The organism is Vreelandella sp. 162(4c) (genome assembly GCF_058152265.1).
Map to the genome: position 1 here is coordinate 2,583,982 of NZ_CM176981.1, position 452,320 is coordinate 3,036,301.

Annotated in this window: 443 protein-coding genes, 1 tRNA gene and 3 pseudogenes (2 of these 447 running past the window's edge); 244 read left to right on the forward strand and 203 right to left on the reverse strand. The window is 54.9% G+C overall.

Features of this window, described 5'->3' with window-relative positions; translation table 11 throughout:
* Positions 1-535: the start of a cation diffusion facilitator family transporter gene (locus AC4EYZ_RS11855; RefSeq protein WP_022521056.1), read on the reverse strand. 659 nt of this gene lie to the left of the window's left edge; only the first 535 of its 1,194 coding nucleotides appear in the window; its start codon is at positions 533-535; the stop codon falls past the left edge of the window.
* Between the two features lie 217 nt (positions 536-752).
* On the opposite strand from AC4EYZ_RS11855, the gene AC4EYZ_RS11860 reads away from it, so the two are divergent.
* The 5 genes from AC4EYZ_RS11860 (at position 753) to nhaD (ending at position 7,746) form a co-directional block, all read left to right on the forward strand.
* Positions 753-1,553 (forward strand): undecaprenyl-diphosphate phosphatase, encoded by an 801-nt coding sequence (locus AC4EYZ_RS11860; RefSeq protein WP_027958510.1) that lies wholly within the window; start codon positions 753-755, stop codon positions 1,551-1,553.
* Between the two features lie 12 nt (positions 1,554-1,565).
* Positions 1,566-2,735, forward strand: coding sequence for an FAD:protein FMN transferase (locus tag AC4EYZ_RS11865; protein WP_022521058.1), 1,170 nt, complete (start codon positions 1,566-1,568; stop codon positions 2,733-2,735).
* A 1-nt stretch (position 2,736) separates the two neighbouring features.
* Entirely contained in the window at positions 2,737-4,107 is a 1,371-nt protein-coding gene (gene glmU / locus AC4EYZ_RS11870) for a bifunctional UDP-N-acetylglucosamine diphosphorylase/glucosamine-1-phosphate N-acetyltransferase GlmU (RefSeq protein WP_474191639.1), read from the forward strand.
* Between the two features lie 188 nt (positions 4,108-4,295).
* Complete coding sequence (gene glmS, locus AC4EYZ_RS11875; protein WP_474191640.1) at positions 4,296-6,122, forward strand: glutamine--fructose-6-phosphate transaminase (isomerizing); 1,827 nt, start codon at positions 4,296-4,298, stop codon at positions 6,120-6,122.
* A gap of 157 nt (positions 6,123-6,279) precedes the next feature.
* Complete coding sequence (gene nhaD, locus AC4EYZ_RS11880; protein ID WP_022521061.1) at positions 6,280-7,746, forward strand: sodium:proton antiporter NhaD; 1,467 nt, start codon at positions 6,280-6,282, stop codon at positions 7,744-7,746.
* Between the two features lie 89 nt (positions 7,747-7,835).
* Here nhaD and AC4EYZ_RS11885 read toward each other — a convergent pair whose 3' ends face one another.
* The 3 genes from AC4EYZ_RS11885 to AC4EYZ_RS11895 all read right to left on the reverse strand — a co-directional run bounded on the left by AC4EYZ_RS11885 (position 7,836) and on the right by AC4EYZ_RS11895 (position 10,629).
* Entirely contained in the window at positions 7,836-8,435 is a 600-nt protein-coding gene (locus tag AC4EYZ_RS11885) for a CBS domain-containing protein (RefSeq protein ID WP_027958514.1), read from the reverse strand.
* 131 nt (positions 8,436-8,566) lie between these two features.
* Positions 8,567-9,952 (reverse strand): ATP-binding protein, encoded by a 1,386-nt coding sequence (locus tag AC4EYZ_RS11890; RefSeq protein ID WP_009286329.1) that lies wholly within the window; start codon positions 9,950-9,952, stop codon positions 8,567-8,569.
* The gene (locus tag AC4EYZ_RS11895) at positions 9,949-10,629 is read right to left on the reverse strand and encodes a response regulator transcription factor (RefSeq protein WP_022521064.1); all 681 of its coding nucleotides are present in this window, start codon (positions 10,627-10,629) and stop codon (positions 9,949-9,951) included. The genes AC4EYZ_RS11890 and AC4EYZ_RS11895 overlap by 4 nt, the downstream gene beginning before the upstream one ends.
* 169 nt (positions 10,630-10,798) lie before the next feature.
* Between AC4EYZ_RS11895 and AC4EYZ_RS11900 the strand changes: the two genes are divergently transcribed.
* Positions 10,799-11,749, forward strand: coding sequence for a GNAT family N-acetyltransferase (locus AC4EYZ_RS11900; RefSeq protein ID WP_027958516.1), 951 nt, complete (start codon positions 10,799-10,801; stop codon positions 11,747-11,749).
* A 184-nt stretch (positions 11,750-11,933) separates the two neighbouring features.
* Positions 11,934-12,809, forward strand: coding sequence for a c-type cytochrome (locus AC4EYZ_RS11905; RefSeq protein ID WP_138800884.1), 876 nt, complete (start codon positions 11,934-11,936; stop codon positions 12,807-12,809).
* Positions 12,810-12,915: 106 nt separating this feature from the next.
* On the opposite strand, the gene rep is transcribed toward AC4EYZ_RS11905, so the two are convergent.
* Positions 12,916-14,985 carry a DNA helicase Rep gene (gene rep, locus AC4EYZ_RS11910; RefSeq protein WP_141440225.1) on the reverse strand — a complete coding sequence of 690 codons (2,070 nt, stop codon included), beginning with the start codon at positions 14,983-14,985 and terminating at the stop codon, positions 12,916-12,918.
* Positions 14,986-15,095: 110 nt separating this feature from the next.
* On the opposite strand from rep, the gene AC4EYZ_RS11915 reads away from it, so the two are divergent.
* Positions 15,096-15,566, forward strand: a complete 471-nt coding sequence (locus AC4EYZ_RS11915) for a tRNA (cytidine(34)-2'-O)-methyltransferase (RefSeq protein ID WP_022521067.1) — start codon at positions 15,096-15,098, stop codon at positions 15,564-15,566.
* Here AC4EYZ_RS11915 and pyrE read toward each other — a convergent pair whose 3' ends face one another.
* Positions 15,567-16,232, reverse strand: coding sequence for an orotate phosphoribosyltransferase (gene pyrE, locus AC4EYZ_RS11920; protein WP_039857831.1), 666 nt, complete (start codon positions 16,230-16,232; stop codon positions 15,567-15,569).
* Positions 16,233-16,373: 141 nt separating this feature from the next.
* On the opposite strand from pyrE, the gene AC4EYZ_RS11925 reads away from it, so the two are divergent.
* Positions 16,374-17,141 carry an exodeoxyribonuclease III gene (locus AC4EYZ_RS11925; RefSeq protein WP_009286323.1) on the forward strand — a complete coding sequence of 256 codons (768 nt, stop codon included), beginning with the start codon at positions 16,374-16,376 and terminating at the stop codon, positions 17,139-17,141.
* A 98-nt stretch (positions 17,142-17,239) separates the two neighbouring features.
* Here the strand turns inward: AC4EYZ_RS11925 and AC4EYZ_RS11930 are convergent, their stop codons facing one another.
* The gene (locus AC4EYZ_RS11930; RefSeq protein WP_027958520.1) at positions 17,240-17,989 is read right to left on the reverse strand and encodes a transporter substrate-binding domain-containing protein; all 750 of its coding nucleotides are present in this window, start codon (positions 17,987-17,989) and stop codon (positions 17,240-17,242) included.
* Positions 17,990-18,054: 65 nt separating this feature from the next.
* Positions 18,055-19,167 carry an NAD(P)/FAD-dependent oxidoreductase gene (locus AC4EYZ_RS11935; protein WP_342584579.1) on the reverse strand — a complete coding sequence of 371 codons (1,113 nt, stop codon included), beginning with the start codon at positions 19,165-19,167 and terminating at the stop codon, positions 18,055-18,057.
* A gap of 97 nt (positions 19,168-19,264) precedes the next feature.
* Between AC4EYZ_RS11935 and AC4EYZ_RS11940 the strand changes: the two genes are divergently transcribed.
* From AC4EYZ_RS11940 to AC4EYZ_RS11995, 12 genes are all read left to right on the forward strand, one after another.
* On the forward strand, positions 19,265-20,197 hold the full coding sequence (locus AC4EYZ_RS11940; RefSeq protein ID WP_081742575.1) for a LysR family transcriptional regulator: 933 nt from the start codon (positions 19,265-19,267) through the stop codon (positions 20,195-20,197).
* A complete protein-coding gene (locus tag AC4EYZ_RS11945; protein ID WP_027958523.1) occupies positions 20,194-21,102 on the forward strand; it encodes a LysR substrate-binding domain-containing protein in 909 nt (302 codons plus the stop codon). The genes AC4EYZ_RS11940 and AC4EYZ_RS11945 overlap by 4 nt, the downstream gene beginning before the upstream one ends.
* Positions 21,103-21,149: 47 nt before the next feature.
* Positions 21,150-21,290 (forward strand): hypothetical protein, encoded by a 141-nt coding sequence (locus AC4EYZ_RS11950; protein WP_155705954.1) that lies wholly within the window; start codon positions 21,150-21,152, stop codon positions 21,288-21,290.
* On the forward strand, positions 21,287-22,321 hold the full coding sequence (locus tag AC4EYZ_RS11955) for an ABC transporter substrate-binding protein (protein WP_027958524.1): 1,035 nt from the start codon (positions 21,287-21,289) through the stop codon (positions 22,319-22,321). Before AC4EYZ_RS11950 ends, AC4EYZ_RS11955 begins: the two co-directional genes overlap by 4 nt.
* A gap of 94 nt (positions 22,322-22,415) precedes the next feature.
* A complete protein-coding gene (locus AC4EYZ_RS11960; protein WP_035538029.1) occupies positions 22,416-23,480 on the forward strand; it encodes an ABC transporter ATP-binding protein in 1,065 nt (354 codons plus the stop codon).
* The gene (locus tag AC4EYZ_RS11965) at positions 23,473-24,375 is read left to right on the forward strand and encodes an ABC transporter permease (protein WP_474191687.1); all 903 of its coding nucleotides are present in this window, start codon (positions 23,473-23,475) and stop codon (positions 24,373-24,375) included. Before AC4EYZ_RS11960 ends, AC4EYZ_RS11965 begins: the two co-directional genes overlap by 8 nt.
* A gap of 11 nt (positions 24,376-24,386) precedes the next feature.
* Entirely contained in the window at positions 24,387-25,181 is a 795-nt protein-coding gene (locus tag AC4EYZ_RS11970; protein WP_027958527.1) for an ABC transporter permease, read from the forward strand.
* A 10-nt stretch (positions 25,182-25,191) separates the two neighbouring features.
* Positions 25,192-26,310, forward strand: coding sequence for an NAD(P)/FAD-dependent oxidoreductase (locus tag AC4EYZ_RS11975; protein WP_027958528.1), 1,119 nt, complete (start codon positions 25,192-25,194; stop codon positions 26,308-26,310).
* The gene (locus tag AC4EYZ_RS11980; protein ID WP_081742576.1) at positions 26,285-26,590 is read left to right on the forward strand and encodes a (2Fe-2S)-binding protein; all 306 of its coding nucleotides are present in this window, start codon (positions 26,285-26,287) and stop codon (positions 26,588-26,590) included. Before AC4EYZ_RS11975 ends, AC4EYZ_RS11980 begins: the two co-directional genes overlap by 26 nt.
* Positions 26,587-27,975, forward strand: a complete 1,389-nt coding sequence (locus AC4EYZ_RS11985) for an FAD-dependent oxidoreductase (protein ID WP_342584577.1) — start codon at positions 26,587-26,589, stop codon at positions 27,973-27,975. The genes AC4EYZ_RS11980 and AC4EYZ_RS11985 overlap by 4 nt, the downstream gene beginning before the upstream one ends.
* The gene (locus AC4EYZ_RS11990) at positions 27,975-29,093 is read left to right on the forward strand and encodes an NAD(P)/FAD-dependent oxidoreductase (RefSeq protein ID WP_027958530.1); all 1,119 of its coding nucleotides are present in this window, start codon (positions 27,975-27,977) and stop codon (positions 29,091-29,093) included. The genes AC4EYZ_RS11985 and AC4EYZ_RS11990 overlap by 1 nt, the downstream gene beginning before the upstream one ends.
* A 42-nt stretch (positions 29,094-29,135) precedes the next feature.
* A complete protein-coding gene (locus AC4EYZ_RS11995; RefSeq protein ID WP_027958531.1) occupies positions 29,136-29,480 on the forward strand; it encodes a RidA family protein in 345 nt (114 codons plus the stop codon).
* Between the two features lie 58 nt (positions 29,481-29,538).
* Here AC4EYZ_RS11995 and rph read toward each other — a convergent pair whose 3' ends face one another.
* The 6 genes from rph to AC4EYZ_RS12025 all read right to left on the reverse strand — a co-directional run bounded on the left by rph (position 29,539) and on the right by AC4EYZ_RS12025 (position 36,498).
* Positions 29,539-30,261 (reverse strand): ribonuclease PH, encoded by a 723-nt coding sequence (rph, locus tag AC4EYZ_RS12000; RefSeq protein WP_196518269.1) that lies wholly within the window; start codon positions 30,259-30,261, stop codon positions 29,539-29,541.
* A 139-nt stretch (positions 30,262-30,400) separates the two neighbouring features.
* Complete coding sequence (locus AC4EYZ_RS12005; protein WP_474191691.1) at positions 30,401-31,957, reverse strand: FGGY family pentulose kinase; 1,557 nt, start codon at positions 31,955-31,957, stop codon at positions 30,401-30,403.
* Between the two features lie 13 nt (positions 31,958-31,970).
* The gene (locus AC4EYZ_RS12010; RefSeq protein WP_041157439.1) at positions 31,971-32,963 is read right to left on the reverse strand and encodes an ABC transporter permease; all 993 of its coding nucleotides are present in this window, start codon (positions 32,961-32,963) and stop codon (positions 31,971-31,973) included.
* Positions 32,960-33,958 carry an ABC transporter permease gene (locus AC4EYZ_RS12015; RefSeq protein ID WP_022521073.1) on the reverse strand — a complete coding sequence of 333 codons (999 nt, stop codon included), beginning with the start codon at positions 33,956-33,958 and terminating at the stop codon, positions 32,960-32,962. Before AC4EYZ_RS12015 ends, AC4EYZ_RS12010 begins: the two co-directional genes overlap by 4 nt.
* A complete protein-coding gene (locus AC4EYZ_RS12020; protein WP_474191692.1) occupies positions 33,951-35,438 on the reverse strand; it encodes a sugar ABC transporter ATP-binding protein in 1,488 nt (495 codons plus the stop codon). Before AC4EYZ_RS12020 ends, AC4EYZ_RS12015 begins: the two co-directional genes overlap by 8 nt.
* A gap of 76 nt (positions 35,439-35,514) precedes the next feature.
* A complete protein-coding gene (locus AC4EYZ_RS12025; protein ID WP_474191693.1) occupies positions 35,515-36,498 on the reverse strand; it encodes a substrate-binding domain-containing protein in 984 nt (327 codons plus the stop codon).
* Between the two features lie 300 nt (positions 36,499-36,798).
* Here AC4EYZ_RS12025 and AC4EYZ_RS12030 point away from each other — a divergent pair, with 300 nt between their 5' ends.
* From AC4EYZ_RS12030 to AC4EYZ_RS12040, 3 genes are all read left to right on the forward strand, one after another.
* Positions 36,799-37,815, forward strand: a complete 1,017-nt coding sequence (locus AC4EYZ_RS12030) for a substrate-binding domain-containing protein (protein ID WP_009286319.1) — start codon at positions 36,799-36,801, stop codon at positions 37,813-37,815.
* 105 nt (positions 37,816-37,920) lie between these two features.
* Positions 37,921-38,799, forward strand: a complete 879-nt coding sequence (locus AC4EYZ_RS12035; RefSeq protein WP_490204272.1) for a YicC/YloC family endoribonuclease — start codon at positions 37,921-37,923, stop codon at positions 38,797-38,799.
* Between the two features lie 431 nt (positions 38,800-39,230).
* Entirely contained in the window at positions 39,231-39,347 is a 117-nt protein-coding gene (locus AC4EYZ_RS12040; protein ID WP_474193036.1) for a hypothetical protein, read from the forward strand.
* A gap of 374 nt (positions 39,348-39,721) precedes the next feature.
* On the opposite strand, the gene AC4EYZ_RS12045 is transcribed toward AC4EYZ_RS12040, so the two are convergent.
* The 3 genes from AC4EYZ_RS12045 to AC4EYZ_RS12055 all read right to left on the reverse strand — a co-directional run bounded on the left by AC4EYZ_RS12045 (position 39,722) and on the right by AC4EYZ_RS12055 (position 41,568).
* Complete coding sequence (locus tag AC4EYZ_RS12045) at positions 39,722-40,972, reverse strand: type II toxin-antitoxin system HipA family toxin (protein WP_474193035.1); 1,251 nt, start codon at positions 40,970-40,972, stop codon at positions 39,722-39,724.
* Positions 40,969-41,274 (reverse strand): helix-turn-helix domain-containing protein, encoded by a 306-nt coding sequence (locus AC4EYZ_RS12050; protein ID WP_008957106.1) that lies wholly within the window; start codon positions 41,272-41,274, stop codon positions 40,969-40,971. The genes AC4EYZ_RS12045 and AC4EYZ_RS12050 overlap by 4 nt, the downstream gene beginning before the upstream one ends.
* A 144-nt stretch (positions 41,275-41,418) precedes the next feature.
* A complete protein-coding gene (locus tag AC4EYZ_RS12055; protein ID WP_474193034.1) occupies positions 41,419-41,568 on the reverse strand; it encodes a DUF1016 N-terminal domain-containing protein in 150 nt (49 codons plus the stop codon).
* A 62-nt stretch (positions 41,569-41,630) separates the two neighbouring features.
* Between AC4EYZ_RS12055 and AC4EYZ_RS12060 the strand changes: the two genes are divergently transcribed.
* From AC4EYZ_RS12060 to AC4EYZ_RS12070, 3 genes are all read left to right on the forward strand, one after another.
* Positions 41,631-42,203 carry a histidine phosphatase family protein gene (locus AC4EYZ_RS12060; protein WP_490204273.1) on the forward strand — a complete coding sequence of 191 codons (573 nt, stop codon included), beginning with the start codon at positions 41,631-41,633 and terminating at the stop codon, positions 42,201-42,203.
* A gap of 64 nt (positions 42,204-42,267) precedes the next feature.
* The gene (locus AC4EYZ_RS12065; protein WP_490204274.1) at positions 42,268-43,308 is read left to right on the forward strand and encodes a zinc-dependent alcohol dehydrogenase family protein; all 1,041 of its coding nucleotides are present in this window, start codon (positions 42,268-42,270) and stop codon (positions 43,306-43,308) included.
* A gap of 113 nt (positions 43,309-43,421) precedes the next feature.
* Positions 43,422-44,297: a pirin family protein gene (locus AC4EYZ_RS12070; RefSeq protein ID WP_474192666.1), complete on the forward strand. Its 876-nt coding sequence runs from the start codon at positions 43,422-43,424 to the stop codon at positions 44,295-44,297.
* Here AC4EYZ_RS12070 and AC4EYZ_RS12075 read toward each other — a convergent pair.
* The gene (locus AC4EYZ_RS12075) at positions 44,294-44,920 is read right to left on the reverse strand and encodes a DNA-3-methyladenine glycosylase family protein (RefSeq protein ID WP_474192665.1); all 627 of its coding nucleotides are present in this window, start codon (positions 44,918-44,920) and stop codon (positions 44,294-44,296) included. The two genes, AC4EYZ_RS12070 and AC4EYZ_RS12075, sit on opposite strands and share 4 nt — an antisense overlap.
* 150 nt (positions 44,921-45,070) lie before the next feature.
* On the opposite strand from AC4EYZ_RS12075, the gene AC4EYZ_RS12080 reads away from it, so the two are divergent.
* The 4 genes from AC4EYZ_RS12080 to AC4EYZ_RS12095 all read left to right on the forward strand — a co-directional run bounded on the left by AC4EYZ_RS12080 (position 45,071) and on the right by AC4EYZ_RS12095 (position 48,474).
* Positions 45,071-46,414, forward strand: a complete 1,344-nt coding sequence (locus AC4EYZ_RS12080) for a type II toxin-antitoxin system HipA family toxin (protein ID WP_474192664.1) — start codon at positions 45,071-45,073, stop codon at positions 46,412-46,414.
* Positions 46,411-46,731, forward strand: a complete 321-nt coding sequence (locus AC4EYZ_RS12085) for a helix-turn-helix transcriptional regulator (RefSeq protein ID WP_159177813.1) — start codon at positions 46,411-46,413, stop codon at positions 46,729-46,731. The genes AC4EYZ_RS12080 and AC4EYZ_RS12085 overlap by 4 nt, the downstream gene beginning before the upstream one ends.
* Before the next feature lie 158 nt (positions 46,732-46,889).
* On the forward strand, positions 46,890-48,101 hold the full coding sequence (locus AC4EYZ_RS12090) for an MFS transporter (RefSeq protein ID WP_022521089.1): 1,212 nt from the start codon (positions 46,890-46,892) through the stop codon (positions 48,099-48,101).
* A 121-nt stretch (positions 48,102-48,222) separates the two neighbouring features.
* Complete coding sequence (locus AC4EYZ_RS12095) at positions 48,223-48,474, forward strand: YMGG-like glycine zipper-containing protein (RefSeq protein WP_474192663.1); 252 nt, start codon at positions 48,223-48,225, stop codon at positions 48,472-48,474.
* Positions 48,475-48,489: 15 nt separating this feature from the next.
* Here AC4EYZ_RS12095 and AC4EYZ_RS12100 read toward each other — a convergent pair whose 3' ends face one another.
* A complete protein-coding gene (locus AC4EYZ_RS12100; RefSeq protein ID WP_474192662.1) occupies positions 48,490-49,185 on the reverse strand; it encodes an extensin-like domain-containing protein in 696 nt (231 codons plus the stop codon).
* Between the two features lie 148 nt (positions 49,186-49,333).
* Between AC4EYZ_RS12100 and gmk the strand changes: the two genes are divergently transcribed.
* From gmk to AC4EYZ_RS12120, 4 genes are all read left to right on the forward strand, one after another.
* Entirely contained in the window at positions 49,334-49,966 is a 633-nt protein-coding gene (gene gmk, locus AC4EYZ_RS12105) for a guanylate kinase (RefSeq protein WP_161463622.1), read from the forward strand.
* A 118-nt stretch (positions 49,967-50,084) separates the two neighbouring features.
* On the forward strand, positions 50,085-50,342 hold the full coding sequence (gene rpoZ, locus AC4EYZ_RS12110; RefSeq protein ID WP_007112267.1) for a DNA-directed RNA polymerase subunit omega: 258 nt from the start codon (positions 50,085-50,087) through the stop codon (positions 50,340-50,342).
* Between the two features lie 32 nt (positions 50,343-50,374).
* On the forward strand, positions 50,375-52,519 hold the full coding sequence (locus AC4EYZ_RS12115; RefSeq protein ID WP_041157433.1) for a RelA/SpoT family protein: 2,145 nt from the start codon (positions 50,375-50,377) through the stop codon (positions 52,517-52,519).
* A 97-nt stretch (positions 52,520-52,616) separates the two neighbouring features.
* The gene (locus AC4EYZ_RS12120) at positions 52,617-53,006 is read left to right on the forward strand and encodes a RidA family protein (protein ID WP_022521094.1); all 390 of its coding nucleotides are present in this window, start codon (positions 52,617-52,619) and stop codon (positions 53,004-53,006) included.
* Here AC4EYZ_RS12120 and AC4EYZ_RS12125 read toward each other — a convergent pair.
* Complete coding sequence (locus tag AC4EYZ_RS12125) at positions 53,003-53,884, reverse strand: SDR family oxidoreductase (protein ID WP_022521095.1); 882 nt, start codon at positions 53,882-53,884, stop codon at positions 53,003-53,005. The genes AC4EYZ_RS12120 and AC4EYZ_RS12125 overlap by 4 nt on opposite strands.
* A 222-nt stretch (positions 53,885-54,106) precedes the next feature.
* Here AC4EYZ_RS12125 and AC4EYZ_RS12130 point away from each other — a divergent pair, with 222 nt between their 5' ends.
* Together AC4EYZ_RS12130 and recG are read left to right on the forward strand one after the other, a co-directional pair.
* Positions 54,107-55,036 (forward strand): hydrogen peroxide-inducible genes activator, encoded by a 930-nt coding sequence (locus AC4EYZ_RS12130; protein WP_022521096.1) that lies wholly within the window; start codon positions 54,107-54,109, stop codon positions 55,034-55,036.
* Positions 55,033-57,111, forward strand: a complete 2,079-nt coding sequence (recG, locus tag AC4EYZ_RS12135; protein WP_027958725.1) for an ATP-dependent DNA helicase RecG — start codon at positions 55,033-55,035, stop codon at positions 57,109-57,111. Before AC4EYZ_RS12130 ends, recG begins: the two co-directional genes overlap by 4 nt.
* Positions 57,112-57,120: 9 nt before the next feature.
* On the opposite strand, the gene yccS is transcribed toward recG, so the two are convergent.
* Entirely contained in the window at positions 57,121-59,325 is a 2,205-nt protein-coding gene (gene yccS, locus AC4EYZ_RS12140) for a YccS family putative transporter (RefSeq protein ID WP_022521098.1), read from the reverse strand.
* 172 nt (positions 59,326-59,497) lie between these two features.
* Here yccS and AC4EYZ_RS12145 point away from each other — a divergent pair, with 172 nt between their 5' ends.
* The 5 genes from AC4EYZ_RS12145 to AC4EYZ_RS12165 all read left to right on the forward strand — a co-directional run bounded on the left by AC4EYZ_RS12145 (position 59,498) and on the right by AC4EYZ_RS12165 (position 64,519).
* Positions 59,498-60,316 (forward strand): DUF3100 domain-containing protein, encoded by an 819-nt coding sequence (locus tag AC4EYZ_RS12145; RefSeq protein ID WP_022521099.1) that lies wholly within the window; start codon positions 59,498-59,500, stop codon positions 60,314-60,316.
* Complete coding sequence (locus AC4EYZ_RS12150) at positions 60,303-60,797, forward strand: hypothetical protein (RefSeq protein ID WP_022521100.1); 495 nt, start codon at positions 60,303-60,305, stop codon at positions 60,795-60,797. The genes AC4EYZ_RS12145 and AC4EYZ_RS12150 overlap by 14 nt, the downstream gene beginning before the upstream one ends.
* A 10-nt stretch (positions 60,798-60,807) precedes the next feature.
* On the forward strand, positions 60,808-61,965 hold the full coding sequence (locus AC4EYZ_RS12155) for a M20 aminoacylase family protein (protein WP_022521101.1): 1,158 nt from the start codon (positions 60,808-60,810) through the stop codon (positions 61,963-61,965).
* Positions 61,966-62,066: 101 nt separating this feature from the next.
* The gene (locus AC4EYZ_RS12160; RefSeq protein ID WP_009286303.1) at positions 62,067-62,969 is read left to right on the forward strand and encodes an NAD(P)-dependent oxidoreductase; all 903 of its coding nucleotides are present in this window, start codon (positions 62,067-62,069) and stop codon (positions 62,967-62,969) included.
* Positions 62,969-64,519, forward strand: coding sequence for an aldehyde dehydrogenase family protein (locus AC4EYZ_RS12165; protein ID WP_022521102.1), 1,551 nt, complete (start codon positions 62,969-62,971; stop codon positions 64,517-64,519). The genes AC4EYZ_RS12160 and AC4EYZ_RS12165 overlap by 1 nt, the downstream gene beginning before the upstream one ends.
* On the opposite strand, the gene AC4EYZ_RS12170 is transcribed toward AC4EYZ_RS12165, so the two are convergent.
* The 4 genes from AC4EYZ_RS12170 to AC4EYZ_RS12185 form a co-directional block, all read right to left on the reverse strand.
* Entirely contained in the window at positions 64,498-65,442 is a 945-nt protein-coding gene (locus tag AC4EYZ_RS12170) for a LysR family transcriptional regulator (RefSeq protein ID WP_022521103.1), read from the reverse strand. The genes AC4EYZ_RS12165 and AC4EYZ_RS12170 overlap by 22 nt on opposite strands.
* 78 nt (positions 65,443-65,520) lie before the next feature.
* Positions 65,521-65,877, reverse strand: coding sequence for a hypothetical protein (locus AC4EYZ_RS12175; protein WP_490204275.1), 357 nt, complete (start codon positions 65,875-65,877; stop codon positions 65,521-65,523).
* Positions 65,877-66,149, reverse strand: a complete 273-nt coding sequence (locus AC4EYZ_RS12180) for an HU family DNA-binding protein (protein ID WP_022521105.1) — start codon at positions 66,147-66,149, stop codon at positions 65,877-65,879. The genes AC4EYZ_RS12175 and AC4EYZ_RS12180 overlap by 1 nt, the downstream gene beginning before the upstream one ends.
* A gap of 108 nt (positions 66,150-66,257) precedes the next feature.
* Complete coding sequence (locus tag AC4EYZ_RS12185; protein ID WP_022521106.1) at positions 66,258-67,448, reverse strand: NAD(P)/FAD-dependent oxidoreductase; 1,191 nt, start codon at positions 67,446-67,448, stop codon at positions 66,258-66,260.
* A gap of 137 nt (positions 67,449-67,585) precedes the next feature.
* Here AC4EYZ_RS12185 and AC4EYZ_RS12190 point away from each other — a divergent pair, with 137 nt between their 5' ends.
* The 7 genes from AC4EYZ_RS12190 (at position 67,586) to AC4EYZ_RS12220 (ending at position 73,598) form a co-directional block, all read left to right on the forward strand.
* Positions 67,586-68,161: a chorismate--pyruvate lyase family protein gene (locus AC4EYZ_RS12190; RefSeq protein WP_022521107.1), complete on the forward strand. Its 576-nt coding sequence runs from the start codon at positions 67,586-67,588 to the stop codon at positions 68,159-68,161.
* Positions 68,162-68,196: 35 nt separating this feature from the next.
* The gene (gene ubiA, locus AC4EYZ_RS12195; protein WP_022521108.1) at positions 68,197-69,087 is read left to right on the forward strand and encodes a 4-hydroxybenzoate octaprenyltransferase; all 891 of its coding nucleotides are present in this window, start codon (positions 68,197-68,199) and stop codon (positions 69,085-69,087) included.
* A gap of 125 nt (positions 69,088-69,212) precedes the next feature.
* Positions 69,213-69,902: a phosphate regulon transcriptional regulator PhoB gene (gene phoB, locus AC4EYZ_RS12200; protein ID WP_009286297.1), complete on the forward strand. Its 690-nt coding sequence runs from the start codon at positions 69,213-69,215 to the stop codon at positions 69,900-69,902.
* Positions 69,903-69,904: 2 nt separating this feature from the next.
* Complete coding sequence (gene phoR, locus AC4EYZ_RS12205; RefSeq protein ID WP_022521109.1) at positions 69,905-71,191, forward strand: phosphate regulon sensor histidine kinase PhoR; 1,287 nt, start codon at positions 69,905-69,907, stop codon at positions 71,189-71,191.
* Between the two features lie 311 nt (positions 71,192-71,502).
* Positions 71,503-71,817 carry a hypothetical protein gene (locus AC4EYZ_RS12210; RefSeq protein ID WP_022521110.1) on the forward strand — a complete coding sequence of 105 codons (315 nt, stop codon included), beginning with the start codon at positions 71,503-71,505 and terminating at the stop codon, positions 71,815-71,817.
* 650 nt (positions 71,818-72,467) lie between these two features.
* On the forward strand, positions 72,468-72,770 hold the full coding sequence (locus AC4EYZ_RS12215; RefSeq protein ID WP_022521111.1) for a hypothetical protein: 303 nt from the start codon (positions 72,468-72,470) through the stop codon (positions 72,768-72,770).
* A 477-nt stretch (positions 72,771-73,247) separates the two neighbouring features.
* Positions 73,248-73,598 (forward strand): hypothetical protein, encoded by a 351-nt coding sequence (locus AC4EYZ_RS12220; RefSeq protein ID WP_022521112.1) that lies wholly within the window; start codon positions 73,248-73,250, stop codon positions 73,596-73,598.
* Positions 73,599-73,690: 92 nt separating this feature from the next.
* Here the strand turns inward: AC4EYZ_RS12220 and AC4EYZ_RS12225 are convergent, their stop codons facing one another.
* The 7 genes from AC4EYZ_RS12225 to AC4EYZ_RS12255 form a co-directional block, all read right to left on the reverse strand.
* Positions 73,691-74,185, reverse strand: a complete 495-nt coding sequence (locus tag AC4EYZ_RS12225; RefSeq protein ID WP_022521113.1) for a copper chaperone PCu(A)C — start codon at positions 74,183-74,185, stop codon at positions 73,691-73,693.
* Between the two features lie 87 nt (positions 74,186-74,272).
* Positions 74,273-75,028 (reverse strand): sulfate transporter CysZ, encoded by a 756-nt coding sequence (gene cysZ, locus AC4EYZ_RS12230; protein ID WP_009286295.1) that lies wholly within the window; start codon positions 75,026-75,028, stop codon positions 74,273-74,275.
* A 78-nt stretch (positions 75,029-75,106) separates the two neighbouring features.
* Entirely contained in the window at positions 75,107-75,832 is a 726-nt protein-coding gene (gene phoU, locus AC4EYZ_RS12235) for a phosphate signaling complex protein PhoU (protein ID WP_009286294.1), read from the reverse strand.
* Positions 75,833-75,863: 31 nt separating this feature from the next.
* The gene (gene pstB / locus AC4EYZ_RS12240) at positions 75,864-76,679 is read right to left on the reverse strand and encodes a phosphate ABC transporter ATP-binding protein PstB (RefSeq protein WP_009286293.1); all 816 of its coding nucleotides are present in this window, start codon (positions 76,677-76,679) and stop codon (positions 75,864-75,866) included.
* Complete coding sequence (pstA, locus tag AC4EYZ_RS12245; protein ID WP_022521114.1) at positions 76,673-78,097, reverse strand: phosphate ABC transporter permease PstA; 1,425 nt, start codon at positions 78,095-78,097, stop codon at positions 76,673-76,675. Before pstA ends, pstB begins: the two co-directional genes overlap by 7 nt.
* Positions 78,094-79,209, reverse strand: a complete 1,116-nt coding sequence (locus AC4EYZ_RS12250) for an ABC transporter permease subunit (RefSeq protein ID WP_022521115.1) — start codon at positions 79,207-79,209, stop codon at positions 78,094-78,096. The genes pstA and AC4EYZ_RS12250 overlap by 4 nt, the downstream gene beginning before the upstream one ends.
* Positions 79,210-79,343: 134 nt before the next feature.
* Positions 79,344-80,231, reverse strand: a complete 888-nt coding sequence (locus tag AC4EYZ_RS12255; RefSeq protein ID WP_230804270.1) for a PstS family phosphate ABC transporter substrate-binding protein — start codon at positions 80,229-80,231, stop codon at positions 79,344-79,346.
* Between the two features lie 208 nt (positions 80,232-80,439).
* Here AC4EYZ_RS12255 and AC4EYZ_RS12260 point away from each other — a divergent pair, with 208 nt between their 5' ends.
* The gene (locus tag AC4EYZ_RS12260; protein WP_022521117.1) at positions 80,440-80,856 is read left to right on the forward strand and encodes an acyl-CoA thioesterase; all 417 of its coding nucleotides are present in this window, start codon (positions 80,440-80,442) and stop codon (positions 80,854-80,856) included.
* Between the two features lie 79 nt (positions 80,857-80,935).
* Here AC4EYZ_RS12260 and AC4EYZ_RS12265 read toward each other — a convergent pair whose 3' ends face one another.
* From AC4EYZ_RS12265 to hexR, 3 genes are all read right to left on the reverse strand, one after another.
* Positions 80,936-82,030 carry a TRAP transporter substrate-binding protein gene (locus AC4EYZ_RS12265; RefSeq protein WP_022521118.1) on the reverse strand — a complete coding sequence of 365 codons (1,095 nt, stop codon included), beginning with the start codon at positions 82,028-82,030 and terminating at the stop codon, positions 80,936-80,938.
* Positions 82,031-82,161: 131 nt separating this feature from the next.
* On the reverse strand, positions 82,162-84,360 hold the full coding sequence (gene uvrD, locus AC4EYZ_RS12270; RefSeq protein ID WP_009286288.1) for a DNA helicase II: 2,199 nt from the start codon (positions 84,358-84,360) through the stop codon (positions 82,162-82,164).
* A 77-nt stretch (positions 84,361-84,437) separates the two neighbouring features.
* Complete coding sequence (gene hexR / locus AC4EYZ_RS12275) at positions 84,438-85,292, reverse strand: transcriptional regulator HexR (RefSeq protein ID WP_022521119.1); 855 nt, start codon at positions 85,290-85,292, stop codon at positions 84,438-84,440.
* 325 nt (positions 85,293-85,617) lie between these two features.
* Between hexR and AC4EYZ_RS12280 the strand changes: the two genes are divergently transcribed.
* Positions 85,618-85,833, forward strand: coding sequence for a PA3496 family putative envelope integrity protein (locus AC4EYZ_RS12280; protein WP_022521120.1), 216 nt, complete (start codon positions 85,618-85,620; stop codon positions 85,831-85,833).
* Between the two features lie 89 nt (positions 85,834-85,922).
* On the opposite strand, the gene AC4EYZ_RS12285 is transcribed toward AC4EYZ_RS12280, so the two are convergent.
* The 7 genes from AC4EYZ_RS12285 to AC4EYZ_RS12315 form a co-directional block, all read right to left on the reverse strand.
* Positions 85,923-87,266, reverse strand: coding sequence for a sodium-dependent transporter (locus tag AC4EYZ_RS12285; protein WP_022521121.1), 1,344 nt, complete (start codon positions 87,264-87,266; stop codon positions 85,923-85,925).
* A 155-nt stretch (positions 87,267-87,421) separates the two neighbouring features.
* A complete protein-coding gene (locus tag AC4EYZ_RS12290; RefSeq protein WP_022521122.1) occupies positions 87,422-88,276 on the reverse strand; it encodes a DUF72 domain-containing protein in 855 nt (284 codons plus the stop codon).
* A gap of 143 nt (positions 88,277-88,419) precedes the next feature.
* Positions 88,420-89,214 (reverse strand): IclR family transcriptional regulator domain-containing protein, encoded by a 795-nt coding sequence (locus AC4EYZ_RS12295; RefSeq protein ID WP_022521123.1) that lies wholly within the window; start codon positions 89,212-89,214, stop codon positions 88,420-88,422.
* A 114-nt stretch (positions 89,215-89,328) separates the two neighbouring features.
* Positions 89,329-89,991 carry an HAD family hydrolase gene (locus AC4EYZ_RS12300; protein ID WP_022521124.1) on the reverse strand — a complete coding sequence of 221 codons (663 nt, stop codon included), beginning with the start codon at positions 89,989-89,991 and terminating at the stop codon, positions 89,329-89,331.
* 74 nt (positions 89,992-90,065) lie between these two features.
* Complete coding sequence (locus AC4EYZ_RS12305; RefSeq protein ID WP_022521125.1) at positions 90,066-91,568, reverse strand: tripartite tricarboxylate transporter permease; 1,503 nt, start codon at positions 91,566-91,568, stop codon at positions 90,066-90,068.
* Positions 91,569-91,589: 21 nt separating this feature from the next.
* Positions 91,590-92,066, reverse strand: a complete 477-nt coding sequence (locus AC4EYZ_RS12310) for a tripartite tricarboxylate transporter TctB family protein (protein ID WP_022521126.1) — start codon at positions 92,064-92,066, stop codon at positions 91,590-91,592.
* Positions 92,067-92,124: 58 nt separating this feature from the next.
* On the reverse strand, positions 92,125-93,126 hold the full coding sequence (locus AC4EYZ_RS12315; RefSeq protein WP_022521127.1) for a tripartite tricarboxylate transporter substrate binding protein: 1,002 nt from the start codon (positions 93,124-93,126) through the stop codon (positions 92,125-92,127).
* Between the two features lie 468 nt (positions 93,127-93,594).
* On the opposite strand from AC4EYZ_RS12315, the gene AC4EYZ_RS12320 reads away from it, so the two are divergent.
* The 8 genes from AC4EYZ_RS12320 to hglS all read left to right on the forward strand — a co-directional run bounded on the left by AC4EYZ_RS12320 (position 93,595) and on the right by hglS (position 102,607).
* Positions 93,595-95,439 carry a bifunctional sugar phosphate isomerase/epimerase/4-hydroxyphenylpyruvate dioxygenase family protein gene (locus AC4EYZ_RS12320; RefSeq protein ID WP_022521129.1) on the forward strand — a complete coding sequence of 615 codons (1,845 nt, stop codon included), beginning with the start codon at positions 93,595-93,597 and terminating at the stop codon, positions 95,437-95,439.
* A gap of 57 nt (positions 95,440-95,496) precedes the next feature.
* Positions 95,497-96,363 carry a shikimate dehydrogenase family protein gene (locus tag AC4EYZ_RS12325; protein WP_022521130.1) on the forward strand — a complete coding sequence of 289 codons (867 nt, stop codon included), beginning with the start codon at positions 95,497-95,499 and terminating at the stop codon, positions 96,361-96,363.
* A complete protein-coding gene (aroQ, locus tag AC4EYZ_RS12330; protein WP_022521131.1) occupies positions 96,360-96,809 on the forward strand; it encodes a type II 3-dehydroquinate dehydratase in 450 nt (149 codons plus the stop codon). The genes AC4EYZ_RS12325 and aroQ overlap by 4 nt, the downstream gene beginning before the upstream one ends.
* A 30-nt stretch (positions 96,810-96,839) precedes the next feature.
* On the forward strand, positions 96,840-97,883 hold the full coding sequence (locus tag AC4EYZ_RS12335; protein ID WP_022521132.1) for a Gfo/Idh/MocA family protein: 1,044 nt from the start codon (positions 96,840-96,842) through the stop codon (positions 97,881-97,883).
* Between the two features lie 225 nt (positions 97,884-98,108).
* Complete coding sequence (locus AC4EYZ_RS12340; RefSeq protein WP_022521133.1) at positions 98,109-99,095, forward strand: Bug family tripartite tricarboxylate transporter substrate binding protein; 987 nt, start codon at positions 98,109-98,111, stop codon at positions 99,093-99,095.
* Positions 99,096-99,167: 72 nt separating this feature from the next.
* Positions 99,168-99,674, forward strand: a complete 507-nt coding sequence (locus tag AC4EYZ_RS12345; RefSeq protein WP_022521134.1) for a tripartite tricarboxylate transporter TctB family protein — start codon at positions 99,168-99,170, stop codon at positions 99,672-99,674.
* 27 nt (positions 99,675-99,701) lie between these two features.
* On the forward strand, positions 99,702-101,198 hold the full coding sequence (locus AC4EYZ_RS12350) for a tripartite tricarboxylate transporter permease (RefSeq protein ID WP_022521135.1): 1,497 nt from the start codon (positions 99,702-99,704) through the stop codon (positions 101,196-101,198).
* Between the two features lie 47 nt (positions 101,199-101,245).
* The gene (gene hglS / locus AC4EYZ_RS12355; RefSeq protein WP_022521136.1) at positions 101,246-102,607 is read left to right on the forward strand and encodes a 2-oxoadipate dioxygenase/decarboxylase HglS; all 1,362 of its coding nucleotides are present in this window, start codon (positions 101,246-101,248) and stop codon (positions 102,605-102,607) included.
* A 40-nt stretch (positions 102,608-102,647) separates the two neighbouring features.
* Here the strand turns inward: hglS and AC4EYZ_RS12360 are convergent, their stop codons facing one another.
* The 18 genes and pseudogenes from AC4EYZ_RS12360 to AC4EYZ_RS12445 all read right to left on the reverse strand — a co-directional run bounded on the left by AC4EYZ_RS12360 (position 102,648) and on the right by AC4EYZ_RS12445 (position 118,589).
* A complete protein-coding gene (locus AC4EYZ_RS12360; protein WP_022521137.1) occupies positions 102,648-103,391 on the reverse strand; it encodes an SDR family NAD(P)-dependent oxidoreductase in 744 nt (247 codons plus the stop codon).
* 51 nt (positions 103,392-103,442) lie between these two features.
* On the reverse strand, positions 103,443-104,393 hold the full coding sequence (locus AC4EYZ_RS12365) for an AEC family transporter (RefSeq protein ID WP_022521138.1): 951 nt from the start codon (positions 104,391-104,393) through the stop codon (positions 103,443-103,445).
* 201 nt (positions 104,394-104,594) lie between these two features.
* A complete protein-coding gene (locus tag AC4EYZ_RS12370) occupies positions 104,595-104,804 on the reverse strand; it encodes a hypothetical protein (protein WP_053856937.1) in 210 nt (69 codons plus the stop codon).
* 71 nt (positions 104,805-104,875) lie between these two features.
* Positions 104,876-104,929, reverse strand: a pseudogene (locus tag AC4EYZ_RS12375) (hypothetical protein); the annotation flags it as partial.
* Between the two features lie 4 nt (positions 104,930-104,933).
* On the reverse strand, positions 104,934-105,176 hold the full coding sequence (locus AC4EYZ_RS12380) for a sugar phosphate isomerase/epimerase (RefSeq protein WP_022521140.1): 243 nt from the start codon (positions 105,174-105,176) through the stop codon (positions 104,934-104,936).
* Positions 105,177-105,250: 74 nt separating this feature from the next.
* Entirely contained in the window at positions 105,251-106,039 is a 789-nt protein-coding gene (locus AC4EYZ_RS12385; RefSeq protein WP_022521141.1) for a sugar phosphate isomerase/epimerase family protein, read from the reverse strand.
* Complete coding sequence (locus AC4EYZ_RS12390) at positions 106,039-106,779, reverse strand: SDR family NAD(P)-dependent oxidoreductase (protein WP_022521142.1); 741 nt, start codon at positions 106,777-106,779, stop codon at positions 106,039-106,041. The genes AC4EYZ_RS12385 and AC4EYZ_RS12390 overlap by 1 nt, the downstream gene beginning before the upstream one ends.
* The gene (locus tag AC4EYZ_RS12395) at positions 106,776-107,732 is read right to left on the reverse strand and encodes an NAD-dependent epimerase/dehydratase family protein (protein WP_022521143.1); all 957 of its coding nucleotides are present in this window, start codon (positions 107,730-107,732) and stop codon (positions 106,776-106,778) included. The genes AC4EYZ_RS12390 and AC4EYZ_RS12395 overlap by 4 nt, the downstream gene beginning before the upstream one ends.
* Positions 107,719-108,408, reverse strand: coding sequence for a DUF4286 family protein (locus AC4EYZ_RS12400; protein WP_022521144.1), 690 nt, complete (start codon positions 108,406-108,408; stop codon positions 107,719-107,721). Before AC4EYZ_RS12400 ends, AC4EYZ_RS12395 begins: the two co-directional genes overlap by 14 nt.
* Positions 108,409-108,454: 46 nt before the next feature.
* The gene (locus AC4EYZ_RS12405) at positions 108,455-109,732 is read right to left on the reverse strand and encodes a TRAP transporter large permease (protein ID WP_022521145.1); all 1,278 of its coding nucleotides are present in this window, start codon (positions 109,730-109,732) and stop codon (positions 108,455-108,457) included.
* A gap of 28 nt (positions 109,733-109,760) precedes the next feature.
* On the reverse strand, positions 109,761-110,228 hold the full coding sequence (locus tag AC4EYZ_RS12410; protein ID WP_022521146.1) for a TRAP transporter small permease: 468 nt from the start codon (positions 110,226-110,228) through the stop codon (positions 109,761-109,763).
* Positions 110,229-110,232: 4 nt separating this feature from the next.
* Positions 110,233-111,219: a TRAP transporter substrate-binding protein gene (locus AC4EYZ_RS12415; RefSeq protein WP_022521147.1), complete on the reverse strand. Its 987-nt coding sequence runs from the start codon at positions 111,217-111,219 to the stop codon at positions 110,233-110,235.
* Between the two features lie 656 nt (positions 111,220-111,875).
* A complete protein-coding gene (locus tag AC4EYZ_RS12420; RefSeq protein ID WP_158414237.1) occupies positions 111,876-112,541 on the reverse strand; it encodes a GntR family transcriptional regulator in 666 nt (221 codons plus the stop codon).
* Between the two features lie 333 nt (positions 112,542-112,874).
* The gene (locus tag AC4EYZ_RS12425; RefSeq protein ID WP_022521149.1) at positions 112,875-113,753 is read right to left on the reverse strand and encodes a shikimate dehydrogenase family protein; all 879 of its coding nucleotides are present in this window, start codon (positions 113,751-113,753) and stop codon (positions 112,875-112,877) included.
* Positions 113,750-115,621, reverse strand: coding sequence for a bifunctional sugar phosphate isomerase/epimerase/4-hydroxyphenylpyruvate dioxygenase family protein (locus tag AC4EYZ_RS12430; RefSeq protein ID WP_022521150.1), 1,872 nt, complete (start codon positions 115,619-115,621; stop codon positions 113,750-113,752). Before AC4EYZ_RS12430 ends, AC4EYZ_RS12425 begins: the two co-directional genes overlap by 4 nt.
* A gap of 28 nt (positions 115,622-115,649) precedes the next feature.
* Positions 115,650-116,915, reverse strand: coding sequence for a TRAP transporter large permease (locus AC4EYZ_RS12435; RefSeq protein ID WP_022521151.1), 1,266 nt, complete (start codon positions 116,913-116,915; stop codon positions 115,650-115,652).
* On the reverse strand, positions 116,912-117,409 hold the full coding sequence (locus AC4EYZ_RS12440) for a TRAP transporter small permease (RefSeq protein ID WP_022521152.1): 498 nt from the start codon (positions 117,407-117,409) through the stop codon (positions 116,912-116,914). Before AC4EYZ_RS12440 ends, AC4EYZ_RS12435 begins: the two co-directional genes overlap by 4 nt.
* 88 nt (positions 117,410-117,497) lie before the next feature.
* Positions 117,498-118,589: a DctP family TRAP transporter solute-binding subunit gene (locus tag AC4EYZ_RS12445; protein WP_022521153.1), complete on the reverse strand. Its 1,092-nt coding sequence runs from the start codon at positions 118,587-118,589 to the stop codon at positions 117,498-117,500.
* Positions 118,590-118,757: 168 nt separating this feature from the next.
* Here AC4EYZ_RS12445 and AC4EYZ_RS12450 point away from each other — a divergent pair, with 168 nt between their 5' ends.
* From AC4EYZ_RS12450 to AC4EYZ_RS12510, 13 genes are all read left to right on the forward strand, one after another.
* Positions 118,758-119,441 carry a TetR/AcrR family transcriptional regulator gene (locus AC4EYZ_RS12450; protein WP_022521154.1) on the forward strand — a complete coding sequence of 228 codons (684 nt, stop codon included), beginning with the start codon at positions 118,758-118,760 and terminating at the stop codon, positions 119,439-119,441.
* 149 nt (positions 119,442-119,590) lie between these two features.
* Positions 119,591-120,889 (forward strand): class-II fumarase/aspartase family protein, encoded by a 1,299-nt coding sequence (locus AC4EYZ_RS12455; RefSeq protein WP_490204276.1) that lies wholly within the window; start codon positions 119,591-119,593, stop codon positions 120,887-120,889.
* 199 nt (positions 120,890-121,088) lie between these two features.
* Entirely contained in the window at positions 121,089-121,922 is an 834-nt protein-coding gene (locus tag AC4EYZ_RS12460) for a CoA transferase subunit A (RefSeq protein WP_022521157.1), read from the forward strand.
* Positions 121,922-122,695 carry a CoA-transferase subunit beta gene (locus tag AC4EYZ_RS12465; RefSeq protein WP_022521158.1) on the forward strand — a complete coding sequence of 258 codons (774 nt, stop codon included), beginning with the start codon at positions 121,922-121,924 and terminating at the stop codon, positions 122,693-122,695. The genes AC4EYZ_RS12460 and AC4EYZ_RS12465 overlap by 1 nt, the downstream gene beginning before the upstream one ends.
* A 26-nt stretch (positions 122,696-122,721) precedes the next feature.
* Entirely contained in the window at positions 122,722-123,924 is a 1,203-nt protein-coding gene (pcaF, locus tag AC4EYZ_RS12470; protein WP_053857155.1) for a 3-oxoadipyl-CoA thiolase, read from the forward strand.
* An 11-nt stretch (positions 123,925-123,935) separates the two neighbouring features.
* The gene (gene pcaDC, locus AC4EYZ_RS12475) at positions 123,936-125,105 is read left to right on the forward strand and encodes a bifunctional 3-oxoadipate enol-lactonase/4-carboxymuconolactone decarboxylase PcaDC (RefSeq protein ID WP_022521160.1); all 1,170 of its coding nucleotides are present in this window, start codon (positions 123,936-123,938) and stop codon (positions 125,103-125,105) included.
* A 317-nt stretch (positions 125,106-125,422) separates the two neighbouring features.
* Positions 125,423-126,370 carry a pca operon transcription factor PcaQ gene (pcaQ, locus tag AC4EYZ_RS12480; protein ID WP_022521161.1) on the forward strand — a complete coding sequence of 316 codons (948 nt, stop codon included), beginning with the start codon at positions 125,423-125,425 and terminating at the stop codon, positions 126,368-126,370.
* A 125-nt stretch (positions 126,371-126,495) separates the two neighbouring features.
* A complete protein-coding gene (pcaH, locus tag AC4EYZ_RS12485) occupies positions 126,496-127,218 on the forward strand; it encodes a protocatechuate 3,4-dioxygenase subunit beta (protein ID WP_022521162.1) in 723 nt (240 codons plus the stop codon).
* A 15-nt stretch (positions 127,219-127,233) separates the two neighbouring features.
* Positions 127,234-127,878, forward strand: a complete 645-nt coding sequence (gene pcaG, locus AC4EYZ_RS12490; RefSeq protein ID WP_022521163.1) for a protocatechuate 3,4-dioxygenase subunit alpha — start codon at positions 127,234-127,236, stop codon at positions 127,876-127,878.
* Between the two features lie 324 nt (positions 127,879-128,202).
* Positions 128,203-129,228, forward strand: a complete 1,026-nt coding sequence (locus AC4EYZ_RS12495) for a TRAP transporter substrate-binding protein (RefSeq protein WP_022521164.1) — start codon at positions 128,203-128,205, stop codon at positions 129,226-129,228.
* A 12-nt stretch (positions 129,229-129,240) separates the two neighbouring features.
* Entirely contained in the window at positions 129,241-129,768 is a 528-nt protein-coding gene (locus tag AC4EYZ_RS12500; protein WP_022521165.1) for a TRAP transporter small permease, read from the forward strand.
* Positions 129,758-131,047, forward strand: a complete 1,290-nt coding sequence (locus tag AC4EYZ_RS12505) for a TRAP transporter large permease (RefSeq protein WP_490204277.1) — start codon at positions 129,758-129,760, stop codon at positions 131,045-131,047. Before AC4EYZ_RS12500 ends, AC4EYZ_RS12505 begins: the two co-directional genes overlap by 11 nt.
* A 65-nt stretch (positions 131,048-131,112) precedes the next feature.
* Positions 131,113-132,564, forward strand: coding sequence for an aldehyde dehydrogenase (locus AC4EYZ_RS12510; protein ID WP_022521167.1), 1,452 nt, complete (start codon positions 131,113-131,115; stop codon positions 132,562-132,564).
* Here the strand turns inward: AC4EYZ_RS12510 and AC4EYZ_RS12515 are convergent.
* Positions 132,557-133,474, reverse strand: a complete 918-nt coding sequence (locus AC4EYZ_RS12515) for a helix-turn-helix domain-containing protein (RefSeq protein ID WP_022521168.1) — start codon at positions 133,472-133,474, stop codon at positions 132,557-132,559. The two genes, AC4EYZ_RS12510 and AC4EYZ_RS12515, sit on opposite strands and share 8 nt — an antisense overlap.
* A 142-nt stretch (positions 133,475-133,616) precedes the next feature.
* Between AC4EYZ_RS12515 and pobA the strand changes: the two genes are divergently transcribed.
* A complete protein-coding gene (pobA, locus tag AC4EYZ_RS12520; RefSeq protein ID WP_022521169.1) occupies positions 133,617-134,801 on the forward strand; it encodes a 4-hydroxybenzoate 3-monooxygenase in 1,185 nt (394 codons plus the stop codon).
* 105 nt (positions 134,802-134,906) lie between these two features.
* On the opposite strand, the gene AC4EYZ_RS12525 is transcribed toward pobA, so the two are convergent.
* The 7 genes from AC4EYZ_RS12525 to AC4EYZ_RS12555 form a co-directional block, all read right to left on the reverse strand.
* The gene (locus AC4EYZ_RS12525; protein WP_035538076.1) at positions 134,907-135,380 is read right to left on the reverse strand and encodes a MarR family winged helix-turn-helix transcriptional regulator; all 474 of its coding nucleotides are present in this window, start codon (positions 135,378-135,380) and stop codon (positions 134,907-134,909) included.
* Positions 135,381-135,519: 139 nt separating this feature from the next.
* Positions 135,520-136,779, reverse strand: a complete 1,260-nt coding sequence (locus tag AC4EYZ_RS12530) for a TRAP transporter large permease (protein ID WP_022521171.1) — start codon at positions 136,777-136,779, stop codon at positions 135,520-135,522.
* 4 nt (positions 136,780-136,783) lie between these two features.
* A complete protein-coding gene (locus tag AC4EYZ_RS12535) occupies positions 136,784-137,302 on the reverse strand; it encodes a TRAP transporter small permease (RefSeq protein WP_022521172.1) in 519 nt (172 codons plus the stop codon).
* 48 nt (positions 137,303-137,350) lie between these two features.
* Positions 137,351-138,352: a TRAP transporter substrate-binding protein gene (locus AC4EYZ_RS12540; protein WP_022521173.1), complete on the reverse strand. Its 1,002-nt coding sequence runs from the start codon at positions 138,350-138,352 to the stop codon at positions 137,351-137,353.
* A 170-nt stretch (positions 138,353-138,522) separates the two neighbouring features.
* Entirely contained in the window at positions 138,523-139,698 is a 1,176-nt protein-coding gene (locus tag AC4EYZ_RS12545; protein ID WP_022521174.1) for a 3-hydroxybenzoate 6-monooxygenase, read from the reverse strand.
* Positions 139,695-140,552: a fumarylacetoacetate hydrolase family protein gene (locus AC4EYZ_RS12550; protein ID WP_022521175.1), complete on the reverse strand. Its 858-nt coding sequence runs from the start codon at positions 140,550-140,552 to the stop codon at positions 139,695-139,697. Before AC4EYZ_RS12550 ends, AC4EYZ_RS12545 begins: the two co-directional genes overlap by 4 nt.
* 30 nt (positions 140,553-140,582) lie before the next feature.
* A complete protein-coding gene (locus tag AC4EYZ_RS12555; RefSeq protein ID WP_022521176.1) occupies positions 140,583-141,602 on the reverse strand; it encodes a cupin domain-containing protein in 1,020 nt (339 codons plus the stop codon).
* A gap of 340 nt (positions 141,603-141,942) precedes the next feature.
* Here AC4EYZ_RS12555 and AC4EYZ_RS12560 point away from each other — a divergent pair, with 340 nt between their 5' ends.
* Entirely contained in the window at positions 141,943-142,722 is a 780-nt protein-coding gene (locus AC4EYZ_RS12560) for an IclR family transcriptional regulator (RefSeq protein ID WP_022521178.1), read from the forward strand.
* Between the two features lie 83 nt (positions 142,723-142,805).
* Here AC4EYZ_RS12560 and AC4EYZ_RS12565 read toward each other — a convergent pair whose 3' ends face one another.
* The 8 genes from AC4EYZ_RS12565 to AC4EYZ_RS12600 all read right to left on the reverse strand — a co-directional run bounded on the left by AC4EYZ_RS12565 (position 142,806) and on the right by AC4EYZ_RS12600 (position 151,186).
* The gene (locus AC4EYZ_RS12565; RefSeq protein ID WP_196518051.1) at positions 142,806-143,357 is read right to left on the reverse strand and encodes an aldehyde dehydrogenase family protein; all 552 of its coding nucleotides are present in this window, start codon (positions 143,355-143,357) and stop codon (positions 142,806-142,808) included.
* Positions 143,358-143,574: 217 nt separating this feature from the next.
* Positions 143,575-144,501, reverse strand: coding sequence for a VOC family protein (locus AC4EYZ_RS12570; RefSeq protein WP_022521180.1), 927 nt, complete (start codon positions 144,499-144,501; stop codon positions 143,575-143,577).
* A 119-nt stretch (positions 144,502-144,620) separates the two neighbouring features.
* Positions 144,621-145,901 carry a TRAP transporter large permease gene (locus tag AC4EYZ_RS12575; protein WP_022521181.1) on the reverse strand — a complete coding sequence of 427 codons (1,281 nt, stop codon included), beginning with the start codon at positions 145,899-145,901 and terminating at the stop codon, positions 144,621-144,623.
* Positions 145,898-146,413 carry a TRAP transporter small permease gene (locus tag AC4EYZ_RS12580; protein WP_022521182.1) on the reverse strand — a complete coding sequence of 172 codons (516 nt, stop codon included), beginning with the start codon at positions 146,411-146,413 and terminating at the stop codon, positions 145,898-145,900. The genes AC4EYZ_RS12575 and AC4EYZ_RS12580 overlap by 4 nt, the downstream gene beginning before the upstream one ends.
* A 57-nt stretch (positions 146,414-146,470) precedes the next feature.
* A complete protein-coding gene (locus AC4EYZ_RS12585; RefSeq protein WP_022521183.1) occupies positions 146,471-147,457 on the reverse strand; it encodes a TRAP transporter substrate-binding protein in 987 nt (328 codons plus the stop codon).
* A 115-nt stretch (positions 147,458-147,572) separates the two neighbouring features.
* Complete coding sequence (locus AC4EYZ_RS12590; RefSeq protein WP_230804236.1) at positions 147,573-149,264, reverse strand: bifunctional 3-(3-hydroxy-phenyl)propionate/3-hydroxycinnamic acid hydroxylase; 1,692 nt, start codon at positions 149,262-149,264, stop codon at positions 147,573-147,575.
* 232 nt (positions 149,265-149,496) lie between these two features.
* Entirely contained in the window at positions 149,497-150,327 is an 831-nt protein-coding gene (locus tag AC4EYZ_RS12595) for an IclR family transcriptional regulator (protein WP_022521186.1), read from the reverse strand.
* A gap of 7 nt (positions 150,328-150,334) precedes the next feature.
* Positions 150,335-151,186, reverse strand: a complete 852-nt coding sequence (locus AC4EYZ_RS12600; protein WP_022521187.1) for a fumarylacetoacetate hydrolase family protein — start codon at positions 151,184-151,186, stop codon at positions 150,335-150,337.
* Between the two features lie 507 nt (positions 151,187-151,693).
* Between AC4EYZ_RS12600 and AC4EYZ_RS12605 the strand changes: the two genes are divergently transcribed.
* Complete coding sequence (locus AC4EYZ_RS12605) at positions 151,694-152,047, forward strand: IS110 family transposase (protein WP_022521188.1); 354 nt, start codon at positions 151,694-151,696, stop codon at positions 152,045-152,047.
* Positions 152,048-152,210: 163 nt separating this feature from the next.
* Here AC4EYZ_RS12605 and AC4EYZ_RS12610 read toward each other — a convergent pair.
* The 10 genes and pseudogenes from AC4EYZ_RS12610 to AC4EYZ_RS12655 all read right to left on the reverse strand — a co-directional run.
* Positions 152,211-153,016: pseudogene (locus AC4EYZ_RS12610) on the reverse strand (transposase); the annotation flags it as partial.
* Between the two features lie 98 nt (positions 153,017-153,114).
* On the reverse strand, positions 153,115-154,572 hold the full coding sequence (locus AC4EYZ_RS12615; RefSeq protein WP_022521191.1) for a benzaldehyde dehydrogenase: 1,458 nt from the start codon (positions 154,570-154,572) through the stop codon (positions 153,115-153,117).
* Between the two features lie 279 nt (positions 154,573-154,851).
* Entirely contained in the window at positions 154,852-155,910 is a 1,059-nt protein-coding gene (locus AC4EYZ_RS12620; protein ID WP_009286254.1) for a hypothetical protein, read from the reverse strand.
* 31 nt (positions 155,911-155,941) lie between these two features.
* Positions 155,942-156,946: a SphA family protein gene (locus tag AC4EYZ_RS12625; RefSeq protein WP_009286253.1), complete on the reverse strand. Its 1,005-nt coding sequence runs from the start codon at positions 156,944-156,946 to the stop codon at positions 155,942-155,944.
* A gap of 440 nt (positions 156,947-157,386) precedes the next feature.
* Entirely contained in the window at positions 157,387-158,364 is a 978-nt protein-coding gene (locus AC4EYZ_RS12630) for a helix-turn-helix domain-containing protein (RefSeq protein ID WP_022521192.1), read from the reverse strand.
* A gap of 254 nt (positions 158,365-158,618) precedes the next feature.
* Positions 158,619-159,242: an isochorismatase family protein gene (locus AC4EYZ_RS12635; protein WP_022521193.1), complete on the reverse strand. Its 624-nt coding sequence runs from the start codon at positions 159,240-159,242 to the stop codon at positions 158,619-158,621.
* Positions 159,243-159,296: 54 nt separating this feature from the next.
* Entirely contained in the window at positions 159,297-160,655 is a 1,359-nt protein-coding gene (locus AC4EYZ_RS12640; RefSeq protein WP_022521194.1) for a TRAP transporter large permease, read from the reverse strand.
* Positions 160,648-161,274 (reverse strand): TRAP transporter small permease subunit, encoded by a 627-nt coding sequence (locus AC4EYZ_RS12645; RefSeq protein WP_022521195.1) that lies wholly within the window; start codon positions 161,272-161,274, stop codon positions 160,648-160,650. The genes AC4EYZ_RS12640 and AC4EYZ_RS12645 overlap by 8 nt, the downstream gene beginning before the upstream one ends.
* A gap of 2 nt (positions 161,275-161,276) precedes the next feature.
* Positions 161,277-162,359 (reverse strand): TRAP transporter substrate-binding protein, encoded by a 1,083-nt coding sequence (locus AC4EYZ_RS12650; RefSeq protein WP_022521196.1) that lies wholly within the window; start codon positions 162,357-162,359, stop codon positions 161,277-161,279.
* Between the two features lie 259 nt (positions 162,360-162,618).
* Entirely contained in the window at positions 162,619-163,563 is a 945-nt protein-coding gene (locus AC4EYZ_RS12655; protein WP_022519777.1) for an IS5 family transposase, read from the reverse strand.
* A 919-nt stretch (positions 163,564-164,482) separates the two neighbouring features.
* Between AC4EYZ_RS12655 and AC4EYZ_RS12660 the strand changes: the two genes are divergently transcribed.
* The 3 genes from AC4EYZ_RS12660 to AC4EYZ_RS12670 all read left to right on the forward strand — a co-directional run bounded on the left by AC4EYZ_RS12660 (position 164,483) and on the right by AC4EYZ_RS12670 (position 167,367).
* Entirely contained in the window at positions 164,483-165,985 is a 1,503-nt protein-coding gene (locus AC4EYZ_RS12660) for an SLC13 family permease (protein ID WP_027958952.1), read from the forward strand.
* A gap of 113 nt (positions 165,986-166,098) precedes the next feature.
* Entirely contained in the window at positions 166,099-166,920 is an 822-nt protein-coding gene (locus AC4EYZ_RS12665) for a 3-oxoadipate:acetyl-CoA acetyltransferase (RefSeq protein WP_022521198.1), read from the forward strand.
* 39 nt (positions 166,921-166,959) lie between these two features.
* Positions 166,960-167,367: a nuclear transport factor 2 family protein gene (locus AC4EYZ_RS12670; protein WP_022521199.1), complete on the forward strand. Its 408-nt coding sequence runs from the start codon at positions 166,960-166,962 to the stop codon at positions 167,365-167,367.
* 13 nt (positions 167,368-167,380) lie between these two features.
* On the opposite strand, the gene AC4EYZ_RS12675 is transcribed toward AC4EYZ_RS12670, so the two are convergent.
* A complete protein-coding gene (locus AC4EYZ_RS12675; protein ID WP_022521200.1) occupies positions 167,381-168,286 on the reverse strand; it encodes a LysR family transcriptional regulator in 906 nt (301 codons plus the stop codon).
* A gap of 203 nt (positions 168,287-168,489) precedes the next feature.
* On the opposite strand from AC4EYZ_RS12675, the gene salA reads away from it, so the two are divergent.
* From salA to AC4EYZ_RS12725, 10 genes are all read left to right on the forward strand, one after another.
* Positions 168,490-169,803, forward strand: coding sequence for a salicylate 1-monooxygenase (gene salA / locus AC4EYZ_RS12680; protein ID WP_490203808.1), 1,314 nt, complete (start codon positions 168,490-168,492; stop codon positions 169,801-169,803).
* Positions 169,804-169,870: 67 nt separating this feature from the next.
* Positions 169,871-171,043, forward strand: a complete 1,173-nt coding sequence (locus tag AC4EYZ_RS12685) for an ABC transporter substrate-binding protein (protein ID WP_027958955.1) — start codon at positions 169,871-169,873, stop codon at positions 171,041-171,043.
* 518 nt (positions 171,044-171,561) lie between these two features.
* The gene (locus AC4EYZ_RS12690) at positions 171,562-172,680 is read left to right on the forward strand and encodes a muconate/chloromuconate family cycloisomerase (protein WP_027958956.1); all 1,119 of its coding nucleotides are present in this window, start codon (positions 171,562-171,564) and stop codon (positions 172,678-172,680) included.
* A gap of 58 nt (positions 172,681-172,738) precedes the next feature.
* Positions 172,739-173,029 (forward strand): muconolactone Delta-isomerase, encoded by a 291-nt coding sequence (catC, locus tag AC4EYZ_RS12695; protein WP_027958957.1) that lies wholly within the window; start codon positions 172,739-172,741, stop codon positions 173,027-173,029.
* A 66-nt stretch (positions 173,030-173,095) separates the two neighbouring features.
* Positions 173,096-174,070: a catechol 1,2-dioxygenase gene (gene catA, locus AC4EYZ_RS12700; protein WP_027958958.1), complete on the forward strand. Its 975-nt coding sequence runs from the start codon at positions 173,096-173,098 to the stop codon at positions 174,068-174,070.
* A gap of 89 nt (positions 174,071-174,159) precedes the next feature.
* Positions 174,160-175,527, forward strand: coding sequence for a Rieske 2Fe-2S domain-containing protein (locus tag AC4EYZ_RS12705; protein WP_490203809.1), 1,368 nt, complete (start codon positions 174,160-174,162; stop codon positions 175,525-175,527).
* Between the two features lie 33 nt (positions 175,528-175,560).
* Positions 175,561-176,049: a benzoate 1,2-dioxygenase small subunit gene (gene benB / locus AC4EYZ_RS12710; protein ID WP_444675208.1), complete on the forward strand. Its 489-nt coding sequence runs from the start codon at positions 175,561-175,563 to the stop codon at positions 176,047-176,049.
* Positions 176,050-176,073: 24 nt separating this feature from the next.
* Positions 176,074-177,099, forward strand: a complete 1,026-nt coding sequence (gene benC, locus AC4EYZ_RS12715) for a benzoate 1,2-dioxygenase electron transfer component BenC (protein WP_474192060.1) — start codon at positions 176,074-176,076, stop codon at positions 177,097-177,099.
* Entirely contained in the window at positions 177,096-177,899 is an 804-nt protein-coding gene (benD, locus tag AC4EYZ_RS12720; RefSeq protein ID WP_474192059.1) for a benzoate diol dehydrogenase BenD, read from the forward strand. The genes benC and benD overlap by 4 nt, the downstream gene beginning before the upstream one ends.
* 71 nt (positions 177,900-177,970) lie before the next feature.
* Positions 177,971-179,215 carry a benzoate/H(+) symporter BenE family transporter gene (locus AC4EYZ_RS12725; protein ID WP_474192058.1) on the forward strand — a complete coding sequence of 415 codons (1,245 nt, stop codon included), beginning with the start codon at positions 177,971-177,973 and terminating at the stop codon, positions 179,213-179,215.
* A 137-nt stretch (positions 179,216-179,352) separates the two neighbouring features.
* Here the strand turns inward: AC4EYZ_RS12725 and AC4EYZ_RS12730 are convergent, their stop codons facing one another.
* The 7 genes from AC4EYZ_RS12730 to AC4EYZ_RS12760 all read right to left on the reverse strand — a co-directional run bounded on the left by AC4EYZ_RS12730 (position 179,353) and on the right by AC4EYZ_RS12760 (position 187,727).
* Positions 179,353-180,810 (reverse strand): benzaldehyde dehydrogenase, encoded by a 1,458-nt coding sequence (locus AC4EYZ_RS12730; protein ID WP_474192057.1) that lies wholly within the window; start codon positions 180,808-180,810, stop codon positions 179,353-179,355.
* A 126-nt stretch (positions 180,811-180,936) separates the two neighbouring features.
* Entirely contained in the window at positions 180,937-182,019 is a 1,083-nt protein-coding gene (locus AC4EYZ_RS12735; protein WP_474192056.1) for an enolase C-terminal domain-like protein, read from the reverse strand.
* Positions 182,020-182,023: 4 nt separating this feature from the next.
* The gene (locus tag AC4EYZ_RS12740; RefSeq protein ID WP_179915078.1) at positions 182,024-183,193 is read right to left on the reverse strand and encodes an alpha-hydroxy-acid oxidizing protein; all 1,170 of its coding nucleotides are present in this window, start codon (positions 183,191-183,193) and stop codon (positions 182,024-182,026) included.
* Positions 183,194-183,202: 9 nt separating this feature from the next.
* Positions 183,203-184,789, reverse strand: a complete 1,587-nt coding sequence (gene mdlC / locus AC4EYZ_RS12745) for a benzoylformate decarboxylase (RefSeq protein ID WP_474192055.1) — start codon at positions 184,787-184,789, stop codon at positions 183,203-183,205.
* 81 nt (positions 184,790-184,870) lie between these two features.
* On the reverse strand, positions 184,871-185,899 hold the full coding sequence (locus AC4EYZ_RS12750) for a TRAP transporter substrate-binding protein (protein WP_474192054.1): 1,029 nt from the start codon (positions 185,897-185,899) through the stop codon (positions 184,871-184,873).
* Positions 185,900-185,940: 41 nt separating this feature from the next.
* Positions 185,941-187,230, reverse strand: a complete 1,290-nt coding sequence (locus AC4EYZ_RS12755; protein ID WP_035563468.1) for a TRAP transporter large permease — start codon at positions 187,228-187,230, stop codon at positions 185,941-185,943.
* Entirely contained in the window at positions 187,227-187,727 is a 501-nt protein-coding gene (locus AC4EYZ_RS12760; RefSeq protein WP_474192053.1) for a TRAP transporter small permease, read from the reverse strand. The genes AC4EYZ_RS12755 and AC4EYZ_RS12760 overlap by 4 nt, the downstream gene beginning before the upstream one ends.
* A gap of 380 nt (positions 187,728-188,107) precedes the next feature.
* On the opposite strand from AC4EYZ_RS12760, the gene AC4EYZ_RS12765 reads away from it, so the two are divergent.
* The 12 genes from AC4EYZ_RS12765 (at position 188,108) to AC4EYZ_RS12820 (ending at position 200,551) form a co-directional block, all read left to right on the forward strand.
* Positions 188,108-189,052, forward strand: a complete 945-nt coding sequence (locus AC4EYZ_RS12765) for an IS5 family transposase (RefSeq protein WP_022519777.1) — start codon at positions 188,108-188,110, stop codon at positions 189,050-189,052.
* A gap of 126 nt (positions 189,053-189,178) precedes the next feature.
* Positions 189,179-190,063: a LysR family transcriptional regulator gene (locus AC4EYZ_RS12770; protein WP_490204286.1), complete on the forward strand. Its 885-nt coding sequence runs from the start codon at positions 189,179-189,181 to the stop codon at positions 190,061-190,063.
* Between the two features lie 700 nt (positions 190,064-190,763).
* Complete coding sequence (gene catA, locus AC4EYZ_RS12775) at positions 190,764-191,738, forward strand: catechol 1,2-dioxygenase (protein ID WP_490203810.1); 975 nt, start codon at positions 190,764-190,766, stop codon at positions 191,736-191,738.
* Between the two features lie 24 nt (positions 191,739-191,762).
* Positions 191,763-193,130, forward strand: coding sequence for a Rieske 2Fe-2S domain-containing protein (locus AC4EYZ_RS12780; protein WP_444647974.1), 1,368 nt, complete (start codon positions 191,763-191,765; stop codon positions 193,128-193,130).
* Positions 193,131-193,163: 33 nt separating this feature from the next.
* Positions 193,164-193,652, forward strand: a complete 489-nt coding sequence (gene benB / locus AC4EYZ_RS12785) for a benzoate 1,2-dioxygenase small subunit (protein ID WP_490203811.1) — start codon at positions 193,164-193,166, stop codon at positions 193,650-193,652.
* Between the two features lie 88 nt (positions 193,653-193,740).
* A complete protein-coding gene (locus AC4EYZ_RS12790) occupies positions 193,741-194,913 on the forward strand; it encodes an ABC transporter substrate-binding protein (protein ID WP_474192645.1) in 1,173 nt (390 codons plus the stop codon).
* 65 nt (positions 194,914-194,978) lie between these two features.
* Positions 194,979-195,839 (forward strand): branched-chain amino acid ABC transporter permease, encoded by an 861-nt coding sequence (locus tag AC4EYZ_RS12795; RefSeq protein WP_474192646.1) that lies wholly within the window; start codon positions 194,979-194,981, stop codon positions 195,837-195,839.
* 12 nt (positions 195,840-195,851) lie between these two features.
* Entirely contained in the window at positions 195,852-196,919 is a 1,068-nt protein-coding gene (locus tag AC4EYZ_RS12800) for a branched-chain amino acid ABC transporter permease (RefSeq protein ID WP_474192647.1), read from the forward strand.
* 3 nt (positions 196,920-196,922) lie between these two features.
* Positions 196,923-197,690: an ABC transporter ATP-binding protein gene (locus AC4EYZ_RS12805; protein ID WP_474192648.1), complete on the forward strand. Its 768-nt coding sequence runs from the start codon at positions 196,923-196,925 to the stop codon at positions 197,688-197,690.
* Entirely contained in the window at positions 197,687-198,418 is a 732-nt protein-coding gene (locus tag AC4EYZ_RS12810; protein WP_474192649.1) for an ABC transporter ATP-binding protein, read from the forward strand. Before AC4EYZ_RS12805 ends, AC4EYZ_RS12810 begins: the two co-directional genes overlap by 4 nt.
* Before the next feature lie 74 nt (positions 198,419-198,492).
* Positions 198,493-199,719: a benzoate/H(+) symporter BenE family transporter gene (locus AC4EYZ_RS12815; protein WP_474192650.1), complete on the forward strand. Its 1,227-nt coding sequence runs from the start codon at positions 198,493-198,495 to the stop codon at positions 199,717-199,719.
* A 28-nt stretch (positions 199,720-199,747) separates the two neighbouring features.
* Positions 199,748-200,551: a universal stress protein gene (locus AC4EYZ_RS12820; protein ID WP_490203812.1), complete on the forward strand. Its 804-nt coding sequence runs from the start codon at positions 199,748-199,750 to the stop codon at positions 200,549-200,551.
* Positions 200,552-200,569: 18 nt separating this feature from the next.
* On the opposite strand, the gene AC4EYZ_RS12825 is transcribed toward AC4EYZ_RS12820, so the two are convergent.
* Positions 200,570-201,472 (reverse strand): LysR family transcriptional regulator, encoded by a 903-nt coding sequence (locus tag AC4EYZ_RS12825; protein WP_022521212.1) that lies wholly within the window; start codon positions 201,470-201,472, stop codon positions 200,570-200,572.
* A 209-nt stretch (positions 201,473-201,681) separates the two neighbouring features.
* Between AC4EYZ_RS12825 and AC4EYZ_RS12830 the strand changes: the two genes are divergently transcribed.
* Together AC4EYZ_RS12830 and mscL are read left to right on the forward strand one after the other, a co-directional pair.
* On the forward strand, positions 201,682-202,125 hold the full coding sequence (locus AC4EYZ_RS12830) for a universal stress protein (RefSeq protein WP_474192399.1): 444 nt from the start codon (positions 201,682-201,684) through the stop codon (positions 202,123-202,125).
* Between the two features lie 150 nt (positions 202,126-202,275).
* Positions 202,276-202,803, forward strand: a complete 528-nt coding sequence (mscL, locus tag AC4EYZ_RS12835; protein ID WP_141440339.1) for a large-conductance mechanosensitive channel protein MscL — start codon at positions 202,276-202,278, stop codon at positions 202,801-202,803.
* A 61-nt stretch (positions 202,804-202,864) separates the two neighbouring features.
* Here mscL and AC4EYZ_RS12840 read toward each other — a convergent pair whose 3' ends face one another.
* From AC4EYZ_RS12840 to hemC, 4 genes are read right to left on the reverse strand one after another with little or no spacing between them, the layout of a single operon-like run.
* Entirely contained in the window at positions 202,865-204,142 is a 1,278-nt protein-coding gene (locus AC4EYZ_RS12840) for a heme biosynthesis HemY N-terminal domain-containing protein (RefSeq protein WP_474192398.1), read from the reverse strand.
* Positions 204,139-205,626, reverse strand: a complete 1,488-nt coding sequence (locus AC4EYZ_RS12845; protein ID WP_474192397.1) for a uroporphyrinogen-III C-methyltransferase — start codon at positions 205,624-205,626, stop codon at positions 204,139-204,141. The genes AC4EYZ_RS12840 and AC4EYZ_RS12845 overlap by 4 nt, the downstream gene beginning before the upstream one ends.
* Before the next feature lie 13 nt (positions 205,627-205,639).
* Positions 205,640-206,419, reverse strand: a complete 780-nt coding sequence (locus AC4EYZ_RS12850; RefSeq protein WP_022521217.1) for a uroporphyrinogen-III synthase — start codon at positions 206,417-206,419, stop codon at positions 205,640-205,642.
* Positions 206,416-207,360, reverse strand: coding sequence for a hydroxymethylbilane synthase (gene hemC, locus AC4EYZ_RS12855; RefSeq protein ID WP_009286232.1), 945 nt, complete (start codon positions 207,358-207,360; stop codon positions 206,416-206,418). The genes AC4EYZ_RS12850 and hemC overlap by 4 nt, the downstream gene beginning before the upstream one ends.
* Positions 207,361-207,496: 136 nt before the next feature.
* Here hemC and AC4EYZ_RS12860 point away from each other — a divergent pair, with 136 nt between their 5' ends.
* The 8 genes from AC4EYZ_RS12860 to AC4EYZ_RS12895 all read left to right on the forward strand — a co-directional run bounded on the left by AC4EYZ_RS12860 (position 207,497) and on the right by AC4EYZ_RS12895 (position 215,740).
* The gene (locus tag AC4EYZ_RS12860) at positions 207,497-209,554 is read left to right on the forward strand and encodes a putative bifunctional diguanylate cyclase/phosphodiesterase (RefSeq protein ID WP_490203813.1); all 2,058 of its coding nucleotides are present in this window, start codon (positions 207,497-207,499) and stop codon (positions 209,552-209,554) included.
* A gap of 97 nt (positions 209,555-209,651) precedes the next feature.
* Entirely contained in the window at positions 209,652-211,055 is a 1,404-nt protein-coding gene (gene argH, locus AC4EYZ_RS12865) for an argininosuccinate lyase (RefSeq protein WP_474193051.1), read from the forward strand.
* Positions 211,052-211,183 carry an LPS translocon maturation chaperone LptM gene (gene lptM, locus AC4EYZ_RS12870; RefSeq protein ID WP_022521220.1) on the forward strand — a complete coding sequence of 44 codons (132 nt, stop codon included), beginning with the start codon at positions 211,052-211,054 and terminating at the stop codon, positions 211,181-211,183. Before argH ends, lptM begins: the two co-directional genes overlap by 4 nt.
* Positions 211,184-211,216: 33 nt before the next feature.
* Positions 211,217-212,488, forward strand: coding sequence for a diaminopimelate decarboxylase (gene lysA, locus AC4EYZ_RS12875; protein WP_022521221.1), 1,272 nt, complete (start codon positions 211,217-211,219; stop codon positions 212,486-212,488).
* A complete protein-coding gene (gene dapF / locus AC4EYZ_RS12880; RefSeq protein ID WP_022521222.1) occupies positions 212,488-213,321 on the forward strand; it encodes a diaminopimelate epimerase in 834 nt (277 codons plus the stop codon). The genes lysA and dapF overlap by 1 nt, the downstream gene beginning before the upstream one ends.
* Before the next feature lie 16 nt (positions 213,322-213,337).
* The gene (locus tag AC4EYZ_RS12885) at positions 213,338-214,048 is read left to right on the forward strand and encodes a DUF484 family protein (RefSeq protein ID WP_027957991.1); all 711 of its coding nucleotides are present in this window, start codon (positions 213,338-213,340) and stop codon (positions 214,046-214,048) included.
* Positions 214,041-214,985, forward strand: a complete 945-nt coding sequence (locus tag AC4EYZ_RS12890; RefSeq protein WP_474192362.1) for a tyrosine recombinase XerC — start codon at positions 214,041-214,043, stop codon at positions 214,983-214,985. The genes AC4EYZ_RS12885 and AC4EYZ_RS12890 overlap by 8 nt, the downstream gene beginning before the upstream one ends.
* Entirely contained in the window at positions 214,982-215,740 is a 759-nt protein-coding gene (locus AC4EYZ_RS12895) for an HAD family hydrolase (RefSeq protein ID WP_041157314.1), read from the forward strand. Before AC4EYZ_RS12890 ends, AC4EYZ_RS12895 begins: the two co-directional genes overlap by 4 nt.
* Here AC4EYZ_RS12895 and yihA read toward each other — a convergent pair.
* Positions 215,713-216,351 (reverse strand): ribosome biogenesis GTP-binding protein YihA/YsxC, encoded by a 639-nt coding sequence (yihA, locus tag AC4EYZ_RS12900; protein WP_009286228.1) that lies wholly within the window; start codon positions 216,349-216,351, stop codon positions 215,713-215,715. The two genes, AC4EYZ_RS12895 and yihA, sit on opposite strands and share 28 nt — an antisense overlap.
* 350 nt (positions 216,352-216,701) lie before the next feature.
* Here yihA and AC4EYZ_RS12905 point away from each other — a divergent pair, with 350 nt between their 5' ends.
* The 12 genes from AC4EYZ_RS12905 (at position 216,702) to AC4EYZ_RS12960 (ending at position 226,270) form a co-directional block, all read left to right on the forward strand.
* Positions 216,702-217,331, forward strand: coding sequence for a c-type cytochrome (locus AC4EYZ_RS12905; protein WP_022521226.1), 630 nt, complete (start codon positions 216,702-216,704; stop codon positions 217,329-217,331).
* 185 nt (positions 217,332-217,516) lie between these two features.
* Positions 217,517-218,149 carry a thiol:disulfide interchange protein DsbA/DsbL gene (locus tag AC4EYZ_RS12910; protein WP_027957988.1) on the forward strand — a complete coding sequence of 211 codons (633 nt, stop codon included), beginning with the start codon at positions 217,517-217,519 and terminating at the stop codon, positions 218,147-218,149.
* Between the two features lie 5 nt (positions 218,150-218,154).
* Positions 218,155-218,988 carry an endonuclease/exonuclease/phosphatase family protein gene (locus tag AC4EYZ_RS12915; RefSeq protein ID WP_089691363.1) on the forward strand — a complete coding sequence of 278 codons (834 nt, stop codon included), beginning with the start codon at positions 218,155-218,157 and terminating at the stop codon, positions 218,986-218,988.
* Between the two features lie 101 nt (positions 218,989-219,089).
* Positions 219,090-219,650, forward strand: a complete 561-nt coding sequence (locus AC4EYZ_RS12920; RefSeq protein ID WP_009286227.1) for a TRAP transporter small permease subunit — start codon at positions 219,090-219,092, stop codon at positions 219,648-219,650.
* Positions 219,650-221,056 carry a TRAP transporter large permease gene (locus AC4EYZ_RS12925; RefSeq protein ID WP_022521229.1) on the forward strand — a complete coding sequence of 469 codons (1,407 nt, stop codon included), beginning with the start codon at positions 219,650-219,652 and terminating at the stop codon, positions 221,054-221,056. Before AC4EYZ_RS12920 ends, AC4EYZ_RS12925 begins: the two co-directional genes overlap by 1 nt.
* 168 nt (positions 221,057-221,224) lie before the next feature.
* The gene (locus AC4EYZ_RS12930; protein WP_009286225.1) at positions 221,225-222,337 is read left to right on the forward strand and encodes a TRAP transporter substrate-binding protein; all 1,113 of its coding nucleotides are present in this window, start codon (positions 221,225-221,227) and stop codon (positions 222,335-222,337) included.
* Positions 222,338-222,473: 136 nt separating this feature from the next.
* A complete protein-coding gene (gene thiD, locus AC4EYZ_RS12935; RefSeq protein WP_009286224.1) occupies positions 222,474-223,304 on the forward strand; it encodes a bifunctional hydroxymethylpyrimidine kinase/phosphomethylpyrimidine kinase in 831 nt (276 codons plus the stop codon).
* Between the two features lie 124 nt (positions 223,305-223,428).
* Positions 223,429-224,274: a universal stress protein gene (locus tag AC4EYZ_RS12940; protein ID WP_022521246.1), complete on the forward strand. Its 846-nt coding sequence runs from the start codon at positions 223,429-223,431 to the stop codon at positions 224,272-224,274.
* 105 nt (positions 224,275-224,379) lie between these two features.
* Positions 224,380-224,961, forward strand: coding sequence for a chalcone isomerase family protein (locus AC4EYZ_RS12945; protein WP_009286223.1), 582 nt, complete (start codon positions 224,380-224,382; stop codon positions 224,959-224,961).
* Positions 224,962-225,007: 46 nt separating this feature from the next.
* Positions 225,008-225,445 carry a D-aminoacyl-tRNA deacylase gene (dtd, locus tag AC4EYZ_RS12950; protein ID WP_022521247.1) on the forward strand — a complete coding sequence of 146 codons (438 nt, stop codon included), beginning with the start codon at positions 225,008-225,010 and terminating at the stop codon, positions 225,443-225,445.
* A gap of 76 nt (positions 225,446-225,521) precedes the next feature.
* Entirely contained in the window at positions 225,522-226,079 is a 558-nt protein-coding gene (locus AC4EYZ_RS12955; protein WP_328796898.1) for an ATPase, read from the forward strand.
* The gene (locus tag AC4EYZ_RS12960; protein WP_022521249.1) at positions 226,076-226,270 is read left to right on the forward strand and encodes a hypothetical protein; all 195 of its coding nucleotides are present in this window, start codon (positions 226,076-226,078) and stop codon (positions 226,268-226,270) included. The genes AC4EYZ_RS12955 and AC4EYZ_RS12960 overlap by 4 nt, the downstream gene beginning before the upstream one ends.
* An 81-nt stretch (positions 226,271-226,351) precedes the next feature.
* Here AC4EYZ_RS12960 and AC4EYZ_RS12965 read toward each other — a convergent pair whose 3' ends face one another.
* The gene (locus AC4EYZ_RS12965) at positions 226,352-228,328 is read right to left on the reverse strand and encodes an ATP-binding cassette domain-containing protein (protein WP_022521250.1); all 1,977 of its coding nucleotides are present in this window, start codon (positions 228,326-228,328) and stop codon (positions 226,352-226,354) included.
* 29 nt (positions 228,329-228,357) lie between these two features.
* Here AC4EYZ_RS12965 and AC4EYZ_RS12970 point away from each other — a divergent pair, with 29 nt between their 5' ends.
* The 7 genes from AC4EYZ_RS12970 (at position 228,358) to AC4EYZ_RS13000 (ending at position 234,812) form a co-directional block, all read left to right on the forward strand.
* Positions 228,358-228,945, forward strand: a complete 588-nt coding sequence (locus AC4EYZ_RS12970) for a TIGR02444 family protein (RefSeq protein WP_022521251.1) — start codon at positions 228,358-228,360, stop codon at positions 228,943-228,945.
* Between the two features lie 185 nt (positions 228,946-229,130).
* The gene (locus AC4EYZ_RS12975; RefSeq protein WP_027957982.1) at positions 229,131-230,177 is read left to right on the forward strand and encodes a TRAP transporter substrate-binding protein; all 1,047 of its coding nucleotides are present in this window, start codon (positions 229,131-229,133) and stop codon (positions 230,175-230,177) included.
* 354 nt (positions 230,178-230,531) lie between these two features.
* The gene (locus tag AC4EYZ_RS12980) at positions 230,532-231,110 is read left to right on the forward strand and encodes a TRAP transporter small permease (protein ID WP_022521254.1); all 579 of its coding nucleotides are present in this window, start codon (positions 230,532-230,534) and stop codon (positions 231,108-231,110) included.
* A gap of 30 nt (positions 231,111-231,140) precedes the next feature.
* Positions 231,141-232,424, forward strand: a complete 1,284-nt coding sequence (locus AC4EYZ_RS12985) for a TRAP transporter large permease (protein WP_022521255.1) — start codon at positions 231,141-231,143, stop codon at positions 232,422-232,424.
* Positions 232,425-232,445: 21 nt separating this feature from the next.
* Complete coding sequence (locus AC4EYZ_RS12990; RefSeq protein ID WP_022521256.1) at positions 232,446-232,889, forward strand: universal stress protein; 444 nt, start codon at positions 232,446-232,448, stop codon at positions 232,887-232,889.
* 132 nt (positions 232,890-233,021) lie between these two features.
* On the forward strand, positions 233,022-233,702 hold the full coding sequence (bamJ, locus tag AC4EYZ_RS12995; protein WP_009286218.1) for a BamJ family beta-barrel-assembly machinery protein: 681 nt from the start codon (positions 233,022-233,024) through the stop codon (positions 233,700-233,702).
* 3 nt (positions 233,703-233,705) lie between these two features.
* Positions 233,706-234,812 carry an alpha/beta hydrolase family protein gene (locus AC4EYZ_RS13000; RefSeq protein ID WP_138799524.1) on the forward strand — a complete coding sequence of 369 codons (1,107 nt, stop codon included), beginning with the start codon at positions 233,706-233,708 and terminating at the stop codon, positions 234,810-234,812.
* A gap of 13 nt (positions 234,813-234,825) precedes the next feature.
* On the opposite strand, the gene AC4EYZ_RS13005 is transcribed toward AC4EYZ_RS13000, so the two are convergent.
* Complete coding sequence (locus AC4EYZ_RS13005) at positions 234,826-235,419, reverse strand: SCO family protein (protein ID WP_022521260.1); 594 nt, start codon at positions 235,417-235,419, stop codon at positions 234,826-234,828.
* Between the two features lie 5 nt (positions 235,420-235,424).
* Positions 235,425-235,928, reverse strand: coding sequence for a hypothetical protein (locus AC4EYZ_RS13010; RefSeq protein ID WP_039857676.1), 504 nt, complete (start codon positions 235,926-235,928; stop codon positions 235,425-235,427).
* Positions 235,929-236,034: 106 nt separating this feature from the next.
* On the opposite strand from AC4EYZ_RS13010, the gene AC4EYZ_RS13015 reads away from it, so the two are divergent.
* The 4 genes from AC4EYZ_RS13015 (at position 236,035) to AC4EYZ_RS13030 (ending at position 240,785) form a co-directional block, all read left to right on the forward strand.
* On the forward strand, positions 236,035-236,949 hold the full coding sequence (locus AC4EYZ_RS13015) for an AEC family transporter (protein WP_474192891.1): 915 nt from the start codon (positions 236,035-236,037) through the stop codon (positions 236,947-236,949).
* 582 nt (positions 236,950-237,531) lie between these two features.
* A protein-coding gene (locus AC4EYZ_RS13020; RefSeq protein ID WP_490203814.1) for an IS3 family transposase occupies positions 237,532-238,694 on the forward strand; the annotation gives its coding sequence in 2 pieces (ribosomal slippage) (positions 237,532-237,787 and positions 237,787-238,694; 1,164 coding nt in all).
* Between the two features lie 160 nt (positions 238,695-238,854).
* Entirely contained in the window at positions 238,855-239,766 is a 912-nt protein-coding gene (gene thpD, locus AC4EYZ_RS13025) for an ectoine hydroxylase (RefSeq protein WP_141440350.1), read from the forward strand.
* 5 nt (positions 239,767-239,771) lie between these two features.
* Complete coding sequence (locus AC4EYZ_RS13030) at positions 239,772-240,785, forward strand: 2-hydroxyacid dehydrogenase (RefSeq protein ID WP_474191739.1); 1,014 nt, start codon at positions 239,772-239,774, stop codon at positions 240,783-240,785.
* A gap of 22 nt (positions 240,786-240,807) precedes the next feature.
* On the opposite strand, the gene argE is transcribed toward AC4EYZ_RS13030, so the two are convergent.
* Genes argE through AC4EYZ_RS13050 form a run of 4 tightly spaced genes read right to left on the reverse strand, consistent with a single transcriptional unit; the run spans position 240,808 to position 245,057 of the window.
* Positions 240,808-241,995: an acetylornithine deacetylase gene (argE, locus tag AC4EYZ_RS13035; protein ID WP_141440352.1), complete on the reverse strand. Its 1,188-nt coding sequence runs from the start codon at positions 241,993-241,995 to the stop codon at positions 240,808-240,810.
* 35 nt (positions 241,996-242,030) lie between these two features.
* On the reverse strand, positions 242,031-243,503 hold the full coding sequence (locus AC4EYZ_RS13040; protein ID WP_039857670.1) for a tripartite tricarboxylate transporter permease: 1,473 nt from the start codon (positions 243,501-243,503) through the stop codon (positions 242,031-242,033).
* A gap of 25 nt (positions 243,504-243,528) precedes the next feature.
* Positions 243,529-244,032, reverse strand: a complete 504-nt coding sequence (locus AC4EYZ_RS13045) for a tripartite tricarboxylate transporter TctB family protein (protein WP_474191738.1) — start codon at positions 244,030-244,032, stop codon at positions 243,529-243,531.
* A 59-nt stretch (positions 244,033-244,091) separates the two neighbouring features.
* Positions 244,092-245,057: a Bug family tripartite tricarboxylate transporter substrate binding protein gene (locus AC4EYZ_RS13050; protein WP_174788340.1), complete on the reverse strand. Its 966-nt coding sequence runs from the start codon at positions 245,055-245,057 to the stop codon at positions 244,092-244,094.
* Positions 245,058-245,284: 227 nt separating this feature from the next.
* On the opposite strand from AC4EYZ_RS13050, the gene AC4EYZ_RS13055 reads away from it, so the two are divergent.
* The gene (locus tag AC4EYZ_RS13055) at positions 245,285-246,202 is read left to right on the forward strand and encodes a LysR family transcriptional regulator (RefSeq protein ID WP_039857665.1); all 918 of its coding nucleotides are present in this window, start codon (positions 245,285-245,287) and stop codon (positions 246,200-246,202) included.
* 41 nt (positions 246,203-246,243) lie between these two features.
* Complete coding sequence (locus AC4EYZ_RS13060; RefSeq protein WP_474191737.1) at positions 246,244-246,846, forward strand: glutathione S-transferase N-terminal domain-containing protein; 603 nt, start codon at positions 246,244-246,246, stop codon at positions 246,844-246,846.
* A gap of 64 nt (positions 246,847-246,910) precedes the next feature.
* Here the strand turns inward: AC4EYZ_RS13060 and trmB are convergent, their stop codons facing one another.
* From trmB to thiS, 3 genes are read right to left on the reverse strand one after another with little or no spacing between them, the layout of a single operon-like run.
* Complete coding sequence (gene trmB, locus AC4EYZ_RS13065) at positions 246,911-247,681, reverse strand: tRNA (guanosine(46)-N7)-methyltransferase TrmB (RefSeq protein ID WP_400669676.1); 771 nt, start codon at positions 247,679-247,681, stop codon at positions 246,911-246,913.
* Positions 247,682-247,696: 15 nt separating this feature from the next.
* Positions 247,697-248,506, reverse strand: coding sequence for a thiazole synthase (locus tag AC4EYZ_RS13070; protein WP_474191736.1), 810 nt, complete (start codon positions 248,504-248,506; stop codon positions 247,697-247,699).
* Between the two features lie 10 nt (positions 248,507-248,516).
* Positions 248,517-248,723 (reverse strand): sulfur carrier protein ThiS, encoded by a 207-nt coding sequence (gene thiS / locus AC4EYZ_RS13075; protein WP_022521266.1) that lies wholly within the window; start codon positions 248,721-248,723, stop codon positions 248,517-248,519.
* Between the two features lie 137 nt (positions 248,724-248,860).
* Here thiS and AC4EYZ_RS13080 point away from each other — a divergent pair, with 137 nt between their 5' ends.
* Positions 248,861-249,244 (forward strand): DUF423 domain-containing protein, encoded by a 384-nt coding sequence (locus tag AC4EYZ_RS13080; protein ID WP_474191735.1) that lies wholly within the window; start codon positions 248,861-248,863, stop codon positions 249,242-249,244.
* Between the two features lie 478 nt (positions 249,245-249,722).
* On the opposite strand, the gene AC4EYZ_RS13085 is transcribed toward AC4EYZ_RS13080, so the two are convergent.
* The 4 genes from AC4EYZ_RS13085 to AC4EYZ_RS13100 all read right to left on the reverse strand — a co-directional run bounded on the left by AC4EYZ_RS13085 (position 249,723) and on the right by AC4EYZ_RS13100 (position 253,731).
* Positions 249,723-251,393 carry a phosphoethanolamine transferase gene (locus tag AC4EYZ_RS13085; RefSeq protein ID WP_474191734.1) on the reverse strand — a complete coding sequence of 557 codons (1,671 nt, stop codon included), beginning with the start codon at positions 251,391-251,393 and terminating at the stop codon, positions 249,723-249,725.
* 24 nt (positions 251,394-251,417) lie between these two features.
* The gene (locus AC4EYZ_RS13090; protein ID WP_035539266.1) at positions 251,418-252,104 is read right to left on the reverse strand and encodes a phosphatase PAP2 family protein; all 687 of its coding nucleotides are present in this window, start codon (positions 252,102-252,104) and stop codon (positions 251,418-251,420) included.
* Complete coding sequence (locus tag AC4EYZ_RS13095; protein ID WP_081742678.1) at positions 252,086-252,463, reverse strand: diacylglycerol kinase; 378 nt, start codon at positions 252,461-252,463, stop codon at positions 252,086-252,088. The genes AC4EYZ_RS13090 and AC4EYZ_RS13095 overlap by 19 nt, the downstream gene beginning before the upstream one ends.
* A 77-nt stretch (positions 252,464-252,540) precedes the next feature.
* Positions 252,541-253,731: a glycosyltransferase family 9 protein gene (locus AC4EYZ_RS13100; protein ID WP_027957969.1), complete on the reverse strand. Its 1,191-nt coding sequence runs from the start codon at positions 253,729-253,731 to the stop codon at positions 252,541-252,543.
* A gap of 217 nt (positions 253,732-253,948) precedes the next feature.
* Between AC4EYZ_RS13100 and AC4EYZ_RS13105 the strand changes: the two genes are divergently transcribed.
* From AC4EYZ_RS13105 to AC4EYZ_RS13115, 3 genes are all read left to right on the forward strand, one after another.
* Positions 253,949-254,611 (forward strand): response regulator, encoded by a 663-nt coding sequence (locus AC4EYZ_RS13105; protein ID WP_009286204.1) that lies wholly within the window; start codon positions 253,949-253,951, stop codon positions 254,609-254,611.
* Positions 254,608-256,020, forward strand: a complete 1,413-nt coding sequence (locus AC4EYZ_RS13110) for an ATP-binding protein (protein ID WP_490203815.1) — start codon at positions 254,608-254,610, stop codon at positions 256,018-256,020. Before AC4EYZ_RS13105 ends, AC4EYZ_RS13110 begins: the two co-directional genes overlap by 4 nt.
* Before the next feature lie 234 nt (positions 256,021-256,254).
* Entirely contained in the window at positions 256,255-256,698 is a 444-nt protein-coding gene (locus AC4EYZ_RS13115; protein ID WP_027957966.1) for a DUF411 domain-containing protein, read from the forward strand.
* An 11-nt stretch (positions 256,699-256,709) separates the two neighbouring features.
* Here AC4EYZ_RS13115 and AC4EYZ_RS13120 read toward each other — a convergent pair whose 3' ends face one another.
* Entirely contained in the window at positions 256,710-257,126 is a 417-nt protein-coding gene (locus tag AC4EYZ_RS13120) for a PaaI family thioesterase (protein ID WP_474192747.1), read from the reverse strand.
* Positions 257,127-257,438: 312 nt separating this feature from the next.
* On the opposite strand from AC4EYZ_RS13120, the gene fucP reads away from it, so the two are divergent.
* Positions 257,439-258,788: an L-fucose:H+ symporter permease gene (gene fucP / locus AC4EYZ_RS13125; protein WP_474192746.1), complete on the forward strand. Its 1,350-nt coding sequence runs from the start codon at positions 257,439-257,441 to the stop codon at positions 258,786-258,788.
* Between the two features lie 31 nt (positions 258,789-258,819).
* Here fucP and AC4EYZ_RS13130 read toward each other — a convergent pair whose 3' ends face one another.
* The gene (locus AC4EYZ_RS13130; RefSeq protein ID WP_233974146.1) at positions 258,820-259,533 is read right to left on the reverse strand and encodes a FadR/GntR family transcriptional regulator; all 714 of its coding nucleotides are present in this window, start codon (positions 259,531-259,533) and stop codon (positions 258,820-258,822) included.
* 99 nt (positions 259,534-259,632) lie between these two features.
* On the opposite strand from AC4EYZ_RS13130, the gene AC4EYZ_RS13135 reads away from it, so the two are divergent.
* Genes AC4EYZ_RS13135 through AC4EYZ_RS13160 form a run of 6 tightly spaced genes read left to right on the forward strand, consistent with a single transcriptional unit; the run spans position 259,633 to position 264,776 of the window.
* Positions 259,633-260,955, forward strand: coding sequence for an L-fuconate dehydratase (locus tag AC4EYZ_RS13135; RefSeq protein ID WP_233974145.1), 1,323 nt, complete (start codon positions 259,633-259,635; stop codon positions 260,953-260,955).
* A complete protein-coding gene (locus AC4EYZ_RS13140) occupies positions 260,952-261,386 on the forward strand; it encodes an RbsD/FucU family protein (protein ID WP_233974144.1) in 435 nt (144 codons plus the stop codon). The genes AC4EYZ_RS13135 and AC4EYZ_RS13140 overlap by 4 nt, the downstream gene beginning before the upstream one ends.
* The gene (locus AC4EYZ_RS13145) at positions 261,383-262,180 is read left to right on the forward strand and encodes an amidohydrolase family protein (protein WP_474193024.1); all 798 of its coding nucleotides are present in this window, start codon (positions 261,383-261,385) and stop codon (positions 262,178-262,180) included. Before AC4EYZ_RS13140 ends, AC4EYZ_RS13145 begins: the two co-directional genes overlap by 4 nt.
* Positions 262,177-263,175, forward strand: coding sequence for an aldo/keto reductase (locus AC4EYZ_RS13150; protein WP_474193025.1), 999 nt, complete (start codon positions 262,177-262,179; stop codon positions 263,173-263,175). The genes AC4EYZ_RS13145 and AC4EYZ_RS13150 overlap by 4 nt, the downstream gene beginning before the upstream one ends.
* Entirely contained in the window at positions 263,172-264,023 is an 852-nt protein-coding gene (locus AC4EYZ_RS13155) for a fumarylacetoacetate hydrolase family protein (protein ID WP_474193026.1), read from the forward strand. The genes AC4EYZ_RS13150 and AC4EYZ_RS13155 overlap by 4 nt, the downstream gene beginning before the upstream one ends.
* Before the next feature lie 3 nt (positions 264,024-264,026).
* Positions 264,027-264,776, forward strand: coding sequence for an SDR family NAD(P)-dependent oxidoreductase (locus tag AC4EYZ_RS13160; protein WP_474193027.1), 750 nt, complete (start codon positions 264,027-264,029; stop codon positions 264,774-264,776).
* A 122-nt stretch (positions 264,777-264,898) separates the two neighbouring features.
* Here AC4EYZ_RS13160 and AC4EYZ_RS13165 read toward each other — a convergent pair whose 3' ends face one another.
* On the reverse strand, positions 264,899-267,073 hold the full coding sequence (locus tag AC4EYZ_RS13165; protein WP_490203816.1) for a malate synthase G: 2,175 nt from the start codon (positions 267,071-267,073) through the stop codon (positions 264,899-264,901).
* 217 nt (positions 267,074-267,290) lie between these two features.
* On the opposite strand from AC4EYZ_RS13165, the gene AC4EYZ_RS13170 reads away from it, so the two are divergent.
* Positions 267,291-268,274, forward strand: coding sequence for an alpha/beta hydrolase (locus tag AC4EYZ_RS13170; RefSeq protein ID WP_022521274.1), 984 nt, complete (start codon positions 267,291-267,293; stop codon positions 268,272-268,274).
* Between the two features lie 72 nt (positions 268,275-268,346).
* Here AC4EYZ_RS13170 and AC4EYZ_RS13175 read toward each other — a convergent pair whose 3' ends face one another.
* A complete protein-coding gene (locus tag AC4EYZ_RS13175) occupies positions 268,347-269,249 on the reverse strand; it encodes a LysR family transcriptional regulator (RefSeq protein ID WP_009286202.1) in 903 nt (300 codons plus the stop codon).
* Positions 269,250-269,389: 140 nt separating this feature from the next.
* Between AC4EYZ_RS13175 and wrbA the strand changes: the two genes are divergently transcribed.
* Positions 269,390-270,001 (forward strand): NAD(P)H:quinone oxidoreductase, encoded by a 612-nt coding sequence (gene wrbA, locus AC4EYZ_RS13180; protein WP_022521275.1) that lies wholly within the window; start codon positions 269,390-269,392, stop codon positions 269,999-270,001.
* 15 nt (positions 270,002-270,016) lie between these two features.
* Entirely contained in the window at positions 270,017-270,652 is a 636-nt protein-coding gene (locus AC4EYZ_RS13185) for a DsbA family oxidoreductase (RefSeq protein WP_022521276.1), read from the forward strand.
* 77 nt (positions 270,653-270,729) lie between these two features.
* Here AC4EYZ_RS13185 and AC4EYZ_RS13190 read toward each other — a convergent pair whose 3' ends face one another.
* Positions 270,730-272,040 carry an esterase-like activity of phytase family protein gene (locus AC4EYZ_RS13190; RefSeq protein ID WP_027957963.1) on the reverse strand — a complete coding sequence of 437 codons (1,311 nt, stop codon included), beginning with the start codon at positions 272,038-272,040 and terminating at the stop codon, positions 270,730-270,732.
* Positions 272,041-272,259: 219 nt separating this feature from the next.
* Here AC4EYZ_RS13190 and AC4EYZ_RS13195 point away from each other — a divergent pair, with 219 nt between their 5' ends.
* Positions 272,260-272,838: an NADPH-dependent FMN reductase gene (locus tag AC4EYZ_RS13195; RefSeq protein ID WP_022521278.1), complete on the forward strand. Its 579-nt coding sequence runs from the start codon at positions 272,260-272,262 to the stop codon at positions 272,836-272,838.
* Positions 272,839-272,948: 110 nt separating this feature from the next.
* Here the strand turns inward: AC4EYZ_RS13195 and AC4EYZ_RS13200 are convergent, their stop codons facing one another.
* Both AC4EYZ_RS13200 and AC4EYZ_RS13205 read right to left on the reverse strand, forming a co-directional pair.
* Entirely contained in the window at positions 272,949-273,209 is a 261-nt protein-coding gene (locus AC4EYZ_RS13200) for a HigA family addiction module antitoxin (protein WP_041157294.1), read from the reverse strand.
* 42 nt (positions 273,210-273,251) lie between these two features.
* On the reverse strand, positions 273,252-274,760 hold the full coding sequence (locus tag AC4EYZ_RS13205) for a YifB family Mg chelatase-like AAA ATPase (RefSeq protein ID WP_474192219.1): 1,509 nt from the start codon (positions 274,758-274,760) through the stop codon (positions 273,252-273,254).
* Positions 274,761-274,967: 207 nt separating this feature from the next.
* Between AC4EYZ_RS13205 and AC4EYZ_RS13210 the strand changes: the two genes are divergently transcribed.
* Together AC4EYZ_RS13210 and AC4EYZ_RS13215 are read left to right on the forward strand one after the other, a co-directional pair.
* The gene (locus AC4EYZ_RS13210) at positions 274,968-275,300 is read left to right on the forward strand and encodes a type II toxin-antitoxin system PrlF family antitoxin (protein WP_027957950.1); all 333 of its coding nucleotides are present in this window, start codon (positions 274,968-274,970) and stop codon (positions 275,298-275,300) included.
* A 246-nt stretch (positions 275,301-275,546) separates the two neighbouring features.
* Positions 275,547-276,709 (forward strand): IS3 family transposase gene (locus AC4EYZ_RS13215; RefSeq protein ID WP_490203814.1). Its coding sequence is split into 2 segments (ribosomal slippage): positions 275,547-275,802 and positions 275,802-276,709, totalling 1,164 coding nucleotides; the frame shifts between segments, so codons are not numbered across the junction.
* A gap of 11 nt (positions 276,710-276,720) precedes the next feature.
* Here AC4EYZ_RS13215 and AC4EYZ_RS13220 read toward each other — a convergent pair.
* Positions 276,721-277,191 carry an OsmC family protein gene (locus tag AC4EYZ_RS13220; RefSeq protein WP_081742675.1) on the reverse strand — a complete coding sequence of 157 codons (471 nt, stop codon included), beginning with the start codon at positions 277,189-277,191 and terminating at the stop codon, positions 276,721-276,723.
* Positions 277,192-277,254: 63 nt separating this feature from the next.
* Between AC4EYZ_RS13220 and AC4EYZ_RS13225 the strand changes: the two genes are divergently transcribed.
* Entirely contained in the window at positions 277,255-277,860 is a 606-nt protein-coding gene (locus AC4EYZ_RS13225; RefSeq protein ID WP_474193085.1) for a GntR family transcriptional regulator, read from the forward strand.
* 102 nt (positions 277,861-277,962) lie between these two features.
* Here AC4EYZ_RS13225 and AC4EYZ_RS13230 read toward each other — a convergent pair whose 3' ends face one another.
* The 6 genes from AC4EYZ_RS13230 to AC4EYZ_RS13255 all read right to left on the reverse strand — a co-directional run bounded on the left by AC4EYZ_RS13230 (position 277,963) and on the right by AC4EYZ_RS13255 (position 285,212).
* The gene (locus AC4EYZ_RS13230) at positions 277,963-278,463 is read right to left on the reverse strand and encodes a GNAT family N-acetyltransferase (RefSeq protein ID WP_474193086.1); all 501 of its coding nucleotides are present in this window, start codon (positions 278,461-278,463) and stop codon (positions 277,963-277,965) included.
* Positions 278,460-278,747, reverse strand: a complete 288-nt coding sequence (locus AC4EYZ_RS13235; protein WP_027957947.1) for a type II toxin-antitoxin system TacA family antitoxin — start codon at positions 278,745-278,747, stop codon at positions 278,460-278,462. Before AC4EYZ_RS13235 ends, AC4EYZ_RS13230 begins: the two co-directional genes overlap by 4 nt.
* 86 nt (positions 278,748-278,833) lie before the next feature.
* Positions 278,834-279,724: an ABC transporter substrate-binding protein gene (locus tag AC4EYZ_RS13240; protein WP_041157292.1), complete on the reverse strand. Its 891-nt coding sequence runs from the start codon at positions 279,722-279,724 to the stop codon at positions 278,834-278,836.
* 170 nt (positions 279,725-279,894) lie between these two features.
* The gene (locus AC4EYZ_RS13245; RefSeq protein WP_141440369.1) at positions 279,895-281,997 is read right to left on the reverse strand and encodes a TonB-dependent siderophore receptor; all 2,103 of its coding nucleotides are present in this window, start codon (positions 281,995-281,997) and stop codon (positions 279,895-279,897) included.
* A 157-nt stretch (positions 281,998-282,154) separates the two neighbouring features.
* Complete coding sequence (locus tag AC4EYZ_RS13250; RefSeq protein ID WP_051430622.1) at positions 282,155-283,153, reverse strand: helix-turn-helix transcriptional regulator; 999 nt, start codon at positions 283,151-283,153, stop codon at positions 282,155-282,157.
* 49 nt (positions 283,154-283,202) lie between these two features.
* Positions 283,203-285,212, reverse strand: coding sequence for a TonB-dependent receptor (locus AC4EYZ_RS13255; RefSeq protein WP_258955972.1), 2,010 nt, complete (start codon positions 285,210-285,212; stop codon positions 283,203-283,205).
* Here AC4EYZ_RS13255 and AC4EYZ_RS13260 point away from each other — a divergent pair.
* On the forward strand, positions 285,190-285,519 hold the full coding sequence (locus AC4EYZ_RS13260) for a hypothetical protein (protein ID WP_230805315.1): 330 nt from the start codon (positions 285,190-285,192) through the stop codon (positions 285,517-285,519). The two genes, AC4EYZ_RS13255 and AC4EYZ_RS13260, sit on opposite strands and share 23 nt — an antisense overlap.
* Positions 285,520-285,522: 3 nt before the next feature.
* Here the strand turns inward: AC4EYZ_RS13260 and AC4EYZ_RS13265 are convergent, their stop codons facing one another.
* Positions 285,523-285,870: an accessory factor UbiK family protein gene (locus AC4EYZ_RS13265; protein WP_022521302.1), complete on the reverse strand. Its 348-nt coding sequence runs from the start codon at positions 285,868-285,870 to the stop codon at positions 285,523-285,525.
* 344 nt (positions 285,871-286,214) lie between these two features.
* Here AC4EYZ_RS13265 and AC4EYZ_RS13270 point away from each other — a divergent pair, with 344 nt between their 5' ends.
* From AC4EYZ_RS13270 to glnK, 3 genes are all read left to right on the forward strand, one after another.
* Positions 286,215-286,553 carry a P-II family nitrogen regulator gene (locus AC4EYZ_RS13270; protein ID WP_007112359.1) on the forward strand — a complete coding sequence of 113 codons (339 nt, stop codon included), beginning with the start codon at positions 286,215-286,217 and terminating at the stop codon, positions 286,551-286,553.
* A 45-nt stretch (positions 286,554-286,598) separates the two neighbouring features.
* Positions 286,599-287,846, forward strand: a complete 1,248-nt coding sequence (locus AC4EYZ_RS13275; RefSeq protein WP_009286189.1) for an ammonium transporter — start codon at positions 286,599-286,601, stop codon at positions 287,844-287,846.
* A gap of 190 nt (positions 287,847-288,036) precedes the next feature.
* On the forward strand, positions 288,037-288,375 hold the full coding sequence (gene glnK / locus AC4EYZ_RS13280; RefSeq protein WP_027957942.1) for a P-II family nitrogen regulator: 339 nt from the start codon (positions 288,037-288,039) through the stop codon (positions 288,373-288,375).
* A gap of 131 nt (positions 288,376-288,506) precedes the next feature.
* Here glnK and AC4EYZ_RS13285 read toward each other — a convergent pair whose 3' ends face one another.
* Positions 288,507-289,283, reverse strand: a complete 777-nt coding sequence (locus AC4EYZ_RS13285; protein ID WP_007112363.1) for a ferredoxin--NADP reductase — start codon at positions 289,281-289,283, stop codon at positions 288,507-288,509.
* A gap of 180 nt (positions 289,284-289,463) precedes the next feature.
* On the opposite strand from AC4EYZ_RS13285, the gene AC4EYZ_RS13290 reads away from it, so the two are divergent.
* On the forward strand, positions 289,464-290,390 hold the full coding sequence (locus AC4EYZ_RS13290; protein WP_009286188.1) for a LysR family transcriptional regulator: 927 nt from the start codon (positions 289,464-289,466) through the stop codon (positions 290,388-290,390).
* A gap of 4 nt (positions 290,391-290,394) precedes the next feature.
* Here the strand turns inward: AC4EYZ_RS13290 and AC4EYZ_RS13295 are convergent, their stop codons facing one another.
* The 7 genes from AC4EYZ_RS13295 to phnD all read right to left on the reverse strand — a co-directional run bounded on the left by AC4EYZ_RS13295 (position 290,395) and on the right by phnD (position 298,481).
* Positions 290,395-292,503: a methyl-accepting chemotaxis protein gene (locus tag AC4EYZ_RS13295; RefSeq protein WP_009286186.1), complete on the reverse strand. Its 2,109-nt coding sequence runs from the start codon at positions 292,501-292,503 to the stop codon at positions 290,395-290,397.
* A gap of 11 nt (positions 292,504-292,514) precedes the next feature.
* Entirely contained in the window at positions 292,515-294,386 is a 1,872-nt protein-coding gene (locus AC4EYZ_RS13300; protein ID WP_474191709.1) for a methyl-accepting chemotaxis protein, read from the reverse strand.
* Between the two features lie 125 nt (positions 294,387-294,511).
* Entirely contained in the window at positions 294,512-294,940 is a 429-nt protein-coding gene (locus AC4EYZ_RS13305) for a host attachment protein (protein ID WP_022521305.1), read from the reverse strand.
* 92 nt (positions 294,941-295,032) lie between these two features.
* Positions 295,033-295,842 (reverse strand): phosphonate ABC transporter, permease protein PhnE, encoded by an 810-nt coding sequence (gene phnE / locus AC4EYZ_RS13310; protein ID WP_022521306.1) that lies wholly within the window; start codon positions 295,840-295,842, stop codon positions 295,033-295,035.
* Positions 295,836-296,648, reverse strand: coding sequence for a phosphonate ABC transporter, permease protein PhnE (phnE, locus tag AC4EYZ_RS13315; protein WP_022521307.1), 813 nt, complete (start codon positions 296,646-296,648; stop codon positions 295,836-295,838). The genes phnE (AC4EYZ_RS13310) and phnE (AC4EYZ_RS13315) overlap by 7 nt, the downstream gene beginning before the upstream one ends.
* Positions 296,635-297,432 (reverse strand): phosphonate ABC transporter ATP-binding protein, encoded by a 798-nt coding sequence (phnC, locus tag AC4EYZ_RS13320; RefSeq protein ID WP_022521308.1) that lies wholly within the window; start codon positions 297,430-297,432, stop codon positions 296,635-296,637. Before phnC ends, phnE (AC4EYZ_RS13315) begins: the two co-directional genes overlap by 14 nt.
* A 56-nt stretch (positions 297,433-297,488) precedes the next feature.
* On the reverse strand, positions 297,489-298,481 hold the full coding sequence (phnD, locus tag AC4EYZ_RS13325) for a phosphate/phosphite/phosphonate ABC transporter substrate-binding protein (protein ID WP_022521309.1): 993 nt from the start codon (positions 298,479-298,481) through the stop codon (positions 297,489-297,491).
* A 173-nt stretch (positions 298,482-298,654) separates the two neighbouring features.
* Between phnD and AC4EYZ_RS13330 the strand changes: the two genes are divergently transcribed.
* Both AC4EYZ_RS13330 and AC4EYZ_RS13335 read left to right on the forward strand, forming a co-directional pair.
* Positions 298,655-299,254 carry a histidine phosphatase family protein gene (locus AC4EYZ_RS13330; protein ID WP_474191710.1) on the forward strand — a complete coding sequence of 200 codons (600 nt, stop codon included), beginning with the start codon at positions 298,655-298,657 and terminating at the stop codon, positions 299,252-299,254.
* A 50-nt stretch (positions 299,255-299,304) separates the two neighbouring features.
* A complete protein-coding gene (locus tag AC4EYZ_RS13335; RefSeq protein ID WP_027957938.1) occupies positions 299,305-300,768 on the forward strand; it encodes a sensor domain-containing diguanylate cyclase in 1,464 nt (487 codons plus the stop codon).
* A gap of 19 nt (positions 300,769-300,787) precedes the next feature.
* Here the strand turns inward: AC4EYZ_RS13335 and AC4EYZ_RS13340 are convergent, their stop codons facing one another.
* From AC4EYZ_RS13340 to hemE, 7 genes are all read right to left on the reverse strand, one after another.
* A complete protein-coding gene (locus tag AC4EYZ_RS13340; RefSeq protein WP_022521312.1) occupies positions 300,788-301,180 on the reverse strand; it encodes a RidA family protein in 393 nt (130 codons plus the stop codon).
* 99 nt (positions 301,181-301,279) lie between these two features.
* Entirely contained in the window at positions 301,280-302,056 is a 777-nt protein-coding gene (locus tag AC4EYZ_RS13345) for an amino acid ABC transporter ATP-binding protein (protein ID WP_022521313.1), read from the reverse strand.
* 36 nt (positions 302,057-302,092) lie between these two features.
* Positions 302,093-303,193 (reverse strand): amino acid ABC transporter permease, encoded by a 1,101-nt coding sequence (locus AC4EYZ_RS13350; RefSeq protein WP_009286182.1) that lies wholly within the window; start codon positions 303,191-303,193, stop codon positions 302,093-302,095.
* A gap of 15 nt (positions 303,194-303,208) precedes the next feature.
* Positions 303,209-304,399, reverse strand: coding sequence for an amino acid ABC transporter permease (locus AC4EYZ_RS13355; protein WP_022521314.1), 1,191 nt, complete (start codon positions 304,397-304,399; stop codon positions 303,209-303,211).
* A gap of 101 nt (positions 304,400-304,500) precedes the next feature.
* Positions 304,501-305,526, reverse strand: a complete 1,026-nt coding sequence (locus tag AC4EYZ_RS13360) for an amino acid ABC transporter substrate-binding protein (RefSeq protein WP_009286180.1) — start codon at positions 305,524-305,526, stop codon at positions 304,501-304,503.
* A 269-nt stretch (positions 305,527-305,795) separates the two neighbouring features.
* A complete protein-coding gene (gene speE / locus AC4EYZ_RS13365) occupies positions 305,796-306,662 on the reverse strand; it encodes a polyamine aminopropyltransferase (protein ID WP_141440376.1) in 867 nt (288 codons plus the stop codon).
* A complete protein-coding gene (gene hemE, locus AC4EYZ_RS13370) occupies positions 306,662-307,774 on the reverse strand; it encodes a uroporphyrinogen decarboxylase (RefSeq protein WP_035539256.1) in 1,113 nt (370 codons plus the stop codon). Before hemE ends, speE begins: the two co-directional genes overlap by 1 nt.
* A 276-nt stretch (positions 307,775-308,050) precedes the next feature.
* Here hemE and ribA point away from each other — a divergent pair, with 276 nt between their 5' ends.
* The 3 genes from ribA (at position 308,051) to cheZ (ending at position 310,401) form a co-directional block, all read left to right on the forward strand.
* Positions 308,051-308,686: a GTP cyclohydrolase II gene (gene ribA, locus AC4EYZ_RS13375; RefSeq protein WP_009286177.1), complete on the forward strand. Its 636-nt coding sequence runs from the start codon at positions 308,051-308,053 to the stop codon at positions 308,684-308,686.
* Positions 308,687-308,722: 36 nt separating this feature from the next.
* Entirely contained in the window at positions 308,723-309,433 is a 711-nt protein-coding gene (gene trhA / locus AC4EYZ_RS13380; RefSeq protein WP_474192051.1) for a PAQR family membrane homeostasis protein TrhA, read from the forward strand.
* 281 nt (positions 309,434-309,714) lie between these two features.
* Positions 309,715-310,401 (forward strand): protein phosphatase CheZ, encoded by a 687-nt coding sequence (gene cheZ / locus AC4EYZ_RS13385; protein ID WP_022521318.1) that lies wholly within the window; start codon positions 309,715-309,717, stop codon positions 310,399-310,401.
* A 72-nt stretch (positions 310,402-310,473) separates the two neighbouring features.
* Here the strand turns inward: cheZ and AC4EYZ_RS13390 are convergent, their stop codons facing one another.
* Together AC4EYZ_RS13390 and AC4EYZ_RS13395 are read right to left on the reverse strand one after the other, a co-directional pair.
* Positions 310,474-311,097 carry a glutathione S-transferase family protein gene (locus AC4EYZ_RS13390; RefSeq protein WP_027957924.1) on the reverse strand — a complete coding sequence of 208 codons (624 nt, stop codon included), beginning with the start codon at positions 311,095-311,097 and terminating at the stop codon, positions 310,474-310,476.
* Positions 311,098-311,139: 42 nt separating this feature from the next.
* A complete protein-coding gene (locus AC4EYZ_RS13395; protein WP_342584477.1) occupies positions 311,140-312,093 on the reverse strand; it encodes an AraC family transcriptional regulator in 954 nt (317 codons plus the stop codon).
* A gap of 98 nt (positions 312,094-312,191) precedes the next feature.
* On the opposite strand from AC4EYZ_RS13395, the gene AC4EYZ_RS13400 reads away from it, so the two are divergent.
* The gene (locus AC4EYZ_RS13400; RefSeq protein WP_342584476.1) at positions 312,192-312,929 is read left to right on the forward strand and encodes an SDR family oxidoreductase; all 738 of its coding nucleotides are present in this window, start codon (positions 312,192-312,194) and stop codon (positions 312,927-312,929) included.
* 80 nt (positions 312,930-313,009) lie between these two features.
* Here the strand turns inward: AC4EYZ_RS13400 and djlA are convergent, their stop codons facing one another.
* From djlA to AC4EYZ_RS13420, 4 genes are read right to left on the reverse strand one after another with little or no spacing between them, the layout of a single operon-like run.
* A complete protein-coding gene (gene djlA / locus AC4EYZ_RS13405) occupies positions 313,010-313,774 on the reverse strand; it encodes a co-chaperone DjlA (protein ID WP_027957921.1) in 765 nt (254 codons plus the stop codon).
* 32 nt (positions 313,775-313,806) lie between these two features.
* On the reverse strand, positions 313,807-315,732 hold the full coding sequence (gene dxs, locus AC4EYZ_RS13410) for a 1-deoxy-D-xylulose-5-phosphate synthase (RefSeq protein ID WP_443604644.1): 1,926 nt from the start codon (positions 315,730-315,732) through the stop codon (positions 313,807-313,809).
* 2 nt (positions 315,733-315,734) lie between these two features.
* Complete coding sequence (ispA, locus tag AC4EYZ_RS13415) at positions 315,735-316,628, reverse strand: (2E,6E)-farnesyl diphosphate synthase (RefSeq protein WP_474192479.1); 894 nt, start codon at positions 316,626-316,628, stop codon at positions 315,735-315,737.
* Entirely contained in the window at positions 316,622-316,912 is a 291-nt protein-coding gene (locus tag AC4EYZ_RS13420) for an exodeoxyribonuclease VII small subunit (RefSeq protein WP_022521324.1), read from the reverse strand. Before AC4EYZ_RS13420 ends, ispA begins: the two co-directional genes overlap by 7 nt.
* 237 nt (positions 316,913-317,149) lie before the next feature.
* On the opposite strand from AC4EYZ_RS13420, the gene serA reads away from it, so the two are divergent.
* Complete coding sequence (gene serA / locus AC4EYZ_RS13425; RefSeq protein WP_039857612.1) at positions 317,150-318,394, forward strand: phosphoglycerate dehydrogenase; 1,245 nt, start codon at positions 317,150-317,152, stop codon at positions 318,392-318,394.
* A gap of 85 nt (positions 318,395-318,479) precedes the next feature.
* Here serA and AC4EYZ_RS13430 read toward each other — a convergent pair whose 3' ends face one another.
* Positions 318,480-319,169, reverse strand: coding sequence for a pirin family protein (locus AC4EYZ_RS13430; RefSeq protein ID WP_022521326.1), 690 nt, complete (start codon positions 319,167-319,169; stop codon positions 318,480-318,482).
* Positions 319,170-319,379: 210 nt separating this feature from the next.
* Here AC4EYZ_RS13430 and trhO point away from each other — a divergent pair, with 210 nt between their 5' ends.
* The 5 genes from trhO (at position 319,380) to ybiO (ending at position 325,239) form a co-directional block, all read left to right on the forward strand.
* Positions 319,380-320,330, forward strand: a complete 951-nt coding sequence (trhO, locus tag AC4EYZ_RS13435; protein ID WP_041157277.1) for an oxygen-dependent tRNA uridine(34) hydroxylase TrhO — start codon at positions 319,380-319,382, stop codon at positions 320,328-320,330.
* A 98-nt stretch (positions 320,331-320,428) separates the two neighbouring features.
* Entirely contained in the window at positions 320,429-321,235 is an 807-nt protein-coding gene (locus AC4EYZ_RS13440; protein ID WP_474192478.1) for an enoyl-CoA hydratase, read from the forward strand.
* 163 nt (positions 321,236-321,398) lie between these two features.
* Positions 321,399-322,220 carry an IclR family transcriptional regulator gene (locus AC4EYZ_RS13445; RefSeq protein WP_022521329.1) on the forward strand — a complete coding sequence of 274 codons (822 nt, stop codon included), beginning with the start codon at positions 321,399-321,401 and terminating at the stop codon, positions 322,218-322,220.
* A gap of 17 nt (positions 322,221-322,237) precedes the next feature.
* Entirely contained in the window at positions 322,238-322,669 is a 432-nt protein-coding gene (locus AC4EYZ_RS13450; RefSeq protein ID WP_039857610.1) for a YqaA family protein, read from the forward strand.
* 158 nt (positions 322,670-322,827) lie between these two features.
* The gene (gene ybiO / locus AC4EYZ_RS13455) at positions 322,828-325,239 is read left to right on the forward strand and encodes a mechanosensitive channel protein (protein WP_490203817.1); all 2,412 of its coding nucleotides are present in this window, start codon (positions 322,828-322,830) and stop codon (positions 325,237-325,239) included.
* Positions 325,240-325,329: 90 nt separating this feature from the next.
* On the opposite strand, the gene AC4EYZ_RS13460 is transcribed toward ybiO, so the two are convergent.
* A complete protein-coding gene (locus AC4EYZ_RS13460; protein ID WP_039857609.1) occupies positions 325,330-326,076 on the reverse strand; it encodes an SDR family NAD(P)-dependent oxidoreductase in 747 nt (248 codons plus the stop codon).
* 167 nt (positions 326,077-326,243) lie between these two features.
* On the opposite strand from AC4EYZ_RS13460, the gene folK reads away from it, so the two are divergent.
* A complete protein-coding gene (gene folK / locus AC4EYZ_RS13465) occupies positions 326,244-326,690 on the forward strand; it encodes a 2-amino-4-hydroxy-6-hydroxymethyldihydropteridine diphosphokinase (protein ID WP_027957911.1) in 447 nt (148 codons plus the stop codon).
* A gap of 73 nt (positions 326,691-326,763) precedes the next feature.
* Positions 326,764-327,585 carry a flagellin N-terminal helical domain-containing protein gene (locus AC4EYZ_RS13470; RefSeq protein ID WP_317890276.1) on the forward strand — a complete coding sequence of 274 codons (822 nt, stop codon included), beginning with the start codon at positions 326,764-326,766 and terminating at the stop codon, positions 327,583-327,585.
* Between the two features lie 24 nt (positions 327,586-327,609).
* Here AC4EYZ_RS13470 and AC4EYZ_RS13475 read toward each other — a convergent pair whose 3' ends face one another.
* Complete coding sequence (locus tag AC4EYZ_RS13475; RefSeq protein ID WP_022521334.1) at positions 327,610-329,163, reverse strand: BCCT family transporter; 1,554 nt, start codon at positions 329,161-329,163, stop codon at positions 327,610-327,612.
* Positions 329,164-329,531: 368 nt separating this feature from the next.
* Between AC4EYZ_RS13475 and AC4EYZ_RS13480 the strand changes: the two genes are divergently transcribed.
* The 3 genes from AC4EYZ_RS13480 to AC4EYZ_RS13490 are packed head-to-tail and all read left to right on the forward strand — an operon-like array spanning position 329,532 to position 332,226.
* Positions 329,532-330,635, forward strand: a complete 1,104-nt coding sequence (locus tag AC4EYZ_RS13480) for an ABC transporter substrate-binding protein (RefSeq protein ID WP_490203818.1) — start codon at positions 329,532-329,534, stop codon at positions 330,633-330,635.
* 2 nt (positions 330,636-330,637) lie between these two features.
* On the forward strand, positions 330,638-331,420 hold the full coding sequence (locus AC4EYZ_RS13485; RefSeq protein ID WP_490203819.1) for an ABC transporter ATP-binding protein: 783 nt from the start codon (positions 330,638-330,640) through the stop codon (positions 331,418-331,420).
* Between the two features lie 35 nt (positions 331,421-331,455).
* Complete coding sequence (locus AC4EYZ_RS13490) at positions 331,456-332,226, forward strand: ABC transporter permease (RefSeq protein ID WP_342584473.1); 771 nt, start codon at positions 331,456-331,458, stop codon at positions 332,224-332,226.
* 13 nt (positions 332,227-332,239) lie between these two features.
* Here AC4EYZ_RS13490 and AC4EYZ_RS13495 read toward each other — a convergent pair whose 3' ends face one another.
* On the reverse strand, positions 332,240-332,962 hold the full coding sequence (locus AC4EYZ_RS13495; protein WP_050712882.1) for a DUF481 domain-containing protein: 723 nt from the start codon (positions 332,960-332,962) through the stop codon (positions 332,240-332,242).
* Positions 332,963-333,109: 147 nt separating this feature from the next.
* Here AC4EYZ_RS13495 and AC4EYZ_RS13500 point away from each other — a divergent pair, with 147 nt between their 5' ends.
* From AC4EYZ_RS13500 to urtE, 10 genes are all read left to right on the forward strand, one after another.
* Entirely contained in the window at positions 333,110-334,807 is a 1,698-nt protein-coding gene (locus tag AC4EYZ_RS13500; RefSeq protein WP_474192752.1) for an ATP-binding protein, read from the forward strand.
* 57 nt (positions 334,808-334,864) lie between these two features.
* Entirely contained in the window at positions 334,865-335,596 is a 732-nt protein-coding gene (locus AC4EYZ_RS13505; RefSeq protein ID WP_022521340.1) for a response regulator, read from the forward strand.
* A gap of 191 nt (positions 335,597-335,787) precedes the next feature.
* Positions 335,788-336,786 (forward strand): Bug family tripartite tricarboxylate transporter substrate binding protein, encoded by a 999-nt coding sequence (locus tag AC4EYZ_RS13510; RefSeq protein ID WP_490203820.1) that lies wholly within the window; start codon positions 335,788-335,790, stop codon positions 336,784-336,786.
* Between the two features lie 107 nt (positions 336,787-336,893).
* On the forward strand, positions 336,894-337,376 hold the full coding sequence (locus tag AC4EYZ_RS13515; RefSeq protein ID WP_022521342.1) for a tripartite tricarboxylate transporter TctB family protein: 483 nt from the start codon (positions 336,894-336,896) through the stop codon (positions 337,374-337,376).
* Positions 337,377-337,430: 54 nt separating this feature from the next.
* Positions 337,431-338,933, forward strand: a complete 1,503-nt coding sequence (locus AC4EYZ_RS13520; protein ID WP_009286164.1) for a tripartite tricarboxylate transporter permease — start codon at positions 337,431-337,433, stop codon at positions 338,931-338,933.
* Between the two features lie 429 nt (positions 338,934-339,362).
* Positions 339,363-340,724, forward strand: a complete 1,362-nt coding sequence (gene urtA, locus AC4EYZ_RS13525) for an urea ABC transporter substrate-binding protein (RefSeq protein ID WP_009286163.1) — start codon at positions 339,363-339,365, stop codon at positions 340,722-340,724.
* A 243-nt stretch (positions 340,725-340,967) separates the two neighbouring features.
* Positions 340,968-342,581, forward strand: a complete 1,614-nt coding sequence (urtB, locus tag AC4EYZ_RS13530) for an urea ABC transporter permease subunit UrtB (RefSeq protein WP_022521343.1) — start codon at positions 340,968-340,970, stop codon at positions 342,579-342,581.
* A 3-nt stretch (positions 342,582-342,584) separates the two neighbouring features.
* Positions 342,585-343,754: an urea ABC transporter permease subunit UrtC gene (gene urtC, locus AC4EYZ_RS13535; RefSeq protein ID WP_474192739.1), complete on the forward strand. Its 1,170-nt coding sequence runs from the start codon at positions 342,585-342,587 to the stop codon at positions 343,752-343,754.
* Positions 343,751-344,587 carry an urea ABC transporter ATP-binding protein UrtD gene (gene urtD / locus AC4EYZ_RS13540; protein ID WP_414122691.1) on the forward strand — a complete coding sequence of 279 codons (837 nt, stop codon included), beginning with the start codon at positions 343,751-343,753 and terminating at the stop codon, positions 344,585-344,587. The genes urtC and urtD overlap by 4 nt, the downstream gene beginning before the upstream one ends.
* Entirely contained in the window at positions 344,587-345,294 is a 708-nt protein-coding gene (gene urtE, locus AC4EYZ_RS13545; RefSeq protein WP_138799495.1) for an urea ABC transporter ATP-binding subunit UrtE, read from the forward strand. The genes urtD and urtE overlap by 1 nt, the downstream gene beginning before the upstream one ends.
* Positions 345,295-345,391: 97 nt before the next feature.
* Here urtE and AC4EYZ_RS13550 read toward each other — a convergent pair whose 3' ends face one another.
* The 6 genes from AC4EYZ_RS13550 to AC4EYZ_RS13575 form a co-directional block, all read right to left on the reverse strand.
* Positions 345,392-346,312: a metal ABC transporter permease gene (locus tag AC4EYZ_RS13550; protein ID WP_278371020.1), complete on the reverse strand. Its 921-nt coding sequence runs from the start codon at positions 346,310-346,312 to the stop codon at positions 345,392-345,394.
* Positions 346,309-347,415, reverse strand: coding sequence for a metal ABC transporter permease (locus tag AC4EYZ_RS13555; protein ID WP_035539242.1), 1,107 nt, complete (start codon positions 347,413-347,415; stop codon positions 346,309-346,311). Before AC4EYZ_RS13555 ends, AC4EYZ_RS13550 begins: the two co-directional genes overlap by 4 nt.
* Positions 347,416-347,418: 3 nt before the next feature.
* Entirely contained in the window at positions 347,419-348,201 is a 783-nt protein-coding gene (locus AC4EYZ_RS13560) for a metal ABC transporter ATP-binding protein (protein ID WP_041157262.1), read from the reverse strand.
* 23 nt (positions 348,202-348,224) lie between these two features.
* Positions 348,225-349,193: a metal ABC transporter solute-binding protein, Zn/Mn family gene (locus AC4EYZ_RS13565; RefSeq protein WP_009286156.1), complete on the reverse strand. Its 969-nt coding sequence runs from the start codon at positions 349,191-349,193 to the stop codon at positions 348,225-348,227.
* 242 nt (positions 349,194-349,435) lie between these two features.
* On the reverse strand, positions 349,436-349,900 hold the full coding sequence (locus tag AC4EYZ_RS13570; protein ID WP_414122682.1) for an RES family NAD+ phosphorylase: 465 nt from the start codon (positions 349,898-349,900) through the stop codon (positions 349,436-349,438).
* Positions 349,897-350,346, reverse strand: coding sequence for an Xre family toxin-antitoxin system antitoxin (locus AC4EYZ_RS13575; RefSeq protein WP_474192715.1), 450 nt, complete (start codon positions 350,344-350,346; stop codon positions 349,897-349,899). The genes AC4EYZ_RS13570 and AC4EYZ_RS13575 overlap by 4 nt, the downstream gene beginning before the upstream one ends.
* A 188-nt stretch (positions 350,347-350,534) precedes the next feature.
* Between AC4EYZ_RS13575 and AC4EYZ_RS13580 the strand changes: the two genes are divergently transcribed.
* From AC4EYZ_RS13580 to ureG, 8 genes are all read left to right on the forward strand, one after another.
* Positions 350,535-351,896 (forward strand): diguanylate cyclase, encoded by a 1,362-nt coding sequence (locus AC4EYZ_RS13580; RefSeq protein ID WP_138799486.1) that lies wholly within the window; start codon positions 350,535-350,537, stop codon positions 351,894-351,896.
* Positions 351,897-352,123: 227 nt separating this feature from the next.
* On the forward strand, positions 352,124-353,008 hold the full coding sequence (locus tag AC4EYZ_RS13585) for an urease accessory protein UreD (RefSeq protein WP_009286154.1): 885 nt from the start codon (positions 352,124-352,126) through the stop codon (positions 353,006-353,008).
* Positions 353,009-353,045: 37 nt separating this feature from the next.
* A complete protein-coding gene (locus tag AC4EYZ_RS13590) occupies positions 353,046-353,348 on the forward strand; it encodes an urease subunit gamma (protein WP_022521353.1) in 303 nt (100 codons plus the stop codon).
* Positions 353,349-353,508: 160 nt separating this feature from the next.
* The gene (locus AC4EYZ_RS13595; protein ID WP_027957896.1) at positions 353,509-353,829 is read left to right on the forward strand and encodes an urease subunit beta; all 321 of its coding nucleotides are present in this window, start codon (positions 353,509-353,511) and stop codon (positions 353,827-353,829) included.
* A complete protein-coding gene (gene ureC, locus AC4EYZ_RS13600) occupies positions 353,826-355,541 on the forward strand; it encodes an urease subunit alpha (RefSeq protein WP_490203821.1) in 1,716 nt (571 codons plus the stop codon). The genes AC4EYZ_RS13595 and ureC overlap by 4 nt, the downstream gene beginning before the upstream one ends.
* Positions 355,542-355,699: 158 nt before the next feature.
* Positions 355,700-356,215 carry an urease accessory protein UreE gene (ureE, locus tag AC4EYZ_RS13605; protein ID WP_474192388.1) on the forward strand — a complete coding sequence of 172 codons (516 nt, stop codon included), beginning with the start codon at positions 355,700-355,702 and terminating at the stop codon, positions 356,213-356,215.
* Positions 356,205-356,960: an urease accessory protein UreF gene (locus AC4EYZ_RS13610; RefSeq protein ID WP_230804989.1), complete on the forward strand. Its 756-nt coding sequence runs from the start codon at positions 356,205-356,207 to the stop codon at positions 356,958-356,960. The genes ureE and AC4EYZ_RS13610 overlap by 11 nt, the downstream gene beginning before the upstream one ends.
* Positions 356,961-356,989: 29 nt before the next feature.
* Complete coding sequence (ureG, locus tag AC4EYZ_RS13615) at positions 356,990-357,628, forward strand: urease accessory protein UreG (RefSeq protein WP_041157258.1); 639 nt, start codon at positions 356,990-356,992, stop codon at positions 357,626-357,628.
* Between the two features lie 2 nt (positions 357,629-357,630).
* Here the strand turns inward: ureG and AC4EYZ_RS13620 are convergent, their stop codons facing one another.
* Positions 357,631-358,557: a YihY/virulence factor BrkB family protein gene (locus AC4EYZ_RS13620; RefSeq protein WP_027957892.1), complete on the reverse strand. Its 927-nt coding sequence runs from the start codon at positions 358,555-358,557 to the stop codon at positions 357,631-357,633.
* 440 nt (positions 358,558-358,997) lie between these two features.
* On the opposite strand from AC4EYZ_RS13620, the gene AC4EYZ_RS13625 reads away from it, so the two are divergent.
* Positions 358,998-360,785: a methyl-accepting chemotaxis protein gene (locus tag AC4EYZ_RS13625; protein WP_474192389.1), complete on the forward strand. Its 1,788-nt coding sequence runs from the start codon at positions 358,998-359,000 to the stop codon at positions 360,783-360,785.
* 100 nt (positions 360,786-360,885) lie between these two features.
* Here the strand turns inward: AC4EYZ_RS13625 and AC4EYZ_RS13630 are convergent, their stop codons facing one another.
* From AC4EYZ_RS13630 to AC4EYZ_RS13650, 5 genes are read right to left on the reverse strand one after another with little or no spacing between them, the layout of a single operon-like run.
* The gene (locus AC4EYZ_RS13630; RefSeq protein ID WP_027957890.1) at positions 360,886-361,131 is read right to left on the reverse strand and encodes a formate dehydrogenase subunit delta; all 246 of its coding nucleotides are present in this window, start codon (positions 361,129-361,131) and stop codon (positions 360,886-360,888) included.
* Positions 361,132-361,141: 10 nt separating this feature from the next.
* Positions 361,142-361,987: a formate dehydrogenase accessory sulfurtransferase FdhD gene (fdhD, locus tag AC4EYZ_RS13635; RefSeq protein WP_490203822.1), complete on the reverse strand. Its 846-nt coding sequence runs from the start codon at positions 361,985-361,987 to the stop codon at positions 361,142-361,144.
* Complete coding sequence (fdhF, locus tag AC4EYZ_RS13640) at positions 361,984-364,875, reverse strand: formate dehydrogenase subunit alpha (protein ID WP_490203823.1); 2,892 nt, start codon at positions 364,873-364,875, stop codon at positions 361,984-361,986. The genes fdhD and fdhF overlap by 4 nt, the downstream gene beginning before the upstream one ends.
* Positions 364,872-366,428, reverse strand: a complete 1,557-nt coding sequence (locus AC4EYZ_RS13645) for a formate dehydrogenase beta subunit (RefSeq protein WP_474193077.1) — start codon at positions 366,426-366,428, stop codon at positions 364,872-364,874. The genes fdhF and AC4EYZ_RS13645 overlap by 4 nt, the downstream gene beginning before the upstream one ends.
* Positions 366,425-366,919: a formate dehydrogenase subunit gamma gene (locus tag AC4EYZ_RS13650; RefSeq protein WP_474193076.1), complete on the reverse strand. Its 495-nt coding sequence runs from the start codon at positions 366,917-366,919 to the stop codon at positions 366,425-366,427. Before AC4EYZ_RS13650 ends, AC4EYZ_RS13645 begins: the two co-directional genes overlap by 4 nt.
* Before the next feature lie 129 nt (positions 366,920-367,048).
* Here AC4EYZ_RS13650 and AC4EYZ_RS13655 point away from each other — a divergent pair, with 129 nt between their 5' ends.
* Positions 367,049-368,104: a substrate-binding domain-containing protein gene (locus tag AC4EYZ_RS13655; protein ID WP_490203824.1), complete on the forward strand. Its 1,056-nt coding sequence runs from the start codon at positions 367,049-367,051 to the stop codon at positions 368,102-368,104.
* Between the two features lie 138 nt (positions 368,105-368,242).
* Here the strand turns inward: AC4EYZ_RS13655 and AC4EYZ_RS13660 are convergent, their stop codons facing one another.
* The 3 genes from AC4EYZ_RS13660 to dctP (AC4EYZ_RS13670) all read right to left on the reverse strand — a co-directional run bounded on the left by AC4EYZ_RS13660 (position 368,243) and on the right by dctP (AC4EYZ_RS13670) (position 371,117).
* Positions 368,243-369,526 carry a TRAP transporter large permease gene (locus tag AC4EYZ_RS13660; RefSeq protein ID WP_474192676.1) on the reverse strand — a complete coding sequence of 428 codons (1,284 nt, stop codon included), beginning with the start codon at positions 369,524-369,526 and terminating at the stop codon, positions 368,243-368,245.
* On the reverse strand, positions 369,523-370,029 hold the full coding sequence (locus tag AC4EYZ_RS13665) for a TRAP transporter small permease (RefSeq protein ID WP_027957883.1): 507 nt from the start codon (positions 370,027-370,029) through the stop codon (positions 369,523-369,525). The genes AC4EYZ_RS13660 and AC4EYZ_RS13665 overlap by 4 nt, the downstream gene beginning before the upstream one ends.
* A 62-nt stretch (positions 370,030-370,091) precedes the next feature.
* Positions 370,092-371,117: a TRAP transporter substrate-binding protein DctP gene (gene dctP / locus AC4EYZ_RS13670; protein ID WP_474192675.1), complete on the reverse strand. Its 1,026-nt coding sequence runs from the start codon at positions 371,115-371,117 to the stop codon at positions 370,092-370,094.
* A 554-nt stretch (positions 371,118-371,671) separates the two neighbouring features.
* On the opposite strand from dctP (AC4EYZ_RS13670), the gene AC4EYZ_RS13675 reads away from it, so the two are divergent.
* Complete coding sequence (locus tag AC4EYZ_RS13675; RefSeq protein ID WP_474192674.1) at positions 371,672-372,724, forward strand: GlxA family transcriptional regulator; 1,053 nt, start codon at positions 371,672-371,674, stop codon at positions 372,722-372,724.
* A gap of 99 nt (positions 372,725-372,823) precedes the next feature.
* On the opposite strand, the gene AC4EYZ_RS13680 is transcribed toward AC4EYZ_RS13675, so the two are convergent.
* From AC4EYZ_RS13680 to AC4EYZ_RS13690, 3 genes are read right to left on the reverse strand one after another with little or no spacing between them, the layout of a single operon-like run.
* Positions 372,824-374,086 carry a TRAP transporter large permease gene (locus AC4EYZ_RS13680; protein WP_490203825.1) on the reverse strand — a complete coding sequence of 421 codons (1,263 nt, stop codon included), beginning with the start codon at positions 374,084-374,086 and terminating at the stop codon, positions 372,824-372,826.
* Positions 374,083-374,580: a TRAP transporter small permease gene (locus tag AC4EYZ_RS13685; RefSeq protein WP_035539296.1), complete on the reverse strand. Its 498-nt coding sequence runs from the start codon at positions 374,578-374,580 to the stop codon at positions 374,083-374,085. Before AC4EYZ_RS13685 ends, AC4EYZ_RS13680 begins: the two co-directional genes overlap by 4 nt.
* Before the next feature lie 27 nt (positions 374,581-374,607).
* The gene (locus AC4EYZ_RS13690) at positions 374,608-375,645 is read right to left on the reverse strand and encodes a TRAP transporter substrate-binding protein (protein ID WP_400669513.1); all 1,038 of its coding nucleotides are present in this window, start codon (positions 375,643-375,645) and stop codon (positions 374,608-374,610) included.
* A 268-nt stretch (positions 375,646-375,913) separates the two neighbouring features.
* On the opposite strand from AC4EYZ_RS13690, the gene AC4EYZ_RS13695 reads away from it, so the two are divergent.
* Positions 375,914-377,305 (forward strand): FAD-binding oxidoreductase, encoded by a 1,392-nt coding sequence (locus AC4EYZ_RS13695; protein ID WP_490203826.1) that lies wholly within the window; start codon positions 375,914-375,916, stop codon positions 377,303-377,305.
* 14 nt (positions 377,306-377,319) lie between these two features.
* Here AC4EYZ_RS13695 and AC4EYZ_RS13700 read toward each other — a convergent pair whose 3' ends face one another.
* Both AC4EYZ_RS13700 and AC4EYZ_RS13705 read right to left on the reverse strand, forming a co-directional pair.
* A complete protein-coding gene (locus tag AC4EYZ_RS13700) occupies positions 377,320-378,285 on the reverse strand; it encodes a LysR family transcriptional regulator (protein WP_474191731.1) in 966 nt (321 codons plus the stop codon).
* A 106-nt stretch (positions 378,286-378,391) separates the two neighbouring features.
* Positions 378,392-379,387: a TRAP transporter substrate-binding protein gene (locus tag AC4EYZ_RS13705; protein ID WP_342570123.1), complete on the reverse strand. Its 996-nt coding sequence runs from the start codon at positions 379,385-379,387 to the stop codon at positions 378,392-378,394.
* A 144-nt stretch (positions 379,388-379,531) separates the two neighbouring features.
* Between AC4EYZ_RS13705 and AC4EYZ_RS13710 the strand changes: the two genes are divergently transcribed.
* Positions 379,532-379,608: transfer RNA gene (locus AC4EYZ_RS13710), tRNA-Arg, on the forward strand.
* A gap of 232 nt (positions 379,609-379,840) precedes the next feature.
* Here the strand turns inward: AC4EYZ_RS13710 and kwaB are convergent.
* Positions 379,841-380,806: an anti-phage protein KwaB gene (kwaB, locus tag AC4EYZ_RS13715; protein ID WP_230804972.1), complete on the reverse strand. Its 966-nt coding sequence runs from the start codon at positions 380,804-380,806 to the stop codon at positions 379,841-379,843.
* A 3-nt stretch (positions 380,807-380,809) separates the two neighbouring features.
* Positions 380,810-381,412 carry an anti-phage protein KwaA gene (kwaA, locus tag AC4EYZ_RS13720; protein WP_490203827.1) on the reverse strand — a complete coding sequence of 201 codons (603 nt, stop codon included), beginning with the start codon at positions 381,410-381,412 and terminating at the stop codon, positions 380,810-380,812.
* On the opposite strand from kwaA, the gene AC4EYZ_RS13725 reads away from it, so the two are divergent.
* On the forward strand, positions 381,411-382,427 hold the full coding sequence (locus tag AC4EYZ_RS13725; RefSeq protein WP_317998401.1) for an IS30 family transposase: 1,017 nt from the start codon (positions 381,411-381,413) through the stop codon (positions 382,425-382,427). The genes kwaA and AC4EYZ_RS13725 overlap by 2 nt on opposite strands.
* Here the strand turns inward: AC4EYZ_RS13725 and AC4EYZ_RS13730 are convergent.
* The 3 genes from AC4EYZ_RS13730 to AC4EYZ_RS13740 form a co-directional block, all read right to left on the reverse strand.
* Positions 382,413-383,591, reverse strand: a complete 1,179-nt coding sequence (locus AC4EYZ_RS13730) for an AAA family ATPase (RefSeq protein ID WP_474192452.1) — start codon at positions 383,589-383,591, stop codon at positions 382,413-382,415. The two genes, AC4EYZ_RS13725 and AC4EYZ_RS13730, sit on opposite strands and share 15 nt — an antisense overlap.
* Positions 383,592-384,306: 715 nt before the next feature.
* A complete protein-coding gene (locus tag AC4EYZ_RS13735) occupies positions 384,307-384,525 on the reverse strand; it encodes a hypothetical protein (RefSeq protein ID WP_230804978.1) in 219 nt (72 codons plus the stop codon).
* A 128-nt stretch (positions 384,526-384,653) separates the two neighbouring features.
* On the reverse strand, positions 384,654-386,828 hold the full coding sequence (locus tag AC4EYZ_RS13740; protein ID WP_474192451.1) for a TonB-dependent receptor: 2,175 nt from the start codon (positions 386,826-386,828) through the stop codon (positions 384,654-384,656).
* A gap of 249 nt (positions 386,829-387,077) precedes the next feature.
* On the opposite strand from AC4EYZ_RS13740, the gene AC4EYZ_RS13745 reads away from it, so the two are divergent.
* A complete protein-coding gene (locus AC4EYZ_RS13745) occupies positions 387,078-387,935 on the forward strand; it encodes an ABC transporter substrate-binding protein (protein WP_474192450.1) in 858 nt (285 codons plus the stop codon).
* A gap of 571 nt (positions 387,936-388,506) precedes the next feature.
* On the opposite strand, the gene AC4EYZ_RS13750 is transcribed toward AC4EYZ_RS13745, so the two are convergent.
* Complete coding sequence (locus AC4EYZ_RS13750) at positions 388,507-389,280, reverse strand: UTRA domain-containing protein (protein WP_474192449.1); 774 nt, start codon at positions 389,278-389,280, stop codon at positions 388,507-388,509.
* A 269-nt stretch (positions 389,281-389,549) separates the two neighbouring features.
* On the opposite strand from AC4EYZ_RS13750, the gene AC4EYZ_RS13755 reads away from it, so the two are divergent.
* The 5 genes from AC4EYZ_RS13755 to AC4EYZ_RS13775 are packed head-to-tail and all read left to right on the forward strand — an operon-like array spanning position 389,550 to position 394,266.
* A complete protein-coding gene (locus tag AC4EYZ_RS13755) occupies positions 389,550-390,629 on the forward strand; it encodes an ABC transporter substrate-binding protein (RefSeq protein ID WP_490203828.1) in 1,080 nt (359 codons plus the stop codon).
* A gap of 56 nt (positions 390,630-390,685) precedes the next feature.
* Positions 390,686-391,510: an alkaline phosphatase family protein gene (locus AC4EYZ_RS13760; RefSeq protein ID WP_427770400.1), complete on the forward strand. Its 825-nt coding sequence runs from the start codon at positions 390,686-390,688 to the stop codon at positions 391,508-391,510.
* Complete coding sequence (locus AC4EYZ_RS13765; RefSeq protein WP_041157241.1) at positions 391,507-392,340, forward strand: ABC transporter permease; 834 nt, start codon at positions 391,507-391,509, stop codon at positions 392,338-392,340. The genes AC4EYZ_RS13760 and AC4EYZ_RS13765 overlap by 4 nt, the downstream gene beginning before the upstream one ends.
* Positions 392,324-393,184, forward strand: coding sequence for an ABC transporter permease (locus tag AC4EYZ_RS13770; protein WP_230804982.1), 861 nt, complete (start codon positions 392,324-392,326; stop codon positions 393,182-393,184). Before AC4EYZ_RS13765 ends, AC4EYZ_RS13770 begins: the two co-directional genes overlap by 17 nt.
* Entirely contained in the window at positions 393,181-394,266 is a 1,086-nt protein-coding gene (locus tag AC4EYZ_RS13775; protein WP_474191727.1) for an ABC transporter ATP-binding protein, read from the forward strand. Before AC4EYZ_RS13770 ends, AC4EYZ_RS13775 begins: the two co-directional genes overlap by 4 nt.
* 239 nt (positions 394,267-394,505) lie before the next feature.
* Here AC4EYZ_RS13775 and AC4EYZ_RS13780 read toward each other — a convergent pair whose 3' ends face one another.
* Positions 394,506-396,011, reverse strand: coding sequence for a tripartite tricarboxylate transporter permease (locus tag AC4EYZ_RS13780; RefSeq protein WP_141440434.1), 1,506 nt, complete (start codon positions 396,009-396,011; stop codon positions 394,506-394,508).
* Positions 396,012-396,025: 14 nt separating this feature from the next.
* Positions 396,026-396,493: a tripartite tricarboxylate transporter TctB family protein gene (locus AC4EYZ_RS13785; RefSeq protein ID WP_027957855.1), complete on the reverse strand. Its 468-nt coding sequence runs from the start codon at positions 396,491-396,493 to the stop codon at positions 396,026-396,028.
* Between AC4EYZ_RS13785 and AC4EYZ_RS13790 the strand changes: the two genes are divergently transcribed.
* Positions 396,492-396,626 carry a hypothetical protein gene (locus AC4EYZ_RS13790; RefSeq protein WP_255200324.1) on the forward strand — a complete coding sequence of 45 codons (135 nt, stop codon included), beginning with the start codon at positions 396,492-396,494 and terminating at the stop codon, positions 396,624-396,626. The genes AC4EYZ_RS13785 and AC4EYZ_RS13790 overlap by 2 nt on opposite strands.
* A gap of 18 nt (positions 396,627-396,644) precedes the next feature.
* On the opposite strand, the gene AC4EYZ_RS13795 is transcribed toward AC4EYZ_RS13790, so the two are convergent.
* The 10 genes from AC4EYZ_RS13795 to AC4EYZ_RS13840 form a co-directional block, all read right to left on the reverse strand.
* Positions 396,645-397,601 carry a Bug family tripartite tricarboxylate transporter substrate binding protein gene (locus AC4EYZ_RS13795; RefSeq protein WP_009286103.1) on the reverse strand — a complete coding sequence of 319 codons (957 nt, stop codon included), beginning with the start codon at positions 397,599-397,601 and terminating at the stop codon, positions 396,645-396,647.
* Between the two features lie 335 nt (positions 397,602-397,936).
* Positions 397,937-398,758 carry a tripartite tricarboxylate transporter substrate binding protein gene (locus AC4EYZ_RS13800; RefSeq protein ID WP_223828071.1) on the reverse strand — a complete coding sequence of 274 codons (822 nt, stop codon included), beginning with the start codon at positions 398,756-398,758 and terminating at the stop codon, positions 397,937-397,939.
* Positions 398,759-398,968: 210 nt separating this feature from the next.
* Positions 398,969-400,132 carry an amidohydrolase family protein gene (locus AC4EYZ_RS13805; RefSeq protein ID WP_141440437.1) on the reverse strand — a complete coding sequence of 388 codons (1,164 nt, stop codon included), beginning with the start codon at positions 400,130-400,132 and terminating at the stop codon, positions 398,969-398,971.
* Positions 400,132-401,067, reverse strand: coding sequence for an SMP-30/gluconolactonase/LRE family protein (locus AC4EYZ_RS13810; protein ID WP_190374379.1), 936 nt, complete (start codon positions 401,065-401,067; stop codon positions 400,132-400,134). The genes AC4EYZ_RS13805 and AC4EYZ_RS13810 overlap by 1 nt, the downstream gene beginning before the upstream one ends.
* Before the next feature lie 2 nt (positions 401,068-401,069).
* The gene (locus AC4EYZ_RS13815) at positions 401,070-402,365 is read right to left on the reverse strand and encodes a TRAP transporter large permease (RefSeq protein ID WP_190374380.1); all 1,296 of its coding nucleotides are present in this window, start codon (positions 402,363-402,365) and stop codon (positions 401,070-401,072) included.
* Positions 402,365-402,889 (reverse strand): TRAP transporter small permease, encoded by a 525-nt coding sequence (locus AC4EYZ_RS13820; RefSeq protein WP_039857514.1) that lies wholly within the window; start codon positions 402,887-402,889, stop codon positions 402,365-402,367. The genes AC4EYZ_RS13815 and AC4EYZ_RS13820 overlap by 1 nt, the downstream gene beginning before the upstream one ends.
* Before the next feature lie 23 nt (positions 402,890-402,912).
* A complete protein-coding gene (gene dctP / locus AC4EYZ_RS13825) occupies positions 402,913-403,896 on the reverse strand; it encodes a TRAP transporter substrate-binding protein DctP (RefSeq protein WP_200890205.1) in 984 nt (327 codons plus the stop codon).
* A gap of 482 nt (positions 403,897-404,378) precedes the next feature.
* The gene (locus AC4EYZ_RS13830) at positions 404,379-405,635 is read right to left on the reverse strand and encodes an MFS transporter (RefSeq protein WP_474191726.1); all 1,257 of its coding nucleotides are present in this window, start codon (positions 405,633-405,635) and stop codon (positions 404,379-404,381) included.
* Between the two features lie 2 nt (positions 405,636-405,637).
* Positions 405,638-406,318, reverse strand: a complete 681-nt coding sequence (locus AC4EYZ_RS13835; RefSeq protein WP_138800734.1) for an RraA family protein — start codon at positions 406,316-406,318, stop codon at positions 405,638-405,640.
* A 42-nt stretch (positions 406,319-406,360) separates the two neighbouring features.
* Entirely contained in the window at positions 406,361-407,338 is a 978-nt protein-coding gene (locus AC4EYZ_RS13840) for a hydroxyacid dehydrogenase (RefSeq protein WP_223828072.1), read from the reverse strand.
* 161 nt (positions 407,339-407,499) lie between these two features.
* Here AC4EYZ_RS13840 and AC4EYZ_RS13845 point away from each other — a divergent pair, with 161 nt between their 5' ends.
* Positions 407,500-408,384 (forward strand): LysR family transcriptional regulator, encoded by an 885-nt coding sequence (locus AC4EYZ_RS13845; protein WP_041157235.1) that lies wholly within the window; start codon positions 407,500-407,502, stop codon positions 408,382-408,384.
* A gap of 79 nt (positions 408,385-408,463) precedes the next feature.
* On the opposite strand, the gene AC4EYZ_RS13850 is transcribed toward AC4EYZ_RS13845, so the two are convergent.
* Positions 408,464-408,652 (reverse strand): hypothetical protein, encoded by a 189-nt coding sequence (locus tag AC4EYZ_RS13850; RefSeq protein ID WP_039857510.1) that lies wholly within the window; start codon positions 408,650-408,652, stop codon positions 408,464-408,466.
* A gap of 211 nt (positions 408,653-408,863) precedes the next feature.
* Between AC4EYZ_RS13850 and AC4EYZ_RS13855 the strand changes: the two genes are divergently transcribed.
* Positions 408,864-409,082: a hypothetical protein gene (locus tag AC4EYZ_RS13855; RefSeq protein ID WP_490203829.1), complete on the forward strand. Its 219-nt coding sequence runs from the start codon at positions 408,864-408,866 to the stop codon at positions 409,080-409,082.
* 427 nt (positions 409,083-409,509) lie between these two features.
* Entirely contained in the window at positions 409,510-409,902 is a 393-nt protein-coding gene (locus AC4EYZ_RS13860; protein ID WP_027958395.1) for a histone-like nucleoid-structuring protein, MvaT/MvaU family, read from the forward strand.
* A 127-nt stretch (positions 409,903-410,029) separates the two neighbouring features.
* Here the strand turns inward: AC4EYZ_RS13860 and AC4EYZ_RS13865 are convergent, their stop codons facing one another.
* Complete coding sequence (locus AC4EYZ_RS13865) at positions 410,030-410,515, reverse strand: hypothetical protein (protein ID WP_342584209.1); 486 nt, start codon at positions 410,513-410,515, stop codon at positions 410,030-410,032.
* 395 nt (positions 410,516-410,910) lie between these two features.
* Here AC4EYZ_RS13865 and AC4EYZ_RS13870 point away from each other — a divergent pair.
* A pseudogene (locus AC4EYZ_RS13870) lies at positions 410,911-411,283 on the forward strand (integrase core domain-containing protein); the annotation flags it as partial.
* Here the strand turns inward: AC4EYZ_RS13870 and AC4EYZ_RS13875 are convergent.
* Positions 411,282-412,160 (reverse strand): LysR family transcriptional regulator, encoded by an 879-nt coding sequence (locus tag AC4EYZ_RS13875; RefSeq protein WP_081742569.1) that lies wholly within the window; start codon positions 412,158-412,160, stop codon positions 411,282-411,284. The pseudogene AC4EYZ_RS13870 and the gene AC4EYZ_RS13875 sit on opposite strands and share 2 nt — an antisense overlap.
* A 293-nt stretch (positions 412,161-412,453) precedes the next feature.
* Between AC4EYZ_RS13875 and AC4EYZ_RS13880 the strand changes: the two genes are divergently transcribed.
* The 5 genes from AC4EYZ_RS13880 (at position 412,454) to AC4EYZ_RS13900 (ending at position 417,673) form a co-directional block, all read left to right on the forward strand.
* Positions 412,454-413,488 carry an amino acid ABC transporter substrate-binding protein gene (locus AC4EYZ_RS13880; protein WP_009286732.1) on the forward strand — a complete coding sequence of 345 codons (1,035 nt, stop codon included), beginning with the start codon at positions 412,454-412,456 and terminating at the stop codon, positions 413,486-413,488.
* 188 nt (positions 413,489-413,676) lie between these two features.
* Positions 413,677-414,777 (forward strand): amino acid ABC transporter permease, encoded by a 1,101-nt coding sequence (locus tag AC4EYZ_RS13885; RefSeq protein ID WP_474191860.1) that lies wholly within the window; start codon positions 413,677-413,679, stop codon positions 414,775-414,777.
* Positions 414,778-414,786: 9 nt separating this feature from the next.
* On the forward strand, positions 414,787-415,887 hold the full coding sequence (locus AC4EYZ_RS13890; protein ID WP_474191859.1) for an amino acid ABC transporter permease: 1,101 nt from the start codon (positions 414,787-414,789) through the stop codon (positions 415,885-415,887).
* Positions 415,884-416,681: an amino acid ABC transporter ATP-binding protein gene (locus AC4EYZ_RS13895; protein WP_027958391.1), complete on the forward strand. Its 798-nt coding sequence runs from the start codon at positions 415,884-415,886 to the stop codon at positions 416,679-416,681. Before AC4EYZ_RS13890 ends, AC4EYZ_RS13895 begins: the two co-directional genes overlap by 4 nt.
* The gene (locus tag AC4EYZ_RS13900; protein ID WP_027958390.1) at positions 416,678-417,673 is read left to right on the forward strand and encodes an isoaspartyl peptidase/L-asparaginase family protein; all 996 of its coding nucleotides are present in this window, start codon (positions 416,678-416,680) and stop codon (positions 417,671-417,673) included. Before AC4EYZ_RS13895 ends, AC4EYZ_RS13900 begins: the two co-directional genes overlap by 4 nt.
* A gap of 245 nt (positions 417,674-417,918) precedes the next feature.
* Here the strand turns inward: AC4EYZ_RS13900 and AC4EYZ_RS13905 are convergent, their stop codons facing one another.
* Positions 417,919-418,773 carry a sensor domain-containing diguanylate cyclase gene (locus tag AC4EYZ_RS13905; protein ID WP_027958389.1) on the reverse strand — a complete coding sequence of 285 codons (855 nt, stop codon included), beginning with the start codon at positions 418,771-418,773 and terminating at the stop codon, positions 417,919-417,921.
* A gap of 240 nt (positions 418,774-419,013) precedes the next feature.
* On the opposite strand from AC4EYZ_RS13905, the gene AC4EYZ_RS13910 reads away from it, so the two are divergent.
* The 9 genes from AC4EYZ_RS13910 to AC4EYZ_RS13950 all read left to right on the forward strand — a co-directional run bounded on the left by AC4EYZ_RS13910 (position 419,014) and on the right by AC4EYZ_RS13950 (position 427,108).
* Entirely contained in the window at positions 419,014-419,928 is a 915-nt protein-coding gene (locus AC4EYZ_RS13910) for a cation diffusion facilitator family transporter (RefSeq protein ID WP_190374384.1), read from the forward strand.
* A 101-nt stretch (positions 419,929-420,029) separates the two neighbouring features.
* Positions 420,030-420,707: a DsbA family protein gene (locus AC4EYZ_RS13915; protein WP_474191858.1), complete on the forward strand. Its 678-nt coding sequence runs from the start codon at positions 420,030-420,032 to the stop codon at positions 420,705-420,707.
* A gap of 319 nt (positions 420,708-421,026) precedes the next feature.
* Entirely contained in the window at positions 421,027-421,194 is a 168-nt protein-coding gene (locus AC4EYZ_RS13920) for a hypothetical protein (RefSeq protein WP_162836275.1), read from the forward strand.
* A gap of 170 nt (positions 421,195-421,364) precedes the next feature.
* The gene (locus tag AC4EYZ_RS13925) at positions 421,365-422,321 is read left to right on the forward strand and encodes a SctD/MshK family protein (RefSeq protein WP_027958387.1); all 957 of its coding nucleotides are present in this window, start codon (positions 421,365-421,367) and stop codon (positions 422,319-422,321) included.
* A 16-nt stretch (positions 422,322-422,337) separates the two neighbouring features.
* Positions 422,338-422,751 carry a hypothetical protein gene (locus AC4EYZ_RS13930; RefSeq protein ID WP_027958386.1) on the forward strand — a complete coding sequence of 138 codons (414 nt, stop codon included), beginning with the start codon at positions 422,338-422,340 and terminating at the stop codon, positions 422,749-422,751.
* Positions 422,748-423,110: a type III secretion apparatus assembly chaperone SctY gene (sctY, locus tag AC4EYZ_RS13935; RefSeq protein ID WP_474193169.1), complete on the forward strand. Its 363-nt coding sequence runs from the start codon at positions 422,748-422,750 to the stop codon at positions 423,108-423,110. The genes AC4EYZ_RS13930 and sctY overlap by 4 nt, the downstream gene beginning before the upstream one ends.
* On the forward strand, positions 423,107-425,275 hold the full coding sequence (gene sctV / locus AC4EYZ_RS13940; protein ID WP_474193170.1) for a type III secretion system export apparatus subunit SctV: 2,169 nt from the start codon (positions 423,107-423,109) through the stop codon (positions 425,273-425,275). Before sctY ends, sctV begins: the two co-directional genes overlap by 4 nt.
* A gap of 79 nt (positions 425,276-425,354) precedes the next feature.
* Positions 425,355-426,650, forward strand: a complete 1,296-nt coding sequence (locus AC4EYZ_RS13945) for a type II and III secretion system protein family protein (protein WP_051430492.1) — start codon at positions 425,355-425,357, stop codon at positions 426,648-426,650.
* A 17-nt stretch (positions 426,651-426,667) separates the two neighbouring features.
* Positions 426,668-427,108: a hypothetical protein gene (locus AC4EYZ_RS13950; protein WP_051051799.1), complete on the forward strand. Its 441-nt coding sequence runs from the start codon at positions 426,668-426,670 to the stop codon at positions 427,106-427,108.
* Positions 427,109-427,113: 5 nt separating this feature from the next.
* On the opposite strand, the gene AC4EYZ_RS13955 is transcribed toward AC4EYZ_RS13950, so the two are convergent.
* The gene (locus AC4EYZ_RS13955) at positions 427,114-427,929 is read right to left on the reverse strand and encodes a tetratricopeptide repeat protein (RefSeq protein WP_474192906.1); all 816 of its coding nucleotides are present in this window, start codon (positions 427,927-427,929) and stop codon (positions 427,114-427,116) included.
* A 166-nt stretch (positions 427,930-428,095) separates the two neighbouring features.
* On the opposite strand from AC4EYZ_RS13955, the gene AC4EYZ_RS13960 reads away from it, so the two are divergent.
* From AC4EYZ_RS13960 to AC4EYZ_RS14050, 19 genes are all read left to right on the forward strand, one after another.
* On the forward strand, positions 428,096-428,686 hold the full coding sequence (locus AC4EYZ_RS13960; protein ID WP_051051797.1) for a hypothetical protein: 591 nt from the start codon (positions 428,096-428,098) through the stop codon (positions 428,684-428,686).
* A 34-nt stretch (positions 428,687-428,720) separates the two neighbouring features.
* The gene (locus AC4EYZ_RS13965; RefSeq protein WP_035537911.1) at positions 428,721-428,912 is read left to right on the forward strand and encodes a hypothetical protein; all 192 of its coding nucleotides are present in this window, start codon (positions 428,721-428,723) and stop codon (positions 428,910-428,912) included.
* A 77-nt stretch (positions 428,913-428,989) separates the two neighbouring features.
* Positions 428,990-429,424: a hypothetical protein gene (locus tag AC4EYZ_RS13970; protein ID WP_035537909.1), complete on the forward strand. Its 435-nt coding sequence runs from the start codon at positions 428,990-428,992 to the stop codon at positions 429,422-429,424.
* Positions 429,425-429,463: 39 nt separating this feature from the next.
* Positions 429,464-430,252: a type III secretion system inner membrane ring lipoprotein SctJ gene (sctJ, locus tag AC4EYZ_RS13975; RefSeq protein WP_490203830.1), complete on the forward strand. Its 789-nt coding sequence runs from the start codon at positions 429,464-429,466 to the stop codon at positions 430,250-430,252.
* 9 nt (positions 430,253-430,261) lie between these two features.
* On the forward strand, positions 430,262-430,933 hold the full coding sequence (locus AC4EYZ_RS13980) for a hypothetical protein (RefSeq protein WP_041159089.1): 672 nt from the start codon (positions 430,262-430,264) through the stop codon (positions 430,931-430,933).
* Positions 430,930-431,517, forward strand: coding sequence for a type III secretion system stator protein SctL (sctL, locus tag AC4EYZ_RS13985; RefSeq protein ID WP_027958378.1), 588 nt, complete (start codon positions 430,930-430,932; stop codon positions 431,515-431,517). The genes AC4EYZ_RS13980 and sctL overlap by 4 nt, the downstream gene beginning before the upstream one ends.
* On the forward strand, positions 431,514-432,851 hold the full coding sequence (locus AC4EYZ_RS13990; protein WP_490203831.1) for a FliI/YscN family ATPase: 1,338 nt from the start codon (positions 431,514-431,516) through the stop codon (positions 432,849-432,851). The genes sctL and AC4EYZ_RS13990 overlap by 4 nt, the downstream gene beginning before the upstream one ends.
* Entirely contained in the window at positions 432,848-433,330 is a 483-nt protein-coding gene (locus tag AC4EYZ_RS13995; protein ID WP_027958376.1) for a hypothetical protein, read from the forward strand. Before AC4EYZ_RS13990 ends, AC4EYZ_RS13995 begins: the two co-directional genes overlap by 4 nt.
* Positions 433,327-434,406 carry a type III secretion system cytoplasmic ring protein SctQ gene (sctQ, locus tag AC4EYZ_RS14000; RefSeq protein WP_027958375.1) on the forward strand — a complete coding sequence of 360 codons (1,080 nt, stop codon included), beginning with the start codon at positions 433,327-433,329 and terminating at the stop codon, positions 434,404-434,406. The genes AC4EYZ_RS13995 and sctQ overlap by 4 nt, the downstream gene beginning before the upstream one ends.
* The gene (gene sctR / locus AC4EYZ_RS14005; RefSeq protein ID WP_041159087.1) at positions 434,399-435,058 is read left to right on the forward strand and encodes a type III secretion system export apparatus subunit SctR; all 660 of its coding nucleotides are present in this window, start codon (positions 434,399-434,401) and stop codon (positions 435,056-435,058) included. The genes sctQ and sctR overlap by 8 nt, the downstream gene beginning before the upstream one ends.
* Position 435,059: 1 nt before the next feature.
* Complete coding sequence (locus tag AC4EYZ_RS14010; RefSeq protein ID WP_027958373.1) at positions 435,060-435,329, forward strand: EscS/YscS/HrcS family type III secretion system export apparatus protein; 270 nt, start codon at positions 435,060-435,062, stop codon at positions 435,327-435,329.
* Between the two features lie 18 nt (positions 435,330-435,347).
* Complete coding sequence (gene sctT / locus AC4EYZ_RS14015) at positions 435,348-436,175, forward strand: type III secretion system export apparatus subunit SctT (protein WP_230805860.1); 828 nt, start codon at positions 435,348-435,350, stop codon at positions 436,173-436,175.
* A gap of 163 nt (positions 436,176-436,338) precedes the next feature.
* Positions 436,339-439,902 carry a hypothetical protein gene (locus tag AC4EYZ_RS14020; protein ID WP_490203832.1) on the forward strand — a complete coding sequence of 1,188 codons (3,564 nt, stop codon included), beginning with the start codon at positions 436,339-436,341 and terminating at the stop codon, positions 439,900-439,902.
* 15 nt (positions 439,903-439,917) lie between these two features.
* Positions 439,918-440,967: an EscU/YscU/HrcU family type III secretion system export apparatus switch protein gene (locus AC4EYZ_RS14025; RefSeq protein WP_490203833.1), complete on the forward strand. Its 1,050-nt coding sequence runs from the start codon at positions 439,918-439,920 to the stop codon at positions 440,965-440,967.
* 110 nt (positions 440,968-441,077) lie between these two features.
* Entirely contained in the window at positions 441,078-441,542 is a 465-nt protein-coding gene (locus tag AC4EYZ_RS14030) for a hypothetical protein (RefSeq protein WP_027958370.1), read from the forward strand.
* A 194-nt stretch (positions 441,543-441,736) separates the two neighbouring features.
* A complete protein-coding gene (locus AC4EYZ_RS14035; RefSeq protein WP_490203834.1) occupies positions 441,737-442,648 on the forward strand; it encodes a LysR family transcriptional regulator in 912 nt (303 codons plus the stop codon).
* A 2-nt stretch (positions 442,649-442,650) separates the two neighbouring features.
* Positions 442,651-443,559, forward strand: a complete 909-nt coding sequence (locus AC4EYZ_RS14040) for a LysR family transcriptional regulator (protein WP_490203835.1) — start codon at positions 442,651-442,653, stop codon at positions 443,557-443,559.
* A gap of 134 nt (positions 443,560-443,693) precedes the next feature.
* The gene (locus AC4EYZ_RS14045; protein WP_474192548.1) at positions 443,694-444,329 is read left to right on the forward strand and encodes a glutathione S-transferase family protein; all 636 of its coding nucleotides are present in this window, start codon (positions 443,694-443,696) and stop codon (positions 444,327-444,329) included.
* Positions 444,330-444,386: 57 nt separating this feature from the next.
* On the forward strand, positions 444,387-446,360 hold the full coding sequence (locus AC4EYZ_RS14050; protein ID WP_474192547.1) for a 2Fe-2S iron-sulfur cluster-binding protein: 1,974 nt from the start codon (positions 444,387-444,389) through the stop codon (positions 446,358-446,360).
* 15 nt (positions 446,361-446,375) lie between these two features.
* On the opposite strand, the gene AC4EYZ_RS14055 is transcribed toward AC4EYZ_RS14050, so the two are convergent.
* The 6 genes from AC4EYZ_RS14055 to AC4EYZ_RS14080 all read right to left on the reverse strand — a co-directional run bounded on the left by AC4EYZ_RS14055 (position 446,376) and on the right by AC4EYZ_RS14080 (position 451,505).
* Positions 446,376-447,164, reverse strand: coding sequence for an SDR family oxidoreductase (locus tag AC4EYZ_RS14055; RefSeq protein WP_490203836.1), 789 nt, complete (start codon positions 447,162-447,164; stop codon positions 446,376-446,378).
* Positions 447,165-447,196: 32 nt separating this feature from the next.
* A complete protein-coding gene (locus AC4EYZ_RS14060; protein ID WP_022521398.1) occupies positions 447,197-447,895 on the reverse strand; it encodes an SDR family NAD(P)-dependent oxidoreductase in 699 nt (232 codons plus the stop codon).
* A 51-nt stretch (positions 447,896-447,946) separates the two neighbouring features.
* Complete coding sequence (locus AC4EYZ_RS14065; RefSeq protein WP_138800700.1) at positions 447,947-449,452, reverse strand: tripartite tricarboxylate transporter permease; 1,506 nt, start codon at positions 449,450-449,452, stop codon at positions 447,947-447,949.
* Complete coding sequence (locus AC4EYZ_RS14070) at positions 449,452-449,922, reverse strand: tripartite tricarboxylate transporter TctB family protein (protein ID WP_022521400.1); 471 nt, start codon at positions 449,920-449,922, stop codon at positions 449,452-449,454. Before AC4EYZ_RS14070 ends, AC4EYZ_RS14065 begins: the two co-directional genes overlap by 1 nt.
* Before the next feature lie 4 nt (positions 449,923-449,926).
* Positions 449,927-450,901 (reverse strand): Bug family tripartite tricarboxylate transporter substrate binding protein, encoded by a 975-nt coding sequence (locus AC4EYZ_RS14075; protein ID WP_474191972.1) that lies wholly within the window; start codon positions 450,899-450,901, stop codon positions 449,927-449,929.
* A 79-nt stretch (positions 450,902-450,980) separates the two neighbouring features.
* Positions 450,981-451,505 carry a 2,4'-dihydroxyacetophenone dioxygenase family protein gene (locus AC4EYZ_RS14080; protein ID WP_138800699.1) on the reverse strand — a complete coding sequence of 175 codons (525 nt, stop codon included), beginning with the start codon at positions 451,503-451,505 and terminating at the stop codon, positions 450,981-450,983.
* Between the two features lie 137 nt (positions 451,506-451,642).
* Here AC4EYZ_RS14080 and AC4EYZ_RS14085 point away from each other — a divergent pair, with 137 nt between their 5' ends.
* On the forward strand, positions 451,643-452,320 hold the 5' portion of the coding sequence (locus tag AC4EYZ_RS14085) for an IclR family transcriptional regulator (RefSeq protein ID WP_022521403.1). 105 nt of this gene lie beyond the right edge of the window; the window shows 678 of its 783 coding nt (coding positions 1-678); it begins with the start codon at positions 451,643-451,645; the stop codon falls past the right edge of the window.

The window sequence follows — 452,320 nt, forward strand, 5'->3', positions numbered from 1 at the left end:
CTACCAACACCACGGCAGTGGATAATGCATCACTGCGCGAGTGCCAGGCGTTGGCTTCGAGTAACTTTGACTTTACCCGCTTGGCAACCCGCATGGTGTAGCGAAAAATCCACTCTTTGCTAAACAGCGCGATGACAGTAATCACGATTGCCAGCGCGCCAGGGGCGTTAACGTCGGCGCCGCTAAACAGGCGATCCAGGCTCGACCAGGCAATCGCGCCAGCCACGAAAATTAGCACGCTTCCCAGCAGCAGGGTCGTCAGGGTTTCGATACGGCCATGGCCGTAATGGTGGTCTTTATCGGGCTCCTGACGCCCATAGTGAATGGCCGCCAGGACAAAGCCGTCGGTGACTAAGTCTGATAGGGAGTGAATGCCGTCGGCAATCAACGCCGCTGAGCCGACCATAAAACCGATCGCGACTTTGACGATGCTCAACAGGGCATCCAGCCATGCTCCGATGTAGGTAACGCGCTTGGCCTCTTGGCTAAGTCGCGCTTGGTCGTGAACCACTGGCGTATCGATGGTCTGAGTCATGGGTACCTTGCAAGGACGCACGCATTCAATAGACGCCTATTGTAGCGCACTCCTTATATCCTCTATAGCCTCCACTGCTTTCAGGCTGTGAAACGATACCTTTGTGTGTCAGTGGTGGCTAGTCTCAGCAAAGGCAATGGCGGACAACGAATAGGTGGATGTGTATCCTTAAGCGCCATTGCAACCATTAAATTGTTTCTATGCACAGGATTTTTTTATGGATTGGCTCCAGGTGGTGGTGTTAGCGGTTGTTCAGGGAGTGTCAGAATTTTTACCCGTTTCAAGCTCTGCCCACCTAATCTTGGTGCCTGTGCTGACAGAGTGGCAAGATCAAGGCCTAGCCTTTGATGTTGCCCTACATTTAGGCAGCCTCTCCGCGGTGATTATCTATTTCCGGCAGGAAATTTGGCAGATGGTCATTAGCAGCTTGGCTGCGCTCAGCGGCAAAGGAGTGAACGAAGACGCACGACTGGCTTTATGGGTGACGTTAGCGACCATCCCGGTGGGGCTTATTGGGTTACTAATGCACGATGTTATTTCTCATTTTATGCGCTCTACGCTGATTATCGGCTTCAGTTTAATTGGTTTCGGGCTATTGTTGGGGTATGCCGATTGGCGTAAAGAGGGTACGCGCAGCGAGTACCAACTGCGTTTGAAGGATGTGCTTATTATTGGTGGTGCCCAGGCGCTAGCACTCATCCCAGGAACCTCGCGCTCGGGGATTACCATTACCGCGGCGCTGATGGTGGGCATGAACCGAGAAGGCGCCTCGCGCTTCTCTTTCTTATTATCAATCCCGGTGATTGTGCTGGCAGGTGGCCTAGAAGCAGTAGGGCTGTTTAGCGCTCCACAGTCGATTGATTGGATCGCGATGTTGGCGGGCACCCTGTTATCGGGAGTAAGCGCGTATTTGTGTATTCACTACTTTCTGGTGGTTATAAAAAAATTGGGAATGCAGCCCTTTGTGATTTATCGCGTGCTGTTCGGCGCCTGGCTGCTGTGGTTCTTTTATTTTTAGGATAAAGCAACGATGAAAAAGGCTGTTGAACGCACAGCAAGGTGGGGACGTGCACTGATCGTAACGGGCTCACTGCTGGGCTTGGGGTTAGGCGTGGCAGGCTGCTCAGAGAGTGATCGACCGCTGGAACCACCGGTACGCTTTGATGGCAATATTTTCGGCACCTTCTACCAGGTGACCATTATGGATCCGCTTACTCAGGGCGAGTCTCTTGAATTGGAAGAGGGCTTTAAAGCAGAGCTGGAGAGCGTTGATCAGGCGATGTCGACCTACCGGGATGACTCGGAGCTGATCGCCTTCAACGAAGCGCCTTTAGATGAGTGGCAGCCGCTCTCCAATGAGCTTATTGACGTGCTTGCGATTAGCCAATCCGTCGCGGAAGCCAGCCACGGCGCTTTTGATATTACTGTAGGCGACCTGGTCAATTTATGGAGCTTTGGCCCCGGTGCACGGCCTGAAACCGTCCCTTCCGACGATGCCCTGTCCGAGGAGCTTGCCCAGGTAGGCATTGATGCGCTAGAAATCGACACCCAAAATATGCAGGCGCGGCGTACCCGCGATGTGTTTGTCGACCTTTCCGGCGTGGCCAAAGGCCATGGAACTGACCGCGTAGCTGCTTACCTGGAACAGCAGGGGCTGGAGCACTACTTAGTCAATATTGGCGGAGAACTGATCGCCCGCGGCCTGCGTGATGAGGAAGAACAAACGCCCTGGCAGGTTGGCATTGAGGTGCCTGAAAATGGCCAGCAGCGTGCTCAGCATATTATCCCGTTAGAGAGTATGTCGGTGGCCACCTCGGGTGATTACCGCAACTATTTTGAAGTGGATGGCCAGCGCTTTTCCCACACCATTGATCCGCGCACGGGGCGGCCGGTGACCCACCAGCTTGCCTCGGTGTCTGTTTTCCATCCCTCCAATGCCTGGGCAGATGCCTGGGCGACGGCGCTACTGGTGGTTGGCGAACAGGAGGCGATGCAACTGGCCATTGAGAATAACCTTAAAGTGCTTTTGCTCGTGCGTGATGGCGAGCAGTGGCGCAGCATTGCTAGCCCGGAATTTGTTAATTATTTTGGGGAAACACTGGTTAATGAGTTGGGCATTGAACAACGACGAGCCCCAGCGACCAACAGCCCCGCCACAGACAGCCCGGCGCCCGCTGACCCATCAGTAATAGGTGAATAGTATGCAAGAACTGGATATTGTCATTCTCGCCGCGGGTAAAGGCACGCGGATGCGTTCACAAATTCCTAAAGTGCTGCATCCCTTGGCCGGCAAGCCAATGGTGCAGCACGTGCTGGATACCGCTTCAGGGTTGCAGCCGGATCGCACCCATGTCGTTATTGGCCATGGCGCTGACCAACTGCGCGAAGTGCTGGTAGAAAAGCCTGTAAAGTTTGCCGTTCAGGCCGAACAGAAGGGCACCGGACACGCGGTGGCGCAAGCGCTCGAGCAGTTAGGGAGCGGTAAGGTGTTAATCCTTTACGGCGATGTACCGCTGCTGCAGCGGGAATCCCTGAGCGAGCTGTTGGCCCATGTGGATGAGCAGCACATGGGGCTGTTGACGGTAACGCTAGCTGACCCCTCGGGCTATGGGCGAATTGTGCGTGACGACGCAGGCGAAGCAGTGGCGATTGTTGAGCAAAAAGATGCCAGCAGCGCCGAGCTTGCGATTACCGAATGCAATACCGGTATTATGGCCATGACGAGTGCCCAGCTTAAACGCTGGTTACCGCAGCTCTCCGCAGAAAATGCCCAGGGTGAGTACTACCTGACCGATGTAATTGCCATGGCTGCAGCGGAAGGCATCAAGGTATGCACTGCCCAACCGGCCTCCGCCGTTGAAGTGGAAGGGGTTAATAATCGAGCGCAAATGGCCCGCTTGGAGCGTGTTTATCAACGCCAGTTGGCCGATAAGTTAATGGCACAAGGAGTGGCACTTGCCGACCCCGAACGGCTCGATGTGCGCGGACGTTTGACCTGCGGTCACGATGTGTTTATCGACGTGGGTTGTGTATTTGAAGGCGAGGTGGAACTAGGCGAGGGCGTACGAATTGGCCCCTACTGCGTGATCAAAAACAGCACCATTGGTGCAGAGAGCGTGATAGAACCCCACAGCGTGATAGACGGCACCGTGGCAGCTGGCCTGAACCAGGTTGGCCCCTTTGCGCGACTTCGCCCAGGGACGCGGTTGGCGGTAAAAGCCAAGGTGGGCAATTTCGTTGAAACCAAAAACGCCGATGTGGGTGAGGGCAGTAAGATTAATCACTTAAGCTACGTCGGTGATGCCCGATTGGGGCGTGACGTGAACGTGGGGGCAGGCACGATCACCTGTAACTACGACGGCGCTAACAAGCACCACACCGACATTGGTGATAACGCCTTCATCGGTTCGAACACCGCCTTGGTCGCACCTGTTTCGGTAGGCAAAGGCGCTACCATAGGGGCTGGATCTACGATTGCTAAAGATGTCACCGACTACGCGTTGGCCGTTACGCGAGGCCGTCAGCTAGAAAAAATTGATTGGCTGCGTCCCAGTAAAGTGACAAAGCCATAGGGCGGGAAGGAAGCAATTAAAGAGGGCTCTTGAGTCAGTCCTTAAAACAGCGCTTAAAATCGTTTTTAAATGGTGCTAAGAATCATTAAAAAGACGTATTTATAATCAATGGTCGTCGTTCTACCGTTCAGCGGGTTGGTCGAGTAGCGTTTGTGAAGAGCTCTGGTTAATAAACTAGGAGAGTGATTATGTGTGGCATTGTGGCCGCCGTTGCCCAGCGCAACGTCCAAGAAATTCTATTAGAAGGACTAAAACGCCTGGAATATCGCGGCTACGATTCAGCCGGTATGACGGTGTTCAACGACGGCGTATTAACCCGCCATCGTGCGCTTGGAAAAGTGGCGGCGCTTACCGCTCAATTGGATAAGGCCGCGCTACCGGGTTTTTCGGGTATCGCGCATACCCGCTGGGCAACCCACGGTAAACCCTCTGAGGCCAATGCGCACCCGCACCACAGTAGCGATCAGGTTGCCGTTGTGCATAACGGTATCATTGAGAACTACGAGGCTATAAAAGAGAGCCTCCAGCGCAGTGGCTATGCGTTTAGCTCAGAAACCGACACCGAAGTAATTGCTCACTTACTCTCCGAAAAGCTGGCTGATGGGCTCACCCTGTTTGATGCTACCCAGCAGATCGTTAACGGCTTAGGCGGTGCCTACGCACTGGGCGTAATGTGTGCTCAAGAACCTGGCGTGGTGGTTGGCGCGCGCCAAGGTAGTCCGCTGGTGGTCGGTGTGGGGATTAATGAGGCCTTTTTAGCCTCTGACCCCCTGGCGTTGCTGCCGGTCACAGATCGTTTTATTTACCTTGAAGAGGGCGATTTGGTCGAGCTGCGCGAGCAGGGTGCCATTCGCATTGTGGATCGCCACGGTAACGACGTCGAACGCCCTATTCATACCTTTGAGCACGGCGATGGCGCGGCCAGTAAGGGCGATTACCGCCACTATATGCTCAAAGAAATTTTCGAGCAGCCAACGGTGATTGAGGCGGCATTAGAGGGGCGGCTGAGCGCTCAAAGCGTGTTAATAGAGAGCTTTGGCCCCGATGCGCTGGCGCTTTTCCAGCGCACTCGCCACGTGCATATCATTGCCTGCGGCACCAGCTACCATGCGGGGCTGGTGGCGCGCTATTGGCTGGAGCGTTATGCGGGGGTGCCGGTGCAGGTCGAGGTGGCCTCTGAATATCGCTACCGCCACCCGGTCGTGCCCGAAGGCACGCTGTTTGTCACCCTCTCCCAGTCCGGCGAAACCGCTGACACCCTGGCTGCTTTACGCTTTGCTAAAACCCTCAATTATGTGGGCTCGCTGGCGATTTGTAACGTGCCCGGTAGTTCGCTGGTGCGGGAGTCGGATATGTCTCTGATGACCCGCGCGGGCCCTGAAATTGGCGTGGCCTCTACCAAAGCCTTTACTACCCAGTTAGTGGCGTTAATGCTGCTGACGCTTTCGGTCAGTAAAGCCAAAAATCAGGTTGAGTATCCGGATATTATCGCTGCGCTGCGCACGTTGCCGGAGGTGTGTCAGCGGGTGTTGGCGTTGGATAGCCAGATCGAAATACTTTCCCAAGCGTTTGCAGAGAAACATCATGCGCTCTTCTTGGGGCGCGGGGCTCACTATCCGATTGCTCTTGAGGGGGCGTTAAAGCTCAAAGAGATTTCCTATATTCATGCCGAGGCGTATCCCGCAGGTGAGTTAAAGCATGGCCCGCTGGCGCTAGTGGATAGCGAAATGCCAGTGATATCGGTCGCCCCCAACGATGATCTGCTTGAAAAGCTAAAATCCAACCTTCAGGAAGTCCGTGCCCGCGGCGGCAAACTGTTTGTGTTCGCCGATGAAAGCGTGGGTATCGACGTTCAGGAAGATATTCGTGTGCTGACCCTGCCACACGTGCACGAAGCGCTGGCGCCGCTGCTGTATACCCTGCCGCTACAGCTATTGAGTTACCACGTGGCCGTGCTCAAGGGTACAGATGTTGACCAGCCCCGTAATCTGGCCAAGAGCGTGACGGTGGAGTGACGACGACGCCAAACCTTGTGAGTAGTTGAACTAATAAAAACGCTTTACGAGATGCGGCAATAAGTCGCATCTTATGCGCAACCGTTGCGTTGCAGCATGTCATTAGGGTGCTTATGATCGTGGCGGTCTTTTTCCCTTCTGATTGGATAACATCGCCATGAAACCACCAAACGTCCACGTAACCCGGCATTATGCTAGCCGGGTCGCTTGGTTGTTGCTCGCCTGCACGCTTTTTGTCTTTCCTTCCCTCTCTTATGCCGCCGCTGGGCCCCTTGATCTTACTCTTTCGCTTGCCGGTATCTCTTCTGTCGTGATCTTCGTGCTCGCCTATGCGTTGGTGATGAGTGAAGAGCTACTGCATATGCGTAAGTCTAAGCCGGTGCTGGTTGCGGCAGGGCTTATCTGGGCGCTAGTGGCCTGGGTCTATGTACAAGCGGGGATGCCGGAAGAGGCGGAAACCGCCTTCCGTGAAACACTGCTTGAATACGCTGAGCTACTGCTGTTTTTGCTGGTGGCAATGACCTATATCAACGCCATGGAAGAGCGTCGGGTATTTGATGCGCTACGTTCTTGGCTAGTGCGTAAAGGCTTCAGCTATCGCTCCTTGTTCTGGATTACCGGTGTCATGGCATTCGGTATTTCGGCGATTGCCAACAATATGACCACCGCCATGCTGATGTGCGCCGTGGTACTCAAAGTGGCCGAGGGTGATAATAAGTTTATCGGCCTTTGCTGTGTCAATGTGGTGGTAGCTTCTAACGCGGGTGGTGCTTTTAGCCCATTTGGCGATATCACCACGCTGATGGTGTGGCAGGCGGGCCAAGTACCATTTGAAGGCTTCTTCGCGCTGCTGCTTCCGGCGGTGGTTAATTTCATGGTGCCTGCGGTTATCATGAATTTCTTTATCGTCAATCGTCAGCCTGCTTCGCTTAAAGAGAATGTCTGGCTCAAGCGCGGCGCACGGCGAATTATCGTACTGTTTTTGATTACCGTGGCCATCTCGGTACTGTGCCATTCTATCCTCTACTTACCGCCTGCCATGGGCATGATGTTTGGTTTAGGCCTGCTGCAGTTCTTTGGTTACTACCTACGCCGCAGCCTGCCGCGTTCGCTTGAACGCAAGCGTGAGCGCTACTCCCGCCGGGGCGATTGGAAGAAGCTGGAGCAGCTGGGTAGCGTGGTTCCCTTCGATATTTTCAGCCGTATCGCTCGTTCCGAGTGGGATACGCTGCTGTTCTTCTACGGGGTTGTAATGTGTGTGGGTGGCCTTGGCTTTATGGGCTACCTCAGCCTGCTTTCCGAAACGCTCTACGGCAGTTGGAACCCGGTGTGGGCGAACGTGGTGCTGGGGCTTATCTCGGCAGTCGTGGACAACATCCCGGTGATGTTCGCAGTACTTTCCATGGCCCCGGATATGACGGAGGGTAACTGGCTGTTGATTACCTTAACCGCAGGCGTGGGGGGTAGTTTGCTCTCTATGGGCTCAGCCGCGGGGGTTGCCCTTATGGGGCAGGCGCGAGGTATTTATACCTTTGCCGTACACCTTCGCTGGGTACCGGCAATATTGCTGGGCTATGCCGCCAGCATTGCGACGCATCTTTGGATTAACGGCGCGTTGTTTTAAACGCTGTATAGCAAACTGAAAACGCCCCTCACTGAGTAACCAGTGAGGGGCGTTTCTAGATGTAAATTAAATGGGTTAACGATCAGTCGTTATAGATCGTGGCCAGTTATGACTTGGCAAATATCAGCGAAGCTTTTCGCCATAGGCACCGGGTTGATTTCTTTACCTACCGCGCTCTGTATATCACTGGCTGAGATAATGCCGCGAATTCTAAGTTCGTGGTTATCGTTTTGCTCTGTGATTAACAGGTGTTGATCGGTCACGGCTTCCATCGACAGCACCAGATCCTCAATGGTCAGCGATGCCAGCTGGGCGATGGTCATGGCGCTAAGCTTGTGCCACGGGGTCATGATCATTTCAGCGGTCACTTCTTCGCGGCTGAGGTTACGCTGCTGCATGGCGATGTTGATACGCCGCGTACCAATCACTTCTTTTGAGTTAATAATTCCGATGCAGTGCGCTTGGTGATCCATCACGAACAGTAGTCTTACACCGCTATAACGCATCTTGAGATGCGCCTCGTCGATAGGCGTGTCGGCATCAACGGATTGAGGCATGACTTGGGAAAAGTCGGTCAGTACCGTCATCGCTGGGCTAGTAGGCAGTAGCCGCCGCGCCGTTGGCTTGGCTAGCAGTGGTGCTGAGCCTAGTTGAATTAAGGGTTTAGGTGAAAAAGTCACTTGGTTCATCAGGGTACCTCCATGTGGAGAAAAGAGGGAGCCGTGGGTGTCTGGCTCGCCTTGCACCTCCACAGTTGCACGCAATTCTTATCGCAACCTTAAGAGACTCATAAAACTCAGTTTAGCAAGAAAAGAGGGTGCTACTCCTCTTTTAGGCGCTGTAAAACAATACGCACACGCAATCCCCCACTGGGGGCATCATCAAGCTGAAGGGTGCCGCTATGGCGTGTGACCAGCCGCTCAACGATGGAAAGTCCTAATCCTGAACCAGCACTGGGGCCCGAGCGTTGAAAGCGCTCAACCACTTTTTTGCGTTCATTGATTGGTATCCCCGGGCCTTGGTCATCCACCGTTAATTGAAAGCTTTGTGGCGTCGTCGCTAGGGTGATGCTGATGACACTATGGTTAGGCGAGTGTTGGATAGCATTACCGACCAGATTCTGTACCAGGGTTTCAATGGCACCGGGCTCTTCTAATATCGACCAATCTGCCTGCTCATCTGCATTTAACAGTAGCTGCTGTTCGCGCTCAGCGGCCAGCGGCGAAAGCTTGGCCAGGGTCTCACGCACTTCACTAAGCAACTGGCTAGTGCGGTATTCAGGCTGCGACTCCTCTTCAGGCTCCAGGCGAGCCAGCGTTAAGAGTTGGGTAACCAAGCGCGTGGCCCGTGCAACGCCGCCGCGAAGGTGACTGAGCGCCTCCTGACGATCTTCAAGATTGTCGGCAGTCAGGGCATTCTGGGCGTGTAGATCAAGCACTGCTAACGGGGTACGTAATTCATGCGCGGCATCGGCAATAAAGCGTTTTTCGCGCACGCGCATTATGCGGATTCGCTCTAACAGCCGGTTGAGCGCACCGGCGATAGTATCTAGTTCCTGGGGCAGTGGGCTGAGGGTGAGGGGCTGTAAATTATGCGGATCACGATTGCGAATTTGCTCGGCCATGCGCAACAGTGGTACCAAGCCCCAGCCAATCGACCACCACAGCAGGGCGGTGAGTAGCGGCAGGCCAATCAGGTCGGGCAGTAACGTGCGCAATGCTACCGCCCTGATCAGCTCCCCGCGAACGTCTTCGCGCTCGCTAACCACAATCCGCTGTATGGAGTTGGGGATGTCGAGTACATAAATGCGCCATTGGATCTCATCAATAGACTGACTAGTGAAACCCAAAGGGAGATCGGCCAACGGCGACTCAGGGGCATTAGCTGAGCGCAACAGGAGGCGGTTCCGTTCCCATAGCTGAAAGCCCAGCTGGCTATCCGCCCGGTAACCTGCAAAGCGTCGATCAGATCTCGCCGTTTTGCCTAGAGCGCTTTCTAGGCTGTTGAGCAGTACTCCCCGGGCCTCATCTGGCAGCGGTGCTTGCAACAAGCCTTCTAATAAGCGCGCATTTTGCTCAAGACTGGCATCGTACAGTGCTTCAATTTCATGGGCAGCGTAGCGATAGCTGATAAAGCCAATCACCAGCATGCTAATGCCAAACACCAGCAGCGCTAGCCCCAGAGTGCGTTGGCGGATAGAGGTCATGAGTGCTGATCCTGGTCCGTTTTATCCATTACGTAACCAATGCCGCGTAGTGTGCGAATCAGGTGAGGAAAGAATTTTCGCCGAAGGTGGTGCACATGTACTTCAATGGCATTGCTTTCTACATCTTCATCCCAGCCATAGACCAAGCGCGTTAGGGTATCGCGGGTGAACACTCGCCCAGGGTGACTCATAAACTCTTGCAGCAGGGTTAATTCCCGTCGTGATAACACCACGGGTTTCCCCTGGTAGCTAACCTGCATGGTTAACGGATCAAGGCGAATACCTCGGCACTCCAGGGCGCTGTTTACCTGGTCACTGCTACGTCTCAACAAGGCTCTCAGGCGGGCTTTTAATTCAGCGACCTCAAACGGCTTGGTTAAATAATCATCGGCACCTGCATCCAACCCGGCGATACGTTCATCGACGGCATCGCGAGCGGTTAATACCAAAATGGGCACGCGATTGCCCAGCCGCCGCACGGCTTCCAGTACCTGCATACCATCCATACGCGGTAGCCCCAGATCGAGAATGACCGCATCAAAAGGTTCACCTTCCTTTAACGCGGCCAAGGCGCTAACGCCATCACTCAGGTGATCCACCGTGAAATTCTCGGGCTTTAATGCCAAGCGAATGCCCGAGGCTAAGCTCGGATCGTCTTCTACCAACAATATACGCATGGCGGGATGGTTACTCCTTTAAATCATTCGCTGCCATTAACCTTTGAAATAAGCACGGATAAGGGTGGCGTGCAAAGGCTTAGGCCGTCAGGATGAGGTTATAAATTGTAGGCTAATAACGTAGCACGCTTTATTACTTCTTCGGAGCTCGGCATTTGATTGATCAGCCATGACGTCTAGTGACCCCTCAAATAGCCCAGAGGTAGTACTTTGCCCGCCAGCACGGCGTCGCGAGGCACTGCTGCAGCTGGCTGCTGCTCATGACCCTGAACAGCAAGCGGCACTGAGCGCTGCCGTAAAGGCAATGTACAATCAACCAGATGTCCAGTGGGATGGGCTATGGATAACTATTGAGGCAGGCCAGTTAGTGAGCGCCATCTGGGTACAACCTCTGCCCATGAATATGGCGCAGCTATGGTTACCCAAGCCGTTGCCCAGCGAACAGGGTGTGCATACTAGCGCGCTATTGCGTGCGGCCAATGCATGGGTAGAAGCCCACAACATTCGCTTGTGCCACTTGGAGCTGTCATCCCAGGCGCCCGTATCAGAAGCGCTGCTACGTGAGCATGGCATGCAGCGTTTGGCTTGCTTGGATCATTTAACCGGCAGTAGCCGCTACCGCTTAGCGATGAATGAAGCGCTGCCGCTTTCACTGCAGCCGCTTTGCGAGTTTTCTTGGGCGGAACAGCTGAATCTGCTGGCCGCAGTGGGTCAGGGTTCGCTGGATAGCCGACCCCTGCGCGACGTACTCTCAGTGGAAGAGTTATTGAATGGGTTTTATCAGCAGGATCCCCAAGCGCCACGGCACTGGTACGCAGTGGGCTATCACGAGGCTGTGGTGGGTGTGCTACTGCTTGCGCCGCGCCCTGCGCTAGGCCGTTGGGAGCTAATGTTAATGGGACTAACACCGAATTGGCGTGGCAAAGGCTTGGGGCGCTCGTTGTTAAATAAAGGCCTCGCGCTTGCCCAGCAGGCTGGCGTGCAGGAGGTCACGCTGGCGGTAGATGACATAAATTTACCGGCTAAACGGCTTTACCAGCAGGCGGGTTTCATACGCTATGCGCAGCAACGTTTATTCGCCTGGAAAGGCAGTGGTGAGAGGAGGAGTTTGCCAAATTAAGCTGCCAATAGTAGTCAACGGTTGAATAGGCGCGCTTAGTAGCATTTTCTTGCGCTTTGCGTTGCCGTTATACTAGTCCTATATGCACGTCTTGGCGTCTCAGCTGCGCACCGTCGATATTGGCGCTGCCACGCACAGGGGTTGAGGATAAAAGTTTGATGACAATACTCAAGAGGTGGTGAGAGTGAAAGCTAAGCTGATCATGAGCGGGCTGGCGGCCCTCGGCTTCATGGCGGGCACATCCAGTGTTTATGCCCAAGATGACGCCGCACGTGATGCGATTGCCGAGCGTTTGGCGCCGGTGGGTCAACTCTGTTTACAAGGCCAAGACTGTGGCACCGCAGCGGCACCTCCTAGCGATAGTAGCAGTGGCGGTGATATCGACGGTGAGGGCATCTACGGTAATGTATGTAGCGCCTGTCATGAATCGGGCGCTGCGGGCGCACCTATTCGTGGTGATGAAGAGGCCTGGGCTGAACGTGCTGAACAAGGCTTCGCCACGCTGCTAGATCACGCTATTAACGGTATTGGCGCCATGCCGGCGAAAGGCGGTAACCCCAACCTTTCCGATGAAGAAGTGGAAGCGGCGGTCGCCTATATGGTTGAGCCGGTTATGGAAGTGCCCGAGTTGAGTGGCGGTGATGAAGCTGCTGCAGAGGCCGAAGCTTCTAGCGACGAAGGTGCCGCCGATGAGGCCGCTACCGAAGAGACCGCCGCTGCTGAAGGTGAAGCGGCAACTGAAGAAATGGCTTCTAACGACGATGCAGCGAGTGAAGAAGACGCGGCAGCAGTTGAAGAAGCCAGCGGTGGCAGCGACTTAGACGGTGAAGCTCTCTACGCAAGTTCTGGCTGTGTGGCATGTCACGATAACGGCGTTGCTGGCGCACCGACAATTGGCGATTCAGAAGCTTGGGCGGCGCGTTTAGAGAAGGGGGCTGATGAGCTCTACGCCAGCGCCATTAACGGTATCGGCGCTATGCCAGCCAAAGGCGGTAATCCCAATCTTTCCGATGAAGAAGTGATGGCCGTTGTCGATTATTTAATGGCTGAAGCCCAGTAAAGTAAGCAGCAATGATTTAGCTTGGTAAATTTATCCACAGGGTGTTTTAGTCGCCGCCCTGTGGATATTCTTTTTTTAAAAGCCTAATTTTATAACTCCCACTTTATCACCCCAGCAGCGAACGCAGCCCGGCAATGGCGTCTTTACCGCGGGCCTGCTTCTTATCCGGATCCTCTTTATCGGCACGACCTTCCCACTCCAAATCCTCCCCGGGAAGCTCGTCTAAAAAGCGGCTGGGCGTACAGTCCATCAGTTCACCGTAGGCTTTGCGCTGGCGGGCAAGCGTCAGCGTTAGCGTGCGCCGCGCCCGGGTAATGCCCACATAGGCCAGCCGCCGCTCCTCCTCCACAGTGCCTACTTCGATGGCGTTGCGGTGAGGCAGTAGATCCTCTTCCAAGCCCATTAAATAGACGTGGGGGAACTCCAGGCCTTTTGAGGCGTGCATGGTGAGTAGCTGTACTCTATCCGAGTCATCCTCTTCCGCCTGCTGCTCCAGAATATCGCGCAGTACCAAGCGTGAAATAGCTGCTTCTACGCCGTCGGTTTCGGTCTCGGTGGAATCGGTATCGTCCTCTGGGTCGCGGTTGAGGGATTTTTCTAGCTGGTCGATTAGAATCCACACGTTGGCCATGCGACGTTCGGCGACGGTGGGCGCGCTGGCGTTTTGATACAGCCAAGCTTCGTAATCCATATCCCGCAGCATGTCGCGAATGGCGGCAATGGCATCGCCTTGATCCATGCGCTTGCGCACGCCGTCGATAAAGTGGGTAAAGCGCGACAAACGCTCCACGGCTCGGGTCGGTAATACTTGCTCCAACCCAAGCTCATGGCAGGCGGCAAACAGCGAAATTGAGCGTTCTGTAGCATAGTTGGCGAGCTTCTCTACCGTTCCAGGGCCCACTTCGCGGCGTGGCACGTTCACAATGCGCAAAAAAGCGTTGTCGTCGGCGGGATTAATCAGCAGGCGCAGGTAAGCCATGGTGTCTTTAATCTCGTTGCGCGAGAAAAACGACGTACCACCGGAGAGCTTGTAAGGAATTTGGTAGTGCTGCAGCTTAAGCTCTAACAAGCGGGCCTGGAAATTGCCCCGATAAAGCACCGCAAAGTCCCGCCACTCGGCCTTTTCCTTGATACGCCGGGTGAGCATTTCGCTGGCGACCCGCTCAGACTCCGCCTCTTCATGACGATTCACGATTACTCGAATAGGCGCGCCGTCGCCCATATCAGACCATAGTGTCTTCTCGTAAACGTGGGGGTTATTGGCGATCAGTGTGTTGGCTGCGCGCAGTATCGTGGCGGTAGAGCGGTAGTTTTGCTCCAGCTTGATGACTTTCAGGCGTGGGAAATCCTCACCCAGGGTAATCAGGTTTTCAGGGCGTGCACCGCGCCAGGCGTAGATCGACTGGTCATCATCGCCCACTACGGTGAATGTGGAGCGCTCCGCCATTAGCAGTTTCACCAACAGGTACTGGGAGACGTTGGTGTCCTGGTACTCATCCACCAGCATGTAATGGATTTTGCGCCGCCAGCGCTCGAGCGCTTCCGGATCGTTCTTGAGCAATACCACCGGCAGCAGAATCAGGTCGTCGAAATCCACCGCGTTGTAGGCTTTTAAATGGCGTACGTAGGCTTCATACACCCGAGCGGCAAAGTGCTCATCGTCATCAGCCGCAAACGAGAGCGCATCGCTGGGCAGCACCAAGTCGTTCTTCCAGGTGGAAATTTTGCTCTGCACGGCGTTGATCTGCTCGGCGTCCACCTGAGCGTCTTTATTCATCAAATCGCGCAGCAGTGCTTTGGCGTCTTCCGGGTCAAATAGCGAAAAGCCCGGTTTATAGCCCAAGGTTTTAAGCTCGCCACGGATAATATTCAGCCCCAGGGTGTGAAATGTAGAGACCGTCAGCCCGTGGCCCTCTTTGCCGTGGAGCATCTGGCCCACGCGCTCTTTCATCTCTCGGGCGGCTTTATTGGTAAAGGTCACCGCGGCGATTCTGCGCGCGCTCATCCCACACACTTGCACCAAATAGGCAATTTTAGTGGTGATAACGCTGGTTTTACCGGAACCTGCACCCGCCAACACCAGGCAAGGGCCATCAATGTAGCGCACGGCTTCCTGTTGGCGCGGGTTTAGCCCTTTGATGCGGCTAAGAATGCTCTTGGGCGTTGCGGGCGTCATGGCGTCGGTCGTCCTCTACGAGAGTTGCAGGCGGTTTCAATTACGATTTCAAGTACGGTTTCAAGTACAATCGTCCGCTTGGCGAATGCATAATAAACAGGCAGGTGGAGATGTTTGAAGTAGCGCTTTTTGAACCGCGTATGGCGCCCAATACGGGCAATATCATGCGCTTGGTGGCCAATAATGGCTGCCGGTTACACCTGATTGAGCCGCTTGGCTTCGACCTGGAAGAGAAGAAGCTGCGTCGCGCCGGGCTGGATTACCGCGACCTCGACAACGTCACTCGCCACGCCGATTTTAGCGCCTTTCAGCAAACCATGCAGGGGCGGCGCATCTGGGCGATCACTACCAAGGGAACCCGCACCTACAGCGATGCGGACTTTGCCCCAGGCGATGTACTGCTGTTTGGCTCTGAAACCGCTGGGCTCTCACCCCAGGTGCATGAAGCGCTAACTTCGGAGCATAAATTGCGCCTGCCCATGCAGCCGAACAACCGTAGCCTAAACCTGTCCAACGCCGTGGCTATTGTGAGCTACGAGGCGTGGCGCCAGCAAGGTTTTGCTGGCGCGTTGCAGGTCTAATCAGCCAGCAATCCCATAGCGGTCACGATAAGCCCTGATCGCTTCAGCGTAGGCGAGCATTTCGCCACCGGCATGCTCTTCCAGATAAGTGAGCACTTGCTCCAGGGTAACGATACTGACCACCGGCATGGCATACTGAGCCTGCACTTCCTGAATCGCGCTCTGCTCGCCCTGGCCGCGCTCTTGACGGTCGAGTGCGATAATTACCCCGGCGGCCTGAGCACCGCTCTGCTCAATCAGCGTCATCACTTCGCGAATCGCGGTGCCCGCGGTAATCACGTCATCAATGATCAAAATATCGCCAGCAAGCGGTGCGCCCACAATATTGCCGCCTTCTCCGTGGGTTTTAGCCTCTTTGCGGTTGAAGGCGTAGGGCATATCCCGGTCGTGATGATCGGCCAGTGCCGCCGCGGTGACTGCCGCCAGTGGGATACCTTTGTACGCCGGGCCAAACAACACATCGGCGTTTAAGCCGCTATCGACAATCGCCTGGGCGTAAAAACGCCCCAGTTTGGCCAGCGCACGACCGGTTTGAAACAGCCCTGCGTTGAAAAAGTAGGGGCTAACGCGGCCAGATTTAAGCGTAAACTCGCCAAACTTAAGCACGCCTTGCTCAATGGCAAAGGCAATGAAATCGCGCTGGTAGGGTTGTAGAGTGGTGGCCACGGCATTCCTCACTAGGCGGTAGGTTTAAATCAGTACGAAAGCAACAATAAAAGTGGGGTAAATGGCAAGTTTTACTAGCTGCCTTTACCCAAACGTCTAAACGTCGGGTATCATACAGCAGCGACGCAAAAGGGACGATTTATGAAAATTGCCAGCATCAATGTCAATGGTATTCGTGATGCCGTCGATCGTGGCTTCCTGGACTGGCTGGCTCAGCAGGATGTCGACGTGGTCTGCGTGCAGAACATCAAGGCAAAAAGTTTTGAACTGGGTGACCACATTCTGTATCCGGAAGGCTATGAAGGCTATTTCCTGGATGCCGAAGAGGACGGTTTCTCCGGTGTGGCACTCTATTGCCGCAAAATTCCCAAGGCGATTATGTATGGCCTTGGGTTTCCACAGTGTGATCATGAAGGACGTTTTCTGCAGGCGGATTATGAACGCTTCAGTATCGTTTCTTTCTTGATGCCTGATGGAAGTGACCAAAAAGCCAAACAGGCGTTTATGGAGCAGTACCAAGAGTACCTGACGAAGATGTCGCGCAAACGCCGCGAATACATCCTCTGCGGTACCTGGCATATTGCCCATAAAACCGTCGATTTGGCTAACTGGTCGGATAATCAACTGACCTCAGGCTTCCGCCCGGAAGAGCGCGCCTGGATGGATCAGGTGCTTGGTCCCACCGGGTTTATCGATACCTTCCGCGAAATTAACCGCGATGCAGGTGAGTACACCTGGTGGCCGAAGCTTGACCAAGACGTGCCTCGTGAGCGCCAGGAAGGCTGGCGGATCGACTATCAGTTAGTCGGCCCCAACTTCCGCCGCCACGTGGTCGACGCGTGGATCGATTACGATGCGACCTTCTCAGAGTTCGCACCGCTAATCGTTGAGTACGACCTAGCGCTTTAAGCGCTTTGCCCGCGTTGCCGTCTGTTAGTAAGCAACAAGCCGACCCTTCGGTCGGCTTGTTGCGTTGTGCCTAGGAAAGAATATAAATAACCATTAGGTTACTGATCTTTAAAATAATTGTTATAAATATTGTCGAATGTTCCATCTTCTTTAATTTCTTGCATCGCCTTATCAAATGCTTCTATTAGTGCTTCATCTCGTGGGCGGAAAGCAGCACCAATACCGGGGCCATAAATCGACTCAGGGCCGGTAATTAAGTCCCCCGTTTGTAGAAAACGCTCGTCCTTGAGCATCGTTTCTTGAGCAAGAGAATAGGCGGTGAAAACCAGATCAAGGCGCTCAGCATGCATGTCGGCAACTACAGAGCCTGAATCACCATATCGATGAATATCCGCATCAGGATAGTAGTTAGTAACATATTCATCTTGAATAGTGGCCTGCTGCACGCCGATTGCTACCCCTGCCAAGTCACCTTCTAGGTCGTACTCATTATTTATGCTTTTAACCCAAACGGATGGTACTTGGTAGTAGGGAGCCGAGAAGCTAACTTGCCGTGAACGCTCTTCCGTGATGTTCATTGCTGACGCTATAAGGTCGTATTTGCGCGCCATTAACCCAGGAATAATTCCATCCCAACCTTGTTCTACCCATTCGCACTCGCGCTGCATGCGTTCACAAGCAGCATTGACTAATTCAACTTCAAACCCTGTGATGGTGCCATCAGGCTCTTTATACTGATAAGGCGCATAGGGAACATCGACCCCAATACGTAGTGGCTTACTATCAGCATGGGCGAGGCCGCCGATCAATACTGTCGTGAAAAGTAAGCAGCAGGTAGCTTGACGCATTTCGCATTCCTCTTGATTTTATCGATGGTTGTGTGAGGCGTCGTACTCTCGGTATAAAGTTTTTGTTAGTTAATCTTGCTAAAGCGTGCACTAGAAAATTCGCTAAATTCATAGCTCAATCGGTCATGCAGCAAGGCTTGAGCCAGCTCTTCGGCGTGGAAAGCAGCTAAACTAATTCCGCTATGACAATTGATGTTATAGGCACCTGGGTAGGCTTTGGACGATTCATAAAGTGGAAACCCATCAGGTGTCATAACTCTTAACGCACCCCAAGCACGCACTATTTTGGCGTTCTTCAGGTGCGGGTAAATACGTACCCCTCGAGCAGCTAATTCCGCCATGATGTTGGTAGTCGCATCCCTGTTTAGGCCTGCGTGCTCATGGGCGTCACCGATCAAGTAGCTACCGTTATCGGTTTGCCTTATCTGTGGTGTAGGAAGTTGCGATATCAGAGGCATTTTTTCCGTTACGAGGATCTGCCCTCGCAATGGGAAGACATCTCCGTTCAGACCCAACATGGGGGAGAGGTGCTTCGCTCCTAGGCCTGCAGCTACGATAATACGCTCGGCTGAAAAGTTACCGCCTAGGGTACTGGCAGTGAAGCCTGCTCTATTTGATTCGAGGCGCTGAACCGAGCAGCCTGGATGATAGCTAAGACCCATCTTAAGGCTGGCTGTTAAAAGTGCGCGCAGAAGCAATAGCGGATTGCAATGACCATCATGGGGAGACCAAGTGCCCCCGTGAATGCTTTCGCCCAAGCCAGGGAGATGGGTTAACAGAGCTTGTCTATCTAAGTATTCCCATTGAAAATAGCGTGCGAGATAGGGTGATGAAGCCTGAAGTTTACGATAGTTGGCCACACGTGCCTCGGCTTCCTGAACGTCAAAGCAAATATCAATGCCGCCCTGGCGAGAGTACTCAAGTGGTACACCACTGCGCTCGCTAAGCTCACTAGCAAAGAAAGGCCATGCATCGCTTGACTGTAGACTCAGCTCTGCATAACGAGGCATGCCCACACCTTTTCCCTGCACCCACGTTAGTCCGGCATTGCCTCGTGATGCGCGTAAAACATCATCTCCTTCGTCCAGCATGATAACTTTTTGACCTCTGCGCAGTAGGCCATAGGCAACAGCCATGCCTACTACGCCACCACCAATAATCAAGAAGTCAAATTGCATGCCGCTTGCTCAATCAAGTTTAAAGTAAGCTCGACTATAGGCAGGTATAGGCTATACGATCCAATACCAATGATTGGCCACCTTATGTGTAAAAGTTATGACTACTCCCTCTCTTCATCTGCGCGACCGTCAAGTCCTTGCATTTAAGCATGTCATGGAAATTGGCACTGTATCCGGTGCAGCACGACGTATGCTGATCGCCCAACCAGGTGTTACGCGTTTGTTAAAGCAACTGGAGCATGATGTGGGTTTTACGTTATTCGAACGTGTACGGGGGCGCTTGGTGCCGACACCTGAAGCACGCCTATTTCATCGCGAGGTGCAGCGAATGTGGAGTGGAATGGAACATCTCCGCGAGACCGCACGCCGTATTAGCGGAAGAGAAGTGGGTGGATTGCGTATTAGTGCTATGCCCTTGTTGGGGATTACTTTTTTACCTGATGTGTTGGCGGCTTTTGCCCCTCAGCACCCTGATGCACGACTTGAACTGGCTACTTTTCGTTCGGAGCAAGTCATTGAGGATGTAATTACACAACGTTGTGATATGGGCTTTGCTATTGTTGCTGAAGCCGATGATCGAGTGGGTAGCGAAGTATTTAGCCTTGGTAGCCTATGCGCTTTACCTCGTCACCACCCTTTGGCAGGCCATGAAATAATAGAAGTAGATGATTTAGATAACCAGACGCTAATCAGTTTTGAACCTCAGGATCCTTTGCGACTTGATCTGGAAAAACTCATGGAAACTCGTTGTATCAAACCCAAAAGTTACTTGGAGGTTTCTCTCGCTCTTCAAGCTGTTCGATTGGTTCGACAAGGTGTTGGAATTGCGATTATTGATCCAATCAGCGCAAAAGTTTTCGAAGGAGAAGAACTAATTTTGCGCCCCTTCAAGCCCGCCTTGAGTGAAGATTTTGCGCTGTTAACAACACGAGATCAGCCTCTATCTCAGCTTGCAAAGGATTTTATTATTCTGTTTAGAGAGCATTTTAAACAAGTATCCGTATTTTCAACTTGGACAGATAGCGCATGATTAATCTTAGGCAGATAGAAGCCTTTCGTGCGGTGATGATACATAAAACCGTTACTAGGGCAGCACAGACTCTGCATGTTTCACAACCTGCAGTAAGCCGTTTGATAAACGACTTAGAGTATTACGTAGGGTTTTCATTATTTCAGCGAAGCAAGGGTCGCTTAATTCCAACACCTGAAGCCTTAGCGCTATATGAGGATGTTGATAGAGCATTTGTAGGACTTGATAAGATTACCGATACAGCTAAAGAAATTAGAGAATTTCGAACGGGTAGGCTTTTCTTAAGCTGCATGCCAGCTCTCGCGCTTAGTGCATTACCTCCTATTATCCACTCCTTCACATCACGTCATCCGGGAATAACGGTATCATTACAAGCACATAGCTCGCAACGAGTATTAGAGTGGGTGGCAACTCAGCAGTGTGATGCAGGTTTAATAGGCATGCATCTGGAGGATCCCTCTGTCACCGTACTCCCTATTGCTAGCGGTGAGTTGTGCTTAGTAATGTTGCCTGAGCATAGATTGGCGCAGCAAGCAGCTATTATTGCAGAAGATTTGGAAGGCGAGCCGTTTGTTTCACTGGGGCAGACACAGGATGTCAGACCCCTTATTGACCATGTTTTCCATCAAGCAGGTGTTGCGCGGCGTATGCGCATCGAAACTCAATTATCGAGCGTTGCTTGTGAACTCGTTTTGTCGGGTGCAGGCGTTTCATTAATAGATCCTATTACAGCAGGTAGCTATGCCTCGCGTGGCCTAGTTATACGTCCTTTTTCACCCAAAATACCTTTTCATTACAGTGCCGTGCTTCCTGCATTTCGACCTCCATCACGTCTAGTTTTGGAATTTCTGGATGAAGTAAAAGTTTATCTGGCTAATCAGCTTGATAATCCCTTTTTTGGCTAACCCATAACATTAGCGAATAAGGTGCCTAACAAAAGGCATTAGTCCTGATGCCTGAAGCAGTGCTAGCTTCATTGAAGGTCGCACTGCCCACGCCTTCTGACCGTTTTCTAGCAATACCAGAAGCGGTGGCGGCCATTGATAACAACAAGCAAAACACCAACATCAATGACAGGACACTGCAAATATGAAAAGACTGAATAAGCAAACGACCGCAATGGCAGGACTGGTATTTCTTGGCATGAATACAGCTCTTGCTGAACCGCTATACGTAGGTTCCTATGGTGGTTCTACCGAACAAGCTATGCGTGATGAAATCATTCCAGCCTTCCTTGAGGAGCATGAGGCGGAAATCATCTATGTAGCAGGAAATTCCACCGATACCTTGGCTAAGCTGCAAGCCCAGCGTGGAAACCAAGAGCTTGATGTAGTGCTGATGGATGATGGCCCGATGTACCAAGCTATTAATCTAGGCTTCTGCTCACCGATGCAAAATACCGCTATGTTAGACGATGTCTACGACATTGCGCGCTTCCCTGATGACAAGGCTGTTGGTGTTGGCTTAGTCGCTTCTGGTTTTGCATACAATGCCGAAATGTTTGAGCGTAATGGATGGGAGCCACCTTCATCTTGGAATGATTTGGCCGATGAAAAATTTGCCGACAAGTTGGTTGTTCCTTCCATTAGCAATACGTATGGCGTGCATGCCTTGGTGATGGCGGCACGACTCAACGGTGGGGGTGAAAGCGATATCGATCCTGGCTTCATCTTTATGCAAGAAGAAGCCGCGCCCAATATTCTCTCTTTTGAGCCTTCTGCAGGCAAAATGTCAGAACTTTTCCAAAATGAGGAAATTGCTTTATCAGTTTGGGGTAGCGGGCGTTTACGCGCGCTTGCTAATACCGGTTTCCCTGGCGCCTTTGCATATCCTGAAGAAGGCGCCGTTGCTTTGATGGTTGCTGCCTGTGTAATAGAAGGTAGCGAAGAACGCGAGTTAGCCGAAGCATTTGTTGAACATTTGCTGACCCCTGAGTCTCAAGAATTGTTGGCTGATACGCAAGGCTGGGGGCCTGCGCAGCGAAATGCAGAATTACCCGATGATTTAGCGGAAATCCTTCCTTATGGGGAAAAGGTCGACCAGCTAGTAGCTGTGGATTGGGATGTTATTAACCCTAATCGTCTTGAGTGGACTAATCGATGGAACCGTCAGGTTGAGCGCTAATCCTGCGCTTAATCTCTTTCTTTGTTGATAACACTTAAGACAACACACCCTTGCTTTCAACATGATAGGTAAGGGTGTGTGGGAGTCCTATACCATGAGTTTTCTGCATTTAGAGTCATTGACTAAGCGTTATGGCAATAACGTAGCTGTGCAAGATATGACGCTTGATATTGCCCAAGGCGAGTTTGTCTCCCTGCTTGGCCCATCGGGGTGTGGGAAGACCACTACATTGCAAATGATTGCTGGTTTTGTTGAGCCTTCTCGCGGGCGCATCTGGATGAACGGCGATGATATTACGTCCTGTAAACCCAATCAGCGGGGAATAGGAATTGTGTTTCAAAGCTACGCCCTTTTTCCCCATATGACCGTCGCAGAAAATGTTCGATTTGGTCTGGAAATGCGCAAAGTTCCGATCAGTGAGAGTCACCAACAAGTACGGGAAGCGTTGGAACTGGTTCGTCTTGATCATCTGGAAGATCGGTATCCTCGCGAACTATCTGGCGGGCAACGCCAACGTGTCGCTCTGGCTCGTGCTCTCGTAATTCGTCCGCCGTTGTTACTACTTGATGAGCCTCTTTCAAACCTTGATGCACAATTAAGAGAAAACATGCAGATTGAGCTGCGGAATATTCAGCAGCAGGTTGGCACTACAACCCTGATGGTTACACATGATCAATCGGAAGCACTTTCACTTAGTGATCGTGTTGTGGTTATGAATGAGGGCAAGGTCGTACAAGTTGATGAGCCATTTTCAGCTTATGAAAATCCTAAAAATAACTTTGTTTCATCTTTTGTTGGAAAGACCAATTTATTTGCTTGCCACATAGATCAGCAAATCGGTAGCCAAGCTCAGGTAAAACTAGGTGATTACCAACTTGAAATCTCTGTGCCTAACGATATGCAAGGTGACCAGGTTCAATTATCAATCCGTCCAGAAAAATTAGAGCTAACACATCAAGGTGCTGGCCAACTAAACGGACGTGTTCGTACAAGGTTATTTCTAGGGAATCACTGGTTATACCAAGTGGATAGTAGTATCGGCGAGCTATTAATTACTCAACCTAATTTAGGAGTGCAGGGGGCCGCAGTTGGCGAAGATGTAGGAATTCGCTGGCAGGAAGGAGCTGTACGTATTCTGGGGGAGCAAGCACATGACTGAGCTCACCTCTAGCCTATCTCCTTCTGTGTCGCGTACTCGTACAATTAATCCGGTGCCGTGGTTACTGAGTGCGCCAGGTGCTATTTTTTTTCTTGCCCTATTGGGCATGCCACTAATAATGACGCTGATACTTAGTTTTAATAGCTTTGATTATTCGATTGGTATTGTTTCTTCATTTGGCCTTGAAAACTATTATGAAGTTCTTCGAGATAGTTACTTCCACGAAATATTTCTGCGTACCTATGGTATTAGTGTAGCAGTAGTAATTCTCTGTATTATTATAGGCGTACCAGAAGCTTATATTCTTTCAAGAATGCGTAATCCGTGGCGTTCGTTATTTCTAGTCGTTACTTTGGCACCATTATTAATCTCAGTAGTAGTGAGAACACTTGGTTGGGTATTGCTGATTGGTGGTAATGGCTTACTGGGTAAATTTTTGGAAGCAATTGGTATTGCTGAGTCTAGTGCAGGTAACTTGATGTACACTCACACCGGCGTAATTCTTGCGCTGGTACATGTTTTAGTTCCATTGATGGTGATCTCGGTTTGGGCCGCTCTTCAGAAGCTTGATCTTGCGGTAGAACATGCTGGTTTGTCGTTAGGCGCTAGCCACGGGACAGTTTTTCGACGCGTAGTAATTCCCCAAATATTGCCCGGTATCCTTTCCGGCAGCTTGATTGTATTTGCCTTGTCAGCCAGTGCTTTTGCCACTCCAGCCATTATTGGTGGGCGCCGTCTAAAGGTAGCGGCTACTGCTGCTTACGATGAGTATCTCAACACTATGAATTGGCCTATGGGGGCTGCAATAGCCATTGTGCTGCTGGTGGCCAATGTTGTCGTGGTGATGAGTTATAACCGCATGATGGAGCGGCGTTTTCGTCGCACCCTGGGCTAGGAGACTCCCGAATGTTACATAACAGTAAACTTGCCCTTGCGTTTCACTCGTTATTTGTCGTTTTTCTACTTGCTCCCTTAGTAGTGGTAATACTGGTAGCTTTTACACCGAATGGCTATATCTCTTACCCGACAAATGGATTTTCTCTTCGCTGGTTCGTGGCAATATTTGAGTACCCTGCTTTTATCCGTGCTTTCTGGAATAGCCTTTATCTTGGCGTTGCTGCTGCCAGTATTTCGGCCCTGTTAGCGGTGCCGGCAGCGCTAGCTATTGTCCGCTATAGTTTCCGTGGTCGCGATGCATTAGTGGGTTTGTTTTTATCACCGCTAATGATTCCTCATGTTGTACTTGGGGTAGCATTCCTCAGTTTCTTCTCTCAAATAGGCATTTACGGTAGCTTTTGGGCACTCATTGCAGCTCATGTGATTATCGTTATGCCCTATACCATGCGCTTGGTGATGGCATCTGTATTTGGCATGGATCGTAGTGCGGAAAAGGCTGCTTTATCACTAGGCGCTTCCCAGTGGACGATGTTTCGGCGCATCACCATACCGATGATTCTCCCAGGAGTCGCCGGTGGCTGGATCTTAGCGTTTACTACCAGCTTTGATGAGTTGTCGATGACCATTTTCGTGGCCTCACCCAGCACAACAACGCTGCCTGTTCAGATGTACAACCATATTGCTCATACCGTCGATCCATTAATTGCCTCTGTTTCTACGGTGTTAATCGTTTTGACGGTGCTATTTATGGTGCTGCTCGACCGGCTCTATGGAATTGACAAAGTTCTTATCGGTAAAGGTTAAGGAGCCGACTATGCAGCAGTGTGATTTCGCCGTCATTGGTGGGGGATTAGTAGGTAGTGCAATTGCTTATGGCCTAGCCAGCCAAGGTCACCAAGTTAGCGTACTAGATGAAGGTGATGTGGCCTATCGTGCATCGCGAGGTAATTTTGGATTGGTTTGGGTTCAAGGAAAGGGGCAGGAAATACCACGTTATTCCCAATGGAGTATGCGTTCTGCATCCAAGTGGTCGGCACTTTCTCAAGAGCTCTTTGAGTTGACAGGGGTCGCAACTCAGCACCACAACCCAGGGGGAGTCCATCTTTGCTATAGCGAAGCGGAATTGGCGAGTCGCGAAGTAGATCTTGATGCACTTTCTCAAGCAACGGATCGCCAGTTTTCGTTCAAAATGCTGAACCATAACCAGTTACATGACTTGATTCCTGAAATTGGCGAAAGCGTAACGGGCGCTTCATGGTCAAGCTGGGATGGGCACGCTAATCCTCTTTATCTGCTTCGAGCGCTACATGCTGGCATTCGTTGCCATGGAGGCCGCTTCCTTGCTGTTGGCAAGGTAAAGGAGATTCGGCGTAATGGGGAGAGTTATGTGATCGAGAGCAATCATCAAACCATTGCGGCGGGCCGTGTCATTTTGGCTGCAGGGCTTGGCAACCGAGAACTAGCTCCGCAGGTAGGGCTAGATGCACCATTAATACCTAATCGGGGTGAAATCCTGGTTACTGAACGAATGCGGCCACTGCTTAACCTACCAACGACCTATCTACGTCAGACCGGAGAGGGCTCAATTCTCATGGGCGACTCTCATGAAGACGTCGGTTTCAATGACGGTACAGAAACACCCGTGCTTGCTCAAATTGCTAAGCGCGCCGTAAGAGCGTTACCGGCACTTGCAAATACTCGAGTGGTTCGCAGTTGGGGAGCCTTGAGAGTTATGACACCTGATGGTTATCCACTTTATCAAGCATCTGAAAGTCATCCTGGGGCTTTTATCGCTTGTTGCCATAGCGGTGTGACGTTAGCCGCAGCCCATGCAAAGTGTTTGGCGCCCTGGTTTGCAGGCGCTGAAGCACCTTCTGAAATTACCCCTTTTACTGCGGAGAGATTCCATGTTCAAACGTCTATCCCCGCCTGAAGCCACTAACGAAGCGGTAGTAACTTTCCGCTTTGATGAGCAGACCGTGACGGCTCGCCCTGGCGATACTGTCGCTGCGGCATTACTCACTTCGGGCATTAGTATCTGCCGGAGTACGCCGGTTAGTAATGCCCCTCGTGCTCCTTACTGCATGATGGGTGTGTGCTTTGAATGTTTGGTGGAAGTTGATGGCAATCCCAATGTTCAGGCCTGCCAAGTGGAGGTTCGCGATGGGATGCATGTCCATACACAGCAGGGTGCCAGGAGATTAACTTCATGATTACGCATGACCTAGTCATTCTCGGTACAGGCCCAGCAGGTATGGCCGCAGCAACTACTGCCCTCGAATATGGCATTACGCCGGTGGTAATAGATGAGCAGCCTGCGGCGGGTGGTCAAATTTATCGTGCATTGGAAAGTACCCCTGTGCGTGATCGGCGGATTCTTGGCGAGGATTACTGGTCTGGCGAGTCTCTAATCAAGGGGCTTAAAGACCCTCAAATTGACTATCGTCCTGCAACCACCGTGTGGCAATTGACCCGGCAGCGTGAAATCGGGCTATTGCATGATGACAAGGCAGAAATGATCTGTGCGCGACATATCATCCTTGCCACAGGAGCCATGGAGCGGCCAATGCCAATACCTGGTTGGACATTGCCAGGGGTCATGACAGCAGGAAGTGGTCAAATATTGCTCAAGAGTGCCGGGGCCGTGCCCCAGGCTCCAGTCGTATTAGCCGGCTGTGGCCCCTTATTATTGCTGCTAGCCACTCAGTATCTTCGCGCAGGTGTCGAGATAGCGGCCATTCTTGATACTACGCCACGGAATCGATATCGCGCCGCTCTTAAGCACATTCCCGGTGCGTTACGTAATGCCAGCACCCTATTAAAGGGGGTGGGACTCTTACGTGAACTACGTCGTGCAGGTGTTCGCCACATTAAAGGCGTAAGCGCTCTGCGCGCCGAAGGTAGTGGTCAGTTGGAGCGCGTTTTATGGAAGCAACAGGGCGTTGATAAATGGCAGGCACTTGAAACGCCTACCTTGCTACTTCATCAAGGAGTTATCCCCAATACCCAAATCACTCGGGCGGTGGATTGCCACCATGAGTGGGATGAGCAGCAATTATCTTGGAGACCACGTCTGAATGAGTGGTTGAACACCGATATCCCAGGTATTGCCGTAGCGGGTGATGGAGGCGGTATCGTAGGAGCTAAGGCTGCGGCCATGCAAGGTCAATTAGCGGGCCTGGGGGCTGCCCTGGCGCTAGATAAATTAACCTTGGCAAACAGTACTGAACGCGCCCAACCAATTCGTAAAGCACTAGCGCGTGACACTGCTATTAGACCTTTTCTCGATGTGTTGTATAGACCTGCAAAACAATGGCGTTTACCCGATGACGATACGCTAGCCTGTCGGTGCGAAGAGGTAACCGGCGGAGAAATCCGGCGTATGGCCGAAATGGGCTGCCTAGGGCCCAACCAAACTAAGTCATTCACTCGTTGTGGCATGGGGCCGTGTCAAGGCCGTATGTGTGGTATTACCGTGAGCGAACTGCTGGCAGACGCCAATCAGCAGAGTGTTGAAGAGACCGGCTATTACAGGCTGCGACCACCTTTCAAACCGATCACCCTCGGACAGCTTGCAAAGGCGGCGGAGGAAGGCTGATGTCTCGTCGTGTAGTGGTTGTGGGCGCGGGATTTCATGGTTGCAGTGCTGCGCTGCGATTAAGTAATCAAGGGTATGAGGTCACTGTCATTGATAAGGCCTATGCCGGTCGCCATGCCTCGGGTGTCAATGCCGGTGGTGTACGTCGGCTCGGCAGGCACCCGGCAGAGATACCGTTAGCGATAGCTGCTTGGGAACGCTGGCAGAACATGACGAGTATTGTCGGTGACGATTGTGGGTTTCGTCCTGTTGGGCAAATCAAAGTGGCTGAAAACAATAATGATATGGCCATCCTCAACGAACGTGAGCGCCAAGTGCAAAACCTGGGGTACCACCATGAAAAGCTTATCAACCGTGATGAGCTACGCAAGCGGCTACCGGCGTTGGCTGGCCATTGTCCAGGTGGGCTTGCGTGTGATGGCGATGGCTTTGCCAATCCTTATCGCACTGTTACTGCCTGGCGTCGCGAAGCTGAACGCCAGGGCGCCTGCTTCCGCGAAGGTATCGAGATAACTGATATAGAGCCTAAGGGAAATGGCTGGCGTCTGAGTGGAGGCGAAGAGCATTTTGATGCCGATTTGCTTGTCAATTGTGCTGGCGCTTGGGCAGGAGAGCTTTGCAAATGGCTTGGAGAGCCGGTTCCCCTCACTGCTGAGGCTCCCATGTTAATGATCACTGAGCGACTATCGCCATTTTTAGGGACAGTAGTGGGCGCCACATCGCGGCCATTATCTTTTAAGCAGTTTGAGAACGGTACGGTTTTGATTGGAGGAGGGGTGCGCGGTGTCGTGGATATTGCTCGCCATGTGGCCGAAACCCGCTTGGGTGGGTTGGCGGAGAATGCCGATACCGTCGTCAGCCTGTTTCCGTTCATGAAAGAGGCACGCATCATGCGAACCTGGGCAGGCGTCGAAGCAGTCATGCAGGATCACATTCCTGTGATAGGTCTCAGCAGTCAACACGACAATGTTATTCACGCGTTTGGGTTCTCTGCTCACGGCTATCAGTTAGGCCCCATTACTGGAGAAATAGTCGCCGATCTTGCCATGGAGCGAGAGCCCAAGCTCCCCATCACTCCTTTTTCTATTCAAAGGTTTCAAACACCTTGTCCTGAATAGGACGAGTTAGCGTACGCCAATTAAGGCAAACAGGAGCTTATTATGATTAAACGACATATCCAAACACCTATTATGCACCGCGCTGTAGAAGCGAATGGCTTTGTTTTCTTCGGTGGAATAATTGCTGATGATCTTACGCTTGATATGGCAGGCCAAACCAAACAAGTGCTTGATAAGTTAGAGCAGTATTTAGCAGAGGCAGGCACAGACAATAAGCGAATTGTTACTGCAACTGCTTATGTTTCTGATTTAAACCTTAAGAAAGGGATGAACGAGGTGTGGACTAAATGGTTTGATGCTGACCATCTTCCAGCCCGAGCTACGTTAGGTGTTGCTGACCTAGGTGAGAATGTTCTTTTGGAATTAGTAGTGACTGCTGTTAAGTAAAGGCATATAGCTATTGCTGGCGAACTCTTTCGCCAGCAATAGTATTTGCTAAACTATTCTATCCTCGAATACCCAGCGCTTCGCGCTGATGATCGCGAAGTGCATCGCCTGCTTTCTCGGCTAAATCGAGCATGTCATTTAGCTCGGCACGGGTAAAGGCGCCGGCCTCGGCGGTACCCTGTACTTCGATCAGCTCGCCGCTTTCGGTCATTACCACGTTCAGGTCGGTATCGGCCTTGCTATCTTCCGGGTAGTCCAGATCCAGCACCGGCACACCTTTATAAATGCCCACAGAAATAGCGCTCACCAACTGCTTGAAAGGGTCGGCTTTGATCTTCTTCTCGCGCTGCAGGTAACGGATCGCATCGATCAGCGCTACGCAGCCACCGGTAATCGCTGCGGTACGGGTACCGCCATCGGCCTGGATTACATCGCAATCCACGGTAATGGTGAACTCACCCAGCTTCTTCAAATTCACCGCGGCACGCAGGCTACGGCCAATCAAACGCTGAATTTCCAGCGTGCGGCCGCCTTGCTTGCCGCGGGTCGCTTCACGACCACTGCGGGTGTGAGTGGCGCGGGGCAGCATGCCGTACTCAGCGGTGACCCAGCCCTGATTCTTGCCGCGCAGCCAGCGCGGCACACCAGCTTCTACGCTGGCATTACACAGCACTTTAGTATCACCAAACTCCACCAGTACAGAACCTTCCGCATGGCGGGTGTAATCACGGGTCAGGCGGATCTCACGGAGCTGGTCGGCTTCGCGACCACTGGGGCGCACAACATCAGGACGCTTAGCACTGCTCACAAATAGTACCTCTCGATAAACGCGTAACTGGGAAAAGCCCTCCATTGTACACGTCTGAGAGTGCGCTGATTGGCTTAACGTCCAGCTAGCGTCATGAAATAGGTTGGCTGTGTCAGTCGAGACGCCCTTCGTAAAGTTTCTTGAAAGCGGCATAACGCGCAGTGTGCAGCGCCTGCATTGCCTGGTCGGGCTCTAATGTTTGTTCGCCTGGGGCGAGGCCATTGGCAACGCTAAGCATCTCACCATTGGCCTGAGCAGCCAGCGCCGCCACGGCTACCCCAAGTAGTACGGGTTCCGGCGCATCCGCCAGCACAACCCGACAACCGGTACCGTCGGCATAGAGCTTTCGCAGCAGTGCTGAACGTCCATGCCCTCCGCTGAGGTGCAGGGTATCGATGGCATAACCATGGGAATTCATACGCTCTATGATGGCGCGGGTGCCGTAAACCAGCGAGGTGGCTGCCGCCCAATAGACCTTGATGAAGCTCTCGCGAGGAGTATCAAGGGTCAATCCCGTGATGGAGCCGCGAATTTCCGGATCCGCCAAGGGTGAGCGGTTGCCAATGAAGTCAGGACAAACATGGGTGTCAGGAGCTGGGTCGCCGGATGCCAAGCGCTCGAGTAGAAGGTCTGATAACGCGCCGTGAAGATCGTCGCCGAATTCACTGCTGGCTGAAAATAGTGCCGCCAGGTGATCTAGAAGGGCACCGGTAATGCTTTGCCCCCCTTCGTTGGCAACAAAACCGTCGCATAGCGCCCCCGGATAAGGACCCCACACGCCGGGTACCTCTCGCCGCACCGGCTGGGCGCCGATATGGCAGGTGGAAGTGCCGCCAATCACGGCAAGGCGGCGCTCGGGAGCATCAGCGAGGCTTCTGCCTAGCGTGCCAAGCGCACCGGCATAGGCATCAATCATGCCCACTGCGAAGGTACACCGAGTCGTCAGTCCCAAGTCATCGGCGGCTTCTTCGGTCAACTGCCCAAGTGCTACGCCCACGGGAAGGGCTTGGTCGGGTAATCGGGCGCACTCGAGTACATCCTGCATATCAATCTGCTTTAGAAAGTCGTGATCCCAGCCATGACCAGGGCGTGGGTCAAACGTCCACTTGCAGGAGAGCATGCAGACCGAGCGTTCAAGAGAGCCGGTGCATTTAAAGCCCAGCCAATCGCCTAGATCACCAGCGTAGCCGATCTTTGCATAGAGCTCGGGCCGGTGCCGCTTCAACCACATGAGCTTAGGCATCTGCATCTCTGGAGACATGACGCCACCCAGATTGCGCAGCGGCGCTGCCTGGGTAGCCGTGCACTCAGCGGCTTCTGCGGTTGCCCGATGATCCATCCACACAATGATATTCCACGCCTCATCGCCCGGTGAGAGTGCTAGCGGCTTATCCTGCTTATCAAGGAGCACCAACGAGCAGGTGGCGCTCACCGACATACTGGTGATGGAGTCGGACGTCACGTTGGCAACCTCGCGGGCGCGCTGGGTTGCACTGCATACCGCGCGCCAGATATCCGCTGAGCTTTGCTCCACGTGATGCTCGGCAGGGCGATGCATTGCAATGGGTGTTTTCGCTTCGGCAAGCATCACGCCATCCGGCGTGAAAATGCCTGCTCGGGCGCTGCCCGTACCGATATCAATGCCTAGAACATGTTCTTGATGACTCATGGGAAAACCTTACTCACGACTGTTTAATAAATGGCATACGTAGTGCCATTACAATAATTAGAAAAGCCCCCCATACCGCGGTGGCTAGATGCTGGCTGGCGCCCATCAGATTCATGCCGGAAGCGATTACCTGCAGGCTCATCAAGCCCAGCACCAGTGGCAGTACGCGGCCAAAGCCACCAAAGGGGTTTGCCCCGGCCAGAAAACAGGCCAAAACCGTAATCAGTAGGTAGCTCTCGCCGTGGCCTACACGTACAGAGTTAAAGCGGGCGAGCATCACCATGCCCGCTAACCCTGCCAAAATGCCGGAAATCGTGTAGACGGTGATCAGCACGCGCTTGACGTTAATGCCCGAGTACTCCGTCGCCCGAGAGTTGGAGCCCAGCATATAAATCGAAAAGCCAGTGCGGGTGAAATGCATGATGTAGATCAACCCTGCGGCAGCGGCGAGAAAGATCAGCATGGGGATTGGTATGCCCAGAAAACTGCCGCTGCCGATGGTTTGAAATACCTCCGGCATGCCTGAAATACCGCCACCGCGGGTTAAAAACTCACCCACACCCTGCAGAAAGATCATTGCCCCAAGGGAAACCAAAATGGGGTGGGCGCCCACATAGGCAACGATAACGCCAATCAAAAAGCCTGCGGCAGCGCCGACGGCAAGCCCGGCGATAATCGCCATGGGAACGCTTAGTATGCCCATGCCCGCCAGTAACCCCTGTACCAGCCAGGCGGTCATCAGCCCTGCGATATTGGCGGTAAAGGTAACCGAGAGGTTCAGGCCGCCGGAAATAATGGGTAGCAGCATCGCCAGTGAGAGTAACCCCAGCTCCGGCAGCTGCATCGACATCGAGCCAAAATTAGTGGCGGTCAGAAAGCCCGGTGCCAATAGCGAGAAGAGTCCAATACTGCCGATGAGCAGAGCCGTCATGGCGGCCACTTCAATGCTATCGCCCCCCAGGCGGAGTCCGGCCGTGGAGGGCTGTTTATTCAGGCGCTTATTCATACGTTCCTCGCCTTGGTGGTGCGGGGCAACAGGTTGCCTAGGTTGCTGGTGGTGATCGCAATCAAGATAATCAGCCCGACAATCATGCGGAAGGCGTAAGGAGTGACGCCCAGCAGGTTCAGGCCGTTTTGGACAACGGCGAGAAGCAGAACACCCAGTACGGCGCCGAGCACTGAGCCGCGCCCACCACCCAGGGTGGCGCCGCCTAGCACGACAGCCGCCAGAATTGGCAACTCCTGGCCTATCAAGGCGTTGGGCACGACCTCTTGTACGATATGTGCCTGCATCAGGCCCGCCACCCCCGCGCATAGACCCAGCCAGCCGTAGGCAAAGGCATGGATCTTCCAGACACTAACGCCAGAGCGGCGGGCGGACTCGGGATTTGATCCGAAACCGTAGATCGCGCGACCAAAACCGGTGCGGGCCAGAATGAACCAGGTGAGTATTACCATCACCACCATAACTGCCGCGGGTAAGTAGAGCGTGGCTGATCCTCGTTCGGCGGGTAGGTCAAGCAGCGGAACCGAGTAGTAGAGCCAATCGGGGATGTCGTAGATGGATACCCCGCTGGTGAAGTACATCAAGAGGCCGAAAAACAGGTTAAATGTGCCGATAGTGACGATGATCGAAACAATTCGGAAGCGGTGGATCAGCAGCGCATTGAAGAGCCCCAGTAGCATACCAACCAGCATCGAAAGCAGGATGCCAAGTAACCAGTTGCCTCCGCCCAGGTAATTCATCAGGAGTGACAGCACCACGTACTGCACCACGGATGCCGCCACGGCGAAGGAAATATCTATCCCACCCGCAATCAGAACGACGACCAGGCCCACTGCAAAGATGATATTGACCGACTGATTGTTAAGCAGGTCAAACAGGTTCTGAAAGGTGAGAAAGCTGTCGGTCGCAAGTGCTAACACCACGCACAGCAGCATGAGGATGCTCAATAGAGTACCTTCAGTGCCGATCCTTCTGTTTAGCAGTCGTTTATGCATTGATGATCGCCTCCAGCGCTTCTTCCGTGGTCTCCGCAGGTATAACCTCGGAGTAGATGCGCCCTTCGCGCAATACGAGCGCACGGTCTGCGTTCATCCAGATTTCTCCTGCTTCATCCGAAATCAGAATGATGGCCATGCCCTGGTCGGCAAGATTTCTGATGATGTCGAAAATACCGGCTTTGGCGCCTACATCGACGCCAATCGTCGGGCAGTCAAGAATGAGAACGTCGGGTTCAGTGGCTAGCCATTTGGCGAGTGCAATGCGTTGCTGGTTACCACCGGATAATGAGGAGACCGCAAGCTCGGCATCACTCACCTTGGTTTTAAGCTGCTCAATCCAGTGGGCGGTCAGTGCCTTGATGCGCTGAGGGGAGAGAAAGAAGCGCGGTTTTTCCAGTTTTGGTAGTACTGTCACTGCGGTATTCATATTGATGGACTGGTTTTGCACCAGACCAAGATTGAGTCGGTCTTCAGAGAGGTAGGCAATGCGATGGCGCACGGCATCGCGGTTGGAGTTTAGCGTCAGCGGTTGACCCTCTTTTAGCAGCTGCCCTGAAGTGGGCTGGGTCATCCCAAAAATCGTGTGGGCTATTTCGGTACGCCCTGCGCCCAGCAAACCCGTCAGACCAAGAATTTCACCGCGATGCAGGGTGAAAGAGACATTTTCAAATTCCCCTTCACGGCTTAAGTTTTTAAGCTCCAGTACCGGGGCTCCTTGGTGTGTTTCAGCACGAGGGGTAAACTCAAGTTCAAGCCCGGTCATCAGGGTTGAAAGCCGTGCCTGGGTCATCCCCTCGGTGGGGTAGGTGCCGACCAACTTCCCGTTGCGGAGCACGGTGACCCGTTGGCACACCTCCAACACTTCCACCAGCCGGTGGCTGACCAAGACAATAGAAATACCTTTCGCCGCCAGTGAGCGGGTAATGCCCAGCAGTGTCTGCACCTCTTTATAGGTAAGCGAGGCGGTGGGCTCATCCATAAAAATGATACTGGCCCCTGCACGCAGCACGCGGCAAATAGCAATGAGTTGGCGATGGGCAATCGAAAGGTCTTCAACACGGGCCATCGGATCCAGGTCGAGGCCAAACTGCTGAATGATCTCGCGGGATTGCGTCAGCGCATCTTTATAGGAAATAGGTCGCCAGGGGTTGGCAACGTAGTCATCGAAGACGATATTTTCCGCGACGGTCAGGTGCGGGAACAGCGCGAGATCTTGCCAGATCACATGGATGCCCCGGCTGCGCGCCTCTATCGGGCTAATGGCAGAGAGCGTTTCATCGCCAAACGAAAGCTCTACCCCCTCTTCAGGCGTGTATACGCCGTTAATAATTTTAATGAGCGTGCTTTTGCCACAACCGTTTTCACCTGCAAGGCAAAGCACCTCACCCCGGCGAAGTTCGAATTCGACATCATCGAGCACCCGGCTTTGACCGAAAATCTTGCTAACGTGACGCGCTCGAATCGCGATATCGCCCATTGGAGGCTCCTCTCTCAACATCACTGCCGCGCTCATCAGGAGCGCGGCAGCCTTTACACGATCAATAAGCGCACTCTTACAGGCCGAGCTCTGCCAGCTCATCCACGGTATCTTTGCTCAGCTTGAGTGGCTGTGAGGCAAAGATCGTTTTGCCGTCCAGGGTAATTTCACCCAGTATCGGCAATTCGGCGCCATCGGTAATCTCTTCGCCGTTATAGAGCATCTCACCCAGGGCAACGAACGCTTTGCCCGCGTCCAGAGGGCTCCACTGGAAACCACCGGTAATCACACCTTCGTGCACCAGACGGCGCCCCTGGCCAGGAGAAAACAGGCCCATAACGGCCACATCCCCTTCCAGCCCCCGCTCTTTCACGGCCCGAGCAGCGCCGATGGTTCCCTGGCTACCAAATGACATGATGCCGGCCAAATCTTCGTGGGCACGCAGCAAGTCCAGGGTGGTGTTGCGGCTGTCATCGACGCTTTCGGCAACGCCGAAACGATCAGCGGCCTGGGTCAAGCCCGAGCAGTTATCATCGAGCCAGCTCACGGCAGCATCTGCCCAGGCGTTGTGAGCGGGCACGCTGAGGCCGCCAACGTAAACGGCATACGAGCCTTCGCAGCCGGTGGTGTCAGCCAATAGCTTGGCGTGCTCTTCACCTAACTGCTGCGCTGAAATCATTTCAAAGTCGTAGTCGATGTTGACCGATTCGGGGCTTTCATGGGTCAGTACGATAATTCCCTGATCACGTGCTCGTTCCAATACCGGCTCAAGAACCTCGCGATCATTCGGGACAACACCAATGACATCAACGCCACGGCTGATCAGATCCTCTATCGCACGTACCTGCAGGGCAGGGTCAGCGCTGGTGGGGCCTACCATATAGGCTTCTACTCCAAGCTCTTCACCCATTTGTTCGATGCCCATTTCCATGGCATTGAACCAGGGGATGCCACCCACCTTGGCGACCACGGCAATCGTAGGAGACTCCTGAGCCATTGCGCCGGTGCTGCCGATAATGCCTGTTAGCGTAGCTGCGGTAAGAAGTGCTTTGTATTTCATTGTGATTTCCTGCTTGCTGTTGGCTGACCCAGTCAGTGGAATAGAGTGCATTGAAGCGCTTTAATAGTGCTGCTGTACGTTGCGTCATGGTCAAATAAAATGGCGCAGACGCTTCCGAGCCTCACAATGCATAGGAGCTTTACACAGTGCTGGATACGTTGAGTGGTGCCTAAACGATGCGTCATCGCTATCGTTATTGTCATTTAGTCGAGAATGCACAATCGGTTGTGCATAGCGTAGGATTGATCTATTGCATCATCACGTCAATGCTACTTTTATCTAATCGCAAGGAGCTGCCACGTGGTTAGCGACTCTTCATCCAAGCGGCTGACTATTTACGACCTGGCGAGGTTGGCAGAAACATCGCCCAGTACCGTCAGTGCCGTGCTCAACGGCACTTGGCAGCGCCGTCGTATCAGCAAGAAACTTGCCAGCAAAATTCTTTCGCTCGCCCAGTCGGAAGGCTACTCGGCCAACATGCAGGCCCGTGCCTTGCGGCGCGAACGCTCAGGTATCATCGGCATGATCCTGCCGCTGTACGACAACCGCTATTTCAGTTCGATAGCCCAACATTTCGAATCAGAAGCACGTCGACGGGGGCTGTTTGCGATTGTTTCGTGTACGAATCGAGATCCCAAGCAAGAGTGTGAAGCAGCCCGAATGATGCTGGCTTACCGTGTTGAGTGCCTGGTATGCACCGGCGCAACGGATCCGGATACGATTGCACAGATGTGTGCAGAGAGCGGCGTGCAAAGCATTAATCTCGATCTTCCTGGCAGTAAGGCACCGTCGGTGATTTCCAATAACCGTGATGGCGCGCGACAGCTTACCCATGCCATCCTCAACCGCCTTGCTGAAGAGAAGCGCAGTGATGACCCTGTGCTATTTATTGGCGGCCGTGATGAGGATCACAATACCCGCGAGCGTATTGCCGGCTTCAAGCAAGCGAGAGAGGAGGTGGGGCTGGCGACGGCGGAAGAGAATATCCTCCCCTGCGATTATGCTGCCGATAAGGCCCAGGCTGCGTTGGCAACATACATGCGTAACCGGTCTACTCTGCCCAGCGCTATGTTCGTCAACTCCACGATTTCTCTTGAGGGCATCGTTCGTGGGTTACAGCTAAATGGCTATTATCTAGATGACATTATTTTTGGTTGTTTTGACTGGGATCCTCTTGCCGCTGCCTTTCATCCGCGTTTGATGATGGTTCGGCAAAATGTGATCGAGATGATCGACCGCGTCTTCGAGCTGATTGATACGCCACCGCGGGATTCCCGTCTGCTCATAGAGGTTCAGCCAGAAATAATGGGTGTTTGATACGCTCTTTCGCACAGCATTTACTGAATCGAATGAATAGGCTAGCCATTTAGACACGACTGTTGGCAATGCTTTATACACCGTTATTCACTACCAGGATGAAACATGGCCACTTCCAGCCGCGTACACAGCATGACCGCCTTTGCCCGCACCGAGCAGGCTGCCCCGTTTGGCACGCTGCAGGTGGAAATTCGCTCGGTGAACCAGCGCTATTTAGAGCCTCACTTCCGCCTGCATGAAAGCCTGCGTGACCTAGAGCCAGTGCTGCGTGAAGCGCTGCGCACCCGTTTAGCCCGTGGCAAAGTCGAGTGCAGTGTTCGCTTTGAGAGCGCCGAAACCGCCCAAGCCCCCGCTGTTAACAGCGCCCGCTTAGCCGCCATTGCTGATGCGCTAACCGCCATTCAGCAGCAAGTGCCCAGCGCCGTGCCGCCCACCACACTTGCGCTACTCAACCAGCCCGGCGTGATGGAAACCCAGCACCTTGACCAAGACGCCATCAAGGCCGCCGCCAAAGCGCTGTTTGACCAAACGCTGGATGAGCTGATTGACGCCCGTGCCCGTGAAGGGGAAAAGCTTGCCGAGATGATCACCACCCGCCTGACAGCGGTAAGTGAGCAGGTCGCCACCGTGCGCAGCCTGCTACCGCAGATTCTGGAGCGCCAACGCACCCAACTGCTGGAACGCCTGGAAGTCGCCAAAACCGAACTCGACCCCCAGCGCCTGGAAGCCGAATTGGTGCTGGTGGCGCAAAAAGCTGATGTGGATGAAGAGCTAGACCGCCTGACCGCGCATATCGAAGAAGTGAGCCACCAGCTCGCCCAAAAAGGCCCCAAAGGCCGCCGCCTAGATTTCCTGATGCAGGAACTCAACCGCGAAGCCAACACCCTCTCGTCAAAATCCGTGGTGGCTGAGACGACCCGCTGCGCGGTGGAGTTGAAGGTGTTGATCGAGCAGATGCGGGAGCAGATTCAGAATATTGAGTGACGAAGTATTGGTCTTGCTGAATTGATAAGGAAAATTCGCTGCCCACCTCAATCTAAGCCAATGAGTCAATGTGCGAGCACTTTGACTCGCATAACAACCACTGCCGCAGTCTACTCAATTAGGTAATAGCCACTCCACATTGTTGTGGAGGACGTAATTCCAAAATGGCAAATACTAGCGCACTCGGTAAACGTATATTGATTGTCTTTACCAGAGGTAGATGTTCAAAGCCCAGTAGGTTTATAAATGCTACAACTAATGGGCTTTGCAGGTGCGCAATCAGGGTGAGCGTGCTGCCTATGGCGAGCAAATTGTCTCTAAATTAGAACAGGAGTACGACCGCGGCTTCTCTGCCAAAAACCTACGCCACATGCTGCTGCTTTGCCGAGGCTTACCCCGATGCTCAGATTGTCTCGACACTGTCGAGACAATTGTCATGGAGTCACTTTTTAGAGCTTATCTACTTAAAAGATATGTTTCAGCGCGGCTTTTATAGTCAGGTGCGCAAGAGAGCTGGAGCACTGTTGGAGCCTGGGAGCCGGCTTTAGCTCTGTCGCACGGCAAAACGCATCCAGATCGACAACGATGATTCTTACATCGACCTGCTGTTCAACAACCGCCGCCTGAAACGCCTCGTTGTCATCGACTTAAAACTGGGCGACAGTCGGATCCCGCGTGATTGCTGCAGTATTTGAGTGGTAGGTAAAAAACAATGACCACAAACTCCCCATCAATTTCAATGAATTGATGCCAACGCACCTATAAGAAGGCGAACGCATTGAGTACACAACTTGCTGGAACTTTGATGTGATCATCTGCAACCGGTGTGTCTCGCTAACCAGTTCGTAAATCTTGACGGCGGTTAAGTAGAGTGATGATCGGTTAGGATCGCGATGCCAGGTATTTTTGCTCACGACGCTTATCACACATTAAAGGCCTCTTGCTTCATGGTTTGCTCTGCTCGGCTGATCCCTAATCGCTGTGCAATCAATTGCCACTGTGTCACGGCATTTAAAACCTCATCGTAAATTTGCCTTGCCTCGGTTTGCGTGAGCCTGAAGAAATCTTGCACTTCAAAGGCAAGCTGGTAGTCAAGCGCGTTGTCTGTATCGGTAATATTCAGGTGAAGGCCTTGCTTTCCCACAATGGGATTTAAATCGTAAGCAGGTGATAGCTTCCAGCCCTTGTCAGTCAACAGAAAACCGTGATTACGCAAGTGGTCATCTGTGTTCGACACCGCAATGTTAAACACAATCCGTCGCCATAATTGGGCAAGATCAGCTTTTGTTTGTGCGCCCTGATTAGAGAGAAATTCTGCGATTTCAAGATAACTAGCACCCTGCGAATGCTCACCATCATAGTACTGGAGCTGCGTCATTGCGGATGAAAAATGTAGGCGTTTGTCACCCATCCGATCAAAGCGCTTGGTCAAAAAGGTATGGTGCTGAGTCGAGAATTTTCGGATCTCGCTTGGAAACATCTCAATACTGGCCGCTAAAGCGAGCTCATAACACACCATCTCCCACGCACCGACATCGTAGGTGTCATTTAAATTTGGGAATTTGGCTATCCACAGGTGATTTTGCTCGTCAGTAACACAGGCTTTTGGCCTTGCACCGCCCAAAGAAGAGCCTGGAGAAATCAACATTTTTAACCACCGATAGTATTCATCACTGTCGATGTTCTCGTCTTTTTCAATTTGGATGGCAGCATGCTCTAACTCGCGAAGCGCTGCCATGGGTGGTGCCGCAAATTCGGCATTGTTATCAAGAAAATGAGGTGAGTCTGGTCTTTTAAAGCGAATTCCGCCCATGCGGTAGGAATCATGTACCCCAAGCAAATAATCGAGCTCCGTTAATCGATTACTCGGCCGAATACCTTTGCGATTTTCGATAGCCGCCCTGCGCTGCATCAGAATACGTCCCCAGCGATCTGGCGATGAATCTAAAAATGCACGAAAGTTTTTATCGGCTTCGTCATTGTGAAACTCCCCTGCATGCAGAGTAAGCAAGGGGTCAATTTGCAAACAGTAGGGTGATTTTAAAAAAGCTTTGTCATAGGCAAAGCTAAATACGCCGCCACGGCTTGAGTCATTATAAGCCAGCTGACCAATTAATAATGGTTGCTCAATGGGATGCCAATCCGCATAAACCTCTACCAAGTCACGGCTCATTTTGAACCTTCCAGGAGTTTGATGTTTTGCAGTTTGATGCCTAGCTCGTCATGTGCGGCCACTTCAGAGAAGTTACTTTCCATACCCAACACAGCCATGATTTTCAAATAGGTGCCAATTGCCACACCAGGATCGCCAGCGAACACCTTGTTCACGGTTTTATGATCAAAACCCGTTCGCTCGCAGAGCATTTTTTTGGTCAACCCTCGTCGCTTCATTGCTAGCAACAAATCCTCACCAAAATGAGTGAGAATTTTGCGCTGCTTTGGAAACAGCACACTGTGTAAGTTCCGCTTTGCCATACAATCACCAATGAAGGGACTATATTCCCATTTTTAAAGATATAATGGGAATATAGTCCATCTTTTAAAATTAGCAAATCGATGCACGTAAAGTAAGGACTATATTCCCATCTTTTGTATAATTGTGGGAATATAGTCCTAGTTTTAAGTGCTCCAGCTTTGATTGATAGCGTCGTGAAAATACCAGTCACGGGCTTGAGCATTTTCCACCCGAAGCAAAGTGCGGTAGTGAGTCCAGCTCAATTCGAGAGACACTGTGTCCTGAATTGGAGAGGTTTGATAGAAGCGGTACATACAAACAGAGTATAAAACTTACAGCGCTGCTAGTGACCTGCCACTGATAGAGAACCCTCCCCATGCCAACCCTACGCCACCTCACCTTAACGATACTGCTCGGTGTACTGGGTGCGCTACCCCTCAGTGCCCAGGCAAACGACGCCACCTGGCAAGCACTACAAGAAGGCGGCTTGGTAATTCTAATGCGCCACTCTCTGGCCTCAGGCATTGGCGACCCACCGGGCTTTGAGCGTGGCTGCTGCGAGACTCAGCGCAATCTTCCTACGGCTGGCCGCGCTCAGGCGCAAGCCGCGGGTCGTGAATTTTGTGCGCGGGATATTCCCATTGCGGCGGTGTATTCATCAAGCTGGTGCCGGGCGCTGGATACCGCTGAGTTGATGGCCGTGGGCTCTGTCGAGCCCACTCCCTGGCTGGATTCGTTCTTTCGCGGGCGCGGCGATCAGGCGTCAATTACTCAAGCCGCCCAAGAGCAAATTGCCGCATGGCAGGAACCGGGGGATTTGCTGCTGGTCACCCACCAGGTCAATATCACCGCACTGATGGGTGGCGGCGTTGGCTCGGGTGAGATGATCGTGGTGCGTCCAATGGATGAATCGTTGCAGGTCGTGGGGCGGTTAAGCGTTAGTGGCTAATAATTTGCTTCTTATCCACATGAGACTTTATAAAGTAAAAACCGATATAGATTAGGAACTCTTTATGAAAGCCGTTGTTTTTGAGCAATTTTCCGCCCCTCCCCGCGTCCAGCAATTACCTGATCCCACTCTTGAGCCGCATGGCGTTGTGGTGAAAGTGATGGCGACAGGAGTTTGTCGCAGCGACTGGCATGGCTGGGTGGGGCATGACACCGATATCCAGCTTCCCCATGTGCCGGGCCATGAGCTGGCAGGCGTAGTCGAAGCCGTTGGTAAAGATGTAAAGCAATGGCGCCTTGGCGACCGCGTCACGGTTCCATTCGTTGGCGGTTGCGGTACTTGCCCAGAGTGCCACTCCGGCAACCATCAGGTTTGCGATAGCCAGTTCCAACCAGGCTTTACGCACTGGGGATCGTTTGCCGAGTATGTAGCTATCCACTACGCCGATGTCAATTTGGTCGCGCTGCCAGAGACATTGGATTTTGCGACGGCGGCGAGCTTGGGTTGCCGGTTCGTTACCTCTTTTCGGGCAGTGGTGGATCAGGGCAAAACAGCGGCAGGCCAGTGGGTGGCCGTCCACGGCTGCGGTGGGGTTGGGCTTTCTGCTGTAATGATTGCTAACGCCGTCGGTGCCAACGTGGTGGCTATCGATATTTCTGAAGGCGCTCTTGATCTGGCCCGTCAATTGGGTGCCACTGCCACCGTGAATGCCGCCAAGGTAGCCAATGTGGTTGAAGCAGTTGCGGAAATAACCCGAGGTGGTGCTCACGTATCGTTGGATGCGCTAGGGCACCCGACGACCTGCTTTAACTCGATCAGCAATCTGCGTAAACGCGGCAAGCATATTCAGGTCGGGTTGATGTTGGCTGAGAACAGCACACCAGCTATTCCCATGAGTAAGGTTATTGCCAACGAGCTTGAAATACTTGGCAGCCATGGCATGCAGGCGCATCGTTATGACGCCATGCTGGCGATGATCGAGTCAGGAAAGCTGGCGCCTGAAAAGCTGATCGGCAAACGAATCAATCTTGAGCAGTCGATTGATGCGTTAATGAACATGGATAAGTTCGAAGGGGCGGGCGTGACGGTGGTGACCGAGTTTTGAGGAAACCGCTGAGACTTTTAATAACAATTTCCTTCAACGAAACAGGGCAAATTATTCGCTCCTCATCCGCGGCTATAGGTTTTACGCTGGAAAGTATTGATAAGGAGTAAGTTATGCCAGCAAACACTAACCAAACCGTGCGCCGCGTAATCGCCCAGCACCCGGCCAAGCGCGATGATATTGGCGATTTAACCACTCGTCGGCCGCTACCGGGGCCTAGTTTGGAGCAGCTAGATCCCTTTCTGTTTCTTAATCACCATGGCCCTCAAACCTACCCGGCTAACAATCAGGGTCTACCTTTTGGCCCGCATCCGCACCGGGGCTTTGAAACGGTCACTTTTATTCTGGAAGGTTCACTGGCCCATGCGGACAGCGCCAAGCATCAAAGCGTGATCCATAAAGGTGGGGTTCAGTGGATGACCGCTGGCAGCGGCATTGTGCATGCGGAAATTTCGCCGGAGGAGTTTCTACGCGACGGCGGTCCGTTGGAAATTCTGCAGCTGTGGATCAACCTGCCGTCGCGCTTGAAAATGAGCGAGCCGCGCTATGTGGGGCTGCAGCAAGAATCCATTCCCGCTATTAAGTTGCCGGGTGGCGGTGAGCTGAATCTGATCGCTGGTGAGTGGCAGGGTAGCGTTGGGCCTATCAACTCACTGACTGGCGTGTTTATGTCAACGCTCAGGCTGCCTTCTGGTAGCCACGAACAGTTGCCCGCGGCGCCAGGACGGCAGGTGTTTCTCTACGTGGTGGATGGCGATGTCACGGTGGGTGGCGAACCAGTCAAGCCTCACCATCTGATTGAAGTAGATCGCGATGGCGATAGCTTGGTGATCGAAGCAAGCAGCGATGCGCGCCTGCTGTTTGGTCATGGCGATGTGATCGATGAGCCCGTCTACTCCCACGGCCCCTTTGTGATGAATACCCGCGAAGAGATCGTTCAGGCGGTCGATGATTACCAGAATGGTAAGTTTGGCGGGCTGGATGCTTAAAGCGGCTCGCCGCGATAGTAGTGCCACAGAAACAGCGAACCCACGCTGCGCCAGGGCGCCCAGTGCTCCACCAACTGGCGGGCCTGTTTAGGCGTGGGTTTGTCGTCCATGCCTTTTAAGCGGCCCAGCGCTACCCGCAGGGCGAGATCATCGGCAGGAAAGATATCTGGGCGTTGCAGCGAGAACATCAGATAGATCTCAGCACTCCAACGGCCAAAGCCGCGTAGCTTGGTAATCGCGGCAATGGCTTCATCATCGCTTAGCTGTTCAAGCCCCTCGGCGCTAAAAGTGCCTGCCAACTCTGCTTCTGCCAGCCCTTTAGCGTACTCGATCTTACGCCAGGAAAGTCCCGCATCGCGTAGCGCTTGGCCCTCTACCTCCATCACTGCCTTGGCGTGAAGCTCGGGCAGCAGTGTATTTACACGACCCATAATCGCGCGAGCCGCTTCGGTGGATAGCTGCTGGCTAACGATAGTCGAGAAGAACGTCGCAAAGCCTTTATCGCGCTCCCGAGGCGAGGGTGCCCCCACTAGAGGTAGGGCGCGGGCGATATCGGGGTCGGCCTCGGCGAGTTCAGCCATGGCGTGTTCGATCGTGTTAAAAGATGAGGTATTAGCTGGCATTATTACTCCTGGTTAAAATGAGTATTATATTGCTCACTATTTGGGTTTTTATATATTTGTGAGTATTAAAATGCACATTCCGAAGCCTTGGACTACACTATTGAGCATTAAGCTGCTCAGTTATTAACTGCTCAATTAAGGTGTCCCACGTTGCTAACCATCCAGGCATTTCATCATGGCCAGTGGCACGATGCCGCTGAGCTGGTGATTGAGCACCCAGAGCAAGGTCGTCGAGGACCTGCGCGTTTGGGCTATATCACCGATTATGCCCTTGAATGGTTGGATCGCGATGATGAGCATGCTTGCAGCCTGCTTTTGCCGATTGAACTCATGAATACTCATCAATCGCCACGCTGGTTCGCTTTTTTAGACGATATCATGCCTTCTGGGGCCAGCCGTCGTTACTGGGTCACGCAGTTGGGGATATCGGCGCTTACTGAGGCTGAACAAGATTACGCCCTATTGGCTAAAGGGACGATTGCTCCGGTGGGTAATTTACGTATTAAAGAGGCCCTTCCCGAGCGTCCAGTAGGTAGCACGCTAGAGCAGCAGCGCTTTGCCTTACGCGATGTTGTGGATCGAGATAGCGATTTTCTTGCTTATGCGCAGCAAATGGGAGCCGCTGGGGGGGGTGCGACCGGCGCTGGCGGCGAAGCGCCTAAGCTACTGCTACGCTGTTCGCCAAACGATCAGGTCTGGATCGATACCTATCAGGATGACCCGGCGAATACCGACCAGCACTATCTGGTGAAATTTCCTCGCGGCCAGCGCACCGAGCTTGATAACAATATCCTTCGCGCCGAATACCATTTCTATCATGAGCTGGCGTCACTCGGCATAGCGACGATCGACACTCAAAGGATGCGGCTACTGGAAGGCGAGCGCTATCCATCGCTGTGGTTGCCCCGCTTTGATGTTGATTACCCCGCTGGGAAGCGAACGCTGTATGGGCTGGAGTCGGTTTATTCCGCGATGAAGCGTCAGCCGGGAAGCTTCTTAAACCATTTTGACGTGATTGAGGCACTGGTTGGCCTGTTGAGCCAGCAATACCGCGTTCGCGAGTTAGGAGGTCATTTTGATACGTCGCGTTTCGTGAGCGAGTGGGTGAAACGTGATCTGCTTAATGTTGCTTTTGCCAACAGCGATAACCATGGTCGCAATACGGCGCTGTTGAAAACGCCTCTGGGAATCTGGCTGGCGCCAGTCTACGATTTTGTGCCCATGAAGGCTGACCCAGAAGGCATTATTCGCACCACCACTTGGGGCGCGCCGTTTGAAGAGGGCCCTGAATTCAACTGGGTCGCCATTGCGAAGAACTTAAATGCCTATGTGCCCCCCGAACAACTGATGGCAGAGCTAAAAGCGCTGGGGAGTCAGTTAGCCGGGCTAAAAGAACGACTTGCTGCGCGGGGAGTGCCGGAAGCGTTGCTAGCATCGAATGCGGTGGGGTTAAATTATCTGGATGCTAAGCTGCGCCGCTGGGGGCTGGTATGAAACGCAAAGAACTCTCTAGCATTGAGCGCGAGGCACTACTTATGGCGCTATTGTCCCAGCTGCTGCGGGAAGAGATCAGCTCAGGGCAGGTGCTGCGTCAACTACGCCGCGAAGTGTTGGGAATGTCGCAGACACAATATGCCGAGTTGGTAGGTATCAGTCGCCGCACCTTGTCTGATCTGGAAGCCGATAAGGCAAGCCCTACACTGGCGCTGCTAAACCAAGTATTCCGCCCCTTGGGCCTGCAAACCGGCTTGGTGCCGCGTAACCGTCATCTGCGTGAGCGGTTGCTTTCAGTGGAACCCCCTAGCGCCTGACCGCCAAACACCGTATCCAAACATTTCCTATTCAGCCCAGCTTAACGATTGTGTTCGCCCGCTAACTTTTTAAACGCAGCATGTTTCTACTTTCGTCTAATCCTGCGATCATTTGCGCCATCGTGATACCAACCGGGCGGTATCCCAAGGAGTTAAGCATGCAGGATTCGACAGCATCGTCGTCTCAAGGGCTGGCGCGCAACCCGCGTTTGGCCGAATTTGTGTTGGCGCTGGGCGGTTTTGGAATCGGCACCAGCGAGTTCGTCATTATGGGCCTGATGAACCGTGTGGCGGGTGATTTAGCGGTAACGGTGCCGCAAGTGGGTTACGCAATAAGCAGCTACGCCTTGGGCGTGGTAGTCGGTGCGCCGCTGATTTCGGCGCTGGCCGCGCGAGTACCTAGGCGGTCGCTGTTGATTATGCTGATGCTGGTATTTGCGGTGGGCAATATTGCTAGTGCCATGGCACCAGGGTTCTGGTCATTCGTAGGGCTGCGTTTTCTGGCTGGCTTACCTCATGGCGCCTATTTTGGCATCGCCGCACTGGTGGCCGCGGGGGCAGTGCCGATAGACCAACGGGCGCGGGCTGTTTCCCGGGTGATGATGGGTTTAACCGTAGCGATTCTGATCGGTGCGCCGCTGGGTACCTGGGCGGGTAACCTGTTGGGCTGGCAGATCGCCTTTGCGGGTGTCGGTGGTATTGCGTTGCTCACCGCCCTGTTGATCCGCTTCTATGTACCGGTGCAGCCCGTCGATACTCTAGCAAGCCCGGTGCGTGAGCTTTCAGCGCTGCTTAAGCAGCGGGTGTTGGTTACCCTGGCGCTTGCCTGCATCGGCTGCGGCGGCATGTTCGCCATTTTTAGCTATGTGATGCCGACATTAACCCAGCAGGCGGGTATGAGCGAAGCGCTGGGGCCGTTGGTGCTGGTCATTTTCGGCCTGGGCTCTATTGCCGGTAACTTAATCGGCGGGCGCATGGCGGATAAAAACCTGATGCGTGCCATACCTACCATTCTGCTCTGGTGTGGCGTGGTACAAGGGTTGTTTTACTTTGCGGCGAATAACGTTTGGACAGGGCTGCTGTTTGTTGGCCTGGTGGGCACCAGTATGGCACTAGCGCCTTCATTACAAACCCGCTTGATGGATGTGGCAGAGGATGCCCAAACCATGGCGGCCTCACTCAACCACGCGGCCTTTAACGGTGCCAATGCCTTAGGGGCGTGGCTTGCTGGTCTGGCAATCAGCGCTGGCTTTAGCTGGTCGAGCACGGGCTTGGTCGGTGCGGGATTGGCGCTCTGTGGCTTGGTGATTTTTGCCGCTGGGCGATGGTTGGAAAAGCGCACCTACGGCGCCGTGGCCCAGCGAGCCTAGCGTTGGCTAACGTCGCGTCACGATTGTCCAGTTGCCTAGTTATCGAACAGTGATAATTAACATGGCTAAAAAGTCGAATTCTCTCTACTGTGTAAGGGTAGTAACCCATAAGGAGATGACCATGCACATTCAGGTATTGAATTCGACACGTATATTGACCCTCGGCGCGGTGGTGGCGTTAACCATTGTCTTGGCGGGCTGCGGTACCTCCACTGGCGAGCGCGCTACTAGCGGCGCGGGTGTCGGGGCTGCCATTGGCGCGGGTGCCGCAGCCGTAACCGGTGGTAGCGTCGTTCAAGGCGCCGTTATCGGCGGTGGCGTTGGTGCTGCCACCGGTGCCGCCACAGATGCAGATGACATCAATCTCGAATAAGTAATGGTTGATCTCTTAGCGACACAGCCTAAATCCGCGCATGCCCATATGAAAGTGATCCGCATGCGCGGCGTTGTAATCGGGCCCCAATACATTACCGAAGGTATGGCAGGCGCCATCCCGCGCAGCGCGTAAAAACTCCCCCTCCTCGCCTTCATCATCCCAGTCATTGATCAGCGTAATACGCTGGCCATTCTCAAACTGAAATCCCACTACATCCAGCGCTTCGGCGGTGGCGTGTTCGCTGCGCCTGCCGGCTTCGCGGCCATAAACGTTACGGCAGGCAAAGCTACCTACGTGGTTAACCTGGCTCACTCGGCTACCCATAATCTCCTCGGCGGCAGGCTGTAACGCGTGGCGTTCATACATCACCCACGCCAGTGCCATGGGGCAGGAGGCCACGAAACTCTGGTTGAACGCGACGCCGCTAGAGTGCATGCGCACGATATTGGCAAGCGGGCAGCTCGCCGTGGGGGCGTAATCGGCCAATGGCGTATAGCGCAGCTCGCCCTCGGGGACGGTATCTAACGCAGCTAAACAGCCTGCGCGGTCGTCTGCCAAGCGGCTTAACTTAAGCTGTGTGACCGGCGTAATGGGGTCGTCAATATGCAGCGGAGCCCATGGCGCCCAGTGGCGGGGAATCTCAATGATGCCTTTTTGCAGGGCTACGCCCAGCGCAATCAGGGCTAAAATAAATAGCGTACTGCGCATGCCTACCTCCCTGTATGTCACCACCAACGCTACAGTCGTCGCGCTGGGTGTGCGATACTGCGCAGCCTTGCTGCTCTGCTGCAGTCGCTTTACTTGCGTTTACTACGTTTTCCGCTACTTATTTTGCTAACTGAAGGGAAAGTACTTCATGTCCCAAGGTACGCTGTTTATCGTTTCTGCCCCCTCAGGTGCTGGCAAGACTAGCTTGGTGCGCGAGCTAATCGAAAGCCTGGATGGGATTCAAGTGTCGGTGTCGCACACTACGCGTGCCAAGCGCGAGGGTGAGGTGAATGGCGTCAATTATCATTTCACCGATGTAGCCGAGTTTGAAGCGATGATCGCGCGGGGTGAGTTCTTCGAGTATGCCAAAGTATTTGATAATTACTACGGTACCTCGCGCCAGGCAGTAGAGGTATTACTAGCGGCAGGTCAGGACGTCATTCTGGAAATCGACTGGCAGGGCGCTCAGCAGGTACGCACACAAATGCCTGATGCAGTGTCGATTTTTATTTTACCGCCCTCCCGCGAGGAACTGGAGCGACGTCTTGCTAGCCGTGGCACCGATGAGCATGCGGTGATTGCTCGGCGGATGCGCGATGCGGTGAGTGAAATGTCCCATTACCACGAATATGATTACCTCGTCGTTAATGATGACTTCACCACGGCGCTGCAGGAGTTACAGTCACTGGTGATCAGCCGTCGCTTAAGTCGCCCGGTAATGACCGAGCGCCACGCGCCGCTGTTGGCTGCGCTCTTGTCACAGACGCCTACGGTCGAGTAATCTATACGGTTCTACTACTTTCTATTGCGTTGCACTATTTTTGTCGCACCATTTTTTCACTGGGTCGGCGCCGTTCTCTACGGTGTCGGCCCGGTTCCGTCATAACAGGAAGGCTCCCATGGCTCGCGTAACCGTTGAAGATTGTCTTGAAAATGTTGAAAACCGTTTCAAGCTGGTGATGATTTCCACTCAGCGCGCTCGCCAGCTGGCGCGCGGCTCCCGCGATGCTCTGCTACCTTGGGAAAATGATAAACCTACGGTGATGGCGCTGCGTGAAATTGCCGCAGGCCTAGTCGATCACACTGTACTGGACGAGCCCGTTGAAGCCGCTGTTCGTCCGCGCCCGGCTATGGCGCCTACTCATATCGACGACTAACGTTTTCAACGAAACCGATAGAGGCGCGGTAGATGTTCACCATTGATGACCTGGCCGATAGACTCGGCGGCTATTTACCCTCGGATGAGATCCAGCAGGTCAAACGCGCCTTTTACTATGCTGAGCAGGCCCACGACGGCCAGCGGCGGCGTTCCGGCGAGCCGTACGTTACCCACCCACTGGCGGTAGCGAATATTCTTGCCAATATGCACATGGATCATCAAAGCCTGATGGCCGCCATGCTGCACGACGTTATCGAAGACACCGGCGTATCCAAAAAAGCCCTGGAGGCTCAGTTTGGCAAGCCGGTAGCAGAGCTGGTAGATGGGGTATCCAAACTTACCCAAATCACCTTTGAAGACAAAGCCGTCGCCCAGGCGGAAAATTTTCAGAAGATGGTGCTGGCGATGTCGCGGGATATTCGCGTTATCATCGTCAAGCTGGCTGACCGGTTGCATAACATGCGCACCCTGGGCGCCCTACGCCCAGATAAAAAGCGTCGCATCGCCCGTGAAACGTTGGAAATTTACGCGCGAATTGCCGGGCGGCTGGGTATCAATACGATTCGTATCGAGCTTGAGGATCTCTCCTTTCAGGCGATTCACCCCATGCGCTCGGAGCGCATCAAGCGTGCGGTTGCTAAAGCGCGGGGGCACCGGCGTAGTGCCATGCGCGAAATACAGTCCTCCCTGCAAAAAAGCCTGGACGATGACGGGCTTAATGGCACCGTCATTGGACGCCAAAAGCATCTGCTGTCGATCTATAAAAAAATGCGCGACCAGCGTAAGCCCTTTGTCGAAATTATGGATGTGTTTGGCTTTCGCATCATTACCGAAGATGTGGCCAGCTGCTACCGTATTCTAGGCGTGGTGCATAACCTCTATAAGCCGGTACCGGGGCGCTTTAAAGACTACATTGCGATTCCCAAAGCTAACGGTTACCAGAGCCTGCATACCACCTTGTTTGGTTCCCGCGGTATGCCCATTGAGGTGCAGATACGCACCCGTGAAATGGAGGCCATGGCCAATAACGGTATCGCTGCCCACTGGCTTTATAAAGCGGGGCAGACTTCCCATCCGATTGCCGAGGGCAGCCATGCACGTGCTCGCGCCTGGGTTAAGGGCCTGCTGGAAATGCAGCGCCACGCTGGCGACTCGCTGGAGTTTATCGAACACGTTAAAAACGATCTGTTCCCCGACGATATCTACGTGTTCACACCTAAAGGCGATATTATGGAGCTGCCCCAGGGCGCTACCGTAATCGACTTCGCCTACACCGTGCACACGGATATTGGCAATAACTGTATCGCTTGCCGCATTGATCGCCATTTGGCGCCGCTCTCGACGCGTTTAGAAAGTGGTCAGACGTTGGAAATTATCACCGCCCCCGGTGCGAAGCCCAATATTACCTGGCTAAATTTTGTGACCACCGCAAAGGCGCGTTCGGCAATCCGTCACGCGCTTAAATATCAGCAGCAGACCGAAGCGGTCATGCTGGGACGACGGTTGCTCAATAAAGCCCTGGCGCCATTCGATACCAGCCTGGAAGAACTGGATGAGAGCGCCCTTAAGCGCGCCTTCAAAGAGTTGGATGTCTCTTCTGAGGATGCTCTGTTGGAGTCGCTCGGGATGGGCAACCGCATGACCCACGTGGTGGCACGCCGCCTAGTGGCTGCGGCGCATGGCGAAAGCTATGAGCACCCTGTAGGCGGGGAGGGTAGCAAAGCCGTCATGATCAGCGGCAGCGAAGGCATGGTGATTAACTTTGCGCGCTGCTGCCATCCGCTACCAGGCGACCCCGTGGTGGGCCACCTTTCCACAGGCAAAGGGTTGGTGGTGCATCGCGCTGAGTGTAAAAACGTGGTGGATAAGAACTTCGCCGATAAAAATGACCCTGATAAGCTCTTCGCGCTGGAGTGGTCGGACACCATTGATGAAGATTTCCCGGTCGCGCTGCGTATCGAAATTGAGAGCCGTCGTGGGCTAGTCGCAGAGCTTGCCGGGCTGGTCACCGATGCCGATGCCAATATTGAGCGGATTGGTATTGAAGAGCGCGATGCCCACCTTTCCACCGTCAATCTGACGCTGTCGGTGAAAGGTCGTGTGCATCTGGCACGCATCATTAAACGCATCCGTAACCTTCCCAACGTTGGCAAAATTACCCGACTCGCTAATTAATACTATACATAACAACATGCTGATATAAATCGGCAGCGATCGCTATTTTTCAGTATCAAATAATTAAGTGTTACCCATTACAGGAGCGAAACAACGTATGAGCAATAAGGCCGTTATCAACACCAGCAAAGCCCCCGCGGCTATTGGTCCTTACTCCCAGGCCATTAAAGCGGGCAACACGGTTTATCTCTCTGGCCAGATCCCGCTGGATCCCGCGACCATGGCGATTGTGTCTGAGGATTTCGAAGCTCAGGCACGCCAAGTCTTCACCAATCTACAGGCAGTATGCGAAGAAGCGGCGGGCTCGCTAAGCGATATCGTGAAGCTGAATCTGTACCTGGTGGACTTGGATAACTTTGCGATTGTTAACCAAGTCATGGAGGAGTTCTTCACCGCTCCTTTCCCCGCCCGCGCCGCCGTTGGCGTCAAAGCACTACCCAAAGGCAGCCAGGTGGAAGCGGAAGCGGTGATGGTTATCGGTGACTAGGCTTTGTTTAGCTCTAGAAAGCCGCCCTCTTTGAGTACCTGTGCATAGCCTTCGCGGTAGCTGGGAAAGCGGAACTGATAACCAGTGCTCAATATGCGCTGGTTATCGCAGCGTTTGCTCGTTCGCCGACGTAAAGGGGACTGCATGGTCTCTGTGGCCTCTACTTTTAACTGCTCGGCCAGCCACATCATTACGTTATGCATGGTGACCGGTTCGCAGTCGCTGCCCAGGTAGATATCATCCAGCGTCTCACCGCGCTCCTGATAGCGAATCAGGTGGGCAATAATACCTGTGCAGTCGTCGCGGTGGATGCGATTGGAGTAGACCACAGGAGTGATCGCAGCCACGCGGCCTTCAGCAACCTGATGAATCAGTCGATCGCGGCCAGGGCCGTAAATGCCGGAAAAGCGAATCACCGTGCCCGGCAGGGGGTGATTGATCAGCGCCTGCTCAGCCTCGCACATTAGGGTGCCAGAGAAGCTAGTGGGGTCGGTGGGGCTCTCTTCGTTAACGACCTCGCCCTCCTGCTGGCCATGCACGCTAGTTGAAGAGACGAAAAACACCCTACGTGGAGGCGTTTTGTGCTGCTCCATCACGCTCAGCACGCGCTTTAAACCTTCCGGATAGGCGCTTTGATACGCGCTCTCTTCGAAACGGTCAGCGCTGACGGTATAGACCACATAGTCAGCCTGGGGCAGGCTTTTGGCATCGGCCTCTTCAAGGCTATCCAGATCTAACGCCAGCGGTGTAATGCCGGTGTCTTTTAAGGCTTCCACGTTGCGGCGTAGGCCAATCACTTGGTGCCCTTCCTCAAGCAGCTCGCGCCCAAGGTTGATCCCTAAATCGCCACAGCCGATAATCAGTACGGTTAGCTTCACCGTGCTCACTCCTCTTGATTAATATTCCCTATTAGATGCAAAGTCTCTACCAACGATGACATTGAACCGAGATATTGTCGGTTGAGAAGACCGACGGCAGAGCTTGCTTGTCCTTTTCCGTCTCGCTGACTGTCATGATGCAAGGCCTTGCATACATCACTTTACTTTTTTCATACAAGCCCTAGTCACGAGCTGCTACGAGAGGATGCCACTGGCACCGCTATGACTTTAACAGAACTTCGCTACATCGTAACCCTTGCCCAGGAGCGTCACTTTGGCCGTGCGGCGGAACGCTGCCACGTTTCACAGCCCACGCTCTCGGTGGCGGTGAAAAAGCTGGAAGAAGAGCTCGAAACGCCGCTCTTTGAGCGTTCCAAGTCCACCGTCCAAGTTACCCCGCTGGGTGAAAAAATCGTCGCCCAGGCCCAGCGTGTGCTGGAGCAGAGTAGCCTGATTTTTGAGCTCGCCAGTGCGGGTAAAGATCAGTTGGCCAACCCGCTGCGCATTGGGGCGATTTACACCATTGGGCCCTACCTGTTTCCTCATCTAGTGCCTGCCCTGGCGAACGCGGCCCCGCAAATGCCTCTTTATATTGAAGAGGGCATGACCGGTACGCTGCGCGCCAAGCTAAGAAGCGGTGAGCTGGATGTGATTATTGTGGCATTGCCGTTTACTGAAACCGATGTGGTCACCAAGCCAATCTACGACGAAGCCTTTGAAGTTCTCATTCCCGCTAACCACCCATGGGTCGAACGGGAAGCGATCAATAAAGAGGACTTACTCGAAGAGCGCCTGCTGCTGCTCGGCGAAGGACACTGTTTTCGGGATCAAATTCTGGAAGCCTGCCCGGCGATTACCCAAAAACTCAACAGCCCCAACAATACGCTGATCGCCGAAGGCGGGTCGCTGGAAACCATTCGCCATATGGTGGCCTCTCGATTAGGTATTACGGTGCTGCCGCAGTCTGCGCTGGGCACCGACCAGTATGAAAATGCCATGCTGGCCAGTCGGCCATTTGTGGAGCCAGCGCCGTCGCGCACCGTGGCGATCGCCTGGCGGGCGAGCTTTCCCCGTCCTAAGGCTATTGAGGCGCTGATTCAAGCGATCAGCCACTGCCGCCAACCTACTAAAGCCGTGAAAAGCGCCCTATGAGTGATCTTTCCGCGCCCATCACCGCGCTGAAGGGCGTAGGCGAAGCGCTGGCGCTGAAACTGGGTCGATTGGGTATCGAGCAGGTAAGCGACCTGTTGTTCCACCTGCCGCTGCGCTATCAGGATCGCACGCGGCTTACGCCTATTGGCCTGCTGCGTGCAGGTCAGGAGGCGGTGATAGAGGGCGAAGTGACCGCTTGCGACGTAGTCAAAGGGCGCCGCCGCAGCCTGCTGGTGCGCCTGCGTGATGCTAGCGGTATTTTGAGCCTGCGGTTTTTTCACTTCTCACCGGCCCAGCAGCAACAGATGCGCCCAGGTGCGACCGTGCGCGCCTTTGGCGAAGCGCGGGCTGGGGCGACCGGTTTAGAGATCTACCACCCGGAATACCGGCTCAGTGGCGGTAGTGAGACCCCGGTGGAGGAGTATTTCACGCCTATTTATCCCACCACCGAAGGGTTGAACCAGCCGCGGCTGCGTGCTCTGGCTCAGCAGGCGCTCGGTTTACTGGACAGCGCCCCCGAGGCCTTGCCCGATGTAATACCCGATGCCCTGCTTCAACGCTTTCAGTTGCCAGGCCTACACGCCAGCCTGCACTTGCTGCACCAGCCGCCTCCCGATGTGAATATAGAGCAGTTGACCAGTGGCCAGCACCCGGCCACTCGGCGGCTGGCGCTGGAAGAGCTGCTCGCCCACCAACTAAGCTTGCGCGAAGTTCGCCTGCGTATTCAGGCGGATGGCGCACCGACGCTACCCTCTGGGCGCAGTCTGCAGGCGCGCTTTTTGGCCCAATTACCGTTTGCCTTAACCGGTGCCCAGCGCCGCGTTCTGGAGGAGATCAGCCACGATTTAAGTCGCCCGGCACCGATGCTGCGGCTGATCCAGGGCGATGTCGGCTCGGGAAAAACCGTGGTCGCCGCCATGGCCGCGCTGAGCGCCCTGGCGGGCAACTGCCAGGCGGCGATCATGGCGCCGACTGAAATCCTCGCTGAGCAGCACTACCGCTCGTTTAAAGCCTGGTTTGAGCCGCTGGGGATCGAAGTGGCATGGCTGGCGGGCAAGCTCAAAGGCAAGGCGCGGCTGGATGCTAAAGCGGCGATTGCCGATGGGCGTGCGCGTATGGTGGTGGGCACTCACGCACTGTTTCAGGACGACGTGCACTTCCAGTGCCTGGGATTGGCGATCATTGACGAGCAGCACCGCTTTGGCGTGCATCAGCGCCTGGCGTTACGCGAGAAGGGCGAGGCGGGCGGGCTAACCCCACACCAGTTGATCATGACTGCCACGCCGATTCCGCGCACTTTGGCCATGAGCGCCTACGCGGATCTGGATGTTTCGGTGATCGACGAGCTACCCCCCGGCCGTACACCGGTAAAAACCGTGGTGGTGCCCGACGAACGCCGCCCTGAAGTGGTTGAGCGTATTCGGCTGGCCTGCAGCGAAGGTCGTCAGGCGTATTGGGTGTGCACGTTGATTGATGAATCCGAGGCGTTGCAGTGCCAGGCGGCCGAGGTTACCCGCGATGAGCTAACCATAGCGCTGCCCGAGTTGGCGGTGGGCTTGGTTCACGGGCGCATGAAGTCGAGCGAGAAAGCCGAGGTGATGACCGCCTTCAAAGCGGGGGAGCTGGATTTGCTGGTGGCTACCACGGTGATCGAGGTGGGAGTGGATGTACCCAACGCCAGCCTGATGATTATCGAAAACCCCGAGCGTCTGGGGCTTTCCCAACTGCACCAGCTGCGCGGCCGGGTAGGGCGTGGCAGCACGGAAAGCTTCTGTGTGCTGCTCTACCATCCGCCGCTGTCGAAAAGCTCCCGCCAGCGCTTGGCGGTCATGCGCGAAACCACCGATGGCTTCCGCATCGCCGAGAAAGACCTGGAAATTCGCGGCCCCGGTGAAGTGCTCGGCACCCGCCAAACCGGCCTTGCGCAGATGAAAATCGCCGACCTGGAACGCGATGCCGACCTGCTAGAGCGGGTAACGGCCATGGCCCAAACGCTACAGGGCAGCCCAGACGTCACCGCTGTCCTGGTGCGCCGCTGGCTTGGCGAGGCGGCAGGGCGCTATGGGCAGGTGTAGTTAGCTTGGTTAGACGCTAGCGGTGCTTGGCGTATGCTCTTCACTTCCCACCAGACGATTCGCAGCTTCACCCAGCGGGGCGAGCTGCTCGGTAATAAGGCGTAGCTGGCTTTGGATAGGGCGGTAGAGCGTGACGGCTTTTTCATCTGCTGATAGCGCACTTTTCTCTTCTAGCTGGGCTAATAACTCGGCAGCTTGATCCGCTAGTGGCTCAACCGGCTGGCGCTGGTTTAATCGCTCGGCGATTTGTCCCAGCAGCTCACCAATACGTTTTGCTACCGGCACTAGCGTGGCATCGTCTTCATCGTCTGCCAACTGGTGGCGATGGGCGCCCAGTGCAGAGAGGTGGCTGAGTAGGGTATTGGAGAGCACCAGAAAGCGCAGTCCGTTGTCCGCGTCCAGTTTCCGGTAATGCCCCGGCTCATGGAGCATATTGGTGAGCAGGGTGGAGAGCGCTGCATCGGCGTTATGGGCATTGCGCCGCGCCAGGCGATAGGCCAAGTCATCCTGCTTGCCCTCCTCGTACTGGTGGATAATCTCCTCCAGGTAGCGGCGGTGGTTATTGAGCGCGTTGGCGGCTTCGCGATAAAGCCTGCGACCCTGCCAGTCGGGCAGAATAAAAAGCACCGCTAAGCCGGCGATGAGTGAGCCAAGCAGGGTATCGAGCAGCCGCGGTAGGATCAGGTTATAGCCGTCGCCTACCTGGTTGAAGCTGCACAGCACGAGCAGGGTGATAGAGGCAGTAGCGATTACATAGTGTTTTTCGCGGTTAGCGAAGAACGAGACCCCGGCGGCCACGGCTATCATGCTCTGCACCAGCGGGTGCGGAAAGAGGCTGATCGAAGCCCAGCCCACTACCAAGCCAAGTACCGTGCCCATTATCCGTTGGGACAAAAACCGCCGTGTGGTGGCAAAGTTGGGCCGGCAAACAAACAGCGTGGTCAACAGAATCCAAAAGCCCTGCTCGGGGTCGATCCACTGCATCAGCCCATAGCCGGTCGTGAGGGCAATGGAGAGCCGCACTGCATGGCGAAAAGTGGGGGAGCCGAGAGTAAAGTTTAGGCGCACCCGCTTCCACGCTTCCTGCAGACTCGACGGCGAGCGGTCATACAGCGAACTGTCGCGCCGCTCATCGCTGACGCCGGGGTTGTGGGCGCTGGCGAGCTGATTTTCCAGGGTGGCCAGGTTCTCTGCCAGCGCGCTCAATGGGTAAAGCAGTGGGCGCCACTCGGGCTTGCCACGGCCGCGCAGGTTCTCAATCGAGGCGTGCAGGTCAGCCAGCGCCTCTTCACTCTGCTGATGATCAAACGGTCTATTGAGTAGCAGCGATTTGGCTAGCTGACGGCAGGAGCGCCCTTGTTGATCCAGCAGCCGCTGGCAGCGAAACAGCACATCGTGGTGGAAAAAGGCTTTGCTGAGCGCGCTGTAGGGGTAATGGGTGGAGCTGGCGCGTTCGTGAATATCCTGGGCAATAAAGTAGATACGCAGGTAGCGGTTGAGTTTTTGGTCGCCGCGCTGGCCTTCAAGCCGCCTAAAAATCATCTCTTTGGCTTGATTGAGCGCAGCGACGACTTTGCCGTTCTGGCGCGCCAAGGCCACCCGGCGGGCTTCCACATCCACACCGCGCACCGGTTCAAACAGCGCCGATTTCAGTATCAGAAACTCACCCAGCGCTTTGTACACCCGTGCCATGCTCTGCTTGACCGGTTGGCGCGAAAACAGTGCGCACCACACCACCGAAATTAGCCCATACCACACCGCTCCAGCCAACAGCAGCAGTTGGCGCGCCGCCACGTCTTCATCCACCCCGCCGTGCTGCTCGATGTTGATCATCGAGTAGATCGAGAGTATTAGCGTGCCGGAAGCGATGGTGGCATAACGCTGTCCGATTGCTCCGAGCATAATCAGGCAAAAGGTCGAAAGCCCCAGGCCCACTACAAATAGCCACGGCCAGGGAAATAGCCACTGCACGATAAAGGAAGCTGACGTAAAACACACCAGCGTTACCAGCAGTGCCTGAAGACGGCCTTGCCAGCTGTCGTCAGTTTCAGACAGCGCGCAGGCGATAATGCCGAGAAAAAGCGGAATGACCAGCGCCACATCGCCCATTAAGCCGCTAAATAGCAACGCACCGCTGAACGCTATAAAGACGCGCAGGCTGTAGGCGAATTTATCGAGAGTCCAAAGGCGCCGTAGCGGCAAAGATATGGGCATAAAGGCTCTTATAGGTGGTTGTTAGACTTTAGTATAAATGCGTAGGCGTTGGATGTCGCTACCTCAGCGCTCAACGATTGAGTGTTCTAAAAATTAGCGCACTAAAACCCTATGATTGAAACAGTAACCTTTCGATACTCGGAGTGATTCTAAAAAAAACAGGGACACTCCTATGGATCTCAAACTACTGCTGGACTGGCGTCTTCACCTAACGGTGATCGTGACGTCGATGTTTGCCGAGTGGGTCGGCATCGTACGTATCCCCCTCGGGCCTGGAACGCTGCTGTTACTACCGCTGCTCTATGCTTTTATCATTGGCGTTCTGTTCAACCCCCATCTTTTTTCGGCAATGGGCAAAGTCATTCCCAAGCCGGTCAGCAATGCGGCGGGCCCGATTATTCTAATCGCCATCCTGCCGTTTATCGCCAAATTCGGTTCCACCATTGGCCCAGCGATCGAGCAGATCATCGCCGCCGGCCCTGCACTGATTCTCCAGGAATTGGGTAATCTGGGCACCATGCTCATAGCTCTCCCCTTTGCAGTATTAGTCCTCAAAATGGGACGTGAAGCGATCGGTGCCACTTACTCTATCGCCCGTGAGCCCAATATTGCCATTATTTCAGACCGTTACGGGCTGAGAAGCCCTGAAGGTATCGGCATTATGGGCGTTTACGTAGTGGGCACCATGTTCGGTACGCTCTACTTCGCCTTAATGGCGGGCTACATCGCCTCGCTGGATATTCTCGATATTCGTGCTCTGGCCATGGCCTGCGGGGTGGGCAGTGGCAGTATGGTGGCGGCGTGTTCAGCAGCTTTAGCTGAAGCGGTACCCGCATCCAAAGACGAACTACTCGCCTTTGCCGGGGCAAGCAACCTGCTTACCTACGCCACCGGTCTGTATATCTCGCTATTTATCGCGCTACCGATCACTGAGTGGATGTACAAGCGCTTAAAAGGCTCCCGCCAGGAGGTTAGCCATGAAAACTCATGAGAGCCCAATCGATCAGTTCGATGCTGAGGCGTTAAAAGAGCTACGTCCCGAAAATCAGCTAGGCAAAACCGCGTTGGTACTGGCGGCAGTGTGTGTGGCGGCGTGGTTTAGCAATATCGTCAACGGTTCACCTTTATTAGATGCGCTGCCCGGCATGTTGATTCTCTATGTCATGGTCATTATCGGCTTGGTGGTTGGGCGGTTTTGCCCTTTTTACCTGCCCAGCGTGGCCTGGGTGTCGCTGGTGAGTATTATCGCGACGCTGCCGTTCTTCCCGGGTAATGGGTGGATCATCGCACGGTTGGCCGAGGTGGATTTCCTGGCAGTGGTCACGCCGGTATTGGCCTACGCAGGGCTGGCGCTTACCGGTCGTGAGTTTGCCATGTTCAAGCAGACTGGCTGGAAGCTGGTGATTGTGGCCCTGCTGGTCTTTACCGGTACTTTTATTGGCTCTGCTGTTGTCGCCCATGTGATGCTTTAAGGATAAGACGATGACTGCTTCAGTAGACTTACCGGATCACGCAGAACTAAAAGCGTGGCGCCATGATTTTCACCAGCACCCGGAAACGGCTTTTGAAGAGCACCGCACCAGCGCACGCATTGCCGAGCTGCTGACTGAGTGGGGCTTTGAGGTAACCACCGGGATTGCCGGAACGGGTGTGGTAGCCGCGTTGGATGGTCAACAAGGTGAAGGTAAAACCATCGGCCTGCGGGCCGATATCGACGCCTTGGATATTCGTGAAGAGACTGCGCTTGCCTACGCGTCGCAAACGCCGGGCAAAATGCACGCTTGCGGCCACGATGGACACACCACCATGCTGTTGGGCGCTGCCTGGGCGTTAAAGCAGCAGCCGGATTTCAAAGGCCGGGTGGTGTTCATCTTTCAACCCGCCGAAGAGAACGCAGGCGGCGGGCGGGTGATGGTTGAAGAGGGCCTGTTTGAGCGCTTTCCCATGGATGCCGTGTACGGCTTGCATAACTGGCCGGGTCTGCCCGTAGGCGTCGCCGCGGTGCACGATACCGACGTCATGGCCGCCTTCGATATCTTTAGCCTGACGCTGACTGGCAAGGGCTGCCATGCGGCGATGCCCCATTTAGGTACTGATACGGTGTTGGCGAGCTGCCAACTGATCAGCCAACTGCAAGGGCTGGTGAGCCGCGAAACGCCGCCAGACAAATCTGCCGTGCTGAGTATTACCAGTATTAACGCGGGGGATACCTTCAATGTGATTCCCGAACAGGTGGCGCTTCGCGGCACGCTGCGCTGTTTTGATATGGCGCTTAAAGAGCACTTGGAGACACGCTTTAAGCAGGCGATTGCCAGCTTGGCAGAGTTTCACGGCTTAACCGTTGAGCTGGATTACCAGCGCTGCTATCCCGCCACTATCAATACCCCTGAACATGCCCAGCACTGCGCCTCGGTGCTGGAAAGCTTACTCGGCAGCGACAATGTGGTGCGCAACCCGCCGCCCAGTATGGCCTCTGAGGATTTCTCGTTCCTGCTGGCCGAGCGCCCAGGTGCCTATATCTGGATGGGCAATGGCGAGGAGTCCGCTTCGCTGCATAACCCCCGCTATGACTTTAACGACGCGTTGCTGCCGCTGGGCACGCGCTACTGGGTGGAGCTGGTAAGGGCGTTACTCGTCTAAATTCCTGACTTAATACACGTTATTCGCTCTCTGATGCCCTCTGGGTAGGGGAGCGTCTACCCGGAACATAGCGTCTTCATGACGTTTAAAGGAGCTTTACTATGTCTTTAGTCACCACCCCTTTATCGATTACCGTCATTGGTTTGGGGCAGATGGGCGGCAATATGGCGCTCACCCTCAAAGCAGCAGGGTTTGAAGTAACGGGTAGCGATGTATTTGAGCAAGCGCGATCGCGTCTTGCTGCTCAAGGACTAACCGTTGTGGCTCCCGAAGAATTACCCGCTAGCGACGTTTACCTGCTGTCGTTGCCCACCTCTGCCCATGTGCGTGAGGTGATCGAGCAATCGCCAGGCCTGCTTGACCTTGCGCCGAAAGGTAGCGTGATTGTCGATACCTCCACCAGTGACCCCGCCGTGACGCGTGAACTGGCCGAAAAAGTAACCGCAGCGGGCCTTCTATGGTTGGATGCCCCGGTCAGCGGCGGCCCGAAAGGAGCTGCCAGCGGCAAGCTAGGGATGCTGTTAGGAGGCGATGTCGCCACCATTGAGCGGGTATTGCCGATGCTGGAAGCCATGTCGGCCAAGCGTACCCATGTGGGCGGCCCGGGCAGCGGCCATGTGGTCAAGCTTGCCAATAACTACCTGTGTGCCGCGCACTTGTTAACCACCGCCGAAGCCGTTGCTATGGCAGTCAAGGCGGGCGTTGACCCCGCGGCCTGCTTGGCGGGCCTTAACAGTGGCTCGGGGCGCAGCGCGGTCAGCGAGGTGAACTTCCCAGAGTGGGTGTTGAGTGAGCGTTTTGACTCAGGCTTTACCACCGGTTTGATGCGTAAGGATTTACGTTTGGCCCGGGATGCCGCTGAGCAACTGGATATCCCCTCGCCGCTGTTACAAGCCGTGGTCGATGCCTGGCACGCGAACCCCGAACAACCAACCGATAGCGATGACTTTAACCATATCACCACGCCGATATTAGCGCGTGCCAGCCAGGCGGAGGAGCAGTAATGAACGCACTTAGCCAACATGCCCAAGATCACCTTGCCACGCTACTCGAAGGTTTTGGATTAACGGCCACCACGCTGCTGAGCAACTGGGTTGATGGCGGTTTAGTGGCGGGAGAGGGGGACGTGATCACCCTGACCAATCCAGCCACCGGCGAAACGCTGGTGAGCTATCGCGATGCGGGTGCTGGACTGATTAAGCGTGCTACCCAAGCGGCACAGCGAGGCCAACGCGAATGGATGGCGCTAACCGCCAGCGAGCGTGGACGGCGCATGAATGCCGCCATACGCGGCCTGGCGGGCCATGAAGAGGCGCTGGCTCAGCTGGAAAGTGTGGTGGCCGGTAAGCCGATTCGTGACTGCCGGGCTGAAGTAGGCAAAGTACGCGAGATGTTCGAGTACTACGCGGGGTGGTGCGACAAGCAGCATGGCGAAGTGATTCCAGTGCCTACCTCGCATCTTAACTATGTGCGCCATGTACCTTACGGCGTGGTGGGGCAGATTACCCCCTGGAATGCCCCGATGTTCACCTGTGCCTGGCAGTTAGCCCCTGCCATTGCGGCGGGCAATGGTGTGGTGCTAAAGCCTTCCGAACTGACGCCCTTTTCATCGGTGGTGATTGCCAAGCTACTTGAAAGCGGCGGACTTCCTAAAGGGCTGATCAATATCGTCAACGGGCTGGGCAAGTCGACCGGCGCAGCGCTGACCGACCACCCTGCCATCAGCAAACTGGTGTTCGTGGGCTCTCCCCAGAGTGGTCGCATGATTGCTGAAGCGGGCGCGAGGAGGTTGGTGCCCAGCGTGTTAGAGCTGGGGGGCAAATCCGCCAATATTGTGTTTGCCGATGCCAAGCTGGATGAAGCCGTTGCGGGTGCCCAGGCGGCCATTTTTGCCGCCGCCGGCCAGAGCTGTGTGGCGGGCTCGCGGCTGTTGATCGAGCGCCCGGTGTTTGAGCAAGTCACCAGCCGTTTGGCGCGGGCGGCGGAACAGATTTCGGTGGGCCTGCCTAACGATGAAGCGACCCGCATGGGGCCTTTGCAGAATCACCGCCAATTTGAGCAGGTCACCCGCATGATCGACGCGGCGGTAGCCGCTGGCGCAACGTTGTTAACGGGCGGTAAACGGCCAGAGGGATTACCTACCGAGGCTCAGGGCTACTTTATCGCCCCTACCGTGCTGGTCGATGTCACGCCGGATATGGAGATTGCTCAACAAGAAGTGTTCGGTCCGGTGCTGGTGGCCATGGCCTTTGACAATGAAAATCAGGCCATTCAGCTCGCCAACGAGACCCGCTTTGGCTTGGCTGGCGCCGTTTGGAGCCAGGACGTAGCGCGAGCGCATCGCGTAGCTGGGCAACTGCGTGCTGGTACGGTATGGATCAATAGCTACAAGGCGATCAGCGTGATGTCACCGTTTGGTGGCTTTGGCGATAGCGGCTTCGGTCGCTCCAGCGGCTTGGATGGCCTGCGCGAATATACGGTGCCGCAAAGCGTCTGGGTGGAAACAGCCCCTGAAGCCAGTGTGGCGTTCGGTTACGGCAGTGGTGTTGGTTGATCGCTTACCGAGCCTGGGGCGCGAAACGCCTGCATCCAGCGCTGCAGGTGGCGTAGCAGCAGAATGCTGGCCTTGGGCTGTTGGCGGCCTACCCGCGTGACCATGTGGGCCTGGGAGCGCTGAAAAAGCGGATTATCTACCGGGCGCGCCACTAACGTACCGAGCTCTAAATCGTGGGCGACGGCAAAGGCGGGTAACAGTGTAATGCCCATGCCGCTGCGCACATATTGGGCCAGAATCACCATTGAGTTGGTATTCATCGCCATGCGCGGGGCTATGCGTGATTGCTGGAATGCTTGGTCGACCATTTGACGTACCCCATGAGTGGTGTCCCACATGGCCATGGGCTGGTCGCTAAGCTGGGTAAGCGTGAGCGGTGACGTTTGGCTGGTTAAGGGGTGGTTGGGCGATAGAATAGCCATGAGTGGCTGAGGAGTAGATGACCAGAAACGCAGCTGGGGATGGGTACGCTCATGGAACATCAAGCCGATATGACTGTGATCGCCGACAATGGCGTCAATAATGCCCGAGGTGCCTGCGGTATGGATATCGAGCTGAATGCCCGCATAGCGTTGGGTAAATTCATGCAGTGGGGATGCTACTAGGTCACTGACAAACCCTTCTCCGACGGTAAGCGATATCTTGCCGGTTTCCATGCGTTGGTACGATTCAAGTGACGCAATAAACCCTTCATCAAGGGCGCCGCGGCGCTCGCAGTACTCAAGCAGCATTTCGCCTACCGGAGTAGGCGAAATGCCGTCGCGCTGACGCTCCATAAGCGTCGCTCCCAAGGCTTCTTCCAGCAAAGCAATTTGCCGGCTTACCGCCGAGGGAGCAATATCCAAGCGCGCCGCTGCGCGGCGCACGGAGCCAGACTCAAGGGTAACGCGAAAGTAAACGAGGCGTTGATGAGGTATGTCCATCGATAGCTTTTATACCTCTACCTTGTTCAGCCTAAATTTATTTAATCTAAGCCGTTACCCTATGCCAATCGTAAACCGCTACAAATACTTGAGTAGTTTTTGCAGCTTATTCATATCGGCGGAATCACCCACTAAGCGCACGTCGCCGTTTATCATGCCGTCGAGAAAGGCCTGCTGTGTTGGCTTTTTGAGCACTTTCAAGGCGGTATTCTGATCACGGAAGCGTAGCTCAAGATCTAAGTCCACAGGCAGCCCTTTGCCGGTACTGATACTTTTCGGTGCCATCCGGTAGTGGCGGGCAATACTTAGATCTTCCGTGGCAATCCCCCAGTCCAGGCCGCGCATGCGTTCTAACTGTTCACGAAAGCGCGGCTTGCGGCGCAGGGCACGTTTGAGCAGTACGCCCAGTAGCCACAGCGTCAGCTTGAGCTTCATTAAGAAACGGCGTCCTTAAGTCCTTTGCCTGGCTTAAAGGCAACGTTTTTGCTGGCCGGAATCTGCAGCGGGGCACCGGTTTGCGGATTTTTGCCGGTACGTGCTGCGCGCTCACGTACCGTGAAGGTACCAAAACCAATCAAAGCGACATCTTCGCCCTTAGCAACGCTGTTGGTGATCTCATCCAGAATAACGTTCAGCACTTGGCCAGCTTTATCTTTGGATAGGTCGGCACTTTCAGCGATGGCTGCAGCGAGTGCAGGTTTGCGCATAAGGAATCTCCCCTTTTTAAAAGAAATCAAACATCAAACAAATGCATGTTGTTGGGTGCGTAGCCGATTAGGTTAGCTTCTCTAGCCTAGTCGTGAACGCGACGAAAATCAGCCTAGCAGTGCAGGTGCTGCTCTGGAAAGCTCCACTTTCCTTCTCACGCAGCCGCCTGTCAACGCAAAACCAATCAAACGACCGTCTTTATTTTCAGCCAAGGCACTGATATCACCGCCTTCGCCTTCAATTCGCCAGTGCTCAGGCGTGTTCGTTGGCGGGTAGGCCACCACTGGTAGCAGCGGCGTTTTAACCACTACCGGCCAAGCACCGAAGCTAACCGGCGTGGGCGCGCCTGAAAGGGTTGCCGCCAGCGCCTTAACGCTGGCTTGTAGTGGCTGCACGTACATGGCATTAACACCGTCTACGCAGGCTGCATCGCCCAGGGCGTGGATATTGGGGTGCGATGTACGCAACTGGCGGTCAACGACTATACCGCCAGGTGATACGTTTAAATCAGCCGATTCGGCAAGTGCTGTGCGAGGTACAAGGCCGGTTGCCATCAACACGAGATCAGCGCTGACAGCGTCGCCGTTATCCAGACGTAATACGATATCTTCGCCGCTTTCGGCCGCTATCGAATCAATCGAACGTGCAAGGTGAAGATGGATACCTGCTTCGCTAAAGGCATCGCCTAGGGCGTTCCCTAAGGGCGGTGGCAGCAAGCGAGGAAGTAGGGTTCCTTCTGGGGCAATGAGGCTGACACGATGGCCGCCAGCGTGGAGGTCGTTGGCAAATTCACAGCCGACCAGCCCCGCGCCAACAATCGCCACCCGTGCAGGGCCCTGGCCTAGCGCCGTGTGAAAGCGGCGGTAGTCATCCAGGTCGTTAATGGTAAAGCAGCGTGGGGCTACGCTGGGTTCAATGCTGAAGGGCACCCGTGGTGCAGCGCCAGTGGCCAGTACCAGTGTGTCGTAGCCGAGCACCATGCCGCCTTCGAGCAGAATTGTTTGGTTATCCACATCCAGTGCGGTTACCTGGGTGTGGATAACCATTTGGGCATTTAGCTCTTCGCCCAGGTCAGTAGCGCTGCGCTGGGCTAATTGTTCGGGCACCAGGCCCTTGGCGAAGCCGGTGGAGAGCAACGGCTTGCTGTAATCATCGCCGCTGTCGGCGCTCACCAGCGTGATTGAGCGTTGGTCGCCCAATCGGCGCAACGCCCGGGCAAGGCCAACCCCTGCCATTCCAGTGCCAATAATCACCAGCGCAGCGTGCGAAGAGGTTTTCTGTGTTTGGGTGGCGGGCATGCAGACACCAAAAAAGTTGCTAAATAAGATTGCGAAAAAAGAAGCGCTAAACCGAGTCGTTAAAAAAGTTGCTGAAACAAAAGCCTTTCAGTGCCCATGTTACACTAGCCAACCCGTTAATTGCCCTGGAGAACTCGGTGACGGCTGCTGCTTTTCGGCAAACTCCTCTATTTTCCCGCTGGCGCCCGATTGATGCGGCGCGCCCGGCGATGAGTGCTTCCTGGTGGCAGTGGGTTGCCTCCACCGACTCGTTAACCGCCCGCTTAATGGTCGCAGGTGGCGAGAAGCCGTTTCGAGTACGACTGCTGCGCCAGGGGGTTGGTTGGCCGCGCCAGGATGAGGCTCAGGCGCTGGGCATTGGTGCCAAGCGTTACGCCTGGCTGCGGGAAGTGGCGCTGTGCTTAGATGGAACGCCATGGGTGGTGGCGCGCTCGGTCGCCCCGCTCTCACAGGTAAAGGGCCAACGGCTAGAGTGCTTGGGCGAGCGCTCGCTAGGTAGTTGGCTATTTCGCCAGCCGGGTTTAGTGCGTGGGCCATTGGAAGTAACGACGCATTCCCCCCAGTTTGCTAGCGTCAACGGCATACAGGAAGGCTGTGCCTGGGGAAGGCGCTCTGTTTTTTATCACGGCTGTAAGCACGGCAGTCTGTCATTATTAGTGCAAGAGTATTTTTTGACGGCGATGGCGGATGATCTTGGCCTGCCTTCGCGCTAGGCTAGCGCCTGCATCTTATTCTTCGTGAGGTAAGCATGGATCGTTCACTGTTGCGGCCGAAGGGATGGGCTCGCGTGGCAGATTTTTTACAGCTGATGCGCTTGAATCGGCCGATAGGCACATGGCTTTTGATGTGGCCGACGCTGTGGGCATTATGGGTGGCTGCGGAAGGTGTACCAGGGCGAAATGTGCTGCTGATTTTTGTGGCCGGCGTTTATGTGATGCGCGCTGCGGGCTGCGTGGTCAATGACTATGCGGATCGCCACTTCGATGGGCATGTGAAACGCACAAAACAACGTCCGCTAGCGACGGGCCGTATCAGCGAAACCGAAGCTCAACTGCTGTTTATCGCCCTGGTGGCCGCTGCGTTTATTCTGGTATTACTGACCAACTGGTTTACGGTGCTGCTCTCGCTGGGCGGGGTGCTGCTGGCGATTATTTATCCGTTTATGAAGCGCTATACCCACTTTCCTCAGGTGGTGCTGGGCGCGGCTTTTTCCTGGGCAATTCCGATGGCTTTTGGCGCCGTGCTCGGCCACGTGCCGCTGGAAGCATGGCTGCTATTCTGCGCTAATGTGTGCTGGACAGTGGCCTACGATACCCAGTACGCCATGGTCGATCGCGACGACGATTTAAAAATTGGCATTAAATCGACGGCCGTGCTGTTTGGAAATGCGGATCGTTTGATTATCGGCTTACTCCAGCTAGCCACCCTGGGGTTGCTGGCTTGGGTAGGCTGGCGGGTTGGTTTAGGTGGTTTCTTCTGGTTAGGGCTAGCGGCAATGGCAGCGACTTTTCTGCATCAGCAGCGCTTAATTCGCGACCAGGAGCGGGATGCCTGCTTCCAGGCGTTTCTCAATAATCACTGGTCGGGACTGCTGATTTTTGCCGGTATCGCGCTAAGTTGGTGGCCTGCGGCTGGCTGATCGAGGCGATTGTCATGTAATTGTCATCAAGTCATGGTGTTATCGTCACTGACATGTCATTGATCTGTTTATCTTTGAACTGTTTTTCTTTGAACTAGTTTCTTTGAACACCGTGAGGCTCTGGTATGACCGCCAAGACCGTTCTGATTGTCGATGATGAGGCGTCGATTCGCGAGATGATCGCGGTAGCGCTGGAAATGGCTGACTATCGCGTGCTCGAAGCGGATAACGCCCAGGATGCCCATGCCATGGTGGTCGACCACCAACCCGATTTACTGCTGCTGGACTGGATGATGCCCGGCACTAGCGGTATTGAGCTGGCGAGACGCCTAAAACGTGAAGAAACCACCGCTGAAATCCCGATTATTATGCTCACCGCGAAAGGCGAAGAGGATAATAAAATTCAAGGGCTTGAAGCCGGTGCCGATGATTATATCACCAAGCCTTTTTCACCCCGGGAATTGGTGGCACGGCTAAAAGCGGTGCTGCGCCGTGCGACGCCACGTGGCGTTGAAGACCCGATTGAGATTAACGGCCTGCTGCTTGATCCGGTGAGCCACCGGGTAAGTGCCCACGGCAAAGCGCTGGAAATGGGCCCCACCGAGTACCGTTTGCTGCAGTTTTTTATGACTCACCAAGAGCGCGCTTACACACGTAGCCAGCTGCTTGACCAAGTGTGGGGCGGCAATGTTTACGTTGAAGAGCGCACGGTCGATGTGCATATCCGCCGCTTGCGTAAAGCGCTGGGTGACGTGCATCAAAACCTGATCCAAACGGTTCGGGGTACCGGTTACCGTTTCTCTGCACGGGTGTAAATGTGCGTTTATGGAGTCGTGAGCTGTGGCGAATAGCGTGGCTGGCCACGCTGGGCACTTGCTTGGGCTGGCTGTTGGGCTCGGCTGGGCTGGGGCTCGCAGCAGGGCTTGCGGGATGCCTGTTTTACCACTTACGACAGTTACGCGAACTCTATTTGTGGCTCACCCTCCACCCTAACGATGAACCGCCTGCCGCTCGCGGGATGTGGGGCGAGCTATTCGATCGTTTATACCGCTATCAAAAAAGTCAGCGCATCACCCAAAGCCGTCTGCGGGCTACTTTGGCACGTATTCAAGAGTCGTCTGAAGCAATGCGTGATAGCGTGGTCATGCTTGATCGCCACGGTGATTTGGAGTGGTGGAACAGCGCCGCCACCGCCATGCTGGGGCTACAAACCGCCCATGATCGTGGTCAACACATTACCAACCTGCTGCGCGACCCGGGCTTTATCAGCTATTTTAATTCGCGTAACTACAGTGAGCCGTTAACGCTCACCTCACCGATTGATGAACGGCGAATCCTGCAGTATCAAATTACCCTCTATGGTGACGACGAACGCTTAGTGATGGCTCGCGATATCACCCGCTTGCATCGTCTTGAGCAGATGCGGCGCGACTTTGTCGCCAACGTTTCCCATGAGTTACGTACGCCGCTGACCGTTCTCTCCGGCTATTTGGAAACCTACAGTGATATCTCCGACCAGCTTCCGCCGCGCTTGGGACGTAGTATTCAGCAAATGCAGGAACAGACCCAGCGGATGCAGAATCTGGTCAACGATTTATTGCTGCTCTCGCGTTTGGAAATTGACCAGGGCGGCCAAGATCATCATCCACTGCCACTCGAGCCTTTACTGCAAAGCGTTTGTGATGATGCGCTGGCCCTATCGCATCAACGTCATACCATTACCGTCGCCCTTGAGAGCGATGCCCGACTGTTAGGCAGTGAACAGGAGATTCGCAGCGCCGTCTCTAACCTTGCCTTTAATGCGGTTCGCTACACGCCTGCTGGCAGCCAAATCACCCTGCGCTGGAAAGCTAGCGCTACTGGTGGCGGCTATATCGATGTGGAAGATAACGGTGAAGGGATTGATCCCGTTCATATTCCCCGACTAACAGAACGCTTTTACCGTGTTGATAAGGGGCGCAGCACTGCGACTGGCGGCACAGGTTTAGGCTTGGCGATCGTTAAGCACGTGCTATTGCGCCACGATGCGCAACTACAAATTGAGTCCCTTCCCGGCAAGGGTGCGTTGTTTCGCTGCGCCTTCCCCCCCTCGCGTCTTGTTTAATTTAGCAAGTCATTCCATCGCATAATATTTGTAACAATGTGCAATATTGGCATGCAAGGTTGGTAAAGCTTTACCCATGTGCCATTTTTACACAGCTCAAAGCGTTGTGTCGTGACTCAGTTGATGCCTTTTTGGCATAACTTATTTTTAAGTAAGAGTTTGATTTTGTTGTTTTTATTTATATTCTTCAGTTTTTTGGCATGCCTTCTGCAGAGTACAGATTGAAGGAAGATGACCGCAGGAATTGCTGGCTTCTCAGTAAGCCTTTCTTTCTTCATTAAGCGGTACTAAACAGCGATCGGAGGTAGGATATGACGTCCAAGGATTTTCTCAAGAAAGCTGGCATTTTAGGTGTATCTTTTGGTCTGATGGCAAGCCCATTAGCTTTTGCACAAACTGATGAAAATTCGGCGATTGACGAAAACCAAGGTATTACCGCTGACGAGCAACCGATGGATTCCCAAGGTACCGGTAGTTCAACTGGCAGTGATACAACAGACATGACTGACGATTTAACCCATGACGAAGGTGATGGTGCCAGCGACATGGATCCGCAATCAAGCAGTCACTCAGACGATGCTGAGTATGACAAGGATGAGCTTGTAGAAGAAAATGGCGGTAGCTAATTATCTATGACCTTTTAGATATCATTAAAAGCTTTTCAGAGAATGAATAAGCGATTAACAGGATGTTACAAAAGCAAGAATGCTTTTAAGATTCACGGATGAATCAGTAGGCAATCAGAACACTAGTCAGGGTTAATTCCAAGGTTGGAGCCCCGCACAAGGAGTGGAAGCTAGCGTTAGTTATTACCTATAGCCAATTCTGATATCGGGCCCCGCAATGCGGGGCCTAATTTTTGCTGCCTACTTTTTATCTCGCTTATTCCCCCGCTACTTTCTCCCCTATCTTTTCCGCCGATCTTTCTTTGCGCCTCTCTATCCAATGCCATGTTTTGTTTTTTATGAATTGATGCCGTAGCGCTTTGTTGGCATCGAGCCTTTTATTTTGCTGAGTGTGTCATAAAGGCACAGACAGTTTTGCGCATGTGTCATTAGTGCACATGTAATTAGCGTGCTTTTGTTTTTAGCGGCGTATAATTGTGCGCAATGTATTTATTTTAAATTATTGATTTATATAAGTATTTTATTTTTATAAGAGAGTTGGCATTACATATGCTCTCTAGAGGTAGTGAAGCTAGCCGCAGTGAGATCTGGCCAGAGAGCCCTTCTCACTTCACTTCAGCGGTATCAAACGGTCACCAGGAGTAAATAGTATGTTTAACGATTTTGTTAAAAAAGCAGCCGTCGTAGGTCTCTCTTTTGGTTTGCTGGCAAGCCCGCTTGCCTTTGCCCATATGTCCATCGAAGCAAATCAAGATTTGACCGTTGACGATGAGCCTATTCAAGCTCAATCACATCATACCTCGGGTCAGGCTAAATTTAGCCCCTCTGATTTGATGTATGACGAAGGCGACCGCCCTCGAGTCATCAAGGCAGAGTCGCATCACACTAGCGCTCAAGCGGAGTACACAGCAAAAGATTTGACCCAAGACGTAGGTGATGGAAACGTTTGGTAACAAAAATTTGCAATTCTGAAGAAATATATTACGATTAACACGTGAGCTAAACACGCGAAAGCGTGTCACACCGATACGGATGCATATCGATTCAAGGAATGAATCAAACGACAATCAGAGCGTTGGTCAGGGTTAAATTCCAAGGTTGGAGCAGCCCCGCAAAAGGAAAGGAAGCTAGCGCTAGTCATTGTCAAAGTCTTGTGTCCTTAGACCCTGCTGATGCGGGGTCTGATTTTTTGTGGCATCCAACACCTCTCCCACACTATTCTTGTTTTAGTTTAAGGTACGGCTTTCTAGCGGAGCCTAATTTCATTGCGTCGCTATTTATACACTGCCCATCATCAGCCTGCCGGTGGGTTATGTCTCAGGCATCCGGTCTCACAATCATTTTGACCGTAAAGGGTGAGCTAACTTTTTTGACGCCTAATATGCAACGCAAAGCGTAATAGCCGTTCTAATCATCGATGAACGGAATCCATGGATAATGAGGAGAACATCTTGCTGTTAAAAGAAATGAGCCAAAAAGTCGCCATAGTAGGTATTGCTTTTGGTTTGGTCGCGAGCCCCATGGCGATGGCGCACTCATCTATTGAACTGAACCAAGACCGCACCGCTGGTCAGGATGTCATTAACAAACCTGAGTCGCATGCAGCTTCCAAACCATCTCATGTCTCTGCGGGCGACTTGAACCGTGACGAAGCTGATAGCTTGGACTTTTCGCCTTCCAGTAGCCGTCCTTCTACGGCTGAAAAAGGGCCTACTTCTCGCCAAGAGGGTTACACTCCTGGAGAACTCAACCGGGATGAAGGTGATAGCACCGACTGGTAAATAATAGGATAAGTGTAACTGCTAATGTAAGCGTTACTCGCTAAAAACCCCGCTTTGGTGGGGTTTTTGCTATGTGTTAAAAGCCAACGACATCAGTGGTGATGCCCATCAGCAGCTTCGCTACCGTCTTGGGCGCTCTGTATCCAGACCTCGATGTCTACGTCACCTTGTTCAGCGAAGGTGAGCGTGAGGGGAAACCGCTCACCCTCCTTCAGCGGCTCGGTTAAGCCAATCAGCATTAAGTGAAAGCCGCCACCAGGGCGCATGGTATAAGTCTCCCCTGCCTCGACACGAATCTCGTCCACATGCCGCATCTGCATCATATCGCCGTCCATTTGCATATCGTGCAGCTCAACGTTGCTGCTCGCAGAACTGCTCGCGCCAACCAGAGTGACGGGGCCTGAAACGGCGGTGATATCAAGGTAGGCGGCACCGTTTACCGCACCCGGTGGGGTTGGGGTAGCGAAGGGGTGCGCAATGCGAAGAGTCTCTGTTTTTACGTCGTGGGCTAACGCCATAGATGTCATCGAAATAGACATAGCGCCAATCAAGAGTACGCCACCCAGCCAAGCCATCGGTTTTATCATGCGGTGATTCCTTTGTTGTTGATTGAGCCCAGGATCGACGAACAAAATATAAAGGTAGCAAAGTGACGTAGCCTGGGTAATAGGCGCCTACTGCGGTGTAATGCCACGTGCATCGCCACGTTTGTCGCTACGTACGTCTCTATAGTGGTCGTCCCACAGCAGTACGGCACCCGCAACGGCGCCGGGAATCAAAAACAGGTTGGCCAGCGGAATCCAGGTAATTAAGGTCACTAACCCCCCAAAGGTGAGGCTTTGCCACCAGCGCTTAGAGAGCCGTTGGCGCATATCGGCAAACGTTACTTTGTTGTTATCCATTGGGTAGTCTAGATAAGTGATTGCCATCACCCAGGCAGAAAACAGTGCCCAGAGTAGCGGAGCAACTATATTGACGCCTGGAATCCAGCTAAGCACAAATAGGCCTGCGGCACGAGGCAGAATATAGGCGAGCTTAACAAACTCGCGTCCCACAGCATCGATGGCTGTTTTGGTCAGGTTTCGGTCATCAATGGGTTCGCGGCCAGTGGCTTGGATTTCAACTTTGGCGGCTAAAAAGCCGTAAAAAGGGGCTGCAATCAAGCTGGTAACCAGCGTGAAGGTAAAAAACACCACCACCAACAGGCTAATCACAAACAGGGGCCAGATAAGCCAGGATAACCAGTCAAGCCAAGCGGGTACCATGCCCATCCAATGGGCGAGCCAGCCATCAAAACGGTTGAGCACAAAGCTGAACATGCTCACGTAGACAATCAGGTTGACCAGAATAGGCAGAAAAACATAGCGGCGCATACCCGGTTGATACACACAGCGTGTACCTCGGCTAAGCGCAGTGACAGCATCCAGCATTTAGGTGAGCTCCTCGTGATTCCAACGTCCAGGCTGCGTGGCAGCCTGGACGTATTGCAGGAGGAAAGCCCCATCAGGTCAAGACTTTTTTGGCACCTGTGGTTCCAGTTCATCGGTGTCGCTATGGCGAATATCCAAACCTTTGACGAGATAGACCACGTACTCAGCAAGGTTATCGGCGTGGTCGCCTACCCGCTCCAGCGCGCGCAGTACCCACATGATGCTGAGTACTGACGTAATAGAGCGTGAGTCTTCCATCATAAAGGTCATTAATGAGCGCATAGCGCTGCTGTACTCGTCATCCACCAGTTCGTCTTCGCGTACGACCTGCATAGCCAGGTCGGTATCAAAGCGGGCAAAGGCGGTGAGCGCATCGCGCAGCATTTTACGTACGTGCTCGCTAATGTGACGCACCTCCACCAGGCCACGAATGGTGCTAGAACTTTCGCTCAGGAGCAGGGCGTTGCGGGCGATTTTACTGGCTTCATCACCAATGCGCTCTAAGTCTGAGGTGGCGCGGATGACGGCCAGCACCAGACGCAAATCGGAAGCAGCAGGCTGGCGGCGCGCCAGTACGCGGGTGCATTCGTCGTCGATTTGCAGCTGCAGGTCGTTGACTTGGCGGTCATTGTCACGCACCTGCTCGGCTAACCGGGTGTCTCCTTCCAGTAGGGCAAAGACAGCGTCCTGCACTTGTTTTTCCACCAGACCGCCCATGGCCATCAGGTGGGTTTTCAGCTCTTCCAGCTCCTGGTTGAACTGGCGAGAGATATGCTGGCTGTGAGAGTCGCTAGTAATATCCATGGAGCACTCCTGACGGTTCAGTTGCTAAGGCCTAGGTGATACGGCCGGTGATGTAGTTTTCAGTGCGTTGCAAACGGGGGTTGGTGAAGACCTGATCGGTAGGGCCGTATTCAACCAGCTCCCCTTGATGCAAAAAGGCGGTGTAATCCGATACGCGCGCCGCTTGTTGCATATTGTGGGTGACCAGGATCAGCGTCAGCTCCGACTTGAGGTTACGGATCAACTCCTCAATTTTGAGGGTTGAAATTGGGTCTAGAGCTGATGCTGGCTCATCAAGCAGTAGCACGTCGGGTTGTACTGCTAAGGTACGGGCGATCACCAGACGCTGCTGCTGGCCACCGGAAAGCTGCCAAGCGGAACGGTGTAGGCGGTCTTTCACTTCATCCCACAGAGCGGCGGAAGTTAGCGCCCACTCAATAATGTCGTCCCTTTTGCGCTTGGGCATGCGCTGTTGCAGTCGTAGCCCAAAGGCCACGTTTTCATAGATCGACATAGGGAAGGGGTTGGGCGTTTGAAACACCATCCCGACACGCCGCCGCAGCTCAGTCACATTCATTTGCGGGTCATGAATATCCTGCCCTTCCAGCGTGATTTGGCCGCTGTGGGTGACTGACTCATTAAGATCGTGCAAACGGTTAATTGCCCGTAACAACGTCGACTTACCGCAACCTGACGGGCCGATAAAGGCCGTTACACGATGCCGGGGAACACTGAGGGTTAACTCGCGCAACGCCTCTTTCCCCGCGTAGGCGAGGCTAAAGTGATCGATACTCAGGCAGCTGTGCTCGGACGAAAAGTGCGCCACTGGTGCCTGAGAGGTATTGGCTGAATGTAATGACGCTAGCATTCGTTTCCCCGTTGACGCCTAAGATAATGACGCAGAAATATGGCAGTTAGGTTAAGCACCAGCACAATTAACACTAAAAGTAGCGCTGTGGCGTAAACCAGCGGTATGGCAGCCTGCACATCTTCGCCGTGAAAGGCGGTATCAAATAAATGATAGCCAAGGTGCATGAACTTGCGCTCTAAATGTAGGTAAGGAAACTCACCATCGATGGGCATTTGAGGCGCCAGCTTAGCGACGCCAACCAGCATTAGCGGCGCTACTTCGCCGGCCGCGCGAGCTACCGCTAAAATGACGCCTGTCAGCATGGCGGGGGCCGCCATGGGCAGTACAATGCGGGTGAGCATCTCTAAGCGCGTGGCGCCGAGCGCCACGGCGCCTTCCCGCTGCGCCTCGGGAATCCGCGCCAGCCCCTCTTCTGTTGCCACAATCACCACTGGTAGGGTCAGCAGTGCCAGGGTGAGCGACGCCCATAACAGGCCGCCGGTGCCAAAGGTGGGCGAAGGTAGGGTATCGCTGAAAAACCACTCATCCAGCGAGCCGCCGATGCCGTACACAAACACCCCCAAACCAAATACGCCATACACAATCGACGGAACGCCCGCCAGATTGCGCACACCAATACGTACCAGCCGGGTCAGCCGCCCCTGGTGAGCGATTTCATTGAGATAAATAGCGGCCAGCACCCCAAACGGGGTCACCATCACCGACATTAAAATCACCATCAGCACCGTGCCAAATATCGCGGGCCAGACGCCACCGTCGGTATTGGCGGCCCGTGGGCCCTCACTCAGAAACCGCCAAACCGCATCCCCCCAGGCGAGCGTTTTCTGCCACACGCTCATGGCATTGGGAGCCTGAGCGCTCGCCACGCTGGCCAGCGGTTGGCGCAGGGTTTGGCCGTCCACGGTGGTAAGCAGCAGTTGGCTATCCTGGCGTTGGCTGGCGGGAAGTACCAATAAAGCGTTTAATCGCTGCCAGGCAGCGTCTCCCTCCCAGCGTTGATCATGCTGCTCAATGGCCACCAAACGGCCAATAAAGTCACCCCAGGGGCTGCGATCAAGACGAATCAAATCGTCTGGCTGGGCGCGCTCGGCAATGTCATCAATCGCCACCCAGCGCCAGCGAACGCCCTCTATATCCTGGTTGCCGGTAAAGTAGAGGCGTTCATCCCCAGCTCGCTGGGGTAGCGCGACTTCGCGCACAGCTTGACCAGCAAAGGTTTCACCCGAGTCAAGGGTGACCTCTTCCAGCGTAGCGGGCCAAAAGTGCCCTAGCCCGCGTACCAGCAGTAGCGCGAGTAAGGCGCCCAGCATCAGCAGGGAGAGCGCTACGCTGGCTGCGCAAAGCCAGGGCCATACATCATTTACCCGGCTAAAACGACGGCGGCGAGAGGCGGTGTGGGTCGCAGAGTTCATCATGTGCCCCCCATCTGGCGGAAGCGGCGGCGTAAGCGTTGGCGGACGACCTCGGCAAGGGTGTTGACCAGAAACGTGAAGATAAACAGCACCAGTGCGGCCAAGATCAGCAGATGGTAGGTCTGGCCACCGGGTGACGCTTCAGGCAGCTCAATGGCGATAGCCGCGGCCATGGAGCGCATGCCTTCGAAGGGGCTGGCGCTAAACAGAGCCGTATTACCGCTGGCCATAAGCACTATCATGGTTTCGCCCACCGCCCGGCCCGCACCGATCATTATCGCCGAGAAGATACCTGGGCCCGCTGCCACCAGCGCCACTTTCCATAGCGCCTGCCAGCGGCTGGCCCCCATCGCCTGGGCGCCCTCGATTAAGCTGGCAGGCACATCGGCGAGCGCGTCTTCTGCCAGTGAATAGATGCTGGGAATAACGGCAAAGCCCATGGCAATGCCGACAATCAGTGCGTTACGGGTGGCGTAATCCATGCCATAGCGCTGGTCGAGTAACTGGCGTAAATCACCGCCTAACCACTGCTGCTCCATCCAGGGCGCGAGCCATAGTGCTATCGCCACCATTACAGAGAGCCAGGGAACTAGCCAGAGACCCGCCCAAGAGAGCGGTAAACGGCGGCGTAGGCGTGTTTTGGCCCACTGCCAGAGTAAGCCGGCAAGCGCTGCGCTAAGCGGCAGCCAAATGATCAGCACCAAAGCGCTGGCGAGATGGCGTTCTACCCAAGGTGCCAAAATAAGCCCGGCAATAAAGCCCACCACCACACCGGGGATCGCCTCCATCATTTCGAGCGCGGGCTTGATCCGCGAGCGCAGGCGCGCTGACATAAACAGCGCGGAGTAGATGGCGGCCCCCAAGGCCACGGGAATGGCGAACAGCAGTGCGGCTAGGGCGGCTTTGAGCGTGCCCCACGCCAGGGGAGAGAGCTTAGCCAGCGCTAAGGTATCGCCAATCGCCAGCAGCGGCAGGGTTTCCCATACCAAAAAGACACCGATAGCCAGGATTGCCAACAGCACACCTATGCCGCCAGCGGTGATTAAACCGGTGGCCATGCGGTCTTGCAGCAGCCTAAGCGGCTGTCGAGTAGAGGTTAACCGAGGTAGGGTCATGTGGATATCATGGCAAAACCGAGGTGATCATAGCGCTGACCAATAGGTAGTGAAAAACCAGGATGTGGTGAAAAACAGTACATAGACAGGATCCCTACCCTAAGACAATTATGTGTCAGTTAGATGACAGTGGTTTACCACCTCTGTTGTGCACTAAGGACACTGGAGGTTAATGGTACAAAGCCGGATGCGCGCGCAATCTGCTGGCCCTCATCGGACATAATCAACTTGAGCAGTGCCTGCTCGGCGGGGGGTAAGTTCTCCCCCGGCGGTAGGTTCACATAGAGGTAAAGATAGCGCGACAGCGGGTAGTCACCGCTCTGTATAGCCGCTTCATCGGGCGGTATCGCAATGCCATCATCGTTATACAGGCTCAATGCATGCACGGCTGGGGTGAGGTGGTTAAACCCCGCATAGCCCATCGCATTGGCAGATTCGCCAACGGCCGCGACCACCGCCGATGAGCCGGGGTGCTCACTAATGTCGTTACGAAAAAGACCGCCACATAACGCCCGCTGTTGAAATAGCCCATGGGTACCCGAGGCAAGGTTACGCCCATGCAGCGCAATGCTACCAAATGACCAGTCACGGGTTGCCGATAGCTGCTCCCAGCGCCTGATCGGCGTTTCACCACCGCAGGCCAGCGAGGTTGAGAAGATCGCATCAACCTGCTGGCGGGTCAGAGCGCGCAAGGGGTTATGGCGGTGTACGACTACAATCAGTGCGTCACGGGCGACTTTTAATTCCAGCGGTGGATAGCCATAGCGCTCAATAAAGTTATCACGCTCTTCGCTGGTCATCGGACGAGACATCGGACCAAGCCGGGTGGTGCCAGCCATCAGCGCCGTGGGCGCACTGGCTGAACCACTTGCTTGAAACTGCAGCTTTACGTCAGGATAGCGGGTGGTGAGGGTTTCACCCCAGCGCAGCATTAGCCCCGCCATAGTGTCGGAGCCCACCGCGCCCAAGGTGCCGCTAATAACTGTTGGCTGCTGCCCCCAGGTCAGGGGCGTTATCAGCATCAGTATAAACGCCACTCCGCTCAATACGGTGCGACGGACGGCGGAAGTTAACCTCCGATTAATGCAAAGAGTCGTCAAACGAGTATTCAAACGAGCGTCCTCTTATGGTTAACTAAATTCATTCCTTTGTGTTGCGATGCAGCAACACGCATAAACAACGTGCCACTCTGCAACGTTTACAACAATAAACTGACTAAGCGACTAACTCATGACTCTTCTGGAAACCGATTTGGATGACGTACCGGCCCCTCAAGGGCAGCTTACTTTAAAACTACTGGCTTCCCGCCAAGATACCAATTTTTATGGTGATATACCCGGTGGATGGCTGGTCAATCAAATGGACCAGGCGGCTGAGCTGGCGGCCGGTCGTGAAGCGGGTGGTCGCACGGCGACCGTGGCGATTGAAGCCATGGACTTTTTAAGCCCGGTGCGCGTTGGCTCAATGGTCAGCGTTTACACCCAAGTGCAAGAAATTGGTCATAGCTCGATCAAGATTGATGTGGAGGTCTGGGTGCGTCCTCCCCATGGGCAACGCATAGAGGAGCGCCAAAAAGTTACCGAGGCGCGCTTTGTGATGGTTGCGCTGGACGATAATGGGCGCATCCGAGCAGTACATAGCGACTAGCTCACTTCAACTTGAAATAGCAAAAGGGCGCTTAGGGCGCCCTTTTGTCGTGCTTATCGTTTATTTGTCTAGCGGCTCATTAACCGTCGACGTTATCGCGGTTCTTGAGGTAGGCGTATTCACCCACATCGCTGAACGGGCGCAGCAGCTTCTGGAAAGCTGAATAAGACTCGTAAACACGGCGAGACTCTTCGTCGCTGTCGACCTGGCGCTGGATGGCTTCCAGTGAAGAGGTGTGAAGCGCTGCCATTACGTCGTCAGGGAAAGTACGTAGCTGAACGCCATGCTCATCGACCAGAGTTTCCAGTGCTTGCGCGTTGCGGAAGGCAAATTCGCTGATCATGGCCAGGTTAGACGCCCGCGCCGCTTCGCGGATCACGTCCTGCAGGTCTTCTGGCAGGGAGTTCCAGGCATCCAGGTTGATCGTCCCTTCCAGTACCGCAGAGGGCTCGTTCCACGCCGAGGTGTAGTAGTAGTCAGCCACCTGATGCAGGCCGAATGCCATATCGTTATACGGCCCCACCCAGTCAGCGGCATCCAGCGCGCCGGTTTGCAGCGAGGTGAAAATTTCTGAGCCTGGCATAGTAACCGTACTGACGCCGATGCCGTTCATCGCCTCACCCGCCAGGCCCGGCAGGCGAAGTTTCAGCCCCTGCATGTCGTCGAGTGAGTTGATCTCTTTCTTGAACCAGCCCGCCATCTGCGTGCCGGTATTGCCCACGGCAAACGGCTTCAGATTGTGATTGGCGTAGATCTCATCCCAAAGCTCCTGACCGCCGCCGTGGTACAACCAGGCGTTCATTTCGGTAGTCGTCATACCGAAGGGTACAGCGGTAAAGAACTGTGAGGCAGCGACTTTGCCACGCCAGTAGTAAGAGGCAGAGTGGCCCATTTCAGCGGTACCAGCTGCTACCGCATCGAAGACTTCCAGGGCAGGTACCAGTTCACCCGCGCCGTGGACGCGGATCTGCATGCGGCCGTTGGAAAGCTGTTCTACCCGGCGGGCGAAATCATTCGCACCAGTACCCAGGGCAGGGAAGTTTTTTGGCCACGAGGTGACCATGTCCCAGGTGAAGGTTTCTTGAGCGCGAGCACTTGAGGTGGTTACGAAGGGGGCGGCAACGGCCCCGGCGACGCCAAGGCTGGCAGTTTTGAGGAAGTGACGGCGTTGCATGGTGAGCAAAACTCCGGAGATTATAGGATTTTTTTGTCAGCGCGCACAAAGGCGCAATGTCCGTTCGCCAGTATGCGCTAAGCGGGTTTTAATCGGCAAGCCATTGCACTCAACGCCACGCGCGTAGCGGCTTAAAGCGGCGTTAGCTTAGCAAAACCAAGCACTAGCCATTTGACCCCTTCGCCTTCAAAGCTGACCTGTACCCGGGCGCGGGCACCTTCGCCTTCCGCGTTAAGAATAATCCCTTCGCCGAACACCGGGTGCTCAACGCCTTGGCCGACATGTAAGGCGGGTATATCACCGCTGCTCTCGACACTTTGCTGAGCAAAGGAGGTGCGCGACGCGGTGACTGGGCGGGAAATATGCCCGCGCAGACGGACTTCTTCGAGTAGGTGCGGCGGTAGTTCGCGCAAAAAACGCGACGGGCGTGGAAACACTTCTTTGCCGTGCAGGCGGCGGGTTTCGGCGTGTGTGAGGTAGAGCTTCTGCATCGCGCGTGTGACGCCGACGTAACAGAGCCGGCGCTCCTCTTCGAGCCTACCCGGCTCTTCCAGGGACATCTTGTGTGGAAACAGCCCCTCCTCGACACCGGCAATAAATACTACCGGGAACTCCAGGCCTTTGGCGGAGTGCAGCGTCATCAGCTGTACGCTGTCCTCAAACTCTTCGGCTTCGTGGTCGCCTGCGTTAAGAGCGGCCTCTGAGAGAAATGCTTCCAGTGCCGCCATGCCTTCGCCCGCTTCAGGCGCTTCAAAGACATCGCCTTGGGTAAAGGCACGGGCAGCGGTAACCAACTCTTCCAGGTTCTCGACCCGCGCTTGGCCTTTCTCGCCGCGCTCACTTTTGTGATGCTCTATCAGACCCGTGTGTATCGTGACGTGATCGATAATTTCGTGCAGCGCCATGCCAGAGGCATCGTTATCGAGCTGCTCGATCAGGTTGGCGAAGGTTTGCACGGCATTGGCCGCGCGGCCTTTCAAGGTGCCGTCGTTAATCGCATCGTGGAGCGCTTGCCAGAGAGGGATACTTTGTTCCCGAGCGCGCAGGCGGACAATCTCGACCGTGCGCGTGCCGATGCCGCGAGTGGGTACGTTAATCACCCGCTCCAGCGAGGCATCGTCGTCGCGGTTGAGCATCAGGCGAAGGTAGGCCAGGGCATTCTTGATTTCCAGGCGCTCGTAGAAGCGGTGGCCGCCGTAAATACGGTAGGGCATGCCTTGGCGAATCAGCGTCTCTTCCAGCAGCCGCGACTGAGCGTTTGAGCGGTAGAGAATCGCGATATCGCGGCGGTTAAAGCCTTCGTCGACCTTCTCCTTGATGGTATCGACGATATAGCGGGCTTCTTCCAGGTCGTTAAACCCAGCGTAAATTGAGATCGGCTCGCCTTCGATGCCGTCAGTCCACAGGTTTTTACCCATCCGCTCGCTGTTGTGGCTGATCAGCGTATTGGCGGCTTCCAGGATGGCGCTGGTGGAGCGATAGTTCTGTTCAAGCCGTACGGTGTGGGTTTGCGGAAACTCTTGCTCAAAGCGGCTGATATTCTCCACCTTGGCACCGCGCCAGCCGTAGATCGACTGGTCGTCATCACCCACCGCCGTCATCGGCGTCTTCATGCCGGTGAGCAGTTTTAGCCAAGCGTATTGCAGGGTATTGGTATCTTGGAACTCATCTACCAGTACATGACCAAAGCGCTCCTGGTAGTGGTTTAACAGCGCCGGGTTGTCGCGTAGTAGCTCCAGGCTTCGCAGCAGCAGTTCACCGAAATCGACCAGGCCGCCGCGCTCGCAGGTGAGCTGGTAGCGCTCGTAGAGCTCAACCATCTGGCCCATGTAGGCATCGCCATCCACATTGACCTGGTGCGGGCGCAGCCCCTCCTCTTTGCAGCCGGAGATAAAGTGCTGCACTTGGCGGGGTGGGAAGCGTTCGTCGTCGATGGAGTAATCTTTCAGCAACCGTTTGACCAGGCGTAGCTGATCGTCAGAATCGATAATCTGGAAGTGTTGCGGCAGCTTGGCGTCCTGCCAGTGGGTGCGCAGCAGGCGGTGGGCGATGGAGTGAAAGGTGCCCACCCATACATGGCGCATCGAGATGCTCAGCAGTGCCTCAAGGCGGGTGCGCATCTCTTTGGCGGCTTTATTGGTAAAGGTCACTGCCAGCAGGGCATAAGGGGACAGCCCTTCGGCCTGCATCAGCCAGGCGATGCGATGCACCAGCACGCGGGTTTTACCGGAGCCTGCGCCTGCGAGCACCAACAGATTACCTTGGGGGGCGCTCACTGCTTCGCGCTGGGCGGAGTTGAGCTGATCGAGAATCGCCGTGACGTCGTCCATAGTAGCCGCTGCCGGATCAAAAAATAGGCGGCTAGTCTAGCACAGCCAGCGAACTGGCTGTGTATACAGGTTAACGATTAGGATTCTTCAGGAAAGCGCAGCGTATTTAGGCTCTTTTTAACCGCTTTGAGCTGTTCGGCGAGTTTCGGCCCGCGGGTTTTGGCCACACCCACGGCGAGTACATCGATCAGCACCAGATGGGCAATGCGCGAGCTAAGCGGGGTGTAAATCTCGGTGTCTTCATGAACATCGATATACAGCGGCAGGCTGACCTCTTCGGCGAGTGGCGAGCCGCTGGGGCACAGGCCAATGACTGTTGCACCCGCCTCGCGAGCCAGGCGTACGCTGGCGACTAGCGCTTTGGTACGGCCGGTTTGTGAAATTGCCACCACCACATCGCCATCGTTCAAGGTCACTGCCGACATATTCTGCATATGTGGGTCGGCGTAGGCAGAAGTGGAGATCTGCAGGCGGAAAAACTTGTGCTGGGCATCAAAGGCCACGGCACCGGAAGCCCCAAAGCCATAGAACTCGACCCGGTTGGCCATCGCCAGGGCGTTAACTGCACGGCCCAGGGCGTCGTTATCAAGCCGGTCGCGCACTGAGAGCAGCGTGCCCACGGTCGAGTCAAAAATACTGTGGGAAAACTCAGCGACCGAGTCGCTGTCGTTCATGGAGAATTGCGCGAACTGACTGCCGCTGGCCAGCATTTGCGCCAGCTGTAGCTTGAAATCCTGAAAGCCATTGCACCCCAGCGCACGACAAAAGCGCACCACGGTAGGTTCGCTAACGGTGGCTTCGGTGGCCAGATCCACAATGCGCATGTGAATGACCTCTTCGGGGTTGCGCAGTACAAACCGCGCCACTTTTTGCTCGGAGCGTCGAAAGTGCTCCATGCGGCGTCTCATTTCATCGAACAGGGCGCGACTCACGTTCAGCTCCTTGGGTGCTCAACCAACAGGTAGTTAACAGTACGCCAATATACAGTCGTTTTAAACGACCGTTTCTGCCTATCTGCTCACTGTGATGCTTCGTATTGCTTCAATGCGATAAGGACAGTATGCCTCAATGAGCCCATAGGGCCACAAACTATTAGGCAGCGATCCAACAGCGTTTAAGGTCGTTAGTCAGTTTTTTTAAGAATGGTCATCATTTTGTCAAGTAGGTTATAGTAATAATTGAAGTGCCGCACTGCATCATAACAGTCGTCACGGATGCAGGTGGACGAAGGCATATTCATCTGGAGGAACGTCGATTATGAGAAACGTCGAACGAATCACCTCGGTTAAAAGCGAATTGCTCGACATCTTTATGAGTATGGAAGTCGATGAGCATGCCCAGCGCCAGCGCAGCGCTGCCCAACGCAGCTTAAGAGCGCGGCGGGGTATTGAGCTTCATCGTGAGTTTCAAAAGTTATCGCGGGATATCGCCCCCTTGCCCGATGAAGATCGGCAAGAGAGCGAATTGCACTAAGTTTTAGGATGCCAAGAGGTTAGGGGCGCAACTATTATCTGCGCAGAACCTCGCTGCCCTGCCGGCTAGCAGGGCCTTGGCGGCTCAGCTTAGATTAGCCCTGTTACGAACACGGCAACAACGCCAGCGGGCGCTACATAGCGCGCGATAATGTTCCATACGCTCTTGCCGGTCGCTGAAAGACCCAGTTCGTCTTCCACGCTGCTGCGCTCCAGGCACCAAGCGGTGAATAGAATCGCACCCAGCCCCGTCAGCGGCAGCATTATTTTGCTGGTCAGCGTATCCAGCAGGTCAAACACGCCCAGTCCAAACAGCAGCGGTTCGCTCCACACGTTAAATGACAGCAGCGCTGCAATACCCAGCAACCAAGCACCCACACCGGCCACAACGGTAGCCATGACGCGGCCTAGCGGCGTGCGCTCTTCAATGAATTCCACCACGGGCTCAAGCAGTGAAATGGCCGATGTTAATGCCGCAAACGTCAGCAGCAGAAAGAACATCAAACCTAAAAGTAAACCACCATCAATATTGCCAAAGGCCAGTGGTAGGGTGACGAAAATCAGCCCTGGGCCCGAAGCGACATCCAGATTATTAGCAAACACGATCGGGAAGATAGCTAAACCCGCGCCTAAAGCGATGACGGTATCCATGATGATGACCGTGCGGGCGGTTTGCAGCAGATCGATCTCTTTGTCCAAATAAGAGCCGTAAGCCATCATGATGCCCATACCCAGTGAGAGGGTGAAGAAGGCGTGGCCCAAGGCGGCTAGCACGGTTTCTGCTGTGAGCTTGCTCCAGTCCGGGTTGAACATATACGTCAACGCCTCGCCAAAGTGGCCGGTTGTCATGCCATAACCGATCAGCACGACCAGCAGTAGTGCGAGGACTGGCATCAGAATGCGTACAGCGCCTTCAAGGCCTTTGGTAACGCCGCGGGCGACAATCCCAATGACCAGCAGCATAAACACGGAGTGGCCCAGCAGCAGCAACCCAGGGTTACTCAACATGCCATTAAATAGCGCGCCAATGCCATCGGCATCTTGACCGCTAAAAGCACCGCTCACCGAGTTGACGGTGTAGTAGAGCGACCAGCCGCCAATCACGCTGTAAAACGACAAAATCAAGAAGGCCCCGACAATGCCGCTAATGCCCACGATGGCCCAGGCTTTGGGCTTTTTCGCCGTGCGCGCTAGCTCTGACATGGTGCTGGCGGGGTTCTTCTGGCCGCGCCGCCCCAATAGCCACTCAGAGACAAGAATGGGCAAGCCGATCAGCGCGATACAGAGCAAATACACAAATACGAAAGCAGCGCCGCCGCTTTCACCCACCATATACGGAAATTTCCAGATATTCCCTAGACCCACCGCTGAACCAGCGGCGGCCAGCACAAAGGTCATTCGCGATGACCACTGCGCATGCGCAAGCTTCGCCATACATCACCCATTAAGTCGATTGTTGTGTAAGTCACTGCGTGTTGAACACGCTAGTTTTCGGAAAATTGCGTCATTGCCAGCGTGCTTTTCCGAAAGTAAGCGCAATTTATCTGATCGACCGCAAGCATGCCAGTTAGCTGGCCTAAAAAGGTGGGTTAAAACAGTTGGCTTTGCTTTTCACCCGCAAAGGGGCCAAGAGCGGGTAATGGCGTCACTTCTCCTAGTGCGTTATAGAGTAAACGGGCCATGTGGGGAGACTCGCGGTTGTCCGCAGTATGCACAAATAAGAAAGGGGTTTTCCCCTGACTTATCCACAGCTTTAGGCGGGCTTTCCAGGCGGTGAAGTAGTCACTATTAATCGTTTTGTCAATATGGCCAATAAAGCGAATGACAGGAAAATTTGCCGTGGAAAGCACGTGTAGCGGGAGTTTCGGCTTTTCTTGCTGGGCGTGGGCCAAGCCCAAATGGTCATTTGCCGGGGTTGAGAAGAGCGGGCGCACGTCGAGCATCACGCGGTTGGCCGAATAAGTTATCAACAGGCGGTTAAGGGCAATTTCGGCGGCCCCTTTGTGGAAAAACTCAGGATGCCGAACCTCGACCGCGCAAGGCAAATGGGTAGGCCAAGCGGCAAGTAGCGCTTCAAGCTGGGGAAGCTCTTGGGGGCCGAAATCTCGTGGTAGTTGCACCATGGTGGGGCCAAGGCGGTCGTGCAGAGGTTCTAGCGCCGCTAAAAATGCCCAGGCCTCCTCTAACCGCGTTAGCCGTTGATCGTGGGTTACGCTGGCCGGTAATTTAAAACAAAAGCGAAAGTGGGATGGTGCCTGGCGCGCCCAGGCAGCAATGGTGTCCGGCTTTGGGGTACCGCTATAAAAGGTAGTGTTGCCCTCAACGCTGGAAAACACCGCCGCGTAATCGCTTAGCAGCTCAGTTTTGGCGTGGCGTGGATAAAGGTTGCCCAGCCAGTCTTGATTGGCCCACATAGGCAAGCCTAGATAAAGAGGAAGCTTCATGGGTGCCAGCCTACATCGACAAGATCAAGCGCTAATGTAACAGGTTAAGAGCCTTGCCCGTTAAGCGTGAATGGCGGCTCTAAAACGTCTATAGATGCGGCGCCAGTATGCCGTGGGTGAGCAGAGGCTGGCGCACTGGCGGGTTAGCAGCTAATGGTGGTGCGGATAAGACGCGCTTTTGATTGCAGCAGCGGCAAGTACTCTTTGAGCAGGGTGTCTAAATCGATACGTGCCGCGTTGGTACTAATGTTAATAGCCCCTAACAGTTTGCCATTCGCATCAAACGCCGGTACCGCCAGCGAGCGTAAGCCTGAATCCAGCTCTTGATCGGCAATGGCGTAGCCTTGCTGGCGGGCCTTGTGAATACACTTTTTTAGTTCGCTTTTAGAGGTAAAGGTTTTATCCGTATGGCGCTGTAGGGTTATTCGCTCTAAGTAGGCATCCAACTCAGCCTCTGACAGCTGGGCTAGCAGAACGCGCCCCATTGAGGTGTATGCGGCCGGTAAACGGGTTCCTATGGACAGAGTAATGGCCATCAAGCGGTGACGCGCCGCTGAGCGCGCAACATAAATGACATCATCGCCATCAAGTACACCCAATGAGGATGACTCACCGCATTCGTTGGTTATCTCCTCCAAATACTGCTGAATAGCGCTGCGATAATTATTGGCGGACAAAAACGAGTAACCCAGTTGCAGTACTCGCGGCGCTAGCTCAAAGTAGCGCTGCTGTTTGCGCACATAGCCGAGTGCATGCAGGGTGAGCAGAAAGCGTCGGGCCTTGGCCCGGTTCATGCCTGTGCGTGCGGCCACTTCGCTAAGCGTCATCCTTGGGTGGCCCTCATCAAATGCTAAAATCACTTCCAGGCCACTCGCCAGCGCTGTCACGAAGTCGCGGTCATCGGGGGTTAACATTTCATCCTGAAGCTGTTCTTCCATCGGTGTCCACTCATCGGAATAGGCGTAAATTTTAAAGATCAATATAGCATATTGTTCGAATGGCGAACATGTATGCGCGACTTTGGCTGGCGAATATATTCGCCGTGTACGGCGCTATAAACGGTTGAGCGCTTGAACCAATGTGCGTAGATCTTTAATCGTGATGACATCGGCTGGGAAAGGAGATTGAGCGGGATTCGCTGTAACACCGACAAAAAGCGTTCCGTTTGAGCGTGCGGCGCGATAGTCATTATACGAATCGCCAATCATAACGGTGGCTTTCACTGCTAGTTGGTGTCGGGTGAGTAAGTTGCGTAAGCCCGTGGCTTTGTCCGGGGGCGCTCCCACCACCTCTTTAAAGTAAGGCGCCAACTGGCGCTGCTCCACAATGGCCTTGAGTTCCTGTTCGGGGGTGGCAGAGAGCAAATATAGCCACTGGTGGTGGTGCCAATCGCTTAAAAATTCTAGCGCTCCGGGAATGGGCGGTGCGGTCAGTAAGTGCTCTTCGACACTGGCTTTAAATTGCTCACAAAGCGCCTGAATACGTGCGTCACTGGCTCGCTTGCCCAGGATGTGTTCTTCAATATGGCGAAACTTGACCTCTCTAGGCTGACCACCGCGTCTGCTAAGGTAGGCCACGATGGCGCGGTACTGAGCTTCCGGCGCTTGACAGTATACGTCGGCAAACGCCTGGCGTTTTAGGGTTGCTGAATCGAGAACAACGCCATCGAAGTCAAACACCAATGCATAAGAAGGAATCGTATCGTCATCACTCACGGAACTACTCCGCTGGCTAGGTTCCAGGCAAAAAACGGCACTATACCTAGGCGACAAGTGCCGTTACACGAACATTAGCTACGTTTGAAGCGTGAATATAACCAACTTTTTAGGGGAGTATTGCCTAGTAAAACCAGCACAATCACTGAGGTAAGCACTAATGAAAGTGGGTTGATTACCAGCGCGAGTAGGAAATCCGTACTGCTGTCACCGACCGATGACATAGCCTGTCGGTAAGATTCATCCAGCAGCGGGCCAAGAATGACACCGAGAATAATCGGGCCCATCTGAAAGCCAAACATCTTCAGCCAGTAGCCCAATATGCCAAAGCCTAGCATCCAATAAACTTCTGTCATGCTGCTGTTAAGCGAGTAGGTACCTACCACACACAGCACCAATATCAGCGGGATCATAATGGCTTTAGGCACTTCAACAATTTTTGAAAAAAGCTTAATACCGGTGAGCCCAAAGATGAGCAGGAATATATTGGCCAATGCTAAATTGCCGACCGTAAACCAAAAGATATAGGGTGTTTCGATCATCAGCATTGGGCCTGGATTCAGGCCATGAATGACTAGTGCACCGATAATAACGGCGGTGACTGCGTCACCCGGCATGCCGAGGGTAAGCATAGGTACGTAAGCGCCACCCACTGCTGCGTTATTGGCGGTTTCAGGTGCCACAAGCCCTTCATACGCGCCTTCACCAAAAGGCACTTCAGGGTTTTTAACTGTGCGCTTGGCGTGATCATAAGCAAACAGTGATGCAATATCTCCGCCAGTACCGGGGAGAGCGCCAACCACGACGCCGATAATAGACGTGCGTAAAGAAAGCGGTAAAAACTTGAGCACCATATTAAGAGGCGGAACGATCTTATCGACGTTCTGTTTAACGGGCACTTTGGCCATATTATGTAGCTGGTAAAACGCTTCCGCGACACCAAACAGGCCAATCATGACCACCACGTAATGAATCCCGCCCAGCAGTTCCATACTACCCATGGTTAGGCGTGGCTGGGCGGTTACCATGTCCATGCCGACCAACCCAATGGTGGCCCCCAGGGCGACAGAGAAAATACCGCGTGCAAGCGATTTACCCGATAGCGAGCTGACCAATAGTAAACCCATGACGGCGATTAAAAAGTAGTCGCGGGGGGCAAATTTAAGAGCAAGATCGGCAAGGTGCGGGGCCGTGGCAGCGAGTACGGCCACACCAATCAAGCCACCGATGACCGACATCACGGTGCTCAGACCGATCGCTTTGCCCGCTTCACCTTTCTGGGCTAACGGGTAACCGTCGAAAGCAGTTGTGACCGCTGATGGGGCACCAGGAATATTGAGCAGGATGGCCGTGCGCGAACCGCCGTAAACGCCGCCGACATAAATACCCACCATCAGCGCTAGCGCGTTATTAATGTCCCAGGAAAACGTAAATGAAATCAGAATAGAGACGGCCATTGTAACCGAGAGGCCGGGAATGGCACCGATGTAAATACCGGCGATAACGCCAAGGGCAGTTAAGCCCAATAGACCTGGATCAAGCCAAGCCATGAGCAGATAGGAGAAGGTATCACTCATTGGATGCCTCGGGGTTCATTATCAAGGAAGATAGACACGAAACACTATCGTGAAAAGTACATAAATTACCGCAATGGCAAGCGAAGCAATCACTAGAGAACTAATGATTTTTCCTTGACGATAATAAATGAACATAGCGGCTAAAAAGATAAAGGTGCTTACATAGAAGCTTGTCCATACGATAGCTACTAAATAGAGCATCGATACTATCGAGAACACCACAATATGCGTTTTAAAATGCTCATGTAAAAACACTTTAAACTCTTGGCTAGCGCTGTGAATTTGGGGATCTCGCTGCTTGCGCCGATGGCTGAAGATAATGGCTATTGAGGAAGCGAGCATTATCAAGGCGAGCCCGACAGGAAATGAGCCAGCGGAGTTCAGCTGCACCCCATTATCGATACGATAAGCCTCGTAGAGGACGCCGACACTAAACAGCAGAAGCAACCAGTCAAAGACCTTTTCTCCCGCCCGAACGCGCTCAATTTTTTTAGTCATACAGAGACTCCAAGGGGACAGGTGGTAATCCTGTCCCCTAAGTCATAGGAAGATAGCGTTAGGGGCGTGGAATACCTAACTCTTCAGGGGATTTTTCGACCGCATCCGCTTCGAACATTGACCATGCTGTGACGGATTGCCAGTTATCCAGGTATTGCTGCGCTTCTTCACCGTTGAGGTTGAGCGATTCGCCACCAAAATTAGCTAAGAACTCTTGGAAACCATCGCTGGCAACGGCCTGCTCGTAAGCATCTTCCAAGGTAGCTTTTACGTCATCGGGTGTATCTTCACGCACAAAGACACCCCAGAACGGGCCCCAAGGCAAGAATGAATCAAGCTCTGGGATAGCATCGGTGATCGGCGGAACGTCCGGCAGATCCTCCAGTTCTTCACTACCCAGCACGGCCAGGCCCTTCAGGCGGCCCGCGCGGATTTGTTCGGCCACAGCAGAAAGACTTAGCGGCATAAAGTCGATATGTTCACCCAGCAGTGCCGTAACACCAGGTCCATCTCCACCGAAGGTCACTGTGCGAACATTAAGATCGTCGACAGAGTTGATCATTGCGTGAATCGTACTGGGCAAGCCACCGGCACCGGTACCGCCCATTTTGAGCTCGTCGGGGTTTTCGTGGGCGTACTCAAGCAGCTCAGCGAAAGTATCGAATGGGCTATTAGGATGGGTGGCAATAACCACCCGGCCTTGGCCGATAATATTGATAGGATACATATCATCGTAGGTGAAATCGGCTAAGCCCATTAGTGGGTATAGCTGGGGATTCTCTGCACCAAACAGCAGGTTATAGCCGTCAGGGCGCTGGCGCATGACGTGGTTCATGCCAATAACGCCAGTACCCCCTGGACGGTTGGTGAGAACAATAGTGGTATCCAGAACCTCTTCCACGTGGGGCGTCAGGCTGCGTACGACGTTGTCGGTGGCGCCCCCGGCTCCCCACTGGATGGTACCTTGAATGTTACGGTCAGGATAATCGGCGAGGGCGCCCCCCGCGACTGCCAAAGAGCCGATAGCGATAGCCAACTGGGTGAAAAGTGGCTTAGTCATAATGCTTATCCTCCAACGAGTTATTATATTAGTTGCTGCCAAAGGCGATATTAGTTCGCCTTACGAACTTAAGTGCTTAAGGCGAACACTAGTGATCGCTATGGCGGCTGTCAATCAACAAACCTTCGTATAAGACCAAGGTTTAATATTGCGTGATGGCCGTTACAAGGCAGTACTAAACATGCTGTTTTAGCAGGTGTTAATAGAGTTTTGGGCGCATTAGCCATTGTTTCTGATAACAATAAACCTCTATTACCTCTATATAGTAACGGTTTTTGATAGGTGTCGTGTTAGTCGTATAGGGAACAGGTTGCCACACCCCCCCGTCCTATCGTGCATAATGCGAACTAAAGAACGCTATGCGAACAATGGTCACCTATACTGAAAGCCATTAGCTCAGCCATAGCGACACATAATAGTCGTGGTGCTAGAGCTCATTCGCTTGAAAGCACTACCTGGGAGGATGCTATGCGCGCAATCGCCACTGTTTGTTTAAGCGGAGACCTGCGAACTAAGCTGGAAGCCATTGCCCGTGCCGGTTTTGATGGCGTAGAAATATTTGAAAACGACCTGCTCTCTTTTGATGGCTCGCCGCAGGAAGTGCGTGCGCTGTGTGAGCGCCTGGGGCTGAAGATCGTTGCCTTTCAACCGTTTCGCGATTTTGAGGCGATGCCGGAGCCGCAGCGCAGCCGCAATCTAAAGCGTGCAGAGCGAAAATTTGAACTGATGGAGCAGTTAGGCACTGATTTTCTGCTGGTGTGTAGCAATGTATCCCCTCAGGCCATGGACGATATGGATCGCGTAGTGGCCGATTTGCGCGAGCTTGCCGAGCTGGCAGCGAAGCGGAATATTCGGGTGGGGTTTGAAGCGTTGGCCTGGGGGAGGCATATTTCTGACTACCGCGATACGTGGGAAGCCGTGCGGCGCGTCGATCATCCTAATTTGGGCATTGTGCTCGACAGCTTTCACATTCTATCGCGTGGCCATGATCTCTCTGCCATCGGCAAAATCCCTAAACAAAAGATCTTCTTCGTCCAGGTGGCAGATGCGCCGCTGCTGGATATGGATGTACTGCAGTGGAGCCGTCACTTCCGCTGCTTTCCCGGCCAAGGTCGCCTACCGCTGAAAGCCTTCATGGCCGAACTCGCCAAAACCGGTTACGACGGCCCGCTGTCGCTGGAAATTTTTAGCGACGCCTTTCGCGCCGCACCAACTGAAATCACTGCCCTGGATGGTCTTCGTTCGCTCATTCTGCTCGAAAACCTTATCGAGGAGGGCCCCTGGGCAAGCCCTATTCCCCCGGCGCCCAACTACAACGGCATTCATTTTATAGAGTTTACCCTCGACGAAGAGAGCGCCGCGCCGCTCGGCGAATTTATCGATGCACTGGGCTTTCGTCATGTAGGCCGCCATCGCTCCAAAAATGTCGAGCTCTGGAAGCAGGGTGAGATTCATCTGGTGCTCAATTTTGAAACGGACAGCTTTGCCCATACTTTCCGGCTGCTTCACGGCACCTCAGTGTGTGCGGTGGGTTTCCGTGTTGATGATGTTGAACGCGGGCTTGCCCGTGCAAAAGCATTTAAAGCACAGACATTCCGTGGCCAGGTGGGCGAAGGCGAGATGGAAATCTCAGCGCTGCGGGGTATAGAAGGCAGCCTTGTTTACCTGGTGGATGATCAAGCGGCTGAGGACTTGCAGTGGCGAACCGATTTTGAACTGTTTGACCAAGAGAGCCGCAATGAGGCCGGTCTCACCCGGGTAGATCACCTCTCTTACGTACTGCCCGCTACGCAGCTACTCAGTTGGCAGCTCTTTCACCGCACCGTATTTGGATTTAACGCGGCCGCAGAGAACGAGATCATCGACCCAAGGGGCATGATGATCAGCCAAGCGGTGATTAGCCCAGAGCAGAGTATTCGCATCCCGTTGACGGTTTCACAGGCCCAGGATACCCAGCCAGGGCGTTTTCTGAGCGAGTTTCGCGGTGGCGTGCAGCAGATCGCCTTTGAAAGCCACGATATCTTCGCCACGGTTGATGAGCTACAAACGCGCGGCTTGCCGCTGCTGAAAATTCCGCAGAATTACTACGACGATCTTGAAGCACGCTACGGGCTGGAAGAGGAGCTGTTAGAGGCAATGCGTAAGCGCAATATTCTGTTTGATCGCAACGACGAAGGCGACTTTCTCCACGCCTATACCGAAACGTTCTCGGGCCGATTCTTCTTCGAAATCGTTGAGCGGCGTGGAACCTACCAGCAGTTTGGTGCTGCCAACGCGGGTATTCGCCTGGCCGCTCAGGCCGCCCAGCGCTAATTAGACAAAACGAAAACAATGCGGCGGTGCAAAGCGGCACTGCTCGGGAGGATAGCAATGAAACTTGGCCTAATCGGTAAAGCGATTATGAACTCCAGTTCACCGGACTTGCATGTTCGGCTGGGGCAGCTCACCGGCATACCTACTACTTACGACCTGTTTGATGCCAACGAGCAACCGATTAAGTCACTGGCAAAACAGGTAGATAAAGTCATCGCCGCAGGCTATCGCGGAGTTAATGTGACATTTCCCTGGAAAGAGGCCGCCGTTGGGCTGGCCTCCCGTCTATCCACGGGCGCAAAAATGGTCGGCGCTGCCAATACATTGGTGTTTGAAAACGGCGAAATCATCGCGGAGAACACAGACTTTACCGGCTTTATGAGTGGCTTTCGTGCCACCTTAGGTGAGCGCAAACCGGGCCGCGTACTGTTGATGGGCACCGGCGGCGTCGGCAAAGCCGTTGCTTTTGGCCTGGGGCAACTGGGTGCAAGCGAGGTAATCCTGATGGATCTGGATGACGCCAAGTCGCGCCAGCTGGCCAAGGAGCTACAGCAACACGGTTTCACTGCATCGACCATTACCGCCGCGCAGCTGGCTGATACCGTGCCCCACTGCGATGGGCTAGTAAACTGTACACCGATTGGGCACGAAAAAAGCCCCGGCTGCCCGCTGCCTGCAGAGCTGGTGCAGGCGCACCACTGGATTTTTGATGCGGTGTACGTGCCCGCCGTCACTGAATTTATTTCCGCGGCAAAGCAAGCGGGCGCTGCGGTGGTTAGCGGGGTTAGCCTGTTTGTGTATCAGGGCGTCGACGCCTTTAAGCTGTTCTGTGAAGATGAAGCTAAACGCAAGGCGGCTGACCAGCAGTCAACCACGCTATTTGCCCACTACCGTCGCGAACTACTCAAGGAAACTGACGAATGAGCCAAGGTAAAGTATTAGTGCTGCACGGACCTAATTTGAATCTGCTCGGTACCCGCCAGCCGGAAATTTATGGCTATGAGACCCTTGAAGACGTCAATAACGTGCTACGTGAAAAAGCCGTCATGGCTGACTGGGAGCTTAACTGCCTGCAGAGCAACCACGAAGGCGCGTTGATTGATGCTATTCATGCGGCACGGCTTGATGGTACCCAGGCAATTATTATCAATCCCGCTGCCTATACCCACACGTCAGTAGCGATTCTGGATGCGCTTAACGCCTTTGAGGGTAAGGTCATCGAAGTGCATATCTCTAATGTACACAAGCGCGAAAGCTTCCGTCACCACTCCTATGTATCGCTGCGTGCCGATGGCGTCATTGCCGGGCTGGGCACACAGGGTTATCAGGCCGCGCTGGATGCGATCATGAAAGCGGCGAGCATCTCCTAGGGTGATCCATTAATAGTTGAGAAGGTTGTCATGACCAGACTTCGACTAGCCTTGGTGGGGGCGGGTGTTATCGGTCGTCGCCATATCGGCTTGATCCAGGAGAGTGCCCAGGTAGCGCTAACCGCCATTGTTGGCCCAGGGGCTGCAACGCAAACCCTTGCCAATACGTTGGCCGTTGAGTACCACCAGGATCTACCCACGCTTTTTGCCCGGCAAACAGTAGACGGGGTGATTTTGGCAACCCCCAACGCGCTACATGTGGAACAAGCTCTGCTGTGCATAGAAGCAGGTGTGCCTGCGCTAATTGAAAAGCCCGTGGCGCATAGCGTGGCGGAAGGCGAGCGGCTGTTGAACGCGGCAAGCACTTCCTCAGTCCCTCTTTTAGTCGGTCATCACCGGGCCCATAGCCCCATTTTAGCCAAAGCGCGTGCCATCATTGCCAAAGGGGTGATTGGGCAGCCGGTCGCTATTCAGGGAAGCGCGCTTTTTTATAAGCCGGATAGCTATTTTGACGAGGCTGCATGGCGCAGGGAGCCTGGAGGTGGGCCTGTGTTGATCAACCTAATCCATGAGATTGGTAATCTGCGCTCACTGTTGGGCGATATCACCCATGTGCAGGCGATGACCTCCCAGGCCACGCGCCAGTTCACCGTGGAAGATACCGCGGCCATTAACTTTCGGTTTGCTAACGGCGCGCTGGGCACATTTTTACTGAGCGATACGGCGGCCACGCCGCGTAGCTGGGAGCAGTCTAGCGGTGAGGATCCTGTCTACGCGCATTACCCCGATGAGGAGTGTTATCTGGTGGCCGGTACTCAGGGGTCATTGTCGGTACCGACGCTGCGCATCAAACGCTACTGTGAGGAGCAAGTTGCTTCATGGTGGGAACCGTTTGATGAGCTGACACTCGACGTTCGCCGCGATGACCCTTTGGCTTGCCAACTCGCTCATTTTGTCGCCGTTATCCGCGGCGAAGCAACGCCCTTGGTCAGCGTGCACGATGGTTTGCAAAACCTAAGAGTCGTTGAGGCGATTTACGATGCGGCTGCCACAGGCCGGTGTATAGCACTCTAGGCGAGTTATCAAAATAAGTTGTCGTTCCACAACAAGAGTTAACATTTCTGATAGTTAGAATACTGTCTATTGATAAACCTATTAAGTTAAATATGCTTTAGTTTTAGATGTTTATACTAAAGTCGTGTTTTTTATGACTAAAGTAAAAGAGTAATCTCGCTGTATGTAGCGCGAATAGATGTACGAAATGCGAACATAAAAACAAAGCAATAATAGGAAGTTAAAATGAAAAAAATCTTTGCCGCAACCTGTCTCGCCGTTTGCAGCAGCGCCTTGGCTCTCGGTCTCACTGTTTCCTCCGCTAGCGCCAATGAGTGGCCGACTAGCGATATTCGCCTGGTCGTTCCTTATGCGCCGGGTGGCACTACCGATGTCTTGTCGCGTCGCGTTGCTGATCTCCTCCAGCAAGAACTTGATGCCAATGTCATTGTAGAAAACCGCCCAGGCGCGGGCTCCACTGTCGGCACCGGCAGGCTCGCCCGCGGTGGCCGTGATGCTGACCACACCATCCTGATGGCATCCCCAGGGCACACGATTGGTGCCGCGATCTACCCAGACCTGGCCTATGACCCCGTTGAAGATTTCGTCTTTCTACAAAATATGATCGATATTCCCAATGTCATGGTGGTGCCCGCAGACAGCCCCTATGAGAATGTCATTGAGTTTATCGAAGCCGCGAAAGAAGACAACATGACCTTTAGCCACAGCGGCGTAGGTAGCTCCATTCATATGTCGGGTGAGTTATTCAAAACGCTGACCGAAACGAATATGACGGCAGTGCCTTTTGCGGGTAGCGGCGCGGCGCTTCCTGCGTTGCTGAGCGGCGATGTGGATGTTTCGTTTGAGAACATGCCAGCGGTGCTCTCGCACATACGTTCAGGTGATCTACGTGCGCTGGCGGTTACCTCTGCCGAGCGTTCCGAGTACCTTCCCGATGTCCCGACGTTGTCAGAAATCGGTGAATATAACCTCGACCAGTTCATCACGACTGCCTGGTTCGGCCTGATTGCGCACAGCTCCTTCCCTGAAGAGGCCCAGAGCACAATGCGAGAAGCGCTAGCCAATGTCATGGAGCGCGAAGAGTTTCTGGATTTCGCCGAACAGCTGGGTGCTGAGCCGGGCCAAGTGGCCGGTGATGAGTTCAAACAGTTTATCGCCGATGACCTGCAGCGCTGGGAAGAGGTTGCCGAGCAGGCTGGTATCAGTCAATAAGTTCAGTAACCCCCAATAAGCTAAGGCGAGGGCTATGTCCTCGCCTCTCTTATTTGTTAGGAGAAGGCAGCGATGACGACATCGGATTCCCATCGCAGGGTGAAGATAAAGGACATCGGCGATGTAATAGCAGGCGTTGTCCTGCTGGGATTTGCCCTTGTGCTGGTCTTTTACCTGGTACCCAACTACATCAATGAGCCGCCCATTCTGCAAAACCCGATGATGTCGCCCCGCTGGCTGCCTACGATCGTGGGTTGGTTGATTTTGCTGTTTTCCATTCTGCTCATCCTCCAAGGCTTACTGGTAACAGGTGCTCGCGAGGAAGATGAGCGAGCGATTGAAAAGGGCTCGCCGCGGCGTTTCTTTATGATGGTCGTTGCGTTAGTGATCTACGTTGCCCTGTTTGAAACGATGGGCGCGGTGTTCTGTGGCATCCTTGCAACGCTCGTCTTGTTTGTGGCCCACCCTGTGCGCACATGGTGGGTGTATAGCTTGGCCTTCCTGTTTCCCATCGTCGTGACATTCTTATTTGTTGAAGTGATGAATGTACCGCTTCCGATAATGCCGTTTTGGCTCTGATTGACTGATTCTCGTACTGGGTGAGCTATGGAAAATTTTTCGGAAGTCATACACCTATTCTTTACCCTGGAGAACTTCCTGGCGATCGCCGTGGGGGTTGTCATCGGTGTGGTGGTGGGTTCGATCCCAGGATTAACCGCGACAATGGCGGTGGCATTAGCGCTACCCTTCACCTTCTCAATGCAGCCGATTGCCGCCATCTTGCTGCTGGTGGGGATTTACAAAGGGGGGATGTACGGTGGTTCGATTACGGCGATCTTGATACGCACGCCAGGCTCTCCTGCTTCTGCCTGTACGCTGCTTGACGGCTATCCCATGGCCCAGCAGGGGCATGCGAAGAAAGCCCTCAAAGCGGCGCTATACTCTTCGGTTATCGCCGATTTTATCTCCAACATCGCGCTTATCTTCTTTGCCGCTTATCTGGCTAAGATCGCGCTTAATTTCGGCGCCCCAGAATTTTTCTGGCTGATCTGCTTCTCGCTGACCATTATTATTTCCTTGGCCAGTGGCTCGATGATTAAGGGCTTAATGGCGGCTTTGCTGGGCATTCTGCTTTCCATGGTAGGGCTTGACGATGTCTTTGGCTCTCAGCGGTTGACCTTTGGCAGCTACAACTTAATGGATAGCATCTCCTTTATTCCCTTGTTGATTGGTCTATTCGCCATACCGGAGATTATTGAGTTTTATCGCAAAAAAGCGGTGCCGCATATTAAGGCTAAGGCCAGTGGTGCTGGCTTGGCGTTTTCCGAACTGAAGCGCTGCATGTCGAGCATCGTACGGGGCAGTTTAATTGGGGTCATCATCGGCGCGATACCGGGTACTGGCGCCACCGCGGCGGCGTTTATTTCTTACAGCGATGCGCGCAGGCGCTCGCCTAATAAGGCTAATTTCGGTAAAGGTGAAGTCGAGGGTGTTGCGGCCGCGGAGGCGGGCAATAATGGCGTCGCGGGCGCTACCATGATCCCTCTGCTCTCGTTAGGTATTCCTGGTGATGTGATTACCGCGATTATACTCGGCGCCTTTATGGTGCATGGTTTGACGCCTGGCCCGCTGATGTTCCAAGAGAACCTATCACTGATTTATGCGCTGTTTATGGGCATCATGCTCAGCTCCGTTATTTTGCTGGTGGTGGGTAATGTGGCAATTAAGTACTTCTCATTAATTGCTGATATTCCAAAGCCGATTCTGTTTCCCATCGTCCTGATGTTTTGCGTATACGGCGCCTATGCGGTCAATAACGATACCTTCGATGTTGGGTTGATGTTGGCCTTCGGTGTGCTGGGATATATCTTCAATCGGGCGGCGATACCCGCAGCTCCGTTTCTGATTGGTTTTATCCTGGGTCCGATGTTTGAAGATAACCTGCGCCGCTCTCTTTTAATCGGCTCCAATGACCTATCAATTTTTGTACGTGGCCCGATTACTTGGTTCTTTATTGCCCTGACAGTGGGCTCGATTGGCTTGGCGTTTTATCGCTTTTGGGAGGCGCGCAGGAAGCGTCCTATAACGTCTAAGACCTCCTAAACCGCTAAGGCTTTACAAACATTTGAATGTGACAAGAGAACAAGTCAATGAGTGACCACTTTTATAGTGCCGATCGTATCCGTGACCGCTTTTCCCAAGCGATGTCCGATATGTATCAGCAAGAGGTACCCCAGTACGGCACGCTGCTCTCGCTAGTGGCTGACGTTAATCGAGAGGTGATCGAGCGCGATACTAGGCTAGCGGACACGCTCACTGCAAACGGTGAGATGGAACGCTTGCACGTTGAGCGACACGGCGCTATCCGGGTGGGCAGCCCCGAAGAATTGGCGCTGTTGCGCCGCATGTTTGCCGTTATGGGCATGTTTCCGGTGGGTTACTATGACCTTTCAGTCGCTGGCGTGCCTGTTCATGCAACGGCGTTTCGTCCCATCGACGATGAAGCGCTGAAGTTAAACCCTTTCCGTTTGTTCACGTCGTTACTCCGGCTTGAGCTCATTGCGGATGCCGAGCTGCGCGAACGGGCGGCGGCGATTATAGCGTCGCGAGAGATCGTCACCCCGCAGGCCGTCGCCCTGATCGAACGCTTTGAGGCTCAGGGTGGGCTCAACGAAGCCGAGGCCGAAACCTTTGTGGTTGAGGCGTTGGAAACCTTCCGCTGGCACCGTGATGCCACCGTCGATTTAGCGACCTATCAAGCGCTACACCAAGAGCATCGCTTGATCGCGGATGTGGTTTGCTTCCGCGGGCCGCATATCAACCACTTGACCCCGCGTACCCTGGACATAGACGCGGTGCAGCAGCGCATGCCGACAAAAGGTATTACCCCGAAGGCGATTATTGAAGGGCCGCCTAGGCGCCACTGCCCGATTCTATTACGGCAAACCAGTTTTAAAGCACTGGAGGAGTCCATCTACTTTGCGGATGAGGCAGAAGGCCAGCATACGGCGCGCTTTGGTGAAATCGAGCAGCGCGGGGTTGCCTTGACCCGTAAAGGGCGAATGCTTTACGACCAGTTGCTGGCTGCTTCACGTCAGGGCGATCCAGCCGTTTCTAATGCTGACCATCAAGCTCATTTAGCCCAAGCGTTTGCTGAGTTTCCTGATGATCAAGACGCGCTGCGCCGCCAAGAGCTGGCATTTTTCCATTACCGTGCAGTGCCGGGGGCTACCACGGCAGAGGACGCCACTAGCGATAACATCGAACGGCTTTTAGCAACGGGTGCGCTGGTGGCAACGCCCATGATCTACGAAGATTTTCTGCCGGTGAGTGCGGCGGGCATCTTCCAGTCTAACCTGGGCGATGGGACGCGCGATGAGTACAGCAGCCACTCCAGCCAGCAGACGTTTGAGCAGGCCCTGGGCACCGCCGTGACGGATGAAATTGCGCTGTATGAGCGTCGCCAAGCCAACTCGCTGGCCCAGGCACTTGCCGAGCTGGGCGGCGCATAAGGGGGAGTAGCCTGCGCTGAGCGCGCTGCCCTTGGTTGGCCTATCCGACCGTAACACCGCCGCAAACAAACAGCGTTTGGCCGGTCATAAAGCCGCTTCGGTCGTCGCAAAAGAAGCTGACGGCCTGGGCTACGTCTTCGGGCTGGCCCATACGCTTTAACGGAATATTATCGATGATGCGACGGGCGCGCTCAGAATCGGGAGGATTATTCTCCCAAAAGGCACTGGTAGCGATGGGCCCTGGGGCAACGCAGTTAACCGTAATGCCGTGTTCCGCCAGCTCCAACGCCCAGGTTCTCGCCATAGACTGCAGCGCTCCTTTCGTGGCGCTGTAAATGGTGCGCGCCTCTTTGCCGAGCACCACGCGGCTGGCATTGATGACGATGCGCCCCATACCGGCTGCTTTCATGGAAGGCAGCAATGCCTGTGTGCATATCAGCGCCGAGCGGACGTTCAGGTGCATTAATGTGTCGAAGTCTTCAAGCCGCGACTCTTCAAGCAGCGCGGGGGCGACAATGCCTACGTTATTGATCAACCGGGTCACCGTATGGCGCTCGGCTATTTTCGCCATCACCCGGCGAGAGGCATCGGCATCGGCAAGGTCGACCAGGACGGCATCAGCTTGCAAAGACGCTGCTTCCGGCTCAACAATATCTACCACGATAACCTGGTAACCCTCCTGCTGGAGACGCAGGGCAATGGCTTGGCCGATGTTTCTAGCCCCGCCGGTCACCACGGCGCAGTGATGCTGAGATGTTCTGCTTTGATCAGAGTGTGAATGCATTTTTGTTATCCTTGGCGGTCATCAATCTTTGTTTTTGTATAAACCCAAACGTTAAAACGTCATCAGTCCCGACATCGTCATCAACCAAATTATTAGGCTAAGCGTAAAGAAGGAGGCTATAGTCGCCACCAGCAGAGCCGCCGCGCTCACCCCGGCTAAGCCATAGCGCTGGCCGAGTAGGGGGTAAATGCTGATCAACGGAGCGGCAGCAAACAGCAGCGCACCGGCCATATAAAGTGGGTCGATACCTGGGACAAGATAAAAGGCGATGAATATAGCCAGTGGGTGAAAGAGGAGTTTGCCGGCCACTATTTGGCCAACGTCCCTGGCCATTCCTTTCACCTGCAGGCCAAACAGCGCCCCGCCAATGACGAAAAGCGCCGCAGGGCCAGCTGCATCGGCTAGCATATCAATGGCTTTAAACAGCGGGCCAGGTATCTGCACGTGGGATACCGCGAGACTAATGCCGACCAGTAAACCAATCAGCACCGGATTTTTGATTAGGCTAAGCGCTGTGTGTTTGACCGTTTTCCATACGCTGGAACCTTGATGGCTGCCCATTTCAGCTAAAATCAGCGCGGCGGGAATAATAAGCAGGTTTTCAATGACCATATTCAGCGCCAAGAGCACCGCCGCTGGGGAGCCAATGACCATGGCCGCCACCGGGTAGCCGACAAAGCCACTGTTGGACGCAGCCATACCTAGGGCCTGCATGGCACTGGCGTTAAGGGGCTGGCGCTGTCGTTTTAAGCAGAGCAGCAACCCCCCACTAAACACGGCGATAGAGCCCAGGCCGTAAGCAACCAGGTAGTTGAGCTTGAAAATATCTTCCAGAGGCTGCTGGGTTAACGCACGAATCACGAGCGCGGGCAGCGCGCAGTAAAGTACAAATACGCCCACCCCCTGCATCTGATCGCGCTGAATAATACCGCTCCATCTCGCTATATAGCCTAAGCCAATGAGTAGGAATATGGGCGTGGTAATCCCAAGTATAGCGAGCATGGCGGCCCCTTAGCGCATGAAGGCAAATGATTAAGTTCGAATAACGAATAATTGTACGCTATTTCTCTTGCGCTTCATGGCATGGAGTGAACAGAAGGCGTGACAAGTTGCTCGATATAATGCGTACGCAGTGGTGTCACATGCGGATCGATCTGTTCAGAGGCGATGCAATCGGTATTTTCAGCCCGCAGACGGTCAGGGTCAAACAGCAGCATCTTGAGCGCTGCCGTTAATTTCAGCTTCCAAGCGCTGCTGCGCGGTGACGCGCACAAAGGCATTCGGCGCGCCCAGCCCTTGGTAACCTTCACGCTGCACCAGCTCAAAGAAGAACGCCTGACGGCTGGGTTGGGTATACAGCTGATGGAAGTCACCGTCGCTGTCCTGATCAAAGAGGATGTGGTGCGCTTGCATCCCAGCTCTGTCTGGCGGGAGAAGATATGGAAAGTGTCCAGCACCAGGCCGACATTAGGGTGGGCCGCCCGGCGCACCACCTCCCGGCTGTCGCGGTAGTCGTGAATATGGCGGCCCCAGGCCATCGCCTCATAGGCCACACGCAGGTGTCGCCGCGCGGCCCTGGAGACCTTCGAAATCGCGAAACGGCTGCAGCGTGACCAGCTTAAGGCCGCGGGAGCGTATCAACTCCCCCGCCTCCCACGGCGTGCCGGGAAACGCCGTTAGGTCGTTTTCAAACAGCTCAAGCCCCTCAAAGCCAGCTTGGGCAATGGCGTCTACCTTCTCTTCGAGCGAGCCGCTTAGGCAAACCGTGGCAATGGATGAGTACATGGCATCACGCTCCTTGCATTGAGTAATATCAGTAGCCCAATAGGCGTGGCAGGAAGGTGACTAGCGTGGGTGCTTTACCTACACAGCTTCTCAACCTGTGCCCGTGCTTCGGCCAGTGCTGTATGCCTAGCGTCTCCTTCACCCATGCCAGGTAGTTCAAGAGCTGCGTTCCATGTACCGCGTAGAGCTGAGAGCATGTCCTGAATGGGTAGTGCGCCTTGACCAGGTATGAGTCGACCGCCACGTGCTTCGGCAATAATATCGCCTTGAAGCTCAGCCGTGGCGTCGCAAATCTGCACCAGATTGACGAAATCCGGTGGCAGCGTGGCTAACTCTTCAGCAGTTCCGCCTGAGCGGGCAAGATGCAACAAATCCACCAGAATTCGTGCATTATGCTGCTCGGAGCGCTCTACCACCTCACGTGCATCCGAGAGCGTGCCAACAGCACGCCAGCGCATGAATTCAAGATGGACAAGCAGCCCGTGTGCTGCTGCGTTTTTGCAGATTGCTGCAAAGCGGTCAATCAACAACGCTCGATCATCGATATCACCGGTAACAATCAATCCGGTTGCTCCCAGCTCCTTTGCTACTTGCAGAAGAGGTCGTAGGGTGTCCGGCGCAAGGTTGTGGGTGATCGGCACTAGCTCTATTTCGCTAATAGCTATGCCCCGGGAATGGGCATAATCACGCAGCGCCAGTGTCTCGACAGAGCCAGGAACCATCGGGTAGACGGGCGTGCCGGCCGCCGCTGAATGTAAGCGCAGCGCGACCGAAGCATGCCCAGTGTTGGCCGCCAAATCGATGAGCGCAGCAGGCTCGAGTTCCATTGCGCTCAAATGCGCGAGTCCGATGGGATGAGCCATTAGTAAGTCGCCCGCCCGCCCGATGCATCGAACACGAAGCCCGTGGTACATGAGCATTCAGGACTAGCTGCGAAGGCCACGACAGCTGCCAGCTCCTCAATACCGAGTAGGCGTTGCATCGGGATCTTCGCTTTCGAAGCAGCGATATGCTCTGCCGTCATTTGCTCTAATAGTTCTGTTTCAACCATTACCGGGGCCACAGCATTAACAGTAACCCCGCTGGTCACTAGCTCTTTCGCGAGCGACTTCGTGAAACCGATGGCTCCCGCTTTAGCCGAAGCGTAGGCAGCGATGCCGGGTACTCCTTCCTTTCCAGCAATGGAGGCGACGGTAACAATGCGTCCGTAGCTCTTTTCAACCATGGCGGGTACGAAGGCGCGGCTAACCAGGAACACGCTATCAAGGTTCACTTGTATCACCCGTCGCCATGTCTCGAAATCATAATCAGTCACGGGGACGACGGGCCCATTAATTCCCGCGTTATTTACAACAATAGATGGAGCGCCATACGTAGTCAGCACTGTTTGAGCGGCAGTGGCAACACTTTCGGGATCAGCAACATCGACGGCCATAGTGTCAATTGGCTCGAAACCCGCAGCCACTGAGTCGAAATACTCGGGCCGGATATCCCAGATAATGACCTGCGCGCCGTCTGCCGCCAGGCGCTTAGCGATCCCACGTCCAATGCCGCGAGCCCCTCCGGTAATGATCGTGATTTGCCCTTCCAGCTTCCTTGTCATGATTCTACTCCAGCGTTCGCTCGGTAATATTTGATCGTCTGTTTCAGCCCTTGAGAAAGTGGTGTGGGCGACCAGTCCACCAATATGGCTGCACTGTCATCGGGTGGCGGAAGCACAATTGGCATCGGATCCCCCGTTGCTGTAACCGAGATATCCTCGCTGGCCTGCTCGTCAAGCATGCGCGCCACCTCGACGGCCTCGATTCTTTGGCCGAACAAATTCACCACGTGCGCGCCCGCAATATCGGCTTTCAGTGCGGCCATAAAGGCTGTGGCCACGTCTGCGACATAAATCATGTCAAGCAACCCTGTAAAGGGAATCGTGAACGATCGACCTTCAGCCACAGCACGTGCAGCAAGGCTTGGTCCAGCAGAAAGGCCTATCTCGCGACCAGGCCCGTAAACCACATAAGGCCGCACCCCGACGGAGGCGAGCCCATCATTATCCCAGAAAGACTGCGCGCAGATTTCGCCGGCCAACTTAAAGGCCCCATACAGCGTTGTTGGCTGGGGGGTTGAGCCCCCGCTAGGGCCGTAAACCCCGGCAGAACTCATGTAGATCACGCTCTTCTGGTTGAGTGTTTGTGCGACAGCAAAGACGTTAAGCAGGCCGATCAGATTCACTTCAGCCCCGAGCCGAGGGTTAGCACGGCAGCCGGGAGTCAGCATGCCTGCTAGATGAATGATGCGCTCCGTCCCCATGGCTGCTGCTTGCAACTGATCGGTGTCCCGGATATCGCCTATGTGCCAATTGAGCATGTTGGCGGCATCCGAGCCACAGATCGCGGCCACCAAACGGCGATCCTCTTTCAAGTCAAATACGACGGGGCAGTAGCCCTCAAAGAGTAGTGCGCGCAGTGTCCAAGCGCCGATGAAACCCGCGGCCCCAGTCACAAGAACTTTGGGCGCCTCTGCGGAGGGGAGTGGAGGGAAGGCAAGATCACTCATGGGCATCGACATCGCTCAGTACGTGCTGGGTTTGGTAAAGCGTGATGCAGTCAGACGCAAGTGCTCCCAGGTGATTCTTAAGCGCCACTATCGCCGCCTCAACAGAGGCACGATCCATTCCTTCAACCAACAGAGCAACGGCGACGGTAATGTCTTTATCGCGAGATTCGCGGAAGATTTTCTCCTTTGTGGGCTGCTGGCCAGTGGTAGGATCACCTTCGAGCGCATGAGCTGCCAATATGCCATCAAGGTGCATTATCTTATCTATCCAGTCGCCGTTAGCGAATGCGGTTGCCGTGTCTCGCTTATCTTCTCCAAACTCAAAAGTGGCGATCCAACCCCCGACACCACGCCCTGCACTGCCAAGGACACGGCAAATCGTCCGCGAGGGCGCTATGTATTCCGATAAAATTCGCTGCGTCCAGGGCGTTGGGTCGTTAAGGCGCGCAAGATAAGGCGAAGACTCTAATGTCTCAAGCGTGCGAGTCTCATACATCATAAAGTAGCGACGGTGAGCCGGCGTTCCTTCCACCGCAATACAGCGTCGACCACGAAGGAATCCCGGAACCGACATTCTTTCAGGCATGTGCTCAAGGCTGTGCCAAGCGTTGTAATCCGTCTCTGCTACCTCGGTCACACCGCCCCAATTGGCAAGTATTCCTTGCCCCAAAAATCCCGTCATTATTTGGTTCTCCTGCCGCATTGCCTAAGGAACTGCAGCTGATGACTCAGTAGAATAGTTTTGGTAGTGCCAGCGTCAGCCAAGGCCAGAAGGCCACGAGGCACAGCGCCAGCATGTTGACGGCCAGGAAAGGCAACGAGGCAATAGATAGGCGCCCAACACCGACTCGCGCAATCACCGAGCCTAGATAGATACAGTTGCCCACGGGTGGCGTTACCAGGCCAATCCCTAACGTCATGATCATAATGATGCCGAAGTGCACTGAATCGTAGCCTGCCGCCTCTGCCACAGGCAGCAGTATTGGGGCGAAGAGCACCAGCGCCGGGACAAGATCCATGAACATCCCAACCACCAGCAAAAAGAGAATGATCAATAGGATGATCGTCCAAGGACCGTATCCACCCGTCTCAAAAAGACTTACCAAGGTGGCTGGGTATCTCTCCACAGCAACAATCCAGGCTGTAACGGAGGTGGTAGCGAGGATAAACAGTGGCACGGCCGTGTTGATCGCAGAGTTAACCAGAACCTTCCACATCTGTATCAGCGTCTGATCACGATAGACCACACCGCCTAGCAGCAGCGCATAGATCACGCCGATAACGCCCGCCTCTGTCGCCGTCGTCAGTCCACTTACAATGGCACCGAGCAGGAAGACCGGAAGCAGCAGCGAAAGAAAGGCACTTTTAAAGCTCTCCCAAAGCTCCCTGCGGGTGGCACGGCGTTCGCGGCGTGGCCACTTTTTGCGTTTGGCCATCGTGAAGACCGCCGCCATCAGCATCAGACCCACTAACAAGCCAGGCACAATCCCCGCGAGAAATAGCTGACCCACGCTTTCACCCACCGTAATACCGTAGAGCACCATGGGAATTGAGGGTGGTATCAGTACGCCGATGGTGGATGAGCAAATGGTAATGGCACCCGCATCTTCTCGGGTGTAACCCTGCCGTTCCATTGGCGGTACCATGAGTGAGCCGAGCGCCGCGGTATCGGCCACCGCCGACCCGGAGATACCGCCAAAGAACATGGAGGCGGCAACATTCACTTGTCCCAAGCCACCACGAATATGCCCAACAACTGCATCGGCGAAACGCACTAGACGCTGCGCAATAGACGTTTCGCCAGCCAATGCTCCTGCAAGAATGAAGAGCGGCACCGCAACCAGCGAAAACGACGAAATGGCATTCACCATTTTGTGCCCGATGATCAGCAGCGGGTAGCTGCCATCCAGCCAAATAGCGATGGTAGCCGCAAGCCCCATACCGAAACCGATGGGCACGCCAATGAGCAGCAGCAAGACAAAGACGAGTGCGATTGTCAGCAGCATTTGTTAGTTTCCTATCGGATTAGTTTTATTATGCGTCGCGTCTGACCGCAGCCTTTAATGCCGGGCCCAACCGTTCTAGCACCATGAGCACGATCAGCGCCGAGGAAAAGGGTATAGCGCCATATACCCATGCTTTAGAGATGCGCAACGCTTCAGTGAACGAGGTCATACCCTGTTGTGTTAGCAGAACGCCCTGCCACAACATGATGCCGAAGAAGACTAGCGTCACCATCAGCACAATCACCGCGTTCCAGCGACCGAGCCAGCCTGGCAGCATTTCGCTCACCACGGTGAAAGCGATGTGCGAGTGCTGGTGATAAGCGGCAACGCTGCCGAGAAAGACCAGCCAGACCAGGATGATGTTCGGCACTTCAGTCCCCCAATAAAGAGAAGACTGAAGGAAGTAGCGATAGACAACGCCCAGCGTGACGACAGCCACTAGCGCAGCCAGCAGTAGGCCGATCAGGATCTTCAGGATCCGGCTAATCAGTTCCATGGTTTCAATCCTGGCCAGCGGTGCGGACGGCTTCAATTAGATCGGCGCCAATGCGATCCTCATAGGCTGCCCATGAAGCCTCGGCACCAACGCGAAAACTCTCACGATCCACATCTGAAACGATGGTCATACCACGGTCGGACAGTTCATTCACCAACGCTTCGTTAGCTTCACGTGTAGCTTGCACCTGAGCATCACGACTGATCGTCGCTGCTTCCATGACGGCTTCTTGCAAATCGGAGTCTAAGCCTTCCCAAAAGCGGGCAGACACAATGAACTCCGATGGGATCGAGGCATGCTCAGTCAGCGAAAGCGTGTCCTGAACCTCATCGAAACGTGAGTTAACGATAACCTCAGGTGGGTTTTCCTGCGCGTCCACTACGCCTTGCTGAAGTGCCGAGTAGAGTTCAGAAAAATCGAGCGGTGTAGGGTTTGCGCCCCATTCACGAAAGGCGATGAGCCATGGCTCGACATTCGGCACTCGGATATCGAGCCCCTCCAAGTCTTGGGCCTTGCGGATTGGTACTCCAGAAGTGGTAATGTCGCGGAAGCCCAGCTCCCCCCAACCCAGCACCTTGAAGCCATTTTCGTACATGATGTCATCTAACGTCTGCTGAACCTCACTACCACTGCGTAGGACCTCATCTAGATGGTTGGCATCTCTGTAGATCATCGGCAAATTTAGAACTTCGAGTCGCTGATCAATCTGGCCGTGGCGTCCGACTACGGCTCCTTCAATCACACCAAACTGCATACCTTCAAGGTATTCCGTCTCGGTTCCGAGTTGGGCATTCGGGAAAGCTTCGACCTCAATTTTACCTGGAGCCAAGCGTTCTAGCTCGACCGCGAAATCCTCAATCCAGGACTGGTAGCTATGAGATGTAGGCATAGAGTGTGCTACGCGAAGCGTGATCGTATCTTGTGCAGTGGCGTATTGGGTTCCCAGCGTTATTGCAACAGCAACCGCTAAGGTAAGGGGCTTCTTAAACATTTTGTTTTCCTTTGTTTTTAAGATTACTGGCGGCCTCACTGATAGAAATCTAATTCACTGACATACAGTATGTCAACAAGCAGATAAATGATCACTCAGGAGTATCTTTGCCTTATGGCAGGACGTAAGCACGGGCTCTCAATGAATGAAAAAAGCCTGCATTCAGTCTTTTCAACGGGTTAGCATTGCCTCTGCCTCTGCCTCTGCCTCTGCCTCTGCCTCTGCCTCTGCCTCTGCCTCTGCCTCTGCCTCTGCCTCTGCCTCTGCCTCTGCCTCTGCCTCTGTCTCAGACGCAACGTCATGCTCCCTGGTAAACCATGGCGTTTCGCTGAGTGACTCTGGAAGATATTGGATTGTGTAACAGGATGGCGGGTAAGTGAGGTGCTGTTAGCAGTTCCTTGGGGCTAAGCTAGTCTCTTTGCTATTGCTAGTATGAATCCGAGGTGGTTGAGCTTAGATAGAGAACGCCGCATTCAGCGAGCAAACAGGACCAATGACATGTCAGGCCTGAATTCTGCGAAACAAAGTTCAAGCCCTCGTTATCGATTGGTTTGAATAGCTGAGGGAAGGATTGAAAGCCACGTATGCCGTATATAGGCAATATCACTCTTATGCGAAACAGGGCACCGAGTCTATGGCTGTCAATTCGGCAGGTATTAGAGTGAGGCAAGCGCCTTCACATAGTTTTCTGTCATTGCTGAGATATGCTGCTCCAAGACAATCAGAAGCTTTTCCTCGTCCCTTTCCTCGAAGGCGTTCCCGATGGCTAAATGCTCGTCATAAGCCTTCGTGCGGTAAATCTGCAGCGGCACGGAAAGGTGCGCACGAAGTGCACTAATACGCCCCGAGATCAGCTCGTAAGCTTGTCCATAATAAGGGTTACCGCAGAATTCGAAGAAAGTGGCATGAAAGGCGTCGTCAGCCTCGGTGTAGGCTAGTAACTCATCGTTGTTACGCGCGTGGCCCATGCTTTCAATTATACGGTTCAGTGCAGACGACGTTTCGGCGGGCGCACTGTTAATAGCCAGCTTCGCTGCACCCAGTTCCATTTGCCGGCGGAAGTCGACCAGCATCTCAATGTCGCTAGCATCTGGACGGAAGACAATGCTGCCTCGACGAGGTAGCACTGTAAGCAGCCCCTGGTGCTGAAGAATCGAGAAAGCCTCGCGGACAGGGGTTCTGCTAACACCCATTTCGGTCGCTACACGCTCTTCCGAAAGTATTTCTCCTAGACCAATCTTGGTGGAGATGATTGCCGCCTTCAGTTCATCCGCTACTTCCATCGCTAGAGTTCGCGGACGTTTAATGCGTCCTAAGTTCATGGTTTGCTTGCTGGGCATATTGGTCTAGTTACCCTCTTTCCGGCTTTTATAGCCCACTATAAATCGCCACTATAAAAAAAAATCTACCATTAGCATACAGTATTCAATTTCTTACGTGCCTATCTTTCCAAATACAACTCTGAAAATAAGTCGTATTGAAGTAGATCATGTCGATTTATATAGCACTCTCTGGTTGAAGCTATCATGTAACCTGAAAAGGGGAATTAGGTTGAGTTTCCTCATAGACCTGTCGTTCTGACAAGGGTTGACGTTGGTGCTTTAAGAACGAAAACGCAGCTCCCTTGCATCTGTTCGTGCTTCATGGCCCGAGCTTTATGTTACGAATTGAGCAGAAGAGGAGACCAACTGTTCAATATAATGCGTACGCAGCGGTATCACATGCGGATCGATCTGTTCGGAGGCGATGCAATCGGCGGTGAAAAAGCGAAACGCATCCACGCCCTGGAACACAAACAGGTCAACACCCGACAGTGTTTTGGCGTCCGCCTGGTGGGCGGCGTTTAACAGCTCGGTGTGGGCGGGGATGTAAACCGCATCAAAGACCCAGTGCTGGCTACTCAGCCCAGCGGTATCGATGGGGCAGCCGGGGTGATTGATGTGACCAATGGGGGAGCAGTTGACCACGCCCTGCCAATGAGGCAGTTCTCGCTGAGCCTGCTCTGGCGTGATGCACGTCGCCTTAATGCCCATCGCGTTAAGATCACGGCTGAGGCTCTCTGCCCGGGCAGTGTCATGTTCAAGAATATTGATGTGGCTAACGGCAAGTTCTCCCAGCGCGCACGCTACCGCACGCCCAACGCCACCGGCGCCAATCAGCAGTACCTCACCCGCGGGTTGGTCGCCGAAAGAGTGGCGGTAGGCGCTGATAAAACCGGTGTAATCGGTGTTTTCAGCGCGTAGACCGCGCTCATCGAACAGCAGCGTGTTGGCGGTGCCTACCCGGCGCACCCCTTCACCGCGGATATCGGCCAGCTGCGCGGCTCTCTCCTTAAAAGGGAAGGTGACATTGGTCCCCCGGTAGCCCTCACTGCGCAGTGCTTGGATAGCGCTGGGAAAGTCAAAACCCGTCACCCCCAGGCTGTCGACTAAATCGTAGCGCACCGGCACTCCCAATGATTCCCCCAAGCGCTCATGGAGATCGGGAGATTGTGATTTTGCTATACCCTCGCCTACTAGCCCCAGTTTGATCATGCTTGGCTCTCCCCCTTGTCTTGATGACGACTGCTAATAGCCGCTTCCAAACGCTGTTGCGCGGTGACGCGTACAAAGGCGTTCGGCGCCCCCAGCCCTTGGTACCCTTCACGCTGCACCAGCTCAAAGAAGAACGCCTGGCGGCCGGGTTGGGTATACAGCTGATGGAAGTCACCGTCGCTGTCCTGATCAAAGAGGATGTGGTGCGCTTGCATCCATTGCAGGGTTTGCGCCGGTAGGTCGAAGCGCGCGGCCAGGTCGCGGTAGTAATTCCCGGGGATTGGCAGTACCGGCGTGCCCGCCTGCTGCAGCGCAGCGCTGGTGTCGCGCATGGCGTTGGTGCGCAGGGCGACATGATGAATCCCCGAGCCGCCGTATTGGCGCACAAAGCGGTTGCTGGCGGTATCCGGCGAGGCGCTGGCGTTAAGCGCCAGGCGAAAGCGGCCGTTGTAGTTCTGCAGCACTTGGCTTTGGATCAGCCCGCGGGGATCGGTGACATCGAAGGAGGGTGTTGGCGCCAGCTGGAAAATAGCGCGGTACTGCAGCATCAGCGAGAGGTAGTCGTGGTAGGAGAGCGCCACGCTGATATGGTCGATATCCACCAGCGCCCCCTGAGGAACCGGCTGCACATCGACAGGGAACTCGCGATCCCAGGTGCGGCTTAGCTGCGAGTCATCAATAATGTAGGAGAGGCTGCCATCCACATTGCGCAGGGCGCTCATGCGGTGGCTGGCGCCCACTTCTTCAGGTTCGACAATATCGTAGCCAAGTTTGTCTGCACGTTTAAACGCCTCATAGGCATTTGCCACGCGCAGGCCAATCGCCGTTACTGCGGTGGCATCGCGTCCTGGCGTGCGGCCGGTAAAGCTCGATTCGGCATTAAGCACCAGATTAACGTCACCTGCCGCCCAGCGCTCGGCGTTAAGCGTATGGTGGCGCCCCACGCAGGCCATACCCAACGCACTGAGCAGCTCGCGCAGCGGTGCTAAATCCGCAGGCTCAACGGCAATTTCCAGAAAGGCGACCGACTCGACCGGCTGCGGTGCGGGAATGCCACTGTCGCCCTGCATGCTGCGTAGCAAGTGGTAGGAACGCAGCCCGTCCCGGGCCGTCTGGTCGCTGTGGCCCATGCGGAAGACATCGTTAAAGATCTCGTGGGAGAGCGGGCCGTCGTAACGGGTCTCATCCAACATGGCCATGAATTTATCCATCTGCAGCTCGCCCTGGCCAGGGAAACAGCGGTAGTGGCGGCTCCACGACAGATGATCCATGGAGAGACGCGGTGCATCGGCGGTCTGCACCAGAAAGATGCGATCCCCCGGAATGCGGCCAATGGTGCCCAGCTCGGTCTGGCGGGAGAAGATATGGAAGGTGTCCAACACCAGGCCGACATTGGGGTGGGCTGCACGGCGAACCACCTCCCAGCTATCGCGGTAGTCGTGAATATGCCGACCCCAGGCCAGCGCCTCATAGGCCACGCGGAGATTACGCCGCGCGGCACGCTCGCCCAGCTCATAGTAGTCATCGGCGGCGCGGCTTAAGCCTGGTAGTGCGTCGGGATGAACGGTACTGCACGCCATGAGCAGATCCGTACCCAGCTCCTCCATCAGGTCGAATTTGTGCTCGGCGCGGTCAAAGGCCCGCTCCCGTGCGCGCCCCTGCAGCCCTTCGAAATCGCGAAACGGCTGGAGCGTGACCAGCTTAAGGCCGCGGGCGCGAATCAACTCACCCGCTTCCCGCGGCGTGCCGGGAAACGCCGTTAGGTCATTTTCAAACAGCTCAAGCCCCTCAAAGCCGGCTTGAGCAATGGCGTCTACCTTCTCTTCCAGGGAGCCGCTTAGGCAAACCGTGGCAATGGATGAGTACATGGCATCACGCTCCTTACATTGAATAGCATCAGTAACCCGCCAGTCGCGGCAGGAAGGTGACCAGTGCGGGGACGAAAGTAATCAGCAGCAGAATCAAAAACTGCACGCCCAGCATCGGCAGAATGCGGCGGATAATTGGCCCCATTCCCACGCCGGAGACGGAGTCTGCGACAAAAAGGCAGAGTCCCATGGGCGGCGTGATCAGCCCCATCATCAGATTGAAGATCACCACGATGCCGAAGTGCAGCGGGTCGATACCCAACGCCATGGCAATGGGATGGAGGATCGGCACGAGCACCAAGATCGCCGCTATACCCTCTAAAAACAGACCCACCACCAACAGGAGCAGAATCACGGCGATCAGGAAGGTCCACTGGGTATCGATACTCATCAGTGCCCACTCGGTGAGCATGTTGGGCACGCGCTCAAACGTTAACACCCAGTTGGCCGCCGCTACGGCGCCCATGATCACCATAATCACCGCGCTGTCGCGCATGGCCCGGGCGAAGATAGCGGGCAGGTTCACCAGTTTGATATTGCGGTAGAGCACCACGCCCAGAATCAGCGCGTAGACCACGGCAAAGGCTGCCGCCTCGGTGGGCGTGACGATACCGGCAAGAATGGCCCCGACCACAAACACTGGCATGAGCGCAGGCAGCAGACCGTGGAGAAGGGCGTGGCGGCGCGACTGCTGTTTTGACTGGGTGGCGCCAAGGTCACCAGCAAAAAAGTAGACGTAGATGGAGAGCCCCAATGCCAGCAAAAAGCCCGGCACGATACCAGCCAAAAACAGTCCCGGTACCGACACACCCGACACCGTCAGTGCATAGATAATCACCGGAATACTGGGTGGAATAATCGGGCCAATGACCGAAGAGGCAGCTGTGAGCGCAGCGGCAAAATCCCGGGGGTAGCCCTCTTTTTCCATTGACGGTATGAACACCCGCCCTAACGCGGAGGTGTCGGCAATCGCCGAGCCGGAAAGGCCAGCAAAAATCACCGAGGCCCAGATATTCACGTGTGCCAGTCCGGCTTTAAGACGGCCGACGATAGCGGTGGCGAGGTTAATAATCCGGTGGGTGATACCCGCCTCGTTCATCAGCTCGCCAGCCAAAATAAACAGCGGTATGGCCAGCAGCGGGAAAGACTCCATCCCGCCGAAAAACTGCTGAGAGACGATACGGATGTGGTAGGGCAAATCGCCGGTGCTCATCAGCACCGTTAGCGAACCGAGGATGGCAAAGGCAAACGGCACACCAAGCAGAATAAGGGCTAGAAGCAGTATAAAGATCATGCGGATGTCTCCTCGTCCTGTTGATTGCTCAGACGCAGGCCCGCCATCACCAGTGCAGAGAGGCTGAGCAACCCGCCGCCAATTAGCATGGAGGCTTGAAACAGCCACATCGGCATCCCCGTGCTTGATGAGGTGCGGCCTCCGCGGGAGGCGAGGAATTCAACGGCTGACCACATCAAGCCAATGCCCACCACAAGCACTACTAGGTCAACGGCCACGGCCTGCCAGCGCACCCAGCGCGGCGGCAGTAGACGACGAATAAGGTCAAAGCCGATATGTTTGTCCTGCAAGTACGCCCAGGACATGCCAAACATTAGGCCGTAAATCATCAAATAGATGGCGGTATCTTCTCCCCAGGTAATGGAGCCGCCATAGGTGTAGCGCGCAAAGGCATTGCCCGCGACCAGCAGGAAAATAAGCACCATGGCAAGCCCTGCCAAGCTGCCATTGAACAGGATCAGGCCGCGGTGTAGCCGGGCGAGAAGATGAGACATAAGAGCACCTTCGATCGATAGTCAGGCACGCAGGGTCGCGAGTGGGCCACCTAAGGCCCACTCGCAACGCGCTTTGTTTAGGCAGGGGTTAGAAGCGCGCGGACGCCTCTTCCACAGCGGAAGAAAGGCGCTCAATCCACTCTGCGTCATCGCCAAGCTCTTCGGTCAGGTACGCCTGAACCGGCGGCTGGGCGGCTTCGCGGAAGGCCTCCATCTGCTCAGCGGTGGGCTGGGTGATCTCCATGCCCTCTGCTTCCAGTTTGGTGATCCCCTCAGCCGAGTTGAACTGCTGAATGGCACGGCCGGTGGTACCCGCAACCACGGCGGCACGCTTAACGGCAGCTTGCTCTTCCTCGCTTAGCGACTGAAAGATCTCATCGTTAATCAGCAGGTGATCGACGCCGTAAACGTGGCGATCCAGGGTCAAATAATCCTGAAACTCATAGAAATTATTGCCGTAGATCACGGAGATCGGGTTCTCCTGGCCATCGACTACGCCGGTAGCCAGCGCTGTGGGTACTTCACCCCAGGCAATACCCTGGGGCTCGCCACCCAAAGCGCTAACCATTTCCAGGTAGAGCGGAATGGTTTGAACGCGGAACTTCAGGCCTTCCATATCCTCAGGCGAGTTGATCGGGCGCACGGAGTTGGTGAAGTGGCGGAAGCCCGTTTCGCCGTAAGCCAGCGTGCGTAGGCCGGTTTCCTGCAAGCAGTGCTCGGCCAACGCTGTACCAAACTCGCCATCCATCACTTGCCACGCCACTGGCGCAGACGGGAAGGTGTACGGGATATCCGTGACAGCGACCGCCGGGCAGAAGTTGGCATAGGCGCCGGAGACCATCGCAATGCTGATAGTGCCATCCTGAGCGCCTTCAATCAGCTCGGTTTCGCCACCTAGTGCTCCGGCGGGGTAGAGCTCTACGGTGAGATCTGTTTCGGCTTCTATCAGATTTTTAAACACCTGACCCGCCGCGCCTTTTTTGGAGGTGGTCCAGTCATCGGGGTCGACGTGGGCAAAGCGTAGCGTTTGGGCAGAAGCATTCGCTGCGGCAACCAGCGTTGCCGTCGCGAGGGCCGCCGTCAGCGCGCGTTTCAAAGGCAGTTGCTTCAATGTAAACCTTGGGGCCATAAACTTGGGGTTGGTAAACATAGGGCTTGTAAACATAGGGGTCAGAGACATTGTTGTTGTCCTCTTGTCGGGCCGTTGTTATAAGGTCTGGAAAAGCCTAAAGCAGTGGCGTGTTTAGCCGTTCCATCCTGTCACAATAAACAATGTACGAAATGGTACGTTCAGTCAAGCTATGGCATACTAGACCAAAGACGACCACGACAATAAAAGGCATGCTCTATGACAGCTCCTTCTACCAAGGCCAGTCCCCCTGCCGCGGGGCGACGGCGTAAAAATGACCCCGAATCCGTACGCGCCGATATTCTTGCGGTGGCTACCCGCGAATTCTCAGAAAAAGGCCTCTCTGGGGCCCGGATCGATGAGATCGCCGAGAAAACACGCGCCTCTAAGCGCATGATTTACTACTACTTTAATGATAAAGAGACGCTCTACCTACACACCTTGGAAGCCGCCTACCAGAAAGTGCGCCTGCAGGAGGCCGAGCTGGATCTTGACCACCTGGCCCCGCTCGAGGCGCTTAGCCGACTGGTGCGTTTTACCTTCTGCCACCACGCCAAAAACCCTGACTTTATTCGCCTGGTAATGATCGAAAATATTCATCATGGCCGCTTTTTAGCGCAGTCAGAGTTGATTCAATCACTCAATGCCGGGGTGATTGATGTACTCACCAACGTTTATATCCGCGGTGTAGAAGAGGGTTGTTTTCGTGAAGGCTTGGATCCTCGGGAACTGCACTGGCTGATTAGCGCGCTGTCGTTTTTCAATGTCTCAAACCAGCACACCTTTTCGCGGATTTTTGATTGGCAACAAGCCGCGCCTGAGAACCAGCGCAAACTAGAAGATCACGTTACCGAGATGGTACTGCGCTACGTGGGCACTGACGCCACGCTGTCGCAATCGTAAGTACCGGCCTATTTAGCGTATGGTTCGAATGACGAACATATGTACAATTCTGTTCTAAGTCGTGCCTTTATGAACTGTTTTGCTGGTTCTGAACAACGTTAATAGGAGGCGTAACGCCCATGCCTGCTGGATTTTTAAAGCATCCTTTTATGAGCCAGCGCGCCGTCGCTGAGTGTGACGATGACGCCATGGTGAATGCCATGCTGGCCTTTGAATTAGCCCTGGCCGAGGTACAGGAAACCAGCGGCGCGGTACCTGCTGGGGTTAGCCAGCAAATGCACGAACAGTTGGAAAATGCGGCTTTCAATAGCGAAGAGATCGCAGCGGGCATCGCCAGCGGTGGCAATGTGGCGATTCCGTTTGTAAAGCAGAGCCGCTCGCTGCTTTCCGATGACATCAAGCGTTACTGGCATCAAGGGGCGACCAGCCAGGATGTCGTCGACTCCGCGCTGATGCTCCTACTTAAACCACGCTTGGCAGCGCTGGATGAACTGTTGGTGCGCTGCCGTTCAGCGGCGCTCACGTTGATGAACGCTCACGCTGATACGCCCATGGTGGGTCGAACGTTAATGCAGCAGGCACTCCCCGTTACTTTTGGGGTGAAGGTGGCTCTCTGGGCAATTGGCCTGGAGCAGGCGCGCCGCCGTTTAAGCGCTGTTGAGCTACCCGTTCAGTTTGGTGGCGCGGTGGGCGTGCACTCGGGTTGGGATAACCTTGGGCTTGAGTGGATGGACGCATTGGCCGAGCGGTTAGGCTTGGCGGTGCCGGTGCTGCCTTGGCATACCGACCGCTACCCCATTCATGCCATCGGTACGGGGTTAGACGCGGTCGCCGGTGCCGCTGAAAAAATCGCCCTGGATGTGGCGCTACTCACCCAGACCGAGGTCGGCGAAGTCGCGGAACCCTCGGCACCCGGGATGGGGGAGTCCTCCTCCATGCCCCATAAGCGTAATCCAGTACGCAGCGCGCTGATTCGCGGCGCGGCGCGGCAAGTGCATGGCCACACCAGCGTTTTGATCAACGCTGCCGCCCAACCCCTTGAGCGTGGATTGGGGGAGTGGCACGCGGAGTGGGCGCCACTGATGGAAAGCGCTCTGCTGGTAGAGGGTGCGCTAGAGCAAGTGGCCGTGCTGCTGGAGGGGCTCGAGGTGTACCCCGACAACATGTGGCGCAATCTGTCGGCCACTGGCGGCGGCATTATGGCGGAGCCCGTCGCACGTATACTGGCGCCTACGCTAGGCACGGATAGAGCCAAGGCTGTTAGCGCAGAAGCAGCAGAAACCTCACGCCGGGAAGCACGCACCTATTCTGATGTGCTCGCCCATCATCCTGATGTGAAAGGGGCCGTAGACCCCGAGGCGCTGCGTAATGCCTGCGACCCCGCTTTATACCTTGGTAGCAGCGCGGCCCAGGTCATGCGCGCCAGAAAATGGCTAGAAATCCAATAAGCGTATTTAAAAACAAAGCGTTAAGTTCGATTGTGAAAGGGGTGATGGATTCGGTAGGCCGTGAGGTGGACGCCGTTGGGTTTGACCCAATGAATGTTCAGCAGTAGATTGTTCGTATAGAGGATCTATGTTCGCTCAACGAACAATATGCTGTAGTTCACTAACAAATACGCCAACGACCCGCTAAGAGGCACCCATCATGGCCGAGTTTCTCAGCTTGCATGACGCGGTAGCGCGCTACGTCCAAGACGGCGCCACCGTGGCCATGGAAGGTTTTACCCACCTGATTCCGTTTGCTGCCGGTCACGAAGTGATCCGTCAGAAAAAACGTGACCTGACGCTGATCCGCATGACCCCCGATATCATCTATGATCAGATGATTGGCGCGGGTTGTGCTAAAAAAGTGATCTTCTCATGGGGTGGTAACCCTGGTGTGGGATCGCTACACCGCCTGCGTGATGCGGTTGAGAAAGGCTGGCCGTGCAAGATCGAGATTCTTGAGCATAGCCACGCTGCCATGGCCTGCGCCTTCGAAGCGGGCGCCGCGGGGTTACCACTGGCTGTTTTTCGTGGCTACATCGGCAGCGAACTGCCCAGCGTCAACGATCAAATCAAATTCATCGAGTGCCCGTTCACCGGTGAGCGCTTGGCCGCCGTGCCGTCGGTGCGTCCGGACGTCTCAATTATCCACGCCCAACGGGCGGATCGTCAGGGAAACGTGCTGGTAGAGGGTATCGTTGGCGTACAGAAAGAAGCCGTACTCGCCGCCAAGCACAGTATTGTCACGGTGGAAGAGATTGTTGATGGCCTGGGGGCTACCCCCAACGCCTGCGTGATTCCCAGCTGGGCCATCAGCGCCGTTGCGGTAGCGGAGAAAGGCGCGCTGCCTTCCTACACCCACGGCTACTACGGCCGCAGCAACCGCTTTTATAAAGAGTGGGATGCGATTGCTCGCGACCGCGACACCTTCACCCAGTGGCTCGATGACAACGTCTATAACGTTGCCCAACATCATGCAGGGGAGAAAGCCTAATGAGTCTGGAATATACCTCTTCTGAAATGATGTCGGTGACCGCTGCGCGGGCACTTGAAAATGGCATGACCTGCTTTGTGGGCATCGGCCTTCCCTCGGAAGCCGCCAACCTGGCGCGGCTGACTCACGCCCCTGATGTGGTGCTGATTTATGAGTCCGGCACGCTGCAAACCAAGCCCGATACGCTGCCGCTCTCCATCGGCGATGGCGAACTGTGTGAGTCAGCGCTGACCACCGTGGCAGTGCCCGAAATGTTCCGCTACTGGCTACAGGGCGGCAAAGTGAGCGTGGGCTTTTTAGGCACCGCGCAAATCGACCGCTTTGCTAACCTTAACACCACGCTGATCGGCGATTACAAAGCGCCTAAGGTACGCCTGCCGGGCGGCGGTGGCGCACCAGAAATCGCCACCAATGCCGGTGAAGTGTTTATCACCTTGAAGCACTCCAAGCGGGCCTTTGTGAAAGACGTCGATTTCGTCACCACGCTAGGCTTTGGCCGCGACGGCAAAGGGCGCGATAACGTACCTAATATCGGCAAAGGCCCCACCCGGGTGATTACCGACCTGTGCGTGATGAAGCCTGATCCGGAGACCAAGGAGCTGGTGGTGGTATCGCTGCACCCTGGCGTTACCCGCGAAGACGTTATTGACGCGACCGGCTGGGAAATCCGCTTTGCCGAACAGCTCGAAAGCACTCCAGAGCCCAGCGAAAACGAGCTGACGATTTTGCGTGAGCTCAAAGCGCGCACCGAACGGGCCCACGCGGACGCATAAAGGAGCTATTTATGAGCGATGTTGTTATGCAAGACGTCTTTCTATGTCATCCCCGCCGCACCGCCGTGGGACGTTTTGGTGGCACCCTGGCCAGCGTACGCCCGGATGATTTTGCCGCGACGATTTTTAAAGCCGTACTGGCAGAAGCGCCGGATCTCGACCCTGCCGCCATTGAAGAAGTCTTCATGGGCTGTGCTAATCAGGCCGGGGAAGATAACCGTAACGTGGCGCGCATGTCGTCGCTGCTGGCGGGCATTCCCACTTCGGTACCCGGCACGACCATGAACCGCCTGTGCGGCTCGGGTATGGACGCGGTGGGTACCGCGTTTCGCGCCATTAAAGCGGGTGAAATGGAGCTGGCGTTGGCCGGCGGCGTGGAGTCCATGTCTCGCGCGCCCTACGTGATGGGCAAGGCCGATAGCGCCTTCGCCCGTAGTCAAAAACTCGAAGACACCACCATTGGCTGGCGCTTGGTCAACCCGCTGATGAAGAAAGCGTTTGGGGTCGATTCCATGCCGGAGACCGCAGAGAACGTCGCCGAGCAGTTCAATATCTCTCGCGAAGATCAGGACGCCTTTGCCCTGCGCTCTCAGCAGAAGGCCGCTGCCGCCCAAAAGGCCGGGCGCTTTGCCCAGGAAATCACCGCCATCGAAATCCCGCGACGCAAGCAGGCACCGCTGATCTTTGACCAGGACGAGCATCTGCGGGAAACCACGCTGGAGAAGCTCGCAGGCCTACCGACGCCTTTTCGTGAAGGTGGCAGCGTCACGGCGGGTAACGCCTCCGGTGTCAACGACGGCGCGGCAGCCATGCTGGTGGCCAGCGAAGCGGCGGTCAAACAGCACGGTCTTAAGCCGATGGCGAAAATTATTGGTATGGCCACGGCAGGCGTCGAGCCGCGCATCATGGGCTACGGGCCGGTACCGGCAGTGCAGAAACTGCTGAAGCGCACCGGTATTGCCATGGACGATATCGATGTGTTTGAGTTCAACGAGGCATTTGCCGCCCAAGCGTTAGCGTGTATGCGCGACCTCGGCCTGGCCGACGACGACCCACGCGTCAACCCGAACGGCGGCGCGATTGCGCTGGGGCACCCGCTGGGTATGTCCGGTGCCCGCCTGTTGCTGACCGCCGCCCATGAGTTGCAAAACAGCGGCAAGCGCTACGCACTGTGTACCATGTGTGTAGGTGTGGGGCAGGGTATCGCCACGCTGATTGAACGCGTTTAACGGAGACCATCATGGCATTTCATAGCATCAATGGCCGCAGCGTCGCTTACCGATTGCTCGGCTCGGAAGTGAATCCACTTATCGTGCTGGCGCATCCGCTGGGCATGAGCCAAGCGGTATGGGACGACGTGATCCCCGCGCTGCTGCCCCGCTACCGAGTGCTGACCTGGGATCTACCCGGCCACGGCGCAAGCCAAGCGGTCAGCGGTGAGCAGATTACGCCCGCTGACCTGGCCACTGAAGCGTTGGCGCTGGCAGATATTGCTGGCGCTGAGCGCTTTCACTTCGCCGGTACCTCAATTGGTGGCGTGGTCGGCCAGCAGTTGATTGCGGCGCACCCTGACCGCCTGCTTACTGCGACGCTGACCAACACCGGCGCAGTGATCGGCAACCCGGACTTATGGAATACCCGCGCAGGCCGCGTGCGGCAGGAAGGCTTGGCGGCGATGTCTGAAGAGATCGTGCCGCGCTGGTTTGCACCAAAGGCCTTTGAGGCAAGCCCGGCGCTGCAAGCGGGATGGTGCGTACAAATGGGCCGTGGCGACGATGAGTCCTACGCTCAGCTGTGCGAAATGCTTGGCCGCGATACGTTTGCCGGTAAGTTGGCGTCGAAGCACGTAGAAATGCAGCTATTTGGCGGCAGCGAAGATATGGCCACCCCGCCCGCGACGCTGGAAGCGCTGTCTGAGGAACTCGGCGGCGTCCCACTGGAGATTTTTGACGGCGTGGGCCACGTGCCCTCGGTAGAAGCCCCGGCGCACTTCGCACAAAAGTTACTCACGGTGCTCGCCGCCGATTTGGGCGACGTGGCGAACCACGGCGTGGCTTACGCCACAGGCCTGGAGACCCGCAAGCAGGTACTGGGAGACGAGCATGTAGCGCGCTCTACCGCCAACGCCAACAGCCTGGACGCCCCCTTCCAGCAGATGATTACCCGCCTGGCCTGGGGCGAGCTTTGGACCAATGACGACCTAACCCGCCGCGAGCGCAGCATGATTACCACCGGTATTCTCGCCGCGCTTGGCCGTGAAGAGTTAACGCTGCACCTAAAAACGGCTAAGCGGATTGGGCTGACAGAAGCTGAACTGCGCCAGGTACTGATGCACGTGGCGATTTACGGTGGCGTTCCGGCCGCCAATCACGCCTTTGCCCTCGCTAAGGAGTTGGGCTGGGGTGAGTAGATTAGTGGCTCCATGAGCGGTTGTTTTTTTTAAGAACAATGCATTTGCAAAGTGAGTGAGCCATTGCTGATCGAAGTGCCAACACCCCGGCATAGCCAAAAGCAGTGTGATGGTGCTGTACCCCTCAACAAAGACAACAAGAGGGTTAAGTGATGAAACGCTCTATCGCAAAAGAGCTACTCCTTGCTTGCAGCTTGGTTATATCCAGCTGCGTGCAGGCTGACACACGGCTTACCGTACTCGCGTCAATTTAGCGTTTTCATTGTTTGCGCTAATCGGCGAAAGTAGGGCATCTTTTTTCGCTGATATAGAACGCCATGCTGAACGCTCGAATCAAACTACGTCACTTGATGGCGTTTCTCGAAGTGGCCAAGCGGCGCAGCTTTGCGCGTGCTGCCGAGGCGCTGGCGATTACTCAACCGGGCATTTCCAAGGCAATACGCGAGCTTGAGGAGATTCTTGAAGCGCCGCTTTTCGAACGCACGTCGCAAGGCGTGTCGCTTACCCAAGCGGGGTTGACGCTGCTCCGACATGCAGGCCCTGCCATACGGGCGCTGGATGAAGGCGTCAGCGCTATTGGCGATGCCCACCGGGGCGGGCGTTGGCTGCGCGTCGGGGCGCTTTCCACTGTTGAGAGCCGCCTGTTGCCAGTGGCGATACAGCGCTGGCATACCGCCGCGCCGCCGGGCCAGGGCGATACCAGTGTATCGGTGGTGACCGGGGCCAGCGCCTATTTACTGTCGCGCCTGCGCCTGGGCGAGCTGGATATGGTGGTTGGGCGGATGACCGAGGCGCGAGAGATTGGCGACCTCTACTTTGAACACCTCTATTATGAGCCTTTGGTTATCGTCGCGCGAAAAGAGCACCCGCTTGCCCACGTCACGCCGGTCACGGCGGATCAACTGGTTGCCTATCCCTGGGCGCTACCGCCGCCGCAGACCACGCTGCGACAGCAGGTGGACAGTTTCTGCGTGCGCCATGCCATTAAGCTGCCGCCGCGGCTGCTGGAAACTCTCTCGCTGCCCGTTAGCTATCGCTACACTCTGGAGAGTGATGCGCTCTGGATAGCCCCCCGGGAAGCGGTGGCCGAAGAATTGGAAAAAGGTCAGTTGGTGAAGGTCGCGCTGCCGTTTGAAGCCCATGGTGGTTCGGTGGGCATTTGTACGAATGCGAGCATGGAAACGTCGCTGCCCCGTGAAGCGTTTTGCGAAACCCTACGCCAGGTGGCAGCTGAGCGCATTCAACCAAGGTCGCAAAAGCCATAACCTATGAGTTATGGGCGAAGATGACTCTTCAATTGGCAAGGGCTGAGCCGCAGGTCACACTTTGCGAGTAAAAGTGTAAAGGGGCAATGCCCCTCTGCCCCTGTAGCCATAAAGAGCATTTTGCCATGCAAAATAATCATAACCGCTTTGTGACCCGTGACCGCAACTGGCACCCGCCTGCCTACGCGCCGGGCTACAAAACTTCGGTGGCACGCTCGCCGCAGCAAGCGCTAGTGAGCATGCAGCAGCCGACCGTATCTGAGTTGACTGGTCCCAATTTTAGTCATCTGCGCATGGGGCCGCATGACAACGACCTACTGATGAATTTCAGCCAAGGTCAGGGGTTGCCGCAAGGTGAACGGATCATCATGTTTGGCCGAGTTGTCGACCAGTTCAGTAAGCCAGTACCGCACACGCTGGTGGAAATGTGGCAGGCCAATGCCGGTGGTCGCTACCGCCACAAAAACGATAAGTGTCTGGCACCGCTGGATCCTAACTTTGGCGGTGTAGGTCGCTGTTTGACCGATGACCAAGGCTTTTACCGTTTCCGTACCATCAAGCCTGGTCCTTACCCATGGCCCAACGACATGAATAGCTGGCGACCCGCGCATATCCACGTATCAGTCACCGGCCCTTCAATCTCTACTCGGTTGATTACCCAGATGTATTTTGAGGGCGATCCGCTGATTCCTCTCTGCCCGATTGTGCATACGCTGAAGGACCCTGACGCCGTTGAAACTATGATCGGACGGTTGGATATGGCCCACAGCAAGCCAATGGATTGCCTAGCCTATCGCTTTGACATTGTGGTGCGCGGCGAGCTGCAAACCTACTTTGAAAACCAATAAGGGCGAGGATACATCATGAAACAGCCTTCTATTCAGCCCAACAGCCAGCCGACCAGCGCGCTGATGCTGCGTGAAACTGCCTCGCAAACCGCTGGCCCCTACGTGCATATTGGTCTTGCACTCGCAGCGGCAGGCAACCCCGTCCGTGAGGAAGAGATCTGGAACGAGATGGCCAAACCCAATGCTGAGGGTGAGCATATCGAAGTGGTCGGTACCGTCATCGACGGCAACGGTGATCTGGTGCGCGATACGTTTGTCGAGGCGTGGCAAGCTGATGCCAACGGCCACTATCAAGCCGATTACGACCTCAGCAAGCCGTTCAACAGCTTTGGGCGTACCGCCACCACATTTGATCATGGTAGCGAGTGGTCGTTAACCACCATCAAGCCCGGCGCGGTGGAGCACCCTAGCGGGCAGTTAATGGCACCGCATATTAACCTGACGCTGTTTGCCCGTGGAGTGAACATCCACCTGCAAACGCGGCTCTATTTTGATGATGAGGCTGAAGTGAATGCGCAGTGCCCGGTGCTATCACGTATCGAGTCTCCGGCGCGTCGGCAAACCCTGATTGCCAAGCGGGAAGAAGCTGATGGCAAAGTGCGTTATCGCTTGGATATCCGCCTGCAAGGCGAAGGCGAGACGGTGTTTTTTGATTTCTAGCCCCTCGTCTGCAAAGTTTGTAAATAAAACTGAAAAGCGTTGCTTATCCGTAAGCAGCGCTTTTTTTGTTTGGGTTCGACCTTGGTCGGGCATTGATCTTGTAAAAATCCAACTTTTACCCGTCATTGTACCTTTTGGAGACGGCGTGAAAGCAGCAACACTGGTGATGCGAGGCAGGAAGCTGAAAAGACCGGGCGACATAGCCTGAACATAGACGAATGTCGATTAGCCCTACGCCTCATAGTGAATTAATGTGAATGCTTAAAGCGAACTAGTATTCGCTATACGAACTTACAATAATCCAAGAAAGTCCTGGAGGTTCCTATGAAAATGTCCCTATCCCGTTGTGTGTTGGCGGCAGCGATTGCTGGCCTTGCCGTTAGCTCTGCCCAGGCAGAAACTACGCTGCGTATGGCGCACTTTTGGCCTGGCCCTTCAGGCGTTAACCAAGATGTGTTGCAGGCGTGGGCTGATACCATTGAAGAAGAATCCAATGGTGAACTAACCATTCAAATGTTTCCCGCCGGTACCCTAGCCAAACCGGATTCCATTTATGAAGCCGCTGCCAACGGTATAGCCGATATTGGCGCCACCGCCCAGGGCTATACTGCCGGTCGCTTCCCCCTCTCACAGATCGTTGAACTACCTGGGGTAGCGAGTACGGCAACGCAAGGTGCTTGCGTACTGCAAACGCTCTATGATGACGGCCATTTGGACAGCGAATACGCAGACACCCGCCCGCTGTTTATGTTTACCACGGGCCCCGGTGGCATCCACACCATCGACACCGATGTGCAAACGCCTGCCGACCTGGAAGGGCTGCGTATACGCCGCCCCACCGCTGTGGCGGGTGAGATGCTGGAAAATATGGGTGCAAGCCCGGTGGGTATGCCAGCGCCAGACATCTATACCTCCATGCAGCGCGGCGTGATTGATGGCTTGAGCTTTCCTTGGGAAGGTTTAAAAGGCTTCCGCATTAACGAGTTGGTGAGCTACCACACTGAAGTACCGTTTTACACGTTGATCTTTGTCGCCACCATGAATCAGCGTTCGTACGATAATTTGACGCCCGAACAGCAGGCGGTGATCGATAATAACTCAGGCATGAAATGGGCTGAAAACGCCGGTGCGGTGTTTGATCGCCTAGATGTGGAAGGTAAACAAGAGGCGGCCGACGCTGGCCATACCATTCGTGAAATCGCCAATCCGCTAGAGCATCCTGACTGGCAGGAACCGCTAGAAACGGGCATTGAGAACTACCTAACGCAGTTGGAAGAGCGCGGTCTGGATCAGGTTCGAGATGTATATCAAGCAGCACTGGCAGCCAGTGAGTCTTGTGGTACCCAATAGGGGTAAGGTTTTATGAAGTCTACTCTCTACAGGGCCAGCCACTGGCTGGCCCTCATTTGTCGCTTGGTGGCTGGCATCGCACTGATTGGGCTGCTGGCAGTGACCATTGCCGATGTAAGTACGCGTTATCTATCGCGTGTAACGGAAGGTGCGATTGCACTGCGCGTTTCTGGCAGCGTAGAGCTGGTCAGCTATTTGATGCTGTTTGCGCTATTAGCCGCCATGGCCGCTAATGTGGAGAAAAGCCAAGTGGTGGTAGAGGCGTTCTCTCACGGCTTGCCGCAAGCGATAAAAAATCGCTTGCAAGGGTTCTTTTTCCTCGGCTTTATGGCGCTGGGGCTCATTCTATTTGTGGGCTTGCTGGATTCGGCCGCAGCGGCCAGTCGGCACGGCGAAATAACCCAAGACCTGCGCCTGCCGATGGGCCCCATTTTCCAGTTGGCAGCGGTGCTCAGCTTGCTGCTCGGGCTGCGTAGTTTTATTCATGCGTTGCTGGGCATGATTTATGCCGCAGGTGAGGAGGCAGCTCATGGGGAGTGAAGCGATTGGTGCCATTGGGTTAGGGCTTTTATTGGTATTGATGATTCTGCGCGTGCCGGTTGCTCTCACGATGCTGATCGTGGGGGTGGTGGGCTTTGCCCAGATCATTAGCTGGGACGCAGCTGTCGCTCAGTTAAAAACCGTCCCGGTAGAGGTACTTTCCAACTACAGCTTCAGCGCCGTGCCCATGTTTATCTTAATGGGTGTGCTGGCTGCTCATTCGGGGATGGCCGGTAAACTATTTGATTCAACCCGGGTGATTTGCGGTGGCTGGAAGGGCGGCCTGGCGATTGCGGCCGTGGGCTCTTGCGGTATCTTCTCCGCTATCTCCGGCTCTTCGTTAGCCACGGCGAGCACCATGACCCGGGTGGCATTGCCGGAGATGGAGCGCTATGGCTATAACCGTGGCTTAGCGACCGGCGCGCTGGCTGCAGGCGGCACGCTGGGTATTATGATTCCGCCCAGTATCGCGCTGCTTATCTACGCCATTCTTACCGAACAGTCCGTTGGCGATATGTTCATGGCAGGGCTGATTCCCGGTCTGCTGGGGCTGGTGATGTATTCACTGACCATTACAGTAGTCATGTACCTGCGCCCTTCCCTTGCCGTGGCGGGTGAACCCACTGCTTGGAAAGAGAAACTGCTCTCGCTAACCGGCTTAGTGCCCTTCTTTGGCGTTTTTCTGGTGATGATTTTAGGTATCTATTTTGGTGCCTTTACACCGACGGAGGGCGCTAGCGTCGGTGCGTTCGCCACGCTGCTTTACGCCCTAGTGAAAGGCATGCGCGGTGCGCAGCTATGGCACAGCGTACAAGAGACTTTGGCGCTGTCTGCGGTGGTTTTCTTTATGCTGGTGGGAGCTGAGACGCTCGGTTACTTCATCTCGGTGTCGCGTATTTCATTTTCGATTACTGATCTGCTCTACGGCATGGATCTAACCCCTATCGTCGTGGTGCTGTGCATTCTGGCGCTCTACTTTGTGCTGGGTATGTTTATGGACTCCATCGCCATGCTAGTAATCACCGTACCGGTGGTTTATCCGATTATTCAGGCGATGGGTATCGACCCGGTATGGTTCGGTATTTTGACCGTACTGACCGTTGAACTGGGGCTGATGACCCCGCCGGTGGGGATGAACGTGTTCGTGATTAAAGCGATGGCACCGCACGTGGGGCTGGGGGAGATATTTAAAGGGGTGGCGCCTTTTGTCGTCTCCGACCTGATACGGCTGGCGTTATTAATTGCTTTCTCCATTTTAAGCACGCTGTTTCTACTCTAGCGGCAAGTACGCTTGCCTCTATTCAAGCCAGCGCGATCACAACCACAACTACAGGAGCTTATGACATGTTCACCACTCAGCTAATGTTAGCGGGCCAATCTACCCCTGCCGAGCATACAGCCACCTTTACCCGTGCGAATCCGTTAAGCGGTGAAGTGGTGACCACTGCTGCGGCGGCAAGTGTCGGTGACGCTAACGCGGCCGCCGACGCCGCAGGCCAGGCGTTTGAGGCATGGTCACAAACGGGCCCTGGGGAGCGGCGCGCCAAGCTGCTGAAAGCCGCCGAACTAATGGAGCAGCGCCAAGCGGATTTCATTGATCGGATGGTAGAAGAGACTGGCGCTACCCTTGGCTGGGCAGGTTTTAACGTTAAAGTGGCGGCTGATGTGCTGCGTGAGGCGGCGGCGTTAACCACCCAGATCCAGGGCGATATCATCCCCTCTAACGTGCCTGACAGCATAGCCATGGGCGTGCGCATCCCGTGTGGCGTCGTCGTGGGTGTTGCGCCCTGGAATGCGCCGATTATTCTGGGTACGCGAGCCATTGCTACGCCCTTAGCGTGTGGTAATAGCGTGATCTTGAAGGCTTCTGAGCAGTGCCCAGCGACACACCATTTAATTGGTGAAGTGCTGCAAGCAGCGGGGTTGGGCGAGGGCATCGTCAACGTGATTACCAACGCGCCTGAAGATGCCGCTGACGTGGTAAGCGCGTTAATTGCCCATCCTGCTGTGCGGCGGATTAACTTCACTGGCTCCACGGGCGTTGGAAAAATCATTGCCGAGCAAGCGGCCAAGTATTTAAAGCCCGTGCTGCTTGAGCTGGGTGGCAAGGCACCGTTTTTGGTATTGGATGATGCCGACATAGACGCTGCCGTGGACGCGGCAATCTTTGGCGCGTTCTTTAACCAAGGCCAGATCTGCATGTCCACCGAGCGGGTTATTGTTGATAACCAAGTGGCGGATACTTTTGTGGAGAAGTTTGCCGCGCGGGCTCAGGCGCTAAAAGCAGGCGACCCACGTGATGAAAGCAACAGCCTGGGCACTTTAATCAACGCGCAGTCAGGTGAAAAACTAAATAGCCTCATCGATGACGCAGTCACTCAAGGCGCGCACTTAGCCGCGGGTGGTAAAGCCGAGGGCGTGGTGATGCAGGCCACGGTCATCGATGGTGTGACCAGTGCTATGCGGCTATATAGCGAAGAGTCGTTTGGCCCGGTCGTCGCAGTGATCCGTGTTGATGGTGAAGAAGAGGCAGTGCGCATCGCTAACGATAGCGAGTACGGCCTCTCATCAGCGGTGTTCAGCCGCGATAGCGCACGCGCCATGAAAGTGGCAGGGCGCTTACAAACGGGTATCTGCCATATCAATGCGCCCACGGTACACGATGAACCGCAAATGCCCTTCGGCGGAGTGAAATCCAGCGGCTACGGACGCTTTGGCGGTAAGGCAGGCATCGAAGAGTTCACAGAGTTACGCTGGATGACGATGCAGCTAGGGCCAAGGCATTATCCTATTTAGTGATCTCGTTAACCGCCACCGTTTGACGCAGCCGAAATTCACGCGGCGAAAGCGCTGTATTACGCTTAAAAAAGCGCGTGAAGTAAGCCGGTTCAGAGAAGCCTAAGCTGTCAGAGACTTGGCCAATGGTCATATTGGTATAGGTGAGCTGGCGCTTGGCTTCTAGTAGTAGGCGTTCATGCAGCAATTGCAGGGCGCTGCGACCGGCGATTTGTCGACACAGCATATTCAAGTGCGCGCTACTCACCCCTACCTGCTCGGCTAACGCCTCAATACTAGGTTGTTCGCGATAGTGCGCTTCGACCAGCGCTTGATAGTGCTCTATATGCTGCCGCCCCTTGTCACTTTGGCGGGGGCCATAACGTTTTGCTGGATGCCCAGCGGTATTAAGACGCGATAGCTCTACCACCAAGGCTTGGATAAGCGCTTCGAGCAGGCTGTTGCGTCCGGGGGCGGGTTGGCGGTACTCCTGGTCGATCTGAGCCACCAGCGTGGCAATTCGTTCAGCCTGAGTTGCCTGGGGTAGAGAGTAGAAGTCGGCTTTTTTTAGCGTACTGCTCTCACCCATTAGTGCATGTAAGTGGTCGGCCAGCGGCTTGGCCAGAGTAATAATGTGTCCTTCCACATCCGGTGAAAAGAGAAAGCCGTGAATAGCCATTGCGGGCACCACGATAGCGCTGGCGCTTTGCAGCTGGTGGCTTGTTCCCTCCAGCTCTAACTCAACGCTACCGTGAGAAATAAACAGAATATGCACGAGGTCGGCATGGCGGTGCGGCCGGATACGCCAGTCGTGCAGACGACTGCGCTCGGGGATGGACTCACAGTGGAGCAAGTCGGGCGTGGGCCAGTGCTGCGTCTCGCCATAGAGCTTAAATACCGGAACGGAGGTTGCCGACGAGGCTGTCATCATCTATATCTCCTCTACGACTAAGGTTGGGTAATAACACGCTAAATGTCCAATAATTGATCTAGATCATGCCTTATTATGCGGCGTGTTTCATTGAAAAATACAAGTCATAAGTTTTAGATAATGACAATGATGAGGCATCCCTATGAAGACACAGGTCGCGATTATTGGCGCAGGGCCTTCAGGCCTATTGCTGGGACAGCTGCTGCATCGTCAAGGCATTGATAATGTGATTGTTGAGCGGCGCAGCGGTGAGTATGTATTGAGCCGTATCCGCGCCGGTGTGCTGGAACAGGGCATGGTAGACCTGCTGCGCGAAGCGGGTGTTGACCAGCGCATGGATAAAGAAGGCCTACCCCATGACGGTTTTGAGCTTGTGTTCGACAACCGCCGCGTGCGGGTCGCACTGGATGAACTGACCGGCGGCAGCAAAGTCATGGTATACGGCCAAACCGAAGTGACGCGGGATCTGATGGAGGCACGCGCCGCCGCTGGCGCGACAACGCTTTATGAAGCAGAAAACGTTCAGCCCCACGACCTGGAGAGTGACAGCCCCTATCTCACCTTTGAACACAGTGGTGAAACGGTTAGGCTCGACTGCGACTACATCGCCGGGTGTGATGGCTATCATGGCGTCTCCCGCCAGACGATTCCTCAAGACCGCATCAAAGAGTTTGAAAAAGTTTATCCGTTTGGCTGGCTGGGGATGCTCTCGGATACTCCTCCGGTCTCTGATGAGTTGATTTACGCAAGCCACGAGCGTGGTTTCAGTCTGTGTAGCATGCGCTCCGCCACCCGCAGCCGTTACTACCTTCAAGTACCGCTGGATGAAAAGGTAGAAGATTGGTCGGACGAGCGTTTTTGGGAAGAGCTCAAACGCCGCCTGCCAGACGAGGTGGCCGCCAAGCTTGTCACCGGGCCTTCCATCGAGAAGAGCATCGCACCGCTGCGCAGCTATGTGGTCGAACCAATGCAGTACGGGCGGCTGTTCCTGGTCGGCGATGCGGCGCATATTGTACCGCCCACCGGTGCTAAAGGGCTTAACCTGGCCGCCAGCGACGTCAATACGCTCTATCGGCTAATGGTGAAGGTCTACCAGGAAGGCCGCACGGATTTGATCGAGCGCTATTCGCAAACGTGCTTGAAGCGTATCTGGAAGGCGGAGCGCTTCTCCTGGTGGATGACCTCCATGCTGCACAATTTCTCTGATGAGGAAGATTTCAACAGCCGCATGCAGTTGGCCGAGCTGGACTACGTAACCAGCTCCAAAGCAGGCATGACCACCATCGCCGAAAATTATGTCGGTTTGCCCTATGAGTCGCTTGAGTAGCCGTTAATACTTAACGTTTTACTCTCATTCTGTTCTCATTGCCCAAGTGATCGCTTGGGCTTTTTTGCTTAAATACCATGAAACTTCGTGAAGTTGTTGACAGTGCTATCTTTCGTTTAAGCGCACGGGCACACGGCTTAAATGATTATTATCGTTAGCGATCTTTTGCAGTAGAGAAAGCAGCATCTGTTGCTCCTCGGCGTTAAGCGGCGCCAGGATATCACTTTGAACCTCTTCAACAGCAGGCTCTACGGCTTCTCGTAACGCCTCTCCTTCCTTGGTGAGCTTCACCACCATCGAACGACGATCTTCAGGGTTACGGTGCCGGGTAATGAGACCGCGCTCCTCTAATTTCCGAACCACGACCGCGATGGTATTGCGATCCAACGCCGTATAGCCACCTAGGGTGATTTGGTCACTGGCTCCCATCTCTTCAAGCGCAGAGAGGATTATATATTGCAGTTGGGTAAGGTTGAACGCCTCGCACTTGCGCAGAAAAATAGCCACGCTAATTTGGTGGCAGCGTCTTAAAAGATTGCCAGGTAATTCAAAAGCTTCAGATAGGGGTGAACGGGTCATGTCGGGTCTTATAAAGGATAAAATACGCTGTGACCATAGCAGAAGTTTCTGTAATAGGCACTGGATGGGAGCACTGGCCAGCATGATACTAGCCAGTGCCCCACATCGATAAAGAGTAAGCCGGAGGTAGCGGCTAGAGTTAACGGAAAACGTTAACGAGCCAGGGATTAAAGATGACCGCCAAAATGACGAGGCAAGCCGCTATTATGAAAGGCAAGATCCACTTCGTAATGCGGGGCAAGCTAACGTTGCTGATAGCGGAGGCAACATAGAGCCCTGCACCCACCGGGGGCGTTAACAGTCCCAGGCTTAGTGTCATACAGGTGACGATGCCAAAGTGGACAGGATCAATCCCATAACTTTGCTGCGCCACCGGGAGCAAAATTGGCACTAGAATGATCAACGCGGCGATCCCATCAAGCACCATGCCTACTACCATCAGCATCACAAACACCAGAAGCATAAATACCAGCGGGCTTTCGGTGGTGCCTTGCATTAGTCCGGCTACCTGTTGAGGTATCTGGTTGTACACCAGTACCCAACCAAAGGCTTTCGCAGCGACAATCAGAAATAGCACAATGGCGGTATTGCGCGCTGTTCGGCTCAAAACGCCAGGTAATTGCCCCCATTTAAGCTCTTGAAAGAAGAGGGCGCCTATCACCACCGCCATTAGCGTCGCAGCCGCCGCGGATTCAGTAGGCGTCACTATGCCAAATGCGATACCGCCCACAATGACGATGGGAATGCTAAGTGTGAGCAGTGCGCCACGAGTCGCACGCCATAGAGGTGTGCGTTCCTGATCAACGCTTCCTTTCTTACGCGCGCGACGCGCCATGATCGCGATTAAGCCGCTGATCAGTATAAACAGCAGTAGCCCAGGAAGAATACCACCCATGAACATGGCACCAATCGACACTTGAGCAATGACACCATAGATAATAAACACCATTGACGGTGGAATAATCGGCCCCAGCAGGCCAGCACCTGCCGTCAACGCCGCGGCGAACCCCTTGTTGTAACCATCACGCTCCAATTCGGGAGTCATTACTCGGCTCATAATAGCGATCTGTGCCGTCGCTGAACCCATAATAGAGGCAAGCATCAAGTTCGAGGTGAGGGATACATAGGCAATGCTGTGAGGAATCCACGCAAACCAGGCACGTGTGGCAGTGATAATGCGACGTGTAATACCACCCTCATTCATGATTTCGCCCAACAGGATAAATAAGGGAATCGCCAGCAGATCAAATACCTCTAGCGAGCCAAAAATAACCTGGGGTAGGTTTTCAAATAGACGGTAGTTGCCGGAAGTGATCACGAAGGTAAGTGTTGAAGCCAGGAGGACAAAGGCAATTGGCATTCCAAGCAGCATTAACACAATAAAAGCCGCAAGCGTCATTGGGTCATTCCTCGTCGTTGGCTAGGACAAAACCCGCTCGCGAGCGATCAAAAAGCCTAGCGATGAGGTGAAAAATCGATGTGACGCAGAAAAGCGGCACGATGAGATAGAAGTGCCACTTGGGCCAATCGAGCGTAATAGCGATATCGTAGTGGATCGAAGGTGACCGCAGCCAAGCGATGGCGTACCACAGGACAGTAACCATTATCGCCAGGCAGATCAGCTCGGTAAGCCAATAGCAAACGCGCTGAGCCGCTTTAGGCAGTATCGCAATCAGCATGGTCAAACGTACGTGCTGGTCGTTATGTATGGCGATAGAGATGGCGAGAAACGCCATCCAAATCAGAATATAGACGGCTAGCTCATTGGCAAAAAAAAGTGGGCTGTTGAGTACGTATCGTGCGAAAACATTAGCAATAAGCAACGCGCTAAAAGCTATTATCAGTACGTTGCAGAGCAGCTGTTCAGCCCTGGCTAGCTGTCGGCTCGCCTTGGTTAGCCAGGTGTCTTGGGGAAAATACATCTTGGGTACGCCTCTTTGGTTCGGGGCGCAGAAGCGCCCCGACGCGTTTTATTCAGCGTTAAGGAGTTCGGTGGACTGTTGCTGGAATGCTTGGATAAGCGGATGATCGCCAAAGCGCTCAGCGAACGCTTGGTTCGCCGTGCTGAAAGTGTCTTCAGCGCTTTCTAGCGTATACACATTAATGCGGTCTTCGAGCAAGGTGCGGTTGCTCGCTTCTGCTGCAATTTCCGTCTCAGTACCCCAGGCAAGTGCCTCAGCCATGGCGGTATCAATTAGCTGGCGTTCTGCATCGCTAAGTGAAGCGCGGGATGCTTGGCCCATTATGGCTACCTCAGGAAACGCCATATGGCTAGTCAGTGTTAGATGCTCCGCTACTTCATAAAAGCCCGAACCTACTAAGGCATCGAGGTCAATATCCACACCATCCAGCATACCGTTTTGGAGGCCTTGGTAAACATCCGGTAAACTTGTAGGGGTGGGCCGAGCCTCAACGGCTCGCCACCAGGTATTCATCGCTGCGAACGGAATAATGCGGATGTTTTTGCCGCTAACATCCTTAGCGCTGTTAACAGCGCTTTCGCGCATAAGAATATGGCGCATGCCCGCAAAGGTATAGCCGAATGCGTGCAGACCTTTGCTCTCCAGGTTCTCCAGCATCTGCTGAGCAGCGTCTGTCTCGGTGGCCTTGGCCGCCTCCTCTACGCTGGAAAAGAGGAAGGGAGTGAACCAACCGACGAAAGCTGGTTCACGCTGGCTGGTAGCTGCAGCGGTCATAAGCCCTATGTCTAGCAGTCCGGTCTCCATTTGGGTGAACATGGCCGATTCATCACCTAACTGGCCGGAGGGGAAAATGGTAATGGTTAACTCACCATCACTTCGCTCTGCCACTGTGTCGGCTAGGCGTTGGGCGGTTTGATTCAAAATATGCTGAGGTGGGGTAATTAATCCCAGGCGTAGCTCTTTGGCCTCGACTTGTGCGCTGGCAATTAACGCTAGGCCTAACGGAATTGCGCAAAGATAGCGAGTTGTAGTGCTTAGCATGTTTGTCATTGTATTCACCTTGTTTTTAGAGTTTTTTTCTTACTCACTGCAAATTAGTTGTGCTCTTATAAAATCATAAGTTAAAAGCGAAATTCTGAAATCTTATGGGCATGGTAATTTGCAAGAGTTGTAAACAGCGGTTACTTTTTTGTTAGAAATTACTTATATCTAGGGGTGCGTCAAATATCCTCGTCATATAGCCAAGACAGTCCTTCATAAGACTGCTCTGGCGTCCGCGAAGCGAGCATGGCATTGCGCAGTTCAGCCGTAACCCCCGTCGCGTGGTAGAACTCACCGTGAACGCGGGCCATGATCTGACAGCGTCCGGTGCGCAGGTAGCGCCGCTGCTGGTACGCCTGAAAGGCACTGGCAATATCGTTACTGCAGTGGGCAACCTCATCGGCTAGCACAACAGCATCCTCCATAGCCATGCAGGCGCCTTGGGCAAGGTATTGCAACATTGGGTGAGCAGCGTCTCCGACCAGGGTGGCACGGCCACGGCTCCACTCTTTCACAGGCTCTCTATCGCACAGCACCCACATACGCCAGCTATCAATCTTGGCTAACAGTTCTTGAACCGTATCGCAGGTTCCAGCGAAACGACGCTTGAGCTCCTCAGGATCGCCCTCTGTATTCCAGCCTTCCACATAGCGGTCGCTATGGAACACGGCAACCAGGTTGAAGAGCTTTCCTCCACGTAACGGATACTGTACGAGGTGATTTTTGGGGCCGCCCCACAGAATCATGGCATTACGGCGATAGGCTTCTGGCACTTCCTCGATAGGCAGTACCGCACGATAGGCAATATGGCCGGAAACCCTCGGAGCGCCATCGCCGATAATGCTCTCGCGAACCTTAGACCATAGGCCATCGGCCCCTATCAAAGCACTTCCTGAGATTATCTCTCCCTGATCTGTTGTGACACTCATCTCGCCATCGGCCTCTGAAAAGGAGGTGACCCTAGTAGAGGTTCTAAACGCTATCTTGCTCGATGCACGACACGCGTCGAGCAGTACGTTGTGCAAGTCGGCACGATGGATCAGTGCATAGGGGTACTGAAAGCGTTTGATGAATGAGTCACCCGCCGGGATCTCAACGACCGGCGTGGCATTGACGCTGTCCATCATGATCAACTCATCTGGCAACACCGCCAGTTCACGTGCCTGCGCCAATACCCCTAGGCGATCAAGGGCGCGGAAGCCATTCGGTCCTACTTGGATACCAGCCCCCACTTCACGAAACTCATCGGACTGCTCAATAACCAATGTTGGGATGCCGAGGCGAGACAAGGCCAGTGCCGATGCAAGGCCACCAATCCCGCCACCGATAATAAGAATAGGCTGCTGAGTGCTCATGATGCCTCCACGTTCACACTGATATTACCAATACGCTCAATCTCACAATTAATGGTGTCACCAGGCCGGATAGGCCCCACCCCCTCTGGTGTTCCGGTATACAACAGATCACCAGGCTCGAGGGTGTAGAATTTGGAGGCGAACTCTATAAGTTCGGCTACGTCCATGATCAGATCTTTGGTATTGGCGCTTTGTCGCACTTCACCATTCACATCAAGGGTCATGGCTAATGCATGAGGGTTTTCTATCTCATCGGCGGTCACCAGCCAGGGGCCCAGCACTGTGTAGGAATCTAGAGACTTACGCAGGCTGCGCTCCTCTGGCCCACGAATGGTAATATCCAGGCCGATGCTGTATCCGGCCACGTAGGAGAGCGCATCCTTGGCTAAAACGTTCTTGGCACGCTTACCAATGATGGCAACCAATTCAATTTCATGGTCAGTTCGGCGATCCGGAAGTCCGATGCATACAGGATCATCGGAGCCGACCACTGAGCTGGTAGCTTTAAGAAACAGTCCTGTCTCCTGTATCTTCCGCACATGTGCGCGGGAGAAGGTAGCTGTATCCTTAATTGCCTCATCTAGGTGGGCTTGGTAGTTGACAGGGGCCGCGATAACCTTGCCTGGATTGGCAACCGGAGGGCGCAATGTCACCTTACTGAGAGGATAACGCCGAGCGAATTGTAGGGCATCAGCTATGGCAGGCATTAATTCTGGTAGGCAAGCAATCAGTTGATCTCCGTGAGGGTAGGGATATTCCGCGGTACCGATAAGTGGTAGGACGCTTGAGACGTCCAATACTTCGTTACCCTCTACGACACCCAGGCGATGGTTATTGAACAAACAGATTTTCATACAATGTTTATCCTTTTTATTAGGGAGTGGTTACGCGTTTTTTCTCTCTTCCTTCCAAAAGCCCAAATGTTCCTGAAGAGGGCGATCGGAAAAACTGAACAAAACACATTCATCGGAGGCTTCGAAGCGACGCCAGGCCCAGCCAGGAACCACAAACACATCGTGCCGATTTGCCGTCCACTCCTGATCTTCGACCTGAACGCGGACACTACCTTCCACTACGCAATAGACCGCGCCATCTGTTTCCCTATGCTCCACACCTTGAAACCCTTGTGGCAGAAGTTGTATATAAGCGCCCATGGTAAGGATCGGTGATTTACCATTGGTGGGATTGGTAAAGGTCAGCTTGAGTCCAGCTGCAGGATCACAATTACCACTCTCAGCGAGCTTGGTTAACGCTGCCCGGGTGCGCTTATAGGGGTAGTGGAACAAAGGGCTCGTCGTGCCATTGCACTGATACCCAACTGGGCTTAACCCGGATGCGAAACGCGCTTCAGAATCGCCTGCCGGGCGACGAACTTCCTGGCGTTTGTGCGGGGCGTCAGCAGAGAAGCCCGCGTTAAGCATTTGCACGACAGGTACATCAAGGCCATCCAGCCACATCACCGAGTCGCTTCCCTCGGCACCATGGTCATGGAACACCCCTGATGGTGTGATCACGAAATCACCAGGGCTCATCATTACTTTTTCACCGTCCACATTAGTGAAGCCACCTTCGCCACTGAGAATCAGACGCAATGCTGAAGCCGTATGACGATGACTGGGTGCTACCTCGCCAGGCAAAATCATCTGAATGCCTGCGTATAGCGAGGTGGTCACCAAGGATTTACCGCGTAGCTTTGGGTTTTCCAGCACCAGTACGCGACGTTCGGCATCCTCAGCAGAAATGGCTTCACAGGCCATCTCCATATTCTTGCGAATCGTTTTATCACGCCAGATAACAGGCTCCAGTACTTGTTTAGGTTCACGCGGTGTCAAACCTCGCAGCACTTCCCAGAGTGGTGCCATGTTGTCTTTGGAGATTAATTCTTTAAATGCTATGGCGGTCATCGCCCCCTCCTTAAGATTCAACTGATGTCGTGTTTGTAAGGATCAGCAATTATTGTCTCTGCCTTAAATAAAACAATTTTTTTCGTATTGTGATAATTTTGCTTTTTATGCGGTTGGGGTCAAGGCAAAAATATGTATTTGCGACAAAAGTATTATCTTCTGGAGGCTTTGATACAGGCTATGGTGCTGGGCGCTCAAAAATTTTTTTAAGCAATCACAGCGTATTGAGGCAACTGATGGTCATGTGTGACAGTCAGTTATTGCTGTAAGCCCCTAGTGAGCTTTGCAAAAGATGCGCGCAGTGGTTTAAGGGCGCTATTAACAGACGGGAAATGTTGAGGTGGCTTTGAAAGAGAATTCTCAGGAACGGCTGCTGCGATTACTTTCCCTGTTCGCTGATGAAGAAAAAGGGGAGTGGTCGGTCGATGAGGCGTCTGTACACTTGGGGATTTCGGCCAGCCAGACCTACCGTTACTTTAGAACGCTTGCCTCGGCCGGTTATATTTCAGCCTATACGACAGGGAGGTATGTACTTGGCCCGGCGATAATTGAGCTGGACCGTAAACTAAGGATTGGCGATCCAATGATTCATGCGGCGAGAAGTATTATGCGAGAAATGCTCAGCACGGCACCTTCTGCCAGTATCGCCATCCTTTGCCGCTACTTCCGCGGCCAAGTAATGTGTGTGCATGAGGAATTCGAGACTTATCAGCACCATGAGATTAGCTATGAGCGTGGCCAGCCGCGACCTTTATATCAAGGCGCTGCATCAAAAGTGATTCTGGCCAACTTACCCTTACGCCAAGCTAGAGCCTACTTCAACCACGCTCCTGATAAATTCAACCAGTTTGGCCTTGGCGCCAACTGGACAGAGGTCAAGCGAAGCCTTCGAGAGCTTAGAAGCCAGCCTGCTATTATCACGGCAGGTGAGCTTGGAACAAGTGCCTCTGGGATTTCAGCCCCTATTTATGACGACAAGCGAGTTCTTGGAAGTGTTAGCCTCGTCTTACCGATAACCGTCGCAACAGAGGAAGTAACCTCTTTTTTGATGCCCGTTGTAGCAGCAGCAGGTCAAGAAATGACCAGTAAAATGCAGCACTTGGCTCAATTGCAGAAGTGATGAAGACGCCATCTATTTTGCCCCGTGCCTGCTTTCGCAGCACAGGGCTTTTTGTCAATCGCAAATGCTTAATTCATTGAGCGCTAGAAGGGATACTGGATACCTTGCTCCATCACACTGATCCATTGGGTGGTGGTGAACTCATCTAGGTTTGCGGGGCCACCGAAGCGACCGCTGGTACCTGAGCGGCCCATGCCACCGAAGGGTACCTGAAACTCATTGTTTACCGTCTGATCATTAATATGCACCATGCCTACTTTGATGCGATCAGCAATGCGCAGGGCTCGCTCTGTAGATGTGGAGTGAATAGCGGCGGCTAGCCCATAGGAGGAAACATTGACTAATGCGATAACATCCTCATCGGTATCAAAAAGTGTAATGGGGGCTACAGGGCCGAAAATCTCCTCGCCAAAGGCAGGCATTTCTGGCGTCAAGCCGCTAAGAACCGTGGCTTCAAAGAAGTTGCCATCGCGTTTACCGCCAGCGACTACCTTGGCACCCATTGCTACTGAGCGGTTCACGCTCTCCTCGAAGTGCTTAGCTTGTGTCTCATCAATCAATGGGCCGAGGTGTACCTGTTGTGTCCAAGGGTTACCTGTGACTAAGCGGGCGGCCCGGTCGGAGAGATTCTTCATGTATTTTCCGTCACTGAACGATGTATTAAGTGGCGATCTACTATACGGAAAAATTTGATTTTCCAGCACAATCATGTAAAACGATCTCCTTCTTCATGACTGAAAAACCTAAACTGGCCTATCTAGACTAAGGGTCGACAACCCCGTGGAGCCGAGGTCGCCGACAATCTGTTTCCACAGATGGAAGAGGGTCTATGGAACAAGGCCTTATGTCATTTCACGCTTCTTTAGCCATTTTGCGGAATTTGGATAGTTGGCCTCCCCACAGGTTGACGCTGCGCGGTGTCGGCTCCCAAAGACGAGGAACATACGTCACCAAATCGTCGTGGAATTTCTCCATTTCCGCCGACAGTTCGATATGAGTTCCTGCTGGGTCATCGAAGAACACGAACAGGTTGTTGCCAGGACCGTGGCGGCCAGGCCCCCAGGTAACCTCTACGTTAAGATCGGTTAGTCGGTCGCACCACTGCTTGAAATCCTCCCACTCGCTGAGATCGAATGAGTAATGGTCCAACTGACCCCGCATTCCAATGTCAACAACCGCTAAGGTGTGGTGGTCACGATCACTTCTCAGCCACGCAAAATTGCCATTACTAAGCTGGTCGGAAAGAGAAAAACCAACAATATTGGCGTAGAACGCCACCATCCGTTTGACGTCGTCACTACCAACCGTCGTATGTTGAAAGCGAATCGGCCGACGCCCTATGTCCGCTTGGTGTTCCCCTAGGTGATCCATTGCCGTATGAAAGTGCACTCGGTTGCCGTCGGGATCTTCAAACTCAATGCCCTGCGGATCGCCAACAGCTGCATCCATATAGGCAGCATCCAGTGCCCTTACGACCACATTGGCATCTTCTAGCCGGCTTTGCAGTGCGTTGATCGATTCGCTATCCTGTGTTTCAAATCCGAAGTGGGTTAGCGCGTACTTTCCCGATGTTAGTTCGATGACGTGGTGCCCACTTCCCCAGCCTAGACGTACCACGCCCTCCAAGGAATTTTCATGCACTGCCATACCTAATACTCGCTGGTAGAAAACTGTGGTTGCCTCAATATCAGGTACACGGAAACCGATATGAGAGACGCGCGTCCCACTCAGCTTTTGCTGTGAAGGGTTCGTATCAATGAGCAGTCGGTTGTTATTCATTATTTACTCCAGGATTAGTGAGTTGCCGAAATGTAGCCTTGTTAATTCAAGGGTGCTCTGGTTTAACCAAGATGGCTGATTGTTAAGCCGTCTCTGACATGTCTGGTGCATTATGCTAATTAGCTAAGCCCTAATTGCTGCGGAAGCCACAGCGACAAGGCGGGCACCAGGTTGATGATTGCCATGCACACGAACATGGCAATCAAAAATGGGATCATGGCTCTGAACAGCCCGAACATGGATACTTGAGTGGTCGAGGTAACGACAAACAGGCCCGGCCCCACCGGTGGTGTCACGAGGCCAATAAGAGTCGCCAAACTTATCACCACGCCGAAATGGATTGGATCAATGCCCAATGCCAGCACGGTTGGCAGGACGATGGGCACTAACACAATCAGAATGCTCATGCTCTCCAGGAACATCCCTAGTACCACGACCAGCAGGTTGATAAGCAGCAGGAACACCCAGGGCGATTGGGTCCATGCATTAATCATCGCAACGATGCGGTCCGGTACGCCCACAAAAGAGAGCGCCCAGCCGAACATAGTCGCCGCCGCAATAAGGCCTGTGATCAACGCGGTGTTAAGGGCGACCTGTTTGAATATTTCCGGTAGGTCGCTCCAAAGGATGGAGCGATAAATCCACTTACCGATGATTAGTGCCAGCAGAGCGCCCACGGCACCCGCCTCAGTGGGTGTCATCACCCCTGCCGAGATGCCGAAAATGATAAACACCGGAATCATTAGCGGAGAAAGTTGCTTAAGCAGCCCTATCAGGCTCACCTTGCGCCGTGCAGTCCGCTCCAGCTTGGGGAAGTCATGGATAAAGCCGAGCATCATCACCACGACGACAAAACCCAGAAAGATCAGCAGTCCGGGTAGCAGCCCCGCCAAAAACAGCGCGGAAATCGGCTGCAGCGCGATGACGCCGTAGATAATCATGATCATTGAGGGAGGAATGATCGGCCCCAACAAACCACCAGAAACGGTCACCGCCGCTGCGAAGTCGCGTTTATAACCTTGCTTCTCCATGGCGGGGATCATGACCTTACTCATCACCGCGATTTGGGCAATGGCAGAGCCCAGGATAGAGGCCGCCACTGCGTTAGTCAGCAGGTTGACGTAAGCTAGACCGCCTCGCATGCGCCCAAGCAGCAGGTTGGCCAGCTCGACAAGGCGATCGGTCAGCCCACCTCGGTTCATCAACTCGCCCACCAGCATAAACAGTGGAATGGCGAGCAGGCCATTCTTCTCTAGGGCACCGTAAAACTGCAGGGGCAGGCTGCTGGAGAGCAACAGCAGGTCGCTTTGATGCAGGAACACCAGGGTGCCCAGCATCAGCGTCAGCAGAATAGGCAATCCGAGAAACAGCGTAATAAAGAAAACGGAAAAGGTGATCATGTGCACACCCTCTCGGAGGCTTCGTGGCTAACCAGCCGATGGATGGAGAGTAGAAGGCTGACGAACTGGTGGTAACTCATGACCATCAGCGCCACGAGCATCACGCTGAAGTAGTACCAACGCGGCAGTTGCGTCGTTGGCGACAACTCGATTTGCGTATGCGGTGAGGCAATCCATTGCCACGTCAGTGCGGTGAAGATCGCCAAAACACATAGGCCGAGCAGGCAAAAAAAGACCTCAAGGCAATGGGCCGCTCGTTCGGGCAGAAGACTGGGAATGATGTCGATCCGCACCAGCGAGCGGGTATAAAGTAGATGGCTGACACCAATGAAGCTGATGGCCACTAGAATCTGCAACGCCACCTCCTCGGCCCAAAAAAGTGGGGTGCCGAATATATAACGCAACACCACTTGGGCGACCAGCAGTCCGGCCAGCAGTCCCGTCAGGATAATAAGCACCCATGTTTCCAGTCGGGCCAGCGCGCTATCGCACCACTTCAATATGTTAAGCATAATGCCCCCTATGCGGCATGGGCGTGACCTGGGCCACGCCATTACTGCATCCACACTTCATTGATTGGTCACGACCTGGTGATAGAACTCGGCGATTAACGGGTCGCTATCGATATATGTCTGACGCACTGCAGCAGCCGTCTCTGCGTAGCCAGCGGTATTGATCTCGACCACTTCTACGCCAGCGTCCTTGAGCGTGGCGAGATTTTCCTCCTCGACACGTGCTTGCTCCTCAATGCCCCACTGCTCGGCTTCTTGGAAGACCTCGCGGATCATCTGCTGATCGGCTTCGCTCTGATTATCCCACCAAGCTTTGGAGACCAGCACTACGCCGGGGAAGGCCATATGGTTGGTGAGTGCCAAGTGTGGAGCCTGCTGGTAAAGTTTCAGGGCAGTGACGAAGTCAAGGTCAACGTCGACGGCATTCAACAGATTGGTGGTCAGTGCCGGTGCGACTTCGGAGGTCGGTAGCGCGGTGGGCGCCGCTCCGTTGGCCAGCCACCAGTCATTGAAGACAGGATTGGGGAAGACACGGATCTTCTGATTGGTTAAGTCATCTATGGACTCGACCGAATCGGTCGACAGCACGTGCCGCATCCCGGCGATGATGTAACCGAGACCGATCATGCCCTGGGGCTCCAGCTTTTCGAGCATACTAAGGGCAGCTGGCAACTGTGTTGCCGCTCCGGCCTCGTCGTAGTTCTCGAATTCGCCAGGTAGAAACCAGCCATTAAAGGAGGACTCGCGGCTGGAGAGCGATGCGGCGGGAACCACGCCGAACTGCACCGCGCCATGCTGGAGGAGCTGGATCAGCTCGTTATCGTTACCCAGCCTGCCATAGGGGGATACCTCTATAGCGTAACGCCCGTCGGAGCGTTCACCGAGATTTCCCGCGAGGCGTTCAGAGACCTTGCTGAAGATATGACTGGGCGGTACTGGTGTGCTGAGCCGAAGCGTCTCGGCCTGCGCAGTGGCGGACACCATAAGGCTGCCAGCAGCGCAGGCAAGGCCAACTAACAGGGGATTGAAGCTCGATAATTTCATGTCGTACTCCGTATTGTTGTAGTAGTTATCTTCAAGAATCCACCTTCCAGACGATTACCCTTAACCGTGGGTACTCATCCTGCTATCGACGGGAAAATGTAGGTGTTGCTGGGTTTTACAGGGTAGCGGCGGTACTCAAAGGCTGATGAGAATTACCTAAAGCGCTGAACTCGGGAGGGCGCAGCATCTCACCCAGGTGAATGGCATCCGTGGGCAAATTGTTCTTGTTAAGAACCGCCATGGTGTAGCGATCCGGCCTTACCAGATAAAAGACGTGCTCGCCACCATGCGCCCTGAATATCCAGTCGTTGGCTTGGCTGTGAGCATCTCGCAATACCTCTATACCCTCGACGGGAACAGGGTTGTAGTTGCGCGGAGTAACGCACACTTTCTTTAGATCATCCGGTAGGTACTCGAGCCAAGGCTGGATAGCGTCGAACGCCCTCTTCGCATCAGGGTGGTAAGTGATAAGTGCGAAGTGGCCGTCGATGTAGCGATCCAACAGCGCCATCTCGCTATTGGGATTCTCAAGCATCGGCTGGGCAATCAATCGTCCTGTGCGTGTCTTGCGGGCAGAGGCAGCGTCGCTGATGAAGAAACCGCTGACGAAACGCGGCGTCGGCTTGTAACGCATCTGGGTAACGTAGTCACGAGCAGGGCGGTAGACGCTCAGCCAGCGCAGGCCAGTCTGCAACAATGTTGCGTGTATACGGCTCTTTGGCATCATGAACTTGCCGAGCATGGCGGCCATTTCAATCAGTTGCCAGGCGTGCGGTTTGCGCTCTTCTTCGTAACTTTCTAGCAGCGTTTCAGGCAACTTGCGCTTGAGCACCCAAGCTAGCTTCCAGGCTAGGTTCACCGAGTCGCGCAGGCCGCTGTTCATGCCCTGACCAGCGAATGGAGGGGTTAAGTGGGCAGCGTCACCGAGCAGGAAGATGCGCTGCTGACGCCAGCTCTCAGCTTCGCGGGCATGAAAGGCATATACCTGTTTGCGGACGATCTCTGCGTCGCGATCCGGGCCATGCTCAGCCATCAGCTGGCGAACGTACCCTTCTTCTACTGCTTTTTGTTCATCTTCGTCGGGCAGCAGCATAAATTCGAAACGGCGGCTGCCACCGGGACCAGGCAGGTTGATGCAGGGACGCGCTGGATCACAGTAGACGCGAGTCTGGCGGAAATTGTCCTGCGTCCCTTTGAGGTCGATGATCAACCACTTCTGCTCGTAGGTAAGACCTTTCAGTTTGATATTCAATTCGCTGCGCACAAAGCTGCGTCCACCATCGGCTGCCGCCATGTATTCGGCAACAACCTCGTAGTGCCCCTCATCAGTCTCGACCCTTAAACGCACACAATCGACGTCCTGTACAAAGTCGACAACACGATGGCCGAAGCGCGCCTCAACATGGGCAAAGCGCTTGAGCCCGTTACACAGGATTGCCTCCAACTCTGGCTGGTGAAAAGCATTACGCCGCGCATAGCCATACTCACGCCCTCTCGGTTCAATGTTGGCGAAGGGCACGCGCTTGAGGTCCAGATAGACCGAGCCATAGTCCTGAGCGCAGCATGCAAGTACTCTCTCCTCAAGCCCAATGGCCTGCATGGTTCGCATAGACTCGTCATCGATGGATACCGCCCTCGGCTCGGTCACCGTCGAGAGATTGCGTTCAAGCACCAGGGTGCGAACCCCATAGGTTCCCAGCAGATTGGCCAGGGTCAACCCGCTGGGGCCACCTCCGACAATAATGACAGAGAAGCGGTCGGCTAGTGAAAAAGCGGCGGTACTGGTATTGTCAGGTTGTTGTTTCATTACTGTTGTCCTTACGACACCGTCATTAAGACGCATCCTTCCCCTCTGCCCAGGGCAGACGACAAAAATCGCGTTAAGAAGGAAACGGGGTGTTATTTGTGCAGGAAGACCTACCTCCGGTCATTCTGATACTCTGGCGCATAGATTCAGTCGTCACTCTTATTGCTACTGTTCTTGCTATATATCCTTGCTACATGCCCTCGATGCATCTTCTCAAGACATCATCTGTAACTTACGAATTAATCAACTGCGTTAACTTCTCGGTTAGGCGATTCGCAAGGGCCATCACTATCTGGCGCTGCTCCTCCGCTTGGTCTTCACGGTAGGCCGTTTGTGGTCTTACGCAGCTTAGACTGGCGATGACCTTGCCGTTACCATCAAAGATGGGAGCGGCAAGCCCGAAGAGGTTTGGATCCACCTCACCGTGAGATTCGCTGTAGCCCTGCCGCCGGATCGTCTGGAGGACGTCCTTAAACTCCTCCCACGACGAGCCCAAGCTTCCTTTCACTACCTCATGCTGATGCTCTAAGAAAAGCCGCATATGCTGGCGAGCAGGCAGGTAGGCCAATATGATTTTCGATGTCGCCCCCATGAACAGCGGGCGTGGCGTACCCCGTGCATAGCTAACAGGCTCTTTCAGGTGACCATGGCTGTGGACGCAAATCACTTGATCATTGAATAGCCGACATACGATCCAGATCTGCTCACCGTCGAAGACATCGAGTTCAGGCTCGATCTCTCGCGTCGCCTTTACCAAGGGATCAGTCAGTCGCAGCTGTCTATCCCACTGGATGATTCTTGAGCCTAGGCCGTAGCGCCGGGGCTCAACCTGAAACAGCAACCCCGCTTCGGCCAGCTCCTTGGTATAGCGATAAGCAGTCGAACGCGTATAGCCCAGCGCATCGCACATTGCCTCTACCGACCAGATCGGTACCTCTTCCGAGAACAGATCCAGAATCACCAGCATTCTTTCCAGACTGCTATTGCTCTTGCTGCTTCTGCCTGCTCGGGAAGCCTGCTCCTCAATATGCCGATCAAGGGCCACGGGATGCTGTTGACTCATAACTTGATTACGCCTCGTCTGCGATAGTGTTGCGCAGGGTACCGATGCCCGAGATAGCAATTTCGATGCTATCACCTGGTTTCATCCAAACCGGGGGTTCGCGGAAGGCGCCCACGCCGCCAGTGGTGCCGGAGACAATAACGTCGCCCGGAGCCAGCTCGGTAAATGTACTGCAGTATTCAATCAGTTCCGCCACACCAAAGATCATATCGCTGGTATCGGTGTCCTGCATGACGTCGCCATTCAGGCGGGTGGTCAGGTGTAGCGCCTGCGGGTCGGGAATCTCATCGCTAGTCACAAGCCATGGGCCAAATCCCCCCGTGTTAGGGAAGTTCTTGCCGGGGATAAACTGGATAGTGTGCTTTTGGTAATCGCGTACGCTGCCATCGTTATAGCAAGAGTAGCCAGCAACGTATTCAAGGGCATTCTCAGCCTTGACGTGGCGCGCGGTCTTGCCGATCACCACAGCCAGTTCCCCCTCGAAATCCAGCTTGTGCGAGACAAACGGCCGAATGATCGGCGTTAGATGACCCGCCTGGGAGTCAGCGAAGCGGGTGAATATCATCGGGTGCATCGGCATATCACGCCCCGTCTCTTTCACATGCGTCGTATAGTTGATGCCCACACAGAGGATCTTGCCAGCATCCGGAATGACCGGCAGAAACTCAATTTCGTCTAGGCTTAATGAATTTAAGCTTGAGGTATCAAATCCCACCAAGTCGGAAAGAACACCTTTACGTATCATTTCCTTGAGTGAACCACCTAGACGATCGGCAAGGGGAGCGAGATCGAGGACCCGGCCGCCATCCACTAAACCGATGCTGATGGTGTTCTGATAACGGAATGTAACAAGTTTCATATTTTAACCTTTCTCTCGGGCTAGCGAGGCGGAAGAGGTGAGCAAGCGACGATAGCGACTAATGTTATTTACTCTATTGAAATGATTCTAGTGCCACAATAGAGTAATTTCAATATATCCCGCAATGTAGGATTTTATACACACATTGCTTTGTAATCGTATATCGTTGAGGAATGGATTTTTTTTTGTGTTAAGCACCATAATTAGCGCTTATGGCTACGACCAATGTCTATTGGTGAATTTGCTCAGGGCAAGGTCAATTTTTTTTGAAAGAGAGTATTGGGCTAACCCGTCATAGCGACCGTTCGATTTTAGCGTTCTATATAAGCATTCTGCTGGGGCTTTCCTGTCTGGATAAACATGAGCTGAATACCTCGACCTTCCGCCCATGCCGATAACTTACCGCTGATATGTTCTGGCCCGTAGTACTTGCTGAATAAGCAGGTTGGAGCCAGCCATCTGTACCAAAATCTTTGATGCCAATCAGTGGATTTAGGAGATGTACACATGGCTGACAACGTAAAGAATAGCTCTGTGAAGGTGATGATCGCCATCGACATTGCTAAAACGTCCCATGATGCGGTCATTTTATGGCCGTCAGGTCGTACCAAAACGTTTAAGTTTCCTAACACGTTAATGGGTTATCAGAACCTCATTAATGCAGCAGAAGCATCTGCTGAAGATATTTTGGTGGCCTTTGAGCCAACGGCTGACTTTCATCGTAATATTGCCTATTGTTTAAGGTCTCAAGGGGCCTTGTGCCATATGGTGTCGTCTTTAGCCTGCGCCAGAGCGCGTGAAATGTTGTTTAAAAGCTGGGATAAAACGACAAAAAAGACGCGCGGGTTATCATGTACTTGATGCAGCAGGGCATGATGCAACCATTTTACGATCCGTTAGTGAATGAAATGGTGAGCACCCTTTAGATATGGTTGCGACGCATGAGCCTGAGTAGTGAGCAAGTGTTCCCATGTTGAGCACGAAGTGAGATTTTGTGTGCATATTGAGCGGGTTCCTTAGGTAGTCCGTTATCTGTCCGAATGGCGCTAGGTAGACCACGTTGTAAAGCCAGATGATCAGGAATACGTGTTAAAAAAAGTCCGCCAATGGGACGCTCAGGCACGATTGCCACGGCTTCATGGGTACCGTCGTCGACGACGGTGAGGTTCTTGATCACGCGCCCGTATGCCGTCCGGTAAAACACAAAATCCATTGACCAGACTTGATTGGCGGCCCCAGGGCGGCCAAGGGGCATCCGCTCAGACGTGGGAACCTTCTTGCGCTTGCGGCGTTTTACCTGCAACCGAGCAGCTGCGTAGAGACGCTCGACTCGCTTATGATTGACCTGTTCACCGGCTTGACGCAGCTTCAGATAGATCATGCCAGCGCCATAGCGACGATGCCGATGGGCCAAGGCAACAATGCGTTCACGCAATGCTTCATTACGGTCAGGAGCCGATTGATAGCGCAATGCACTGGCACTCATACGGATGACACGGAGCGCTCGGCGCTCACTGAGGCCACGTGACACCATAAAGCGCACCACATCTCGGCGTGCAGGTACACTCACCACTTTTTTCTCAGCGCCTCGCGAGTGACCTCCATCTCCAGTAGCGACTCCGCGAGCAGTTTTTTCAATCGTCCATTTTCGGCTTCGAGTTCTTTGAGTCGCTTGGCATCGGGTACGCTCATACCACCAAACTTGCTGCGCCATAGATAGTAACTGGCTTCTGAGAAACCGTGCCGACGGCATAGCTCCTTAATGGGCAGTCCCGCTTCTGCTTCGCCCAGGAAACCAATGATCTGTTCTTCGCTGAAACGCTTCTTCATGTCCCATCTCCTTACCCATAGGATCGGACTCTAAAGTGTAGCGCTACTCAATCAAGGGGTGACGTCGTATCAATAGCAAATGCTTAATTCATTGAGCGCTAGAAGGGATACTGGATACCTTGTTCCATAACACTGACCCACTGGGTGGTGGTGAACTCATCCAGGTTTGCGGGGCCACCGAAGCGACCGCTGGTACCTGAGCGGCCCATGCCACCGAAGGGTACCTGGAATTCGTTATTCACAGTCTGATCGTTGATATGCACCATCCCCACGCGGATGCGCTCGGCGAAGCGTTGGGCACGTTCCGTGGAGGCAGAATGAATGGCAGCGGCGAGTCCGTAGGGCGAGGCGTTGACCAGGGCGATGGCTTCTTCGTCACTATCGAAGAGTGTTATCGGCGCCACTGGACCGAAAATCTCCTCGCCAAAGGCAGGCATTTCTGGCGTCACGCCGCTAAGAACCGTGGCTTCAAAGAAGTTGCCATCGCGTTTACCGCCAGCGACAACGTTAGCACCCATGGCCACAGAGCGGTTCACGATCTCTTCAACGCGGCGCGCTTGGGTCTCGTTGATCAACGGGCCGAGGTGTACCTGCTGTTTCCAAGGATCACCCGTGACTAAGCGCGTGGCCCGCTCGGCGAGTTTGTTCATGTACTTGTCCGCCACTGAACGGTGCACTAAGTGCCGTCCTGCCTGCATGCAGATTTGACCCTGGTGGAGAAAAGCCCCCCAGGCTGCGGAAGAGGCAGCGGCATCTAAATCAGCATCGTCCAAAATCACCATCGCGTTGTTACCGCCAAGCTCAAGGGCGCATTTCTTGAGCATGCGCCCACACGTCTCGCCGATTTTCTCGCCAACGGCGGTAGAGCCCGTAAAGGAGATCATGCCGACATCCGAGTGTTGAACCAACGCCTCACCCACCTCGGGCCCACCTGGTAGTACGTGGAACACGCCCTCCGGCAAGCCAGCTGCTTCTAGAACCTCGGCCATCAAAGCACCTCCACAGATAGCGCTCATTGGGGCTGGCTTCAGGATCACACAGTTGCCCATGGCTAAGGCAGGAAAGACCGAGCGCATGGCTAAGAGGATGGGGAAGTTCCAAGGAGCTATAACCCCCACTGTGCCAATGGGTACCCGCTTCCAGTAATTGCGACGACCTGGCATGCTAGAAGGGAAGATCTGTCCGTTGGGTTGCATGGGGAGTGCTGCGGCCATCTGGGCCTGTTCATAGGTAACCTGCAGTTCCCATTCAGCCTTGGCTGCTGTAGAGCCGCACTCACGAATATTCCAGCGATTGATTTCTTCGGCCCGCTCTTTGAGCAGGGCGGCGGCCCGGCGTAGGATCTCTGCTTTTTGATCGAAAGGTAACGTGGCCCAATGTTGCTGAGCTGAGTTAGCGATAAGTGCAGCGCGACCTACGTCTACGGGAGTAGCCGTCTGAACTTTAGCGAGGACTTCGCCGGTGGCGGGTCCAATTACGGCAGCCTGAGGCCCTTCAGCAGTTTGCCACTGTCCCAGGTAAATTTTGTCTTCCCAGATGGGTGAAGTCTCATTCATGTAAATATTCCTTATTGTATTTGCGAGTGTAATGACTAACTGAGATGGCTTTAATTCGGAAACAACTGATATGCTGATGTGGAAATATAACTGTTCTAGGAAGTAGGCCAATTGAGGAGAAAGGTAGACGAAATATTATTTGGTGTTTCTGTACTACGTGTTTCTGTACTACGTGTTTGTGGCTGCCGCAAAAAATCATTGTTTTACTGGGATAAGGGGCAAGTCAGCAACAATATCTTATTCTAAGTTCTACTTATGCTTCATTGCCCCCGAAGTCTCCTAGTCTAAAGCCCCTGCCTTCTTCTCTAATTCGTCAACAAAATTATCTTCACTGTTACTTTTTTTACTAGAAGCTGCTGCCTCCAGGGCTGCATGGTATGGACAGCCAATAAATTTGGGGTCGTCCTTATATTGTTGAGCAAAGTGTTCAGGAAAGCGTCCATCCAGATCCTTTATCTCGCTCCGAATACTTTTTTTCTCTTCGCTTGACATCCGCAATCTTTCTTCGATATAGCTTTCGGTTGGGTCGTCAGCGTTTTCTTCCATCTGCCAGAAAATATAGCCCATAAGCTTCGGGAGAATCTCCGCAGCCATTGGGTCGGGTGGGTCGATACCGAGCGTTTTTAGCGTAGTGGGTAGCGACATGGCCCTAATTAGCTGATGGCCAAACCAGTGAAGCGGGGGTGGAAAAAACCTGAAAACAAACTGCTCATAGATAGCATTAGCTACCAAGTTGGCTCGCTCGGGTGTCGGCCTAGGAGTGTTTTCATACTGCTCACAGAACTCTACTAGCTCTTCAAAACTATTTGGATAGCCTGTGATGGGTTGACCGTTTTCTGCATAAAAAAGTTTAGACATGTCACGCCAAAAAAGGTGAGCCGCTATTTTCTCTTTTTCAGATATACCAGGGGCCCCCATCTTCAGTTTTAGGCGATGCATTGTGGTTGCAGAAAACGCCAACGTATAGATGTAATCTTCATTATAGGAGAATGCGCCAGGGTACTTTTTGGCCCAATAAACATGAAGCTTATTTATACTCTCAATAGATTTGAGAGTTCTCTCATCGTTAGGGCCATAGAACCACCAAAGAGCATTGGCACTGCCCGTCTGCTCAACCCGCGAGGTGGATTGGTGAAGTACTTTCCCTCCATCTTCACGCCAGACAGCTTTTGACCCCCAGTCCGTTACGATAAAGTTGGGGAAGGTCAATGCATAAATAAAATTTTGCATGAAGTCATTCAAGCGATAACTGCTTGAAAGTCTCCATATTTCGATGTAATCTTTATAGGGATCGAGGCTCTCGATCTTATCTGCGATCCATTTTTTTGGCTTATTCATAGCTTTACACCTCGTGGTAGATTCATTTTAATTAAAGTGGATACGCTAAGCGCGCTTGGACTGAGAAGTCGTTTTTTGCGCGATTTTCGACTTCTGTCTCGTGATATACGTTGAACCAAAGCCATGGCCCTTTGGTGTTTTTCCACAATAGCCCTGGTCCAATGCCTAATACCTCCTCTCGCGAATCTTCAAGACGTTGTCCATTGACTTTGTCGTCCTCCAGTTGCTTAAAGTAGTATCCATTTAAGCCAACTGACACGTTCGGAATGACTTCATAAGAGGCGGCGAAGTTTGACCAGGCGGCTTGGCCTGCTTGGGTATCGCGAACTGGATCACCATTGAACAGCTGGTAGGTACTGCTGGCAGGATCGCTGTTTTTGAAGTTGTATAAATAATGCAGCCTCCAGCTCATTTCCCAACGCTCAGCAGGCATCCACGTTGCCGCCCAATAAGGGTTTATCGAGTAAAAATTTGAACCGGGATTAAAGTCTTTAGTCTCATCGTATTCACCTATAGGCAACGAAACATCAAGCGCCAAACGCTGAACGAACGTAGGCCGTCCCTGAGCGTCGACTATTGGATCAAACTGAACCATTGGGCCAAGAGATATATCTCCAAAACCTGTGCCGTTGTCTTTTAATTGAGGGCCTTTAGCCCCAAAATCAGCATCGAGTGAAACGATTGGTAGAATGATGCTCCAGCCTAAATGCCCTCCTCTCCCAATTGTTTTTGGTGAGTAGTAAGTAAATTGATTTACTAAAGTGGTGGCACTGAACTCTGGGTTATCAAAAACCTTATTATCATTGCCATCGTTATCGCGGAAAGACGTTGCTCTACTGTGCTGTAAGTAAATATTGTGATTAAGTCCAGGCGGCCCAGCGAAGCCGTCATAGAAACTGGTATTACCAAGGTTTATGCCACCTGGCTGACTAACGGCAGGTGGGGGTGGACCATTTGCCGCCAAGGCAGAAGAACATACCAGGGCAAATAGAGACGACGATATTATTGCACGTGCGTACATGGGAGCTTTATTCATACATCAAGGCCTGTTGTTGTTATAGTGTTTTTGGGTGTTTAAGTTTTAATGCAGAGGCCTAATGCCTCTGTTGCACCTGACTTTAGGAGAGAAAAAAGATCGTGTCTTGTCTGAAAGCGACATATTTGAACAGCTGTGCCATTACGACATTTCATGAGTCGTAGCGTATGCGAGTTACTTAAAGTTCAAGCTCATGGCCCCCCCTTTGCAAGATACGGGGAGGCATTTTTGAAGGTGATTATTGAAAGCAAGAGGGGTGGGCCTGGAGCTCTGCCAACTGTCAAACAACATATTGTCCGAGAATACGATGGTTAGCCTGTGTTGAGCGAGGAGGGCTTCGAAAGTAGCTCGGCTCATAGCAATGGGTAGCCGATAGAGATGAGTGGGTTTGCTTAATAGCTTTTCGTTAATTTTGTTAAGTAAAATTAAGTTTTGAAATATCAGCCGGCCCTGGCTGAATCGCGAAAGACTCGCGGTGAAACGCCATAAGAAGCTTTAAATGATCTGCTAAAGTGTGCACTACAGGTAAAACCCCATTTATGTGCTACATCACTAATCGTGCGCCCTATGCTATTTGGGTCTCGAAGGTCTTCTGCACAGCGGGTTAAGCGGCGCTGCCAGATATACTCACTTAAACTACACTCACTTTCATCTTCAAATGCGCGATGAAGGGTTCGTGTAGAGCACTGCGCAATCTGGGCTATTCGCTCTACGGTTAATTCATGGCTAGAAAGGTTCCTATCAACGAAATCTTTTATCCAGTTTTTCTTAAATAAGCGCGGGTTATGCTCAAGCTCTTCTTCCTTGTTCTTGTTTTCAACCGTGTTCTGGAGCAAGGAAATAATACTTTTGCCTAGCGAACAGGATGTGGCATCGTTCAGGAGAGGGTACTGTGTATAGGCGTCGACAATAAAATTATGGAGCATTCGGCCTAGTCCATTCCGATTATTTATGCGTAAATCTTTTGGGATGGTGGCAGGCGTGCCAAGATCGCCACAAAGAAGCATTAAATACTCACAGTTTTTGGTACTTGTAACAGTGAAATGTCGGCCACAGTCTAGAAAGAGGAGGTCTCCGGGAGTGAAGGTAGAGCTTTTACCACTTTGTTCAACCTGGCTCACTCCGCCCATTTGTAAAACCAGCAACCCAGGGTGAGCATCCCGATATGCGGTTTTATTAATGCGTCGAGAAAATCGGTGAGGGCTGCAAACCATTCTGCAGAATTGCAACTCACCAAGCGCGCCGTATTCAAGTCGTCCCTTGAATGGTTCTTTGTATAGTGGTGAAACCGAAGTACTTTCCAATCGCCGGATGCGTTCCGGGGTTTTCCCCAGATGAATACTCATGACATCTTGCCATTCTTTAAGGCGTTTAGTATGGCTGAAATGCTCTGTGCTAACGCTGGAAAAATGTCTCATGGTGCGCACTCATTTTGTGTGAGGTGGCTATTAAAAAGTACATCCTTAGCTTTAGGCTGGCCCATTGCAGCAGTTGCTGGCGGCTATACGGTATTCAAGAATATTAAGCGCTCTAAGCGTTGATGACCCCCCGGGAGCGTCAGTGCAGGGGCAGCAGCAATAATAGTAATAGGGAGGACCTTGTTGAAACTGGTTTTTTGGCTTCTGCCTTCATCCCCTTTTTTTAATTCATGAACAGCAATATATTGTTTGCTTCAAAGTCTTTCTATGACTTCATCAGTCGATGCAATCTCAGCAACACAGAATGAAAGGCTTGTTAGTGTCGCCTTTTGGACATCTTCGGCACTCATAGCACCGGCACCCAGGTCTGGATGGTACATGGTACCGGTAGCGTCCGAAACAAAAATGGTTTTGTAGTCTCTGAACTGAGCACCTCGAGCAGTCGATTCACAGCACATGTTGGTAACAGTGCCAGTAATAACAAGCGTATCAATCCCTCTGTTTCTAAGCTGAGTTTCAAGATCCGTGTTGTAGAAAGCACTGTAGCGATGCTTTTTGATGACAAGCTCTCCTTCTTGAGGAGCGATGTCAGGGTATATTTCGGTACCTGGTGTGTTATCAACAAGAGCTTCTTGGCTGTCGATAGGCGGCCAGAAACCTGACATCAGCCCCATGTCGCCACGATCTTTTCCGTGCACATGAGTTGTGTAAATTACCGTGGCGCCCTTTTTCCTGCAGACATCTATCAGTTTCTTGATATTCGGTACAGCTTTAGTAGCCATGGGTACACACATCGGTGCACCTGGCTTAACAAAATCATTTTCCATGTCAATGACAAGAAGAGCAGTTTTTGTGGGGTTGTTTAGTTCAAATTTCATTACTCATTCCTTCTTAAATGTCTATGGGCTAAATAGGAAATAGTGTCGAAGGAGTCATGGCAACAAACCAGGTAACCAGAGCGCTATTGCAGGGAAGAATATGCACAGAGCCAACCCAGTGATCTGAAGAAGGACGAACGGGATGATCGAACGATAAATAGTGCCGATTCCGATCTTACCTTCCGTAATTCCCTTAAGGTAGAACAGCGCATAGCCAAAGGGCGGTGTGAGAAAACTCGTTTGTAGGTTTATGGCGACCAAAATGGCAAACCAAATCAGAATGGCTTGACTGCTTAGTCCCAACCCGAAATCCAGTATTTCTACCACCGGAGCCACTAAGGGGAGAACCACGAAGCTGATCTCAATCCATTCCAGAAAGAAACCAAGCACAAAGATCAAGCCCATGATCAGCAGTAGCAAACCATAGGGCCCAAGCCCCGTACCAGTGATCAAGGCCTCGATCATGTAATCACCACCCAACCGCTTGAAGACGACAGAAAAACTGGTAGCACCGATCACGACGAACAGAATCATCGCCGATGTGCGGGCGGTCTCCTGTACGGTTTTACTAAGTGTGTTCCAACTAATACTGCGCATCAGCAGCGCAAGGATCACACTGCCCAGTGCACCGATTGCCGCCGCCTCCGTCGGTGTAGCTATCCCTGCCATGATTGAACCCAGTACGGCGAAGATCAACACGCATGGGCCAAACAGGTCCCGCGCCAAGGCTAACATGAGAGGAGATGTGTCGGTGTCAGTGGCGTCGAGGTCCGGCAGCGGCGCCCAATGGGGCTTGATACGAGCGATGATCAATAGGTAAGCAACATAGAGGGCGCCGAGCAACAGCCCGGGAATTAGTGCGGCTTTGAACAAGTCTCCTACCGATACTTGAAGTATCGAGCCCATGAGAACCAGCATGATGGAAGGTGGGATGAGAATCCCAAGCGTACCGGAAGCCGCTATCACCCCACAGGCCATCTCCGGGTGATAACCTTGCCGCATCATCACGGGTAACGCTAGAAGGCCAAGCATAACCACTGACGCACCAATAATGCCCGTACTGGCAGCCATCACTACGCCCAGAATAGCTACAGAAATGGCGAGTCCACCGGGCGTCCGCCCGAATACACGCTGCAAGGTTAGTAGCAATCGCCTCGCCACGCCGGAACTCTCAAGCATTAGGCCCATAAACACGAAGAGCGGGATGGCGATCATCAACCAATTCTCGACCACACCACCGTAGATACGTGATCCTACTGTGGCCAAGAAAGGAACGGGAATGCCGCCGATGAAGGCGAAAATAATGCCTAGCCCGCCTAACAGGAACGCTACAGGATAACCGGTAAAAATACCGGCCAGCAGCGATACCACCATCAACATCGCCAAATAATATTCACTGATGAATTCAGCCATTGTTGACCTCGTGATCTGTCTCCGCTTTTCGCGGGTCAAGGATGATGGTTAGCTTCTCGAATACTTGACCAAGGGCTCCCAAGGCTAAGAAAACCAGAGAGATGGGAAGTATGGCCTTGATCAGATAGCGATCCGTGAGTCCCCCGTAGTTCGATTTCTCCCCTGTCAAGAAGGACATCGTCACGAAGTGCTTAGAAAGCCAAGCGACCAGTAGACAAAAGGGAATCAGCAACACCAAGTGACCGATCACATCAACCATGGCGCGATGACTAGGCGATAAGCGGTGATAAATCAGATCGACACGCACATGGGTATCGTGATGTAGGGCGTAGGTGCCTCCGAACAGTGTCAAGACACCGAAAAGGTGCCACTGAAGCTCAGTGATGCTGTTGATGGTCAGGGCATTTCCGAAAAGGAGCACCTTATCGTTCCAGCGAGCAATCTCGTTGATGCCAGTAGCGTTGAGCAGTACGGTCAACAGGACAGCCGCCATCACCAGCAATACCAGCCAGCTGGTGACGCGACCTACCAACAGCCCCAGCCCGACCAAGGGTCGAGACAGGGCGGAAGAGACCGCAGCGCCACGCTCACGCCAAGGGGCGAGAGGGGCCGTAGTCATAGTCAGTCCCCTTGGACATCTGTTTTGCTAGGAAGGGTTTGGAGGTCATGCCACTGCTGCATCTTTTCGGCATGCTCTATTAGTGATGTGTACGCTTCGTCGAACTCGGGACTCTCAGCCATTAGTTCGCTGCGCACTTCATCCCAACTATCGTGTAGGGCATTGAGAACCTCATCAGGGAATCGGCGGATCTTGACGCCACTCTCTTCCAGTTCACGTAGCGTCTCTACCTGGGCCGGGATCACCTCATCAGCCTCTTTCTGGATATTGGCCTGACAAGCGGTACTGATCTGCCCACGCTGAGCATCGCTGTATCCGTCCCAGACGCTCTGGTTGATGAGCAGTGCAAGCCAGCCTGCCCCTTGCTGCCAGCCGGGGAAATAGTAATACTCGGCAATCTCGTCCAAGCCCATCGCACTATCAACTTGGGGAATCGAGAACTCGGCGGCATCAACCCGACCACGCTCAAGCGAGAGGTAGACTTCGTTCCCGGGAATCAATTGTGTTGAAGCGCCGAATTTGTTTAGAACCTGTGCGCCCAGCCCAGAGATTCGCATCGACAGGCCGTTCAAGTCATCGGTGCTGTTGATTTCCTTGTTGAACCAGCCGCCTGGCTCTTGGGGTAGGTAGGAGCAAGCCAGGAACTTGACGTTATAAGGGTCCAGCGCCTTCTGCAACAGCTCGCTTCCTTCGCCAGCAGACGTCCAGGAGAACACTGCCTCTGCGGGTGGGCTAAAGGGTAGAGCGCCATAGAGATTGGCAATGGGCAAGTTGCCGGAAAGATAGGCGATGCTGGTCCAGCCGGCGGGGATGGCACCAGACGAGACAGAGTTGAAGATCTCAAACGGAGGTACGAGTTCGCCCGGATCATGGACGGCGAACTCAAACTCACCTGACGACATCATTTTGATTCTTTCGGAGATGTTCTTGGCGCTCTGGCCAAACAGGTTCTGAGTAGAGTAGGCGCTCGCGACATCTAGCCTTTCGCTGGCGTGTGCAGTACCTACTGCTGCCGCCGCTATAGCGGCTGCCAGCGGGATAATGCGTGCGGTGGTTGTTAAGTGTCCAAGGCTCTTTGTAGTCATCTCATTACCTTATTTTATGTTTGAGTATGTTTGTTAGCCTTGAAAGGGTCACAACCGCTGCAATCTAGAGCAAATACTTAATAGGTTTAAAGGCATGCCTTAAAGGTTTGTCTTATTTAGGGAAGGTCTGAATAACTGCCGATATTCATCAACGCTTACTTGAGCCTACAAAAAATCGAAAATTTAGACACTCTTCTCCCTTTCTTTGTGTATTTTTGCTCCTTTCCCGCTCATTGAGCGGGAAAGGAGCGCAATCGCCCTATTCCCATAGGTATTTCTCACTGATCAGCAGGTTGCTGAACGCCGCCAGCAAGTGCAGGCGCTGAGTGTTTTTGGCCAGTCCACGATAGCGAGCCTTGCCATAACCAAAAACTTGTTTGATGTACCGAAAGGGGTGCTCCACCTTGGCACGGATACTGGCTTTGATGTTTTCGACTTTCTGTCGCCTGGCATCTAGCTTCTTGCGGGTGCCAGGCCGTTTGGCAATATACCAAGAGATATCGTTGCGGTGCTTGTGCTCGTCGCGTTTTTGAATACCCAGGTAACCGGCATCACCGAAGACGCGTTGCTCTTCACCGTGAAGGAGCTTATCGGCAGGCACAATGTCATGGACATTGGCAGCCGTGGTCTCGATGCTGTGAATCAACCCAAGCTTATCGTCGACACCTATATGCATTTTCATGCCAAAGTGCCAAGAGCTACCTTTTTTAGTCTGGTGCATTTCCGGATCGCGCTCGCCTTTTTTGTTTTTGGTGGAACTAGGCGCAGAGATGATAGTGGCATCGACAATGCTCCCTTCGCGCAGCATCAGGCCATTTTTCTCTAGGTGGTTGTTCACTTCCTGGAACAGCACCTTGCCAAGGCCGTGGTGTTCCAGAAAATGGCGAAACTTGAGAATCGTGGTTTCGTCCGGCAATCGGTCTAGTTTCAAACCGGCGAATTGGCGCATGGACTCGATCTCGTAGAGGGCGTCTTCCATGGCCGGATCGCTCAAGTTGTAAAACAACTGCATGCAATGGACGCGGAGCATGGCAGACAACGGATACGGAGGCCGCCCGCTCTCGCCCTTGGGGTAATAACGGACTACCTTCTTCTCCAGCTGCGTCCAGGGGATCAGCTTGTCCATCCGCTCCAGAAAGAGTTCGCGGCGGGTCTTTCTCTTCTTGTTCTGGTACTCGGCTTCGGAGAAGGTGATTTGATCCATGGCAGCACTGAATCCTATGCAGTTGACGATAGCCGTATTATCACTGATGGCAGTGACTTTTTCAGAGCTTCCTTAGTATTTAGAATACTCTTACATGAAAAGCTTCCTTTTAGACGAATAAAATCACGATCTCTGTGCTTTGAATGAAAAATTATCGTGTAATGAACTTATAAAATAATACTTTAGTCCTTTATGCTAAAGATTTATTTTTCACTGTAATACAAATTCAAGGACGGTTCATTCTTCTGATCCAAGGGGGCTCATAGGTTTTTTCGATTAAATCCTGTGCTGTTATATAGTAGCTTTTATTTGCAGCTGTTTTCGCGCGAGGGCGGAGAGGTTAGATGTGTTGGGAATCTAGCCACTTTGGATTGTTCTGTCATCAACGGTCATGCGGTATTACCATTAGTCCAACTCTGGGGGTGTACGGTTTAAATCATGCTATTGCACTCACAACGTCTCTAGAATACTCCGCGTCTTATCTCCGATCTGGTGTGCCCAAGGTTTGCGGATGCTGTGTGACTAGTTACTTCGTCTGGTTTCCGTTGACAAACACGGTGCTATTGTCAGTTTTCGATTCGTGTTTCTTACCACCCCATACTCGTTAATGTACTTCCAAGTTCCCGGCGACCGGCCATCGAAAGATAACGACATCTACAGTGTCATTTATTGGTCGCACATTACCCAATGTGAAAAAAGTTGGATTCCCCGTAAGCCTGCGTTTTGAAAATGTGCCTCACCAATGAGTGTGACAACTAAATAACGGCTAAATTTCTGTTTTTTATCGTTACATAGGCATTTTTGCAGTCTTGACTCATTGATCGGTTGGGTATAGGTAACAACCCGATAAGTATTGGAATCAGTGAACCCGAGCAGTAACACTCACCTGCACTGTTATTGCTCTGCGGGTAAAATGATCATGTCGCAAACCACCGTGGCCGTTGAACAAACGCCCTACGCTGAAGCTTCTGCTTTCAAACCAATCTCGCTCGTCATGGGCATTGTCATTGGCTTGGGTGTTTTCTTCCTTTTACCCGAAACGCTAGCCTTCAACGCTCGTCTTGTAGCAGGCATTGCTATGCTGATGGCCACCTGGTGGATGACAGAGGCGATTCCCATTCCTGTCACGTCGCTGTTGCCGCTTGTACTGTTCCCTTTTTTCGATATTGCCTCGGTCGGAGCGACCGCCTCGCCCTATGCTCACAGCATTGTCTTTCTAGTATTGGGTGGCGTACTGCTGGGCTTGGCAACGCAGCGCTGGAATTTACATCGTCGCTTCGCGTTACTGACGGTGCTCACCGTGGGTACTAAACCCGCTCAAATTGTCTTCGGTCTGATGTTCGCAAGCTGGTTCATCACCATGTGGGTGAGCAATACAGCAACCGCAGTGATTATGGTGCCAATCGGTGTCTCGATCATTGCGTTAGTGAAGTCGCTGGGTAACGGTGATGACACGCCCAAGTTTTCTGCTGCTGTGCTACTGGGCATCGCCTATGCCATCACCATCGGCTCCATGGCGACGCTGATCGGTCAGCCACCGATGGCGCTAATGCGCGCCTACATGGAAGACACTCACGGGCTTAGCATCGGTTTTGGTCACTGGATGCTGGTAGGTGTGCCTTTCTCATTCACTATGCTGATGCTGGCTTGGCTAGTCCTGAACAAACTGGTGTTCCGCTCGGAAGTTGAGAATATTCAGGGAGGCCGAGCGATGATAGAGACAGAACTCAAGGGTATGGGCCGACTATCGCCTGAAGAATCACGTGTATTGATGGTCTTTGCTGGGGCAGTGTTCTGCTGGGTATTTTTGCCATTAATCGCGCAATTTCCATTTGTGCAGAATGCGCTGCCTTGGCTCTCCAACATCAACGACACCAGCGTGGCGATTCTCGCGGCAATTCTAATGTTTGTAATTCCTGCTTCTAGAGGAAAAGGGGCATTGCTGGCGTGGTCGGCTACGCGGGACGTGCCTTGGGGAGTACTGATTCTATTTGGTGGTGGCCTAACACTTTCAGCCCAGTTCACCGCCACCGGTTTAAGCGCCTGGGTTGGCGAGAGCGTATCGGGATTGTCGGGACTGCCCCTAATTTTGATTCTAGCCATCACCGCTATCGTGATTATCCTATTGACCGAGCTAACCAGCAATACGGCGACGGCAGCTGCCTTCTTCCCCATCATGGGATCTATCGCCGTTGGGCTGGGCATTGAGCCCTTCCTGATGACCATCGTGGTTACCTTTGCCGTGAGCTGCGCCTTCATGTTGCCAGTCGCAACACCTTCCAACGCGGTGGCTTTCGCAACAGGGGATCTTCCCATCAAAAGCATGATTCGGGCAGGTATTTGGCTCAATGTCATCGGTTTGTTAGTGATCATGGTCGCGCTCTACACCATTGTTCCTCTGGTTTTCGATGTCTCTTTCTAAAATATGACGAACAACATCATTGGCAGTGATTTCGATTTGACGCTAATCAGTATCCAGTCTATTTTGTTCGCAATGCAAATTTATGTTCGCAATAAGAACAGAGAGAGGTGTTTATGTCTCAACCCTGCATTATTTGCGTCGCTATTACCGGCAGTCTGCCGCGTAAAGAGAACAATCCAGCCGTGCCGATTACGGTGGATGAGCAGATTGAAAGCACCCAGGCGGCGTTCGAAGCAGGAGCTGTCATTGCTCACTGCCACGTGCGCAACGATGATCAAACACCTTCCTCCGATCCCGAGAAGTTTGGTCGTTTGATGGAAGGGCTCAAGAAGCATTGCCCTGGTATGATCATTCAATTCTCAACTGGCGGGCGTTCCGGCGCAGGGGAGGCACGTGGCGGGATGTTGCCATTGAAACCTGATATGGCCAGCCTGTCGGTGGGGTCCAACAATTTCCCTAATCGTGTTTACGAGAATCCGCCGCAGTTGGTGGAGTGGCTTGCAGAGGAAATGCTCAAGTACGGTATTAAGCCCGAAATTGAAGCGTTTGATCTGTCGCATATCCATCAAGCGGTGGCGCTTTCCAAACAAGGCAAGCTAAAGACACCGCTCTATGTGCAGTTTGTGATGGGCGTTAAGAATTCAATGCCAGCGGATAAGCCAACGTTTGATTTCTATATCGAGACGCTCAAGCGCTTGGCGCCAGAGGCTCAGTGGTGCGGTGCGGGTATTGGCGCCAATCAATACCTGCTTAACGAGTGGTCGATTGCGGCTGGCGGTCATACCCGTACCGGTCTTGAAGATAACGTTCGCCTGAATAGCAAAACGCTGGCACCCTCTAATGCCGCGCTGGTCGCGCGTACCGTCGCCTTATGCGAAAAATATCAGCGCCCCGTGGCTACGTGGCAGCAGGCCCGTGAGATGCTTGGGTTATAAACAGTACAAAAATAGCAATTAATAAGCAGGAGTAAAAAGATGACGAATATCACTGTTGTGGGCGATGCACCCGAGATCGATGAGATCAAACGGGTTGTGCAGCTATATGTGGATGGCTTTCAAGGCGGTCGAGAAAAGCTGGAGGAGGCGTTTCATAAGGATGCGTGGATTTTTGCTGTGGATGCTGGTGGCAAGTTGGCGACTGACTTGATCAGCGACCGTTTCGAGCGCTGGGCGGCTAGCCACCGTAAAGTGAAGAGCCGCTTTATTGCCGTCACCCAGGCGGGAGAAGTCGCCAGCGTACTGCTAGGCTTTGATAATAGCGACAATCTGGCGGATTCCTGGGTCGATGTGATTGCCCTGGTGAAGGTCGACGGCATCTGGAAAATTACCAATAAAACGGCAGCCCATAGCACCCGCGCCGCGTGGGCGAAGCCGAACTCCTAGGCGTTAATGACCTCTATTCAGAGAACAGAGAAAACATCAGCCCACGCAGCCAGCGGTTGCCTGGGTCTTGATGAAAGCGACGGTGCCAGAAAAGATTAATCGGGATTTCTGGGAACGTTAGGGGATGCTCACGAATGGCTAACCCGAAACGTGTTCGCGTTGCCTCGGCTAATTTATCGGTAACCGTCACCACTAGATCGCTGCTGCTGACGATATAGGGAACCGCTGCGAAATGCGGCAGTGTTAACCGAACTGGGCGCACAACCCCAGCGTGCGCAAGCTGCTCTTCGATAATGCCATGCCCGGTTCCCCGGGCAACCACCACAGCGTGATGCGCTGTGCGAAACGCCTCAAGGCTAAACTCCTCCGCAGCGAGCGGGTGATGCTCGCGCATTAAGCAAACGTAGCGTTGTACAAACAGTCGCTGCTGGTAGAAGCCTGCTCCTAGTTGCGGGATCAGGCCAACGGCCAAATCTATCTCCCCCTCCTCCATCTCGTTTTTTAGGTCATTATGGTGGCTGCGCACGGTGTTGAGTGAAACCCCCGGTGCGTGGTGTGAGAGATGTTGCAGCAGACGCGGGAGAAACACTATTTCACCGATATCGGTCATGTTGATATGGAAAGTGCGCTCACTCTTAGCGGGGTTAAAATCGTCGCATAGGTTCAGCGTGTCGTTCATTCGTGCCAGCGCATCCGCAATGCCGGGGTGAAGTCGACTGGCACGGGGCGTAGGTTGCAGACCTTGCGACGTGCGCTCGAAAAGTTCGTCCTCCAGCAAGTGGCGTAAACGTTTCAGTGCATGGCTCACCGCCGGCTGGGTGATACCCAAGCGCAGCGCCACCCGTTGTGTATTTTGTTCTTGGTACAACAAGTCAAAAACAACCAGCAAATTCAGGTCAATGTTGGCAAGTTTCTCCATCACCTTGCGCCTCGCAATGTATTCCACAATAGTCGAATGTAGCCGTCAGAGAGGTTTTTAACTGGTTGATTCATCTTGTCATTAGCGCCGTTTATAGTCTGAATGAAGGAAGTTGTGTGGTGGCATTTGACGCTTCCGAATAGCGTTAGGGGGAGAGCATAGCGCTCAACATATAACGATAAGCCCCTGAGCAGAGTTAAATCATGGTAGCTAACAGCACAGTAGCAAATACACAGCCAAAACGTCTTTTGATTGGCATCATCGGTGGTGGTATCGGAGGAGTCGCCTTCGCCGTTGCATTATCCCGTGATAGCCAGCTTGATGTTCAGCTTTTCGAAGCGGCTCCTCAGTTCTCCGAGATTGGTGCGGGTGTCTCCTTTGGCCCCAATGCGGTAAAAGCCATTCAGCTATTGGGGTTGGAAAACGCTTATCAACGTATTGCCGACTCCTCACCAGCGCCCTTTGAGGATGTTTGGTTTGAATGGCGGCGTGGTAGTGATGATGGTTACTTAACCGCCAGTTTAGCCCCTGGCGTTGGCCAATCCTCGGTGCATCGTGCCGATTTTCTTGATGCGATTGTTGCCAATCTGCCTGAGGGTATCGCCCACTTCGGCAAACGCTGTATAGACGTTAAGCAAGACGCCGACAGCGCCACCGCCAGCTTCGATGATGGCACTCACTTTACTGGTGATGTGATCATCGGCTTTGACGGCATTAAGTCGGCGGTGCGCCCCCATGTGCTACCCCCGGAGCAGTACGGTGAAATTACTCCGTTCTGGAGTGGCACTTACGCTTATCGCGGCATGATTCCCACCAGGGATCTAGAGGCTGCTCTAAAGGCTAAAGGCAGCGAGAGGCGCTTGGCCTTGGTGCCTCAGATGTATCTTGGCAAAGATCGCCATATTCTGACCTTCCCGGTTAAGCAGTCCCAACTCGTTAACGTCGTGGCCTTCATTACGGATCGTTCGATACCGAACCCTAAACTGCCCGAAGGCGAAGAGTGGGTTCAAGCCGTCAACCAGGAGGAAATGCTAGAAGTATTTGAAGGTTGGAGTCCGGCTTGCCAAGCCATTCTTGAATGCATTTCTGAGCCAACGCGCTGGGCGCTGCATGAGTTACCTGAGCTTGCCCGCTACCAACGCGACCGCGTACTGATCGTTGGCGACGCCGCCCATGCATTAGTGCCTCACCAGGGGGCGGGGGCCGGTCAGGCGCTGGAGGACGCCTATGTGCTGGCGACTCTGCTGGCGGATGCCAGTTGCCGTAGCAACAACGTGAGTACTGTGTTGTCTGCCTTTGAACAAGTACGCCATAGCCGTACCTGCAAAGTGCAGCGTACCTCCCATGAGGCGGGCGATGTCTACGAATATGCAGGAGAGGGCATCGGCGACGATGAAGCCGAGCTAATTAACAATCTTGAAAGTCGCTTCGAGTGGCTCTGGAATCATGACCCGCACGATGATGTGATTGCCGCTAAAAATAGCTTGAAGTTTGAAGCAAGCGAGAACTGGGGGTAAGCCAAAAGCTACCCATTTAAAGCAATAACTTCTTTTATAAAGACGAACTACAACAAAGAGTGCAACGATGAAAACAAATAATACAACACTGACGTCGTTACTTGGAGCAGGCTTTTTGCTGGCAGGGCAACTTGCGATGGCTGAAGATGGCGAGCCTGTAAAGCTGGGGTTAATGTTGCCCTATACGGGTACCTACACGGCACTGGGCGAGGCTATTACCAATGGTTTGAAACTCGCTATTGAGCAGAATAGTGGACAGCTTGGAGGGCGTGAAGTCGAGTATGTCCAGCTTGACTCCGAGGCCAATCCCTCCAAGGCCCCCCAGAATATGAGCCGATTAGTTAACAGTGACGAGGTCGACGTTGTTATTGGCCCTGTCCACTCAGGTGTGGCTATGGGGATGCTTCGCGTTGCCAAGCAAACCGGCGCTATTACCATTATTCCCAATGCTGGTTTGGGGGCGGCAACGAACGAACTTTGCATGCCCAATGTCTTTCGTACTTCGCATAACATGTGGCAGGACAGTTATCCCATGGGGAAAGTAGCCTATGATCGCGGTCACCGTGAGATGGTAACGATCACCTGGGATTATGCCGGTGGTAAAGAGGATATTGCTGCTTTTGAGGAGGCGTTTACGGAAGCCGGTGGTGAGATTATTGAGCAAATTCTGGTTCCTTTTCCCAGCACTGAGTTTCAAAGTTATTTGACGCAAATTGCCAGCCTCAACCCCGACGCGGTTTATACGTTCTTCGCGGGTGGAGGGGGTGTCAGCTTTGTGCGTGACTACGCTGCAGCCGGACTTAAGGAAAATATTCCCCTGTTGGGCTCTGGCTTTATGACCGAAGGTAATTTGGCAGCATTGGGGGGCGCGGGCGAGGGGGTGTTGACGACCCTACACTACGCTGAAACGCTGGAGAGTGAAGAAAATCAGAGCTTCGTAGCTGCTTATCAAGAGGCTTACGGCGAGATGCCTGATGCCTATGCCGTGCATGGGTATGACACGGGTGCCATGCTCATACAAGCGCTTGATGCAGTAGAAGGTGCTACCACTGACCGCGATGCACTCATTGACGCACTCGCTGCCGTTGAGCTGCAGAGCCCACGTGGGCCATTGCGATTCTCCAAGTCCCACCACTCGATACAAAATATCTACCTGCGTGAGATCCGCGATGGTCGGCACCAGGTATTATCGGTAGCGCATGAGCTACTCGAGTCACCAGATGCTGATTGCCAGATGTAAGTGAGTTTTAAGAGAATTAGCGCCTCTTATTGTTGGCAGTATGACTAAATCGTGTGACTAGCGTCGTGCTGCCTTTCCTTTCCTTTGCTTTACGCCTCATGCCTCAATGATGTGTTTTATTCTTTTGTCGTAAAAGAGATAGCCACCCAGCTGGCTGTGGCGTGGGGGCAAGTATGCCGCCACCTTAATAGTTAGTCGCAGATATTATGTACTCACCGTGTTGCTATGCCTTACCCATCATTACACCGCTCATTTATGGGTAAACCGCCGTTAAAACGCCACCATATTTAACAAGCTATTGATTAATATATAAAATTACAGAATGTGAGTAGAGCTGGAGAAGCTGAGCAGAGGGCGGGGTGGTTAAATAAAGGTAGTTACCCGCTAAAAAAACAAGCAGTCATCTCCCTGTGTTGATACCTCCTCGGTATGGCTAAGCACCTAAACAATATTGGTTCCCTCTTCCTCGCGCAATCAAACTGACATCAAGTCAACGATTGCCAGACGCTGGAGCCTGCATGTCAACCGTCATCCAACATATTGAGACGCTGCTGGTCGACTTACCGACCATCCGCCCTCACAAACTCTCCATGACCACCATGGCCTGCCAAACCATGGTGATTGTGCGCATGCGCCACTCCGACGGTATCGAAGGGCTTGGCGAAGGCACCACGATTGGTGGCCTGGCCTATGGTCCGGAAAGCCCGGAGAGCATTAAGCGCAATATTGATACTTATCTAGCCCCCTTGCTGGTCGGCCAGCCCTCCAACAATGTCCACCAGTTGCGTGCCCGGCTTAACCGTCATGCTCGCGGTAACATGATCGCCAAATCTGCATTAGAAACGGCTCTGTTGGATGCTCAGGGCAAACGCTTGGGATTGAGCGTCGCCGAGCTGCTGGGCGGCGTACGTCAGGATCACTTGCCCGTGCTATGGACGCTAGCCAGCGGTGATACCGCCAAAGATATTGATGAGGCCATGCTGCGTTTAGAACAGCGTCAGCACTGCGCCTTCAAGTTAAAAATTGGTGCTAACCCGGTGGATCAGGACGTGCGCCATGTGGCGGCGATCAAGGAAGCGCTGGGTGATCGGGCCAGCGTGCGAGTTGATGTTAATCAGGCGTGGGATGAATCCACCGCCGTTCGCGGTATTCAGGTGCTACAGGATGCTGGCATCGAGTTAATTGAGCAGCCCATTGGCGCTCGTGAACATGCCGGCTTAGTTCGCTTGGCTAACCGCTTCAATGTGCCAATGCTCGCCGACGAGGCCGTGCAAGATGCCCGCGACGGGCTTGATCTAGTGTGCGGCGGCTTCAGTGGTGCCTTTGCGCTAAAGATCGCCAAATCCGGCGGTATTTACGGGGTACTTGAGCTGGCTCACGTCGCCCAAGCGGCTGGCATTGGCTTATATGGCGGCACCCTGCTGGAAGGCACTATCGGTACGGCTGCCTCTCTACACGCCTGGGCAACGCTGCCAGCAATGGCCTGGGGCACGGAAATGTTCGGCCCGCTGCTTTTGCAAGACGACATCGTCGTTACCCCTCTCAACTACACCGAGTTTGGAGTGGAGTTACCGCAAGGGGCTGGCCTCGGCATCACCCTGGATGAAGATAAGTTGGCGCACTACTCACGTAAGTAAAAGCCGCAGTAAATAAAGCCATCGCTTGTGATCGCCCGCGATGAAAGAGGAGAGCCATATGCTGTTTCAAGTTGAGATGACCGTTAAGTTGCCGCCCGACATGCCTGCCGAGCAGGCAGCCAAGATCAAGGCAACGGAAAAGGCGTATTCCCAAGACCTGCAGCGCCAGGGTAAGTGGCGCCATTTGTGGCGGGTGGCGGGTAGCTACTCGAACGTCAGTATTTTTGACGTGGAAGACAACGCCGAGCTGCAAGAGCTGGTCAGCAATCTGCCGCTCTTCCCCTATATGGAGATCAGCGTCAAACCGCTGTGTCGTCACCCCTCTTCAGTGCGCGATGACGATAGATAGCTCTCCACGTAACACGCCAGATCATATGACTACAACAACACCCCATAACAAACAGAGGGTTTCACCATGACTGTAAAAATATTCGACACGCCCGAGGTTCAAGACTTCCTAAAAGCCGTTGCGGGCTTTGACCAGACCGGTGGCAACGATCGCGCCAAGCAAATTGTGCACCGCCTTGTGGGCGACCTGTTCAAGCTGATCGATGATTTTGATGTCACCGAGGAAGAGTACTGGGCGGGCGTTAACCTGCTCAATGCCCTGGGCAGCCAGACCCAGTTCGGATTGCTCTCGCCCGGTCTCGGCTTTGACCACTTCCTTGATATGCGCCAGGACGCCATCGATGCCGAAGCCAAGCGCACCGGCGGCACCCCGCGCACCATCGAAGGCCCGCTCTACGTGGCCGGTGCCCCGGAAGCGGAAGGCTTCGCCCGCATGGACGACGGCAGTGATCCCGATGCCGAGGTGATGTGGCTGGCCGGTCAGGTGCGCGATGTCGAAGGTACCCCGATCCCCGGCGCTAAGGTTGAAATCTGGCACTGCAACTCCAAGGGCGGCTACTCGTTCTTTGATCCCTCCCAGGATGAGTACAACATGCGCCGCACGATCTACGCAGACAGCGACGGCCGTTACACCGCGCGCAGCATCATTCCCTCCGGCTACGGCGTACCCGAAGGCGCCCCCACCGATGTGGTGCTCAAGTCACTGGGCCGTCACGGCGAACGCCCGGCGCATATTCACTACTTCGTCTCCGCTCCCGGCCATCAGCACCTGACCACCCAGATCAACCTGGCGGGCGACCCCTACACCTTTGATGACTTTGCCTTTGCCACCCGCGAAGAGCTGGTCGTCCCCGCCGAGCGGATCGAAGACCCGGCCGAGATCGCCAAGCGTGACCTGGACGGCCCGTTCTCCCACGTCGTGTTTAACGTCGAACTGGCTAAAACCGAAGCCCCCGAGCTGCAAGTGCGTCACGCCCGTCCCCGCGCCAAGGAAGACGAGCAGGATCTAGCCAGCCAGCTCGCCGGTACTGCCAAGGTTTAACCCCTATACCTTGAGCAAGGCGGGCCCTCCCCTTGGCCCGCCTGAGCAAGACATAACAGCGCGACATAATAAATACGAGGAGAGAGATCATGACCACCCAGCTTGATCAGCTCGAAGCCCGCGTGCGCGGCGCCGTCCAAGACGACCCCGACAATGGCATCTTCCGCTGCCACCGCAGCATGTTCACCGACCCCGCCTTCTTTGAACTTGAGCTCAAGCACATCTTCGAAGGCAACTGGCTGTTCCTGGCCCACGAGAGCCAGGTCGCTGAACCAGGTGACTACATGACCGTCACCATGGGCCGCCAGCCGGTGATTATCACCCGCGATAAGCAGGGCGAGCTGCATGGCCTGATTAACGCCTGCGCCCACCGCGGCGCCACGCTGTGCCGCCGCAAGCGCGGCAACAAAGGCACCTTCACCTGCCCGTTCCACGGCTGGACGTTCAAAAACGACGGCCAACTGCTCAAAGCCAAAAACGAGAAGAACGGCGCCTACCCTGACCAGTTCAAACAGGATGGCTCCCACAATCTCAAGCGTCTACCGCGCTTTGAAAACTACAAAGGCTTCCTGTTCGGCAGCTTGAGTGACGACGTACAACCGCTCGAACAACACCTGGGCGAAACCACCAAGGTCATCGACAACATCGTCGACCAAGCCCCCGAAGGCCTGGAAATCCTGCGCGGTACCTCGTCGTACACCTATAACGGCAACTGGAAACTGCAGGCCGAAAACGGCGCCGACGGCTACCACGTCAGCTCCGTGCACTGGAACTACGCCTCCACCATGGAACGCCGTAACTACGACGCCGGTGGTACCAAAGCGGTCGACGCCGACGGTTGGTCGAAAAGCAAAGGCGGCTTCTACTCCTATGAAAACGGCCACATGATGCTATGGACCCGGCTGCTTAACCCAGAAGTGCGTCCGGTCTATCAACATAAGGACTGGATCCAAGAACAGCTGGGCGACGCCCGCGCCGACTCCATCGTCAACCAGACGCGCAACCTCTGCCTGTACCCCAACGTCTACCTGATGGACCAGTTCTCCACGCAAATCCGCGTGCTGCGCCCCATCGACGTCAACAAAACCGAAGTCACCATCTACTGCTTCGCGCCCAAAGGCGAAGCCGCTGAGGATCGTGAAATACGCATCCGCCAGTACGAAGACTTCTTCAACGTCTCCGGCATGGGCACCCCCGACGACCTCGAAGAGTTCCGCGCCTGCCAAGAAGGCTACAACGGCGCGCAGGCCGAATGGAACGACCTCTCCCGCGGGGCCAAGCAGTGGATCGAGGGCGCCGATGAAGACGCCCAAGCGATCGGCATGAAGCCCCTGCTCAGCGGTGCCTCACCGGAAGACGAAGGCCTCTACGTGCTGCACCACAAGCACTGGGTCGACGAAATGCTGCGCGCCATCGACAAAGAGCGCAGCCAATTTATCGCCACCGCGTCCGCCTAAGCGACCCGCGTCTGACAAGAGGAGAGCAGTGACATGAGCATTAGCTATCACGACATCCAAGCCTTTTTGTACCGCGAAGGCCGCCTACTGGACGACCGCGTGTGGGATGAATGGCTCGCGCTATATCACAAAGACGCCGAGTTCTGGATGCCCGCCTGGGACGACGACGACCAGCTCACCCGCGACCCGCACAGCGAGATCTCGCTGATCTACTACCCCAACCGCGAAGGGCTGGAAGACCGCGTTTACCGGATCAAGACCGAGCGCAGCGGGGCGAGCATGCCGGAACCGCGCACCACCCACCAGGTGACCAACCTGGAAATCCTGTCGCAAGACGGCGACACGGTGGAGCTACGGTTTAACTGGCACACGCTCAGCCACCGCTACAAGAAGACCGACAGCTTCTTCGGCACGTGCTTTTACACCCTGGACGTGTCGGGCGAGACCCCGTTAATCACAAGAAAAGTCGTGCAGTTAAATAACGACTATATCCATCAAGTCATTGATGTTTATCACGTGTGACTTGATGCGCGAGGAGAGTTAATCATGAGTTATACCATTGCCCTCAACTTTGAGGACGGCGTGACCCGGTTTATCGGCTGCAAAGAAGGGGAGACCGTTCTCGACGCCGCTTATCGGCAAAAAGTTAATTTACCGATGGACTGCTCTGACGGCGTATGTGGTACCTGCAAAGGACACTGCGAACAGGGCACGTTCGATATGGGTGACGAGTACCTGGAGGATGCGCTTTCCGATGAGGAAGCCGCAGAAGGCCAAGTACTTACCTGCCAGATGGTGCCTGCTTCGGACTGCGTTATCCAAGTGCCGGTGGCGTCCACGCTGTGTAAAACGCAGGTGGGCAAAGTTGAGGGCACGGTAGCCGCCGTCGAACAGCTCTCCGAGGATAGCATTGAGCTAGCGGTTGAGCTGGATGATGAGGAAGGGCTTACCTTTTTACCGGGTCAATATATCCATATTGACGTACCCGGTACCGAGGTACACCGCTCCTACTCCTTCAGCTCACTGCCAGGCGATAAGCGCGCCACTTTTTTGATCCGCAACATTCCCAACGGGGTAATGAGTGGCTACTTGACCGAGCGTGCGGCAGCGGGTGAAAAACTCACGCTGACCGGCCCGCTGGGCAGCTTCTACTTGCGCGAAGTCACACGTCCGGTGCTGATGCTGGCTGGCGGCACGGGGCTGGCTCCGTTCCTCTCCATGTTGGCGCAATTGGCCGAGAAGGGCTGTGACGCACCGATCCATATGATTTACGGCGCCAATAAAGATGATCACCTGGTCAAAACCGACGCGTTAGATGCCTTCGCCGAAAAGTTGCCTAGCTTCACCTATGCCACCGTCGTGGTCGATGAGGCTAGCGATCACGCGCGTAAGGGGTATGTAACGCATCACATGGACGCCGAGGTAATGCATGACGGCGATGTGGATGTTTACCTGTGTGGCCCGCCCCCCATGGTTGATGCCGTGCTGAAGTACTTCGATGCTGAAGGCATTGAGCCGCAGAGCTTCCACTATGAGAAGTTCACCCCCAACCAAGTGGGAGAGAGCGCATGAGCCAGCAACGTTTTGATGCTTCTCGTTTTCAAGATCGAGTCATGGTGGTCACCGGGGCTGCCCAAGGAATTGGACAGCGGGTTGCCGAGCGCGCCGCTGCGGAAGGTGCGCGATTAGTCCTCGTGGACCGCGCTGATTATATCCATGAAGTGGTGGCTGGAATCAGCCAGCAGGGATGTGAAGTGATCGCGGTGCAAGCGGATCTGGAGGTCTGGGAAGGCGCCGAGCAAATGATGCAGGCGACGCTCTCTCACTTTGGCCGTATCGATATTCTGATTAACAACGTTGGCGGCGCGATTAACTTTAAGCCGTTTACCGAGTTTACTGAAGCGCAAATTGTCGCAGAGATTAACCGCTCTTTAATGCCCACGCTTTGGTGCTGCCGCGCGGTACTGCCGACCATGGTAGTGCAGGGTAGCGGCGTGATCGTCAATGTCTCTTCAGTGGCGGCGCGGGGCATCCACCGGATCCCTTACTCGGCGGCCAAGGGAGGTGTCAATGCCCTGACTGAGTCGCTGGCCTTCGAATACGCTGATGCTGGGGTCCGTGTGGCGGCCGCTGCCATCGGTGGCACCGAAGCACCACCGCGCCGCATCTCCCGCGGCACGCCCGAGCCACGAAACGAGACCGAACGCGCATGGTTCCAGGCGCATATCGACCAGACCAAGCAGAGCTGCCTGATGAAACGCTACGGCACGCTCGACGAGATGGCCGCGCCGATTCTATTCCTGGCCTCCGATGAGGCGAGCTACATCACCGGCAGCGTGCTGCCAGTGGGCGGTGGCGATCAGGGCTATTAGCAGATTAGCTAAGATAATTCTAAACAAGTATTAACAATAACTCTAAGTACAGTAATCCCCTGGAGCAAACCGTGAAACATATTGAGAAAGGCGTCAGCCTAAGGCACGCGCCCCGCGATTTCCTGCGCGACCTCAATGTCGATAATGCCAGTACGGGCTTAGTCGCCGGTATTTTAGGGCTCAGCGTTGGGGTCGTTCACATCAGTGCTGGCACGTCAGCTGGCCTTGATTCCTCCTTCATCATGATCTGGGTGATCAGCTACCTGATGATCAATGGTTTGTTCGGGCTTTTCATGCCAGCGTACTACCGCTTGCCGCTGCCAATGGCCAACTCCATCCCTGGGGCGCTGATGTTTGCTGCAGTGATTCCCGTAGTGGGCCTGGAGGCGGCGTTGGGCGCCAGTTTGATTGCCGGTGCGATCTCGCTGGTGGCAGGTTTGACCGGCGTAATGGGCATCGTGATGCGGTTAATCCCAATGCCGATTGTGATGGGTATGGTGGCGGGCATGCTGCTTAGCTTTGGCCTCAACATGATTAAGCCGTTGGAGAGCGCTATCGTGCCAGCCTCTATCATGATTCTGGCTTTCTTCATCTCTGCACGTCTTTTCCGTAAGGTTCCGCCTCTGATTGTGGCAATGCTGGCGGGCATAGTGTACTTGATGGCAACCGGTGTTGACCTGTCCGGTATCGAGGCGACGATCCGCTTTCCTGAATTCATCGTGCCAGAGTTCACGTTGGGTGCCTTCCTAACCTACGGCTTGCCCCTTGCCATCATCCTGGTGGGCATGGAGACCCCCGCGGGTGTCGGCTTGGTGAAGGGGATGGGGCACAAAGAAGTGCCAGCTAATGCGATCACTGCGGTGGGCGGACTAGGCACAATGGTGTCGGCCTTTTTCAATCTCCACAGCACCTGCATTGCTGCACCGATGACCGGTATCTGCGCCTCTCCAGAGGCGGGGACTCACGATAAGCGTTGGGTAGCAGCGGTCATTGCCGGTGCTATCTTTGTTGTCGCCGCACCTTTCTATGGTTATGTAGTGAGCCTGCTGGAAGCCACGCCGGGCTACTTTATCGCCATTATCGCTGGGTTGGCATTGATGCGAGTGATCACCTCATCAATGGCCATCGCCTTTGCCGGTAAAAAACATGAAATAGGCGCACTGTTCGCTTTTCTAATTGCCGCATCCGGTATTCAGCTCCTTGGCATTGGCGCTACGTTCTGGGCGCTGGTATTAGGCGTTGTGGTCTCGGCAATCTTCGAAACCAAAGACTTCGAGTTTATGTTTACCCGTGAGGTGGCCAGCAAGAGCGGCTAATCCCCCGCAATATCTACGATTTAATGGTTACCCTCCTTGGCCCGTGTCTGCTATGGCAGCATGGGTCTTTTTTATGAATAACATAAGAAAAATGCCGGAGGAGCATTCCTCCGGCAAATGCTTATTTCATTTTAGCGTTAGAAGGGATACTGGATCCCTTGCTCCAGAACACTGACCCACTGGGTGGTGGTGAACTCATCCAGATTGGCGGGACCACCGAAGCGACCGCTAGTACCTGAGCGGCCCATGCCACCAAAGGGCACCTGAAACTCATTGTTTACCGTCTGATCATTGACATGCACCATGCCTACCTTGATTTGATCAGCAATGCGCAGCGCCCGCTCTGTAGAGGCCGAGTGGATGGCGGTGGCTAGCCCGTAGGAGGAAGCATTGACCAATGCGATAGCCTCCTCATCGTTATCGAAAAGTGTAACGGGGGCTACCGGGCCAAAGATCTCCTCGCCAAAGGCAGGCATATCTGGCGTCACGCCGCTTAGTACCGTGGCCTCAAAGAAGTTGCCATCGCGCTTACCGCCAGCGACTAACTTCGCGCCCATTGCTACTGAGCGGTTCACGATCTCCTCGACGCGCTTAGCTTGCGTCTCATTAATCAATGGGCCGAGGTGTACTTGGTGTGTCCAAGGGTTACCTGTGACTAGACGATTGGCCCGTTCGGCGAGTTTTTCCAAATAGCGATCTGCGACTGAACGGTGTACTAAGTGGCGTCCCGCCTGCATACAAATCTGGCCCTGGTGAAGGAAAGCTCCCCAGGCTGCAGAAGAGGCGGCAGCCTCCAAATCGGCATCGTCTAAAATCACCATAGCGTTGTTGCCGCCAAGCTCCAACGCACACTTTTTGAGCATACGCCCACACGTTTCGCCGATCTTCTCGCCCACGGCGGTAGAACCGGTAAAGGAGATCATGCCGACATCAGGGTGTTGGACCAATGCCTCACCCACATCGGGCCCGCCCGGGAGTACGTGGAACACACCTTCTGGCAAGCCAGCTGCTTCCAGAACCTCGGCCATCAATGCTCCACCGCAGATAGCGCTCATCGGGGCCGGTTTTAAGATCACGCAGTTGCCCATGGCAAGGGCGGGAAAGACGGAGCGCATGGCTAACAGAATGGGGAAATTCCAGGGAGCGATAACCCCCACTGTGCCAATGGGTACTCGCTTCCAGTAATTGCGCCGTCCTGGCATGCTGGATGGGAATATTTGCCCGTTGGGTTGCATGGGGAGCGCTGCGGCCATATGAGCCTGTTCATAGGTGGCGTGCAGTTCCCATTCAGCCTTAGGGCCAACGGAACCACACTCGCGCGTATTCCAGTAGCCAATTTCCTCGGCTCGTTCTTTGAGCAGGGCAGCGGCGCGGCGCAGAATTCCTGCCTTCTGGTCGAAGGGCAGAGCGGCCCATGATAGTTGGGCATCCTTGGCGATTTTGGCCGCACGCTCCACGTCTTCGGCTGTGGCGGTTTGCACTTCCGTGAGCTTGTCGCCGGTGGCGGGCTCAATGACCGGTGTTTTAGGGCCGTTCGAAGGCTGCCATTTACCTAGATAAAGGTGATCGTCCCAAAGGTGAGTCGGCATAGTCATCTTTTTTACTCCATTATTATACGATAGCGATGTGATTCATTAAGTTAGATAAAGAAGTGGATCAGTAACTGCGATGCGTCCGGTTTTATGACAGCCTGCCCCGTGTTGAATGGGGCTGGGGCCGTATCAAGAGAGTTTCTTTATTTCACTTTCTTTCCAGGAAATACCAATACCAGGTTGATCAGAGGGAATTGCAAACCCCTCTTTAAAGGTTAAAGTGGGCTCCACAACGGAAGACGCTAGGTCCATCCGTTCTAGCCAATGCGCGTTCGGCGTCACGGAGAGCAAGTGAGCACTGATTTCCTGAAATAAATGACTGGAAACCGGCGTGCTAAATTGTTGGGCTAAGGCGGCTGCACGGATCCAGCCAGTAACGCCCCCGATTTTCATTACATCAGGCATGGCGAAATCAGACGCTCCAGACGTTAACGATTTAAACATCTCTTCAGGGCCAAACCAGTTTTCGCCAATCTGGATGGGAGTTGCTATTTTGGTTCTGATATCGGCATGGGCGCTATAGTTGTAATGAAAGGTGGGTTCTTCTATCCAATAGATCCCTTCGGCATCCAGCGCCAAACCACGGCGAATGGCCTCGGTTGTGGTGAGGCTTTGGTTGTAATCAACCATGATGGCGGCATCGTCACCCACTTCTTGTTTAATGCGCCGAATAACCGTGATGTCTTGCTCAAGCGAGGCATAGCCAATTTTCGTTTTAATGGCTTTGAAGCCATCTTCAACGGACAGGGCCGCACGTTTTACAGCTAAGGCTTCACCGTCCATGCTGTGGCTATCATAGGCCTTGATGGGTTTGGGGCTACCCCCTAGCAGCGTCGATAAAGGCACGCCATGAGCTTTTGATAGTGCGTCCCATACCGCCATGTCGATGCCAGAACAGGCCATTCTGATCAGGCCCGAATAGCCAATCAGGCGGAATTTTTTCTCCAGATTGCTTTCAATCGTATACGGTTCCAGTTGTTGACCTTCGAGAGAAGACTCTAGTTCTTTAAGAATGTCCACCAAGGCGGGCAGCGCCATCGGCGTGTAAGCGAACAGGTAGGCATGACCCACAATTCCCGCATTGGTGTGGAGATCAATCAGAACGAGCGGAGAGGTGGAAACGGTGCCGACGGCCGTATGAACGGGAAACTCCAAAGGGGCATTGACGGTTCTAACGTTCATTCCTGTTATCCGGATATCGCAAGTGTCCATGATGCTAGGCTCCTATTTTTTGGAGAGAGGGTGAAAGGCCAGCGTTGTCGCTTTTGATGAAGTCTCTCGTTAAATGGTGTATGGAAGCGCAGCCGACTTGGGCCATCGTCCGATCAATGTCCTCTTTAATAAGTCGCAAGACGTCATCAACGCCGGCCTCGCCTGCGGCAGACAGCCCATAGAGCGCAGCTCGGCCCAGTAAGACAGCACTGGCGCCCATGGCTAGCGCTTTCACCACATCGGAGCCTCTCCTGAAACCACTATCGATCAAGACCGGGAAGGGGCATGCCTCCGTCACTTCGCCGAGACTTTCCAATGGGGATACGCAGGTATCCAGCTGTCTTCCCCCGTGATTGGAAAGAATGACCCCGTCAATACCAAGCTGATAGCATTTTTGTGCATCTCTGGCGTCTGTTAATCCTTTAACAATGAGCCGGTGTGGCCAAATATCACGCAGCCGTTTTAAAGCTTCCCAGTCAAAGCTGGCATCCATTTGACGGCTCATTAATGCTGCTTGCACCTCAATATCCTGGGCTGCCGAGGTTTCAAAGTTCTTTAAACTCGGCATGCCATGCTTAAGGACGTCGAATGACCATCGAGGGTGCCTCATGCCATCCAGCAATACACGCGGCGTATAATTAAAGGGTATTTTAAAGCCATTTTTAATATCGCGTTCTCGGTAACCATTGACACTGACATCCGTTGTCAGCACCAGCGTGGTGTAACCTGCCTTGAGCGCGCGGGCAACCATGCTTTCGGCAAGTGTTCTGTGCACCACGTAAAGTTGAAACCATAACTCTCCATCGCATTGACTGGCGACTTCCTCGATGGATGAATTTGAAGCCGTGGAGAGCACAAAGGGGATGCCTGCTTTTGCTGCGGACTTGGCAAGCGCTATATCACCTTTTGGCCACAGCACCCCATTTAGCCCTGTCGGTGCAATGATCAAGGGCATGGATAGGGTACTGCCAAAAAGCTTGGTCGATAGGGAGCGTTGACTCACATCAACTAGGCGTTGGGGTTTTAATCGGACGTTATCAAATACCGTACGGTTATGTTCAAGCCCCTTCTCGTCTTCTGCTCCGCCGTCCAGGTAGTCAAATACCATGCGTGGCAAGCGTTTTTTCGCAAGCTGTCGATAATCTTCGACGTTGATTGGTGATGTATGAGCCATCATTATCTCCTAATTGGCAGGAGGTATTGTGTGTACCTCGATAAGCACAGGAGATTTCATATCAAGGCTGGCTTTTAAATGCTCTCTAAATTCCTGGGAAGATGTCGCTTTAAAGGCTTGCACGCCATACCCTTTCGCAAGATCACAGAAGTCAATGTTCGGGATATCAATACCAGGGACACTGGATACGCCAAGAACATTAGAAAACCATCTGAGTGCGCCATAGGTTTCATTATTTAAAATGATAAAAATAACGGGAATATTGTATTGGGCGGCTGTCCAAAGAGCGCTGATACTATAATTGGCCGAACCATCTCCAATCATGGCAATGACTTGACGCTCCGGTTTCGCCATCTGTACGCCTACCGCCGCCGCCATCGCAAAACCTAATCCACCCGCTGCCGCAAAGTAATAGCTGCCGGGGCTGGACATCTGAAGCCGTTCCCAAAGCAGTGGTGTCGTGGAGGTCGACTCGTTTAGGTAAATAGCACCTTCTGGTGCAACGTCGTTGATGATATCGAAGACTGCCTCGGGTGGCAGAGGCCCCACGGTGTCGGAGAGGGTAGGCGGAATATGCCGTGGCTCGGGCATGGCCCTTTCGCTATCCGGGACACGCTCAACCAGTTGATCCAACGCTATTTTGACATCCCCCACCAGGGCATTACCCATGGGGGCTCTTGACGCTTCTTCGTTATCGCAAGTGATCTGAAACAGGCGGGCACCATCAGGCAAATAATGTCCGGGATCATATTGGTGGTACCTGAAAACAGGAGCGCCAATAACGAGGACCACGTCGTGGCCTTCTAACCGCTCAGCAATAGAAGCGATGCCTGCTGGCAGAAGCCCTTGGAAACATGCGTGGTCGGTAGGAAATGGGCACCTGGGCGCCGATGGAGCCGCCCAAACGGGCGCTTTTAACTTTTCGGCCAGAGCAACAGCTTGATGATTGGCGTTAGCAGCATCGACATCGGGGCCTAGAATCAGCGCTGGCGACTTGGCATTTGCAAGACATTCCACAAGTTGCGAGAAGGCTGCTGCGTTTGGCAATCCCATGTTCGCAACCGCACGATCGTAAAGCCAATGAGACTGGGGGTCGGCTGGCTGGTCCCAATCGCTGTAAGGAATCGAGAGATAGACTGGGCCTGGCGCACCCAGTTTGGACATGTGGATCGCGCGACTGACGGCGTGTGGAACTTCCTTGGCGCTAGCGGGTTCGTAGCTCCATTTGACCAATGGTTTGGGTAACAGCGTTGCTTCTCGGTTCGTTAATAACGCTTCGACTCCTATCATTTCGCGGGTTTGTTGACCGGCGGTGATGACCAGGGGGGTATGAGAGTTCCAGGCATTAGCCAGTGCTCCCATGGCATTACCGGTACCCGCCGCGGAGTGTAGATTAACAAATGCAGGGCTGCCCATGGCTTGTGCATAGCCATCGGCGATGCCGACAACAACGCCTTCATGTAGGCCTAAAATGTAAGTGAAGTCTGCCGGGAAATCTTTTAGGAACGGCAGCTCGTTCGAACCAGGGTTGCCAAAAATGGTGGTCATCCCTTGGCGTCTCAGAAGCTCATATGTACAAGAATGAATGGTATCCATGGTCTGTTTTAATGCTCCACGCACTTTTAAGTTTAATGTTTCTCCAGAGGCTAGCCCTGGAGAAAAACAACTCGTTTGGTACTAGTTGAGTTCCTGCTCGGCTTGCTCGATATGCTCCTTAAATGTGTCAATGACCAGCTGACCATCGACTCCCATCGGGGCCACTCGCTCTTTCCAGTCTTCCGCTAAGACACTGAGCTCTGTTTCAATTTCTTGAAGAAATGCCTCGTCGGGAACGGTGATCGTATAACCTTGTTCTATCAGTCTCTCTTTAGCGATCGCATCGTTACGATCCCAGGCATTGCCCGCGAGTATGGCAAGAGCTTCTCCTGAGACTTCCATGATTGCCTCTTGGTCTCTAGGCTCTAACGCATCCCACTTACGTTGATTCATGATGATGTAATGTGTTTCCCGATAAAGGCCGCCGGGTATATCCAGAACATAGTTCAAGCTGTCGTCGATTCTAAAAGACGTTATCGAGTCATAGTTAAAGGAGGCACCGTCGACGACCCCTCGAGAAATCAATTCATATACTTCGCTGGCGGGCGCAAACATCGGTGACCCACCCAGGGTTTCGACAATGTCTTTTACGATATCGCTAGATACCCGGATTCTTAGGCTTTCAAAATCTTCGAGTGACGTGATTTCTCGTTCCGTGGTATGGATATTGCCTGGTCCAAACGTCCACAGACCCATTACTTTCACGTCACCAAATTCGTTGTACTGCTCTAGCAGCTCTTTATAGGTCCGCCAGTAAGCCACCGAAGCAGTGGTAGAGTCGTCAGCTAAAAAAGGTAGCCTCATCGCATAGGGAAGAACAAAACGATCCGATGTATACCCATCAACGCTGAATGCTAAATCGGCAACCCCATTTTTCACCAAATTGTAGTGTGACTCTGGAGAGCCTAGGCCGGATAGAATTTGAACGTGCACCCGACCTTCCGTGACCTCTTCAATCTGTTCAGCCCAGGGTTCGATCACTTCCGTGGAAAGCAGGTGAGTCGGGGGAAGCCAGTTACTGAATCTCAATGTGACATCTTCTGCATTGGCTGCTATCGGGAAAAAAACCGAAGATATCAATGTGGCGGCGGCGGTAAGTTGTACTTTCATTTTTCACCTCTTGGGTTTTATTGCTTTTGTGTGATGGTTTACTACATCAGGGAGGGGAGGTATAACACCAGCCCAGGTAAGGCTACCAATAATGCCAGCCTAAATAAGTCTGCAATGACAAAGGGGAAGACGCCTTTGAATATGGTTTTTATGGATACGTCTGGCAGTGTGGCTTTCATTATAAAGACGTTAAGGCCAACGGGAGGCGTGATCAGGCTTATTTCAATAACGACAATGACAATAATCCCGAACCAAATGGGATCAAATCCAAGGCTCACGATGAGAGGGTAAAAGATCGGCACGGTAAGCAGCATCATGGACATGCTTTCTAACATGCAGCCCAGAATAATATAGATGAGCAATATGCCTAATAATATGGCAATGGGCGCAAGGTTCATATTATCAGTCCAGGCGACCAGAGCCCTGGGAAGACCGGCCACGTTGATGAAGTTCGAAAACAGAGACGCTCCGATAAGGATGATAAATATCATCGCCGTCATTTTGACAGTTTCAACGAGCACGTCGAAAAGGGTTGTGAACGTTAGTGTCCCTTTCACAAGAGCAAAAAAGAACCCGCCCCCTGCACCAACAGCCGCGGCTTCGGTGGGGGTGAAAATACCTATATAGAGCCCGCCGATAATGACCAGGAAAAGAATCGCAATGCCCGACGTTTTCTTGAGTGCTGATAGCCTCATTGCCCACGTTGAGCGTTCACCGCGCGGGCCTGCTTGTGGATCGCGTGCTGTAACGAACGCGATGGCAGCACCGTACATTAGCAGGGCAATTACACCTGGGATAATGCCTGCTACAAATAGTTTTCCAATGTCATTGTTGGTCATTATTCCATATAGAACCAAAAGTACACTGGGGGGTATCAGGATTCCCAGGGTTCCGCCTGCGGCAATGACACCCGTTGCCAAGCTATCTGAATATTTATAGCTTCTCATTTGTGGCATCGCGACTTTTGACATTGTGGCAGCGGTGGCCAGACTAGACCCGCTGACCGCACTAAAGGAGCCACAGGCCGCGAGTGTGGCCAGTGCCAACCCCCCTCGGTAATGCCCTAAAAAGGAGTACGCAGCATCATATAGGCCTTGGGATAAACCCGCTCTCGAGATGAAGTTCCCCATGAGAATAAACAGAGGAATGATGGTCAGGCTATATGAAACAGGCGTTTCATAGGTGATTTGTCCCAACATGGACAAAGTGGGCTCTAACCCTACGATATAGCCGAATCCAGCGGTGCCAATGATGGCCATGCCAATGCCAATCGGTACGCCTAACAATAACAGGACAAATACCAGCGAAATGCCGATTAATGAGATTGTCATGGTGTTTTCTCCTTATCTTGATTGCTGGATTTGCCAGGAAAGGATTTAGCAATAAAGATAAGTCCGCACATAAACGCCATTGCACTCATGACCCATGCTATCATTGATAAGTTTATTTCCAAAAAAGAGCTTCGAGCGCCATAAGAGGCAAAGTCCATGGCAGCCTGGGCGATCGACCACGAAATAGTGAAGAGCATCAAAGAGCTAAAAACGTTGACTAAAAAGCTAACGACAGGTGCCACGTATCGGTTTTTATTCCACGATATGAGGTCCACGGTAATATGCTCGTTATTGGCAGTGACGAGCGGTAGTGATCCATATACAAGAATTCCAAGTCCTAAAGCCATTAGTTCAGACATGCCTGGAATAGGCTTATTGATAAGATATCGAAAAGATATGTCGACTAACCCGCCAATCATCATTATGAAAATAAGGCTAGCCATAATAAATGAAAGATAGTTATGAAAAATTCTAAGAAGCCAATGTGTTTTTTTCACTCTTCATTTCTCCTATTTCTTTGGTTGTATTTATTTTTTCCTTTTTTACAGTATAATTATATTTTTTGTGTTTTTAGATTAACATCCTTAAAGTAAAGAGAATAGAAATGCTAATAGCTATTCTAAATAGCCATATCGATGGATTTTTTTCTAATTCAGAGGAGAGTGCTTTTTTCATGTTTTACCGTTATTTTTATATATGATTTTTATACTAGCAATTCTTTAAAAATAGATCAAATTGATATTTTTTAGATCTTGATATAGATGTTATCTATGGGGTGGATTATGAAGGACCTGAATTTAATTAGGGAAGCTCTGAAAAAGTCACTGCCATCAGTGATAATACGGCTATCGTCAACTGCATAGGATTCAGTGCTGCCATGGATCAAATCACCTTCTCCGAAGCCGAGTACCAGAACAAGAAGAGAAAGACCCGCCGCGAACTCTTTCTGGAGCGGATGGACAAGCTGATCCCCTGGACGCAGCTGGAGAAGAAGGTAGTCCGTTATTACCCCAAGGGCGAGAGCGGGCGGCCTCCGTATCCGTTGTCTGCCATGCTCCGCGTCCATTGCATGCAGTTGTTTTACAACTTGAGCGATCCGGCCATGGAAGACGCCCTCTACGAGATCGAGTCCATGCGCCAATTCGCCGGTTTGAAACTAGACCGATTGCCGGACGAAACCACGATTCTCAAGTTTCGCCATTTTCTGGAACACCACGGCCTTGGCAAGGTGCTGTTCCAGGAAGTGAACAACCACCTAGAGAAAAATGGCCTGATGCTGCGCGAAGGGAGCATTGTCGATGCCACTATCATCTCTGCGCCTAGTTCCACCAAAAACAAAAAAGGCGAGCGCGATCCGGAAATGCACCAGACTAAAAAAGGTAGCTCTTGGCACTTTGGCATGAAAATGCATATAGGTGTCGACGATAAGCTTGGGTTGATTCACAGCATCGAGACCACGGCTGCCAATGTCCATGACATTGTGCCTGCCGATAAGCTCCTTCACGGTGAAGAGCAACGCGTCTTCGGTGATGCCGGTTACCTGGGTATTCAAAAACGCGACGAGCACAAGCACCGCAACGATATCTCTTGGTATATTGCCAAACGGCCTGGCACCCGCAAGAAGCTAGATGCCAGGCGACAGAAAGTCGAAAACATCAAAGCCAGTATCCGTGCCAAGGTGGAGCACCCCTTTCGGTACATCAAACAAGTTTTTGGTTATGGCAAGGCTCGCTATCGTGGACTGGCCAAAAACACTCAGCGCCTGCACTTGCTGGCGGCGTTCAGCAACCTGCTGATCAGTGAGAAATACCTATGGGAATAGGGCGATTGCGCTCCTTTCCCGCTCAATGAGCGGGAAAGGAGCAAAAATACACAAAGAAAGGGAGAAGAGTGTCTAAATTTTCGATTTTTTGTAGGCTCAAGTAAGCGTTGATGAATATCGGCAGTTATTCAGACCTTCCTTAGAGTTTTTGTCACGATATATGAAACAGGAAGCGTAAGTAAGGCTGCTGAGAATCTCCATATATCTCAGCCATCGGTCAGCTACTCGCTGTCGAGGCTCAGGCAAGTGTTCAATGACCCATTGTTTAACAGGACACGAGAGGGGATGCAGCCTACCTCTTTATCCTCTCAGCTCTATTTTTCTTTAAGTCATTCTTTATCAGAAATCGAAAAGGCAATATCGCTTACGAAAAAATTTGATCCATTGACTTCAAAAAGATGTTTTAAACTTGCTTTGACGGATTTGGGTGAAGTTTTTTTTCTACCCTCAATACTTGAGTCTCTTAAATACAGGGCGCCTAGTGTTGAGCTTGAAATCATCCCAATTGATGCTTATAGCTTATCTGAATGGATTAGCAAAGAGAGGATCGATGCGGCGGTATGTAATCAAGGTTATTTACTTAAAAAGTTTACTTACAAAAATATATTTCCGGAAAGATATGTGTGTATGTTAAGTGATTGCCACCCTCGCATTGGTGGTATACTTTCAATGGGACAGTATTTAGAGGAGCGTCATGTTGTTGTTTCTGATGGAACTGGCCACCATTTAGTGGAAGATTACTTATTCGAGTCTGGTATAACAAGGAATGTTATGCTTAAAGTTCCTCACTTTAGTGTACTTCCTGATGTGATTTCTTCTAGTGATTTGTTGGTAACTCTTCCATCTCGGGTAGCTCAGTTGTATGCAAAGCGCATGCCGTTGAAGTTTGTAGAGCTTCCTTTTTTAATTCCTGAATTTGAAGTAGGAATTCATTATAAAGAGCATCGAGGAGATAGTTCTGCTCAATCTTGGTTCTGTGATTTCCTGATAAAAACCCTACATGAAATGTAGTGAAAAATTTGGAAGAAATATTCAAAATAATTTTTAACAATTGCTAGCTAAGAAGTGGTTGATGGCTAAGAGCGCCTTTCAAAACTCTCGTGTGAACCGTTTAAAGCAGCTCAGTAAGCAGCCTAATAAAGTGAAAGCTTTAGTCCATAGAACAACTGCAGCACTTGGGATCACATAGTAGAGGCAGGATGGGCAGTATACGGCTGACCATTGGCCAGTCTACGATATCGCGGCTCATTTTTTGTGCAACCCTTACTTTTCACTTCCCTTTATCCTTTTGTCGCAAGCATAAATAAATTATTGCTTTCTAGGGTTGGGGTAGATGAACGTTACCCTGCTCGAAAGCCATTTTATCGGTTTAAAGAACAAGTTAAAGTTAGGCACTTACTAATGGTAACTAGTCTCTCCTTCGTGTCGAATGCAGAATTTTCCTTTTAAAATAAATAATTAACCCCCTTCTTCACGGTAACTCTTAGGGAGTAGAAAGCAAAAATATGATCTCATCCGAGATACCTATGAAGTATGGAAGGGAACTCAAACGATATTGGTCGGCTAGGTTCGACCTGGACGATATTGGTGGTGAACACAACAACTGTCGTCTTTAAGCCCAAGATAGACGTATTCCAATCTCACCTTGAATGTACTGACGCTATCGCCGGGCACCAAGACAACGACAAAAAACTAACGATAGGGTTACACCATGACCGTGAAGATTTTTGACACTCCCGAAGTCCAAGAATTTGTCAACACTGTCGCCGGTTTCGACCAGGCCGGCGGCAACGACCGCGCCAAGCAAATTGTCCACCGCCTGGTGGGCGACCTGTTCAAGCTGATCGACGACTTCGATGTCACCGAGGAAGAGTATTGGGCGGGTGTTAACCTGCTCAATGCCCTGGGCAGCCAGACCCAGTTCGGCCTGCTTTCTCCAGGGCTCGGCTTTGACCACTTCCTTGACTTGCGCCAAGACGCTATCGATGCCGAAGCCAAGCGCACTGGCGGCACGCCGCGCACCATCGAAGGCCCGCTCTACGTGGCCGGCGCCCCGGAAGCGGAAGGCTTTGCGCGCATGGACGACGGCAGTGATCCCGATGCTGAGGTGATGTGGCTGACTGGCCAAGTGCGCGATGTCGACGGTACCCCGATCCCCGGCGCCAAGGTTGAAATCTGGCACTGTAACTCCAAGGGCGGCTACTCCTTCTTTGATCCTAACCAGGACGAGTACAACATGCGCCGCACGATCTATGCAGACAGCGACGGCCGCTACACCGTGCGCAGCATCCTTCCCTCCGGTTACGGCGTGCCCGAAGGCGCCCCCACCGATGTGGTGCTCAAGTCGCTAGGCCGTCACGGCGAGCGTCCGGCGCATATCCACTACTTCGTCTCCGCGCCGGGCCACCAGCACCTGACCACCCAGATCAACCTGGCAGGCGATCCCTACACCTTTGATGACTTCGCCTTTGCCACCCGCGAAGAGCTGGTCGTGCCTGCTGAACGGATCGAAGACCCAGCCGAGATCGCCAAGCGCGACCTGGACGGCCCGTTCTCCCATGTGGTGTTCGACGTGGAACTGGCCCAAACCGACGCCGCCGAGCTGCAAGTCCGTCACGCCCGCCCGCGGGCCAAAGAAGACGAACAGGATCTGGCCAGCCAGCTCGCTGGAACCGCCAAGGTTTAAAGCCCCTAGTTGAGGAGAGAGATCATGACCACGACACTTGATCAGCTCGAAGCCCGCGTGCGCGGCGCTGTACAAGACGACCCCGCCCAGGGTATCTTCCGCTGCCACCGCAGCATGTTCACCGACCCCGCCTTCTTTGAGCTTGAGCTCAAGCACATCTTCGAAGGCAACTGGGTGTTTCTGGCCCACGAGAGCCAAATCGCCGAGCCGGGTGACTACTTCACCACCACCGTTGGCCGCCAGCCAATTGTGATCACCCGCGATAAGCAAGGTGAGCTACACGGCTTGATAAACGCCTGTGCCCACCGCGGCGCGACCCTTTGTCGTCGTAAGCGTGGCAACAAGGGCACTTTTACCTGCCCGTTCCACGGTTGGACGTTCAAAAACGACGGCCAGCTACTCAAAGCCAAAAATGAGAAGAACGGCGCCTACCCGGATAACTTCAAGCAGGACGGCTCCCACAACCTCAAGCGCCTAGCCCGCTTCGAGAACTACAAAGGCTTCCTGTTCGGCAGCTTGAGCGACGACGTTCAACCGCTCGAACAACACCTTGGCGAAACCACCAAGATCATCGACAACATCGTCGACCAAGCCCCCGAAGGCCTCGAGATCCTGCGCGGCACCTCGTCGTACACCTATAACGGCAACTGGAAACTGCAGGCCGAAAACGGCGCCGACGGCTACCACGTCAGCTCCGTGCACTGGAACTACGCCTCCACCATGGAACGCCGTAACTACGACGCCGGTGGTACCAAAGCGGTCGACGCCGACGGTTGGTCGAAAAGCAAAGGCGGCTTCTACTCCTATGAAAACGGCCACATGATGCTATGGACCCGGCTGCTTAACCCAGAAGTGCGTCCGGTCTATCAACATAAGGACTGGATCCAAGAACAGCTGGGCGACGCCCGCGCCGACTCCATCGTCAACCAGACGCGCAACCTCTGCCTGTACCCCAACGTCTACCTGATGGACCAGTTCTCCACGCAAATCCGCGTGCTGCGCCCCATCGACGTCAACAAAACCGAAGTCACCATCTACTGCTTCGCGCCCAAAGGCGAAGCCGCTGAGGATCGTGAAATACGCATCCGCCAGTACGAAGACTTCTTCAACGTCTCCGGCATGGGCACCCCCGACGACCTCGAAGAGTTCCGCGCCTGCCAAGAAGGCTACAACGGCGCGCAGGCCGAATGGAACGACCTCTCCCGCGGGGCCAAGCAGTGGATCGAGGGCGCCGATGAAGACGCCCAAGCGATCGGCATGAAGCCCCTGCTCAGCGGTGCCTCACCGGAAGACGAAGGCCTCTACGTGCTGCACCACAAGCACTGGGTCGACGAAATGCTGCGCGCCATCGACAAAGAGCGCAGCCAATTTATCGCCACCGCGTCCGCCTAAGCGACCCGCGTCTGACAAGAGGAGAGCAGTGACATGAGCATTAGCTATCACGATATCCAAGCCTTTCTGTACCGCGAAGGGCGACTGCTAGACGACCGGGAGTGGGACGAGTGGCTCGCGCTGTACCGCAAAGACGCCGAGTTCTGGATGCCGGCCTGGGACGATGACGACCAGCTCACCCGCGATCCGCACAGCGAGATCTCGCTGATCTACTACCCCAACCGTGAAGGGTTGGAAGATCGAATGTATCGCATCAAGACCGAGCGCAGCGGGGCCAGTACGCCGGAGCCGCGCACCACCCACCAGGTTAACAACCTGGAGATCCTGTCCCAAGACGGCGATACGGTGGAGCTGCGCTTTAACTGGCACACGCTCAACCACCGCTACAAGAAGACCGACAGCTTCTTCGGCACGTCGTTTTACACCCTGGACGTATCGGGTGAGAGCCCGCTGATCACAAGAAAAGTCGTGCAGCTGAATAACGACTATATCCATCAGGTTATCGACGTATATCACGTGTAATCGGTAGAGATGAGACAGGGACGTCACTTACTGCGCTATTAACGAGTTAACAACAACTCAATAACAACTCAACCCTGGTGAAAATATAATGAAAACATTTAAAAAGACCTCCCTAGCCACTCTGCTAAGCGCCACTGCCATGCTGTCCGCAGGGGGTGTTGCCGCCAATGAAGACCCAGTGAAGCTCGGCTTGATGCTCCCTTACTCAGGTACCTATACGGCGCTTGGAGAAGCCATCACTAACGGCCTGAAACTTGCCATTGAGCAAGAGGGCGGGCAGTTAGGCGGTCGTGATGTGGAGTACGTTGAGCTTGATTCAGAGGCTGACCCCTCCAAAGCACCTCAGAATATGAGCCGTCTGGTTAACGGAGACGAAGTTGACTTCGTGATTGGCCCTGTTCATTCCGGTGTTGCCATGGGCATGCTGCGCGTAGCTAAGCAAACGGGCGCGATTACGATCATTCCCAACGCGGGGCTAGGTGCCGCCACTAATGAGTTGTGCATGCCTAACGTATTCCGCACCTCGTTCAGTATGTGGCAAGACAGCTATCCCATGGGCAAAGTGGCCTACGATCAAGGGCATCGCAAAATTGTGACGATCACCTGGGACTATGCCGGTGGTAAAGAGGATTTGGCAGGTTTCGAGGAAGCTTTTACTGCTGAGGGTGGCGAGATCGTTGAGCAAATTTTAGTGCCATTCCCCAGCACGGAATTTCAGAGTTATTTGACGCAAATTGCCAGCCTTGAGCCTGACGCTGTCTATACCTTCTTTGCGGGCGGTGGCGGTGTCAGCTTTGTTCGGGATTATGCCTCGGCAGGTCTTAAAGAGAGCATCCCACTGCTGGGGTCAGGCTTCCTTACCGAGGGTAATTTAGCGGCACTGGGCGATGCCGGAGAAGGTGTGATGACTACGCTGCACTACGCCGAAACCCTCGCAAACGACGCGAATCAATCCTTCGTTTCGGCCTACGAAAATGCCTACGGTGAGCTGCCCGATACTTACGCGGTACAGGGTTACGACACGGGCATGATGTTGGTTCAAGCCCTCTCAGTACTGGGTGGCGATACCTCAAATCAGGAGCGCTTGATTGATGTATTGGCCAATGTTCAGTTGGCGAGCCCGCGTGGGCCCTTGAGCTTCTCCGACTCCCACCACCCCATTCAAAATGTTTATCTGCGCGAGATCCGTGACGGCAAGCACGAAGTCGTGCGTATCGCTCATGAGAATCTAGAAGTACCCGATGAAGCCTGCCAGATGTAACAACATCTGTATGCACTCTGGGGCGGGCATGACCTGCCCCTCACTCTGATTCTCGGAGGGATCTTATGGATCTCGCATTTTTCAGCGTACAGCTACTTAACGGTCTGCAGTACGGCCTGCTGCTTTTTTTGATTGCCAGCGGTTTGACGTTGATTTTCGGCATTATGGGAATCATCAACCTGGCCCACGGCGCTATGTATATGATTGGCGCCTATTTGGCTTACGACCTGACCCTGCGCTTGGGCAATTTTTGGCTGGCGATTCTGGCGGCTATTCCTATCGCTATTGCACTGGGGCTCATCATTGAGCGGCTGTTTCTGGATACGCTCTACAAGCGCGATCACCTCTATCAAGTGCTGCTGACATTTGGGCTGATTTTAGTGCTCAACGAAGCGCAGCGGATTATTTGGGGAGGGGATGTGCATCGTGTTGCGGTGCCCGCGCCGTTTGATGCCAGTATCCAGTTGACTGACAACCTCCAGTACTCGGTCTACCGCCTCTTTGTGATGGGCGTCTGCTTGGCATTGGCTGGGGTGATCTATTGGGTGATGCGCCATACGCGGCTGGGCATCATCATTCGAGCCGGCGCGGTTAATCGCGACATGGTTGAAGGGTTGGGAATCAATGTGCGTACCCTCTTTACGCTGATTTTCAGCATCGGTGTTGCGCTCACCGCCTTCGCAGGGATGATCGCCGCACCGCTCACCTCTATTGCGCCAGGCATGGGCGATAGCATTCTTATTACCTGCTTTGTGGTCGTCGTCATCGGCGGTATTGGTTCCATCAAGGGAGCCTTTTGGGGCGCCATCATTATTGGCATGGCCACCACCTTTGGGGCGGTGCTCATCCCCAGCCTTGCCAGCATGGTGATCTACCTGATCATGGCCGCGGTACTGCTGGTGAAACCGCGCGGCCTTTTCGCGTGAGGAGAGTAAGCAATGTTACATAGATATCCCAAGCGCGTTGCGTTGATTATGTTGATGTTAACGGCATTGGTAGCCGCTTTTCCTCTCTGGGGAGAAGCCGTATTCGGTAATCAGGCCAACTTCATGTTAGAGAAACTGACCCTGATGCTGATTCTGGCGCTGTTTGCCATGAGCCTGGACCTGTTGGTTGGCATTGTGGGCTTGGTCAGCCTGGGGCATGCGCTCTTCTTCGGTTTGGGGGCTTACACCCTGGCATTAGCCAGCCCTGACTTTAGTCCAGCGTCAATGTGGTGGATGCTGCCTCTCGTTATGGGCGTCTCTGCCTGTGTGGGGTTAGTGATAGGCATCTTAGTGATCCGCACTAAAGGCATCTTCTTCATCATGACCACCCTGGCATTTGGTCAGATGCTTTACTACTTCATCAGTACGTCTCAGTTCGCGGGAGGAACCGATGGTGTTTTTATTATGTTTCGACCGAGCTTGGCGTTAGGGGAGCGTACGCTGGTAGATCTTGATAACCCTTACAGCTTCTTTTACTTCTGTTTAGGGATGCTGCTTCTCGGCTACTTCTTTCTACGCTGGCTCACTCGCTCCTACTTTGGTCAAGTGCTCGACGGTATTCATGACAACGAGCACCGAATGCAGGCCTTAGGCTATGCCACCAGCGGCTATAAACTGGTGGCCTTTGTTATCGCTGGGGTTATGGCAGCGATTGCTGGCATGTTAGCGGCGATGCAGTACGGCTTCGCTAATCCGGCTCAGCTTGGCTGGCATACCTCTGGTGAAGTGCTAATGATGCTTATTTTAGGTGGCATGGGCACCATCTTTGGCCCCATTTTAGGCGCCTTCGCTTATGAGATTCTGCTCTATATCTACGAGCATGCCACTACTCACTGGCCGATACTCATGGGGCTGACCATTATCGTTGCCGTACTGGTGCTTCCTCGCGGGATTGCGGGCTTGATTATCGCGCCGCCCTGGCATCGTAAGCGCCAAGCAGCCCCTGAAGCCGCGTCGGAACATGAGAAGGCGCCGGTCGCTCTCTCCGCTCAACCCGCTACCCCGCGTAAGGAGAACTAAGCCATGAGCGACGACACTGTCTTAGCCACCCACGGTTTGACCCGGCGCTTTGGTGGTTTAGTGGCGGTTAACGAGGTGGAATTTGATGTTAAGGCCCATGAGATACACGCCATTTTGGGCCCCAATGGCGCGGGAAAAAGTACCCTGATTAATCTGCTCTCTGGCGAGATCCCTCCTTCTGAAGGCCAGGTGCTCTATCGCGGTCAGCCGATCCAGGGTAAAAGCGCGCGCCAGATCGCACGCCTGGGCATTGGCCGCAGCCACCAGAAGACGAATATATTCCCACGCCTAAGCTGCCTGCAGAATTGCGAACTGGCGGCGCGTATTCATATGGGCGGTGTGTTTGGTAGCTGGCGTTCGCGCCAAACCGCGCGGCAGGTAAGCGAACGCGCTCAGGAGGTGCTGGATACCTGCCAATTGAACCACCGCGCTAATACAACCGCATCAGATATGAGCTATGGCGAACAGCGCCAGTTGCAGATCGCGATGGTATTGGCGACGGCGCCGACGTTGATGCTACTTGATGAGCCAATGGCGGGAATGGGGCGTGAAGAGACTGCTCAAGTCACCGAACTGCTCGCCAGCCTAACGGATAGCTACACGCTGGTGTTGATTGAGCATGATATGGACTCGGTCTTCCGCTTGGCTGATCGCATTACCGTCATGGTCGATGGCTGTGTGTTGGAGAGTGGCCCGACAGAGCAGATACGCACCAGCGAAAAGGTACGCGATGTCTACCTGGGGCGTCATGAAGAGGGGGCAACCGCATGAGCGCAGAGCAAACCAATACGCCATTAATAGATGCCCGGGGGCTGCACACTTACTACGGTGAGAGCCATATTTTGCATGGGGTGGATTTGACCCTGATGCCTGGTGAGACGCTGAGTCTGCTGGGCCGCAATGGTATGGGCAAGACAACTACGCTGAAGTCGATACTGGGGTTTGTCCCACCGCGGCGCGGCGAGGTGTTTATTAAGGGTGTCTCGGCTACCAAGCGGCGCCCCTGGCAACTGATTCGCCAAGGGATCGGCTACGTGCCGGAGGGGCGCGGTATTTTTCCAGGCGTCAGTGTGCGTGAGCATTTGATTATGGCTGCACGTCCTAATGAGCGGGGGGAGTCTCCGTGGACGCTAGAGCGCGTTCTGGATACGTTCCCGCGGTTGGGCCAACGTATCAATCATGATGGCTCCTTTCTCTCAGGCGGCGAACAGCAGATGCTTTCTATTGGACGCGCGCTGACGACCAACCCCGATCTGATGATCCTTGATGAAGCGACCGAAGGTCTTGCACCGCTGATTCGCGATGAGATTTGGAAGATTATAGGTGAGATCAAAGCGACCGGCATTTCTACCATTATCGTCGATAAAAATATCGATAACCTTCTGAAGATAGCAGAAAAACACCTGCTACTCGTCAAGGGGGAAGTGGTTTATAGCGGTGATTTTCAGGGGCTAAAAGATAACCCTTCAATTCTTGAAACCCACCTTGGCGTTGCTTGAAACGGCTCCGGCAAGCAGACGCTTGCCGGAGCCGTTGGCTACTCGTTAAATACTGACACGGGGAAGTGTGTTGCATGCAATTTCACAAGCAATTGCAAAAGCTATCTCAAAAAGACCTATTGATGTCGATTCCGGCGATCGCAGCTGGATTTGTGGCAGTGCTGGTCTCTTATTCCGGTCCTCTCGCCATCTTTTTCCAGGCGGCCCAAAGTGCCGAAATATCGAATGCGATGATGACATCGTGGGTCTGGGCCATTTCTATCGGTGCAGCAGTCTCGGGTATTTTGTTAAGTCTATGGCTGAAGGTGCCGGTAGTGACCGCTTGGTCAGCGCCTGGCACGGCACTATTAGTGACCCTGTTCCCAGGGCTGTCACTCAATGAAGCGGTGGGGGCCTATTTGACTGCAGCTGTGATCATTTTTGTGATCGGTGTTACGGGCTCCTTTGACCGAATTATTCAGATGATTCCACCAGGCATTGCTAGCGCGATGATGGCGGGCATTCTCTTCCAGTTTGGTGTGGGCGTCTTCGTCTCATTGGAGAGCGTGCCAGCACTGGCGATTGGTATGATTATCGCTTATCTCGTCTTTAAGCGGTTCACTCCTCGCTACAGTCTGGTGCTGCTATTAGTGGTTGGCGTCATGTTGGCTGTCTTTTTAGAAGGTGCAAGTTTAGAAGGCGTTTCAGTCCAGCTTGCCGAACCACAGTTTATCCGCCCAGAGTGGACCTGGAATGCTACCTTGAGCCTTGCCATCCCGCTGGTACTCGTCAGTCTCACCGGTCAGTTTCTGCCGGGCATGGCGATCATGCGAAGTTCCGGATATAACACGGCGGCCAAGCCAATTGTAACCGTGGCGAGTTTAACTTCTTTTTTTACTGCCTTTTTTGGGGGTATTACCACGGTGATCGCAGCGATTACCGCGGCAATCTGTACCAGTAAGGAAGCTCACGAAGATCCTGACAAGCGCTATGTAGCGGGGGTAGCGAACGGGGCTTTCTACCTGATTGGTGGCATCTTTGCGGGCACTATTGTGTCTCTATTCACCTCGTTGCCGGGGGAGTTTGTGGCGGTACTTGCGGGCCTAGCTTTGATTGGTGCTATTTCCAGCAACATCAGTGCGTTTGCTGCCGAAAAGAACCACCTGGAAGCCTCCGTCATTACGTTCATTGCCACAGCGTCGGGAATCAGTTTTTTAGGACTGGGTTCTGCCTTTTGGGGGGTAATCGTTGGGGCACTTGCCTACAACCTACTGCATCGACGCTTTCGCTCGCTTGACCAGAAAACTCAAAAACAACAGTAGCTACTGTAGTGGTAGCTGGAGTGTAACCATGCAAAAGATCTTTGTGGCGATGGATGATAGTGAAGACTCCTTACGTGCTTTGGCATTTGGCCAGATATTTGCGGCGCAATTGGGAGCGGATGTAAACGTTATCTCAGTGGTGCCGATGCAGGGCGATATAGCAGCGCGGCGCTCTACGTTACAGGCGCGAATTGCGGCTCATCATCTGGAGGCGATAGCACTCGATGTGGTTGCCCATGACAGTGCCAAGGAGTATCTCGGTGATCTTGCCAGCCAAGAAAGTAGCGGTCTATGCATGATGGCGCACGGTCGGCGGCCCGTGTCAGAAATGCTAATAGGTAGCGTAACGGCGGGAGTTGTGCGCCGAGCCCACCGCCCGGTTTATTTGTGTGGCCCACGTTATGACAGTCGTGCTCACCAGCGGGTCGATGTGTTAGCCGTTTGTGTCGATGGGTCTAAGCTATCCGAGCAAATTTTGCCCCATGTAGCAGCTTTATCGAAGCGTTTGGGGGCTCGTTTGCAACTGCTGCAAGTGATGGATACCTCCGTCGCCAGAAAATCAACAGCGTTAGGCCATACTGATGTGATGGAGTCAGCCTATCTAAACGCGCTGGCGCGCCGTGTCGAGAGTGAGCAAGCACTAGAAGTTGACTGGGAGGTGCTTCATGGCGACCCCGCGGACTCTATCGTCAGTTATCTGGCTGATAGCCATAATATAATGCTCGCAATGACAACCCATGGCCGCAGTGGCCTTTCGCAGGTGGTGGCAGGCAGTGTCAGCCATGAGGTGCTGCATGAAGCTTCTTGCCCTGTGGTTGTTCTGCGACCTTGAGTCACTGGCTTGCTGCAACTATGGGTAGCGCCCAGAGCGGCGATTTTCAACGAGTACTTCTAAAATAGCATTGGCTTCCTGCATTAGCGGGTAGGGTTTTTCGCCCCGCCGACGGCTGCAGATAACGGGTGATGTAATTGACTTATCGGCCAGTGGCACATAGCAAATGCCATCCCGTCGAACGCGCTTAACCTGTTCAGGAACCAGCGTAATGCCAATACCTGAGGCGACAAGGCTGAGCGCCGTCTGAACCTCGTTTGCTTCCTGTACTACCTCTACCTTCAAGCCTTGGCGGCGGAAAATACCCAGCACCATATCTGCTAGGCTAGGGCGTGGCTTAGCGGGAAAAAGAATGAGTGGATAGCGGGCAAGCTCCTCGCAGGAAGGGGTAGTGCCCTCTAGTGGATGACCGCTCGAAAGGGCAGCAATCAATGGTTCATCGAAGAGAATCTCCTGCTCTACGTCGGGATCATCAATACGTAAACGCCCGAAACCCATGTCTATGCGACCCGCTTTGAGCGCCTGAATTTGTTGTACCGTCGTAAGCTCTGCCAGGGAAAGCTCAACATTATCCATGCGGCGCAAATCACGCACGAGCATTGGGAGCTGCCCGTAAAAAACGGACGGTACAAAGCCAATGCCGAACAGCGCACGCTTGCTACGCGCCATGTGTCTAGTGGCGTCGATGGTGACTTCTACTTTCTCTAATATCTGCAGAGCGTGCTGCTGAAAAAACACACCTGAAGGCGTTAGACGCAAGCCTCTAGAGCTTCGTTCAAACAGTTCAGCCCCCACCTCTTGTTCTAATTGTTTGATTTGGCGGGAAAGAGGCGGTTGAGACATATGCAATCGTTCAGCCGCACAGGTAAAGTTAAGCTCTTCAGCGACAACGCAGAAGTACCTCAGGTGGCGTAGTTCCATGATACCTCCAAGGTATGAGCGGCTACTTAAACAATATTGGCTTTGCCATTCGGTTGCTACCAAGCTGGCGATGCTCTTCACGAATTCAGACAACGTTTAAACCAGCTTAACCAAGCGCTACAACGCTACCAGCATTTAAACGTTTAAAAGCGAAATATCGACTACGACTTTAGTAATGAGCGGCAGAATAAAAGAGGGATAAACCAGTCATGTATGCGCGGATTTTAGTTCCTGTCGACGGCTCTGAGAGCGCTAAACAAGCTTTGAAGGTGGCTTGTAAGCTGCTGGATAGAGAAGACTCAACGCTCTACTTATTACATGTACCTGAAACGCTTGCCTATACGACCACACTGGTGTGGGGCATTGGTGCTATTGATGCAGGCACTACGCTTGCTGAACGCGAGAAGGTGGGTGAACAGCTACTGGCCCAGGCGGTGAGTTCCGCGCAGGCAGAGGGCGCTAAGCACATTGAAGAGTTGCTGACGCAAGGTGACCCAGCCCGCGCCATTATAGAGGCTGCCAACGCCAATAATATCGATACCATTGTGATGGGAAGCCGAGGGTTAAGCGACTTGGCGGGGGTGGTGATTGGCAGCATATCGCACAAAGTGGGCCATTCAGCCAAGTGTCCTGTGATTACGGTGAGTCAATAAAAAGCAACGTCGATATCTGCCCGTACCTCTCCCGAAATGGTTTTCAACCTGAATAAATTTACTTGCCGTCTAACACACCCTAGCCCATGCTTTTAGCAAGACGCTATAACCTAGGGTATTGGCTAAAACGAAACGTTAGGACGTTTGAACATGGCAAAATTCTTCCAGGAATTCCGAGAGTTTGCGGTAAAAGGCAACGTCGTCGATATGGCGGTGGGGATCATTATCGGTGGGGCGTTTACGCTGATTGTGCAGAGCCTGGTGGCGGATGTGATGAACCCGCTGATTGGCTTGTTGGTGGGCGGTGTGGATTTTTCCAATCTGTTTGTAGTGTTACGCCAAGGGGCGGTGGGCGGCCCTTATGCGACGCTGGCGGATGCCCAGGAGGCAGGGGCGGTAACGCTAAACCTCGGGCTTTTTATCAATGCGGTGGTCAGCTTTATGATTGTCGCCTTCGTGGTCTTCTTATTGGTACGCACCATTAACCGATTAAAGCGCGAAGAGGCGGTAGCGCCTGCGAACCCTACGGAGCAGCCGTGCCCTTACTGTTTGATGGTGGTGCCGATCAAAGCCACGCGCTGTGGCCACTGCACAGCAATGTTGGATCAGCCAGCGGAGGCTGAAACGCCGGTTGAAGTTACCTCTGCGCCACCGCAAATGCCACCCGCAAAACCTTGAGCCACTAAAAAGGGCGCCACTGCTGAAGAGGCGCCCTTTCACGTTATACCAGCAGCTAGCCCTAGGCGCTTTTCTTAATGGTTTTGCTGTCTTTTTGCTTACTGCCGGGCTTTTTGCTGTCGTTAGCATCGCTGGGTTGCGGTAGCGACGGCAGCGATTTAGCCAGCATTTCGACACTGTGACGGTAGTAGAGCTGACTCTTATTATGCTCGCCCAGGCTGGCATAGAGGCGTGCAAGCTCCGCACACACTTCGCCATTGGGGCGCTGACGCTGGCTGGTTTCAAAATACTCTAGTGCCTTTTGCCACTGGCCGATGCGCAGCGAGAGGCGGCCGCAAGCGAGCAGCAGCTCTGGGTCGTTAGGGCGCTCCTGCAGCCATTTTTCGGCTTTAACGAGTTGGCGAGCAGCGTCCACGTTCAGCAGGCCGTAGCGTTTCACCAAACGCGCATCCCAATGGTGATCGAGCGAATGGTTGAGCAAGCGTTCGGCAATCGGCTCTTCGTTGGCTTGTATCAGCGCTTCGCTGTAAAGCACGATCAGCTCGGTATTGCCACGCAGGTAGTCCGGCATATCCGCCCACAGGCCGCGCACACGCTCAATATTGGTGGGGTTTTGGGCTTCAAACACGATCAGCTCGCGGTAGGCCTTAAATTCCAACTGCTCACGCTCTTGCTGAGTAATCAGCTTCTGCGCCGCCAGGCGTGGAATCAAACGCCGTAACCCTTCCCAATCGTTGACGCTTAAATGCACTTGCTTGAGTAGCTTGAGCACCTGCGGGTGGTTGGAGAGCTTCTTATCCAGGCGATTAAGAATCGCCAGCGCTTCTTCCGGCTGTTGGCGCTCAATCATCATTTGCGCCTGCATCAGGCCAACGGCGGTATCGGCACCGTCGGTGGTGAGCTGCGCCTGATTCAGGTGCTCCTGGGATTTCACGTGGTGGCCCTGGTAATGGGCCGCCAGCGCGGCAGATAGGTAGTTGACCAGCGGTGTGCTGGAATCATCGGCGGCGTTAACCAGGGTTTTTTCGGCTTTTTTCCAGCGCCCTTCGGTTAGCGCTACCAGGCCACGCACGGTGCGCTGCATGGCCCGGCGGTTACGGGCGCGACTGTTCCAACTGCGAAAACGCCCCATGGGCCGAATAATGCCGCTGAGCAGGCGCAGCACGAAGTGTAGGACGATAAAGGCGGCAAACAGCAGCACCAGTCCAAACCAGAAGGAGGTTTGGATGGAGGAGTCACCTACGCGGATCAGCCAATAGCCGGGCACCGACATCATCAGGTGCCCAAACAGCGCCCCGACGGCGAGGCCTGCGACAATGAGGAGAACAAGCTTTCTCATGAATCACCTCCGCTTTGGCCACGCGTCTTATAGCGGTTGTCGATAAAGCGTGCGAGCTCCTGCTGTGAAGCGCTGATATCGGGCAGCTCGGGTTTTACCTCTGCTTCCTTGAGCTCTTGAAGGCGCGTAATAACGCTTTGGGTCTCTTCGCGAGTGGTGTCGTAGTAGTCGTTCAGCAGTTGTAGCGCTTTGTCGATACTTGCGTCATAAAGCTCTTTCTCTTCGTTGAGCAGAGCCAACTGCGTCTGCTCCAGCACTAAGCGCAGGCTTTGGCGTAGGTAAGACTCTTGCTCTGGGGTAATCAGCGCTTCCAGCGCTTCATCGTGATGGCGAACCACCACCAGGTCTTTGAGCTCTTCACCGAAGCGCGCCAGCTGGCGCTGGAAAGTGCCGGTCGGCGGCTGCTCGATGCTGGAGGTTACCGCTTGCTCCTCAATTTCTTGAGAGAGTCGCAGAGAGGAGATGCGTTCCTGCTGGGCATTGAGCGCTAAGTAGAGGCCGGTGCGGTCAACCTGGGGCACGGCGTCCAGCGCGGCTAGCTCATTGGCAATTGCTGCGCGTACGGGCGTCAACGCCGGGTTGTCAGCATCTACTAGGCGCGCATCGGCGGTACGCAGCAGCGCAGCTGCGCCATCAACGTCGCCTTCCAGCTGTAAACGCTGATTGGCCAGACGCAGCAGGTAGGCGGCTTCGGCATGCAACCACTCGCGCTCGTCGGTGTCCTGCTCTTGAGAGAGCTGGTCCAGCACTTGGCCCAGGGTCTCATCGACGTCGCTGCGGTAGCTGTCAAATTCATCACGCAGGTCACCCAGTGTGCTTTGCAGCGCTTCATCGCGCTCGGCTTCGCCGCTATCAAGGCGTGACTCGAGGTCGCTAACCGTTTGCTGTGAGGCGCTCCCCTCAGCCTGCTGTGCGACTTCGTCGAGGCGCTGCTGCTGGCTCTCCAGGCGCTGCCAGCCCTGCCAGGCGACAAATGCCAAGGCAAGCGCCAGGATAATCACCAGGGCAATTGCGAGGCCGCCGCTTTTACTGCCTCCGCTTTTGCCCCCACCGCTTTGGCCGTTACCGCTGCCTTTGTGGCCGGTGGGCGGCGTAGTGCCCGCCGATGACTTGCCGCTGGTCGGCTTTGACGAGGCGGCGCTTGACGATGGCGAACTAGAAGCCGACCCGCTTGAGGAAGATGGGCTGGGTTGAGCGGCACTCTGGGAAGGTGAGGCTGCGTTGCTGGATGTGGTATCTGCCGATTTAGCCGTGCTGGTAGCAGCGGTTGAACTCGCAGTGGGCGAGCCCTTTCCACGCCGCCGCGACCGGCTACTTTTAGCGCCACTCTGAGCAGGTGTTGTTGAGCTCGGCGGCGTGTTCGGCTTGCTGGGCTCAGTCGCGTCGGTCGTGGAAGCTGCTTTGTCGGTCGTTTTAGGGACGCCTTGATAGGCATCGGAGGACGTCGGTTGTACATCGTCCTGATCGTTTACTTGTTTGCTCATGTGTCGCTAGCCCTTAGTAAGTTCCTTGATCGACATCGGCACCCTGTGGGTCGCAGGTCTCCAACGCCGCTATCAACGCAGCTGGCGTAGCTCCGGACGCCACCTTGAGGTCACAAAAACCCAGTATGCCAGCCAGTGTAGCCAAACGGCGACTGGAAACGATTAGCGGTTGGTTCAAGGCCGCCTGATTGCACCATTTTGCCAGATGTTCCAGCAGTTCGCTGCTGGTGACGATCAACGCCCGGTAATTACCTGAACAAAGGCGCGTTTGCAGAGCGGGTTCAAGGGGGTGAAACGTGCGTCGATACACCGCTACGCGAGTCACCTGCGCGCCCCGCTCAGCAAGCGTTTCAGCGAGCAGCGGGCGGCCACCTTCTCCCGCCACCAGTAGAATACGCTGGTGCCCTAACTGTTGAAGCGAGGCAAGCGCAAGCAGTGCTTCGCTGGTATCTTCACCTGCACTGGGCGCAGGCACATGCACACGTACGCCCAACTGATCATAAAGCGTTGCCGCGGTGGCGCTGCCAACGCTGTAGTAGTCAATGCCAATGGGCAGCTGTGGCCAGAAGCGATCCAGCGCTTCACTTAAGCAAGTGGCCGCAAAGGGGCTGATGACTATTATCTTATGGTACTGATCAATATCCAGCCAGATACGCCGCATTTCAGGGGTTTCTGGTAAGGCTTCGAGTTGCATCACGTTGAGTGATTCAACGCTCTCGCCTCGCTCGCGCAGAGCAGCAGCCAGTGCTTCACCGCGCTCGCCAGGGCGGCAGATCAGTACCGGTTGGCTCATATGGCGCGGCCGTAAACCTCAGCCAAAATATCGCCAGCGCCTTGGTCGAGCAGCTCTTCGGCAATGCGAATGCCCAGCGCTTCGGGCTCATGCATCGAACCACGGCCTTCGGCGCGCAGCACTTCGGTGCCCTCTGGGTTGCCCACTAAGCCGCGTAGCCAAAGGGTTTCATTTTCAATATCCAGCACCGCGTGGCCCGCAATAGGCACTTGGCAGCCGCCCTCTAAGCGCGTGTTCATGGCCCGTTCGGCGCGCACACGCGTCGCGGTATCCGCGTCATCCAGCGGGGCTAGCAAGGCAATCAGCTCGGGGTCATGCAGGCGGCACTCAATGCCTAGGGCTCCTTGGCCGCAGGCGGGCAGGCACACTTCCGGCGGCAGTGCCTGGGCAATCCGCTCATCCAAGCCCAACCGCTTAAGGCCTGAGGTCGCCAGGATGATGGCGTCAAATTCTCCCGCGTCTAATTTACCTAGCCGCGTTTGTACGTTGCCGCGCAAGTTGAGAATTTGCAGGTCGGGGCGGGCTTCACGCATCTGCAGGCCACGGCGTAAGCTGGCGGTGCCAATTCGTGCCCCTTCGGGAAGCTCATCAATGCTAGAGTAGTGGTTGGATACAAACGCATCGGTAGGGTCGGCCCCTTCTAGGATGACCGACAGGCCCAGCCCTTCGGGGAAGAGCATGGGTACATCTTTCATCGAGTGGACGGCAATATCGGCACGGCCATCGAGCATGGCGTCTTCCAGCTCTTTAACGAACAGCCCTTTACCGCCAATTTTTGAAAGCGGTGTATCGAGAATTTTGTCGCCCTTGGTAGACAGAGCTACAAGCTCGACCTCAAGGCCGCTGTGAGCCGCCATTAAGCGGTCACGAACGTACTCAGCCTGCCACATGGCCAGTTGGCTTTTACGCGTGGCAATGCGCAGTTTGGTGATTGATAGCACGTTATTCTCCCTATACCGCAGACACGGCGAGTCAAGCTATGATAAGTGTCATCATAAAGCACCGAGCGCCACAGTAAAAATAACGGAACTGATTAGGCGCCCGTAACGTGCTTTATCCGTCCCCCTAGGAAATTGTATGTCCTCAGTGTTACCCCGCGGCCAGCTTGACCAGTTTTTCCTGCTTTCACGGGATCTGTTCTGCTGTATCGACTTTAAAGGCACGCTGCTGCAAGTCAATCCAGCCTTCGAGACGCTGCTGGGATATACCTCTGAACAGTTAATCGGGCGTTCCTGTGGTGTCGTCATTAACCCCCTTGACCACCCGGTGATCGAACGGGCGTTACAGCGAGTGCATCAAGGCGAAAAGGTCATTCCTTTTGAGGTGCGCGCTGTTTCCGCAACCGGCAAGCAGCACTGGTTAGAAATTTCGCCGTCGTTGGGGGAGGACGTGATTTACGTAATCGCCCGGGTGATTACGCGGCGTAAAGCTAGCGAACAACAGCTAAAATTATTGGAGCGTAGCGTTGAATCAAGCACCAATGGTGTTCTTATTGTCGATGCTCAGAGCAGCGATCTGCCTCTGGTTTACGTCAACGCTGCCTTTGAACGCATTACCGGCTATTCGCGCAACCAGGCACTGGGGCGTAACTGCCGTTTCCTACAGGGGGAAGAGACCGATCCCGCCACCGTCAAGCAGCTACAGGTAGGGATTACCGAGCAGCGTGAAGTACACGTGGTCATCCGTAACTATCGGCATGACGGCACGGTTTTTTGGAACGACTTGCACATTTCACCTGTACGCGATGAGAACGGCCAAGTGACCCACTTTGTCGGCGTACAGAATGATATCTCTGAACAGCGCGAATATCAGGCTCAACTCGACCATAACGCCCATCACGACGCCTTGACCGGGCTGCCCAACCGCTTGTTACTTGGTCAGCGCTTGGAAGAGGGGGGCGTGATGGCGCGCCGCTACCATCGCTATATAGCCGTGCTGTTTATTGACCTGGACGATTTTAAGCCGATCAACGATACCTTGGGCCATGAAGTGGGCGACTTTATTCTGGTTGAAGTGGCCAGGCGGTTGGAGAATGAACTGCGCCCCTGGGACACCGTCGCGCGTTTTGGCAGCGATGAGTTTGTGGTGTTGTTGCCGGATCTAGCCCATCAGGACGATGTGATACAGGTGGTCGAGCGGGTTCTCCAGGGGCTTTCGCCGCCCTACTGGTACCGCGACAGCGAGCTGCGCATCACCGCCAGTATCGGGATTGCCATCAATGACGGCAGCATGGACAACCCCCGCCAGCTTATTCAGCAGGCGGATTTGGCAATGTATAAAGCCAAACGGCGCGGGCGCAATACCTACTACTGGTATACCGAAGACTTGAACCGCAAGGTGAGCGAACGGGTTAGCTTACGCAGCGCGCTACAGCAAGCCATTGAGCAGCAGCAGTTCGAACTGCATTATCAGCCACAAATTCACGCGCCAAGTGGTCGCGTGGTGGGGGTTGAAGCGCTGATCCGCTGGCAGCACCCTGAGCGAGGCAATATCCCGCCGTCTGATTTTATTAGCCTTGCCGAGGATACTGGTCAGATCATTCCCATTAGCGAGTGGGTGTTAGCTACCGCCTGTCGCGATGCCCAGCAGCTCAATGGCCTGGGGCTGGGCGAGATCACCATGGCGGTTAATATTTCGCCCATGCAGTTTCAACGCCCTGGCTTCCTCGCCTCTATTGATCAGGTGCTGGCGAGCAGCAGACTAACGCCTGCGCTGTTAGAGTTGGAGCTTACCGAGGGGGTGCTGATGGACAGCGCCGAGCAAGCGATACAGGCATTAAGAAATCTACGAGCGCTGGGAGTCCAGATTGCACTAGACGATTTTGGCACCGGCTTCTCTAGCTTAAGCTACTTAAAGCGGCTGCCGATTAATCGCATCAAGATTGACCGCTCCTTTGTGCGCGATGTGATTACGGATCGCTACGATGCCGCGATTATCGACGGCGTGGTCGCCATGGCGGGGAAAATGGGGCTCGAAGTGTTGATAGAAGGCGTAGAAACGGCAGAGCAGTTTGGCTACCTGCAGCAGCGTCACTGTGACTACTATCAGGGCTACTACTTTGCCCGCCCCATGTCCCTAAGTGCCCTGCACGCGTTTCTCCACAAACCACCTGCCGTCGTAACGTCACGCTCTTAGCCGCCACAGAAATAAAAACGGCGTGCCGCTGACCGGGGCGACTCTGGTACACTTTCTGCTAACGACTCCATTGTTTTGTCAGCAGGATATATCTTCGATGAGCCAAGCCACGAATCAGTCTTGGGGCGGTCGCTTTAGCGAGCCCACCGATGCCTTTGTTGCACGCTTCACCGCGTCTGTTAATTTCGACCAGCGCCTGGCCCCCCAGGACATCCAGGGCTCCATCGCCCACGCCACTATGCTGGCTCGGGTAGGCGTGCTCACCGATGACGAGCGTGATGCGATTATTAATGGCCTGAACGAGATTCAGGGCGAGATCGAGCGCGGCGAGTTTAACTGGTCGGTGCCGCTGGAAGATGTGCATATGAACATCGAAGCGCGGCTGACTGAAAAGATCGGTATTACCGGCAAAAAACTCCACACCGGGCGCTCGCGTAACGATCAGGTCGCCACCGATATTCGCCTGTTTATGCGCGATGAGATCGACGTTATCGAAGTGGAGCTCAAGCGTCTGCGTGAAGGCATGATCGAGCTGGCGGATCGTGAAGCCGAGACCATTATGCCCGGTTTTACCCACCTGCAAACCGCCCAGCCGGTCACCTTTGGCCACCATATTCTGGCTTGGCAAGAGATGCTGGCCCGGGATCACGAGCGCCTGCTGGACTGCCGCAAGCGCGTCAACGTCATGCCATTGGGCGCCGCTGCGCTGGCAGGGACGACGTACCCGATTGACCGCCACGTTACGGCAGAGCTTCTAGGCTTTGACCGTCCAACGGAGAACTCTCTGGACGCGGTCTCGGATCGTGACTTCGCTATCGAATTCACCAGCTTTGCCAGCCTCCTACTGATGCATCTTTCGCGCATGAGCGAAGAACTGGTGCTATGGACCAGCGCCCAGTTCAACTTTATCGACTTGCCCGACCGCTTCTGCACCGGCTCTTCGATCATGCCGCAGAAGAAAAACCCCGACGTGCCTGAGCTGGTACGTGGCAAAACCGGCCGCGTGTACGGCCACCTGATGTCGTTGCTAACGCTGATGAAATCGCAGCCGTTGGCTTACAACAAAGACAATCAGGAAGATAAAGAGCCGCTATTCGATGCAGTGGATACCGTGCGCGACTGCTTAAAAGCGTTTGCCGATATGGTGCCCGCCATTGAGCCCAAGAAAGCCAGCATGTATGAAGCGGCGCGGCGTGGTTTCTCTACCGCGACGGACTTGGCCGACTACTTGGTGCGCAAAGGCGTGGCCTTCCGCGACGCCCACGAAATCGTCGGACAGTCGGTGGCCTATGGCCTTAAAAGCGAAAAAGACCTGTCTGAGATGAGCCTGGATGAGCTCAAACAGTTCTCCGATACCATCGAACAGGATGTGTTCGAGGTGTTGACCCTGGAAGGCTCGGTAGCCGCCCGGAACCATATTGGTGGCACAGCACCCAACCAGGTGCGGGCAGCTGCACAGCGAGCGCGTGAGGCGCTGAGTGCGCTCAAGGCGGGCGCATGAAAACGCTGGCAATCATGGCCCTTTCGGCGCTGCTGTTAACCGCGGTTGTCGGCTGTGGGCAAAAAGGGCCGCTTTATCTGCCGGAAGATGCACCCGCTGACGAGCAATCTGCCCAGGCGTCTGAATAGATAGCTGCAGGCCCAGGAGAAGGGGAGAGCACCATGGACTATTTTAATTACCGTGATGGCGTGCTGTACGCCGAAGATGTACCGCTGTCACGCATTGCCGACGAGTTCGGCACGCCCTGCTACGTCTACTCAAAAGCGACGTTTGAACGTCACTTTCGCGCCTATACCGAAGCACTGGGTGGTCACCCGCACCTGATTTGTTACGCGGTGAAAGCCAACTCTAACCTGGCGGTGCTGGGCTTGTTGGCCAAGCTGGGCGCGGGGTTCGATATTGTCTCTATCGGTGAGCTTGAGCGGGTGCTAAAAGCCGGTGGCGACCCGGCGAAAGTAGTGTTTTCGGGCGTTGCCAAGCAACCCCATGAAATGGTTCGTGCGCTGGACGTGGGCATTAAGTGCTTTAACGTTGAGTCACGCCCCGAACTTGAGCGCTTGAATCGTGTCGCCGGTGAGTTGGGGAAAATTGCCCCGGTCTCATTGCGGGTCAACCCAGACGTGGATGCGGGTACTCATCCGTATATCTCCACTGGTTTGAAGGATAATAAGTTCGGCATCCCGGTGGATGAAGCGTTGGCGGTTTACGAACTAGCCGCAAGCCTGCCCAATTTGCAGGTGAAGGGGCTCGACTGCCACATCGGTTCACAGCTAACTGAAACCGCACCCTTCCTGGATGCCCTTGATCGCTTACTGGTGCTTATGGAGCGGCTGCGTGAGCGGGGCATCGAAATCGAGCACCTTGATTTAGGTGGCGGTTTAGGCGTGCCTTACCGCGATGAAAAACCGCCCCAGCCGTTTGATTACGCTAGCCAACTGTTGGCGCGGCTTTCGCGTTGGGAAGGTGGCGAAGCGCTTACGTTGCTGTTTGAACCCGGTCGCTCCATCGCCGCCAATGCGGGTGTCATGCTCACTCGGGTAGAGTTTCTCAAGCCTGGAGAGACCAAGAACTTCGCCATTGTCGATGCGGCCATGAATGACCTGATTCGCCCGGCGCTGTACCAGGCCTGGCAGGCGATTGTGCCGGTGGATACTCGTCAAACACGCGAAAGCGCCCTTTACGACGTAGTGGGCCCAGTGTGTGAAACGGGTGACTTCCTGGGTAAGGAACGCGAGCTGGCGATTACCGAAGGCGATCTTTTGGCGGTGCGCTCGGCGGGGGCCTACGGTTTTGTTATGGCGTCGAACTATAACAGTCGCCCTCGCGCCGCCGAGTTAATGGTTGATGGCGACAGCTGCCATGTGGTGCGCGCGCGGGAAACCGTTGCCAGTCTGTGGGCGGGTGAAGCGCTGCTGCCCGAAGGGGGGCGTTGATGCTGTTACACTTCACCAAAATGCATGGCCTGGGTAATGACTTTGTCATGGTGGATCTAGTCACTCAGCGCGCCCGGTTGGACGAAGCTCAGATTCGTGCACTGGCAGACCGGCGTTTCGGCATTGGCTTTGATCAGTTGTTGCTCGTCGAACCGCCCCGGGATCCAGAGATGGATTTTCGCTACCGCATTTACAATGCTGACGGCAGTGAAGTGGAAAATTGTGGCAACGGTGCACGCTGCTTTGCCCGCTTCGTGCGCGATCAGCGATTGACCCACAAGCATGAAATCCACGTAGAAACCGCCGGGGGCCCGTTGGTGCTGACCGTGCAGCACGACGGTATGGTGCGAGTGGATATGGGCCGCCCGCGGTTTAGCCCTTTGGCGCTGCCGTTCGATGCCCCTGGGGATCAACCCCTGCATCAGTTACAAGTGGGTGATGAAACGCTGCAGATCGGCGTGGTCTCTATGGGAAACCCACATGCTGTGATGCAGGTTGAGAACGTTGATAGCGCCCCGGTGGAGCGCCTCGGGCCGTTGGTAGAGGCGCATCCGCGTTTTCCCAAGCGTGTTAACGTGGGCTTTATGCAGGTACTCTCGCCCAGTGAAATTCGTTTGCGTGTGTATGAGCGCGGCAGTGGCGAAACGCTGGCCTGCGGTACCGGTGCCTGCGCTGCAGTGGCCAGCGGTATTCGCCAGGGGCTGCTAAAAAGCCCCGTAAAAGTCCATTTACCCGGTGGAGAGCTCAGCATTGAGTGGCCTGACCCTGAAGGGGCGCTAACGATGGTGGGGCCAGCTACACGCGTCTTCGATGGCCGCGTAGCACTTAATTAATTCGAGGAGAACGGCGATGTCACAAGCCCCCGAACCCCGCAAAACGCTCGAGCCTGATCAAGTGGCGTTCTGGCTGGCGCGCCATCCCGATTTTTTCGTCGGCCGGGAAGGGCTTCTGCAGCAACTGCAGGTTCCCCATCCGCATATCGACGGGTCGGTGTCACTGCTCGAGCGCCTGGTGTTAGATCTGCGTAAGCGCGCGGAAACCGCCGAGGGCCGCCTGGAGCACCTGCTGGAAACCGCTCGCCATAACGAGTCCCAGTACCGCCGGCTGCGGGAAACGTTGATAGCCCTGGTGGAAGCGCCGGATCGCGATGCGCTGGCGCAAGCATTGGCCACTCAGCTTAGCGAGCGCTTTGAAACCCCGGCCATGGCGCTGTGGTGTCCGGCCACGTTAAGCGATAGTGAACCGACGCCGCCTCAACCGCCACGGCACGTGCTTGATCAACATGCCAGCACACGGCTGTCGGCGCTGCTGGATGGCCGCACTAGCCGCTGTGTGAAGCTTAGCGTCAGCGACTGGAAGTGCTTGCTGCCCCATGTCAAAGCGCCGCGCAAAGCCGGTTCCTGTGCGATTTCACGGCTCTCGGCGGGTGACCCTTTGGGCTATTTGCTGCTGGCCAGCCCCAGCCCTGACGCCTATCGGGCCAGCATGGATACGCTGTTCACTGAGTACTTGGGTGATATCGTCGCGCGCCTGCTGGTGCGCCTGGGCGACTATGGCTGAAGCTCTTCCAACGGAAATAACGATAGCCAAGCGCGTTGAGGCTTTTTTAGCGGCGCTGGCATACCATGCTAGCCCTGCCACGGTGGCGGCTTATCAGCATGATTTGGCCGCACTGTGTAACTTCACCGAGCGACGCGATGTGACAAATCCTGCAGCGTTAGATACCGCTCTGCTGAGGGCTTTTCTGGGGTCGGAGCGTAGCCGGGGGCTGGCGCCTAGAAGCCTTGCCCGGCGGCGGGCGGCACTTTCCCGCTTCGCCGATTACCTGGTCAAGCAGGGTGTGCTGGTCGATAACCCGGTGGGACTACTGCGTACGCCCAAACAGCCCAGCCACCTGCCGCGCCCGGTGGATGTCGATGCCCTGGCGCGCTTTCTCGATACCCCCCACGATGGCTCGCCGCTGGGCGTGCGAGATCAGGCTATTCTTGAACTGTTTTACTCCAGTGGCCTGCGCTTAGCGGAGCTGGCGGCGCTTGATTTGGGCGATTTGCAGAATAGCCGGGTAAGGGTGATCGGCAAAGGCGGCAAGCCGCGTCAGGTGCCGGTAGGGCGCCGCGCCCAGCAGGCGCTGGCTGAGTGGCTGGGGTGTCGCTCAGTGCTGGCACCCATTGATGAGCAGGCGCTATTTGTGGGCCAACGCGGGCAGCGCTTGGGGCATCGTGCCATTCAAAAGCGCTTAGCTCAGCTGTCGCTTGCCCGTGGCTTGCCCGAACACCTGCACCCGCACCGTTTGCGGCACTCCTTTGCCAGTCACCTGTTGGAGTCGAGCCAGGATCTGCGCGCCGTGCAAGAGCTGTTGGGGCACGCCAATCTATCGACCACGCAAATCTACACCCGGCTTGATTGGCAGCATCTGGCGACCAGCTACGACGCAGCGCACCCTCGTGCTAAACGAGGCTCCAACGACAGTAAGAATAGCCCCAGGAGCAAACCATGACGATGCTGCAGGCCATTACCTTCGATTTGGACGACACCCTATGGGACAACCACGGAGTCATGGCGCGTACCGAAGAGGGCCACTACCGCTGGCTACTGGAGGCACTTGAGGCATGGCGAGCGGCACGCCAGGAAACAGCGCTGGCGTTATCCCACGAAAGCGGCGGGCTGGATTATCTGCAGCGCCGTCAACAGTTGGCCAAAGAGGTGCCCGAACGGCGCGGCGACTTCACTTGGCTACGTTTGCGCTCACTGGAGGCCCAGTTAGAACACGCAGGTCTGCACCGCAGTGCTGCGTTGATGTGGGCAGCAGCAGCGATGAATGAGTTTCACCGCCTGCGCGTGCAGGTCACGCCCCATCCAGAAGCGGCCGGACTGCTGGCTGCCCTGGCAGAGCGCTATCAGTTGGCGGCGATCACCAACGGTAATATTCATCTTAAACGTCAGCCGCTGGCTGGCTACTTTCCGGTGGCCATTGCCGCGGGTGAGTTACTGGCGCCCAAGCCTGATCCGACGCCATTCCTCACCGCGCTGTCGCGCTTAAACGTTTCCCCCGAGTGTGCTATGCACGTGGGCGATTCGTGGCAGGAGGACGTGTTACCTGCCCAGCAGTTGGGCATGCACGCGGTATGGATTTCTGAAACAGAGGATCAACCGCTCCCCACGCGCGTGCATCGTATTGCCCATATTAAAGAGCTGCCCAGCATTCTCGAGAAGTTAGAGGCGCCTCATTCTGGCGGTGTATACAGCCACTGATTGAGCTTCTGGGACAGCGTATCGACGCCGTCGCGCTTGAGTGAAGAGAACAGCTGAACAGAGACGAGGTCTTCCCACTCTTTCAAGCGTGAGCGCACTTTTTGCAACGCAGCGCTGGCAGGGCCTTTTTTCAGTTTGTCGGCTTTGGTGAGCAAAATATGCACCGGCATTCCGCGCTGGTCAGCATAATCGAGCATCATTTGGTCGAACTCGGTGAGCGGGTGGCGCACGTCCATTAGCAGTACTAAGCCGCGTAGACTGAAACGGTTGCGCAGGTACTCGGCTAGGTGCTTTTGCCACTCTAGCTTGACCGCTTCCGGCACCTTGGCGTAGCCGTAGCCGGGTAGGTCGACCAAACGCCGCGACTCGTCGTTCATAACGCTGAAAAAGTTGATCAGCTGGGTGCGCCCCGGTGTGCGCGAGGTGCGCGCTAACGCATTTTGTTGCGTTAATGCGTTGATAGCACTGGATTTGCCCGCGTTTGAACGCCCGGCAAAGGCTACTTCTGCGCCGGTATCGTCCGGGCACAGGGCCAGGGTGGGGGCGCTGATAAGAAAACTTGCCGTCGGGTAGTTCAGCCGAGGGACTGGGCTATCATGGGGGGTAGTCATTGGGTTGATCCTGAAAAACGAACATAAAAGCGGCCTACTCTGCGCACTATCACCTCTCTATCGCTTCGATAAAGTAGAACGCATGATAGCGACTCATGATAGAGAATTGAGAGCAGTACCGCGACGAATTACCCCTAAAGCAGTCCAGCACTTGCATTCCCGCCGCTGGGGTGATTCGTTATAATGCAAGCGGTTTATATCTGCGACCTGGGGCGCTAGTGTACCATCGCGATACGTTGTTGGTATTAGCGAAGGTTGGTATTGGCGGAGCTAACCCTGGTAACTTGTGAAACCTGGGAAGCGCCCAGGGTGCGTACCAGTCAAACATAAAACGGCATAGTGGAATAGCAATGAGAAAGTTACTGGCAAGCCTAGCAATTACCATGGGCGCCGTTGGCATCGCCCACGCTCAAACGGACTATCAAGCTGATGCTGACGCATCCGCTGGCCAGGAAATGGCCCAGACCTGTGCCGCCTGTCATGGGCAACAGGGCATTAGCCCATCGGGCGCTTTCCCTAATCTAGCGGGTCAGCAGATGTCCTATCTGGCGAAACAGATTATGGATATCCGCGACGGCAACCGCATGGTTCCCCAAATGGCCGGCCAAGTGGATGACTTCTCCGACCAGGATGCCTGGGATGTGGCAGCACACTTTGCACGCCAGGATGCCAACTTGGGCCAGACCAGCGACGAAGACGCTGAGTTGCTGGCTCGCGGTGAAGAGCTTTACCGCGCTGGTGATATGTCCAAGGGCATTCCTGCCTGTTCAGCCTGCCATACGCCAACGGGTGTCGGTATCGGCAGCGCCGTTTACCCCGGTCTATCTGGGCAGCACGCTCAGTACACGGTCTCAACGTTGCAGGCATTCGCCTCAGGTGATCGTAACAATAGCCCCAATAACATCATGGGCGACATCGCTTCAAAAATGAGCGACAACGATATGGAAGCAGTGGCTAACTATGTATTGGGTTTGAACTAACGTTTTAACCCTGGGCGTTTAAAACCACACATAGACAGCCTACATACTTCCTTATGCCGTTTGCGGGTTCTCACTAGGCAACGTTCTTGGCAACGTTTGCTAACTGAGGGAACCCGCTAATGTATCCACGGTCTCACCCTTCGCTTACCCATGGAGAAACTTTTACAATGTCTAAAACGCGAGCGATGTTTAAAACGTTAATGGTCGCACTGGCCGGTTTGGGGCTTTCTGCGGCAGTGAGTGCCCAGGAAGTGGTTGAAGGCCAACATTATGAGCTGCTTGAAACGCCGGTAGAAACCCAGGTTGATGACGGGCAAATTGAAGTCACCGAAGTATTTTGGTTTGGCTGCCCGCACTGCTACCGCCTGCAAACGCCGATTAATGAGTGGTACGAGACCCTGGACGATGACGTTAGTGTCGTCAAAATGCCCGCCACCATGGGTGGGGATTGGAATACCCACGCTACAGCATTCTATGCAGCTGAGTCGCTGGGTATCGAAGAGGAGCTACACGCCGACTTCTTTAACGCCATTCATCAGGAAAATCAGTCGCTCACAGAGCCCGATGAGATTGCTGCTTTCTTTGCCAACTATGGCGTCAGCGAAGAAGAGGCCAAGCAAGCGCTGACTGACTTTAGTGTGCGTAGCGAAGTGAATGATGCCAATAACCGTATGCGCAAAATGAAGTTAATGGGTGTGCCTGCCCTGGTGATTGATGGCCGTTTTCTGGTGACGCCGAGCTCAGCCGGTAGCCTGGAAAACATGCCGAAAGTCGCTGAAGCGTTGGTTGAGCAGGTGCGTGAAGAGCGCGCAGAGTAACCGTGTTGCGTGAAGCGAGGGAGCGTGACACAACAGCCATCAATGGCTCACGCTCGACGCTGTTTGAAGATGGGCACTTGCGTTTGCTGACCTTTAATTTGCAGGTGGGCATCCAGACCTCGGCGTACCATCACTATCTTACGCGCAGTTGGCAGCACCTACTGCCCAACCCGCGTCGCCAGAAGCGGCTGGACGTGATGGGCGAAGTGCTGAGCAAGTTTGACGTGGTGGGGCTGCAAGAGGTCGATGGCGGTAGTTTTCGCTCAAGCCGCGTCAATCAGGTGGAGTATCTCGCTGCCCAAGCAGGGTTTCCCCATCATGTTCAGCAGCTCAATCGCAATCTGGGGCACATTGCCCAGCACAGTAACGGTTTACTCTCGCGCTTGGTACCCAGCCAAATAGAAGAGCACCGTTTGCCGGGGGCAATGCCAGGGCGCGGTGCGATTCACGCCCGCTTTGGCGAAGGGCCTGATGCGCTGCATATCTTTGTTGCCCACCTGGCGCTAAGCCACCGCGGCCGGGTGCGTCAGCTCAACTACTTAAGCGATATCATTCAACCACTGCGCCACGTGGTGGTCATGGGGGATCTCAACTGCACCCCTGACCAACTGCACGCTCACGAGCGTTTTAGTGCGTCGCTACCGCTGCACCCGGTTAAACCCCTGTTCAGTTACCCCTCCTGGCAGCCGCGCCATGCGTTGGATCATATTCTGCTTTCGCAATCGTTAGAGGCCGCCGAAGTGCGGGTGCTGGATCATCTCTTCTCTGACCACCTGCCGATTGCTGTCGATTTACCCTTGCCCGAGGCCTGTTTAGCGGCAATTCGTTCAAGCGTTTAATAATAAGCACGCTGTGCACTCCGTGAGCGCTGCATTGTCCGCGTATATGCGCTATTGTCTGGGACGCTGATCCCCTTAGCCGTTTTACGCGAGACACTCCCATGTCGGACACAACACAACTACCTGCTTTTATTGGTGCGCTGGACCGCGCTTCCGAATGGTTCGGGCGTACCCTTGCGTGGCTGATCATCCTTATGATGTTGATTCAGTTCGCGATTGTACTGCTTCGCTATGCCTTCAGTGTGAATAGCATCTTCATGCAAGAACTAGTGATGTATATGCACGCCAGCGTGTTTATGCTCGCTGCCGCCTATACGTTTCGCCACGACGGCCACGTGCGGGTGGATATCTTCTATCGAGGCATGACCCCGCGTCGCCAGGCGTTAATCAATGTGGTGGGCATTATCACGCTATTGATTCCAGTGATGGTCTTTATCATCGCTTCCAGTCTGGGCTACGTGGCCAACTCCTGGCGTATTCTGGAGACCTCCTCCGATTACGGCGGTATTCCGGCAGTCTACGCTCTGAAAACCTTGATACCGTTGTTTGCCGTGCTGATGATCGTGCAAGGCGTGATTGAAATTGTGCGCAATGGCTACGTGATGACCGGGCGGATAACGCCGGGAGCTGCTGGTGGCAATCACCTTGAGGAGCGTGTTTGATGCTGGAATTTATGCCAGTTATTTTATTTGCCGTTATCTGTATTGTGTTGATGTTCGGCTTTCCCGTGGCGCTTTCGCTGGCGGGCACGGCGCTGCTGTTTGCCGGAATGGGACTCGGGTTGGAAGCCATCGGTATCGACGCTAACTTTGATAGTGGCTATCTTGCCGCCTTGCCCAACCGGCTCTACGGCATAATGACCAACCAAACGCTGTTGGCGGTGCCGCTATTTGTCTTGATGGGCGTGTTGCTGGAAAAATCCAAAGTGGCTGAGACGCTGCTGGATGCCATGGCTCTGCTGTTTGGTGCCATGCGCGGTGGCCTGGGTATTTCGGTGACCCTGGTGGGTATGCTGATGGCTGCCTCTACCGGTATTGTGGGGGCCACGGTGGTCACCATGGGGCTGATGTCGCTTCCCACCATGCTAAAGCGTGGCTACAGCACCTCGTTGGCAACCGGCACCATCTGCGCCACCGGCACTCTGGGGCAGATTATTCCGCCTTCCATTGCCTTGGTACTGCTTGGTGATGTGCTGTCATCGGCGTATCAGCAGGCGCAGTTGGATATGGGTATCTTCAGCCCTAAAACGGTCTCCGTGGGCGACCTGTTTATGGGCGCGCTGGTGCCTGGGCTACTTCTGGTCGTGATGTACATGGTCTATGTGGCCCTGGTGGCCTGGTTGCGTCCGCATATGGCGCCTGCTGCCGACCGTGAAGAGTTGATGGCCGAGCTTGGTCATACCTCAGGGATTGGCATGCTACTGCTCAAAGGGCTGGTGCCACCGGTGGTGCTGATTGTGGCGGTACTGGGCTCGATTCTTAGTGGTTTTGCCACGCCGACCGAGGCTTCAGCGGTAGGCGCCTTCGGCGCTTTAGTACTGGCGCTGGCTTATCGTCAGCTCGATTGGGCGACGTTGAAGGACGTGCTGCGTTCGACCACTCACGTGACTACCATGGTGTTTTTGATCCTGATCGGTGCAGCGCTGTTTTCGCTGGTGTTTCGCGCTTACGGCGGCGAACACATGGTGACCGAACTGTTCGAGGGTATGCCTGGTGGGGTGGTCGGCGCGACGATCATCGTTATGCTGGTGATCTTTTTGCTCGGCTTTATTCTCGACTTTATCGAAATCACCTTTGTGGTGGTGCCCATTGTCGGGCCGATCTTGCTTGCCATGGGCCTTGACCCGATTTGGCTGGGCATCATGATCGCGATTAACCTACAAACGTCGTTCTTAACGCCGCCGTTCGGCTTTGCGCTGTTCTATCTGCGTGGCGTAGCGCCGCCATCTGTATCTACCTCGGCTATTTACCGTGGCGTTATCCCGTTTATCCTAATGCAACTGGGTATGTTGCTGATGCTAACGTTCTTCCCGCAGTTGGCAACGTGGCTGCCAGCGCAGTTTGGCTAATAAAGGGTTAGTTGAAAAACATCGCTGCTATCAACGTTAAGAAGTGGCAACCTAATTAATAAGCAGTAAATAGCCATTAATGGCCTGAAGTAAACCGCCTAGTGTTCTACGCTAGGCGGAGTATTCCCTACTCATAATAGTAATAATAGAAAGTAAGAGGGTTATTGTATGAAAGCCAAGACACTCCCTACCGCCATCGCCATGACGACTGCACTTTCCGCCAGTTTGTTGGCAGTCTCTAGCGTTGATAATCACGCCCAGGCGCAAGAGGAAGAATTCCGTTGGAAAATGGTCACCTCCTGGCCGAAAAATTTCCCAGGTGTTGGTCAGGGACCCGAGCGGTTATCCCAGCTGGTCGATGAAATGTCGGATGGCCGCCTGACCATTGAAGTCTTCGGTGCTGGCCAGTTGGTACCGGGGTTTGAGGTGTTTGACGCCGTTTCTGACGGTACCGCTGAGCTAGGCCACTCCGCCTCCTACTACTGGAAAGGCAAAGCGCCTGCTGCGCAGTTCTTTGCTGCCGTGCCGTTTGGCATGAATGCACAAGAGATGAACGCTTGGCTAAGCTATGGCGGCGGTATGGAGTTGTGGAACGAGCTCTACGATGACTTCGGCGTTGACGTCATGGTGGCGGGTGCCTCAGGCGTGCAGATGGGCGGCTGGTACAACAAAGAGATCAATTCGGTTGCCGACCTCGACGGACTGAAAATGCGTATGCCGGGCCTGGGTGGCGAAGTGATGAGCCGCATGGGGGTCGCGATTGTGAATATGCCGGGTGGCGAGATCTTTACTTCGCTGCAATCCGGTGCGATTGACGCAACCGAGTGGATTGGCCCTTACAACGACCTAGCATTTGGCCTGCACCAAGCCGCCGATTATTACTACTATCCAGGCTGGCACGAGCCCACAGTCATGTTTGAGGCAATCGTTAACGAAGAGGCTTTCGCGGAGCTGCCAGCGGATTTGCAGGCGATCCTGCGTACCGCTATTAGCGACATTAACCAGAGCGTACTGGATGAGTACACCGCACGTAACAACGATGCGCTGGAAACCCTGGTGAACGAGCATGATGTTGAGCTACGCCGCATTCCCGATGACGTACTGGCCCAGGCGCGTGAGCACTCTCAAGATGTGGTCGCCGAGCTGGCTGAATCGAGCGAATTAGCTACGCGTATCTATGACTCCTATCAAGCGTTCCAGGAGAAGGTCGAGGATTACCACGCCATCTCCGAGCAGGCGTATTACAACGCCCGCAACCCGGAAGGTGACACCGCGCAATAGTTTGCCGTGCTTGATGCACACTAACGAGCCGCCTTCGGGCGGCTTTTGTGTGTTTGGCATGTACGTTTTCGGCAGCATAAGGCGCGCAGCTTGGGTATCCTAGGAGTACAGTGACGTTTTGCCGTGAAGGAGCCCCATGTCTACCCATTCCCGTCTTCGCAATGTGCTTACCATCGCCGGCTCCGATCCTTCGGGGGGCGCCGGGCTGCAGGGAGATCTAAAAACCTTTTCAGCCCTTGGCGTTTACGGCACCAACGTGATTACCGCGGTGATTGCCCAGAATACCTGCAGGGTGGCCTCGGTGTACCCCGTTTCGCCTCAGGCCATACGCGAGCAGTTGGAACACCTGCTGGATGATGTGGTGATAGACGCGGTTAAAATTGGCATGGTGGCGAGCCGTGAAGTCGCCGAGGTTATTGCTGATGTGCTGCGTCAGCGCCGCCCACGCTGGATTGTGCTCGACCCTGTGATGGTCGCCAAGAGCGGGGATGTTCTGGTCGACGACGCCGGTATTCATGCAGTGCGCGATATTCTCGTGCCGCTAGCCGATGTGATTACCCCCAATCTGCCGGAAGCCGCGGTATTGCTCGACACGCCGTCGCCCACCAGTTTAGACGCCATGGAAGCGATGCTGCCGGGGTTAACGCAATTGGGCGCGCCCTATGTGGTGCTGAAAGGCGGCCATCTGCGCGGGGAAACCTGCCCAGACCTGTTGGCAACCCCCAATGGCCATGAGTGGTTGCCCGCCTCGCGAATCGATACCGACAATTTGCACGGTACCGGCTGTGCGCTCTCCTCAGCGATTGCCGCTTGCTTGGCGAAGCTACCAGTGGATGCCGAAGGGGATGCCCCGGTAGCCGCTATCAGTGATGCCAAGCAGTGGCTGCATGCAGCCCTGGAGGCGAGCGTGCGCTTAAACGTGGGGAAAGGACGCGGTCCGGTGCACCATTTTCACGCTTGGTGGTGATGCTAGCTGTAGCCAGTGGCATTTGGGCAACAGTGCTTGCGAGAATGGACATTGCACACCATGCTAAGGAGTGTTTGCTTAACGGCTTGTAAGGCTGAGCTGCTCAGCCGAGGAGCGTTTCGCCATGCCTCGCACCATTCTGTTTGCCACCGATCTTTCCGCTGATAATCGCGCCGCTTTTGCTCGGGCGTTACGTTTGGCCTATGCCCAGGGTGTTCAGCTAGACGTGCTGCACGTGTTGGATCCTTATCTACCCAGGCGTGTGCTGCTGGATGTCGAGAGCGCGGTAGTGGAAGACATCACTACCATGTTGACGGATCTACGCGAAGACTACGCCCTAGAGGCGCCGAAAACGCTGATCCAGACCGTGACCGGCTCGCCTCACGTTGAAATCGTCCGCGAAGCTCATGAGCGCAACGCCGAGCTGATTGTGCTGGGCATGCATCGCAAGCGCGGGCAAAAAGACCTGCTGGCGGGTACCACGGTAATGCGCGTGCTGCGCAGTGCACCATGCCCTGTGGTGGTCTCTTCTCACCAGCCGACCCAGCCCTGGCAGCATATTTTGGTGCCCATCGATTTTTCACTGACGGCGCGGCATACCTTGAAAGAGGCGCTGATTCGCTTCCCTGAAGCCACGCTGACACTGTTGCACGCCTGGACACTGCCCGGCGAGCGCGAGTTGGGTTCGCAAGCCTATTACGCCCATTGGCGTGAACATGAAGTGCAGCGTCTGCGTGAGCAGTTGAGTAACGAAGTCGATAGCCTGATACGCGAGTTAGAAGGAGTTCCCGATGTGGAGTTGGTGTTAGAACAAGGCGCGCCCTGTGATGTGCTGCAAGCATATATGAAGCGCCACACGCCCGATCTCGTGATGATCGGCAGTCGCGGTCAGCCCCACCACACCAGCCAGCTAACCGAGATGCTCCTGTGTGAACCGCATTGCGATTTAATGCTCTGCCGTGCCTGGTAAGTGGGTGGTGTTAATAATCAGTAGTGAACGGCCAATCATATATATTGTACGGAACCTTTATATGGTGTGTTGGTATGTATAGATATACTGCCATGAGGAGGTTCTATGTCTATATGCTTATTAGGGGCTAGGCGCGCCATACAATGGTCACTGCTGTTAGCTGGCCTATCGCTAACGCCTTGGGCGATGGCCAACAGTGTGACGGAAAAAGGCGAAGTGTTTGAGCGCACGGTAGAGGAGCACGGCCAGCGCTATAGCCTTATTGGTAGTGGCGTGTTTCGCTACATGATCTGGACGGCCTATGCGGGCGCCTACTACCAGGCAGGCGAATCCGAGCCACAGCCGTTGAGTGACGTTCCAAGGCGTTTGGAGCTTGCTTATTTCCATGCCATCGACGCCCCTGACTTCTCTGAAGCCACCACAGAAAGCCTTCAGAAGAGCCTCACCGCCTATGAATTTTCCCAGTTGGAAGCAGAGGTTGAGGCATTTAACCAAAGCTACCAGGACGTCAAGCCGCAAGATCACTATGTGCTAAGTTGGGACGGTGACACGCTGCGCCTGGCGCTAAACGGCGAAACATTATATGAGGGTGGTAACGCAGAGCTGGCTAGCGCCATGTTCGGTATCTGGCTGGGTGAGCGGCCTTTGGGTGAAGATTTTCGCAATGCCCTGCTAGGGAAAAATTAACGAGCGGTCGTTATAATGGCCGTTTGCTAGTGGGGAGAGAGACGTTTTGAAGGCACTCATTCAGCGCGTGAAGCGCGCCAGCGTGGAAGTGGAGGGCGAAATCGTCGGCAGTATCGACCATGGACTGCTGGCGCTGATAGGAGTGGAGAAGCACGATGACGGGACTAGCGTGGAAAAACTGCTGCACAAGCTCCTCCACTACAGGGTATTCAGCGACGCCGAAGGTAAAATGAATCACAACCTGCAGCAGGTGAACGGTGGTCTGCTGCTCGTCTCCCAGTTCACCCTGGCGGCGGATACCCGTAAGGGGCTGCGGCCGGGCTTCTCCAGCGCCGCTCCTTCCGCCCAGGGTGAAGAGCTATTCAACTTGCTGGTTACCCAGACCCGTACTGCCTGGCCGCACGTCGCCACCGGTGAATTTGGCGCCGATATGCAGGTGGCGCTAATTAACGACGGCCCGGTAACGTTTTTGCTGGAAAGCTAGTTGTTTACTTTGCAAATATCCTTCGCTGGAAAGGAGAGTCGTCATTACATCGAATACTCAGCCACCCACTTGCTGGATCGTTGCTGGGCCTAATGGAGCCGGTAAGACGACCTTCGCACTTCATTATCTCCCTCAGGTAGCGCATTGCTCCCGGTTTATCAATGCTGACTTGATTGCTGCAGGTCTCTCTCCGCTGGCGCCAGAGCGGGAGCTACTAACCGCTAGCAGAATTTTCTTGGGCGAAGTCCAACAGGCAATTGAGGAAAGAGATGACTTTGCCTTTGAAACAACACTATCTGGACGAAGCTATATGCGGCTGGTGAAACAACTGCTATCAGAGGGTTGGCGCGTAGAGTTAGTTTATCTAGCCCTACCTTCCGTCGAAATGTCACGTCTACGCGTTGCAGAGCGTGTTTCACATGGCGGCCACGATATTCCTTCGAAAGACATTCAGCGCCGATTTCCGCGAAGTTTGCGCAACCTATTAACGCTATTTGCGCCATGTGTTACTCGCGCTCGTTGTTTTATGAATGATGGCGATATGCCAGAACTTGTCTTTGAGCAGCGTGGAAGCAAACGAGATATAATCAATGATCCGTATTTTCAATTAATCTGTAAGGAGTCAGCGTCATGAGCCAGCTTGCACCCGACACGCAGGAAATGCTCAACAGCCTTCGTGCCGCTGTGACAGAAACATTGGAGCGTAAGCGTCGACTTGGCCAGTACGCGGTTATTTGGAAAGACGGCAAACCTGAGTTGGCAGGTGGTGACGCTCCCGAGAACCAAATAGACATCTCACATCCCCAGGGTTCCTCTACGAGCTAATGATCAGGCATTCCAATTCCACGACGGCCCGGTAACGTTTTTGTTGGAAAGCTAGCCCTATTGTTGAGTATTCGCTTTCCGCTAGCTAGCCGTCTCTTCACTGGCGAGCAGTTCTGCTTCCATTGTCTCCAACGCCTCTTCGGCGCTGAGCCACTGCCGCTCTGATTCATCCAGGCGCGCTTTAATCTCTGCCTGCTGACTCAGCGTCTTGGTCAGTTCGGCTTTGCGGCTGCTGTCAGTGTAGAGCTCAGGGTCTGCCAGCACTTGTTCCACCTTATCAAGCTCGTGCTGGGCCTTCTCCATGGCTTTTTCTGCCTGGTCGCGCTGCTTTTTCAGTGGGCGCAGCTTCTCGCGCAGTTCGGCAGCCGCTTTGCGGGATGCTTTACGCGCTTCTCGGCTGTCGCCGCTAGGCTGCTGGTTCTGGCGCTCGGCTTTTTCACCGCGGGAATCCCGACGGCTCTCTTCCAGGCGCGCTTTAAGCCAAGCCCGGTAATCTTCCAAATCACCATCGAAGGGCTCGACACGGTGATCCGCCACCCGCCAGAACTCATCGACCGTGGCGCGCAGTAAGTGACGGTCGTGGGAGACCAGAATAACCGTGCCTTCGAAGCTTGCCAGCGCTTGGGTCAGCGCCTCGCGCATCTCTAAGTCCAGGTGGTTGGTGGGCTCATCGAGCAGCAGCAGGTTGGGTTTTTGCCAAGCGACGAGGGCCAGCGCCAGGCGGGCTTTCTCACCTCCAGAGTAGTTGGCGACTGTGCCGAAGGCGTCATCGCCCTTAAAGCCAAAGCCGCCCAGGAAGTTGCGGATATCCTGATCGCTGGCGGTGGGCGAGAGGCGCTGGACATGCACAAAGGGCGTCGATGAAACATCCAGGCTCTCAAGCTGATGCTGAGCAAAATACCCAATCGCCAAATGCTCGCCGGGTACGCGCTTGCCGTTAAGCAGCTCAAGCTCCCCGGTGAGCGACTTAATCAGCGTCGATTTACCCGCCCCGTTGGGGCCTAACAGGCCAATGCGGCTACCGGGCAGCAGGGTGACGTTGACCTTGTCTAGTTGAATGTTGTCGTCACTGCCGTCGCCCTTTTTACCGCGATAGCCTAGCTGCGCCTGGTCAAGCACCAGCAGAGGATGCGAGGTTTTATCGGCGGCGGGCAGCGTAAAGTGGAAGGGGGAGTCCACATGGGCGACGGCGATATCTTCCATGCGCTCGAGCATTTTTACCCGGCTTTGTGCCTGCTTGGCCTTGGTCGCCTTGGCTTTAAAGCGGGCGATAAAGCGTTCGATCTCTTCCCGGCGAGCCTGCTGCTTGGCGGCTTCAGCCTGTTGCAGAGCAAGCTTTTCGGCGCGAGTGCGCTCGAATTGGGAGTAATTGCCGCGGTATAGCTCCAGGGTTTGGTGGTGCATATGCACGATGTGATCGCATACGGCATCTAAAAAGTCACGGTCGTGGGAAATCAGCAGCAGGGTGCCAGGATAGCGGGTTAGCCACTGCTCCAACCACAGCAGGGCATCTAGATCCAGGTGGTTGGTAGGCTCATCCAGCAGCAGTAGATCGGAAGGCATAAACAGCGTACGAGCAAGATTGACCCGCATCCGCCAGCCGCCGGAAAACGCCGAGAGCGGGCGGGCGAGGTCAGCCTGGACGAAGCCCAGCCCCACCAGCAATTGCGCCGCACGCGACTCCGCACGGTAGCCATCCAGGGTCTCAATCAAACCGTGCAGTTCGGCTTCGCGGTGGGCTTGCCCGGCTTCCTGGGCGGCCAATAAGTCAGCTTCTGCTTGGCGTAGCGCCAAGTCGCCATCGAGTACATACTCGATAATTGGGCGGTCGAGGGCGTCAACTTCCTGGGCCATATGCGCAATGCGCTGGCCGCCACTCATCTCGACATCGCCCTGGTCGGGCGCAAGCTCGCCGAGCAGCAGTTTGAATAGGCTCGATTTACCGGCGCCGTTTGCCCCGATAATCCCGGCCTTTACCCCGTTATTAAGGGTAATGTCCGCGTTGTCGAGTAGCGTTTGCGTGCCGCGTTGCAAGGCGACTTGGCGCAGTGCGATCATGCCTTCTCCCGAAGAAAGTGGGTCATTTGATGCGAGATTCTATTACGCTTGATTCTACCCGATTGCAGCGCCTACAGCAGACACCGTTATGGGATTTTGCACTGACGCTCTACGCTAGACCCGGCGTTGAAGCGGCCTGCCTGAAGCTTCAAGAGGAGGCCGGGCTGGATGTGTGCGAGATGCTGTTTCATTGCTGGCTCTACTCTTGCGGTCTGGAAGCCGAACCTAGAGCGCTGGCTTACCAGCGTGAGCAGCGTCACCTTTGGCAGTGCCATGTAACGGAGGTATTGCGTGGGTTACGCCAAGACTTAAAAGCCTCAGCGGCAGCAAGCGAGTCCGTAAAAGCGCTGCGCGAGACCATCAAACAGGCCGAACTGATGGCTGAGCGTGAGAACCTTCAACGTTGGCAAGCGTGGGCTTCGGCCTCGCCCAGCGATGAGGAACGTGTGGTTAACGTTGTTGAAATGTCGCTAGATGTAGATAAGTGGCTGCTAAAACAACTGTTTTTAGGAAGGTGTGCCCGTCAAGGCGAGGGGAGTATAAAGGAGCAAAATGAGTGGCTTGATTCGCTACAAACGCTTACTTGCCAGCTTGACCCTCACCAAGGAGCGCGCTAGCCTGAAATTAAGCTGTATTTGAAATACCTAGCGCTATTCGCCCGCTAGAACGCAGTATAGAGCAGCACCATTGCCGGTTGGCGAACACCGGTTAGCGAACAACAGTGTCGTGTTGAGATACGCGAGGCTTATCCAGGTTCTTGCGCACTCGTAAAGCGCGCTTACCACTGCAAGGGGAACACCGCATGAAGGCAAGCAAATTCGTTTCTACACGTTCTGTAACTACAAAGTTAATGACCACGGCAAGTGTGGGTGCACTGCTGTTTGGTCTAAGCGCCGCTGCTCAAGCAGACAACTGGCGCTATGCTCACGAGGAGTATGAAGGCGACGTTCAAGACGTCTTTGCCTATGCTTTTAAAGAGTACATTGAAGATAACTCAGACCACACCGTGCAGGTTTACCGCTTTGGTGAGCTGGGCGAGTCTGATGACATTATGGAGCAGACTCAGAACGGTATTCTGCAGTTTGTAAACCAGTCGCCTGGCTTTACCGGTGCGCTTATTCCGGAAGCGCAAATCTTCTTTATTCCTTACCTGCTACCGACCGACGAAGAGACTGTACTGACGTTCTTCGACGAAAGTAAGGCTATCAACGAGATGTTCCCTGAGCTTTACGCCGAGCAAGGCCTAGAGCTACTGAAGATGTATCCGGAAGGCGAAATGGTCGTGACGACCGACGAGCCGATTAGCTCACCGGAAGATATGGATAATAAGAAAATCCGTACCATGACCAACCCGCTGTTGTCGGAGACCTACGACGCCTTTGGTGCAACGCCGACGCCGTTGCCTTGGGGTGAAGTCTACGGTGGTCTGCAGACCGGCATCATTGATGGTCAAGAGAACCCGATTTTCTGGATTGAGTCTGGCGGTTTGTACGAAGTGTCTCCGCACCTGACGTTTACCGGTCACGGCTGGTTCACTACTGCGATGATGGCCAACCAGGACTTCTACGAAGGTTTGTCTGAAGAAGATCAAACGTTGGTGAATGAAGCCTCTGAAGCTGCCTATGACCACACTATCGAGCATATCAAAGGCTTGGCTGAAGAATCATTAGCGAAAATTCAGGAAGCATCTGATGAAGTGACGGTGACACGTCTCGACGAAGAGCAAATTCAAGCTTTCCGTGAGCGTGCCCCGCAGGTTGAAGAAGCCTTCCTGGAAATGACCGGTGAAGGTGGTCAAGAGCTGCTCGAGCAGTTTAAAGCTGACCTTGAAGCCGTAACAAACGAGTAATCATCCTTAAAGCCGCATTGGCGAACGGTTGATTGATCAAGGGGCAGCAAAGGCTGCCCCTTTTTGTTTTGCGGCGGTTAGGCGGGGGCTACTCGGGCTGGGGTTTGACATCGTTACCGTTGGGTTACGTACATCTAGCGTTGAATCATCGGCGGCCGCAAGCCGTTACGCTTTAGTTAACTCCTCGCCTTGCACGAGGTAAGACTTGTCTAGCAGCTCTGGTTTAGGCAAGTTGGGAAATAGGCGGGTTTTGACGAGATAGCTTGGATTGAGATAGCTCTGGAATAACGCTGTGTTTATTGTGCCTACGGCACGTAACTGTTGCCGTTAGAGCCGTTCAAAAGGAGTCCGGCCATGACCGATGACGAGATGGAAAAGAGTTACCGTTCCGGCTTGCCGGGGGTACTAGGCGTGATCGACACTGCAATTAGCAAAATAGAAGCCGTGATTCTCGCGATGGGTGTTTTGCTAATGGCGCTGAATACGGTCACCAACGTGGTTGCCCGCTTTGTATTTGGCAACAGCATCATGTTCTCCGGTGAGCTAAACCGCATTTTGATCATCATGATTACCTTTGCGGGTATTGGCTATGCAGCCCGTCATGGTCGTCATATTCGCATGTCGGCTATCTATGATGCGCTGCCGGTAGGTGGGCGCAGAGCGCTAATGATCTGCATCGCGCTGTTCACATCGCTAGTGATGTTTTTCCTGCTCTACTATTCGATCGTTTATATCCTGGATCTGCATAGCAAAGGCAGGGTGTTGCCCTCCTTGGGCTTGCCGGTGTGGATCATTTACCTATGGGTGCCGATGGGCTTTTTAATCACCGGTATTCAATACTTGCTGACCGCGGTTAAAAACTTCACGTCCCACGATGTCTATCTCTCGACGGGCGTGGTGGATGGATATAAAGACACCGAAACAGAAGTCTAACGCGGGGCATTGCACCCTAGGGGAACAGCTATGACGACAATAATGGTCACCACCATGATTGCCCTGCTGCTGCTGGGCTTTCCAATGATGATTCCGCTGATTACCGCTGCGGTAATCGGCTTCTATATGATGTTTAACGGCTTCGGCCAGATGGATACGCTGATCCAGCAGATGATGGCGGGTATACGCCCAGCCTCACTTATTGCGGTTCCCATGTTTATCCTTGCCGCTGATATCATGACCCGCGGGCAGTCCGCTAACCGATTGATTGATATGGTGATGGCGTTTATCGGCCATATTAAAGGCGGCTTGGCGGTGAGCACGGCGGCTTCTTGTACGCTGTTTGGCGCCGTATCTGGCTCTACCCAGGCAACCGTGGTCGCTGTCGGTTCGCCGCTGCGTCCGAAAATGCTCAAAGCGGGCTACTCAGACTCTTTCACGCTGGCGCTGATTATCAATTCCAGCGATATTGCGTTTTTGATTCCGCCTAGTATCGGCATGATCATTTACGGGGTTATCTCGGGCACCTCTATCGGCGAGCTATTTATTGCCGGGATTGGGCCAGGGTTAATGATCCTGGTTATGTTCTCGATTTACTGCATTATCTACGCCATCGTTAAAGATGTACCTACTGAAGCAAAATCGAGCTGGAAAGAGCGCGCAGTAGCGGTTCAGCAGGCTCTTTGGCCGCTTGGCTTTCCGGTCATTATTGTCGGTGGTATTTACGGCGGTATCTTCAGCCCGACTGAAGCTGCTGCAGCTTGTGTGCTGTATGCCATTTTGCTTGAGTTTGTGGTCTTCCGCTCACTTAAGATGAACGACATTTATGCCATCGCCAAATCTACCGGCTTGATTACCGCCGTTGTCTTTATCCTGGTCGCGGTGGGTAATGGCTTCTCGTGGATCATTTCGTTTGCTCAGATTCCGCAAATGATTCTGGAGGCGGTGGGTGTCAACGAAGCTGGCCCCACGGGCGTATTGATTGCCATCTGTATCTCCTTCTTTGTGGCCTGTATGTTTGTTGATCCGATCGTGGTCATTCTGGTGCTAACGCCCATTTTCGCACCCGCCATTGCGGCGACAGGCCTGGATCCTGTGTTGGTGGGTATTTTGATTACCTTGCAGGTGGCGATAGGTTCGGCAACTCCGCCCTTTGGGTGCGATATTTTCACCGCTATTGCGATTTTCAAGCGCCCCTATTGGGATGTGATCAAAGGCACCCCGCCGTTTATTTTCATGCTGATTTTAGCGGCTGCACTGCTGATCATGTTCCCGCAAATTGCGCTGTTCCTGCGCGATGTCGCCTTCCGCTAAACAGCCACAAGGAGTACGCGAATGTTTAATCGCATTTTAGTCCCGGTGGATGGTTCAAAAGGCGCCTTAAGGGCGCTGGAAAAAGCGGTGGGTCTGCATATGCTAACCGGCGCTGAGCTCTATTTGCTGTGCGTGTTTAAACACCACAGCTTGCTGGAGGCCTCGCTCTCTATGGTGCGGCCCAACCAGCTGGATATCCCTGACGATGCGCTAAAAGAGTACGCCACCGAGATCGCTGTGCACGCAAAATCTCATGCGATTGAGCTTGGCGCTGACAGTGCTCGCGTGCGTGCTTTTGTGAAGGGCGGGCGACCCTCGCGCATTATTGTGCGCTTTGCCCGTAAGCGGGAGTGCGATCTGATCGTGATTGGTGCCCAGGGCACCAATGGCGAGAAGAACCCGCTGCTAGGCAGCGTTTCTCAACGGGTGGCGGGTGCAGCACACTGCCCCACGCTGGTGGTCTAAATCCGCTAAACCTCTCTCCCATTTTGTGGTCTTATTGGCGCCCACCTCCCCGAAGATGCAGCTCGGGGCGGTGGGTGTTAGTCTTTATATGACACTGATCGGCGTACGGCGCCGCTATAAAAAGGATCTTTCATGAAACAACTGCTCTCTACTACAGCTCTGACAGGTTTGCTTTTGGTTGCCCCTTTTGCCGCGGCAGCGCCCGAAACCGATGAACAGCGCTTGGCTTACAGCCTGGGTGTGACCCTGGGTGAAAGCATGCAGGCAGACATCGAAGACCTCGACTTGGATGCGTTCCACGACGGCATGAGCGATGTGTTTGAAGGTAATGACCTGGCGCTCAGTGAAGAAGAGATGACCGAAGCGTTGATGGCGTTCCAAGAGCAATCCATGCAAGCGCGTGAAGCGGAAGCTGAAGAGATGGCACAGAAAAACCTCGAAGAGGGCGAAGCTTTCCTAGCCGAGAACGCTGAGCGCGAAGAAGTGACCGTGACTGACTCTGGCCTGCAGTATGAAGTGCTTGAATCTGGCGATGGTGCCACGCCTGGCCCTGAAGATACCGTCGAAGTGAATTACGAAGGCATGCTGCTGGATGGCACCGTTTTCGATAGCTCTTTTGAGCGCGGTGAGTCCGTCAGCTTCCAGACCAATCAGGTGATCGAAGGCTGGCAGGAAGCGCTGCAGATGATGAGCGTTGGCGATAGCTGGATGCTCTATATCCCTGCGGATATTGCTTACGGCAAAAATGGTCAAGGGCCGATCGGGCCTAACGAAGTACTGACCTTCCGCGTTGAACTGCTAGGCGTCGAATAAGGGATGACTTCAACCCCCTCTTCTAACCTGCATTCTCTCGCTCAGGCACTGGTTTGCTTAGGTCTATGCACGCCGCTGCTAGCGCAGGCAGAGACGGACAGTGAGCCTGAGGATTTGCCCGCCCTGAGTGCTGCGAGTGAGCAGGCCAGCGTAGTGGGAGTATCGTCGGGCGGTTATATGGCGACCCAGCTAGCGGTGGCTTGGCCCGAGCGGTTTAGTGGCCTAGGTGTACTGGCAGCAGGGCCCTGGAGTTGCGCGCAGGGCTCGCTGAGTTTGGCGCTTAATCAATGCATGATGACCCGCCGTGGCGTGCCTTCGCTGGATGAATTGGAGGCTCGCCACCAGCGCTATATTGAGCTTGAACAGGTTGGCAGCACTGAGGCGCTTAGCCAGCTCAGGGCCTACTTATGGCACGGTGAAGAGGATGAAGTGGTTGAGCCACAGCTCGGCGACCTGCTTGCTGAGCAGTGGCAGCAGTGGCTTGCTTCGCCTGATCAGCTACGCGTTGCGCGCAGTGAAAATGCGGGACATGGCTGGCCGATACGCTTACCCAGTGAAGCGGCTCCCGGGCCCCAGGAGTGGGGCGATTGCCGACAGGGTGGCGGTAGTTTCCTGTTATCCTGCGATGACGATATTGCTGGAGAAATGCTGGATTGGCTCTACCCCGAACGAGCAGCCTCGGACGCTGGCGAGTCTAGTCGTGAGCCAGAGGATGAGCAAGGGGGCGAACTAGTCGCGTTTGATCAGTCAGAGTTTGCGGTCAAGGGCCTAGCGGACACCGGCTATGTGTTTATACCCGAAGGCTGTGATGCGGGGGAGTGCCCGGTAACGCTGGCGCTGCACGGCTGCCAAATGAACGCAGAGGCCATTGGCGATACGTTCATACGCTACACCGGGCTTAATGCCTGGGCGGCAGCGCATCAGCAAATCGTGCTCTATCCTCAGGCAGAAAGCAGTATGGCGAACCCCCAGGGCTGCTGGGATTGGTGGGGGTTTGCTGAAAGTACCTGGCAGTTAAGCCCCCAGCACGACACCCGTAGCGGTACCCAAATTGGCGCGCTGCTGGCGATGCTGGATCGTTTACAGGCGGCACCTGAACAAACCGATTAAGAAGAGACTTCGCTTAACCGTCTAGTTCGCTCTCTAATGCGGAGACTAAACCGTGCGGGGTCGGTGAGTAGAGCACTCGCTGCAGAATATCGCCCTCGCGATTAACCAAAAAGAGCGAGGCGCTGTGATCAATGGTGTAGTCCATTGCTGAATCCGGCGCTTCGACTTTCCGCCAGATCACCCCATAGCGTGAGGCGACATCCTCAAGCTGTTCCTGACTGCCCACCGCGCCGATAAACTCCTCGCCGAAAAAGCCCATGTACTCCTGCATGCGCGCGATGGTGTCGCGTTCGGGGTCAACGGTGACCATCACCGGCACTACACGCTCGCGCTGCTCCTCAGAGAGCTGGGCCAGGGCTTGACGCTTAACCGATTGGGTCATGGGACAAATGTCGGGACAGTAGGTGTAGCCAAAGGAGAGTATCGCGACTTGATCTTCATCTAACTGGGTTAACGAGAAATCACCCTGGGTAGAGGGCAGTTCAACTGGGCCTCCTACCGGTTCGCCCTCTTTGGGGGCGAAGGCATACTGATAGAGGCCTATACCGCTGACCACCAGTAAAGCCGCGACTAAACCGGTGCCTAGCCATAAGGGTTTCCTTGCCATATGCGTTAACTCCGAATTACGTCAAAATCGAACCAACTGCCTACCTTGCCTTCTGCGGTTTCCAGTATGACACGTGCACGCCAAGGCATAACGCTTTGAGTGCAAATCCCTACTTGGCCGTGACCTTGAAAATGGCCGGGTGCACCTGCGCTAAGGGCAAAACGGTGTAGCCCCAAATCCATATCTCGACCAATAAAATCTACCTCGACCTGGGTGGCCGTTACACCATCGACTTCCACTTCCAGTGGTAATATCTCTAGTGCATCGATTCGCCCATTTGCCTGAACCGCGAACGTGATGCGGCCCTTATCGCCCAAGGTGGCGGAGCAGGGCGCGGCATGCAGGTTGCAGCTTGATGTGGGTGGAAACCATGTCACATCACTGTCGCGGTGGAGCCAATGTGAAAAGGCATACCACGCGCAGGCCGCTAGCGCCAAGCCAGTGACCAATATCAGTACCCTTAAGGCAGGAAAGCCCGCTGAGTGTGCAGGTTTTGATGTCATCTTCATGGCAGAATAATCGCTACGCAAGCCGTGGGGCGGGGAATCATTGCCATGGTAACAGTAATCGCACCGATATCGCTGTGCTGGGATGTCGCAGGCAAAAGGGACATAAATGGAGAGTATCACTGGCGCTTTAGGCCCACTATTTCTGTTGATCTTACTGGGCGCCGTGCTTGGCTATTGGCGCTGGCCCAGCGACACCTTTTGGCCGCAGATGGAGCGGCTGATCTACTTTGTGCTGTTTCCCGCCATGCTGGTAAGCACCTTGGCCACTGCGGATGTAAGCCGAGTGCCGGTCGGCCGCTTGGCGCTGGTGCTGCTGGGCGCGATGGCGCTGTTTGGCTTGCTGCTCTGGCGTTTACGTGGCTGGCTACAGCTAACGCCTGCGGCGTTTACGTCGGTATTTCAAGGCGCGGTACGTTTTAATACCTATGTGGGCGTTGCTGGCGCCGCCGCGCTACACGGCAGCTTAGGAGCGACCACCGCAGCCGTCGCCGTGGCACTAATGGTGCCAGTAGTTAACGTGATGTGTGTGGCCAGCTTTGTCGCCGCTGGCACATTCGGCGGTGCTAGCGTAGGTAAAAGTGTGATGGCGCTGATTAAAAACCCATTGATCCTTGCCTGCTTGGCGGGCATTGGTCTGAACCTTACGAACGTTGGTTTGCCCGGCTGGAGTCAAGATACGGTAGAGCTACTGGGGCGTGCGGCGCTGCCGTTGGGGTTGGTGGCCGTGGGTGTGGCGCTGCGCCCAGCGGCACTGCTACGCATTGACCGCGGCGTGCTGGCCACCAATGGCGTTAAACTGCTGCTCATGCCCGCGCTGGTATTGGCATTCACCTGGATCTTGCAGCTGGATCCCGTAAGCCGCGACGTAGCGCTGCTGTTTGCAGCACTGCCCACCGCCACCTCGGCGTATATCCTAGCCCGTCAACTGGGTGGCGATGCCGAGTTGATGGCGGCGATCATTACGGGCCAAACCCTATTGGCCATGCTCACCCTGCCTTTTTGGCTGCAGCTGGTTAGTTGACAGCGAGGCTGCAAAGTTAAATAAAAAACATTCGCATTTGTATTGACGAGGTAAATGAGAACCATTACAGTGTGGTTGTCAGCGTTTGATGAGACGCTGACAACCAGGACAGCTGTTGATTTCAGAATCAGCGCCAGTTTACTGTCATGGTTTCTCCCTCTCATTGCTAGTCACGGTCTTTTTGCCGCTCCAATGGAGCGGCTTTCTTTTTTATGGGTTCCAGTTTCTTATTCATCTCCTGCGGGTGCGATCTTTGCTATCAGCAAGTGGTAATAAAAAATATTCGTATTTGTATTGACGCGGTAAATGAGAACTATTACATTGTGGTTGTCAGCGTTTGATGAGACGCTGGCAACCAGGACAGAAACCGCCAGTTTCCTGTCATGGTTTCTCCCTCTCATTGCTAGTCACGGTCTTTTTGCCGCTCCATTGGAGCGGCTTTCTTTTTTTAGCCCCTGCTACCCTCTCGCTTCCTATACTGCCTTTCGACTCCCGCTCCTCGCTTTCCGTCTCTTTGTAGTGGTTCAATAAAACCGGACACCAACGTAGGTGGTAATATTGCCACCATAAGCGAGGTGTCTGATGACCAAGAAACGACGTACTTTTTCGCCTGAATTTAAGCAGGAAGCTGCCAGCCTAGTACTAGATCAAGGGTACAGCTATCCCCAAGCTTGTACCTCGTTGGGTGTCGGTGAAAGCGCCCTCCGACGCTGGGTTCACCAGCTTGCGGACGAGCGTCAGGGAGTAACCCCTAAGGGCAAAGCGTTAACCCCAGAACAGCAGCGTATTCAGGAGCTTGAGGCTCGCTGCAAACGCCTTGAGATGGAAAAAACCATCCTAAAAAAGGCTACTGCTCTCTTGATGTCGGACGACATGAATCGTACGCGCTGATAGACCAGTTGAGTGAGCAAATGCCTGTTGAAATGGTCTGTAACGCGTTTGATATTAGCCGCTCCAGTTACTACGAGTACCGCCAGCGGCGGCACCGCGTGTATGTTGAGCGTCTGGCCTTAAAAGCTCAGGTAAACCGCCTTTTCAAAAAGAGTCGCAGCTCAGCTGGTAGCCGCTCGATCAAGGGTTTGCTCAACGAAGAAGGCGTCACCATTGGTCGTTTCAAGGTTCGGCGTTTGATGAGCGAAATGGGGTTGATCTGTAAGCAGCCGGGCCCTCATGCTTACAAGCAGGCGACCGTTGAGCGACCTGATATTGCGAACCATCTTGACCGCAAATTTATACCAGACCAGCCCAATCAGGTCTGGTGTGGTGACATCACTTATATCTGGAGTGGCCAGCGTTGGAGCTATCTTGCCGTTGTGTTGGATCTTTATGCTCGTCGTGTTGTTGGCTGGGCCATTTCGTCCAGCCCAGATGCAGATCTTGTTGTGAAAGCGCTGGATCACGCTTGGGAGCAACGTGGTCAGCCAAAGAGCGTCATGTTCCATTCCGATCAGGGTAGTCAGTATGCAAGCCGCAAGTTCCGCCAAAGACTTTGGCGCTATCGAATTAAACAAAGCATGAGCCGACGTGGCAACTGCTGGGACAACTCGCCGATGGAAAGGCTGTTCCGGAGCCTGAAATCGGAGTGGATACCGGCTTTGGGATATCGAAATCTACCTGAGGCCAAGAAAGACGTTAGTGGATATCTGATGGGTTACTACAACCAGCAGCGCCCTCATTCGTTTAACGGTGGCATGCCTCCCGTTGTGGCTGAGGAAAATCTTAAATTACTGTCCGGGATTAGTTGACCACTACACTTGTTTTAAAAACATGAATTTAAAAACGATGATTGCTGGCACGATGAGCCGGCTGACATAGCGTTATTGCTGTGGTGCGTTTTGGCGTCTACGTTTTATAAGTAGCCCCTAAAAGCGTTACTTGACATGGATACTAACGGAGGAGTTTGCCATGAACGATACACAAGACTTATTCCCTACTCGCTTGGAACGAAAGTTGGGAATGTTTGAACGCATCGATCCGGTGGTATACGGCGATGAGTCACAGCTTGCGAATGGCCCCTTAAGCAAATCAGAAATTGATGAGTACGAAAGAAAGGGATTTCTATCGTTTGAAGGATTTTTTGACGCTGATGACATGCAGGTTTTTCTTAAAGAACTGCGCGAATATGAAGACGATGCTGATCTGAAACTTTCAGAAGGCACTATTCTTGAACCTGGGCGTGAAGAGATTCGTACTATTTTCGGCATCCACGATGTTTCAAAACGCTTTCAGCGCTTGACCCAGGATCCCAAGCTATTGGCGATTGTTAAGCAACTTCTTGGCAGCGATGTATATATTCATCAGTCACGGATTAACTATAAACCAGGTTTTAAAGGCAAAGGGTTTGAGTGGCACTCCGACTTTGAAACATGGCATAGCGAAGACGGCATGCCACGTATGCGTGCGTTAAGTTGCTCCATCGTACTCACTGACAACGGTGAATTTAACGGCCCATTAATGTTGATCCCTGGCTCGCATCATTATTTTGTTCCGTGTGTCGGACGAACGCCGGAAAATAACTATAAAGAGTCGCTGAAAAGCCAAGAGGTGGGCGTGCCCCCAGCCAGTAGCCTTCGCGAGATAATGCTAGAAAACGATATCGAAGCTCCCAAGGGGCCTGCCGGTTCGCTGGTGATCTTTGAATGCAATACCATGCACGGCTCGAACATAAATATGTCTTGCTGGCCGAGAAGTAATCTGTTCTTTGTTTACAACAGTGTTGAAAACACGCTGCACGACCCTTACTGCGGTAACCGGCCCAGGCCGGAATTTCTAGCTAATCGTTCGGATTGGGAGCCGCTAAAACCGCTCAACGAGTAAAGCCCATGCGCATCGCCGTGTTTAGTGCTAAACCCTACGACCGCACTTTTCTTACACGCGCCAACTCGGGGCAACGCCACCACTTAAGCTTTTTTGAGGCGCGTTTAACTGAAGACACGGCGACCTTAGCCAACGGTTTTGACGCGATTTGCGCCTTCGTGAATGACTGCCTTGATGCCGCCGTGTTAGAGCAACTGCATAACGGTGGCACAAGATTAGTGGCGCTGCGTTCGGCGGGCTTCAACCATGTTGATTTGGCTGCCGCCGAACGGTTAGGCATCACAGTGGTACGGGTGCCTGCCTACTCCCCCCACGCAGTGGCAGAACACGCGGTCGCCCTAGTGCTGAGCCTTAATCGCATGACTTATCGCGCTTACAACCGTGTGCGGGAGGGCAATTTTGCCCTGGATGGCCTGCTGGGGTTCGACCTGCACGGTAAAACGGTAGGCATTATTGGAACTGGGCATATTGGGCTGATTTTTGCCGATATTATGCACGGCTTTGGTTGCCGGGTAGTGGCCAGCGACCCGTTTCCCAGCCCGGATGCTAAATCCTTTGTTGAGTACGTGCCGCTAGCAACGCTGTTTGCCAGCGCCGACATTATCTCGCTGCACTGCCCGTTGACGCCTGAGACTCACCATTTGATTGATGCCGATGCCATCGCGCAAATGAAGGAAGGCGTCATGCTGATCAAGGAAGGCGTCATGCTGATCAATACCGGCCGCGGAAGGGTGGTCGATACCCAAGCCGTCATAGCAGGCCTGAAAAGCGGCAAAATCGGCCGCTTAGGGCTGGATGTCTATGAAGAGGAAGAGCAGCTGTTCTTCGAAGACCTCTCTCAAGGCGTGATTAACGATGACCAGTTTATGCGCCTGACGACCTTCCATAATGTACTGATCACCGGACACCAAGCCTTCTTCACCGCCGAAGCGCTAACCAATATCGCCGAGACGACGTTGGCTAATATTGACGCTTTTGAACGCGGTAGCGGAACCCTTCATCGAGTGACTACCCCATAATTCACCTTCACTCATGGGGGCGTTAGCGTTTCATCCAAGCATTTAATTCATCTAAGAATGCTAGGCACTGGCTAAGTTGATCAATTTCTATGAACTCATCGGGCTTGTGGGCTTGGCGAATAGAGCCGGGCCCAACAATCACTGAGGGTATGCCGCCATCGATCTCGAACACGCCGCCTTCTGAGCCATAAGATACCTTGCCGCCACGCTCGGGAAGAATGGGTTCAAGCTTTTTGAACATATCGCTGTCGGTGGCGTCCCCCATGGCGGGGTAGGCAAATAGCTCTTGCCACTCAATGGCGGAATCGGCTGATTGGCGCTGCATTTCGGGGAGTAGGGCAGTCTCTATATCGCGGATCAGTGCTTGAATGTCCGTGGCGGCTGCTTCCTGATCAATGCTGCGTAGCTCAAAGATAAAGCTGCAGGTATCAGGGGTAACGTTGGTCGCCACACCGCCTTCTATTATGGTGGTCAGCGTTGTGGCGTGGGGGACGGTAAAGTCGTGGTCGAAGGGGCCATCTTGCTCATATCGTCGTGATCGCTCGGCGATCATGGTGATGATACGCGAGGCATACTCCACCGCATTGACGTGTTGAGGGGAGAACGATGAGTGGCCCCCTTCTCCGCGCACCGTCACCCGCATGGCGATTTTGCCCTTTTGGCCGTTGATCAGTTTCATTTCGCTGGGTTCACCGATAATCGCCAGAGCTGGTGGCACCTTGAGCTCGGCTAAGTGACGAGCAATGGCGGGGGCACCCAGGCAGCCTACTTCCTCATCATGAGAGAAGCAGAAATAGAAAGGTCGGTGTAGTTCGCCGTTGGCAAACGCCGGTGCCGCCGCCATAACGCAGGCTGCAAAGCCTTTCATATCGCAGGTACCACGACCAAACAAGCGGTTGCCGCGTTGCTCCATTTTGAAAGGGTCGCTCTGCCAGTTCTTCGGGTTGGCGGGTACGACGTCCGTATGACCAGAGAGGACGATGCCAGCTGCGTCGGCCGGCCCCAGGCGGGCGACTAAATTGGCCTTTTCGCCGCTCTCATCGGGCAGCACCGTCACATCCGCGCCAAGACTGGCGAAGAACCTCTCGATGTGATGAATAAGCTCGAGGTTGGAGTAAGCACTCGTTGTGTCGTAAGCGATAAGGTCGGTGAGGTGTGATATCGCGGCTTCCAACTGCGGGTGAGCGTTAGGCGTAGCACTAGCTTGCATAGCGTTAAATCCTTGGCAATAAGGGAATCTTTGGCTCAGACCTTGGCTTTTTTAAGCTGCTGACGAATTGTCACTACCACCACGAATATCGCCAGCGAAGCGAATAACCAGGTGATAGGCGACGACACCAGGATGCTTGGATCACCGCGAGAGAGCGCAAGGGCACGACGCAGGTTCTCTTCCAGCATCGGGCCAAGAATGAAGGCGATTAAAAAGGGGGCGGCGGGAATGGCGAACAGGAACATGAAAAAGCCAAATATGCCCATCGCTAGCAGTACGATGACGTCATACATACTGTTGGAGATCGAAAAAATACCGAATACGCACAGAGCAAGTACGATCGGCGCCATTAAGCCGGGGGGAATGCGCGAGATATGCGAGAAAAAGCGCATCGTTGCTTTACCAGCACCAAACAGCAAAACAGAAGAGAACAACATGCCAATAAACAGCATGTAAACCTCATGAAGGTTGTTCTCAAATAGCATAGGGCCTGGGGTCATGCCGTGAATCATAAAGGCGCCCAGCATCACGCCCGTAATCACATCGCCCGGCACGCCCAGTGCTAACAAAGGGATCATGGTGGAGCCACAGCAACCATTATTAGCGGACTCTGATGCTGCGATCCCTTCTAGTTCGCCCTTACCAAAGTTCTCGCGATTCTTTGAGCTACGCTGTGCTTCCCCGTAGGAGGAGAAAGCCGCCGCCGAAGGCCCTATGCCGGGAATGGCCCCCATCACAACACCAATCATGCTGCCTTTGAGCATTGCCTTTAAGGATCGGCGCAGCTCGTCTCGCGTTACGCGGTTATCGCCCAACTGCATGGGCTTATGGCTTTGATTGTTACGAAAGACAATAATTTTAAGCAGCTCTGGGATCGCAAACAGACCAATGAGTACGGGGGCAACGGCAAGACCGCTCTGCATATCCACGGTTAGATCAAAGCGGAACGAGCCGTACATATCTTCGCCCACTGTGGCTAGTAGTAGCCCTAAGCACGCCGATACAAGCCCAAGCAGCAGCGAGCGCCCTGACACCCCAGCGACGGTGGTAAGTGCGAAAATCATCAACATAAAGTATTCGGGTGGCCCAATACGCAGCGCAAGTAGCGCCAGTGGCGCGGCAATAAAAATCAGCGAAAGATTGGAAATAAAATCCCCGGTACAGGAGGAATAGAGCGCCATGTTGAGGGCTTTGCCTGCCTTGCCTTGCTGGGCCAATGGGTAGCCATCAAGGGTGGTGCAGGCAGCCGAAGCAGTGCCTGGCGTTTTGATCAATATCGCGGATACCGAACCGCCGTAGGTCGAGCCTTTGTACAGTGCGACGAGTAACAAAATGCTCGGAATCGGCTGCATATAAAAAGTAAAGGGCAGCGCCAGCGTCACCGCCATGGTGCCGGTCATGCCTGGAATAGCGCCGATAATCACGCCGCCCCAAATACCGGCGGCCATGATCAGAAAGTTCTCAATGGTGGCAACCGCCTGGAAGGCAACCAGCAGGTCGTTGAGCATAGTGGTCAGTCCTATACGCGGTAAGTTAAATACCGATAGCCTTGAAAAGGCTGCCGACAGGGAAACGCGTATTGAGTGCGCTGGAGAAAAACAGGTAGAGGACCAGTGGGAGTGCAACGGCAACGATGGCCGCCACCACTTTGTGGCGCCAATAACCCGTCAATATCAGCATCGCCATTAACAGCAGAATGCTCGATAGCAAAAAACCGAGCAGCATCACTGAACCGATAAAGAGCGCAAAGGCGAGTACCGTCCAGCCGAAGCGGGTGAGCAGCGTGACAAGTGGCGTGTCACCGCGGATGGTGCTGGCATCTTCAGGGTCAGCGATTACTTCGGTTTTGCGTGAAAAAGAAAGCCCGACGAGCAGTATGCCCAGTGCCATGCCGAGCATGGATACCGTGCGTGGCCACATATCAGGCGGTGGCGCGAACCCTGGAATAAAGCGCGGGCGGGGCACATAGGCGGGTATCAGTAAAAACAGCACGATACCGAACAGCACCGTAATAACTAAACCGCGTGTTATACCCATGACCCCTCCAGTGATGAAATGATGTATGCAGTGACGACAACGTGGTGCCTAACGCTGACTCACTCTAGATAGCCAAACTGTTCCGCTAAGGTGCGATAAAACTCATACTGCTCTTTTGCGTAGGTCTCCATATCGACGCTGCCAATAGTGGAAATTGAGCCACGATCGTCAGCACGACTGAGCCACATTTCATCTTCAGCCACCTGCTCCATTACCTCTGCCCAGGTATTCATGACCTCTTCAGGTAAATCTGGCGGGCCATACAGCGCGCTCCACCCCATCACCTGGCCAGCCAACTCATAACCCAACTCTTCAGCCGTCGGCACGTCCGGTAGTGCTTCCATGCGCTCTGGTGAGAACACCATTAACGGACGCATGTCACCGCTCTCGATATGCGGCATCAGAGAGGCTGCCGCGATGGCGAGAAAATCAACATGCCCACCCAGTAATGCTGTTGCGAGTTCGCCGCCCCCACGGTAGGGAATCAACGTAGCCGCCGTCAGCGGATCCATTTTCGCGTCAGCCAGTAGCGACTGCACCGTAAAGCCATCAATGGCGGTGGCGCCGGAAGCGGCGTAGCTCATCGCACCAGGGTCGTTTTCGATGCCTTCCAGTAAATCCTCAACGCTTTCATAGGGAGAGTCTTCAGCCACGGCAAGAATCATCGGTGTGGCTTCAAGCGGGCTGATGAAGGTGTACTCATCCCAATCAACACTGCTGTTTTCGTTGACCGCCGGTGATAGAGCCATGCCGACGCGGGCTAACAGCAGGGTGTAACCATCGGCGTCAGCTTGTGTCACATCGCGAGCGCCGGTCATTCCACCTGCGCCAGCTTGATTGACGACCGTGACAGGCTGTCCTAAATATTCGCGAGCCGACTCCGCTAGCGCCCGACCGGCCAGATCGGAGGCGCCGCCTGGGCCATAAGGGATTACCAGTGTGACGGGTTCGGAAGGGTAGCTCTGAGCATAGGCGGTGGAGGCAGCGAGCAGCGTTGCTGCCGCTAAGCTTAAGGTGAGTTTCATACTTATCTCCGCAATCGTTGTTGCATAGCTTTCATGGAGTGGATTTATTAATAGCATTTTTGAACCCAGCGCTTTTAACATAGACAGGTATGAAATTTGTTGCAACAATTCGATTTAGTATTCGATTTTGTTCTAGTGGTGAGCCAAAGTTGCAAGCTTATTGTTTATAAACGTTGTTTTTATTCGCTGTTTATTGAGTAAAAGACTTCTTGAGTGGGATTAACACCATGAAAATAAAAGAAATTGAAGCTTTTGATGCATTCATGAAGCATGGCACCACGAAAGCGGCTGCAGAAACGTTAGGAATCAGCCAGTCAATGGTAAGTCGTTTGCTCATCGGGTTAGAGGACGAGCTGGGTTTTGCTTTGTTCAAACGTGCCCGCAATCAGCTTTCGCCAACGTCAGAAGCGTTTTTATACCACGCGTCCGTTTTACGGCTAATGGCGAGTATTCGAGATACTCAAAAAGACGCGGATGCTATTGCTAATAACCAATTGGGCAGTGTCGTAGTCGCTGCACAACCCATTTTTTGCGATACCTTTTTACTCGATGTCATTAAGCGCTTTAAACAAAATCACCCTAATGTAGGCGTTCGGGTCATCGATGCCGGGTTGCAAGAGTTGCTTAAAATGATCGACAACAATACCTGTGATGTGGCGCTGGGAATAACGCTTGAAGCAGACACTTATGGAGCAACGGTTAGTAGTCTTGCACGCTGTTCTGCCAGGTGCATCATGCATCGTACGCACCCCCTTGCTAAGCAAGATGTGGTGGCGCTTACTAGCTTACAAAACCAGACATTCGTAGAGCTGATGGCGGATAGTCCTCTGCGTGCCCGCGTGGATTACATTATGCAGACAGTGGATATAAAGCGGCATATTGCCGCTGAAATGCGCCATATGCGGGGGGTGTGCGCATTAGTTGATCGCGGACTTGGGGTCGCAGTGATTGATCCCATTGCAGAACTGCTGTTGCAGGGAACAGCCGTTGTATCAAAGCCTATGGAGCCAACCATTGAGTGGGAAATTGCCTTACTTAAATCTAAACACAAGCCGTTAAGTAATGTGGCTGAATCCTTCTGCGAAGAGATATACGCTGAAATCGATAGCTTGCATCAAATGGGAATACTAACTTCACTAAAATAAAACAGTAACGACAAACATATGACTTAACAGGAGACCGCCCCATGCAGCTCTATTTAAATACCTCTTCTCCCTATGCACGTGTTGTGCGCGTGTGTCTCTATGAAAAGCAGCTGATCGAGCGCACTGAGCTTTGCTGGTGTGACCCTTGGGCGGCGGATAGCGAGCTTGTACAGATTACGCCGCTTAGCCGTATTCCAACGCTGGTAACCGATGAAGGAGACGTCATCACCGAGTCGTTGTTGATTGCTCACTATCTGGATGCAGTGGGTGAAGGGCCATCTCTGATGCCCAGTAAAGCACTAGCTGAAACCCTGGTGCTGGCAGGGTTGGGGCAGGGCTTGATGGACGCCGCTTTCAACGTGGTGATCGGCCGTAAGTATGCTGGTAATGAAGTGGATACGACGCTGTTGGGGCAGCGCCGTTTAAAAGCGATCGAACGCACCTTGATAACACTCAATGCCCACCCCAGCGTGCTAGCGGGCAGTGCCCAGCGCACCCTAGGGGCGATTACCGTTGCCGTTGCGCTGGCGTATATCAGCTTCCGCTTACCAGCCTTTGATTGGCAAAACCGCTACCCGACGCTACACGCCTGGCAGGCGAAGGTGGTGGAGGGTGAGAGCTTCGCGCTGACTGAATTTGAGTAGGAACCCACTATTTCAGATAGCGCATAAAGACTAGGCCATCGCGAGGTGGAGACAGCCCGTAGATTCACCCCTCCCGGCGATAGATCAAATCCCAAACCCCATGGCCGAGTTTCTCGCCGCGGGCTTCAAACTTGGTCAATGGGCGGAACGCCGGGCGCGGCACATACGGGGCGGTTTCCGCGCTGGCGGTATTGGCATAGCCGGGGGCCGCTTCCATTACCTCGGCCATCCACTCTGCGTAGGCTTCCCAGTCGGTGGCCATATGGAAGGTGCCGCCAGGCATCAGGCGAGTGCGAATCAGCTCAACAAAGGCAGGCTGCACGATGCGCCGTTTGTGGTGCTTCTTCTTCGGCCAAGGGTCGGGGAAGAACAGCTGCAGCGTGGTTAGCGAGCCTTCGGGAAGGCACTGTTCGAGCACTGCCAGGGCGTCCTCGCGGTAAACGCGCAGGTTGGTGAGACCACGCTTATCGACTTCATCGAGCAGTTTGCCAACGCCAGGGGCGTGGACTTCAATGCCGATAAAGTCGGTGTCTGGATGAGTCTCGGCCTGTTCTATCAGCGAGTTGCCCATGCCAAAGCCGATTTCTACTACCCGCGGTGCCTGACGGCCAAACAGGACGTCCAAGTCTTGACGACCATCGGCGATGGTCAGGCCAAAACGCGGCCAGATATCTTCTAAGCCACGGTTCTGGGCCTGGGTCATACGACCCGCGCGGATCACGTAGCTTTTAATGCCGCGGCGGTGCAGCGGTGCATCCGTACCTTCCGGGCCTGTGGTGGCGTTGCTTTCGGGCGCGGTGTGACTTTCTGGTACGGTATCGTTGGGTTCAGTCATGGGGTCTCGAATCAATTAACCGTTAATACGGCCAGCGAAAGGTGAAGAAGGATCGGCGGATTGGCGGCGCGGCATACGGCCTGCTAAAAACGCATCCCGGCCGGCCTCCACGGCCAGCTTCATGGCGTTGGCCATGCGTAGCGGCTCGCGGGCGTGGGCAATGGCCGTATTGAGCAGCACGCCATCACAGCCTAGCTCCATGGCCATGGCAGCATCAGAAGCGGTGCCAATGCCCGCATCCACGAGTACCGGTACGTTGCTCTGTTCCACAATCAAGCGCACGTTGTGTGGGTTCTGAATGCCATGGCCCGAACCAATCAGTGAGCCCAGCGGCATGATGGCGCAGCAACCCATAGCTTCTAATTCGCGTGCCACAATAGGATCGTCGCTGGTGTACACCATGACGTCAAAGCCATCGGCGAGCAGCGTTTCAGCGGCTTTTAGCGTCTCGACCACATTGGGGTAAAGCGTATGATCGTCGCCGAGCACTTCCAGCTTGACCAGGTTATGACCGTCGAGCAGCTCGCGGGCCAGACGGCAGGTGCGCACCGCATCTTTAGCGGTGTAGCAACCGGCGGTATTGGGCAGCAGGGTGTAGCGATCGGGGGAAATAGCGTCTAACAGGTTGGGCGCATCGGCATCCTGGCCTAAATTAGTACGGCGTACCGCAAAGGTCACAATTTCAGCGCCACTTTGGGCAATGGCGGCGCCGGTTTCGGTAAAGTCTTTGTACTTGCCTGTGCCCACCAGCAGGCGCGATTGAAAATCGCGTCCGGCGATGGTTAGCGGAGTATCGGCTAGCGCTACATGCGTTTGTTGGGTCATAGTGTTTCCTCTAGCCGCCGCCAATCGCGTGGACAACTTCTACGTGGTCGCCATCGACCAGGCGGGTGTCGGCGTGCTGGCTGCGGGGGACGATCTCTTCGTTAATTTCGACGGCGATACGACGACCGCTAAGGCCCAGCTGTTCAACTAAGTCAGCGGCGGTTAGGCCGGTCGACAGCGTATGGGGTTCACCGTTTAGACGTATCTGGATAGACATAGATAGGCGTGTCTCATTCGTCGTGGTAGTTCGTTCTCTAAGGCATTCTCTATTGTAGCGGTTTCACACCGCGCAAGGTAAGCCGTAGGTGCAAACAGCGTGATGTATGCCAACCATAATAGGAGTAGGAGAGCAGCGTGCAGCGAACAGATAAAGTGTGGTGGTGTATAGCGGCCCTTTCAGGCGCCATACTGGTGATGCTAGGCGCCTATGCAGCCCATGGTTTGGCGGCGCGCACCACAGAAACGATGGTGAGTGCCGTTGAAACCGGCGTGCGCTACCAAGCATGGCATACGCTTGCCATCATGATAGTGCTTGTATGGCGTCAAGTGCAGCCGCTTGCCGGTCAGCGTTGGGTGCTGGTGCTGTGGGCACTAGGCACGGTGTGCTTTTCGGGCTCGCTCTACCTGATGGCACTGGCAGGACTGAATCTTGGCATTGTCACTCCCATTGGCGGGCTGTTGTTGATGGCCGGTTGGCTGGCGCTTGGGGTGATAGCGTTATTATGCAGCCGCACTTAACAGATAAGGGCTATTCGCGCAGAGCAGTTAGATTAAAAGATATAAAACAACCACAGTACCAACGCCTGCCATACCTATCGCGTCCAGGGTCTCAATCACCTCGCCCCGTAAAGGGTAAAGAAGGCTACACATAGCTGTGCTTGTATTGCCTAACCTCAATAGCTGCGCTGTGCTGCTAACCCCAATACTGAAAATAGCGATAATGACTTCAAGTGACTCTATCTCAAATAGCACGAGGAGAGCGCTTAGCAAGCTGGTTAAAACTACGCATAACCGAAATGAAAACCATTGCTTGAAAATGAGAGCAGTATCATCCTTATTTATCGAATCCTCAGGTGCTGTCTTTTTTGTTGATAAGAGCCGCCTTTCAAAAAATGGGTGAGTCTTTGATAAAAGAGTTATGAGCATGCCGACGCACCTTAGTTGTGATGAGGCTGAATCAATTTTGCCACTGAATAATTACCGATTACTTACGCGTTTAACTGCTGTTGGGTTGTCGGCACGTTTGGCTAATATCTTGTTCCTGCTGGTAAACAGTACTTGATACGCCAAGCAAACCCAGCACGCTGTGAAATAAGTTATCGTGTGAGGCGGCTTGGCCGGAAATTTGGCGTAAGCAGTCCGTATCTAGCCCTTGCTGCTGTGAAAAGGTGCTGGAAAGCCACCAAACCATAGGCACATGCGTCTGTTCGTCGGGGGCAATGGCGTAGGGAATGCCGTGCAAATAAAGCCCTTTTTCACCCAGTGATTCACCATGATCAGAGAGATAGATCATCGCAGCTGCGTAGTCATCCTGACGCTTTAACGTCTCAATTACCTGATTCAACACAGTGTCGGTATATAGAATGGCATTGTCGTAGCTATTGGTAATGGCATCTCTTGAGCACTTCGCTAAATCAGCGGTGGTGCAAGCAGGAACAAAACGTTCGTAGTCAGCAGGGTAACGCTGGTAATAGCTGGGGCCATGGTTGCCTAGCTGATGCAGCACTATCACCTGATCAGTTGGGGTGCTGCTAATTTGCATGGTTAAGGCTTGAACCAGTGCCTCGTCCAAGCAGCGCCCATCTTGGCATAAAGAAGCGTAGTCCTCTGGAGAGAGTGCTTTTGTCGTCACTCCTTCGCAGACGCCTTTGCAGCCCGACTGGTTATCAAGCCAGGTGACCTCTAAACCGGCGTGTGCTAATACGTCCAGTAAGGATTCATGTTGCTGAGCATAGAATTTAACGTAATCGGCACGCCCCGGTAATGAAAACATGCAGGGTAATGAGGCAGCCGTGCTGGTGCCGCATGCGGTAACGTCTGAAAAATTAATAACGTCGGGCTGTTGGGCAAGTTTGGGCGTGGTTTGACGTTCATAACCATTTAACCCCCAATTCACCGCCCGCGCCGTTTCGCCCACCACGATGACGAGCAGCGTGGGTTTGTCACCCACTTGTGAACTGATACGGGCATCTTCTCCCACTGGGGAGCGCACCGTATTTGCGGAAGCGTGCTGGCTGAAAACTGCCTGCGCCATCGAAACAATATAATTGCCTGGAGTCACCAAGTAGCGAAGCTCTTTATTGTTGCGCATGAGTGACGATACTTCTTGATAAGATAAGACGATCGCTAACAGCAATATAGTCGTACTGGCGAGGTAATAAGCTGAGCGGCGCAAAACAGCCTTCTTCCAGGTTGAAGGCGCGATTTTAACTCTCCAAATGATAAGGGTAGGCAAACCAAAAAAGATTGCCAAATGAATCAGCAAGCCAGCTGTAAGAAGCTCCCGTGCTTCGTTAGTATCCGTTTGAAGCACATTGTCTAACATTGAAGTATCAAAATAGGTGCCATAGTAAGTGGTAAAGTAGCTGACGAAGGCGGCTATTAGAAACAGTAAGATTAATAGGGGTTTTACCAATGTTCGAACAGCAAGGCTAACGAAGACCAAAAAATGAATGCAGGTCATTACCAAAAACATATTGGCGAAGGTAAGCCACGTCTGAACTGCAAGAAGATCATAGCCAACAAGGGCTTGTTGCCAAAAAGGCGCATTGTAAAAAACACTGAATATGACAACGGCCCATAAGACAAGTTGCTCCGTGCTCAATATGGGACGATAATGCCCAGCGGTGTAAACAATTTTTAAAGGCAAGGACAACAAAGGGGGCATCGAAAGGCTCTCTGTGTGAAAAAATTAATGCACTCTGGGAGGTAATAAAAATCTTGAAAGGGCAAAGCTTACAGTCCAGCAAATCATGATGGTCCAGAGGTCGTGGGACAGAAAGTGCGCCCCGCGTAACTGTTGAGTGATCCCAAACGTAAGGCCAAGCCCTAAACCCAGCACAAGCCCTGCCCATCGCCAGCGGGGCAGTGTGGCGGCCAAAAAGAAGTAAAGTGCTATCCACGTATATCCTGCGCTGGCATGCCCGGCTGGAAAGCAAGCGGACGCTGGCATTACAGGAGGGCGTATGTCGAGCAAGCCAATAAAGTTTCGTTCCCCTCCATAGCGAATTAAATCCCAAGGGCATTCCATGCTCACCAGGTGCTTAATAGTCGCCACAAGTAATGCCGAAACAAGCGTTGCAGAAAAAAGATAAAAAAGTGGAGTGCGATAGTCTTTAAGACGAGTAGCAGTGGTGCTTAGTATCAATAGAAGAAGTGTGGCTAATCCCATAGCCAGACTTAGCCACTTACCGCCTTTGTGAAGAATATCTTGGGTAATTAAGGTGTCTTTCCATGCCCAAGTATTACCCTGAAGATGATATATAAAATCAGCTAGCGAAAAATCTATGCCTAAAACACTAAAAACTGACATGGCTGCCAAAAATAAAAGCCAAACAGTTACCAAGGGTTTGAGGGAGTTTAGTTTAGCAGTACGCATAGCCACACACCGACCATCATGAGAATTGTCAACATGACGGCGGCTGCTCCCATGTCTTTAGCTCGCCCACTAAGTTCGTTATTTTCAAGTCCGATGCGGTCAATAGTGTTTTCGATGGCGGAGTTGATGAGTTCCACTATCAATACAGATGTAAGTGAAAAAAACAGCAACGCTTTTTCCACGCAAGTGACATTAACAAAAAATATAAAGGGGTAGAGGATGAGGCATAGCAATACCTCTTGCCTAAAAGCGGATTCATTTTTCCAGCAAGCTTCTAAACCAGAAACTGCATTAATAGAAGCACGGAAAATACGTTTAAAACCCTTGCCATTGGGTTTTGGCGTAGTGGAAATATGCAAGGCGGTAGACTCGGTGACGTAATATTAGGGCCACTATAAAGCGCAAAACTTAACGAATAGTTATGCGCTTTCATTCATTAACGGGCGTACGTATGGACTGCACTAGGTGGTGGTGTTACGTACTGTTTTGGATAGTATTTTACAGAGGTCGGCTGACCGGGGGGCGTTGAGGCTTGCCCGTCAACATTAGCTTGTATGGCTTCTACTACCGTGTTGATCTCTGGGCGCCAAAGGATGGTGTCATAGGATTCTCGAGGTACGAAGGCGAGAGATTTTTGCTGGCGTACCAGGGATATTGTGGGGACGTCGAGCGCTGCCGCTAAATGCATAGGCCCTGAGTCTGGTGTCACGAGTAATTGGGCACGCTCCAAAACGGCGGCAAAGTGACGGATAGGAAGAGGTGGGCATAAGCTGCCGTAGAGGGAGGACTTTAAACGCTGCTCAATAGGTGCTAGAAGCCTAAACTCCTCGGGCCCAAGGAAAACGACATAGCGTATTTTGTGGGCTTCCATGGCATCGATGAGCATTAGCCAAAATGCCAACGGCCAACGTTTGTTTTGATGCCCACCTACGAAGATAGCAATAAAGTCAGTATCTGATGGGTGATCGCTATGAAGACTGGTTAGCTGTCTTATCTTCGTCATTGCCTGAGAGCGCTCCTGCTTCGTTAGCTGGAGCAATGGCCGATTACGGCAAGCGACACCGAGCTGATGTGTTAAATTAATGATGGCATCGTAGGCATGTGATGACTTCCCTTCCGCCTCAATGCTGTACCATCGCTGGTGACCTTTACGTGAACCCATGCTATACCGTGCCCCTATTAACTGGGTCACTATAAAACCGCTCGTTGATCCTCCGCTCACTTGTACCGCTAGATCATAACGTTGAGCCCTTAGGCGTCGTAATAATGTCACACACTTCCAAGGACGAAGGATCGCGGATCTCGACAGTAAATAAAAATGGTCAATAGGTCGTTGTTGCAACAGTGGAAAAGTTTTATCCGTCGCTAGATAGTCTATGCGTGCGGAAGGAAAACGTTCACGAAAAGCATCAATGACAGGGGTGCTGATTAGCGCATTTCCCAGACGAAAATTGGGGCGAATAATTAGAATTTTTTCTATACCCACAAGGCTGTCGATGGTTTCTGGCGCAGGCGGTTTGACGATATACCGTATACCTCTCAGTAAATATCGTTTCATTCCTTTTTCTAAACCACGAGCCATTATTTTTAAGTAATAGTTTGTTCTAATGAGGGTTAGTAAATGCATGCTCTGGCGCTCTTTTGGCTTTTCCCACGTCGGAAGAGGCAGCATGAGCCTAATAACTTAAAGAAGAGTTAAACTGTGTAAGAGCTTTACAAAAATAGGGTGGTAGGCTTACTGGTTTAGTTTAGACGAAACTACTTTGTGGGTTATAAGTCTCCGTATTTAAGAAAAGCTTAAGTTTTGGCATCCACGATAAAGGTTTGACGATTGAGGAAGCAAAATGCGCGCACTGCTGATAGAAGACGATCCCCTGCTTGGGGATGGCATTAAGACAGCCCTGGAGCGAGAGGGGTATACAGTCGATTGGTTTATGCTTGGGCGTGAAGCAATCAATGCTGTCAATAGCGAGACCTTCAGTGTGATTATTTTGGATCTTGGGCTGCCCGATATGGACGGTATGCAGGTACTGCATTTACTCCGTCAGCAATCAACTCTGCCTATTCTGATTTTGACGGCCCGTGATGCGATGGAAGACCGTATTGGCGGCTTAGATGCTGGGGCGGATGACTATGTACTCAAGCCATTTAATTTGCAGGAGTTGCTTGCCCGTTTGCGTGTCGTAATGCGGCGCGCTGAGGGACGCGCCTCGCAGATGTTGACGCTGGGTGCACTGAGTATTGATGAGGCTCGTCATGCGGTGAGTTGGCGGGGCAAAGACGTAAAGTTGGGCCGACGGGAGTATGCCTTGTTGTTAGAGCTAGCTAGGCATCCCGACAGAGTGCTATCTCGTCCTCGTTTAGAAAGTTTGCTTTACGGTTGGGGCGATGAGATAGAGTCCAATGCGGTGGAAGTTCACATTCATCATCTGCGTAAAAAACTTGAAAAACATTTGATCATTAATGTGCGCGGAATTGGCTACCGGCTGGATAGCCAAGCACAATGATATCGATACGGCGTTATCTACTTCGTACCCTGGCCATTACCATGGTTGTCGCCGGGGGAGTCGCGGTTACCGCGGCCTACTTAATTACGGATCACGAGCTAGAAGAAATTCTCGATACACAGCTTAGTCTGCATAGCCGGATTGTGGCTGGCCAACTCGATCCCAACGCGACCATTGACGACTATGTTCGACTGGCTTCGCGCATGGGCCTTCCAGAACATCCGGCTCAGCTATATCGCGACGGTAACACAGTGCCCGACAGCAGCTTTGAATCAGGTATCAAGCTTTACCACGAGGAAGAGCTTAAATTAGTACTGGGTTTTTGGAATGCCGATGGCTCACCCAGGCTTCTAGGGGGCAAATGGAATGATGCCGGGCCTTTCCCCGCGCCTTTAGAGGAGGGTTTTCGCTGGGAAAGCTACGATGGTCATCGTTGGCGGGTTTTCAGCATGTTCGATGTTGCCAGCAATACCTGGATCAGCATGGGGCTGCGAGGTTCGTTTCATGATGAAGTGGTGGAGCGCATCACCTGGAACAATTTATTGCCGATGCTCTTTTTGCTTCCACTCCTCCTTTGGCTGATGAGTCGTATTATCCGGCGAGGTATTGCGCCCATTCAAGCGCTTTCCAACCAGGTACAAGGCCGCTCCGCCCACGACCTGCGTAAAATTGATGACCCGGTTCCTCAAGAGCTTAATGAATTACGCCAATCGCTAAACGACTTTATCGCCCGGTTGAAAGAAACGTTAGAGCGCGAGAGGCGCTTTACAGCAGATGCGGCCCATGAATTACGTACTCCCTTAGCAGCGCTGAGAATTCATCTGGATAACGCGCAGGAGGGGGGAGAGCAATCATTAAAAAAGGCTTATATCGGAGTAGAACGGCTGCAGCGGGTGGTAGAACAACTGCTTATTTTGGCTCGTTTGGATCAAGTAGCCACAACCTCACCGGCCACTATCGATCTCTATCCTATTGTTGCTGAATTGGTAGCAGAGCTATGGCCACTCGCTGAAGAGCGAGATCAGCATTTGAGGCTAACAGGATTAACCCGGCTGGAGGTGCGTGCCGACGAAGTCGAGGTGGGAATTCTCTTTCGTAACTTACTGGATAATGCCTTGCGCTATACGCCAGAAGGCGGCTGGGTGGAGGTAGAATTGGCGCTTGAGGAGGGTTTTCCCCAACTTATTGTGAAAGATACTGGCCCCGGACTCCCCGAGGCACTATTGGATAAAGTCACTGAGCGCTTTAGGCGCGCGTCTGGTCAGGGTACTACCGGCAGCGGATTGGGTTTGTCGATTGTTTCGGAGTTGGCTCAGCGCCAAGACGCACGCCTTGCACTTAGTAACCGCATGCCCAACGGGCTAGCGGTCAGTGTTACGTGGGGAAAAAACAAGCTGCAAGCCATCTAAGGTAGGTGAGGGCTGTGGGTTATATTTTCCTCTATGCATGCGCCCAAAGTCAGATTTGCGTCTATTTTGCCGCTTGACCTTGGGGCTACCTATAGGTTGTAAGATAAAAAGTTAATGGATGCCACTAACTTTTTTGTTGATAGAGCTTATGACTGAGGGCCTATGGCTGATAGAGCTGGGTATAGTCCTGCTGGCCAGCTATTGGTTTAGTCATACACCTCAAGGAGATCGCTCATGAAACGTTTTACCGCTACGGTTTTATCTAGTGCTTTACTCCTAGGAGCCGCCTCGGCTCAAGCTGCGTTGCCGGACGAGGCCACATTGTATAAAAACCCCCAGTGCGGTTGCTGTGACGAATATGCGCGCCATCTTGAAGAGCTTGGTGTAGAAGTGACGATTGTAGATGACGTAGAGCTGGGGGATATCAAGCAGCAGGCGGGTGTGCCCTATGGTTTGGGGTCGTGTCATACCATCGAAATAGGTGACTACTGGATTGAAGGCCATGTGCCGATGGGAGCGGTTACCAAGCTGTTTGAAGAGCAACCCGACATAGATGGCATTGGCCTGGCGGGGATGCCCATCGGTACGCCGGGTATGCCGGGGCCTCAGAGCGAGCCCTATAACGTTTACGCCTTTAGCGACCAACAAGATGAGCCGTTTATGACGTTGGCGCCGTAATTGACGGTCCCTTAAGGCTTTTCGGGCAGCGCATAGCTGGCGGTGACATGCGCCACGGGGCGCGTTTCGTCGCTGACTGAGAAGAGTTGAACTTCGCCCACCGCTAAGCGGCGGCCGAGTTTGATCAGCTTGGCGTGGGCGATAATGTCATGATCACCTGACGCTGCGCGGAGGAAGTGGCAGTTTAAGTCGCTGGTCACCGCCATGGGTTCGGGGCCAATCTGCGCCAATATCGCCACATACATAGCTACATCCGCAAAGCCCATCATGGTGGGCCCGGAAACCCGTGGACCGGGTCGCAGATGCTCGTTGCCTATCTTCAAGCGCAGGGTGGCCGTCATTTCGCCCACGCTCTCTATCTTGCCCATCCGCTGGGGAAACACTTCGTCTAAAAAGTGTTCGATTTGCTCGGCAGTCATTACGGTCATTGTTGTTTTCCTATTAATTAGTCAGGTAACTCATTGGTCTTGCTGTCGCCAGCAAGCTATCAGCATTAATCATCTAGCCTCTCCATACCCCTTCCCCTTGGCCGTTATAGCATTCTGCGCTTGTTTGTAGCAGTGATTTGCTCGTAACGGTGTCGCTGTAATGCCCGCCGCCTTGCTTGGCAGAAATATGCTTTGCAGAAGAGCTTAAACAGAGACGCTTGCCATATGCGGTGGACTTAGCTATTTTTACCTTGATCCAAAATTCATCAGATCAATTTGGTGTCGTAAAAATAATACAATAAGGAGTCACTCGTGCAATCTCATCTCACTGCAGCACCGCCTGCGAACCAATCTGAACTCGAAAAAGAGTCGTTTCTTCACCAAGGTATGCGCTTGCCGTTCGTTCTCATCGTCCTCTGTTTTGCGGCGTGGGGGTTGGCTGGAAACCTAACAGATCCATTGGTCTCGGTCTTTGGTTCGGTTTTCTCAATGAGTGCATTTCAATCTTCGTTAGTCCAGTTTGCTTACTACGGAGCGTATTTTGCTTTAGCTATCCCGGCAGCCTGGATCAATTCGCAGCTGGGTTACAAAGGTGGTGTGCTGATTGGCCTTTTGCTAGCAGCCACGGGTGGTTTTTTGTTCTATCCCGCCTCTATCGTGATGACCTACGCCATGTTCCTGATTGCTTTGTTTACGCTGGCGGCAGGGCTATCTATCTTGGAAACATCGGCAAACCCCTATGTGATGGCTATGGGGCCACGCCACAACGCCACGCGTCGACTCAATTTTGCCCAGGCTTTCAACCCTATTGGGTCTAACCTGGGCGTCTTGTTAGCCGCTATCTTTATTCTCCCTCACGTCAATCCTGCCACAGCAGTAGATCGTGCTGCTCTGTCTCAACAAGAGCTTGAGAGTATGCAGTCAATGGAGCTGCAGGCAGTGATGGGGCCCTATATCACTCTGGCATTACTCTATATTGTCATCGCGATTGCCATCGCCATGGTGCGGGTGCCGGAGCATGAGGGGCTGATGGCGGATCGGAAGAGGGAAGTGGTGAAGCTGCCAGGTAGTCGTTTGGGTAGGTTGTTGAAGAATCGACGCTACTCTTTCGGTGTGGTCGCCCAGTTCTTCAATGTAGCCGCCCAAACTTGCACGTGGACCTTCACGCTCCACTACATCACGGAAAACCTTGGGGTTAACAGCACTATAGCAGGGTACTGGCTCCAGGCATCGCTGCTGATCTTCCTGTTTTCCCGTTTCATCATGGTGGGCCTGATGGGGCGCTTCGACCCTCGTATGTTAATGACGCTAATGTGCGTGCTTGGCGTAGGGTTGTCTGTGTTTGCCGTGGTCAGTGGCGGCGTTGCTGGCGCTATCGCTATCGTGCTGTTAAGTGCCTGCATTTCACTTTTATTTCCCACTATTTATGGCATCGCGCTCGAAGGTCTCGGCCAAGACACCAAGTATGGTGCGGCGGGGCTGGTCATGGCGATCGTAGGTGGGGCGCTTATCCCGCCGCTGCAAGGGTGGGTTGTCGACATGACCTCAGCCCGAGTTAGCTATTTGGTAGTGGCCGGCTGCTTTCTGGTTATCGTTGGTTATGGCGCCTATGTCTTGCGCCATCCAACGCCAGTGTCGACCAGTGCTGAAGATATAGCCTAGTGCTGAAGGTGGCAGGGCTGTCTACCCACCATCAGTCTTCCAGGTTAACGGCAACCTGCGCCAGGTGTGTACGCATGGCAGCGTGCGCTGAAATGGGGTCGCCAGCAGCGATTGCATTCAGCACTGCCTGGTGCTCGTGATGGGTCGTTTCGATGCGGCCGCTGTGATAGATGGACTGCCATGTCCTCATTCGCAGTGTTGGGCGGGAAAGGGCTTCCAAAAGGGCGATAAGGATAGGGTTTCGGGATATTTTCGCCACCGTGAGGTGGAACTCTAAGTCTACTGCCATGGCGGCTTCGTGATCCTTGGCTTGAATGGCGGGTTCTGCGGCTTTGAGTAGACGTCTGAGCTGTTCTATGTCTTCAGGCGCTCGCCGCGCTGCCGCCGTAGCTGCAGATTCGACCTCTAGTGCTTGGCGCACGGTGTGCAGGTCATGCGAGGACTTGTCGCCCTGAATGCTCGCCCAAAATTCCAGTGGCTTTAACAGCAAATGCGGGTCAAGCGTTGTAACGGTGGTTCCCGACCCCTGCCTTGTTTCAAGGATTCCCATGGCCACAAGTGCTCGTACGCCCTCCCGAAGAGAGCTTCGAGAAACGCTGAAGCGCTCAGCTAGTAAGGGCTCTACAGGCAACCTGTCGCCGGGTTTGATCTCTCCGGAGGAGATCATGTCTTGGATGCCCTGGACGACCACTTCGTTCTGTGACGGGCGGCGGGTGGTCTGTTCTCCCAGGCTATCTTCGCTCATGCATGTTTCCTTCGATATAGGTGGTTGGTTTAGGAAGTTTGAAGCGGTTGTAAATATTAGGCTACAGTTAAATACATCATATGAATTAGAGGGTTTAAGATGACGATTATCACTTCGATTGAATTTGTCGATCTTCGCTTTCCCACGTCGGACAGCCATGATGGCTCCGATGCCGTTAACAAAGACGCTGACTACTCCGCCGCCTATCTGAGACTGGTTGCTGATGACGACTCGCTCTACGGGTGCGGGTTTACTTTTACCATAGGTCGTGGAAACGATATTTGTCTGCAAGCAATCGATGCGTTAGCGAATCGCTTTATTGGCCGCGATGTGGCTGAGTTGTGCGATAACCCCGGAGAAGCCTACCGTGAACTCGCTGCAGATTCTCAACTTCGCTGGCTCGGCCCGGATAAAGGCGTTGTCCACTTGGCTCGTGCCGCTGTAATGAATGCGGTATGGGACTTGGCGGCGCGTAGAGCGGGCCTCCCTCTCTGGCAGTTCATCTGTGATATGGAGCCAGTCACACTCGTCGCTAACCTGGATTTGAGCTATCTCTCGGATGTGCTGACCGCTGATGAGGCCGTCGCCATGCTTGAGGAGCAGCGTCAACATCGAGAGGAGCGGATCTCCAACCTGCAAGCGAATGGTTTTCAGTGTTATACGACATCCGCCGGGTGGCTGGGTTATTCGGACGAGAAGCTCGAAAGGCTCTGCCGCGAAGCGGTTGAGGAGGGCTATCGGCATATCAAACTTAAGGTCGGTGGAAATCCTGAAGATGATGAGCGTCGGCTCGGCATAGCACGTTCTGTGATCGGCCCGGATATCTCGCTGATGATCGATGCCAACCAGATTTGGGATGTTCCAGAAGCCATCGAGAGAGTGCAAGCGCTGGCCCATCACAACGTGCTATGGATCGAAGAGCCCACAAGTCCTGATGACGTTTTAGGTCACCGCGCGATTGCCGACGGTGTGCGACCCGAGGGGATTGGCGTAGCGACCGGCGAACATGGCATGAACCGTGTGTTGTTCAAACAGTTGCTTCAGGCTGACGCCGTGGACTTTGTTCAAATCGATTCCTGTCGATTGGCCAGCATCAACGAGATCATCCCCATACTGCTAATGGCTAAGAAATTCGCAAAACCCGTGTGCCCTCACGCCGGTGGCGTGGGGCTTTGCGAACTCGTCAGTCATCTCGTGATGATCGATTACGTTGCGGTTTCAGGCCCAATGGAAGGACGTGTTGCCGAGTACGTTGACCATCTTCACGAACATTTCGTCGACCCCTGCATTGTGAGTAAGGGGGCTTACATGCTGCCTGAAGCACCGGGGTATTCCGCCGAGATTAAAGCAGAGTCGCTGACACGTTGGGCTTGGCCGGAGGGTACTGAGTGGGCAAAACGTCGAGAGGGGGCTAACACATGATGAAGGGGAATCTTTTGCATCCGGAGCTTCTTTCTGCGCTGGCGGGAGCAGGGCATGGATCGCAAATCCTCATCGCGGATGCACTCTACCCGCATTCGACAGGCGTTTCTTCTACGGCGGCAATAGTGCACTTAAACCTCCGTGCCGGCATGGTTCCTGCTGCTGACGTTCTGAAGACGGTGGCCGAGACGATTCATATAGAGGCCGCCACTTACATGCAAACAGCCGAAGGCGGCGCCTCTGAGGCCGTTCAGGAATTCCAGCAGCTGTTGGCTCAGCACGTCCATGGTGGTGGCGAAAAAATCACCTGGTCGAGTTTGGCGCGGATGGAGTTCTATACGGCCTGTCGCGAACCGGACGTATGTCTTCTCGTCGCTACAGGTGAAACACGCCCTTATGCAAATCTGTTACTGACGGTAGGCGTACCATGATCCTCGATGCACACCTTCACATATGGGATACGTCAGCAGCCAGCATCGCTTGGCTGGCTAGCGCTGGGTTGCCGCCAACAGCTTCTATTCCACAGGTATCTGGAGGGCGTCAATACATCCTTGTGGAAGCCGATGCTGACGATCCGGCACAAGAAGCTGATTGGCTCGCCGCTGTCGCGGCAGAGGATCCACGGGTTCACGGTGTGGTGGCCAGTGTGGCGCTGGAGAAGCATGACGCTGGGGAGAAGCTAGCAAGGGTCGCCGACCTGCCCAAGGTGGTTGGCGTACGCAGGCTTCTCCAGGATCGTGACCTCTTCGACTCGTCCCGTCTTGTACAGGGAATGAAACTACTCGCAGCCCACGGCTTGCCTTTCGATGCCTGCGTTCGGGCCGGGGAATTACCGGCTCTTACCCGACTACTCGCACAAGCGCCGACGCTGACAGTGGTGCTGGATCATATGGGAAAGCCCGAAATTGGCGATGAACAAGCCATGCTCAAGTGGCGCAGGGATCTAGCATGCCTAGCCGAACTACCCAATGTGCACTGCAAGCTTTCGGGGTTACCGGCGCAATGCCGTGACGCTATGGAGCTGGAAGGTGTGACGGCTGACGTGGTGGGCGCCGCGGTTGAGCTTTTCGGCCCTCGGCGTTGCCTGCTAGGCAGCGACCATCCTGTTAGCCTGGATCCCAGCGATTGGTGCTTGCGAGTATTAGCGCTCTTGCCCTCTGTTCACCGCTCCGCCGTCGCCCATGAAAATGCTCTTCGTATCTACGCAAGGAGACCATGCCAATGACTGCATCTTCTGTCATCCATCGTTTGCCTGACAAGCTCCATACCGCTTTTAGCAAGCTGGGGTTTGGTACGGCGCAATTTGGAAACATGGGTAAAAAAGTAGCAGCAGAGGACTGCTTGGATGCCGTGGAAGCCGCATGGAATGGCGGGCTAAGGTTCTTCGACACCGCCCCGCACTATGGTTTGGGCCTCTCCGAGGAGCGACTGGGTAGGGCGCTGCGTGTTCGGCCGCGCAAGGATTACGTTATCTCCACCAAGGTAGGGCGACTGCTAAGCGACAACCCCACGCCGCAGGGTTCAGATCGTGACAATGGCTTTCTTGTCCCCGATAAGCTGACACGGGTTCGTGACTACACCGCCGAGGGCGTACAGCGCAGCCTTGAAGAGTCGTTGAGTCGGCTGAAACTTGATGCTGTCGACATTCTCTGGATCCATGATCCTGAAGAACCGACTGACCGTTTCGACGAGGCGATCAGCGGCGCAGTGCCCATGCTGAATCGACTCAGGGACGAAGGGGTGATTTCCGCGTGGGGCATTGGTTCTAAAGACGCCAACATGTTGCGCCGTTTCGTGGATCATTCCGACCCCGACTTAATCATGCTTGCCGGCAGGTATACCTTGCTCGAACAGGAGCAAGTGGGGTTGATGTCAGCCTGTCAGGCGAAAGGCATAGGTGTTATCGCTGTCGGAGTTTTCAACTCCGGCCTACTGGCCCGCGAAGAACCGCCCGTGGATGCGTGGTACGAGTACGGCCCAGCACCAAAGTGGGCGTTGGATCGAGCTAGGTTGATGGCGGAGGTAGCGCGTCAACACGGTGTGAGTCTCCCTGAGGCCGCGCTGAACTTTCCCAAGCGGCACCCTGCTGTCGTGAATGTGATGGCCGGTATGCGTTCGGTAGCGCAAGTAGAGAAGAACCTTGCGCTGGTTTCATCCGAAATACCCGAAGCATTCTGGAATGATTTGCGGGCGCAAGGCCTGCTAAAGGAGGAAGTATGAAATTGTTACGCCGTGGTGAACTTGGATATGAAACTCCCCTCGCTGAGATTGATGGAACCCTTTACGACGCTTCACCAATAGGTGATTTTGACCCCAGCTTCTGGGCCACCGGCGGGGCGCAGCAACTCAAAAAATTGGCTGAAAAAGGCCGTCTCACTCCGGTCAAGATTGACGATAATGTTCGCTATGGCTCCCCAGTTGCTCGCGCGTCAGCAGTGATCTGTATAGGCCAGAATTACGCTGCGCATGCGGCTGAATCCGGTGCTGAGCCGCCGCAGAGTCCTATCGTCTTCTTGAAGACACCGAACACCATTGCGGGCCCAAATGACATCGTCACTATTGCCCGTGGTTCACAGAAGACTGACTGGGAGGTGGAGCTAGGTATCATCATCGGCAGCGCGGCCTCCTACTGCGACTCAGTGGAAGAAGCGGCACAGCATATCGGCGGTTACGTGCTGGCTAATGACCTCTCCGAACGAGCTTTCCAGCTAGAGATTTCGGGAGGTCAGTGGAGTAAGGGGAAATGCAGCCCTGGTTATATGCCATTAGGCCCCTGGATCGTCTCGGCAGATGAATTCGATCCAGAGGATGCGAGGTTGCGCTCATGGGTTAATGGAGAGCCTCGGCAGGATTCCCGTACAGCAGACATGATCTTCAACTGCGCTGAGATCGTGCATGACCTTTCACAGTACATGCAACTTGAGCCGGGCGATGTGATATCGACAGGAACCCCTCAAGGAGTGGCTGTATCTGGGCGCTTCCCGTACCTGAAGTCAGGGGACGTGGTCGAAGTCGAGATCGAAGGGCTTGGTCGGCAGCGGCAGACCTATCGCGCATGGGAGGAGTAAACAATGTCAGCACGTTTTGAAGGTTTGGTTGCTGTTGTGACGGGTGGGGCCTCAGGGATTGGTGCCGCGATTGCCGATCTTTTAGCTGAGGAAGGGGCCAGCGTTGCCGTGCTGGATATTGACGATCCAAAGAACCAGCACTATTGGCATAAGTGCGACGTGGCAGACAGTGCTTCGGTGAACAGTGCGATTCAGTCAACGGTCAATAAGTTTGGGCGTTTAGATATTGTGGTGAATAACGCGGGCATTGGTGCTCAGGGAAATGTTGCTGACAACTCAGACGAGGAATGGACGCGATCCTGGGAAATCAATGTTGCGGGCATGGCACGAGTGGCCCGCGCAGCGCTGCCTCACTTGAAGAAGTCGAATGCCGCTTCGATCACGAACATGGCGTCGATTGCCTCCACGGCAGGCCTGCAACAGAGAGCGCTATATTCGGCAACCAAGGGGGCTGTACTGGCGTTGACTCGAGCTATGGCAGCCGATCATGTGCGCGAGGGGGTTCGAGTGAACTGTGTTGCCCCGGGTACTGCTGATACGCCATGGGTGGGCCGGCTTTTGCAACAGGCTGACGATCCCACCGCTGAGCGTATAGCGCTTGAGGCGCGTCAGCCCCATGGTCGTCTGGTAAGTGCGGAAGAGGTGGCTCGAGCAGTGGCTTATCTTGCCGATCCTGCCAACCGTTCATCGGTGGGTGTGTGTCTGCCCGTCGATGGCGGTATGGAGGCCTTGAGGTTGAGGCCACAGCAATAGTTGAAGATTGCTCTAGAGTGTCTCCTTAAAATCATTGCCTAGTAAATAATAACCCCTCAAGGCGCGAGACCTCGAGGGGTTATTAGCGACTATGCTCTAGTGCGCTTGGCGTCGTGAGAAGGTTACTTCGCTTTATGCACCTGACGCCACTCGTGCAGCAGCGGCTCGGTGTAGCCGGAAGGCTGCACGCGGCCTTTGAAGATCAGGTCGGAGGCGGCTTTGAAAGCGGTAGAACCTTCAAAATCGGCGCTCATGGCGGTGTAGGTGGGGTCGCCAGCGTTCTGCTCATCGACTACTTTGGCCATGCGCTTAAGGGTCTCTTCCACCCGCGGTGCGTCGACAATGCCGTGGAGCAGCCAGTTGGCAATGTGCTGGCTGGAGATACGCAGCGTGGCGCGGTCTTCCATCAGGCCCACATTGTGGATATCCGGCACTTTTGAACAGCCCACGCCGTGCTCTACCCAGCGCACTACGTAGCCAAGAATACCCTGGCAGTTGTTATCCAACTCCTGCTGCTTCTCTTCATCCGACCAGTTGGCATTTTCCGCCACCGGCACGGTGAGTAGGTCATCCAGGTAATCGGGCTCGCCCAACGCTTCCAGCTCGCGCTGAACGTCGGTGACGTTGACCTGATGGTAGTGCAGCGCGTGCAGCGCAGCAGCGGTAGGTGAAGGTACCCAAGCGGTGTTGGCACCCGCTTTCGGATGGCCGATTTTCTGCTCTAGCATGTTGTGCATCAGGTCAGGCATGGCCCACATGCCTTTACCAATCTGGGCACGACCGCGAAGGCCGCAGGCAAGGCCCACTTGCACGTTGCTCTTCTCGTAGGCCTGAATCCAAGCGGCGCTTTTCATGTCGCCCTTGCGCACCATGGGACCCGCTTCCATGGCGGTATGCATTTCGTCGCCGGTACGGTCGAGGAAGCCGGTGTTGATAAATGCCACCCGTGAAGCCGCTTCAGCGATACACGCCTTGAGGTTAACGGTGGTGCGACGCTCTTCGTCCATGATACCCATTTTCAGGGTGTCGCGGTTCATGCCCAAAATGTCTTCAACGCGGCTAAACAGCTCGTTGGCGAAGGCAACTTCTTTAGGGCCGTGCATCTTCGGCTTGACGATATAAACAGAGCCAGTGCGCGAGTTGCGCGGCTGGTCAGCGTCTTTCTTCAGATCATACAACGCGAGCAGCGAGGTAACCACGGCATCAAGGATACCTTCCGGCAGCTCGTTACCGTTCTCATCCAAAATCGCCGGTGTGGTCATTAAGTGACCCACATTGCGCACGAACATCAGCGAACGGCCGGGCAGCGTGACGCTGCTGCCATCGGTGGTTTGCCAGGTGCGGTCGGCGTTCAGCTTGCGGGTAAACGTCTTGCCGCCTTTTTCGATCTTCTCTTCCAGATCGCCCTTCATCAGGCCCAGCCAGTTACTGTAAACGCCCACCTTGTCTTCTGAATCCACTGCGGCAACGGAGTCTTCGCAATCCATGATGGCGGTCAGGGCGGCTTCCACCACGACATCTTTAACGCCTGCCGGGTCGGTTTTGCCGATGGCGTCGTTAGGGTCGATCTGGATTTCCAGGTGCAGGCCGTTGTTCCCCAACAGAATCGCGTCGGGTTTCGCCGCTTCGCCGGTAAAACCAATCAACTTGCCGGAATCCTTAAGGCCCGTCTCACGACCACCTTCCAGCGTTACTACCAAGTGCTCATCACGAATGGCGTAGTTCACCGCATCCCGGTGCGAGCCAGTCGCCAGCGGTGCCGCGCGGTCAAGCACGCCACGGGCGTAGGCAATCACTTTGGCGCCACGTTTGGGGTTAAAGCTGGTGCCTTTCTCCGCGCCATCCTCTTCGGAAATCGCATCGGTGCCGTACAGGGCGTCGTAAAGGCTGCCCCAGCGGGCGTTCGCCGCGTTCAGCGCATAGCGTGCGTTGCTCACCGGCACAACCAACTGCGGGCCTGCCTGAACGGCAACTTCACGGTCAACGTTGGCGGTGGTCGCTTTTACGTTAGCCGGCGCTTCTGCCAGGTAGCCAACCTCTTTCAGGAAGCGGCGGTATCCCGGCATATCGGTGACCGGGCCGGGGTTTTCCCGGTGCCATGCATCTAGCTTCTCTTGCAGCGTGTCGCGCTCTTCGAGCAATTGACGATTTTTAGGGGTCAAATCATGAAACAGGGCATCCACACCGGCCCAAAAGGCGTTTTCATCAACACCTGTTCCCGGTAGCGCCTGCTCATTTATAAAACGATCTAGATCGGCTGCCACCTGTAAACGGTGGCGCGTGATACGCTCGCTCATGGGGTTTCTCCTGTGAGGATGCCAGTGGGTGATGTGTTTGCTACGGTCAGCGTAAAATGTATTTATGGAAAATAATTCCACACCTGGCCGGGCATGTAAACAGCGTAGACCCTAATGCGCTAAAATGCTCGACCAAATGACTAGGCATTTGGTTCTGAAAGCGCGAAACATCAGCCGTGCCTAGGTCAAAGGACAATGGCGTTATGGAGAAACATCGATGAGTGATTTCCAACATCTGGAAGGCTTGTTTCGCCACGCCTCGGGCGATACCGCCCTTAGCCGCCTGTTGCCTGGGGAAGTATTGGCAAACGCCATGCAAGACTATTTCCACCACTATGGCTTGGAAGCACTGCTGTTAGATACCAGTGAAGTGCATGCAGGCTTTATCGATACGGGGCGCTTTGCGCTGTGGTGCCAAGTGTGGAGCCCCCCGCAGCCGGTGGGCACTGCCTTTGTGGTACATGGCTATTTCGATCATATGGGGTTATATCGCCATTTGCTTGAACGCCTGCTGGCTAAGGGGTGGCGAGTGGTGCTGTGGGATCTTCCCGGCCACGGCCTTTCCAGCGGTGCGCGGGCGGCAATAGAAGATTTCGATGATTATCAGCACTGCCTGGCTCACTTGCAGATGACTCTAAAGAGCCAAGGCATGGCGCCTGAGCCGTGGTTAGGCGTGGGCCAGAGTACCGGTGGGGCGATTCTGGCTACCGATGCACTCACCCGTCGTGGGGCTTCCGGCTGGTCGGGTTTGGTGCTGCTGGCGCCCCTGGTGCGGCCTTGGGGATGGAGCCAAACCAGCTGGCTGCACTTGATTGCCAGCCCGTTTGTAAAAGAGTTGCCGCGTAAATATCGCCCCAACTCTACCGACGAGCAGTTCACCGAGTTTCTACGCGAGGGTGACCCGCTGCAGCCCGAGCGTTTGAGCGTTGCCTGGGTGAGCGCCATGCGCCGCTGGATGCCTCGCCTACTGGCCCAGGAGCCCAACCCGCTGCCTACCCTGATACTCCAGGGCGAGCAGGATTTGACCGTTGATTGGGAGTGGAATTTAGCGATTTTGGCGAAGAAGTTTCCCAATGCCGAAATTCACCGCCACCCGGAAGCTCGCCACCACTTGGTAAATGAGGCAGATCCCATTCGTGAAGTGCTGTTTGAAGCGCTGGATAATTTTGTAGATGGGTTTGTCGATAGTGTTAGTAAATAACGTCGGCAATTCCAGACCCTAGAGGCATCCCTGGATCTAGGGCCCTGTTCTACCCTCTCAATGAGCCCTGCTTTACCCCCAGGGCGGTGTGCCGCCGAGCTGATTTACCATGAAGTCTACAAAGCAGCGTACCTTTGGCGAGAGGTAGCGGCTGGCTGGATAGAGAATATAGAGGCCTTGTTCAGGGGGGCGGTATGTCGGCATTATTTCAATCAAGCGCCCAGCCTTGAGATCCGCACTGACTACGAAGGTCGGGGTTAGAGAAATGCCCATGCCCGCAAGCAGCGCTTCTCGCAGGGCGATGCTGCTATTGGCGGTCAGGGTTGCTTTCACTCGCTGTTCGATAGTCTGCCCTGCATAGCCAAGGCGCCACACTTCCGGTGCGGCGCCCAGGCTGTAGAGCAGGCATTTATGCTCAGAAAGTGCTTGAGGTGTTGTCGGTTCGCCGAATCGCTCGAGATAGCCTGGCGAGGCGCACAATACGCGATGAATGCTTTGTAGTCGGCGTGCGATCAGTGATGAATCTTCCAGTGGGTCACCGGCACGTAAGGCGACGTCGAATCCTTCCTCCACCAACGCTACGCGGCGGTCATTCATAACCAGTTCGATGTTGATTTCCGGGTAGCGCTCGGCAAATACGGGGATCAAAGGCGCGATATGCAAAAGCCCCAGCGACATGGGGCAGTTGATCTTAAGAGATCCCCGCGGGATTGCTTGGTGAACTCCCAACGCTAGCTCGGTTTCTTCAATGTCGTCGAGGATGCAGGCGCAGCGTTCGTAGTACGCCCGCCCCGCATCGGTAAGGCTCAGCCGCCGGGTGGTACGCGTCAACAGCGTTACCCCAAGGCTGGCCTCCAGTTCCGCTACCTGTTTACTCACAGCGCCGTTGGAGAGCCGCTGGTCGTTCGCGGCCGCAGAAAAGCTCTGCAGCTCTACGACTCGCCGAAAGGTGCGCATTGCCGTCAGCTTATCCATGCATTGTTTCCAGTAAGGAAAATATCATTTTCGAATACTACTGATTATCTCTATTTAAACAAAGCTTATCCTGGGATTCATGGCGTCGACGAGATCGCCTACTCAGAACGTATTCGAATAGCAACGCATGGAGAATCACGATGACCCGGGTACTAGTCCTTTATTATTCAACCTATGGCCATATCGAGACGATGGCTGACGCTGTAGCGAAAGGCGCGGCCAGCATCCCTGGCACTGAAGTGACCATCAAGCGCGTGCCAGAACTGATGCCAGAAGAGGTCGCCCTCAAGGCGGGGGCTAAATTGGATCAGTCTGCGCCTATCGCCGAGCCGAGTGAACTGGCTGATTACGATGCCATTATTTTCGGCACGCCCACTCGCTTTGGCAATATGGCCTCCCAGATGCGCAATTTCTTAGATCAAACCGGTGGACTCTGGGCTAAGGGGGCGCTTATCGGCAAAGTTGGTGCAGCATTCACTTCCACCGCGAGTCAGCATGGAGGTCAAGAGAGCACCCTATTGTCCTTCCATACCACCTTGTTACACCACGGCATGGTCATCGTGGGGGTACCTTATTCTTGTCCCGACCTTACGACGATGGACGAGATCAGCGGAGGCACACCCTATGGCGCATCAACCTTGGCGGCGACAGATGGCTCGCGGCAGCCGTCGGCGGTAGAGCTGCGCATTGCTGAATTTCAGGGTCAGCACGTGGCATCCATTGCGCGTTCGCTCAGTTCACACAACGATTAGAGGGGGAGGTGAGACATGCATCCATTAAAGGTGGTGTTTGTGCACGATGTTGTTTGCGGTTGGTGTTACCTTCTCTCTCCCCGGCTGCACTCGCTTGCGAAGCAGTTGAACCTGGATGTGCATCACCAGTGCTTTACGCTTCAAGCAAGTAGAGAAGCTATGCTAGAAGCCTTCGGCTCTATGGGTGATGCCAAAGAAACAATTCTCGGTCATTGGGAAAAATGCGTTGCCGCAGAGGATACCCCGCGTATCAACATTGATGGTATGCGTGCCCAAACCTTCGAGTATCCTCACGGGATGCCTGGCGCGCTGGCGTGTAAGGCGGCTGAAATGCAGGCAGGTCAACAAGGGCACTGGCGTATGTTTGATCGTGTTCAGTACGCGCACCTGACGGAGAGCCGCAATATCGGTGATAGCCAGGTGCTGCGATCACTGGCTGAAGAAATCGGGCTCGACATGGTTCGTTATGATCTAGACGTGCTCTCGGAAACAACTCAGCAGGCGGTGGAAAAGGATCACCACCTCGCGTCCAAGTTGGGAGTTCAGTCGGTGCCGACATTGATTGTTGAAGACAGATGGCTGATTAATGGTGCGCAACCGATAGAAAGCCTGCGTCTCCAGTTACAGGAAGTCCGCCAGCATATTGGCTGAATTTGTCGAGAGATTGCTGACGTTTTAACGTGAGGCTAGGGTCATAATTGAGCGCCCCGGCCCCACGCTTGCTCACATTACTGGGCGTTCAGGAAGTCCTCTACATCGAGCAGTATTAGCTCATTATCATCGGCGCGGCCTTGCTGGCGGCCAATCGAGAAAGGGTAGTTGTTGTCATTGGCGACCACGATGGTGCTCTCATCGACACGATCCACGTTCTCAATGGTCACAAAGGGAAAGTTAAAGGTGCCGTTGATCGTGCCGCGCGGTGCAAGGCCCTCTGGATCCTGGATGTCCATCAAGTCGATATAGGCGATTTTCTCAAGCACACCCTGCTCGTCCGTACGTTCGAGATCGACGAGATAGATGCGTTTGAACTCGGCAGGGTTGTCTGCCCACTCTTCTCGCGGGTCGCCCTGGCGGCTATCACGCTCGATGATCAAGCCGCGAGTTCCGCCAATGAGGTTGAAATCGCCGATGGCGTGATCCGCTGATTCCAAGGGGTAGTAGCGGGTTGTGTCGCCCCATTCGCCGGTTTTAGTGTTGAGCTCGAACATTCTTAATACGGGGGTGCCATCAATCGTTTCCGGGGCGTTGGCGTTGCTATCCCAGATGGGCTTTTCCAGTAAGGGGTAGAGGGTTGTTTGGTCTTCGGAGAGCGCCATGCCCTCATAACCACCGGAGCGAAACACCCTCACATCATCAGCGAGAGGCGCGCCAGGGTTCGGGGTGAGGGCAAAGGCATTGTCGGGGGAGCGCATCAGCGTCCCACCAGGATTGGTGGCCAGCACTTGCAGAACTTCGCCCTGATTATCCACCTGGATAATCCACGGGCCAAACTCATCGCCAATCCAGTAGCTATCGCCCACCGGCTGTATCGATTCAATATCGAAATCAGCCCCGGTTAAAAAACGACCAGGAGTGGCTTCATTCATAATCGGGAAGGGCACCTTGCGGTTTGGATCCGAGAGTTGAACGGTTTCCTCGATGATGACACGCCCAGTGTCCCAGTCGGTCTTTATGATGTTAAACATCAGAATGACGTCGGAGGAGTTCGCCTTGGAGCCAAAGCCGTTATCGGTCAACACCAGGAAACGGTCATTGCCAAGTGAGCGAATACCTGAAAAACCCTGCAGGGGCTGGCTGGGGAAGGGTAGCGCTAAGCCGGTGGCTTGCATGTTCGTATACAACTGCTCAACGCGGCCCTCTTGGCCAGTAAAACGGCCTGAGACGTTATAGTGCTCAGCGGCACCGGAAGGAGCTGCCACAAAGGTGCTGCCGGGTAGCTGGGCATGGCCGGACAATGTGGCGGGAAAACTCTGCTGGGCGTGTGCCGCACTGGTAAACGCAAAGGCGAGTAGAGCAGTCGCTAGTAACGGCTTTGTCATCACTATTTCACCATTTCGGAGGAAAAATTAGGGCAGGTGCAGCTTTTGCTAATTTTCATCCGTAATAGTGATAGTTGAATGACAAAGTGCAGACGTTTTAATGGCAGCAGGGTTTCACGTCGAGTCTGGCCCTGAGTCGTAAAATACGTCTTGCTCAACAGGCGTAAATATTAATAAATGGTGTGGCTTTCAAATACATTATTCAAAGAGGAAATGGCAATGGGATCATCGGTCAAAAAGGTACTGGTCTTTGCAGGCAGTGCCCGAGAAGCGTCACTGAACAAGCAGCTAGCCAAGCTGGCCGCCAAGCGTATTGAGGCGCTTGGCGGGGAAGCAACCTTTATCGATTTAAAAGATTATCCCTGCCCACTGTTTGATGAAGATATTGAAGCCCGGGGCGTGCCGGAGAATGTGCTGAAGCTGCGTGAGATTCTGGCGGATCACCAGGCAGTGATGATCGCTTCGCCAGAGTACAACGGCTTTATCACGCCGCTGCTGAAAAACACACTGGACTGGCTGTCACGACCTTATCAGGATACGCCGGGGCTCAAGTTATTTGCCGGTAAGTGGGCAGCGCTGGTGGCGGCTTCCCCTGGTGGGCTAGGTGGCATCCGTGCGCTACCGCTTGGTCAACAACTGTTAGCCAATCTGGGGCTGGTCGTGCTGCCACAGCCATTGTCGCTGGCGAAAGCTGGCAGCGCCTTCAACGATAGTGGCGCGTTACATGATGAAACCACGGGGCAGAAGCTGGATGCGCTGTGTCAGCGCCTAGTGGACTCACTGGCCGCCACCCACTAACCGTCCGGCTTTCGGGGGCTTACGCCCCCCTTTAGCATCCGATCCAGCTGGCGGTATCCAATGGCCTCAATGTAAGTACGGGTGTTTGAGTCGTTAAATGAGAGAGCTGGTCATGCCACTTGGTGACGGCGGGCTTCTTCCAGGTCGTAGGCGTTCTGCAAACGAAGCCAGTAACCTTCGCTCGTGCCGAAGACCTTGGCTAGACGTAAGTCAGTATCTGCCGTAATCGCTCGGCGGCCCAAGGTGATTTCACCAATGCGGGTCGCTGGGACGCCCATCTGCTTAGCCAGCGCATTTTTACTCAGCGCCATTGGCTGCATGAAATCTTCGTACAAAATTTCACCGGGATGGATATTAGGAAGTTTTGCCATTTTGTCACCTCCCTTTATGAGTGGTAATCGACTATTTCAATGCTAAGTCCCTTTTAGCATCCGATCCAACTGTCGGTATCCAATCGCCTCAATTAGATGCGGCTGGGTGGGTTTGGGTTCGCCCTGAAGGTCGGCAAGGGTCAGTGCTACACGCAGTACGCGGTGATAGGCGCGGGCGGAGAGCTTGAGCTTTTCCAGCACGCCCGCGAGCCAGGCGCGCTCTTCATCGTTAAGCGCGCAGGCGGCTTCCAGGGCTTTGCCGCTTAGCTGGCTATTCAGCGCGCCACGGGCCATTTGGCGTTCTCGGGCGGCCATCACCCGCTCGCGCACGGCTTCTGACGACTCGCCTTGGGTTTGTGCGGTGAGCTGCTCTGGCGGCAGCGCGGGCACTTCCACTTGCAGATCGATACGGTCTAGCAATGGCCCGGAAAGCCGTGCTTGATAACGCTGGATTTGGCTGGCGGTACACTGACAGCGCTGGCGTGGGTCGCCCAAGTGGCCGCAGGGGCAGGGATTCATTGCGGCTACTAACTGAAATTGAGCAGGGTAGCGACGTTCATGACTGGCGCGTGCGAGATGAATCTCGCCGGTTTCCAGCGGTTGCCGAAGTACCTCTAGCACATGGCGGGAAAACTCCGGCAGCTCATCCAAGAACAGCACGCCGTGGTGGGCCAGCGAAATCTCACCGGGTTTGGGTTTTGAGCCGCCACCTACCAGGGCGGCGCCGCTGGCACTGTGATGGGGCTGTCGAAATGGCCTTCTTCCCCAGTCCGCTTCCAGCGGTAACCCGCAAACCGAGCGCACAGCAGCGACTGCCAGAGCATCCTCCTCAGAGAGCGGCGGCAGAATGCCCGGCAGGCGGCTGGCCAGCATGGTTTTGCCGGTGCCAGGAGGGCCTGCAAACAACAGGTTATGCCCCCCGGCCGCCGCGACTTCCAGCGCACGGCGAGCCTGCTGTTGGCCGCGCACATCGGCAAGGTCATCCACCGGGGCGGTGGTTTTCACCGAAGCGCTGAGCTTGTGCGGGGGTATCTTCTCTTGAGCGAGTAAGTGCGCCACTACCTGCCAGAGAGTATCGGCAGGCAGCACCGGCAAATCGCCTGCCAGGGCGGCTTCATCGGCGCAGTCGCGGGGAATGATCAGTGCTTTTTTCGCCCGCCGGGTGGCCAGGGCAAAGGGCAGTATGCCCGGCACCGCGCGCAGCTTGCCATCCAGGGCCAGCTCACCAGCGCACTCCATACCTTCCAGCGCTTCCACGGGAATTTGCCCGGAGGCGGCGAGGATACCTAGGGCAATGGGCAGATCAAAACGGCCACCCTCCTTAGGTAGATCGGCGGGGGCGAGGTTTAAGGTAATACGGCGGGTATTGGGAAAATCAAAGCCTGCATTAACCAGTGCACTGCGCACCCGTTCGCGGCTCTCTTTTACCGCCGTTTCCGGCAAGCCCACTAGCGTTAGGCCCGGCAAGCCGTTGGCCAGATGTACCTCAACATGCACCGCCGGTGCATCTAAACCTACGCCTGCGCGCGTGGCTACGATGGCAAGCGTCATCGCCTTTCCTCGCTGTTTTTAGGTAAAACTCTAACCCGAATGTAAGCGAAATCTATATTACCTTAAGTACTTAACCTATCGTAATTAAGAACGCTTTGGTAGCGCTTAAGTGGCCGGTTTAAAATAGTTGGGCAGCTTGTCGAGGTAATGCGGCTGCCTTAAATTATCGCGCATCACTTTTGCATTGCCACTAAGCGGAGAGCGATGATGAGCACTCCCATTGCAGATCACTCTACTCTGACGGATCGCTATCAAACGACTGTTCCAGCATCGATTCGCCGGGCGCTAAAGCTGAAACGGCGAGACCGTATCCACTATTCCGTCCGCTCGAATGGTGAAGTGGTGTTTTCCCGTGCCAGTAATGAGACTAAACATGGTCCTGTGATGGTTAATTTTCTTAACTTTTTAGAGCGCGATCTTCTGGTGTATCCAGAGAGCATTTGTCCTGTTACCGCAGGTAGTTTTGTCGAGGTCGAATGTCTCATCGCAGGCATGGAGGCAGACCTCGAAGAGGTGCTGGAAGAGAATGATGACGAATGAAATCTCTAGCGGTGAATGGATGGACAATCTATGCCCATCCGATGTTTTGGGAAAAAACCGAAATGCTCGCCGCGAAGGTTAAACGGCTGTAAAGATTCCGTCGTCAATTAGGCCAACGCGTAGACGAGCAGAGTAGAACGGTTGATACAAGCATCATCCAGTCGTGGAAATGCTATTAATGTAGTGGTTCAATAAAACCGGACACCAACGTAGGTGGTAATATTGCCACCATAAGCGAGGTGTCTGATGACCAAGAAACGACGTACTTTTTCGCCTGAATTTAAGCAGGAAGCTGCCAGCCTAGTACTAGATCAAGGGTACAGCTATCCCCAAGCTTGTACCTCGTTGGGTGTCGGTGAAAGCGCCCTCCGACGCTGGGTTCACCAGCTTGCGGACGAGCGTCAGGGAGTAACCCCTAAGGGCAAAGCGTTAACCCCAGAACAGCAGCGTATTCAGGAGCTTGAGGCTCGCTGCAAACGCCTTGAGATGGAAAAAACCATCCTAAAAAAGGCTACTGCTCTCTTGATGTCGGACGACATGAATCGTACGCGCTGATAGACCAGTTGAGTGAGCAAATGCCTGTTGAAATGGTCTGTAACGCGTTTGATATTAGCCGCTCCAGTTACTACGAGTACCGCCAGCGGCGGCACCGCGTGTATGTTGAGCGTCTGGCCTTAAAAGCTCAGGTAAACCGCCTTTTCAAAAAGAGTCGCAGCTCAGCTGGTAGCCGCTCGATCAAGGGTTTGCTCAACGAAGAAGGCGTCACCATTGGTCGTTTCAAGGTTCGGCGTTTGATGAGCGAAATGGGGTTGATCTGTAAGCAGCCGGGCCCTCATGCTTACAAGCAGGCGACCGTTGAGCGACCTGATATTGCGAACCATCTTGACCGCAAATTTATACCAGACCAGCCCAATCAGGTCTGGTGTGGTGACATCACTTATATCTGGAGTGGCCAGCGTTGGAGCTATCTTGCCGTTGTGTTGGATCTTTATGCTCGTCGTGTTGTTGGCTGGGCCATTTCGTCCAGCCCAGATGCAGATCTTGTTGTGAAAGCGCTGGATCACGCTTGGGAGCAACGTGGTCAGCCAAAGAGCGTCATGTTCCATTCCGATCAGGGTAGTCAGTATGCAAGCCGCAAGTTCCGCCAAAGACTTTGGCGCTATCGAATTAAACAAAGCATGAGCCGACGTGGCAACTGCTGGGACAACTCGCCGATGGAAAGGCTGTTCCGGAGCCTGAAATCGGAGTGGATACCGGCTTTGGGATATCGAAATCTACCTGAGGCCAAGAAAGACGTTAGTGGATATCTGATGGGTTACTACAACCAGCAGCGCCCTCATTCGTTTAACGGTGGCATGCCTCCCGTTGTGGCTGAGGAAAATCTTAAATTACTGTCCGGGATTAGTTGACCACTACATAATTAGCTTCCCTCTGTAGTGAAGGTGGGCTCGTAGTTCACAGGAAAATTTATTGATCGTGCAATAAAGCAAACCTCATGTATCCGGTGGTGGATGGCTTCTGCAGCTTGTAAATCAGTCCCTGTCTTCACCGTTATTTGAGGACGCAAAGTAGCGGATGAAAAACGCCCTGCTCCTCCTCGTCCGACCTTTCCTAGCCCGACAGGGTCATCTGCATAAGATGTAACCACGATGCCTTCATCGGACGCATAATGCAGATACCAGAGCATATGGCAGGCAGACAATGCTGATAGCAAAAGGTCTTCTGGATTCATCTTTGTTGGATCACCACCTAGAAGTGGGTCATTAGAACAGTGAATGACAGACTTACCAGCTATGGAAATATCCCAAGTCCGATCAAAATCGTGATAGCCAGTCGTACCGTTCCCACGACTTCCAGTCCAAACAACATGTGAAGAATATTCATGACCCATGGTTTTGTCTCTTGGTTTTGATAGTATGTATACATGTATACACTTGCGTTGAAGGGAATGACAATGGGTCTTGTCGAAAAAATTCGAATGGAAATTTTAGAAGGGCGGTATGCCCCTGGATCGATGCTGCATCAGGCTGCGCTTGCCGCTAAATATGAGGTCAGTCGTATACCTGTGAGAGATGCTTTACAGGCTCTTGCCACGGAGAAGTTAGTCCATGTCATGCCAGGAAAGGGAGCCCGTGTCATCTCTTTAACGTCCGAAGAGCTAGATGAGATCTATGACCTTAGGGTTACACTTGAGTGCGACCTTCTTGAGCGCGCTATCTATCTAGCAAATAACAGTGATCACACGGAAGTTAGCTATGCACTCAAAAAGTCATCCCTGGAAGCGGGACGCCCGGGATGGCAAACAGGAGATTGGCAATTTCACCGAGCGCTTTACTTACCTGCGCGTAGACCGCGTCAGCTAGCCATTGTCGAGGAGTTGCGGACTAGCTGTGCCTTGTATGCTAGCAATTATGAAGATTTATCATCAGAAACTAACCGCTGGTTAGATGATCACGAGGCAATCGTTCGTGCGTTTGTAAATGGTTTGATCGAAGAGGCCAGCTCCATCCTACGCAGTCACATTATCGCTTCACGCGCTAAGTTAGGCTCTAGTGGCTAAGTATAGGCTGGCAAATAGGTTTTGTCGGAGAGGAAGTTTAATGGAAGGAAAACATACGCTAAGACGATTTGGCTACTACTAATAAATTCTGAGGCAATACATTCAGATGGATTTAAGCGGAAGGAATAGGCGTTGGCTGTCTGAACTGAGAAGCGAGAAACCAAACTGTTCATAAAAGCGCTGTGCTCGCTCATCAATAGCGTCGACTACCATGGCGTAAATGGCGATCTCATCGCTGACAGCCAGCGTTCGCTTAATGGCATCGATCAGCAACATTTTTCCCACCCCGTGGGCCTGGGCGCCTTTATTAACCGCTAACCTGCCGAGCAGGGCTGCTGGGATAGGGTGCCGCGGGAGTTTACGAGCGAGGTCTTGGGGCAATTGCCCGAGTTCAATCGACAACGTGGAGAGCGTGTAATAGCCCACAATGCTTGTTGGCTGCTCCACCATTGTTGCCACAAATACCCGACTGACACGACGCTTCACATCAAGGCGCGCCTGTTTTTGAATATAGTTATCCAGTGAGGGTACGCCGCAGTGAAACCCTGGCCTGTAGTGATCGCTGTTCAGTGGTCGTATGACCAGGTTTGTATCATCGGTCATTGGCTAGTGACACGCCGGTCATGCTCCTCGAAAGCGGCTGCCAGTTTTTTGTTAAAGCTAACCGGCTTATCCAACGCATGGAAAAAGGCTTCAGCGTCTTGGCTGTTTAGACTCATGGCTTCATGCGCATGAATGGTTTTTTCGGCATGCGCTAACGCGCTGGTCAGAATGAAATTGCTGACGGTTTTCCCTTCGAAGCTTGCCGCGCGTTCAAGCGCCATTTTGGCGCTATGTTTCAACCGGAGATTAATACGCTCTTGTTTGGCATCGGTGGCTACGTTCATGACGGATTCCTGATGTGGTTCATCTAGAATAAATGTACGTCAAAATGGTGCCTTTTTCAATTTGATGTGATCGAGGTATCCGCGGGCTAAAACGCTAAATCCGCTGGCGCAGCCTCTAGCGCCGTAGTCAGCTTCCGGGCAAAGCGCTGGGCGGAGGGAAGTGCGCCGAAGCTCCATACCGGCGGCAGGTGAACTATCCTGTTGTGCCTGACACTGGGGAGCTGCTGCCACAGGCCGCTTTTTGCAAGCTTCTCTTCGACTCCTGTGGGCAGCGGGTCGATGATCACCAACGTTGCCTCGGGGTAGCGCGCCAGCGCTTCAATCCCTACCAGCGCAAATCCCCAGGCATTTGTGGATTGATCCCAGGCATTGGGGAGGTCGAGCTGCTCCAGAACGGCGTTGTACAAGCTGTTTTCCCCAAACACCCGCACGTGGCGGGCATCCATAAACTGCACCATCAGTAGCGGCGCGATTTCTGACTGTGAGAGGGGCCGGGATTCGCGCAGCCTGGTCATCAAGGCCTGGGTTTCTTCAATAAGCTGCTCGGCCTGGGGCTGGCGCTCGGTTAACTCGCCCAGCTGACGGGTCAGGGTTTGCATTTCCTGCCAGGTATCGGTGCCGGGGGAGTAGAGCGAGAATGAAGTGACCGGGGCGATGCGCTCCAGGCGCGGTGTCAAACCGGCAAACATGGGCGAGATCAGCGTCTGTTCTGGTGGCACTTGAGCCAGCAGTTCCATATTGGGCTGGGTACGTAGCCCCATATCGGTGACACTGTCGGGTATATGGGGCTCGCCCACCCACTCCTGATAATCGCTTTGCTGAGCCACGCTGCTAACCGGCGCATCAATCGCCAGCAAGGTTTCGGCAATCGTCCAGTCCACCGTGGCCCACTGCGCCTGGGCAGTAGAAACGCTCAGCATACAAACGGCGAACAGCCCGCAGCGCGCGAGCAATGAGAACAGGTTGGTGTGGCACATGGTGGTGAGAGGCCATCCAGAAAATAAGAGCTGTATTTAAACGATAATATTTATTGTTTGCAAACCTGCATTCAAGAAAAAAAGCCCAGGCACAGTGGCCTGGGCAGGTTAGGTTACAATAAGTTAATAATGCTTAGACAAGGGCTTGAGCCGTCGCCTAGCACGAGCGTTTAGAAACGGTAGTGAACACTGGCGGTGACGCCGCGCTCGGCACCGAAGTAGCAGTACTCCAGGGAGTTGCAGGAGGCCACGTACTCTTTATCCAATAAATTGTTCACGTTTAAACGTGTTTCGACCCCTTCTACGCCGAGTTGGCTGAGGTCGTAGCCAATGGTGGCATCCACCAGAGTGTAGTCGGGCACGGTTTCGGTATTGGCCCGGTCAGCGGCGATATCCGCGTAGTGACGCACGCCGACACCCATATCCACGCCGTTTAGCCAGCCCTTGTTGGCCTCGTAGCGGCCCCAGAGCTGTACTTGGTGGCGGGGGGAGTAAATGGCGTTGTTGCCCTGGTTACCGTCGTCGCTTTTGGCGTAGGTGATGTCGGTGAAGCTATAGCCTGCCTGAACCGATAGGGTATCCGTTAGCTGGGTTTGTGCTTCCAGCTCCAGCCCTTGGGATTCGATCTCCCCTACGGCGCGGTATGGGTCGGTGGGCTGCTCTTTGGTGGCGACGTTCTCCTGGCCGATATGAAATAGCGCCGCACTGTATTGGTTTGGGCTACCGTTAGGCTGGTATTTAACGCCGGTTTCCCACTGTTCGCCCTCCATGGGCTGGAGCAGATCGCCACTCTCATCCACGAAACTGGTGGGGGTGAAGGCGGTAGAGTAGCTCAGGTAGGGCGCTACGCCGTTATCGAACAGGTAGACCACCCCGGCGCGGCCACTGAACTGGGTGTCACTAAGGGAGCTGGTATCACCGCTATCGCGGTTGGCATTGTCGATATTGACCCAGTCGTAGCGGCCACCCAGGGTGAAGCGCCAGTTATCGAGGGCTATCTGGTCTTGCAGGTAAACCCCGGTCTGGTCGATCTCATGGCGTTCGCGCACCGGGGCGTAAAACTCGATGGGGTCGCTGCCATAAACCGGGTCAAACGCATTGAGCGGCGGGAAATACCCAGTGGGCCACGATACGTCGTTTTCCCGCTGCTGGTAATCCACTCCAAACAGCAGCGTGTGATCCATAAAGCCGCTGCTGAGTGTGGCTTCAAGCTGGTTATCGAGTGTCCAGGCTTCCAGAGATTCATTGCTGCCGGAGTAGTAGCGGGTGAGTTCATTAGACGTCGGTGACGTCCAACCAAAACCGTAGACCTGATTGAGCACTACGTCGGAATTGAGATAGCGCATCAATTGACGGCCGGTCACCTGGTCGTTGAAGCGGTGTTCCAGGGCGTAGCCGAACATGCGTTGGGTTCGCTCGTAGGTGTCGTAATCCTCTTCACCATCAAAGAAGTTGTTGCTGATCTTGTGGCCATTATGGGCGACCACGGCTCCCTCATAGGGTACGCCGGAGTGGTAGCCGCCTTCGGGTTCATCCTGTAGGTAGGCTTCTACGGTGAGGCTGGTGTCATCGGTGATATCCCAGGTGAGCCGGGGCGCAATGGCATAGCGCTCCTCTTCTGCCGGGCCAAACTGGGTATCCGCGGCGCTGGCAATCCCGGTCAGGCGAAAGGCCACTCGCTGCTCTTCGCCAATAGGCCCGGTGAGGTCAAAAGCGGCGCTGCGCTGGTTATTATTACCCACTCGAAAACGCAGCTCACCGCCCTGTTCAAATTCTGGCCGCTTGCTGTTCAGGGCGACTACCCCGCCAGGGGAGGCGCGTCCATAGAGTACCGAGGCGGGCCCGCGCACCACTTCAATGCTTTCCAGAAACCATGGGTCAATGCGCATACTGCTATGGGAGTTGGCATCCCCCATTACTTTCAGGCCATCCAGGAAGGTATTGCTCAAGCTGCCGTCAGAAAAACCGCGCAGTACCAGGTAGTCGAAGCGATTGGAGGCGCCTACCTGATTGCTGTAAACACCTGGCGTGTAGTCGGTGGCGCGCTGCACGGTACTTACGCCGCGGTTATCCATCTGTTCGCGGGTGATCGTGGAAACGCTCTGGGGTATTTCGATCGTCGGCGTTTCCACTTTGGTGGCAGCCTGCTGGGCAGTCACCGTGACGGTGGCTAACTCGGTGCTTTCTTGAGCGTATACCGGGGAAACAGCCAGTGCCGAGAGAACGGCGACGCTAAGCGGAGAGCGTAGAAAACGGTGATGGGGGATGAGCATGGAGGCACCTGCAATAAGCATCAATTAACCAATGTGTTAATGAGAATTATTGCGCTTAATGGCTACTGAAAGGTATGCGCAATGACAAAGGGAGTATGCGTACTGCCAAAAAACGTCCAACAGAGGAACTTAGCGCTCCAAAAACAACCCTGCGGCTTTAATGGCGATGGTGTACTTCATGGGGCGCAATGCCAAAAGCGCGCTTAAAGGCGGTGGCAAAATTGGTGGCGTGGCGGTAGCCACAGGCGTGAGCGGTTTGCTGCACGCTATAACCTTTGCGTAAGTACGCTTGAGCTTGGGTCAGGCGACAACGTCGTAGGTAGTCGAATATCGAGCAGCCGTAACAGCGGTGAAACTTGGTGCGTAGGCTGCTCGGGCTCATCGCGGCATTGCGGGCCAACTGCTCAAGCCGATAATCCTGGTTGGGGGAGTGTTCGAGCTGCTGACGCAAGTGCTCCAGGCGCTGGTGGTCGCGCTGGGTTAAACCCGGTGGCAGGCTGACTGCCTTTTCTTCGTCGCTGGACTCAAGGGAGGCGGCAGGCAGCCCATGAGCTAACAACTGGAGCGCGAGCCCCTGCCATAGCAGGCGCTGCCGCTCTATTGACCAGTTCGAAGCCAGTGCTGCCTCCAGGCTATGAATAAGGAACTGCGGCACCTGCCAGGTATGCAGTACGGGCGTTGCCGGAGGGGCAACATTGATAGGCGAAGAGTTAATGGGCGAGAAAGAGAGAGGCTCTGTGCAAGCCAGAATCGATACGTTGAGAATGCGCAATCGTTGTGGCGCGGGCTGGAAGACCTCAAGCCCGGTCTGCTCGTTGAAATGGGCACTGAAGGCGTCTCCGGCCTGCAACTGAAACGACTGGCGCCCTAGGCCGACTTGGATATGGCCTTCGAGTATCACGCTGAGAAACCACGGCGCGGCATGCCGGGAAGTGGAGGCGTAAGCGTGCAGGACATCAAGATCAGAGTGTGTCACCCGCAGTGTGGGGGCTACCTCGACGTCCATCACCCGCCCATGGGCAACACAAGGCGCTGGCTGGGAGCGGTCGGGCGCTTCGGGAAAGCGGTAGTCGATCCCGAAGCGCTGACCAATAGCCAGCAGGTCATGGGTAGTCAGTGGTACGCAAGATGGCGTTATTGAGCCGAGTGTAGCCATCCCCGTTACCTCACCCTTGAGCGGTTGTCAGCGAGTAGCGAATCAGCACTTAGTACTCCATTGACCAGTTCAGGGTGTAAGTACGCCCGCGGCCCTGGTAGTCGTAGAGGTACTCTGGGCCGTAGTAGGGCGAATAGAACATGGCGGCTCGCTGACCCCAGACGGTGGAGTACTGATCATCCAGCAGGTTCTGCACTCCCAGGCTTAAGGTGCCAAAATCGGTTTCCTGGCTGAGCGATAAGTCGAGGGTGGTATTGCCATCGATCTCGCGGTCGGCATCGTCTTTCAGGTCGAAGTTGTGGTTGGCCTGCAAGCGAGCCGAACGTACATAGTCCGTCCAGCCAATAAAGGCAGTGGCGGAAGAGAGCGATGCATAGCGGGCGTCACGCTTCTCCCACTCCCCTTGGTCGTTCTCCTGCTCGGAACGCACCAGGTGCAGAGTGCCCCCTGCCTCCAGGCCATTATCAAAGTAACGGGTCACGGCGCTTTCCAGGCCGAAGTCGCGTTTCTTCTCATCGACGACGCTGACGCTTAAATCCTCGGCGTTCTCTACCGCTTTGTCCGACCAGGCGTAGTAAAGCGCTGTTTGGGTCGTCCAGTTGCCACCCTGGTAGCGCCAGCCTAGCTCTATTTGATCCGTCTCGATGGCAGATAACGGGTTGTTATCGACACTTACGTCGGGGCTCTTGCCGTAATATTTGGCAGGATCTGGCAGTTCGAAGCCCTGGCTAAACTGCAGCCAGTTCTGGTGACCGTTGCCGTAGTCGTAGAGGGCGCTGGCATTGAAGAGCGTTGCTTCATAGTCATTCTCGCCGCCAGGAATCCCCTGGAATTCATCCACTTCGACGTCCATATGCTGCTGCCGCAACCCTGCGGAGAGCTTGAGCGCCTGGGTGGCCTGCCAATCGCCCTGGAGGAAGCCTGAAAGCCCGTCCACTTGATAACCGGGGTAGCGGGGTTCAACCCCTGATGCCTGTTGCACCAGGCCGCCGGAGGCGTCCGAGATGTTGGTATCGAACAGCATCTGGCTGGCATCGAAAGTTTCACGATCCAGATCGAGGCCGTAGGTTAGCGAAACGTCATCACCCAGGCGCGATTCAAACAGCGCTTTGATGCCGCTTAAATCGGTGTTTTGTTGCGAGGCGCGAAATTGCAGGCCGTCGGAAATTGGGTAGGGAAATGCCTGGAAGCTGGACTCCTCCTCCCGGTGGAACGCCTGCAGGTAGAAGTTTTGCCCCCACAGGTTGGCGTGGTGATAGTTGACGTTGACGAGCTTACGGTCGGTTTCCGGATCGCGCTGTGAACGGTAGCCATCGCGAATTTCGGCATCGTTCAAGTTGGGCGTGGCAGCGTCGAGGTTGGGAAAGTAAACACCCCGGTCACCTTCATAGCCTGAACGGTACAGCTGGGCACCCAGTTCCAGACTCTGTTCATCGGTCAAGCGGAAAGAGAGGTTGCCCAATACATCAATGCTGCGATTATCCTGTAGGTCGGTCTGGGCGATATCGGGAAAGATTTCCTGGCCGCTGCCGTCATAGTGGCGGCCGTTGTCGCCAATGGCGGTACCCAGATAGCCTTGAACCCGCTCGTTACCACCGCTGATGGATTGTGCGAGGCGTCGATCTATGTCATCGCTGTTGTTGAAGCCGGTGGTGATGCCTGCTTCAGTACGCCAGTTCAGGCCTTCTTCACCTTTGCGGGTAATGATATTGATCAAGCCCCCCGTAGCACCGCCGCCATACAGGCTGCTGGCGCCGGAAAGCACTTCCACGCGCTCAATATTGAAGGGATCGATGGCATCGAACTGTCGGGAAAGCCCACGGGAACTGTTCAGCGATACGCCGTCGATGAGCACCTGCACGCCCCGGCCTCGCATGTTTTGCCCATAATTGGTGCGCCCTTGAGGCGCCAGATCCAACCCCGGTACCAGATGCCCCAATGCTGTCTTTAGGTCTGCACCATTGCGGGTCTGCTGTTGCAGCATCTCTTTGTCAATTACCCATACAGCACCGGGAATTTGACTGATCTGACTAGGAGTGCGCGATCCAACGACCACCATGGTCTCGTCGGCGCTAGACGCAGTATTTTGGGCGAAAACGCCATTGGAGAAGCTCAGTAACAGGCCGGTGCCAACAAGCCCAGATATTGAAACAGACGACGGCGAAAAGAAAGGCTTTGCAAAAGGCAGCTTTGCAACAGATAGGTTTGATAGTGACAGGGCGTGCATAGTGAACAATCCGCAGACGGTAAGAAAATCAAAGGCGGAGAGTATCACCACGAAAAACAAAGTCAACGATAGTGATTCGTATTTATTTTGCGGTGCGCGCAGCAATAGCCATTTCCCTATTGCTGCTAATGAAGCTTGAACGTTAAGCGGGTTTATTCTTCTCGTCTTCTGCATCTGATTCCGGCGCATGCTGCTCTGGAACTGGTGGGGCTTCAGCTTCGAGCGGCGTGGACGTCGTTGGCGCGGAGGCATCAACGGCTGCTTCAAGGTTAGCGACTTGGCGCTCTAACGCCTCTACCCGCGAACGGGTGCGCTGCAGTACATCCATTAAAATGTCGAAATCTTCCCGTGAGACAAGCTCCAGGCGGTCGAAGGCGCCACGCACGACTTGCTGCACGCCCTTTTGAATATCTTCTGGCGCCTGGGAGGCGTTTTGTAAACGGTCACCAATCTGCTGGGCCAAGCGGCTAATACGGTCTTGAGGCGCCATCGTTCTCTCCTAGATAAACCTGCTTTAAATATTGCTTACCGGTAAGGATACGCAACAGTTGGCGAATTCGCATGTATCGCGTGCTTTTACTGCTTAACCCAGGGTGTGCATCGAAATAGAGCAGGCTACTTTTGCTTACGCTCTTTTTTGGTGCAATAGCGGTGGTGTGAGAATGGATTTGCTCAGATTTAGCGCTGAGCTGCACTTTTGATGACGGCTAATTGGCTGACTTATAAGCAAAAAAAGTCAGCTGGCACAGTATGCGCATTATCGGTTCAGGTGCTTATTCTGGCGGCTGTGCCGCTACCAATCTAGCAGGACTTATCCAGCAGGGGAGATCCGGGATGAAACTCATCACCGCTATCATCAAGCCATTTAAGCTCGACGACGTTCGTGAGGCATTGGCCGACAACGGCGTTCAGGGCATTACGGTCACTGAAGTTAAAGGTTTTGGCCGTCAGAAAGGGCATACCGAGTTGTATCGTGGCGCGGAGTACGTCGTCGACTTTCTACCCAAGGTAAAAGTGGAAGTGGCCGTAGACGACGCCCGTTTGGAGAGCGTATTGGATGCAATCTGTAGTGCGGCTAACAGCGGCAAGATCGGTGACGGCAAGGTGTTTGTGACACCGCTTGAAGACGTTATTCGGATTCGGACAGGCGAGCGCGGTGCAGACGCCGTTTAACGCTGCTTTTTCGGATCATTTCTATAGTTCAACGGGGAACTTACAATGAATGAGTTGACTGATCTGAGCTACGCGCTCGATACGTTCTACTTTCTAATTTGCGGTGTGCTCGTCATGTGGATGGCGGCAGGCTTCTCCATGTTAGAGGCGGGCTTAGTACGCTCCAAAAACACCGCTGAGATCCTGACCAAGAATATCGCGCTGTTTGCCATTGCCTGCACCATGTATCTGCTGGTGGGCTACTACATCATGTACTCCAGCAGCGCTGGCGGCTTCCTGCCCAATCTGGGCTTCTTGATTGGCGCTGAAAACAGTGTGGATGCGGTTACCGCAGGCGGCGATGACGCGCCCTACTACTCCATGCGTTCTGACTTCTTCTTCCAAGTCGTGTTCGTGGCAACCGCCATGTCAATTGTGTCGGGTGCCGTCGCTGAGCGTATGAAACTGTGGGCATTCCTGGCCTTTGCTGTGGTAATGACCGCGTTTATCTATCCGGTGTCTGGCTACTGGACTTGGGGTGGCGGCTGGTTGTCTGAAGTGGGCTACTCTGACTATGCGGGTTCCGGCATTGTGCACCTTGCCGGTGCGGCGGCTGCGTTAGCGGGTGTGATCGTGCTAGGCCCACGTAAAGGTAAATACGGTAAAGACGGTTCTATCCACGCTATTCCCGGTGCCAACATGCCGCTGGCAACGCTGGGTACCTTCATTCTGTGGATGGGCTGGTTCGGTTTCAATGGCGGTTCCGAGCTTAAACTTGCGGCTGTCGATTCTGCTAACAACGTGGCACAGGTGTTTGTAAACACGAATGCAGCAGCGGCAGGTGGTGTGATTGCGGCACTGATCCTGGCCAAACTGTGGTTCCGCAAAGCTGACCTGACCATGGCATTGAACGGTGCCCTGGCTGGCCTGGTGGCCATCACCGCCGACCCGCTCTCTCCGACCGCACTGAGCGCTACCATTATCGGCGCGATTGGCGGCATCATCGTGGTCGCAGCCATCGTCACCCTCGATAAAGTGAAGCTGGATGATCCGGTCGGCGCGATCTCGGTTCACGGTGTTGTCGGTATCTGGGGCGTGCTGGCAGTGCCGCTGAACAATGACGGCGCATCATTCGGTGCCCAGATCATCGGTATCGTAGGTATCTTCGCTTGGGTATTCCTGGCCAGCCTGGTGGTATGGCTCATCCTGAAAGCCATCATGGGCATCCGGGTTAGCGAAGAAGAAGAGTATGAAGGCGTTGATATCGCTGAGTGCGGTCTCGAAGCCTATCCCGAATTTGGCATTAAGAAATAAACAGCGGCATTAAGAAATAATTTAATGCTGACCTAGTGAGCAGGCGTGCTCCTTCTGGCCTCCCCTTAGTGGGAGGCTTTTTTATTCTCTGCCGATAGCGGTGTATGCTGGTAGTTAGCGGTTAACGGCTGCAACATTAGCAGCCGTTCAACCCGACCCCATCATGGCCACCCAGTTAGAGGATATGGTAATGAAATTGATCACAGCGATTATCAAGCCGTTTAAGCTCGACGATGTACGCGAGTCGCTCTCCGATATCGGCGTTCAGGGTATTACGGTGACGGAAGTGAAGGGCTTTGGGCGCCAGAAAGGGCATACCGAGCTGTATCGTGGTGCTGAGTATGTGGTGGACTTCCTGCCCAAGGTGAAGCTGGAAGTCGCCGTGGACGACGACATGGTCGAGCAGGTGATTGATGCCATCACCCAGGTGGCGAACACAGGTAAAATCGGCGACGGCAAAATCTTTGTGATGCCGCTGGAGCAGGTGATTCGTATCCGTACTGGCGAAACGGGCAAAGACGCGGTTTAACGGTGAAGGGTAAGGTGTGAATGGTAAGTAGTGCCGAGTAGACAAAGCCCCTGTGGATGCTCTCCCCAGGGGCTTTACTCATAAAGCGATGGTGACAATTTTCTATTCACCCTTCACCCTTCACACAACGATTACTTCTCGACAAACGCACGCTCGATGACGTAGTCGCCCGGCTCGCCCATGCGCGGCGAGATATTCAGACCCAGCTCGTCAAGTAGCGCGCTGGTATCGTCCAGCATGGCGGGGCTGCCGCAGATCATCGCGCGATCCTGGCGCGGATCAATGGGCGGCAGGCCGGTGTCTTCAAACAGCTTGCCCGTACGGATATGGTCGGTTAGGCGCCCCATGGTGTGGAACTCCTCCCGAGTAACGGTGGGGTAGTAGACCAGCTTTTCAGCGATGTCTTCACCCAGGTATTCATGAGCTGGCAGCTCTTTGGTGATAAAGTCGGCGTAGGCTAATTCAGAAACTTCCCGCACACCGTGAACCAGCACTACCTTCTCGAAGCGCTCGTACACTTCAGGATCCTGGATCAGGCTCATAAACGGCGCCAAGCCGGTACCGGTGGAGAGCATGTAGAGGTTGCGGCCCGGCAGTAGGTCATCGCATACCAGTGTGCCGGTGGGCTTGCGGCTAACCATGATCTGATCGCCTACTTTCAGGTGCTGAAGGCGTGAAGTGAGCGGGCCGTCGGGTACTTTAATGCTGAAGAACTCAAGGTGGTCTTCGTAGTTGGGGCTGGCAATGGAGTAAGCGCGCATCAGCGGCTTGCCGTTCACTTCCAAACCAATCATCACGAACTGACCGGTTTTGAAACGCAGGCTGCGCTCGCGGGTGGTGCGGAAGCTGAACAGGGTATCGTTCCAGTGATGGACGCTAAGCACTTCTTCCAGAGCAAACTTACTCATGCCGTTTTCTCCATTAGTCGATGCTGGCGCTAGTCCGCATCGGTCATATTCTTAAAAAGAATAAAAATGATTAAATATGTTGCCAGCAAGTCTAAGCAAAGGGTGGTATATCTGTTAAGCGAATTATATTGATAACGGTTATCTGAAAAATAGATATAGATCAAATAAAGGTCAGACTCTATGCACTACACCCTGCGGCAGTTGGAAGTCTTTGTGGCGGTTGCTCAGCATGAGAGCGTCTCCCATGCGGCGCGGGCGCTGGCCATGTCTCAGTCGGCAACCAGCACGGCGCTTGCGGAGCTTGAGCGGCAGTTCGACTGCCAACTGCTGGATCGGATTGGTAAACGCTTAAAACTTAACGCACTGGGTTTTCAGCTGTTGCCCAAAGCGGTGGCGCTGCTGGATCGCGGCGAAGAGATTGAAGAGCTTCTACGTGGCCAGAAAGGGGTTGGGTCGCTGGATGTAGGGGCTACGCTGACCATTGGCAACTACCTGGCCACGCTGCTGATCAGCGATTTTATGCAGCGCCACCCCGGTAGCCGGGTGCGCTTGGCAGTGCGCAATACGCGCCATATTATCGAAGGCGTGCGCCAGCACTCGCTGGATTTAGGCTTGATCGAGGGGCAGTGCGACGATGACATGATCATCAGCCAACCCTGGGTGGAAGATGAGCTGTGCGTGTTTTGCTCGCCGCGACACCCACTGGCAGGCCGCGAGCACCTTGAACTTGAACAGCTGCTGCGTGAGGACTGGATTATGCGCGAAGAGGGCTCTGGCACCCGCATGACTCTGGAGCATGCCGCGCGCCACCGCCGCAGCCGGTTTAACACCCTGCTAGAGCTAGAGCATACGGAAGGTATTAAGCGTGCCGTGGAGTCAGGGCTGGGGATTGGCTGTGTCTCGCGCCTGGCACTGCGAGATGCCTTCCGGCGCGGCAGCTTGGTGCCGCTGCCTACGCCGGAGTTGGATCTAAAGCGTCAGTTTACGTTTATCTGGCACCGGCACAAATACCTCACCACCGGCGTGCGCGAATTTCTGCGCCTGTGCCGTGAAATGACCGCTGGGGCCAAGCGCAGCGACGATATTGCGCTGCCGCCGATTCCTTAAGCGTTTATCGCTCAGTCAATTCGGGAGCAGGCAACTGATGGTTGCTAGGGGCGTTTTTTGGCTCAAGTGTAAAGCCGCCTACCAGCGCAGCGAGCCTATCCGCCTGATCGTTTAGCTGTTCAGCGGCGGTCGTCGACTCCTCCACAAGCGCGGCGTTTTGCTGGGTCATTTGGTCTAGGTCGGTGACGGCAATGCTCACCTGGCTAATGCCCTCGCTTTGTTCTCGAGCGGCCGTACTGATATCTCCCAACATTTGCGTTACCCGCGTGACGCTTTCTGCTAATTCGTGCATTGCCGACTCCGCATCTCGAACCATTTGGGTGCCGCTTTCAACCTTGCCAGCCGAAGTATTAATACGCTGGCGGATATCCTTGGCGGCTTCGCTACTGCGAGAGGCTAATTTGCGAACTTCGTCGGCGACCACGGCAAACCCACGACCGTGTTCGCCAGCCCGGGCGGCTTCCACAGAAGCATTCAGGGCAAGCAGGTTAGTCTGAAAGGCGATGCCGTCGATGACGGTCACGATGGCCTGAATTTCATCGGAATTGGAGCGAATATCATCCATCGTTGCCACGACTTGCTCAAACGCGCTGTCGGTACGCGAGGCTAACTGCGAGGCGGTTTGTGAAAGCCCACTGGCTTCTTGCGAGGCGTGAGTGGTATGGCTAACGGTGCTGCTGATTTCTTCCATCGCAGAGGAGGTTTGCTGCAGGCTGGCAGCGGCCTGTTCAGTGCGCCGTGAGAGGTCGTGGCCACCTTGAGTAATTTCATTAGCCGCGTGGTTGACGGCTTCACTACTACGGCGCACATCCAGCAGAATAACCTGAATTTTTTCTGCAAAGGCATTGAACTGCTCAGCTACCGCGGCACTTTCATCTCGCCCATGCACCGGTAGACGTTGGGTAAGGTCACCATGGCCTGAAGCAATCTCTGCCATGCGGCTTGCAAGCCGCTTAAGAGGCCGTGCGATTCGCCCGCCAATCCACCATAGCGCTGCCACCCCCAATGCTGCCAGAAGTAGCCCTACTACCGTCATGCCCAGCGTATTTTGCTGGCGCTGCTCGCTGAGAACTGCTTGCAGCTCGCCTAACTCCGCAAGCGCTACGTCTTCAGGGAGCTGGAGTACCAACACCCAGGGGAGGCGAGTATCGCCAATGGTAATAGGCTGATAGCGCTGCAGTAGACCATCGTTAACGCTGCTTTGCAGGCTACCTTGCTCTGATGCCTCTCGGATGCCCGCGAGAATTGTACTGCTAAGGGAGTCACTGGCAGGCGAGCCCAGACTCTCTACGCCTGCCGTGTCGGCGACTAGCCCCCCACTTCCCGCGACGAGAGCCATGCGCCCAGCGCCTTCGTATAGCGCTTGGTTGGCATCGCTTAGCAGGGTTTGGATAAAGTTAAGGGAGAGGTCTACCCCCGCAACGCCACGAAACTCGCCATCCACCAAAATGGGGGCGTTAAACGAAGTGACCAGTTGCGTCTCGCCGCCATAGTCATAAGCCGCCGGATCGATAATGCAGGGAACTAGGGTTTCACGAGGGCAAAGATAGTATTCTCCTTCCCGAACGCCGCTGGGAAGGCGTTCTTCACTCTCCATGGTATCTCCCAGCGGCAGCACTTCTAGCGTTTCATCCTCGGTGCGGTACCACCAGGGCATAAAGCGACCGCTACCGTCATGGCCATAGCGCTCATCTCCTGCATATCGTGCGTCGTCACCAAACGCATTGGGCTCCCAGCCGATAAATGCATCCAGCAGTGTCGGGTTGTCGGCCACAGTTTGGCGCACTAAGTTAGATAGTTCGCGGCGGTTCAGGTAAAGCGAGCGGCGCCCCTCTTCATCCTCCATACCCATCAAAGCATTAGTAGTCGCCAATTGATTGGCGATAGTCATGGCATTGTTGAGTTCGCGCTGAATACGCCCGCCCTCTGCTTCGGCAATGGCATCCAAGCGCGCATTCAATGCACTTTCCATCAATGCGCCGGTATGCTCATTCACCGTTTGCTGGGTGCGGGCCGCGGCGACCAAGTTATAGATGACTAGCGCAGCCACAATCGCGAGCAAGCAAGGGCCCGCAAGTGCGACGACAAAAGAGCGTAACGAACGAAAATGCATAGCGTTACCCCTTAAGTAATGTGATGGCGGCGGTTGTCATGTGCTTGGTACTGCACTTGCAGGGCAGGTGCCGCGGCGTGAGACAGCTTAAAACTACTGATAGTGCCTGCCAGATGATCGGCCTGTTCTTTTAGCTGCTCGGCGGCGGTCGTGGACTCTTCCACCATGGCCGCGTTTTCCTGAGTCATGCGATCCAGTTCTGCGACGGCAATGTTGACCTGATTGATGCCATCGCTTTGCTCGCTGGTGGCCGCATTGATCTCCTCCAAAACATCGGTAACGCGGGTAATATGCGCGACGATGTCTTGCATGGTAGATCCCGCATTACGCACTAAAGTGGTGCCATTGTTAACCTTGGTTTGAGAGTCCTCAATCAGCTTTTGAATATCGTTGGCGGCATCACTGCTACGCCCAGCCAGCTTGCGTACTTCGTCGGCCACCACGGCAAAACCACGGCCATGCTCGCCAGCGCGGGCAGCTTCCACCGACGCGTTAAGCGCCAGCAGGTTGGTCTGGAATGAAATGCTGTTCATCAAGGTGACAATCTCACCGATCTTATCCGAAGCGTGGGTAATGTCTTCCATGGTGGTCACCACATTTGCTACAACCTTCCCACCTTCGTTGGCTACCTCTGAGGCGGTTTGGGAGAGCTTGTTGGCTTCTTTTGCGGATGCAGCCGTGTGTTGAACCGTGCTGGTGATTTCCTCGATCGATGCAGAGGTCTGCTGCAGGCTAGCGGCAGCGTTATCGGTGCGACGGGATAAGTCCTGACCACCCATGGCGATCTCATTGGCCGCGTGGTGAACAGATTCACTGCTGGTGCGTACATCAATTAATACGGCCTCCATTTTACCTACGAAACGGTTGAAGGCCTTGGCAATTTGAGTGACTTCATCATTACCCTCTTCGGGCAAGCGTCGGGTTAAATCGCCCTCTCCCGATGCGATATCATCCATCGCATTACGAACTCCCAGCAAGCGGCGTAGCAGCAGAGAAAGCAGCAAACCGAAGACCACTGCCGTGATTGCGGCCACAATCAGCAGCGTGACTATCGATGTAGTGGCGATGGCGCGCAGGCCCGCTGTTGCCTCGTGTTCGTCCAGTGCCACAATCAACTGCCAGCCACTGCTACCACCCACGTTATTGCCCATTAGCAACGTATCGCTGTTTTGCAGTGAAAGCGATTGGGGTTCATCGGCTTGGGCGATTTCGCTAAGCCGGGTGTTGGTCAGTTCATCGCTCAAACGTGTGGAAGGTTCGAGCGTCATGTCAGCGTCAGGATGTGCGATCAGGGTGCCGTCTTCAGTGGTTAAAAAGCCGAAACTGGACGGCGTAGGGGCAATGCCGGTAACAATTTCGATCACATCCTCGATAGTAATATCCGCACCAATGACTGCAGCCAGCTGCCCATTACGGTAGAAAGGGCGTGCAAAGGTAACGATTAAGCCCCCCGTTTGGGCATCCGTGTAAGGTGCCGTAATAATGGTCTCTTGCGCTTCGGCTGCGCCTTGGTACCAGGGCCGCTGACGCGGGTCGTAATCGCTGGGGGGCTGCCATCCATCGGAAAAAATAGCGTCTGGTGTGGAAGGATAAGCAATGTAGGCTGTCATAAAGCTGCCTGAGCCAGCCAGTTGTTGAAGTGCGGCAAGTGGGTCATCGCTATTGGCTGCATCATCCATGCTGGAAAGCATGGTATAGCGTGCGTTAAACCACTCGTTGATAGCTTGCGTATTACCGTTAACCACGGCGCTAAGATTGCGCGTTATTTGCTGGCTATTATGGTGCTTTACGGTGGTGTAACTGGCAATGCCGTTAATCACCAGAGCGAGGGTAATCGCCACTAATGCAGCCAATAGGATGCGTGCTCGGAGGGTAGATAGCATGGTCGCTCTCGACGTAGAAGTGCATGTCAGTACTCAGGGGGAGGTACCGTTTATAATGTCTTCTAGGCTATCGGCGAGAGCGACCCTTTCTTTAGTCTTACATGGTCTTTAAGTTTTGGATATTACTAGCGTAAATCACTAACTGCTTGTTGAATATCGGCCATTGAAGCTTTACTTAGATCTTTTGATAGGGAATGAATCACCAGCTTTTGGGTAGGGGCATCGAGTTTATCGCGTAAAAGCCCTAAAAATTTAGGTGGCGCCACCATAATGAGCTTCTTCATACTGTTGCCTACTCGAGCACTATAAAGTCGCTGAGCGACCTCTTTCGCAAACAACTCGTTTTCGTGCTTAGTAGCCGTTCCCTCTTCGCCAGCCGAGCGAGAGGTAGTGGACATCGACTCATGCACATCGCCTCGACCGTCGGTGACCAAGTCACCTTCGTGTAGACGTCCTTCAGCGTGAACCATGCTTTCTTGCTCTGCCAACGTTAAGGCATCTCGGGTAAAAATGCGTGCGCGAGCGGCGTCGGCTACCACGATATAGGTTGTCATCGCTGTGCATACTCCATGTCGTTGATGGTCATCTAACCATGGCAAGCGTTTGGCGTTAGGTCAAACGCTTGCCTCGGCTTAAGCAACGTGGGTTACAGCACCTTGCTACGCAGCAAGCTGGTGACGGCTTCACCAATCAGTACCAGCACAATAATGGCAATCAAAATGGTCGCCACGGTAGGCCAGGCAAAGGTGTCAATTGCGCCCTGGAGGATAACGCCGATACCCCCGGCGCCCACCAACCCAAGTACCGTCGATTCGCGGATATTGATATCCCAGCGGAGGATGACGATGGCAAAAAACGCGGGCATGACCTGAGGCACGATTGCATAGGCGACCACTTTGGCCTTGGAGGCCCCGGTGGCTTCCATGGCCTCTACGGGGCGCCGGTCAATCTCCTCTATTGCTTCGCCCATCAGCTTGCCGATAAAGCCAATCGAGCGAAACATGATGGCGAGTATACCCGCTAATACCCCAGGGCCAAAAATGGCCACGAACAGCAGCGCCCAGATGATGGTGTTCACCGAACGGCTTGAGACCAGAATGAAGCGACCAAACCACAAACAGGCGCGGTTGGGGGTAGTATTCTGGGCGGCGATGTAGGCCACCGGGAGCGCCAGGAAAATCGTCAGAAAGGTAGCCAGCGTAGCGATATGCACGGTCTCGATCAGCGCTGCGATAATGCCATTGAGCCCCGCCGCACTGGGTGGCCACATGCGTGCGCCAAGCCCGGAGATTTGGTTGGGCGCATCCCACACCCAGGGCCAGAAAATATCAATATCGCGCACCGCCCAAACCACTAACATCAAGGTAGCTAGCAGAACGGCGTAACGAATCAGGCGCTGTTTGCGGTCATAGCGTTGCCAAATACGATCGGCAAGCTGCTGTGCGTGATCTACCATATTTTTTTCCTTACCCAGCCGCTGACACCTTCACTGAGCAAAATGACCGCGATGATAATGAGCAGAATCGCAAAGGCGAAATCGTAGTCGTAACGCCCAAAGGCATTCATCAGGGTGCCGCCAATGCCGCCTGCCCCAACGATTCCGACCACCGCTGATGCGCGCAAGTTACTATCCAATTGGTACATGGATAGCCCTACCTGGCGTGGCAGAATTTGCGGAAAGACCGCATAAAACAGAATGGCCACATAGCCTGCGCCGGCGGCTTTCATCGCCTCTACTTGGCCCCAATCAATCTCCTCGATCTCTTCGGCGAGCAACTTGCCCACAAAGCCGATGGAGTAGAGTGTCAGAGTCAGAATACCTGCGAGTGGGCCAAATCCAACGGCAGCGACAAACAGGATGGCAACAATTACCGGATGAAAGCTGCGCGATACGATAATCACCGACCGGCCAATCACATAGATAGGCATTGGGGCGATATTACGTGCCGCCATCACGGCAAAGGGAATAGAGAGTAAAACCCCCAATAGCGTCGCCAGAATGGCGATTTGAAAGCTCTCTTTAAAGCCTGTCAGCAGCAGCTCGTAGCGCTCTAGGCTGGGTGGGAAGCCGCCGCTAAATATGCGTGCCGCGCGGGGCAACCCTTCAGAGATCCGCGCCCAGTTGAACGGCAGCGAGCCGAACGCCCAGACCAGATAAACCACGGCAACCACGATTAACCCATAGCGTAGCAACGGGTTGGCAATGAACGGCGGCTTTCGCCAGGTGCGGGGCGCCGTTGAAGGGGCCTCAGGCGGAGTCATGTGAGGGTTCCTCCGCTGGCGTATCAGTAATCGCATCGTCCGGCGCTTCAATGCCACCGTAGATGGCGTCTAACGCGTCTTTGTTGAAATCGGCAGGCAACCCATCAAAGATCATCTTGCCGTGGCGTAGGCCCACAATCCGCTCGGTATAGGTTTTGGCCTGTGCGACGTTGTGAATATTGATGAGTACTGGCAGCGAGAGCTCACTGGCCAGGCTTTGCAGCAGTATCATGATTTGCTCGGAGGTGCGTGGATCCAGCGAGGCAGTTGGTTCGTCCGCCAGCAGAACATCAGGCTCCTGCATCAGGGCTCGCACGACGCCTACCCGCTGGCGCTCGCCACCGGATAGCTCATCAGCGCGCTTGTTGGCGTAATGAGCGATTCCCACCCGCTCCATTAGCACAAACGCACGCTCAATATCTGCCTGAGGGTAGCGGCGCGATATCGCTTGATAGAGATTCACATAACCCAACCGCCCGGCCAACACGTTCTCCATCACGGTCAAGCGATCCAGTAGGTTAAAGCCTTGGAACACCATGCCGATCTTGCGGCGAGCACGGCGCAGCTCGGCGCCTTTCAGGTTCACCAGCTCATTGCCGTTGAGTTTGATAGAGCCGGAGGTTGGTTCGACCAGACGATTGATACATCTCAGCATGGTGCTTTTGCCCGCACCCGAGGCGCCTACGATAGAAACAACGCTGTTTCCCTCTACCTTGAGGTCAAGCCCTTTCAGCACGGCTTCATCGTGGCCATAACGTTTGACCAGATTGGTAATTTCCAGCATGTGTCCGCTTCCATCGTCGAGACAATAACCGCACCGCCGGCGGCGGTGCGCTACGTTTACTCTTCCAGGTTTTCTGGCGTATAGCTCACGTTATTGGCCGCTTGGATGGTACGAATTACCTGCCAGTTGTCTTGGTAGTTGATGGGTATGAATTTCTCGACGCCCTCAAACTCTTCACCAAGTTCGGTGCCGACAAAATCAAAGCTAAAAAAGGCTTCCTCTATTTTCTCGACCAGGTCGGGATGCAAGTTGTGCGCGTAGTTATAGGAGGTAGTGGGGAAACGGTCGGATTCGTAGATCAGGCGCACGTCTTCTTCATCGTAAAGACCGCGTGCTGCCATCCGCTCGACGACTTCTGAGGCCACGGGGGCCGCGTCGTAATCCTTGGCCACCACGCCCAGCATGGATTGGTCGTGGCTACCCGAATAGACCACTTCGTAATCCTCATCGGGGGTGATGCCGAGTTCCGGCAGCAGCGCACGAGGGGCTAAATTGCCCGAGTTTGAGGTGGGTGAGGTATGGGCAACGCGTTTGCCTTTGAGATCCTCAACCTCATGGATATCAGAGTCAACATGAGTAAATAACTGCAGGGTGTAACCGAATTGGCCGTCATCAGAGCCCATCAAGGCAAACGGCACGGCACCGGCCAAATTCACCGCAAACGGCGTAGGGCCAGTGGAGAAGCCAGCGATATGCAGCCGACCGCTGCGCATGGCTTCAACTTGGGCAGCGTTTGACTGTACGGCGAAGAAACGCACATCCCGTTCGGTAACCTCGGCCAAGTGATCGATAAACGGCTGCCAGATATCCGAATAGATAGCCGGATCCTCCACGGGGGTATAAGCAAAAATCAGCGTGTCTGGATTGACCCACTCAGCCTCATCGGCAGGGCGATCCGCCACCATATCGCCATCTTCATCACAATAGATGGTATCCAGGGCGCCACGTTCGCACTCCGCGAAGGCATGGGTAGAGAGCAGGGTGAGCGGTAGTAGGGATGTAGCGATAAGTATCGCAAGCGGGCGCTGGCGGAAGAGCGAAGTTGTCATGGTGAGCCTCGTTTGTGCGTTATTGTTGTGTTCTTGCTATGGGTCAGGCTGTATTTCCTTGGCTGCGTTTTGCCACTATTGAAAGCGGAAACTGTTTCGTAAGTGGACATTCCGCGTCAAGGATGGTTATTTTCGAAAGTAGACACCTTCAATCTAGGGTTTGTGACAAACTTATGTCAAATACTTTACAGCCGCTCTCCGACCATTGGCGCAACCGCTATTTATTCATGCGCCACGGCCATAGTCTGGCTAATCAACAGAGGGTGATTGTCAGCTCGCCGGGGCGCGGGGTGGAAAACTTTGGTCTCTCCGAGCATGGTGAGCAACAGCTTGCCCAGCTCGTTGCCGACTGGCAGTGGCCTGTGCCGACCCGCGTGGTGCATTCAGACTTTTTGCGTACCACCCAAACCGCTGCCCATGTGGCGGCCAGGTTCGAGTTGGTACCCAGCGTGGATACGCGCTTGCGGGAACGAAATTTTGGCGAACTAGAGGGGTTGGGGGACGAGCACTATCCCAGTGTATGGGCGTTAGATGCCGAGGATGCTGAACACCAGCACCATGGAGTAGAAGCGTTGAGCCGGGTGGCGAGCCGTATGCAGGCGGTGATCGGTGATTGGGAACAACAGGTAAGCGGGGAAGTCATTCTGCTCGTCAGTCACGGTGATCCGCTGCAAATTCTGCTGACTGCCCTGGCCGGGAAACCGCTGACGTCCCACCGTGAGCAAACCCCGTTAGCACCCGCTAGCATTACTCTTTATGGGCATGGCGTGTAATCCACTAAAAGCTGTGTGGTAGTCTCTAAGAAAAGTAAAGAGAACCTGCTATGCCTGCTCCTTTTTCGCCGGATGCGCCGAGCCTGCTGAATGCCCTTGCTGTGGGCAGCCGCGCGCTCATCGACGCGCACTTTTGGAGTGAGGGCGTCGATCAGCTATTGGCGGCGCTAGGGGAAGCGTCGGGTGTCAATCGGGTGTGGATATTTCAAACCATAGAGCGCAACCCAAACGGTGTCTTGCAGGATTTTGTTTTTGAGTGGGCATCTTCATCGCACTATCGTGAGCGAACGCAAAAACGCTTTCGCTTTTTTACCACGCTGATCGACGATCCCGAGTATGAGGAAATGGTCAATCGTCGGGAGCGTGGTGACTCGCACACCTGTATTACCTCGCAGGTGGATTTGGGGTCGCTGCGCGACAATTTGGAAAGCCAGTCGATTTTATCGATGGTGACCGTTCCGATTATGGTGGATGGTCAGTGGTGGGGCACTTTGGGCTTCGATGACTGTGAGCGTGAAGTTGACTGGGAGGGAGCGGGGTTGCAGGCGCTAGTGATCGGCGCTGAACTGATCGCTTCGGCTATTTATCGTCAGCAGCTTACCCGCAGGCAGCGGCAGGTTGATCTGCTGCAGCAGGTCGCCGCCTGCGGCACCTGGGAGATTAATACTCGCAGTGGCGCAACCTGGTGCTCTTCGGCGTTGCTGCTTTCGCTGGGTTATCCTGGTGATTATGCAAGGCTCCCATTGCGCCGCTTACTGGCTCACGCCATGCCCACTGACCGCTTACGGGTGTTTGGTTTGATCCGCGAGTGCCAACAGCGGCTGCAAACCCAATGCCGCATTGATGTTCAGCTCAGGGTCGCATCCGGGCAATGGCGTTGGCATGAGCTGGTGATGGAAAGCTACTACTCCGATGATGGCTATTTAGCGCGTATCGGCGGCCTAGTCATCGATATTAGTCAACGTAAAAAAAGCGAAGAGCAGGCCTGGGCGGCGGCGGAGTTTGACGCCTTGACCGGCACACGCAACCGACGTGGCTTGGCTAATCACTTAGCACAACTCAATGAGCAAGCTGAAGCGGCAGCCTATTATTTGCTGATGATTGATATTGATTACTTCAAACATATCAATGATCGCTACGGTCACCCCGCGGGGGATACGCTGCTGGTGGAGATGGCAAAGCGAGTACACGAGGCCCTGCGGCCCGAGGATTGTCTGGCAAGGTTCGGCGGTGAAGAGTTTGCTGTTACGGCGGGTGATTTATCGCACCAACAGGTAGTCCAGCTGGGTGAGCGTATTCGCCAACGAGTAGCCCAGCAGCCGTTTTACCTGACGGCGGGTGATTCGCAAGCGCCGATGATGGTGACACTCACCGTCAGCGTGGGGATTGCACCTCTGGCGCTCACCAGTGATTTAGACCACAGTCAGGCAGTAGCCGTTGCCCAGGCCGACCAAGCGCTCTATGCCGCCAAAGAGGCGGGGCGAAATCGCGTTGTGGCTCACTGGCAGCCGTGATGACGACGACTGATGAGGTTTATTGCTGCGACGGTGGAATCCAGGCAATCATATCGACTTCCACATCAGCGCCGCCAGCCAGGCCGGTTACCCCGATACAGGTGCGGGTGGGTAGAGGCTGGGGAAAGTAACTGGCGTAGACCTTATTCACTTCGTCGAAGTGGCCCATATTGGTAATGAACACCCGGGACTGCACCACATATTCGAAGGCACTTCCGACTTCTTCCAGCACAATCGCCAGGTTCTGCATTACCCGATGAGTCTGTTCGGTGAAGGTGCCCAAAAGCATCTCGTTGGTCTCTGGCACCGTCGGCATCTGGCCAGTGATAAAGACCAGATCACCTACGCGGCAGGCGTGGGAAAAAGGCGCAATCGGTTGCGGGGCGCGGTCGATAAACAGCTTTTCAATCATGTTTTTATCCTTTTTTAATGTTTTTAAAACATCATGGGCCTCAAGTGAGGCCCATGATGACGAACTTATCCACAGCTGCTTTGTCGCTGGGGCTGTGTATTAATGCCCCAGAATCTGGCTTAAGAACAGCTGGGTACGTTCAGACTGCGGGTTGTTGAAGAACGGCTCTGGCGCGTTCTCTTCAATGATTTGCCCCTGATCCATAAAGATCACCCGGTCGGCGACGGTTTTGGCGAAGCCCATTTCGTGGGTCACGCAGATCATGGTCATGCCCTCTTCCGCCAGTTCCACCATAACGTCCAGCACCTCTTTGATCATCTCGGGGTCGAGGGCGGAGGTGGGCTCGTCAAACAGCATCACGTCGGGGTGCATGCACAGCGAGCGGGCAATCGCTACACGCTGCTGCTGACCGCCCGAGAGTTGCCCCGGGTACTTAGTTGCCTGCTCGGCAATGCGCACCCGTTCTAGGTACTCCATGGCTAGCGCTTCAGCCTCTTTGCGCGGCTTCTTTTGTACCCACATTGGCGCAATACAGCAGTTTTCCAGCACTGATAAATGCGGGAACAAATTGAAGTGCTGAAACACCATGCCGACACTACGACGAATCTGCTCAATGCGCTTAACGTCTTGGGTCAGCGGTAGACCGCCCACCACAATTTCACCTTTTTGGTGCTCTTCAAGGTGGTTAATACAACGAATCAGCGTTGATTTACCCGAACCTGAAGGGCCGCAAACCACGATACGTTCGCCGCGTTTTACCTCAAGGTAGATATCCCGCAGTACGTGAAAATCGCCGTACCACTTGTTAACGTTATGCATCTCGACCATCAGGTCAGAAGCACTGGTGTCAGAGGTGTTGGTGGCTGCTTGTGTCATGTTGAAATCCTACTTAAAACGTAATGAGATGCGGCGTCAGTGCTTATGGCCGGTGTTTAGCTTGCGCTCCAAGTACTGGCTGTAGCGCGACATGCTGAAACAGAATATCCAGAACACGAACGCGGCAAATACATAGCCCTCTACCGAGAAGCCCAGCCAGCGCGAGTCGGAAAGCGCCGCTTGCACAATGCCCAACAGGTCAAACAGCCCGATGATCATGACCAGGGTGGTGTCTTTAAACAGTGAGATAAACGTATTGACGATGCCAGGAATCATCATTTTCAGTGCCTGAGGCATCACGATTAGCCCCATGCGCTTCCAATACGTCATCCCCAGTGCCGCGGCGGCCTCATCTTGCCCTTTGGGAATCGCCTGCAAACCACCGCGAATAACCTCGGCCATATAGGCACTTTGGAACAGCGTCAGGCCGATTAGCGCACGTATAAGGCGATCCACGTTAAGTTCAGACGGCAGGAACAGCGGCAGCATCACCGAGGCCATAAACAGAATGGTGATTAGCGGCACACCGCGCCAAAACTCGATAAAAATCACGCAGAAGGTTTTGACGATGGGCATGTTCGAGCGTCGCCCAAGGGCTAATACAATGCCAATAGGCAGTGCGCCAATCATCCCCACGCTAGCCAGTAGCAGCGTCAGCATCAAACCGCCCCAGCGGTGGGTGGAGACACGCGGTAGATCAAAGTAGCCGCCGTGTAGCAGTACGTAGGCGATCACCGGGAAGATCAGCAGCGCAAACAGTGTCATCCAGCGCTTAAACGGCAGGCGCGGAATGACCATCCAGGCAATAATGCCCGCGAACATGGCAAACACGATGTTGGCGCGCCAATACTCCTCACTCGGGTAGAGGCCGTACATAAACTGGGAAAAGCGTGCGTTAACGAATACCCAGCAGGCGCCCACGCGTGTGCAGTCTTCGCGGCTGTCGCCCACCCAGTTGGCATCAATAAATGCCCACTGAACCGTTGGCACCACGAGTAGATAGAGCACGTACAGGCCCAGTAGCGTGAAGATGCTATTGATAGGGCCGTTGAACAGATTGCCTCGTAGCCAGGCAACCGGCCCAATGGTGCCTTTAGGAGCCGGGCGCTGAGGTATGGTTTCTTTATTGTGAATCATGGGGTCGCCTCCGGCCTAGCGTTCGACCAGCGCAACGCGAGCGTTGAACCAGTTCATGAACATGGACACCAGCAAGCTGATGATCAGATAAACCGCCATGGTCATGGCAATGACTTCGATTGCCTGACCGGTCTGGTTGAGCGTGGTGCCGGCAAAAACCGATACCAGGTCGGGGTAGCCGATGGCGGTGGCCAGTGACGAGTTTTTAATCAGGTTGAGGTATTGGCTGGTGAGTGGCGGAATAATGACGCGCATAGCCTGGGGAATGATGATTAGGCGCAGCACTAGCTTGCGCGGCAAGCTCAATGCCTGGGCGGCTTCCGTTTGGCCATGGGGGATGGCTTGGATGCCCGAGCGCACAATCTCCGCAATGAAGGACGCGGTATAGATAGACAGCGCCAGCCACAGGGCCAAAAATTCAGGGATAATGGTAATACCACCGCCGAAGTTAAAGCCGCGCAGTACCGGCATCTCCCAGGTCACCGGTACACCGGTAGCGACCAATACCAGCAGCGGTAGGCCAAAGATAATCACCAGCGACATCCAGAAAACCGGCAGGCGCTTGCCGGTGGCTTCGTGACGGCGCTTGTTCCACATGACCAGTGCGATGCTAGCAATAATGGCTACCACGAAGGTGGCTGGGATAAGACCAAATCCTGACTCGAACAGAGGCTGAGGCAGGTACAGCCCGCGTACGTTCAGGAAAATGGCTTCACCAAAGGCCATGCTCTCTCTAGCGCTGGGTAACGTCCGCAGTACAGCAAAGTACCAGAAGAAAATTTGCAGCAGCAGGGGGATATTACGAAACGTTTCGATATACGCATTGGCTAGCCGAGCGATCAACCAGTTGGGCGATAGCCGCGCGATACCGACGATAAAACCAATAATCGAGGCAGCTAACACCCCCAATCCACCGACTAGCAGCGTATTGAGCAAGCCAATCACAAAAGTGCGGCCGTAGGTACTTTGGGAGGAGTACTCGATTAAGCTTTGACCAATACCAAAGCCGGCTGTGTTGCCCAGGAAGCCAAAGCCAGTGGTAATGCCGCGAGCATTCAGGTTGGCTTGGGTATTGCCGATAATATAGATCAGGAAAGCCGCGACAACGGCGACCAATATAAGCTGAAAAATAAGTGCGCGCTTAGCGCGGTCTCGCCAAAACGGCGGCTTGTGGCCAGCGGGGCGAACGTTAGGTCTTACAGACATGGATGGCGTCTCCGCTACACGGAAGGTCAATCAAATGGCCCGCCACGACCTTTAAACAGATACCTGTGAAGAGGGCGGCGGGCCGGGGTCAAGCGAGACGCTTAGCGAATCGGGGGAGCGTACTGGAAACCACCGTCGGTCCACAGGGCGTTAACACCGCGCTCAATTTCCAGCGGCGAGCCCATGCCCACGTTGCGGTCGAAGCTTTCAGCGTAGTTACCCACTTGGCTAATAATGTTGTAGGCCCAATCTGCTTCTAGGTTCATGCCTTCACCGTAGTTGCCGTCTTGGCCTAGCAAGCGAGCGATGTTGGGGTCTTCAGAGTTAAGCATTTCTTCAGCGTTTTCACTGGTGACGCCGTACTCTTCGGCGTTAATCATGGCGAACAGCGACCATTTCACAATGTTGAACCAAAGATCGTCACCCTGACGAACCACAGGGCCTAGTGGCTCTTTGGAGATAACGTCAGACAGGATCATCGAGGCTGAAGGATCGTCTAGCTGAATACGTAGCGCCGCTAGCTGAGAGGTATCGGAGGTTAGCACGTCACAGCGGCCGGCCTGATAGCCACCCACGGTTTGCTCAGAGGTATCAAATACGATCGGGTTGAATTCCATGTCGTTAGCACGGAAGTAGTCAGCCAGGTTCAGCTCGGTAGTGGTGCCAGACTGAATGCAGATGGAGGCGCCGTCGAGTTCATCAGCACCGGTAATACCCAGGTCACGGGATACCATGAAGCCCTGGCCGTCGTAAAAAGTAACCCCGGTGAAGTTCAGGCCCAGAGTAGTATCGCGGGTAGTCGTCCAGGTGGTATTACGTGATAGAACGTCGACTTCACCTGATTGCAGGGCGGTGAAGCGCTCTACGGCGTTGAGTGAAATATAGTTGACGGCTTCTGAGTCGCCGAGTACCGCTGCCGCTACAGCGCGGCATACATCAACGTCGATACCTTGCCAGTTACCGTCGTCGTCCGGAGCTGAGAAGCCCGGCAAACCATCGCTCACACCACACTGAACGGCGCCACGCTCAATGGTATCTTCCAGGGTGTCGGCTTGAGCAGTTGCCATTCCCGCCAGGCTAAGTGAGCCAGCGGACGCCAGAAGCGCTAAGTGTTTTTTATTGAACATCTAGTTTCCCTCGAAGTTATTGGAATCAGCTACTGAAATCAGTTAATGAAACCAGTAGTTGAAATAGTTATGCATGCCGTAGCATGTCACTAAACCTAGCAAGGAAGATGCCAACAAGGGTACAGGCGTTAATTCAGCGCTTTTCAACGCTACTCAACGAATTCGAGACGAAGGTCTAGGTGCAAAAAAGGTTACCGCCCTCCTCGCATTGCACCGTAATAGGGCAAGCTGAGGTGGGCGGTAACACGAAGGCAGGTATTAGGCGTGGTTTACTCGGCTGCGAATGCCTTGCGCATAAATGGCGGAAGGGCGAGCGCACCTCGATGGGCGTCAACGCTATAGTATTCAAGCGGCAAGTCGTGGTTGGTGGCTGCCTGCTCGCGGAACGTATTCACGTCGGTGGCTTTACCCGCCAATGTTACGCTCCACCAGCCTGAAGGATAAACCGGCTGCGGGAAGGGCAGCGTGGCAACGCTGTCAAAACCGGCTTTCAACATGTCGTTGCGCAGCTCTCGGATGATCGAGCCACTGTGGTAAAGCGGTGATTCGCTCTGCTGCACCATTACGCCGCCGCTTTTCAAAATACGGTGGCAGCGCTTGAGAAAATCGGTTTTAAACAGCCCTTCAGCGGGCCCAACCGGGTCGGTGGAGTCGATAATCAGCACATCGATGCTCTCATCAGGTGCATCGTCCACCCACTTGACGCCGTCGGCGAACAGCAGTTCAGCACGGGGGTCGTTATTCGACGCTACCAACGACGGGAAGAAACGCTCAGACGCTTTAGTCACTTCTTCGTCGATATCAATTTGGGTCACTTTCTCCACACCTGGGTGGCGGAGAACTTCTTTTAAGGTGCCGCAGTCGCCGCCGCCGATAATCACTACACGCTTGGGTTCTTGGTGAGTAAACAGCGCCGGATGCGCAATCATCTCATGGTAGAGGAAGTTATCGCGATCAGTCAGCATCACGCAGCCGTCCAGCACCATTAGGTTGCCGTAGGTCTCGGTGGCGTAGACCTCTAGGTGCTGGTATTGGCTCTGTACATCCAGCAGTTTTTCAGAGATCTTCAGTGAGAAAGCGCTGCCGTGGCTATCAAAGACTTCGGTAAACCATTGGTCGTCGCGTAAATCGCTCATCAATTGGCTCCTGAGTGCTGTGCATTTGTGTGCGTTGGAATATCGCGGTGATACTGCGGGCTCAATTCGTGCAGTGCCTCCATAAAGGCAGTGACGTTGTCGGGGTTGGTAAACTGGCTGATTCCATGGCCCAGGTTAAACACGTGACCAGGGCCATGGCCGTAGCTTTCCAGCACGCGGGCTACTTCAGCGCGGATAGCCGAGGGGCGGGCAAACAAAACGTTGGGATCAAGATTGCCCTGTAGCGCCACTTTGTGACCAACCCGGGCACGGGCATCGGAAAGCTCGGTAGACCAGTCGATCCCCAATGCATCGGCACCGGCGCAGGCGATATGCTCAAGCCACTGGCCGCCGTTTTTGGTGAAGAGAATCACCGGTACGCGGCGACCGTCGTGCTCGCGGATCAGTCCCGAAACGATCTGCTCCATGTAGCGCAGCGAGAACTCAAGGTACGCAGGGGTAGAAAGTGCGCCGCCCCAGGTATCAAAAATCTGCACCGCTTGGGCGCCCGCGCGAATTTGGGCGTTCAGGTAGTCAGTTACCGCATGCGCCAGCGTATCCAGCAACTGGTGCATGGTATCCGGGGTATCGTAAAGCATGGTTTTCAGATGGCGGAAGTCCTTGCTGGAGCCGCCCTCCACCATGTAAGTCGCCAGCGTCCAGGGGCTGCCTGAGAAGCCGATCAGCGGCATGCGGCCGTTCAGCTCACGACGAATGGTCGACACCGCACGCATCACGTAATCCAGGTCGCGCTCGGCGTCGGGCACGCTTAGCGCGGCGACTTCTTCCTGTGTACGCACGGTTTTGCGGAATTTTGGGCCTTCGCCGGTTTCAAAATAGAGCCCCAAGCCCATTGCATCGGGAATGGTTAAGATATCTGAAAACAGAATGGCCGCATCGAGCGGATAACGCTCCAGGGGCTGCAGGGTGACTTCGCAGGCAAGGTCATGGTTGCGGCACAGATCCATAAAACTGCCCGCATCGGCCCGGCTGGCGCGGTATTCCGGCAGGTAGCGGCCCGCTTGACGCATCATCCACACCGGGGTGCGGTCGACGGGCTGGCGCGCTAGTGCGCGAAGAAAGCGATCATTTTGCAAAGGTGTAGTGGTCATAGACACTTGCTCTTAGGAAATTTGCCCGCATCGTATTGGAAACCGTACTTGGGAGCGTACTTGAAACCGTTTTGGGGATCGTATGAGGGCAATTGTACTTGAAGATAGGTGTTAGGGCGGCGTACTCGATGGCAAAAATCGTCGCACCCGGCCAATTTTTCTCCATTATTTAGTCGCCTTGTCAGCGTGAGGCGGGCGCCGCTTCCTGTTAGAATACTGACCCACTTTGCCAACACTGGTGTGGTTAACTGGTTTGGTCAATCAGCGAGGTAACCTGTGACCATTCGCTTCATTGCCGCTTCCCGGCTGCCCACGCCCTGGGCAACGTTTACTATGCATGGCTTCGAAGATGAGGCTACCGGCAAGGATCATATCGCCTTAACGTTGGGTGATGTGACCGGCGGCGAGCCGGTGTTGGGGCGGGTGCACTCCGAATGTTTGACCGGTGACGCACTCTTCTCCATGCGCTGCGACTGTGGCTATCAGCTCCAGGAAGCGCTAAAACGCATCGCTGAAGAGGGCCGCGGCGTGCTGTTTTACCTACGCCAAGAGGGGCGGGGAATAGGCCTGTTAAACAAAATTCGTGCCTACCACCTGCAAGATCAAGGTGCTGATACGGTCGAGGCCAATGAGCAGCTCGGTTTTGGCGCCGACATGCGCCGCTATGATCTGTGCGTGCCGATGCTTAACCATTTGGGCATCACAGCGTTAAGGCTCATGACCAACAATCCGCGCAAGGTGGATGCCCTCACCCGCGACGGCGTGAATGTCGTCGAACGTTTGTCGATCACCACCGGCCTGAACCCTCATAACGAGCAGTATCTCTCAACCAAAGCGGGCAAGCTTGGCCATATGATGGCCCTGGATGACTTCACTCACGCCAGCGATGTGGATATTGAGCGCAAGGGGTGATATGAGTGGGGGATGGCATGCCAGGAGCGCTCCAGGATGAACGCCGTCAGTAAGGGGCAGTACAAGCAGCAGCGTGAAAAGCCTCCCGAAGAGCAGGGCGAATTCAGCGTTGTCGAAGAGTACCTGAACAGCATCACCCACGGTATCGGTGCTTTGCTCAGTTTGGTGGGAATGGTAGTACTGTTGGTTGCGGCGAGTTACGCCGCCCATGCCGACCCGTGGAAAATTGTCAGCCTGAGCCTGTACGGCACCACGCTAGTCCTGCTTTATACCGCCTCTACCCTTTACCACGGCATCCCTCATCGGCGCTGGAAGCAGCGCTTTCAGTTACTCGATCACTGCGCGATTTATTTACTCATCGCAGGTACTTACACGCCCTTTTTACTCGTCAATATGCGCGGCACTACAGGCTGGGTTTTGTTTGCCGCCGTGTGGTCGCTGGCGTTGGTGGGCATTGCCTGCATACTGCTATGGCCTCAACGTTTTTCGATATTACGTGTGGCGATTTATCTGCTCATGGGCTGGATGATCGTGCTGGCATCAGGAGAGATGGCGGCGAGTCTTTCAACGACCGGCATTGCCCTACTGGCCGCGGGAGGAATTACCTACACGCTAGGGGTGATCTTCTACGCCGTGCGTGCGATCCCCTACAACCATGCGATTTGGCATCTGTTTGTAGTGGCTGGCAGCATCTGTCACTACTTTGCCGTTTATAGCGCCGTTCTACCGCACGTTTCAGCTGCTTAATGGTTAATCGCTCGACTTCGAACCATTGCCTGCTTGAACCCGCCTGTAAATTAGATGGTTTTTAAGGGGTTAAAAATACCTGTAACTCGCAGTTTCCCACTGTAGACTAAACGTTAAACTTAAGTTTTAGGATGTTGAGCCGACAGTAGTATCAGGTTTAGATGCAGACCTTGATGTGTTTAACGCCGTGCATCCTGAAAAAACACAGTGGGTTCGTATAGTGATGTCTATTGCCACACCCAAAACGACATTCAATAAGCTTTTCCAACAAGAGGATTGTCATGAGCACTGTTAACAACGCCCACGACACGACGATGCCGTCGGTACTGGGCAAAAAAGACAGTACTGATGAGATGGTGCATCGCATAGGCCACTTAACGCGCCTACTGCGGGACAGCATGAAAGAGCTGGGCCTAGATCAGCAGATTAGCCAGGCGGCGCAGGCAATACCGGATGCCAATGACCGGCTCAACTACGTTGCCTCAATGACGGAGCAGGCCGCAGAGCGGGCATTGAATGCCGTTGAGCGCGCTCAACCGGTGCAAGACAGCCTTGAAGAAGAAGGCGCTGCGCTTAATGAGCGCTGGCAGGCGGCGGCAGCTAAGCTCGCGGCAGTAGAAGGTGATGCTAAGCTCGTCGAGGATACACAGAACTTTTTGAGCAGTAAGCTTCCCACCGCAACCGGGGCTACTCAAAAAGAGCTGCTTGAAATTATGATGGCCCAAGACTTTCAGGATCTCACCGGTCAGGTGATTAAGAAAATGATGGAAGTCATCAAGCTCATCGAAGAGCAGCTTGTTCAGGTGCTGGTCGATAATGTTCCTCACGTCACCGACGGCGTTAAGATGGAAGATGACCGCGATGAACATGCCAAGCTTCGTAACGGGCCGCAGGTGAACCAAAATAAGACGGATGTGGTGGCAGGGCAGGATCAAGTAGACGATTTGCTTGATGACCTTGGCTTTTAAGCAACGCCCGACTAGTTTAAAAACCGTTGCCACATACTGCCAGCAACGGTTTTTAAAGCGTTTAGATGTTGATTAACTCTCTGCTGCTGCCTGCTCTTTTTCGATTGCTCTAGCCATCGCGGCGCGCTGAATATGGCGTTCGCGATAGGCCAATAGCGGTTCGGGTAAGCGGTGCTTCATGCTGACCGCCCACGATAAAGTATGGGTTAAAAACAGATCCGCAAGGGTAAAGGTGTTACCCACCAAGTTTTCTTGCCCGTTGTAGCGGCGCTCCAGCGCGCTTAGCGCACGCTGAAACTCCCATGCGCAGACCGGCAAAATAGCGGGAACGCGTTTGTCTGTGGGCAAGGCAAACTTATGCTTGGCCTGATTCCACAATGGCTGTTCCATTTCGGTGACGATAAAGCTGAGCCACTGGTCGACCTGAGCTCGAGCGGCAGGGCTGCTGGGTAGGAGGGTGCCGTCGCCATATTGCTCCGCTAGATAACGGCAAATCGGCACTGATTCAAATAGCGATACTTCTCCATCTTCAAGAACTGGCACCTTGCCATCCGGGTGACGCGCCAAATGCTTGGCTGTTTGCCCCTCGCCTTTATCCAGCGCCACATGCTGGCACTGATACTCTAGGCCTAACTCTTCAAGCGTCCACGCTGCTCGTAGCGAGCGGGAGTGGGGAAAGCTGTACAGCGTGATCATGGCGTGCTCCTGGCGAAAAACGATTCTTTAATCTAGCGGTCGTTAGCGACGCTGTCGATTCTCTTCCTTGCCCACAGGTTTTTTTAACTGGGCTTTGGGGGAGTGTCCAACGGTTCGTTTAAAGGCGGCGCCGAAAGCACTCTGTGACATATAACCCACGGTTTCAGAAACCTCTGCGATACTTAGGCCTTCCTGAATCAATCTTTGCGCCAGCTGCATTCGCCAATGCAACAAATAATCGATCGGTGATTTTCCTACAGCTGTTCGGAAGGCATTAGAGAACGAAGATCGCGACATGCCGACTCGATGTGATAGGTCTGCGACTGTCCAGGGGCGACTAGGCTCAGAATGCATGAGATCTAACGCGGCGCCAATTTGAGAGTTATTCAGTGCTCCAATCCAGCTGGTTAAAACATCTTCAGGTTCCGCTGTGGTGCCAGCATATTCCCGTTTTGCAAAAGCACGTAGAAGTTGAACCAGCAGCATGTCAGCTAAATGTCGCCGCATTAAACCGAAACCAATCTCGGTACGACGGATTTCGGTATCCAGGATTTCTAAAGTATGTCGCAAAGAGGCTGCCGATGGTGCAGCAGCCGGAATTCGCATGAATGGCGGTAGAGTGTCGATCAATAATTGCGCGTGTAGATCATCTAATAGAAAGCTTCCAGCAAGCAGTACTGTCTCGGCGCCGCCGTAATGACCAGTATCGGAATGTTCCCAGTCGATAACGGCCACTCCGTCCTCGGCCAAGAGGTTGGGATCACTGGCAATAACGTAGGGTGGCGTGTGTGAAAGAAGGAATACATCACCTTCATCAAGCCAGATATGTTCTTGGTTTGGATATATCAGCCAGCAGCCTCCACGCATAACGGCTGCGAATTTAAGAGCAGGTTTTGCAGGAAAGCGAAGTGCCCAGTCCCCACCGGCTTCGAGTCTGGTACATCGCGCACTACGCAAATCGAGTAGCGAAAATACTTCCGTTAGCGTATCGCTCATTATTAATACGATCTCTATAAAAAACTGTATTTTCCAGCATAGATAAACCAGCTGAGGCTCACCATAATATTTTCATTGACCGAGAAGGGGGATATGAAATGACGGGTATCAGCGGCAAGGTTATCGCTATCACGGGAGCAAGCAGCGGCATTGGCCGAGAAACCGCACTTAAGCTGGCTGGAGTGGGGGCAAAGCTAGTTCTAGGGGCTCGCAAAAGGGAAGCGCTGGAAAGCCTCGAGGAAGAGATAACGCTGATGGGGGGCGAAGCGGCCTTCGCAATAACGGATGTCTGCGTCCGCGAGGATCTGCAGAGACTGGTTGACGTTGCCTGTCAGCGGTTTGGTCAGCTTGATGTTTTCATTTCCAACGCAGGCATCGGCCCCATCTCAATGTTAGATGAACTGCGCGTTGACGATTGGGATGCGATGATTGATGTGAATTTGCGCGGAGTCATCTATGGCATCGCGGCTGCACTACCGATTTTCCGTCGGCAGTCCTCGGGGCACTTCGTGAGTGTGATTTCAACAGCCGGGCTAAAGATCGTTCCAGGGCAGGCTATTTACGCAGGTACAAAAAATGCCGTACGCACTATCCACGAGGGACTTCGACAAGAAGCAGGCCCCAACCTGCGAGTAACGGGGATATCTCCCGGCATAATTCGCACGAGTTTTGGCGACGCTATCCCTTCTCAAGAGCTTCGAAATAAGGTTGCGGACAGCATGGAGTCAATAGCCATTGACCCTGCTGCTGTTGCATCGGCCATCGCTTTTGCCATTGCCCAACCACCCGAAGTCGATATTGGAGACATTGTCGTTCGGCCAACGGCGCAAGGGTAAGATCAAAGGCCTAGAGCTATCGAAGTTACCCTTGTGGGGCCTCGTTAACTAGCTTTTGGAAATTGGCGATTGCGGTCAGACTAAGCGTTCCCCCTTGCCTCGCGGATCCGCTCGTAGGCATTGCCGATTTCGCTGGTGCGTGCCTGTGCGATATCACGCATGCTCTCGGGCAGGCCTTTGCCGGCCAGTTTGTCCGGGTGGTTTTGGCTCATCAGACGGCGGTAGGCTTTTTTGATTTCAGCATCGCTGGCGTCATCAGAAACCCCCAATACGCGGTAAGCGTCCTTGAGAGCCTCTTCGCTGGCGCCTTGAGAGTTCGCGGCCGCGCCGTGCAACATCGCTTCGATCTGCTGCACTTCGGCGTCGCTGCAGCCTACGCCCCGGGCGACACGTAGAATCATCTCGTGCTCGGCGGGGTGAAGCACGCCATCTGCGGCGATAGCAGAAAGCTGAACCTGGATAAATACCTGGCGCAGTACCGGCTGGCGTTGGGTTAAGCGGTTAACGGTGGCCAGCTCGGCGTCTAGATCGAAGTCATCGGCGCGGCCACGCTCGAAGGCGGCGCGAGCCTTGGCGCGCTGTTCGCCCTGGAGGTGCATTTGATCAAACAGCTTTTCGGCAACGTCCAACTCGCCGTCGGTCACTTTACCGTCGGCTTGGCATAAGCAGCCCATCACCGAGAAAATCGACTCCAAAAAGCCTTCCTGGATGCGCATCCGCGCGATATTCAGGCGGCGGCTAAGGCGCTTGCCTAGCCACCAGCCCAGGCCACCGCCAATCAGCAGCCCTACCGGGCCTCCAAACGCAAGGCCAATCAAGGCGAAAATAATAATTAGAAATAGCATATTAGTCTCAAAGTAATTTAAAAAATAATGGCTTATGGCAGTCGAGCGCGAATAGCCTGCTCAATGCCTTCGATATCCAGCTGACAGTCGGCAAGCAGTTGCGCGGGTGTGCCATGTTCCACAAAAGCGTCCGGTAGGCCGAGGTTGAGCACTTCCACCTGAACGCCTTCAGCGTGGAGCAGCTCATTTACGGCACTACCCGCGCCACCGGCAATCACGTTCTCTTCCAGGGTCACTAGTAGCTCGTGCTCGTCGGCTGCGTGCAGTAGCGCATCGCGATCCAGCGGCTTGATGGAGCGCATATTGATGTGAGTCGCATTGAGCCGTTCGGCGACTTCCGCTGCGGCGCTGTTGAGGCTGCCAAAGGCGAGCAGCGCGATGCGCACTCCGTCGTTGGCGGCGTGGCGGCGTACTTCCGCTTTACCAATGGCGAGTGGCTCAAGATGCGCGGGAATTTCCGCACCAGGGCCGGTGCCACGAGGGTAGCGCACCGCAGCAGGACCAGGGTGATGATAGGCGGCACTGAGCATAGCGCGGCACTCGGCTTCATCCGCCGGAGCTAGAATCACCATGCCGGGCACGCAGCGCAAGAAGGAGAGATCCATGCTGCCGTGGTGCGTGGGGCCGTCTTCACCTACCAGGCCCGCGCGATCAATGGCGAAAGTGACGTCCAGGTTCTGCACCGCGACGTCATGAATCAACTGATCGTAGCCGCGCTGTAGAAAAGTGGAATAAATTGCCACCACTGGTTTCATGCTTTCGCAGGCCATACCCGCTGCAAGGGTTACCGCATGCTGCTCGGCAATCGCCACATCGAAATAGCGTTGAGGGTACTCTTTAGAGAAGCGAATCAGGTCGGAGCCTTCGCGCATGGCGGGGGTAATGCCCATCAGGCGCGGGTCGCTTGCCGCCATATCGCACAGCCATTCGCCGAACACATTGCAGTATTTTTTCTTCGCGGGTGGCGGGGTAACCACCGGTTTCTTGACCGTAGTCGCGTTGGCTAGCGTTTCGGGTTTTTCCAGCTTAGTAATAGCGTGGTAGCCAATCTGATCCGCTTCGGCGGGCAGAAAGCCTTTGCCTTTCACCGTCTTGATATGCAGAAACTGCGGGCCGTCGAGGTCGCGCAGGTTTTCGATTGTATGGGTTAACGCGTCTAGGTCATGGCCATCAATGGGGCCTACGTAGTTAAAACCCATCTCTTCAAATAGCGTGGCGGGGCTGACCATGCCTTTCATATGCCCTTCAGTGCGCCGGGCAAGTTCCAGGGCGCCGGGCAGGTGCGAAAGCACTTTTTTACTCTCTTCGCGTATTTTCAGGTAGGGCTTGCTGGAGAGCACCCGGGCTAGGTAGGTCGCCATGCCGCCGACGTTCTCGGAAATCGACATCTCGTTGTCGTTGAGCACTACCAATAGATTGGCATTCACGTGGCCAGCGTGGGCGAGGGCTTCAAAGGCCATGCCGGCGGTCAATGCGCCGTCGCCAATAATCGCGCACACGTGACGCTTATCGCCCTGTGCCTTCGCTGCCAGTGCCATACCCAATGCCGCCGAAATCGACGTGCTGGAGTGGCCGACGCCAAAGGTGTCGTACTCGGACTCGGCGCGGCGTGGAAATGCTGCCAGACCGCCGTGCTGGCGAATACTTAGCATGGCCTCGCGGCGGCCGGTGAGAATCTTGTGCGGGTAGGCCTGATGGCCCACGTCCCACACTAGTCGGTCGTGGGGCGTTTGGTAGACATGGTGCAGGGCAACGCTCAGCTCGACCACGCCGAGCCCAGCGCCAAAGTGACCGCCGGAAACACCCACGCTATAGAGCAGGTAGGCGCGTAGCTCGTCGGCCAGTTGGGCGAGCTGGGAGGCATTCATGGCCCGCAACGCGGCGGGGTGGTCAAAGGAGTCGAGCAGCGGCGTCGTTGGGCGCTCGCGGGGGATTTCGTCGAACAGCTTCATGGGCATCTTTAGTGGTCGCGCTCGATCATGTAGTGGGCTAAGTCGGCCAGCGGTGCAGCACGCTCGCCTAATGGGGCGAGTGCGGCAATGGCCTCGTCAATCAGGCTGTGCGCTTTGCGTTGAGCACCCGCTAACCCCAGCAGGCTGGGGTAGGTGGGCTTGGCGCGTGCGGCATCGGCGCCTGACGTTTTGCCTAGGGTAACGGTATCGCCGGTCACATCTAGGATGTCGTCGTGAATCTGAAAGGCTAGACCAATGGCGCGGGCGTAGCGAGTAAGCGCGTCTAAGTGCGGGTCATCGTCGTCGACGGCTACCAGGCCGCCCAAACGCACTGCAGCGACGATCAGTGCGCCGGTTTTATGGGCGTGCATATGGGCCAGGGCATCGACATCCGGGTGATCACCGACGGCGTCTAAATCTAGCGCCTGCCCTGCCACCATGCCATCACGGCCAGAGGCGGAGGCCAGGGTGTGCACCAAATGGCTCAGCCGGGGGTGCGCATTGCTGGCCAACACTTCGAAGGCCAGCGCCTGCAGGGCGTCTCCGGCCAGAATCGCACTCGCTTCATCAAAGGCTTTATGCACCGTGGGCTGACCACGACGCAGGTCGTCGTCATCCATGGCTGGAAGATCATCATGGATCAACGAGTAAGCGTGGATTAGCTCAATGGCCGCGGCGGGGGCATCCAGAGCATCGTCTTTAGCACCGAGTGCCTGACCAGCCATATACACCAGTAGCGGTCGCAGGCGTTTGCCGCCGGCCAGCAGGCCATGGCGCATTGCCGCCTCGAGGCGTGGCGCTACCGCTGGGCGGTTATCAAACAGCGCCGCTAGGGTGGCATCTACGCGGGCATTGCTGGTCTGACGCAGGGTGGCAAGCTGGCTAGGCTGCATGGCTACCATGGGGGCGTCTCCTTGCTCTCATCCTCGGCCGCATCCTTAGGGTCGTCGGGGCCAGTAAAGGGCGTTACGTTTAAACGTCCTTCGCTATCTTCACTCAGCGCCCGCACCTTGAGTTCGGCGCTATCCAGGCGCTGCTGGGCATCGCGGGTCAGCCGCACGCCCTGTTCAAACGCGGTCAGTGCATCTTCCAATGAGAGCTCGCCTGACTCGAGACGTTCAACGATGGTTTCGAGTTGCTCAACCGTCGCGGCAAAGTCCTGTGGGGGTGATGTCGTGTCACTCATTGGGGGGTGCCTGTAAACCGGTATTTTTAAAATAAGCCCACAGTATACACCGAGGCTGGGGGGCGGCGTCTGCCCTCTTCAATACAGCTTGTTGCGCGACTTGCGATCCATTCATTGTCACCACGCAGACTTTTCATCATTCACACCCGGCCTGAACGATGCGGGCTGTGCTACGATATGCGCCTCCCGTGAACCGATACACGGCGCATGCCGCCGACCATAGAGGTTGATTCAGCCATGGCCAAAACGTCCCTGGACAAGAGCAAGATCAAGATCCTGCTACTCGAGGGCGTCCACCAAAGTGCGGTGGACAATTTTCACACGTCAGGGTACGCCAATATTGAGCACCTGCCGACGTCCCTTGATGAGGATGCGCTGATCGAAAAGATCCGCGATGTTCACTTCATTGGTATTCGTTCCCGCACCCAGTTAACGGAGCGCGTGTTCGAGGCGGCAGAGAAGCTAGTCGGCGTTGGCTGTTTCTGTATCGGCACCAATCAGGTCGATTTAACCGCTGCCCTCACCCGCGGTATCGCGGTATTTAACGCGCCGTACTCCAATACCCGTTCGGTGGCCGAGCTGGTGCTGGCAGAAGCGATTATGCTACTGCGCGGTATCCCAGAGAAAAACGCCCGCGCTCACCAGGGTGGCTGGCTGAAGTCAGCGAAGAACTCCCACGAAGCGCGCGGTAAAACGCTGGGTATCGTTGGCTACGGCAGCATCGGTGCGCAACTTTCGGTGCTGGCCGAATCGCTGGGCTTTAACGTCATTTACTATGATGTCATCGCCAAGCTGGGTATGGGTAATGCAAACCAGGTAGCAAGCCTTGAAGAGCTGCTGGGTCGTTCCGATGTCATTAGCCTGCACGTGCCTGACCTTGCCTCTACCCGCTGGATGATCGGCGCAAAAGAGATCGCTGCCATGAAGCCCGGTGCGATCTTTATTAATGCCTCCCGCGGTAGCGTCGTTGAAATCGAACCGCTTGCCGAAGCGCTTAAAGCGGGCAATCTCAACGGCGCGGCGATTGACGTCTTCCCGGTAGAGCCGAAAGGCAACGAAGAAGAGTTTGAGAGCCCGCTGCGTGGCTTGGAGAATGTGATTCTGACCCCACATATCGGTGGCTCTACCCTGGAAGCTCAGGAGAATATCGGTATCGAAGTGTCAGAAAAGCTGATTACTTACTCTGATAACGGCACCACCGTGACCTCGGTCAACTTCCCCGAGGTGGCGCTGCCCGCTCACCCGGACAAGCACCGTTTGCTGCATATTCACGATAACGTACCGGGCGTGCTGTCGCAGATTAACCGCGTGCTGTCTGAAAATGACATCAACATCTCCGGTCAATACCTGCAGACCAATGAAAAAGTCGGTTATGTGGTCATTGATGTAGATAAAGCCTACGGCCCCCAGGCGCTGGAAGCATTGAAGCAAGTGGATCACACGCTGAAAATTCGTGCGCTCTACTCGGCGCAAAATAGCTAACGCAATTGGTTAAATAAGTTGGCTGTAAAAACGGCGCCTCTTGCGAGGCGCCGTTTCGGTTTAGGCAGTTTAGTAGGTTCGGTCTTTAAGCAAGATCAAACAGCAGCACTTCGCCTGCTTCCTTGCCGGTAAGGTTTATCGCCTCATCCGGTTGGAACGCCGCGGCGTCGCCTGCGCTCAGCGTCTCACCGTTAATCTCCATTTCGCCGTTCACCACATGCAGCCAAGCGTAGCGCGAAGGCGGCGCTGTTGCCTGTTCGCCAGCGTTAAACAAACCCGCGTAAAGGTTCACATCCTGGTTGATGCTCACAGACCCGTCGCGGCCTTCTTCAGAAGCCACTAAACGCCATTGCCCTTGACGCTCAGCGCTAGGAAAAGCCTTTTGCTCATAGCTGGGTTTAATGCCGAGCTGCTTGGGTTCAATCCAGATCTGCAGGAAGTGCAGCCCGTTCTCCTTGGAGTGATTAAACTCGCTGTGCAGCACGCCGGTGCCCGCCGACATGCGCTGCACATCGCCCGGGCGCATCACCTCGCCATTGCCCATGTTGTCTTTGTGCTCCATCTCACCTTCAAGCACATAGGAGATGATCTCCATATCCCGGTGAGGATGGGCGCCAAAACCATGGCCGCCCGCTACGCGGTCTTCATTGATCACGCGCAGAGCGCGGAACCCCATATGGTTGCGGTCAACGTAGTTGGCAAAGGAAAAGGTATGGAAAGAACGCAGCCAGCCGTGGTCGGCGTAGCCCCGCTCGTTTGAACGACGAATAATCATGGTGTGCTCCGCAGGTTGCGTGAGATTGAATAATGACAATATACGCCTTACTGACGCTCCGTGGGGTGAAGCTTTCTGCACGTTCCTGTCGAATAAATCGATGTATTAAATGTGATTGCCAGCGCTAAACTTTTGGTTAGCTTTCGAGTAAAATCCTGGCCTCTTCTAACCCGGTCCGCCCTTTGCGAGGGTGACTACCAGGAGTTTTGCATGTCAGTAACTGTTCAAACGCCGCCCATTGTGGTCGCTGCGCTGTACAAATTTGTCACCCTCAATGACTTTGAAGCGCTGCGCGAACCGCTGCGCCAAACCATGCTCGATAACGATGTAAAGGGCACGCTGCTGCTCGCCAAAGAGGGCATTAACGGCACGGTGGCGGGTAGTCGCGAAGGTATCGACGCACTGTTGACTTGGCTGACTGCTGACCCACGCTTGGCTGATATTGATCACAAAGAGTCTTTTTGTGACGAAACGCCGTTCTACCGCACCAAGGTCAAACTCAAAAAAGAAATCGTCACCCTCGGCGTGCCGGATATCGACCCTAACGATACCGTGGGCACTTACGTCGAGCCGGAAAACTGGAACGACATCATTGCCGATCCGGAAGTACTGGTGATCGATACCCGCAATGATTACGAAGTGGCGATTGGCAGCTTCGAGCGGGCGATCGATCCTAAAACCACCACTTTCCGAGAGTTTCCTGAGTACGTGCGCGAGCACTACGACCCGGAAAAACATAAGAAAGTAGCGATGTTCTGCACCGGCGGCATCCGCTGTGAAAAAGCCTCCAGCTTTATGCTTAAAGAAGGCTTTGAAGAGGTCTACCACTTAAAAGGCGGCGTGCTGAACTACCTGGAAAAAGTCCCGGAAGAGCAGTCGCTGTGGCGCGGTGAGTGCTTTGTGTTCGATAACCGGGTCACGGTGCGCCACGACTTAAGCAAAGGCGAGTTCGAGCAGTGCCACGCTTGCCGCATGCCGATCTCCGCCGAGGATATGCAGTCTTCTGCTTACGAGCCAGGGATTAGCTGCCCCCACTGCATCGACTCGTTGCCGGAGAAGACCCGCGCGGCGGCCCGTGAGCGCCAACGCCAAATCGATTTAGCCAAACAGCGCGGCGAGCCGCACCCCTTAGGCCGTGACACCCGCCTAATGAAAAAATGAAGTAGCGCACTTGTAGGTAAGATTTTTAAACAAAAACGTACGTAAAGCTTGTGCGCTAGACTGATGGGCAAAGTGTTACTCAACCTCAGGAGTTCACCATGCCCATCACCACTGATGACCTTTCCACAACGGCCTCCCTCCTACAACGTTTTGACCAGCAAGGCGTCACAACGCTGACGATGAGCGCGCCAGAGCGCTTTAACGCGCTCTCGGAAGCCATGTTGCAAGCGCTTCACGACGCGTTAGCCGAAATTGCCGACGATAGCAGCGTGCGCTGTGTGGTACTTGCCGCCGAAGGCAAAGCCTTCTGCGCCGGGCATGATCTGAAGCAGATGCGTGCCAACCCCGATAAAGCCTACTATCAAGCGCTGTTTGCCCGCTGTAGCGAAGTGATGCAGGCCATTGTGCACTTGCCTGTGCCGGTCATCGCCAAAGTGCAGGGCATAGCCACCGCTGCGGGCTGCCAACTGGTGGCGAGCTGTGATCTGGCGGTGGCGGCGCGCAGCGCACGCTTTGCTGTTTCCGGCATCAATGTTGGCCTGTTTTGTTCTACTCCAGCGGTAGCACTTTCCCGCAACGTTGCGCGTAAACACGCCATGGAGATGCTGCTTACCGGGGAGTTTATCAGTGCTGATCAAGCCGCTGAGTGGGGGTTGATTAACCGCGTGGCAGATGATGACGCGCTGGACGAAGCAATTGAAGCCCTGTCCACCAGTATCTGCGCTAAAAGCGCCGTTGCGGTGCGTACCGGAAAAGCCATGTTTGCCCGTCAGTTGAGCATGCCGCTCGACGAAGCCTACGCCTTTGCCGGGAAAACCATGGCCTGCAATATGTTAGCCGAGGATGTGAGCGAGGGGATCGATGCGTTTATAGCTAAGCGGCTACCGCGCTGGAACCATCGCTGAATGAATGGAATTCGTTTCCGTAAACGCGACAATTGCCATGTTGTCACGTTATCCTGACGCCCTTTGTATTTTAGGGAAGGCGCCGTCAGCAAGGGCGCTTTTAGTAAGTAGTAGGAGCGCTTTTGGGAGCGTCTTTTAGCAGTGCCTATTTGGAGAAAGCCAAGTGAGTGAAGCCAAACGCAGGACGGTCGGTCGTCCGGCGAGTACCGCCAAAGCTAGCGGAGGCCATAGCCAGTCGTTGGTGCGTGGCTTAACGCTGTTGGAGTACCTTGCGGCCAGCCCGCTTGGTTTAGCACTTTCAGATGTGGCGGAGATGGCTGAGTTGGCGCCCTCTACCACCCACCGCTTGCTGCAAGCCTTGCAGAGTCAGGGGTTTGTGACCCAGGAGAACGAGCAAGGCCTATGGCGCATCGATGTCAAAACCTTCCGTATCGGCAATAGCTTTCTTGAAGCCCGCGACGTGGTGGCCACAAGTCGCCCTTTTCTACGCCGTTTAACCGCTGAGACCGGCGAGACCGCTAATTTGGGCATTCGCGATGGGGTCACGGCGGTATTTTTAGCGCAGCATGAATCACCGCAAATGATGCGTATGATCACCCGCCTAGGTTCCCGCGCGCCGCTGCATGCCTCCGGCGTAGGTAAAGCGCTGCTAGCGTGGATGCCCGATGATGAGCGCGCCAAACTGCTGGATGGCAGCGAGTTGGCAAGAGTGACCGCCAATACGCTCTATCAATCCGACACACTTCAAATGGAAACGGAGCAGATTCGTGCCCAAGGCTTTGCCTGCGACCGTGAAGAGCATGCCATAGGCCTGCATTGCGTGGCCGCCTGTGTGTTTGATGAGCACGGCACGCCGTTGGCGGCGATCTCGGTGTCTGGCCCGGTGGCGCGCATCCCGGAAGCTCGCTTACTCACCCTGGGAGCGCTGGTTCGCCAAACGGCCGATGAGATAACCCAGCAGTTAGGTGGGCAGGTGCCACGTTAACGTGGCTCACTGAGTCTATGCTAAGCCTGTTTTTTGTCGCCCTGGTCAGCGCCACGCTGCTTCCCGGTGGGTCGGAAGTGTGGCTAGCGCGGCTGTGGTGTCTCGGCGAACCGCCTCTGGGGCTGTGGGCGGTGGCCACGGCGGGCAACACTCTCGGCAGCATGATCAACGTGGCGATGGGCCGCTATGCGCGTCAGTTTCAAGATCGCCGCTGGTTTCCGGCCTCGCCACGCAGCTTAGCCCGAGCGGAGCGCTGGTATCATCGCTTTGGCGAGCTAAGCCTGCTGGTTTCCTGGGCACCGATTATTGGTGACCCTCTCACTGTACTGGCCGGCGTTTTCCGGCTGCCCTGGTGGCGGGCGCTAGCGTGGATTGTGGTCGCTAAAGGTACGCGTTACGCGGTGGTGTTACTGCTGGCACAGCAGTGGCTATTATCGCTTTGCCAGTGAAACGCCTTATTAATCAAGTCATGTTAACCTGTACAACTTTTTCACAAGCGGCGCTGGCAGTGTAGAGTGTAAGCAACTTGGGCTGCCTATTATTGGCTTGCGTAAAACTAAGCAGCCGTTAGATTGAACAGAACACTCACCCAAAAGGAGGTTTAGGTGTGAAGCCACTTCGTTTATTACCCTGGCTAGGTGTCTGGCTATTGGCAATGATTGCCTTAATAGCCACGCCAGCGATGGCGCAGAGCGCGCCAAGTGAGTCGACCAGCGCCGATGGTGCTGCATCCTCTGAAGAAGCAGCGCCTACGTCCTATGAGGCGCTGGCGAACCTGCTAGAGGATGAGCAGTCGCGGCAAGAGCTGATTGAGATGTTGCGCAATCAAGCCTCAGCGCTGCCCAATGGCGTTGCTACCGAACTCTCCCCGGAAGCGGCCGCTCAAGGCAGTGAGATAGCGCCGGAGGATGTCTCGCTGCCACGCCAACTCGCTGAGCTCACCAGTCGTGTGGTAAGCGATGTGGGTGGTCAATTCGAGCAAGTGGTAGGCATTGTCGGCGGTCTGTTTTCTGGCCAAGAGGCCGACAGTGTCTTTGATATGGCCGCCTTCACCAGTGCGGCGATTAATCTGGGTATGGTGATTGTCGCCACCTTTGCACTGTTTATGATTGTTCGGCGGTTGGCTAAGCCGCTGTTTACCAAAATCAGCGGCTGGTCGCTGAATGGTAAAAATTTAACCCCCGTTTTACGTTTGGTTTTCTGCGTGGCGATTGCGGCAGTCATCGATGTGCTGCTTGTCGGCTTGGCCTATGTGGGTGGTAATCTGCTGGCCACCTTTGCGATTGGTGAAGCAGGGGAGCTCTCGACCCGTGCCTCGCTGTTTTTAAATGCGTTCTTGATTATTGAACTGCTCAAAGCCGGTGTGCGAATGCTGTTCTCTTCGCGCTACGAAGGGCTGCGGCTACTGCCTATCTCTGCCCAGGAAGCCTCCTACTGGAACCGCTGGTTAGCGCGGTTGATCGGCATGGTCGGTTACGGCCTGATGGTGGTAGTCCCGCTGGTTAACTTCTATGTGGCGGCCTCGCTGGGGCAAGCGGTCGGCACGCTGATCATGCTGTTGGCGTTTATCTACGCAGTGGTCGTGGTGCTAAGAAACCGCGCCCGTCTGCGCGGTAATCTGAACGAGATGGCGGCAAAATCAACGCTGACTGCCAGCCGCGTCTCGCTGCAGCTATTTGCCCGTACTTGGCACCTGTTCGCGCTGCTCTATTTCTTGATCGTATTTGTGCTGACGTTAACGCGCCCCGGCGATGCGCTGCCGTTTGTGATGTTTGCCACCTTGAAGTCATTGGCCGCGATTGTCGTTGGGTTGTTGGTGTCGTCTTTTCTTACCCAGACCATTGGCCGTCGGATTACCCTGTCGGACGATCTGCGGCGCAAATTACCGCTGCTTGAAAAGCGCTTAAACAGCTACGTGCCCAATGCGCTTCGCGTGCTGCGTACGATCATTCTGATTGTGGTCATCATGATGGTGCTGAATGCTTGGGGCGCTTTTGACCTAGCTGCCTGGTATGCCTCTGAAGGTGGCGCCGTGCTGGTTGGCAACCTGACCAGTGTTGCGGTGATTTTGATTGTGGCGCTCGCCGTGTGGCTGGGCCTGGCAAGCCTGATCGAGCATAAGCTCAATCCGGAAACCGGCTACGGTGAGCCCTCTGCGCGGGCAAAAACCCTGCTCAGCCTGTTTCGTAATGCCCTGGCAATCGCTATGGTCACGATTACCGGCATGATCGTACTGTCGGAAATTGGCATCAATATCGGCCCATTGATTGCCGGTGCCGGTGTACTTGGTTTGGCGATTGGTTTTGGTGCTCAGAAGCTGGTGCAGGACGTTATCACCGGGGTATTTATCCAGGTCGAGAACGCTATGAATACCGGCGATGTGGTCACGGTGGGTGGCGTGACAGGCACCGCCGAACGGCTCAGTATCCGCTCTGTCGGTATTCGTGATTTGTCCGGTACTTATCACATCGTACCGTTCTCCAGCGTGGATACCGTGTCTAACTATATGCGCGAGTTTGGTAACCATGTGGGTGAGTACGGTATTGCCTATCGTGAGAGTATTGATGATGCCATTGCACAGCTTCAATTGGCTTTTGAAGACCTGAAAGCCAGCGAAGAGCATAGCCATAAATTGTTGGCGGATCTGACCGTGGCAGGTGTCATTGCGCTGGCAGACAGCTCCGTGAACATCCGTGTGGTGATCAAGACTACGCCGGGCGACCAGTGGGCCGTGGGCCGCGCCTACAATCGCCTCGTCAAGCTACGCTTCGATGAAGCGGGTATCGAGATACCTTTCCCGCATACCACGCTCTACTTCGGGCAAGATAAAACTGGTTCTGCGCCTCCCGCAAACCTGCGTGTTATGCAGCAAGCCTTTACGATCGATGGTAGCCCGGCTGGGCAGCCTAAGTCGGGTGATATTACATCGGATGACAGGTTTGATCCACGCGGTAGTAAAACTAGCTCTGATACTTTTGAACACGAAAAGCCTGACCATGACGACGTCGATGAAACTTAAACTGTTGTTATCGTGATGCGATTGTTATCAATCGCTGCAACGAGGCCGCCTTCAGGCGGCCTCGTTGCGTTTTAAGGGCTGAATTTTTATTTAATTGGCATAGTTTTCTGAGTGCCGACCCTCCAGATTGATTGACTCCCCGCCATCGACAAACAGAATCTGCCCCGCTACAAAGGGGTTTTCCAACAAGTAGTGCAGAGCTTGTACAAGGTGGTCGGGGTGCCCCTGGCGCTTGAGCGGAATGCCTTCAATACGCCACTCAATATAGGCGCTAGTGCGCTGGGAAGCGGGCAGTACCACGCCAGGGGCAATGCCGTTAATGCGAATGCGCGGTGCGAACTCCAGTGCCGCCATACGAGTCATCTCCGCTAGGCTCTTTTTCGATAGCAAATAGGCTGCATAGGGATACTGGTGATAGGCCACCTTATTATCGATGATATTGATCACCTGGCCCTCTTGAACGGTTTCGGCAAAGTAACGGGTGAGCAGTAGCGGGGTAAACATATTGACCCTGAACTGTGTCTCCAGCATCGCCAGCTCGGTCGCCGAGATCGGCGCGGGTTCATAGGCAGAGGCGCTGTTCAGCAGCAAATTAAGCCCTGGGAAGCGCTGCTTGGCCGACTGGAGTAAGTCGTTTAAGTCTTCGTTTAAAAAATCGCAGGAAAATATTTCGCACTCCCGCCCTTTAGCGCGGATACCGCTGGCGACCTCTTCGGCCTCTTTGCGGGAGCGATTAACGTGTAGAGCAATATCAAAACCGGCATCAGCCAACGCTTCGGAGAAGAATCGGCCCAAGCGGGTAGCACCGCCGGTTACCAGAGCAGCCTGATGATGCATAAAGCGTTCCCTACTGTTTTATTGGTATAGGAAGACTTTCTGCGTGAGTGTAGCGTTTGTCAATAACTTATACACAGCTTGCACGTGGCACGTGCTTAGAGGTATTGATAGATGAGTCCTGCTTACAGGGCCATTCAAGAAGACGTCACTTTTAACAGGATGTCGCTATGCCACCAACGACGTTGTTTACCAAACAATCTGAAGCGCTCCATGAGTGCTTGATCTCTTTAGGTTCTAACATCGACCCAGACCACTATGTGGCTCAGGCGGTCGATATCATTAACCGTGAGTGCAATCTGTTGGCTCGTTCCAAAACGATTCGCACCCAGCCGGTGGGGTACCAGCAGCAACCCGATTTCCTAAACGCCGCGCTGTTGGTGAGCACACCGCTTGAGCGTGAAGCGTTTCGTGCTTACCTCAAAGGGGTGGAAGATCGTCTGGGCCGTGTTCGGGGAGCGATTAAATCGGGGCCACGTACTATGGATCTAGACATTGTGGCTTGGGATGGAGAGGTGGTCGATGACGGTTACTACCTGCACGACTATGTAAAAAAACCTGTTGATGAAGTGCTGGCGAGTAGTGGTCGCAGCCTTGAGCCTCAAAAGTGTTCATGATTTTTGCGTTTAGGCCGATAGTAACGTTGTAGCCGCCATCAATCGGGCGCGCTAACTTCCCTGGAGGCGTGCGTTGCTCAGCCTAAATACCAATGTGATGTCGCTAACCGTGCAGAACAATCTGCGCGGCAGTCAGCAGGCCATGCAGACCGCCATGCAGCGCCTCTCTTCTGGGCTGCGCATCAATAGTGCCAAGGATGACCCTGCCGGCCAGGCTATTGCCAATCGTATGACGGCGCAAATCAAAGGCATGACCCAGGCGATCCGCAACACCAATGATGGCATATCAATGGTGCAGACGGCGGAAGGCTCGCTTAATCAGATTAACGACAACCTGCAGCGCATCCGTGAGCTGAGTGTGCAAGCAGCTAACGGCACCAACTCTTCCGACGACCTGGATTCTATCCAAGACGAAATTGATCAACGTTTAGAAGAGATTGAGCGCATCGCCGGGAAAAGTAACTTCAATGGCATTGGGCTGTTGAACGACACTAAATCACTGAACATTCAAGTGGGTGCTAACGTTGGCGATACCATTGCCGTTCGTTTTGAAGCCATGAATTTACAGGGGTTGGGTCTTGATGGTTTGGACGTGACTGAGGATTTCAGTGGGACGGATAAACCGATAGATAGAGTGGATGAGGCGATCAAGCGGTTAGATCGCCAACGTAGCTATTTGGGGGCGGTGCAAAACCGTTTTGAAAGCGTAATTGATGGCCTCAATAACAGTATTGTTAACACCTCCGCTGCCCAGTCGCGTATTCAGGATGCCGATTATGCTAAGGAAGCCTCCAACCTTGTGCGCGCCCAGATCCTGCAGCAGGCAGGCATTGCTATGTTGGTTCAGGCCAACCAGCAGCCGCAGATGATTCTGCGCCTGCTGGAAGGGCTATAAGGTAAGCACTGTAGCGCAGCTCTCTTAATCAATAATGCCCTGTTCACGGGCCATGGCGTAGGCTGCCTGTGGGCCATTCCAGAGTGACGGCAGCAGTATCAACGAGACCGGAATCGCGGTGATAACAATGAACTGCTGCAGCGCGCCAATCTGGCCTGCGCCCATATACAGCAGTACCGCTGCCATCAACGCCATGGCGATCCCCCAAAACGCCCGCATGACCGGGCTGGGGTTATCGTGCCCCGCCCCCACTACCGCAATGGCGTAGCTCATTGAGTCGCCGGTGGTCGCAACGAAAATGGTGGTCAGAAGCAGGATCGCTAGTGCCATCCAGGTACCGCCGGGCAGTGCTTGGGCAATGGTTAAGGTGGCTACATCAAACTGGAAGTTGTTCAGCGCCTCGGTTAAATCAATCACCCCGGTGAGTTGATAATAAATGCCTGAGCCGCCCAGCAGGGTAAACCACACGGTGGTGGCAATCGGTGCCAGGATTGCTACCGCGATGATCATTTCGCGGATGCTGCGACCGCGGGAAATACGCGCCACAAAAATCGCCATCAGCGGCGCATAGCCAATAAACCAGGCAAAGAAGAATACTGTCCACCACTGCATCCACCACGCCGGAGCGGTCTCTGCGGTCATGGTCGCCATGGTAAAGAATTCGCTGACATACGCGCCCATGCCTGAAACGTAGCTATTGACCAAAAACAGTGTGGGGCCAAAAACAATAATGACCGCGCCAATGGCTAGCGCCAGTAGCACGTTAAAGCGGCTAAGTAGTTGAATGCCTTTGTGTACGCCGCTCATGGAAGAGAGCACGTAGATGCTGCCGAGTACGGCTAGAATGATCAACTGGCCGGGATAACCTTCCGGTAAGCCAAACAGCTCGTGCAGGCCGAAGCTGACCTGGGTGGCCAAAAAACCAATTGGACCCACAGTGCCCGCAACCAAAGCAATTACGCAGCAGGCATCGACGATGCTGCCCAGCGGGCCGCGCATTAGTCGCTCACCCAGTACGGGGTAGAGCAGGGTGCGGGGCTGAAGCGGCTGGCCTTTCACGTAGTGCGCATGGGCAAGCACCACGGCGGTTAGCGACCCCAGTACCGCCCAAGCCATAAAGCCCCAGTGCATGAAGGACTGCCCCAAGGCGCCGGAAACGGCGTCAGCGGTGCCTGCTTCGCTATCAAACGCGGGAGGCGTTACCACAAAGTGGTATACCGGCTCACCGGCGGCAAAGAATACGCCACCGCCTGCCAGCAGCGTACACAGAATGATCGAGAGCCACTTAAACGTGCTCATTTCTGGTGCATCTAAATTGCCGATTTTAGCTTTAGAGGCTGGGGTTATGGCCAAACCGATGGCGATAAAGAACGTCAGCAGGAGCAGCAGTTGAAAGTAACTGCCCAGCACTAGCGCGGTCCAGGCGAAGCCAGCGCTGATGCTGTCAGCTACCAGAGTTACGTCGTAAAGCGACAGTGCGAGAAAGGCAACGATAAAGCCGATACTTAATATCAATACAATAGGGTCGCCGAGCGAAAACCGCTGAGAGCTCTCAGAATTGGGGCTGGGGTGGGTCATGTTAAATACCTTATGGGGAGCGAGAAACTGAAATAGCAGCCTATTAAAGCGTGCCGTTAAGCGGTGTAACGCCACATGAGCGTTCAGAAGTTGGTGATTGAAGCAGGCGAAATTACAGGTAAAAAAAAGCGCCATTCAAGGAATGGCGCAAGACAGGAAACTGAGCTTAGTATATCGCCAATTTAGACCAACGTCTAATATGTTTTAACTTGGTGCGTTGCTCAGGGGCAAATGCACCGTTTTGGCCATATAGCGGAGGGCGGCGGCACTTAACTGTCTACCTAATAGCATGAAAATTAAATAAAAAATCAATAATGGCAGTATTGCTGCAATGCTAAAGCATATTTTGTATACAAGGTATGCTCACGATGATGATCTCCACTTCGAAACGCCGTTTTTCTACTTCAACACTAGGTTTTCCCACTGCAATACCAGGTTTTTCTACGGCGCGCCTGCTCACCGGCTGCGCGGCAGCACTGATTTTAATACCGGCTATCAGTTACGCCGACGACACCCAAATACGTTTTCAGCTGGATTGGCGTTTTGAAGGCCCCTCCGCGCCATTTTTAATGGCCGCTGAGAAAGGCTACTTCGCCGATGAGGGCCTGGATGTTCAGATTGACTCCGGAAGCGGCTCGGCGGGTGCGATTAACCGCGTGGCGTCCGGGGCCTATGAAATGGGCTTTGGCGATCTTAATGCGCTGGTCGAGTTTCTCGCCGAGAACCCCGATGGCCCCGGTATCCAAGGCGTCTATATCGTCTACGACGGCACCCCTGCGGCGGTGTTTGCCCGCAAAGACCGCGGCATCGAGAGCCCGGCTGACTTAGCCGGTAAAACCATCGCCGCCCCCACCTTCGATACCGGCTACCGCGCCTGGGGCGTGTTTACCGCGGCTAATAATCTGGACGCCGACGCGGTGGAGTGGCAAAACGTCGACCCTACGCTGCGCGAAACGCTGCTAACCCGGGGCGATGTGGATGCAATCACTGGCTTCTACTTCACCAGCCTGCTCAATCTTGAAGAGCGGGGAATGAGCGAAGACGAGCTGACTATTATGCCGTTCCCAGACTACGGCGTGCCCCTGTACGGCAACGCCATTATCGCCAGTGAATCCTTCGCAGAAGAAAATCCGGAAGCCGTGCAGGGCTTTCTGCGCGCCTTCAACCGCGCCCTGGGCGACACTATTGCCGACCCCGAGGCCGCCATTGAGTATGTTAAAAACCGTGACGGCCTGATCGATGTGGAAATGGAGACTCGGCGCTTAAAACTCGCTCTGGATGGCGTCGTCGACACTCCCGAAGTGCGCGAAAATGGCGTGGGCGGAGTGGATGACGAGCGTCTGGCTCAGGCGATTCAACTGGTTGCCGATGCTTACGACCTCACGTCAATTCCTTCGCCCGATCAGGTGTTTAGTTCAAACTACTTGCCTGCCCAGGAAGAACGCATGCTGTTTCCGGCCGAGGGCGAATAAGCATGTCGGCAGCATTCGTCACCTTTGATGACGTCAGCCTGGCCTACGATGCGTCGGGTAACGCCATTGAGGATATCAACCTGAGTATCCACGAAGGCGAGTTCGTCGCTTTCGTGGGCCCCTCCGGCTGCGGTAAATCGACCTTTATGAAGCTCTGCACCGGGCTGCATGCGCCTACCACTGGTGCCATACGAGTAGATGGAGAACCGGTCACCGGGCCGCTGAAGATCTCCGGCATGGCATTTCAAAACGCCAACCTGCTGCCCTGGCGCACCACACTGGATAACGTCCTATTGCCGCTGGAGATCGTTAAACCCTACCGCCATCAGTTTCGTAAACGGCGCGAAGAGTTTGTCGGCTGGGCGCGTAAGCTGCTCAAGACCGTGGGGCTTGAAGGCTATGAAGAGCAGTACCCCTGGCAGCTTTCCGGTGGTATGCAGCAGCGGGCATCGATCTGCCGGGCGCTGATTCACCAGCCGCGCCTACTAATGCTGGATGAGCCCTTCGGTGCACTGGATGCGTTTACCCGCGAGGAGCTGTGGTGCGTGCTGCGCGACCTGTGGGAGGCGCAGCGCTTTACTGTAGTGCTGGTGACCCACGATCTGCGCGAGGCGGCGTTTCTGGCCGATACCGTCTACATCATGAGCCGCCGCCCAGGCCGGGTGATTGAGCGCCGTGAAATAGAGTTGCCGCGACCCCGTGCACTGGAAACCACTTACCAAAAACCCTTTATTGATCTGGTTCAGGAGCTGCGTGCTCAGATTGGCGAAGTACGCAGTACTTAATAAAAAGCACACGGCACCTGATGAAAGGCGCACTTATGACGAAAAATAATCAGTTAATTGAACGACTGGCGCCGTGGATAGCGGTGGTCGCGTTGGTTGTTATCTGGGAAGTAACGGTGCGGGCGTTTGATGTGCCCAGCTTTATCTTCCCCAGTGCCTTGGAGACGGCCCAGGCGCTGGTAACTTATTCCGGGCCTATCGCCATGCACTCCTGGCAAACCTTCTGGACAACGCTTATTGGCTTTGGATTGGGTGTGGTCGTGGGGCTGGTGTTGGGCTTTATTATCGGCTCGTCGCGCTTTCTATATAACGCTTGCTACCCACTGCTGGTGGGCTTTAATGCTATTCCTAAGGTCGCCTTTGTACCCATTCTAGTGGTCTGGTTTGGGATTGGCTCGGTACCGGCGATTCTCACCGCCTTTTTAATCTGCTTCTTCCCGATTGTGGTCAACGTGGCCACCGGTTTGGCCACGCTAGAGCCTGAAATGGAGGATGTGCTGCGGGTGCTGGGCGCGCGGCGTATGGATGTGTTGCTGAAAGTCGGCCTGCCGCGCTCGCTGCCCTACTTCTTTGCTTCACTGAAAGTCGCCATTACCCTGGCGTTTGTAGGCACGGTGGTGTCAGAAACCGTCGCTTCGAACCAGGGCATTGGCTATCTGATGATGAGCGCTGGCTCGCAAATGCGCATGGGGCTGGTCTTTGCCGGGCTGCTGGTGATCAGCGCCATGGCCATGGTGATGTACGAGCTGTTTGCGCAGTTGGAAAAGCGTATGACCGGATGGGCGCACCGGGGTCAGAATCGCTAAGCCAGTATTGGACTTACCAACGATAGAGCAGCGACGCGCTAGTGGTGCTGTCGGTGCGCGCACTGGTGTCATCGGGCGGCTGGGAATTGTGCTTTATTTCGTGGGATAAGCGCAGCGACAGCTTCGAGTTAAGCCGGGCAGTAAGCGCCGTTAGCGAGCGGGAGGTGGTGTTCTGGTTGGTATACTCTACCGACATTTCCTGCTGAATATCGGCGTAGCTGGAAAACCCCCAGCGATAATCCAGCGCGGTGTAGGTCACCATCAAGCGTTCATCGTCGTACTCGCGTAGCCGGTCATGACGATAGCCGGGGCCCGCTTCTAACGACAGGGTGTGGGTGTCGTTCTCCAGAATCTGGCGCCCGTACCCCCCAATCGCGGACAGCTGCTGGTCATAACCGGCAAAACGGTCCTTCTCCCAGCGAGCAAAGCCAAATAGATAGTGTGGGCCGTCTAGCTCATAGCGCTCGCGTCCGGCGACCAGGTACTGCTCGGCACTGGTTTCGTTATCTTTACTCACCGTGCGCACTTCACCGCGCAGTGAGTAGGTAAAATTACCGGTTAACCATGTCAGCAGCGTTTTGCCGATCAGCGTTTGGCTATTGGTATTGCCCGAAAGGTGAGTAAAGCCCAGCTCGGCATCGCCACTGAACACCGGCGCATCTTCCTGGGGAGGCGGTGGGGCGTAAAACGGGTTGGCATAGGCAGCGCTTAACCACAGCGGCCAGCAGGCCAGCATAATAATCCATCTAACGATTGCCACTACATCCCTCCTTGGTTTAGGCCGAGGACTATTATATCAGCGAACGATCACATGAGTGATGGCAATTAACGTCGTTTGCTGGCGCGTGCCATAATGGTGCGGTCACGCATTTTGAGTCTACCTATGAGCGTTTCTCGCCCTCGAACATTAGCCGATCTGCAGCGCTGGCGTCGAACCCGCGCAAGGCGCAGTTGGTATAAGCGCAGCTTTCGCCTGCAGGTGATGCTGTTGGTCGGGCTGCTATTAGCGGGCATGCTACTGGCACAGGGCACCTATCTCAATCACCGCAAGGCGGAAATTATTAGCCAGCAGATGGGCGAACGAGCGCTGGCGGTGGCCAAAACGGTGGCGTCGATGCCGCAAATTATTAATGCCTTTGCGATCCCCGACCCCGCTTTCATTATTCAGCCCCTGGCGGAGCGAATTCGCCATGAAACCGGTGCTCGCTACGTCGTTGTGGGCAATGCCCGAAGTATTCGCTACTCTCACCCGGTGCCCGAGCGGATAGGTAAGCCAATGGTAGGCGGGGATAATGATCAGGCGCTGATTCATGGTCAATTTTATGTCTCAGAAGCAACCGGCTCATTGGGCACTGCCATTCGTGGCAAAGCGCCCATTTGGGACGAAGAGGGCAATATCATTGGCTTGGTCTCCGTCGGTTTTATGATGGATCGCGTGGCCATGGACGTAGCGCGCTACAATAGCTTTGGCTGGGCGCTGGTGGCGCTGATGATTTGTCTTGGCTTTGCCGGTGCCTACTGGCTATCGCAGCACCTCAAGAAGGTTATTTTAGGCCTGGAACCCTACGAAATTGCCCGCTTGGCCATGGAGAAAGAGGCCATTTTGCAGTCGATCCACGAGGGCATTCTGGCGGTTAATCGTGAAGGGCATATTACCCTGGTGAATCAGCAGGCGCGGCGCTTTCTCAACTTAGACGATGAGCATGTGCTGCTGGGGCAGCCCATCCGTGAGGTGGTGCCCAATTCGCGGCTACTGGAGGTGCTCCGGCGCGGCGAACAGGAGTTCGACCAGGAGATGTGGCTGGGCGATCACCCGGTGGTGGTCAACCGCGTGCCGATTCTGCACGAGGGAGAAATTGAGGGCGCCGTGGCGACCTTCCGCAGCCGCCGCGAGATCGTTGATCTCTCCCACGCGCTAACCCAGGCCAGCCGCGACGTGGATATGCTGCGCGCTCAGGCCCACGAGTTTTCCAATAAGCTCTACACCATCTCTGGGTTACTGCAATTAGAGCGCATCGAGGAAGCCTTGGCGCTGATCCATCAGGAAACCGAGCGTGCCCAGGCGCAGATGAGCTTTTTAATGCGCAATGTAGCCGACGCCGTGCTTAGCGGCACCCTGCTGGGTAAACTCACCCGCGCCCGGGAGCTGGGCGTGACGCTAGAAATTGATGAGCAAAGCTCGCTCTCCTGCCCACTAACGCCCACCGGGCAAGAGGTGATGATGAGCGTGGTGGGTAACTTGCTGGACAACGCCTGCCACGCAGCGCTGAATGGGCCGAGTAAAGCGCCCAAAGTACGCCTGTTTTTCACCGATTTGGGGGAGCAGCTGTTGATCGAAGTGGAGGACAACGGGCCCGGAGTACCTGCCCAGCTCGCCGAATCGATTTTCCAGGAAGGCTTTTCGACCAAAACGGGCAAACACCAGGGCATTGGCCTGGCGCTGGTAGCCAGGCTCTGCCGCCAGCACGGCGGCGCCGTGACCCTGGAGGAGAGCGAGCTGGGGGGCGCATGCTTTATCGCGGTGCTCGACCGCTCGCTGTGTGCGCAGCAAGACCAACAGCAGTCTCAACAACAATTTTAAAAACAATTTCATCAACAATTTCAAAAACAGTGACCACGACGGCTAGGGGGGAACGCAATGTCTGATGGGCAGTACGGCATTTTGGTCATTGAAGACGATTTTCGCATTGCCGATATCCACCGGGCCTTTATTGAACAGAGCGACGGCTTTTATGTGGTGGGCATGGCGCGCAACGGTAGCGAAGCCAAGGCGATCATGGCGGAACAGGCCACCAACATCCAGTTGATCTTGCTCGACGCCTACCTACCCGATGTTGAAGGCCTGGAGCTGCTATGGGCGATTCGCCGCGACTACGTGCATGTGGATATCGTCATGGTTACCGCTGCCCGGGAAGTAGAAACCATCAGCGAGGCGCTGCGTGGTGGGGTATTCGACTACCTGATCAAGCCCATTGAAGCCGCGCGAATGACGCAAATGCTGACTCGCTTCCGTCGCGAGCGTGAAGCCTTGGCCAACCGTGCCGAGATGAATCAGGATGAACTGGACTCCGTGCTGGCGCGCCTGAAGCCCGGCGAGCCGTTGCGTGCTAAAAGCCAAGCCCTGCCTAAAGGTATTGATCGGCTGACGCTGCGCCGGGTGATTGATGCCCTGGCCGACGCACCCGACTCGCTCACCGCCATGCAGATGGCGCGCATCATGGGTGCCAGCCGCTCAACCGCCCGCCGTTATTTAGAGTTTTTAGTTGCTGAACAGGCGGTGAGTGCGGAGCTGGGCTATGGTGATGTAGGGCGGCCTGAGCGCCGCTATCGGCTGTTGGAGGCAGCACACGAGTGGCTCAACACTCTATAAAGGAATGTGGCAATTAGGCGCGCGTGAACAAAATGAACAAAATAGCCATAAAGAACTTTTTGTCTTTTATGCGCACAAGCTTGTCGGTCAGGGTAGTGGTCTTCTAACGTTCGCGGCGTGCAGTCTCACAATAAGAAGCTCTACACAGCAAACTCATCACACAACAAAACTGATACGTGGAGAACGCCATCATGACGTCGCTTACCCTCAAGCGTTTATCTGTATTTGCTCTTCCCATTGCTGCCTTTGCAGGCATGAGCACCGCCGCACAGGCGCAAGAGTGGACACCTGAACGCTCCATCGAATTCGTCGCACCGGCTAACCCAGGCGGCGGTTGGGATACTCTCGTTCGCACCATGTCGCGGGTGATTCAGCAAGAAGAGCTGGCCGATGAAAGCTTCGCTGCTATCAACGTACCTGGCGGCGGCGGTGCCGTAGCCTGGGCCCAAGTGGCCCGCGATAGCGGCAACCCGCACAAGCTGTTTGCCACCAGCCCGCCGATGATTCTGGTGCCGCTGGCAGGTGCTTCGCGCTACGACCACACCGACTTTACCCCGGTCGCGCGGATCAACACCGACTACTCAATCATCCTGGTCGCGGCAGACTCCGAGTATCAGAACCTCGAAGACCTGCTCAATGCGCTGAAAGAAGATCCCAGCTTGAGCGTTGGCGGTGGTAGTGCGCCTGGCTCCATGGATCATATTGCCATTGCAGGCCTTGCCTCTGCGGCCGGAATGGAAGCCTCGGCAGTCAACTACATCCCGTTTTCGGGTGGCGGCGACGCCATGACTAACCTAATGGGCGGCCATATTGAAGCCGTGGTCGGCGGCGCTGGTGAAGCGGTTGGCCAACTGGGTGAAGGCAGCCAACTGCGTGCGCTGGGCGTCTCTTCTGAAGAGCGTTTGGGCGGTGGCTTGAGCGAAGTGCCTACCTACCAGGAGCAGGGCTTCGACTACACCTTCGATATCTGGCGCGGCGTGATGGGCGCTCCTGATATGCCTGAAGAGTCAGTGGCCTACTACGAAGACCTGTTCGCCGAAATGCTTGAAACCGATGCATGGCGCGAAGCGAGCGACCAACTGGGCTGGATCGACGCCTACCAAAACAGCGAAGAGTTTGGCGCCTTCCTGGATCAGCAGCAAGAGCAGTTCAGCGACGTGCTGAGCGAGCTTGGCCTACTGCGCCAGTAATCCTACTCCTTGTATCGCCCAGTCGCCCAAGCGTGGCTGGGCGTCTCCCGCGGTTAACAATATGCGTTAACCGCGGGAGACGTGTTGGCTCCTTCGGAGAGATTCCTATGACTCGTTTAAATACCAATCAGTGGTTAGCACTGGTGTTTGCGGTATTGGCTGTTGGCTATATCGCGATGGCGTGGCAGATCCCTACCTTTCCTCTGCCGCGCCCGGTCGATTCTGACCTGTTTCCTAAAGTATTAGGCTTCTCGCTACTGATCCTGTCGGTGTTTCTATTTTTTGAGAAACCCACCCCGATAGCCGGTGCCGATGAAGTCGACGAAGAGGCGCAGCACGGGCCGCTGCTACTGACGCCCTGGGCGCGGGTCATCGTGACTTCGTTGGCGATTGCCGCCTACGCGCTATTGCTGGTGCCGCTGGGTTTTGTACTTGCTTCTACGCTGCTCTGCGTTGGATTGACGGCCTACTACGGCTATCGCCGCCATGGGGTCAACCTCGCTACGTCGCTGGGGGTAGTGCTAGCGCTCTACCTGACCATGACGAAGGTGATGGATGTTTACCTGCCCACTGGCTTGCTGCCTTTCTAAACAAAGCCTTGTTAGCAGGTCTTTCCGCTAGCAGTTCTTAAGAGAGTAATTCCCATGGATGCCTTCAATAATTTGATGTACGGCTTTGGCATCGCGCTTGAGCCAATCAATATTGCCTACGTATTTGCCGGTGTATTTGCTGGCACCATTATCGGCATGCTGCCGGGCCTTGGCCCTATCAGTGCACTTGCCCTGATGATTCCTATCACCTTTGCCATGGAACCCTCGTCGGGTTTGATCCTGATGGCAGGGGTTTACTACGGCGCCATCTTCGGTGGCTCTACTTCCTCGATTCTGCTCAACGCCCCCGGCGTTGCGGGTACCGTAGCAACCTCCTTTGACGGCTACCCGATGGCCAAAAAAGGTCTGGCGGGTAAAGCGCTGGCGATTGCCGCCTACTCGTCATTTGTGGGCGGTACGGTATCGGTTATTTTCTTGATGCTGGTGGCTCCGCTGCTTTCCAAAGTGGCCGTAAGCTTTGGCCCTTCCGAGTACTTTGCACTGATGGTGCTGGGCTTAACCGCCGTGGTCTCGCTGTCGGATAAATCGCTGATCAAGGGGCTGATTGCCGCCGTGGTGGGGGTAATTATCTCGATTGTGGGTATCGATATGCAGACCGGTACCGAGCGTTTTACCTTCGGCTCCGTTCAGCTTCTCGACGGTATCGACTTCCTGGTGGTGGCGCTGGGGATTTTTGCGCTTGCCGAGGTGTTCTACATGCTGCTGCGCGGCGGTGGTGGCAAAGAGGCGCCGCGTAATGCGATTGGCTCGCTGAAACTGACTCGTAGCGAAGTCAAAGAGATCGCTGGCCCCGTTGGCCGCAGCTCGGTGTTGGGCTTCTTCACCGGCGTTCTGCCGGGGGCTGGCGCGACCATTGGTTCGTTCCTGGGTTACAGCATGGAAAAACGCATTGCCAAAGATGGCGACACCTTTGGGCAGGGCAATATCAAAGGCGTGGCCGCGCCGGAAGCGGCCAACAACGCCGCCTGTACCGGCTCCTTTGTGCCGCTGTTGACGCTGGGTGTACCGGGTTCGGGTACCACCGCAGTACTGCTGGGTGCCCTGCTGGTCATGGGGGTCAATCCCGGCCCAATGATGCTGACAGAGCGTCCGGACGTGTTCTGGGGCGTGGTTGCCAGTATGTATATCGGTAATATCTTCCTGCTGGTGCTTAACCTGCCGTTGATACCGCTGATCGCCAAGATTCTTGATCTGCCCAAGCCGCTACTGCTGTCGCTGATTTTGATCTTCTGCATGATCGGCGTCTACGGCATGAGCTTCAGTGTGTTTGATCTGTTGCTGCTGCTCGGTTTTGGCCTGGTGGGCCTGGGTATGCGCCTGTTTGGTTTCCCCGCGGCGCCGCTGATTTTAGCGCTGATTCTGGGCAACATTATGGAAGAGTCCTTGCGTCGCGCGCTGCAGATCTCCGGTGGCGACTGGATGACCTTTATCGACAAGCCTATCTCGCTTGGCCTACTGGTCGTCGCCTTGCTGTCGCTTGGTCTGCCGTTACTGAAAAAACGCCGTAAGAAAATTCCACCCGACGTGGCTGTTTAACGCCACTACTTAAAGGGTGAATAGCAAGGAGCCTTGGTGATGCCAAGGCTCCTTTTTTAACTGCTTTTTAACTGACAACAAAGAGTGAGTTGTAACTAATAAGTAAGTATTACGTTACTGATCTGTATTCAAAAAAGCTCAAGTACTTAGTTGGTGCACTGGATTTTATTGGTGCATTGTGAGGGTGCTTTAGATGCGTTCTTGTGCTTTATTTTGGTGCATACGGTGAGTGTTGAGATTTCCTGATGATTATTAAGTGGCTGATTAAAGAGCTATAAGACAACTTTGTGTCAATCTGGCGCATCCCTTGCAAGTGTTAATGGCTAGTGGACGTATTGGGGAGCTAACACAACAACCCCAAGTGCGAAGCCAATCATCAAGCCTCGGTCATAACAAACCCCAGCCATAAGGGGTGCAAGGAGATTAACAATGAACACTCTCAAACGCTCGACACACCCTCGCCCCTTCCTTTCAAGTGGCCGTTTCGCGACCGCTTTACTCACCGCTGCCATCATGGGGGCCAGCACCCAAGCCATCGCCCAAGACGATGACCCGATCAAAGTCGGTATCCTGCACTCGCTTTCCGGCACCATGGCGATTAGTGAGACCGTCCTCAAAGACACCGTCGAAATGCTTATTGAGCAGCAGAACGAAGCCGGTGGTTTGCTCGGCCGTCAGTTAGAAGCCGTGGTGGTTGATCCCGCGTCTAACTGGCCGCTGTTTGCCGAACGCGCCCGGGAGCTACTAGACCAGGAAGAAGTGGACGTGATTTTCGGCAACTGGACGTCGGTTTCGCGTAAATCCGTACTGCCCGTCGTAGAGGAGCTCAACGGGCTGCTGTTCTACCCGGTGCAGTATGAAGGCGAAGAGTCTTCTGAAAACGTCTTCTACACCGGCGCAGCGCCTAACCAGCAGGCGATTCCTGCGGTTGAATACCTTATCAACGAAGTCGGTATCGAGCGCTTTGCGCTAGTGGGTACCGACTATGTCTACCCGCGCACTACCAATCGTATCCTCGAGGCCTTCCTCAAGGATGAACACGGCATCGCGGATGAGGACATCATGGTCAACTACACGCCGTTCGGTCACTCCGATTGGCAGAACATCGTGGCAGAAATTCGCCGCTTCGGTGAAGAGGGTAAACCGACCGCCGTAATCTCGACGGTTAACGGCGACGCCAACGTGCCATTCTATACCGAGCTCTCCAACCAGGGTATCGACGCTGCCGATATTCCCGTCATCGCCTTCTCGGTGGGTGAGCAGGAGCTTACCGGTATTGATACCGGCCCGCTGGTGGGCCACCTGGCGGCATGGAACTACTTCATGAGCGTCGATAACGATGACAACTACGACTTTATCGATGCCTGGATTGAGTACACCGGCGACGATATGGCCGTCACCAACGACCCAATGGAAGCGCACTACATCGGCTTCAACATGTGGGCCGAAGCGGTTCGCAAAGCGGGCACGACAGACGTCGATACGGTGAAAGACGCCATTATCGGTGTGACCGTACCTAACCTCTCCGGCGGTTATGCGGCGATGATGCCCAACCACCACATCACCAAGCCGGTGCTGATCGGTGAGATTCAGGACAACGGTCAGTTCGATATCGTTTGGCAGACGCCGTCTACCGTGGCGGGCGACGCCTGGTCTGACTACCTGCCTGGCTCCCGTGACCTGATTGCCGATTGGCGCAAGCCGATGGAGTGCGGCAACTTCAACGTCGTGAACGGCTCGTGCGGTGGCAGCACCGCAGCAGAAGAAGCCGAAGCGGCGCTCGCTGAGTAAGCACGTCTATCGCAGTGGAAATAACTTCTTTTAAAACTGCCCGCTCGCTGGTGCTAGGGCAGGCTGAAGCGAGGGTCTTTTGCCATGGCCGGAAAGGTTCCTTACTATTCCGGCATTTCCGCCATCCATGGCGGTCAGATGGCAAAAGTAGCGCCCAAGGATGGGTTTACAGCGCCCTCGCGGAAGCCTGCGCTGGCACCGATATATTCAGTTACCCTCTTAGATAACCAAAGGAAGAACCCCATGAGGCGTTTCCTTTCCTTAGGGCTGCTGTGCCTACTGTTGTTAAGCATCACAGTGACCGCCCAAGCACAAACGAGCTCCACGAATACTGCCGACGATGCGGCCGCGCTCGAACTGTTGGAGGCGCTGGACGTTGAGTCTTACGCCGCCAAAGGCGACGCGATCACCGCCATTTTGCAAAGCGATGACGAACGCGCCCGAGACTGGCTGCAGGCCTTGCTGGATGGCCGCTTGCAGCGTACCGAAGATGGCCGGTTCGTGCTGGTGCTCGAGAACCGCGGCCGCGACTGGCCGGTGGCCGATGTCCTAACCGGCGAAGCGTTGGGCGAGATGTCCCGCCGTGACCTGGAGCGTATTGGCATCAACAACAACCTACGTAATCAACTGCGCAGCGCCATCGCGGTAGTTGACCTCTACTCACCTAACGTGGAGCGCCGCCGTACCTCGGCCGAGCGCCTGTTAGGTGAAGTAGATGGTGAGCTGGTGCCCACCCTCGACGACTTGATCGAACAGGAAGAGGACGAGCAGGTGCGCTACCGGCTGACTCAGGCCGTGGCGATCTACCGTGCTGAAGCGGGCGAAATGGCTGGGGTCGAAGCGCTGGACGGCAGCCTACACCCCCGTTCCCGCGTGGCATTGAGCCGGGCAGTCAATAGCGATGATCCCGTCGTCGCCAATGCCGCTGCCGCTTCTCTGGCGGGCATTGAGCAGCAACTCAAAATCAATCGTGGTCTGGAAACGCTCTATTTCGGCTTGAGCCTCGGCTCAGTGCTGGTGCTAGCTGCCATTGGTCTGGCGATCACCTTCGGGGTCATGGGCGTGATCAACATGGCCCACGGCGAGCTGATGATGCTGGGCGCCTACACCACCTGGGCGATGCAGCAACTGCTGCCCGGCCAGCCTGGGCTGGCGTTGATTCTATCGATTCCCGCAGGCTTTATGGTCGCTGCTCTGGCGGGTGTGGCGATCGAGCGCGGTGTTATCCAGTTCCTCAAAGGCCGCCCGCTGGAGACGCTGCTGGCGACCTTTGGTATCAGTTTGATTCTGCAGCAGCTGGTGCGCACGGTGATTTCACCGCTTAACCGCACCGTGATTACCCCGGAGTGGATGAGCGGTTCACTGGTGGTTAACGATGCACTCTCATTAACGCTAAACCGCATGTACGTGCTTGGCTTTGCGCTGGTGGTGTTTGCCGGGCTGATGCTGATTATGCGTCGTACCCGGCTGGGGCTTGAGGTACGTGCGGTGACTCAAAACCGCGCCATGGCACGCTCCATGGGCATTCGTGCCACTCGTGTGGATATCATGACTTTTGCGCTAGGTTCGGGTGTGGCCGGGCTTGCCGGTGTCGCGCTCTCCCAGCTCACCAACGTCGGCCCCAACCTGGGGCAGAACTACATCATCGACTCCTTCATGGTGGTGGTGTTCGGCGGCGTGGGTAACCTGTGGGGCACGCTGGTGGCCGGGCTATCGCTGGGGGTCATTAACCAGGTGCTGGAACCCTGGGCAGGCGCGGTGTTGGCCAAAATTATCGTGTTGGTCTTTATTATCCTATTCATTCAGAAACGCCCGCGTGGACTCTTCCCGCAGAAGGGCCGGGCTGCGGAGGGCTAAACGATGTCTTTAACGACCGAATCATCGACGAATTTTTGGCTAACACGCCCATTCAGCGAACGCTCTACGCAGATTTTTCTCGGCGTGCTACTGGCCGCGCTGGCGCTGGTCACCATCCTGCACGTGGCAGTGCCGCCGGATAACCCGCTGCATGTGGGCGCCTATACGGTCAACCTGTTCGGTAAGTACCTAAGCTACGCGTTGCTGGCCGTGGCGGTGGACTTGGTGTGGGGCTATCTGGGCATTTTGAGCCTCGGCCATGGCGCCTTTTTCGCCATTGGCGGTTACGCCATGGGCATGTACCTGATGCGCCAGATTGGCGATCGCGGTACCTACGGCCATCCGGTACTGCCGGACTTTATGGTGTTCCTCAACTGGGACAGCCTGCCGTGGTTTTGGCACGGCTTCGATATGGCCTGGTTCGCCTTTGCCATGGTTCTGCTGGCTCCCGGGCTGCTGGCATTGGTATTCGGCTTTTTGGCGTTTCGCTCACGGGTCACCGGGGTATATCTGTCGATTATCACTCAGGCACTGACCTTTGCCTTGATGCTGGCTTTCTTCCGCAACGAGATGGGCTTCGGCGGTAATAACGGCCTGACTGACTTCCGCGAAATCGTCGGTTTTGACCTGCGCAGCGACGCCACGCGCCTAGGGTTGTTCCTGGCCACCGGCGTTGCGCTGGCGCTGGGATATATCCTGTGCCGTGCGATTGTCACCAGCAAGCTGGGTCGGGTGAGCGTGGCCACTCGGGATGCCGAAGCGCGTACGCGCTTTCTCGGCTACCGAGTCGAGCGCTTTCAGCTGTTTGTGTTTGTGGTCTCGGCGATGCTCGCAGGCCTGGCGGGGGCGCTTTATGTGCCGCAAGTGGGGATTATCAACCCCAGTGAATTCTCGCCGATTTTCTCCATCGAGATTGTGCTGTGGGTAGCGTTGGGCGGTCGCGCCACGCTATATGGCGCGGTGATAGGCGCCATTTTAGTTAACTACGCCAAAACCATCTTTACCGGCGTCATGCCCGATGCTTGGCTGTTTGCCCTGGGTGCAATGTTCGTACTGGTCACGGTGTTTCTGCCCAAAGGAGTGGCGGGGCTGTTTCGCTACCTCAAGCGTCGCAAGCGCGACGATTCGGCTAACCCTGATCATCAACAGACATCCAAGGAGGCCTCCGCATGAGTTTGCTGCAATCGCTGTCCCAGCGTGACCGGGTGTTCGATTTTATGGCGCCCCAAGCCTCGCCGGTGGACGTTCGCCACGGGCCGATCCTTTACATGGAAGATGTCACCGTGAGCTTCGATGGCTTTAAAGCCATCAATAACCTCAACCTAACCATCAACGACGGTGAGCTGCGCTGCATTATCGGCCCCAACGGGGCGGGCAAAACCACCATGATGGATATCATCACCGGCAAAACCCGCCCCACCAGCGGCAGCGTATGGTTCGGGAGCCGCCATAACCTGCTGCACATGAACGAGCCCGATATTGCCAGCCTGGGCATTGGCCGCAAGTTTCAAAAACCCACGGTATTCGAAGCGTTGTCGGTATTTGAAAACCTGGAGCTGGCCATGGCGGCGGACAAGCGGATTTTTCCTACCCTGACCGCCCGCATGACCGGCGAGATCAAAGACCGCATCGATGAAGTGCTGGAAACCATCGGCCTGACAGCACTGCGCCATCAACCTGCGGGCATTCTTTCCCACGGCCAGAAGCAGTGGCTGGAGATCGGCATGCTGCTGATGCAGCGCCCGCGTCTACTGCTTGTGGATGAACCGGTGGCGGGCATGACCGAGCAGGAGATGGAGCGCACTGCCGAGTTGCTCACCGGGCTGGCCGGTAAACAGTCCGTGGTGGTGGTCGAGCATGACATGGGCTTTGTGCGTTCGATTGCCCGCCAGGTGACGGTCTTGCATCAGGGCAGCGTGCTGGCGGAAGGCACCATGGATCAAGTCTCCAGCGACCCCAAAGTAATCGAGGTCTACCTGGGTGCCGATGACGAGGAGGCCGCCTGATGCTAGCGATCGAAAAGCTCAACCAGTTTTACGGCGAAAGCCACACCCTCTGGGATCTCGATCTTGAGGTACCCGCCGGTCAGTGTACCTGCGTGATGGGACGCAACGGCGTGGGTAAAACCACGCTGCTGAAAGCCGTGATGGGTGAAGTGGCCGTCAAAAGTGGCGAGCTGCGCTATACCGCCGAGGCAGGCGAGATCGAGCTGACTAAAAAAGCCGTTGAGGCGCGCTCGCGGTTGGGAATTGGCTACGTGCCCCAAGGGCGGCAGATATTTCCGCTGCTGACCGTAGAGGAGAACCTGCGCACCGGCCTTGCCGCCCGCAGTGACGGGCTGAAGAAAATCCCAGAGCGGGTCTATGAACTGTTCCCAGTGCTAAAAGAGATGAAACACCGCCGTGGCGGCGATCTCTCCGGCGGGCAACAGCAGCAGCTGGCGATTGGCCGCGCACTGGTCATCGAACCCAAACTACTGATTTTGGACGAGCCAGGGGAGGGCATTCAGCCCAATATCGTCGCCCAGATTGGCCAGGTGATTCGCCAGTTGATCAACGAAGATGGCCTAACGGTGCTACTGGTAGAGCAGAAGCTGCCCTTTGCCCGTAAATACGCCGACCGCTTTGTGATCATGGATCGCGGCCGACCGGTGGCCAAAGGTGAGATCAGCGAGCTCTCCAATGAGCTGATCAAGCAGCATCTGACGGTTTAAGTTATCCACACCCGGTTACCGTCTGCCCGGCCAAGCGGTTGTCGAAAGGCGGTCGCTTTTTTGCGCGCGGATGAGCCGTGTTTCCAAAAGCTGGGCTTCAAACGCTGGGCGGCGGCTCCACCGGCCCCTGGCGTGCCCGTTGGCGTTTGACCAGTTGGGTAATCACGCCGTAGCGTGGCCCTGCTAGAAAGGCGAGCATCAGGAATACGCCAGTCATGACGGCCATCATGCCGCCAATGGAGACGTTGAGATACACTGCGAGGTAGTAGCCAGAAATACTCGAGGCGATAGAAATTAGCGCACCGATGATAAACATCATCCACAGCCGGTCGGTCAGCAAATAGGCGGCGGAGGCGGGAACAATGGCAAAGGCGATAAACAGCACCGCGCCTACCGCATCAAAGGCCGCTACGGCAGTGGAACTAGTTAGCATTAGCAGTACATAGAAAAGAATCGAGGGCATAAAGCCGAACGTTTTGGCCAGCGCCGGATCGAAGGTGGCCAGCTTCAGCTCCTTATAAAAGAGTCCGATAAACGCGTAGTTGAGCACCGTCATCACGCTCATCGATACCAGCGCCTGAGGGATGGGCAGGCCGAAGATGTCGAGTGTATCCAGCCAGACAAAACCGATCTCCCCGAGCAGCACGGTATGCGTGTCGATATGCACATCATTGGCATAAATATTCAACAGCAGCACGCCGATAGAGAACAGAGCCGGGAAGACCAGGCCGATAGCGGTATCCTGCTTGACCCGTTTGGTGCTCGCTAAGGCTTCGGTGAGCAGGACGGTTAACAGCCCAGTGAGGGCGGCCCCGATCAGTTGTACCGGCCCGCTCTGTTGCTTGGTCAGCAGCCAGACGATGACGATGCCAAACACAATCGAATGGCTGATTGCGTCGGATAACATGCTGTTGCCGCGCAGCACTAAAAAGGTGCCCACCGCCGAGGAGGCGATGCCTACCATCGCGCCCACTAGCATAATGGGCAGGGCAGTTGTGGTCAGTAGCTCTGCCATCATGATGCTAATTCCTCAAAGGCCGCGACCACTCTTCTAGCCTCCGCCTGGCCCTGTGCCGTTAGCCCCCAGCCGTCGTCGCTTGGGGTGGCACCGCGTGGAGAGCGGATTAGGTAGCCTTGCTGCTTAAGCTTGTTGAGCATCCTGCGTGAACCGAGTGTTGAGGGGGCGCATGAGGGATCGGCCGAGTGTTTATATAGCGCATAAAGTAGCTGCTGTTTCTGCAGCGCTGACTTCTGGCGATAGTGCTTTATCACACCCCACAGCAGGCCACGGCCGGGCGCCAATGCCAACGATATAAGCACGATGGCGGTTGCGGTAAGGACAATCAGCGGGCCGGTTGCCAGGCCACGCGATAGGGTGCTGATGGTTGCCCCTGAAACACCACTGACAATACCGACGCCTGCGGCGATGGTGAGCATGCCGCCTAGGTGGCGGCTCCACTGTCGGGCGGCGGCCGCGGGTGCCACGATCATGGCGGCCATCAAAATCACACCGACCATCTGCAGGCCGACGACGACCGCTAGCGCAACCATAGCGGTGAGCGATGCTTCAATCACGGTGATAGGCATGCCGAGCGTGCGGGCGTACTCCGCATCAAAGGTGACCAGCTTGGCCTGTTTCCAGAAGACGGCAAGCAGCAGCAGCGTAACCAGCGTAATGCTGCCCATCACCCATAAATCGGAGCGCAGCGTCGCGGCGGCCTGGCCGAAAAGAAAGGCCTCAAGACCGCCCTGGGAGGCGTTATTGGTACTCTGGATATAGGTGAGCAGAACGATACCCACGGCAAAAAAGATACTCAGGCAGGTGCCCAGGGCTGCGTCCGTTTTCAGGCGGCTTAAGCGCGTCAGCATCAGCATAATCAGCGCGGCGGCGGAGCCGGTGATCAGTGAACCAATAATAATCCCGCCAATATCCCGGCTGCCGGTGATGATAAAGCTTAAACAGATGCCGGGAAGGGCTGCGTGGGAAATTGCGTCTCCCAGCAGGCTTTGGCGACGCAGCACCGCAAAACAGCCCAGCGGGCCGCTGATCAGCCCCAGCAGCGAGGCGCCAATGACTACATTCTGAAAGGTGTAGTCAGATAAAAGCTCAAGCCACACCATGGGTTACTTCACCTTTGAGGCGGAAAACATTAACGATTCATTGTCGTTAAGTAGCGCGATTTGGCCGCCGTAAGCCTGGCGCAGGTGATCGATCTTGAACACCTCCTCGGCCTTGCCGCTGGCGATGACTCGCACGTTGAGTAGCAGTAGCCAGTCAAAGTAGGTGCGAACCGTTTGCAGATCGTGGTGTACCACAATCAGCGTTTTGCCCGCGTCGCGCAGGTGGCGCAGGATATCGATAATGGCCCGCTCGGTGGTGGCATCGACGCCAGCCATGGGTTCATCAAGAAAATACACATCGGCCTGTTGCACCAGCGCGCGAGCCAGAAACACGCGCTGCTGCTGGCCACCAGAAAGCTGGCTAATCTGTCGTTCAGCGAAGGCGCTCATACCGACCATTTCAAGTGCTTCCTGCGCTTCATGGCGCTCTTTGCGACCCGGTCTCTTGAGCCAGCCCAAGCGCCCGTAAAGCCCCATGGTGACCACATCCAGCGCCGTGGTGGGAAAATCCCAGTCAACGCTTGAGCGCTGGGGCACGTAGCCCACCCGTTTACGCTGTGTGGCGTAGGGCCGTCCATGCACCATCACCTCTCCCGACAACGACGGCACCAGCCCAAGCAGGCTTTTGATCAACGTACTCTTGCCCGCCCCGTTAGGGCCGACAATGCCCGCCATGACACCGGCGGGGATATCCAGATCGATATCCCATAGCACGGGCTGGTTATGGTAGCTCACCGTCAGGTTTTTAATGCTCAGTGCGGTGTCTGTAGGGTTGAATATCGCCATGGATGCACTGCCTTATCGAATGCTTATTGAGCGAGTTGCCACTCGCTGGCCCAGTCATCCAGTGCCTTTGGCAGCGGGGCCAGCGAACCGCCTAGCGCCTCGACAATGTGCTGGGTGTTACGGTAGATCATGCCCATATAGGTACCATCTACCGTGCCTTCATCGCCCATGGCGTCGGAATAAAGCTGGCCGCCGATGGTCACATCATGGCCTTGCTGCCTTGCGGCATCGATCACTGCCTGAATGGTGCGCGGGTTGATGGTGCTCTCGACAAATATGGCGGGCACGTTACGGGCAACAACGCTATCCGCCATGCTGCGAATATCGGCGATCCCAGTTTCGGTTTCGGTACTGATGCCCTGAATCCCTTCCACCTCAATGTCATAGGCACGACCAAAGTAGCTGAAAGCGTCGTGGGCGGTGACAAGAATACGCTGCTCTTCGGGGATGCTGGCAATGCTCTCTTTAACCCACTCATGCAAGGCTAGCAACTGAGCCTGATAACGCTCGGTATTGGTTTCAATCGTCGTGGCGCACTCAGGGCGTGCTTCGCTCAATGCATCGCTTAGGGTGGGCAGTGTTTGGGCCCATAAAGAGACATCCATCCACAGGTGAGGGTCGACTCCGTAGACATCCTGAGCGGTGATCAACGACGCCGGATCAATGGAAGCGGGCGCCACGGCAAGCGTGGGTGTTCGTGCCGAGAAATTCTCCAGCACACTCCCCAGCTGTCCTTCCAATGAGTAGCCTGAATAGAGAATGTGTTCGGCGCCCCGCAGCAAGGCCACGTCGCTAGCGCTTGCCTGATACAGGTGGGGGTCTACGCCGGGGCCCATCATGGCTTCCACATTAACGCATTCGCCGCCTACTTCCTGCGCTACATCGGCAATCATCCCAATCGTTGCCACCACGTTTAAGGGCGTTTCATCGGCAGTTGCCAACGCACTAAAAGGCAGCGTTCCCAATAGAATCACGGCATATTTTGTTGCCATTATTTAGCTCCAGACTCGTCATGAGGTAGATGGGCTGAAATTGCTTTGTGTAAACTGATTGTCCCGAGGAAAGAAGTATAGCCTTGGCTAAGTTTGTGGCGCTATTCATGAAATGTCAAGCGGATAAAAGACGCTGAGGTGAGCTGAAAGGGGTATCTGAGTATTGCGGGAATAAACGTAAGACGGGCTACTAACGCGCCTTTGAAATCTGCTAAGAACGGTTTAAGTTATCCACACCCGGTTCAAAGTCTTGGATCGGGTTGAAATGGCAGTGCCTCGGCTGTCGCGACGATTTGATCGAATAAGGGGTGTGCCGGGTTGAGCATGTAGTTGAGCTCTCTCGGCACGACCACGCTTGGCACTGCCAGTGCCAGACTTTGGTCTGAGGCCAGCCAGCCATCGCCAAGTTCAGCGGTCTCTGCTGGCGCTGGGGCTTCCTGCCAGTTTTCTGGTAGATCTTCTGCGCCAACGCTTAGAATACTGTCGGCTGGTAGCGTCAGGCGCAGCAGCGCATACGCATTGAGCAGCCGATAGCTTTCCAGATTCACCATAATTTCCAGTAGTGCCAGCGACTCGGAGCTTGCCACATACACACAGGCATTCCCTGGGCTGTTCCAGCGCCCACCGTAAAGCCGTGCGCCTTCGCCATCAAACGCTGTTTCCTGAAACTTACGCTTAACCAGCCGATAGGCGGTGACCTCGCTCATACCGAGACCCCGTGCTCCAGCCGCCCGATCAGGTTCAACACCGTTTGATACTCTGCCGATGTGGCGCTCATTTCGACAGGGCGACGACCGCCTAGCCCGGCATTGGGTTTGAGTAGCCAGGCGCGAGCCCCCTCTATGTCACCCTCGAACAGATCCAGCGCCGCCTTGAAAAGCTCAGCAAAGCGATACAACCGGTCACTCTCTGCCATTTTGAAACGGCCCGATTTGGCGCGACGGCTAAGCGTAGCAGAGGGAATATCCACGTAACGCGCCAGCGCCTTCTGCTCAATACCTGATACCTTGGCAATCTGGGGATAAACACGATACTCCACCCCTTCATGCAACAGCTCATGCAACTTGCGGCCTCTGGCTGGCAAGCCAATTTGTTGCCAGAAACCGGACGCCAAAGCTTTGGGTGGCTGGTATTGAGTGAAGTGGATATCCATAATGTTATCCTCATTTGATACTTCAAAAGTCTATCATTTGATATACATGATGCTTTTACCGCCGTCAAGTGATGCACATGACAGAAGATATCTGGCGGGCTTATTCGCTAAAACCCTGCTCTGTGTTCGGTTGACGAAAATGCTTGGCGTGTAATATTGGCTGTTGATCAATAAGAAGCAGGTGGGGTATGCGCTATAAAGATAAACATCAGCTCGCCGCCGAGTGGCAAGCGCTTCTGGAGCGTACGCCCAAACCGTTGCGGCAAGCAGTCGAGACGTTGGTAGAGCACCACGGGCAAAGCTTTGCTGACCACTTTTACCGGGTGATGTTGGAAGACCCGCATGCTTCGCTGTTTCTCTCCAACGATCAAGTGGAGCAGCGTTTACACCCCTCAATGCAGCGCTGGCTGAAGGCCATGTTTGCCGTTGAGCACGCCGATTTTGAGTCCCTGGTTGAGCAGCAGGAAAAAGTGGGGCAGGTGCATGCCCGCATCGATATTCCGGTCAACCTGGTGCTAAGTGGAGCGCGGCAGCTTAAGCAGGTGTTTTATCAACAGATCAACGCCACGTTCAAAAGCCCGCTATCGCCGGGGGATGCCTCGGTGTACGTCTCCGACCATATTGATATGGCCATGGAGATCATGAGCCACGCCTACTCGGTGGCCAGTGACCGTAATGCGCGCACCGAAGAGGCGTACAAGCTGTTTTCACTCACCCAGAGCATTGGCGACGAGCGTGAACGCCAGCGTTCGGCGCTGTTGAATTGGGAGAATGCGCTGATGTTTGCCATAGCCGCCCAGCAGGATATCGCCACGCTGCCGCGGTTATCCAATTCCGATTTTGGTCTGTGGTACTTCCATAAAGCGTGCCATGCGTTCGAGGGTGTGCCAGAGATTGCTACTATTTCACACCATATTCAGCGAGTGGATCGTGAGTGGCTGGAAGCCCTGCAGCATGAGGATATTAACCAACGGCTCAAGGCGCTGGGCGAGATTCGTGATGCCGCCCGCACGGTATTGATGCTGCTCGACAATGTGTTAGAGCGCGCCTCCGGTTTGGATGCAGGGCGCGACAGCTTAACCCGGTTGCTCAACCGCAAGTTTTTGTCAGTGGTGCTTAGTCGCGAAATAGACATTGCCCGCCACTCGGAGCACTGCTTTGCGCTGTTGATGGTAGATATCGATCACTTCAAATCGATCAACGATACCCATGGGCACGACGCCGGCGACAACGTGCTGCAGCAGGTGGCGAGCATCCTTGATCGCTCCACCCGTGGGGGTGATTACGTGTTTCGCATGGGCGGTGAGGAGTTTTTGATTGTGCTGGTCAATACTGACCATGACGGCAGCCGGTTATTTGCTGAGCGTTTACGCCAATCGGTGGCTAAGGAGCCGATGCTCGCCGGTGCCGATACGCTGCTTAACGTGACGATTAGCGTGGGTGTAACGCTTCACGATGGTCACCCAGACTATCACCACTCCCTGCAGCGTGCTGATCAGGCCCTTTATGAAGCGAAGCGCGGCGGGCGTGACCGGGTCGTTGTGCAGTAATGGTGTGAAGAGTGAGTGCAGGCTGAGCACTAAGCAAGTAGTGAGTGCATTTATTTGGTGCATTTGAGGTCTGATGTGGTGCTGTTTTGGTGCGCCTAGATGCGTGGCACTGCCAGTCACCGCCGTTCATCCCTACCATTGACCGCACAGCAGGGCTTTTCACCATTTTGGCGCATTAATTGCTTACCTATGTCAAAGGCTTAGTGAAAAGGAAGCGGTAGCAACCCATGATCCTGTGCGAACTCGCCAAACCACACATTGCCTCTGGCCACCGCTTCGATGCAGGCCGCCATTGGGCAGCTTCGTTAGCACTCACCTTCGCTCATCGGGGCAGTGCTACTCGCATGGTGCAGGCGCGTCATCAGGGACCACTGCGGGTGCAGCGCCCTTTCTATCCCGAAGGGCGTAGTGAGGCTTGTCATGTTTATGTGCTTCACCCGCCGGGCGGGTTAGTCAGCGGCGATGCGCTTACCATTAGTGCCCATGTAGAGAGCGGTGCCCATGCGCTGCTGACGACTCCGGCTGCCAATAAACTCTATAAAGCCGACAGCCAGGGCGTGGCATGGACGCAGCATACCCGGTTGAGCGTTGAAGATGGCGCGACTCTGGAGTGGCTGCCCCAGGAGACCATCGCCTTTGATGGTTCCAAGGGTGAACAGCGCACCCAAATTGACCTTCACGGCAGCGCCCGTTGCCTGGGCTGGGAAGTGATGGCACTGGGCCGCCCGGCCAGCGACTTACCCTATGTTTCCGGGCGTATTGAGCAGCACTTCCGCTTAACCCTGGATGGCAAACCGCTGTGGCTAGAGCGCCAACCGCTAGACCCACTACACCCACGCTTTGCCGGGCGCTGGGGGCAGGGCGGTGCCACGGTGCAGGCCACGCTCTGGGCAGTGGGGATTGCCGACGCGCCTGCTGCCATTGAAGCCTTGCGTGAAGCGCTGCCGGATAACCCGCGCTGGGCGGTCACCGTCCGCCACGGTGTTCTGCTGCTGCGCTATTTAGGCAACTCGCGTAACGAAGCCTGGGCGTTATGCGAACAGGCTTGGCAACTGCTGCGCCCCCGCTGGATCGAGCGTGAAGCACATACACCACGAATTTGGCTAACCTAATTAGCATCACTGCGATGCACTGCTGGAGACACATTCCATGGAATTAACCCCAAGAGACAAAGACAAGCTGCTGCTGTTCTCAGCCGCCCAATTGGCGGAGCGCCGCAAGGCGCGTGGTTTAAAACTCAATTACCCGGAAGCGGTGGCGCTGATCAGCTTCGAGATTATGGAAGGCGCCCGGGATGGCCGCAGCGTAGCGGACTTAATGAGCTATGGTCGCGAAATCCTTAGCCGTGAGGATGTGATGGACGGTGTCGCCGAGATGGTCGACGAAGTGCAGGTGGAAGCCACTTTCCCCGACGGCACCAAGCTGGTCACTGTCCATACGCCAATTGTGTGAGGGGTTAATTGTGAGGAGTGAGGGGTGGATTGTGAGGGGTGAGGAGTGAATAGTTAGGGGTGAGTAGTAGTGGGTTACGCACCCCTCATACCTCTCTCTTTACACCTCACACCTCACACCTCTCGCCTAACACCTCACAAAAAAACAAAGGAGCAACCAAATGATTCCCGGTGAGTACAAGTTAAAAGAAGGTGATATCGAGCTGTGCGCGGGGCGTGAGCGGATTAGCGTCGAGGTGGCCAATACCGGCGACCGCCCGATCCAGATCGGCTCCCACTACCACTTCGCCGAAGCTAACCCGGCGCTGGTGTTTGATCGCGATAAAACCCGAGGCTTTCGTCTGGACGTGGCCGCAGGCACGGCGATTCGCTTTGAGCCTGGCCAGACCCGCGAAGTCACGTTGATTCCCTTTGTGGGCAAGCGCGAAATTTACGGTTTTCGCGGCGATGTCATGGGCGCGCTCGACGGAGGTAAACAATGAAACCGGTTAATAAGATCAGTCGGCAAGCCTATGCCGATATGTATGGCCCCACGGTGGGCGACCGCGTACGCCTAGGCGATACCGAGCTTTGGATTGAAGTCGAACAAGACGCCACCCACTACGGCGATGAAGTGAAGTTCGGCGGCGGCAAGGTCATCCGCGACGGCATGGGTCAAAGCCAGCGCGCCGACGACACGGTGATGGATACCGTGATTACCAACGCACTGATTCTGGATTGGTGGGGTATCGTCAAAGCCGACGTGGGCATTCAAAACGGCCGCATCGCCGCTATTGGCAAGGCAGGCAATCCTGACGTACAGCCTGATGTTGAGATCATCATTGGCCCCGGCACCGAAATCATCTCCGGCGAAGGTAAGATCCTGACCGCAGGCGGTATCGACTCCCATATTCACTTTATCTGCCCCCAGCAGGTCGAAGAAGCGCTGATGAGCGGCGTGACCACCATGCTGGGCGGCGGCACCGGCCCGGCGACCGGCACCAACGCCACTACTTGCACCCCCGGCGCTTGGCACATCGGCAAAATGCTCCAGGCGGTGGACGATATGCCCATGAACATTGGCTTTCTGGGAAAGGGCAACGCCAGCCTGCCTGAGTCCCTGGAGCTCCAGCTCCAAGCGGGCGCCATGGGGCTCAAATTGCACGAAGATTGGGGCACCACGCCCGCCTCAATCAACAACTGCCTCAACGTGGCGGATGCCTACGATGTGCAGGTGGCGATCCACACCGACACCCTGAACGAATCGGGCTTTGTGGAAGACACCCTGGCCGCGTTCAAAGAGCGCTGCATTCACACCTACCACACCGAAGGCGCGGGCGGCGGCCACGCCCCGGATATTCTCACTGCCTGCTCGAAAGCCTACGTGCTGCCCTCTTCTACCAACCCAACGCGGCCCTACACCGTCAACACCATCGACGAACACCTCGATATGCTGATGGTGTGCCACCACCTGGATCCCAATATCCCCGAAGACGTGGCCTTCGCCGACTCACGCATTCGCCGGGAAACCATCGCCGCCGAGGATATCCTCCACGATTTGGGCGTGATCTCGATGATTGCCTCGGATTCCCAAGCCATGGGGCGGGTCGGTGAGGTGGTCTGCCGCACCTGGCAAACCGCCCACAAAATGAAGGTGCAGCGCGGCCTGCTGCCGGAAGATGAGGCCCTGGGGGCCGATAACCTGCGCGCCAAGCGCTATATCGCCAAGTACACCATTAACCCTGCGATCACCCACGGTATCGCCCATGAAGTCGGCTCCATCGAAGTCGGTAAGCTGGCGGATCTGGTGCTTTGGAAACCGGCCTTCTTTGGCGTCAAGCCAGCGATGATGATCAAAGGCGGCATGATTGCGGCGGCGCCCATGGGTGATCCTAATGCCTCGATTCCCACCCCGCAGCCGGTGCATTACCGCTATATGTTCGGCGCTTTTGGCCGTGCGGCCAGCCAAACCCGGCTCAGCTTTGTCAGCCAGGCCGCGCTGGATGCGGGCATCAAAGAAACACTGGGGCTAAATAGCGAACTAGCGGCGTGCAAAAACGTGCGCCAGGTGCGCAAGCAGGATATGAAGCTGAACGATGCCTGCCCAGAACTAACCGTCGACCCGCAAACCTATGAAGTGCGCTGCGATGGCGAAATTTTAACCTGCGAGCCCGCCACCGAGCTGCCGTTGTCCCAGCGCTACCATTTGTTCTAAAAAAGTGGGCGACACCTCCACAGTCAGGTTAGCCGGGGTAGCTCGTAGTGAGGGTCTTTTGCCATGGATGGCAAAAGTAGCTTACAAGGATGTATTTACAGCGCCCTCACGTAGAGCTACCCCGGCTAGGCCGCGAAAATTTCAACGGGACTATAGCAATGCTGAAACTGATAGAACGTTTAGGGCCAGTGGAGGAGCGCGCCGCTAGCGATACGCTCACGCTGCCCTTTGAGCTACGTATTCGCGGGCGCTTAAAAGCCCAAAGCGATAGCGGCCGCGAACTGGGTCTGTTTCTGGATCGCGGCCCGGTGCTGCGCAGCGGCGAAGGTCTAAAAGCCGAAAGCGGCGAAGTGGTGCGTGTCTGCGCAGCGGTAGAACCGGTGGTTACCGCGCGAGTGAGTGCTGGCTTACCGCTGGCACGGCTGGCCTACCACCTGGGCAATCGCCACGTACAGCTGGCGCTGGGTGAAGATGAAAAGGGCGGCTGGGTGCGCTTTCCGCCGGATCACGTGTTGGAAGAGCTCGCCGAGCTATTAGGTGCCGAACTAGAGCACCACAACGCAACGTTCGACCCGGAGCCGGGTGCTTATAACCAAGTAGGTGGCGGACATTCACATGGTCATTCACACGACCACGATCATGACCACTCGCATGAGCACCACCATGCCCACTGAACTCACTGCGCTAGAAAGCCAAAGTGATGAGCTAGCGCTGCTAGGGCTGATGCAGTTGGTGAGCCCAGCGTTGCCCATCGGCGCCTTTGCCTTTTCCCAAGGTCTGGAAAGCGCCTTTGAGCTGGACTGGGTGCGCGATGAAGCCAGCCTCGCCGAGTGGCTAAACGGTGTGCTGGAAGATGGCTTAACCCGCTGCGAACTGCCAGTGCTGGCGCGGTTGCACGATGCGTTTGGTCAGGCGTTTGGCCAGGCGGACATGGCAGAAGGTCGTAAATCAATTGCCGCGTGGGATGAGTGGCTGGCTGCCACCCGGGAAACCGCCGAGCTCGCCGCCGAAGATAGCAGGCTGGGCGCCTCGCTCAAACGCCTACTGGGCAGCTTGAACTTATTGCCGAGAGAGCAGCAGTTGCCAAGTGAAGACTTACTCCCACCCTTGCTTCCGCCCCAAGCAGGTTATGTAACGCTGTTTGCCTACACGGCCCACGTCCGTGGCGTGTCTGTTCGCCAAACGCTGCTGGGGTTTGCCTGGGCGTGGATGGAGAACCAGCTAGCGGTGGCCTGTAAAGCCTTGCCGCTTGGCCACACCGCTGCCCAGCGAGTAATTGAACAACTGCGCCCCGCGCTAGTGAATGCCGTTAATCAGGCACTTACGCTGGATGATGAAGAGCTGGGCCCGGTGCTGCCCGGTCTGGCACTGGCTAGCGCCTTGCACGAAACCCAATATTCGCGCCTGTTTCGAAGTTAGATGGCCTAGAAGTTAACGAGGAGAGAACAATGACTCACTGTTTACGCGTTGGTGTGGGTGGCCCGGTTGGTTCCGGCAAAACTGCACTGCTCAAGCAACTCTGTTTAGCGCTGCGTGATTACTACGATATCGCCGTAGTCACTAACGATATCTACACCCGCGAAGACGCCGACTTTTTGCTCAAGCACGATGCCCTACCTGCGGATCGTATTCTGGGCGTAGAGACCGGCGGCTGCCCGCATACCGCGATTCGCGAAGACGCCTCGATGAATCTGGCGGCCATCGATGAGCTACAGGGGCGCCATCCCAAGCTAGAGCTGGTGATGGTGGAGTCGGGCGGCGATAACCTCTCGGCGACCTTCAGCCCCGAGCTTTCCGACCTAACGCTCTACGTCATCGACGTCTCGGCAGGCGACAAAATCCCCCGCAAGGGTGGGCCGGGCATTACCAAATCGGATCTACTGATTATCAATAAAATCGATATCGCCGAGCAGGTGCACGCCTCACTAGAGGTAATGGAGCGCGACTCCAAGAAAATGCGCGGCGAGCGGCCCTTCGTGTTCACCAATCTTTATGACGGAGTAGGGCTTGAGGAGATCATCCGCTTTATTCTCGATAAAGGGATGCTGGATGAGCGGCGTCCGCAGGCCGAAGTGACCGCTAGCTAACGTCAATCGACCCGCGTAATTGGCTGGCGATTGGGGTCGACGTGCCATGGCAAGCCAAGGCGGGTATTGCGTTCCAATTCGGCAATCACCTGGGCGCCCAGCAGTAAAATGATGGCGCCCACTTCCAGGCTAATCAGTACGACCACCAGCGCTGCCAGCGAACCGTAGACGGCGTTAACGAACGAGAGATTGGCGAAATAGTAAACCAGCAACAGGCGAACCCCCTCCCACAGCAGTGCTGCCACAAAGCCTCCTACGATTGCCCGACGTAAGGCGATGCGCACCACCGGCAGCACTTTGTAGATAGCGCTGAACAGCAGGAACACCCCAGTGAAACTGGCCAGGTTAAGCACCGGCTCTGAAAATCCCGCCAGCGGTAGTTCACGTTCAAATAGCAGCATTACCAGCGTATTGAGCGAACTGGCCAGGGTGACTACCAGCGTGAGAACCATAAGCGCCGCCCCCAGTACCACCATAAAGGCGTAGGGCAACATTACCGAAACCCAAACGCTGCGCTTGATATGCGGGCTATCCGGCGCATGGAAAATGATCGCCAGGGCGTCTTCCAGCATACGAAAGGCAAATGAGCTGAACAGGAGCAGAATGGGAAAGCTCAGAATGCCAATCACATCTCGCGATTCCAGCAGGCTGCGAACGGCCTCCAGCAACACCTCCGCGTGGGCAGGCGCCATATGGCGTGCCTGTACGGCCAGCACATTGAGTAAGTGCTGCTGATCGACGACTTGGGTTAACAGCACAACGAGCACGGCAAAAAGCGGCACGATAGAGAGCAGGATGTTGTAGCCCACTCCGCCGGCCAGCAGGACACCGTGATTTTTCAGGAAATTGCGTAATACGCGCCAAGCAAAGTGAGCCAACCGAGGGAGCAGGAGCAAGACAGCGCTAACAAATGGGTGGTTTCGAACCATGCTTGCTATTCTCCTTGGACATTAGGCCCTATCGCCATGATACGCTGATGGCAATGGCAAATAACAAGGGCAAATATCAAGGAAGTCCCGAATTGCCTGATCTGGCTTCAGGAGAGAGTAGTAAGAGGCAGAAGCTAACTCACCGCCCAACAAACAAAAAGGTCGCCCTGACCAGGCGGTAGGGAGGTCAGGGCAACCGAAGATTGTGGTTAAGCGACTTGCTTAAAACGGGCCATCCCTGGCCACCACATCCTCACAGTGAACCTTTACTTTATGAATAACCTTAACTTAGGTTATGAACCTAATTATTAGTTGCTAATTATTTGAATCTTAAGTAAAAAAATAAAAAAACTGGTAAAGTTCGTGCACTTTAGGTCGATAAGGCTCCTATAACTACTAAAAACTCTTCACTCAAGACTGACTCTGGAGCTTGCTCACATATGTCCACTCCTTCTGCTCCCAAACGAGCCCTTGGTTTACAAACCAAGGTGCTGATGCTTGTACTGCTCCCTCTTCTGTTAGTGACGGTTGTGCTGGTCGGGTTTAAAGCCTACAGCAGCGCCCAAGACACCCGCGATACGTTGGCAAACCAGCGTGAAATGCTGATTGAAGAGCGCCGCCATGCGGTGCGCGATATCGTCCAGATGGCGACTTCTGCCATCGAGCCCATTTACGAACAAGCCGGTGCCAACGATGAGGCAGCCAAACAGCGGGTAGCCGAGCTGGTGCGTTCCATGCGCTTTGAAGATAACAACTACGTTTTTATCTACGACTATGACGGTAACAATATCGTCACGGCGCCTGCACCGGAGCGTGAAGGTACCAACATGATCGACGCGCAAACCCCCGATGGCACTTATCTGATTCGCGAGATCATTCAGCTTGCTCAGAGTGGCGGGGGCTTCTACAGCTATATGTGGGATTACCCAGGTACCGACAGAATTGAACCCAAGCACTCCTTCGTTGACCGCCTTGAAAAATGGGATTGGCTCATTGGTGCAGGCGTTTACGTCACCGATGCTGACGATGCTATTGCCGAACTTGAAGCCGCGGCTGCCGCCGATTTGCGCCAGGGCATTATATTTGCCTCCTTGTTGGGTCTGGGTCTATTTATTGTGATTGCACTGATAGCGTATGGCTTGGTGCGTCGCACGCTGGGGCCGATCAAGCGCACTACTGCGGCTATGCACGATATTGCCCAGGGGCGCGGTGATTTAACCCGTCGCTTAGCAGTTGAAAGCGGTGACGAAATTGGCGAGCTTAGCGTTCAATTCAACGCCTTTGTAGCGCGGATGCAGAACACGCTTCGTGATGTACGCAGCAGTACGCTCAGCGTGCACCAAGCGGCGGGGGAGATCTCACAAAGCTCCGATGAGCTCGCCACCCGTACCGAGCAGGCGGCCGCGAACCTGCAACAAACCTCCGCTTCCATGGAAGAGATCACCTCGACGGTTAATCACAGCGCCGACAATGCCCAGCAGGCCAATACGCTGGTGCAGTCTACTGCTGATGTAGCCCGCGAAGGTGAGACCTCGATGGGGCAGGTGGAAAGCACCATGAGCGATATTAACGACTCTGCATCGCGCATCAGTGACATCATCAGCATGATCGATTCGATTGCCTTCCAAACCAATATTTTGGCGCTTAATGCCTCGGTGGAAGCCGCAAGGGCAGGTGAGCATGGCCGCGGCTTTGCCGTGGTGGCACAAGAAGTTAGGGTTCTGGCCAGTCGTTCCAGCGATGCTTCCAAAGAGATTCGTGCGCTTATTGATGCATCGGTTCAGCACACTAACTCCGGTGCGAAGCTGGTACGCAGCGCCGGTGATACCATGCGTGAGATTGTCTCCAGCGTGGCGAAAGTCACCGATGTAATCGGTGAGATCACCGCTGGCGCTAAAGAGCAGAGCAGCGGTATTGGCCAGATCAACACTGCCGTGGCTGAAATGGACACCATGACCCAGCAGAACGCCGCCATGGTGCAGGAGTCCACCACCGCTGCCGCCAATATGCGCCGCCATGCGGAGCACCTGAATCAGTTAATCAACTCCTTCGTACTTGGTGACGATGAGCCCACGCCGCGGCACGAAGCGCTAGCGTCTCCGGCCCCTCAGCAACGTGGCAGTGATAGCGCCATGAAGCGCCCTGCGCTTTCATCGCACTCCTCATCACAGCCATCATCAAAGCCCTCACCGGCAAAGCATGCTGCAGATGAGTGGGAAGAGTTCTAACGTTCACTACCAGTGCTTGTGATATCAGCGCTTGGGAAAGATGGGTATAAAAACGGGGCTTGCCATTTGGCAAGCCCCGTTGCGTTAACGACGGTGATGCTTATCCGGCATGCCGCCTGGCCAGTCCTTCAGCCAGCAAGATGACGGCCCGCTTTGCCAGCGGTGAAAGCGGGGCATCCTCGCGCTCCAGTGTGGCGACCAGGCGATGCTTCATGGAGCGTGCCCAGAAGGTTTCCAGGTGGCGGCAGGTGGCCGCTGCCGCCGTTTCTTCATCGCGACCGCCGCCCAGGTTAGCGGCGATCTGGTTGGTCATGTGAATCAGCTGGTTATCGTGGTGCGACGACATGGTGTATCTCCTAAGCCGTGGCCATTGCCGCCGTAGCGGGTCGATGGTAGATCAAATGGCGGCCGGGCCGTGCAAAGCCTGCCAGTAGCAGCCCCGATGCCTGGGCCTGCTCCACGGCCAGGGCGGTGGCCGCCGATACCGCCACCAGAGCACCAATGCCGACACTGGCACACTTGTGAACCATCTCGTAGCTGGCGCGGCTGGTGACCAGCGCGAACCCTTCGCCGAGGGGGCTGGCCTCGCGGGCGAGGGCTCCAATCAGTTTGTCCAGGGCGTTATGGCGACCCACATCCTCGCGCAGTTGTTTAATGTTCCCCCAAACATCGCACCAGGCGGCACCGTGGCTGGCGCCAGTGGCCGCCTGCAGCGGTTGGTGGGCGGACAGCTCCCGCAGGGAACGCTGGATGGCGGCATCACTCAACGGCGGCGCCATGACATGGGGAATCGGCCGTATGGCCTGCTCCAGGGCTTCGGTGCCGCATAGCCCGCAGCCAGTGCGTCCTGTCAGGCTTCGCCGCCGCTGTTTGAGCTCGGCCATTCGCTGGCTGGCAATAGTGAGATGAATGGTGAGGCCTTGAGGCTGTTCGTGGATGTCTAGATCGTAGCACTCGTCAACGTTTGCCAGGATACCTTCGGAAAGGCTGAAGCCCAGGGCAAACTCCTCAAGATTCGTCGGGCTGGCCATCATCACTGCGTGGGAGATGCCGTTGTAGACCAGTGCCACTGGCCTTTCCAATGCCAGTAGATCCTCCTGGGCATCGGCGTACCAGCCGTTGGTACCCCGGTGCACTTCCACCCGCTGGCGCATCAGGGCTGCCTGCGGTACTGACGCCGTGCCGTTCATAGGTGAGCTCATGGAACCTCCTGCTGGGCCTTGGCCAGGTAATCACGCTGGGCCAGGTCGAAGGCGCTAAAGCGTTGCTGCCAGGCTGACGGTTGGCTGACCTTCTCTACCTGCACTGCCGTGACTTTGTATTCCGGGCAGTTGGTGGCCCAGTCCGAGTTGTCCGTGGTGATGACGTTGGCGCCACTGCCGGGGTGGTGGAAAGTGGTGTAAACCACGCCTGGCTGCATACGTTCGCTGAGCCGGGCACGCAGCACCGTCTGGCCGGCACGGCTGGTGATACCCAGCCAGTCGCCGTCGCGGATGCCGCGCAGCTCGGCGTCAGAAGGGTGTAGCTCCAACACGTCCTCGTCGTGCCAGCGCTGGTTGTCGGTGCGCCGGGTCTGGGCGCCCACGTTGTACTGGCTAAGGATCCGGCCGGTGGTGAGCAGTAGCGGGAAGCGGCGGTTGGCCCGCTCCTCGGTGGCCACGTACTCGGTAATTGCAAAGCGTCCCAGCCCGATGGGGAACTCAACCTCGTGCATAGTCGGCATGCCCAGCGGGTACTCGGCGTTACAGGGCCACTGAAGACTGCCGCGCTCCTCCAGCTTGGCGTAACTGACGCCCGCGAAACTTGGCGTCAACTGGGCGATTTCGTCCATGATCTCGGAGGGATGGGTGTAATGCATCGGGTAGCCCAGCGCATTGGCCAGATCCTGGGTGATTTCCCAGTCTTCCTTGCCGGCCACCGGGGCTGCCACCTTGCGTACCCGGTTGATACGTCGCTCGGCGTTGGTGAAGGTGCCATTCTTCTCCAGAAAGCTTGAACCCGGCAGCAGTACGTGGGCGAACTTGGCCGTTTCATTGAGGAAGATATCCTGCACGATCAGGCAGTCCAGCGACGTGAGCGCCGCCTCGACGTGCTGAGTGTTGGGATCGGACTGGGCAATATCCTCGCCCTGAACATAAAGCGCCTTAAAGGTGCCTTCGATGGCAGCATCGAACATGTTGGGAATGCGCAGCCCCGGCTCGTCGTCCAGTTTCACGCCCCACACGGCCTCAAAGCGGCCGCGGGCGATAGGGTCAGCCACGTGCTGGTAGCCTGGCAGCTCGTGGGGGAAGGAGCCCATGTCACACGAACCTTGGACATTGTTTTGGCCACGCAGCGGGTTGACGCCCACGCCTTCGCGGCCAATGTTGCCGGTGGCTAAGGCCAGATTGGCAATGCCCATCACCATGGTCGAACCCTGGCTGTGTTCGGTGACGCCCAGCCCGTAGTAGATGGCACCGTTGCCTGCCATGGCGTAGGTTCGCGCGGCTTGGCGCACGGCCTCGGCGGGCACGCCGGTAATCGCCTCAGTGACCTCCGGGGAGTGGCGCGGTTCAGCAATAAACTCACGCCAGCTGTTATAGGCATCGGTGTCGCAGCGCTTGGCCACGAACGCCTTGTCTTCCAGACCTTCCGTCACCACCACGTGCCCCAGCGCGTTGACCAGCGCCACGTTGGTGCCCGGGCGCAGCGGCAGATGTTGGGCCTCGCTCATGTGAGGGGTCTTTAAAAGGTCGATACGGCGAGGATCGGCGACAATTAGTTTCGCCCCCTGGCGCAGGCGTTTGCGCATCAGCGAGCCAAACACCGGGTGGGCATCGGTGGGGTTGGCGCCGATCACGATAATGGCGTCCGCCTTCATCACCGAATCAAAGGTCTGGGTACCAGCGGATTCGCCCAGCGTGGTCTTCAGGCCGTAGCCGGTGGGCGAGTGGCAGACCCGTGCGCAGGTGTCGGTATTGTTGTTGCCGAAGGCGGCGCGGATCAGCTTCTGCACCAGATAGGTCTCTTCGTTGGTACAGCGCGACGAGGTGATGCCGCCGATGCTCTCGCGGCCGTGCTCGGCCTGAATCGCCTTGAGACGGGTTGCGGCAAAGCCAATCGCCTCTTCCCAGCTTACTTCGCGCCATGGCTGGTCGATGCTGTCGCGGATCATCGGTGTGGTCAGGCGATCCGGGTGTGTAGCGTAGCCGAAAGCAAAGCGCCCCTTCACGCAGGAGTGGCCGTGGTTAGCGTCGCCGCCCTTGTAGGGCACCATGCGAACCAACTGATCGCCCTTCATCTGGGCTTCGAAGGAGCAGCCCACCCCGCAGTAGGCGCAGGTGGTCACCACGCTTCTATCCGGCACGCCGTGATCGATCACGCTTTTTTCCATCAGCGTGGCCGTGGGGCAGGCCTGCACGCAGGCGCCACAGGAGACGCAGTCCGAGTCCATGAAGGCGTCGTTCTGGCCTGCTGATACTTTGGATTCGAACCCGCGGCCATCGATGGTTAGCGCGAAAGTGCCCTGGACTTCGTCGCAGGCGCGCACGCAGCGTGAACAGAGGATGCACTTGCTGGGATCGAAGGTGAAGTAGGGGTTGGATTCGTCCTTGACGGATTTCAGGTGGTTCTCGCCCTCAAAACCGTAGCGTACTTCGCGCAGGCCCACGCTACCGGCCATATCCTGCAGCTCGCAGTCACCATTGGCGGGGCAGGTCAGGCAGTCCAGCGGGTGGTCGGAGATGTACAGTTCCATCACGTTGCGACGCAGCTTGGCGAGCCGCTCGTTCTGGGTGGTCACCTTCATGCCCTGCGCCACCGGCGTGGTGCAAGAGGCGGGAAAGCCCCGACGCCCCTCTACCTGCACGGCGCACAGCCGACAGGAGCCAAAGGCTTCCAGGCTGTCGGTGGCGCACAGTTTGGGAATGTTGATATCCGCCAGAGCCGCCGCGCGCAGTACCGAGGTGCCTTCCGGCACATTGATTGTCACGCCGTCGATATCAAGGCTCACCGAGGCAGTGCCGACGGCCTGAGCAGGGAAGGGCGTGCCGAGGTCTTTGCTATGCCCGGCGTTGCTGGCATGCTGACTGGGGTCGAAGTGCTGAATCATGATCTGTCTCCGTTCGCCGCTCGCTGGAAATCCTCAGAAAAGTGTTTCAGCGCGCTCTGCACCGGGAAGGGGGTCATGCCGCCCATGGCGCAGAGCGAGCCGTCTACCATCGTTTCGCAAAGATCACTCAGCAGGGCGAGGTTGGCCTCGCGATTGTCGTTGGCGCGAATGCGATCGATCACCTCCACGCCACGGGTCGAGCCGATACGACAGGGCGTACACTTGCCGCAAGACTCCTCCTTGCAGAACTCCATGGAGAAACGCGCCTGCTCGGCCATATCGACGCTGTCATCGAACATCACCACGCCGCCGTGACCGACGCCTGCACCGACCTCGGCGAATGTTTCGTAATCCAGCGGCATATCCCACTGGCTTTCGGGCAGGTAGGCACACAGCGGGCCACCGACCTGCACGGCGCGCAGCGGTCGGCCGCTTGCCGTGCCGCCGCCGAACGCTTCCATCAGGGTGCGCAGGGTGGTACCAAACGCCAGCTCCACCAAGCCGCCGCGCTGAACGTTGCCCGCCAACTGAAGCGCCAGGGTGCCCCGGGAGCGGCCCATGCCATGGGACGCGTAGGCCTCGGCACCTTCGGCGAGGATAAACGGCACGGCGGCCAGCGAGAGTACGTTATTGACCACGGTAGGGCGGCCGAACAGGCCCTCGATGGCGGGCAGCGGCGGCTTGAAGCGCACCAGCCCGCGCTTGCCCTCCAGGCTTTCCAGAAGAGATGTCTCTTCGCCGCAAATGTACGCCCCGGCGCCCAGACGTACTTCCAGATGGAAGGCGCGGCCGCTGCCGCGGAGGTCGTCGCCGAGATACCCGGCCTGTTCGGCGCGGCGGATGGCCTCGTCGAGGATCTCTTTCGCTAGCGGATACTCGGAACGCAGGTAGATATAGCCTTGGGTGGCGCCCACCGCGAGGCCGGCAATCGCCATGCCCTCGATCAGCATGTAGGGGTCGCACTCCATCACCAGACGGTCGGCGAAGGTGCCGGAGTCGCCTTCATCGGCATTGCATACGATGTACTTCTGATCGGCTGGCGTATCGAGCACTGTCTGCCACTTGATGCCGGTGGGGAATGCCGCCCCGCCGCGTCCGCGAAGCCCCGAGGCTTTGACTTCCTCGACGATATCCTGGGGCTCGCGTTGCAGCGCAGCCTCCAAGCCGCAAAAACCGTTATGGGCGCGATAATCCTCAATCGATAACGGGTCAGTAATACCGATACGCGCGAAGGTCAGCCGCTGCTGGCGGGCGAGGTAGTCGATTTCTTCCGTGGGGCCCTGCGCCAGTGGGTGGCTGACGCTGCCTTCCAGCAGGCCGCTATCGAGCAGCGCGGTGACATCGCCGGGGGCTACCGGGCCATAGGCGAACCGGCCGATGGGAGTGTCGACTTCCACCAGCGGCTCAAGCCAGCTCAGCCCGCGGGAGCCATTGCGCACCAGCGTGATGGGTTTTCCGCGTGCAGCTGCCTCCCTCTCCAGTCGGCTGGCGATCGTATCGGCGCCCAGCGAAAGCGCGGTGGTATCGCGGGGTACATAAACGCGGATGCTCATCCCATCACCTCCAGCGGCCGGGTTTGTAGCTCATCTATCAATTCATCGAAGGCTTCCGGCGTGACGCGGCCGCGTACGCTGTCGTCTACGCGGATCGACGGGCCGCAGGCGCAGTTGCCCAGGCAGTACACGGCCTCGAGAGTAATTTCGCGATCCGCCGTGGTCTGGTGGTAATCGACCCCCAGACGCGCTTTGGCGTGGGCCTCGAGCTGGCGCGCCCCTACCGACTGGCAGGCCTCGGCGCGGCAGATCTGCACTACGTGGCGCCCCGGCGGCGTGGTGCGAAAGTGGTGGTAGAAGCTGATGACGCCGTGCACTTCGGCACGTGTCTGGTGCAGGGCATCGGCGATGATCGGCACCGCTGCCTCAGGAATAAAGCCGATGCGATCCTGAAGGGCGTGGAGGATCGGCAGTAGGGCACCGGGCTTGTGCTTCAGGGCGTCGACTTCGGCCTGAATCGCCTGCGGCGCCCACTCCTGGGGATGGTTCATGGTGCCTTCCTCACTACTGTTTATTATGTTGTAAATATGCACTATTTTTCATATTTAAAAAGACGTGCATCACGGTTGATCTAACGCTAGCATCAAGTTAATGACTGCAAAATATGAAATTTTTTGCCTATGAAACGAATCAAGGTAACGCCCACCTGGTGCTTTAGTGATGAAGATGGGCACCGTCTCGATACCAACCTTCTGCGCCTGCTGGGGGCGGTGCATCGTCATGGCAAGTTGACCCATGCTGCCGAAGAGGCGGGTATTTCCTACCGCCATGCGTGGAATTTACTGCGCCAGGGCGGAGAGTTTTTTGGTGTTTCCTTGGTAGAAATGGCGCGTGGGCGAGGGGCGCGGTTATCGCAGCTGGGTGAAAAGCTGCTATGGGCCGAACAACGCGCCACCGCTCGGTTAAGCCCGCAGCTTGATAGCCTGAGCTCAGAGCTTAACCTTGCCATCCAGCAGCACCAGGAAGGCGTGCACCCCGTACTGCGTCTCCACGCCAGCCACGGTTTTGCGATAGAGCTGCTGCCGCAGCATTTGGGGGATCTGCAGCTTGACCTGCAGTACTGCAGCCCTCTGGAAGCGTTGGCGGCGCTTAACCGCAATAGCTGCGATCTGGCGGGTTGCCATCTTCCCAGAGGCGCGGTGGGCGAGAGCATGCGGCGCAAATACCGCCGACTACTCAAGCCTCGCTATCATCGGCTGGTAGGTTTTATCGCTCGCCAACAGGGGCTAATGGTGGCGCCGGGTAACCCGTTGGGGATTGATGGCGTTGCAGCGCTGGCCGACAGGTCGGCCACGTTTATAAACCGGCAAGCGTCGTCGGGAACCCGGGAGCTGTTGGATGGCCTGCTGGCCGAGGCGGGTATTGCTGCATCCAAAGTGAACGGTTACGAGATTGAGGAGTACACCCACTCGGCGGTGGCGGCCTATGTAGCGGCGGGAATGGCGGATGCAGGCTTCGGTGTCGAGGCAGCTGCGCAGCGTTTTGGACTTGATTTTGTGCCGCTGGCCACCGAAGACTACTTGCTGGCCTGCCACAAACGCTCCCTGAAAGAGCCTAACTTTGACGACTTTTTGCAAGCGCTGCGCAGCGCTTCCTTCCAGGAGGCGGTGCAGCGCCTGCCGGGTTATAGCCCGAGCCAGTGTGGCTGCGTGATTGAGATCGCCAGCTTTTTATAAGGTCGTGCTGATTGGAAGAGTGCTAGAGGTAGCTACATCGGTTTAAGTATCATGAGTATCGTATTTAAACTATAGGCTCTCTCTGTAGCTAGAGAGGGCCTATATTTCAGCAATATCATTTAGTGGATTGCAGTTATTCTAAAAGGTAGTGACCCACAAAATGATGTTAGGAAATAGTGTAAATACGCCTATGGCGCCAAGTAAAATAAGCCAGTAAGGCAAGGAGGCCTTTGCAGCAGATGTTAAATTAACTTCATTTTTAGAAATGGATGATAGGACAAAGAGATTGAGTCCTACGGGCGGCGTTATCATACCGATCTCTATAAGTAGCGTGACAATAATACCGAACCAGATGGGGTCGAACCCTAAGCTTGTGATCATCGGGAAGGTGATGGGGAGAGTCATGAGAAGCAGTGATATGCCATCAAAGAAACAACCTAGCACGATATAGACGATGACGATCATCAGCAGTATGCCATATGGGCCTAGCCCAAAGTTGCCAATCGTTTCGACTGCAGTACGAGGAATGCCTAGTAGGCTGACGGCTTGAGAAAGGATCACTGTACCAATCAAAATCATACCGATAGCGGTAAACATGATCGAGGCGTGCTTAAACGCCTGCCATAGTCTTTTGAAGGTTAAATCACCCCATGTTAAACCTAAAACGATACTGGCCACTACGCCCAAAGCCGCCGACTCCGTAGGCGTCGCGATCCCCAGGTAAATAGTTCCCAGCACGAAGAAAATAAGTACGGGAAGAGGCCATATCTCCTTGAGTCCAGTTATTACGTGCTTGAAGGTCACTTTCTCTTTAAACGTAGGGGTTACTGGCTCGCCAATTTTAGAGCGGATCATGATCCATGTGGAAAAGGCGGCAGCAATGAGCAAGCCTGGCAGCATACCAGCGATAAAGAGCTGGCCGATAGAGACGTTTTGAGTTGCTCCGTAGATGATCAATGCCAAGCTGGGGGGAATGAGAAGCCCAAGGGTGCCCCCTGCAGCTAACGTACCCACCACTACACTTGGCTTATACCCACGTTTTGTCAGTTCAGGATAGCCAACTGCGCCTATGGCGGCTGCGGTAGAGGTGCTTGACCCGCTAACCGCACCAAACAGCGTGCAAACGGCAATGTTGGTATGGAGTAATTGCCCTGGAACACGCGCGAACAGAGGGGTTAGGCCGTTATAGACGCGTTTTGACACGCCGCTTGCGAGAAGTATTTCACCTAAAAATATGAATAGAGGAACTGCGCTCAGCGTAAAATCCGTTAGCATGTTCCAAGCTGCGTTAATCGCCAAGGGGGTGGCGCCGTTAGCTTGAAAGTGAAGCAGGAGTAGACCCGTAAGCCCCAGCGCCGCCCCTAGGATTGCGCCACTGGTTAAAAATAGAACTAGCGCCCCGCTCAAGAGTAACCAGCTCATATCGCATCCTCCGCTGAGGCAGTGTCTGTCGTGGGCTGTTTAAAACCATGGCTGAGCTGAATCAAGATGCACAGCATCATGGAAAAAGGCATGATTGCCATCCACGGCCATAAGAGAATGCTACTGATATCCGTACGCGAATTGAGCGAGAACGAGAAGTTCATGAAATTCCAGGACTCAAAGGCGAAGATGGCGCAGAACGTGAGTAATACGACGACGCCAATAAAGTCCATTATCCTCGCGATCCCTGCTGGCATCAGGTTGACGAGTATCTCTATGCGTATGTGGCGGCCCTTATTGAGCACATAAGGTAGACAAAGGAAGGTCAATGTTAAGAACAGCAGCCCCGCCAGCTCATCGGAAAAACGCAAAGGATGACCACCCAGATAGCGCATCAAGGTGCTGACGAATATCAGTGCCGTCATTGCGATACCGCTCATAACGCCCAATAGAAAGAAGGCATAGGCGGTATGGTTCAGTACAGTGTTGATTTTTCTCATCATCACGACTAGCTCCAAAAAGAAAGAGCCAATAGGTATTGGCTCTCGATTGGCTTATGTACCCATTACTCTTCGGAGATCGCTTGAGTGACTGTCTCGTAGTAGCGTGTGCCGTCCTCGCCTGCGTTTTCCGCCATGGCTTGCCACGCCTGCCAAGCGGCGTCTACAAAGGTTTCGACGTCATCATCTGAGAAGTCGGGAAGCATGGTGATTCCCAATTCTTTACGCTCTTGACGCGCCTGCGCTTCGCGCTCTGGATTAACAGCAGTGGCGCGGGTCTCGTTCCAAATCTCTTCACCGGCTTCTTCCAGAGCCTGACGTTGGTTGTCGTTGAGGCGGGATAGCGCTTGTTTACTGATACCAAAGAGCCATGGGGAGGCTGCCCAAGGGTGTAAGTAAGACTCGTACTCGGTGACTTCTTGAAGCGAAACGGTGGGGGCCACGGTAGATAAGTAATAGGCACAATCTACAACGCCTGTTTGAAGTGCCATATACATATCGTTTTGCGGAATGACTTGAGCTGAAATGCCCAATAATTCAAAAGTATCCACAAGGTGTCTAGACCAGACGCGGACTTTTTTATCCTCTAGGTCTGCCAAGGAGTGTACCGGCTCTTTGCAGTGCAAACCTACATCGAAAATAGGAGCAACGACGCCACCAACGATTTGAATATCCCACTCTGAGAAGCCGTCTTCATAGAGTTCCCTGATTACATCAAGAATTTCGTCATGTTGGGAAGATTCCGTAATGGCGCCCTGAGCATATACAGATGCCAAGGCAGGCGCATCACGTGTGTAATATTCACCATACAGTAGTGCCATATCGACCATGCCCTGCTGCAATACTCTCAGCATGTCAGCTTCTTTAAGACCTAAGGCGCCTGCATGGTAGACTTCGATGTCAAGCTCGCCATCTGACTTTTCACTCACTAAGCTAGCGAATCTGTTGATCTGCTCTGCTTCAGGGCGAGATTGTGAAAGCCCGCTATGGAATTTCAACGAGATGTTCTCTGCCTGGACACTCCCGATGGTTGTTAAGGACAAAAGAGTTGCAGCGCCCAGAGTAACTTTTTTGCTTTTAGGATTATTCATAAGTTTATTTCTCAGAGGACAGGGGATGGATTTTCATCTTGAATCAGTTACGACTTTCGAAAAGGTATTTTTTGCGACACTAAGGGCCTAAATAGCGACATTTGATGAACTTTTAAAAAGTACGTGGCGATGGGTATGTTTTTGTTATCTGACGAAGTAAGGCGAGAGGAAGATTCGCGCCGCGGGACGCTAGAGGCTAAGGTTGTGTTAGTAGTAGGCTCATGAGTGAAAATGAAAAAGCCATCTCTACCCAGTGCGATATCGAAAAGTTCAGTGAAAGCCGACTGATGTAATGCTCGATTGGCTAGTACGGCTGAAATTCGTACTTTTACTATAAGGTATTTAAATAATTTAACTATTTTTTACTTTTTAACCAGCCATGTAGGGTTCGTGTAAATTGTTCAACTTGACACAAGGTTGGGCAGGTTTTACATGGTTGGGTTTGAGATCTTGTGGTATTGGTGAATTCTAATTATCCTGATTTTATTGGTTTATTTTTCCATGGCGTGATTTTTGCTTAACAATAACTATGATTCAAAAAATTGAGGCTCATCATGAAGGATAAATTCTCAAGTATATTGAAAAATAAAAACATGGCTTACATTCCTTCGGCTGACTCTTTAGAGAAGCCTAAAATAAAAAAAAGAGTAGCTTTTATACTGCTAGAGAATTTTTCAATGATGGCTTTCACTGGCGCTGTGGATGCACTCGTTACAACGAATTTAATGAAGTCTACTACGGTGTATGAAGTATTGGTGGTGGGTAGCGAGGCATCTGCAACGGTTTCTGACTTAGGTATTGAGGTGGCAGCGGATTATTCGTTAGACCAGTTCGATGCTACAAGCCTCAAAATTGATGTGTTGATTGTATGCGGTGGTCTGCGTGTACTTCCTAAAACAACCCTCCTACTGCGCAGCAAACTGAGACATGCTGACAACAAAGACATCATACTAGGAGGATTATGGAACGGTGCTTACTTCCTTGCAGAGGCAGGATTGTTGAGTGGCTACCAATGTGCCTATCATCCTGATGGCCGCGCGATGATGGCAGAGCAGTTCTGGGATGTATCGGTATCTAGCCGTAGCTTTATTGTGGACCGTAATCGTATCAGTTGTGCTGGGGCGAGTAGCTCATTGAGCATGATGCTTGAAGTAGTCAGAACTGATTGTGGCAATGAGGTGGTCAGCGCAGTTGAAGAGATGCTTAGCTGTGATAAAGGTTTGGACTCTCCAGATATTTCAACGATAGGTGTCGATCAAAACCTCACTCTGCCAGAAAAATTGAAAATATCACTGCAGTTGATGAAAAATAATATTGAAGAGCCTTTATCCATATCCGAAATAGCTAATTGGGTTAATATTTCGAGGCGCCAGTTAGAACGTATGTTTGGGCATTACGTTAATGCTAGCCCTTCTCGATACTATATGGAACTTCGTCTAACGCGTGCGCGCCAGCTCCTTCAGCAAACTAACAAGCCCGTTGCCGAAGTGGCAGTTGCCACCGGTTTTGTGAGTATCTCTCATTTTCGCAGCTGTTTTTTCCAGCTCTTTGAAGTAACACCGGGACAGTTTCGAAAGTCGTGCCAAGCTGGCGAACATTCGATGTGAACTTCTTATTTGAATTCACGATGAATGCACTGAGGCTAGATAAGCGCCACCTTAAAAAGAGAGCCAATAAGGCTCTCTTTAAAAAGTGCAAACGCTGACTTAACCACCCGACCAACCCAACATAATCGGCACGTAAACCACTAACAGCAGCACCCCGACCAGCCCCAGCAGGTAAGGGATGATCGCGCGGGTAATGCGCTCCAGCGGTAGCTGGGTGATCGATGAGGCCACATAGAGGTTGATCGCCACCGGTGGGGTAATCATGCCGATCGAGAGCCCCACCACGATAATCAAACCAAAGTGGATCGGATCAATTCCCAACTGCAGCACCAGCGGTAGCAGCACCGGGGTGAGGATAATCAGTGCACTGGCGGTTTCGATAAACACCCCAGTGAGCAGAATGATCCCCACGATCAGCAGCATAATCACGTAAGGGTTGGTAGACAGCGACAGCACGGCCTGGGCAATCGCCCCCGGCACTTGCCAGCTAGACAGCGTCCAGCTCAGCACCGCCGACATGGCAATCACCAGCATAATCACCGCGGTGGTCATCGCTGAACGGATCAGCAGCTTATAAATCTGGGGCAGGTTAAGGTCACGATACACAAACAGCGATACCAGCATGGCGTAGTTCACTGCCACCACGGCGGCTTCTGAAGGCGTGAAGATGCCCGAGAAGATACCCCCCAGGATAATCACCGGCGTCATCAAGCCCCAGCTGGCGTCTTTAAAGGTCGTCCAGATGGTTGCCAGCGAGAGCGGTGTGCCTTTGGGGTATTGGCGTTTATAGGCTTGAGCAATGGCAATCGCCATTAACCCTAAACCCATCGCCAGACCCGGTAAAAAACCGTTTAGAAACAGCTTAGAGACCGACTGCTGGGCGATCACTGCGTAGATGATCATCGGCACCGAGGGCGGAATCACCACCCCGATGGTGCCGCTGGCGGCGATCAAGCTGGCTGCTGAGGCCGGGTCATAGCCTTTGCGTTTTAGCTCAGGCACCAGGCTGGAACCCACCGCTGCGGTGGTCGCGGCGCCAGAGCCGGAGATTGCCGCAAAGAACATGCCCGCCATCACCGAGACCACCGACAGCCCGCCGCGCATAAAGCCGACTAATGAATCAGCAAAGCTGACCAGCTTTTCGCTCACCTTACCCTGGGCCATTAAATCCCCAGCGAGGATAAACATCGGGATCGCCACCAGGGCAAAGGAGTTGATGCCCTGGAACATCTGCTGGGTCACCACCATCAGCGGCACGCCGGATTGATAGAGCGCATACAGCGTGCTGGCACCAATGGCAAAGGCAATCGGCACGCCCAGCAGCATAAACAGGAAGAACAGCCCAAACAGCAGCAGCGTCATAGCGACTCCTCCTGGGGCTGGGAGGTTTCACCGTTAATCAGCAGCTCGATGATATCGACCAGCGCATACCAGGCCATAATCGCCGCACAGATCGGCATCACCGCGTAGACGTAGGTCATCGAAAGCCGCAGCGAGGCGGATTTCTGAAAGCTCTGTACCTGCATATAGCGGTAGCCGATCACGATCAGCGTGATCATAAACGCCAGCACTACCAGCAGGGCGGCAAGCCGTGCGATTTGGCGCAGGCGGCCGGGCAGGGCATCCACCACAAAGGTCACGGCAATATGCCGCCCGCGCTGAAACGCCAAGGTGCCGGCTAAGAAGGTGATCCACACCAGCAGAAAGCGGGCGACCTCTTCAGTCCAGCCGACGGCGGTGAATAGCACACGAGAGACGATCTGCAGGGTAATCACCCCAATCAGCGCCGCCATGCCCGCAAAGACCACGGGCTGTAGAATGGCGTCCAGAAAGCGTTCAGTACGCTGTAGCAACATTACCAATGGGTGCGTGTGAGTGGGCACTTACTTCACTTCCTCCTGGATGCGTTGCAGATAGTCGCCGAACTGATCACCATACTTTTCATACACCGGGGCAACGGCTTCCTGAAATGCGGCGATATCGGGCGACTCATTAATTTCCATACCTGCCTCAGCTAATTCGGCTAACTGCTCGGCTTCCATGATGGCATTTTGTTCTCTGGCATAGCTAGAAGCTTCGCTGGCGGCGTCAAGCACGATCTCCTGAACCTCCTCTTGAAGGCCGTTCCAGGCGGGTAAGCTCATAATAAAAATCGCTGGCGCATAGATATGCCGTGTCATGGTGAGGTAGTCCTGGGTTTCCGCCAGGTTAAAGGCATGGATGGCGTTAACCGGGTTTTCCTGACCATCAATCGTGCCTTGTTGCAGGGCGGTCAGCGCTTCTGTCCACGCCATGGGCACGGCATTGGCGCCGAGTTCCCGGAACGTATCCACATAGACCTCGTTCTCGATGACGCGCAGTGTCAGGCCTTCGAGATCCTGGGGCGCATTAATCGCGTGCTGGCTATTGGTGATATTGCGAAAACCGCGCTCAGCAAACGCCAGCCCTTTAAGGTTCACATTCTCTAATTTACCCAGTATCTCCTGGCCGATCTCACCATCCAGCACCGAGTAGGCTGATTCTGCAGAAGGGAAGAGGAAAGGCAGCTCAAACACTGAGAACTCATCAACGAAGTTGGCCACTGGCCCGTTGGTGATCACGCCCATATCGACAGTGCCGATCTGCATGCCTTCCAGAATGGTGCGCTCGTCTCCCAGAGAAGCGTTGGGGAATATCTCTACGGAGACCGCACCGTCGGTCTGTTCGCTGACTAACTGCTGAAACCGCTCGGCGGCGATATGGTAAGTATCTTCTGTATTTACCACGGTCGCTAAGCGCAGGTTGGTAGGCGTTATTTCCTCGGCGTGGGCCATGAGCGGTAAGCCAAGCAGGCCAGCGCATAGCAATGTCAAGTTTAACTGTTTGAATTTACTTGTATAACAGGATGCGGCGTGAGCGGTGAAGCGGGCGTTGTGATTCACATTATCTCCTAGTGGTGGCTGTTCTTATTGTCTTATTGGGCTTCATCTATATCACATCGAACTAACAGGGCAAATTACTTATTTTCATTCCACTATTCGCGATAATAATCCAAAAAATCTTTATAGATCTGGGGCTTGAGAGTGGTGATAGTTAGCGCTAGCCTGCAAACATTACGATTGATTAAATGCCTTGGAAGGCAATTGTAAGGCTTAGTCGATGGCTAAGTCTTGCTACCCATGGCAACGCCAGCTAAAACAGGAATAACCAATGGATAAGTTGCTTAACGACCTAGTAGCGGTAGTCGGCCCAGAAGGCGTGCTGCTCGGTGAAGATGTCTCCCAGCGTAGCGTCGACTGGTTTACCGGGGCGCCCTGTCGTGCCAAAGCCATTGTAAGGCCCCGCAACACCGAACAGCTTAGCAAAGTCATGGCCTTATGCTATCAGGCCGACCAGCTGGTGGTGACCCATGGCGGCATGACCGGCATTGTGCACGGTGGGGAAGCCAGCCCTGAGGAACTGGTGGTTTCCTTGGAACTGATGAACCAGATCGAAGAGATCGACCTGGTCGGCTCTACGATTCAGGTTCAGGCCGGGGTGACGCTCCAGCGTGTACAAGAAACCGCGGCGGAGATCGATATGCAGTTTCCGCTCGATCTTGGCGCCCGGGGCTCGTGCACCATTGGCGGCAATATTGCCACCAATGCAGGCGGCATACGGGTCATTCGCTACGGCATGATGCGCCAGCAAGTGCTGGGGCTGGAAGCCGTACTCAGCGACGGCACCGTGGTCAGCTCGTTGAACAAAATGCTCAAGAATAATGCTGGCTACGACCTCAAACAGCTATTTATCGGTAGCGAAGGCACGCTGGGTATCGTCACTCGCGCAGTGCTCCGGCTGCAGCCGCATATGCCCAGCGAGCAAACCGCGCTGGTCGCGGTGCCCTCTTTCGATGCCTTGACCCAGCTGTTACGCAAGGTCTCCCAAGAGCTCGCCAATAGCCTTAGCGCCTTCGAGGCATTGTGGAATAGCCACTACAAACTGGTGACCACCGAGAGTGGTAAGCACGCGCCCCCGTTGGCCGACGACTCGCCTTTCTACGCGATCATCGAAACCCTAGGGCTAGATGATGCCCAGGATGCGGAGCATTTCTCCGAGATTCTGCAAAAGGCGATGGAAGACGGCTTGATCACCGATGCCGTGCTAGCCAGTTCCGGTGCCCAGCGCCAGGGCATCTGGGCGATCCGAGAGGATATCGAAGTGCTGGTGCACCAGCTGAAGCCGATGTTCTCCTATGATATCAGCCTGCCGATTCCGCATATGGACGCGTACGTTGATACCCTGGAGCAAAACCTCAAGGCGCAGTTTCCGCAAACAGGTAAAATGATCGTGTTCGGCCATCTTGGCGATGGCAACCTGCACATCATGATCACGGTGCGCGACGACAGCTCGCAAAGCCGCCGCCAAGTGGAGCATTTGGTTTACTCGCCTCTAAAAGAGTACGGCGGCTCGATCTCTGCCGAGCACGGCATTGGTCTCGAAAAACGCGATTACCTCAGTATTTCCCGCTCCAGCGAGGAGATCGCTTTAATGAAGCGCATGAAACTCGCTCTGGATCCCAAGCTACTGTTGAATCGTGGCAAAGTCGTGGCGGTGGAGTGAGTTTGGCGGTTTGATTAAGGGTCGCCCAGGGCGGAGGGGGCTGGTGTCATCAGCTCCCGGGTTAATTGCCGCAACCAGTGTATGCCAGAATCGTGATCCTTCCTTTCATCCCAGCACAGGCAGACTTTGAACGCCGGTACGTCCAGGGGCAGAGCGTAGAACTTCAAGCTATTGTTGCGGCAAATGACCCTGGCCGCACTCTCTGTCACCACGCAGAGCAGTGCTGTGGACACCAATATTTCCTGCAGCGGATTGATGTAGGGCGTTTTGGCGACGATTTTCCGCTCTAACCCCAACTCTCTCAGTTTTTCATTAATTAACAGCGGGCTGTCTTCACGATGGGACAAAGCGACCTGGGGGGAGTTTAGAAAAGCCTCAAGGGTAATGGCGCTGCTCTCGCCATGAAATGTCGCATCGCCCACACAGCCAATCACATCGTCAAACAAGTATTCATGATGAGAGGTGAGCGGCAAGGTTTCGAACTGCACCACTGCCAGGTCGATATCGTGCTCTTGAAGGACTTGTTGGGCGCCTTCTGCACTTGCGATGCGCGTGGAGAGCATGTTGAAACACAAATCTGGCGCGTGTTCCAAGCAGTGCTGGATAAGCTTGGGTTGCAGCTGTTGGCTGACATAGTCCACCAAACTGACACGAAACTCCCGCTTTGATGTGGCAGGCGAAAACTCGTTATTGCTGTGAACTGCCTGATCAAGGTAGAACAGCCCTTTGGCTACGGCGGCATCCATCTGCCGGGCAAGCGGGGTCGGTTGCATGCCGTCCAGCGTCTTAATGAAAAGCGGGTCGTCCATTAACAGGCGGAGCTTTTTCAGCGAGTGGCTGACCGCCGGTTGCGTCAGGCAGAGCGCTTGTGCGGTGAGCGTCAAACTCCTTTTCCAATACAGCGTGTGAAAAACCAATAGTAAATTGAGATTTATCTTATTGAGCCTGTTCGCCAGCTTCGTATGGGTGGTGTCAGCCATCAGGCGTGTCTCTTGGTTGGAAGGGCCGTCCCGGCGCGGGAACAGCCCTCAGCCACTGCTGTAAAAGCACTGTATCTAATGTCGGGCTGCCTCGATGGGAAGCGAATTACTTGAGCGCTTCCTGGATGCGCGGCAGGTAATCACCGAACTGTTCGCCGTACTTCTCATACACCGGCGCAACGGCAGATTGGAAGGCTTCCATATCTGGATCGTCGTTGATCTCCATGCCCGCATCGCGCAGGGCCTGCAGCTGTTCGCTTTCCATTTCTGCGTTCACCTGGCGCTCATGCTCCGCTGCTTCCTGTGCCGCTGCTAGCAGTACCTCTTGGGCGTTTTCAGGCAGTTGGTTCCAGGCGGGCATACCCATCACAAAAATCGCCGGGGCGTAGGTGTGGCGGGAGAGGGTCATGTAGTTCTGGGTTTCATCCAGGTTGAACGAGTGAATCACGTTTACCGGGTTCTCCTGACCGTCGATGGTGCCTTGCTGCATGGCGGTGAGCGCTTCAGTCCACGCCATGGGAATCGCGTTGGCGCCTAGCTCGCGGAAGGTGTCGGTGTAGACCGGGTTTTCCATCACGCGGATGCGCAGGCCGTCCAGATCTTCCGGCGAGTTTACGGCGCGCTCGCTGTTGGTCAGGTTGCGGAAACCGCGTTCGGCGTAGGCCATGCCTTTCAGGTTCACCTCAGAAAGCTTATCGAGCAGTTCCTGGCCAATCGGGCCATCGAGTACTTCGTAAGCGGCTTCCGGGGAGGGGAACAGGAACGGCAGTTCGAATACCGCCATCTCTTCGACAAAGTTGGCTACCGGCCCGTTGGTGATCACGCCCATATCCACGGTGCCGATCTGCATGCCTTCCAGCAGCGTGCGTTCGTCACCCAAGGTGGCGTTGGGGTAAATTTCGATATCTACCTTGCCGTCGGTGCGCTCTTCCACCAGCTCTTCAAATTTGGTGGCGGCAATGTGGAAACCATCCTGCTCATTGACCACGTGGGCCAGGCGCAGGGTGACGGGATCCATATCAGCAAAATCAGCGGCGTTCGCGGCGCTTACCAGCGCCAGTGAGACGCCCAGTGCCAGCGTGCTACGTGCAAATGTTTTCATATTATTGTGTTCCCAGTGGACTAAGGTGCAGAAGTGCTCCCAAAGCATGCACCACACCAGGGAAAACGGTCAATTGACTAAAGGTACTCAAGCGCCATACGGCTGGACACAGCGCCCCTGCACAGTTACGATACGCACCCACAAGCGCCCGTAGCTCAGTTGGATAGAGTATCGGCCTCCGAAGCCGAGGGTCGCAGGTTCAAATCCTGCCGGGCGCGCCAAATTGTAAAAGGGGCCTACGAAATCGTGGGCCTCTTTTTTTGGCTGGTATCGGCCAAAAAAGTATTTTAAGAATTTTTGATATAGCGCCGCGCCGACATTTGCGGCTGGTTTGGCGCGCAGCGGAAAACCAAGTCCGACAATATGCGTTTGCTATATACAGCATAGAGCGGGTATAGAGATTCCTTTGATCAGAGTCGTCCAGAAATTGGGACTCACAATTTTCACGTTATCTCAATTCTCCACTTCTTCTTCCTCTGCACTATCTTTTGCTACGCTTTCATAATGCAAGTCTGTTAATTCAGAAGTGAGATAATCATCCATTAGAACCTTAATAAATAGATCCTGTGAAACCTTAGTGTCCAAGACGATTTTGTCTTCAGTGCCATTAAATCGAATTTTTCCTTTCAATTTTGGAAAGCTCTTACAAAAACTGATAATGCTTTCATTGGGGATGTTCTTTTTAATGACGGGAGATGCTTTAGCAATTTTAGTAAGGCGGCGTGCGTACTTTACATCTTCCAATAACTCGTGAAGTACCTCTGGATTCTGTACTAGTTGCATTTTTTCTACAGCCGTGACGCCTAAAGCGGCTTCACGCTTAATTACTTCGTGGAAGCCAAAGCTTTTTTCGATCGCAGTCAGATCAATCACTAACAGTTGCCCATCAATACGTAATAATTGAAATCCAGAACTAATACGGAGAAACTCGTCCTCAATTTTCTCCATTCGATGCCTTGCTTTTTTCAGAAAAAAGCTTTTACGACCAAAAATATTAATTGGAGCCATCGTTTTGTAGAGAACCATTTGTCCGACGTTATTTCCTATTTCTATCAAGAGCGCCTTAATGTTTGACAAGCTCGATTCCTGTAGATTAAGTAAAGGTAAATCATCTTGCTGAAGGACACCTTCCATTGCCAGTAGCTCTTCCGGCAATTCAATATCGTAGAGATAAATAGCATCCACTCGTTCATCGGAAGTAGATAAGTTTAGAACAGATAGGTCTTCCTTCTCCGTAATAGAATCTTTCAAGCTCTGTATGAATAGAGCCTTCAACCCCTGCATCGCTTCTGATTCAATATCTACCTTTTGAGGGCCAGATTCCTCTTGATCTTTTAAAACAGTATAGACAGATACTCCTATATCGTCATATTCGTCATAAAATTTTTGTAATGCGGTCTTCAGCTCATCCCCAGTCATTCCTCACCCCTTTTTAGCATAGTAGATTCTATCATCTAGCTTTATATAAGAAACTTTATCTCCAGCAATAAATTTACTTCGACAAATCAAAATTATTCCTTTTCTAGATCCTGTTTTAAATTCACCGTCAACTCGATAGATGTGAAAGCCCATTAATGCAAGAGATGGGTTCGCGTAAAACAAATCCGTTTTTATATAAATAATGCCCATCACTATCAAAAGAAGTGCAAGCACGACCATTTGTCGACCACTACTGAAATCAAAGCTAATTAGTGGTACCACGTACGTTGCCAGAAAAGTTAGATGTTCGTAATTTATACTCTCTATTTTTTTTATTTCAAAGGGAATGTCTGTCGCTCCCTTAAGGTCGAAATCGAACCTCTTGTAAGAAAAAAAACAGTAAATCAACAGAGTAGATGAAATTAATGGTATGGGGTTTTCGCTTAATAATACTTTCCAGTGAGACCATTCTTTTATTGAAAATTGCTGCACGGGGATTTTAATCGTAATGATAATGAAGAAGATAAATAGCAACCCAAGTGAAAGGATGCTTGGCCGCAGAAATTGAGTGCAACACCTGAGCATTTCGCTAAGGTGTTGTCCCATGTCTTACCTCGAACTCAGCATTGAAGAACGTGCCAGCATCCAAGTGGGTCAAGCCCAAGGGATGAGCCTTCGGCATATTGCCCAGCTCTTAGGGCGAGCTCCTTCAACCATCTCTCGTGAAATACGCCGTAACCAAATAGCCCAGAACGGTTACTGTGCCCGGCACGCTCAACGTCAGCGAGAAAAGCGTCGAGCTGCCTGTCGCCCGACACAGAAGCTTGTGCCGGGCACGGAGCGTTTTGACCTCATCGTTTATATGTTGCGACAACGCTTGTCTCCTGAACAAATTAGCGGCAAGCTCAAAATGATGAAACTACCTGATTTGCGCGATGCCTACGTCTGCCGAGAAACCATCTACACGGCCATTTATGCCTTGCCTGTTGGCCACCTTCGCAAGGAACTGATTCACTGCTTGCGACAAGGTAAAACCACACGCAAGCCTCGCCGTGGCGAAGTGGATCGACGTGGACAGATCCCTGACATGGTCAGCATTCACTTACGTCCGCCCGAGGTCAGTAAGCGTGAAATGCCCGGCCACTGGGAGGGCGATCTGATTAAAGGTAAGAATAACGCGTCTGCGGTAGGCACCTTGGTAGAACTTAGTAGTGGCTATCTGATACTCGCAAAAATGGATGACGCCACCGCCACATCCGCCGTCGCAGGCTTTAGTGCTGCCCTGAACCGAATGCCGACCACCGCTCGAAAAAGCATGACTTATGATCAGGGGCGTGAAATGGCACACCATGCAAAAATTACTCAAGAAACCGGTGTTGCGATTTACTTTTGCGATCCCCATAGCCCCTGGCAGCGGGGGGCCAATGAGAATATCAATGGCCTAATCCGTCAATATTTACCGAAAGGAACGGATCTTTCAGTGCATAGCCAGGAAGAGCTAGACGCCATTGCCTTTGAGCTAAATATGCGACCTCGAAAACGCTTTGGGTTTAAATGTCCGATAGAAGTGATGAGCGAGCTGATGACCAAGTACCATGAAAGCCCATCAACCATCCAGTGAGTGTGTTGCACTCAGAGTCTGCATCCGCCCCTTTATTAGCGGCGTTTTGCACGCTGGACAGTGTTCTGGACTACTGGATTGCAGCTGAACAACTGCGTCGTATAAATTCTTGAATGACACCTCCTGACTTGCAGTCGCCAGCTCTTGCTGCTTCAATTCCAACTCACTGAGACCGGTTTTTATGGAGCTACCTAGTGTCTGTAATGCGTTAATGGTTAAGTTATTCTTGCTTTCTGGAGGCTGTTGTAACTCTGTTTCTAACTGCTGAATTGCTCCGGGATTCTTACCGTCACCTTTTAACTCAATGAGTATTTGATTAAAGGTTGCATCGTTACGGTACCGATTGGCTAAGTTTTGCTCCTCAATATTTAGCTTTTGTAACTCTGCATTGTTTGTCGATATCTGCTGTTGCGCACCAGAAAGTGCCTGCCTTTTTTGCGCTAACTGAGCTGCTTTAACACCAGTAATATCAATATATTTGCCATCAATATCCGAAGTAAAATTGCGCACAAATTCATTGAAAGAGTCTAAACCAAATAATGTTGAGATAAGTTCAGTTTGCTTAGCTGGCGCCTGTGCGGCAATTCTAGAAAAGCTATCGATGCGATTTTTTTCAATGAAACAAAATCGAAATAATGCCTCATTTGCGTCGATTTCAACCTCATCGCCTTGCTCGCTTAAACCTGTAACGACTGGTGTCGAAAAACGATTAATATGTGCGTTTTTTAGGTAATCACCTTGATCTCGAAAGCGCTTACTTTCTGCTTCAGCCACATTACCAAGAAGGCCATATTCAAGAGCTTCGCAAAAGCTAGATTTACCGGTGCCATTTGGTCCATATATAAGAACCAAACGGCTTTCTAAATCAAAAACTTCTTGCCTAGAAAAACCACGAAAGGGTCCCACGGTCATACTTTTGATCTGGGTAATGGGAGAAGTTTTCTCGACGGCCAGCTCCGGTAACGACTGAATCTCTGAGCTTAAGGTATCCCAGTTAGCCTGTGCCAAGGCAACCATTTTCTTAACCCGCTGGCCTTGATAGGTTCCTAGGGCAGCAAGATCTTCAAGATTTGCCAGCACAAGGTTAGCTAGCTTGCGCACTCCCGGAATAACTTCGTCTGAATTAAGAGTTCGCAAAAAGCGTAGATATTCAGACTTAATCATAATGCTTCCTTATAATTTAGGTTCAATCCCCTTAACTTTTGGCGCCTGTCGTCAAAGGTTTATCATGCTATCCAGTGGATTATAGACTCGTTCTGGGTATGTCTCTGCGGTGATCCTATGTTAAGTAACATGGATAGCTAGTCGGTCATATCCTGTTCTGAGAGTGAATTTTTGTTGATCACTTACAAGACATCCTATTTTTCAGGCTTTGACATATAACAGCGTATTAGGCTTCCTATCTTATGATTGAACAAACGCAACGACACGTCTATCCGTCAAATAAAGCCTGTAAAATCTGCTCTAAGTTTATGACAGGTATAACTATTAATTTCCATTAGGCCGTATGTTCGAAATCCGCGCGGCTGCTGCATTTTCCGAGGGTTCGCTTTGGGGCGTTTTCAACCTTATGCTACTTGCTAATTAGTTTCCGAGCACTTGCTCAATTCTCTACTGAACTTAGCCTAGCACAAGCTGTTTAAATGGGCTGAGGTTCGTAAGCTTTTCTTTTCAACGCTTCTTCTTGGCCTGCTGATTAGAGCATACATTTTTCTAGCGTTGGCGCGGCGCAGTCTTGATTAGATGGGAGCTGGGGAGCAAACACAAACCCCGCGTAAGCTCTTGAAAGCCAAGAGGTGAGGTCATGTACTTATGGTCATCACGCTGTTGCTTCCAATGCGAGGGCGGAAGATGCGAAATGCTAGATCAAACTCAAGGCTTACGCCGACATAAAATCATTCCAGCGCCTTACCAAATAGTTATGCTCATCCATGACGATATTCCACACCGCGATACGGCTCATTCTGGTCTGGTAGTCTCCGCCATCGCGGATTTCGCCTCGATGAATCATGTCAGCGGTGCCATCGGGGCTAGGAAGGCTCTTGGCGGGCCATGACGGCGTCGGGCCATCCCGATATCCACCAGTTGAGGTAGTCATAAGCCGCATCTAGCGGGCGACCAATCGGCAACACATCAAATTAAGCAAGCCTAAGGTAAGCGTGCCGCAAACAGTGAGGGCGCTTCATAGGAAGCGCCCTCATGGTAACGGTAAAGAGTGTGCGTTACTTAAAACTCGACGGTCGCCGAAAGCTTGAAGGTGCGCGGTTCGCCTTGAATCAAATAATTCGCAAAGGACGTCGAGGCGCCTGACCAGTAATTTTCGTCGGTCACGTTGTCGATGCCTGCGCGCCAGATCCAATCAGCGCCACCGACCGGTGTGGTGTAGCGCAGGCCAAGATCGAGGCGTGTCCAGGAATCCAACTCCAAGTCGTTGGCTACATCGGCGTACTGCGAGCCTGTGTGCAGGACGCGCCCAGTGGCAGTGAGGCGCTCGATGAAGGGTGTGTCCCATTCGCCACCAAGCACAAAACGATACTCAGGAACGCCCGTGGCGTCATTTCCTTCGTTGCCATCCTGGGTTTTGGTGAGTTCGGCATCTATCCAGGTCGCGCTGCTGAACAAGCGCACTCCTGTCGTCGGCTCACCGTAAAGGCTTAGCTCCAGGCCGCGATTACGCTGCTCGTTATCCAGGTTGCCGACGCCATCGACGACCGCTGCAGAGGGTAGCTCAATCTGGAACAGGCTAATGCCACCGCCTAGGTTGCCGTAGTCGAACTTAGCGCCCACCTCTTGCTGCTCGGCATGGGCAATGCCCAAGTGCTGGCCAAAGTTCAGCGCTGTGGTATCGGTGACCGTGCCGCCATCCTGCAATGCTTCGACGTAGTTGGCGTAGAGCGAGATATTATCCGTGGTTTTGAACACCGCACCGACGGCGGGGGTTACCCGACGATCGGCATAGCGATTGCTGCTATCGTCATTAGGACGTTCGTCGATCTCGAGTTCTTGATAGCGTGCGCCCAGTGTCAGCAACAGTCGGTCATCAATGAATCCAAGCGTATCGCTCAGCGTGACCCCTTGGGAGCGTGTGCGCGTCACGCTACCCCCCACGAAAGGCGTGCCATCCGGGCGAGATAAATCGACGGGATCGTAGATGTTGGTCGTGCCTGCCGCGAGGAAACTCCAGTCCGTGTCGAACTTGCGATAGGCGCTGGAGTAGCCAACGGTGATGTCATGGCTGACCGGGCCGGTCAACACATACCCACGAAGCCCCGCTTGGCTGGCGACGTTGTCGATGTGGTTGTTGGTCTCGAAGTCGTTGACCCTGGCGTTACCTGCATCATCGGTAAGGCGAGGAGTCGCCGACACGATGCCTTCGAGCGTGCGGTTACCCCCCAAGGCCGCGAAAGCGGTCCAGGTGTTGGTGAGGTCATATTCGCCTCTGACCATGCCGAAATTGGTTTCTAGCTCGGTCCCACCGAAAGAGGGGGTGTAGTTCAACGAGGAATCCGGCGCAGCGGGCACTTGAGTGGCCGCGCCGGTATTAACGCTTGAGCGGCCACCATCCAGGGTGAGCTTTTGATGACCGACATCGAACAATATCCGGCCTTGAGCGCCACGGTAGTCGAGCCCAACGACGGTGGAGGTATCGCGCTGGTTTTCGTCATCAATGGCAGTGTCACCACGGCCGCGCATGGCACTTACCCGTGCCCCCCATTGCTGCTGATCACCATAACGCTGGCTAGCATCCACGCCAACTTCGTCGTAGCCATCGGAGCGGTAGCCGCTGGATAGCTTGAGCATCGGGTCATCCCCCGCGTGTTTGGGCTCGATGTTGATGGTGCCACCAATTCCGCCGCTCCCGCCGATGGGAATGCCCGACGTAAAGGCGCTGGCGCCTTTGAAGACTTCGACGCGCTCGGCAAGGTTGCTGTTGATGATTTGTCGTGGCAGTACACCGTAGAGGCCGCCATAAGCAACGTCGTCACCGGTCAGGTTAAAGCCGCGTACTTTGTACGCTTCGCCATAGATGCCAAAGCCCAGCCCTACCGATACCGAGGCATCGTTTTGCAGCGTATCGCCCAGTGTTTGGGATTGTTGGTTCTCCATCAGCTCACTGGTATAACTGATAACGTTGAAAGGCACGTCCATCGCGTCCTTTTCACCGATCAGGCCCACTCGGCCACCCGCCGCGATTTGGCCACCGGCGAAGGCCGGAGGTGGCGTATCTCCATAGGTCGGTATGGAGCCCGTGACGGTGACGGTCTCCAGGGACTGATTGTCAGCACTCGTTTGCGCCCAGGCGGTCGCGGGCGAAATACCCATCGCGATCAGCGTCAGCGCGCGCAGAAGCCGTGCTTTACGGCGCTTAGCCGCTGTGTTGGAGGTGTTCCCAAGAGACATAGTATCGATCCTATCGTTTTTACAGCTGCACCCAGCCGCCGCGTTTTTATGAAGCCGATATAAGCAAGCGGAGGGCTTGGCTGTCGTGCCATGATCACCTTTCCGGCATAAATGCATATGATAAACAAAATGAGATGTATTAACATATGCGGATGATATTTTTTACGTACTGCCTTGCAAAAAATGCGCATTGACGTCTCAATGTGATCCCTTTTTTCTGATGCTCTCGCTGCTATGTGCCACCGGTCGATGCTCTCTTTCTTGGTTCGCTGCTGTTTAACGGCCGCTTGCTTGCTGCCCTTGTCGAGTGCCCACGCGCAGTGGGCCACTATCAACTGGACCATTGCCGAAACGCTACTGGCCATTGACGCGCCGCTGAGTGGTACCGCTCAACAAAATGGCTACCATGAGTGGGTAGGGGAGCCAAGAATCCCCGACGGCGTTGCAGATATTGGCCTGCGATCACAGCCCAACCTCGAACTCATGGCGCAATCGCCACCGACGCAAACGTTCATTTCGCCGATGTTCGCCAGTTTGACAGAGCGTCTGGAGAGAATTGCCCCCGTCACGTCGTTCTCCCCCTATTCTCCCGGCACTCATACCTGGCAAGAGATACAAACACTCACCCGGCAGCTAGGTGAGTTGACCGGCCACCGGCTGCAGGCAGCGCAGCTAATCAACGAAACGCATGCGTTGATGGACACGCTTAGCCAACAGCGTCCCGATGCACCGCCGCTACTGATGGTGCAATTCATGGATGCCCGTCATGTCAGGATTTTTGGCGACAACAGTCTCTATAATGCCGTGCTTGAACGAATCAATTTGACCAATGCCTGGGATCGGCCTACCAACGCCTGGGGATTTTCACTCGTGGGTATCGAAGCGCTCTACGACTTTCCTGAGGCCACGCTGGTCGTTGTCGAGCCGGTGCCCGCTGGGGTCGAAGACGCACTGGCGAAAAGTGGTTTATGGCAACACTTACCCAGCGTTAAAAACGCCACTCTATTGCGCTTACCGCCGGTATGGAGTTTTGGCGCGCTGCCTTCCGCTCAACGCTTTGCTCGGGAGCTGGTTTCTGCCCTGACGTCGCGCACCCACCTTGAGTAAGCGTTTGAGCGCTTAACCCTATTTCCGATCAGGCTAGGTGCTATTTCATGCGTCAATGGCGCCGGTGGCGCTGTCATTTTGCAGTCTGACCATGCCTTTCCAGCGCTTTTCCAACAACCAACTCCAGCTCTCTTGGTGGATATCCAGCCTCTTGGGGAACATGGTGATATGCCCACTGGGGCGAGAACCGTGACCAAATCGCTCTGGATTTCGTTGGCACCTTAAAACGTTCTGCTGCTTTTATTGTGCAGAATACTGCTCATTAATTTTTCTTGAAGCTTATTTTGCGCACTAAACTGCTCATATTGGATATCTTGAGCACTATTCTGCGCACAGGTGGTGCTTGAAACTGACAGTACAGATTCATTTTGATAAGGCTTGGCACGATGCGGGTTAATTGTCGTTACCTGCCCACGAATATTGGACGCGAGGTTCGTTGGCTTGCGCACTCTTGATACTCGGCTCAAGCGCTGGGGCTGTTATGAAAAAACACGCTGCTGATGATCGTGAAGCGGCGTTGGTGACGCTGTTGAAACGCTTTTATGCGGGCGAGCTCATCGATGGGCAGTTGTTACGTGCCCTGCGGCGCCGCCGACACAGTGAGTTCAATCGCATCATGTCGCCAAAGCTCATCGTCATAATCGATGGCTCGGCCATTCTGGTCGTAGTTGATACGAGTGACGCGCTGAGCAGGCCCTCCTGAGGCCGCGCGCAGTGCCTCAGCCGCACGACTATGCAGCACCGTGGAGCAGAGCTCGAAGCTGACACGGCTGATGCGTATGCCGTAGTGGCTGCGATAGAGTTCGGTGAGTGAGCAGGTCACGAGGTCGTGCTCGAGAATCCCGGGGAAGCAGTCCGCGCGCAGGTAGTGTTCGACGTATAGCACGGGGCGCCCATCGATACGGCGTGCCCGGATGATGTGGAAAACCGGTGCTCCTTCCAGGATGCCCAGGCGGGCCGCGACCTTGGGTTGGGCAGGGCACTGGGTGGCTTTGAGTACCTCGGTTTCCGGGCAGCGCTGCTGGGACGCTACCATTTCCTTGAACGGCAGAGAGGCGAGTAAGTCGTAGCGAAGACGAGGAGGAGAGACGAACCAGCCGCGGCGGCTCTCCCGATAGATGCGACCTTCGGCCTCCAGTTGCATCAACGCCTCACGCAGTGTGATGCGTGTGGTTGAGAAGCGCTCCATCATCTGTCGTTCGGAGGGTAGGCGCCCAGTGGCAGAGGGGGCCTCCTCTGCCAGCATGCCCAGTAGCGCCTGCTGAAGGCGGCTGGTCGGTGGCGTCAGGCGGGGTAAGGCGTTATTCGCGCTAAATGGCGTGGCGTGTGGCAGCGTAGTGGTCAAAGGAAGCTCGCTTCTGGTCTAGTTCAGACTGCTTAAGCTCGCACGCAGTCGTCTGCAGGTTATTTTAGCGAAGGTATCATGTCAGGGCGATGACATGTCTGATCTATAACCGCCAATTTCAGCAGCAATTTCCGCTATTGTAAGGACATGTGAATGTCATTCAAGCGACATGCCTTTGTCATTTCCACCTCCTAGTATGCCTTTTGTCAGCCGTTACTGAACTAGACCAGATGGCGGCATCACCCTGACTAACCGAATGAGGCCATACTGTGAATCCGACACGCTCGTCGCTGCTGCAACTGACGCTAACCGCTGCGCTCGGAACGGCGCTTCTCGCCAGCCAAGCCCAAGCGGATACCGACCTGTCCGAACTGATCGCCGCTGCCCAGGAGGAGGGGCGCGTCGACAGCGTCGGCATGCCGGACTCCTGGGCCAACTGGAAAGACACCTGGGCCGATTTGCACGAACAGTATGGTTTGGAGCACATGGATACCGACATGAGCTCCGCCGAGGAAATTGCCAAGTTCAAGGCCGAGGGTGAAAATGCCACCGTTGATATCGGTGACGTGGGCATCAGCTTTGGCCCCATCGCCGTGTCAGAAGGCGTGACTCAGCCCTACAAGCCGACGACCTGGGAAGAGATTCCCGATTGGGCCAAGGATGAGGACGGCCACTGGGTATTGGGCTATACCGGCACTATTGCCTTTATGATCAACAAGCAGCTAGTGCCGGAGGAGGAGCGGCCGCGCACCTTTGCTGACTTGGTCGAGGGCGACTACAGCGTAGCGCTGGGCGCCGTAGGGCAAGCGGCGCAGGCTAACAGCTCGGTGCTCGCCGCCGCCTATGCCAACGGAGGTGATGAAAATAACCTGCTGCCAGGGCTGGAGCTATTTGCCGAACTGGCCCGCCAGGGGCGGTTGTCACTGGCGGATCCCAGCATCGCCAACCTCGAGAAGGGGGAAGTCGAGGTTGCGCTGATGTGGGACTTCAACGCTCTGAACTACCGTGATCAGATCAACCGTGATGCCTTCGATGTGGTCATTCCTGCCGATGCCTCGGTGACTTCTGGCTACGCCACCATCATCAATAAGCACGCCCCGCATCCAAACGCGGCCAAGCTGGCGCGCGAGTTCATCCTCTCCGACGAAGGGCAGTTCAACCTGGCGGAGGGGTATGCCCGCCCGATTCGCGCCGAGCACCTGACCCTCCCCGAAGCGATCGCCGCCAAACTGCTGCCCAATGAGCAGTACGCCAATGCCCGTGCGGTAGAGGATTTCGACGCCTGGGAAATGAGCGCTCGACAGCTGCCGAGCCAGTGGCAGTCCCAGGTGCTGATCCATCAGCAGTAACCGCCTCCTCTTCCCGACTGACGGCCGCCTCCCCAGGAGGCGGCAAGGAGCCTGTGATGTCTCACCGCGTCATTCTCGTGGTGCTCGATGGCCTTAACCATGCCGTGGGGCGGCACGCAATGGGTCACTTGCATGCCCTCTGTGAAGCGGGCCGTGGCAGCTTCCACGCGCTTAATTGCGAGCTGCCAGCCATGTCCCGCCCTCTCTATGAGTGTTTGCTGACCGGCGACCGTCCTGTGGACTCTGGGGTGGTACATAACCAGGTGGTACGCCGATCAACGGGTACCAGCCTGTTCGATCTGGCGGTTCGCCAAGGGCGGCGTACCGCTGCGGCGGCCTATCACTGGGTCAGCGAGCTCTATCTTGAGGCTCCCTTTGTGCCTGCCCGCCACCGTTTCCACCAGAATGCGGAGAGCGCGATCCAGGCTGGCCTCTTCTACTGGCAGGATCACTACCCTGACGATCACCTGTTCAGCGACGCCGAAGCGCTGCGCCGGCTCAACGCCCCTGACTTTCTGCTGGTGCACAGCATGAATGTCGATGATGCCGGTCATCGCCATGGCGGGGATTCGCCCCAGTACCGCAACGCCGCACGTCGGGCCGATAGCGCCCTGGCCGACTATTTGCCGCAGTGGCTGGCTGAGGGCTACCAGGTGATGGTGACCGCCGACCACGGCATGAACGCCGACGGTTCTCACTCGGGCCTGCTGGAGGAGGAGCGCCGGGTGCCACTATGGCTATTTGGCGAGGCATTTGCTCATGCGCCGGTGGCATCGCTGCAGCAGCCAAGGCTGTGCGGTACCTTGGCCACCTTGCTGGGCCTGGAGCATGACAAACCCTATCACGCCGAGCTGCTGGCCGAGGGGAGGGCGGCGTCGTGAAGCGTCTACTGCCCGCCTGGCTATGGCTGGTACCCTTTGCGCTGGTATTCGTGGCCTTCCAACTGGCGCCGCTCGGCTGGATCGCCATCAGTGCCTTCCACGTCGAGGGCGCCTGGGGGCTCGGCCACTTCAGGGAAATCGCGGGTTCGACCTTCTTTCGGCAGGCCATTGGGCGCAGTCTGGAGATCTCACTGATTTCGAGCCTTCTGGGGCTGATCATCGCCACCCTGGCGTGCCACAGCCTGACCCGCACCAGTGGTCCGCTGCGGCGCTGGATGATCGCCTTCACTAACATGACCAGCAACTTTGCCGGTGTACCGTTGGCCTTCGCGTTCATCATCCTGATGGGCGCCAACGGGGTGTTGACCATTGCCCTTCAGCGTCTAGGGCTGATCGACAGCTTCTCGCTCTATTCGCGCAACGGCCTGATCGTGATCTACACCTGGTTCCAGATTCCCCTGGGCATACTGCTGCTGTTTCCTGCCTTCGAGGGGCTGCGGGCAGAGTGGCGGGACGCTGCCAGTCTGCTGGGCGCCGGGCGCATCGCCTACTGGCGCCATATCGGTCTGCCGATCCTCCGGCCGGCACTGGCGGGGACGCTGACGATCCTGATCGCCAACGCCATGGGCGCCTATGCCACTGTTTATGCGCTGGTCAATACCAGCTACAACCTCATGACTATCCGTATCGCCAATCTGGTCTCGGGGGATCTCTTCCTGCAGCCCAATCTGGCCAGCGCACTGGCGCTGGTTCTGGTCGGGTTACTGGCAATGGTCACCCTGATTCAGCAGTGGATAGTGCGCAGGAGCCATTATGTCGCAGAACGCTGATCTCACCCTATCCCGACCAGGGGAGTCGCCACTGCCAGCACTTCGCCTTGCCTGGCCGTCGCCCTATGCACTGGTGGTGTGGGGTGTGTTCACGCTACTGGCGCTGCCGCTGCTCGCCACCCTGGGGTATGCGTTGGCGTCCAGCTGGGGGGCCACCCTCCTGCCTGATGGGGTGACCCTGAAGTGGTTTTGGGAGCTATGGAGTACACCGCGCTTTCAGTGGGCCTTCGCCCGCTCACTGCTGGTCACTCTAGGTGCGCTGGCGCTGAGTTTGGTGCTGGTGGTGCCGGTAGCTTTCCTGGCGCATACCCGCTACCCACGGCTGGATGCCTGGATGAGTGGCCTTATCCTGGTGCCCTTTGCAGTGCCTCCTGTGGTCTCCTCGGTAGGACTGCTGCAACTCTACGCTGGCGGCCCGCTGCCACTGGTGGGCACCCCCTGGATTCTGATGTTTACCTACGTGACGATCGCGCTGCCCTTCGTCTACCGGGCCATTGCCAACAGCCTGCGCACCATCGATGTAAGGTCACTGATGGAAGCCGCGCAATTGCTGGGGGCAACGCCCTTCAAGGCCTTCTTCCTGGTCATTCTTCCCAACATCCGCGTGGGAGTGCAGGTCGCCGTGTTCCTGTCCTTCTCCTTCCTGATCGGCGAGTTCGTCTTCGCCAACATGCTGGTAGGCACGCGCTTCGAGACCCTGCAGGTGTATCTCAACAATATGCGTGGCTCCAGCGGCCACTTCACCAGCGCATTGGTGATAACACTCTTCTTGTTCACCCTGCTGCTGACCTGGTTGGGGAATCGTCAGGCCGGTCACGCCATTACCAAGGGGGCCAACCCATGACGACCCTAAGCGGTGCTCCGGTAGCCAACGACAGCACCCTGGCCTCTGGCTATCTCCATCTCGAGGGGTTGGCCAAGCGTTTCGGCACTACCCAGGTGTTTTCTCACATCAATGCGGTGATAGCCAAGGGTGAGTTCGTCACGCTGCTGGGGCCCTCCGGTTGCGGAAAATCGACCCTGTTGCGATCTATTGCCGGGTTGAATCGGCTGGATGAGGGGCGAATCGTGGTGGATGGCGAAGAGATCACCGCACTTCCACCGCAGCAGCGTGGTGTTGGCATGGTCTTCCAGCATTATGCGCTGTTTCCCAACATGCGGGTGACCGACAACGTCGCCTTCGGCCTGCGTATGCAGAAGGTGCCGCATGAGGAGCGCAGCCGCCGGGTGGATGAAGTACTGCGTCTGGTAGAGCTCAATGTGCATGCTGACAAGTTTCCCCACCAGCTCTCCGGCGGACAATGCCAACGCGTGGCTTTAGCAAGAGCGCTGGTGGTTGAGCCACGTATCCTATTGATGGATGAGCCGCTCTCAGCGCTCGATGCCCGTATCCGCGGCCATCTACGTCAGCAGCTGCGCGATATCCAGCAGACATTAGGGCTGACGACCCTGTTTGTGACCCATGACCAGGAAGAGGCACTGGTGATGTCTGACCGTATCTTCCTGATGCATGACGGGCACATTCTGCAGCAGGGAAGCGCCGAAGAACTCTATACACGGCCCAGGGACTACCACGCGGCGGGCTTTATGGGGCACTACAACATATTGCTCGGCGATCAGGCCCGTCCGCTGTTAGGAGAGGGTTTCGACTCAGCACGCGTGGCGCTGCGGCCAGAGGCCCTTTACCTCCAGCCACTGGCAGACGGAGCGATGGGCGTGGAGCGACCGGCTCGCCCTGGCCCAGAGTGCCCCGGGGTCATACGCCGCTGCCAACTGCTCGGCAACATCGTGCGCTATTCGGTAGAGTGCCCCGGGGTGGTGCTCTCTGTTGATACGCTCAACCGCGGTAGCCGGCATCTGCTGACGGAAGGCAGCCAAGTAGGGGTGGTGGTGGACCTCGATGAGGTTCAAGCGTTCGTAGAGTAATTAGGCCCCGTTTATCATGTGCCTTTATCAGTGGCGCTCTAAAGCATAGCGGTGGCAAGGCATATCGTAACGATAGCCAGCGCCGGCAGAAGAGAACGCCCGCTGAAGTGCCAGTAGTCGAAGCGAATGAAGGGCTGACATCCCCTTGGCCACCGGGGGCAAACAACAGAAGAAGCGCGGTAGGGGCGCCGCGCTTTCATGCCATATCAGACCGCAGGGCCTAAATTATTAACAGGGTACTATGCCGTCGACTCACTCTTCTTGCGGCGGGACAGTCGTGAAAAGAGAGGCATAAGAATGACAAGAAGAATCATGGCAATAAGCACCTTCGACGTGGTATTCGCTGCCAAGGCTGTCCAATCGCCTCCACCAATGCGCAGAGCCAGACGCAAGTTCTGCTCGGCGAAGCCACCGAGAATTAGGCCCAGCACGACTGGGGGCAATGGGAACTTCAGTTTGTCCATAAAGTAGCCGATAAAACCGAAGCCCAGCATCAAGTAAACGTCGAACATCCGGCCATTGATCGAGTAGACCCCCACTAGAACCAGGGTGATGATGAAAGCGCCAAGCAGTGGACGCGGCAGACGCAGAACCTGTGCAAAGCTGTTGGTGGCCAGGGCGCCGCCAAGTACGATCAGCAAGATGGCGGCGAACAGGAACTGCCACATGAAGCCGAACACAATGCCGGGGTTGTCACGGAAGAGCATCGGGCCAGGTTGCAGACCGTGGATCATCAGGCCACCGAGCATCACTGCAGCCACCGCGGTACCGGGGATGCCGAGCGTCAAGGCGGGAATCAGTGCCGAGGCGGTATCGGCGTTGTTGGCGGTCTCGGAGGCCGCTACGCCCTCGGGTTCGCCCTTGCCCCAGTCTTCGGGATTACTGGATGCGCGACGTGCTTCGTTGTAGCTGAGAAAGGCCGCCATTGATCCGCCAGCGCCCGGCAGGATGCCGACGAACACGCCGATCACCGAAGAGCGCAGCCAAGTCTTCCAGAATCTCAGCATGCTCGGAAAGGCCTTCCAGAGGCTCGTCGTATTGAGCTTTTTGGCCGTGGAGGTGTCGACATCCACGACTTCCTCCAGGAGGGCGATTGCCGGCGGTATGGCGTAGAGCCCGACGAGTAGCACCACGATGTTGATGCCGTCGAGTAACTCCAGGTGGCCGAAGGTGTAGCGGTCATATCCGGAGATAGAGTCTAGCCCGACCAGCGAGACAAAAACGCCGAAACAGGCGCTCAACAAGCCCTTGAGGACGTCTCCGCCGAGCAGGAAGACGATGGCCGAGAGGCCGAAGACGGCGACCCAGAAAACCTCGGAGGGGCCAAACAGCAGTGTTACCTTGGCCAGCGGCGGGGCCAATAGCATGAGCACGATAGCCGAGACGATGCCACCGATGGCGGATGACACCACTGAGACCTGAAGCGCATAACCGCCCCTGCCTTGCTGGGCCATTGGGTAGCCGTCGAAGCTGGTGGCTACGGCGGCGGGGGTGCCGGGAATGCGCAGCAGCACCGCGGGAATAGCACCACCGTACATGGCGCCGTTATAGATACCGGCCATCATGCCAAGTGCTACCAGTGGATCCATGCCGAAGGTGAAGGGAATCAGTACCGAGATTGCCATGGTGGCGCTGAGCCCGGGCAAGGCACCAATACAGATGCCTGTTATAACGCCGAGCACGACAGCGGCGAAATTGCCGAGAGACAGCACCGCTGGGAGTGCATCAATCAAACTTCCATACATGTGTCAGCCCTCTTTCAGCGTATAAAGAATTCAGTGGGGAGATCCTGACCCATTAGCAAAGCGAAAATTATTGCCAAGCCTCCGGTGAATATCAGATCCGCCAACAGCAACCGTTTGATATCCCGATAGCCGAAGCTCCACGCCACCAAAGGCACCATAACCGCGGTGGTTGTGTAAAAGCCGATCAAGCTCACGCTGGCCACGTAGAGCCCAATGGCCACGACAATGCCGAGAAAGCGCGGCAAATTCTCGAATATTTGGTGCCGTGGGGCTTTAAAGCGCTCGCTTCGCGTGGCGGCAAAAACCCGTAAGATCATTAATACAGAGAGCCCGATTAGCGTGCTCAGCATTGTTATAGGCAGCAGGGAGCTCATGGTCGGCATGTCGGGTGTGCGTAGCAGAAGAAACCCTGCGACAACGATGATGGCGATACCGGTGATGAGGTCGGGATGAGGCCCTTGCCCTGAAGTGGTCTGTTTCATGTTCTATTCTCTGGCTGGCTTGCTCGTAGAGCGTCTACCACCAAGCGAGTCGAGCGACATGGTGGAGGTGACGTTTTATCCTGTTACGGGGCGTGACGAAGGGGGGCTTGCCATGGTCGGCCGGGTTGATTGAACACCCCGGCCAATCAATTTATTTCCAGGGTGAGGATTCCCAAACACGCTCGGCCAGTTCAAGCTGCTCTGCGTTAAGTGCTTGAAAATCATCCCCTGTCGTCAGACTGATAGGATTCCCAGATTTGAGCATAGCCTCTTGGAATTTTGGATCCTCGTACGTCTTCTCGAAGGCACTAATCAGGCTGGCCTCGACCTCTTCCGGCAGGCCGGAGGGGGCAATAAACCCACGCAGCGAACCGTTGACAAGATCGTAGCCTTGCTCGGTAAAGGTCGGCACACCTTCCAGTAGTTCAGAACGTTCGTTGGTGGCAATGCCCAGCACATTTAGCTCGTCACGGAAGTTGACCACCTCCGATAAGTTGATGATCCCCATTGCGACATGACCGCCCATGAGAGCACTACGCGCCGGCGCGGAGCCTGAGAAGGGAACGATGGTATATTCAGCGTCGGTCTCCTCGGAGAGCCGAATAAGGAAGAAGTGATCATCGCCGCCGAGGCTTGACATGCTGACGGTGATGGCACCATCACGTTCCTGGGCTGCAGCGACCAGTTTTTCCATGCTGTCGATGTCGCTGCTCTTAGGTGTGACGATCACGTTGGGATCGTCTACCACGTTGGCCAGGTAGGTGAAGCTATCGGCGTCGTAGTCGGCGTCGCGGTCAAGGGTGCGGGCCATCATACCGGGCAGGTTGTAGGTGCCGATAGTGTAACCATCGGGATCGGCCTGGGCCGTGGCGGTGACGCCGATCTGGCCGCTGGCACCGGGCATATTCTTCACTACGACGGTAGCGTCGTCGCCAAGATACTGCTCAAGGAAAGGCGCAACGGTGCGGGCCATGACGTCGGTTCCACCACCTGCAGCATAGCCGACGATCAGGTCTATCTTTTTCTCTGGATAGTCGGCGAGGGCCTGAGTCGAGGTAATGCTAGCGAGGCAGAGAGTGGCGGCGATGGTTGAAAACTTTGTGATCATGTTGTTGTACTCCCGTTTACATTCACGGATGGTCTAAAAGGCAAAGCCTGTCTAGTGCAGTGAACAGTACAGAATTACTTGATAAAAGCGAATAATGTTTAACTTTGTGGTAAGTTTTTCTGTATCTATGGAGAGGATAGGCGATAAAGCCCATGTCATCGGGGTTGGCCGCTAATACCATGACGAACGGCCAGTAAAGGCTTACGACTATGGTCGGGGGGAGTGGGAGTAATTCAGTGTGACTATGTATTGAGTGAGGCTGGTGCGCCGGGGGGATGAAATAGAGATAAACCGGCGCGGGACAGCAGTGCCTCGCGTCGGTCTGTTAAATAAGATTACTTCCAGGGCGTCTCTTCCCAGGTGCGCCGCGCCAACTCATCCTGGGCCTCGGCCAGGGCTCGATAGTCTTCCCCATAGATGACGCTCAGCGGGTTGCCCTGCTGTGCCATGTCGGAGCTAAAGTTGATGTCCTCGGCCACATCCTCAAGGGCGCCCAGCAGAGCAGAGCGGATGTCAACCGGTAGGTTGGCCGGTGCCGCCAAGCCGCGGAACGAGCCCATTTCGATATCGAAGCCGAGCTCCTTCGCCGTCGGCACGTTGGTGGCTTGTTCCAGGCGCTCGTCAGCCAGCACGGCCAGTACGCGTAGCTCATCTTCAAAGCCCACCGTCTGGCTATATGCCATGGTGCCCATGGCCACGTGCCCGCCCATCAGTGCGCTGCGCGCCTGGGCTGCGCCATTAAACGGTACGTAGTTTAGTTCAATGTCGGCCGCCTCGGCGAACTGGATAGCGGAGAAATGGTCGTTGCCGCCTAGCGAGGACAGGCCCACCGGCATCTTGCCTTGGACGTCCCTGGCGTACGCGATCAGGTCTTCCACCGAGGCGATGTCAGAGTCTTTCGGCACCACTAGGGTATTAGGGTCGGAGACGAAGTTGGCCAGCCAGGTGAAGCTGTCCACGTCGTAGTCAGCCTCGCGGTCATAGGTCAGCGCCAGGGCAGCTGGCAGATTCATGGTGCCAATCGTGTAGCCGTCTGGACTGGCCGAGGCTAGCGCCGAAAATCCGATCTGGCCGCCCGCGCCAGGCATGTTCTTAACCACCACCGTGGCGCCGTCGCCCAACTGCTCCTCCAGATACTTGGCGACTGTGCGGGCCATGACGTCCGTGCCGCCCCCGGCGGAGTAGCCGACCACCAAGTTGATCGGTTTGTCGGGATAGTCGGCTTGAGCGAGGCTGGTGCCGACCAGGAGGGAAGTCGACGCGACAGCGGCGAGGGACAAGCTTAAAAAACGTTGTTTCATGTTGGCGTACTCCGATCTTGTTGTTGAACTTGCGGGCATGGCTCATTAACGGCGCGGTTAGTTAGGTCATGAACCGGCGGGTAGCCGGTAGACCCGTGTAGCCGTGTCGTGAAACACGGCGTTGCGTTCCTCCTGGCTCCAGGAGGCGGTGAGTCGGTGATAGGCATTCCACAGCACGCCGTAGGAGATACTGCCCTTATCGACAGGAAAGTTGCTCTCCAACATGCAGCGCGATGGTGTAAAGCGCTCAATGCAGGCGTCCACGTCGGGGGCGATGGCATCGGCAAGGTGCTGTGAGTTCGGTGGCGTCTTTCCTGTGTTGAAGCTGAAGCCCATGATCGGCATGCCAAAGCCGCCGATCTTGAGCATCACATTGGGGAGTTCGGCCAGTCGCGCCAAACCGTCGCGCCAGGCCTGGCGATGGATCGAGTTATGGTCACTATGAGGACTGGGATAGGATCCGACGCCCAGAGGCCCTCCAGCATGGTCGAGAACGATGGTCAGCTCGGGCAGGCGGCGGGCCAAGGTTGCTACCTCGTCGAGCTGGGTTTGGTAGGCCCATATATCCAACGACAGGCCGAGGCGGGACAGCTGCCGTGCTGCCTCGACGAAGGGCTTGCTGACCATCAGCCCCTCCGGTGCTGGCACGGGGTTGGAACGAACGGTGGGGTCGGGATGCGCCGCGACGGGCATGCGCACACCGCGAAAGCGCCCGCCGCCAGCCTCCATCAGCGCCTCGAGCACCGGCGCGACGCTGGCCCCCATCAGTAGGTCGGCATAGCCAACGATGGCCGTTGCCACGTCGGTGGGCCCGTAGTGGCCGCTACGCGACTGAGCGGAGAGGCCGCGAACGAACTCGATCTCACCGACGGATCGATAGGCCTCGGGGCCGCTCGCGCGATACATCGTCCGGCACTGGATGTAGATCGAGGCAGTCACCCAATGGCCACTGTCGCCGATGTCGTCGGTGAACTCCTCAAGCAGATAGCGAAAGCCTCGGCGATCCCAAAGGTGGTGATGGGCATCGACGATCTTCTGATCCGGAGCCAGCGAGGGCTCCCGAACCTGGGTGAGCCAGTCCGGCCGCGGCGGCGGGTTCGGTGAGTCTACGACGGGGCGTCGGCGCCAGGGTCGCTCGTTGGCGGCATCGTCACTGTCTTGGTGATTCCGCTGGGTCGTGGAACAGGAGGCAAGGAAGCTGTCGTAGGGCTGCGGCTTCGTCGTCAGCATCACATACCCCAGCCGGAAGCCATGGGAAAGCCGCCGACGGGCAGCTCAGCGCGCAGAATAGTGCCGGTGTCAGACTCGGTGATGAAGAGTGTACGGCCTTCCGGCCCGCCGAAGGCGCAGTTGGTGGTGCCGAGCCCACGAGGGGATCTCACCACGGCGATTGGCACACCGAGCGCATCGTGTACCCAAACCAGTCCCATGCCGGTCTGACAGACCACCACGCCACCATCCTTGGTAAGCGCCAGACCGTCCGGGCCCGCACGGCCGCCGGAAAACTGCAGGAATAGCCCCGCTTTTACCACGCGTCCGCTGTCCGAGATCGGCAGACGCCAGACAGCATTGGCACGGGTTACCGCCACATAGAGTGCATGGCCAGCCTTATCGAGCACCAGCCCGTTGGGGCTCGGCACTTTGTCGATAAGGCAGTCCAGCCGACCGCTGTCCGGGTGCCAGCGGTAGACACGGCCAGAGGGATCCTGCAAGCCGGTTTGGCCCTGGTCGGTGAAGTACAGCGAGCCGTCGGGGCCGAAGTGCAGGTCGTTGCAGCCCTTGAAGCCCTCGGTGTCAGCATCGCCCAGCGCGGTGATCACTTCGCCGGTGTTCGGATTCAACTGCATGATGCCGTTACGAAAATCGGCAATGTAGATGTGCCCGCCCGTATTGATCTTCAGGCCATTGGGTTGGCCTTCGTACTCGGTGATCTGCTCGACGGCGCCGTTAGGTGAGGCGCGAAAGACCCGACCGAAGGGAATATCAACGAACCACAGGTTGCCCTCAAGATCGAAGGATGGGCCCTCAATGAAGCTGTCGACCACCGCCCCGCGCCGGTTGCGATCCGCCCAGTAAGAGCGTTGGCCGGATCTTCTCAGTGACGTCGGCAGTGTGGTGAAAACCTCGGCCTCAATCAGTATCGGGTCGGGGTGGGGGAATGCCATGTTCAACCTCCAAAGGTCGTGGTTGGGAGCCACAGGGCGATATCGGGGAACCAGATCAGCAGAACCAGGAAGGCCAGGATGATCAGGAAGAAGGGCAGCACACCCATGACGACGTCTTCGACTTTAACGGTGGGGTCCGAACTGGCGACCACGAACAGGATAATGCCCAGTGGCGGCGTCAGTTGGCCGAGCTCGACCAGGATGACCACGAACACGCCAAACCACACTGGGTCGATATTCATCGCCATCAGCACTGGAAAGATGACCGGTACAATGATCGCGATCATGCCTAGACCTTCCATAAAGCAGCCGAGGATGGCGAAGGTGACCAGCAAGATCATTAGAAAAACGAACGGCGACATGTCCGCCTCGGACACCCAGCTAACCAGATCCTCGCCGACGCCGGATAGCGCGGTGGCGTAGGCGAAAATCATCGAAATGAAGACGATAAACAGAACATTGCCGCTCATCACCAGGGTACGTGAGATGGCTTTGCGCAATATGCTCAAGCTGAGCCTGCGGTAGGCGGCAGCGATCACTACTGCCCCAACTACGCCAACAGCACCGGCCTCGGTAGGCGTAGCGATGCCCGAATAGATACTGCCCAGTACGAAGCTGATCAATATCATGAATGGCACGACATCCAGCGCCGCCTTCAGGTAATCGGAAAGCCGCAACTGGGTGGTGTCGCGTGGCACCAGCGAGGGGTTGAGTAGCGAGCGCGCGGCAATAAACAGGCTATAGCAGCCAGCCAGCAGGATACCGGGCACCAGCCCGGCCGCGAACAGCTTGGCGATGGAGGTTTCGGTGAAGGTGGCGTAGATGATCATGGTGATCGAGGGTGGAATCAATATGCCCAGGGTGCCACCGGCGGCCAGTGAGCCTGCGATGATACGCTTCTGGTAGCCCCGTGCGGATAGGGCTGGCAGGGCTACAGTCGACATGGCTGCGGCTGTGGGAGCGCTGCCGCCAGCGACGGCGGCGAAGATGCCGCTGCCTATGATGTTGGTATGTAGCAGTCCGCCCGGCAGGCGGCGCATGAAGGGTGCGATGCCGTTATAGAGACGGCCACTCAGGCCGCTGCCGAGCAGGATTTCCGCCATCAAGATGAACAGCGGAATGGCGGCTAGAGTGAAGCTGTTGGATGCCCCCCAGCTAACCATTCCAAGGGCATTCCAGCCAGCAAATCCCTTCATCAGCCAAAGATACCCAAGGGCCGCGGCTCCTACAGCGAAATGCACCCAAAGACCGCCTAGGATCAGTAGCAGCAAGACGGAAAAGGCAATGATTGCATCCATCAGCGCTGTCCTCCGATGCCTAGTTGCAGCAAGGCACGTTCTAACAGGAATAGGGTCATCACGGACAGGCCCACAGGCAGCAGCATCTGCGGGATCCAAAGCGGTGTCATCAGGGCGGTGGGCGCCACGTTGCCGCGTGCGAACGAACTCATGACGAGCAGGAAGGAGTGCCAGGCGAGCACACCGCAGATGCCCATGGCTAGCGCGACGTACACCAGACCAAGCACCTGTCTGACCCGAGGCGGCAAGGTTTCGTATATAAAACCGACCTGAAACAATGCATTGTTCCTGATTGCTAGGCTAGCGCCGAACAGAGTGGTGGCGATAACCAAGTAGCCGGAGAGCTCCTCCACTACATGTAGGGAACTGTTGAAAAGCAACCGTGATCCGATCTCGGCGACGACCAATACCGTTAGCGTTATTAGCCCAGCGCTAGCGAGAATGCGCACAATAGCGGAGAGTACGTCAAAGATGGGGCCGGCGGAGGCCGGCCCTTTTCTTGTTTCATGTTGGGAGGCAGACATGTTGAGATCCTCTGAAAGATCAATTACTTGCCGAGCGCTGTGAGCACATCCTGCAGTGCCTGTTCATGCTCAGGACCGGCTTCGCTGGCCCATTCCTGCCAGAAGGGGGCGAGGGCTTCCTGGGCCTTGACGATCTCTGCGTCACTTGCTTCAACAATGGTCATGCCAGCGTCCCCCTGAGATTCCTTTTGGGCCTGCTCGTCTAGAAGGAAGGCCTCGGTGATGTTAGAAGCCTCCTCTCTGATGATGGTGGCGAAGGTTTCGCGATCGGCTTCGTTCAGGGACTCGTAGGCGTTGGTATTGGCGATAATGGCGCTATAGGCGTAGTTCACCGGTAATCGGTAGTTGTAGTCGAGGAACTCGTGCCAGTTTTTTGCACCGCCCGCACTGGCTGTTAGCACACCATCAATTACGCCGCGCTCCAGGGCAGTTGGAACCTCGGAGCCGGATAGGGTGATCGGTGAGCCCCCGAAGGCCTCGACGAAGGCACCCTGCTCGGGCGAGGTCACGCGGATCTTATGACTTTCGAGATCGTCGAGGGAGTCGATCTCGAACGAGGTGAAAATGACTTGTTGAGGGTAGCGATAAGCGCCCAGAAAGGTAACATCCTGCTCGGCGAAGCCTTGCGTGAGATAGGGAGACATGGCCGCGTAGGCTTTATCCCACTCCTCATCGTTCTGGATCAGCATTGGCAGATTGAGGATACGCGCTATGGGCACATTGCCGGAAAAAAAGAGATCAGCCGAGAAATCGATAAAGCCATTACCGACCGCCTGGGTAATATCGCTGGAGGCAATCTGCAGTGTCTTTCCCAAATGCAGCGTGATCGACAGGTCTTCGGTTTCAGCTTCAGTACGGTCTATGATGCGCTGCATTCCCTTTACTGCCGCGGTAGTGGAAACCGACGAATAGGTGTAGCCGGTCCAATCAGCGGCTTGAGCAGCACCTGTCGTGGCTATACCCATGATGAGTAGGCTAGTTACCAAAGAGGGCTTGAAGGCTTTCATATCGATACCTCATTAATCGTTGTTATGTCTCTACCGTTCGAGGAACTGGCGGTACAGCGCATGTTGTTAGATGTTGATCTATGATCGAAAAGACGCGAACCACGGGCATCTAAGCCATTGGTAAGCGTGTTTCTAGCAGAAGTGGAACATGAAAAGAGTTTCTGTATAAAGCGCGTTTTTCTTGAAGAAGTATGAAGAATTTCTTTATTAAAAATTCGTGTTTTTATAGACTTGTATATGCCGCTTTAGTGGTAGTTTATTGGCATGGCGTAGCAAAAAGATGCAAACGTACCTGAGACGATATCAACCTATACGACTGTATCGGGGGGGAGACAATCTTGGAACGGGAAGCGCGCCGAATCGAACTCCGCCAATCTGTATCAAAAGAGGAAAATGATGAGGTTTTACAGATTATCTAGTAACCCATAATAGTAACGTATCTATGAACGTTATTGATTTGAAGTCTTCTGCAGATTCAAGGGCTATGAGTCACTCAGCTTTTTTCGATCCTTGTTTAGAGCCACTAGCAGCACAAGCAACATTGCTACTATTGGTAGGCTGCTCAAGCCGAAGATGACGCGGTTGGATGTATTCTCGGCGATTAGTCCGGCTACCATAGCCCCCATCGCTGGTAGGCCTCGAAAGATCATTGTATAGAGTGACAGCACTTTTCCTCTCACCGACTCTGGCACCTGTGTCTGCAGAACAACTTGCGTACACACACCATTGGCCAGGATGGCTCCTGACAAACAGGCGAGGGTTAATAATCCTGCCCATAACACATGGCTAATCAGAAATAATCCGCATGCCAATATTGCCGATAGTCCGAAGCCTATGGCCAGTGAGAGAGGAGAGCCTTTTGTTAGTAAGAAGGAGGTCATCAACCCACCGCCTATCGCACCGAGCCCTTGAGCTGATGCCATCAAAGAGAAGGCCTTTGCTCTTGCTGCTTCTCCAATAACGACCTGACCGGCAAAAGCCGGTAATAATTCGAAAATAGGCCTATAACATAGCGCTAGAAGGGCGAAGAACAGCAGCAAGAGCTTGTGATGTCCAGTCAGTGCATGTATTACCGCTGACCATGTTGAGTGGCTGAGTTTGCCTTCCGTCGACCCTTCCAGTCCCTCAGACCCTCGCCTTTGGTTAGTATTTTCTGATTGGGAAAGCCGCGCTAGTATCAGTGCAAAGAGCAAATAGCTAATTGTGTTAAATAAGAAGACCGACCAAAGTGCTTCCAGCGTTAGCGCCATGCCGGCGGCGGCTGGACCTAACATCCGCGCAAGGTTAAACACCATGGAGTTGATCGTTATCGCTCCAGGCACATCTTCTTTAGGGACGATGCTACCGACAACGACCATACGCGTTGGATGATCGAATCCGTTCAGGATGCCAGTTAATCCAGCCACGATTAGCAACATTGTCGGGCTGACAAGCTCGGCCATTATGGCAATCAGCATAATGCAAGGCGGCGCTATTGAGAGAAGCTGCAGCCACAGGGCTAGGCGAATTTTGTCTTGTCTATCGACCAATGTGCCTGCAAAGGGAGCCACGACCATTGATGGCAGCAGGTCCGCCATTGCCATTAGCCCTAGCATGAAGCTCGACTGTGTCATCTCCCAGGCGAGCCATAGCAGCACCACACGTTGCGCCCAGGTGCCAACAGCCGAAGCCGCGTTACCCGCCAAGTACGCGCGAAGCCGAGCGTTTGCCAGCGGGGCGGCGGCTTTGGGCAGGTGCAAACTCAGCCTCGCAGGAGGCTGCAGCCCGTCATTTCCAAAGCCTTATCGACCCAGGTGCGGTCGTTCTCGCCAGTATGTATGGCGACCATTTGCTTCTCTTCGGAGGCCTGTTTCGCTTGGGCGGCTTTTAGCACTGTCTCGGCATCAGCGTAGGGAACGGCCAGCACGCCATCGGCGTCACCCAGAATTAGGTCGCCCGGCTCGATAACCATCCCGCCAAGGTTGATCGGAGTATTGATCTCACCTGGCCCGTTTTTGTATGGGCCGCGATGCGTGACGCCCACGGCGAAGGTCGGCAGGTTGGTATCGCGAAAGCCGTCCAGGTCGCGCAGCGCACCGTTGAGCACGAAACCCGCAACGCCTTTCTTGACCGCGTAAGCCAGCATTAACTCACCCATCAGGGCATTGGTGGTGTCCCCTCCGGCATCGCAGACGATGACGTCACCGGGCTGGGCCATGTCGATGGCCTTGTGCAGCATCAGGTTATCACCGGGGCGCGTACGAACAGTAAGGGCGACCCCGGCTAAATTGCCAGCGCGATGCATCGGGCGAAGGTCTGGGCCACCGGCGAAGACGCGGGACATGCTATCGCTGACCACCGCTACGGGCAGTACTGCGAACGCCTTAACGAGGTCGTCGTCGACACGGCGCTGGCGCTGAAGAACTCTATTTCCGACTGTCATGGCATTACTCCGTCATGTGACTCAACATTAAAGATGGTGCGTTCAGGCTAGGGTGTTGACCAAGCGGGCTTTCGGTAGGGTTTCTCCAGCGAGGAAGTCCACGATACCGCTTACCGCCAGTTCGCCGACGCGCTTGCCAGCTTCTTTGGTGACGCCTGCGATATGGGGCGTGAGAATGACTCGCTCAGACGCGGCCAGAGCGTTCACGTCCAATGGCGGCTCCTGTTCGAAAGTGTCTAGTCCTGCGCCTGCGATATGCCCACTCTCTAGGGCGGCAAGCAGGGCCGCCTCGTCGATCAGACCACCCCGAGAAGTATTGATGACGTAGCTGTCGGCCGGCATCAGGGCGAGCATCGCGGCGTTAAGCATGTGCGTATTGCTTTCGGTAAGGGGGCAGTGCAGGCTGACGATGTCCGATTGGCGGAGCAGGTCCTCGATGCGTTCGGCGCGGCGTGCGCCCATAGCTTCGATGGCGTCCACCGAGGCATAGGGGTCGTAGACGAGCACGTCGAGATCCATGCCTTTCACCAGCTTCGCTACGGCGGCAGCGATGGCGCCGCCACCCACTAGACCTAAACGCATGCCGGATAATTCTCGACCGAGGAATCCCGCCTTTTCCCAGCGTCCTGCCCGCATGCCTGCATCCAGTGGCAGCAAACGTTTGATCGTCGAGAACATTAGAGCAACCGTGTGTTCCGCAACAGAAACTGCATTGCCACCTGCCGCCCGGATGACTTGGATACCATGTTGGGTTGCTGCATCGATGTCGATATTGTCGACGCCTGCGCCATGCTTGGAGATAACGCGCAGCGATTTCCCTGCTGCGACAGCACCGGCACCAAATTGCCCCATTCGAGACACGACCCCAACCGGGTCGTACTGTTTGAGGAAGTCAGCGAGTACCTCCTCAGATGGATAGGGGGGTGTGTGAACAAGGGTATAGCCAGCGTCTTCGGCCATTTGCTTTGCAGTGGGGGCAAGGTCGGGGCCTGTTATTAGAATCAAAGGTTGTAGTGCCAAATCAGATCCTCCCTGTTGTAACGAGGGCAGCCGGACACTGATCGGCGTAGCATCACAGGCGACTGCTTTCGAATTGATTTTTAGAATACAGGAAGATTTTTTATACAAAAGCGAATAAAATTTGCCTTTATGTTAAGCATTTCTTCATTTAAGGAGGGTTTATGGACACTCGCCAACTACGAACATTCGTAGCGATCGCTGAGCATGGCACATTCGCGCGGGCGGCCTTGATTGTAAATTTGACCCCTTCCGCTGTTAGCCAACAGGTCCATTCGCTTGAGCAGGAACTGGATACCAAGCTGTTCAATCGTGACTCCCGCCCTCCTAGCCTCAACCTCCAGGGGCTGAAAATGCTTGAAACGGCTAAACAGATTCTGGCCTTGGTGGATGAAACGCGTGGCGTTCTGTCCGGGAAGCAGATAACGGGTACGCTCAATATTGGCTCGGTGCGCACCAGTACTATCGGCCTACTGCCACGTGCCATCGTGGCACTGCGACAGGAGTTCCCCGAGCTGAACGTAAACCTACGAGTGGGCATGTCTTCGACGCTGATCAGTGATGTCAACGCCGACCGGCTGGATGTGGCGGTGGTCGCCGAGCACTCCGGCGTGTCGCGCGATCTCTTGTGGTCGCCGTTCATACGCGAGCCGTTAGTGGTGATAGCGCCGCCCGGAACACCGCCGATGCCGGTTCAGCAGTTGCTGGAAACGTTGCCCTTCGTGCGCTTTGGCAGTAACGTGCCGCTGGGCGCAATGATCAACAACGAGCTGGCCCGGCTAGGCATAGCGGTGCAGGACATCGCTGAGATCGACACCGTGCCAGCCATCGTGGAGTGCGTGGCCGCGGGCCTTGGTGCCAGCATCGTGCCAAATGTCGCGGTGCGCGAGAACGGTCGCGACATGCTGACATTGCCGTTCGGTGAGCCCCAAGTCTTCAGACAAATTGGCATGATCCATCGCGCCAGTTCGGCCAAGGCCGAGCTACTGACAGCGTTACACAATAAGCTGGCGGAAGTTGCGGGAGAGTTTGGTGTTTATCGAGAATAGCCGTCATTACGGAAGTCGTAGATACAATATCGCACTTGCCCGAGCCGTCCCCGCTACGCTGATGAAACGTCAACAGGCCCTAGTAATGCGCGATCACCTGGGCCGCATTCGCCTTTAGGGTTACTGGCCACTTACCTGGCGCAAGCACTTTGATATTAACGCTTATGCCCATCAACCAGCTCCAGCTCTCTTTGTTGATATCCAGCCCTTTGGGGAGCATGTCTGTGCGATAACCAAAGCTGTCCACATTGTGGCTAACAGGGAGCATGGATTGGCGGCCTGCTGCTTGCCTATGGAGCCGCGGGACTGATCAGTAATTTCGGCATTGCTCCAATCATGTCACTCGGTTACCGACCCACACTTTTCGCGACAATGGTGCTGCTGATCGGCAGTCTCGCCGCGCTGAGTTTCGCAGGTACGAACCATGCGCTTGCTATCGCTCTGCTTCTGGTCTGGGGGCGGCCTACACGGCCTTGCCGGTGCTGATGCAGACGTGGGTGTTTAAGGCTGCCGCACACCTTAACGGTCCCGAAGCGCCATCTTCGCTCTACGTTTCCGCCTATAACGGCGCGATTGCAGCAGGCGCATTGGTCGGAGGAGTTATCGTTGACCATTTTGATCCCTGGTCGGTCATGTCTATTTCGGCGCTCATCGGTGTTCCCACGCTGCTGATCGCTTTGAAGCATGCTCCGAAATGAGCCCTGTCCCGAGAGCAGGACGCTTAAACGGGTATGGCTCGAATATAGGGATTCAACGGTTTTACCGATACTTTGAGTAGGAGAGTGATACACCCCACAACTTTGTGGAATGCATTGGCAACTTCCTAGTAGTATTCCCAGCATTTGGCACTGGGGAGTTGCAACTAGCGTGGATAGAGTCTTAGTGGGACACTCTCACTACCGGATAACGATTAGGAGGCTGGTTACCTTTGGCTCCAGCGTCCCCACTTTTAAGAGGGGCCTGCGATTTCTCGCAGGCCCTTTTTGGGGTGTGGCCAACTGGCGCGCCCCATACCCAGTGATCAAAATTGAGCTTTCCTTTTCTCAATGGCTATATTAAAGCTATAATGCGTAAGATATATGTTTAAGGGTTACCTTAAATTTTAAAAATATAGGAATTTAGACTATGGCGTCGGTACTGAGTAACTATCTCAAAAAAGAACAGATGTTAAAGCAGCTGCAGGAAGAGCTGCAAGCGCTGGAAAACAACAGTGAGCTAAAAGCAGAGCTTGAATTCAAAGAAAGACTACAAGCACTTATGACTGAGCACGGAAAATTAGCGCGCGACGTATGTGAAATGCTTGACCCATCTTACCGCTCTAAACCAGCAAAAGCTGGAAAGGTAAGCACCAGCAGCACAGATGGGCGTAAAAAACGTCCCTTGAAGGTATACAAGAACCCACACACTGGTGAGGTAGTAGAAACCCGTGGCGGGAATCACAAAGTTATCCAGGAGTGGAAGGCTGAATTTGGTAATGAAGAAGTGGTCAGTTGGGTTGTGAAAGAAATCGCGCAATAAGACTAATTTTTATTAGTGGTGACAACGCCAGCTTGGCAAAGTTACCCTTTAAAACGCTCACTGAGCCCGCTCAGTGAGCGAAAAATTATTTAAGCGATGTGCTACGAGTAAGTCCATCAGCCATCCGTTAATTTCGCGACAGGTCTTCCCTGAGGATAGGTACTTCTACTCTACTAAGGCCGCCCAATCTCCACGCCTCGACTGAGTTGCTACCCTCTGGCACGTTGAACGACCCCCAAATCACTCGAAACGTGGTTGCGTACACAGACCCGTCTCCCATGACGATGTTTGCATCAATGTGAAATCGACGCTTTTGCTCTTGCATTAATGCATCATCAAAATCAGATGTCGTTTCAATATCTGCTATACCGTTATCTCTGCATGCTGTATGGAAGGCAGAGAATTTTTCCTCATAATAGAGATCGGGTTCAATTTTCCGCTGGTGCATTGAAAGATGTCTTTCTTTATCACCCTCGCAGATCGCTTGAACAGCGGCTTCGACCATACCGGTTGCTGTCTCGCTGTACACTTCATCCGCCCAAGCAGAAGACGATAGCAGCAGAGAAAGAGCCGTGGCGGTCGAACGAGAGATTAAATAGCTGTTTTTTAACATTCCCATTTCCCTTTATTTTTTAGCTCCGCTCAACTAGAAGCCGAGCATAAGCGTAGGGCGACTGATGACCACATAGGCTATAGAGGTTTTCCTCTGCTGCCCGATAGAGTGCTCTAAAGCAATTCATGTCATGTGGGTGCAGGCCTATGGGCACCTACCCCAGCAAGCAACCACAATACCCCAGTTCCGTGCCGTGATTCGGACGGCGCCTTCTAATATTAGTGGTAGTGAGCGGGCTCGCAAATTTAACTTTACTAATGCAGTGATTCTCCTCGGTGGTACTGGGGGATGTAGATGCTAAGCCTCACACGGGTTGTAATCTGATAGCTACCCTATCGCAGTAGTATAAAGCCGTAATGGCTGTTCGTAGGTTCTTGTGCTTTGATCAGGTCTGATCAATAGATTTTGTATTTGACCGTACCGCTGAAGTACGAGGGATAAAGAACTTAACCGTTGTCGACGACGATACCCCTGAAGCATGGCCATCGTGCCCGAGCATGCTATGGGCTGTCATTAACGCAGATTCTGGATCAACTGGCTGTGTAGCGTGGGCCATCTAGCACCATTCGTACAGATGATGGAAAGGAATTCTGTGGGCGCGCTATGTTGACGTGGGCTCATCAGCGTGACGTTGCACTGTTTTTAATTGAGTCTGGAAAAATCAATCATAACGCCCACATCGCATCGTTCAACGGGCGGTTTCGAGATGAATGTCTGAACGAGCGTTGGTTCACCAGCCCTCATCACGCCAAGGTCGTCATCGATACTAATTGCTGCTAAGACGCTTCCAGAAAGTATCAGCAGTTGCATCATGATTACCTAGCCATCTCACCAAAATTATCTCTAAATGATTCGAGGGCATATCGGGGTATAGTCTAACCAACCGGCCTTCCTCGACTAGAGGAGCTATCATGTTATGTGGCATACAGGCGATGCCCATCCCTAACGAAACCATAGGCTTGAGCGCTTCTGATACAGTAGCTTCGAAGGTTCTTTTTAGGCGATTTGGTTCAGGATGCCGAGCTACTTGAGGTCGCGATAATTCATGTAATTGAGCCGATCTGGCATAAGTGAGCCAAGGAATAGTGCCATGAGACTGTTGGCACAATTTGGCCATCTCCGGTGTGCCTACCCAATAAAGCTCTTCTGTTCCTAGCGAGAGCACTTCAAAGTCATCGCGCTGAAAATACCGCTCCGATTCAGTGTCACGGTAGAACAGAATAAAGTCGCTGCGCCCAGACACAAGTGACATGTAATAATTCTCGGTACTTTTATGCCCTGTATCGATCCGTGTAAATAATGGTTCGTCTAGAGTGGAGTACTGAGATATCCATTGTGGAAAGAAGTTGCAGGCAAGCGTATGCAACGATGCAAAGGTCAAAGGGTGGTCAAGTACTCTTACACTCTGTTCGCATTCTTGAGAAAGCCGTACTAACTCAGACGCAGTAGGCGTGAGCGCTTTACCAGATGGGGTCAGGCGAATAGGTGTGACACGTCGATCAAAAAGCTGTGTGGCTAGGTGATTTTCCAGCAACTGAATTCTGCGACTTAAAGTAGATTGTGAACATTGCCTTAAGCTTGCAGCAGCTGTGAACTTGCCCGTTTCCGCAAGTGCTAGAAAATCTTGGTACCAAGTAATGTCCATGTCGTCTCCAGATAGACCTTAGGGATAGCAGTCTCTGTTTGTAAGCCATATGCGGAAGTTCAATAAAATTGCTAACCAATATTACTTGAGAACTGCACTGGAACTGGTAGCTAGTGTGCCAGATTAGCGGGCATCTTTAATATTAGACTATCCGTATATTAGATACTGGGTGCAAGAATGGCGATCAGTCAGCACTCGCGACCGATTCTTAGGGGGAGTAGAGTTATTGAGAAGAAACAAAGCAATATCAATAATAAGTCAGATTAAAATCTTGACGAAACAAGGATAAAGATATGAAAAAACCACTCTTATTGAAAAAATGCGCAGTCTACAGTGTTCTAAGTGTTGGTATCTCCATGATGGGCAGCGTTCAAGCAAGTCTGCTCGAAGATGTGAAATCCCGCGACACACTGCGCTGTGGTGTCAGCAGCGATAAGGCAGGTTTCTCTCATCTAACAGATGACGGTGAATGGGGTGGGATGGATGTCGATCTCTGTCGCAGCGTGGCCGCAGCGGTACTCGGTGATGCCAGTAAGGTCGATTTCGTGATCACTACGGCGAAAAACCGATTTACTGCACTCGCCTCAGGCGAGGTGGATGTGCTGGCTCGCGCTACTACCTGGACAGCTTCGCGTGACGCCAACCTCGGGGTTGATTTCACAACACCTTGGTTTTATGACGGCCAAGGTGTAATGACGCATGCCGACTTCGGTGTTAGCACTATCGAAGAGCTCGATGGGGCTGTCTTCTGCCTTTCTCCCGGCACTACCTCCGAGCAAAATCTTGAGGATTACTTTGGTCGTCGCGACATGAGTTATAGCTCTGTGGTGATCGAGAAGAGCACTGAATTGTATAACGCCTTTCAGCATGGCCGCTGTGATGCCATCACCAACGATATGAGTGGCCTTGCGTCAAGGCGAACACAGTTTGCTGATCCAGATGCCTTTACCCTTCTACCCGAAACCATCTCAAAGGAGCCTTTGGGTGCTTATGTCCCTCAGGGTGATGCTCAATGGCGCGATATTGTTACCTGGACAGCCTTCGCATTGATGAATGCTGAAGAGCTCGACGTGACGTCAGAGAATGTCGAAGAAATGCGCAATAATTCTGACAACCCCAACGTTGCGCGGCTGCTTGGCAGCGATGGTCATATTGGAGAGAAGTTCGGGCTGGATGATGCATGGGCATACCAAGCCATCAAACAGGTCGGGAACTATGAAGAGATCTTCAATCGCAATGTCGGTCCCGATACTCCACTGAATTTCGAGCGCGGGCTTAATCGTCTGTGGAGCGATGATGGCATCCTATACGCTGCTCCCGTTCGATAACTCTGTGTCTACTTAGTAGGCATTGACTGACTGGGGCGTTCGAACAATAAGGCTATCAGGCCGCCCTTGTCTTGCCTCTCATGTCTCAACTGCTATTTCGTCATCACATGGCCTAACAACAGGTAACACTTATGTGGACCAAGATTGTTCATAACGCCCGCGTACTAAGCGCATTACAGCAGTGTATTGTGTTAGCCGTTGTTGCTGTTGCTTTCTATGTGCTGATCACTAATGCCAGTGCGAATATTGATGCTTTAGGCATCGCCTCGGGATTCGGTTTTCTTCAAGAGCGGGCTGGCTATGCGATTAGCTTCCAACTGATTGACTATAGCCCGAATGATACCTATTTGCGTGCTTATGCAGTAGGGCTTCTCAACACATTACTTGTTTCAGTATTGAGTATTGTTTTCGCGACGATTATTGGTGTCTTCCTTGGTGTATGCCGCGTTTCTGAAAATTGGCTGCTTGGGCGTCTTAGTCACCTAGCAGTTGAGTTCCTCAGAAACGTGCCACTCATTGTGCATTTGATTTGGTGGTACGGGCTTATGCTGGCCCTCCCTAATGTTCGCCAAGCGATCTCTTTTCAGGATGTTGCCTTTCTTAGCAACCGTGGGTTGACCGTTGCATGGGCATCCGATGGTTCTTTAGTCGGCTGGGGAGTTGTGTCTATCATCGGAGGCGCTGTCCTCGGTTACGCACTGATTGCACGTTATCGAGCAGGTTTACAATGGAAGGGATTTGGCCCTCCAGTGTGGCCAGCGATATTGGCCGGTGCCATCGCAGTTCCGATACTCGTATACCTCTTTACTGGTAGTTCCTGGCAATGGGATGTGCCGGTTTCGCGAGGTTTTGGCTTTGCAGGTGGGGTCAACTTACCACCCGAGCTACTGGCTCTGTGGTTAGCGCTCTCCTTTTATAGCGCGAGCTATATTGCCGAGATCGTGCGGGGCTCGATTCAGTCTGTTTCACGCGGCCAGTACGAAGCAGCCAGCGCCTTAGGCTTCTCTGAAATGCCTACCATGCTGCGTCTGATCGTGCCCCAAGCAATTTACCCGATGGTTCCCCAAGTCACCAGCACCTACCTCAATATCATTAAGAATTCTTCTTTGGGCGTGGTCGTAGGCTACATGGAGTTAGTGTCTGCCACGGGAGGCACAACGCTTAACCAGACTGGCCAGGCGATCGAATGCATTGCCTTAGTGATGGCTACCTACTGCGCTATTAGCCTCATTACATCGCTGCTGATGAATATTTACAACTACCGCATCAGCCTGCGCACCCACGGTTAAGGAGCGATGATGACCGTATCAGCTACACAAAGTCATAGCAGTGTACAAGTACCACCTCACCATCCTTTGGGGCATCAAGTGACTCGATGGATCAAGACGCAACTCTTCCCTACTCCATTTCAGTCTTGTTTGAGCCTGATCACATTGGCGCTATTGGTATGGTTCACTCCGCTCGCACTGGATTGGTTGCTGTTCTCCGCTACCTTTGTTGGCGACAGCAAGGCCGATTGTGTCGGTGGCGGAGCCTGCTGGCTACCAGTGACACAACGTATCGAGCTATTTGTCTATGGGTTTTATCCTGATACCGAAATTTGGCGCGTCAATATCGCGTTCGGTCTAGCAGCGGCAATCTTGCCTTTGCTGTATATCAAGCAAATTGATCGCCGCTGGGTGTTGGGATACCTAATCGTTCTTCCGTTTTTGATGTGGTGGCTTCTAAAGGGTGGTATTGGCCTGCCCGAGGTCTCCTCAACGAAATTTGCAGGGATTCTGGTTACCGTATTTCTTGGCGTAATCGGCATGCTATTCGCTCTGCCGATGGGGATTCTGCTTGCCCTCGGTCGACGCTCTAATAAGCCGGTGATCAAACTACTTTCAGTACTTTATATCGAGCTCGTGCGCTCGGTACCGGTGATCACGCTGCTGTTTATGGCGTCGCTCATGATCCAACTGCTATTCCCCGAAGGGATGACCATCGACATTTTCCTGCGCGTGCTGATCGTGTTGATTATGTTCACTGCGGCCTATATGGCAGAAACCATTCGTGGCGGCCTGCAGGGCATGCCAAGTGGGCAATATGAAGCCGCAAAAGCCCTGGGTTTTTCCTATTGGAAAACGATGGGGCTGATCATTCTGCCGCAGGTCTTACGTAACACCATACCTCCATTGCTTACCCAGTTCATTGGTCTCTTCAAAGAAACCACCCTCGTCGTGGTGGTCGGCGTGCTTGATGTCGTCGGTATCGCGATGAGTACCACAGCAGCTCCTGAATGGCTCGGACTCGAGCATGAGGTCTACCTCTTCCTAGCCTTATTCTTTTTTACGATCTGCTTCACGTTGTCTCGCTACGCGCGACATTTGGAAAAACAAATGGAAAAGAGTCGCTCATGAGTACTGCATCCCAATTCAGCAGCACAGTATCAGCTAACCACGACACTACTGCGATTAGCATCGACAATCTCAACAAGTGGTATGGCGACTTCCACGCGCTAAAAAACATCTCTCTCAAGGTAACCAGTGGCGAGCGTATTGTGGTTTGTGGGCCTTCGGGGTCTGGAAAATCAACGTTGATTCGCTGCGTCAATCAGTTGGAACGGCATCAGCAAGGGTCTCTGACCGTGCTAGGAGAAACGCTGGATGAAAACCGTAAGCGCCTGCAACGGATCCGGCGCAACGTCGGGATGTGTTTTCAGCATTTCAATCTTTTTCCCCACTTGAGCGTACTCAAGAATTGTACGCTGCCTCAAACTGCGAATTTGAGGGTTCCCCAGGCGGAGGCGATTGAGTATGCGCTGTCTCTTCTGGATCGTGTTCAGATGCGAGAGCACGCCAATAAATATCCTGGCCAACTCTCAGGTGGCCAGCAGCAGCGTATCGCTATAGCTCGAGCATTGTGTATGCGGCCAAAAATAATGCTCTTTGACGAACCTACTTCGGCACTAGATCCCGAAATGATTGCTGAAGTACTGGAGGTAATGGTGGATCTTGCCAATGATGGCATGACCATGCTGTGCGTCACTCATGAAATGGGGTTCGCGCGGCGCGTCGCCGACCGTGTTGTCTTTATGGATCAGGGCGAAATCGTTGAAGAAGCTCCACCGCAGCAGTTCTTTGATACCCCTCAGTCAGCCCGTACCAAGCGATTCCTGACACAGATTCTCGACCATGGAGTAACTGCTGCATGAATAAGCCCCCTATCGCCATTGCGATTCACGGTGGCGCCGGTGTGCTAACCCCCGGCTTGTTGTCGCCTCAGGATGAGGACGCGATTCATGAGGCCTTGCGCCAAGCTATTGATGCTGGCCACCGGATACTGGCAGCAGGTGGCACCAGTCTGGATGCAGTTGAGGCCTGTGTCGTGTCGCTAGAAGAGTGTTCCTGGTTCAACGCAGGCAAAGGTGCTGTGTTCACTGCAGACGGCATTCATGAAATGGATGCTGCTATAATGAACGGAGCTGATCGGAGTGCAGGTGCCATTGCGGGTGCTCATTATGTCCGTAATCCGATCCGTGGAGCTCGTGCTGTTATGGAGCACAGTGATCATGTCATGTTGGCTGGAGAAGGCGCCGATCGTTTCTTGCGTGAGCAGAATCAGCCTCAAGTAGCCAATGATTGGTTTGATACCGAGCTACGCCGTCGTCAATGGCAGGGCAACCGCTCTAGCTCAACAGCCCCCAGTCTCGAACCAAGCCACGCTGATCACCATATTGAAGAAACTGTGGTAAATGATAACTCGGGACATAAATTTGGCACCGTAGGGGCTGTTGCTCTTGATAGCCATGGTCATGTCGCAGCCGCCACATCGACCGGCGGCATCACTAATAAACGTTACTCACGTATAGGCGACACGCCGATTATTGGCGCGGGCACTTGGGCAGACGACCGTAGTGCAGCGATATCGGCGACAGGGCACGGTGAATACTTCATGCGTGCTGTAGTAGGGCATGACATAGCCGCCCGCATGCGCTTTGCTGGCCGCGATCTTCATAGGGCCTGTGACGAAGTCGTCCATCAGGAGCTAAAAACGTTAGGAGGACAGGGTGGCGTTATCGCCGTGTCACCGAATGGAAAAACCCAGTTGAGCTTCAATACACCTGGCATGTATCGGGCGTGGAGGGATGATTACGGTCAGCTTCACACTGCGATTTATGCAGAAGACGACCGAGTGCATGGCTAATCGGATATTAAGGGAAAAAGAGGTTGGGAAGCCAATGGCTTCCTACCATCTTGGCTATAATCTGGAACTCAATCAATAAGTGAAGCACCTACGGTGTTCGTTCCTCAGTCCTTTGCTCTGTCATTCTTCTCCAGCAACGATAGACATTGGTTTAAGCGATTATCCGGGCTTCAAAAGCCTCCGGGCTGATCATCTCTGCCGCCGCTGCTTGTTGTAGTCGATCTCCTTCGGTGGTTCATCACCCGCTAACGGCTGCGCCTTTTGATCTGATACATATGGCTGTCAGCACGGCTCAGCAGGGTATCGGCGTCTTCCCCGTCGGCGGGGTAGCAGGCCACGCCGATGCTGCAGGATGGCATTTTGACCTCGCCGAATTCAGCGCCTAGTGGCTCGTTCATGACCGTGAGAATCTGTTCCACCTTTTCTGTCACAGCGTGCGCTGACTTGATGTCCGTTAACAGCACCGTGAATTCATCACCGCCCATGCGGGCCACCGTGTCCGTCTCGCGTACACAGCCTTCCAATCGTCTTGCTACCGTGCAGAGCACCCGGTCACCCGCCGCATGTCCATGAATATCGTTGATGCTTTTGAAGTCGTTAATATCCAGAAATAGCAATGCCAGGTTGTTCTGATAGCGATGGGCCATGCTCAGGCCCAAGGTAAGGCGGTCATAGAAGAGCGCTCGGTTGGTCAACTTTGTCAGTGGATCATGGTGGGCGAGGTAGCGTAACTCTTCCTCGGCCTGCATAAGCGCTGTGACGTTGCGCGCTACACCGACCCGCACTTCCTCTGCTTCGTACCAGCGGGCAGACCACAGGATATGCACGATACCGCCGTCTTTGCGGATATAGCGGTTGCGGTAATCAATATGGGGCTTACCGCTCATCACACGAACAATGGAGTCCCGCGTTGCGGCTAAATCGTCAGGGTGCATGTAGTTCGTGATTAGAGTGCCGATCAACTCTTGAGGAAGGTAACCGAGCAGCGACTCACAGGCATCACTCACGAAGACGATCTGGTTGTCTTTATCGACCACGAAGACGGTGTCCAGCATCAGGTGAATCAGTTTGGGGTAAAGGGCTTGCAGGTCAACGGTCATAGACAAGGGATAATCCGGTTAGCGTTCCTCGACTATAGAGCAATCGCGAAGTGGACGATAAAGAATTCTGGAAATTTTGGGGGAAAGGTCACTCCCGTAATGACAAGCGCGTATCGGCCATCGCCAGGGTAGGCTTTGCCCTCCCGGGGCGAGTGCCAACGGACGACATTCAGGGGTTGAAGCTTTAGTTACTAGAGGTTTTATAGTACCGGGAATGAAAAAACTTAACGAGGTTTATATATGGGACATCATCATGATCATCCCCACATTGATCCTGCCTCTGGCGACCGACGTGTCAGTATTTCCATTTGGGCAAATGGCTTATTAACCATCGCCCAGATCGTCGGCGGTATTATGGCGGGCAGCCTCTCGCTGATCGCTGATGCGCTGCATAATTTTTCTGATATGGCAGCGCTTGTTATTGCCTTTGCTGCGCGCAAGATCGCAAGACGGCCCGCCGATGCGCAAATGACCTTCGGCTATGGCCGAATCGAGATAGTGGCAGCACTGATTAACTACACTACGCTCATTCTCGTTGGCCTCTATCTGATTTACGAAGGCGCCATGCGCATGATTGAACCGCCAGAGATCCAGGGTTGGTTGGTCGTTATCATCGGTGGCGTCGCTCTTGTTGTCGATGCCCTCACCGCCATGCTTACTTGGTCAATGCAAAAAGGTAGCGTCAATATTCGCGCCCTTTTTCTGCATAACCTGTCTGATGCGTTCGCCTCCATCGCTGTGATTATCGGCGGTTCATTAATTCTGCTCTACGACATGCGCTGGGTAGACCCTGCGATTACGATAGGTATTGCTCTGTATATCCTTTACCTCGCCTTTTCGGAGATTGGGGGGCCTATCCGTACACTGATGCTGGGCTCTCCCCCAGATATTAACGGTCAACTCGTCATTGAAGCCGTGCGTGGTGTCGAAAGTGTCCACGATATTCATCATGTGCACCTATGGCAGATGCAGGAAAACATGGCCGCCCTTGACTGCCACGTGGTCATTACGGAAGCAGGCTGGCAGCAGCTTGAGTCGATTAAGACAGAGATCAAAGAGCAGTTAAAAACGCGCTTCAACATTGTCCATTCCAGCTTAGAGTTTGAGCATATTGATCACGCACATCAGGATGCCAACCTTTATGGGCATGAATAATACATGCTAACGCTGGTCTACATAGGCAGTCATTTAGCTTGGTTTGTGCAATCAAATCTTGGCCTAAATTGCCAAATAATCACTGAAATCGAGAGAGAAAAATGTTCAAAAAAGCGACTTTTATGCTTGCGGGTACGTTGATGCTGACAGCTGCCATCGTGGTGGTATCGAAACCTGCACTGTTGGGCATGCAAGCTGAGGCGGCGAGTGAGGATGCTGGACAGGCCGAGAGCTCCTTGGTGCGTTCACACTCACCGATCCTGGGGCCGAAAGGGGCACCTGTCACCATTGTGGAATTTTTCGACCCGGCCTGCGAAGCCTGCCGTGCTTTCTATCCTCTCACCAAAAGTATTCTGGAGACCTATCCTGAGCAAGTGCAGCTAATCGTGCGCTACACCCCTTTCCACGGTGAGGTTTCTGATACGGCCATACGCGTGCTGGAAGTCGCTCGACACCAGGACGTATTCGAACCGGTACTCGAAGCTCTGCTCTCTCGTCAGGATCAATGGGCATCTCATGGCCGTTTCGATGAATCAGCTATCTTGGAGATTGCCAGCCAAGCCGGTCTTGACCGAGCTGCCGCTGAGGAGCAACTCAACTCAGCTGAAGTGCAAGCGGTGATTGACCAAGACATGGCAGACGTCAAAACGAATCAGATTCGCCAGACGCCAACCTTTTTTGTCAACGGTGAGCTGCTAGAACCCTTTGGTATGCAGGAGCTGATTGATGTCGTAAAGAGTGAAGTCGAGGAGATATCTGAAGAGGAAAAATCCCAATGAATCAGCGCTGACTGCTGATGGGGCTTATGAGTTTAAGCCCCGCGCTGGTCGAGGGCGGTTGGCGAGAGCACCTATTTTTGGGGTAAACGCGGCCAAATTGACTGTCCAATCGGCGTTGTATTCGCCACAAGACAATAAGGCAAATCATTCAACTTTCATTTTACTGACATCGCCTCGTCACTTAATACCCGCAATCTGCTTAATGTTGGATCGTCTTCCTCCTTACGAAACAACGTCGAAAGAACGATCGAACGGCTTCAGCTTTGGCGTCATAGGCGCATCATTCGAACGACATCTCTCTGGATTAAGGAGCAGTAAAATGGCCGATACTCCCTCAGTAGACAATGCGGGTGGCGGTGCTGATTCCGCAATCGCCGACATGAAAGCAGTGTTCGATCAGGCGATCGAGAAGTCCGCAGAAATCACCAAAGTCACGACAGAGAAGAAAACCGAGCTCGACGCTACCAAGCAGCGTCCGCAAAACTGATGCTCGGAAGTCGCGGGCGGCGTCAGCCGCTCGCGGCCTTGTTGTCGTTTCCTGTCCACGCATTCCTGGACGGTAGAGATTTCAAAACCTCGCCCGGATGAATGCCCCTGTATCGAGACATTCGACGGAAGAGCCCCTCCAAGCTTCGTACGACACGGCGAGTTAAGTATATGACTTTATTCACCTCAGCTTCAGCGTCGGTACGCGAAGCCGTTACGACGCTCAAGGTTATCGCAGGCTTGCATCGTGGTGCCTCCATTACGCTCACTGAGCCGGTCTGCTGTATCGGTAGCGACGATTCTACTGATGTCATGCTCGGCGATCCGGGCACTGCGCCACACCATATTGTGTTGAGATTCTATGGTCGTTATATCGCTATCGAGGCGCTTGGTGGCGACATCACCATTAATGGTCGTAGTGTCAGCCAGGGCACTGGTTTGCGCTGTGAATTGCCAGCGAAGCTCCATTTCAACGACGTGGCACTCGAGCTTTCACGCCCCCCAGCGCCTGCCATATTCCCTGGGCTGCCGACAGTTCCTGTGCGTTGGCGTAAGTGGCTAAATCGCAGTGCCACGCTTGCCGCACTAGTCGTAACGCTGGGAGTACTGGCTTTCTATGAGTTCATCGATGTCAATCAAGCCGACGCCAACATTGGCTATCATCCAGTCACGGCAATGCTCGATGAGCAGCACATGATGGACACTGCTCAGAGTACTCCCCCAGTGATGGATGAGGTTCGCCCGAGCCCGGTTCAAGCACTGCGTGAGCGCCTGGCGGAAGCCGGGCTTGCATCGCTGGAGGTTGCCGACAGTGGCGACTATATCAGCGTCTCCGGTCACTACGACCCCGACCAGGTGGGCGCTTGGAATGCCACACAGCGTTGGTTCGACCAACATTACGGCAGCCATAATGTATTGCTGAATGAAGTCAAACAGCGCGAGGCCCCGGTTCGACCCGACCTGCAGTTGCAGGCCGTATGGTTAGGCAAGAACCCGTACGTGATCGACGCTCGTGGACAGCGCCTCTATCCAGGCGCGTCGCTGTCGTCTGGCTGGGTTATTTCCGCTATCGAAACGGATCGAGTGCTGTTGAGCCGTGGCGATGACCAGTTCGCCCTGACACTATAATCCGGCGTATATCGCTATGAAGATCACTGATCGTCTTGTTCCAAGGGATCGTTATCACGTCGCTGGCATTGATCCCGTCAAGCCTAGCGTCGTTGAGAAACCGCCGCAGCAGGACGATACGTTCACACACGCTGCCAGCGAAGCCCGGCAACGTGGCTCAAACCGCCCGGCGTGGACTGAGCGCCTCGAAGCACTCGCACGCCCGGAGGCCATTGATCCTGCCAGCTACGCTAACCTTCGCAGCATCGAGCTGCTCCAACACGTAGCTGACAACGTTCTACCTTCGCTGGACGCCGATGATGAGATCATGGCGTTGGCGAAGGAGGTGATCGGTGAAGAGATTGATTGGCGCCAGGCATGGGAAGGGCGGATGAGTGAAGCAAGCGCGCTGCCGCTGGACAACATCGCCGATCAGGAGAGCGTGCCATGAGCGATACCGCTGATCGCGATGCCGTCGACCTACTGCATTTGATGGGACACCTCTATCTCAAAAGTGGTCAGGTACAGCGCGGGTTGATATTGCTGCTTATCGCGACACGCATGGCACCGAATCACACCGGCGTGCTGCAGGCGCTGTGCCAGGGGTTCCTTGCCAGCGGCAACGGTCAGCGTGCGCTCAATGTGCTCGACCGGCTCGAGGCCGCCGGTGAACAGGATGACGCCATGCAACTCTTGCGTAGCCGCGCCCACTGGGTCAACGGTGAGCATGATACCGCTCGTCGCCTATGGCGAGAGTATCTTGAGCAGCGGCGTCACCCGGAATCCCGGCAGGGAGAGACCGTAACATGAACAAGCTCCTCGGCCGTCTCAATACCCTGGCTCGTCAGGCGTCCCAGCGCAGTGACGTGATCATCGCTGTTTTCATGGTGCTTGCAGTAGTGATGATGATCATCCCGCTGCCGACGGCGATGGTCGACACGCTGATTGGTATCAATATCGGTTTCAGCCTGCTGATTCTAGTGGTGGCATTCTATATCTCGCACCCGGTCGAATTCTCCTCACTGCCGCCAATCATTCTGCTTGCCACACTGTTCCGGTTGGCGCTTTCGATCTCCACTACTCGACTGATTCTGCTAGAGGGTGACGCCGGCCAAATCGTTTCCGCCTTCGGCAATTTCGTTATCGCTGGCGAAGTGGTCATCGGCATGGTGGTTTTCCTGATCATTACGGTGGCCCAGTTCCTGGTGATTACCAAGGGCTCGGAGCGCGTAGCGGAAGTGGCGGCGCGTTTTACACTCGATGCCATGCCCGGCAAGCAGATGAGCATCGATAACGACATGAGAAACGGCGACATCGAACCCGCTGAAGCCCGTCGCAGACGCTCGCTGCTGGAGAGCGAGAGCCAGCTCTACGGTGCCATGGATGGGGCGATGAAGTTTGTTAAGGGCGATGCCATTGCTGGTTTGGTGATTCTGTTCGTCAATCTTATCGGTGGGCTGTCGATCGGCATGCTCAAGCACGACATGCCCTTCGGCACGGCGGTGGAAACCTATTCGCTGTTGACCGTCGGCGACGGCCTGATCGCACTGATCCCTGCATTACTGATTTCGGTTGGCGCGGGTACCGTGGTGACCCGCGTTAGCTCCGATAACGCCAGCGATTTGGGCAGTGAGATTGTCGGCCAGCTTGGCAGCAACGCCAAGGCACTTGGTTTGACGTCGGCGGTGCTGTTCTGCGCGGCCTTCGTACCGGGTTTCCCATCGACCGTCTTTCTGACGTTGTCAGCATTGCTGGGCTTAGCTGCCTTTTTCCTGCATCGCCGTCGCCAGACGGCCGATGCCGAGACGGAGCAAGCAGCGCAAGCCGAGGTTATTACCGCGACCCCAGCTACTGAGACCAACGCCGTGAACGAGGCGGTGAACGAGGCAGCACCGTCCAATGCCGCCGATGACGACCCACGCCAGTACCGCGTTATGCTCTGCCTGGCTGCGGGGCTTGTGGATAAGTTATCACTCGACAGGCTGCGTGAAAGTGTTCAGGCCACCCGCGAAGGCGTTGAACGCGGTCTGGGAATCGCCATTCCACAGGTCGGACTACGCCTGGAACCCGCCTTCACCGACCAGCGCTTCGCCATTGAGCTGGATGAAGTGCCGGTGCTCAACGGTGAACTACCCGACTCTTCAATACTGCTCGACGACGATGCCGATGTGTTGGAGCTGCTTGAGTTGACGCCCTTCACCCTGCCTGCGCTCGTTGGTCGCGGTAGTTGGCAATGGCTTGCCGATGAGGCGACTTCAGCGCTGACAGAAGCCGGGATTCGCTATCGCACGCTGGATCAAGTGCTGGTGCGCTGTCTTGAACGCACGCTAACGCGTTACGCCGGGGAGTTCGTGGGGATTCAAGAGGCGCGTGCCCTGCTTTACAAGATGGAAACACACTATGCCGAGCTGGTGACCGAGGCCGTTCGCGTGGTATCGCTACAGAAAATTGCCGATATTTTACGTCGCCTGGTCAGTGAGGGCGTTCCGGTACGCGCCATGCGCACTATTCTTGAAGCCATAGTGGCCTGGGGGCCGCAAGAATCGAGCAGCGCTCGGCTGAGCGACCGCATACGCATTGCCATGGCGCGGCAGATCAGTCACCGCCATGCCCGCAGCGATCGGGTTCTGCCTGCCTGGATCGCGACCCGGCCATTGGAAGAGGCTCTGCGTACCGCCCAGCGAAATAGTGAGAATCAGCCCGTCCGTAGCGGCATGCCGGCACCGCTTTCGCGGGCCTTGAACGGCTGGTTCCAGCAGCAGCTTGAGGCGCTCGATAGCGACCTTCAGCCAGTGGTGGTAGCGGCAAGCGACGTGCGTGCCGCGCTGCAGCAGTGGCTAAAGCAGCACGATATCGATCTTCCGGTCATGGCCTGGCAGGAGATCGCACCGGAATTCAGCCTGCAAGCAATTGCTCAGATACGCCTGCCCAAACCGGTTCCACGCCGGGAAACGGAAACAACCGCCAAGTTGTAACACGCTTGCGAAACAATGGCGCCGTGCGTCGATGATTCAGCACCCATGCAAATCGCTACAACAGGGATGAAGAACAACCGTGATCAGCATAAAACCCGCCGATAGAAACCCTCCCCAGGCTGTCCGGAATTCGACGCTTTGGGTATGGGCGTTACTGCTGTGGTTCGCGGTAATTACTGCCAGCGCTGATGTTTCCGTGGACGCTTCCGGAGGTGCGATGACGCTGGAGACCGGGCAGGGGCGTATCCTGCGCTTCGACCAGGACGTTGCGTCGGTGTTCGTCGCTAACCCTGAAGTTGCCGATGTGCAGGTGGTTTCTTCCGGCGTCATCTATCTCTTCGGCAAACAGGCCGGTGACACCAACCTTATCGCGCTGGGGGCCGACGAGCAGAGCCAAGCCTCGTTGCGGCTGCAGATTCGAAACGATAGTGCGTTGGCTTCTCAGGCGCTACGGGATATCGACGGTGACAGCCAGATCCACTTGCGTATGGCGGGCAACCAACTGGTGGCCGAGGGCAGCAGCCCCACGGTCGAGAGCGCCATGGCCACGCAATCGACCCTTGATGCCCAGGCGCCGGCCGGCGGTAGCATCAATCGCTCGACTTACGACGGCGCCACTCAGATCAACATTCGGGTGCGCTTCGCCGAAGTCGCCCGGGATGAACTGCTCAGCTATGGAGTCAGTTGGAATACGCTGATCAACAACGGCTCGTTCTCTTTCGGTGTGCTCACCAGCAATATCGCCCCCAATCCTATCGGTGGGGGTACCGATAGCATCGACGGTTTACTCCAGGCGCTACAGCAGAACAATCTGCTGCAGATCCTCGCCGAACCCAACATCACCACCGTCTCAGGGCAGACGGCGAGCTTCCTTGCTGGCGGCGAGATTCCTATACCGGTACCGGTTAACAGCGAACTGGTGGGTATCGAGTACAAACAGTTCGGTGTCTCGCTGCTGAGCACGCCAACGCTACTGCCTAACGGCCGCATCTCGATGGAAGTCCGCCCCGAAGTCAGCAGCATTGCCAGCGATAGTGTCCGTATTGGTGGCTATGACGTTCCGTCGCTTCAAGTTCGGCGCGCCGATACCGTAGTCGAGGTGGGTAGCGGGCAGACCTTTGCTATCGCCGGCCTGTTTCAACGCCAGGCGAGCAACCAGATCGAACGAATCCCGCTCCTCGGTGATATGCCGATTCTGGGCAATCTATTTCGATCACGACGTTTTCAGCGTAACGAGACCGAGCTGGTCATCCTGATCACCCCCTATCTGGTGGCGCCATCCTCCGCGCCGGTACCCAGAATGCCGCTGGATCGGGCACAGGTCAGCCGTAATCCCCAACTCGAAGATGACCCATTCGGATTCTATCTGCAATGAGTAGAGGCAACGTTTGCATGTCGCAGCTATTTACCTATTGGACGCGTACGGCTTCACGCCTTGGGCTCTGTTTGGTGGCGTTGCTGCTGGCCGGCTGCCAGTCCTCGATGGGGCCGATGGGCTGGGATACCGGGTACCGTCAAGTGACGACTGCCGCGGCGACTAACGCCCCCCATGAAGCAACGATCATGCCGCGTCTCTGCCAGGCTGGGCCTGACGATGCAGAGCGAGTCGGGCTGCCACCCGGCTGCGCCAACGACTTCAATCTGCAGCAGATGATCGTTGAGCCACAAGATTTGGTAAGGGGAAGAGCAATGGGGCCCGCCATGGGCGCGCCGGTAGCAGATGCCGCGAATGAGTATCTAAACGGCCGCGAACGTGCCAACCAGCGTCGTTCGCTATTGGAGCAGGAAGCGCGCAATGCCATGGGCACCAACGCCACTACCAGTGATCTGTGACGGTATTAGTTAGAGGCTGATGCCAACCCGAGTGCCCGGGCGCGAGCGGCGGCATCGGGCAGCGTTGCTATGTGCTCGGCACTGGCTATCAGGGAAAGGCGGTTGGCCGCTGATAGGTCGGGGATATCGACTTGCTGTGCCTCATCGCTACGCCCGGCCAGTACCAGCACAAGAATCAGGTTGCGGAAATGGCGTTCCTCTGCCAGCGGGGAGTCCGTAATGCGCTGCATGTTCGCGATGGCCTGGGTATTTTCACCGGCTAACGCTTCGGCTAGCGCCAGGTTGGCCTGAGCATCGAGATCACGCGGCTCGAGCGCTACGGCGTTAGCAAACGCACTGGCCGCTCGGGCGGGCTGACCGGCCAGCGCTTGGGCGGCGCCAAGACGGCTCCAGGCTGCCACGCTGTCCAATTCGGGCGCCGCCAGGGAAAGGTTGCGCAGGGCGCTTTCCGGTTGACCTAGGCGCAGTTGGGCCGTCCCGAGGCCGAGTAATGCTGGCGTGAAGTGGATGTCTTCGGCAAGCGCGGCACGAAACGCCTCAGCGGCTGCCTGGGGCTCGCCACTGGCAAGCAGTGCATTGCCCAGGCGAACCTGAATATCTGCGGAGGGGCCGTTCTGCTCCAGGGCGCGCTCGTACATCGCGGCGGCGGTCGCATGGTCGCCTTGCTGATCGACATCTTTGGCCAAGTTTAGCAGGCGACCTTCATCGATCTCGACAGGCGTCGCAGCGCAGGCTGACAGTAGCAGGCTCAGTATCAGGCTTGGCCCGGCGACGAACGCAGGTCGGCTCATGCTGGGCAAAAACGTACAAAATTCCTTCATCCGTGACTCAGTCCAGAGGGTTAGGAAATGAAAATCAGTGTACCGGAGAAACCAGGCTTGGGGCAGCAGGGATATGGATGAAGCGTGATGCGTGTTTACCCCAGAAGGGCAAAAACTCAAAAAGACAGATTGCCGGTCACTCAACTGTCATCGGGGGGTGGGTAGGATGATGGCAGATAGGTGGAAGCACCCCTGGCTGGGCCATCTTGTGATGCTGGTGCTTGGTTGTTGTTTGCCAGACAGCCCCACGCTGGCCGCCGAGGCGCCTTGGGCGGATCGTGAATATCGCTACATTGTTATTGAGCAAAGCGTGCGTGATGTGTTGCAGGAGTTTGGTCGCAACCTGTCCCTGCCCGTTGAGGTCAGCGACGCGGTGGATGGCGAGGTGCGTGGTGATATCCGCGCCAGCACCGCTGGCGAGTTCCTCGAACAGGTCTGCGAATCCAATGGCCTGGGATGGTTTTACGATGGCTACGTACTGCATGTCGCCGCCCGACAGGAGCTGAGCCGCCGGAGGTTTGAACTCACGGATGTCGATGTACCACGCCTGCGCGCGGAGATTACCCAGGCACAGGTCGGCAAGCCGTTGAGCGCAATGATTAATGCAGAGCACGACAGTCTTGAAGTGATGGGGCCACCCGCCTGGATAGCGGACATAGCCCAACGGGTCGAAGCGTTGCGCCAGCCGAGTGCGCCGTCGATCCCCGCTGAAGTTAAGGTCTTTCGAGGCAGTGTGGCCCAGCCGCCTGGCTCGTGAGTGAGCAAGCGATGAAACCCACAGGAGGCAGTCCATGGCTATCGATCCCGTAAGCAGTAGTAACCCGGCAACAGAGTCGCTCCCCGATTCCCAGGCTTTCGACGACGCCGTCGATAACGCGAAGCTGCAGGAAACAATGGTAGAGGGAATGGTCAAGGTCGGCGGGCAGATGATTCTGATGCCGATGATGAACAATATTCTCAAGGAAGCACAGTCCGACGAGTAATGACGAGGGCGCGACCCCAACCGCGGTGTTCGCGCCTTTCTCATTCTATGCGACGGGCTATTCCGACGAGGTGAATGATGACTCCCGTGACACCACCGGGCAGCGGTGCGCTAACTCCGACACCCATGCCAGAGGTTAGCGCCGATACGTTGGCATCACAGAATATTTTCGAACATATGACACAGCAAGCCGGTTCATCTTTATCGGGGGCCAGCCCCAGTGAGCTGGGGTCAAGTCTGCTCAACAACCTTGATGGCTTTATTGACCGAGTCAATAACTTCGCTCAGCAGGCTAAGACTCCCGATGTGCAAACACCTGATCGTTTAGCTCAGGTGATGCCCCAGAGCGTGCCCGACGCTGGCGACACGCCACCCGCCTTGGGGGATGACAAGCTGGCGCAAGTCGTCGAATCGCTGGGGCGTGTTTTTGATCACTCCATCGAAACCACCATGATCGTTCGCGGCGCCACTCAGGTTTCGGGGTCGGCGAATACCTTGCTAAAAGGCCAATGACACTTGCACTTTAATAAACAATTCGACGGCAAGCAGCAAGTGTCACAACGCAGGTGGCGTAACGCCCTGCGGGGCATGGTGTTTCTGGTAATGGCGCTGCTGCTTCAGGCCTGCGACACCGATCTCTACACTAACCTCGACGAGCGCGAGGCGAATATCATCGTGGCAACGCTGGCCCGCAACGGCATACCTGCCGCACGTCAGGCACAGGACGAAGGCCAAATGACCGTCACGGTCAGTGAGGAGCGCTTCGCCGAGGCGGTAGAGATACTCGATCGTGCCGGGCTGCCGGAACAGAAATTCGCCAATATGGGCGATATTTTCCAGGGTAACGGGCTGGTGTCGTCTCCTGTGCAGGAACGCGCTCAGATGATCTTTGCGTTGAGCCAGGAGCTCTCGCACACCGTGTCGCAGATCGACGGCGTACTCTCGGCGCGGGTTCATGTTGTGCTGCCGGACAATGATTTGCTGCAGCAGAACAGTACTCCGTCTTCGGCCTCGGTCTTCGTGCGCTACATTCCATCGCTTGAGATCGCCCCCCTGATTCCACAGATCAAGACGCTGGTAGCCAATGGTATTGCTGGCCTCTCCTACGACAAGGTCTCGGTGGTGCCCGTCGTCTCTGCTATTCCCGAGGAAATGGACACGCTGCTGCAGCCGATGATGGGCTCATTTCTGGGTGTCGCGATGCCAGCGTCCAGCGTTTCCCGTATCGGCTGGATCATCGGTCTGCTGAGCGTTGCGGTGATCGGACTTGCCGGTGCGGTGTGCTGGTTGGTCTGGCGTCAGCGTCGCCAGCGTCCCTATTCATTGACGACAGCGCCATGAGACAGCTCCATGAATAGTGCCTCTAAACGTGCTAGCGAATCGACCGCACCGGGCTCTGATATCGAGACTGATATCGAACCACCGGTACGGGTTGCTCTCGACCACTGGGTTGACTGCCTGGACGGCATTGCCGCCGACGCGGTGCTGCGCCGTTGGTGCACTCAGCCGCGCTTTCGCCAGCGCTTGCTTGCCCGCCTGCAGCGCCGTCATCAACTCACCTCTATCGCGGAACAGCCGCTAATGGATGCCGCCGACCAGGTGCTATGCCAACTGGACAGCGATGATTTTACCGCCTGCGCCCGTGCCGCTGGAGTGATCATTCACGCCAATGCCTTTGTACGCGAAATTCATGCACCGCGAGTTGCGGCACTCAAACAGCGTTTCGGCGCTGAGCTCTATTCCCTGGCGCTTACCCACCGTGACCACGCCAGTACCGAAGCCTGCGCTGAGGATGATCTCGACGCGCTGGAGGCCGCCGTCGAGAACGATGGTCGACGCTGCCTGGAGCGATGGTGGCAAGCGCAAACGGTGGAACTTCGAGACTGGCTAAGGTTGGGTTGGGCTGACCAGTTCGAGTTGCCTGAAACGATCGTGGCGGACGCCGCTGCTGTTGATATTGCCCGCTTGGCCGCTACACACGGCCTCTTCCAAGCCGACGATGAAGAGCGAGCAGGGATATGAGTTCACTGCCACCCCGCCCTGGGAAGATCATCCTGCGCGCAGAGGAGGCCAACGCTTGGGTCGATGGCTACGCTTTTCTCGAGCGGGCGCGTCAGCGAGCCGATGAACAAGAAACCCTCATTCTTCGTGCCCGCGAAGAGGGCCATGCCGAAGGCTTCGAAGCCGGTCGCCGCGATGGTGAAGCCCGCGCCGCTGAGCTGCTGGCCAGCACCCAGCGTGACGTCAAACGTTATCTCGACGGGCTCGGCCCCGAGCTAGCCGAACTGTCGCTGACTCTGGTACGGCGTATTCTCGGCGAGTTCGACGATGTAGAACTCATCACTCGCTGCGTACGCCATGCCCTGAGCGAGTGGCGCCATGAACACCTTATCCGTATTCGTGTTGCACCGCCGCTAGAGGCGCGAGTCGCCGAGTCTCTCGCCGCGTATTCGCCCGCGACGACTGACTATCAGGTCGAGGCCGACGCTCAATTGGCGCCAGGTCAGTGTTTGCTGGTGAGCCCCATCGCGGTTATGGACATCGGCCTGGAAGCGCAGCTCGAGGCACTGCGGCGTGCCTTGCGGGATGATTGGGAGGGTGCATGAGCGCGAATGCGTTCGGGGATCTGCTGCCGCGGCTCGGCGAACGTTTTGCCCTAGCCCAAACTCGCCCCGTCAATGGCCGGGTACGCCGCATTCGCGGTTTGTTGGTTTACGCTAGCCTCGAAGGTGCTGGCATTGGCGAGATTTGCTACCTGCGCGATCCCGTCAGCGGTCGCCGTGTCGCCGCGGAGGTGATCGGCTTCGAAGAGGAGAACGTCGTGCTCTCGCCGATTGGCGAGCTCCAGGGGTTGTCGACCCGCAGTGAAGTAATTGCCACTGGCAGTGCCCAGGGTGTGGCCGTGGGTGATGCCCTGCTCGGTCGCGTCATCAGTCCGCTCGGCGACTGGCTTGATGGTCGCGCTGCACCAGCGCCCGGCTCACTGCGCCATTACCCCGTCCATGCCGAGCCCCCCGCGCCGCTGTCCCGCCAGTTGATTGAGCAGCCGCTGGCACTCGGGGTACGTGCTATCGATGGTCTCAATACCGTTGCCCGCGGCCAGCGCGTCGGACTGTTTGGCGAAGCCGGCGTCGGTAAGTCATCACTACTTTCGGCCATCGTCCGTGGCAGTAGTGCAGAGATCGTGGTACTGGGGCTGGTGGGCGAGCGCGGTCGGGAAGTCCGCGAGTTGCTTGATGTGCAGCTGGGTGCCGACGCGCGCCAGCGCACGGTATGCGTCGTGTCCACGTCTGATCGACCGGCGATCGAGCGCGCCCGTGCTGCCATGGTGGCGACCAGCGTGGCGGAGTATTTCCGTGATCAGGGGCGCGATGTGCTGTTGTTGGTCGACAGTCTTACCCGCTTCGCCCGCGCCCAGCGCGAGATCGGACTGGCTGCCGGTGAACCGCCGACGCGTCGTGGTTACCCGCCTTCACTGTTTGCGGCGCTGCCCCGTTTACTCGAACGCGCCGGGCCCGGTGGCGCGTCGGGAGGCACCATTACGGCAATCTATACGGTATTGACCGAGGGCGATGGCATGCTGGATCCGGTGGCCGAGGAGGCCCGGGCCATTCTTGACGGTCACATCGTTCTGAGCGCCGATCTCGCCCGCCGTGACCACTTTCCAGCCATTGATATCCTCGCCAGCCGCAGCCGCTTGATGGAAAACGTTGCCAACGCCGAGCATCGCCGTGATGCCGGCAAAATGCGTGAGTTGATGGCGCGTTATCGCGATGTCGAGCTGCTACTGCAAGTGGGCGAGTACCGGGAAGGTAGCGACGCCGCCACGGATGAGGCGATTCATAAACGTGCTGAGGTTGAGGCGTTCCTACGCCAATCCCGTGACGACCACAGCGCCTTTGAAGACACCTTGAAACAGTTAAGGGAGGTCGTCCAATGACGTCGCAACGTCAGCTTGACCGGCTGATGCAGCTTCGGCGCCAGCGTACGCGTCTCGCCGAGGAAGCCCTGGCGGCAGAGCAACGCAACTGTCGGGAGTTCGAGGCTCACTGCCAGACACTCGGGCAGGCCCTGGAGCACCACCAATACCAAGCAGTTCAGCGCGAGCAGGCGCTGTTCGAACAGGGTGAACAACGACCGCTGAACGCCGAGGATCTGGCCGGTTGGCAGCAAACACTTGCCGACGATGCCGCCCACCAGGAGGCATTGCTTGAGCAGCAGGCAAGCAGCATCCAGACCCTGCGGGCCGCTGAGCGAGAGCGCGAATACCGCGCTACGGAATGGGCGTACCGGTTACGCGCCCAGCGTGCGCTGGAGCAACTCCAGACTTGTCAGGGGCAGGCGCGGGCGGTCAAGGCCGAGCATCTGGCCGAACTGGAGATGGAAGAGAGCCGGATCGGCCGGGCAGGTGAAGTATGACTGCCTTCAGCTCAACCGTTCGCGCGGAAGTGACGCCAGTGCCGCTAACCCTGACGCACTATGATGCCGAAACGCTAACCCTGCATAACGCGCTGCATCGTTCTCGACAGCCGCTGACTTTCGGTTGGCATGGGCGTTCTGCCAGCTTGTACCTGATGCCGGAAGCGGCGGAGGTCACCGCTGACATGACCGTCGCGGTATGCCTCGGCAACGAGCAACTGGCCTTGAGCGCCAGTTGGCGGACATTCGACCATCTCAGTGAGCACCCTGATCGCAGGCGCTCTATGGAGGACGTCGATGCGGAGCTGGCCGCGATGTGGCTGGAGGCGGTGTGGTTGGCGTGGCTTGAACCGCTGGAGGCGACACTGGGTGTCGATATCCGTGTGCAGCCCGCCGACCTGCATGGGCGAACGGCAAACCCGATCCACATCACTCTGGCCTTCGAGCTCGACGGCGATGTTCATCCGCTGCGTGTGGGGCTCTCGGCCGCTACTGCCAAACACTTGCTGCCCCTGTTTGATCGCTATTTCCCCACGCAGCCCGCGATGGCGAGCAGCGTAATGGTGATGTTGAGCCTAATGGCCGGAGCCCAGACATTGACCCTGGGGGAGTGGCGCAGCCTTCGCCCAGGCGATGTGGTTATGCTCGAGTCATTCGCCACTAGCGACGATCCCAATGGCGCAACGTTGAACGTTGGCGACCGGTTTAGCGTCGGCGTCAGCTTAAGCGCCGATAGCGTGTGCCTTAAAGGCCCGCTGACCTCTCTTACCTCTTCCCAAGCGTCGAACCCACCATTCGAGAACCTCATGAGCGAACCCCCCGTGGATAACCCAAACCTGGATGATCTGCCCGTCCGCCTGACTTGTGAAATGGGCAAACTGGAGATGTCGCTCGGCGAGCTGCGCGCGTTGGGCGAAGGCAGCGTACTGCCGATGCAGCGTCGACCTGAGCAGGCGGTTGACCTAATCGTCAACGGCCGCTGCATGGGGCATGGCCGCCTGGTGATGATCGGTGACAGCATCGGGGTGCAGATCGAGAGGCTCGCGCTCGATGAAGGGCACGCCGGGGATGAGTGAATTTCAGCCTAACTTGATCGCCATCATCATTGTCGTTGCGACCATCGGCCTGGTGCCATTGGCGGTGGTGACCATGACGGGCTTTCTCAAAATTGCCGTGGTGCTGTTCTTGATCCGTAACGCCCTCGGCGTGCAGCAGACGCCGCCTAACCTGGTGCTCTATGGCATTGCCTTGATTCTTACCGTCTACATCACCACGCCGCTGGTCGGCGATATGCTTCATCAGTTCGAGCAGCGACCCGCAGGGATGGGCAGTGTCGAGGAGATCAAACAAACCGGCGAGGCGCTGCGTGGGCCCTTGCAGGATTACCTTTCTCGCTATGCCAGCGAACGCGAGCGGGCTTTTTTCATTGATGCGACCCGTACGCTATGGTCGGAGGAAGCCCGCAGCGACCTTCAGGACGACGACTTAGTGGTGCTTATTCCTGCCTTCGTGAGCTCGGAGTTGACCCGTGCTTTCGAGATCGGTTTTTTGCTCTATATCCCGTTTCTGGTGATCGACTTGATCGTCTCCAATGTGCTGATGGCAATGGGCATGATGATGGTCTCACCCACGTTAATATCAACTCCTCTCAAGATATTTCTGTTCGTTGCCGTGGACGGCTGGTCACGGCTAATGCACGGCTTGATTCTTAGCTATGGTGGAGGCTGAGATGAACGACGATATCTTTCTCTCACTGATGCAGAACGCGCTGTGGACGGCGCTACTGGTGTCGGCGCCGGCGCTACTGGTGGCGATTATGGTCGGGTTCGGGGTCGGTCTACTGCAGGCGTTGACGCAGATTCAGGATCAGACACTGCCGCAAGCCGTCAAGCTGGTTGCCGTACTGCTGGTGCTGATCATCGCCGGGCCGCTACTGGCCGGGCCCGTCGTCAACATCACCGATCAGGTGTTGAACAACTTTCCAGCCTGGTCTCGTTGAGCCGGGCCGGCGTCGCTTATGCATTACGACGACTTCGCCCGCTTCCTAACCGATTTCGCCTATCCAATGATCGCGGCGGCAGCGGTCGGCGTGGCACGGGCGCTAGGCATGGTGCTGGTCACGCCAGCGTTTAATCGCCTGGGGCTGACCGGCATGATCCGTTCGGCAGTGGCGGTGACGATCTCGATTCCGCTGATGGTGCCGTTATTCGATGCCATGGTGAATGCTGAACAGCTATCAAGCTTCACCCTTACCGGCATGGTCATCAAGGAGTTGCTGATTGGCGTCGTCATCGGGCTGGTCTTTGGTGTTCCGTTCTGGGCCGCGGAAGTAGCTGGCGAACTGATCGATTTACAGCGCGGCTCAACCATGGCGCAGATACTCGATCCCATGGGCTCGACTGAATCCGGCGTTACCGCCACGTTGCTGACCGTGACTTTGCTGGCGCTGTTCTTCATTACCGGCGGCTTCATGCTGCTACTTGATGGCTTTTATCGCAGCTACTCGTTGTGGCCGGCGGTGAATTTCACGCCACTCATGACCAAAGCATCGGCGATGGCGCTACTTGGCCTGCTCGACCAGGTGATGCAGATTGGTGTGTTGATGATAGCGCCGCTGGTCATCGCGCTTCTGGTCGCAGATTTGATGCTCGCCTACCTCGCGCGTATGGCGCCCAACCTACACGTCTTTGACCTGTCACTCCCTATCAAGAACCTGTTGTTTGCATTCTTGATGCTGGTCTACGTCATTTTCCTGATCCCCTTTATGCTGGAGCACCTCGATGCAGCCAATCTCTATATGGAACGCCTAGAAGCTATATTGGGCGCTATGGGGGGAACGCGGTAACAGCAGGGGGGACGCGGGGTACTTTGAAAAGAGGGTATCAAAGCAGCATCACAAAGTTGCCATTAGAGTGTCACGCAGTCTCTTCAGACTGGTTTTCCGTCAGTGAAATTGGGCTTCTCGTTGCCTGCCCCATCAGCTTGCGCTAACCGTGGAGGAGTATTCGATGCGTGTCGACCCAAAAACCAACCCCAAAGCAACACCGTTGACCAGCGCCTTTGGAAATTTTGGCTTTGTCCTCGACCTGGCAAAAAAGGCGGAAGCGGGCAAAGATACTGTGGAAGCGGGCAAAACGCCGTTGATGCCGGGCAGCCAGGATTATGAGGACACGCTGAATTCACTGGCAGTGGATATGGCGGATGGCATCGATATCGACAACCGCAAGGTGTCCGCCCTGAAGGGAGACGCTGCGGATAAGTTCGAGGCGCTGGTCACCGCCGAGCTCAATGCGCAGCGCGCCGATGGCAAAAGCGCTGATCTGTCCAAGGCGATCGACAGTGCCAAGGACGCGCTGTTTGACCGCATCGGGCATGCCCTGGACAACGCAGATCGAAACGCCGACAAGGGCCTCGATGTCTTCGAGGGTTACTGGAAGCGCCATGGTGGTGAAGAGGCTGCGATCAACGCGGGCTATGACGCCTATGATGACTTTCTGGCCGATACCACGCTGACCGACAACCCTAGCTACGAAGATAACCTCAACGCTCTCGCTTCCGGGTTAGCCGGCGGCACGCTGACCGATCAACGCAAGATATTGCACCTTGACTCCTCCGATACACTGTCCCAGCTCTATAAGAATCTGATCAAGAGCAAACTGGATGAAGGTGCCACTACTGAGGAAGCGCTGAGCGAGGTCAATGATGAACTGCGTGACCGTCTCGAAAACGCTGGCGGCAAGAGTGTAGTCAATGTCTTCGACGGCTACTTCAAACGTCACGGTGGTGAAGAGGATACGAAGGCGCTGGCCGAAGAGACTTACCTGACCAATCGCGACGAAGATGACATCGCCTACGACGATACCCTGGATTCGCTCGCCAGCGATATGGCTGAAGGCATCGACATCGACAACCGCAAGGTGCGACCGCTGACAGGAGACGCCAGCGATCAGTTCAGCCAACTTGTGGAGTACCAGCTCAACCAGCAGCGTGAGCGCGGCGATGCCCCGGATCTACAGGCAGCCATCGACGATGCCAAGGATGCCCTCTTTGACCGTACCGGCAACGCGCTGACCGATGCTGATAAGGACAGCAAGGACGGGCTCGATGTGCTCAATGGTTACTGGGAGCGTCATGGTGGCAAGGATGCTGCCACCTCCGCTGGCTTCGAGGCCTACGACGACTTTCTCGCCGACACCACCGTGACGGATAACCCGAGTTATGAGGATAACCTCAACGCACTGGCCTCTGGCTTGGCGGGCAGCACGCTGACGGGGTCGCGCCAGATTCTGCATATCGAAAGCTCCGAAACGTTGTCGCAGCTCTATCAGAACCTGATCGACAGCAAGATGAGCGACGGTGCCTCCCTCGAGGACGCCACTGCCCAGGTTAACGATGACCTGCGCGAGCGGATCAGGCACGCTGCCGGAGACGACGGCAAGGCGGTTCAGAATATCTTCGACGGTTATTGGTCGAGGCACGGTGGGGAGACCAACACCCAGCGTCTCGCCGACAATGCGGAGCTGGACACAGCCCGGCGCGATCATGATCTACCGGCCTTCAGCGATGTCGATATTCAGTCGATGGAAACCAGCGAGACCGATCCGGACGACAGCTCACGCAAGCTGACCGTCAGCGAGCTGACCTGGCAGAACCTGATCGAAGAGTGGAAGACGGGGATTGAGGACGGCAGTATCGATAAAAACGATGAGCGCGCCCAGTTCTACCGTGCGCTGCGAGCCCAGGGCGCGCTTGAAAACGGCCTGGATCTGGTCGGTCTCGATATGTCGGAAGGCTTGAGTCTTGACAACGTCACCGGCGAGGATCTCTCATCCATCATCGACGGTGAGAAGCTCGATGAAAGCCTCGGCGAGCTATTCGCCTCCGAGGCGGTGCAGGAGGATTACCAGGCGACCCAGGCAGACGCGATCGACAAAGTCGCCAACAAGGACGCGATCGCTTCGCAACTGGAGGAGACCGCCTTCAGCGAGGAGTACATCAACTACATCAACGACCTGCGCGAGAGCGGTCAGGGGGAACTCGCCGAGCAGGATATCTCGCGAACCTACAATGCACTTTCGGCGCTGTTCCCGGCAACGGAAGAGAGCGACAAGGCAGCCGAGTTCGCCCAGAGCCTGCAGCTCGACTCGATGATCACCGATCTTGATGATCTGATCGCCAATCCTGATCAAATCAATGATGCCAACACCGCGACGGCCACGCAGGATGTGGTCAAGATGGTATTGACCGCGCTTAAGCGTGCCGGTGTCGATATTCCGCGGCGCACGGCGGAGACGATTGACAAGTTTGTTAACGAGTTTCTCGACGATAAGCAAACTGCTAAGAACTTCGGTAAGGCGCTACAGGAGCTCGGGGATCGCTTCCAGAAAAATGGTTCGATCACCCAGTCGGATATCGACGGCCTGCTGAAGAACGGTGTCTACAAGGCGCTCAACGAGCAGACCAACGGCGGCATGATGGCGCTGATTGGCACGCTCAACAGCAACGGCGCACTGGGCTCGACCGGCGGGCTGATCTCGCTCGCCTCGGGCATCTATCAGCTCGCAGGCGGCGCCAGTAAGCTGGCGGACAGCCACGAGGCGCGAATGGCCGTTGCCAAGGAGTTCATCAGCTTTCTGGGCGCCAGTCAGCACTTCGTCAACCTCGGCAGCAATATCTGGGACAAGGCCAAGGGCACCAACGTCAATGCCATGCTGGGGCTCGACAAGACGCTGCCGCAGATATGGGGCAATGACACTGCCAGCGGTGGCCCCTTTAATGAGGGTCAAGGCCTCAAGTTCGTCGAGAATATCGAGCAGATCATTGACGACGCCCCCGTCGGAGATCGCGAAAAGCTGAGCCAAATGCTGGATATTAGCGAGTCCGATACGGGCAAGATCGTGCAGGGTATCGAGGACGGATACGCCAAGAATCCATCCCTGCCCAAAGCCACGACGACGACCCGCACCATCAGTTCCTTCCTGCGTGTGCTGGATGGTGCTGCCAACTCCGCCACTGGTGCGCTGGACATTGCCCTCGGTGGGCTGATGATCAAGCGCGGCGTGGACAGCGGCGACGGCGCTACCATCGGTCAGGGCGCCGTCACTGTCGCGGCGGGTGCCTTCGGCCTTGCCGGTGGAGCGTCATCGCTGGCGGCGCTCAAGGGCATTGCCGTCGCTCGCGCCGCCACCGGACCGCTGTTCTGGATATCCGCCGGTCTGACGGTGGCGACGCTGCCATTCACTATTGTCCAGGATATCAAGCGCACCAACGCACTGGAGGGGCATAAGGCTGACCTCAAGGAGCTTTTCTCGTCGCTAGATGAGGATGGCCTACTGACCGAAGACGGCCTGACCCGTTATGAGTTTCTCGAAGCGTACGTCCGGAGCTACGGTCAGCGCGATGCGCCGGACGACGAGAGCATTTTCGACTACCGCAGCGACGAGTATGAGTTCTACGTAGAGGAGGGCCATCTACCTAACTCGACCTGGGACGATTTCGAGCACGAAGATTATGCAGGTGATGGCAACAATCTCGATACGCAAATGGATAAAGGCTCGACAGTAGGTTCATAGGGTCACAGCAGCGGCATGAGCCAACAGCCCTCTGAAGAGAAATCGCTGCCGCCATCGTCGAAAAAACTTCGCGATGCGCGCAAGAAAGGCCAGGTCGCCAAGAGTGCTGACCTGGTCACCGCGATGGTGATGTTGGCCTGCACGCTTTATATCGCTATCAGCGTGAATGACATCATTGCCCGCGTGCAGGGGTTGATCGACTCAACCGCGCGACTCTATACCGAGCCGTTCGATACGCTGTGGCCACAGTTGATGACCCAGGCAGGCGAAGTACTGCTGCTGTCGGTGCTGCCGCTGGTCGGCCTAACGCTGTTGGTGATCGTGCTGACCAACATTGTGGTATTGCAGGGTTTTGTATTCTCCACCGAACCGGTTCAGCCTAAGCCGGAGAATATTGATCCGGTTCAGGGGTTCAAGCGCATCTTTTCGGTACGCGGGCTGGTCGAGTTTCTTAAGTCACTGTTCAAGATGGTGGCATTGGCCGTCGCGCTGGTGATTGTCTATCGCCTGGGCCTACAGTCGCTGATGGAGTCCTCACGCTGCGGCTACCCCTGCGTTCAGGGTACTTTTCTCGCTTTACTTCAGCCGCTGGTCATCACTGCACTGATTGCCTTCTTACTGGTTGGTGCTTTCGATGTGCTGCTCCAACGCTGGCTATTCGAGCGCGACCAGCGCATGACAAAGACTGAACAGAAGCGTGAGCGCAAGGATCAGGAAGGTGATCCGACGATGAATCAGGCGCGCCGTAAACAGCGGCGCGAAATGCATGAGCTGAACGCCAAGATCGGTGTTCAGTACAGCTCGCTGATGATCGGCACCGCAGACGGTTGGCTGGTCGGCATTCGCTACATTCGCGGCGAAACGCCAGTGCCGTTGGTGACCTGCAAGGCCTCACCCGATCAGGCCGCTAGCTTGTTGGCCAGCGCTGCGCCTCGCCGAGTCCCGCGAGTCGCCGACCCGAGGCTGGCCGAACTCATCGCCAAACGCGCGGGCAATGGCGATCCGGTGCCTGATGGTACCTTTCAGGCGGTCGCCGATATGCTGGTGGCAGCCAAGCTGATTTAGCCATCACTCGGCTGCAATCGTTTGCCATGCCACATGATTCATACGAATGACATTAAACCGAGCAACAATAAACAGGCTGTCCAACCAAACCTCTGCTTGGGAGATATCCGATGTCTACTACAGTGTCACCTACAAGCGTAAACGCCCCCACTCAAAAAACCTCCACCTCATCCTTCGACGACCAGTTGAATATTGCCAAATCCAGTCAGGTTCTAGTGGATTATTTGAAGCAGCAGGGCAAGTCGGCGATCAATGCCGATGAGCTCGCTCAGCTTGCCAACAATTCGTCAGGCAGTGTCCCTGCTGAAGTTTCGGCAGCTGCCTCCTATATGACGCGCCACACCAGTGTTTATACGGCCATCGAGACTCATGATGTCCAGGGTCAAGATGGCCTTTCTGGCGTCTGGAATTTCGAGTGGGCGGCAGACGGTGGCCTCGAAGGCACATCGGTAGAGGCGATGGCGAACATGCAGGATGTCTTTGATCGTGCGATCGCTAAGTCTGCAGAAATTACCAAGTTGACCACAGAGAGCAAAACTGGATTGGATGCCACCAAACAGCGTCCGAGCAACTGAGTTTGCTTGCACGATGAACAACTAGACGCATTAAATCGTTTGTCGAGTGGCGGATAATAAAGGCCTAGGCCTAATAAACCATCGGCGACGTAGCTGCATAAAAAAGCTCTGGTGGGTATACAGTCCTGGTAGGTATAAACCTAGCGGGTATATAGAATACCGTTAGTGATGCTTACCCTGTTCCTGGAGCTGCCTTGGATAGATTCGAAGAGATGCGCGTGTTTGCAGCGGTGGCGCAGCTGGAGAGCTTTGCGGACGCCGCACGGCAGCTTGCGTTGTCGCCGCCTCGGGTTACCCGGGCGGTGGCAGCGCTTGAGGCGCGTTTGGGCGTTGCCTTGTTACAGCGCACCACAAGGCAGGTGCGCGTGACGGAGGCGGGGCGCCGGTATCTGGAGGATGCCCAGCAGGTGCTTGCTCAGCTTGCGGAGGCCGAGGCCGCTGCGACCGGCAGTTACCTTACCCCACGTGGCCTGTTGCAGGTGACCGCGCCGGTGCTGTTCGGCGAGTACTTCGTTACCCCGCAGATCGTCGATTATCTGGAGCAATACCCTGACGTGCAGGTGCGCGCTGAACTGATCGATCGACCGGTCAACCTGCAGGAGGAGGGCATTGATGTGGCGGTGCGCATCGGTCATGTGCCGCAGGATTGCCAGCACTTGACCGTGCCAGTCGGTGAGGTGCGGCAGGTGGTTTGCGCAAGCCCCGCGTGGCTGGCCGAACACGGCGAGCCAACGCACCCGCAAGAACTGGAAGCATTGCCTACCGTGGTGGCCGAAGGTGGTAACTTGAGCGGTCACTGGTGGTTCGAGGAAGAGGGCAAGCGCATTGAAGTAACGCCCTCGCCACGGCTGCGCATCAGCGCTATTCATGCGGCGTTAACGGCGGTCGAGGCAGGTGCCGGGCATACTCGGCTGCTGTCTTACCAGGTGGCTGTCAGTGAAGCAGAAGGCCGAGTACGGCGCGTGTTAACGCGTTTCGAACCAGTGGCCATTCCCATCAATATCTGGGTGACAGCGGGCCGTGGGCGGGCCGCCAGCGTGCGTACCTTCGTTGATTTTCTTGCCGAGCGGCTACGTGCCGACCCGGCGCTCGCCTACCGCAGTTAACCATGGCGCTCTCCCCTGAATCACCGCTACGCTTTGAGGCCTTAATGGCGCTTTCCGCCGTTGCCAGGCACGGCAGCGTGCAAGCCGCGGCTGAAGCGAGCAGCCAGTCGGCGGCGAAGCTCCACCGTCTGCTGCGTGCTCAGGAGCAGCGTCTAGGGGTTGCTTTGGTCACTACCTCTGCCAGAGGCAGCACGTTGACGGCGGCGGGCGAGCGATTGCGCGACTACGCCGATACGCTGATCCACGCAGTCTCCGACGCCGACGCCAGTGCGTGCCAGGAGCACCGCGAGCTCAACGGCACGCTACGTTTGCAGGCGCCCCAGGCGTTGATGGAGCCACTGCTGATGCCGTTAGTGTTGCGGCTGCAAGAGCAGCACCCTGCGCTGAAGATCTGCCTGCTGGCTGATGAATATCCCATCCGTATAGAAAACGATGCACCGGCGCACCTACGTCTGATGCGTGGGCCGCTGCCTGCCTCCGCTTATGCCAGGCCCCTGGGTGATTTGCGCGTTGGTCTGTTTGCTAGCCCCCGTTACTTGGACAAGACCGGGCGCCCCGGTAGCCTGCAAGGCTTGGCCCGTCATGCGCTTATTCACTGCTCCAGTGAAGGACAAGCGCCTGTCTGGCGCTTGGCTGAAGACTACCCGCTCCGTTTTGAGCCCAGGCTTGCCATCAGTACCAGTGCTGCTGCGCTGCGGGCTGCCATTGGAGGTGCGGGTGTCGTGTGTTGCTACCAACTGCAGGCGCGTCGCGCCTGCGAGCAGGGGCTGCTTGAACCCGTTGCTGAACCCCTTTGGCCTGCGGGACACCCTCTGGCGCTCACCTATCCCCTTGGCATCCGGGCGCCTGCCAGCGTTATGGCCTTCCTGGAACTGGCAACACCCTGGTTGCGAACGCAGTTGGTCGGCTGATTATTTCATTCAGCGCAATTTTGTATTGTTCAGTATCGCTATTCTTGCACTCCTTGATTTGGCTCAGGATGGGTGACGTCGCTTAACACCTGTGACGTTCATCTATCGAGGCGCTCACTCAAGGAGATAATCACATGTCACACGCTATCAAGGTTTACCGCCACGCTCTTTCCGGCCACTGCCACCGTATCGAGCTGATGCTTTCGCTGCTCGGTTTGCCTGCCACTTTTATCGATGTTGATCTTGCCGCGGGCGAACACAAAGCGCCGCTTTTCCTGAACCTGAACGCCTTCGCGCAGGTGCCGGTGATCGATGACCAAGGGGTTATCCTGGCGGATTCCAATGCCATTCTGGTCTATCTGGAACGCCGCTATGGTTCTGGGCAGGGTGCTGGTCGCTGGCTACCGGACGACCCGTTGATTCAAGCCCAAGTGCAACGCTGGCTGTCCGTGGCGGCAGGGCCTTTGGCGAACTCGGCGATGAAGGCGCGCTTGGTCACGGTCTTTAATGCCTCGTTCGATCCTGAACCGCTGATTGCTGATGCCCATGATCTGTTCGCGATTGTTGATGCCCACTTGGCGCATCAGCCCTTCCTGGCGGGTGAGCACGCCACGCTGGCGGAGATTTCGCTCTACAGCTACATCGCCCATGCGCCTGAAGGGAATGTCTCGCTGGAACCCTATCCGCATATCCGCACCTGGCTGCAGCGTATCGAGGCGCTGGAAGGGTTTGTACCCATGAAGGTGACTAAGGTGGGGCTGGTGCGCTAGGCCAGCCGGTGCAGCATTTCAAATCGGTGCGGGCGAACTGCTCGCGAGGAGTCGAGGGTGAATAACGACGTCACCAGCAGCCCATGGCATGAAGGCGAGCTTGCCTTGCAGCGCGTGGTCGGCGTGGAGCAACAAATGGCGGAGGTGGGCCGCAAGGTGATGCGTCCCTTTCTAACGCCACAGCTGCAGCACTTCTTTCCCCAGTTGCCCTTTGTGGCGGCAGCAGCGGTGGATCATGACGGCTGGCCTTGGGTCACGCTGTTGGAGGGTGCGCCGGGCTTTGTTCATGCGCCGGACGAGTCACGGCTCGATTTAGCATTAACGCCGCCTGTGGATGACCCTCTTGCACCGCTACTTAACAGCGGCACCAGCATTGGCCTATTGGGCATTGAGCTACACACGCGCCGTCGTAACAGGGTCAACGGTGTATTGCGGGGCTCAGCAAGCCAATGGCAGTTGGAAGTGACTCACGCCTTCGGTAACTGCCCCCAGTATATTCACGACTGGTCGGCGATGAGGCCGGTGCAGCCCCAGCCGGGCCCCGTGCTAATCAAGCGTGACGCGATCCTCGATCAGTTGCCAGAGCCGGTGCTGGCGCATATCGACCGGGCGATCACCGCCTTCGTGGGTAGTTACGCGCATACCGACCAGGGCGTCCAGGTGGATGCCTCTCATCGCGGAGGGCAACCGGGGTTCATTCGGCGTCAGGGAAGTGATCTGATTCTGCCTGATTTTGCAGGCAATCGATTCTTCAACACCTTGGGTAACGTGCTGGCCAGCGGGCGCGCGGCCTTGGTGATACCGGACTTTGCCAGCGGGAATGTGCTGCATCTGACCGGGGAAGCGCGGCTGGTGGACGAGGAGACCGCTGGGGCGCGTTATCCTGGCGCTGAACGCTACTGGTGCCTTACCCCACGGCATATCGTTTGGCGACCAAGGGCCTTGCGCTGGCGTAGCCATGCCGGTGCAGTAGCCGTTGAGGCGGCGCCCCATGGGCCCTGGCAGGCGCTTGCGCCTTCCACTCAACAGTGTGTTCAGGTGGCCGCCGTGGTGCAGGAGACACCTGAGATCCGCTCTTTCTATTTAAAGAGTGTCCGACAAGACAAGGCGCTGGCGCCCTTTGAAGCGGGCCAGTTTATTACGCTACACGTGCCGCGCCTGGATGGCACGGCGTTGGTACGCAGCTATACGCTTTCGGGTAACAGCCAGCAGGCTGGTTATCGCATCAGTGTGAAGGCCGATGGTGAGGGCTCGCACTACGTACACAGCGCGCTTCAGGTGGGTACTGAACTAGCTGTGAGTATGCCAATGGGGTCATTCACGGCAGAGGCTAGCGGCTCAGGGCGTGCCCATTGGGTGCTGCTGGGAGGTGGTATCGGTATTACGCCCATATTGAGCCTGGCCCATGAATTGACTGGCGCAGGCCGTGGCCCGGTAACGTTAGTACAGAGCGTGCGCGATGTGGCCGAGGCGCCTTTCGGTGAAGAACTACTCGACCTTGAGGCGCGAGGGCTGCGTTTGCAGCGGCATGTCACCAGAACTACAACTGCCCTCAATGGATGGATGGCAGGCCGGGTTTCACTGGGGCAGGTGTTTACCGATCAGGTGCTGTCAGAAGTACAGCTGTACCTATGCGGCCCCGCCGCCTTTGTAGAGCGCTACCACCAGGAGGCGCTGGAGCTCGGACTCTCATCGGGGCAAATACACACAGAAGCGTTCGGCCCCTCGGCGCTGACCCAAACATACGCTGTGCCCGTCGCAGAACAAGCGGTAGAAGTTAGCTTTGCCAACTCAAGCGTAGTCGCCCACTGGCAGCCGGGCGAAAGCCTGCTGGAAACCGCCGAAAAAGCGGGGTTACAGCCTGCCTATGGGTGCCGCAGTGGCAGCTGTGGCGAGTGCGCCTGCACGCTGGTGCGGGGGGAGGTGACCTACCCCAATGGCATATCCGCGCCAGAGGGGGAGATTCTGCTGTGCAGCGCCCGCCCAGCAGCGCACTCGGGGAGGCTAGCCATTACGCTGGCTAACGGTTAATTGTGTCGCAATCGATTAGAAGGTTCCTGGGTAGGCGCCGCCGTCGAGCAGGATATTCTGCCCTGTTAGATAGCCTGCATGCTCGCTGCACATAAAGGCACAAAAGGCACCAAACTCCTCGGCGGTGCCGAATCTCCGCGCAGGAACCCCTTGGGCACGCTGCTCACGTACCTGCTCGATAGTTTGCTGATTCTTCTCGGCGACCTTCTTGAAGTTGCCGCGCAGGCGGTCGGTATCAAAGGAGCCGGGCAGTAGGTTGTTGATCGTGACGTTGTGCGAGGCGAGTTGCGGTTGGCGAGCAAGCCCCGCGACGAAGCCGGTTAGCCCACTGCGCGCGCCGTTGGATAACCCGAGAATGTCGATGGGTGCTTTTACCGCGCCCGAGGTAATATTGACCACGCGTCCAAAGCCGTTGGCGGCCATACGGTCTACCGTGGCCTTGATCAGCTCAATAGGCGTGATCATGTTGGCATCCACGGCCTGTATCCACGCCTCCCGATCCCAGTCGCGAAAATCACCCGGCGGCGGCCCGCCATTATTGTTGATCAAAATATCGACCTGCGGACAGGCGGCCAGTAGCGCCTCGCGTACCTCCTCGCGCCCGATATCCCCAGCCACAGGGCGAACTTCGATGGCTGGATTAAGGGCCCGCAACGCGTCGGCGGTCTTTTCGAGCACCTCGGCATTGCGTGAATTAATGGCCAGGTTGACGCCTTCTTTGGCCAGCGCTTCGGCGCAGCCTCGACCCAACCCTTTGCTCGCTGCGCATACCACGGCCCAGCGTCCCGCTATTCCAAGATCCATACCATGTACTCCTGTGTGTTCGATATTTGCGCTCAACGTGACGAATAGCCACCGTCTACCGGTAATAGTACGCCCGTTATAAAGTTTGCGCCCGGTGAAGCCAAGAACAGCGCTGGCCCAGCGAGGTCGTCGGGTTTGCCCCAGCGGCCCATGGGCGTGCGTCCGACGAGTTCCGCCGAGCGTTCGCTGTTCTGGGTGAGTGCTGCCGTCAAGTCGGTGGCAATCCAACCTGGCGCAAGGGCATTGACGCGAATACCATCGCTGGCCCAGGCGATCGCCAACGACCGTGTGAGTTGGGCCACGCCGCCCTTGGAAGCAGAGTAGGCCGGGGCATGGCCGCTGCCAAAAAACGACAGCATAGAGGCGGTGTTGATAATGCAGCCACCCGCTGCCTTGAGGGCTGCATGCGCGGCATGGCAACAGCGCTGTGTACCATTGAGGTTGATGTCGATGACCTCAGAAAAGCCTTTGGGTGTGAACTCCTTGCCGTCACGCTGGATGACGCCAGCGCAGTTCACCAGCACATCCAATGTTGGGAACGCCGCGAAGAAGCGCTCAACCTGGGCCGGGTCACGCACATCGAGTTGGTGTCGGTCGGTTACGTCTTCGGCTTGCTGTTCGCTCTTAGGCTCGATGCCGGTGACGTGGACTTCGTCACCCTGGGCGGCAAACGCCAGCGCGATCGCCCGACCAATGCCGGTAGTCCCGCCAATAACGATAACAGTGTTCATATCGCTCCTTTTTAGAACGTGAAAAGGGGGGTAGGTCGCAAAATGGGTCGGTTAAGCTGAGGTAGCTGACGCACGTGTCTGCCAGGCCGAGCGAACGCTGGAGACGATAATGGCCAGCCACACCAGCAATGCGAGCCCACCCAACATGGCGGCGATGGGGCGTTCGAAGAGCACTAGCAGTTCGCCATTGGCTTTGATCATTGAGCGCATAAAGTTGCTCTCCACTACCGGGCCGAGAATCACTGCCAGGATCATGGGGCCGATAGGGAAGTCGTTCTCCACCAGAAAATAGGCCAGCAGGCCCAGCCCAAGCATCAGCCAGACATCCAGCAGGCTGTTGTTGGCAGCGAAGGCGCCTACGATACAAAACAGCAAAATCAGCGGGTAAAGCACGCTGGAGGGCACCGCAAGGATATGGCGCGCGCCGCGTATAGCGAGCAGGCCAAGAGGTAACAACAGCAGGTTAGCCAGGATAAACACGATGAAAATGGCGTTGACCAAGGTGGCGCTGGAAGTGAAAACGTCTGGCCCTGGCGTAATGCCTTTCATCATCAGTACACCGATAATAATGGCGGTGATAGTGTCGCCTGGGATGCCGAACACCAGGGCGGGAATGTAGGCACCCGAGAGTGCTGCATTATTCGCCGAGCTGGCCGCGACCAGCCCTTCGGGATGCCCGGTGCCATACTTCTCGGGCGTGCGCGAGAGCTTGCGCGACAAGGCGTAGCTGATCCAAGAAGCGATATCGGCACCCGCACCGGGCAGTGCGCCGATCAGCGTGCCGAGTACGCCACTGCGTGCGATCCCTGCCTTGTATTGCCACATCAGGCCGCCCACACCGCTAAAAGGCTTCTCCACTGGTGGGGGCGGTGGAAAGTGGGTGTGGCCAATTTCGGGCATGCGCCGCAGTAGCTCGGCGACGGCAAACAGGCCTATCAATACTGGTAGAATTGAGATGCCGCTGAGCAGATCAGAGATACCGAAGGTAAAACGGATCTGGCCTGAAACTGAGTCCATGCCCACCATGGCGATTAACAGGCCGATGAGCATTGAAATTGCACCTTTAAGCGGGTCCGCGCCGGATACCAGTACGGCGCAGGAAAGCCCGAGCAGTGCCAGCCAGAAGTACTCGTCGCTGGTAAAGCGAAGAGCGAAGTCGGCGACCAGTGGAGCGAAAAACGCCAGAATTGCCACCCCGATGAGCCCGCCAACGACCGAACACGCCAAGTTGACGCCGAGCGCCTGGCCGATCTTGCCCTGACGGCCCATCAGGTAGGCTTCTTCGGTATAAGCCGCCGAGGCGGGGGTGCCGGGGATGCGTAGTAAGGCACCGGGGATGTCGCCGGCTACGATGGCCATCGCCGTGGCGGCCACGATAGCGCTGATCGCCGGGAGCGGCTCCATGAAAAAGGTTACCGGGACGAGTAAGGCGGTGGCCATGGTCGCAGTCAGGCCAGGAATGGCGCCGATCAGCAGGCCGAATAGCGAAGCGCCGAGGATCACCGCGAGGACATCCCAGGCGAACACCATGCCTAACGCTGCTTGTAGTTCCGCCATTAGTAGATCACCTCTTCGAGAATGCCCAGATCAAGCGGCACGTGCAGCAACAGGGCGAAAACACTCCATACCACCGCACTTGCCACAATGGCGACGATAACGGCCATCCCCCAGCGGCCGTCAGACAACCAGCCAATCAATAATGCGAGCATTAAGGGCGCTACCAGCGGGAAGCCGAGCAGCGGTGTTAGCAACACGTAACCAGCAACGGCGGCGATAACAGCGAGCAGGCATGTCAAGGTGCGCGACAGCGTCACCTGCCCCTGCCAAATGAACAGTGCTCCACGCTGCTGCCAGCCACGCAGAGACAGTAGCAGGCCAAGCCCAACCAGAAAGGTGCCGATGATGGTGGGAAAAGTGCCGGCCCCGTAGGGCTGGCGCGCTAACGGCGGGAAATCCTTGGAGGCCCATATAGTAACGGCGCCAAGCAGCGCCATTACCAGCCCCAGCAAGAGGTCGTTGATGCGCATGGTGTTATTCTGCCAGGCCCAACTTATTGATTATCTCGCCGTTGTTTTCGTCGGCTTCAGCCATGAAGTTGCGAAAGCCTTCCGGGCCTTCCCACTGTATGCCGAAGCCCTGATTGGTCATGAACTCCTGGAATTGGTCAGATTCATAGACGGCTTCTGCGGCCTCGGCCAGAGTATCGACCACATCATCGGGCAGTCCTGCGGGGCCGATCAAGCCACGCCAAGTACCTGCCGCCCACTCATCGCCAGTGACTTCTTCAGCAGTGGGGATGTCAGGGAAAGCATCAAGACGCTCGTTGGCGAACACAGCAAGCGTTCTCACGCGCTTCGCGTCGCGCATGGATTCAGCCTCAGGCAGCGAGGAGAACACGAAATCCACGCCACCGGCGGCGAGTTCCTGGAGGCCCGGGGCAGCACCTTCGCTCGGGACGAGTGAAACGGTGTTGGGATCAATACCCTGCTGGTTCAGAAAACCCGCGAATGCTAGGTGATAGGCGGCACCTGGCGCAGAGCCTGAGACAGTGTATTCGTTGGGATTGGCTTCAATGTCTTGAAGGGCACTGTCTAGATCTTCCCAGTCTGATTCGGCGCTGACGTTAAATGCCGCGGCGTCGAGATTGATCAACGCAATCGGCGACAGATCCTCATACGAGATTTGAGAGCTGCCAATGTGTCGATAGGTGGTGATCTCGGCGGTCACCAGGCCAAGGGTATAGCCATCCGGCTCGGCGTTGGCCATTACCGTGTGACCCACCACGCCGGCGCCGCCGGTGCGGTTGACCACATTGACCGTTTGACCAAGCTCTTCCTGCAACCCGTTGGCCAATTGGCGGGCCACTGCATCGGTGCCGCCGCCCGCTGACCAGGGGACGATCAGTTCAATCGGTTTTTCGGGGTAGTCGGCTTGGGCAGTGCCGATGGATAAGGCGAAGGCGGCCAGGCTGATGGTTACGGCTAGCGGGGTTTTGTTGAATATCATGAGGGTGCTCCTGTCGTGTTTTTGTTGTTGGCATTAGGGCCTTAATTCATGCGTTGGGTTTTTAAGGGAACATCTCGCTTTAGCGAATGAACCGGTCGACATAGTCACGGCCAAGCCCGCAGCTTTCATAGTGCTTGCGGCACATGTCGACCTTGGTGAAGACATCTTCGAACCCGAGGTGCTTGCCCCATGGGTCAACGTAATACATGACACCGTTGACCTGAAAGAGCGTGATCATTTCCTCGACATCCTCGTCGACGACCAGGGTGTGGGTCTCACCTGGAGGCTCGTAGACATAGCTACCCTCGGTAGCCACCCAGTCATGTTCGAGATACCGCCATTTGCCTTTGAGCACCATGCCATGCACCGGGTTGGGGTGACGGTGGCGGCTGAGCACGCCAGACTTGCGGACACGCAGTAGGTTGACCCAGTAGCCCTGGGACACGTTCAGACACAGCGGACGGAAATCAACGTTTTCCGCTTGCGGCACCCAGATACGTTCATCCTGGGGAAGGGCGTGCGGCTCGACAATTTCTAGAGCGGCCTCAGCGGGTTGCGGATATTGGTAAGGCATCCGCTGATGATCATCAGCTTGAACTGGCATATTTCCTCCGTCCACAATGTGGACATAAAGATCATAATATGGACAATATGTTCTTAAGGTAAGAGCCAGGGCGAGATGCGTCAATTGACCGTGACGGATTACTGGTTAGACATTCGTATTATTTGAAGAGGCGATTAATGACGGCTGACGACGAAGAGCGAGTGCCGCGGCCCAACGTCCAGGGTGCCGCCGCGGTGACCAAAGGACTGCGCTTGCTGCAAGTGATAGCTGAGCTTGGCGTTGACGCGACCATCCGTAACATCCAGGCACGCCTGGGAATGCCCCGGCCTACGGTCTACCGGTTGCTGAACACGCTCGAACAGGAGCGGTTTGTCGAACGTAACCCTTTAGGTGGAGAGTACGTACTGGGTCGCGAGTTGCTGCGTCTCACTCATCAATCGCTGGCGCGGAGCAGCTTGCAGGAACGCGCTCGGGCCACTTTACGCGCCATTGGTAAGCAGACCGGTGAAACGGTGCACTTGGGCGTACCATTTGGCTGCCATATGACTTTCGTTGATAAGGTGGAATCGCCCGAAGCGGTGCGCATGGCTTCGTATATCGGCATGCCAGTGCCAATGCATTCTACTTCGGTAGGTAAGGCTTATCTCGCCGCCCTCGACGAGGCAACCCGTGAGCAGTATCTGGCTCAATTGACCTTAGAGCCTGTCACACATCGCACCTGCACGACGCTTGAGGCGTTACGCAATGAACTCACGCTGACGCGAGAACGTGGTTACGCAATCGATGACCAGGAAAATGAACTAGGCATTATCTGCTTCGGTCAGGCAGTTCGCGGCGCCGATGGTCGCGTTGAA

Bases quoted from the DNA above. Each gene is read 5' to 3' on its own strand.
- AC4EYZ_RS11895 (WP_022521064.1), bottom strand. From the start codon at position 10,629: ATGCGTATATTGTTGGTAGAAGACGATCCGAGCTTAGCCTCGGGCATT.
- AC4EYZ_RS13235 (WP_027957947.1), bottom strand. From the start codon at position 278,747: ATGAACGTAGCCACCGATGCCAAACAAGAGCGTATTAATCTCCGGTTG.
- AC4EYZ_RS13770 (WP_230804982.1), top strand. From the start codon at position 392,324: ATGTCGCAGAACGCTGATCTCACCCTATCCCGACCAGGGGAGTCGCCA.
- AC4EYZ_RS12590 (WP_230804236.1), bottom strand. From the start codon at position 149,264: ATGAAACAACAACCTGACAATACCAGTACCGCCGCTTTTTCACTAGCC.
- AC4EYZ_RS12640 (WP_022521194.1), bottom strand. From the start codon at position 160,655: ATGGCTGAATTCATCAGTGAATATTATTTGGCGATGTTGATGGTGGTA.
- AC4EYZ_RS12630 (WP_022521192.1), bottom strand. From the start codon at position 158,364: ATGAGACATTTTTCCAGCGTTAGCACAGAGCATTTCAGCCATACTAAA.
- pcaQ (WP_022521161.1), top strand. From the start codon at position 125,423: ATGCTGAACGCTCGAATCAAACTACGTCACTTGATGGCGTTTCTCGAA.
- AC4EYZ_RS11885 (WP_027958514.1), bottom strand. From the start codon at position 8,435: ATGAACCAAGTGACTTTTTCACCTAAACCCTTAATTCAACTAGGCTCA.
- AC4EYZ_RS11970 (WP_027958527.1), top strand. From the start codon at position 24,387: ATGTTACATAACAGTAAACTTGCCCTTGCGTTTCACTCGTTATTTGTC.
- AC4EYZ_RS13895 (WP_027958391.1), top strand. From the start codon at position 415,884: ATGAGTACTGCATCCCAATTCAGCAGCACAGTATCAGCTAACCACGAC.
- AC4EYZ_RS12415 (WP_022521147.1), bottom strand. From the start codon at position 111,219: ATGTTTAAGAAGCCCCTTACCTTAGCGGTTGCTGTTGCAATAACGCTG.
- AC4EYZ_RS13865 (WP_342584209.1), bottom strand. From the start codon at position 410,515: ATGTTAAAAAACAGCTATTTAATCTCTCGTTCGACCGCCACGGCTCTT.
- benC (WP_474192060.1), top strand. From the start codon at position 176,074: ATGAGTTATACCATTGCCCTCAACTTTGAGGACGGCGTGACCCGGTTT.
- AC4EYZ_RS13960 (WP_051051797.1), top strand. From the start codon at position 428,096: ATGATGGCAGATAGGTGGAAGCACCCCTGGCTGGGCCATCTTGTGATG.
- AC4EYZ_RS11860 (WP_027958510.1), top strand. From the start codon at position 753: ATGGATTGGCTCCAGGTGGTGGTGTTAGCGGTTGTTCAGGGAGTGTCA.
- AC4EYZ_RS12050 (WP_008957106.1), bottom strand. From the start codon at position 41,274: ATGGCAAAGCGGAACTTACACAGTGTGCTGTTTCCAAAGCAGCGCAAA.
- AC4EYZ_RS12175 (WP_490204275.1), bottom strand. From the start codon at position 65,877: ATGAAGCTCAAGCTGACGCTGTGGCTACTGGGCGTACTGCTCAAACGT.
- AC4EYZ_RS12460 (WP_022521157.1), top strand. From the start codon at position 121,089: ATGGCCGAGTTTCTCAGCTTGCATGACGCGGTAGCGCGCTACGTCCAA.
- AC4EYZ_RS12635 (WP_022521193.1), bottom strand. From the start codon at position 159,242: ATGAAATTTGAACTAAACAACCCCACAAAAACTGCTCTTCTTGTCATT.
- AC4EYZ_RS12825 (WP_022521212.1), bottom strand. From the start codon at position 201,472: ATGGAACTACGCCACCTGAGGTACTTCTGCGTTGTCGCTGAAGAGCTT.
- AC4EYZ_RS13295 (WP_009286186.1), bottom strand. From the start codon at position 292,503: ATGCATTTTCGTTCGTTACGCTCTTTTGTCGTCGCACTTGCGGGCCCT.
- speE (WP_141440376.1), bottom strand. From the start codon at position 306,662: ATGAGCGATTTACGCGACGACCAATGGTTTACCGAAGTCTTTGATAGC.
- AC4EYZ_RS13015 (WP_474192891.1), top strand. From the start codon at position 236,035: ATGGAGAGTATCACTGGCGCTTTAGGCCCACTATTTCTGTTGATCTTA.
- AC4EYZ_RS12810 (WP_474192649.1), top strand. From the start codon at position 197,687: ATGAGCGCAGAGCAAACCAATACGCCATTAATAGATGCCCGGGGGCTG.
- sctY (WP_474193169.1), top strand. From the start codon at position 422,748: ATGAGCGATACCGCTGATCGCGATGCCGTCGACCTACTGCATTTGATG.
- AC4EYZ_RS12350 (WP_022521135.1), top strand. From the start codon at position 99,702: ATGGAAAATTTTTCGGAAGTCATACACCTATTCTTTACCCTGGAGAAC.
- cheZ (WP_022521318.1), top strand. From the start codon at position 309,715: ATGAGCACTGTTAACAACGCCCACGACACGACGATGCCGTCGGTACTG.
- AC4EYZ_RS12970 (WP_022521251.1), top strand. From the start codon at position 228,358: ATGCGAGATTCTATTACGCTTGATTCTACCCGATTGCAGCGCCTACAG.
- AC4EYZ_RS13815 (WP_190374380.1), bottom strand. From the start codon at position 402,365: ATGGATGCAATCATTGCCTTTTCCGTCTTGCTGCTACTGATCCTAGGC.
- AC4EYZ_RS11990 (WP_027958530.1), top strand. From the start codon at position 27,975: ATGTCTCGTCGTGTAGTGGTTGTGGGCGCGGGATTTCATGGTTGCAGT.
- phnC (WP_022521308.1), bottom strand. From the start codon at position 297,432: ATGCTGGAAATTACCAATCTGGTCAAACGTTATGGCCACGATGAAGCC.
- AC4EYZ_RS13610 (WP_230804989.1), top strand. From the start codon at position 356,205: ATGCCCACTGAACTCACTGCGCTAGAAAGCCAAAGTGATGAGCTAGCG.
- ubiA (WP_022521108.1), top strand. From the start codon at position 68,197: ATGGATCGTTCACTGTTGCGGCCGAAGGGATGGGCTCGCGTGGCAGAT.
- AC4EYZ_RS12850 (WP_022521217.1), bottom strand. From the start codon at position 206,419: ATGAGCCAACCGGTACTGATCTGCCGCCCTGGCGAGCGCGGTGAAGCA.
- AC4EYZ_RS11900 (WP_027958516.1), top strand. From the start codon at position 10,799: ATGACGTCTAGTGACCCCTCAAATAGCCCAGAGGTAGTACTTTGCCCG.
- AC4EYZ_RS13850 (WP_039857510.1), bottom strand. From the start codon at position 408,652: ATGCTCCCTGTTAGCCACAATGTGGACAGCTTTGGTTATCGCACAGAC.
- AC4EYZ_RS12340 (WP_022521133.1), top strand. From the start codon at position 98,109: ATGAAAAAAATCTTTGCCGCAACCTGTCTCGCCGTTTGCAGCAGCGCC.
- AC4EYZ_RS12800 (WP_474192647.1), top strand. From the start codon at position 195,852: ATGTTACATAGATATCCCAAGCGCGTTGCGTTGATTATGTTGATGTTA.
- AC4EYZ_RS12615 (WP_022521191.1), bottom strand. From the start codon at position 154,572: ATGAATGAGACTTCACCCATCTGGGAAGACAAAATTTACCTGGGACAG.
- AC4EYZ_RS13120 (WP_474192747.1), bottom strand. From the start codon at position 257,126: ATGACCGTAATGACTGCCGAGCAAATCGAACACTTTTTAGACGAAGTG.
- AC4EYZ_RS14045 (WP_474192548.1), top strand. From the start codon at position 443,694: ATGTCACACGCTATCAAGGTTTACCGCCACGCTCTTTCCGGCCACTGC.
- AC4EYZ_RS13520 (WP_009286164.1), top strand. From the start codon at position 337,431: ATGGATGCCTTCAATAATTTGATGTACGGCTTTGGCATCGCGCTTGAG.
- AC4EYZ_RS11935 (WP_342584579.1), bottom strand. From the start codon at position 19,167: ATGCAATTTGACTTCTTGATTATTGGTGGTGGCGTAGTAGGCATGGCT.
- AC4EYZ_RS13305 (WP_022521305.1), bottom strand. From the start codon at position 294,940: ATGACAACCTATATCGTGGTAGCCGACGCCGCTCGCGCACGCATTTTT.
- AC4EYZ_RS13835 (WP_138800734.1), bottom strand. From the start codon at position 406,318: ATGACAGTCGGAAATAGAGTTCTTCAGCGCCAGCGCCGTGTCGACGAC.
- AC4EYZ_RS12550 (WP_022521175.1), bottom strand. From the start codon at position 140,552: ATGAAAATCTGTTTGTTCAATAACCATCGCCTGGGTGTCGTAGAGGGT.
- AC4EYZ_RS13675 (WP_474192674.1), top strand. From the start codon at position 371,672: ATGAAGGATAAATTCTCAAGTATATTGAAAAATAAAAACATGGCTTAC.
- AC4EYZ_RS13130 (WP_233974146.1), bottom strand. From the start codon at position 259,533: ATGAGCGAAGATAGCCTGGGAGAACAGACCACCCGCCGCCCGTCACAG.
- yihA (WP_009286228.1), bottom strand. From the start codon at position 216,351: ATGACTACCCCCCATGATAGCCCAGTCCCTCGGCTGAACTACCCGACG.
- AC4EYZ_RS12420 (WP_158414237.1), bottom strand. From the start codon at position 112,541: ATGAACTTAGGACGCATTAAACGTCCGCGAACTCTAGCGATGGAAGTA.
- sctL (WP_027958378.1), top strand. From the start codon at position 430,930: ATGAGTTCACTGCCACCCCGCCCTGGGAAGATCATCCTGCGCGCAGAG.
- AC4EYZ_RS11930 (WP_027958520.1), bottom strand. From the start codon at position 17,989: ATGCGTCAAGCTACCTGCTGCTTACTTTTCACGACAGTATTGATCGGC.
- AC4EYZ_RS12500 (WP_022521165.1), top strand. From the start codon at position 129,241: ATGAAGTCTACTCTCTACAGGGCCAGCCACTGGCTGGCCCTCATTTGT.
- AC4EYZ_RS13890 (WP_474191859.1), top strand. From the start codon at position 414,787: ATGACCGTATCAGCTACACAAAGTCATAGCAGTGTACAAGTACCACCT.
- AC4EYZ_RS12990 (WP_022521256.1), top strand. From the start codon at position 232,446: ATGTTTAATCGCATTTTAGTCCCGGTGGATGGTTCAAAAGGCGCCTTA.
- AC4EYZ_RS13220 (WP_081742675.1), bottom strand. From the start codon at position 277,191: ATGGGTCATGAATATTCTTCACATGTTGTTTGGACTGGAAGTCGTGGG.
- AC4EYZ_RS12645 (WP_022521195.1), bottom strand. From the start codon at position 161,274: ATGACTACGGCCCCTCTCGCCCCTTGGCGTGAGCGTGGCGCTGCGGTC.
- AC4EYZ_RS11945 (WP_027958523.1), top strand. From the start codon at position 20,194: ATGATTAATCTTAGGCAGATAGAAGCCTTTCGTGCGGTGATGATACAT.
- AC4EYZ_RS13420 (WP_022521324.1), bottom strand. From the start codon at position 316,912: ATGAGTGACACGACATCACCCCCACAGGACTTTGCCGCGACGGTTGAG.
- AC4EYZ_RS13585 (WP_009286154.1), top strand. From the start codon at position 352,124: ATGATCCTGTGCGAACTCGCCAAACCACACATTGCCTCTGGCCACCGC.
- AC4EYZ_RS12840 (WP_474192398.1), bottom strand. From the start codon at position 204,142: ATGAGAAAGCTTGTTCTCCTCATTGTCGCAGGCCTCGCCGTCGGGGCG.
- catA (WP_490203810.1), top strand. From the start codon at position 190,764: ATGACCGTGAAGATTTTTGACACTCCCGAAGTCCAAGAATTTGTCAAC.
- AC4EYZ_RS13790 (WP_255200324.1), top strand. From the start codon at position 396,492: ATGTTCTATTCTCTGGCTGGCTTGCTCGTAGAGCGTCTACCACCAAGC.
- AC4EYZ_RS12465 (WP_022521158.1), top strand. From the start codon at position 121,922: ATGAGTCTGGAATATACCTCTTCTGAAATGATGTCGGTGACCGCTGCG.
- phoB (WP_009286297.1), top strand. From the start codon at position 69,213: ATGACCGCCAAGACCGTTCTGATTGTCGATGATGAGGCGTCGATTCGC.
- AC4EYZ_RS13175 (WP_009286202.1), bottom strand. From the start codon at position 269,249: ATGGATAAGCTGACGGCAATGCGCACCTTTCGGCGAGTCGTAGAGCTG.
- urtC (WP_474192739.1), top strand. From the start codon at position 342,585: ATGTCTTTAACGACCGAATCATCGACGAATTTTTGGCTAACACGCCCA.
- AC4EYZ_RS13980 (WP_041159089.1), top strand. From the start codon at position 430,262: ATGAATAGTGCCTCTAAACGTGCTAGCGAATCGACCGCACCGGGCTCT.
- AC4EYZ_RS13795 (WP_009286103.1), bottom strand. From the start codon at position 397,601: ATGATCACAAAGTTTTCAACCATCGCCGCCACTCTCTGCCTCGCTAGC.
- AC4EYZ_RS12425 (WP_022521149.1), bottom strand. From the start codon at position 113,753: ATGATCAAACTGGGGCTAGTAGGCGAGGGTATAGCAAAATCACAATCT.
- AC4EYZ_RS13595 (WP_027957896.1), top strand. From the start codon at position 353,509: ATGATTCCCGGTGAGTACAAGTTAAAAGAAGGTGATATCGAGCTGTGC.
- AC4EYZ_RS12185 (WP_022521106.1), bottom strand. From the start codon at position 67,448: ATGCCCGCCACCCAAACACAGAAAACCTCTTCGCACGCTGCGCTGGTG.
- AC4EYZ_RS12665 (WP_022521198.1), top strand. From the start codon at position 166,099: ATGTCTCAACCCTGCATTATTTGCGTCGCTATTACCGGCAGTCTGCCG.
- AC4EYZ_RS12450 (WP_022521154.1), top strand. From the start codon at position 118,758: ATGACAGCTCCTTCTACCAAGGCCAGTCCCCCTGCCGCGGGGCGACGG.
- AC4EYZ_RS13160 (WP_474193027.1), top strand. From the start codon at position 264,027: ATGTCAGCACGTTTTGAAGGTTTGGTTGCTGTTGTGACGGGTGGGGCC.
- AC4EYZ_RS12155 (WP_022521101.1), top strand. From the start codon at position 60,808: ATGACTGCTTCAGTAGACTTACCGGATCACGCAGAACTAAAAGCGTGG.
- AC4EYZ_RS12180 (WP_022521105.1), bottom strand. From the start codon at position 66,149: ATGCGCAAACCTGCACTCGCTGCAGCCATCGCTGAAAGTGCCGACCTA.
- AC4EYZ_RS13090 (WP_035539266.1), bottom strand. From the start codon at position 252,104: ATGCGTACTGCTAAACTAAACTCCCTCAAACCCTTGGTAACTGTTTGG.
- AC4EYZ_RS12585 (WP_022521183.1), bottom strand. From the start codon at position 147,457: ATGAAATTATCGAGCTTCAATCCCCTGTTAGTTGGCCTTGCCTGCGCT.
- AC4EYZ_RS12570 (WP_022521180.1), bottom strand. From the start codon at position 144,501: ATGAATAACAACCGACTGCTCATTGATACGAACCCTTCACAGCAAAAG.
- dxs (WP_443604644.1), bottom strand. From the start codon at position 315,732: ATGCCCATGAAGCTGTTCGACGAAATCCCCCGCGAGCGCCCAACGACG.
- AC4EYZ_RS13195 (WP_022521278.1), top strand. From the start codon at position 272,260: ATGGGATCATCGGTCAAAAAGGTACTGGTCTTTGCAGGCAGTGCCCGA.
- AC4EYZ_RS12945 (WP_009286223.1), top strand. From the start codon at position 224,380: ATGTCTATATGCTTATTAGGGGCTAGGCGCGCCATACAATGGTCACTG.
- AC4EYZ_RS13550 (WP_278371020.1), bottom strand. From the start codon at position 346,312: ATGATGGCAGAGCTACTGACCACAACTGCCCTGCCCATTATGCTAGTG.
- AC4EYZ_RS14030 (WP_027958370.1), top strand. From the start codon at position 441,078: ATGTCTACTACAGTGTCACCTACAAGCGTAAACGCCCCCACTCAAAAA.
- AC4EYZ_RS12220 (WP_022521112.1), top strand. From the start codon at position 73,248: ATGGATAATGAGGAGAACATCTTGCTGTTAAAAGAAATGAGCCAAAAA.
- AC4EYZ_RS13555 (WP_035539242.1), bottom strand. From the start codon at position 347,415: ATGGTGTGGCTTGAGCTTTTATCTGACTACACCTTTCAGAATGTAGTC.
- pstA (WP_022521114.1), bottom strand. From the start codon at position 78,097: ATGATGAACTCTGCGACCCACACCGCCTCTCGCCGCCGTCGTTTTAGC.
- ureC (WP_490203821.1), top strand. From the start codon at position 353,826: ATGAAACCGGTTAATAAGATCAGTCGGCAAGCCTATGCCGATATGTAT.
- AC4EYZ_RS12555 (WP_022521176.1), bottom strand. From the start codon at position 141,602: ATGACCGCCATAGCATTTAAAGAATTAATCTCCAAAGACAACATGGCA.
- AC4EYZ_RS13100 (WP_027957969.1), bottom strand. From the start codon at position 253,731: ATGCATTTACTAACCCTCATTAGAACAAACTATTACTTAAAAATAATG.
- AC4EYZ_RS14080 (WP_138800699.1), bottom strand. From the start codon at position 451,505: ATGCCAGTTCAAGCTGATGATCATCAGCGGATGCCTTACCAATATCCG.
- hemE (WP_035539256.1), bottom strand. From the start codon at position 307,774: ATGACCACTACACCTTTGCAAAATGATCGCTTTCTTCGCGCACTAGCG.
- AC4EYZ_RS12150 (WP_022521100.1), top strand. From the start codon at position 60,303: ATGAAAACTCATGAGAGCCCAATCGATCAGTTCGATGCTGAGGCGTTA.
- AC4EYZ_RS13135 (WP_233974145.1), top strand. From the start codon at position 259,633: ATGACGATTATCACTTCGATTGAATTTGTCGATCTTCGCTTTCCCACG.
- AC4EYZ_RS13845 (WP_041157235.1), top strand. From the start codon at position 407,500: ATGGACACTCGCCAACTACGAACATTCGTAGCGATCGCTGAGCATGGC.
- catC (WP_027958957.1), top strand. From the start codon at position 172,739: ATGCTGTTTCAAGTTGAGATGACCGTTAAGTTGCCGCCCGACATGCCT.
- AC4EYZ_RS12410 (WP_022521146.1), bottom strand. From the start codon at position 110,228: ATGGAACTGATTAGCCGGATCCTGAAGATCCTGATCGGCCTACTGCTG.
- thiD (WP_009286224.1), top strand. From the start codon at position 222,474: ATGTCTACCCATTCCCGTCTTCGCAATGTGCTTACCATCGCCGGCTCC.
- rep (WP_141440225.1), bottom strand. From the start codon at position 14,985: ATGACGCCCGCAACGCCCAAGAGCATTCTTAGCCGCATCAAAGGGCTA.
- AC4EYZ_RS14070 (WP_022521400.1), bottom strand. From the start codon at position 449,922: ATGCGCATCAACGACCTCTTGCTGGGGCTGGTAATGGCGCTGCTTGGC.
- pcaG (WP_022521163.1), top strand. From the start codon at position 127,234: ATGAAACAGCCTTCTATTCAGCCCAACAGCCAGCCGACCAGCGCGCTG.
- glmS (WP_474191640.1), top strand. From the start codon at position 4,296: ATGTGTGGCATTGTGGCCGCCGTTGCCCAGCGCAACGTCCAAGAAATT.
- AC4EYZ_RS12580 (WP_022521182.1), bottom strand. From the start codon at position 146,413: ATGCTTAACATATTGAAGTGGTGCGATAGCGCGCTGGCCCGACTGGAA.
- AC4EYZ_RS13900 (WP_027958390.1), top strand. From the start codon at position 416,678: ATGAATAAGCCCCCTATCGCCATTGCGATTCACGGTGGCGCCGGTGTG.
- AC4EYZ_RS12250 (WP_022521115.1), bottom strand. From the start codon at position 79,209: ATGACCCTACCTCGGTTAACCTCTACTCGACAGCCGCTTAGGCTGCTG.
- AC4EYZ_RS12055 (WP_474193034.1), bottom strand. From the start codon at position 41,568: ATGTACCGCTTCTATCAAACCTCTCCAATTCAGGACACAGTGTCTCTC.
- phoU (WP_009286294.1), bottom strand. From the start codon at position 75,832: ATGGATATTACTAGCGACTCTCACAGCCAGCATATCTCTCGCCAGTTC.
- benB (WP_490203811.1), top strand. From the start codon at position 193,164: ATGAGCATTAGCTATCACGATATCCAAGCCTTTCTGTACCGCGAAGGG.
- cysZ (WP_009286295.1), bottom strand. From the start codon at position 75,028: ATGCTGGATGCTGTCACTGCGCTTAGCCGAGGTACACGCTGTGTGTAT.
- AC4EYZ_RS12335 (WP_022521132.1), top strand. From the start codon at position 96,840: ATGACCAGACTTCGACTAGCCTTGGTGGGGGCGGGTGTTATCGGTCGT.
- AC4EYZ_RS13145 (WP_474193024.1), top strand. From the start codon at position 261,383: ATGATCCTCGATGCACACCTTCACATATGGGATACGTCAGCAGCCAGC.
- AC4EYZ_RS12730 (WP_474192057.1), bottom strand. From the start codon at position 180,810: ATGACTATGCCGACTCACCTTTGGGACGATCACCTTTATCTAGGTAAA.
- AC4EYZ_RS12985 (WP_022521255.1), top strand. From the start codon at position 231,141: ATGACGACAATAATGGTCACCACCATGATTGCCCTGCTGCTGCTGGGC.
- AC4EYZ_RS12535 (WP_022521172.1), bottom strand. From the start codon at position 137,302: ATGTATTTTCCCCAAGACACCTGGCTAACCAAGGCGAGCCGACAGCTA.
- AC4EYZ_RS12965 (WP_022521250.1), bottom strand. From the start codon at position 228,328: ATGATCGCACTGCGCCAAGTCGCCTTGCAACGCGGCACGCAAACGCTA.
- AC4EYZ_RS13970 (WP_035537909.1), top strand. From the start codon at position 428,990: ATGACTCCCGTGACACCACCGGGCAGCGGTGCGCTAACTCCGACACCC.
- AC4EYZ_RS12895 (WP_041157314.1), top strand. From the start codon at position 214,982: ATGACGATGCTGCAGGCCATTACCTTCGATTTGGACGACACCCTATGG.
- AC4EYZ_RS13250 (WP_051430622.1), bottom strand. From the start codon at position 283,153: ATGGCTACACTCGGCTCAATAACGCCATCTTGCGTACCACTGACTACC.
- AC4EYZ_RS13255 (WP_258955972.1), bottom strand. From the start codon at position 285,212: ATGGTGGTCGTTGGATCGCGCACTCCTAGTCAGATCAGTCAAATTCCC.
- salA (WP_490203808.1), top strand. From the start codon at position 168,490: ATGGTAGCTAACAGCACAGTAGCAAATACACAGCCAAAACGTCTTTTG.
- dctP (WP_474192675.1), bottom strand. From the start codon at position 371,117: ATGAATAATCCTAAAAGCAAAAAAGTTACTCTGGGCGCTGCAACTCTT.
- AC4EYZ_RS12600 (WP_022521187.1), bottom strand. From the start codon at position 151,186: ATGAAACTTGTTACATTCCGTTATCAGAACACCATCAGCATCGGTTTA.
- pobA (WP_022521169.1), top strand. From the start codon at position 133,617: ATGAAGACACAGGTCGCGATTATTGGCGCAGGGCCTTCAGGCCTATTG.
- AC4EYZ_RS11995 (WP_027958531.1), top strand. From the start codon at position 29,136: ATGATTAAACGACATATCCAAACACCTATTATGCACCGCGCTGTAGAA.
- AC4EYZ_RS11865 (WP_022521058.1), top strand. From the start codon at position 1,566: ATGAAAAAGGCTGTTGAACGCACAGCAAGGTGGGGACGTGCACTGATC.
- AC4EYZ_RS13330 (WP_474191710.1), top strand. From the start codon at position 298,655: ATGTCAAATACTTTACAGCCGCTCTCCGACCATTGGCGCAACCGCTAT.
- AC4EYZ_RS12750 (WP_474192054.1), bottom strand. From the start codon at position 185,899: ATGAAAGTACAACTTACCGCCGCCGCCACATTGATATCTTCGGTTTTT.
- AC4EYZ_RS12495 (WP_022521164.1), top strand. From the start codon at position 128,203: ATGAAAATGTCCCTATCCCGTTGTGTGTTGGCGGCAGCGATTGCTGGC.
- AC4EYZ_RS11955 (WP_027958524.1), top strand. From the start codon at position 21,287: ATGAAAAGACTGAATAAGCAAACGACCGCAATGGCAGGACTGGTATTT.
- AC4EYZ_RS13785 (WP_027957855.1), bottom strand. From the start codon at position 396,493: ATGAAACAGACCACTTCAGGGCAAGGGCCTCATCCCGACCTCATCACC.
- ispA (WP_474192479.1), bottom strand. From the start codon at position 316,628: ATGGTAGCCATGCAGCCTAGCCAGCTTGCCACCCTGCGTCAGACCAGC.
- AC4EYZ_RS13290 (WP_009286188.1), top strand. From the start codon at position 289,464: ATGCACTACACCCTGCGGCAGTTGGAAGTCTTTGTGGCGGTTGCTCAG.
- AC4EYZ_RS12385 (WP_022521141.1), bottom strand. From the start codon at position 106,039: ATGGCTCATCCCATCGGACTCGCGCATTTGAGCGCAATGGAACTCGAG.
- kwaA (WP_490203827.1), bottom strand. From the start codon at position 381,412: ATGGGACAACACCTTAGCGAAATGCTCAGGTGTTGCACTCAATTTCTG.
- AC4EYZ_RS12685 (WP_027958955.1), top strand. From the start codon at position 169,871: ATGAAAACAAATAATACAACACTGACGTCGTTACTTGGAGCAGGCTTT.
- AC4EYZ_RS13245 (WP_141440369.1), bottom strand. From the start codon at position 281,997: ATGCTCATCCCCCATCACCGTTTTCTACGCTCTCCGCTTAGCGTCGCC.
- AC4EYZ_RS11925 (WP_009286323.1), top strand. From the start codon at position 16,374: ATGAAAATTGCCAGCATCAATGTCAATGGTATTCGTGATGCCGTCGAT.
- phnE (WP_022521306.1), bottom strand. From the start codon at position 295,842: ATGGTAGATCACGCACAGCAGCTTGCCGATCGTATTTGGCAACGCTAT.
- AC4EYZ_RS12805 (WP_474192648.1), top strand. From the start codon at position 196,923: ATGAGCGACGACACTGTCTTAGCCACCCACGGTTTGACCCGGCGCTTT.
- nhaD (WP_022521061.1), top strand. From the start codon at position 6,280: ATGAAACCACCAAACGTCCACGTAACCCGGCATTATGCTAGCCGGGTC.
- AC4EYZ_RS13495 (WP_050712882.1), bottom strand. From the start codon at position 332,962: ATGCTGGCCTGCTGGCCGCTGTGGTTAAGCGCTGCCTATGCCAACCCG.
- AC4EYZ_RS11915 (WP_022521067.1), top strand. From the start codon at position 15,096: ATGTTTGAAGTAGCGCTTTTTGAACCGCGTATGGCGCCCAATACGGGC.
- AC4EYZ_RS13860 (WP_027958395.1), top strand. From the start codon at position 409,510: ATGGCGTCGGTACTGAGTAACTATCTCAAAAAAGAACAGATGTTAAAG.
- AC4EYZ_RS12820 (WP_490203812.1), top strand. From the start codon at position 199,748: ATGCAAAAGATCTTTGTGGCGATGGATGATAGTGAAGACTCCTTACGT.
- AC4EYZ_RS13050 (WP_174788340.1), bottom strand. From the start codon at position 245,057: ATGAAACTCACCTTAAGCTTAGCGGCAGCAACGCTGCTCGCTGCCTCC.
- AC4EYZ_RS13930 (WP_027958386.1), top strand. From the start codon at position 422,338: ATGAAGATCACTGATCGTCTTGTTCCAAGGGATCGTTATCACGTCGCT.
- AC4EYZ_RS13335 (WP_027957938.1), top strand. From the start codon at position 299,305: ATGCCTGCTCCTTTTTCGCCGGATGCGCCGAGCCTGCTGAATGCCCTT.
- AC4EYZ_RS12625 (WP_009286253.1), bottom strand. From the start codon at position 156,946: ATGAATAAAGCTCCCATGTACGCACGTGCAATAATATCGTCGTCTCTA.
- AC4EYZ_RS14010 (WP_027958373.1), top strand. From the start codon at position 435,060: ATGAACGACGATATCTTTCTCTCACTGATGCAGAACGCGCTGTGGACG.
- AC4EYZ_RS13225 (WP_474193085.1), top strand. From the start codon at position 277,255: ATGGGTCTTGTCGAAAAAATTCGAATGGAAATTTTAGAAGGGCGGTAT.
- AC4EYZ_RS13500 (WP_474192752.1), top strand. From the start codon at position 333,110: ATGAGCGTTTCTCGCCCTCGAACATTAGCCGATCTGCAGCGCTGGCGT.
- AC4EYZ_RS13005 (WP_022521260.1), bottom strand. From the start codon at position 235,419: ATGGCAAGGAAACCCTTATGGCTAGGCACCGGTTTAGTCGCGGCTTTA.
- AC4EYZ_RS12515 (WP_022521168.1), bottom strand. From the start codon at position 133,474: ATGATGACAGCCTCGTCGGCAACCTCCGTTCCGGTATTTAAGCTCTAT.
- AC4EYZ_RS12320 (WP_022521129.1), top strand. From the start codon at position 93,595: ATGCGCGCAATCGCCACTGTTTGTTTAAGCGGAGACCTGCGAACTAAG.
- AC4EYZ_RS13705 (WP_342570123.1), bottom strand. From the start codon at position 379,387: ATGAAAACATTTGCACGTAGCACGCTGGCACTGGGCGTCTCACTGGCG.
- AC4EYZ_RS13390 (WP_027957924.1), bottom strand. From the start codon at position 311,097: ATGATCACGCTGTACAGCTTTCCCCACTCCCGCTCGCTACGAGCAGCG.
- AC4EYZ_RS13725 (WP_317998401.1), top strand. From the start codon at position 381,411: ATGTCTTACCTCGAACTCAGCATTGAAGAACGTGCCAGCATCCAAGTG.
- AC4EYZ_RS12930 (WP_009286225.1), top strand. From the start codon at position 221,225: ATGAAAGCCAAGACACTCCCTACCGCCATCGCCATGACGACTGCACTT.
- AC4EYZ_RS13285 (WP_007112363.1), bottom strand. From the start codon at position 289,283: ATGAGTAAGTTTGCTCTGGAAGAAGTGCTTAGCGTCCATCACTGGAAC.
- AC4EYZ_RS13730 (WP_474192452.1), bottom strand. From the start codon at position 383,591: ATGATTAAGTCTGAATATCTACGCTTTTTGCGAACTCTTAATTCAGAC.
- AC4EYZ_RS14060 (WP_022521398.1), bottom strand. From the start codon at position 447,895: ATGAACACTGTTATCGTTATTGGCGGGACTACCGGCATTGGTCGGGCG.
- AC4EYZ_RS12380 (WP_022521140.1), bottom strand. From the start codon at position 105,176: ATGTACTCATCCATTGCCACGGTTTGCCTAAGCGGCTCGCTCGAAGAG.
- AC4EYZ_RS12565 (WP_196518051.1), bottom strand. From the start codon at position 143,357: ATGAAGAATCTCTCCGACCGGGCCGCCCGCTTAGTCACAGGTAACCCT.
- AC4EYZ_RS12530 (WP_022521171.1), bottom strand. From the start codon at position 136,779: ATGACGCTTGCGGCTTTTATTGTGTTAATGCTGCTTGGAATGCCAATT.
- AC4EYZ_RS13910 (WP_190374384.1), top strand. From the start codon at position 419,014: ATGGGACATCATCATGATCATCCCCACATTGATCCTGCCTCTGGCGAC.
- AC4EYZ_RS13630 (WP_027957890.1), bottom strand. From the start codon at position 361,131: ATGTCGTCGCACCACGATAACCAGCTGATTCACATGACCAACCAGATC.
- dctP (WP_200890205.1), bottom strand. From the start codon at position 403,896: ATGAAAGCCTTCAAGCCCTCTTTGGTAACTAGCCTACTCATCATGGGT.
- recG (WP_027958725.1), top strand. From the start codon at position 55,033: ATGAGTGATCTTTCCGCGCCCATCACCGCGCTGAAGGGCGTAGGCGAA.
- AC4EYZ_RS13450 (WP_039857610.1), top strand. From the start codon at position 322,238: ATGCTAAGCCTGTTTTTTGTCGCCCTGGTCAGCGCCACGCTGCTTCCC.
- AC4EYZ_RS12075 (WP_474192665.1), bottom strand. From the start codon at position 44,920: ATGCCAGCTAATACCTCATCTTTTAACACGATCGAACACGCCATGGCT.
- AC4EYZ_RS13355 (WP_022521314.1), bottom strand. From the start codon at position 304,399: ATGTCTGTAAGACCTAACGTTCGCCCCGCTGGCCACAAGCCGCCGTTT.
- AC4EYZ_RS12660 (WP_027958952.1), top strand. From the start codon at position 164,483: ATGTCGCAAACCACCGTGGCCGTTGAACAAACGCCCTACGCTGAAGCT.
- AC4EYZ_RS13155 (WP_474193026.1), top strand. From the start codon at position 263,172: ATGAAATTGTTACGCCGTGGTGAACTTGGATATGAAACTCCCCTCGCT.
- dapF (WP_022521222.1), top strand. From the start codon at position 212,488: ATGCTGTTACACTTCACCAAAATGCATGGCCTGGGTAATGACTTTGTC.
- AC4EYZ_RS12090 (WP_022521089.1), top strand. From the start codon at position 46,890: ATGCAGGATTCGACAGCATCGTCGTCTCAAGGGCTGGCGCGCAACCCG.
- rpoZ (WP_007112267.1), top strand. From the start codon at position 50,085: ATGGCTCGCGTAACCGTTGAAGATTGTCTTGAAAATGTTGAAAACCGT.
- fdhD (WP_490203822.1), bottom strand. From the start codon at position 361,987: ATGAGCTCACCTATGAACGGCACGGCGTCAGTACCGCAGGCAGCCCTG.
- pcaF (WP_053857155.1), top strand. From the start codon at position 122,722: ATGCAAGACGTCTTTCTATGTCATCCCCGCCGCACCGCCGTGGGACGT.
- AC4EYZ_RS12675 (WP_022521200.1), bottom strand. From the start codon at position 168,286: ATGGAGAAACTTGCCAACATTGACCTGAATTTGCTGGTTGTTTTTGAC.
- AC4EYZ_RS13055 (WP_039857665.1), top strand. From the start codon at position 245,285: ATGAAAATAAAAGAAATTGAAGCTTTTGATGCATTCATGAAGCATGGC.
- AC4EYZ_RS13660 (WP_474192676.1), bottom strand. From the start codon at position 369,526: ATGAGCTGGTTACTCTTGAGCGGGGCGCTAGTTCTATTTTTAACCAGT.
- pcaH (WP_022521162.1), top strand. From the start codon at position 126,496: ATGCAAAATAATCATAACCGCTTTGTGACCCGTGACCGCAACTGGCAC.
- ureG (WP_041157258.1), top strand. From the start codon at position 356,990: ATGACTCACTGTTTACGCGTTGGTGTGGGTGGCCCGGTTGGTTCCGGC.
- AC4EYZ_RS12845 (WP_474192397.1), bottom strand. From the start codon at position 205,626: ATGAGCAAACAAGTAAACGATCAGGACGATGTACAACCGACGTCCTCC.
- AC4EYZ_RS12390 (WP_022521142.1), bottom strand. From the start codon at position 106,779: ATGACAAGGAAGCTGGAAGGGCAAATCACGATCATTACCGGAGGGGCT.
- AC4EYZ_RS11985 (WP_342584577.1), top strand. From the start codon at position 26,587: ATGATTACGCATGACCTAGTCATTCTCGGTACAGGCCCAGCAGGTATG.
- AC4EYZ_RS12045 (WP_474193035.1), bottom strand. From the start codon at position 40,972: ATGAGCCGTGACTTGGTAGAGGTTTATGCGGATTGGCATCCCATTGAG.
- AC4EYZ_RS13360 (WP_009286180.1), bottom strand. From the start codon at position 305,526: ATGTTCAATAAAAAACACTTAGCGCTTCTGGCGTCCGCTGGCTCACTT.
- AC4EYZ_RS12290 (WP_022521122.1), bottom strand. From the start codon at position 88,276: ATGAAGCTTCCTCTTTATCTAGGCTTGCCTATGTGGGCCAATCAAGAC.
- AC4EYZ_RS13170 (WP_022521274.1), top strand. From the start codon at position 267,291: ATGAGTGATTTCCAACATCTGGAAGGCTTGTTTCGCCACGCCTCGGGC.
- AC4EYZ_RS12070 (WP_474192666.1), top strand. From the start codon at position 43,422: ATGCCAGCAAACACTAACCAAACCGTGCGCCGCGTAATCGCCCAGCAC.
- AC4EYZ_RS12120 (WP_022521094.1), top strand. From the start codon at position 52,617: ATGAGCAATAAGGCCGTTATCAACACCAGCAAAGCCCCCGCGGCTATT.
- AC4EYZ_RS13915 (WP_474191858.1), top strand. From the start codon at position 420,030: ATGTTCAAAAAAGCGACTTTTATGCTTGCGGGTACGTTGATGCTGACA.
- AC4EYZ_RS13150 (WP_474193025.1), top strand. From the start codon at position 262,177: ATGACTGCATCTTCTGTCATCCATCGTTTGCCTGACAAGCTCCATACC.
- AC4EYZ_RS12115 (WP_041157433.1), top strand. From the start codon at position 50,375: ATGTTCACCATTGATGACCTGGCCGATAGACTCGGCGGCTATTTACCC.
- AC4EYZ_RS12225 (WP_022521113.1), bottom strand. From the start codon at position 74,185: ATGATAAAACCGATGGCTTGGCTGGGTGGCGTACTCTTGATTGGCGCT.
- lysA (WP_022521221.1), top strand. From the start codon at position 211,217: ATGGACTATTTTAATTACCGTGATGGCGTGCTGTACGCCGAAGATGTA.
- AC4EYZ_RS13745 (WP_474192450.1), top strand. From the start codon at position 387,078: ATGCTCTCTTTCTTGGTTCGCTGCTGTTTAACGGCCGCTTGCTTGCTG.
- AC4EYZ_RS13760 (WP_427770400.1), top strand. From the start codon at position 390,686: ATGTCTCACCGCGTCATTCTCGTGGTGCTCGATGGCCTTAACCATGCC.
- AC4EYZ_RS12430 (WP_022521150.1), bottom strand. From the start codon at position 115,621: ATGTACTCATCCATTGCCACGGTTTGCCTAAGCGGCTCCCTGGAAGAG.
- AC4EYZ_RS12435 (WP_022521151.1), bottom strand. From the start codon at position 116,915: ATGATCTTTATACTGCTTCTAGCCCTTATTCTGCTTGGTGTGCCGTTT.
- urtA (WP_009286163.1), top strand. From the start codon at position 339,363: ATGAACACTCTCAAACGCTCGACACACCCTCGCCCCTTCCTTTCAAGT.
- AC4EYZ_RS14020 (WP_490203832.1), top strand. From the start codon at position 436,339: ATGCGTGTCGACCCAAAAACCAACCCCAAAGCAACACCGTTGACCAGC.
- AC4EYZ_RS13515 (WP_022521342.1), top strand. From the start codon at position 336,894: ATGACTCGTTTAAATACCAATCAGTGGTTAGCACTGGTGTTTGCGGTA.
- benB (WP_444675208.1), top strand. From the start codon at position 175,561: ATGAGCATTAGCTATCACGACATCCAAGCCTTTTTGTACCGCGAAGGC.
- AC4EYZ_RS14040 (WP_490203835.1), top strand. From the start codon at position 442,651: ATGGCGCTCTCCCCTGAATCACCGCTACGCTTTGAGGCCTTAATGGCG.
- AC4EYZ_RS12085 (WP_159177813.1), top strand. From the start codon at position 46,411: ATGAAACGCAAAGAACTCTCTAGCATTGAGCGCGAGGCACTACTTATG.
- wrbA (WP_022521275.1), top strand. From the start codon at position 269,390: ATGACCCGGGTACTAGTCCTTTATTATTCAACCTATGGCCATATCGAG.
- AC4EYZ_RS12405 (WP_022521145.1), bottom strand. From the start codon at position 109,732: ATGCTGCTGACAATCGCACTCGTCTTTGTCTTGCTGCTGCTCATTGGC.
- AC4EYZ_RS12940 (WP_022521246.1), top strand. From the start codon at position 223,429: ATGCCTCGCACCATTCTGTTTGCCACCGATCTTTCCGCTGATAATCGC.
- AC4EYZ_RS13575 (WP_474192715.1), bottom strand. From the start codon at position 350,346: ATGGATATCCACTTCACTCAATACCAGCCACCCAAAGCTTTGGCGTCC.
- AC4EYZ_RS12670 (WP_022521199.1), top strand. From the start codon at position 166,960: ATGACGAATATCACTGTTGTGGGCGATGCACCCGAGATCGATGAGATC.
- AC4EYZ_RS13200 (WP_041157294.1), bottom strand. From the start codon at position 273,209: ATGGCAAAACTTCCTAATATCCATCCCGGTGAAATTTTGTACGAAGAT.
- AC4EYZ_RS13925 (WP_027958387.1), top strand. From the start codon at position 421,365: ATGACTTTATTCACCTCAGCTTCAGCGTCGGTACGCGAAGCCGTTACG.
- AC4EYZ_RS11960 (WP_035538029.1), top strand. From the start codon at position 22,416: ATGAGTTTTCTGCATTTAGAGTCATTGACTAAGCGTTATGGCAATAAC.
- AC4EYZ_RS13510 (WP_490203820.1), top strand. From the start codon at position 335,788: ATGACGTCGCTTACCCTCAAGCGTTTATCTGTATTTGCTCTTCCCATT.
- AC4EYZ_RS12740 (WP_179915078.1), bottom strand. From the start codon at position 183,193: ATGGCTCATACATCACCAATCAACGTCGAAGATTATCGACAGCTTGCG.
- AC4EYZ_RS11890 (WP_009286329.1), bottom strand. From the start codon at position 9,952: ATGACCTCTATCCGCCAACGCACTCTGGGGCTAGCGCTGCTGGTGTTT.
- benD (WP_474192059.1), top strand. From the start codon at position 177,096: ATGAGCCAGCAACGTTTTGATGCTTCTCGTTTTCAAGATCGAGTCATG.
- AC4EYZ_RS12210 (WP_022521110.1), top strand. From the start codon at position 71,503: ATGACGTCCAAGGATTTTCTCAAGAAAGCTGGCATTTTAGGTGTATCT.
- AC4EYZ_RS13115 (WP_027957966.1), top strand. From the start codon at position 256,255: ATGAAACGTTTTACCGCTACGGTTTTATCTAGTGCTTTACTCCTAGGA.
- AC4EYZ_RS13105 (WP_009286204.1), top strand. From the start codon at position 253,949: ATGCGCGCACTGCTGATAGAAGACGATCCCCTGCTTGGGGATGGCATT.
- djlA (WP_027957921.1), bottom strand. From the start codon at position 313,774: ATGCTATTTCTAATTATTATTTTCGCCTTGATTGGCCTTGCGTTTGGA.
- AC4EYZ_RS13085 (WP_474191734.1), bottom strand. From the start codon at position 251,393: ATGCCCCCTTTGTTGTCCTTGCCTTTAAAAATTGTTTACACCGCTGGG.
- AC4EYZ_RS14065 (WP_138800700.1), bottom strand. From the start codon at position 449,452: ATGGCGGAACTACAAGCAGCGTTAGGCATGGTGTTCGCCTGGGATGTC.
- AC4EYZ_RS13185 (WP_022521276.1), top strand. From the start codon at position 270,017: ATGCATCCATTAAAGGTGGTGTTTGTGCACGATGTTGTTTGCGGTTGG.
- AC4EYZ_RS13920 (WP_162836275.1), top strand. From the start codon at position 421,027: ATGGCCGATACTCCCTCAGTAGACAATGCGGGTGGCGGTGCTGATTCC.
- AC4EYZ_RS12100 (WP_474192662.1), bottom strand. From the start codon at position 49,185: ATGCGCAGTACGCTATTTATTTTAGCCCTGATTGCGCTGGGCGTAGCC.
- lptM (WP_022521220.1), top strand. From the start codon at position 211,052: ATGAAAACGCTGGCAATCATGGCCCTTTCGGCGCTGCTGTTAACCGCG.
- urtB (WP_022521343.1), top strand. From the start codon at position 340,968: ATGAGGCGTTTCCTTTCCTTAGGGCTGCTGTGCCTACTGTTGTTAAGC.
- AC4EYZ_RS13820 (WP_039857514.1), bottom strand. From the start codon at position 402,889: ATGTCTGCCTCCCAACATGAAACAAGAAAAGGGCCGGCCTCCGCCGGC.
- AC4EYZ_RS13950 (WP_051051799.1), top strand. From the start codon at position 426,668: ATGTCGCAGCTATTTACCTATTGGACGCGTACGGCTTCACGCCTTGGG.
- AC4EYZ_RS13190 (WP_027957963.1), bottom strand. From the start codon at position 272,040: ATGACAAAGCCGTTACTAGCGACTGCTCTACTCGCCTTTGCGTTTACC.
- pcaDC (WP_022521160.1), top strand. From the start codon at position 123,936: ATGGCATTTCATAGCATCAATGGCCGCAGCGTCGCTTACCGATTGCTC.
- AC4EYZ_RS13990 (WP_490203831.1), top strand. From the start codon at position 431,514: ATGAGCGCGAATGCGTTCGGGGATCTGCTGCCGCGGCTCGGCGAACGT.
- AC4EYZ_RS12525 (WP_035538076.1), bottom strand. From the start codon at position 135,380: ATGACCCGTTCACCCCTATCTGAAGCTTTTGAATTACCTGGCAATCTT.
- AC4EYZ_RS13210 (WP_027957950.1), top strand. From the start codon at position 274,968: ATGAGCACTCCCATTGCAGATCACTCTACTCTGACGGATCGCTATCAA.
- AC4EYZ_RS11965 (WP_474191687.1), top strand. From the start codon at position 23,473: ATGACTGAGCTCACCTCTAGCCTATCTCCTTCTGTGTCGCGTACTCGT.
- AC4EYZ_RS13340 (WP_022521312.1), bottom strand. From the start codon at position 301,180: ATGATTGAAAAGCTGTTTATCGACCGCGCCCCGCAACCGATTGCGCCT.
- AC4EYZ_RS13565 (WP_009286156.1), bottom strand. From the start codon at position 349,193: ATGGCAACAAAATATGCCGTGATTCTATTGGGAACGCTGCCTTTTAGT.
- AC4EYZ_RS12285 (WP_022521121.1), bottom strand. From the start codon at position 87,266: ATGGCGAAGCTTGCGCATGCGCAGTGGTCATCGCGAATGACCTTTGTG.
- AC4EYZ_RS12265 (WP_022521118.1), bottom strand. From the start codon at position 82,030: ATGCAACGCCGTCACTTCCTCAAAACTGCCAGCCTTGGCGTCGCCGGG.
- AC4EYZ_RS13030 (WP_474191739.1), top strand. From the start codon at position 239,772: ATGCGCATCGCCGTGTTTAGTGCTAAACCCTACGACCGCACTTTTCTT.
- hglS (WP_022521136.1), top strand. From the start codon at position 101,246: ATGAGTGACCACTTTTATAGTGCCGATCGTATCCGTGACCGCTTTTCC.
- glnK (WP_027957942.1), top strand. From the start codon at position 288,037: ATGAAATTGATCACAGCGATTATCAAGCCGTTTAAGCTCGACGATGTA.
- AC4EYZ_RS12360 (WP_022521137.1), bottom strand. From the start codon at position 103,391: ATGCATTCACACTCTGATCAAAGCAGAACATCTCAGCATCACTGCGCC.
- AC4EYZ_RS13165 (WP_490203816.1), bottom strand. From the start codon at position 267,073: ATGAGCGAGCGTATCACGCGCCACCGTTTACAGGTGGCAGCCGATCTA.
- AC4EYZ_RS13040 (WP_039857670.1), bottom strand. From the start codon at position 243,503: ATGCTCAACGACCTGCTGGTTGCCTTCCAGGCGGTTGCCACCATTGAG.
- sctQ (WP_027958375.1), top strand. From the start codon at position 433,327: ATGACTGCCTTCAGCTCAACCGTTCGCGCGGAAGTGACGCCAGTGCCG.
- AC4EYZ_RS13570 (WP_414122682.1), bottom strand. From the start codon at position 349,900: ATGAGCGAGGTCACCGCCTATCGGCTGGTTAAGCGTAAGTTTCAGGAA.
- mscL (WP_141440339.1), top strand. From the start codon at position 202,276: ATGGCAAAATTCTTCCAGGAATTCCGAGAGTTTGCGGTAAAAGGCAAC.
- AC4EYZ_RS13695 (WP_490203826.1), top strand. From the start codon at position 375,914: ATGGATAAGTTGCTTAACGACCTAGTAGCGGTAGTCGGCCCAGAAGGC.
- AC4EYZ_RS13875 (WP_081742569.1), bottom strand. From the start codon at position 412,160: ATGGACATTACTTGGTACCAAGATTTTCTAGCACTTGCGGAAACGGGC.
- AC4EYZ_RS13070 (WP_474191736.1), bottom strand. From the start codon at position 248,506: ATGACCCAACAAACGCATGTAGCGCTAGCCGATACTCCGCTAACCATC.
- ureE (WP_474192388.1), top strand. From the start codon at position 355,700: ATGCTGAAACTGATAGAACGTTTAGGGCCAGTGGAGGAGCGCGCCGCT.
- AC4EYZ_RS12980 (WP_022521254.1), top strand. From the start codon at position 230,532: ATGACCGATGACGAGATGGAAAAGAGTTACCGTTCCGGCTTGCCGGGG.
- phnD (WP_022521309.1), bottom strand. From the start codon at position 298,481: ATGACAACTTCGCTCTTCCGCCAGCGCCCGCTTGCGATACTTATCGCT.
- AC4EYZ_RS12545 (WP_022521174.1), bottom strand. From the start codon at position 139,698: ATGAGCACTCAGCAGCCTATTCTTATTATCGGTGGCGGGATTGGTGGC.
- fdhF (WP_490203823.1), bottom strand. From the start codon at position 364,875: ATGATTCAGCACTTCGACCCCAGTCAGCATGCCAGCAACGCCGGGCAT.
- AC4EYZ_RS12305 (WP_022521125.1), bottom strand. From the start codon at position 91,568: ATGAGTGATACCTTCTCCTATCTGCTCATGGCTTGGCTTGATCCAGGT.
- AC4EYZ_RS12920 (WP_009286227.1), top strand. From the start codon at position 219,090: ATGTCGGACACAACACAACTACCTGCTTTTATTGGTGCGCTGGACCGC.
- AC4EYZ_RS13650 (WP_474193076.1), bottom strand. From the start codon at position 366,919: ATGAACCATCCCCAGGAGTGGGCGCCGCAGGCGATTCAGGCCGAAGTC.
- AC4EYZ_RS12705 (WP_490203809.1), top strand. From the start codon at position 174,160: ATGACCACCCAGCTTGATCAGCTCGAAGCCCGCGTGCGCGGCGCCGTC.
- AC4EYZ_RS12295 (WP_022521123.1), bottom strand. From the start codon at position 89,214: ATGGAAGAACAGCTTCAGGATGAAATGTTAACCCCCGATGACCGCGAC.
- AC4EYZ_RS12765 (WP_022519777.1), top strand. From the start codon at position 188,108: ATGGATCAAATCACCTTCTCCGAAGCCGAGTACCAGAACAAGAAGAGA.
- aroQ (WP_022521131.1), top strand. From the start codon at position 96,360: ATGAGCCAAGGTAAAGTATTAGTGCTGCACGGACCTAATTTGAATCTG.
- AC4EYZ_RS12310 (WP_022521126.1), bottom strand. From the start codon at position 92,066: ATGACTAAAAAAATTGAGCGCGTTCGGGCGGGAGAAAAGGTCTTTGAC.
- AC4EYZ_RS13955 (WP_474192906.1), bottom strand. From the start codon at position 427,929: ATGAAGGAATTTTGTACGTTTTTGCCCAGCATGAGCCGACCTGCGTTC.
- trhA (WP_474192051.1), top strand. From the start codon at position 308,723: ATGAACGCCGTCAGTAAGGGGCAGTACAAGCAGCAGCGTGAAAAGCCT.
- AC4EYZ_RS12005 (WP_474191691.1), bottom strand. From the start codon at position 31,957: ATGAGTCATCAAGAACATGTTCTAGGCATTGATATCGGTACGGGCAGC.
- AC4EYZ_RS12015 (WP_022521073.1), bottom strand. From the start codon at position 33,958: ATGCATAAACGACTGCTAAACAGAAGGATCGGCACTGAAGGTACTCTA.
- AC4EYZ_RS13905 (WP_027958389.1), bottom strand. From the start codon at position 418,773: ATGACCGTTGACCTGCAAGCCCTTTACCCCAAACTGATTCACCTGATG.
- AC4EYZ_RS12960 (WP_022521249.1), top strand. From the start codon at position 226,076: ATGAGCCAGCTTGCACCCGACACGCAGGAAATGCTCAACAGCCTTCGT.
- urtE (WP_138799495.1), top strand. From the start codon at position 344,587: ATGCTAGCGATCGAAAAGCTCAACCAGTTTTACGGCGAAAGCCACACC.
- AC4EYZ_RS13485 (WP_490203819.1), top strand. From the start codon at position 330,638: ATGTCGGCAGCATTCGTCACCTTTGATGACGTCAGCCTGGCCTACGAT.
- AC4EYZ_RS12860 (WP_490203813.1), top strand. From the start codon at position 207,497: ATGTCCTCAGTGTTACCCCGCGGCCAGCTTGACCAGTTTTTCCTGCTT.
- AC4EYZ_RS13110 (WP_490203815.1), top strand. From the start codon at position 254,608: ATGATATCGATACGGCGTTATCTACTTCGTACCCTGGCCATTACCATG.
- AC4EYZ_RS13350 (WP_009286182.1), bottom strand. From the start codon at position 303,193: ATGATTCACAATAAAGAAACCATACCTCAGCGCCCGGCTCCTAAAGGC.
- AC4EYZ_RS12065 (WP_490204274.1), top strand. From the start codon at position 42,268: ATGAAAGCCGTTGTTTTTGAGCAATTTTCCGCCCCTCCCCGCGTCCAG.
- AC4EYZ_RS13345 (WP_022521313.1), bottom strand. From the start codon at position 302,056: ATGACACAAGCAGCCACCAACACCTCTGACACCAGTGCTTCTGACCTG.
- AC4EYZ_RS12795 (WP_474192646.1), top strand. From the start codon at position 194,979: ATGGATCTCGCATTTTTCAGCGTACAGCTACTTAACGGTCTGCAGTAC.
- AC4EYZ_RS14055 (WP_490203836.1), bottom strand. From the start codon at position 447,164: ATGGATCTTGGAATAGCGGGACGCTGGGCCGTGGTATGCGCAGCGAGC.
- argH (WP_474193051.1), top strand. From the start codon at position 209,652: ATGAGCCAAGCCACGAATCAGTCTTGGGGCGGTCGCTTTAGCGAGCCC.
- AC4EYZ_RS13275 (WP_009286189.1), top strand. From the start codon at position 286,599: ATGAATGAGTTGACTGATCTGAGCTACGCGCTCGATACGTTCTACTTT.
- AC4EYZ_RS14025 (WP_490203833.1), top strand. From the start codon at position 439,918: ATGAGCCAACAGCCCTCTGAAGAGAAATCGCTGCCGCCATCGTCGAAA.
- AC4EYZ_RS12595 (WP_022521186.1), bottom strand. From the start codon at position 150,327: ATGAGTCAACAGCATCCCGTGGCCCTTGATCGGCATATTGAGGAGCAG.
- AC4EYZ_RS13735 (WP_230804978.1), bottom strand. From the start codon at position 384,525: ATGACTACCTCAACTGGTGGATATCGGGATGGCCCGACGCCGTCATGG.
- AC4EYZ_RS12655 (WP_022519777.1), bottom strand. From the start codon at position 163,563: ATGGATCAAATCACCTTCTCCGAAGCCGAGTACCAGAACAAGAAGAGA.
- uvrD (WP_009286288.1), bottom strand. From the start codon at position 84,360: ATGGACGACGTCACGGCGATTCTCGATCAGCTCAACTCCGCCCAGCGC.
- AC4EYZ_RS13700 (WP_474191731.1), bottom strand. From the start codon at position 378,285: ATGGCTGACACCACCCATACGAAGCTGGCGAACAGGCTCAATAAGATA.
- yccS (WP_022521098.1), bottom strand. From the start codon at position 59,325: ATGCCCATATCTTTGCCGCTACGGCGCCTTTGGACTCTCGATAAATTC.
- AC4EYZ_RS12170 (WP_022521103.1), bottom strand. From the start codon at position 65,442: ATGGACATACCTCATCAACGCCTCGTTTACTTTCGCGTTACCCTTGAG.
- sctV (WP_474193170.1), top strand. From the start codon at position 423,107: ATGAACAAGCTCCTCGGCCGTCTCAATACCCTGGCTCGTCAGGCGTCC.
- AC4EYZ_RS12790 (WP_474192645.1), top strand. From the start codon at position 193,741: ATGAAAACATTTAAAAAGACCTCCCTAGCCACTCTGCTAAGCGCCACT.
- AC4EYZ_RS12025 (WP_474191693.1), bottom strand. From the start codon at position 36,498: ATGAAATACAAAGCACTTCTTACCGCAGCTACGCTAACAGGCATTATC.
- sctR (WP_041159087.1), top strand. From the start codon at position 434,399: ATGAGTGAATTTCAGCCTAACTTGATCGCCATCATCATTGTCGTTGCG.
- AC4EYZ_RS12370 (WP_053856937.1), bottom strand. From the start codon at position 104,804: ATGCAAGCGCACCACATCCTCTTTGATCAGGACAGCGACGGTGACTTC.
- AC4EYZ_RS12215 (WP_022521111.1), top strand. From the start codon at position 72,468: ATGTTTAACGATTTTGTTAAAAAAGCAGCCGTCGTAGGTCTCTCTTTT.
- AC4EYZ_RS12890 (WP_474192362.1), top strand. From the start codon at position 214,041: ATGGCTGAAGCTCTTCCAACGGAAATAACGATAGCCAAGCGCGTTGAG.
- mdlC (WP_474192055.1), bottom strand. From the start codon at position 184,789: ATGGATACCATTCATTCTTGTACATATGAGCTTCTGAGACGCCAAGGG.
- AC4EYZ_RS12830 (WP_474192399.1), top strand. From the start codon at position 201,682: ATGTATGCGCGGATTTTAGTTCCTGTCGACGGCTCTGAGAGCGCTAAA.
- AC4EYZ_RS13620 (WP_027957892.1), bottom strand. From the start codon at position 358,557: ATGGTTCGAAACCACCCATTTGTTAGCGCTGTCTTGCTCCTGCTCCCT.
- AC4EYZ_RS12445 (WP_022521153.1), bottom strand. From the start codon at position 118,589: ATGTCTCTGACCCCTATGTTTACAAGCCCTATGTTTACCAACCCCAAG.
- AC4EYZ_RS13805 (WP_141440437.1), bottom strand. From the start codon at position 400,132: ATGCTGACGACGAAGCCGCAGCCCTACGACAGCTTCCTTGCCTCCTGT.
- AC4EYZ_RS13780 (WP_141440434.1), bottom strand. From the start codon at position 396,011: ATGTATGGAAGTTTGATTGATGCACTCCCAGCGGTGCTGTCTCTCGGC.
- AC4EYZ_RS13400 (WP_342584476.1), top strand. From the start codon at position 312,192: ATGACGGGTATCAGCGGCAAGGTTATCGCTATCACGGGAGCAAGCAGC.
- AC4EYZ_RS13480 (WP_490203818.1), top strand. From the start codon at position 329,532: ATGATGATCTCCACTTCGAAACGCCGTTTTTCTACTTCAACACTAGGT.
- thiS (WP_022521266.1), bottom strand. From the start codon at position 248,723: ATGTCTATCCAGATACGTCTAAACGGTGAACCCCATACGCTGTCGACC.
- AC4EYZ_RS14075 (WP_474191972.1), bottom strand. From the start codon at position 450,901: ATGATATTCAACAAAACCCCGCTAGCCGTAACCATCAGCCTGGCCGCC.
- AC4EYZ_RS13655 (WP_490203824.1), top strand. From the start codon at position 367,049: ATGAAACGAATCAAGGTAACGCCCACCTGGTGCTTTAGTGATGAAGAT.
- AC4EYZ_RS12690 (WP_027958956.1), top strand. From the start codon at position 171,562: ATGTCAACCGTCATCCAACATATTGAGACGCTGCTGGTCGACTTACCG.
- AC4EYZ_RS13810 (WP_190374379.1), bottom strand. From the start codon at position 401,067: ATGGCATTCCCCCACCCCGACCCGATACTGATTGAGGCCGAGGTTTTC.
- AC4EYZ_RS12815 (WP_474192650.1), top strand. From the start codon at position 198,493: ATGCAATTTCACAAGCAATTGCAAAAGCTATCTCAAAAAGACCTATTG.
- AC4EYZ_RS12905 (WP_022521226.1), top strand. From the start codon at position 216,702: ATGAGAAAGTTACTGGCAAGCCTAGCAATTACCATGGGCGCCGTTGGC.
- AC4EYZ_RS12280 (WP_022521120.1), top strand. From the start codon at position 85,618: ATGAGAAACGTCGAACGAATCACCTCGGTTAAAAGCGAATTGCTCGAC.
- AC4EYZ_RS13045 (WP_474191738.1), bottom strand. From the start codon at position 244,032: ATGGGTATAACACGCGGTTTAGTTATTACGGTGCTGTTCGGTATCGTG.
- AC4EYZ_RS13800 (WP_223828071.1), bottom strand. From the start codon at position 398,758: ATGGCCCGCACAGTCGCCAAGTATCTGGAGGAGCAGTTGGGCGACGGC.
- glmU (WP_474191639.1), top strand. From the start codon at position 2,737: ATGCAAGAACTGGATATTGTCATTCTCGCCGCGGGTAAAGGCACGCGG.
- AC4EYZ_RS12510 (WP_022521167.1), top strand. From the start codon at position 131,113: ATGTTCACCACTCAGCTAATGTTAGCGGGCCAATCTACCCCTGCCGAG.
- AC4EYZ_RS13645 (WP_474193077.1), bottom strand. From the start codon at position 366,428: ATGAGCATCCGCGTTTATGTACCCCGCGATACCACCGCGCTTTCGCTG.
- AC4EYZ_RS12735 (WP_474192056.1), bottom strand. From the start codon at position 182,019: ATGGACACTTGCGATATCCGGATAACAGGAATGAACGTTAGAACCGTC.
- AC4EYZ_RS12260 (WP_022521117.1), top strand. From the start codon at position 80,440: ATGACTCTTCTGGAAACCGATTTGGATGACGTACCGGCCCCTCAAGGG.
- AC4EYZ_RS11950 (WP_155705954.1), top strand. From the start codon at position 21,150: ATGCCTGAAGCAGTGCTAGCTTCATTGAAGGTCGCACTGCCCACGCCT.
- AC4EYZ_RS13440 (WP_474192478.1), top strand. From the start codon at position 320,429: ATGCCCATCACCACTGATGACCTTTCCACAACGGCCTCCCTCCTACAA.
- pstB (WP_009286293.1), bottom strand. From the start codon at position 76,679: ATGCTAGCGTCATTACATTCAGCCAATACCTCTCAGGCACCAGTGGCG.
- AC4EYZ_RS13740 (WP_474192451.1), bottom strand. From the start codon at position 386,828: ATGTCTCTTGGGAACACCTCCAACACAGCGGCTAAGCGCCGTAAAGCA.
- AC4EYZ_RS13265 (WP_022521302.1), bottom strand. From the start codon at position 285,870: ATGGCGCCTCAAGACCGTATTAGCCGCTTGGCCCAGCAGATTGGTGAC.
- trmB (WP_400669676.1), bottom strand. From the start codon at position 247,681: ATGACTGAACCCAACGATACCGTACCAGAAAGTCACACCGCGCCCGAA.
- AC4EYZ_RS12060 (WP_490204273.1), top strand. From the start codon at position 41,631: ATGCCAACCCTACGCCACCTCACCTTAACGATACTGCTCGGTGTACTG.
- AC4EYZ_RS12145 (WP_022521099.1), top strand. From the start codon at position 59,498: ATGGATCTCAAACTACTGCTGGACTGGCGTCTTCACCTAACGGTGATC.
- AC4EYZ_RS11975 (WP_027958528.1), top strand. From the start codon at position 25,192: ATGCAGCAGTGTGATTTCGCCGTCATTGGTGGGGGATTAGTAGGTAGT.
- catA (WP_027958958.1), top strand. From the start codon at position 173,096: ATGACTGTAAAAATATTCGACACGCCCGAGGTTCAAGACTTCCTAAAA.
- AC4EYZ_RS12605 (WP_022521188.1), top strand. From the start codon at position 151,694: ATGGCTGACAACGTAAAGAATAGCTCTGTGAAGGTGATGATCGCCATC.
- AC4EYZ_RS13665 (WP_027957883.1), bottom strand. From the start codon at position 370,029: ATGATGAGAAAAATCAACACTGTACTGAACCATACCGCCTATGCCTTC.
- AC4EYZ_RS12505 (WP_490204277.1), top strand. From the start codon at position 129,758: ATGGGGAGTGAAGCGATTGGTGCCATTGGGTTAGGGCTTTTATTGGTA.
- sctT (WP_230805860.1), top strand. From the start codon at position 435,348: ATGCATTACGACGACTTCGCCCGCTTCCTAACCGATTTCGCCTATCCA.
- AC4EYZ_RS13395 (WP_342584477.1), bottom strand. From the start codon at position 312,093: ATGAGCGATACGCTAACGGAAGTATTTTCGCTACTCGATTTGCGTAGT.
- gmk (WP_161463622.1), top strand. From the start codon at position 49,334: ATGTCCCAAGGTACGCTGTTTATCGTTTCTGCCCCCTCAGGTGCTGGC.
- AC4EYZ_RS13140 (WP_233974144.1), top strand. From the start codon at position 260,952: ATGATGAAGGGGAATCTTTTGCATCCGGAGCTTCTTTCTGCGCTGGCG.
- AC4EYZ_RS13430 (WP_022521326.1), bottom strand. From the start codon at position 319,169: ATGATTATTCGTCGTTCAAACGAGCGGGGCTACGCCGACCACGGCTGG.
- AC4EYZ_RS13230 (WP_474193086.1), bottom strand. From the start codon at position 278,463: ATGACCGATGATACAAACCTGGTCATACGACCACTGAACAGCGATCAC.
- AC4EYZ_RS13590 (WP_022521353.1), top strand. From the start codon at position 353,046: ATGGAATTAACCCCAAGAGACAAAGACAAGCTGCTGCTGTTCTCAGCC.
- AC4EYZ_RS12885 (WP_027957991.1), top strand. From the start codon at position 213,338: ATGTCACAAGCCCCCGAACCCCGCAAAACGCTCGAGCCTGATCAAGTG.
- AC4EYZ_RS12255 (WP_230804270.1), bottom strand. From the start codon at position 80,231: ATGCTGATAACGCCCCTGACCTGGGGGCAGCAGCCAACAGTTATTAGC.
- AC4EYZ_RS12325 (WP_022521130.1), top strand. From the start codon at position 95,497: ATGAAACTTGGCCTAATCGGTAAAGCGATTATGAACTCCAGTTCACCG.
- AC4EYZ_RS11980 (WP_081742576.1), top strand. From the start codon at position 26,285: ATGTTCAAACGTCTATCCCCGCCTGAAGCCACTAACGAAGCGGTAGTA.
- AC4EYZ_RS12780 (WP_444647974.1), top strand. From the start codon at position 191,763: ATGACCACGACACTTGATCAGCTCGAAGCCCGCGTGCGCGGCGCTGTA.
- AC4EYZ_RS13300 (WP_474191709.1), bottom strand. From the start codon at position 294,386: ATGCTATCTACCCTCCGAGCACGCATCCTATTGGCTGCATTAGTGGCG.
- AC4EYZ_RS13505 (WP_022521340.1), top strand. From the start codon at position 334,865: ATGTCTGATGGGCAGTACGGCATTTTGGTCATTGAAGACGATTTTCGC.
- AC4EYZ_RS13965 (WP_035537911.1), top strand. From the start codon at position 428,721: ATGGCTATCGATCCCGTAAGCAGTAGTAACCCGGCAACAGAGTCGCTC.
- AC4EYZ_RS13240 (WP_041157292.1), bottom strand. From the start codon at position 279,724: ATGTGCCACACCAACCTGTTCTCATTGCTCGCGCGCTGCGGGCTGTTC.
- AC4EYZ_RS12010 (WP_041157439.1), bottom strand. From the start codon at position 32,963: ATGAATAAGCGCCTGAATAAACAGCCCTCCACGGCCGGACTCCGCCTG.
- AC4EYZ_RS13995 (WP_027958376.1), top strand. From the start codon at position 432,848: ATGACGTCGCAACGTCAGCTTGACCGGCTGATGCAGCTTCGGCGCCAG.
- argE (WP_141440352.1), bottom strand. From the start codon at position 241,995: ATGCAAGCTAGTGCTACGCCTAACGCTCACCCGCAGTTGGAAGCCGCG.
- AC4EYZ_RS13060 (WP_474191737.1), top strand. From the start codon at position 246,244: ATGCAGCTCTATTTAAATACCTCTTCTCCCTATGCACGTGTTGTGCGC.
- AC4EYZ_RS13000 (WP_138799524.1), top strand. From the start codon at position 233,706: ATGACTTCAACCCCCTCTTCTAACCTGCATTCTCTCGCTCAGGCACTG.
- AC4EYZ_RS12910 (WP_027957988.1), top strand. From the start codon at position 217,517: ATGTTTAAAACGTTAATGGTCGCACTGGCCGGTTTGGGGCTTTCTGCG.
- AC4EYZ_RS12975 (WP_027957982.1), top strand. From the start codon at position 229,131: ATGAAGGCAAGCAAATTCGTTTCTACACGTTCTGTAACTACAAAGTTA.
- AC4EYZ_RS12455 (WP_490204276.1), top strand. From the start codon at position 119,591: ATGAGCCAGCGCGCCGTCGCTGAGTGTGACGATGACGCCATGGTGAAT.
- AC4EYZ_RS13625 (WP_474192389.1), top strand. From the start codon at position 358,998: ATGTCCACTCCTTCTGCTCCCAAACGAGCCCTTGGTTTACAAACCAAG.
- AC4EYZ_RS12315 (WP_022521127.1), bottom strand. From the start codon at position 93,126: ATGACTAAGCCACTTTTCACCCAGTTGGCTATCGCTATCGGCTCTTTG.
- AC4EYZ_RS12365 (WP_022521138.1), bottom strand. From the start codon at position 104,393: ATGCTCGCTATACTTGGGATTACCACGCCCATATTCCTACTCATTGGC.
- thpD (WP_141440350.1), top strand. From the start codon at position 238,855: ATGAACGATACACAAGACTTATTCCCTACTCGCTTGGAACGAAAGTTG.
- AC4EYZ_RS12130 (WP_022521096.1), top strand. From the start codon at position 54,107: ATGACTTTAACAGAACTTCGCTACATCGTAACCCTTGCCCAGGAGCGT.
- AC4EYZ_RS12020 (WP_474191692.1), bottom strand. From the start codon at position 35,438: ATGGGCGATATCGCGATTCGAGCGCGTCACGTTAGCAAGATTTTCGGT.
- trhO (WP_041157277.1), top strand. From the start codon at position 319,380: ATGTCAGTAACTGTTCAAACGCCGCCCATTGTGGTCGCTGCGCTGTAC.
- AC4EYZ_RS11940 (WP_081742575.1), top strand. From the start codon at position 19,265: ATGACTACTCCCTCTCTTCATCTGCGCGACCGTCAAGTCCTTGCATTT.
- AC4EYZ_RS12755 (WP_035563468.1), bottom strand. From the start codon at position 187,230: ATGACAATCTCATTAATCGGCATTTCGCTGGTATTTGTCCTGTTATTG.
- AC4EYZ_RS12925 (WP_022521229.1), top strand. From the start codon at position 219,650: ATGCTGGAATTTATGCCAGTTATTTTATTTGCCGTTATCTGTATTGTG.
- AC4EYZ_RS12345 (WP_022521134.1), top strand. From the start codon at position 99,168: ATGACGACATCGGATTCCCATCGCAGGGTGAAGATAAAGGACATCGGC.
- AC4EYZ_RS13775 (WP_474191727.1), top strand. From the start codon at position 393,181: ATGACGACCCTAAGCGGTGCTCCGGTAGCCAACGACAGCACCCTGGCC.
- AC4EYZ_RS12540 (WP_022521173.1), bottom strand. From the start codon at position 138,352: ATGACAAACATGCTAAGCACTACAACTCGCTATCTTTGCGCAATTCCG.
- AC4EYZ_RS12650 (WP_022521196.1), bottom strand. From the start codon at position 162,359: ATGACTACAAAGAGCCTTGGACACTTAACAACCACCGCACGCATTATC.
- AC4EYZ_RS13580 (WP_138799486.1), top strand. From the start codon at position 350,535: ATGCGCTATAAAGATAAACATCAGCTCGCCGCCGAGTGGCAAGCGCTT.
- AC4EYZ_RS12575 (WP_022521181.1), bottom strand. From the start codon at position 145,901: ATGATCACCTTTTCCGTTTTCTTTATTACGCTGTTTCTCGGATTGCCT.
- AC4EYZ_RS13880 (WP_009286732.1), top strand. From the start codon at position 412,454: ATGAAAAAACCACTCTTATTGAAAAAATGCGCAGTCTACAGTGTTCTA.
- AC4EYZ_RS13475 (WP_022521334.1), bottom strand. From the start codon at position 329,163: ATGACCCACCCCAGCCCCAATTCTGAGAGCTCTCAGCGGTTTTCGCTC.
- kwaB (WP_230804972.1), bottom strand. From the start codon at position 380,806: ATGACTGGGGATGAGCTGAAGACCGCATTACAAAAATTTTATGACGAA.
- AC4EYZ_RS12160 (WP_009286303.1), top strand. From the start codon at position 62,067: ATGTCTTTAGTCACCACCCCTTTATCGATTACCGTCATTGGTTTGGGG.
- AC4EYZ_RS12095 (WP_474192663.1), top strand. From the start codon at position 48,223: ATGCACATTCAGGTATTGAATTCGACACGTATATTGACCCTCGGCGCG.
- AC4EYZ_RS13010 (WP_039857676.1), bottom strand. From the start codon at position 235,928: ATGAAGATGACATCAAAACCTGCACACTCAGCGGGCTTTCCTGCCTTA.
- AC4EYZ_RS13560 (WP_041157262.1), bottom strand. From the start codon at position 348,201: ATGGCGATATTCAACCCTACAGACACCGCACTGAGCATTAAAAACCTG.
- serA (WP_039857612.1), top strand. From the start codon at position 317,150: ATGGCCAAAACGTCCCTGGACAAGAGCAAGATCAAGATCCTGCTACTC.
- AC4EYZ_RS13490 (WP_342584473.1), top strand. From the start codon at position 331,456: ATGACGAAAAATAATCAGTTAATTGAACGACTGGCGCCGTGGATAGCG.
- AC4EYZ_RS12395 (WP_022521143.1), bottom strand. From the start codon at position 107,732: ATGCCCATGAGTGATCTTGCCTTCCCTCCACTCCCCTCCGCAGAGGCG.
- AC4EYZ_RS12035 (WP_490204272.1), top strand. From the start codon at position 37,921: ATGGCCACTTCCAGCCGCGTACACAGCATGACCGCCTTTGCCCGCACC.
- AC4EYZ_RS13460 (WP_039857609.1), bottom strand. From the start codon at position 326,076: ATGCATCATCAGGCTGCTCTGGTAACCGGCGGTGCTACCCGCTTGGGC.
- folK (WP_027957911.1), top strand. From the start codon at position 326,244: ATGCCACCAACGACGTTGTTTACCAAACAATCTGAAGCGCTCCATGAG.
- AC4EYZ_RS13205 (WP_474192219.1), bottom strand. From the start codon at position 274,760: ATGACGCTTGCCATCGTAGCCACGCGCGCAGGCGTAGGTTTAGATGCA.
- AC4EYZ_RS12620 (WP_009286254.1), bottom strand. From the start codon at position 155,910: ATGAATAAGCCAAAAAAATGGATCGCAGATAAGATCGAGAGCCTCGAT.
- AC4EYZ_RS12165 (WP_022521102.1), top strand. From the start codon at position 62,969: ATGAACGCACTTAGCCAACATGCCCAAGATCACCTTGCCACGCTACTC.
- AC4EYZ_RS13680 (WP_490203825.1), bottom strand. From the start codon at position 374,086: ATGACGCTGCTGCTGTTTGGGCTGTTCTTCCTGTTTATGCTGCTGGGC.
- bamJ (WP_009286218.1), top strand. From the start codon at position 233,022: ATGAAACAACTGCTCTCTACTACAGCTCTGACAGGTTTGCTTTTGGTT.
- phnE (WP_022521307.1), bottom strand. From the start codon at position 296,648: ATGACTCCGCCTGAGGCCCCTTCAACGGCGCCCCGCACCTGGCGAAAG.
- AC4EYZ_RS12400 (WP_022521144.1), bottom strand. From the start codon at position 108,408: ATGACGGGATTTTTGGGGCAAGGAATACTTGCCAATTGGGGCGGTGTG.
- AC4EYZ_RS13685 (WP_035539296.1), bottom strand. From the start codon at position 374,580: ATGTTGCTACAGCGTACTGAACGCTTTCTGGACGCCATTCTACAGCCC.
- AC4EYZ_RS13270 (WP_007112359.1), top strand. From the start codon at position 286,215: ATGAAACTCATCACCGCTATCATCAAGCCATTTAAGCTCGACGACGTT.
- urtD (WP_414122691.1), top strand. From the start codon at position 343,751: ATGAGTTTGCTGCAATCGCTGTCCCAGCGTGACCGGGTGTTCGATTTT.
- AC4EYZ_RS12440 (WP_022521152.1), bottom strand. From the start codon at position 117,409: ATGTCTCATCTTCTCGCCCGGCTACACCGCGGCCTGATCCTGTTCAAT.